The following is a 457,610-nucleotide window of genomic DNA, read 5'->3' as shown; positions in this document are numbered from 1 at the left end:
CTGGTGTGGTCTTTATCGTCACGTCCTTACAAATCTGGAGGATTTTTTCCTTCTTCGATGAAATCCGCGTCCAGCTCTTCGGCGTTGCCTTCGTGATCGCGCCCTGAAAAGAGGTTCCAGCAGGCGATAAACAGCGCGGCGATGAGCGGCCCGATCACAAAGCCGTTAATGCCGTACAGCTCCATGCCGCCGAGAGTGGAGATCAGAATCAGGTAGTCCGGCATTTTGGTGTCTTTCCCCACCAGCAGCGGGCGCAGAATATTGTCCACCAGCCCGACGACGATCACGAAGAAGCCGACAATAAACAGCCCCTGCCAGATCTGGTGCGTGGCGAACAGGAAGATGGCAGCGGGCACCCAGACAATCGCCGAGCCGATGGCGGGCACCAGAGAGAGGAACGCCATCAGCGCACCCCAGAGCACGCTGCCGTCAATACCCGCAATTGCAAACGCAATCCCGCCTAGTATGCCCTGAACCACGGCCACTGCCGCCGTCCCTTTTACCGTGGCGCGCGACACGCCGACGAATTTGGCGAACAGATGCTGCTTGGCGAAATCAGACAGCGGCAGGGAGTCGAGGATCTGGCGTACCAGATACGGGCCGTCTTTCAGCAGGAAGAACAGCAGATACAGCATGATGCCGAAGCTAATCGCAAAGCCAAACGTCCCCTTGCCGATCAGAAACGCGCTGCCGGCGAGATACTGTCCGCCCTGCAGGGCGACATCGGAGAGTTTTTTCTGGATCTGCGCCGCGTTGGTCAGGTTGTGATCCGCCAGGAAGCCGCTGGCCCAGTCAGGCAGGTGGTTGAAGATGCTCGCCACCACTTCCGGGAACTGGGTGTTGTTCTCCTGTAGTTTGGTGTAAACCACGTTCAGCTCAATGGCGAGCGAGGAGAGGATCACCATCAGCGGGATAAAGACGATCAGGCAGATAATACCGATGGTCAACAGCGAGGCCAGCCCGTTGCGATCCCCCAGCGCGGCGCGGAGCCTGTTTTTTACCGGGTTGAAGATGACGGTCAGAATGGCGGCCCATAGTATCGCGGAGAAGTAGGGCGACAGCACGTCGAAGAAGGCCCAGGTCACAAGGGCGAGAATGAAAATAAAGAAACCTTTAGTCAGTCCGTTAAAGCGCATCAGTCAGTCCTGGTTACTAATAAACTGTGTCGACTATAGAACCGATTTAAGGATTTACCAACCTTGCGCCAGTTGGCGGCGCGCGTTACCCGGCCTGTGGGGCAATGTCGCGGTATGATTCAGCTCTTCACGGATACCACTTTCGACTGACCGAAGATCGCCATTTCCCGCACCATGCTGTAAGTATCTGCTTGCGGAGGTGCTTATGGCCTGGCGTCCGATTCTCTATGTGATCCTCACGACCCACCCCAGACTCAGCGCGCGGCGCGCCCGTTTGCGTCTGGTCATCTAGCTTTTTATTAACAATCGCGGTATAACACACCTTCTTTGGATGTTTAGATGTCCATACGTATAGAAGGTAATATGCAAACACAACAAGAAAATGGGCAGCTTAAGCGCACCATGAAAACACGCCACCTGATAATGCTCTCGCTGGGTGGCGTGATTGGTACAGGGTTATTCTTCAATACCGGATACATTATTTCAACGACCGGGGCGGCGGGCACGCTGCTGGCGTACCTGATAGGCGCGCTGGTGGTCTGGCTGGTGATGCAGTGTCTGGGCGAGCTCTCCGTGGCGATGCCGGAAACCGGCGCGTTCCACGTCTATGCCGCCCGCTATCTTGGCCCGGCGACGGGCTACACCGTTGCGTGGCTCTACTGGCTCACCTGGACGGTGGCGCTCGGGTCGAGCTTTACCGCCGCCGGGTTCTGCATGCAGTACTGGTTCCCGCAGGTGCCGGTCTGGGCGTGGTGCGTGGTCTTCTGCGTGGTGATTTTTGGCCTGAACGTCATCTCAACGCGCTTCTTTGCGGAAGGCGAGTTCTGGTTCTCCCTGGTGAAAGTCATCACCATCATCGCCTTTATTATCCTTGGCGGGGCGGCGGTCTTTGGCTTTATCCCGATGCAGGACGGTTCCCCCGCGCCGGGCTTAAGCAACATCACCGCCGAGGGCTGGTTCCCGCACGGCGGCCTGCCGATCCTGATGACCATGGTGGCGGTGAACTTTGCCTTCTCCGGTACCGAGCTCATCGGTATCGCGGCGGGAGAAACGGAAAATCCGCACAAGGTGATTCCGGTCGCTATCCGCACCACCATCGCGCGCCTGATTATCTTCTTTATCGGCACCGTGTTTGTGCTGGCGGCGCTGATCCCGATGCAGCAGGCAGGAGTGGAAAAGAGCCCGTTCGTGCTGGTGTTTGAAAAGGTCGGTATTCCTTACGCGGCGGATATCTTTAACTTTGTGATTTTGACGGCGATCCTCTCGGCTGCGAACTCGGGTCTGTACGCCTCCGGGCGCATGCTGTGGTCGCTCTCTAATGAGAAAACGCTCCCGCGCTGTTTTGCCCGCGTGAACAAAAACGGCGTGCCGCTGACGGCGCTCTCGGTCTCTATGCTCGGCGGCGTGCTGGCGCTGTTCTCAAGCGTCGTGGCGCCTGACACGGTGTTTGTCGCACTCTCGGCGATTTCTGGCTTTGCGGTGGTGGCCGTCTGGATCAGCATCTGCGCGTCGCACTTCTTTTTCCGTCGTCGCCATCTGCAGTCCGGCCAGCCGCTCTCTGCGCTGCAGTACCGCGCGCCGTGGTATCCGCTGGTGCCGGTGCTCGGTTTTATCCTCTGCGTGGTGGCCTGCGTCGGCCTGTGGTTTGACCCAAGCCAGCGCATTGCCCTTTATTGCGGGATCCCGTTTGTCGCCCTGTGTTATGGTGCCTACTACCTGACCCGAAATATGACATCGCAGGAGCCCGAACATGTCGCAGAATAATCCGCTTACCGCCCTCCTTGAAAAACAGCCGTTTGTGGTGCTGGATGGCGCGATGGCGACGGAGCTGGAAGCGCGCGGCTGCAACCTGGCGGACAGCCTCTGGTCTGCCAAAGTGCTGATGGAAAACCCGGAGCTTATCCGCGAAGTGCATCTTGATTATTACCGCGCAGGCGCGCAGGTGGCGATCACCGCCAGCTATCAGGCCACGCCTGCGGGCTTTGCGGCGCGCGGCCTGGACGAGGCGCAGTCCCGGGCGCTGATTGGCAGAAGCGTAGAGCTGGCGCGTAAGGCGCGTGAAGCGTATCTGGCGGAAAATCCGCATGCGGGCACGCTGCTGGTGGCGGGATCCGTTGGACCGTATGGCGCCTATCTGGCGGATGGCTCAGAGTATCGCGGCGACTACGTGCGCAGTGACGAGGAGTTTACCGCCTTCCACCGCCCGCGCGTGGAAGCGCTGCTGGATGCAGGCGCTGACCTGCTGGCCTGCGAAACGCTGCCGTCTTTTGCCGAGATTAAGGCGCTGGCGGCGTTGCTGTCTGAATATCCCCGCGCCCGGGCGTGGTTCTCGTTTACCCTAAGCGATAGCGAGCACCTGAGCGACGGTACGCCGCTGCGTGAGGTGGTCAGCGCGCTGGCAAACTCTCCGCAGATTGTCGCGCTGGGCATTAACTGCATCGCGCTGGAAAACACCACGGCAGCGCTGAAGCATTTGCAAAGCCTGACGCCGCTGCCGCTGGTGGTCTACCCGAACTCGGGCGAGCATTATGACGCGGTGACTAAAACCTGGCACCACCACGGCGAAGCGTGCGAGACGCTGGCGGGGTATCTGCCCCAGTGGCTGGACGCCGGAGCGAAGCTGATTGGCGGCTGCTGTCGCACCACGCCGAAGGATATTGCTGAGCTTAACGCGAAGCGCTGAGTTTTTTGCCGGGTGGCGGCTGCGCCTTACCTGGCCTACCTCTGAGATTTCGTGCGGCCTGATGCCCTCACCCTGACCTTCTCCCACGGGGAGAGGGAAAAAATGAATCGCACAAAACCAACTATCCTTTCCCGCTTTTTATCTAAAAACGAATCGTTATGAGCGATTCATTTTTATTCCTTTATCAAAATTCCCGCGTTGGAAATACTGCCCTCATAACAACAAGGGGAGCAGGCACTATGGCAATTTCATCGCGAATCACACTACTCGGCGCACTGGCGCTGTGGGCATTTCAGGCGCAGGCGGTGGACGTCACCGTCGCGTATCAAACTTCTGCGGAACCGGCGAAAGTCGCGCAGGCGGATAACACTTTTGCGAAAGAGAGCGGCGCGAAAGTTGACTGGCGCAAGTTCGACAGCGGCGCGTCCGTGGTGCGTGCGTTAGCCTCCGGCGACGTGCAGATCGGCAATATCGGATCCAGCCCGCTGGCGGTTGCGGCCAGCCAGCAGGTGCCGATTGAGGTGTTCCTGCTCGCCTCGCAGCTCGGTAACTCTGAAGCGCTGGTGGTGAAGAAAAACATCACCAAACCGGAAGACCTGATCGGCAAACGCATCGCCGTGCCGTTTATCTCCACTACCCACTACAGCCTGCTGGCGGCGCTCAAACACTGGGGCATCAAGCCGGGGCAGGTACAAATTATTAACCTCCAGCCGCCGGCGATTATTGCGGCCTGGCAGCGCGGTGACATTGACGGGGCCTATGTATGGGCGCCTGCCGTGAACGAGCTGGAAAAAGACGGTACCGTGCTGACCGACTCCGAAAAAGTGGGCCAGTGGGGCGCGCCAACGCTCGACGTGTGGGTTGTACGTAAAGACTTCGCCGAGAAACATCCTGAGGTGGTGAAAGCCTTCGCGAAAAGCGCGATTGACGCCCAGCAGCCGTACATCAGTAACCCGGATGAATGGCTGAAGCAGCCCGCCAACCTGGAAAAACTCTCCCGCCTGAGCGGCGTGCCGGAAGCGGACGTGCCGGGGCTGGTGAAGGGCAATACCTATCTGACCCCCGCGCAGCAGGTGCAGCAGCTGACCGGGCCGGTAAACAAAGCGATTGTTGATACCGCCACCTTCCTGAAAGAGCAGGGCAAAGTGCCCGCGGTAGCGACGGATTACAGCCAGTATGTGACCGATCGTTTTGTGAAATAAGGAGTCCGCCATGCTGAATATTACAAATCTGTCTGCTGATTACGGTGGCAAACCCGCGCTGGAGGAGATCAACCTGACGCTGGACAGCGGTGAACTGCTGGTGGTGCTGGGTCCGTCCGGGTGCGGAAAAACCACGCTGCTGAATCTGATCGCCGGGTTTGTCCCTTATCAGCATGGCACCATTCAGCTGGAAGGCAAAAAGGTGGAAGGCCCCGGCGCCGAGCGCGGCGTGGTCTTTCAGAATGAAGGCCTGCTCCCGTGGCGCAACGTGCAGGAAAACGTGGCGTTTGGGCTACAGCTTGCGGGCATCAATCGTGAACAGCGGCTGGAAACAGCTCGGGCGATGCTGAAAAAAGTGGGGCTGGAAGGGGCGGAAAAACGCTATATCTGGCAGCTTTCCGGCGGCCAGCGACAGCGCGTAGGTATTGCCCGCGCGCTGGCAGCGAATCCGCAGCTGTTGCTGCTGGATGAGCCGTTCGGAGCGCTCGACGCCTTCACCCGCGAGCAGATGCAAACCCTGCTGCTGCGCCTGTGGCATGAGACGGGCAAGCAGGTGCTGTTAATTACCCACGATATCGAAGAGGCGGTGTTTATGGCGACGGAGCTGGTGCTGCTCTCGCCGGGGCCGGGCCGCGTGCTGGAGCGTTTGCCGCTGGATTTCGCCCGCCGCTACGTCGCGGGGGAACCCGTGCGCAGCATCAAATCCGATCCGCTGTTTATCGAACAGCGTGAATACGTCTTAAGCCGCGTGTTTGAACAGCGGGAGGCCTTCTCATGAGTATCGTCTTCAGTGAAAAAACGCGCCGTACGCGTCTGGCGCTGCGCTGGCCTTTCTCGCGTCAAATTACGTTGAGCGTCGGTACGCTGCTGGTGCTGCTGGCGGTGTGGTGGGCGGTTGCTGCCCAGCAGTGGGTCAGCCCGCTGTTTCTGCCGCCGCCGGGACAGGTGCTGGCCAAACTCATTACCATCGCCGGGCCGCAGGGCTTTATGGATGCCACGCTTTGGCAGCATCTTGGGGCAAGTCTGACGCGCATTCTGGTGGCGCTGCTGGCTGCGGTGGTTATTGGTATTCCTGTCGGCATCGCGATGGGGCTGAGCCCGACGGTGCGCGGCATTCTCGACCCGCTGATTGAGCTTTACCGCCCGGTTCCGCCGCTGGCCTATCTGCCGCTGATGGTGATCTGGTTTGGCATCGGTGAAACGTCAAAAATCCTGCTGATCTATCTGGCGATTTTCGCTCCGGTCGCCATGTCGGCGCTGGCGGGGGTGAAGAGCGCCCAGCAGGTGCGGATCCGCGCGGCGCAGTCGCTGGGAGCCAGCCGCACGCAGGTGCTGTTGTTCGTGATTTTACCCGGCGCACTGCCGGAGATTTTAACCGGGCTGCGCATCGGGCTTGGCGTGGGCTGGTCCACGCTGGTGGCGGCAGAGCTTATTGCGGCCACGCGCGGCCTTGGGTTTATGGTGCAGTCGGCGGGAGAGTTCCTGGCGACTGACGTGGTGCTGGCAGGGATCGCGGTGATCGCCGCGATCGCCTTCGGATTAGAACTGGGGCTGCGCGCGTTACAGCGCCGCCTGACGCCCTGGCATGGAGAAATACAATGAGTGAACGTCTGACCATTACCCCGCTGGGGCCGTACATTGGCGCACAGGTATCGGGCCTGGATGTGACCCGTCCGCTGAGCGATAACCAGTTTGAGCAACTATACCACGCGGTGCTGCGCCATCAGGTGGTGTTCCTGCGCGAGCAGGCGATCACCCCGCAGCAGCAGCGCGCGCTGGCCCTGCGCTTTGGCGATCTGCATATCCACCCGGTCTATCCGCATGCGGAAGGGGTGGAGGAGATTATCGTCCTCGACACCCACAACGATAACCCGCCGGATAACGATAACTGGCATACCGATGTGACCTTTATCGAGACGCCGCCTGCGGGGGCGATTCTGGCGGCGAAACGGCTGCCGGAGACGGGGGGCGACACGCTGTGGGCCAGCGGGATTGCGGCGTATGAGGCGCTCTCCGCGCCGCTTCGAACGCTGCTGAGCGGGCTGCGGGCGGAGCATGATTTCAAGAAATCGTTCCCGGAGTACAAGTACCGTAAAACGCAAGAGGAACATCAGCGCTGGCAGGAGGCGGTCGCGAAGCACCCTCCGCTGCTGCACCCGGTGGTGCGGACCCATCCGGTGACGGGCAAGCAGGCGCTTTTTGTGAACGAAGGGTTCACCACGCGCATCGTGGACGTGACGGAAAAAGAGAGTGACGCGCTGTTAGGTTTCCTGTTTGCGCATATCACCAAACCGGAGTTCCAGGTGCGCTGGCGCTGGCAGGAGAACGATCTGGCGATCTGGGATAACCGCGTAACGCAGCATTATGCCAATGCGGACTATCTGCCGCAGCGCCGGATCATGCAGCGGGCGACGATTTTAGGCGATAAGCCGTTTTACCGTCCTTAACTCCGTCGCACCCGGCGAAAACGGTGCACAATTGCCGGGTGGCGGCTACGCCTAACCCGGCTTACAAATACCCGGCTAATTAAAGGTGCGCCTCAATATACCGCTGGTAGCGGTTCGCCTTCAGGTAACACAAATCCACCAGCACCAGTCCGTCGACGCAGTTGTTGAACGCCGGGTCGCTGCCAAAATCAATAAACTGCACGCCGCCGGGCTCGCACAGCTCGGAATACTGCTTGTAGAGCGGCGGAATGCCGCAGCCCAGATTGCCGAGCAGGGATTTCAGCTTCGTCAGATCGTCCACGTAATCCACGCCGCCAAACTGCGCCAGCACGTCCGGCAGGGAGGCGGGATACGGCTGGCGCGAGGCGGCGAGCGGATGCGTCGCCGGGAACCACAGGCGGTAAAAGGCGACCAGCAGATCCCGCGCGGCAGGCGGTAAGCCACCGGAAATGGAGACCGGGCCAAACAGGTAGCGGTAGTGCGGATAACGCGCCAGATACGCCCCAATGCCGGACCATAAGTAGTCCAGGCCGCGGCGCCCCCAGTAGCGCGGCTGAATAAAGCTGCGCCCCAGCTCAATGCCGTGCTCCAGCACGTCTCGCATTTTGTCGTCGTAGTGAAACAGGCTATAGCTGTACAACCCCTCAACGCCGCGCTTTTCGACCTGCATGGCCGTCGGCATAAAGCGATACGCGCCGACGATCTCCAGATCCTCATCATCCCACAGGATCAGGTGCAGATAATCATCGTCGTAGCTGTCGGTGTCCCGGCGCTTTCCGCTCCCTTCCTCCACCGCGCGAAAGGCAATCTCGCGCAGGCGGCCCAGCTCGCGCAGCAGCGGGGCGTCTTCCAGACCGTTGCGCTGCCAAAGGTAGATGGTTTTGCCGTCGCTGGTTTTGCCCAGACATTCGGCCTGCGCCAGCGCGCGTTTCAGGGTGGCCCGATCTTCCGGACGGGCAATCGCGCACTGGGTTTTAAAGACGCCGGGCACTCCCTTGCCAAGACGCATCACGTGCTGACGGCACTGCTCGGCCATCTCACGCGACGAAAGGGTGGCGCTGTGCCAGTGATGCCACGCAATCTGCTGGCCGATTTTGATCGGCAGCTGGCTATGGCGGCGGCGGAACATTTGCTGCATCAAAAGCAGCATTGACAGCGTCGGGGAGACCATCGTGCTGGCATAGAAGAGCAGGCTGTTATGCGCCTGAATATGCACCGGCAGCAGCGGGGCGCGCAGCTTGCTGGCGAGTTTGATAAAGCCAGAGTGCCACTTTTTGTCGCGAATGCCTTTGCGCGTGGGGCGCGAAACTTCTCCGGCCGGGAAGAAGATGAGCACGCCTGCGTTTTGCAGATGCTGTTCCATCTGCACCAGGATGTTTTCGCCGTCCTGCCGCCCATATTGTCCACCGGAATAAACAGCGAGCTGAGGGGCTCAAGGTGGGTCAGCATCCGGTTGGTCACGACTTTAACATCCCGCCGCACGCGGGAGACGGCGTACAGCAGCGCCAGTCCGTCCAGCGTGCCCGTCGGGTGGTTGGCAATAATGACCAGCGGGCCATGTTCGGGGATTTGTTCGAGATCGCGGGCGGAAACGGTGCAGAGAATATCCAGGTGTTCCAGAACTTGCTCCACCATATCCAGGCCTTTCAGGTGGCGGTGTGCTGCGGCAAATTGCTGAAACTCGTCTTCGTAGAACAGTCTTTTTAACAGACTTTTTTGCCAGGGTGCGGGCCTCGCCTGAGGCCAAAGATCGTCGAGAACGCTATCGAGGCTAAACATGGTCACTCCTCCTGCCGTCTTGCGAAGACAGTAGAAGGAGCAGATGTCGGTTGTATTGCAGTTTGGTGAAGATTAGAGCAGAGAGCAGGCCGGGTAAGGCGAAGGCGTCACCCGGCGCTAAAGCGGATTAACGCAGAATTTTCTTCTCGGCCAGATCCAGCGCGAAGTAGCTGAAGATCAGATCCGCGCCCGCGCGTTTGATCGCCCCCAGGCTTTCCAGGATCACTTTCTCTTCATCAATGGCACCCGCCAGGGCGGCGAATTTGATCATCGCGTACTCACCGCTCACCTGATAAGCGCCCAGCGGCAGCTCGGTGCGCTCGCGGATGTCGCGCAGGATATCAAGGTACGCGCCAGCCGGTTTTACCATCAGGCAGTCAGCGCCCTGGGCTTCATCAAGAAGGGATTCACGAATCGCTTCGCGGCGGTTCAGCGGGTTCATCTGATAGGTTTTACGATCGCCTTTCAGCGCCGTACCGGCTGCTTCACGGAACGGGCCGTAGAAGGAGGAGGCAAATTTAGTGGAGTAGGACATGATGGCGGTGTCGGTGAAACCGGCCGCGTCCAGGGCCTGACGAATCGCCTGAACCTGTCCGTCCATCGCCGCAGATGGTGCGATGAAATCTGCGCCTGCCGCAGCCGCGACCACAGCCTGCTTGCCGAGGTTAAGCAGGGTGGCATCGTTATCCACGCCGTGATCGCACAGTACGCCGCAGTGGCCGTGCGAGGTGTATTCACAGAAGCAGGTGTCGGACATCACCACCATTTCCGGCACGGTTTCTTTGCAGATGCGGGACATGCGGGCGACGAGGCCATCTTCTTTCCACGCGTCGCTGCCGGTCGCGTCAGTATGGTGGGAGATGCCGAAGGTCATCACCGAGCGGATCCCCGCGTTGGCGATGCGTTCAATCTCACGCGCCAGATATTTCTCCGGAATGCGCATTACGCCCGGCATGGCTTCGATGGCTTTGTAGTCATCGATCTCTTCTTCGACAAAAATCGGCAACACCAGATCGTTTAAGCTCAGGGTTGTCTCTTCAAACATAGCGCGCAGTGCAGGTGACTTGCGCAGGCGGCGTGGGCGTGCAATTAAATCGGTCATGGTATGCCTGATGTTTGTGGAACAAAGAGGGCTAGTGTACATCAAAGTGAAGACGGGTGTTTTACTAAAGTGGGCATTTTGCTTTTGTGAAATGCGGCAGGTGAGTTAGCCTGTCATCAATAATATATAATGCAGGGCAGTATAACGTTGAGAAGAGAATGAGGTATTCGTGTTATTTCTATATGGAAATGAAAATATATTTAAAAGTGATTTGTTATTTTCTGGCGTATTTTTCCTGTTGGTTTAGCTATGTATTAACATTCTGTTTTTATAATATTTATTATATGACGCCTTATGCTTTTTAGTCTGGATGTGTTTTTTGTCTGAATACGGACTTAATGGAATCATTCATTGAACCTTTTCGAAATGAAAATGCATAATTCCCTCCGCAATTAAATGTTGCAAAATCATTGATGGACAAACTTGCTTACGTCCCTGAGGAGGGATGACCCAATGCAAACATGGAAAAAGAAACTCGTTGTATCTCAACTTGCATTAGCCTGCACTCTGGCTATCGCTTCTCAGGCCAATGCGAAGGATATTTCTGGTACGACATATAATACATTTGGATATGATAATACCGCTTCCTCTCCCTGGTATTATGGCTATGCCGACTGGGATTACTCAGATGCGACCCACGACGGTGATATTTATCCGGTGATTAATAAAAGCATCGTGAATGGTGTTATTTCAACATACTATCTTGATGATGGTATCAATGGTCGGGCGAATGCGTTGAGCATTTCCAATAGCACCATTAATGGCATGATTACCTCTGAGTGTATGACCACCACGTGTGCTGATGGTATAGATACCGATGGCACAACCCATTCTCAGTACGATCGTTTTAGCCTGACCGTAGATAATTCCACCATTAACGATACCTATGAGCATTATGCGTATGATGTCGTGAATGGGGAAAATACGGAAAGACACTATCTGGACACGTATAATCTGGGTAATGCGATTACCCTGGATGTGGAATCGGATATTGTTATCCAGAATAATTCTCACATCGCGGGGATTACCCTGACGCAGGGTTATCAGGAGCTGGATAACACTCCTTACGACGGTGTTGAGGGCGTAGCCAACAGCAGCAAAGTATTTACCGACACGCTGGTGGTGAAAGACTCCGTTCTGACCTCCGGCGCATACAGCGATCTGGGGACCAGCGGGTTCTACGGTCAAACCGCGAAACCGAGCGACTATGGCGAAACGAATGCCACGGCAGCGGATGATGCGGCGCTGATCGTTGCTGCTGGCGCGTCTGATAACGCGATGCAGACCACCGCCACGTTCGATCACTCCACCGTTACTGGCGATATTCTGTTCTCCAGCACCTTCGACAACAACTTCTATCCGAACGGCGACCCGGCAACCGATACCACCGCCGATGGCATCTATAACCCAACTACCAACGGCTGGGATGGCACCGATAAGCTGGATGTTACTCTCACCAACGGCAGCAAATGGGTCGGCGCAGCGCAGTCCAGCGTCGAGGCTATCGGCACTGCGCAGATGTATGGCCAGGGCTACAGCAACGTAGACTGGAGCACTCTGTCCCCTAACAGCATTTGGCCGGACTCCACCTATGACAGCAACGGACATGTCGCGGGCGAAGCGGTGTATCAGAGCGGTCTGTTTAACATCGCGCTGGACAACGGCTCTGAGTGGGATACCCGCAAGTTTTCAAACATCGACACGTTGACGGTAAATAACCAGTCTCAGGTTAACGTTGAAGACTCTGGTCTGCTGGCGGACTCCATCACCCTGACCAATGCTTCATCAATGAATATTGGGGACAGCGGTGGCGTGGCGACCGACCATCTGTATCTGGACAGCTATAGCCGTGCGGCACTGACGGAAGAAACGGCCGAACTGTATGCCAACACCATCACCGTGGATAACGGTGCTGAGCTCGCGCTGGGGCTGGGTCAGGTTGATACGCACAATATGGAACTGACCGATGGCGGGGTGCTGAACGTTGCCAGCCGTGATTACGTCCTGAACAGCGATCTGAACAACGCACGCTATATCACTAACGATAAGTACAATGCCGATTACGACTACGGTGTTGTGGCGATCAACTCTGATGGCCATCTGTCAGTGAACGGTGACGTTGCAGGTAACTACCAGGTGCGCATCGATGATGCGACCGGGGCCGGTTCCGTTGCTGATTACAAAAACAAAGAGATTATTCGCGTCTATGACAATAATGCGGATACCACCGCCAGCTTTACTGCCGCAAACAAAGCCGATTTAGGTGCGTACACCTATCAGGCGCAGCAGCAGGGTGACGCGGTTGTCCTTCAGCAGAAAGAGCTGACCGACTCTGCCAATATGGCGCTGAGCATCCCATCAGCCAATACCAATATCTGGAATCTGCAGCAGGATACCGTCGGCACGCGCCTGACCAACAGCCGTCACGGCCTGGCGGATAACGGCGGGGCGTGGGTGAGCTACTTCGGTGGCAACTTCGACGGTGACAATGGCGTTATCAGCTACGATCAGGACGTAAGCGGCATTATGGTAGGTCTGGATACTCAGATTGACGGTAATAACGCGAAATGGATCGTCGGTGGTGCGGCAGGTTTCGCGAAGGGTGATATCAGCGATCGTACCGGTCAGGTCGATCAGGACAGCCAGACGGCGATGATCTACGCGTCGGCGAAGTTCATGAACGATCTGTTCCTCGATAGCTCCCTGAGCTATACCCGCTTCAACAGCGATCTTTCCGCTAACATGAGCAACGGTAAGTATGTTGACGGCAATACCACCAGTGACGCCGTTGGTTTTGGGCTGAAGCTGGGCTATGACTGGAAACCAAACCTCTCTGGCTACGTTACTCCATACGCAGCCGTATCGGGTCTGTTCCAGTCTGGTGATGACTATCGTCTGAGCAATGACATGCGCGTTGATGGACAATCTTACGACAGCCTGCGTTATGAACTTGGTGTTGATACGGGTTATACCTTCAACTACGGCGGCGAACAGGCTCTGACGCCTTACTTCAAACTGGCCTACGTCTATGACGACGCCGATAACAATGCCGATATTAACGGTGACAGCATTGATAATGGCGTGAAAGGGTCAGCTGTTCGTGTTGGGCTGGGCACTCAGTTCAGCTTCACGAAGAACTTCAGCGCTTACACAGATGCCACTTATCTGGGCGGCGCAGACGTTGACCAGAATTGGGGCGCAAACCTGGGCGTGAAATATACCTGGTAATGAATAAAAGCGGGGGAGAGTTATCTTCCCCGCTTTTTACAGAAGCAATAAAAATAATATTGAACCGACAAATACGGATGCCTTGAGGTCTGCATGAATGTTAATGCGAAACCACTTTCTGAATTACGCCGGCTCGAACAGGGGTTAATAGCAGCCAGTACCCCTTTTACATGTGCTCCCCAACAATCCATTACGTCAGGCGAATCAAATGAGCCTCGAACGATCGTATTACAAACCGGCGTTATTGAGGTATATCGCCCTTCCGATGAGCTGCTGGTGGGGATCGCGACGGCACCTTTTATTTTCGGTCTGTCTACGGTGGTCATTAATCACTCTCAGGAATACAGAGTGATGGCTAAAACGGCCTGTACCGGTTTTTATTTGCCCACGGAAACCACCCGTCAACTCATCCAGCAGTATTCACTCTGGAGAGAGGCCTTCTGCTGGTTATCCTGGATAAACTACATTCTCGGGAAACGCGATATGCAGCTGGTGGGCAATAACTCCTATCACCAGATCCGCGCGATGCTGTTAAATATGGCTGAATGGGATGAAACGCTGCGTTCAAAAATCGGTGTGATGAATCATATTCAGCAAAGCACACGCATTTCACGTTCTGTTGTTGCCGAAATTCTGGCCGCCCTGCGACAGGGAAACTATATCAACATGAGCCGGGGCAAGCTGGTCAGCATCAACCGCTTGCCCACGGAATATTAATATCAGTTGGACGCGGTAAGCACCTGGGCTTTATTGGCGCTCAGTTCTGCCACCAGGTTATTAATACCATCACTCATATTGACGAAACGCGTATGCGGGGAGCGGGTGACCACCACAAACGCGCCCACGTTTGACTGCGGGATCATTGCCATATAGGTAATGAACCCGCCGCCGCCGCCAGTTTTCTGAATAATACCCGGACGGCCATTTTTCGGCGCCATATAGACCCAGCCCATTCCGAGCGCATCGGCTTTACCCGGCACGTCCATCCCGATAACGCGGTGCAGCTGAGTACGCTGATAAATCAGGGTCTGCATACGATCGGCCTGGCTGCTGCGAGCGTAGAAATCCGATGAGAGGAACTGCTGCATCCAGCGCATCATGTCGCCAGGGGTGGAATACACTCCGCCACTGCCCACGGCAGCCAGCGTGTTATTACAGGGGCTTGCGCCTTTCTCCGCCACCATCAGGCGACGGCACTGATCCGGGGACGGGGTAAAGGTGGTGTCTTTCATGCCCAGCGGACGGGTTATTTGCTCTTCAAACAGCTGCGTGTAGGGTTTACCCGCTGCCGTCGAGAGGGCATCCGCCAGCAGGTCAAACGCCAGGTTTGAATAAGAGGCCTGCGAACCCGGGGCCGCCTTCAGCGTGGCGGTACTCAGGTAGCTCCAGCGCTGGTCGCGCGTTGGCCAGACAAATACGTCACGATGCGCAGCCCCGCCAGGCTGTTCACGCGGCAGAGCGCTGGTGTGGGTGGCAAGGTTCACAAGCCGGATCGGCGTCCCCTGATACGTGGGTACCCGGGCACCTGGCGGCGCGTATTTGCTGAGCGGGTCGTCGAGTTTCACCACGCCCTGGTCGAGCAGTTTTACCAGCATTTCGCTGGTCATCAGCTTGGTTAAGGACGCGATGCGGATAACGGAATCCAGCTGCGGGTGAACGTTATTTCCTGGGCGCGTTTCGCCAAAGCTGCGGAACACGCGCTGGTTGCCGTCGATGACAACCATCGCCATCCCGGTCGCGCCGCTGCCGTAATAGATAAGGTTCGCGTAGCGATCGGCAATGTCTGAAGCTAAAACGGGCGCCGTCAGCGGTTGGGCTGCCTGGGCGGTAGAAAAGCTCACCGCACACAGCGCGGCAAAAGAGAGCAGACAACGTTTCAACGAAAAGCATCCATGAAGTGAATGAGGAAAGTAATGGGTATTTATACTACTAATCGGTACCGTGCAATGCCCGGAATTGCATAACGATAGCGAGAAAAACGTAACCATGGGTAAATATGAACAATTTACTTGCGAGCCATCTCCCATTTTGTGACATCGGGCTTATGATAGGCACCAGTGTCACTCAATCTTACGGAGAACGGTATGTCTGAAAAGCGTGTGGTTATGGTTGTCGATATGCAGAACGGGGTATTTGAAACCCCGCGTCATCAGCGCGAAAAGTGCGTCTCTCTGATCAACCAGCTTACGCAGGCAGCCGACAAGGTGATTTTTATTCAGCATACCGAGACCGGGGGGCTGGAAGAGGGAAGTGAAGGGTTTGCGCTACTGCCTGAACTCAATCAGCCGGCTGGCGCACTTTACGTGACCAAAACCGCCTGTGATGCCTTCTATAACACCTCGCTTGAAGCGCTGCTGCGCGAGCAGGGCATTTGCGAGTTTGTCATCTGCGGCTGCGCCACCGATTACTGCGTCGACGCGACCATTAAAAACGGCGTCAGTCGCGGCTACCACATCATCGTGGCGGAAGATGCCCATACCACCGCCAATCGCCCGGCGGCTGATGCTCAGGTTCTGATTAACCACTACAACGACGTCTGGCGCGACTTCATCGCACCCGCGAATCCTCTCGCGGTGAAACGCACCGAAACAATTCTCGAAAACTGGAAAGCGAACTAATAATCAACCCTCGGGTCTGACCTTTTTGCCTGCGTCGGGTGGCTGACTCAGGCAGATTTTCGTGTGGTGATGTGTTGTGCACAGCAACAGCCATAACAACAAGAAGGAAGCATTATGTTTAAGTCTTTTTTCCCAAAGCCGGGGCCTTTTTTCCTGTCGGCATTTATTTGGGCACTGATCGCTGTCATTTTCTGGCAGGCGGGCGGCGGCGCATGGCTGACGCGCATCACGGGGGCGACAGGCGAGGTGCCGATTAGCGCGGCGCGCTTCTGGTCGCTCAGCTACCTGCTGTTTTATGCCTACTACACGGTGTGCGTAGGGCTGTTTGCCCTGTTCTGGTTTATGTATTCTCCGCACCGCTGGCAGTACTGGTCGATCCTTGGCACATCGCTGATTATCTTTGTGACCTGGTTCCTCGTAGAAGTGGGCGTGGCGGTTAACGCCTGGTATGCGCCGTTCTACGATCTGATCCAGACCGCGCTGAGCTCGCCGCATAAGGTGACCATCAACCAGTTCTACCATGAAGTTGGCGTCTTCCTCGGCATCGCCCTGATTGCGGTTATCATCGGCGTGATGAACAACTTCTTCGTCAGCCACTACGTTTTCCGCTGGCGTACCGCGATGAACGAACATTATATGGCGCACTGGCAGCACCTGCGGCATATCGAAGGTGCCGCGCAGCGCGTGCAGGAAGACACCATGCGTTTTGCCTCCACGCTTGAAGACATGGGCGTCAGCTTTATCAACGCCATCATGACGCTGATTGCCTTCCTGCCGGTGCTGGTGACGCTCTCTGCGCACGTGCCGGATCTGCCTATTGTCGGTCATATTCCGTATGGTCTGGTGATTGCCGCGATCGTCTGGTCGCTGATGGGGACGGGCCTGCTGGCGGTGGTGGGGATCAAGCTGCCGGGTCTTGAGTTTAAAAATCAACGCGTGGAAGCCGCTTACCGTAAAGAACTGGTTTACGGTGAAGACGATGCCAATCGCGCTTCGCCGCCGACCATCCGCGAGCTGTTTGGCGCCGTGCGTCGTAACTACTTCCGACTCTACTTCCACTACATGTATTTTAACATTGCGCGTATTTTGTATCTGCAGGTGGATAACGTTTTCGGTTTGTTCCTGCTGTTTCCGTCCATTGTTGCAGGTACGATTACGCTCGGCCTGATGACGCAGATCACCAACGTTTTCGGTCAGGTTCGTGGATCTTTCCAGTACCTGATCAGCTCCTGGACCACGCTGGTGGAACTGATGTCCATCTACAAACGTCTGCGCAGCTTTGAACGCGAGCTGGACGATCGTGACCTGCAGGAAGTCACCAACACATTTAGCTAATACAGGACGTTGCTATGTCTTTTGCCGTACCGCGCGCAGTACCGTTGACCATTCTGGCCGCTTTTGTACTGGCAGGCTGTGCCGAAAAGGGGGCCGCTCCGCTCAAAAAGGGCGAGAAGCCCGTCGATGTGGCGAGCGTTGTGCGGCAGAAAATGCCCGCCAGCGTGAAGGATCGCAATGCGTGGGCAGACGCGCTGGCAAAAACCTTTGAAAGCCAAAAGATCGCGCCGACCGAGGAGAATATCTGCTCGGTGCTGGCGGTGGCACAGCAGGAGTCGATGTACCAGTCAGACCCGGCTGTGCCGGGGCTGAATAAAATCGCCTGGAAAGAGATCGACCGCCGCGCGGAGTCCATGCACATTCCGGTGTTCCTGGTGCATACCGCGCTTAAAATCACCTCGCCGAACGGCAAAAGCTACAGCGAACGGCTGGATACGGTGAAAACCGAAAAACAGCTTAGCGCCATCTTTGATGATTTCATCAGCATGGTCCCAATAGGGCAGAAGCTGTTTGGCTCACTGAACCCGGTCCACACCGGTGGCCCAATGCAGGTAAGCATCGCGTTCGCGGAGAAACACACCGACGGCTATCCGTGGAAAATCGACGGTACGGTGCGCCAGGAGGTCTTCTCTCTTCGCGGTGGACTGTGGTTCGGTACGTATCACCTGTTGAACTACCCGGCGAACTACGATGAGCCGCTGTACCGCTTTGCCGACTTTAATGCCGGCTGGTATGCCAGCCGTAATGCGGCATTCCAGAGTGCGGTCAGCCGCGCAAGTGGCGTTAAGCTCGCTCTGGACGGCGATCTCATCGCTTACGGCAGCAGCGAGGCGGGAAGCACAGAGCTTGCCGTACGGAAATTATCGACCACGCTTGGCTTGAGCAACAGCGACATTCGCCGCCAGCTTGAGAAAGGCGATAGTCTGGCCTTTGAGAAAACGGATCTGTACAAGAATGTCTTTGCGCTTGCAGAGAAGAAGAGCGGGAAAACGTTACCGAGGGCTATCCTGCCGGGCATTCAGCTGGAAAGCCCGAAGATCACGCGTAACCTCACCACCGCGTGGTTCGCTAAACGCGTGGACGATCGCCGGGCTCGCTGTATGGGGCTTTAACGGCGACGGCGAAAGCGCAGCACTAATGCCACAACGCCCAGAATCATACATCCCGCGAGGAAGGGAATCAGGCCGAACAGAGTACTGACGCCAAACCCAATCTCAACTCGCGGGCGTCCGTTATCCTGCACCTGCATCAGGTGTTCATAAACGCCAGGCGCATGGACCAGCATATTGAGCAGCTGTGAGCCAGCCCAGAAGCAGAACAGGACAAACAGGGCATACGCGATATTACCCGCCGTGGAGGTTTTTGGTTTGCCGCCAAAAATCGGTTTCGACAATGTAAAGTCAGCCATGATGACCTCCGGATAAATCGCTCTGATATTACGCTTCGTACAGGGTGAGTTTGACAGGTCATCGCATTTGTCAATATCAGAATCGTGGTAATTTACGCGCCGGAATCCTCCTGGATTGTTGATTTCTGCAGCACATCACAATTTCATCACTTACGTGAAATTGCGTCGCGTTTCAGAATTTCCGTATCTGCCACAGACCTGGCCGTAAAACTGTGAGAGGATGTCTTTTTTTCCTGCCGGAGTTGTTATGAAGCTCACGTCCAAACTACGCCGTGACTGGCACTACTACGCCTTCGCTATCGGGCTGATCTTTATTCTTAACGGTGTCGTGGGCCTGCTGGGGTTTGAAGCAAAAGGCTGGCAAACGTATGCCGTTGGGCTGGTGACCTGGGTGATAAGTTTCTGGCTGGCGGGGTTTATTATCCGCCGTCGTCCTGAAGAGACGACAGCGGATGAAGCTGAGTCGGCGAAAAGCGCCGATTAACCGTTTACGGAACTTTTAAGCGCGCTGTCGGCGGCGTGACGCTCCAGCGCCAGTTCGATCAGGCGGGTGATCAGCTCCGGGTAGCTAAGGCCGCTGGCCTGCCACAGTTTCGGATACATGCTGATGTTAGTGAACCCCGGCAGCGTGTTGATTTCATTGATCACCACCTCGTTTTCCGCCGTCAGGAACACATCCACGCGCGCCATGCCGCTACAGCCGAGCGTCTGATAGGCGCGAATGGCGATCGTCCGGATCTTATCGTTAATCGCCGGATCGATATCCGCAGGTACGACAACCTGCGCGCCTTTGTCATCAATGTATTTGGTGTCGTACGAGTAGAAGTCGCTGTTTAAGACCACTTCGCCGCAGGTGCTCGCCTGTGGAAAATCGTTGCCCAGCACGGCACACTCAATTTCACGGCCTTTGATGCCCTGCTCCACCACTACTTTATGGTCGAACTCAAACGCCAGACGGACGGCCTGCGTGAACTCTGCTTCGCTGGTCACTTTGCTTACGCCCACGGAGGAGCCCTGGTTTGCCGGCTTCACAAACAGCGGCAGACCCAGCTCTCCGCTAATTTGCGCGAAGCTGTGCTTGTCGCGGTTGGCGCGAGTAAGGGTCACGAATGGCGCAATGTTCAGCCCGGCATCGCGCAGCAGGCGTTTGGTGACGTCTTTGTCCATGCACGCGGCAGAGCCAAGTACGTCCGAGCCGACGAACGGCAGGTTGGCCATGCGCAGCATCCCCTGCAGGGACCCATCTTCCCCCAGGGTGCCGTGAACGATAGGGAAGACAACGTCGATCTGGGCGAGAGCCTGTGCATTGCCGGCGTCGATGAGCTGCCCCTTCACGACGCCGGGTACGGTGGCGACGCTCACTTCCGAAGGATTCAGAGCGATGTGTGCCGGATCGTGAGCGTTCAGCAGATACTGGCTGGCATCGTTAACGTGCCACTGGCCCTGTTTATCAATGCCCAGCAGCACCACGTCGAAACGGCTTTTATCGATCGCATCAACGATATTTTTGGCCGATTGCAATGACACTTCGTGCTCCGCTGATTTTCCCCCAAAGACAATACCTACGCGCTGCTTAGCCATCTCACTCTCTTCCAGTCTGACGAAAAGCCAATAACATACCACGATGCCCGGCGGGTTTCGCGGCCTTCTGCCATAATGTTTTGGGGAATGTTGAGGGGGGAGAGTGAAAGGAAAAACGCTGCTGACCGGATTTATCATTTTGACCATCGCAACGCTGGGTTACCGCTGGTTGCCGCCTTACTACAACCCTTTCATGCCGCTGACGCTTGACGATCCGCCAGGCCTAATCACTCAGTATAAGCTTCGGCGTTTAACCCCCGAGGCGTGCGCGAGCCTGCTGTTACAGGCTAACCAGAGAGAGCTCATCCGCACCCAGCCGGTCGCCGACAGCGCCGGGGAATGCCCGCTGAGCAACGTCGTGCGCGTGCGTGACTTCGGCCCGGTCGGCCTGAACGGCAGCTTTCTTGCCAGCTGTCCGCTGGCGCTCAGCTCAGCCCTCTTTATTAGCCAGCAGGCACGGCCGCTGACAAAGCGCTATACGGGCTCTGACCTGGCGCGCATCGACCATCTCGGCAGCTTTGCCTGCCGCAATATTTATCACCGCCCTGACGCGCGCCGCAGTGAACATGCCACGGCGGAGGCGCTGGATATCGCCGCTTTTCGTCTGGCGAACGGGGAACGCGTCACGGTACTGAACGGCTGGAAGGCGGCGACAACGCAGCCATGGCTGAAGGCCATGCTGGCGGCGAGCTGTGGCTACTACGGAAACGGCCTGGGACCGGAGTATAACGCGGCGCATGCCAACCATTTTCATCTGGGCATGCGCGGTTTCGGACTCTGTCGGTGAAGCATAATATTCCGCCAGAAAATGGATGAATTGTGACTTATTTCACAAATATGATGACTGGGAAGATAAAACACCAAAGTCAGTCCGGCCGCATCTCTGGTGCGACGTCAAAACGCGTAACTTGCTAATCTGTAGGCGAATTCGCCTAAAAATGAAGACTATTTCGTTATGGAATCCTGGAAAGTTAATCTCATCTCAGTCTGGTTCGGCTGCTTCTTTACCGGGCTGGCCATCAGCCAGATCCTGCCGTTCCTGCCGCTGTACGTTTCGCAGCTGGGGGTGACTTCGCATGAAGCGCTCTCCATGTGGTCCGGTCTGACGTTCAGCGTCACGTTTCTGGTCTCCGCCATTGTGTCACCGATGTGGGGCAGCCTGGCGGATCGGAAAGGCCGAAAACTGATGCTGCTGCGCGCCTCGCTCGGGATGGCGATAGCCATTCTGCTGCAGGCCTTCGCCACCAACGTCTGGCAGCTGTTTTTCCTGCGCGCGGTGATGGGGCTGACGTCCGGGTACATTCCGAATGCCATGGCGCTTGTCGCCTCTCAGGTGCCGCGCGAGCGTAGCGGCTGGGCGCTGAGTACGCTCTCCACGGCACAGATAAGCGGCGTTATCGGCGGGCCGCTGCTGGGGGGCTTTCTGGCGGACCACGTCGGGCTGCGAGCGGTATTTATTATCACCGCGATCCTGCTGGTGGTCAGTTTTCTGGTCACGCTCTTTCTGATTAAAGAAGGTGGGCGCCCGGTTATCAGTAAATCTGAACGCCTCAGCGGCAAGGCGGTCTTCGCCTCGCTGCCCTATCCGGGGCTGATGATCAGCCTGTTTGTGACCACTATGGTTATCCAGCTCTGTAACGGTTCGGTCGGTCCGATTCTGGCGCTGTTTATTAAGTCGATGGAGCCGGAGAGCACGAATATCGCTTTTCTGAGCGGCATGATTGCCGCCGTGCCGGGCGTATCCGCCCTGATTTCCGCGCCCCGTCTGGGGAAACTGGGTGACAGGATCGGCACCGCGCGCATCCTGATGGCGACGCTAATTTTTGCGGTCGTGCTCTTCTTCGCGATGTCGTTTGTCACCTCTCCGCTTCAGCTTGGCGTATTGCGATTTCTGCTCGGCTTTGCTGACGGCGCCATGTTGCCTGCGGTACAGACCCTGCTGGTCAAATATTCCAGCGACCAGGTGACGGGGCGTATTTTTGGATATAACCAGTCATTTATGTATCTGGGGAATGTTGCCGGTCCGCTTATTGGCGCATCCGTTTCCGCAATGGCCGGTTTTCGTTGGGTATTTGCCGCCACGGCGATTGTCGTTTTAATCAATATTATCCAGCTGGCTATTGCGCTGCGCCGTCGCAGACAAATGGCGGAGGCCAAATCGACGAGATAACGATTTGTCAGATGTATTATATATTCTTATGGTAGCCGCATTTTTATATAACAAAATGCGGCATCTTTTTATAGAAAAACGTTTCGCTCACGGCGCTGCCTCTTTATTTCCGTTCCTGTATCACTTTTGCATACCATAATTAATATCTTCTCTTTGCAATATGGATTCAGAGTGATAACGTCAGACAAAACTGAAAAAGGAACTGGCACGATGAAGAATCTCATTGCTGAATTGCTGGTCAAGCTGGCACAAAAGGAAGAGGAGTCAAAAGAGCTGGTGGCTCAGGTCGAAGCGCTTGAAATAGTGGTCACCGCGCTGCTGCGACAAATGGCGAAAACCGATCAACAGGCGTTGATTGAAAGCGTTGAAGGCGCGCTGGAGAGCGTCAGACCTGAATCGCAGGTACCGGTTGAGGATGCTGAGATGCTCCACCAGTACGTAAAGAAGCTGTTAAGGCATCCGCGCAGCTAAACCGTCACAGGACGTAACGACGTGTCATAGAATTGTCATGCAGGATGCCTATAGTCGCTCTGTTTTTATTTTTATGTATTTGTACATGGAGAAAATAAATTGAAACAGAGCGCACTTTTCATCGCATTACTTCCCCTGTTAATTACCCCTGCCATTTATGCTGATACGACGCAAACCAGCGTGCTGGATAATCGTGCGGCAAAAGGGGATATCACCCAGCCTGGCGGCGCACGCCGTTTATCAGAAGATCAAACTGCCGCTATTCGCGCTTCGCTAAATGAGAAACCGGCGAAAAATATTATTCTGCTGATTGGCGATGGAATGGGCGATTCCGAAATCACGGCGGCGCGAAATTATGCTGAGGGAGCGGGCGGCTTTTTTAAAGGCATCGACGCCTTACCGCTGACCGGACAATATACCCATTACGCGCTGGATAAAAAAACCGGTAAACCGGATTACGTAACGGACTCCGCGGCCTCTGCCACGGCGTGGTCCACCGGCGTGAAAACCTATAATGGTGCGCTGGGCGTGGATATTCACGAAAAAGATCATCAAACCCTTCTGGAGATGGCAAAGGCGGCGGGCCTGGCGACCGGCAACGTCTCCACTGCTGAACTTCAGGATGCGACGCCCGCAGCGCTGGTGGCGCACGTGACCTCGCGTAAGTGCTACGGCCCGTCAGTGACCAGCGAAAAATGCCCAACGAATGCGCTGGAAAAAGGCGGCAAAGGCTCGATTACGGAACAGCTGCTGAACGCGCGTCCTGACGTGACCCTGGGCGGCGGCGCGAAAACCTTCGCGGAAACCGCGACGGCGGGCGAGTGGCAGGGCAAAACGCTGCGCGAGCAGGCGCAGGCTCGCGGCTATCAGCTGGTGAGTGACGCAAATTCGCTGGCGGCAATTACCGAGGCGAACCAGAACAAACCGCTGCTGGGGCTGTTCTCTGACGGCAACATGCCCGTGCGCTGGGAAGGACCAAAAGCCTCTTATCACGGTAACATCGATCAGCCTGCGGTGACCTGTACGCCAAACCCGAAACGCACGGACAGCGTACCGACGCTGGCGGCGATGACCGATAAAGCGATCTCTCTGCTGAGCAAGAGCGAAAAAGGGTTCTTCCTGCAGGTGGAAGGCGCGTCAATCGATAAGCAGGATCATGCGGCGAATCCGTGCGGTCAAATTGGCGAAACCGTCGATCTGGACGAAGCCGTGCAGAAGGCGCTTGAGTTTGCGAAAAAAGACGGTAACACCCTGGTGATCGTCACCGCGGACCACGCGCACGCCAGCCAGATCATTCCGCCAGACACCAAAGCCCCGGGCCTGACGCAGGCGCTGAACACCAAAGATGGCGCCGTCATGGTGATGAGCTACGGTAACTCTGAAGAAGAGTCCATGGAGCACACGGGCACCCAGCTGCGCATTGCCGCCTACGGCCCGCACGCGGCAAACGTGGTAGGCCTGACGGATCAAACGGATCTGTTCTATACCATGAAGGCGGCGCTGGGTCTGAAATGATAAAATCCCTGCGGAAATCACATCTGTCGGCTGGTTTTTTTGCTGTCACGAACCAGACTTACAGGGAATGTTCACAAAAGGATGGTGCAATGAAAACAACATTACTGGTTACTCTGCTCTCCGGCCTGTTCCTGGTCGCATCGGCGAACGCGGAAGAGAAAACGTTAACGCCGCAGCAGCAGCGTATGACCACCTGTAATCAACAGGCGACGTCTCAGAGTCTGAAGGGCGATGCTCGCAAGACCTACATGAGTGACTGCCTCAAAAACGGCGCCTCGAAACCGGCTGAAAAAAGCCTGACGCCGCAGCAGCAAAAGATGCGCGAGTGTAATGCGAAGGCAACCGAGCAGTCCCTGAAAGGGGATGACCGCAGCAAGTTCATGAGTGCCTGCCTGAAGAAAAAAGTGTAGTTCGAACGGGTGAGCGGCTTCGGCGGCTCACCCGAAATTTCATACTTTCCCCGCAGACCCCCTCTCTATAATTTGGGAAAATGTTTCAGAATATTCCCAAAAATGATGAATGATGAAACGTATTACAACAAAAAGCGCATTCGGGAAGAGTGGAATTTAACCCTTTCTCAGGATGACTCTCACCGCGCCGGCATTCAGTTTGCCCGGCGGGTTCGGCTGGCGCGCGCCGTGGGGCTGGCAGCAATGTTTTTCCCGGTTGCAGGAATGCTGGTCACCCATTTTTTACCCGGAGGCTGGTGGCTTTTACTGGTCGGTTGGGCGTTCGTCTGGCCCCATTTCGCCTGGCAGCTGTCCTGCCGGGCCGCGTCACCTCATCAGCAGGAAATTTTCAATCTTAAAATAGATGCCATTATCGCCGGGCTCTGGATCGGCGTGATGGGGGTGAGCGCGTTACCCACTGCAGCGCTGGTGATGATGGTAGGGATGAACATGATGGGCTCCGGGGGCTGTCGTCTGTTTATTCCGGGGATCCTGTTAACCCTGCTCTCCGCGCTGGTGACGCTGCCGCTTGTCGGTCACGTGGCCGTCTTCAACCCCGACCCGGTGGAGTGGGGGTTAACGCTGCCGGTGCTGGTGCTTTATCCCATGCTGTTTGCCTGGCTCAGCCACCGCACCGCCGTCAGGCTTGCTGAGCACAAGCAGCGGCTGGAAATGATGAGCACCCGCGACGGCATGACCGGAGTCTTTAATCGACGCCACTGGGAAATGCTGCTGCGAAATGAATTTGAGCATTGCCGCCGCGACCACTGCACCGCCACGATTTTGCTGATTGATATCGATCATTTTAAAAATATCAACGATACCTGGGGTCACGCCGTGGGGGATGAGGCGATCATTGCCATCACGCGCCAGCTCCAGATGTCGGTGCGGTCAGGTGATGCCATCGGCCGGTTTGGCGGGGATGAGTTTGCGGTGATTATGTCGCAGACCGCAGCGGAAAGCGCGATCGCCGTGATGTCCCGTGTGCATGAGCGGCTGGAAACGCTGTCGCTACCGTGCGCGCCAAAAGAGGCGCTGCGCATCAGCGTAGGCGTTGCCCCCTGGGGGCCGCAGTTTGGACATTATCGGGAATGGCTAAAGGCGGCTGACGTGGCGCTGTACAAAGCGAAAAATGCCGGGCGCAGCCGTACCGAAGTGGCCGCCTGACGCCCGACTGAAACGATCAGGATTTACTTAGCTTCTCTGACTTTTCCATACATTTTGCCATTGCCTCAATGACGGCCGAGCGGAATCCGCGCTCTTCCAGCACCCGCACCGCTTCGATGGTGGTGCCGCCCGGGGAGCAGACCATATCTTTCAGTTCACCCGGGTGTTTGCCGGTCTCCAGCACCATTTTGGCGGAGCCCATGACGGCCTGCGCGGCGAACTTATACGCCTGGGCGCGCGGCATTCCGCCAAGTACGGCGGCGTCGGCCATCGCTTCTAAAAACATGAAAACATAGGCAGGGGCTGAGCCACTCACGCCGACCACCGGATGGATCATTGATTCGGCAATCACTTCTGCTTCACCGAAGCAGCGGAAAATATTCAGCACATCGGCCACTTCTTCCGTGGTCACCAGCGCGTTAGGCGTGACGGAGGTCATGCCGGCGTTGACCAGGGAGGGGGTGTTGGGCATCGCACGGACGATTTTGCGGTCGTGGCCCAGCGCGCGCGCCAGCTGATCGAGCGTGACGCCCGCGGCAATCGACACCACCAACGTCTCTTTATTCAGGCTGGAGGTGATATCGCTCAGCACTTTGATCATGATGTTCGGCTTGACGGCGCCAAAGACGATATCGGCGACCTGGGCCACTTCCTGCGCGCTTTCGGCGGCGTTGATCCCGTATTGATCGCGCAACGCGGCGACCTTGTCCGGTGACGGGGTATAGACCCAAATCTGACCCGGCAGCACCTGCCCGCTGGCGATCAGACCGCCCAGGATGGCTTTGCCCATGTTACCGCAGCCGATAAACCCGATTTTCTTGTCCATCACGATTCTCCGTCATTATGCGTTGTTTTCTCTGATTGATAGCTTAACAACGAAATGCAGGCGACAATAGTCGACAGAGTCATTATGGGGAGACAATATGGCGATTTGGGTTGATGCGGACGCGTGTCCGAACGTGATTAAAGAGATTTTATTTCGCGCCGCCGAGCGCGTTCAGATGCCGCTGACGCTGGTGGCGAACCAGAATATTCGCGTACCGCCTTCGCGGTTCATCCGCTCTTTGCGCGTGCCGGCCGGGTTTGACGTGGCGGATAACGAAATTGTTCGCCTGTGTAGCGCGGAGGATCTGGTGATCACTGCGGATATTCCGCTGGCTGCCGAAGTGCTGGAGAAAGGGGCGGCGGCGCTTAATCCGCGCGGTGAACGATACTCGCCGTCGACCATTCGCGAGAAGCTCACCATGCGCGATTTCATGGATACGATGCGGGCCAGCGGCGTGCAGACCGGTGGACCGGACAGCCTTTCACAGCGCGATCGCCAGCAGTTTGCTGCCGAACTGGATAAATGGCTGCTGGAAGTGAAGCGCCGCACAGCGTAATGATAATTATTGTCAATTTGTGGTACAGTGTGGCCTCCACAGGGTTGTCATCCCGTACCGCTTTGCAGTAAAGTAATCGCAACATCTTCTGCAATTATTTCTTTACACTCTTCAGCCATCCGGCATCAAGGGGAACACCTGGCTATGACCCAACCCATCTTTTTAGTTGGCCCCCGCGGCTGTGGGAAAACCACCGTTGGCCTGGAGCTGGCACGCGTGTGTCATCGCCAGTTTGTGGATACCGACCACTGGCTGCAAACCGAGGCCGGAAAAACCATCGCTGAGATTGTTGAGCAAGAGGGATGGGAGAGCTTTCGCGCGCGCGAAACCGCCGCGCTGAAAGCGGTCACCACCCCGTCTGCCGTGATCGCGACCGGTGGGGGCATTGTTCTGGCGGAGTGTAATCGTCACTTTATGCGCGAAAAGGGAATTGTGATTTACCTCAGCGCGCCGGTGTCGGCTCTGGTAGGGCGTCTGGAAGCTTTTCCGGAAGAGGGGCAACGCCCTGCGCTGACCTCCAGACCACTCAACGAAGAGGTGAGTGAAGTGCTGGCGGAACGCGATGCGCTATACCGCGAAGCGGCTCACCACGTGGTGGATGCGTCAGCCACTCCCGAAGACGTTGTGATTCTGATTATTACCGCCCTGCGTTTGGCTTGTGCCAGCTAAGCGGCGTCTATACTTATAGCTCAGACATAAAAAAAGGATGAGCTATGCCAACCAGACCTCCCTATCCGCGTGAAGCGCGCATTGTTACCGTTGAAAAAGGCCATACGGGTCATACCGTGACCTGGTATCAACTGCGTGCGGATCACCCAAAACCGGATTCGCTGATCAGTGAACACGAGACTGAGCAGGAAGCGCTGGATGCGAAACGGCGCTACGAAGATCCCGACATAACCTGAATGTTTTCCTAAACGCTCCAGGATCGTGCCTGAATCACACTTTTTACTCATCGTGAAAGTTAAGCAGGAGTTAATATTTAGTTATTACAAGTAACTCCGGTATCGGCAGGCGATCTTTACATTTCGATGTCGGGATCACCTGCTACGCTTGGTGCTGTTTTGTTGAAAAAATGAACTGTGCAGCGTAGTGAGCCTGTACCTGTGTGCACGATGTTGAAGTAATGGAAGGCGATTAAGATGAAGGCAACGTTGGCGATCCTCACCATTGGTGTGGTCCCTGTAAGCGAAGTGTTACCGCTCTTAACCGAGCATGTATCTGAACAACAGATAACGCATCTGAGCCTGCTGGGGAAGATGAGTCGGGAAGAGGTCATGGAGGACTACGCTGTCGAGGCGGGGGAGGATCCCCTGGCGACGTTATTAAGTGACGGTAAACTGGCGCATGTTTCACGCCAGAAAATCGAGCGCTCGCTGCAGGGCGTGATAGAAGTGCTCGATAATCAGGGTTATGACGTTATTTTGCTGATGAGCACGGCCCCCATTAAGGGGCTCACGGCGCGCAATGCGATTCTGCTGGAACCGATGCGCATCATTCCGCCGCTGGTGGCCTCCATCGTGGATGGTCATCAGGTGGGGGTGATTGTCCCCATCGAGGAGCTCATGGATAACCAGGAAGCAAAATGGCACGTGCTGGAAAAAGTGCCCTTGTATGCGCTGGCAAATCCGTTCTGGGACAGTGAGGCCAAGCTCATTGCTGCCGGGAAGGAACTGCTGGAGAGAGGGGCAGATGTCCTGATCCTGGACTGCCTGGGTTTCCATCAGCATCATCGTGATTTGCTGCAAAAAGCGCTGGATGTGCCCGTGCTGTTATCAAACGTTCTGATGGCTCGCCTGGCCTCGGAACTCCTCATGTAATGATTTTGCGTGACAGGTGATGAGCATGGCCCCTATAGTGAATTTTTATCTAAAAATATAAGGGCCAGTTCATGCTTCAGAGTAACGAATACTTTTCCGGTAAAGTGAAATCCATTGGTTTTACCAGCAGCAGCACTGGCCGCGCCAGTGTCGGCGTTATGGCGGAAGGCGAATACACCTTTGGCACGGCGGAAGCGGAAGAAATGACGGTGGTCAGCGGTGCGCTGAACGTCTTACTGCCGGGTGAAACGGAATGGAAAGTTTACGCTGCCGGGCAAGTTTTCAACGTCCCTGGCCACAGCGAGTTTCATTTGCAGGTCGCTGAACCTACCTCTTATCTGTGCCGCTATCTGAAATAAAAAATAAGCCGGGTGGTGCTAACGCTTACCCGGCCTACGTTTTGCCCGTTATCTCTGCGCTTCGCCGCCGAGACCTTCCACCAGATTCTGAATCAATGCGGCCAGCTCCCCGGTCATCAGGATGAAGTCCGCGTCGAAGCGCTGGGCGTAATCTTCCCTGTCGATATCTTCGTTCTGATCGCGCAGCTCGTCGCAGAACTTCAGACGCTTCACGGAGCCGTCGTCGCACATCACGAACTGGATGCGCTGCTGCCAGTCGAGCGCCAGTTTAGTGACCACTTTACCCGCTTCGATGTGTACAGCGATCTCGTCGCTCACCAGATCCTGCTTCTTCGCGCGGATCACGCCGCCATCTTCCAGCAGGGCTTTCAGCTCGGCTTCATCAAGGATCTGGAAGCCCTGTGCCGCAGCGCCGCTGCGTACCCATTCGGTCAGCGTCAGCTCGATCGGCGTTTCCAGCGCCAGCGGAACGACCGGTAAAGATCCGATGCTTTTACGCAGCAGGGCCAGCGTGTCTTCTGCTTTCTTGGCGCTGGCGCAGTCCACCATGATCAGCCCGTTAACGGTGTCGATCCACATCATGGTCTGGCTGAAGCGGCTGAAGGCGCGCGGCAGCAGAGAGTGCAGCACTTCATCCTTCAGCGAATCTTTTTCGGTCTTTTTCAGCTTGCGGCCCTGTTCGGCTTCCAGCTTGAAAATTTTTGCTTCGAGCGCCTGCTTAACCACGGGCGTGGGCAGAATCTTCTCTTCTTTACGGGCGCAGACGATGATTTGACCCGTGCTGCTGGCGTGGGTCAGTGCATCGCTTTGTGAACCCATTGGCGGAACCCAACCGGTTTTCGCCATATCCTGGCTACCGCAAGGGGAAAAGGTATAAGCGGCTAACTGTTTTTCCATCTCTTCTGCACGCAGCGAAACGTCGCGGCTGAGACGGTAAACCATCAAATTTTTGAACCACAGCATGATAATTTCCACGGCCTTGTCGTTAAATCAGCGGGCATGATAACGAATTGTCGCATCGCTTGCATTGCTAATCGGGAAGCGTGCTTCTACTCTGTTGATAATCAAAATAATGAGGAGAGTCTAGTGCGTATTGGGATCGATTTGGGCGGCACCAAAACAGAAGTTATCGCACTGAGCGAGCAGGGGGAACAGCTGTTCCGCCACCGTCTGCCTACACCGCGCGATGATTATCACCAGACTATCGAGACGATTGCCAGACTGGTTGAGATGGCCGAGCAGGCGACAGGGCAAACCGGCAGCGTCGGGATGGGGATCCCGGGCTCGATCTCGCCGTATACCGGCGTGGTTAAAAATGCTAACTCCACCTGGCTCAACGGCCAGCCGTTTGATAAAGACTTAAGCGCGCGCCTGAACCGGGAAGTGCGTCTGGCCAACGATGCCAACTGCCTGGCGGTCTCGGAGGCCATCGACGGCGCGGCGGCCGGTGCCCAGACCGTGTTTGCCGTGATCGTCGGTACCGGCTGCGGTGCGGGCGTGGCGTTCGGCGGGCGCGCCCATATCGGCGGTAACGGCACCGCGGGCGAGTGGGGGCACAACCCGCTGCCGTGGATGGATGAAGACGAGCTTAAATACCGCACCGAAGTGCCGTGCTACTGCGGAAAACAGGGCTGTATTGAGACGTTTATCTCCGGTACCGGTTTTGCGACCGACTACCACCGCCTGAGCGGCCAGCCGCTCAAGGGCAACGAAATCATGCGTCTGGTCGAAGAACAGGATCCGGTCGCCGAGCTGGCCCTGAGCCGCTACGAAATGCGGCTGGCGAAATCCTTGGCGCACGTGGTGAATATTCTCGATCCTGACGTGATAGTACTGGGTGGCGGCATGAGCAATGTCGATCGGCTTTACGCCACGGTACCGAACCTGGTGAAGCAGTGGGTCTTCGGCGGCGAGTGTGAAACCCCGATCCGCAAAGCGCTGCACGGGGACTCCAGCGGCGTGCGCGGCGCGGCGTGGCTGTGGCCCGAATAAACGCAAAACGGCAACTTGCGTTGCCGTTTTTAATGTTTGTACCCTCTCCCTGTGGGAGAGGGCCAGGGTGAGGGCATCAGACCGCACGATCCCCCCATTCATTCCACCGCAAACACCTTATCCAACCTGCTATACCCCAGCCCGTTAATCTTCTTCACTTTGATCTGCACCGGAATGCGCTCTTTCATCGCCTCAACGTGGCTGATCACGCCGATGGTTTTCCCGGTGGCGTTCAGCGCGTCGAGCGCATCCAGCGCGGTATCCAGCGTCTCACTGTCTAGCGTGCCGAACCCTTCATCCAGGAACAGCGAATCGATCCGCGTTTTATGACTCACCAGATCGGAAAGCGCCAGCGCCAGCGCCAGGCTGACCAGGAAGCTCTCACCGCCGGAGAGGGTGCGCGTATCGCGGACTGCATCCGCCTGCCACGTATCCACCACTTCCAGCTCCAGCGCGTCGCTGGCCTTGCGCTGCAATAAATAACGCCCGTGCAGACGGTTAAGCTGCTGGTTAGCAAGCCAGACAAGATTGTCCAGCGTCAACCCCTGGGCGAACTTACGGAACTTGTCGCCGGTGCTTGAGCCGATCAGCGCGTTCAGGTAACCCCAGTCGTCCGCCTGGCGCGCGGCCTCTTCAATTTGCTGCATCAACGCCAGCTGGTGCTGGCGGTTATCGCTGTCCTGCTTAAGCTGCTGACGGATCTCGCCCTGATGCGTTGTGTTCTCGCGAAGCCGTTGCGCCAGCTGCTGCAGCTGGCTTTGCAGCGTGGGAGCATCGGCGTTGAGCCCTTGCGGCCTCTGTGCCAGATGAGACTGCAGCTGTTGGTTCGCTTGCCCGCATAAAGCCGCGGCCTGCTGTATCTGGTTTTCCAGCGACTGTTTCAGCTGTTCAAGGTGGCGAATAGCGTCGTCATTCAGCAGCGCGGCAAGGAACGCGTCCCGATCGGCAAAGCAGCTCGCCGAGAGCGCCGCGGTGAACTGCGTCTGCGACTGCTGCAGGCGCTCTTGCTCCAGCTTTTCCTGCTGATGCTGCGCGGTGAGCTGGCTCTGCAGCGACAGGCATTCGTCGTGGACGTCGCGCCAGTTGTCAGGAATAACCGGTTCGGCTTCTTCGCTGTTCGTTGCCGGAAGCGCGTCGAGCAACGGCTTCAGGGCGTTTATACGTTCCAGAAGCACGCCGTGCTGCGTTTGCTTTTCCTGCCACTGCGCGAATTCCGCTTCGCGGGCGTGCAGCCAGGCGGCTTCATTACCGTTTTCAGGTACGTTAAGCGATAGCGAGAGCAGGGTGTGTCCCAGCGCCTGGCGCGCGGCCGCCAGCTGCTGCTGATACTGTCGCTCCTGTGCTTCCTGTTCGTTCAGCTGGTTTTGCAGGGTCAGACGCTGGCTGAGCTGATAGAGCTGGCGCTCGTACTGTTCCTGCTCGTTCATCCATGGCGCGATATCGTCCTGAATATTCAATGCGATGTTCAGGGAAGCGCAGGCTTCCGTCCACTCTTTAGTGAGCGCTTGCTCTTCCTGAGAGAGAGTCTGCGCTTCGTCTGACTCGCGCTGGATCTGCTGACTCAGGGCATTGACCTGCCCCAGCACCAGCAGGCCTTCCTCTTTTAGCGCGGCGACCTCTTTTTCCAGGGCATCACGGCGGCGCTGGTTATCCGTCAGCTCAAGAGACTGGTATTGCTCAACGGCGGGATGCTCGCAGGAACCGCACAGTGGACAGGGTTTGCCCGCCTCAAGCTGCGAACGATAGCTTTCCAGGTCTTTAATCGTCGCTTCGCGTTCGCACAGGGCCTTCACGTCCAGATAGTGCTGGTGTTTCTCTTTGTACTGCTGGCGGCGCAGGGTCAGCGTTTCATTGAGCTTATTTTGTTCGGCCCGGGCCTTCTGCACGCTTTCACCGCTCTGGCGCAGGCGCTTTTGCAGCGGCTGATAGCGGGCATGCAGCGAGGTTAGCTGCTGGCGCAGCGGGCGTGACCGCGACTGCTGCTCCATGGCCGCGCTAACATCATCCGCCGTCAGGGTCAGCGAATTTTCCGGCATCCCGGCCAGCCTGTTGCGTAATTCGCTCATCCGCGCAGCAAGCGAGGCCAACTGAGTTTTGTCGCGGTTAAGCTGCGATAGCTGGGCGCGCCAGCCGGCAATTTCTTGCCCCAGCAGGCGATAGCGCTCGTGCTCCCCCATCCACTGCGCCAGCGCCGTCAGCTCGGTTTGAAGCTGCTCTTGATTACGCTGGGCGGTATTGCGGATACGTGCGCGCAGCGCGGTTTTGGCTTGTAAGCGAGTATTTACTTCGATAATTCGCTGCTGGGTTTGCGCCAGACGCGAGGTTTGCTCCTGCTGATGATCCCAAAGCGGCCGAAGCTGGGCGGCGGGGAGAGCGAGCTGGAGCTTAGCCAGCTCTGGCGCAGCGTTCGTCAGCGCCTGTTGCGCCTGCTGCTGCATCGCGATGACGCGCTGCTGCTCAAGCACGAGCTCATCATAGCGCGTAAGCCACTGAAAATCTTTCTGCTGGCTTTTCTGCTGTTCCAGCAGGGTTTTCTCTTCGTCAGTAAGTGCCTGCAAACTTTGCTGTAACTGCTGCTGTTGTTCTTCGCTCAACAGCACGACGCCCGCCGCCTGCGCCTCGTACTTTTCAAGCACGCTGCGGGCGGCTTTGTGTTTTTCAAACACCATGGCGGAAATCTGGCCGTAGATCTCGGTGCCGGTCAGCTCTTCCAGCAGCTCGGCACGGTCGCTCGGCCTGGCGTTAAGGAAGGCGGCAAACTGCCCCTGTGAGAGCAGCATTGATCGGGTAAAGCGACCATAGTCCAGTCCGGTGAGCGCGGCGGTTTGCTCCAGTTTATCCGATACTTTGTCGGCCAGGATTTTGCCATCTTCGCAGCGCGCCAGCTCCACGCGCGGCGCCTGCAGGTTTCCGTCCGGCTGATTGCGCGCGCGGTTCTGGCTCCAGAAGGCGCGATAGGCAGTGCCTTTTACCTCGAACTCCACTTCCGCCAGGCACTCGGCGGTGTCGCGCGTCATCAGGTCGTTTTGCGCCTGAGAGACCTTCTGCAGTCGCGGCGTTTCGTGATAAAGCGCCAGACAGATGGCGTCGAGCAGGGTAGTTTTTCCTGCCCCGGTCGCGCCGGTGATGGCAAACAGACCGTTGCTGGCAAACGGCTCTGCGGTAAAGTCAATTTTCCACTCGCCCTTGAGGGAGTTGAGGTTTTTCAGGCGCAGGCTCAAAATTTTCATGCGTTTTCTTCCTCATCATTGAGCGCATGCAGGGTATGGCTGAACAGTTCGCTGAGTCTTGCGCGCTTCGCGTCGTCAATTTCCTCCTGCGAGAGCCTGCGTTCAAACACCTCTTCAACCCGAAGCTCACTGAGCGTTTCGCGTTGAGCGCTTAACAGAATTTTCTCGCGCTGCTCGCGGCTGCGGCGGACCAGTAAGACTTCGACGGGCAAATCCTCCGTCAGCGCCTGAATTTTGCGCTGCATATCGTGCAGGTAGTCATCGGTGGTGATTTCGATATCCAGCCAGACGGGGGGATCTTGTTCGGCACCGCGCCACTGTTCCAGCTGGGCGGTGATGGCATCCAAATCGCCTTTCAGCACCGCCAGCGGCTGGGTGACAGGTACTTCCAGCGTCTCGACGGCGCGGAGTTTTCCCTCGCTGAAGCTCACCAGATGCACGGATTTGGCTTTGCCCGTTTCGTCAAAGCTGAGCGAAATAGGGGAGCCGCAGTAGCGGATGTGCTCGCTGCCGCCAATAACCTGCGCGCGGTGGATATGCCCGAGCGCAATGTAGTCGGCTGGCGGGAAGTTCTGCGCCGGAAAGGCGTCCAGCGTGCCGATATAGATGTCACGTACGGCGTCACTTTTACTGGCCCCGACTGTGGTGAGATGCCCGGTCGCAATCACCGGAATCGGCTGGTCGCCGCGCAGGGCGCAGGCATCGGCATGCTGCTGGTGATAATAGTCGGTGATGGCCTGCAAGAGATGCTGCTGCTTTTCAGCGCCCGATAGCCCCGCCTGGCTTTGCACGATGTCGCGCGGCCGTAAAAACGGTATCGGACACAGCACCGCCCCAGGCGACCCGTCGCGTTTTTTCAGGATTTGCGGGGCGTGCCCGGCGCTGGCGACGACGGTGGTATTGAGAAACGCCAGGATGTCGCGGGATTCATTCAGCGTCGCGACGGAATCGTGGTTGCCGGCGACTATCACCAGATGACAGCCGGTTTGCTGCAGATTCACCACGAAGCGGTTATATAGCTCGCGCGCATAGCTCGGCGGCGAGCCGGTATCAAAGATGTCACCCGCCACAATAATCGCGTCCACCTCGTGCGTCCGGGCCGTTTCCAGCAGCCAGCCCAGGAACGCTTCATGTTCAGCCGCACGGCTTTTGCTGTAAAAATTTTGACCCAGATGCCAGTCCGAGGTGTGAAGTATGCGCATAGCTGATCCGTGGCAAAAAAGAGAAAGCAGGATTATAAACGTTCAGAGAAGGGAAAATAACCGCTGTAATAAAACAACAGTTTGCCCGTTAACGTGGTACTGTTTTTCATAAATCTGTCATAAATCTGACGCATAATGGCGCCGAATTACAAACTTGTAACGTAAATAAGATAAGACAGGGCAAAGTATGGCGAGACGTATTCTGGTCGTAGAAGATGAAGCTCCAATTCGTGAAATGGTGTGCTTCGTGCTCGAACAAAATGGCTTCCAGCCGGTTGAAGCTGAAGATTATGACAGCGCAGTGAACCAGCTGAATGAACCCTGGCCCGATCTGATTCTGCTGGACTGGATGTTGCCCGGCGGCTCCGGACTGCAGTTTATCAAACACCTGAAGCGTGAAGCGCTGACCCGCGATATTCCGGTTGTGATGCTTACGGCGCGCGGAGAAGAAGAGGATCGCGTGCGCGGTCTGGAAACCGGCGCGGACGATTACATTACCAAACCGTTCTCCCCTAAAGAGCTGGTGGCCCGCATTAAAGCCGTAATGCGCCGCATCTCGCCGATGGCGGTGGAAGAGGTGATCGAAATGCAGGGACTGAGCCTTGATCCTACGTCTCACCGCGTGATGACCGGTGAAAATCCCCTCGATATGGGCCCTACCGAATTTAAACTCCTGCACTTCTTTATGACCCACCCGGAACGCGTGTACAGCCGCGAGCAGTTGCTGAATAACGTCTGGGGAACTAACGTGTATGTCGAAGACCGGACGGTTGACGTACATATTCGCCGCCTGCGAAAAGCACTGGAACTGAGCGGCCACGATCGCATGGTGCAGACGGTCCGCGGCACGGGTTATCGTTTTTCTACCCGTTTCTGAACAATGACAGGAGTGTGACGCGTGCTGGAACGTCTGTCATGGAAAAGGCTCGTCTTTGAACTGATCTTATGCTGTATTCCGGCCTTCATTCTGGGGGCCTTTCTTGGACACCTGCCGTGGTTTCTGCTGGCGTCGGTCACCGGGCTGCTCATCTGGCATTTCTGGAACCTGCTGCGCCTCTCATGGTGGCTGTGGGTTGACCGAAGCATGACGCCGCCGCCGGGAAGCGGCAGCTGGGAGCCGCTGCTGTACGGTTTGCATCAGATGCAGATGCGTAATAAAAAGCGCCGCCGCGAGCTGGGAAGCCTGATTAAGCGTTTTCGCAGCGGTGCGGAGTCGCTGCCGGATGCCGTGATTCTGACGACCGAAGAAGGGACGATCTTCTGGTGTAACGGCCTGGCGCAGCAGCTGCTGGGCCTGCGCTGGCCTGATGATAATGGACAGAATATCCTCAACCTTCTGCGTTATCCCGAGTTCACGCTGTACCTTAAAAAGCGTGACTTCACACGCCCGCACAATCTCAAGCTCAATAATGGTCGCCATCTGGAGATCCGCGTGATGCCCTACAGCGATAAGCAGTGGCTGATGGTGGCGCGCGATGTTACCCAGATGCACCAGCTGGAAGGGGCGCGTCGCAACTTCTTCGCCAACGTCAGCCACGAACTGCGAACCCCGTTGACCGTGCTGCAGGGCTACCTGGAGATGATGCAGGAGCAAACGCTGGAAGGCGCGCCGCGTGAAAAAGCGCTGCACACCATGCGCGAGCAAACGCACCGGATGGAAGGCCTGGTGAAGCAGCTGCTGACGCTCTCGAAGATTGAAGCGGCGCCAACGCTCGCGCTGAATGACACCATTGATGTCCCGATGATGCTGCGGCTCGTGGAGCGTGAAGCGCAGACGTTAAGCCACAAAAAGCATCACCTGACCTTTGACGTCGACAACACGCTGAAGGTGCTGGGCAGCGAAGATGAGCTGCGCAGCGCCATTTCCAACCTGGTGTATAACGCGGTGAATCATACGCCGGAGGGGACGGATATCGTGGTGCGCTGGCACCATGCCCCAACGGGGGCCGAGTTTAGCGTGGAGGATAATGGGCCGGGGATCGCGCCGGAGCATATTCCGCGTCTGACCGAGCGCTTCTACCGTGTGGATAAAGCGCGATCCCGGCAGACGGGCGGAAGCGGCCTGGGGCTGGCAATTGTGAAACACGCGGTCAATCACCATGAAAGCCGTCTCGATATTCATAGTACCCTGGGCAAGGGAACCCGCTTCAGCTTCGTTATCCCGGAACGATTAATTGCCAAAAAGATCGCCTGACGGCGGACGTGTCATTTTTCCTTTCCACGGGTCAGCCATCGCTGGCCCGTTTGCTTTGCAGTAAAGCGAAACGCGGATGAATTTTATACGGCTGGCTGTTTTTTGTTCGCATGATTAGCCATGGGTTTTTCTTATAAACAGCGTATTGTGCTGGTGCGTATTTTCATGCTGGCATATTGTTCTGGTTTTACGATCCCACCTTGCCTTTAAACGTTATAAGCGTTTAAATTGCGCCCCAGATACTGTCAGACCGACTGTATTTGCGTGGTAAATCGAAAAACTATTCTTCTCCACGCCAGGACGGGAGCATTTTCCGCTGAAATTGAGCAAATTTTCGGCTGTATCGTCCCGTCAGGGAGAACGAAAATCTCAATGTTTTCAACACCACATCCACAGGCAGTAAGGTTTTATGACCCATCACTTAAAATCGCGTGACATCATCGCGCTGGGCTTTATGACATTTGCGCTGTTCGTTGGCGCAGGCAACATCATTTTCCCTCCAATGGTTGGCTTACAGGCGGGTGAACACGTCTGGACCGCCGCGTTTGGTTTCCTGATTACTGCCGTGGGTCTGCCGGTGCTGACCGTCATCGCGCTGGCGAAAGTCGGCGGCGGTGTGGATAGCCTCAGCTCCCCGATCGGCAAAGTGGCAGGCGTTCTGCTGGCGACCGTCTGCTATCTGGCCGTGGGGCCGCTGTTTGCCACCCCGCGTACCGCTACCGTTTCCTTCGAAGTGGGGATTGCTCCCCTGACCGGTGACGGCGCGATGCCGCTGTTCATCTACAGCCTGATCTACTTCGCTATCGTGATTCTGGTTTCCCTCTATCCTGGCAAGCTGCTGGATACCGTGGGTAACTTCCTTGCTCCGCTGAAAATTGTGGCGCTGATTGTTCTGGCGGTAGCGGCTATCGTCTGGCCAGCGGGCCCGATTAGCGACGCGATGGACGCCTATAAAAACGCCGCGTTCTCTAACGGCTTTGTGAACGGCTACCTGACGATGGATACGCTGGGCGCGATGGTGTTTGGTATCGTGATCGTTAACGCCGCGCGTTCCCGCGGTGTGACCGAAGCGCGTCTGCTGACCCGCTATACCATCTGGGCCGGTCTGATGGCTGGCGTAGGGCTGACGCTGCTGTATCTGGCGCTGTTCCGCCTGGGCTCCGATAGCGCCATGCTGGTCGATCAGAACGCCAACGGTGCGGCTATCCTGCACGCCTACGTTCAGCACACCTTCGGCGGTGCGGGCAGTATGCTGCTGGCGGCGCTGATCTTCCTGGCCTGTCTGGTCACTGCGGTTGGCCTGACCTGCGCCTGCGCAGAGTTCTTTGCGCAGTATCTGCCGCTCTCTTACCGCACCCTGGTGTTTATCCTTGGCATCTTCTCTATGGCGGTGTCAAACCTCGGTCTGAGCCACCTGATTCAGGTCTCTATTCCGGTACTGACGGCGATTTATCCGCCGTGCATCGTGCTGGTTGTGCTGAGCTTCACCCGCCCGTGGTGGAACAACTCCTCACGAATTATTGCGCCAGCCATGTTTATCAGCCTGATTTTTGGTATCCTTGACGGGATTAAAGCATCAGCGTTCGCTGAAGTTCTGCCAGCCTGGACACAGCGTCTGCCGCTGTCCGAGCAGGGTCTGGCCTGGCTGATGCCTACCGTTGTTGCGCTGGTTCTGGCGATTATCTGGGACCGTGCTGCAGGGCGTCAGGTCGCATCGAACGCTCATTAATCAACGGCAACAAACTGTTTAACCACGGGGCTTAAGGCCCCGTGGTTTTTTGTTTTTTCGTGTTGAATGGCAAGATTTAAATGGAAAGCACTAACAAACTTAAACGTGGATTGAGCACGCGCCACATCCGCTTTATGGCGCTGGGCTCGGCTATCGGCACCGGTCTTTTTTATGGCTCGGCAGATGCCATCAAAATGGCCGGTCCCAGCGTGCTGCTGGCGTACATCATCGGCGGCGTGGCGGCGTATATCATCATGCGCGCCCTCGGCGAAATGTCGGTTCACAACCCCTCCGCCAGCTCATTCTCCCGCTATGCGCAGGAAAACCTCGGCCCGCTGGCCGGATTTATCACCGGCTGGACCTACTGCTTCGAAATCCTGATTGTGGCGATTGCCGACGTGACGGCGTTTGGCATTTATATGGGCGTCTGGTTCCCGGCGGTGCCGCACTGGATTTGGGTGCTGAGCGTGGTGCTGATCATTTGCGCCGTCAACCTGATGAGCGTGAAGGTGTTCGGCGAGCTCGAGTTCTGGTTCTCCTTCTTTAAGGTCGCGACCATCATCATCATGATTGTGGCCGGTTTCGGCATCATCATCTGGGGGATTGGCAACGGCGGGCAGCCGACCGGGATCCACAACCTCTGGAGCAACGGCGGCTTCTTCAGCAACGGCTGGCTCGGGATGGTCATGTCGCTACAGATGGTGATGTTCGCCTACGGCGGTATCGAGATTATCGGTATCACCGCCGGGGAAGCGAAAGACCCGGAGAAATCCATTCCGCGCGCCATAAACTCGGTACCGATGCGTATTCTGGTGTTCTACGTGGGTACGCTGTTCGTGATTATGTCTATCTACCCGTGGAACCAGGTGGGCACCAACGGTAGCCCGTTTGTCCTGACCTTCCAGCATATGGGCATTGCGTTTGCGGCCAGCATACTCAACTTTGTGGTGCTTACCGCGTCGCTTTCCGCGATCAACAGTGACGTCTTTGGCGTGGGCCGTATGCTGCACGGCATGGCGGAGCAGGGCAGTGCGCCGAAGGTGTTCGCCAAAACCTCGCGCCGCGGCACGCCGTGGGTGACCGTCGTGGTGATGACCGTTGCGCTGCTGTTCTCGGTTTACCTGAACTACATCATGCCGGAGAACGTCTTCCTGGTGATTGCGTCCCTGGCAACCTTCGCAACGGTATGGGTGTGGATCATGATCCTGCTGTCGCAGATTGCCTTCCGCCGTCGCCTGTCGCCGGATGAGGCGAAAGCGCTGAAGTTCAAAGTACCGGGCGGGGTGGCGACCACCGTCGTCGGGCTGATCTTCCTGGTGTTTATCATTGGCCTGATTGGCTACCATCCGGACACCCGCATTTCGCTATACGTGGGCTGCGCGTGGATTGTGCTGCTGCTGGTGGGCTGGGTGTTTAAATGCCGCCGCGACCGTCAGCTGGCTGAAGCGCAGTAACATCCTTTTCCCCTCTCCCCGTGGGAGAGGGTTAGGGTGAGGGCATCAGGACACACTGATGCCTCATCCCCCGTCCTCCTCCCCCAATAAATCACGTCATGGTGAGCTATCCTTAACCACCCTGTGGCAAGGTGACGTCAATTTCATCAAAGGGGATTCGTGATGTTAAACGCCTGGCACCTTCCGGTTGCCCCATTTGTTAAGCAAAACAAAGACAACCTTGTGATTACGCTCTGGCTGGCGGGGGAAAATCAGCCTGAACGCGTGACGCTTCGCGCCGAAATCGATAACGAAGAGACCGGGCTGAAAATGCACAAGCTGCGCAGTCAGCCTCAGCCGGGGATCACCGCCTGGCGGGCGAATATCGACCTGCGTAGCGGACAGCCGCGCCGCCGCTACAGCTTTAAGCTTTTGTGGAACAACCGCCAGCTGTGGTTTACCCCGCAGGGGTTTAGCCGTTTCCCGCCCGCACGGCTGGAGCAGTTTGCGGTCGATTACCCGGATAACGGCCCGCAGTGGGTTAACGATCAGGTCTTTTACCAGATTTTCCCGGACCGCTTTGCGCGCAGCGAAAAGCGCACCGAGCAGCAGGATAAGGTTTATTACCACCACGCGGCGGGTCACGACGTCATTATGAAAGCGTGGGATGACCCGGTGACGGCGCAGGCGGGCGGATCGACCTTCTACGGCGGCGATCTCGACGGCATCAGCGAAAAGCTGCCGTACCTGAAAAAACTGGGCGTGACGGCGCTGTATCTCAACCCGGTGTTTAAGGCCCCGAGCGTACACAAATACGATACCGAAGATTATCGCCACGTTGACGCGCAGTTTGGCGGTGACGAGGCGCTGCTGCGTCTGCGTAATAACACCCAAAACGAAGGCATGCGCCTCATTCTTGACGGCGTGTTCAACCACAGCGGAGATTCGCACGCCTGGTTTGACCGCCATAACCAGTCGATGGGCGGGGCATGCCATAACCCGGATTCGCCGCAGCGCGGCTGGTACAGCTTTAACGAGGAGGGCCGTGCGCTGGACTGGCTGGGCTACCCGAGCCTGCCGAAGCTGGATTTCCAGTCGCCAACGCTTGTGAACGAGATTTACGGCGGGGAAAACAGCATCGTGCGTCACTGGCTGAAGGTGCCGTGGAATATGGATGGCTGGCGCCTGGACGTGGTGCATATGCTCGGCGAAGCGGGCGGGGCGCGGGAAAACCTTCAGCACGTCGCCGGGATTACGCGCTCGGCAAAAGCGGCCCAGCCGGAGGCGTTCGTCTTTGGCGAGCACTTTGGCGACGCGCGCCAGTGGCTGCAGAACGATGCGGAAGATGCGGCGATGAACTATCGCGGCTTTACCTTCCCGCTGTGGGGATTCCTCGCTAACACCGATATCTCCTACGATCCGAATCATATCGACGCTGAAACCTGCATGGCGTGGATGGAGAACTACCGCGCCGGCCTGTCGCATCAGCAGCAGCTGCGGATGTTTAACCAGCTCGATAGCCACGATACCGCGCGCTTTAAATCCCTGCTCGGCAAGGATGTCGCGCGTCTGCCGCTGGCGGTGACATGGCTCTTCACCTGGCCGGGCGTACCGTGCATCTACTACGGAGACGAAGTGGGGCTGGACGGCAACAACGATCCGTTCTGCCGCAAAACCTTCCCGTGGGAGCCAGCGAAGCAGGACAAGGTGCTGTTCAGCCTGTATCAGCGGCTGGCGAAGCTGCGTAAGCAGAGTCTCGCCCTGCGCTACGGCGGCTGTCAGGTGGTGTACGCCCACGATAACGTGGTGGTGTTTGCTCGCGTCTATAACCAGCAGCGCGTGCTGGTGGCGATCAACCGGGGCGAGGCCTGCGAAGTGGTGCTGGATGATTCACCGCTGCTGAAGGTGGCTGCGTGGAAGAGCAAAGAGGGCAAGGCGACGATACAGGACGGCGTGCTGGCGCTGCCTGCGGTATCCGCGACGATCTGGTTCGGCAGTTAAGACCTGTTAATGTTTCCACCTTTTAAGATGGCGCAAATGCAACGATTTGTGTCAATCTTAACGGATCGTTTACGGTGAAGGTGGAAACATGGACGAGCTTTACATCCTTGGCTGTTTATTCCTGGTTTTTGCGCTGCTGGTTGCGCCCGTGCTTGCGGTTATCGGGTTTAATCGAAGTACGGCAGCGCGGCAGGAGATTGCCCGGCTGCGCCAGCGCATAGAGGCGCTTGAGCAGCGCGGCGTACCTGAGAATGCGCCGGAACCGGTGCAGGCCACCGCGCGGGTCCCTGTAACCGCGCCGGTTGTAGAGGACGCCCCCGCGCCTGTCGACCCCTGGCGCCCCGATATTCCCGCTGCGGTGGCAGAACCCGCTCCGGCCCCTGCGCCAGCGGCAAAACAGCCTTCAGCCTTTGGCGGCATCCTGACGTCGCTTGCGCGCTGGTTCATGCAGGGTAATCCGCTGGCGAAGCTTGGGATCCTGCTGCTCTTCCTCGGTCTTTCATTCCTGCTGCGCTATACCGTCGAGCATTCCCTGTTCCCGCTTGAGCTGCGCCTCGTGGCAACCGCGCTGTTTGCCATTGTTTTGCTGGCAGTCGGGTGGCGGCTGAGGCACAGGCAGCGCGTCTATGCGCTGATCCTCCAGGGCGGAGCGACCGGCGTGCTCTACCTGACGGTGTTTGGCGCCTTCCGGCTCTGGCAAATGCTGCCGATGACGCTGGCCTTTGCGCTTCTGGTGGTGATCTGCGCGGCAAGCGTCGGGCTGGCGGTGCTGCAGAAGGCGCTGAGCCTTGCCATGCTGGCGAGCCTCGGCGGCTATCTTGCGCCGCTGCTCTTGTCTACCGGGGGCGGCAGCTTTGTCGCGCTGTTCTCTTTCTATCTCCTGCTTTCCATCGGCATTCTCGCTATCAGCATCTGGCAGCACTGGCGCGAGCTGAATCTGCTCGGGCTGTTGTTCACCTTCGGCGTGGGCGGCCTGTGGGGGCTGAATGACTACCAGCCTGAAGATTATTGGATCTGCCAGCTGTTCCTGATTGCCAATACGCTGATATTCGGCGTGCTGAGCGTGGCGCTGTCGCTGCGGGCGCAGGAGAAAGGGAAGCAGATTATTGACGGCGTGCTGCTGTTTGCCCCGCCGCTCATCGGCTTCGGGATGCAGTACGGCATGACCCGGCACTGGGAATATGGCCCGGCGCTGAGCGCGCTGGGCTACGGCGCATTTTATCTCACCCTCGCGTACCTCGCGCTGCGGCGCTATCCCTCCCTCGGACGGCCGCTGGTCATGGCGGCGCTGGCCATCGGCGGCGGGTTCGCCACGCTCGCCATTCCGCTGGCGCTGTCGGCGCGCTGGACGGCGATGGCCTGGGCGCTGGAAGGGGTGGGCATCCTCTGGCTGGGCGTGCAGCAACACCAGCGTCGCATGAGCTATAGCGGGACGGCGCTGATGGTGCTGGCGCTCGGCAGCGCGCTGTGGGCGCAAACCAACGGCGTTACGTCGCTGAGCCTGCTTCTTATCTTCGCCATCCTCAGCCTTTGCTGGCTGGCTGCGGCCTGGCTGTGGCGGACTCTCTTCCTGCCGGTCAGCTGGGCGCTGCTGGCTGGCGGGTTGCTGTTCTGGCTCGTGGCGCTATTGGGCGCGTCGCGGCTGGCGCTGACGAAAGAATTACCGGTTCTGGCGGGCGTGCTGGCGCTGACGGCGGCGTCGGTCTGGGGCTGGCGGCATGTCGCTGCTCGCCTGGCGTGGCGGGAGCTGGATGCCAGCAAATGGCTGCTGTGGCCAGTTATGCTGCTGATGGTGGGGTATCAGCTCTGGCATCAGCAGATCGTTTCCGCCGGCTGGTCAAACCTGGCCTGGTGCGTTGCGCTTCCTGCCGCGCTGATGCTGCTGCGGCGCGACGGTGAAAGACTTCTGCCGCGCATCGCGATGGGGCTGCATCTGTCGCTGTTCTGGATGATTTTACTGGCGCTGGCCGCCGAGCTTTACTGGTTTGCCCGGTCCCTGCCGTGGGGCATGGCGGCCTGGGGCAGCGGTTTAGCGATGGCAGCAGGCGGCGGGGTGATTATGGCGCTCTCTGCAGCCGTACGGCGTCGCGTATGGCCTTTCCGGGAGTGGCCTGCGCTCTACGCCTGCCTGGCACCGATTCCCGTAGTCGTGGCGCTGCTGGTATTGCTGGTAGCGACCAATTTCCAGGACGGCGTGGTCTATCGTCAGACCTGGCTACCGCTGGTAAACCCGCTTGAGGAAGGCGCGGCGTTCGCGTTGCTGGGGCTGGTCGTCTTTTATCGGGCTGTGGATCGTTACTATCCGGAGTGGCTCTCGCAGGCCCGCCCGTGGCCTGCCGTCGCGATTATGGCGTTTGGCTTCTGGTGGCTAAACGGCGCGCTGATGCGCGCCCTGGCCTGGTACGGCGACGTGGCCTGGAATATGGCATCGCTGTGGGATTCGCGTCTTATCCAGACCAGCTTTGCCCTGTTCTGGATGCTGAGCGCGCTGGTTGTCATGATCCATGCCACCCGTCGGGCTTCCCGGCAGGAGTGGCTCTGCGGCGCCGCACTGCTGGGTGTGGTAATGGTTAAACTGATGCTGGTGGACAGCGCGGGCGGAGGCGGTCTGTCGCGCGCGGTGGCGTTTATCGGCGTGGCGATACTGGTTCTTATCGTGGGGTATTTCTCACCGCTGCCGCCCAAAACAGGAGATGAAAAATGAAATGGATGAAAGCGGTAGCCTGTACCGCGCTGCTGGCGCTTTCCGGCCCGGCGTTCTGCGACGAGGGGCAAACGGAATCGCCCCGGGACTATGCTTTTGGTCTTTCACTCGATACGTCCGTTTCTTCCCGGTGGTATCGGGTGATGCTGCCGCTCGCCGTCTATGAGCAAAGCACGTCGCCGGATCTGCGTGATGTTCGCGTCTTTAACCAGTCGGGCGAGCCGGTTCCCTTCAGCCTGGTCAGTGCGACGCGTCCGCAGGCGCCAGTGCAATCCACCGCGCTGCGCCTCTTCCCGCTGGACGCCTCACCGCTTGCGGCTTCGCGAGGATCCGGCGATAGCGATAAGATCCTGCTCCGCTCCGCAAACGGCGTTGAGATTGTGCTGGAGGGGCAAAAAGCCGCCGCAGCCGGGCAACATTATCTGCTGACCCTGCCGGAGCAGGCGACGGGGGAGATCGCCATATCCCAGCTGCAGCTGCTCTGGAATACCCCGCAGACGCCGTGGCAGGGAACGGCATCGGTCTATTACAGCGAAGATCTTAAGCGCTGGTATACCCTGCGCGAAGAGATGCCGCTGCTGGACGTCGCCAGCGGTAAGGATCGCCTTAAGCTCGATCGGGTCGATACCGATACGGTTTTATCTCCCGATGCGAATCGCTATCTCATGGTGGTGCTGAATGCGCAGAGCCAGGGAATAACCTTGACCGGCGTAAACGCAATCAGCGCACCTGCCCAGGCGGCCCCGGAAGCGGTCAATCTTGAAGGGAAAGGGGAGCAGCTATCGACAAGCGAAGCGCTGTGGCACTGGGCGCGCCCGCAGCCGCTGAGTGCTGTCAGCATCTCACTGAATGGCGATGGCGTCCTTCCCGTGGAGATCGCGTGGCGGAGTACGGAAAAAGACGCATGGCATCCCCTGAAGAAAGAGGTTCTTTACCGTCTTGACGGAAAAACGTCGCCACCGGTTTCGCTTAACGGGGGCCTGGTGCAGGCCGTAAAAATCACGACGCTGAATGCGCGTCTGCCAGAATACCTGCCGGGCGTCACGGGACATCGTGACCGCTATGACCTGGTGTTCAACGCGCAGGGGAAAGCGCCGTACGTGCTCGCCTGGGGCAACGGCGCCGCAAAGCCAGCACAGGTGGAGCCTGACATGCTGATCCCAGCCGATCTGCGCAAGACCTATGATATGGCGAACCTGCCGCAGGCCGACATTGTGGATGATGTTGCGTTAGGCGGTGAGGGGCGTCTGACCGCCACCTCTGCGGCCGATCGGGCGAGCTGGATGAACGCCCAGCTGGTGTGGGGCGTGCTGATTGCGGGCGTGATTCTGCTGGCGGGCATGGCCTGGCGCATCTGGCGAGAGACGCAGCGTAAGGCATAAAAAAAGGCCCGCATTAGCGGGCCTTTCTCGTAAACCGTGCCGATTACAGGCTGGATACGTTCTCAGACAGGTATTTAGCCACGCCGTCTGGGGAAGCAGCCATACCTTCTTTACCTTTTTCCCACTGAGCCGGGCACACTTCGCCGTGCTCTTCGTGGAACTGCAGCGCGTCAACCATGCGCAGCATTTCGTCAATGTTACGACCCAGCGGCAGATCGTTCACAACCTGGTGACGAACGATGCCGTTCGCGTCGATCAGGAAGGAACCACGCAGCGCAACGCCAGCGTCCGGATGTTCGATACCGTAAGCCTGCTGGATTTCGCGTTTGATGTCCGCAACCATTGCGTATTTCACCGCACCGATGCCGCCTTTGTCGACAGGGGTGTTACGCCATGCGTTGTGTACAAATTCAGAGTCGAAGGAGACGCCAACAACTTCCACGCCACGCTTCTGGAATTCTTCATAACGTTTGTCGAATGCGATCAGCTCAGACGGGCAAACGAAAGTGAAGTCCATTGGCCAGAAGAACAGAACGGTCGCTTTACCGTTGGTGTGCTGTTTGAAGTTGAAGTTTTCAACGATTTCACCGTTGCCCAGAACTGCTGCAGCTGTAAAATCCGGAGCCGGACGAGTTACCAGAACCATATGATTCTCCTGTAGATACTAAGGTTATTTGGAACGCAACGCGAGCCAGTATAGAGAGTGTTCATGGATAAGACAAAGAGGTGGTGACAATCGTTCCGCCAGCTTTTACCTATCAATGCGAATTCTGTCAGAGCTGTTTGTTTTTCGCCTGCGCCATCATGCGCGGGTAAAACTGCCAGAAACGCGTTTCCAGCGCATCGTAATGCTCATCCAGGTCATGCCAGGAATCCCGCAGCGCATCCAGGCGCGGGCGACGGCTCGCCATCCCGTTCAGCACATTCTGAATGAAATCCATCTCGCGATAGCGCTCCAGCCAGCGTTCCGACCACAGATAGTTATTGAGATTCACAAAGCGCGGCGGTGAGTCGGGCAGAATGATCGACACCTGCTGGTGGGCATAACGCACAAACGCCGGCAAGGGCATCTCCGGCGACAGCTGTTCCCAGTGGCGCGACAGGAAGTGATCCCACATCACGTCGAGCGTGATTGGCGCAACGCGGCGCGTTTCAGGGCGGAACCACGCTTTGGCTTCCGTCACTTCCGGCAGCTTATCCGTCAGCACGTCGATGCGGCGGTGCATAAAAATTCCGTCGACGACCTCAGGGGAATAGTCCTCTGCGGGGTTGCCGCGTACGAAATCGGCCAGCAAATTGCCCGACAGGGAGCTGTCAGCGAGGTGCGCGAGATGCAGGTGAGCGAGAAAATTCATGCGTTTTATTTGTCCGGGGGCGGCTAGTTGTTGCAGCAAAAGGGTGTGAGCACTAGACTATGCCGCCTGTTTTTAAGTCACGAGTATACGTCATGCGCGTCGCCGATTTCTCCTTTGAACTACCTGAATCCCTGATTGCTCACTATCCCATGCCTGAGCGCAGCAGCTGTCGCTTACTGTCACTGGATGGGCCAACGGGCGAGCTGACGCACGGTACTTTCACCGATTTGCTCGACAAGCTCAACCCTGGCGATCTGCTGGTCTTTAACAATACCCGCGTGATCCCGGCGCGCCTGTTTGGCCGTAAAGCCAGCGGCGGCAAAATTGAAGTGCTGGTCGAACGTATGCTCGATGATAAACGTATTCTGGCACATATTCGCGCTTCTAAGGCGCCGAAGCCGGGCGCTGAACTGCTGCTGGGCGATGATGAGAGCATCAAGGCGACCATGACCGCGCGCCACGATGCGCTGTTTGAGGTGGAGTTCAACGACGAGCGCACGGTGCTCGATATCCTGAACGCCATCGGCCACATGCCGCTGCCGCCGTACATTGAGCGTCCGGACGAAGAGGCCGACCGCGAGCTGTATCAGACCGTCTACAGCCAGAAGCCGGGTGCCGTCGCTGCGCCAACCGCGGGCCTGCATTTTGATGAGCCGCTGCTGGAAAAACTGCGTGCGAAGGGCGTTGAGATGGCGTTCGTGACGCTGCACGTCGGCGCGGGAACCTTCCAGCCGGTGCGCGTGGACAGCATTGAAGATCACATCATGCACTCTGAGTATGCCGAAGTGCCTCAGGACGTGGTGGACGCGGTGCTGGCGGCGAAGGCGCGCGGTAGCCGCGTCGTTGCTGTCGGTACGACATCGGTACGCTCACTCGAGAGCGCCGCGCAGGCGGCGAAAAACGGTCTTATCGAGCCGTTCTTTGGCGATACGCAGATCTTTATTTACCCGGGCTACCAGTACAAAGTAATTGACGCACTGGTGACCAACTTCCATCTGCCTGAATCGACGCTGATTATGCTGGTTTCCGCATTCGCGGGTTATCAGCATACGATGAATGCATACAAGTCTGCGGTAGAACAAAAATATCGCTTTTTTAGCTACGGGGACGCGATGTTTATCACGTACAATCCGCTGGCTTTGAATGAGCGTGTCGGGGAATAAGTCCGCGGCACCGTTTTACAACGTTGGACTGTTTTTCTGACGTCGGAGAAAAAATGAAATTTGAACTCGATACCACCGACGGTCGCGCGCGTCGCGGTCGCCTGGTGTTTGATCGCGGCGTGGTGGAAACCCCCGCGTTTATGCCTGTGGGCACGTACGGCACCGTCAAAGGGATGACGCCGGAAGAAGTTGAAGCCACCGGCGCGCAGATTATCCTCGGCAACACCTTCCACCTGTGGCTGCGTCCGGGTCAGGAGATCATGAAGCTCCACGGCGACCTGCACGATTTCATGCAGTGGAAAGGTCCAATCCTGACCGACTCAGGCGGCTTCCAGGTCTTCAGCCTGGGCGATATCCGCAAGATCACCGAGCAGGGCGTTCACTTCCGTAACCCGATCAATGGCGATCCGATTTTCCTCGATCCAGAAAAATCGATGGAGATTCAGTACGATCTCGGCTCTGACATCGTGATGATCTTCGACGAGTGTACGCCGTACCCGGCCGACTGGGATTACGCTAAGCGTTCCATGGAGATGTCTCTGCGCTGGGCGAAGCGTAGCCGTGACCGTTTTGACTCCCTGAATAACAAAAATGCGCTGTTCGGCATTATCCAGGGCAGTGTTTACGAAGATTTACGCGATATCTCTGTTAAAGGTCTGGTAGAGATAGGTTTTGATGGCTACGCTGTCGGCGGTTTGGCTGTGGGTGAGCCGAAGGAAGACATGCATCGCATTCTGGAGCATGTTTGCCCGCAAATCCCTGCGGATAAACCACGATACCTGATGGGCGTGGGTAAACCAGAAGATCTGGTTGAAGGCGTACGCCGCGGCATTGATATGTTCGACTGCGTTATGCCAACCCGCAACGCGCGTAACGGTCATTTGTTCGTTACCGATGGCGTGGTGAAAATCCGTAACGCGAAGCATAAGAGTGACACCAGCCCGCTCGATTCCGAGTGCGATTGCTATACTTGTCGCAATTATTCTCGCGCCTATCTGCATCATCTCGATCGTTGCAACGAGATTCTGGGCGCGCGTCTCAATACCATTCATAATCTTCGTTATTATCAGCGCCTAATGGCTGGTTTACGTAAGGCTATCGAAGAGGGTAAATTAGAGAGCTTCGTGACCGATTTTTACCAACGTCAGGGGCGGGATGTTCCACCGTTGAACGTTGATTAATTTTATAATGAGGGAATTTGAATGAGCTTTTTTATTTCTGATGCGGTAGCGGCAACAGGTGCTCCAGCGCAGGGCAGCCCGATGTCTCTGATTCTGATGCTGGTTGTGTTCGGTCTGATCTTCTACTTCATGATCCTGCGTCCACAGCAGAAGCGCACCAAAGAGCACAAGAACCTGATGAACTCCATTGCGAAAGGCGATGAAGTGCTGACTAACGGTGGTCTGGTCGGTCGCGTAACCAAAGTGGCTGAAAACGGCTACATTGCTATCGCCCTGAACGACACCACTGAAGTGGTCATCAAACGTGACTTCGTAGCTGCCGTTCTGCCGAAAGGCACCATGAAGGCGCTGTAATCCCAACTTTTCCCAAAGGGAACTGCCGTGTTAAACCGTTATCCTTTGTGGAAGTACATCATGCTGGTCGTCGTGATTCTCGTCGGCCTGCTGTACGCGCTTCCCAACCTGTATGGTGAGGATCCGGCTGTTCAAATCACTGGCGCGCGCGGTGTCGCCGCCAGTGAGCAAACGCTGATCCAGGTCCAGAAAACGTTACAAGAAGAAAAAATTACCGCTAAGTCTGTGGCTCTGGAAGAGGGTGCAATTCTTGCTCGCTTCGACACCACCGACACGCAGCTCCGCGCTCGCGAAGCGCTGATGGGCGTGCTGGGTGACAAATACGTCGTGGCGCTTAACCTTGCCCCTGCAACCCCGCGTTGGCTGGCTGCAATGAAAGCAGAGCCAATGAAACTCGGTCTTGACCTGCGTGGCGGCGTTCACTTCCTGATGGAAGTGGATATGGATACCGCGCTCGGCAAGCTGCAGGAACAGAATATCGACAGCCTGCGCAGCGATCTGCGTGATAAAGGCATCGCTTACACCACCGTGCGTAAAGAAGATAACTACGGCATGAGCATCACGTTCCGCGACAGTGCGGCGCGCGATCAGGCTGTAGATTACTTGACCCAACGTCACCGTGACCTGGTGATCTCCTCGCAGGGCAGCAACCAGCTGCGCGCGGTGATGACCGATGCGCGCCTGAAAGAAGCGCGTGAATATGCCGTACAGCAGAACATCAACATTCTGCGTAACCGTGTAAACCAGCTGGGTGTGGCTGAGCCGCTGGTACAGCGTCAGGGTGCTGACCGTATCGTGGTTGAACTGCCGGGTATCCAGGACACTGCGCGTGCGAAAGAGATTCTGGGTGCGACCGCAACCCTGGAATTCCGTCTGGTGAACTCCAACGTCGATCAGTCCGCTGCCGCAGCAGGGCGTATTCCGGGTGACTCCGAAGTGAAACAGACCCGCGAAGGTCAGCCAGTTGTGCTGTACAAACGCGTGATTCTGACCGGTGATCACATCACCGACTCCACGTCGAGCCAGGACGAATACAACCAGCCGCAGGTTAACATCTCGCTGGATAGCGCGGGTGGTAACATCATGTCTAACTTCACCAAGGACAACATCGGCAAGCCGATGGCGACCCTGTTCGTGGAGTACAAAGACAGCGGTAAGAAAGATGCAAACGGTCGTGCGGTGCTGGTGAAAGAGGAAGAGGTGATTAACATCGCAAACATCCAGTCTCGTCTGGGTAACAGCTTCCGTATTACCGGTATCAACAACCCGAACGAAGCGCGTCAGCTCTCCTTGCTGCTGCGTGCCGGTGCGCTGATTGCGCCAATTCAGATTGTTGAAGAACGTACCATTGGTCCAACGCTGGGTATGCAAAACATTCAGCAGGGCCTGGAAGCGTGTCTGGCCGGTCTGGTGGTCTCTATCCTCTTCATGATCTTCTTCTATAAGAAGTTTGGTCTGATTGCGACCTCCGCGCTGATCGCCAACCTGGTGCTGATTATCGGCATTATGTCCCTGCTGCCGGGGGCGACGCTGACCATGCCGGGGATTGCGGGTATCGTTCTGACCCTTGCGGTGGCGGTTGACGCCAACGTACTGATTAACGAACGTATCAAAGAAGAGTTGAGTAACGGTCGCTCTGTTCAGCAGGCGATTGACGAAGGCTATAAAGGCGCGTTCAGCTCCATCTTCGATGCGAACGTAACAACACTGATTAAGGTTCTTATCCTGTATGCAGTGGGTACTGGCGCTATCAAAGGCTTTGCGATTACAACCGGTATCGGTGTCGCAACGTCAATGTTTACCGCTATTGTCGGCACCCGTGCCATCGTGAACCTGCTGTACGGCGGCAAGCGCGTCAAAAAGCTGTCTATCTGAGGAGTGCGTTGTGGCACAGGAATATACTGTTGAACAATTGAACCACGGCCGTAAAGTCTGGGACTTTATGCGCTGGGACTACTGGGCCTTCGGCATTTCAGGTTTCCTGCTGATTCTGTCCATCGTCATTATGGGCGTGAAAGGCTTTAACTGGGGGCTCGATTTTACCGGTGGTACGGTCATCGAGATCTCCCTGGAAAAACCGGTCGATATGGACCAGATGCGCGAATCGCTGCAGAAAGCGGGCTTTGAAGAACCGCTGCTGCAGAACTTCGGCAGCAGCCGTGACATCATGGTACGTATGCCGCCGGTGCACGATGCCAACGGCAGCCAGGAGCTGGGCAGTAAGGTTGTTAGCGTGATTAACGAAACAACCAGCCAGAATGCGGCTGTTAAGCGTATTGAGTTCGTCGGCCCAAGCGTGGGTGCTGACCTGGCGCAGACCGGTGCCATGGCGCTGTTGGTGGCGCTGATCTCCATCCTGGTGTACGTCGGTTTCCGCTTTGAGTGGCGACTGGCGGCCGGTGTGGTTATCGCCCTGGCGCACGACGTGGTGATCACCATGGGCATACTGTCGCTGTTCCACATTGAGATTGACCTGACGATCGTGGCATCCCTGATGTCCGTTATCGGTTACTCACTGAACGACAGTATCGTGGTATCTGACCGTATTCGTGAAAACTTCCGTAAGATCCGTCGCGGTACGCCGTACGAAATCTTTAACGTGTCGTTGACCCAGACGCTGCACCGTACCTTGATCACCTCCGGTACCACTTTGATGGTGATCCTGATGCTGTTCCTCTTCGGTGGTCCGGTACTGGCAGGCTTCTCGCTCACCATGCTGATCGGTGTCACCATCGGTACGGCGTCGTCTATCTACGTCGCGTCCGCACTGGCACTGAAACTCGGCATGAAGCGTGAGCACCTGCTCCAGCAGAAAGTCGAGAAAGAAGGGGCGGATCAGCCGTCCATTCTGCCGTAAGGCGACGTTTAGCGCGTTATCGAAATCCCGGTCAGTTGACCGGGATTTTTTTTATCTGCTCCTGACAAACACTCCTGACAGTATGCTGTCAGGAGCCCAGTCGTAGACTCCTTCTGAACCCAAACAACAGGCAGGAGGATGTATGAAAAGCGTCATTAACTGGTTTGAAATTCCGGTTTCGGATATGGATCGCGCCATCAAATTTTATGAGCCGGTGATGCAGATCGCGCTGCGTCGCGAGAAAATGGACTGTGCGGAGCTGGCGGTTTTCCCGCATGAGGATCCGGGTACCGGCGGGGCGCTGGCAAAATTTGACGGCGTTACACCGTCTTTGCAGGGCGCTATTATTTACCTGCATACTGACAATCTGGCGGCCACGCTCGATCGCATCGCCTCTGCGGGTGGCGAATGCGTTTTTGGCCCACTGGAACTGCCGCATGGCATTGGCACTATCGCATTGTTTACCGACAGCGAAGGTAACCGCGTCGGCCTCCATCAACCTGCCTGAGAGCGGCCTAAGATATGACCCGACGCGCTGACCGTTTGTTTCAGATTGTGCAGATCCTGCGGGGCAGGCGTCTGACAACGGCAGCGCATCTGGCGGACCGGCTTGGCGTGTCCGAGCGCACGGTCTATCGCGATATCCGTGACCTGTCGCTTTCCGGCGTACCGGTGGAAGGTGAGGCGGGGAGCGGATATCGGCTGATGTCGGGTTTTGACCTGCCGCCGCTGATGCTGACAAATAAGGAGTCAGAGGCGCTGATCGTCGCGATTCGCCTGCTCAAAACCTGGGGAGGGGAATCGCTGTCGCGCGAGCTGGAGTCGGCTCAGGAGAAGGTGCTGGCTATCCTGCCCGAGGAGAGTCGTCGAAAGGCGGAGCAGACGCGGATTTACGCCCCGGACTTTTGCATGCAAAGCCACTCCCGCAGTGATTTTGACATGATTCATCAGGCGATTTCCGCCCAGCGCGTACTGGCGTTACATTACCGCGATGAAGCCGGACAGCTCTCAAAGCGCGAGGTTCAGCCGCTGGGCTTGTTCTTCTGGGGGGAGCGCTGGCTGCTGGCGGCGTGGTGCGAAAGGCGCGATGACTATCGCTGTTTCCGGCTCGACCGGTGCCTCAATATTGTCCAGACGGAGAGGCGGTTTAGTGAGAGTGCGGACAGGTCTTTGGCGGATTTTTTGCGGAAGGTTAAGCAGTAAAAAGCCAGCTCTTGAGCTGGCTTTTTTGCCCGACGGCGCTGCGCTTGCACGGGCCTACAGGTTTTGTAGGCCGGGTAAGGCGTAGCCGCCACCCGGCACCAACCACAAGGTTAGAAGTTATAACCTACAACCAGGTAGCCACCCCAACCGGTAGAGCGGACGCTGAAGTCGCCGTTGCCGAAGTTCAGGCTCGCGTCGTCGTTCCACTGACCACCGTTGTGCCAGTAACGCGCAACTACAGAGTAGTGCCAGTGATCGTAGTTCAGCGCCAGAATGTGGCTGGAGGCGATGGAGTCGTTGGTGCGCGCTTTCTTACCGTTCAGGTCGCGGAAGTCGTTGTCGCCCAGATCTGAACCCCAGTCAAAGTTGGTGAAGCCGATATAGCTCAGGTTGCCGCCCCACAGCTGGGTAATTGGCACAAAGTATTTAACTTTGAAACGGTAGCCATCCCACTCGTTTTCGTTCGCGGCACCGTAGTTCTGCCACTGGTACTTAGCATACACGTTCAGAGACAGGCTCATTGGCAGGCCGGTATCGATGTCCGTCCCCAGACCCATGTACCAGGTGCTCTGGCGACCGGACTTGTTGCGGCCCATGTCGTAGATGTAGTTGTTTGCGAAGTACCACTCTTTGAACGGACCAAACGCCAGGCTGGTACCGGTCAGTTTATCAATAGAGAAGCGTGGTTCAATTTCCATGAACAGTGGGGAACCGTGGTTCCAGATACCTTTCGCGTCGGTGTTACCACCAAAGAAGACCGGTGCATCCATATAGCCGTAGAAATCAAACCAGTCTTTCTTGGCGAACGCTTCGTATTCCAGGTAGGTATCGTTGCGGATCTGTGGTCCGAAACGGGTGTGGTAGCTGCCGACCACGTTAACGCTCTGGTGCCACCAGTCGGAGAGGTATTGAGGTTTATCGTTTTCCGCTGCGTTAACAGTGAAAGAGGAAGAAAGTGCCAGCACGGCGCCAGCTGCGAGTAATGTTTTTTTCATAATCATGCCACTGATTGAAATTCCCTTCCGGGAGTGAAAAATGCGCGAATTGCGTTTCTAAATATTTCGTGTTTCTGCGGTGCCTATTATAGGAATCCCTGCTCACAAAAATATGTGTTGTTTCACATATCTCTCACACGCGTAATCGATTGCGTTCACGTTTGCGTACTTTAAACGGGCGGGATTGTAGCGGCAATCATTTATGTTGCCAATCCATACGAAATGTAAATGTTAGCGGAGTGACATTACACTCCGCTAAAAGAGGGGTTACTGCGCGGCGGGTTGGATATCGTGAATGCGGATGAAACCCAGCTGCTCCGGAGTGAGTCCGTTAAGCTGCAGCGGAATGTCAACGTCGCTTGGAGCCAGCACGCTGGCCGGTGCGGTGAACAGCTGACTATTAACATTCACCTCCTGGTAGCTCTCAGTAGTGCCCTGGATCTGGCCCCATTCGACTGTACCACTGAAGGCTGGCAACGGATCGTTGGATTCGCCCTGAATGCGCAATGTTGCGCGAGTACCATCTGCATTCGCCGCCACATTCACCAGAGACATTTTTAGCGTGCCGATCTGACTATTGAGGCGCGCAGGCGTATTCGCCCCCGGCAGCAGATAAACCCCGCTGCTGGATTTGGCATTCAGCGCGTTTTGCTGGGTGATCTTCACCGTTTCTTTGTTTAGTTTGTCCATCGCCGTATTGAGCGTATTCACGCTCTGTTTCATCTGGCGGACTTCGGTTTGCTGTGCACAGGCGCTAAGGGTGAAGAGGCTCCCCACCAGCAAAATTTTCAGGTAACGTCTTGTCATTGCGTTTATTTCCTTGAAATAACGGATCGCCTTAATGGTAGCCAGCATCATCGCGTCAGACATAGATCCTTTATCTCAAAAAGCTCTTCCTTTGTTGTCAGGCCAGATCAGGGTAAAATGAAAATTAGTTAACCACATAACAGGGATACCGTATGCATTGCCCATTCTGCTCCGCTGTGGATACCAAAGTCATCGACTCTCGTCTTGTGGGCGAAGGGTCATCCGTACGCCGTCGTCGGCAGTGTCTGGTGTGCAACGAGCGTTTTACGACCTTTGAGGTTGCAGAGCTGGTAATGCCGCGCGTGGTAAAAAGCAACGACGTGCGCGAGCCGTTTAACGAAGAGAAACTGCGCAGCGGGATGCTGAAGGCTCTGGAAAAACGTCCCGTCAGCGCAGACGACGTGGAGATGGCGTTAAACCACATAAAATCTTACCTTCGTGGTTTGGGTGAGCGTGAGGTGCCGAGCAAAATGATCGGCAATCTGGTGATGGAGCAGCTGAAAAAGCTCGATAAGGTCGCCTATATCCGCTTCGCCTCGGTCTACCGCAGCTTCGAAGACATCAAAGAGTTTGGCGAAGAGATCGCCCGCTTACAGGATTAAGCTCATGCAGGATGAGATTTACATGGCGCGAGCCATGAAGCTGGCGCAGCGCGGTCGTTTTACTACCCATCCCAACCCGAACGTCGGGTGCGTTATCGTTAAAGATGGCGAGATCGTGGGGGAGGGTTTTCACTATCGCGCCGGCGAGCCGCATGCCGAGGTTCATGCTCTGCGCATGGCCGGTGAGAAGGCGCGCGGAGCCACGGCCTACGTCACGCTGGAACCCTGCAGCCATCACGGGCGTACGCCGCCGTGCTGCGAAGCGCTGATCGCGGCAGGCGTTTCACGCGTGGTCGCGTCGATGCAGGACCCGAATCCGCAGGTGGCCGGACGCGGTCTGTATCGCCTGCAGCAGGAAGGCATTGAGGTCAGCCACGGCCTGATGATGCAGGACGCGGAAGCGATCAACAAAGGCTTTCTGAAGCGTATGCGCACGGGGTTCCCGTATATCCAGCTAAAGCTGGGCACCTCGCTGGACGGTCGTACGGCGATGGCAAACGGCGAGAGTCAGTGGATCACGTCGCCACAGGCAAGGCGCGATGTGCAACGTCTGCGCGCGCAAAGCCATGCTATCCTCACCAGCAGTGAAACCGTTCTGGCTGACGATCCGGCCATGACCGTGCGCTGGGACGAGCTGAATGCCGATACCCAGGCCCTGTACCCGCAGGAGAACCTGCGCCAGCCGCTGCGTATTGTCATTGATAGCCAGAATCGCGTGACGCCGGAGCACCGCATCGTCCAGCAGCCGGGTGAGACCTGGATTGCCCGCACCAGAGAAGATACGCGCGAATGGCCGGAAGGCGTGCGCAGCATAATGGTGCCGGAGCATAACGGTCATCTGGATCTGGTGGTGCTGATGATGCTGCTCGGCAAGCAGCAGGTGAACAGCATCTGGGTCGAAGCCGGGCCAACGCTCGCCGGTGCGCTCTTACAGGCCGGACTGGTGGATGAACTGCTTGTTTACGTTGCGCCTAAACTGTTAGGTCACGACGCGCGCGGTCTGTTTGTGCTGCCCGGCCTTGAAAAACTGGCCGATGCACCACAACTCAAATTTAGCGAGATTCGTCCGGTAGGTCCGGATGTCTGCCTCCACTTAACGACAGCGTAATTGCTCCCGAAATAGGGAAGCAGTGCGCAAAGTATTATGATAAAATCCGCCCCCCTGCGGGGCCAAATGAACCCGTAAAGGAAGAGTATGAACATTATTGAAGCTGCTGTAGCTACCCCGGACGCTCGCGTCGCCATCACCATTGCGCGTTTCAACAACTTCATCAACGACAGCCTGCTGGAAGGTGCGATTGACGCCCTGAAACGTATCGGCCAGGTTAAAGATGACAACATTACCGTTGTTTGGGTTCCAGGCGCTTACGAACTGCCACTGGCGGCAGGCGCGCTGGCGAAAACCGGTAAATACGACGCGGTGATTGCGCTGGGTACCGTTATTCGTGGCGGCACTGCGCACTTCGAATACGTTGCGGGCGGTGCAAGCAACGGTCTGGCACACGTTGCGCAGGATGCTGAAATTCCTGTCGCGTTCGGCGTGCTGACTACCGAAAGTATTGAACAAGCCATCGAACGTGCTGGCACCAAAGCCGGTAACAAAGGTGCAGAAGCTGCACTGACCGCGCTTGAAATGATCAATGTATTGAAAGCCATCAAGGCCTGATTTTTTTGTAAGGGGAATTCCGTGAAACCTGCTGCTCGTCGCCGCGCCCGTGAATGTGCCGTCCAGGCACTTTACTCCTGGCAGTTGTCCCAGAACGACATCGCTGATGTTGAATACCAGTTCCTGTCAGAACAGGACGTAAAAGACGTTGACGTTCTGTACTTCCGCGAACTGCTGTCGGGAGTGGCGACTAATAGCGCGTATCTCGATGGCCTGATGAAGCCATACCTGTCCCGTCTGCTCGAAGAGCTGGGCCAGGTGGAAAAAGCAGTGTTGCGTATCGCGCTGTTTGAGCTGTCTAAACGTGATGATGTGCCGTATAAAGTGGCCATCAACGAAGCGATCGAGCTGGCGAAAACCTTCGGCGCTGAAGACAGCCACAAGTTTGTAAACGGCGTACTTGATAAAGCAGCACCTGCGATCCGTCCCCACAAAAAGTGATCCGCAAACCGGAGTCCTGCATTGCCTGACGGGCAGTGCGGCTCCGGTTTTTTCTTTTATTTGCTGAGGCATAACGTATGGCATGCGGCGAATTCTCCCTGATTGCCCGTTATTTCGACCGTGTCAGAACCTCTCGTCTGGATGTTGAAACCGGCATTGGCGATGACTGTGCACTTCTCAATATTCCCGAAAAACAGACGCTGGCAATCAGCACCGACACTCTGGTGTGCGGTCGTCATTTCTTACCGGATATCGATCCTGCCGATCTGGCGTATAAGGCGCTGGCGGTTAACGTCAGCGACCTGGCGGCGATGGGTGCCGACCCTGCCTGGCTGACGCTGGCTTTGACCCTGCCAGAGGTGGATGAAGCCTGGCTGGAAGCCTTTAGCGACGCGCTGTTTGAGCAGCTTAGCTACTACGATATGCAGCTGATTGGCGGTGATACCACTGCCGGGCCGCTGTCGATGACGCTGGCGATCCACGGCTATGTGCCGCTTGGCCGCGCGCTGAAGCGCTCAGGCGCAAAACCCGGTGACTGGATTTACGTGACCGGTACGCCGGGCGACAGCGCGGCAGGGCTGGCGATCCTCCAGGAACGCTTAACCGTGAAGAATGCCGACGATGCTGCGTATCTGGTGAAACGCCATCTGCGCCCGACGCCGCGTATTCTGCACGGCCAGGCGCTGCGCGAGCGGGCCAGCTCGGCTATCGATCTCTCTGACGGGCTGATCTCGGACCTCGGGCATATTCTGAAGGCCAGCGGCGTAGGCGCGCGCGTTGATCTGGATCTCTTCCCTCTGTCTGAGCAACTGCTTCGCCATGTAGAACCCGAGCAGGCGCTGCGCTGGGCGCTGTCCGGTGGTGAAGACTACGAGCTGTGCTTCACGGTGCCTGAGCTCAATCGTGGAACGCTGGACGTGGCGTTAGCGCATCTCGGCGCGAAATTTACCTGCATCGGTCAGATCATGCCGGAAAGTGAAGGGCTGAAGTTTGTGAAAGACGGTGCGCCGGTTACGCTGGACTGGAAAGGGTACGATCACTTCGCGTGAGTTTGTGCGCTCTGTATTGCCGGGTGGCGGCTCCGCCTTACCCGGCCTGCAAAAGATGGGCTTATTTAAATCCTACCACCGGATGCTGCTGATACGGCGTCTCCAGCTCGGCAACCTGCTCCGGCGTCAGCGTGATATCCACCGCATTCAGCAGCTCATCCAGCTGTTCTTCCCGCGACGTTCCAATAATCGGCGCCGCGACGCCGCGCTTGCCCAGCAGCCACGCCAGCGCTACCTGGGCGCGGGTTGCGCCGGTATCGTCGGCAATTCCGGCTAAGCGTTCGGCAATCAATGCATCGCTGGCTTCCGTTCCGCCATAAAGATTTTTTCCTACTTCATCCGATACCAGGCGAGCCGTGGTTTCTCCCCACGGACGGGTCAGGCGGCCGCGCGCGAGCGGGCTCCACGGGATCACCGCCACGCCCTCCTGATGGCACAGCGGCAACATCTCGCGCTCTTCTTCACGATAGATCAGATTGTAGTGATCCTGCATGGTAACAAAGCGCGCCCAGCCGTGCTGCGCCTGGAGATCCAGCGCCTGAGCAAACTGCGACGCGTGCATAGACGACGCGCCGATGTAGCGTGCTTTACCGGCTTTGACCACGTCATTCAGCGCTTCAAGCGTCTCCTCGACTGGCGTGTTGTAATCCCAGCGGTGAATTTGCAGCAGGTCGACGTAATCCATGTTCAGGCGTCTGAGGCTGTCATCAATGGAGCGCAGGATCTGCGCGCGAGAAAGGCCCTCAGCCAGGTCGCCCACCGGATAGTACACCTTGGTGGCAACCACGATGTCTTCCCGACGGGCAAAATCGCGCAGGGCGCGACCAACAATCTCCTCGCTGCTGCCGTCGGAGTAGCTGTTGGCGGTGTCAAAGAAGTTAATGCCGCCCTCGATGGCGCGTTTGATTATTGGACGGCTGCTCTCTTCCGGCAGCGTCCAGGCGTGGTTTCCCCGATCGGGTTCGCCAAAGGTCATGCATCCCAGACAAAGTCGGGAAACCTTAAGGTCTGTTTTTCCTAATGTTGTGTATTGCACGGTTCCGCTCCTGCTGTTTAAACACCTGGTTTAAGCATAGCAGGAGCGGAAAAGGGGGAAGGAGTCAGTCCAGCCAGCTGCGGATTTTAGCTTCGATACCGGCGGCGTCCAGGCCAATAGCCGCACGGGCTTCATCTTGGGTACCCTGAGGAATGAAATGATCCGGCAGGCCGAGGTTCAGCACCGGCACGGCTTTACGGTTCGCCATCAGCACCTCGTTCACGCCGCTGCCCGCGCCGCCCATGATGGCGTTTTCTTCCAGCGTGACCAGCACGTCATGCGTCTCAGCCATACTCAGGATCAGCGATTCGTCGAGCGGCTTCACAAAGCGCATGTCCACCAGGGTGGCGTTCAGCGCTTCAGCCGCTTTCGCCGCCTCTGGCATCAGCGTGCCGAAGTTCAGGATCGCCACTTTTTCACCGCGACGCTTCACCAGACCTTTACCGATCGGCAGTTTTTCCAGCGGCTGGAGCTCAACGCCTACCGCATTGCCGCGCGGGTAGCGGACGGCGCTTGGGCCATCCTGATAGTGGTAGCCGGTAAAAAGCATCTGACGACATTCGTTCTCGTCGCTTGGCGTCATGACGACCATATCCGGAATACAGCGCAGGAACGACAGATCAAACGCGCCCTGGTGCGTCTGGCCGTCTGCACCGACGATGCCCGCACGATCGATAGCAAACAGCACCGGCAGCTTCTGAATCGCCACGTCGTGGATCACCTGATCGTAGGCGCGCTGCAGGAAGGTGGAATAGATAGCGACAACCGGCTTGTAGCCGCCAATGGCCAGGCCCGCAGCAAACGTCACCGCATGCTGCTCGGCTATGGCAACGTCAAAATACTGGTCAGGGTATTTTCTGGAGAACTCCACCATGCCGGAGCCTTCGCGCATGGCCGGGGTGATCGCCATCAGCTTGTTGTCTTTCGCGGCGGTTTCGCACAGCCAGTCGCCGAAGATTTTGGAATAGCTCGGCATGCCGCCGCTGCTTTTTGGCAGACAGCCGCTGGACGGGTCGAATTTCGGCACCGCGTGGAAGGTGATCGGATCTTTTTCCGCCGGTTCGTAGCCACGCCCTTTTTTGGTCATAATGTGCAGGAACTGCGGGCCTTTCAGGTCGCGCATGTTCTTGAGCGTGGTCACCAGTCCCAGCACGTCGTGGCCGTCAACCGGGCCAATATAGTTAAAGCCCAGCTCTTCAAACAGGGTGCCCGGCACGACCATGCCTTTGATGTGCTCTTCGGTGCGCTTGAGCAGCTCTTTGATCGGCGGTACGCCGGAGAAGACTTTCTTGCCGCCTTCACGCAGCGAGGAGTAAAGCTTGCCGGAGAGCAGCTGCGCCAGATGGTTGTTTAGTGCGCCGACGTTCTCGGAAATCGACATTTCGTTATCGTTAAGAACAACCAGCATGTCAGGCTTGATGTCGCCAGCATGGTTCATGGCCTCAAAGGCCATACCGGCAGTGATAGCGCCGTCGCCAATCACGCAGACGGTGCGGCGCTGCTTGTTCTCTTTTTCGGCGGCAACGGCAATACCGATGCCCGCAGAAATGGAGGTGGAGGAGTGGCCGACGCTCAGCACGTCATATTCGCTCTCACCGCGCCACGGGAACGGATGCAGGCCGCCTTTCTGACGAATGGTGCCAATTTTATCGCGACGTCCGGTCAGAATTTTGTGCGGATACGCCTGGTGACCCACGTCCCAGATAAGCTGATCGAACGGCGTGTTATAGACGTAGTGCAGCGCCACGGTCAGCTCTACCGTGCCAAGCCCGGAGGCGAAATGGCCGCTGGAGCGGCTTACGCTGTCGAGCAGGTAGCGACGCAGCTCGTCGCACAGCTTCGGCAGGCTCTCTTTCGGCAACAGACGTAACTCCTGGGTGGAGTCAACTAACGCCAGTGTCGGGTATTTGGCAATATCAAAACTCATCAAAGGCTCATCGAGATATATAGTTTATTTATCACGCTGGATTATATAGTCCGCTAGCGCTTCCAGTGCCGAGGTATCCAGCGATTGCGCGGCCAGCTGATTCAGCGACTGGCGGGCATCGTCAATCAGATCCCGGGCTTTACGTTGGGCTTGCTCAAGACCCAGCAGGGCGGGGTAGGTACTTTTGCCAAGCTGCTGGTCCGCACCCTGACGTTTACCCAATGTTGCAGTATCGCCCACCACATCCAGAATGTCATCCTGAACCTGGAATGCCAGACCGATACTTTCTGCGTATCTGTCCAGAATCGGCAGGGCTTTGCGCCCTTGTTCGCCCGCGCTCAGCGCGCCAAGACGAACGGCTGAACGAATCAATGCCCCGGTTTTATGGCGATGAATACGCTCCAGCTGTTCCAGATTAACCTGACGTCCTTCCGCTTCAAGATCCAGCGCCTGTCCGCCGCACATGCCGGCCACGCCGCTGGCCATTGCCAGTTCGGAAATCATTGCCAGACGGTCACGGTCAGCCACTTCCGCCATTGGCGCATCGCTCAGAATCGAGAACGCCAGCGTCTGCAGGGCATCACCCGCCAGAATGGCATTCGCCTCGCCAAACTTGATATGGCAGGTGGGTTGACCCCGACGCAAGTCGTCGTCGTCCATGGCCGGGAGATCGTCGTGGATCAGCGAGTAGGCATGGATGCACTCAACGGCGGCTGCCGGGGCGTCCAGCGTGTTATCGCTGATGCCAAACATGTTGCCTGTGGCGTACACCAGGAACGGGCGCAGGCGCTTTCCACCCAAGAGTGCGCCATAGTGCATGGCTTCAACCAGTGGAGTGTTCTGAAAAGGCTGTGGCGCAATAAAACGGCGCAGGGCGTCGTTGGCGCGTACGACACGCGCCTGAAGCTCGTTGGCAAAATCCATTTACTCGGCGTCCGGTGTGAAAGGCGTGGTTCTCGCCTCTTCGCTGTCGGAAAGCAGGATCTGCACGCGCTGCTCGGCCTGCTGCAGCTTGACCTGACCCTGGCGCGCCAGCTGGACGCCGCGCTCGAATTCATTGAGCGCCTCTTCCAGCGGGAGATCGCCGCTCTCGAGGCGGGTAACAATTTGCTCCAGTTCACTCAGCGCAGTTTCGAAACTGGCCGGTGCGTCGTTCTTCTTCGGCATAGTGAATTGACTCTTATATTCTTCGCCCCGACATGGTAACGGACTCGGGCGGATAAGCAAATAACGCGCAATGTGCACAGGAGCAGCGCGATGGTGGTATACTTGCGCGCCTGGATGCAGCCACGGGTGTGGGCTGCTGTACTCTTTTCCATTACAAGCCTTAATACGCTTGCCTAAGAAACATTGCCGCCATGAAGTTTATCATTAAATTGTTCCCTGAAATCACCATCAAAAGCCAATCTGTGCGTTTGCGCTTTATTAAAATTCTCACCGGGAACATTCGTAACGTATTAAAGCACTACGACGAAACCCTCGCCGTGGTGCGACACTGGGACCACGTTGAGGTCCGTGCCAAAGACGAAAACAAACGTCAGGATATTCGCGACGCGCTGACCCGTATTCCGGGTATCCACCATATTCTGGAAGTGGAAGATGTCCCGTTCAGCGATATGCACGACATTTTCGAGAAAGCGCTGGTCCAGTACCGCGATCAGATCGAAGGTAAAACCTTCTGCGTGCGCGTGAAGCGTCGCGGCAAGCACGAGTTCAGCTCCATTGAAGTGGAACGTTACGTCGGCGGCGGTCTGAACCAGCACGTCGAGTCTGCTCGCGTGCGCCTGACCAACCCGGACGTGACCGTGAACCTGGAGATCGAAAACGATCGCCTGCTGCTGGTAAAAGGCCGCTATGAAGGCATCGGCGGTTTCCCGATCGGTACCCAGGAAGACGTATTGTCCCTGATCTCCGGCGGCTTCGACTCCGGCGTCTCCAGCTATATGCTGATGCGTCGCGGCTGCCGAGTGCACTACTGCTTCTTCAACCTGGGCGGCGCGGCGCACGAGATCGGCGTTCGCCAGGTGGCGCATTATCTGTGGAACCGCTTCGGCAGCTCCCACCGCGTACGTTTCGTGGCAATTAATTTCGAACCTGTGGTCGGCGAGATTCTGGAGAAAGTGGACGACGGCCAGATGGGCGTCATCCTGAAGCGCATGATGGTGCGTGCGGCGTCTAAAGTGGCTGAACGCTACGGCGTGCAGGCGCTGGTCACCGGCGAAGCGCTGGGCCAGGTCTCCAGCCAGACGCTGACCAACCTGCGCCTGATCGACAACGTGTCTGATACGCTGATCCTGCGTCCGCTGATCTCTCACGATAAAGAGCACATCATCGATCTGGCACGCGAAATCGGCACCGAAGATTTTGCCCGCACCATGCCGGAATACTGCGGCGTGATCTCAAAAAGCCCAACGGTGAAAGCGGTGAAGGCGAAGATCGAAGCGGAAGAAGAGAACTTCGATTTCAGCATTCTGGAAAAAGTGGTGGCGGAAGCGTCCAACATTGATATCCGCGAGATTGCCCAGCAGACCGAGCAGGAAGTGGTTGAAGTGGAAACCGTGAGCGGTTTCGGCGCTAATGATGCGATTCTGGATATCCGCTCTGTTGACGAGCAGGATGACAAGCCGCTGCAGGTGGAAGGCGTGGAAGTGGTTTCTCTGCCGTTCTACAAGCTGAGCACGAAGTTTGGCGACCTCGACCAGAGCAAAACGTATCTGCTGTGGTGTGAGCGCGGGGTGATGAGCCGCCTGCAGGCGCTGTATCTGCGCGAGCAGGGCTTTGCAAATGTGAAGGTGTATCGCCCGTAGTTTCTCTCCGGGGAGTGCGGCCTGATGCCCTCACCCCGACCCTCTCCCACGGGGAGAGGGATAACACTTATTCGTAATAATTATAAATCCCCGCCGGCATCACCAGCGATGACGCCACTTCGTACGCTTTCTCGCGTCCGACCAGCAGATCAATAATCTTTAAGCCAAAATCAATCGCGGTGCCGGGCCCCTGGCTGGTCAGCAGGTTGACGCGCGGATCCCAGACGACGCGTTTATCCACCCAGTGCTCTTCCGGGATCGTATCCTTAAGCCCTGGGAAGCCGGTCATATTACCAATCGGGAAAATGTCGTGCGGAATCAGAACCGTTCCGGCGGCGGCACAGATAGCCGCGACGATACGGCCGGATAAATGAAACTGACGCACGGTCTCGACCAGCAGCGGGCTGTCGCGAAAACATTCCGCGCCTTTTAAGCCGCCGGGCAGCACGATGATGTCATAATCTCCATCAGCCACCTGAACAAGGGGGGCATCCGCGAGGATTTTCACCCCGCGTGAACAGGTGATTTCCAGATTGCCGTCGCTGGCGACGCTGGCGGTGGTGACCTTAATGCCGCCGCGCACCATCAAATCAATGGTGGTGACCGCTTCCATCTCTTCGCTACCAGGGGCGAGGCAGATCAGGGCTGACGCGCTCATATTCACTCTCCTTACGTTTAACCAGGTCATACAGACGGGCGTTTTCCGGCACCGCGATGCCGTGCGCGCGGGCGCGTTTTAGCAGATAGCCGGTGATGTAGTCGATCTCCGTGTGGCGTAATGCCCGAACATCCTGCAGCATCGAGGAGATGTTTTCTGCCGTACTCTCAATGACCTGCTCTACGTAGCAGCGTAAATCATCTGCCGAGGTATGCAGGCCTTCCCGCTCAACAACGGCCGCGATTTCTGCACACAGCACAGCAACGTCCTGCGGATGATTTTTCAGCTCTCCGTTCGGGCAGTTCCACAGCGCCGTCAGCGGATTGATCACGCAGTTTACGGCCAGCTTGCGCCAGAGTTGAGGACGAATGTGGTTATGCCAGGCCACGTCTGGCAGCACCTTTTGAAGCACATCGGCCAGATAGCTGTAGTCGCCATCCTGTGTTCTGGCCGGGCCGATGTGCGTTACGCCGCTGGCGACATGCACGATGATGTTGCCGTCGCGACGTGCAGCGTGCGTGGTCGTCGCCATCAGCAGAGGCTGCGGAACGCTTTTCAGCTCGTCAAGCGTCCCCATGCCGTTATGCAGCAGCAGAATGGGCGAAGTGGGGGGGAGCTGGGCGGCCAGCGTCTTGACCGCGTCTGAAACCTGCCATGCTTTGAGCGTCACCAGTAAAAGGTCGCTTTGCGCCAGGAAATCAGGATCGTTCGCGGTGAGGGATTCGTTAAAGATGCTTCCGTCTTCACCAATCAGGTTTACACTGCAATAGGGCTGGGGCACGCGCAGCCAGCCCTGAACCTCATGTCCGTGCTTGCACAGCGCGGTCAGCCATAGCTGACCAAGGGCTCCACATCCGAGCACTGTAATTTTCATTGTTCCTCCTCACCTGCAACTGCGCCAGGTGTTACAGCTTAATTATACAGCTAAGCTTCTGTTGAGTTATGCCTCGTAGCGGGTATTATGCAACGCAACAAAAGTGAAGGGAGAAGAAAAGATGCCATCTTTCGATATTGTTTCCGAAGTTGATATCCAGGAAGTTCGCAACGGCGTTGAGAACGCAACCCGCGAAGTTGAGTCACGTTTCGATTTTCGTGGCGTTGAGGCGTCGTTTGAGCTGAACGACGCAAATAAGACCATTAAGGTGCTGAGCGAGTCTGATTTCCAGGTAAATCAGCTGCTCGACATTCTGCGCGCCAAGCTGTTAAAGCGCGGCATCGAAGGGACGTCTCTCGATGTGCCGGAAGAGTTTGTGCACAGCGGTAAGAACTGGTTTGTGGAAGCCAAGCTGAAGCAGGGCATCGAGAGCGCGGTGCAGAAGAAGATTGTGAAGCTCATCAAAGACAGCAAGCTGAAGGTGCAGGCGCAGATCCAGGGCGAAGAGATTCGCGTCACCGGTAAGTCCCGCGACGACCTCCAGTCCGTGATGGCGCTGGTGCGCGGCGGCGATCTGGGGCAGCCGTTCCAGTTTAAAAACTTCCGCGATTAATAAAAAAAGCCCGGTTTAACCGGGCTTTTTTTACGCCTTGAGCGCCTGCTCGACCTCGAAGCGGTTGGTCACCTTGCTGTCAATTTTGACGTAAGCGCTGCGCTCTTCGGGGACAATTAGCACCTCTGTCACGCCTTCTTTTGCTTCCAGACGCTGTTTCAGCGCATTGCTAATCTCCACATCGTCCGGAATTTCCACGCGCAGGCTGCTCACGTAGCGCGGCTCCTTCATGGTGCCGGCGACCAGCAGCCAGACTGTCGCAAGCAGCGCCCCCGCGAGAAACACGGTTTGTGAATCAAACAGGCCGTCCACCCAGCCGCCAAGCGAGCCGCCGATCGCCACGCCGAGAAACTGGCTGGTGGAGTAAATGCCCATCGCCGTGCCTTTATACCCGGCGGGAGACTCTTTGCTGATAAGCGAAGGCAGCAGGGCTTCCATCAGGTTAAAGGCCAGGAAGAATAGCTGCACGCCGGCAATCAGCTCCCAGAAGTGCGGGCCGGCACCCCAGAGCACGATTTCGGCATTCAGCAGGACCGCCACGCAGCCCACGAAGACGCGCTTCATTTTGCGCTTCACTTCGGCGTAGATGATGAACGGCACGACGGAGACAAACGAAATCAGCATCGTGACCAGATAGATTTTCCAGTGCTCAGCCGCCGGGAAACCCGCTGCGGCAAGCTGGCCGGGCAGGGCGACAAAGGTCGACATCAGCAGGATGTGCAGACACATAATGCCAAAATTCAGCTTCAACAGGCGCGGCTCAACAATCACTTTGCTGAAGCAGCCTTTGACCATCCCCGACTCGCGGTTGAGGACGTGGTTTTTGCTGTCCGGCACGACCCACAGGGTTAAGGCAATACCGATGGTTGCCAGCACGGCAATCATCCAGAACAGGGCGTGCAGCCCCAACGTGTGCGTAATGATGGGGCCCAGCACCATCGCAATTGCAAACGTCACGCCAAAGCTCACGCCGATGAACGCCATCGCTTTGGTGCGGTTTTGCTCGCGGGTTAAGTCTGACAGCAGCGCCATCACCGCGGCAGCAATCGCGCCGGAGCCCTGCAGGGCACGGCCGAGAATAATCCCCCAGATGGAGTGGGAGAGGGCGGCAATAATGCTTCCGAGCACAAAGACCAGCAGCCCGCCGACGATCAGCGGCTTTCGACCCACCCGATCAGAGAGCAGGCCAAAGGGGATCTGGAATACCGCCTGCGCCAGACCATAAATGCCAATAGCGAGTCCAATCAGCGCCTCGCTGGCCCCCTGCAGCGCCATACCGTACGTGGTCAGAACAGGCAGGACCATAAACATGCCAAGCATCCGTAGCGAGAAGACAGTCCCTAAGCCCCAGGTCGCGCGAAGCTCGCCTGGCGTCATTTTATAATCGTTCATTACCACCTCAGTTCAAAAGCAGGCCATAGTGTAGTGCGGGGAAGGGGCGGGGTAAATAAAGGGTTATTTAACAAATATTACATGCGTTATTAATAAATTCCGTGAATAAAAAAGGGTGCCGAAGCACCCCTTTATTCACCTTTAGTGGCTTACCAGACGTAAGTCAGCAGGTTATGTGAATCTGGAACCATAAAATCTACGGACATCATCACGGACAGCGAGGTGATGGCCACAATCGAGAACACAAACAGCTTGCGCGCCCAAACTTTGTCATCTTCCACTTTGTAACCGCGAAGCGCCATGCCGAGCCACCAGACGCTCACCGCAGCCGCTACCGCCAGATATTTATATCCAGCGTAACCACCCAGAGAGAGCATCAGCGTTGCCACGGCAAAGGCGATGATGTACAGCGTGATGTGGTTCTTGGCAACGGAAATGCCTTTCACGACCGGCAGAACCGGGATGTTCGCTGCCTGATAATCCTTAAAGCGGAAAATCGCGATGGCATAGGAGTGCGGCATCTGCCACAGGCTAAAGATAGCCAGCAGGATCAGCGCACCGCTGTCGAACTCGTTCGTGACCGCGCAGTAGCCAATCACCGGCGGCGCAGCGCCGGAGAGAGAACCAATCAGCGTGCCGTAGACGGAGTGGCGTTTCATATACAGGCTGTAGACGCCAACATACACCACGAACCCCATCACCCCCAGCCAGCAGGCTAGCGGGTTAGCACCAAACCACAGCAGCATAAAGCCAGCAATACCCAGCAAGGTGGCGTACACCAGCGAGACGGAAGGGGCGATCAGGCCTTTCACCAGCACCCGATTTTTGGTCCTTTCCATCTTCTTGTCGATATCCATGTCGATGTAGTTGTTAAATACACAACCGGACGCAACAACCAGTGACACACCGACCAGCGTGTAGATAAAGAGGGTGTAATCAATGCTGCCCTTTGAGGCCAGCAGGAACCCTCCGATCACGGAGATCAGGTTGCCAAAGATGATGCCTGGTTTCGTTACTTGCAGGTATTGCTTAAACATACTCGCCGCTCTTAGTGAACCATCATGTTGTAGTTGAGGTTCCACATAATCCAGATGGAACCTACTACCAGGATAGCGATGATAATCACGGTAAAGATAAAGGCGGTCATATTCCAGCCTTCATCGGACTTGGTGTTCATGTGCAGGAAGCAAACCAGATGCACCAGAATCTGAATCACCGCGGTCACCAGGATTGCACCCAGGATAACCGGCTTAGACGCAGAACCGCTCATCACCATCCAGAACGGGATCACCGTCAGGATGATCGACAGGATGAAACCTGTCATGTAGGTTTTTACGCTACCGTGGGAAGCGCCATGATCGTTTGAATGACTCATTACATCGCCCCCATCAGATATACAACAGAGAACACGCAGATCCACACCACGTCCAGGAAGTGCCAGAACAGGCTCAGGCACATGATACGGGTACGGTTAGTGCTGGTCAGGCCGCGACGGGATACCTGGAACATCAGTACCGCCATCCAGATCAGACCAGAGGTCACGTGCAGACCGTGGGTACCCACCAGCGCGAAGAACGCGGACAGGAAGCCACTGCGATCCGGGCCGAAGCCTTCCATGATCAGGTGATGGAATTCATAGATTTCCATCCCGATAAATCCAGCACCAAACAGCCAGGTCAACGCCAGCCAGGAAACAACCTGGCTCTTGTTGTTTTTGTACATGGCGATAGCCGCCATGCCGTAGGTGATGGAGCTGAATAACAGCAGTGCGGTTTCAACCAGAACGAACGGCAGTTCAAAGATATCCTTGCCTGCCGGGCCGCCCGCCGTGCCGTTCACCAGAACGGCATAGGTTGCGAACAGACAGCAGAACAGGATGCAGTCGCTCATCAGGTAGATCCAGAAACCGAAGACTTTGGTCGGTCCTGTATCGTGGTGCGCATGCTCATGCGCGTGGGCAGTCGAGTGCGCCAGAGTATCAGTTGCCATTTTTCAGCCCCGCTTTAGAAATCTCGTCGAAATGCTGATTTTCCAGCTTCTCAACTTCACGGACTGGTACGTAGTAGTCCACGTCCTCGTCAAAGCTCTTCACAATCCAGCTGATTACGATGCCGGCGAAGCCAACAATCGCCATCCACCAGATGTGCCAGATCATTGCGAAACCAAATACCGTTGCGAAGGCGGCAATAACAATGCCCGCACCGCTGTTTTTCGGCATGTGGATCTCTTCGTAATGAGCAGGTTGCTTGTACGCTTCACCTTTCTCTTTCATTTCCCAGAATGCGTCGCGTTCATGAACCTGCGGCACGATGGCAAAGTTATAGAAAGGAGGTGGAGAAGAGGTCGCCCACTCCAGCGTACGGCCACCCCATGGGTCACCGGTCAGGTCACGGTTCTGGTCGCGGTCGCGAATAGACACGTAGAACTGAATCAGCTGAGACGCGATACCACAGGCAATCAGCACTGCGCCGCCCGCTGCAACCATCAGCATTGGGTGGAACTGCGGATCGATCTGCTGGCTCAGACGACGGGTCATACCCATGAAGCCCAGCACGTACAGCGGCATAAATGCCACGAAGAAGCCGATGATCCAGAACCAGAACGCGCGTTTACCCCATTTCTCGTTCAGCGTGAAGCCGAACGCTTTTGGCCACCAGTAGGTTACGCCAGCGAAGCAGCCGAAGACCACGCCACCGATGATAACGTTATGGAAGTGCGCAATCAGGAACAGGCTGTTGTGCAGAACGAAGTCAGCACCTGGTACCGCCAGCAGTACGCCGGTCATCCCACCTACGGAGAAGGTCACGATGAAGCCGATGGTCCACAGCATCGCTGAGTGGAACACGATACGGCCCTGGTACATGGTGAACAGCCAGTTGAAGATCTTCACCCCGGTCGGGATGGCGATAATCATGGTGGTAATACCGAAGAAGGCGTTTACGTTCGCGCCCGCACCCATGGTGAAGAAGTGGTGCAGCCAAACGATGAACGACAGAACGGTAATACACACGGTTGCCCACACCAGAGAGGTGTAACCAAACAGACGTTTACGCGAGAAGGTTGCCGCGATTTCGGAGAACACACCGAACACAGGCAGAACCAGAATGTACACTTCCGGGTGACCCCAGGCCCAAATCAGGTTGATGTACATCATCATGTTGCCACCCATATCATTCGTGAAGAAATGGGTGCCCAGGTAGCGGTCCAGGGTCAGCAGCGCGATGGTGACGGTCAGAATTGGGAAGGAGGCAATAATCAGGATGTTTGCGCACAGAGATGCCCAGGTAAATACCGGCATCTTGAACATGGTCATGCCAGGGGCACGCATCTTGATAATGGTCACGAAGAAGTTGATACCGGTCAGGGTAGTACCGACACCGGAGAGCTGAAGCGCCCAAATCCAGTAGTCGACGCCAACGCCCGGACTGTACTCAATTCCTGACAGCGGTGGGTAAGCCAGCCAGCCGGTCTGCGCGAATTCGCCCACACCCAGTGACAGGTTAACCAGGATAACGCCGACAACCGTGAACCAGAAGCTCAGGTTGTTCAGGAACGGGAACGCCACGTCGCGCGCGCCGATTTGCAGCGGAACGACAACGTTCATCAGACCGATAACCAGCGGCATCGCCACGAAGAAGATCATGATAACGCCGTGGGCGGTAAAGATCTGATCGTAGTGGTGCGGCGGCAGGAAGCCGGCTTCACCCGCAGAAGCGAGTGCCTGCTGGCTACGCATCATGATCGCATCCGCAAAGCCACGAATTAACATGACGATACCGACGATGCAGTACATGATACCGAGTTTTTTGTGGTCAACCGAAGTCAGCCACTCGTTCCACAGGTAGCTCCACTTACCGAAGTAAGTGATCAGGGCCAGTAAGGCCGCGCCACCAATGATAATTGCAGCCACCGTAACCACGATAATCGGTTCATGGTAGGGCACTGCATCCAGTGTCAATTTTCCGAACATTTTCTTCCTCGGCCCCTTAGTGAGCGGTTTCCGCGTGGCTCATGTCCATGCCTTCCATACCTTCGTGCGCGCTGTGCTCGCCTTCAGGCTGGGTCATGTCCATGCTCTTGCCGTGATCCATAAATTTGCCAATAACGTCTTTGAACAAATCTGGTTTCACATTAGAGAAGTACTCCACCTTGTTGTATTCGCTTGGTGCAGCCACTTTTTCGAACGCCGCCATGTCAGACATGGTGTTTGGAGACTGCTTCGCTTTTTCAACCCACTGGTCGAAAGCGGCACGGTCTGGCGTCGCAATAGCTTTGAACTTCATACCTGAGAAGCCCGGGCCGCTATAGCTGGCGGAGATACCATCATAGGTGCCTGCTTCATTCGCGATCAGATGCAGATTGGTCTGCATACCGGCCATCGCGTAAATCTGGCTACCCAGACGTGGGATGAAGAAGGAGTTCATTACGGAGTTGGAGGTCACTTTGAACTGTACCGGAGTGTTCGCCGGGAAGGCGATTTCATTCACGGTAGCAATACCCTGCTCTGGATAGATGAAGAACCATTTCCAGTCCATGGAGACCACTTCAATGGTAATAGGTTTCTCATCGTGAACCAGCGGTTTGCTTGGCTCAAGTGCGTGAGTGGTTTTCCAGGTCAGTACGGCAAGGAACAGGATGATCAGAATAGGTACCGTCCAGACCACAGCTTCCACTTTATTGGAGTGTGACCAGTTAGGGCTATACTTCGCATCTTTATTGCTCGCACGATACTTCCAGGCGAAACCAACAGCCATCAAAATGGCAGGAATAACCACAATCAACATCAGGCCAAAAGCCGTCAATATCAGTGAACGTTGTTCCAGTCCAATCTGTCCTTTGGGGTCTAGTAGTGCAGAATCGCAGCCACTGAGTAATACAGTGCCCGCGAATAATGACAACCATCCCAAACTTTTATTGTATTTCCCGAGTCTCATTTAACGACCTCAATTCCACGGAGTCTGGTGGCGTTTAAAGTGTGCGGGCATTTTACGGGAAGGTTACATTACTGTAAATATCATTAGGCCTGTGTCAGGAAGGTGTTACCGGGTTCTGCCGCACGTGTCACAAGTGTTGCAAATTATGTCGGTTTTTATGACCGAAGCCGCATGGCATGGGCTTTATAACGAAAGGACCCCCAAGCATACCCTAAAAGGGACAATTGGTATAACCATTGTTGAAAATAAACAAAAAATTAACAATTAATTATCAATAAAAAGACATCTGAAAAACGAAAAATCAAACTCTCGTATGCTGAATCGTTTAATGAAAAATAGCGTTTTGGAATGGGAGCCAATAATTTCCAAATCCTATCCCGCACAAAACAACAAATATTTTTTTTAGTGGCTGGTGGCTATTTCGCCGTTATAATTTCAGTTAGTGATTACAACGGGAAATAACCTTTCGCATTTTTCTTCAGGTCATCTGCGTTTTACGCAACGCCATGAAATCAAGCAGACCTCCGATCAGGATCCCAGCGATAGCCAACAGAGCGCCTGCGTCCAGCAGAAGGGCTTCGAAAGGGAGTGCCAGAGAGGAGCTGGCATTGATAATTAGCACCACAAGCCAGAGTGCCAGAGCAATGCAGCCCGCCATTAACAGACGTAACGCAAAACGGTAGGCGCGGCGATATTCGGTGCGCGGCATAAAATGTTCTGTCCGCTGGGTATATTCCAGCGTCTGGCGGCAGACCAGCAGCAATAAAATTCCCGGCACGGCAGCCACGACCGAGAAGAGATAAAATGTTGGCCAGCCGTGGGCTTCCACGAACCAGCCGGCAATCGGGCCCACGTAAACGCGGCCAACGGCGGAGAGCGCAGAGAGCAGAGCGAACTGCGTGGCGGAAAATGACTTGTTGCACAGCGTCATCAGCAGGGCGACAAACGCCGCTGTCCCCATGCCGCCGCAGAGGTTTTCGAAGAACACCGCCGCGGCCATGCTAATCATATGTTTGTCGGTAATCGACAGCAGCCAGTAGCCTGCGTTAGAGGCGCCCTGAAGGATGCCGAAAATCAGCAGCGCGCGGAACAGCGTCAGGCGCTGCATCAACACGCCGCCATAAAGCGCGCCGACAATGGTCGCAAACAGCCCCAGCGTTTTATTCACTACGCCCACTTCACCGGCGTCAAAACCGACACCCCTGATCAGGAAGGTGGTGGTCAGGCTCATGGCAAAAGCGTCGCCCAGCTTATAAAGAACGATAAGCAGCAGGATCAGCCAGGCGTTGTTGCGGCCAAAGAAGTCGCGTAGCGGTTCGGCGACGGCCTGCTCCAGCGAGCGTGGAACCGGGATGACATCACTCGGTTCGGGCGCTAATAGCGTCGCGACAATGCACGGGATCAGCAGAGCGGCCATCAGCCAGTACATGCCCTGCCAGCCAAGGTAACGGTCTGCCAGCCACAGCGCCAGACCGCCGGAGACCAGCATCCCGAGGCGATAGCCCAGCACGCTAATTGCCGCCCCGGCACCGCGCTCTTCCGCAGGTAACACGTCCGTCTTCCAGGCGTCGAACACGATATCCTGAGAGGCGGAACAGAAGGCAATCACCACCGCAAGCGCCGCCATCCAGCGAAGCTGTGTGGTAGGTTCAAGAAAACCCATCGCCGCAATGGCCAGCAGCAGCAGGATCTGCGTCATCACTAACCAGCCGCGCCGACGCCCCAGGAAAGGCGGCGTATAGCGATCCATGACCGGAGACCACAGGAACTTAAAGACATAGGCCTGGCCCACAAGCGAGAAGAAACCAATGGTTTTAAGATCGATGTTCTCAACCGTCATCCACGCCTGAAGCGTGCCGGAGGTGAGTGCGAGGGGTAAACCCGAGGCGAAGCCGAGGATCAGCAGGATAGCTGATTTCGGTTGCTGGAAAATGCGTAAGTAATGGCTGGACATGTTTTTATAAAACTGACCCGGTGATACACCGGGTCAGCGAGCGGGATTAACGCGCGTTTTGCTTGATGAAGTCGTGAATGCTGGTGTCCTGCGCCATATCGGCGATGGTGTCGGTCAGCACGCTGTTAACGGCGTTAGCGATGTTCTGGTTGGAGGCCTGGAAAGCACCTTCAACAGAGTAGCTGGCGCGGTAGTTTTTGGTCATCTTGTTGCCATTCTTCGCGGTAGCAATGATGGCGATATCCGCTTTGGTCGCGATGTTGTAGCGCACGTTGCCCTGAGACACGTCAGCATACAGGTTGTTCACGATGATCTGCAGATCGACCGCGCCGCTTGGACCAATCATGTAGCCGCGAGCGGTCATCTGTTTCTCCAGCACTTCCTGGAGCAGGAAGCGCAGGTCGCGGGACGCGGTGAGGGTAACCTGCTGGTTATCGCGGGTCACTTTTGCCAGCGCCTGGTCCTGACGCTGATCGGCACCGTTAATGCTTACGGTGACGCCCATCAGGCTTGGGTCCTGCTGAGGCAGGGTGATTTTTGGTGAGACATCAATAGTGGTAGGCGGGGTAGCACAGCCTGCCAGCATAAAAAGGGCTACCAACGGAAAGAAGAGTTTTTTTAACATTTTCGGGTTCTCAACGAATCGTAAGCATATAAAGAGAAAAATTGCCGCCATCATAACATCGCTAACGGCGAGGGGAAGTGGTCAACGCATGTAAATTCATCGCCTTGTCCGAAAACTGACCAGTTCACCGTTTTTCCCAATCCGTGTATGACAAAACGTATGAGTCTCACAGTGAACTTCATTCGTTTGAATGAGAAAATCAGACGAAAGCTAAATATTTGTTGTCAAGGTGTAATGGAAACGGTAAAAGCGGCTAACATTTAAAGGGATGGGTGACATCCTGGCGTTGTCGGAGGAGTAATTTCATGATGATACGTGAGCATATAGAAGATAAATTAAGGGCAGCGTTCAACCCTGTGTTCCTCGAAGTCGTCGACGAAAGCTATCGTCATAACGTACCGGCAGGTTCTGAAAGCCACTTTAAAGTGGTTCTGGTTAGCGATCGCTTCACGGGAGAACGTTTCCTGAATCGACACCGCTTGATCTACAGCACCTTAACGGAAGAACTCTCCACGACCGTGCATGCGCTGGCACTGCATACCTACACCATTAAGGAATGGGAAGGCCTGCAGGATACGGTTTTCGCATCGCCGCCCTGTCGCGGTGCAGGCACTATCGCCTGATAAATCGGATTTGCAACGGCTGGAGCTTTTCCAGTATGTTGCTTACAGATTTCCTCAAAACGGCCCCCGGGCCGTTTTGTTTTGTCTACGTTTTGAGCGAATGGTGCGATTTTAAGGCTAAAAATAGCCTTAAAGTGTGAAAAAAGCCGCAGCAACATGCCCCAACCGTTCTCGACTCACCTAAGTGATGCCGCTATAATGCCGCGTCTTATTGAATGTCTTCGGGATGATTCTGGCGACAGGGAATGTGAATCTGCACTAAGAGAGCATCCCGGTATAACAGACAGATTCAGAGTTGACCGAGCACTGTGATTTTTTTGAGGTAACAAGATGCAAGTTTCAGTTGAAACCACTCAAGGCCTTGGCCGCCGTGTAACGATTACTATCGCTGCTGACAGCATCGAAACTGCTGTGAAAAGCGAGCTGGTCAACGTAGCAAAAAAAGTACGTATTGACGGCTTCCGCAAGGGCAAAGTACCAATGAATGTTGTTGCTCAGCGTTATGGCGCTTCCGTGCGTCAGGATGTGCTGGGTGAACTGATGAGCCGTAACTTTATTGATGCGATCATCAAAGAAAAAATCAATCCGGCCGGCGCGCCGAACTACGTTCCAGGCGAATACAAACTGGGCGAAGACTTCACCTACTCCGTAGAGTTCGAAGTGTACCCGGAAGTCGAGCTGAAAGGTCTGGAATCTATCGAAGTTGAAAAACCAGTTGTTTCCGTGACTGACGAAGACGTTGACGGCATGCTGGATACCCTGCGCAAGCAGCAGGCGAACTGGAAAGAGAAAGAAGGCGCTGTTGACGCTGAAGACCGCGTAACCATCGACTTCACCGGTTCTGTAGACGGCGAAGAGTTCGAAGGCGGTAAAGCGTCTGACTTCGTACTGGCAATGGGCCAGGGTCGTATGATCCCAGGCTTCGAAGACGGTATCAAAGGCCACAAGGCTGGCGAAGAGTTCACCATCGACGTGACCTTCCCGGAAGAGTACCACGCTGAAAACCTGAAGGGTAAAGCAGCGAAGTTCGCTATCAACCTGAAGAAAGTTGAAGAGCGTGAACTGCCAGAGCTGACTGAAGAATTCATCAAGCGTTTCGGCGTGGAAGATGGTTCCGTAGCGGGTCTGCGTACCGAAGTGCGTAAAAACATGGAACGCGAGCTGAACGGTGCTGTGCGCAACCGTGTGAAGTCTCAGGCGATCGAAGGTCTGGTGAAAGCCAACGAAATCGACGTTCCTGCTGCCCTGATCGACAGCGAAATCGACGTTCTGCGCCGTCAGGCTGCACAGCGTTTCGGTGGCAACCAGCAGCAAGCGATGGAACTGCCGCGCGAGCTGTTCGAAGAGCAAGCGAAACGTCGCGTTGTCGTTGGCCTGCTGCTGGGCGAAGTGATTCGTACCCACGAGCTGAAAGCTGACGAAGAGCGTGTGAAAGGCCTGATCGAAGAGATGGCTTCTGCATACGAAGATCCATCAGAAGTGATCGAGTTCTACGGTAAGAACAAAGAGCTGATGGACAACATGCGCAACGTAGCCCTGGAAGAGCAGGCGGTTGAAGCGGTACTGGCGAAAGCGAAAGTGACCGAAAAAGCGACCTCTTTCAACGAACTGATGAACCAGCAGGCGTAATTTCGCCCCAACGGTTTAAAGTTTGAACAGAAAACCCGTTGCCTTGCGGCAGCGGGTTTTTTTTATCGCAGCCAGAGCCCAGGAAGAGTGCTAAAACGCCCTTTCGGTGTTAGCGTAACAACAAAAGGTTGTTATGCTTGAAATAGGGCACTGTAAACCCCATAAGTACGTAATCACGATGAATGAGACTGGCTGATAATCCGTCCGTAAGGTTACAATCAGTACAGCAGGTGTTTTCAATTTTGATCCAGGAGACGGAAATGTCATACAGTGGCGAACGAGATAACTTTGCACCCCATATGGCTCTGGTGCCAATGGTTATTGAACAGACCTCACGTGGTGAGCGTTCTTTTGATATCTATTCCCGTCTGCTCAAGGAACGCGTTATCTTTCTGACCGGCCAGGTGGAAGACCACATGGCTAACCTGATCGTGGCGCAGATGCTGTTTCTGGAAGCGGAAAACCCGGAAAAAGACATTTACCTGTACATCAACTCCCCGGGGGGCGTGATTACAGCAGGGATGTCTATTTATGACACCATGCAATTCATCAAGCCTGATGTAAGCACTATCTGTATGGGTCAGGCTGCATCTATGGGCGCGTTCCTGTTAACCGCAGGGGCGAAGGGTAAGCGTTTCTGCTTGCCAAATTCCCGCGTGATGATTCACCAGCCGCTGGGCGGTTACCAGGGGCAGGCGACGGATATCGAAATCCACGCCCGCGAAATTCTGAAAGTAAAAGCGCGCATGAATGAACTTATGGCGCAGCATACGGGTCAACCACTCGAGCAGATCGAGCGCGATACCGAGCGCGATCGCTTCCTCTCTGCTCCAGAGGCAGTTGAGTACGGCTTAGTCGACTCCGTGTTGACCCATCGTAATTGATGCCCGCGACGCGAGTGTGCCGCTATACTAATGTAGGGCGGCACGCTGCTAACTGCAGCTTGCGTCTTAGAATGGCATTTGCGTCGTCATGTGCGGCACAAAGAACTTAAAAAGAGGTTTGGACTCATGACAGATAAACGCAAAGATGGTTCGGGCAAACTGCTGTACTGCTCTTTTTGCGGCAAAAGCCAGCATGAAGTGCGTAAACTGATTGCCGGGCCGTCCGTGTATATCTGCGACGAATGTGTCGATTTATGTAACGACATCATTCGCGAAGAGATTAAAGAAGTCGCACCGCACCGTGAGCGCAGCGCGCTGCCAACGCCGCATGAAATTCGTCATCACCTTGACGACTACGTCATCGGCCAGGAGCAGGCCAAGAAAGTGCTGGCGGTAGCGGTCTATAACCACTACAAACGCCTGCGTAACGGCGACACCAGCAATGGCGTAGAACTGGGTAAAAGTAACATTCTGCTGATCGGCCCAACCGGTTCCGGTAAAACGCTGCTGGCTGAAACCCTGGCACGCCTGCTTGATGTTCCGTTCACGATGGCTGATGCCACCACCCTGACTGAAGCCGGTTATGTGGGTGAGGACGTCGAAAACATCATCCAGAAACTGCTGCAGAAGTGCGATTACGACGTACAGAAAGCCCAGCGCGGGATTGTTTACATCGATGAGATCGACAAGATCTCCCGTAAATCAGACAACCCGTCCATTACCCGTGACGTATCGGGTGAAGGCGTACAGCAGGCGCTGCTGAAGCTGATCGAAGGTACGGTTGCCGCCGTTCCACCACAGGGTGGTCGTAAACATCCCCAGCAGGAGTTCCTGCAGGTTGATACCTCCAAGATTCTGTTCATCTGTGGCGGTGCGTTTGCCGGTCTGGACAAAGTTATCTCCCACCGTGTTGAAACCGGCTCCGGCATTGGTTTTGGCGCAACGGTGAAATCGACGTCCGAAAAACCGAATGAAGGCGAACTGCTGTCTCAGGTTGAGCCGGAAGATCTGATCAAATTCGGTCTGATCCCTGAATTTATTGGCCGTCTGCCTGTTGTGGCAACGCTGAATGAGCTGAGCGAAGACGCGCTGATCCAGATCCTGAAAGAGCCGAAAAATGCGCTGACCAAGCAGTATCAGGCGCTGTTCAATCTGGAAGGCGTTGATCTGGAATTCCGCGACGAAGCGCTGGATGCCATTGCCAAGAAAGCGATGATCCGTAAAACCGGTGCTCGTGGCCTGCGTTCTATCGTTGAAGCGGCACTGCTCGACACCATGTACGATCTGCCGTCGATGGAAGACGTTGAGAAAGTGGTGATTGATGAGTCCGTTATTAGCGGTCAAACCAAGCCGCTGCTGATTTACGGCAAACCGGAAGCACAGCAGGCATCTGGCGAATAATTCACCAAATCATACAAGCAGTTAATCAAAAAGGGGGGATTTTATCTCCCCTTTACTTTTTCCGTATTCATAGCGTTGAATGTGTGGGAAACATCCCCATATACTGGATACATGTTAATGGTTATGTGAAGCACAGTGACATGACCAGCTTACCTGGCGGACACTAACTAAGAGAGAGCTCTATGAATCCTGAGCGTTCTGAACGCATTGAAATCCCCGTATTGCCGTTGCGCGATGTGGTGGTTTATCCGCACATGGTCATACCCTTATTTGTAGGGCGGGAAAAATCTATCCGTTGCCTCGAAGCCGCTATGGATCATGATAAAAAAATCATGCTGGTGGCGCAGAAAGAAGCATCAACGGATGAGCCGGGTGTAAACGATCTTTTCACCGTCGGGACCGTGGCCTCTATTTTGCAAATGCTGAAGCTGCCTGACGGCACCGTTAAGGTGCTGGTAGAAGGCCTGCAGCGTGCGCGTATTACCACTCTGTCAGACGACGGCGAACACTTCTCTGCGAAGGCAGAGTACCTTGATTCGCCTGAACTTGATGAGCGCGAGCAGGAAGTACTGGTTCGCACCGCGATTAGCCAGTTTGAAGGCTATATCAAGCTGAACAAGAAAATCCCACCAGAAGTGCTGACGTCGCTGAACAGCATCGACGATCCTGCTCGTCTGGCGGACACCATCGCTGCACACATGCCGCTGAAGCTGGCTGACAAACAGTCCGTGCTGGAAATGTCCGACGTTAACGAACGTCTGGAATACCTGATGGCGATGATGGAGTCTGAAATCGATCTGCTGCAGGTTGAGAAGCGCATTCGCAACCGCGTGAAAAAGCAGATGGAGAAATCTCAGCGTGAGTACTATCTGAATGAGCAAATGAAGGCCATTCAGAAAGAACTGGGCGAGATGGACGATGCGCCGGACGAAAACGAAGCGCTGAAGCGTAAGATCGACGCGGCGAAGATGCCGAAAGAGGCAAAAGAAAAAGCCGAAGCAGAACTGCAGAAGCTGAAAATGATGTCTCCAATGTCGGCTGAAGCGACCGTTGTACGCGGCTACATTGAGTGGATGGTGCAGGTTCCGTGGAACGCCCGCAGCAAGGTCAAAAAAGACCTGCGTCAGGCGCAGGAAATTCTGGATACCGACCACTACGGCCTGGAACGCGTGAAAGACCGCATTCTTGAGTACCTTGCGGTACAAAGCCGTGTAAACAAAATCAAAGGCCCAATTCTGTGTCTGGTTGGACCGCCGGGTGTGGGTAAAACCTCTCTGGGCCAGTCCATCGCCAAAGCGACCGGACGTAAATATATCCGTATGGCGCTGGGTGGCGTACGCGATGAAGCGGAAATCCGCGGTCACCGCCGTACCTACATCGGTTCTATGCCGGGTAAACTGATCCAGAAGATGGCGAAAGTGGGAGTTAAAAACCCGCTGTTCCTGCTCGATGAGATCGACAAGATGTCGTCGGACATGCGTGGCGACCCGGCGTCTGCCCTGCTGGAAGTGCTTGATCCAGAACAGAACGTGGCGTTCAGCGATCATTACCTGGAAGTGGACTACGACCTGAGCGACGTGATGTTCGTGGCGACCTCCAACTCCATGAACATTCCGGCCCCGCTGCTGGACCGTATGGAAGTGATCCGTCTCTCCGGTTATACCGAAGACGAGAAGCTGAACATTGCTAAGCAGCACCTGCTGCCGAAACAGATTGAGCGTAACGCCCTGAAAGCCAACGAGCTGACCGTTGAGGACAGCGCGATTATCGGCATCATTCGCTACTACACCCGTGAAGCGGGCGTGCGTAGTCTTGAGCGTGAAATCTCTAAACTGTGCCGCAAAGCGGTGAAACAGCTGCTGCTGGATAAGAGCCTGAAACACATTGTGATTAACGGCGACAATCTGCATGCGTACCTGGGCGTTCAGCGCTTCGACTACGGTCGCGCGGACAACGAAAACCGCGTTGGTCAGGTGACTGGCCTGGCATGGACGGAAGTGGGGGGCGATCTGCTGACCATCGAAACCGCCTGTGTGCCAGGTAAAGGCAAACTGACCTACACCGGCTCGCTGGGTGAAGTGATGCAGGAGTCTATTCAGGCGGCGCTGACCGTGGTGCGCGCGCGTGCGGAGAAACTGGGTATCAACCCTGATTTCTACGAAAAACGCGACATCCACGTGCACGTACCTGAAGGGGCGACGCCGAAAGATGGTCCAAGCGCGGGTATTGCCATGTGTACCGCTCTGGTTTCCTGCCTGACAGGTAACCCGGTGCGTGCTGATGTGGCAATGACCGGTGAAATCACGCTGCGTGGTCAGGTTCTGCCGATTGGTGGTTTAAAAGAAAAACTGCTGGCGGCGCACCGCGGTGGGATCAAAACCGTATTGATCCCTTACGAAAATAAACGCGATCTGGAAGACATTCCGGACAACGTGATTGCCGATCTGCAGATTCATCCTGTGAAGCGAATTGAGGAAGTTCTTAGTCTCGCACTGCAGAATGAACCCTCCGGAATGCAGGTTGTAACCGCAAAATAGTGACCTCGCGCAAAGAGCGTCAATAAAAACAAGGCTGGAAAGTCATTTCGCACTTGCCAGCCTTTTTTTGTATAGCTAATTTAGATTGCTGATTAGGTCCGCCATCAACAACGGGTGTTGTAAGGTCATGGCAGGCCTGATATAACTGCTGCGCGGTCGCGTTGTGAAGGATTCAGGCGCGATATAAATTATAAAGAGAGGAAGAGAACAGTGAATAAATCTCAACTGATTGACAAAATTGCTGCTGGTGCTGATATTTCTAAAGCTGCAGCTGGACGTGCGTTAGATGCCTTAATTGCTTCTGTTACTGAATCTCTGCAGGCTGGGGACGACGTTGCACTGGTAGGCTTCGGTACTTTTGCTGTTAAAGAGCGTGCTGCCCGTACTGGCCGCAACCCTCAGACCGGTAAAGAGATCACCATTGCTGCTGCTAAAGTGCCGGGTTTCCGTGCAGGTAAAGCGCTGAAAGACGCAGTAAACTGATTGCTTTCCCGTTTCAGGGAAGCCGGAAAGTACAAGGGCGCATCATTTGATGTGCCTTTTTTGTTTGTCCAGACCTGATTTGTGCGAGTTTATGCGAGTTGTGGGCTGACAATCGCCCCGTTTTCTTGTCACAATACGCCTTCACGCGCGACGGGCAGGATTTTCCGTCAGCGTCAGGTAACCAGTCACCTACAGCGGAGTGTTGTTACACCATGATGGACAGCTTACGCACGGCTGCTAACAGTCTCGTGCTCAAGATTATTTTCGGTATCATTATCGTGTCGTTCATATTGACCGGCGTGAGCAGTTACCTTATTGGCGGTGGCGCAAACTACGCCGCAAAAGTGAATGGCCAGGAAATCAGCCGTGGTCAGTTCGAGAATGCTTTTGCCGGTGAACGTAACCGTATGCAGCAACAGCTGGGCGACCAATTCTCTGAACTGGCGGCGAACGAGGGGTACATGAAGACCCTGCGCCAACAGACACTGAACCGTCTTATCGACGAAGCGCTGCTCGATCAGTATGCCAAAAAACTGGGCCTCGGCATCAGTGATGAGCAGGTGAAAAAAGCCATCTTCGCCACCCAGGCCTTCCAGTCTAACGGTAAATTCGACAACGCGCGTTACAACAGTATCGTCAACCAGATGGGGATGACGGCCGATCAGTACGCTCAGGCGCTGCGTAACCAGCTGACCACCCAGCAGCTCATCAATGCTGTCGTGGGCACCGATTTCATGCTCAAAGGTGAAACGGACGAACTGGCCGCGCTGGTTGCACAGCAGCGTGTTGTACGCGAAGCAACCATTGATGTGAACGCCCTGGCGGCGAAACAGCAGGTGAGCGACGCTGACGTTAACGCCTGGTACGAACAGAACAAGAATTCCTTTGTTTCTCCAGAGCAGTTCCGCGTGAGCTACATCAAGCTGGATGCAGCCGCGCTGCAGGAAACTGCATCTGATGCAGAAATCCAGTCTTACTACGATCAGCATCAGGATCAGTTTACTCAGCCGCAGCGTAACCGCTACAGCGTGATTCAGACGAAGACCGAGGCTGATGCTAAAGCGGTACTGGAAGAGCTGAACAAAGGCGCTGATTTCGCGACCGTTGCGAAAGCGAAATCCACCGACATTATCTCTGCGAAAAACGGCGGTGATATGGGCTGGCTGGAAGACGCGACTACTCCGGATGAGCTGAAAAATGCCGGTCTGAAAGAGAAAGGCCAGCTTTCAGGCGTCATTAAGTCTTCCGTTGGTTTCCTGGTCGTGCGTCTGGACGACATCACCGCGGCGAAAACCAAGCCGCTGGCTGACGTTCGCGATGATATCGCGGCGAAAGTGAAACAGGAAAAAGCGCTGGATGCCTACTACGCGCTGCAGCAGAAGGTGAGCGATGCTGCCAGCAACGACAACGAATCTCTGGCGGGTGCCGAGCAGGCGGCGGGTGTGAAGGCGGTTGAGACGGGCTGGTTTGGTCGTGACAACCTGCCGGAAGAGCTGAACTTCAAACCGGTTTCTGATGCCATCTTCAACGGTGGTCTGGTGGGCGAGAACGGCACGCCGGGTAGTAACTCTGACATCATTACCGTCGACGGCGATCGTGCGTTTGTGTTGCGCGTCAGCGAGCACAAGCCAGAAGCGGTCAAACCGCTGGCGGAAGTGAAGGATCAGGTTGTCGCTCAGGTTAAGCACAACAAAGCGGAACAGCAGGCGAAACTGGATGCTGAGAAGATTCTGTCTGAGCTGAAAGCGGGTAAAGAAGACGCGCTGAAAGCGGCTGGCCTGAGCTTCGGTGAAGCGAAAACGCTGAGCCGTACCGGCCAGGATCCAATCAGCCAGGCCGCATTTGGTCTGACTCTACCTGCGAAGGACAAGCCAAGCTTCGGTACAACCACCGATACGCAGGGTAACGTCGTTCTGCTGGCGCTGGATGAAGTGAAAGCCGGCACCCTGCCAGAAGCGCAGAAGAAAGCGATGGTTCAGGGGATTACCCAGAACAATGCCCAGATTGCCTTCGAAGCCATGATGAGCAACCTGCGTAAAGAAGCCAAAATTAAGCTGGGTGATGTGATGACTCAGCAGCAGTAATTACGCGTCTGCTCGCAGATTTTCGTAACGCTCTGCAAAAACTAAAGGCCGCTTTCGCGGCCTTTTCCATTTCTGCAATCTGCTGTTTGTGCCGGTTTTAACTGGCGGCTATCGTGACGTGGCTGTCAACAAACAAGGAGATAACAGCATGAAATGTGGAATCAAAGCACTGTTAATTACGCTGGCTATTGCCACCACCGGGATGAGCGCGGGCGCGATGGCGTCGGCCCCCGCCGCCAAAACACAAACTGCGCAGAGCAAGTCCGACGCGGCAGCGCCGGTGCAAGGGCAAACCAAAGCGACAGACGCCGGTAAAAATGCGGATGATGACGGTACGCGGGTCAGTATCAATTCGGCCTCAGCGGAAGATCTCGCCCGTGCAATGAATGGCGTGGGCATGAAAAAAGCGCAGGCCATCGTCAGCTACCGCGAAGAGTATGGTCCTTTCAAAACGATCGACGATCTCAAACAGGTGCCGGGCATGGGCAGCGCGCTGGTTGAGCGCAACCTCTCACACCTGACGTTGTAATTACGCAATTTCTTGCACTGTGGCAAAATTTTGCCAGGATAAAGAGGTCATACCAGTTATGACCTCTCATCCTACAATAACAGTAAAGGCTATTGCGCTATGCAGACAAAAATCAAAGTACGCGGTTTTCACCTCGACGTTTACCAGCATGTAAACAATGCCCGCTACCTGGAATTTCTTGAGGAAGCGCGCTGGGACGGGCTGGAAAACAGCGAAAGCTTTCAGTGGCTGACCGCACACAACATCGCGTTCGTGGTCGTCAATATCAACATCAACTATCGCCGGCCGGCCGTGCTGGGTGATGTGCTCACGGTGACCAGCCAGGTGCAGCAGATCAACGGCAAAAGCGGAGTGTTAAGCCAGGTGGTGACGCTCGATCCTGAAGGGCAGGTGGTGGCTGATGCGCTGATTACTTTTGTCTGTATCGATCTGAAAACGCAGAAAGCACTGCCGCTGGAAGGGGCGTTGCGGGAAAAGCTGGAGTTGATGATCGCCTAGAAAGTTTGTCTTTTATAAAAGACAAAAGGGTTTTTCAGGGATAGAATAATGGACAGGGACTACGTTGTTGAACGTTACCGGACCCGTGACGGGAAAGTACCGTTTGAGGAGTGGGTAGCCAGAATGAATCGAAAGGATCCGGATATGGTTTTCCGGATCCTTATGCGGATTAACCGTGCGATAAAACGTAATTTTGGCGATTACAGGTATCTCAGGGAAGGTGTGTGGGAGATGCGAGTCGACAGTGGCCCCGGCTACAGAATCTATTTTTCAGTAGAGAATCGGCAGGATTTATTGTTACTGATCGGTGGTGACAAAAAGAGCCAAAAAGCAGATATCAAACTGGCAATAGATTACTGGAAAGATCATCAAACAAAAGGACATTCCAATGAGCGCCGCTGAACGAAAATATTCGAGCTCCGTTAGCCACCATGATGCTGTTGTGAAAATGTTGCGAGAGAATCCTTCCTACGCTCAGCGTTATCTGCAAACAGCCCTGGAAGAGATCTATGAAGACCAGGGGATCCCTGCTTATCTCATTGCACTCCGTCAGGTCATCGAAGCGCGAGGCGGTATCGGAGAAATTTCTACCAAAGCAGGTCTGTCCCGTCAGCAGCTATACCGAACCTTATCTGACAACGGCAACCCAACGCTGACAACGCTGATGAAAGTCACCCGTGCTGCCGGTGTGAAACTGTTCGACAGCACGGTCAAGTAATCTTATTTAAGCCCGGTCTTTTTCTGCATCGCGGCCATCACGCCGACTTTATCGGCAAGATAGTGGTTCAGCCCGTTAGCGCGAAGATTACAGGCCGCGCACTGGCCGCAACCGTCACCTTTGATGCCGTTATAGCAGGTGAGGGTTTCGCTGCGAACCAGGTCCAGCTTGCCCCAGTAGTCCGCCAGCGCCCAGGTTTCTGCTTTATCCAGCCACATCAGCGGGGTTTCAAAGCGCGTCTCTTTCGCCATCCCCAAATTGACGGCGTGGTTTAACGCCTTCACGAACTCATCACGACAGTCCGGGTAGCCGGAGAAGTCGGTCTCGCACACGCCCGTGATCACCGCTTCGGCTTTTACCTGATAGGCGTAAATCGACGTCAGGGTCAGGAAGAGGATATTACGGCCCGGCACGAAGGTATTCGGAATGCCGCTGGCATCGGGTTCATAGTCTGGTACAGGAATACTGTCCCGCGTGAGGCTACTCACGGCAAGTTCATTTAACAGCGTAACGTCCAGCACCTTGTGCGCGCGTGCGCCCAGTTTCAGGGCCAGTTCACGGGCAACGTCGATTTCAGCGCGGTGACGCTGACCATAATCGAAAGTGACACAGTGAACTTCATCGTACTGATGAAGGGCCTGGACCAGGCAGGTAGTAGAGTCTTGTCCTCCGCTGAACACGACGACGGCACGTTTCATAAATCATCTCGACTGTTACGGTAAAAGCGTTATGTTACCGTCTGACCACGACGGCGACCAGCTTCTTCACGATTTAGGGGCGGGCAGCCAGGCTTCGGTAAAATCGAACCAGCCGCGGGTGTTGAGGCGTATACCATTCACGCCAGGCGGAGCACTGATTTGGTATTGATAATTAAAAAGTGGCGTCAGCACCGCATTCTCCATTAACCGGTTGAAGATGGTTTGTAGCCCCGCGTGTCTATCCCGAGCCTCGACCTGAGTCTGTACCGCATCCAGCGTGGCTTGCAGATGGGCGTAAGCCGGTGCGCTAAGAACATGCGGCCAGAGGGCATCGCAGCGCAGCCACTGTTCCAGCGTATATTCCGGCGCTTCGCCAATCAGCCTGTCGCCCATCATGATGTCTGCATCGGCAAGCTCCGGGCATCCGTCCCACGTCTTGGCATCGTGAAAGATGACGGTCAGTTCACACCCTTGTAGCGCCAGGTATGCCTTCAACTGGCTGGCCATCGTGTGGAGCTCAACAGGGAGATGGTAAACCAGCGTCAATGCTTCAGGGAGAGTTACGCCCGATAAATCAGGCCATTCGGGGATGGTCCAGCCGGGAAGGAGCTCCTGGGTTGGCGTGATGAGCCCTTCGTTTAGTGGAAGCGTGTGAAGAAGCCTGGAGAGATGAATGATATTGATGAGCCGCTTTGCCTGGAGCTCATTCAGGCGTGCGCTCTGCTTTAGCGTAAGATAACAGAATCCCAGGCTGGTGCTGCTGCTGACCAGCCGCAGACTTTCCAGCTCGTCGGCCTCGCCGATCGCGATTTGCACCGGGTGACGACAGCTGGTACCCAGCCTGTAATCAAAAAGCTGGGGTGTGATCCAATATTCGATGGCTTTGAGCAGCGGATGACTCAGGTGATACTGCTCATGGCTTTCCAGACGAACCAGGTCGGGCTCAAAGGCAACCAGCCGAAAGGGGCCTGAGCCAACCGAAGGATGGTCGGGATGCGCCAGACGGCTACAGTAGGTTGCCAGCCTGTGCGGTAGCCAGTAGTCAGGTTGATGCAGCGTAAACGTCAGACACTGTGGATGCGTTGTCTCGATATATAAGACGCTCTGTAACAGGGTGCGCAGGGCGGGGATCGTCAACAGCGTTGTCAGACTTCGCTGGAGTTGCGCCGTTTCTATTTTATCGCCGTTATGCCAGTGCAGGGTGGAGCGAATGTAGAAATGCCAGCGCAGGCCGTCAGCAGATACATCCCAGTGATGCGCCAGATCGCCCGTGGGTTCACTGCTGTTACCGTTAAAACGCGTCAAGCCTGAGAACACCTGTCCCGCCAGATGCTGCTCTGCCCGGCCCGGTAAAAAACCCGGCTGAAGCTGCTCCAGCGAGCGATAGTAGGGGATGCGCAGCGTCGGCGTATCGTTTTGCCACTGCCCGCCCAAAAAAGGATGCAGTAATGACCGCAGCGCTTCAGGGGCAAGCTGGGCCAGTTCCAGTGCGTTATGCTGCTGCCCGCTTTTCAGCGCCTCCTCCATCATCGTATTGCGCAATGATTCTGGGGCAACATGAAACGTCAACTCACCGCGCTTACCGCGGCCAGACTGCGCTCGCCAGCTGAGCCATCCCGCCTCCTGGGCCTGACGCAGCAGCGTTCGCACATGCCGCTCGCTACAAAAACAGCGGGCAGCCAGCTCGCTGATGGTGACCTGTTGCGTTGCACCCAGGGAAGGCTGCCAGAGGCGGTGATACTGGTTGAGTCGATTGAGCTGGCGCATAAGAAACCCGGAACAATAATTTTCATCTATTCACTATTACTTCCGTATATCTCACACGATACTGATGCACAAGTTAACCGCATCACATTTCGGGAGTAATCATGGCTCGGCTCGCTGCATTTGATATGGACGGTACGCTGTTAATGCCGGATCACCGTTTAGGGGGAAAAACCCTGAACACGCTGAAGCGCCTGCACGAGCGTAATGTCACCCTGACGTTTGCCACCGGGCGTCATGTGCTGGAGATGCGCCATTTGCTGGGCGCGTTTTCCCTCGATGCCTTTCTGATCACCGGCAACGGGACGCGAATTCACTCCGTGGAAGGCGATGTGCTGCACCGACAGGATCTCAACCCGGAAGTGGCGGACATCGTGCTGCACAGCACCTGGGACACGCAGGCCAGCGTCCACGTCTTTAACGATCGCGGCTGGTTTACCGGAAGCGAAATCCCGGAATTATTGCACGCGCATGTTTACAGCGGCTTTAAATACCAGCTTATCGATCTGCGTCGGATCCCAGCCCATGCGGTCACTAAGATCTGCTTCTGCGGCGATCATGACGATCTGTGCCGCTTACGGATTCAACTGAATGAGGCGCTGGGCGACCGGGCGCACCTGACCTTCTCGGCGGTGGATTGTCTGGAAGTGCTGCCGGTGGGCTGTAACAAAGGCTCCGCTCTGGCGGTACTCAGCGACCACCTGGGCTTAACGCTGCAGGAGTGTATGGCGTTTGGTGACGCCATGAACGACCGCGAAATGCTGGGCAGCGTAGGTCGCGGTCTGATTATGGGGAATGCGATGGCGCAGCTGAAAGCAGAACTTCCCCATCTGCCGGTTATCGGCCACTGCCGCAATGAAGCAGTGTCCCATTTTTTGACGCATTGGCTGGACAACAACAACCTCCCGTATTCCCCCGAATAGTGAGACCCTTCCAGCAAGCCAGACTTCGGTCTGGCTTTTTTTATTTCACCAGTTCTGCAATCTGCGCTTTCCACGGGGCGATTTCGCCGATGTTGGCCTGCACCCACTCCGCATTGTAGTAAGTTTCAAGGTAACGCTCGCCGCTGTCGCACAGCAGCGTGACGATGGAACCGGTGCGGCCCTCTTCGCGCATGCGTGCGGCAAGCTGCAGTGCTCCCCACATATTGGTGCCCGTCGATGCGCCCACTTTGCGTCCCAGCTGCCCTTCCAGCCAATGCGCCGTTGCCACGCTTGCAGCATCCGGCACGCGCATCATCTCATCCACAACGTCGGGGATGAAAGAGGGCTCCACGCGCGGGCGGCCAATCCCTTCAATTTTACTGCCCACCGGGCTGCGCAGGCTGGCATCGCGGTTTTGCCAGTAGTCGAGAAACACGGAGTTCTGCGGGTCAACCACCATCAGCTGGGTATCGTAGCCCTGACAGCGGATGTAGCGTCCGATCGTGGCTGACGTGCCGCCGGTACCGGCGCTCATGACAATGTACGACGGAACCGGATGCGGTTCGTGGGTCATCTGGCGGAAAATACTGTCGGCAATGTTGTTATTGCCGCGCCAGTCCGTTGCGCGCTCGGCGAAGGTGAACTGGTCCATATAGTGGCCGTTCAGCTCGCGGGCCAGCATTTCGGAGGCGGCATAGATTTCGCAGGCGCTTTCCACAAAGTGGCAGCGACCGCCGTAAAATTCGATCTGTTCGATTTTGCGTTTTGCGGTGCAGGACGGCATCACCGCGATAAACGGCAGGCCCAGTAGGCGGGCAAAATAGGCTTCGGACACCGCCGTTGAACCTGATGAAGATTCAATGATAGTCGTGCCTTCTTTAATCCAGCCGTTACATAAACCGTATAAAAACAGCGAGCGCGCCAGGCGATGCTTCAGGCTGCCGGTGGGATGGGTGCTTTCATCTTTCAGATAGAGCTGAATGCCGTCAAATCCCGGCAGGGAAAGGCGAATCAGGTGCGTATCCGCCGAGCGCTGATAGTCGGCATTGATTTCGCTGATCGCATGTTTAACCCAGGTGCTATTCATCATCGTTATCCGTTTGTCATTTTGTGCCTAGGATAGCGAAAAGCACAGAAAAAATTGTTGCTATCTGGCCTTTAAAATAGAATGAAGGGAGAAAAATTTTCTCTGCGAGGTGGGTATGCTAGATAAAATTGACCGCAAGCTCCTTTCATTGCTGCAAAATGACTGTACCCTCTCTTTGCAGGCGCTGGCAGATGCCGTTAATCTGACCACCACCCCGTGCTGGAAGCGCCTTAAGAAGCTGGAAGATGACGGCATTCTTCTGGGGCGCGTCGCGCTGTTAGATCCCGAAAAGCTGGGGCTTGGATTGACGGCATTTGTGCTGATAAAAACCCAGCATCACAGCAGCGAGTGGTATTGCCGCTTCGTTACTCAGGTGTCTGAGATGCCTGAAGTGCTCGGTTTCTGGCGTATGGCCGGAGAGTACGATTACCTGATGCGCGTCCAGGTGGCCGACATGAAGCGCTATGATGATTTCTACAAGCGGCTGGTGAACAGCGTACCGGGTTTGTCGGACGTCACCTCAAGCTTCGCCATGGAACAGATTAAATACACCACAGCGTTACCTATTGAATAACTTCGTAAAATACCTTCAGGAACAAACCGCGTGCGATTATTTGCCCAACTAAGCTGGTACTTTCGTCGGGAGTGGCAACGCTACCTCGGTGCAGTCGCCCTGCTTATTATTATTGCCATCCTGCAGCTGATCCCGCCGAAAGTGGTGGGTTACGTTGTGGATGGCGTCACCGAACAGCATTACACCACCGCACGGGTGTTGATGTGGGTCGGCACGCTGGTGCTGACGGCGGTCATTGTTTATCTGCTGCGCTACGTCTGGCGCGTGCTGCTGTTTGGTGCGTCTTATCAGCTGGCCGTTGAGCTGCGTGAAGATTTTTACCGCCAGCTGAGCCGCCAGCATCCCGAATTTTATCTGCGCCACCGGACCGGTGACCTAATTGCCCGCGCCACCAACGACGTGGACCGCGTGGTCTTTGCCGCCGGGGAAGGAGTGCTGACGCTGGTGGACTCGCTGGTGATGGGCTGCGCGGTGCTGATCGTGATGTCCACGCAGATCAGCTGGCAGTTGACCCTGCTGGCCCTGCTGCCGATGCCGATCATGGCGCTGGCGATCAATCGCTATGGCGAACAGCTGCACGAGCGCTTCAAGCTGGCGCAGGCGGCGTTTTCGTCGCTGAACGATCGCACCCAGGAGAGCATGACCAGCATCCGCATGATCAAAGCGTTTGGTCTGGAAGACCGGCAGTCCGCGCTGTTTGCCGCCGATGCGGCAGACACGGGGGCGAAGAACATGCTCGTCGCGCGTATCGACGCCCGTTTCGATCCGACCATCTATATCGCGATTGGCATGGCAAACCTGCTGGCGATTGGCGGCGGAAGCTGGATGGTGGTGCAGGGCACGCTTACCCTGGGGCAATTGACCAGCTTTGCGATGTATCTGGGGCTGATGATCTGGCCGATGCTGGCGCTGGCCTGGATGTTTAACATCGTGGAGCGCGGCAGTGCCGCCTACAGCCGCATTCGGGCCATGCTGGCCGAAGCGCCGGTTGTCATCGACGGTAGCGAAGCGGTGCCGGAAGGGCGCGGCGTTATGCATGTCGACGTCCGCAAGTTTGTTTATCCGCATACGGAGCATCCGGTGCTGGAGAACGTCAGCTTTACGCTTCAGCCGGGCCAGATGCTGGGCATCTGCGGCCCGACGGGATCCGGCAAAAGTACCGTGCTCTCTTTGCTCCAGCGCCACTTTGACGTCACGCAGGGCGATATTCGCTTCCATGATATTCCGCTCACCAGGCTGCTGCTGGATGAGTGGCGCGGTCGCCTGGCGGTCGTCAGCCAGACGCCGTTTCTTTTTTCTGACACCGTGGCGAACAACATCGCGCTCGGGTGCCCTGCGGCAACGCAGGAAGAGATCGAGCACGTCGCGCGTTTAGCCAGCGTACATGACGACATTTTGCGTCTGCCGCAGGGCTACGACACCGAAGTCGGGGAACGCGGCGTCATGCTGTCCGGCGGGCAAAAACAGCGTATCTCCATTGCCCGCGCGCTGTTGCTGAATGCGGAAATCCTGATTCTGGACGATGCGCTCTCCGCTGTGGACGGCCGTACCGAGCATCAAATTCTGCATAACCTGCGCCAGTGGGGCGACGGACGCACGATAATCATCAGCGCCCACCGTTTGTCAGCGCTCACCGAAGCCAGCGAAATTCTGGTATTGCAGCACGGCCATATTGCCCAGCGCGGTCAGCATGACGCGCTGGCCGAGCAGCCGGGCTGGTATCGCGATATGTACCGCTATCAACAGCTTGAAGCAGCGCTTGACGATGCGCCGGAGCAGGACGAGGAGGCGGCCAATGCGTAAGCTTGGAACGATGTGGCCGACGCTCAAACGTCTGCTGGCCTACGGCTCACCGTGGCGTAAACCGCTCTCGGTTGCCGTGCTTTTACTCTGGATTGCGGCGATTGCCGAAGTGAGTGGTCCGCTGCTCATCAGCTACTTCATCGACAATATGGTCGCCAAAAGCTACCTGCCGCTCGGGCTGGTGGCGGGTTTAGGCGTGGCCTACGTTGGCTTACAGCTGACGGCGGCAGGATTGCACTATGCCCAGTCGCTGCTGTTTAACCGGGCCGCCGTGGGCGTCGTTCAGCAGCTGCGCACCGACGTCATGGACGCGGCGCTTCGCCAGCCGCTCAGCGAGTTTGATATCCAGCCGGTCGGGCAGGTGATTTCGCGCGTGACCAACGATACCGAGGTGATCCGCGATCTGTACGTCACCGTGGTCGCGACGGTATTACGCAGCGCGGCGCTGATCGGCGCGATGCTGGTGGCGATGTTCAGCCTCGACTGGCGCATGGCGCTGGTGGCGATCACCATCTTCCCGGCGGTGCTGATCGTCATGGTGATTTACCAGCGTTACAGCACGCCGATTGTGCGTCGGGTTCGCGCCTATCTGGCCGACATCAACGATGGCTTCAACGAAGTGATTAACGGCATGAGCGTCATCCAGCAGTTCCGTCAGCAGGCGCGCTTTGGCGAGCGCATGGGCGAAGCCAGCCGTTCGCACTATATGGCGCGTATGCAGACGCTGCGCCTGGACGGTTTCCTGCTGCGACCGCTGCTGAGCCTTTTCTCGGCGCTGGTGCTGTGTGGGCTGCTGATGCTCTTTGGCCTGAGCTCAAACGGTACGATTGAAGTGGGCGTACTGTACGCTTTTATTAGCTATCTGGGACGCCTCAACGAGCCGCTGATCGAACTCACTACGCAGCAATCGATGCTGCAACAGGCGGTTGTCGCCGGTGAGCGCGTCTTTGAGCTTATGGACAGGCCGCGACAGGCCTACGGCAAGGATGAGCGACCTCTGCAAAGCGGGGCTATCGCCTTTGATAACGTCTCGTTTGCCTATCGCGAAGACCGTCTGGTGTTGCAGGACATCACGCTTGACGTTCCGTCGCGCGGTTTCGTCGCGCTGGTGGGGCACACCGGCAGCGGTAAGAGCACGCTTGCCAGCCTGTTGATGGGCTATTACCCGGTCACGCAAGGTGAAATCCGCCTCGACGGACGCCCGCTCGCGTCTCTCAGCCATACAGTGTTACGCAAAGGCGTTGCGATGGTGCAGCAGGATCCGGTCGTACTGGCCGATACCTTCTACGCCAACGTGACCCTGGGACGGGACTATTCAGAGGCGCAGGTTTGGGCGGTACTGGAAACGGTGCAGCTGGCAGAGCTGGCGCGCGGGTTCAGCGACGGAATTAACACGAAGCTGGGCGAGCAGGGCAACAACCTCTCCGTGGGGCAAAAACAGCTTCTGGCGCTGGCGCGCGTCCTGATTGAAACGCCACAGGTGCTGATTCTTGACGAAGCCACGGCCAGCATAGATTCCGGTACCGAGCAGGCGATTCAGCAGGCTTTGGCCGCCGTACGCGACCATACAACGCTGGTGGTGATTGCTCACCGTCTTTCCACCATCGTCGACGCGGACACTATTCTGGTGCTGCATCGCGGACAGGCCGTTGAACGCGGTACGCACCGTGAACTGCTGGAAGCAAAAGGGCGCTACTGGCAGATGTACCAGCTGCAGCTCGCGGGCGAAGAACTGGCCGCCAGCGTTCGTGATGAGGAGTCGCTTAGCGCCTGATGCACTAAAATGAGGCGCCGCGCTAACAGTCATTCCTGTTGGTGCAAAACTGAAACGCACCCTGCACCGGCATGGTGCGTTTTTTTTCACCGGTTCATTTATCAGGACCGTGTAACGCACATCGCACCGCTATTCCCTCACGTTTTCATTTCTGGCACACCCCTTGCAATACCTTCTGCGTAAGCTGCGGCCATTACCGAATTCTGACTGGAGGGGATCTATGAAGCTGGTTACGGTTGTAATCAAACCATTCAAACTCGAAGACGTGCGCGAAGCGTTGTCTTCAATGGGTATTCAGGGACTGACTGTCACCGAAGTGAAAGGCTTTGGTCGTCAGAAGGGTCATGCCGAGCTTTATCGCGGGGCGGAATACAGCGTTAACTTTCTGCCAAAAGTAAAAATTGATGTCGCGATTGCTGACGATCAGCTTGATGAAGTCATTGATGTCATTAGCAAAGCGGCCTATACCGGCAAAATTGGCGACGGCAAAATTTTCGTTGCCGAACTGCAGCGCGTCATTCGCATCCGTACCGGCGAATCTGACGAAGCGGCACTGTAATTAACGCCTGGCACACAGTGATAGGGATCGAGAAAATGAAGATAGCAACACTTAAAACGGGTCTGGGTTCGCTGGCACTGCTGCCGGGCCTGGCGCTGGCTGCTACCCCTGCGGTGGTCGACAAAGCCGATAACGCCTTTATGATGATCAGCACCGCGCTGGTGCTGTTTATGTCCATTCCGGGCATTGCGCTGTTCTACGGCGGCCTGATCCGTGGCAAAAACGTTCTCTCCATGCTGACGCAGGTTGCCGTGACGTTCGCACTGGTCTGCGTGCTGTGGGTGGTCTACGGTTACTCGCTGGCGTTCGGCACGGGCAACGCGTTCTTTGGTAACTTCGACTGGGTGATGCTGAAAAATATTGAGCTGACCGCGCTGATGGGCAGCTTCTATCAGTACATCCACGTTGCGTTCCAGGGCTCCTTTGCCTGTATTACCGTCGGGCTGATTGTGGGCGCGCTCGCCGAGCGTATTCGTTTTTCTGCCGTGCTGATCTTCGTTGTGGTCTGGATGACGCTCTCCTATGTGCCGATTGCGCACATGGTCTGGGGTGGCGGTCTGCTGGCAACGCACGGCGCGCTGGACTTTGCGGGTGGTACTGTTGTACACATCAACGCCGCAGTAGCGGGCCTTGTGGGCGCCTACCTGATTGGCAAACGCGTGGGCTTCGGTAAAGAAGCGTTCAAACCGCACAACCTGCCGATGGTCTTTACCGGTACCGCGATCCTCTACTTTGGCTGGTTTGGCTTCAACGCCGGCTCAGCAAGTGCCGCGAACGAAATTGCCGCGCTGGCCTTCGTGAACACCGTGGTGGCCACGGCGGGTGCAATCCTCTCCTGGGTGTTCGGCGAGTGGGCGGTACGTGGTAAGCCTTCTCTGCTGGGTGCCTGTTCGGGTGCCATTGCCGGTCTGGTTGGTATCACCCCTGCGTGCGGTTATGTCGGTGTGGGCGGTGCGCTGCTGGTTGGCCTGGTGTCCGGTCTGGCGGGCCTGTGGGGCGTGACCGCACTGAAACGCGTGCTGCGCGTTGACGACCCATGCGATGTGTTTGGAGTCCACGGCGTGTGCGGCATCGTTGGTTGTATCATGACCGGTATCTTCGCTGCGAAATCGCTCGGTGGCGTGGGCTACGCAGAAGGCGTGACCATGGTTCATCAGGTGCTGGTGCAGCTGGAAAGTATTGCAATCACCGTTGTCTGGTCTGCGGTTGTCGCTTTCATCGGCTACAAGCTGGCGGACATGACGGTCGGTCTGCGCGTACCGGAAGAGCAGGAACGCGAAGGTCTGGATGTGAACAGCCACGGCGAGAATGCGTATAACGCCTAATAAACAGCAAAACGGCAACCTCAGGTTGCCGTTTTTAGTGTGTATTCCCTCTCCCCGTGGGAGAGGGCATCATGCCGCACAACATCAACCTCTGTTACGCATTACCCCTTCCTGCACCGTTGAAGCTACCAGCACGCCGTCCTGAGTATAAAACTCCCCACGCACAAACCCGCGGGCACTGGATGCCGACGTACTCTCCACGCTGTAAAGCAGCCACTCATTCATGTTGAAGGGACGGTGGAACCACATCGAGTGATCGATCGTCGCGACCTGCATCCCTTTTTCGAGGAAGCCGACGCCGTGCGGCTGCAGCGCCACCGGCAGGAAGTTGAAGTCAGAAGCATAGCCCAGCAGATACTGATGAACGCGGAAGTCCTCAGAAACGGTGCCGTTGGCCCGGATCCACACCTGGCGCTTCGGCTCGGCGGGGTGACCTTTCATCGGGTTGTGGAACTCGACGGGGCGGATCTCAAGCGGCTTATCGCAGAGAAACTTCTCTTTGACCTGCGGCGGTAGCAGATGCGCCAATGCGCGAGCGATATCCGTTTCAGATTTGAGATCGTCCGGCGAAGGGGCAGGAGGCATGACTTTCTGATGCTCGTAGCCCGGCTCCGGCGCCTGGAAAGAGGCGGTCATGTAAAAGATCGGCTTACCGTTCTGAATGGCCGCGACGCGGCGCGCGCTGAAGCTGTTGCCGTCTCGCAGAACTTCAACGTCATACACGATGGGTTTCGCGCTATCGCCAGGGCGTAAGAAGTAGCTGTGGAACGAATGCACCAGACGGTCTGCCGGGACAGTCTCCTTTGCTGCGTACAGAGCTTGTCCGACGACTTGCCCCCCGAAGACCTGGCGTAAACCGAGATCTTCGCTCTGTCCGCGAAAGAGTCCTTCCTCAATTTTTTCCAGATTCAGTAATGTCAGCAGATTGTTCAGTGCCTGACTCATAATTGTCCTCAATAAACGCCGTAGCGAAAGATAGGCAGAGTATAACGCAGAAATGAAAGTGGTCCGATGGGTAGAATAATCTGAATGTCGGCACGTTTTCAGGCATAAATCGGTGATCTGTGCCACACTTGAATACGTTATGTGATTGAAACGACATCGGATGGGATCGATCCCGCTGGTGCATTGATAAGGAGACTTCAATGAAACTCGTGCCCATGCTAAGTGGTGTAGCTATTGCGGTGGCGTTGTCCGCCTGTGCCGGTAAGAGCGCCCAGGTGCCAGTGCCAGCAGCAGACCCGAACGGGATTAATACCCTTTCGCAGCAATCCATTCAGCAGCCTAACGTTTCCGGTACCATCTGGATTAAACAGAGAGTTGCGCTGCCGCCGGATGCGGTATTAACGGTGACGCTGTCTGATGCTTCCCTGGCCGACGCACCGTCGAAAGTCGTGGCTCAGCGTGCCGTGCGTACTGAAGGCAAGCAGGCGCCGTTTAGCTTCGTGTTGCCGTATAACCCGTCGGACGTGCAGCCTAATGCCCGTATTCTGCTGAGCGCAGCGGTAACCATTAACGGTAAGCTGGTATTCATTACCGATACGGTCCAGGAAGCGATCAACAACGGTGGGACAAAAATCGACCTGAACCTGGTGCCGGTGCAGCAGACCGAAGTCCCGGTGGCACCGCAGACCAATCAGCCGTCTTTGCCAACCCCACCGACTCAGATGTAATTTCTGCATTTCCCCTCTCCTCCGGGAGAGGGGTCAATACACCCAGCGAAACTTCTGCAAATCGATCTGACCCGACCCGGACACCTGCACACCCTCTGAAAGTAATGCCTGACGCTGACGCTGGAGATCTGGCCCGGTGAGCGAAATGGCGCCATGACGATTCACTACCCGATGCCAGGGCAACGTACTCCCTTCCGGCAGCCGTTTCAGGACGCCTCCAACCTGTCGCGCCGCGCGCGGGGAACCGGCCAGGCGCGCGACATCACCATAGGTGGTGACATAGCCTTCCGGGATTGAAGCCACGATTTGCCATACGCGCTGTGGAAAGGAGTCGTGCTCGTCCATACCTTCACCTGTGGGGAGTTTCTGGAGAGCCATGGTAAACGAAGATCGTCATGATTGCTGCGCCTGTTTGCGCAAGAAACCAGCATCCGGTTCCTGGCGGCTTGCAATTGGGCCTTCGCACAGGGATAATGCGCCAGCGCGTTGGTTATCAACGCTCTCAATGGGGGCTCTGTTGGTTCTCCCGCAACGCTACTCTGTTCACCAGGTCAGGTCCGGAAGGAAGCAGCCAGGGCAGACGACGTGTGTGCCGGGATGTAGCTGGCAGGGCCCCCACCCATTTGTGCCCTCATAAGATCCTCCTGCTTTACCTCTCCCTTTAAACCACTATCCCACAATAATATTATGCCTATATCGTGTAATATATATTTAATCGCACTGAAATATTATTGTCATAAACCTGTAATAATAGACTGTCATTTTATAATTGGACGGTTATTTACCTCCATAACTCAAAAAAATATATATCTGGATAACGTTGTTAACTTCGTGTATTACATAAAGTACTTATTCCGAAGGGAAGTGACAAACATGGCTACAGCGGTATTAAACGTTAAGATTGATGACGCGCTAAAAGAAAGGCTTCGCCACTATGCGGAAGTGAATAACGAGAACTTAAGCGTGACGACAGAGAAACTGCTGCTGCTGGCGTTCGAAGCAGTAGAAGAGGCGGGAGTATCGGAAGAGGATATTGATAATCAGCATACGGAAGAAGAGAGTGTTTCTCCTTTTACTCCTAAAGAAATCAAAGCTCTACGCAAACTTCTGAAGAAGAGAAAATGAAACAACAACTGTCAACTGCCAGTGACTACAAAGAGGCCTGCGATCTGTTGCGTTCAGGCTATGTGAAGCATGTACGTCTTGGCTGGAATGTCGGAAGTGATGAGTTCTTTCGTATTGCGTCTGACTGGTGTGATACCGGCGCAAAAATAAAGAAAGACGGTGAAAACTTCGTTATTTCACTGAAAGGTTTTCCAATTCCTGCTCAGCATTAATTCCGGATTGGTGAAAACTGCTGACTGTATCCGTAACAGTCAGCAGTTTTTATTTTTATGATCGACTTCAAATATTTTAATATTAGATCACGCTGCGTTTTAACGATGGCTCGTTTTTATTCAGGGCGAGCCATAACGGTTTGATCCTCAGCAACGCCTGCTCAAGCTCTGTCGATTCCAGCGAGAAGGGCATCCGCAAATAGCGGTCAAATGCGCCCGAAAGGCCAAACCGCGTACCGGTCCCCAGATTAATCCCCAGAATCTCAGCCCGCGCGGCAAGCTGTGTCGCCAGCATGCCCGGCAGCTCAATCCAGTAAGAGAGCCCACCTTCCGCTTCATGGAATTTCCAGTCGGGGAAATGTTCACGCAGCAGTTCACCGCATCGATCGCGTCGTTTCGCCAGCATCTTCCGGCGTGCGGGCAGAAATGTCTCGCTGTTGTTAATCAGCCACAGCATCGCCAGCTGTTCCAGAAGCGGCGAGCCTAAATCGAGGGTATCCCGCGTCTGGGCAAGCGTGGCGATCGTGCGCGAGGAGGCGCGGATCCAGCCGAGACGCAGCCCGCCCCAGAAACTTTTTCCGGCGGAGCCTAGGGTGATGACGGTGGCCTGCGGGTTAAAGGAGGCCAGCGGGGGCGGGGGAGGCGCATCAAACCAGAGATCCACCATCGTTTCATCCACCACCAGCGCCGTACGGGTTTGCGCAGCAATATCGGTAATGGCCTGACGGGTCGCGATATCCATACAGCGCCCGGTGGGGTTATGAAAATCAGGCATCAGGTACGCCAGGCGCGGTGCCGTCTGGGCAAGCGTTGCGGCAAAGCCATCCGTATCCCAGCCGGTTTCCGGCAGCGACACCCCCACGGGCCGACACTGCGCGCCCTGAATGGCGGCAATCGCCAGCGGATAGGTGGGGTGATCGACCACGACGCGATCTCCCGGCCCGGTCATCATCCGCAGGACCAGCGCGAAGCCGCTCACGGCACCATTGACCACCATCACTTCGTCCGCGCGGGTGAGAAGGCCCCGCGCGGTGTAGCGCGAAGCGATGGCCTCCCGCAGCGTCGGCAGTCCTAGCTGATCGTAGCCCGTCAGCGAGAGGTGCTGCGTAATGGCCGTGAGCGCATAAGTATAAGCCTGGTGGATCTCCGGCCCGGCATTGAGTGCGGCAGTGGAGAGATCCAGTGCCGCACTCGCTGCGGAAAGTGTGGGAACAGCGCGCGTATCCGGGAGGATCACGCGTGACCCGCTGCCGTGGCGGCTCTCAAGATATCCCTCCTCGCGCAGATGGGCGAGGGCGCTGCTGATGGTGGTCCGGCTCACGTCCAGCGCCGTGGCCAGCTCGCGCTCTCCCGGTAGCCGTGTATTCAGCGCCAGACGTCCATCAAGAATTAACAGGCGCAGCGCATCGGCCAGCTGCCGCCAGAGCGGCGTGCGGGACGAGGTTTGCTGCCAGTGGCCTAAAAGGCGTACCAGCGACTGGCTTCCGAAGCGACGTGACGACATATGCAGTCCACTATTTGAAAACTGGACATTAATCATAGTGCCATTATAGGTCAGGATGAAAGCCTGGTTCACTGGAGAAGATAAAAATGGTACGTCGTCTGCTACAACTCTATGTCGGTTTAGGTCTGTATGGCCTGTCCACCGCGATGTTTATTCGTTCCGATTTGGGTGTCGATCCCTGGGATGTTTTTCACCTTGGGGTAGGGGTGCAGCTGGGGATGACGATCGGGACGGTGATCATTTTAACCGGTGCTGCGGTGCTGCTGCTGTGGATCCCACTGCGCCAGATGCCGGGTCTTGGCACGATAAGTAACGTGATTTGTATCGGTCTGGCGGCGGACGCCAGCATGGCGCTTATTCCGGAACTTGATTCGTTACCCGTTCGCATCGCTTTCCTGGTGTCGGGCATCGTGATGAACGCGATTGCGACCAGCATGTACATTGGCGCCGGTTTTGGGCCTGGCCCACGCGACGGCCTGATGACCGGCATTCATGCCCGTCTGGGGTGGTCCATTCGCAGCGTGCGTACCTCAATTGAGGTGTCCGTCCTGCTGATTGGGTGCGTGCTTGGCGGCACGTTTGGGGTGGGAACGGTAGTGTATGCCCTGACCATTGGCCCACTTATCCAGCTCTGTCTGCCCTGGTTCCGCCAGAAGCCGCGCGTTGCTGAAATCGCTCAGCCGGAGCGGGTTGTCTAATTTTGCGAAGCGCTCACATGTTTTCACGGCCTCGCTGTGCCACAATAATGGGCCACGACACACGCGATGCCAGAATGCATGAAAGCGATCACTCTCTATGATGTCGCCCTCCTTGCGGGGGTTTCTTATCAGACCGTCTCTCGCGTCATTAACGACGCGGAGCATGTCTCTGCCCGCACGCGGGAAAAGGTGCAGCAGGCGATGGCGGAATTGCACTACGTGCCTAACCTGCGGGCACAGCAGCTGGCGGGTAAACGCACCCGCACGCTGGGACTCATCACCACCGATCTGGCCCTGCATGCGCCTTCACAAATTGTATCGGCGGTAAAATCACGTGCAGCCGAAAAAGGGGCGAGCGTCCTCATTTCCATGGTGGAGCAACCGCAGCAGTGTCAGGCCGCGCTTCAGGCGCTGTTGGCACAGCGGGTGGACGCGCTGCTGGTAAATGTACCGCTCGACGATCCTGACGCTGAAGCGCTCAGGGCGCTGGCGTCGCCTGTTCCGGTGCTATTCCTTGATGTCTCGCCTTCAGCACAGGTTAACAGCCTTGTGTTTAACGCCGGGCAGGGCGCGCATCTGGGCGTTGAGCACCTGCTTTCGCTGGGGCATCAGCATGTTGCCCTGCTGAGCGGGCCGGAAAGCTCGGTCTCTGCTCGGGCGCGTCTGGCAGGATGGAAAGCGGCTCTGGCCCGCGCGGGGCATGAAGCCGCTGCGGTGGCCTACGGGGACTGGAGCGCGGCCAGCGGTTACGAGAAAGGACATGTGCTGCTGTCGGGTAGCGCATTGCCGGATGCCATTCTGGTGGCGAACGATCAAATGGCGCTCGGGGTGATGCGCGCCTGTGCGGAAAAGGGGATCGCGATTCCAGGACAGATGTCGGTGGTCGGGTTCGACGATACGGCTGACAGCGCCTGGTTTTCTCCGCCGCTGACGACCATTCGCCAGGCGTTTCGCGAGGCGGGCGAGCGCAGCGTGGAGTGGCTGCTGGCCCCTACCGAAGGCGAGACGTGCTGGCAGATTCAGCTGCCGGTGACGCTGGTTACCCGCCATTCCAGCGCGCGCCGCGCGCCGCAGCAGGCCGAACGCGAGGAGCTGGCGCTGCAGCTCAGAAGCCTGGCACTCCTGGCCGAGCAGCTTGCCCGCAAATAAAACTTTGTGATCGGACTCGCTACCCCGTGATCGAACGCTTTACCGTCGCAGAGTGCCAGGGCATGTTAACCAAAATTGTGAGCGCTTCGCAAAGAGGTTGATATGTCTCATACACCTTCGCTGACCCTCAGCGATATCCTGGCCCGTCGGGACTGGGAAAATCCCGGCGTCACCCAGTGGAACCGCCTGCCGGCACACGCGCCGCTGCACAGCTGGCGTAATGACTCTACCGCCAGGGATGACGCTGGATCTATCAGCAGGCTCTCCCTCAGCGGGATGTGGCGATTTAGCTACTTTTCTGCTCCCGAGCAGGTTCCTCAGGCATGGGTCACCGAAGATTGCGCGGATGCCGTTGCGATGCCCGTGCCGTCGAACTGGCAGATGCAGGGTTTCGACACGCCTGTTTACACTAATGTCACCTATCCTATCCCCGTTAACCCGCCTTTTGTGCCGCAGGAAAACCCGACCGGTTGTTACTCGCTCACATTTGAGGTGGATGACGTCTGGCTTCAGAGCGGGCAAACCCGCATCATCTTTGACGGCGTGAACTCGGCGTTCCATCTGTGGTGCAACGGAGAGTGGCTGGGCTATTCCCAGGACAGCCGCCTGCCCGCCGAATTTGACCTCTCGGCAACATTACGCCCTGGAGAGAACCGCCTGGCGGTCATGGTATTGCGCTGGTGCGACGGCAGCTATCTGGAAGATCAGGACATGTGGCGCATGAGCGGCATCTTCCGCGATGTGACGCTGCTGCATAAACCCGAGACGCAGATTGCCGATTATCACGTGGTGACGGACCTGAATGCGGAGCTGGACCGCGCGGTGCTGAAGGTTGATGTCGCGCTGGCGGGCGCTGGCTTTGCAGACTGCGAGGTGGTCATGACCCTGTGGCGCACGGGTGAAAAATGCGCCAGCGTTTCCCGGCGTCCAGGGTCTGCCATCGTCGACGAGCGCGGCAGCTGGGCAGAGCGCTTAACGGTGTCGATCCCTGTTGACCAGCCCGCGCTCTGGAGTGCTGAAACGCCAGAATTGTACCGCCTGACGATTGCGCTTCTTAATCCGCAGGGTGAGGTGCTGGAGGTAGAGGCGTGCGACGTTGGCTTCCGGCGGGTTGAAATCAGCAATGGCCTGCTGAAGCTCAACGGTAGACCGCTGCTGATCCGCGGGGTTAACCGGCACGAGCATCATCCGGAAAACGGCCAGGTGATGGACGAAGCGACCATGCGTCGCGATATCGAAATTATGAAGCAGCACAACTTCAACGCCGTGCGCTGCTCGCACTACCCGAACCATCCGCTGTGGTACCGGCTTTGCGATCGCTATGGGCTGTACGTTGTTGACGAAGCCAACATCGAAACCCACGGCATGGTGCCGATGAGCCGCCTTGCTGACGATCCGCGCTGGCTGCCCGCCATGAGCGAGCGCGTGACGCGCATGGTGCAGCGCGATCGTAATCATCCCTCAATTATCATCTGGTCGCTGGGCAATGAGTCCGGGCACGGTGCAAACCACGACGCGCTATATCGCTGGGTGAAAGCCACGGATCCGACGCGTCCGGTACAGTATGAAGGCGGCGGCGCGAACACTGCGGCGACCGATATTGTCTGTCCGATGTATGCCCGGGTCGATCAGGATCAGCCCTTCCCGGCAGTGCCGAAATGGTCCATCAAAAAATGGATCGGTATGCCGGATGAAACACGCCCGCTGATCCTCTGCGAATACGCCCACGCGATGGGGAACAGCTTCGGCGGATTCTCGAAATACTGGCAGGCGTTTCGCAGCCACCCTCGGTTGCAGGGGGGATTTGTCTGGGACTGGGTCGATCAGGCTCTGACGAAGCAAGATGAAGAGGGCAATTCGTTCTGGGCATACGGCGGGGACTTTGGCGATAAGCCAAACGACCGACAGTTCTGCCTCAATGGCCTGGTCTTCCCCGATCGCACGCCGCACCCGGCGCTGTACGAGGCGCAGCGCGCCCAGCAGTTCTTCACCTTTACGCGGGTCAGCACCTCTCCGCTGGTGATTGAGGTGCAAAGCGGCTACCTGTTCCGCCACACCGATAACGAAGTGCTGAACTGGACGGTTGCCCGGGACGGAGAGGTGCTGGCTTCGGGCGAGGTGACGCTGGCAATAGCCCCTGAAGGCGCTCAGCGTCTGGAGATCGCTCTGCCAGAATGGCAAAACGAACCGGGGGAAGTCTGGCTGAATGTTGAAGTGCGCCAGCCGCGGGCAACAACATGGTCACCGGCTGACCATCGCTGCGCGTGGGAGCAGTGGCCGCTTCCGTCTCCGCTGTTTGTCGCACCGCCAGCCTCTGCGGGCGAGCCTCCGGTTTTGACGCAAAACGACCGCATCCTGGAGATCGCGCATCGTCAACAGCGCTGGCAGTTCGATCGCGCATCCGGAAACCTGACCCAATGGTGGCGAAATGGCGTTGAAACGCTGATGTCACCTCTGACGGATAACGTCAGCCGTGCGCCGCTGGACAATGATATTGGCGTGAGTGAAGCGACGAAGATCGATCCGAATGCATGGGTTGAACGCTGGAAAGCGGCGGGCATGTACGATCTCACCTTACGCGTTTTGCGCTGTGAGGCAGAGCAGCACGCGGACGAAGCCGTGGTCACCACCCTTCACGTCGGGGAGTATCATGGCAAAACGCTGTTCATAAGTCGTAAAGCCTGGCGGGTGGACGACCGGGGCGTTCTGCATGGCGATATTCAGGTCGATATTGCGTCCGATATTCCGGAACCCGCGCGCGTTGGCCTGAGCGTTCATCTCGCCGAAACGCCGGAAAACGTCTCCTGGCTGGGGCTGGGGCCGCATGAAAACTATCCGGACAGAACGCTGGCGGCACAGCAGGGGCGCTGGACATTACCCCTGGCGGAGATGTACACGCCGTATATCTTCCCGACGGAAAATGGTTTGCGCTGCGATACGCGGCAGCTGGCGCTGGGAACGCATCAGCTACATGGCCGGTTCCATTTCTCGGTGAGCCGCTACAGCCAGCAGCAGCTGCGGGAGACAACCCATCACCATCTGCTGCAGGAAGAGCCCGGGTGTTGGCTTAACCTTGATGCGTTCCATATGGGCGTGGGCGGCGACGACTCCTGGAGCCCCAGCGTTTCACCGGAATTCATTCTGCAGAAACGCCAGCTTCGCTACACCTTTAGCTGGCAGCAAAATCCTTAACTGACCATTGAGATGCGGCCACAGGACGTGGCCGCAGCTTACGCCAGAATGCCGCTCAGACCGTGCAGGCTCATATAAATCCCTACCACGGTAATCAGCGCAGCGGAAATCCAAGGCGCTTTACGGGAAAGTTCGTTAAACCCGGGCCAGCGTTTTGTCGCATGTTTGAGGCTCAAGGCGGCAATCGCGCCGGAAGCCACCAGCGTTAACGCCAGACCAATACTGAAGCTGAACACCAGCGTCGCGCCGAGGGCAAAATGCTTTAGCTGCAGGCAGATCAGCAGAACGGTGATGGAGGCCGGGCAGGGGATAAGCCCGCCGGTCAGGCCAAACATGACGATCTGTCCGGTGGTGACGTTTTGACCGCTGAAGCGGCGGTTAATATCCTGCGCGTGCGCGCGCTGGTGGGCATCCTGCCACTCCTCTTCAACCAGCGGGTGTTCGTGGTGGTGATGATCATGATGATGGTCATGGTGGTGATGATCGTGATGATGATGGTGATGATCGTGTGGCTGGCTCTCTTTCCAGGTTCGCCACGCCATCCACAGGGCGATCGCAACGATCAACACCCCGGAGATCAGCTGGAACCAGGGTTCGGACGTATGCGCATCCCAGCCCCGACCAAACCATAATCCCGCCATAGCAACGAGCCAGACCACCGCCGTATGGGAGAGCGTGGCCGCCAGGCCGAGCAGTACCGCCTGTTTCAGCGTGCCGCGGATGGCCACGATAAAAGCGGCCATCATGGTCTTTGAGTGGCCCGGTTCCAGGCCATGCAGCGCACCGAGCAGGATGGCGCTGGGAACAAACAGCCAGGCATTACCCTGCTGCAGGAGTGAAGCAAAATCGGTCATGGGGGATTCCGGCGTGGAAAATGTCTGCAAATACTACTCCCCCCCAGTAGGCTAATACTACCCCCCAGTAGAAAAATACTCAGGGGGAGTAGAGCGTGTTATGCTTTAAAAGCCAAAAATAAGGGATAGAGAGATGTCACATACCGTTCGCGATAAGAAAATGTTACTGACTCGCCTGAAGAAAATTCAGGGGCAGAGTCATGCCCTGGAGAAAATGCTCAACAGCGATCACGAATGCGCCGAGGTGTTACAGCAGCTGGCGGCGATCCGCGGGGCGGTCAACGGCATGATGATGCAGGTGATCGAAGGGCATTTAACCGATCATGTGGTGAAAGAACCCGAAGAAGCGCAGCGTGAAGCCGATCTTGGCGTGGTGCTGCAGGTGATCAAATCCTATCTTAAGTAGAGTGCGTGCCGAGGTTATTCTCTGCCCAAAGAATAAATTCTGTTTTTGGCAGCGCTTTGCTGTAGTACCACCCCTGCCCGTACTGCACGCCGTGGCGGTGTAGCCAGGCGAGCTGCCCTGCGGTTTCGACTCCCTCCGCCACCATCGCCAGCTTCAGCGACTTTGCTATTTCAATGATGTGCGGCGTTACGTTTTTATACTCCAGCGCATCCACGAACGATTTATCAATTTTTAGCGTGTCGACGTCCAGATCCTGCAGATAGCTCAGGCTGGAATAGCCTGTACCAAAATCATCAATATAGACAGGATGGCCCGAACGGCGGAGTGCGGCGATTGCCGGCGCGCTGATTTTGGGATCGGCAAAGCCGCGCTCGGTGAGCTCAAGGGCGATTTGCCGGGGATGGATTTGCCATTTATTCAGTAGCTGACTCAGCAGAGGCGGCAGGATGCCGGAGGTCAAATCGTCAGGCGCGAGGTTAATGGAGATATGATGATCCGGGTAGCGTTGCAGCCAGTGACCCATATCTTCAAAAACCTTTTCGATGACTAACTGCGTCAGCTGTGAGATGAGCCCCGTTTGCTCGGCAAGGGGGACAAAAATATCCGGCGAGAGGCTGCTTCCGTCCGGCTGAGGCCAGCGCGTCAGCGCCTCAGCGCCCACAATTTTTCCGCTACAGAGCGCCACGATGGGCTGATAGTGCACCACAAAATCCCGGCTGTTAATGGCGTCCAGCAGGCGATTGCGCGGTGACTGGATACGCCGCAGTATCCGCAGGACGAAGAGCGCGGCGAGCAGGCTTATCAACATGCCGAACGGTAACCAGAAAAGCAGCTGCCGGTGCCAGGTTTCAGAGAGCGGTTTGAGCGTTGCCCATGCGACTACGGTAAATCCAAGCTCAGGTACAGACTTCATAATGTACATTGAACCGTTGTACTGCACGCTTTTCATACCCCGCTCCTGAACCATGTCGCGGATGTGAGAATCGAGCTTACTGCTGCTGGCAAAAATGCGGTGCGTTGTGCTTCCTACCAGGGCGGCATCAATTGCTATCTCGCCGAAAGGGATCACGTCCACCAGCGAAGCAGGATCGACCATGACAAGGTAGTGCCCTTTTCCCAGCACTGCCATGTAGCGGTTAAACCCAAGATCGTTTTGCGTGGTCAGCCATGCGCTGTAACCATCTTCGGTAATGCGCATCGGTGGGGGGAAAGGGGGGGCATGACTGGTTTGCTCGAGGGAGGAGCAGAGCGGCTGAAGGTTGTCGATATAAATCACTTCCTGGACATATCGCCACGAGAAAGCGACCCGGCGCATTTCCCTCAGTTGCAAAGGGCTGCACGGCACCCCCTCAAAGGCCTGCAGGTGATCGAGCGCTTCTTTTGCCTGAGCCACAACCCTGTCGGTTCGTACCAGCACGCGTGAGGCATAATTATCCAGCGCATCGGCAAATTTATCCTCCGCCTGGCGATGGGCCAGCCAGATGCTCAGGCAAATGGGGACCAGCACAGAAAAGATAAGTATGCCAGTCACCAGACTGACCAGATGTCGGGTTTTCATGCTGTCGTGTCCTTCCTCGTATACCCGTTCCTGGGCATTGAGTTCCCTGCCTGAAGAGAAAGATTTTACCGCGAAATGATATAGTTATAGCACGTGGTTGGCATGGTTTTCATCTTATCACAGGCAAACGAGAAATTATCGTCAGGCGAGAGGGGGTTGTTTTTTCAAACTGGCCTGGATATTATTTTGTTATGTTATAACAAAACATAAAGGATTTACGATGAAACCTAATATCCATCCCGCCTATCGCACCGTGGTCTTCCACGACACCAGCGCGAATGAATACTTCAAAGTGGGCTCAACCATTAAGACCGACCGTGAAATTGAACTCGACGGTGAAACCTATCCGTACATCACCATCGAGGTTTCTTCAAAATCGCACCCGTTTTATACCGGTAAGCAGAAAACGTTCTCTACAGACGGCAGCGCAGCGCGCTTCCGCAAGCGTTTTGGCGGTTTTCTCAATGCGAAGCGGGGCTAACCATGCAGGTTCTTAACTCATTACGTAGTGCAAAGCAGCGTCACCCGGATTGCCAGATAGTCAAACGCAAGGGACGCTTATACGTGATTTGCAAATCTAATCCGCGCTTTAAGGCGGTTCAGGGACGTAAAAAAAGACGCTAGACGCGCGTTTCTCGCCAGCTTTCCAGGGATCTTTTCTGTTTGCCATCGGCAGTAAAATTGTCGGTGGCAAGCCAGCTTGCAAAGGCGCTCGCCAGCGCCGGCCACTCTTTGTCGAGAATCGAAAACCAGTCGGTATCCCGGTTACGGCCTTTTATGACCAGCGCCTGACGAAAGCGCCCTTCAAACTGAAAGCCCAGACGCAGCGCCGCTTTACGGGAAGGCTCGTTCAGGCTGTTGCACTTCCATTCATAACGCCGATACCCAAGGGTATCGAACACGTATCGCATCAGCAGATACTGGGCTTCTGTCGACATCGGCGTGCGGCTTAACAGAGGAGAGAAGTGAACGTGTCCCACTTCCACGACCCCGTTTTTAGGATCGATACGCATCAGGGACAGCGTCCCGACAGGGGACTGGGTCCGGTTATCGATAACGGTAAAGTGGATGGGATCGGATAACGCACTTACGCTCGCCACCCATTCGGCAAACTCCTCTGCGGTGGCATCGGGTTCACGCAGCAGCCACGTCCAGCTGCGGGTATCTTCGGCCAGGGAATAGGCGGAGAACAAAGCGTGGGCATGCTCCACGCGCAGCGGCTCCAGCCGACAATAGTGACCCTGCAGGACCACCCGGGACGGGTGCTGACGAGGCTGCCAGTCGGTAAGCGCTTCGCCCACTGGCTGTCCGAACTGATTGAATGTCTTCATCTTAATTTCCGTGACGTTGAAAAGAGCTTCAGACTAGTGAATTGCTGGTTCCTTAAAAAGAACCACTGCGCTATGTTTTGATGGTGCCACGAGGAGGCGAGATGAATATACCGGGTGATGAATTTTATACCTTGCTCCATGCAGCCCTGAAAACACGCGGCGAAGAGACGCTCCAGCGCGCACTCTACCTTGCTTTACGGGAGGCCATACTGGGCGGAAGGCTACGATCCGGCAGCCAGCTTTCCGGTTCGCGAACGCTGGCGCAGCAGATCTCGGTTTCCCGAAACACAGTCAATGCGGCGCTGGACCAGCTCACCCTGGAAGGGTATTTGCAGCGTAATCGCCAGGGAACGCGGGTGGCGCAGTTAGCTCACCGTTCCGTCCCCCGGATAATGCCGGGCCCTGCCATCACGCTCGCAAAACGGGTCGCCCTGCTGCCCGCGCCTGTGCCGCGTGATACCCCGGTGATGGCGTTCACGCCGGGAACGCCTGCCATTAACTATTTCCCCTTGCCGCTGTGGCGGCGATTGTACGATCGCGTCCTGCGCGAGGAGGGAAGTGCCCTGCTAGGCTATGGCGACCCGGCCGGCGAGCCGTCGCTGCGTGCCGCGATTGCCCGGCATCTCGCCCTGTCCCGCGGTATCGACTGCGACGCCAGCCAGATTGTGATAACCGAAGGAGCGCTTGAGGGCGTCAATCTTTGCACGATGCTGTTAAGCGAGCCTGGCGATGTCGCCTGGGTAGAAAACCCCGGCTATAGCGGGGCAAAGAGTGCGTTTGTTAAATCCGGCCTGGCAATGACGGGGATCCCGATTGATGACGAGGGGATGTGCTGGGAGGGACTGAATGTACCTTCTCCCTCGTTAATTTTTACCTCACCTTCACACCAGTTCCCCTACGGAAGCGTGCTCAGTGCCCGACGACGCCTCGCGCTACTGGAGCTCGCCCGGCAGCACAACGCGTGGATCATTGAAGACGATTACGACAGTGAGTTTCGTTATGCCGGTGAGCCCGTTCCGGCGATGCTGGGAATGGTAAACAACGCGCCCGTGGTTTATCTCGGGACGTTCAGTAAAACGCTGTTTCCTTCGCTCCGAATAGGGTTCATGGTCTTGCCGCCAGCGCTGGCGAAGGCGGCTCGTCCGGCCATCGGCTCGCTGTTGCGCGGTGGGCATCGTGCCGAACAGCGCACGCTGGCGCTGTTTATCGAAGAAGGTCACTACGCCCGTCATCTGGCTGCCATGCGTCGGCTCTATCGTAAACGATACCGCCAGCTGCGGGAGGTGCTGGGCACAGAGCTTCATGCGCCGCACCGTATTCTGGCCGGTGAAGGCGGAATGCATCTGACGCTGGCGATAGACGATATTGATGACCAGAGGCTGGTGGAGCAGGCGAGGGCGTTTCAGCTGTCACCCGCTGCATTGAGCGGGTACTACCTGGAGGCGAAGCAGGGGCAAACCGGGCTGGTTTTAGGTTACGGTAATACCTCTGCTTCTCAGTTTGCGCCGGGGATCCGGCGTCTGCAGGCGTTAATTACGCAGCAGCAGGGCGGGAAAGGGTAAAGACATCATAGAAAGAGAGCTGTCCTTTGGTGGAGACCATTTTCTGCAGCTTCTCTTTTTGCCCGGCTTCAACTGCCGGAGAGTGCATGATGTTTTCAATCAGCTCCTCTGGCACGTAACGCGTGTTGTACCATTCGCCGTTGTAGCAGACCCGAAAGTCGAGCACGTCGATGTCTTCGTAACGGTAGCGCGGATTCACGTCGAAAAAGAAAAACGCGTTAAAGACCACAAACAGTACAACCAGCAGCCAGACGGAATCCACCAGCGTTTCAGACTTCAGCATTACAATCAGCGTCGCCAGCCAGGCGGCATACATGGCGACAAACAGTCCAGGGTGTTTGCGAATAAAGCTAATGCTAAAGCGCGGGCGATTGTCGCGCTTTTCGCGGAGGTTAAGATCGTCGATGGTGGCGGTAAGCAGGCGCTGTATCTCGGTCATTTTTTGCCTTCATGAGAGTTGACAATACAGGGTGTCTGCCAATTTTAGGGGAGCCATCAGGCTGAAAAAAGTAACAGTCTGGCGCTAAAAGACCATAACAGTTGACTCCCCACTCCCTCACAGCGTTTTGATAATTTTTGCCGGGTTGCCGCCAACGACAACGTTAGCCGGGACGTCTTTCGTCACGACGGCGCCGGAGGCCACCACAACATTATCACCAATGGTGACGCCAGGGTTAATGACCGCCCGACCACCAATCCAGACGTTATTGCCAATATTGACGGGTTTTCCAAACTCCACGCCGCTATTTCGTTCCTCGGCGTCCAGCGGGTGGGTTGCTGTGTAAATATGCACACCCGGTGCGAGCATGCAGTTATCACCAATATGAACAGGGCAGACATCCAGCATCACGCAATCGAAGTTAGCGTAAAAGTTTTTGCCCAGGTAAATGTTATATCCATAGTCGCAGCGGAAGCTCGGTTCTATATATGCGCCTTCGCTTTGTCCCAGAAGTTCCGCCAGAATCTTCTGGCGTTCTGTTTTATCATCAGGCGCGGTGTGGTTATAGCGATAAACCAGATGGCGGGCGCGCAGTCGGTCGGCTCGTAACGTCTCATCGCCGGGGCGGTAATGTTCACCGGCAATCATTTTCTGTTTTTCTAAGCTCATTGGAAACCTCTCTGGATGGGATTACCGCAGAGTAATCGGAACAGGCCAGTAGGGGAACGTTCCCGAAAGGCCGATGTGACTGGAGTCACAACATTGCTGCTGCTGAACACGTTTTACACGGAGACCTGGCTTACGCACAGGGAGCATAACGGGATAGGTAAAAACTCAGAACGAGGCGTAGAACTCTACAGACACCCTTCAAAGATTAACGGACAAATTTCCACACAGAAGTAGGGATTTTGTCATACAGCTTATTCATTGTCAGTTCAGCAAGACGATGGTCAGCGGCTGAATAAAATACCGCCAGTTCATTATCAGAAAGCTCGTATTTATTCTTTTCAATGACGCGCTCAAGCGTGTCAATTGACTGACAACGTCGTAAGCGCATCAAATAATCGATCTTTGTGAGTGGTTTATCAGACATAAATTCACCTTAGTAATTGTAATAATTTTAACAGGAAAGACTAACCGGGTTAGCTCTGCTCACGTTGACGAAACAGCGGAATAGCCGATTTCCCGATTTACGCCATTTTTGCAAATCCTGAGCGTTAATGCCGTAACTGCTGAACAACATAAAGGTATCGTCCAGGTATTCATCAATTTGCTCAATCAGCTTATTATCTTCATTGTACTTAATTTTATAATTAAGTGCGAAGGTTGCGATATGCTCTATCAGCTCATTCAACTGCAAATTGATGGCAGACGTTGGGTCGTTTACCCAGCCATGGTTGCTTTCATCAAGGTTGGCAAGGCAGTCATGGTACAAGGATTCGCAGAGAAATTTCAACTGCGCGATATCATGCCTTTTTGGCGAGTACTCGTCCATAGCGCATCCCCTTCTGAGTGATTTCTTACTCACCGAACATCATTGTCGGGATGGATACAACTGACTTAGCTACATGAGTGCTGTGTTCCTGATAACCTAACTATAAGCCACTCCTTGCTGGATTTCATCGCGCTATTACGAAAAATTACAAATAAAACCGCAGACTGCGAGTTTCTCCGCAAATGGTCATCCTGGACCCAACGTTTTTATCCAAATTAACGAGGGTGTTTTATCGCTTCCTTACGTTTCATTGGCTTAGCAAAAATGATGAGAAAAGTTCAGATTCAGACTTATCTTTGTAAGAACTTTTTATTAGGAATATTCCTAATGGCTTAAGCGGAGAAATGAAATTAAAAAAATCCTGAATTCACCGATTAAGTTATCAGTTAATTATGATATGTCTATTTAAGATGGCAGAAAATAAATAGAACCACAATAAGCGTAATTTATGATTTTTTCTGAAAATGAAAAAGGCCGCTAATGCGGCCTTTTTATCATGTGAAACCGGTATCAGTGAGGTTCTACCGAATGACTGTGTTCAACATCTTCATTCTTTCGGCTAAAGCGGCGGCGAACCACCACGAAGAACACCGGTACGAAGAAGATAGCCAGTACGGTCGCGGTAACCATACCGCCCATCACACCTGTACCTACTGCGTTCTGCGCGCCGGAGCCCGCACCGGAGCTGATAACCAGCGGCAGTACGCCGAGGATAAACGCCAGCGACGTCATCAGGATTGGGCGCAGACGCATACGAACCGCTTCAAGCGTCGCCTCAATAAGACCTTTGCCCTCTTTCTCCATCAGATCTTTGGCGAATTCAACGATAAGTATCGCGTTCTTCGCCGACAAGCCAATGGTTGTCAGCAGGCCTACCTGGAAGTAAACGTCGTTGGTTAGTCCACGGAACGTTGCCGCAAGCAGCGCACCGATAACCCCGAGTGGAACCACCAGCATAACGGAGAATGGAATCGACCAGCTCTCGTACAGTGCCGCCAGACACAGGAACACCACAATCAGTGAAATGGCGTACAGAGCAGGGGCCTGGTTACCGGACAGACGTTCCTGATAGGACATACCGGTCCAGTCATAGCCGATACCCGCAGGCAGTTTGCTCGCCAGCTCTTCCATCAGGTTCATGGCTTCACCGGTGCTTCGACCCGGAGCAGCCTGACCCAGGATCTCCATAGACGGCAGGCCGTTATAGCGTTCCAGACGCGGTGAACCGTATTCCCAGCGTGAGGTTGAGAACGCCGAGAACGGTACCATCTGACCATTGCTGCCGCGCACGAACCAGCTGTTGATATCGTTAGGCAACATACGGTACTGCGCCTCGGACATCACGTACACTTTCTTCACACGACCGCGGTCGATGAAGTCGTTAACGTAGCTACCGCCCCAGGCTGCGCCCAGCGTGGTGTTGATGTCACTGATGGATACGCCCAGAGCCTGGGCTTTCTCCTGGTCGATATCGATCTTGTACTGCGGCGTATCTTCCAGGCCGTTTGGACGCACGCCGACCAGCAGGTCAGGGTGTTTAGCAACTTCACCGAACAGCTGGTTACGCGCCTGCGTCAGTTTTTCGTGACCCAGACCGCCCTGGTCAATCAGCTGGAAGTCGAAACCGGTCGCCGTACCCAGTTCAACAATCGCTGGCAGGTTAAAGGCGAAGACCATCGCATCTTTAATCTGCGAGAAGGTGCCCATTGCACGGCCGGTGATGGCTTCAACCTTGTTCTTTTCGCCCGGACGTTCAGACCAGTCTTTCAAAGAAACGAAGGCAATACCGGTGTTCTGACCACGACCCGCAAAGCCAAAGCCGTTAACCGCAAACACGGATTCAACGTTGTCTTTCTCTTTGGTGAGGTAGTAGTCCGTCACTTCATCCAGCACTTTCTGGGTACGCTCTTGCGACGCGCCCGCAGGAAGCTGTGCCATCGTCAGGAACACGCCCTGGTCTTCATCCGGCAGGAACGAGCTTGGCAGACGAACGAACAGGAAAGCCATGCCCACTACGATGATGATATAGAGCAGCAGATAACGACCGGTGCTGCGCAGGATGTTGCCCACGCTGTCGGTGTAGTGATGCGTGCTCTTATCAAACATGCGGTTAAACCAGCCGAAGAATCCTTTGTGCTCGCCGTGACCGCCTTTCTGAATCGGCTTCAGCATGGTGGCACACAGGGCAGGGGTCAGGATCAACGCCACCAGCACCGACAGCGCCATCGCGGAAACGATGGTAATCGAGAACTGACGGTAAATCGCACCGGTAGAGCCCCCGAAGAAGGCCATTGGGATAAATACCGCAGACAGCACCATCGCGATACCGACCAGCGCGCCCTGGATCTGACCCATTGATTTACGGGTCGCTTCCTTCGGCGGCAGACCTTCTTCCGCCATCACGCGCTCGACGTTCTCTACCACGACGATGGCGTCATCCACCAGCAGGCCGATGGCGAGCACCATCCCGAACATCGTCAGGGTGTTTATCGAGTAGCCAAATATCGACAGGATCGCAAAGGTCCCGAGCAGAACAACCGGCACGGCAATCGTTGGGATAAGCGTCGCGCGGAAGTTTTGCAGGAACAGGTACATCACCAGGAACACCAGGATGATGGCTTCTACCAGCGTTTTAACCACTTCGTGAATCGAAATTTTGACGAACGGCGTGGTGTCGTATGGGTAAACGATTTTCAGACCTGACGGGAAGAACGGTTCCATCTTCTTCAGCTCTGCGCGGATCGCCGTGGCGGTGTCCAGGGCGTTAGCGCCTGTCGCCAGTTTGATACCCAGACCGGAAGCCGGTTTACCGTTAAACTTCGCGATGATGTCGTAGTTCTCACCGCCCAGCTCTACTTTTGCCACGTCGCGCAGGCGAACCTGCGAACCGTCCTGATTCACTTTCAGCAGAATTTTGCTGAACTCATCGGCAGAGGTCAGACGGGTCTGCGCGATGATCGAGGCGTTAAGCTGCTGGCCTTTCACCGGCGGTGTTCCGCCTAACTGACCGGCCGCTACCTGGGCGTTCTGCGCTTTAATCGCGCTGATCACGTCAACCGGGGTCAGCTGGAAGTTGTTCAGTTTGTTCGGATCCATCCAGATACGCATCGCGTACTGAGAACCGAACAGCTGCACGTCACCCACACCGGAAGTACGGCTGATGGCGTCCTTCATGTTGGCGCCCACGTAGTCGGAAATATCCTCCTGCGTCATGGTGCCGTTGGTGTTGATAACGCCGACAACCATCAGGAAGCTACTGGACGATTTCTCGACGCTCACACCCTGCTGTTGTACTTCCTGCGGCAGCAAAGGCATCGCCAGCTGCAGTTTGTTCTGCACCTGAACCTGCGCAATGTCAGCATCCGTACCTGACTGGAAGGTCAGGGTGATCTGCACTGTACCGGTTGAGTCACTGTTTGAGGACATGTACATCAGGTTATCGATACCGTTCATGTTCTGTTCGATAACCTGGGTGACGGTGTCCTGCACCGTTTTCGCATCAGCCCCCGGGTAGGTTGCGGAAATTGTTACCGCCGGTGGCGCAATCGTTGGATATTGCGCGACAGGCAGCTTCAGGATCGCAAGTCCCCCGGCCAGCATGATGATAATGGCGATCACCCACGCAAATATGGGGCGATCGATAAAGAAATTAGGCATGTCTTAACGGCTCCTGTTTAAGTTAAGACTTGGTTTGTTCTGACTGGCCAGCGGCCGAAGCTTGTTGTTTATCGTCAGATTTCACTTCCTGTGCTTTAACCTGCGCGCCAGGACGAACTTTTTGCAAACCAGTAACAATCACGCGATCGCCATCTTTCAGACCTTCCGTCACCAGCCATTTATCGCCAATCGCCTGGGTGGCGGTGATATTGCGCGTTTCGACTTTGTCATCAGCCCCAACAACCAGCGCGCTCGCATCGCCGCGTGGCGTACGGGTCACACCCTGCTGTGGAACCAGAAGTGCGGTTGGATTCGTTCCTTCTTCCAGACGCGCGCGAACGAACATACCTGGCAGCAGATTTTTGTCAGGGTTCGGGAAAATCGCACGTAAGGTGATGGAACCTGTGGTCTGGTCGACCGTCACGTCAGAGAATTCCAGCGTACCTTCCTGCGGGAACTTGATACCGTCGTTGGTAATCAGCTCCACTTTGGCTTTGCCGTTTTCCTGTTTCAGGGTGCCGTTAGCCAGCTCCTGTTTCAGGCGCAGGAAATCGTTGCTGGACTGCGTCACGTCAACGTAGATCGGATCGAGCTGCTGCACGGTCGCCAGCGCAGTGGTCTGACCGTTCTGCACCAGAGCCCCTTCCGTCACGGAAGACTTACCAATACGACCGCTGATAGGGGAGGTCACTTTGGTATAGGCCAGGTTAATGCGCGCGGTTTCGACGGCCGCTTTGGCTGCCACCACGGCTGCGTTAGCCTGCTGGGCATCCGCCAGGGCGGTATCGTAATCCTGCTGACTGATGTACTTGGTACCGAGCAGTTTTTGATAGCGGTTCAGCGTCAACTGAGCAATTTTAGCCGCGGCCTGTGCTTTAGCCAGATCGCCTTTCGCGCTTTCATAATTTGCCTGATAGGTTGCTGGATCAATCTGATACAGAGACTCACCGGCCTTCACATCACCGCCTTCGGTGAAGTTACGTTTCAGGATAATGCCGCTAACCTGAGGACGCACTTCCGCAATGCGGTAAGCACTTGTACGGCCTGGTAATTCGGTGGTGATTTGTAGAGGTTCAGATTTGAGCGTCACAACGCCTACTTCTGGCGCCTGCTGAGCTCCTTGTTGAGCTGGTTTGTCGTCACATCCTGTTAGCGCTAAGCTGCCTGAGAGCATCAGAACGACCGCCAGAGGCGTTAACCCTCTGTTTTTGTTCATATGTAAACCTCGAGTGTCCGATTTCAAATTGATCAAGGGTCCTGAGTCTAAAACCCATTGCTGCGTTTATATTATCGTCATGCTATGGTACATACATTCACAAATGTATGTAAATCTGACTCCTGTAAATTCACCCACCTATGGCACGAAAAACTAAACAACAAGCGCTGGAAACCCGACAACACATTCTTGATGTGGCAATACGTTTGTTCTCGCAGCAGGGTGTTTCATCCACCTCGCTGGCGCAGATTGCTCAGGCTGCCGGTGTGACGCGAGGAGCGATTTACTGGCATTTTAAAGATAAGTCAGATCTGTTCAGTGAAATCTGGGAGCTTTCAGAGTCCAGCATTAGCGATCTTGAGAGTGAGTATCGGGCAAAATTCCCTGACGATCCACTCTCAGTAATGAGAGAAATATTAGTATATATCCTTGAAGCAACGGTAGTTGAAGAACGTCGCAGATTAATGATGGAAATAATTTATCATAAATGCGAGTTTGTCGGCGAAATGGCGGTGGTGCAGCAGGCGCAACGCAGCCTCAGCCTCGAGAGCTATGACCGCATTGAACAGAATCTGAACCTGTGTATGCAGGCGAAGCTGTTACCGGCCAATCTCTTGACCCGACGGGCGGCAATCCTGATGCGTGGCTACATTTCCGGTCTGATGGAAAACTGGCTTTTTGCGCCGCAATCCTTTGACCTCAAAGAGGAAGCCCGCTGCTACGTGGCGATTTTACTGGAAATGCTACAGCTCTGCCCCACGCTGCGCGGCGACGCGCCTTCGCTAACGGCCTGATCCCTTTCCAGGATTTATCTCAGAGGATAACGTTCGCGCTATTCTGCTCTCAGCGAGCGTGATATTCTTCACGCCGGACTATTTTCGGTCATCTTCTGACATCATTCACAACTATGCTGCCCATCAATCGCTCGCAACATCCTGTTTTTGCATTGCTCTTTGCGATGCTGTTTTTCTTCGCCACCGCGCCGCTGACCTGGGCCCGCGCCGACAACAGCAACGATATCCCCACGCGTGCGGATGTTCAGTCGCAGCTCGACGCGCTGAACAAACAAAAAGAGCTCTCTCCTCAGGATAAGCTCATCCAGCAGGATCTGACGGAAACGCTGGAAACGCTGGATAAAATTGAACGCGTCAAAGCAGATACCGCCCAGCTTCGTCAGAAGGTGGCGCAGGCTCCTGAAAATATGCGCAAAGCCACGGAATCGCTGAACGCCCTGAGCGACGTCGATAACGATACCGAAACGCGCAAAACGCTCTCGACGCTCTCTTTACGCCAGCTGGAGTCGCGCGTCGCGCAACTGCTTGACGACCTGCAAACCGCGCAGTCCGACCTCGCGACGTATAACAGCCAGCTTGTCTCCCTGCAAACCCAGCCAGAGCGCGTGCAAAATGCGATGTACGCCGCGTCTCAGCAGCTGCAACAGATCCGCAACCGCCTCAACGGCACGACGGTAGGCGAAGGCACGCTGCGCCCGACGCAGCAAACCCTGCTGCTGGTGCAGCAGACGTTGCTCAATGCGCAAATCGAACAGCAGCGTAAAAGCCTGGAAGGGAATACGGTGCTGCAGGACACGCTGCAGAAACAGCGTGATTACGTCACCGCAAATATTAATCGCCTGGAACACCAGCTTCAGCTGCTGCAGGAGGCGGTAAACAGTAAACGCCTGACGCTGACGGAAAAAACCGCCCAGGAGGCCGTATCGCCTGACGAAACTGCCCGCATTCAGGCGAATCCGCTGGTGAAACAGGAGCTCGAGGCCAACCACCAGCTTAGCCAGCGCCTGATACTGGCGACGGAACACGGTAACTCGCTGGTTCAGCAAAACATCAAAGTGAAGAACTGGCTGGATCGCGCGCTGCAGGCTGAACGCAACATCAAAGAGCAGATCGCGGTTCTGAAGGGCAGCCTCCTGCTGTCGCGTATTCTCTACCAGCAGCAGCAGACGCTCCCGTCCGCCGATGAGCTGGAAGACATGACCAACCGCATTGCGGATTTACGTCTGGAACAGTTTGACGTCAACCAGCAGCGCGATGCCCTTTTCCAGAGCGATGCCTTTGTCGCCAAAATTGAAGAAGGGCACTCCAGCGACGTAAACCCGGAAGTGCACGACGCGCTGCTCCAGGTCGTCGATATGCGTCGCGAGCTGCTGGACCAGCTCAACAAACAGCTGGGTAACCAGCTGATGATGGCCATTAACCTGCAGATCAACCAGCAGCAGCTGGTGAGCGTCTCGAAAAGTCTGCAGGAGATCCTGACCCAGCAGATTTTCTGGGTAAACAGCAACAAACCGATGGACTGGGACTGGATTAAATCCTTCCCTGAGACGCTGAAAACGCAGATTAAGAGCATGAAGATCACCGTAAACTGGGAGAAAGCCTGGCCTGCGGTGACGATTGCCTTGCTGGCGGGATTACCGCTGCTGCTGATTGCCGGCCTGATCCGCTGGCGTCTGGGCTGGCTGAAAAAATACCAGGCGAAGCTGGCGTCCGAAGTGGGGCAGCTGCGCAACGATAGCCAGCTCCATACGCCAAAAGCGATTCTCATCGATCTCATTCGCGCCCTGCCGGTGTGCCTGATTATTCTGGCCGTGGGGCTGATTCTGCTCACCATGCAGCTCAACGTTAGCGATCTGCTGTGGGCGTTCAGTAAAAAACTGGCGCTGTTCTGGCTGGTGTTTGGCGTGTGCTGGAAGGTGCTGGAAAAAGACGGCGTGGCGGTGCGTCATTTCAACATGCCTGCGCAGCTGACCAGCCACTGGCGTCGCCAGATTGTGCGCATCAGCCTGGCGCTCCTGCCGCTGCACTTCTGGTCGGTTGTTTCTGAGCTTTCCCCGCTGCATCTGATGGATGATGTGCTGGGTCAGCTGGTTATCCTGCTGAACCTGCTGCTGATTGCGATCCTGATGTGGCCGATGTGCCGCGACAGCTGGCGTGATAAAGAGTCCCACAATATTCGTCTGGTCACCGTGACGGTGCTGGCGATCATTCCGCTGGCGCTGATGGTGCTGACGGCAACGGGGTACTTCTATACCACGCTGCGCCTGTCCGGGCGCTGGATTGAAACGGTCTATCTGGTGATCGTCTGGAACCTGCTCTATCAGACCGTGCTGCGCGGCCTGAGCGTTGCGGCGCGTCGCATTGCCTATCGCCGTGCTATCGCGCGTCGTCAGCATCAGGTGAAAGAAGGGGCCGAAGGCGCGGAACCGCAGGAAGAGCCGACCATCGCCCTGGAGCAGGTTAACCAGCAGACGCTGCGCATTACCATGCTGGTGATGATCGCCCTGTTTGCCGTGATGTTCTGGGCTATCTGGTCCGATCTTATTACCGTTTTCGCCTATCTCGACAGTATTACCCTCTGGCAATACAACGGCACCGAAGCGGGCGCGGCGGTCATGAAAAGCGTGACCATGGGCAGCCTGCTGTTTGCACTGGTGTCGTCGGTTGTCGCCTGGGCGCTGATACGCAACCTGCCGGGCCTGCTTGAAGTGCTGCTCCTGTCACGTCTGAATCTTCGGCAGGGGGCGTCCTACGCCATTACTACGATCCTCAACTACGTGATCATTATTGTCGGGGCGATGACGGTCTTTGGCTCGCTTGGCGTCTCGTGGGATAAACTGCAGTGGCTGGCGGCGGCCCTCTCGGTCGGTCTTGGTTTTGGCCTGCAGGAGATCTTCGGTAACTTCGTGTCCGGTCTGATCATCCTGTTCGAACGTCCGGTACGTATCGGCGATACCGTCACCATCGGCACGTTCTCGGGAACGGTCAGCAAGATCCGTATTCGTGCCACCACCATCACCGACTTCGATCGTAAAGAGGTGATCATCCCGAACAAAGCGTTCGTGACCGAGCGTCTGATCAACTGGTCGCTCTCCGATACGGTGACGCGCGTGGTGATCCGCCTGGGCGTGGCCTATGGATCGGATCTGGATAAGGTGAAAGAGGTGCTGCTGAAGGCGGCGTCTGAGCATCCGAAAGTGATGCACGATCCGGCTCCGGCGGTCTTCTTCACCACCTTTGGGCCGAGTACGCTGGATCACGAGCTGCGTTTATACGTGCGCGAGCTGCGCGACCGCAGCTACACGGTGGATGAGCTTAACCGCTCTATCGATCGTCTGTGCCGTGAAAACGATATTAATATCGCCTTCAACCAGCTTGAGGTTCACCTGCGTAACGAGAAAGGTGATGAGCATACGGAAGTGAAGCGCGACATTAAGGGTGATGACCCTCACCCTAACCCTCTCCCTTGAAGGGAGAGGGAATAATCTGCTGCGGTCTGCTTTTACCCTCTCCCCTCAGGGGAGAGGGTAGGGTGAGGGGGAAGTTTCCCCTCAAAATCCCGCCGCACAATCTCCAGCGCCTTAATCACCGTTTCGGCGGGGATCTCATGATTCTCCAGCAGCATAATCAAATCGACGGCCAGCTTGACCTCATCGGGTGCATTTTCCAGTGACATAGTGTGGCTCCTGTTAACGGGTCAAGCGTTCAATGACGCGCTCAATCTCGTCAAGCGCCTGACGGCAGCGGACGATACGTCCTTCCAGCGCGCTAATCTCGCGCATCAATAGCTGCTGCTCTTCCAGCGTTTCGCTTTTGTTCAGCCGCACTTCGCGTTCGCGCTTCATCTCAAACAGCCGGCGTTCAAACTCCTGGTTCTCCAGCCGCTTGCGCTGCCATTTGCCGAGCCCCGGCGAGGCGCTGTCCCAGGCGCGCAGCGGCCAGGCGGTGATTTCGCGATGCAGCGCGGTGATCTGCTCGGTGAGGTGCTCCGCAAGCCACGCCACCTGCTCCCGCTGTTCACTCTCAACCGCATGGCGAAGCTCGTCGAGATTGGTCTGCGCTTCCGCCAGGTAATCCTGAATGACGGTGCTACGGGTACGAAAAAGCTGCCGGTCAAAGCGCGGTTTCAGCGTGGCGTGCCCCATCAGCGGCGTGGCCTGCTCCCGCAGAGCAATCAGCTGATTTTGCAGCCTCTCAAGAAGCAGTGCTGTTTTCAAGGCGCTCTCCAGTGGTAAAGTAGCCGTTCAGTTTGATAACGATTCGCATTATGAAGCGTACTATTTTAATCATCATTGGCTGGCTCGCGGTAGTGCTTGGCACGCTGGGTGTGTTTTTACCCTTGCTGCCGACCACGCCGTTTATCCTGCTGGCGGCCTGGTGCTTCGCCCGCTCGTCACCGCGTTTTCACCACTGGCTGCTCTATCGCTCATGGTTTGGCGGCTATCTGCGGCACTGGCAAAAACACCGGGCCATGCCGCCCGGCGCGAAGCCGCGCGCGATCGCGGTGATCCTCATCACTTTCGCTATTTCATTATGGCTGGTGAAAATGATGTGGGTACGCATTCTGCTGCTGGCGATCCTGACCTGCCTGCTTTTCTTTATGTGGCGGATCCCCGTGGTTGATGAAAAGCAACAAAAGCACTGAAGCCTCATCATGGCTGTTGCAATTATCACGCGCAGCCAGTAAATTCGACCGTTTTCGAGCACAGGTGCGCCTGGTCAAAGGTTAAACAATTGTTGCCTTGGCCGACTCGTTGCGCGCTGTGAGTAACACTGTTTTATTTAGGCACAAACCGATGACCGCAACTGCACAGCAGCTTGAATATCTGAAAAACAGCATCAAAAGCATCCAGGACTATCCAAAGCCTGGCATTCTTTTCCGTGATGTCACCAGCTTGCTGGAAGACCCGAAAGCGTACGCGCTCAGCATTGAACTGCTGGTCGAGCGTTATAAAAACGCCGGGATCACCAAAGTAGTAGGTACCGAAGCCCGTGGCTTCCTGTTTGGCGCGCCGGTTGCGCTGGCAATGGGCGTAGGTTTTGTGCCGGTGCGTAAGCCGCGCAAGCTGCCGCGTGAAACTATCGCAGAAAGCTACGAGCTGGAGTACGGCACCGATCAGCTGGAGATCCACGTTGACGCGATCAAGCCTGGCGACAAGGTGCTGGTGGTGGACGATCTGCTGGCAACCGGCGGTACCATTGAAGCGACCGTGAAGCTGATCCGTCGTCTGGGTGGTGAAGTGACCGACGCGGCATTCATCATCAACCTGTTCGATCTCGGCGGTGAACAGCGCCTGGAAAAACAGGGTATTACCAGCTACAGCCTGGTGCCTTTCCCGGGTCACTAATCCCGGTTCTCACAACCTCGCTCAATGGGTGAGGTTGTGATAGCATTCCCCTCCATAAATTCACCTTCCAGCGTTGCAGAGCCTGCCCATGAGTTATCAGGTGTTAGCCCGTAAATGGCGACCACAAACCTTTGCTGACGTTGTCGGTCAGGAACATGTGCTGACGGCCCTGGCGAACGGCTTGTCGCTAGGTCGCATCCATCACGCCTATCTTTTTTCCGGCACCCGCGGCGTCGGTAAGACCTCTATTGCCCGTTTGCTGGCAAAAGGTCTCAACTGCGAAACCGGGATCACCGCCACGCCGTGCGGCGTGTGTGATAACTGTCGGGAGATCGAGCAGGGGCGTTTTGTCGATCTGATCGAGATCGACGCCGCCTCGCGTACCAAAGTGGAAGATACCCGCGATCTGCTCGATAACGTGCAGTACGCCCCGGCGCGCGGCCGCTTCAAGGTCTATCTGATCGATGAAGTGCACATGCTGTCGCGCCACAGCTTTAACGCCCTGCTGAAGACGCTGGAAGAGCCGCCCGCGCACGTGAAGTTCCTGCTGGCGACCACCGATCCGCAAAAGCTGCCGGTCACGATTTTGTCGCGCTGCCTGCAGTTCCACCTGAAGGTGCTGGACGTTGAGCAGATCCGCGCGCAGCTTGAACACATTCTTGACGAAGAGAAAATTGTTCACGAACCGCGCGCCCTGCAGCTGCTGGCCCGCGCGGCGGACGGCAGCCTGCGTGATGCGCTCAGTCTGACCGACCAGGCGATTGCCAGCGGTGACGGCAAGCTCTCCACCGAGGCGGTCAGCACCATGCTCGGCACGCTGGATGACGATCAGGCGCTGTCGCTTATCGAAGCGATGATTGCCGCCAACGGCGAACGCGTGATGTCGCAGGTGAACGCGGCCGCTGCCCGCGGTATTGAGTGGGAAGGGCTGCTGGTTGAGATGCTCAGCCTGCTGCACCGCGTGGCGATGCTCCAGCTTTCTCCCTCCGCGATTGGTGCGGATATGGCGGCCATTGAACAGCGGATGCGTGAGCTTGCCCGCACCGTGCCGCCTGCCGACGTGCAGCTTTATTACCAGACGCTGCTGATTGGCCGCAAAGAGTTACCGTTTGCGCCGGATCCGCGTATGGGCGTTGAAATGACGCTGCTGCGCGCGCTGGCGTTCCACCCGCGCATGCCGCTGCCGGAGCCGGAAGTGCCGCGACAGTCTTTCGCGCCGGTCGCGCCCACCGCGGTGATGTCGCCGCAGCAGGTGCCGCCGCAGCAGCCGACGCCGCCGCAGCAGAACGTACCGCTGTCGGATGCCACCAGTTCGGTGCTTGCCGCGCGCAGCCAGCTGCAGCGTGCCCAGGGAGTAACCAAACCAAAAAAGAGTGAACCGGCAGCGCCAGGAAGAGCGCGGCCGGTGAACAACGCCGCGCTTGAACGACTGGCCTCGGTAACGGAGCGCGTGCAGTCGCGTCCTGCACCGTCCGCGCTCGAGCAGAAAGCCCCGGTGAAAGAAGAGGCTTACCGCTGGAAGGCAACCACCATCACCGAAGAGGTGAAGGAAGAGGTCGCCACGCCGAAAGCGCTTAAAAAGGCGCTGGAGCATGAGAAAACGCCGGAGCTTTCCGCGAAGCTTGCCGAAGAGTCCATTGCGCGCGACGCCTGGGCGGCCGAGGTCAGCAAACTCCATCTGCCGAAGCTGGTGGAGCAGGTCGCGCTCAACGCCTGGAAAGAGCAGGATGGCAATCAGGTGCGTTTGCACCTGCGTCCGGGTCAGCGGCACCTCAATTCCCCTGGCGCGCAAAAAGCGCTGGCCGAGGCGCTCGCCGCATTACAGGGCGCGCCGGTTGAATTGACTATCATTGAAGATGATAATCCGGCAGTGAAAACGCCGCTCGAGTGGCGCCAGGCCATTTATGAAGAGAAGCTCGCGCAGGCGCGCGAGGCGATTATTGCGGATAACAACATTCAGACCCTGCGCCGGTTCTTCGACGCCGATCTGGATGAAGAGAGTATTCGCCCCATTTGATCGTAAGTTTGACTTACGGTTGTAATCCTTAAACGTGAAAGAAGAGAGAAGCCTATGTTTGGTGGAAAAGGCGGTCTGGGTGGCCTGATGAAGCAGGCTCAGCAGATGCAGGAAAAAATGCAGAAGATGCAGGAAGAGATCGCTCAGCTGGAAGTCACGGGTGAGTCCGGTGCCGGTCTGGTCAAGGTGACCATCAACGGTGCGCACAACTGCCGTCGCGTTGAAATTGACCCGAGCCTGCTCGAAGACGACAAAGATATGCTGGAAGATCTGGTTGCAGCCGCGTTTAACGATGCCGCTCGCCGTATCGACGAAACTCAGAAAGAGAAAATGGCCTCCGTTTCCAGCGGCATGCAGCTGCCGCCTGGCTTCAAGATGCCATTCTGATGCAAACCAGTCCGCTGCTCACGCAGTTAATGGAAGCACTGCGCTGCCTGCCGGGCGTCGGCCCGAAGTCGGCGCAGCGCATGGCGTTTACGCTATTGCAGCGCGACCGCAGCGGCGGGATGCGCCTGGCGCAGGCTTTAACCCGCGCCATGTCAGAAATTGGTCACTGTGCGGATTGCCGTACCTTTACCGAGCAGGACGTGTGTAACATCTGCACGAACCCGCGTCGTCAGGAAAACGGCCAGATTTGCGTGGTGGAGAGTCCGGCGGACATCTACGCCATCGAGCAAACCGGGCAGTTTTCCGGCCGCTACTTCGTGCTGATGGGGCATCTCTCCCCGCTGGACGGTATTGGCCCGGACGATATCGGTCTTGACCGCCTTGAACAGCGCCTTGAGTCCGAAACGATAAAAGAGGTGATCCTCGCCACCAACCCCACGGTGGAAGGGGAGGCAACCGCGAACTACATCGCCGAGCTGTGCTCGCAGTATGGCGTTGACGCCAGCCGCATCGCCCACGGCGTGCCGGTCGGCGGCGAGCTGGAGATGGTGGACGGCACCACGCTGTCGCACTCTCTGGCCGGGCGTCACAAGATTATTTTCTGACCAAACGGAGGCTGCGCGCGCGGCCTCCGCTTGAAAATTTCCCCCCGTATCCCCATCTCTCACTCAACGTTTTAAAACCCCATTAAATGGCATTGTTGAGGTCGACATAGATGAAAGGACAAGAAACCCGTGGTTTCCAGTCAGAAGTAAAACAGCTTCTGCACCTGATGATCCATTCCCTGTATTCCAACAAAGAAATTTTCCTGCGCGAGCTGATTTCCAACGCCTCGGATGCGGCGGACAAGCTGCGCTTCCGCGCGCTGTCTAACCCGGATCTGTACGAAGGCGACGGCGAGCTGCGCGTGCGCGTCTCGTTCAACAAAGAGAACCGTACCCTGACCATCGCCGATAACGGCATCGGGATGAACCGCGACGAGGTGATCGACCATCTCGGCACCATCGCCAAATCCGGCACCAAAGCGTTCCTCGAGTCCATGGGCTCTGACCAGGCGAAAGACAGCCAGCTGATCGGCCAGTTCGGCGTCGGTTTCTACTCTGCGTTCATCGTGGCGGACAAAGTCACCGTGCGCACCCGTGCGGCGGGCGACAGCGCCGAGAACGGCGTGCTGTGGGAATCCAAAGGGGAAGGCGAATACACCGTTGATGACATCACCAAGGCGGATCGCGGCACCGAAATCACCCTGCACCTGCGTGAAGGGGAAGACGATTTCCTGAACGACTGGCGCGTTCGTTCCATTATCAGCAAATATTCCGATCACATCGCCCTGCCGGTAGAGATTGAAAAACAGGAAGAGAAAGACGGCGAAACCGTGGTTTCCTGGGAGAAGATCAACAAGGCGCAGGCGCTGTGGACGCGCAACAAGGCTGAAATTAAAGACGACGAATACAACGAGTTCTACAAGCACATCGCCCACGACTTTACCGACCCGCTGACCTGGAGCCACAACCGTGTGGAAGGTAAGCAGGAGTACACCAGCCTGCTGTACATCCCGGCACAGGCGCCGTGGGACATGTGGAACCGCGATCATAAGCACGGCCTGAAGCTGTACGTGCAGCGCGTCTTCATCATGGACGACGCCGAGCAGTTCATGCCGAACTATCTGCGCTTTGTCCGCGGCCTGATCGATTCCAACGATCTGCCGCTCAACGTCTCCCGTGAAATTCTGCAGGACAGCGCCGTCACCCGTAACCTGCGCAACGCCCTGACCAAACGTGCGCTGCAGATGCTGGAAAAACTGGCGAAAGACGATGCGGAAAAATATCAGACCTTCTGGAAACAGTTCGGCCTGGTGCTGAAAGAAGGCCCGGCAGAAGACACCGCGAACGCTGAAACCATCGCTAAGCTGCTGCGCTTCGCCTCTACGCATACCGACTCCTCCGCGCAGACCGTGTCGCTGGAAGAGTACGTCTCCCGCATGAAAGAAGGGCAGGAGAAGATCTACTACATCACCGCCGACAGCTACGCGGCGGCGAAGAGCAGCCCGCACCTGGAGCTGCTGCGTAAGAAAGGCATCGAAGTGCTGCTGCTTTCTGACCGCATCGACGAGTGGATGATGAACTACCTGACCGAGTTCGACGGTAAGGCGTTCCAGTCCGTTGCCAAAGCCGACGAATCTATCGACAAGCTGGCGGATGAAGTAGACGAAAGTGCGAAAGAAGCCGAGAAGGCGCTGGAGCCGTTCGTTGAGCGCGTGAAAACCCTGCTGGGCGACCGCGTGAAAGAGGTACGTTTCACCCACCGTCTGACCGACACCCCGGCCATCGTCACGACCGATGCTGACGAAATGAGCACCCAGATGGTGAAGCTGTTCGCGGCGGCGGGCCAGGCGGTACCGGAAGTGAAATATATCTTTGAGCTTAATCCGGATCACCCGCTGGTGAAACGCGCGGCGGATACCCAGGACGACGCCCGCTTTGCCGAGTGGGTTGAACTCCTGCTGGATCAGTCCCTGCTGGCCGAGCGCGGCACGCTGGAAGATCCTAACCTCTTCATTAAACGTGTGAATGCGCTGCTGCTGGCGTAACTAAAAACCTGCCCCTCACCCAGCCCTCTCCCCAAAGGGGAGAGGGTATAATCGTCCCCTCTCCCCTTTGGGGAGAGGGTTAGGGTGAGGGGGAACCCTCGCACTATCCCAAATTAACTCCCCCCGTTAACCGTTTCAGCCTTCCTGCCTTCCTTGAGCGATGCCCGTTCTGGTGGTATTGTTTAGCGCTTTTGAAAAATTGAAACGACTTTTGAGGGGATTTTCGCAATGCGTATTATTCTGCTTGGCGCTCCGGGCGCGGGTAAAGGAACTCAGGCTCAGTTCATCATGGAGAAATACGGTATTCCGCAAATCTCCACCGGTGATATGCTGCGCGCCGCTGTTAAATCTGGCTCCGAGCTGGGTAAACAGGCGAAAGACATCATGGACGCAGGCAAGCTGGTGACCGACGAGCTGGTTATTGCTCTGGTCAAAGAGCGCATTGCTCAGGAAGACTGCCGTAACGGTTTCCTGCTGGACGGCTTCCCACGCACCATTCCTCAGGCTGACGCCATGAAAGAAGCGGGCATCAACGTGGACTACGTTCTGGAGTTCGACGTACCGGACGAGCTGATCGTTGACCGCATCGTTGGCCGTCGCGTGCACGCTGCTTCTGGCCGCGTTTACCACATCAAATTCAACCCGCCTAAGGTTGAAGGCAAAGACGACGTGACCGGCGAAGAGCTGACCACCCGTAAAGACGATCAGGAAGAGACCGTGCGCAAGCGCCTGGTGGAATACCATCAGATGACCGCGCCGCTGATCGGCTACTACACCAAAGAAGCGCAGGCGGGTAACACTAAATACGCCAAAGTCGACGGCACCAAAGCCGTGGCTGACGTACGTGCAGAGCTGGAAAAAATCCTCGGCTAACTGCATTTCTCTCACCCGGATCCTCCGGGTGAGAAATATTCTCATCTTACCTATTACAGCAATGGGTTCCGTTTAAACGCATTTCCGCTACAATTGACAACCATTCAAATGGTTAAGAGGCGTGAATGAGTCAGGCGAAAACCGGCATCCTGCTTGCCAATCTGGGCACTCCAGAAGCACCTACATCAGACGCGGTAAAACGCTACCTGCGACAATTTTTAAGCGACACGCGCGTCGTGGATTTCCCGAGACTGCTGTGGTGGCCGCTGCTGCGTGGCGTCATTCTGCCGATTCGTTCTCCGCGCGTCGCCAAACTCTATCAGTCCGTGTGGATGGAAGAGGGCTCGCCGCTGATGGTCTACAGCCGTCGCCAGGAAAAAGCGCTGGCCGCCCGCCTGCCGGATATGCCCGTCGCGCTCGGCATGAGTTACGGAAAACCGTCCCTCGAAAGCGCGGTGGAAACCCTGCTGGCGCAGGGCGTGGACCATATCGTGGTACTTGCGCTCTATCCGCAGTACTCCTGCTCGACGGTGGCCGCCGTCTGGGACGAGCTGGCCCGCATTCTGGCGACCCGCCGCCGCATTCCGGGCGTGACCTTTATTCGCGACTACGCGGATAACGATCTCTACATCCAGGCGCTTGCCAATAGCGCGCGCGCGTCGTTTGAAAAGCACGGCGAGCCGGATCTGCTGCTGCTCTCCTATCACGGGATCCCGCAGCGCTTCGCCAATGAAGGGGATGATTATCCTCAGCGCTGCCGCGATACCACGCGCGAGCTGGTCTCCGCTCTTGGCCTGCCGCCGGAGAAGGTGATGATGACCTTCCAGTCGCGCTTTGGCCGCGAGCCGTGGCTGACGCCGTACACCGATGAAACCCTCAAAATGCTCGGCGAGAAGGGCGTGAAGCACATTCAGGTGATGTCGCCGGGCTTCTCGGCCGACTGTCTGGAAACGCTGGAGGAGATCGCGGTGCAAAACCGGGAATTTTTCCTGGAGGCTGGCGGCGAAAAGTACGAGTACATTCCGGCGCTTAACGACTCGCCGGAGCATATCGACATGATGGTCTCACTGGTGACGAACAGCCGCTGATCGCACTCCGGGCCGGGTTTGTGCTACCATTCCCGGCCCATATTCTTCGTACAGTTCAGACCATGAAATTTCCCGGTAAACGCAAATCCAAACACTACTTCCCCGTCGATGCCCGCGATCCGCTCCTGCAGCAAATCCAGCCAGAAAATGAAACCAGCGCGGCGTGGGTCGTCGGTATCGATCAGACGCTGGTGGACATTGAGGCAAAAGTGGATGATGCGTTTGTCGCCCGTTACGGTCTGAGCGCCGGGCACTCGCTGGTGATTGAGGATGACGTTGCCGAAGCGCTGTACCAGGAGCTGGTGCGCGAAAACCTGATTACCCATCAATTCGCCGGCGGTACCATCGGCAATACCATGCATAACTACTCCGTGCTGGCCGACGACCGCTCGGTACTCCTCGGCGTGATGTGCAGCAACATTGAAATCGGCGGTTACGCTTACCGCTATCTGTGCAATACCTCCAGCCGTACCGATCTGAACTATCTTCAGGGCGTCGACGGCCCGATTGGCCGCTGCTTTACGCTGATCGGCGAATCCGGCGAGCGTACCTTTGCCATCAGTCCCGGGCATATGAACAAGCTGCGCGCGGAAAGCATTCCCGAAGAGGTGATTGCGGGCGCCTCGGCGCTGGTGCTGACCTCCTACCTGGTGCGCTGCAAGCCGGGCGAGCCGATGCCGGAAGCGACCATGAAGGCGATTGAGTTCGCGAAGAAGTACGACGTGCCTGTCGTTCTGACGCTGGGCACCAAATTCGTGATTGCCGATAACCCGGAATGGTGGCAGGCCTTCCTGAAAGAGCACGTCTCGATTCTGGCGATGAACGAAGAAGAGGCCGAAGCGCTGACCGGAGAAAGCGATCCGCTGCTGGCGTCTGACAAAGCGCTGGACTGGGTGGATCTGGTGCTCTGCACCGCTGGCCCGGTTGGGCTGTATATGGCAGGCTTCACGGAAGAAGAGAGCAAACGCAAAACTCAGCACCCGCTGTTGCCCGGTGCGATTGCGGAGTTCAACCAGTACGAGTTCAGCCGCGGCATGCGTTATAAAGATTGCATCAACCCGCTACGGATCTACTCTCACATCGCGCCATACATGGGCGGGCCAGAGAAGATCATGAACACCAACGGTGCGGGCGACGGCGCGCTGGCTGCATTGTTGCACGACATCACCGCTAACGCCTACCACAAAACCAACGTGCCGAACTCCAGCAAGCACAAGTTCAGCTGGCTGACCTATTCGTCTCTGGCTCAGGTGTGCAAGTACGCCAACCGCGTAAGCTATCAGGTGCTGAACCAGCATTCACCGCGCTTAACGCGTGGCCTGCCGGAACGGGAAGACAGCCTCGAAGAGGCTTATTGGGACAGGTAAAAGAAAACCCCTCACCCTAACCCTCTCCCCATAGGGGAGAGGGAACTTGAACACCCTCTCCCCTATGGGGAGAGGGCTGGGGTGAGGGGACCAGGCCGCACCAAACTTACCCCGTCACCGCCTCTTCAACCGGCGGTTTCTCCAGCAGCGTCAGCATGGTATTAGCAATCTCGCGCTCGCCCATCACCACCTTATCCGCACCGCGCTCGGTAATGTACTCCACCTCGTCGTCATAGTGCGCCCGGGCGATAATCTCAATCGTTGGGCACTTCGCGCGCGCGGAAGCCACAATCTCACCCGCTTCATAGCCGTTGGGTATGGTCAGCAGCAGCCAGCGGGCGCAGTCCAGATGCGCCAGATTCATGATCTCTTCGTTCGCCGCGTTGCCCAGCACCGCGCGAATACCGCGCTCGCGCAGCTCGTCGACGCGGGTGCGTGAGGTTTCAATCACCACCAGCGGAATACCCTGCGCCATCAGCTTCTCGCCGAGCAGGCTGCCCACGCGGCCAAAGCCGACCAGCAGGGCGTGATTGCAAATATCAACCGGGATCTGCTTCTCTTCTTCGATGGCCTCTTCGAGCGTCTGTTCTTCCAGCGTTTCGGTTTTATCGAGGTATTTTTCGAGCAGGGCAAACAGCACCGGGTTCAGCATAATCGACAGGATCGCCCCCGCCAGCACCAGGTTTTGCCCCGCCTGCGGCAGCAGGTTCAGGGCCATGCCCAGACCGGCCAGAATAAAGGCGAACTCGCCAATCTGTGCCAGGCTGGCGGCAATGGTCAGCGCCGTCCGCGGGGAGTGGCCGAACATACGCACCAGGAAGAAGGCCGCGAGCGACTTACCGAAAATAATGATCGCCAGCGTGCCCAGCACGGCCAGCGGCTGCTGGATCAGCACCAGCGGGTCGAACAGCATCCCGACGGAGACGAAGAACAGCACGGCAAACGCATCGCGCAGCGGCAGCGTATCGTGCGCCGCACGGTGGCTCAGCTCGGATTCGTTCAGCACCATCCCGGCGAAGAACGCGCCCAGGGCAAAGGAGACATCAAACAGCTCAACGGCACCAAACGCGATTCCCAGCGCCAGCGCCAGCACGGAGAGGGTGAACAGCTCGCGGGAGCCGGTCGCCGCGCTGCGGGACATGATCCACGGCACCAGACGGCGGCCCACCAGCATCATGATGGCAATAAACGCCACAACCTTACCGATGGTGATGCTCATATCCAGCGCCAGCGAGGCAAAGCCGACGTTGTCTTTTTCCATCATCCCGGCGACGGCGGGCAGCAGCACCAGCGTCAGGACCATGACCAGGTCTTCAACAATCAGCCAGCCAATCGCGATCTGCCCGCGCTGGCTGTCAATCAGCTGTCTCTCCTCAAGCGCGCGCAGCAGCACCACGGTACTGGCGGTTGAGAGACACAGCCCAAATACGATACCGGTCATTAACGACCAGCCCAGCAAGGCCGAAAGCGCCATCCCCAGCAGCGTCGCCACCCCTATCTGGGCGATCGCTCCCGGTATGGCGATCGACTTTACCGCCATCAGATCCTTCAGGGAAAAGTGCAGGCCGACGCCAAACATCAGAAGAATCACGCCCAATTCCGCCAGTTCAGGGGCCAGTTTGGTATCCGCAACGAAACCTGGCGTAAACGGTCCCGCCAGAACACCTGCCAGCAGATAGCCGACAAGAGGAGAAATACGCAGTTTATTGGCAATCATGCCGAGGATAAAAGCGAGCACAAGTCCACCAACAATGGTGGTGATAAGCGGTGTGGCGTGGTGCATTCCGTCTCCTTTCGTTGTGGGTGTTCCTTTTTGGTGAAAAACCAAAAAACCGAGTAATAGTTTATGACAATTTTTACCCTTATGTTTATGAATAATTGTTGAAGTTTGAATAAAACAGCAATATGCGCGTAAAAAAGCGCATTTTGATAAATTCCGCGAGAGGGGAAAGAAGAAACCCTTATGGCATCAGGGTATCAGACAGCCAAAGTCACACTTTGGCTGCCCGTAATTCACGCTTTGTGGCGGTTATCAGGCAGGAATATGGTCAACATCCCAAGAAGTGGCAGGAAAGCGCAGATTTTATAAACCAGGAAGATACTGGTGTGATCCGCAACCATCCCTAACACCGCTGCGCCCAGCCCGCCCATGCCGAAGGCGAAACCGAAAAACAGTCCGGAAACCATACCGATACGGCCAGGCAGCAGCTCCTGGGCATAAACCAGGATGGCGGAAAACGCGGAGGCGAGGATAAAACCAATAATCACGGTTAAAATCCCCGTCCATTCAAGGCTGGCGTACGGCAAAATGAGGGTAAACGGCGCCACGCCGAGGATAGAGCCCCAAATGACATATTTCCGCCCAATCTTATCCCCCACAGGCCCGCCAATGACCGTACCGGCCGCAACGGCGAACAGGAAGGCAAACAGGTGGATCTGCGCGTTTTGTACCGATAATCCGAATTTTTGCATCAGATAAAAGGTGTAATAGCTGCTAATGCTCGCCATATAGAAGTATTTCGAGAAAATCAGCACCAGCAGGACGGAAACCGCCAGGATAACCTTATTGCGCGGCAGGGGATTGATAACCTTCGCTTTAGGTTTTCCTTTATTCACGCGATGCTGAGCGGCATACCAGCGGCTAATCTGCGCCAGCACGATAATCGCCAGCAGCGCGGCCAGCACAAACCACGCCACGTTGCCTTTACCGTAAGGGGCAATAATTACCGCGGCCAGCAGCGGGCCGAGAGAGCTACCAAAGTTACCGCCCACCTGAAAAAGTGACTGCGCCAGGCCGTGACGACCTCCGGACGCCATCCGCGCCACGCGGGAGGACTCCGGATGGAAGACGGACGAGCCAGTACCCACCAGCGCGGCGGCGATCAGCACGGCTTCAAAACTCCCGGCCATGGCCAGTAGCACCAGACCGCTTAGGGTAAAGCACATGCCAATCGGCAGCGACCACGGCATCGGGTATTTATCCGTCCAGTAGCCCACCACCGGCTGCAGCAGCGAGGAGGCCAGCTGGAAGGTCAGGGTGATCATCCCGATCTGCACGAAGGTTAACGAAAACTCGGACTGCAGCAGCGGATAAATGGCCAGAATCAACGACTGGATCATGTCGTTGAGCAGGTGCGAGAGACTGATTGCGCCTAAGACTTTAAAGGAGGTGCGCGATGCAGGCGGCGACGCCGGTGCGCCCGGAACGGGCTGGGTTGATTCACTGATTGCCATAGAGAGAAGTACCACGTTTTTAGTTATTAGAGATGCAGGGTGTAATTATTATCCGACTAACATACCCGCCCGGGACATTTGAAGAAAGTCGCAATTATGAAAACTTATTTGTCTATTCTTATTAGTCACTGTAATTTCTGCCTTTGTCTATTGGTCAGGGAGAGAGAAGATGAAGTTAATGAAGCGGGGCGTCGCGCTGGCGCTCATCGCGGCGTGGGGGCTGGTAAGCCTGCCCGCGCAGGCGTATGAAAAAGACAAAACCTATAAAATTACCATTCTGCACACCAACGACCACCACGGCCATTTCTGGCGCAGTGAATACGGCGAATATGGCCTCTCGGCACAAAAAACGCTGGTGGACGGCATTCGCAAAGAGGTGGCGGCTCAGGGCGGCAGCGTACTGTTGCTCTCAGGCGGCGATATTAATACCGGCGTGCCGGAATCCGACCTGCAGGACGCCGAACCCGACTTTCGCGGCATGAATCTGATTGGCTACGACGCGATGGCCGTCGGTAACCATGAGTTTGATAATCCCTTGACCGTGCTGCGTCAGCAGGAAAAATGGGCCAAATTCCCGTTCCTCTCCGCCAATATTTACCAGAAAAGCACCGGCGAGCGCCTGTTTAAGCCCTGGGCGCTGTTCAAGCGTCAGGATCTAAAGATCGCGGTGATCGGCTTAACCACCGACGATACGGCGAAAATTGGCAACCCTGAGTTCTTCACCGATATCGAATTCCGCAAACCGGCAGACGAAGCGAAGCTGGTGATTCAGGAATTGCAGCAGAACGAAAAGCCGGACGTGATTATCGCCACCACCCACATGGGGCACTACGACAACGGCGAGCATGGCTCTAACGCGCCCGGCGACGTGGAGATGGCGCGCAGCCTGCCTGCGGGCTCGCTGGCGATGATTGTGGGTGGTCACTCACAGGATCCGGTGTGCATGGCATCCGAGAACAAAAAGCAGGTGGACTACGTCCCGGGCACGCCGTGCGCGCCGGACCGTCAAAACGGTATCTGGATTGTGCAGGCGCACGAGTGGGGCAAATACGTGGGCCGGGCGGACTTTGAGTTCCGCAACGGCGAGATGAAGCTGGTTCATTATCAGCTCATTCCGGTCAACCTGAAGAAGAAAGTCACCTACCCGGACGGGAAAAGCGAGCGCGTGCTCTACACGCCAGAGATCGCTGAAAACCAGCAGATGCTCTCCCTGCTGACGCCGTTCCAGAACAAAGGCAAGGCGCAGCTGGACGTGAAAATCGGCACGCTGAACGGTCGTCTGGAGGGGGACCGCAGTAAAGTTCGCTTCGTGCAGACCAACATGGGCCACCTGGTGCTGGCGGCGCAAATGGCGCGTACCGGCGCTGATTTTGGGGTGATGAGCGGCGGCGGCATTCGTGATTCCATCGAAGGTGGAAACATTACCTATAAAGACGTCCTGAAGGTGCAGCCGTTCGGTAACGTGGTGGTCTATGCCGACATGAGCGGGAAAGAGGTTGTTGAGTACCTGACCGCCGTGGCGCAGATGAAGCCGGATTCCGGGGCCTATCCGCAGTTTGCCAACGTGAGCTTCGTTGCGAAAGACGGCAAGCTTAACGACCTGAAGATCAAAGGTGAACCGGTTGACCCGGCTAAAACCTACCGTCTGGCGACGTTAAGCTTTAACGCTACCGGCGGCGACGGCTATCCGCATATTGATAATAAACCGGGATACGTGAATACCGGCTTTATCGACGCGGAAGTGCTGAAGCAGTTCATCGAGCAGAATTCGCCGATTGACGTGAATGCGTATGAGCCGAAAGGCGAGGTGAGCTGGCAGTAGCGTTGCGCGGCCTGATGCCCTCACCCCAACCCTCTCCCACTGGGAGAGGGCGCGAACACAAAAAACGGTAACGCCTGTTACCGTTTTGCTTTTACCTCGTAGCCGCCACCCGGCTTTTCTTTTACTCCCGGCGCGCAATATCCGCAAATTTAGCGTCCAGCATTTTCGCCAGATCGTCCGCCGCAAGCTCGATATCCAGCCCGCGTTTGCCGCCGGATATAAAGATGGTTTCAAACTCCTGTGAAGGGGCATCGATCAGCGTCGGCAGGCGTTTTTTCTGCCCGAGCGGGCTGATGCCGCCTACCAGGTAGCCGGTGGTGCGCTGCGCCACCATGGGATCTGCCATATCCACCTTCTTTGCCCCCAGCGCTTTGGCGACTTTTTTCAGATCCAGCTGCCCTGCCACGGGAGTCACCGCGACGGCGAGATGCTTCATATCGCCGTTCACCGCAACCAGCAGCGTTTTGTAAACCTGGTCAGCATTCAGCCCCAGCTTGCGCACCACTTCATCACCAAAGTTGGTTTCATTCGGATCGTGATCGTATGTGTGGATCCGGAAAGAAATGTTGTTTTTTTCGAGTAATTTAACGGCGGGAGTCATAGCTATCCTTCTTACGACAGACAAATCATGCCCACAGCATACGCCTGACGTTTGTCTAAAAAATAGCACCATCTTGCGCAATAGTATTGGCAGTGATGGTCACTTTGAGCGACAATCGGCTCAACCGAAGGTCTCCTTCGGCATAATAAAAACGATGAAATTCCTCTTTGACGGGCCAATAGAAATATTGGCCATTTTTTTATTTCAGCAACGACGGCAAATTCCCTTCTCCGTACAAATGTAACGCCCCAACCGCCACCACGTAATGCCCTGCAGGTAAGGCATGCAGCGTCTCTTGCCAGGCTTTGTTACGCGCGTTCATCAGTACATCATACAGCGATTCGCTAAACGTCGACGGTAACGCCAGCCTGCCGTCCGCAGGCGGCGCATCCAGCCACCAGCCAATCATGGTCTGCAGCAGGCGCGCGTTGGTGTGCCAGTGGGTCAGCGTATCATCCAGCAGCATCAGACCGTCGTCGGGAAGCTGTCGCAGGAGCGCAATCTGGCTGTCCGTTCCTTCCAGCTCGATGATGGGCAGGCTGCGCGCTCTTGCCGCGTTCAGCAGTTGGTAATCAATACCGTAATCACCGCGCAGGCCCAGACGCTGCGCCTGCGTAGCCTGCAATACCATCGCGATTTGCCACAGCGGCAGGGCGTCTATCATGGAGAGCGAGACGCCCATCTCATCGGCGACGCGCGTCAGTTCCGCAAGCTGGGTTTCATCCAGGCGCTCCGCCAGGGTGAGATCGCTCTCGAGCCCGGCAAACGGTGACTCCTGACCCGAAATGTCCGCCTCAACGACCAGCGCATCGGCGTGTTTCAGCAGTTTAATCAGGCCGGGAGGCAGGGGAGACATATCCTGCGTGCCCATATGGATGCTGCCGACCAGGTGAAGGTGTTGCCCGCCGGGAAGCGAGATATCCAGACCGGGCCAGGCGTAACGGCGAGGGAAAAGGGCGCGAAACGATGTTTTTATACGATTAAACAGACCCATACGCGCTCCATAAACGGAAAGGTTCATGCTAGCGCGTACGGGTACAAGGTTCAATCCTTCGGTTTAAAGCGCAGCAGCCGGTTGGCGTTGCTGACCACGGTGATGGAGGAGAGCGCCATCGCCGCACCCGCGACCACTGGGTTAAGCAGCGTGCCGGTCAGCGGCCACAATATGCCGGCAGCAATCGGGATGCCGAGTGAGTTATAGATAAACGCCCCCAGCAGGTTCTGCTTCATATTGCGCAACGTGGCTTTTGAAATGGCCAGCGCGTCGGCCACGCCCATCAGGCTGTGGCGCATCAGCGTGATGGCAGCGGTTTCAATGGCGACATCGCTTCCGCCACCCATCGCAATCCCCACGTCAGCCTGGGCCAGCGCCGGGGCATCGTTGATGCCGTCGCCGACCATCGCCACCTGACGGCCTTGACTTTGCAGTTTCTTGATGGCGTCAGCTTTGCCGTCCGGCAGTACGCCCGCAATCACCTCATCAATTCCGGCTTCTTTCGCGATGGCGTTGGCGGTGGTCGGGTTATCCCCGGTCAGCATCACCAGACGGTAGCCCGCACGGTGCAGGCGCTGCAGGGCGTCCACGCTGTCCTGGCGAAGCGGATCGCGCACGGCCAGCAGCGCGGCGGCTTTGCCATCCACCGCCAGCAGAACCGGCGTGGCACCCTGAGACGCCTGCGCCTTCAGCTCGCTTTCCAGCGCGGTGGTATCAATACCGTTTTCATTGAGCAATGCCTGGTTGCCCAGCAGCAGGGCGTGGCCTTCTGCTTCACCGCTGACGCCTAGCCCGCGCAGGGTGCGGAAATTGCTGACCTGCGGCAGGGCAGACTCACTCGCTTTATCGAGAATGGCGCGCGCCAGCGGATGGCTGGAGCCTTGCTCCAGCGCGGCGGCGAGACGCAGCGCGTCCTCTTCCGCAACGCCCACGGTGTGGACGGCGACCACCTGCGGTTTACCTTCCGTCAGCGTGCCGGTTTTATCAAACACCAGCGTGTCGAGGGTGCTGGCCCGCTGCAGCGCGTCCGCGTCCCGCACCAGCACGCCAAATTCGGCCGCGCGGCCTACGCCGGAGATAATCGACATTGGCGTCGCCAGGCCAAGGGCGCAAGGACAGGCGATGATCAGCACCGTGGTGGCGATCACCAGGGTATAAACAATCTGCGGCGCGGGGCCGAAGAAGTACCAGATCGCCGCGCTCAGCAGGGCAATGCCGACAACCACCGGCACAAAAATGGCCGAGATTCTGTCAGCAAGCTGGCCAATTTCCGGCTTGCTGCTCTGGGCCTGGCGCACCATGCGGATGATACGCGACAGCGTGGTGTGGCTGCCGACGGCGCTGGCGGTGAACAGCACGCTGCCGTCCTGCACCACCGTACCGGCATGAACGGCGTCACCGTCGGATTTCTGCTGAGGGATGGGTTCGCCGGTCAGCATCGCTTCATCCAGCCAGGCTTCGCCCTGGGTTATCTTGCCGTCAACGGGAACGCGGTCGCCCGTGGTCAGACGCAGCGTCATGCCGGGCTGAACATCGGCCAGCGGAACGCTTTTTTCTCCCTCGTCCGTGACCACGCGGGCCGTCGGCGGGGTTAAATCAAGCAATCTTTCCAGCGCTTTCGATGAGCGCTGGCGGGCGCGGGCTTCCAGCATATGGCCTAAGTTAATCAGGCCGATAATCATCGCGCTGGCTTCATAATAGAGATGCCGCGCTTCCATCGGGAACCACTGGGGCCAGACGTTCACGCTCATCGAATAGAGCCACGCCGCGCCGGTACCGAGGGCGACCAGGGTATCCATCGTCGCGGTGCGGTTTTTCAGGCTCTTCCAGGCGCTGGTATAGAAATGACCGCCTGCGAACACCATCACCGCAAGGGTAATCAGACCAATCACCAGCCACAGCGTGCGGTTGTCGTCGGTGACCATCATGTTGTCGCCGAGCATGCCCCACACCATCACCGGAATACCGACCAGCAGGGCGACAATCGCCTGCCAGCGAAAGCGCTTCATGGTGGCGATAGCCGTTTCCTGCTGGCGCTCGCGGCGCTCGGCATCATCTTCGATGGCCTCCGCCCCGTAGCCCGCTTTCTCAACGGCCTGCACTAAATCTGCGGCGGAGGCGCTGCCCATCACCAGCGCAGTACGCTCCGCAAGATTGACCCGTGCCTGCGCGACGCCCGGTACGGCCTGCAAGGCGTTTTGTACCCGGGAGACGCAGCTGGCGCAGCTCATGCCGTTGATCAGCAGCTGTTGGCTGTCATCAATATCATCAGCTGCCGGAAGCTCAGGAGTGGCCGCTGTCAGCGCTTCCGACGGGGATGATGACTCTGCCAGCGGTTTAGCCTTTGGGTGGCTTAACTCCGCCCCGTAACCGGCCTGCTTGATGGTATCGATCAGCGCATCCGCGCTGGCGCTGCCGGTCACGGCGGCATGATCGATAGTCACGTCAGCGCTTTCAACATCAGGACGCTGTTCCAGGCTTTCTTTAACGCGTTTGACGCAGTGGCCGCATGAGAGGCCGTCCAGCGTCAGGTCAATAGTGTGAGACATAACAAAACTCCCGTATAATATTTTGGTCAGTTGTTGACCGGAGTAACGCTTTTCACTAACTGTTATGAAGGTTAAACCTTCCATCAAGGGGAAGGTCAAGGGGGAAATGTGAATATCAGTGATGTGGCAAAAAAAACCGGCTTAACCAGCAAAGCAATTCGCTTTTATGAAGAGAAGGGCCTGGTGACGCCGCCGCTGCGCAGTGAAAATGGCTACCGAAGCTACACGCAGCTGCATCTGGATGAGCTGACGCTGCTGCGCCAGGCAAGACAGGTCGGTTTTAATCTGGAAGAGTGCGGCGAGCTGGTTAACCTGTTCAACGATCCAAAGCGTCACAGCGCCGACGTGAAAAAACGCACGCTGGAAAAGGTGGCCGAAATTGAACGCCACATCGTCGAGCTACAGGCGATGCGCGAACAGCTGCTGCAGCTCGCGGAGTCCTGTCCGGGGGATGACAGCGCCGACTGCCCGATTATCGATAACCTTGCCGGCTGCTGCCACCGCAAAACCCACGCTTAGCAGGCTTTTACCCGCAGGGTAATGCCTTCCACCGCGATGACCTCAACCCGCGTGCCGGCGCTGAGGTCATCGTCGGCGACCACCGGCCACGAGCTGTCGCCCACGCGCATATGCCCGCGCCCGTTCACCAGCGCGGTGTCGAGCGTAAAACGCTTGCCGACAATCTGCTGTCCGCGCTGGTTAAGGTGGGCGTCGACCGGTTTCTGCTCCTTAACCCGTCGGTTAAGCCAGCGCCACCACAGCCACGCGGCCACCAGCGTCAGCGCGGCAAACAGTGCGCCCTGCCACGCCCAGTCCAGAGGAAGGATCCAGACCAGAAGACCGGTAATGACGGCGGCAACACCGCTCCAGAGCAGGTATCCGTTACCGCCCAGCATCTCCGCCGCCAGCAATAAGCCCCCGAGGCTTAGCCAGAAGGCATGAGGATGTGCAACGATCTGCTCAATCATTTTTTACGCTCGTTTCCGCTGTCCTTGATCAGTTCGGCAATACCGGCGATAGAGCCCATCAGGCTGCTGGCATCCAGCGGCATCATCACCACTTTGCTGTTGTTCGCGGAGCCGATCTGTTTTAGCGCGTCGGTATATTTTTGCGCGACAAAGTAGTTCACGGCCTGGATATCACCGGCGGCGATTGCCTCGGACACCATCTGGGTGGCGCGGGCTTCCGCTTCGGCCGAACGTTCACGCGCTTCCGCCTGTAAGAATGCGGACTGACGGTCGCCTTCCGCTTTCAGGATCTGCGACTGCTTTTCCCCTTCCGCTTTGAGGATCTCCGCCTGCCGTACCCCTTCGGCTTCCAGGATATAGGCGCGCTTGGTTCGCTCGGCCTTCATCTGGGCGTTCATGGAGGCGATCAGCTCCGCCGGCGGGCGCACGTCGCGGATCTCGATGCGGGTGACCTTGATCCCCCACGGGTTGGTGGCCTCGTCGACAATGTGCAGCAGGCGGGTGTTGATGCTGTCGCGCTGGGAAAGCATCTCGTCCAGCTCCATCGAGCCCAGCACGGTACGGATATTGGTCATCGTCAGGTTGACGATTGCCAGCTCCAGGTTGCTGACCTCATAAGCCGCTTTCGGCGCATCAATCACCTGAATAAAGCAGACGGCGTCGATGGTAACGTTGGCGTTATCCTTGGAGATGATCTCCTGAGAAGGAATGTCCAGCACCTGCTCCATCATGTTGATCTTGCGACCAATTCTGTCCATGAACGGAACAATCAGGCTTAAGCCCGGCTGGAGCGTGTTGGTGTATCGACCGAAACGCTCAACGGTCCACTGATAGCCCTGAGGGACAATTTTGACCCCTGCGCCCACGATAACCAGCGCAACGAAAATAAGGACGGGAACAACGATAAGCATAAAAACCTCCTGTTTTGCATGCTGTGACGAGTGAAAGTGTGTGTTTATTGCTCGTAAGTATAGGTAAAGTCAGAGATGAATCCATCACCCGCTTCAGCAATGGCTTTCGATAATCCCTGGTAGTAATTCTCCAGCCCCAGCGCTTCGATACGCTGGATCTGTTCGCGAATGGGAGCGCAGAACAGAACGGCATTCCCCGCTTCAACGCGTTTGTTATTCGGTGGAAGGTCGCCCGCGATGGCTTTAAACCAGGTTCTGATGCCCTGCTTTAAATTATGCGGCGCTTTTGCCAGGTTATCCATGCCCGTCAGGATCTGCAGAGTCGGGAACTCATCGGCCAGCACGGCGGTTTTCATGCGCGCAAAGAACTGGCTGAACAGCTCGAACGAGCCCAGATCGGTGACGCGGGGTTTGGTGGTTTTAACGTGTTTATTGCCGATTTTACCTGCCGCCGAGGCCGCTGCCGGAACCGCGTTGACTTTTTCCAGCTCCAGCCCGAATAGTAAATTGCAGTGCGCGCGGCGCGCTTTCAGCGGGTAGGACATCAGCACGTCAATGAACTGAGTGGCTTTCACATCCGCAAGATTGTGGTTGATAAGCCACTGGGTGCGTGAAAATTCCGCCGGAGAGACGAACCAGTCCGGCACCTCATTGAAGCGTTTTGATTTGCCTTTACCGTCAAATTCAAGGAAGTGTGTTCCGTTGTCGAAGGCGAAATAGCAATTTTTGAAGCTGCCGATCGTGGTGTTCACGATGAGCGCCTTCTTAACAAAATCCACCACCTCTGCACCCATCACAAAACGCGTAAGTTCCGACGATTTGATGACTTCCATTAATGTTTCGACATCAGGAACACCAGGCTTCAGGGAGGGAAACTCATAAAAGATATGTGCCATGTCGCATACTTCCTGCAGTGATGGTGGTGACAATTTACAAACAAAAAGTTTAACACTTGCTTCTGCGTGAGGCTATTCGCGCTGTGCGGGCGAAAGGATTATGCTACAGGCGGTTATTACACGAAGCGGTCAACGGAAGCGCTATGAATGATAAAAAAAACGTATTACTGCTCAGGGATGTCGGATTTCGAGTCGGTGGAAACACGATCCTGCAGCACGTCGGGTTTAGCCTGTCGCCGGGCGAGTTTAAATTAATCACGGGTCCCTCAGGCTGTGGTAAAAGCACGCTGCTGAAGATTGTGGCTTCACTTCTCAGCCCGACGGAGGGAGCCATTCTGTTTGAAGGTGAGGATATCGCGTCGCTTTCCCCGGAAAGCTATCGCCAGCAGGTTTCGTACTGCGTACAAACGCCCGTGCTTTTTGGCGATACGGTCTATGACAACCTGATTTTCCCGTGGCAAATCCGCAATAAGACGCCGCAGCCGGAAAAGTTTATCCACGATCTGGCCCGCTTTGGGCTGGCGCAGGAGACGCTGACTAAATCCATCAACGCGCTGTCGGGCGGCGAAAAGCAGCGCGTCTCGCTGATCCGCAACCTGCAGTTTTTACCCAAGGTGTTGTTGCTGGACGAAATCACCAGCGCGCTCGATGACGTCAACAAGCGCAACGTCAACGAGATTATTCATCGCTACGCTCGTGAGCAAAATATTGCCGTGCTGTGGGTGACGCACGACGCTAACGAAATAACCCATGCGGATGACGTTATTACGCTCCAGCCGCACGGCGGGAAAATGCAGGAGGCAAACCGTGGGTGAACATAACATAACCAACGAATCGCTGGCCTTTTCGATGGTGCTGGTGCTGATTGCGATTGTGGTCAGCTACCGGGAAAAGCTGGGACTGGAAAAAGATATTGTGTGGAGTATCTGCCGCGCGGTGATTCAGCTCATCATCGTCGGCTATGTGCTGAAGTATATCTTCAACGTTAACCACGCGGTGCTGACGCTGCTGATGGTGCTGTTTATCTGCTTTAACGCGGCGTGGAATGCGCAGAAACGCAGTAAATACATTGATAAGGCCTTTATCTCGTCGTTTATCGCGATTACCACCGGAACGGCGCTCACGCTGGCTGTGCTGGTGCTCTCCGGCTCGATTGAGTTTACGCCGATGCAGGTTATCCCTATCTCGGGGATGATTGCCGGGAACGCGATGGTGGCCGTTGGGCTCTGTTACAACAACCTTGGGCAGCGATTCAGCAGCGAACAGCAGCAGCTGCAGGAGAAACTAAGCCTGGGGGCGACGCCAAAAGTGGCCTCGGCGCGGCTGATACGTGAGAGCATTCGATCATCGCTGATCCCAACGGTAGATTCCGCCAAAACGGTGGGGCTGGTGAGCCTGCCGGGCATGATGTCGGGGCTGATTTTTGCCGGTATCGATCCGGTAAAAGCGATTAAGTATCAGATCATGGTGACGTTTATGCTGCTTTCCACGGCAAGCCTGTCGACCATTATTGCCTGCTACCTGACCTATCGGAAGTTCTACAACGCGCGCCACCAGCTGGTGGTGACGCAGTTGAAAAAGACGGGGTAACACCGGCTTTGTAGGCCCGGTAAGGCGAAGCCGCCACCGGGCATTTTTTTTTGTCAGTACAGCAGCGCGTAAAGCTGACGACGATACTTCGACGCCAGCGCGTCGCCGGTGCCCAGAGCGGCCAGGATCTCCTGGAACATCTTGCGCGCCTGACCGTCTGCGGCGGCTAAATCTTTTTGCAGATGGCTGAAGAGCAGTTCAAGCGCCTCTTCGTTGCGTCCCACCTGATGCAGCTGCAGCGCCAGCTGGCTTGCCAGCGCGGCATCCGCCGGATTGTCGGCAACCTGCTGCTGCAGCTGCTGAATTTCCGGGGTATCCGCCGCCTGCTTCAGCAGCTCAATTTGTGCAACCAGCCCCTGATAGCGGGTGTCCTGATCCTGCAGCGGAACCGTCTTGAGTACGGCTTCCGCGTCTTCTGAGCGGTGCAGGGCAATCTGCGTCTCCGCCAGCAGCAGGCCAATCTGGCTGTTCTGATTCGACAGCTGCCATGCGTCTTTGAGCAGCGGCAGCGCCTCGTCGTATTTGCCTTCCTGCATCAGCGCCATGCCTTCCTGCGCCTTCAGCTCTTCTTCGCGCGGCAGCACCTTATCCAGCAGGGCGCGGATAGCCTCTTCCGGCTGTGGCCCCTGGAAGCCATCAACAGGCTGGCCGTTCTGGAACAGATAGACGGTAGGAATGGCGCGCAGACCAAACTGAGACGCAACCATCGGCTCGGCGTCACAGTCCAGCTTCGCGAGGATAAACTGACCGTTGTACTGGGCGGCAAGGCTTTCCAGCACCGGCGTCAGCTGCAGACAGTGTTGGCTACGTTCAGACCAGAAGTAGAACAGGACCGGTTTGGTCATCGACTGTTCAAGGGTCTGTTGCAGGTTAGCTTCGGTGATATTGACGATATTCTGTACGGACATGCGGCTTTCTCTTTTGTCGGTTTGTTCTTTACATGGGGATGCGCGTCGGCGCTTCAACTCAACCGTGTAAAATTTTGTCCATTATCCGGCCCGGCAGCAGGCGTTTTAACCAGACGACGGCATGGGTGACCAGCGTCACCGGATAGCGCATTTTGGGATGTTCACTCTCAAAAGCATGGCGCACTTTGGCCACAACCGCCTCTGGCCCGAGGGTAAAACGTGCGGCGATGCCGGGGTTTTCGACCGGTTTATCCGCCTGCGTCTGGTTAACGTTTTCGGTAAAGCGGGTGCGGATCGGGCCGGGTTCAATCAGGCTGACCTTAATGCCGCTGTGGCGTAACTCCATGCGCAGGGCGTCGGACCAGGCCTCCAGCGCATATTTGCTGGCGGCGTAGGCGCCGCGGCCCGGGGTGGAAATTAGCCCCATCACCGACGACGTCATCACGATGCGCCCTTCGCCGTGCGGCAGCATCGCGGGGAGAAGACGCATGGTGAGCTGATGCACGCCGAAGAAGTTGGTCGAAAACTGCTTCTCCAGCGTTTCGCGGGAGAGGGTATCCAGCGGGCCATACACGCCGTAACCGGCATTATTAAACAGGCCGTAAAGACGATTACCGGTCAGTGCGATCACTTCATCCGCGGCGCGCTCAACGCTCTCCGGTGAGTCCATATCCAGCAGCACGCCGGTAAAGCCCAGCCCGTTCATGCGTTCGACATCGTCGGGTTTGCGGCAGGCCGCCAGAACCCGAAACCCCTGGCGCTTTAATTCGAGCGCGCTTTCCAGGCCGATTCCGCTGGAACATCCTGTAATTAAGACCGATTTTTGCATAACTTTACCTGTCAGGATCTCCGCTTAATCAGGAGTCATGTTTAACTAAAGGAGCCAGCCGCGTTGCCATCCAGTCGGCAATAAACGGCTGCGCATCGCGATTGGGGTGGATCCCGTCGTCTTGCATCCACTGGGGTTTGAGATAGACCTCTTCCATGAAAAATGGCAGCAGCGGAATATCAAACTCTTTGGCAAGCTTGGGGTAGATCGCGCTAAAGGCTTCATTATACCGACGACCGTAGTTGGCGGGCAGGCGAATTTGCATCAGCAGCGGCTGGGCGTTTGCCGCCCTGATGTCCTGCAAAATGGTGCGCAGCGTTTGCTCGGTTTGCTGAGGCTGGAAACCGCGCAATCCATCGTTACCGCCAAGCTCCACCAGCACCCAGCGCGGCTGATGCTGTTTGAGCAGCGCAGGCAGGCGCGACAGCCCCTGCTGCGAGGTGTCGCCGCTGATGCTGGCGTTGATTACAGACGTTTTGCTCTGCCATTTGTCATTGAGCAGAGCGGGCCAGGCCGCGCTGGCCGCCATGCGATAGCCTGCGCTCAGGCTGTCGCCGAGAACCAGTAACGTGTCCGCTGCCGCCGCGCGGAAAGTCATCAGAATCAAAAACAGGAAGGGCAAATGCCAGCGGAAAACAGTGTTGAAGTTCATCATCTTAAGAAGTCCGTCGGTCAGGGGGAACACGAGCTTTCCATCCTTACCGGAGTTGAACTCGTTGTCAAACGCGCTGAAACCATTGCGCTGATTGGCGAATCCGGTTCCGGTAAGTCCACGCTGCTGGCGATTTTAGCCGGTCTGGACGACGGCAGCAGCGGCGAGGTCCACCTTGTCGGGCAGCCGCTGCATCAGCTTGATGAAGAGGCGCGGGCCGCGCTGCGCGCGCGTCACGTTGGTTTTGTCTTTCAGTCCTTTATGCTGATCCCAACCCTGAACGCGCTGGAAAACGTCGAGCTTCCGGCGCTGCTGCGCGGTGAAAACAGCCGTGAAAGCCGCGCTCACGCGAAGGCGCTGCTGGAACAGCTCGGTCTGGGGAAGCGTCTCGACCATCTTCCCGCCCAGCTTTCCGGCGGTGAGCAGCAGCGCGTGGCGCTGGCCCGCGCGTTTAACGGCCGCCCTGAGGTGCTGTTTGCCGATGAGCCTACCGGCAACCTTGACCGTAAAACCGGAGACCGGATTGCCGACCTGCTGTTTTCGCTCAACCGCGAGCACGGCACTACGCTTATCCTCGTGACCCACGATCCGCAGCTCGCCGCGCGCTGCGACCGTCGCCTGCGGCTGGTGAATGGCGTTCTGCAGGAGGAAGCATGATTACCCGCTGGTTCTGGCGCGAGTGGCGCTCGCCCTCGCTGCTGATTGTCTGGCTGGCGCTAAGCCTGGCGGTGGCCTGCGTGCTGGCGCTCGGCAGCGTCAGTGACCGCATGGAAAAAGGGCTCAGCCAGCAGAGCCGGGAGTTTATGGCGGGGGACAGGGCGCTGGAAAGCTCCCGCCCCGTGCCGCCGGGCTGGATTGAAGCAGCGCGCAAAGAAGGGCTGAAGGTGGGGGAACAAATCACCTTCCAGACCATGACCTTCGCGGGCGACACGCCGCAGCTGGCGAGCGTCAAGGCCGTCGATGATATCTACCCGATGTACGGTGACTTACAGACCCGTCCGCCGGGATTAAAGCCCACGCCCGGTACGGTGCTGCTGGCATCGCGTCTGATGGCGTTGCTGAACCTGAAACCCGGCGACAGTATCGATGTCGGTGATGCTACCCTCAGGATTGCCGGGGAAGTGGTGCAGGAGCCCGACGGCGGATTTAACCCGTTCCAGCTTGCGCCGCGCCTGCTGATGAACACCGCGGATGTCGCGGCAACCCATGCCGTGCAGCCGGGCAGCCGCGTCACCTGGCGCTATAAGTTTGGCGGCACGCCCGCCCAGCTTGCCGCATATGAAAAATGGCTTCTGCCGCAGCTCAAACCGGAACACCGCTGGTACGGGCTGGAGCAGGACGAGGGGGCGCTCGGTAAATCTCTGGAGCGCTCTCAGCAGTTCCTGCTGCTCTCGGCCCTGTTGACCCTGCTGCTGGCGGTGGCGGCGGTGGCCGTCGCGATGGGGCACTACTGCCGCAGCCGCTACGACCTGGTGGCGATCCTCAAAACCCTGGGGGCGGGCAGGGCGCAGCTGCGCAAGCTGATCGTCGGCCAGTGGCTGATGCTGCTGGTTCTGTCGGCGCTGACCGGCGGAATAATAGGGCTGCTGTTTGAAAAACTGCTGATGGTGATGCTGAAACCGGTGCTCCCGGCCGCATTGCCGCCGGCCAGCCTCTGGCCGTGGCTATGGGCAATCGGCGCAATGACGGTGATTTCGCTGCTGGTGGGGCTCCGGCCCTATTGCCTGCTGCTCGCCACGCAGCCGCTGCGCGTGCTCCGTAACGATGTGGTGGCGAACGTCTGGCCGCTGAAGTTCTACCTTCCGGTGATTATTGCGGTGGCGGTGGGGCTGCTGGCGTGGTTGATGGGGGGCAGCACGCTGCTGTGGGCGGTGCTGGCCGGGGCGGTTGTGCTGGCGCTGCTGTGCGGCGTGCTGGGCTGGATCCTACTCAACCTCCTGAAAAGGGTGACGGTAAAATCCCTGCCCGTGCGCCTGGCGGTCAACCGTCTGCTGCACCAGCCCTGGGCTACGCTCAGCCAGCTGTCGGCGTTTTCGCTGTCGTTTATGCTGCTGGCACTGCTGCTGGTGCTGCGCGGCGATCTGCTCGATCGCTGGCAGCAGCAGCTTCCGCCGGAAAGCCCGAACTATTTCCTGATCAATATCGCCCCTGAGCAGGTTACGCCGCTGAAGGGCTTCCTGGCGGAACATCACATCATCCCCGAGTCGTTCTATCCCATCGTTCGCGCGCGTCTGACGCAGATCAACGGGCAGCCAACGGAGGGGAACAAGGACGAGTCGCTGAACCGCGAGCTGAACCTCACCTGGCAGGAGAAACGTCCTGACCACAACCCGATAACCGCCGGCACCTGGCCGCCGAAAGCGGGAGAGGTGTCGATGGAGGAGGGGCTGGCGACGCGCCTGAAGGTGAAGCTGGGAGACAGCGTCACCTTCACAGGCGATACCCAGGATTTTACCGCGAAAGTCACCAGCCTGCGTAAAGTGGACTGGGAAAGCCTGCGGCCCAACTTCTTCTTTATCTTCCCGCCGGGGGCGCTGGACGAGCAGCCGCAGAGCTGGCTGACCAGCTTCCGCTGGGAAAACAGCAACGGCATGCTGACCCAGCTAAACCGCGAGTTTCCGACGGTCAGCCTGCTGGATATCGGCGCGATTCTGAAGCAGGTTGGGCAGGTTCTGGAGCAGGTGAGCCGCGCGCTGGAGGTCATGGTGGTGCTGGTGACGATCTGCGGCGTGCTGTTGCTGCTGGCTCAGGTACAGGTGGGCATGCGCCAGCGCCATCAGGAACTGGTGGTTTACCGCACGCTGGGGGCCGGCAAGCAGCTGCTGCGAATGACGCTCTGGAGCGAGTTTGCGCTGCTGGGGCTGGTGGCCGGTCTGGTAGCGGCCATTGGCGCAGAGACGGCGCTGGCGGTGCTGCAGACAAAGGTCTTCGACTTCCCGTGGGAGCCTGACTGGCGTCTTTGGTTGACCCTGCCTCTGTGCGGCGCTGCGCTGCTTTCTCTCTGCGGAGGCTGGCTCGGCACGCGGCTGTTAAAGGGTAAAGCCCTGTTCCGTCAGTTCGCGAGTTGATTTATCTCGGTGATAGTTGCGCACCGGTTTTTGTGCCGGTGCGCAGTGTTTAAATAGCACAAAGTGATAATACCCACTCATTTAGTAGCACAAAACATTAAAAACCCGACCACACGGCCCGATTATTTCCAGTTAATATTCACCCGCTAAATATTTAGCAGCGTGTCTATTAAGGAAAAATAATGACTATAAAAAAATCAGCGCTGGCGGCAACGATCGGCGCGGCAGTGGCATTAACGACCTTCGCTTCTCAGGCGGAAATCACCGTTCTTAAGCAGGATCCTCAGGCGGGTAACCCGCTGAGCCGCCTGAACTTCACCGTTGGCGGCAGTATCCGTCCTCAGTTCCAGAACATGACCGGCGACGACGGTAAAAACAGCTACAAGCGTAACGGCTTTGACGGCGGCACCCGTTTCCGTTTCGCAGCAGATTACTACCTGTTTGATGACATCAGCTGGATCAGCTACTACGAGCTGGGTGTGAATATTCCTGCGCAGTTTAACTGGGATCACCACTACGCCGAAGGCGCACACGACACCACGCGTCGCATGCTCTACACCGGTCTGAAGAGCGACACCTGGGGTACGCTGACCTTCGGTCAACAGAACAGCGTTTATTATGATGTGGTGGGCGCGAAAACCGATATCTGGGACTACGACATGATTGGTCAGGCACCAGGTAACGGTATCAACGGCGACTACGACGGTTCTTACCGTTCACGCCAGATGCTGAAATATAAGAAAACCGTGGGCGATGCTGACATTTATGCATCCTACCTGTTTGAAGACAGCGAATACCTGCCGGGCAACGGCCTGCGCTACAAGCGTAAAGGCGGCGGCTCGCTGGGTCTGGATTACCACCTGACTACCGACCTGACCTGGGGCGCCGCGTGGAACTACACCCGCGCCGACATGCGTAACCCGGACAACGGCGACAGCAAAACCTACGACCAGAACATCCTCGGTACCGCGCTGAGCTGGACCCCGGACAACTGGACCTTCTCCGCAGGCGGCGGCTGGTACCAGAACTTCCTGACCACCAAAAAAGTGTCGGTTAACGACTACTTTGCGGGCGACGCGTGGGGTATTGAGTACTTCGCAGGTTACAAATTCCCAATCGGTCAGTACGCGGTTAAATCCATCCAGCCTTACTTCATGGGTGACCGTATTCAGTACGTGAACGGGCGTAACTACCAGCGCATCGACAACGGCGTGGGTATCAGCTTCCAGCTGGATTACGGTTTCCGCGTGGATTACGAACACGTGTTCACCTCCAGCACCGACAACCTGGGCGACATGAACCTGGTGCGTCTGCGTTACGACTTCTAAGTCGTCTGTTCCCCGGTGGCGCTGCGCTTACCGGGGCTACAAATGCACACGTAGGCCGGGTAAGGCGTAGCCGCCACCCGGCTTTTTTCAGCGATTAAGCCAGTCAGCAACCTCGCCGTACGTCCCGCGATAGACAATCTTCTCCGCTTTCTTCTCCAGCTGATAGCCATACATCGGGTCGTAATAGTCCTTCAGCAGCGGCGTAAGCCAGCTGAAGTGCGCATCCGTACTGCCAGATCGCTGCTGTTCCAGCAGCGCGGAATCTAACAGCGCGGTGAATTCGGCATACCGTTGCAGCCCCAGACGACGGCGAATGGCGAACAGGCCGTGATGCAGGTACTCGCTGTACTCCTTCCAGCCCGCTTCTTCACCGTAGGCAGCAGAAAAATCCGCCCACATATGATCGAAATACTCTTCGCGCAGGCGCTCAAGACGGACGTCAAACGGGTCTTCGACAACAACGATAGGGGATTCAACCATGCGGTCGCGCAGGCACTCCGGCAGGTGGTTGGAGCCAATCATCCGGCCTTCATCTTCCAGCACCCAGCGCGCGGCGTCTTTTTTCAATAGCTCAACCGCAAGGTGATTTTCAAAGCTGGCCTGGGAAAGCTGCGGCGTGAGCGTGCGGCCAAACGACGAGCCGCGATGGTGCGCCAGTCCTTCCAGATCGATGCCTTGCGCGTGCTGCTTCACCAGCAGGGTTTTACCGTTCCCGGTACAGCCGCCAATAAGCACCATCTGCTTTTGCGACTGCTCAATGGTCACCTGAATCGCCGTCTGGCGCAGGGCTTTATAGCCGCCGCGGATCAGCGGGTAGTCGACACCCGCCTCTTTCAGCCACGCCTGCGAGATATGCGAGCGCTGGCCGCCGCGCGCGCAGCAGAGAAAGCCCTGAGGATGGGCAAGGCTCGCTTCGCGCCAGGCGCTGATGCGAGCCTCACGCGTGTCGCCGCTCACCAGGCGATGGCCGAGCGCCAGCGCGGCGTCCGGTCCCTGACGTTTATAACAGGTGCCGACGGCAGCGCGCTCGTCATCATTCATTAAGGGCAGGTTGACTGCCGCTGGCATCGCGCCCTGGGCAAATTCGATCGGCGCGCGAACGTCGATTAAAGGGGTATCGGACGCGAGGATCGCGCGATAGTCCGTTCCATCGTTCATGGTTATTCCAGAAGAAAGCTAAGCAGCAATGGGCGGGAATTGTACGCCGGGGAAAGAGGAGGTCAACTCCCCGGCGGAGGGAGAACTATTTTAGCTTTGACTGTGCCCAGACAATACCGCTCGCGTATTCCGGCGGCAGGAGCGGGATCATGGCTTCCAGCGTGGCGCTCAGACGGCCCGTGTCGCTGTCGTTCAGGTTCAGGTGGCCAACCTTACGACCCGGGCGAACCTCTTTGTCATACCAGTGCAGGTGCACCAGCGGCAGCTTCAGCCAGTCGTAGTTCAGATCGGTGCCGATCAGGTTGATCATCACCGACGGGCTGTTGACCACCGGCTGCGGCAGCGGCAGGTCGGTGATGGCGCGCAGGTGCAGTTCGAACTGGCTGATGGACGCGCCGTTTTGCGTCCAGTGGCCGCTGTTGTGTACGCGCGGTGCGAGCTCGTTGATTAGCAGACCGAACGGGGTGATAAAGCACTCCATCGCCATCACGCCCACATACCCGAGCTCATGCATGATGGCAGAGAGCATCTCTTCCGCCTGCGTCTGCTGGTCAGCATTAGCGTGCGGGAAGGCGACGCTGGTGCGCAGAATGCCGTCCTGGTGCAGGTTATGGGTCAGCGGATAAAAGACGGTATGCCCGTCGTGCCCGCGCGCGCCAACCAGCGACACTTCACCGCTGAAGTTAATGCCCTGCTCAACGATACACTCGCCGTAGCAATCATCCGGCAGCTCGGCGGTGTCGCCTGCGCGCAGGCGCCACTGGCCGCGGCCGTCGTAGCCGCCCACGCGGCGCTTCACGATTGCCAGCTCGCCCAGCATGGCGAAGACGTCGTTCCACTCGTTTTTATCAGACAGGAGCTGCCACGGCGCGGTCGGCAGACCGAGCTTGTCGAAAAGCTGCTTTTGCGTCAGACGGTCGGCAATGATCGGGAACACGTCGCGGTTAACGAAGGCGTTATGACGCGCCAGCTCGCGGGTCAGCGCAGTTTCCGGCCAGCGTTCGATCTCGGCGGTGATCACGCTCTGGTGGAACGGTACCGCTTCCGGCTCGGCATCCAGCCCGACGGGCCAGACGGCAATACCCAGCGGCTCACCGGCCTGACGCAGCATGCGGCCTAGCTGGCCGTTACCGAGAACGCAAACCTGCTTCATGCCGCACCCCGCGGGTCCGGATTGTCCAGCACTTCGTCGGTCTGGGCTTTACGCCACTCCGCCAGACGCTGATGCAATGCTTTATCGTGCGTCGCAAGAATTTGCGCCGCCAGCAGGGCAGCGTTCGCCGCGCCCGCTTTGCCAATCGCCAGCGTGCCGACAGGAATACCGCGCGGCATCTGGACGATGGAGTAGAGGCTATCCACGCCGCTTAACGCGGCGCTTTGTACCGGGACGCCCAGTACCGGCACCAGGGTTTTGGCGGCAATCATGCCCGGCAGATGTGCTGCGCCGCCCGCACCGGCAATGATCACCTCATAACCGTTCTCTTCGGCGCTTTCGGCGAAGCTGAACAGTTTGTCCGGCGTACGGTGCGCGGAGACCACTTCGACGTGGTGCGGAACATTCAGGATTTCAAAGATTTCGGCGGCGAACTGCATGGTAGCCCAGTCGCTTTTGGACCCCATCACGATGGCGACACGCGCCGGATTATTGCGGGAAGACATGCGTCTTAAAACTCCTGTGGTGCGAAACACACTGCTTTCGAGGGCACAGAGAATAGCATGTTATACGGGCAAGGAAAACGGTTGCGCGGTTAAATCTTGAGCCGTTGTTGCCATCAATTCATAACAAAACAGACCGCGTTCTGGCGGTCTGTTTTCGTCAATCGACAATCATTATTTAGTCAGTTCAGCGGTCATATACACGCGGTTGTTGAACTGTGCGCTGGTGATTTTGTAGGACGCACCTTGTTCAGCGGCCTGAGCAGCAATTTTTGCTTCTGCGCGGTCAAGGGTTGAACCGGTTGCGCTGACGCTCTGCGCGAAAGCACCGAAAGAAGCCAGGGAAAGAGCGGCAACTGCAACGAAAGTTTTGATGGATTTCATGGTCGTATTCCTAAAGTAATTTATCTGGGATAGGGCGTGTTGCCCTGATGTGATAAATAGTAGGCCGACCGCGGGCTGATTAAAATCGAAACAATTTGCCGATATTATTCAAAAAAATAGAATGAACTGTGAGGGGTTAAAACGGAAAAGCGATCAGCTCCACGCCCTCTGGCGTGACTTTGACCATGGATCCTTCTGAGTGCCATGCACCCAACACCACGCGATGGGCCGGTTCGCCGTTGGCGATAAGGGAATGGACGTCTGGACGATGGGTATGACCGTGGATCAACCACTGAACGCCATGCTTTTCCATCACGCTCACCACGGCCTGCGGGTTCACATCCATAATGGTCATGGATTTGCTGCTGTTGGCGGCTTTACTGCCCGCGCGCATTCTGGCGGCGATACGGTTGCGGATAAACAGCGGCAGGGCAAGGAACACCTTTTGGATCCACGGGGTGTGGACTTTGGCGCGAAACGCCAGGTAGCCGGTATCGTCGGTGCAGAGCGTGTCGCCGTGCATGATCAGCACCTTGCGGCCGTAGAGATCGAGCACCTGTTCTTCCGGCAGCAGCGTCATGCTGCTTTCGCGGGCGTAGCGCTTGCCGATCAGGAAATCACGGTTGCCGTGAATGAAGTAGCAGGGGACGCCGGAATCCACCAGCGCATGAATGGCGGCGGCCATTTCACGGTGCAGCGGGTTAGGGTCGTCGTCGCCAATCCAGGCTTCAAACAGGTCGCCCAGGATGTACAGCGCATCGGCGCTTTTCGCTTCACCGCGTAAAAAACGCAGAAAACCGGCGACGATCGCCGGTTCTTCCGTTTGCAGATGCAGATCCGCAATAAAGAGTGTCGCCACGAATTACTCGCTGACGGTCACGCTTGTAATCACAACGTCTTCTTTAGGAACGTCCTGGTGCATACCGCTGCGGCCAGTAGAGACGGCTTTGATCTTGTCAACCACGTCCATACCTTCAACCACTTCTGCGAATACGCAGTAGCCCCAACCCTGCAGGCTTTCGCCGGAGAAGTTCAGGAAGTCGTTGTCTGCCACGTTAATGAAGAACTGCGCGGTTGCAGAGTGTGGAGCCTGAGTACGCGCCATCGCCAGCGTGCCGCGGGTGTTTTTCAGGCCGTTGTTCGCTTCGTTTTTGATCGCTTCTTTGGTGGCTTTCTGGTTCATGCCAGGTTCGAAACCGCCGCCCTGGATCATAAAACCGTTGATCACGCGGTGGAAAATGGTGTTGTTGTAGAAACCTTCGCGGCAGTAGTCCAGGAAGTTTTTAACTGTTTCAGGCGCTTTGTCATCAAAGGTTTTGATTACGATATCGCCATGATTAGTGTGGAAAGTAACCATTTTTGCATCCTGTTCCGTTATTGTGGTACGTCGACCCGCGTTCGGGTCATCTATAGGGGCTTGTTATAGCATAACCACAGGATGCGATCACCTTGCATTGTGTGCTGCTTCGGGTTTGAATTACGGGTAGAATAGCTGGTTTTCAACCACACACGTGTTTACATGGAATCTTCGATGTTAAAAATCTTTAATACAATGACGCGCCAGAAAGAGGAATTTAAACCTATCCATGCCGGGGAAGTCGGCATGTACGTGTGTGGTATTACGGTTTACGATCTCTGTCACATTGGCCATGGCCGTACCTTTGTCGCCTTCGACGTGGTGTCACGCTACCTGCGTTTTCTGGGGTATAACCTGAAATACGTGCGTAATATCACCGACATCGACGATAAAATCATCAAACGCGCTAATGAAAACGGCGAAAGCTTCGTTGCGCTGGTGGACCGTATGATCGTCGAAATGCACAAAGATTTTGACGCCCTGAATATTCAGCGCCCGGACAGCGAGCCGCGCGCGACCCACCATATTCACGAAATCATCGAGATCACCGAAAAGCTGATCGCTCGCGGTCACGCTTACGTTGCCGACAACGGCGACGTGATGTTCTCCGTGCCGACGGACCCAACCTACGGTGCGCTTTCCCGTCAGGATCTGGACCAGCTCCAGGCCGGTGCCCGCGTTGACGTGGTTGACGTGAAGCGTAACCCGATGGACTTCGTGCTGTGGAAAATGTCCAAAGAGGGTGAACCAAGCTGGCCATCCCCGTGGGGCGAAGGCCGTCCAGGCTGGCACATTGAATGTTCTGCGATGAACTGCAAGCAGCTGGGTAAACACTTCGACATTCACGGCGGCGGCTCGGACCTGATGTTCCCGCACCACGAAAACGAAATAGCGCAGTCCACCTGCGCCCACGGCGGCGAGTACGTGAACTACTGGATGCACTCCGGAATGGTGATGGTTGACCGCGAGAAGATGTCCAAATCGCTGGGCAACTTCTTCACCGTGCGCGACGTGCTGAAGTATTACGACGCCGAAACCGTGCGCTACTTCCTGATGTCCGGCCACTATCGCAGCCAGCTGAACTACAGCGAAGAGAACCTGAAGCAGGCGCGCTCGGCGCTGGAGCGTCTGTATACCGCGCTGCGCGGTACCGACAGGTCTGTTCCGGCGGCAGGCGGCGAAGCGTTTGAGGCGCGCTTCGTTGAGGTGATGAACGACGACTTCAACACCCCGGAAGCCTACTCCGTGCTGTTCGACATGGCGCGCGAAGTGAACCGCCTGAAGTCAGAAGATATGGCGGCCGCGAATGCGCTGGCGTCCCATCTGCGTAAGCTCTCCTCCGTGCTCGGCCTGCTGGAGCAGGAGCCGGACGCTTTCCTGCAGAGCGGTGCGCAGGCGGATGACGGTGAAGTGGCGGAAATTGAAGCGTTGATCAAAGCGCGTCTGGAAGCGCGTCAGGCGAAAGACTGGGCGGCGGCCGATGCGGCGCGTAACCGTCTGACCGAGATGGGTATTATTCTGGAGGACGGCCCGCAGGGAACGACCTGGCGCCGTAAGTAAGTCTGGTGCGCGCTGATGCCCTCACCCCAGCCCTCTCCCACAGGGAGAGGGTGCAAACACTAAAAACGGCAACTTGAGTTGCCGTTTTGCTTTTATCTCCGCCTCCACCACAGCAACCCCATCAGCACAACCCCCGGCAACCACACCCACAGCAGTTCTGAAATAATCACCTGATGCCCGTACGGCGTGGTATAGCGCGACAGCGCAAACGGCGCGACCTTAATCACCTGCCACGGTGCAAAGAAGCGTTCATCAGACCACGGCCACAGCCAGCCGACGCCTTTCCCGCCCGTGGTGATCGAATCCAGCATGCTGTGCGACAGCAGTGACACCGTTAAAAACAGCCAGCACCGCGTCAGGCTGGCCCGGAACCATCGTCGGCCAATCAGCACGCAGAGTATGGGCACCACGAAGGCAAACAGCAGGGAGTGGGTAAAGCCGCGATGGCCGAAAACATCGCCGTACGCGACGCCGAACTTAAACGCCAGCACGTCGGCATCCGGCAGCATGGCGAGGATAATCCCGGCAAACAGCAGGCGAGGAGGAATCACTTTGGTTCCCAGGCCTAAGCCCAGACAAAGCGGAACAGCAGCGTGTGTAATAACGGTAGGCATTGACATTATCCATGGCAAATCATGGCAATATAGCAGTAAACCCGCGCCAGCAGACCCGCGTCAAATTCTTATTTTACGCCGACTCGCGCGCGATAAGCTGCCCGGAAAGCGTAATGCGCTGGGTTTGCAGCGTCGGCTCCTTCAGCGTGCGAATAATCAGCCCGGCCGCCTGACGCCCCGTCTCTTCGCTGGCGGACGAGACGTAGGTAAATGACGGCGAGGTGAGGTTAACGTGGAGCATATCTTCGAAACCGACCAGCGCGACCTGCTGCGTCAGAAACACATCTTTACCCACCGTACGCCCGACCTGATGAATACCGGAGATGGAGCCGATCATGGCATCCGGCGAGTGGCAGAGCAGGGCGGTGATGGTGTTGTTTTTTTCCAGCAGCTGGCGGGTGGCGAAACCCGCTGCCAGCGTGTCATCGCTGCAGGCCGGAGAGTATTCATCGCGCCAGACCAGCCCGTTTTGCGCCATCGCGCTGCGAAAACCGAGCAGGCGCTGTTCGCGGATAAGGCAGCCTTCACGTCCGCCAATGTAGGCGATATTACGATGGCCGCGCTCGATAAGATAACGCACCGCCAGATTGGCCGCCTGCCGGTTATCGCGCATCACCAGATTGCATTTTTCATCCAGCAGCGACTGAGAGACCACTACCAGCGGCAGCGGGCAGTGGCGAATCTTTTCCGGGAGGGTGGCTGTGCGGGTATCGGATGCCAGATAGATCACCCCGGCGACGCCCTGCTGCTTAAACGACAGCAGGCAGCGCTCAAGATGGTCATGGTCGTTCTGGGGCTGGCCGAGAAAAACCATATACCCCTGTTTTTCAAGATCCTGGACGATGCTCGCCATCACCTTGATGGAGAAACTGTCGCTAAAGTCACGGAGGATCAGGCCAATCAAATTGGAGGTATTGGCGCGGAGATTGGCAGCGGCGACGTTATGAACATAGCCCAGCGTATTGATGGCAGCGTTGACCTTCTCGATCGTTGCCTCTGAGATTTTCCCTTTCTGACGCAGCACCAGCGAGACGGTTGAAACCGAAACGCCCGCGTGCTTTGCGACATCAATAATGCTGACTTTCTTCAAAACCGCTCCCTGAAATTTGCCGATTATCAGCCAGATAAAACACGTCTCCCAGCGTACAGGAGACGTGCCGCTCAGGCATCTTATTATTTGCCGATCATGGTGGACATGGTCTGGGCGATAAACTGTGCTCTGGCACCGAAAATCACCTGAATACCGTTGTCGCCGACGAAGACCACGCCGCGCGCGCCGAGTCCGTTCAGACCGTCTTTATCCACCACCTCGCTTTTTGTCACTTCCAGGCGAAGGCGGGTGATACAGGCGCCGACGGAGTCGATGTTATGCGCGCCGCCCAGCAGGGTGATGATCTCGGTCGCGAGTTCAGAATCTGATTTCTCATCCGCGTTGGCGGTTACTTCGGTGCGGCCCGGCGTTTTCACGTCGAAACGACGGATCACAAAGCGGAACGTGAAGTAATAAATCAGGCCCATTGGAATGCCGATGATAATGGCGCTCAGGAAGTGGGTCTGGTAGCCGTTAAACGACGGCAGGATCCCGAATGAAAGATAGTCGATAAAGCCCGCGGAGAATGACTTGGCGATATGCGCATGCAGCAGATACATGGTCATGTAGGCCAGGCCCGCCATGATGGCGTTAAAGACGTACAGAATCGGCGCCACGAAGATAAAGGTAAACTCGACCGGCTCGGTGATCCCCGTCAGGAAGCAGGTGAGCGCCGCGGAGAACAGAATACCGGCCGCGATTTTCTTATTCTTCGTATGGGCTTCATGATACATCGCCAGGCACGCCGCAGGCAGCGCGAACAGCATCAGCGGGAATTCACCCTGCATGAACTTGCCGGCGTTCTGGTAGGTGTCGCTGCTGAAGGATTTCACCCCTTCTTCCAGCATCTTGAACCAGATGGTCTGGTCGCCGTGGATCACCTGGCCTGCCTGGGTGGTGTAATCCCCAAACGAATACCAGAACGACGGATACCAGATGTGGTGCAGACCGAGCGGGATCAGCGCGCGCTCCACCAGACCGAAGATAAAGGTCGAGGCCGCCTGGTTGTCGCCGTTAACGACCACGGAGAGGGCGTCGATCCCGGCCTGGATATGCTGCCAGACGTACGGCAGCAGCAGCCCCATCAGGAACGAGAGGAACGCCGTTGCAATTGCCACGAAGCGCTTGCCGGAGAAGAAGCCAAGGAACTCCGGCAGCTGCATGGTATGGAAGCGGTTATAGCACCAGGCCGCGAGAATACCGCAGATTAGGCCGCCAAAGACGCCCATCTGCAGCGTCGGAATGCCCACTACCATGGCGTATTTCCCGCCCTGGGAGGCCATTTCCGGCGTGATGCTCAGCACGGTGCTGATGGTGATATTGGTGACAAACACAGAAACGGCCGCAGACAGCGCCGCGATGCCGGATTCTGACGCCAGACCCACGGCGGAGCCAATGGCAAACAGCATCGGCAGGTTATCAAAGATAACCCCGCCAGCGTTCATCATCAGCGGCAGATGGAACTTATCGCCGAAGGCCAGCAGCAGGCCCGCAGCGGGAAGCAGTGAAATTGGCAGCATTAAGGCGCGACCAATCATCGATAACTTAGACAGCGATTTAACAAACCCTGATATCAGACTCATGCTGATTTCCCCCGAGTAGCGCTTTTTTTGGCGCTGTTATTGTAAGTAGAACGTTTTAGTAGAACGTTCTACTTATCGTGGGCAAAGAGTGAAAAACGCGCAACTGAATTTTCGCTTTTCAACAAACGAAATAATGATTATTTGAAGTGGATCGATAAATAACCGTGATGGGTATAAGGGGATGCTGAGAGAAATTGCCGGGTGGCGGCTTCGCCTTACCCGGCCTGGAAACGGCTTTCGGACTGTTCCCTCTCCCCTTTGGGGTGAGGGGGCTCAGGCCGTAACGGTTACGCTCTGTCCTTCGAAGCTCACGGTCTGGCCCGCGACAATCTTGCAGCGCTTGCGCGTTTCTACCGCGCCGTCGACTTTTACCAGCCCGTCGGCGATAACAATTTTCGCCTGCGCGCCGCTTTCGCTCCAGCCTTCCAGCTTGAGCAGATCGCACAGCTCAACGTGCGGATGTTTACCTAATGAAAAAGTCGCCATCTTACGCGTCCTCTACGTCGTGATATTCTTCGCACGCCTGCAGGGTATTCTGAATCAGCGTTGCTACGGTCATCGGGCCTACGCCGCCCGGTACTGGGGTAATGTAAGAGGCGCGCGCGGCGGCATCTTCATACACCACGTCACCAACCACTTTGCCGTTTTCCAGACGGTTAATCCCGACGTCCACGACAATCGCACCCTCTTTAATCCATTCACCCGGAATAAAGCCCGGCTTACCGACCGCGACGATCAGCAGATCGGCGTTTTCAACGTGGTGGCGCAGGTTTTTGGTGAAGCGATGGGTAACGGTGGTGGTGCAGCCGGCCAGCAGCAGCTCCATGCTCATCGGGCGGCCCACGATGTTGGACGCACCGATGACCACGGCGTTCAGGCCGTAGGTGTCGATGTTATAACGCTCCAGCAGCGTCACGATACCGCGCGGCGTGCAAGGACGCAGACGCGGCGCGCGCTGGCACAGGCGTCCAACGTTGTACGGATGGAAACCGTCCACGTCTTTATCCGGTGCGATACGCTCCAGCACCTTCACGTTGTCGATACCCGCAGGTAGCGGCAGCTGAACCAGAATACCGTCGATCTCTTTATCGGCATTCAGAGTGTCAATAAGTTCCAGCAGTTCTGCTTCGCTGGTGGTTTCCGGCAAATCGTAAGAGCGGGAGACGAAGCCCACCTCTTCACACGCTTTGCGTTTGCTGCCCACATAAATCTGCGATGCCGGGTTGCTGCCAACCAGCACAACGGCCAGCCCGGGGGCGCGTTTTCCGGCTGCTTTACGCGCCTTCACTTTTTCCGCGACCTCAGAGCGCACCTGCTGCGCAATCGTTTTACCGTCAATAATCTTTGCTGCCATCAGAGAGAAGATTCCGTCTGTAACGTTTGAAAGGGGGGATGGCGTGTATTTTGTCAGAAGCGAGCGTCGCTGTCAGTCACCCTTTACGAGTTTTCATCAGTGAGACGCAAAAACCCTTCTTAAGGGATGGTCAATTTCTTAGGCGGTATTAGGATGTGACCTGGCGAAATGGCAGCGTTTTGACATATTTAAAAATCGCCTCCTGAGCTACTTTGTCTCCTCCGAAATAAGCTTTCAATTCATCAATTGAACGTATTTCTTATTCCCGATTATTCGCGGGAAGGGTTATTTACATTTTAAAGGAATAGACATGAAACTCAGCAACATTGCTTCTACTGTTATTGCTACTTTTGCCCTGGTTGCAGGCGCCGCAAATGCAGCAGATCCTGCTACGCCGGTTTCCGTTAATGGCGGTACCGTACATTTTAAAGGTGAGCTGGTTAATGCGGCTTGTTCAGTAAATACTGATTCTTCCGAGCAGACCGTTAATCTGGGACAGTATCGTACCGCGAAATTCACCAAAGTGGGCGACACCACCTCTAATATTCCATTCAACATTGAACTGAATGATTGCGATCCGCTGGTTGCCAAAACTGCAGCTGTTGCGTTCACCGGTCAGATCGACCCAACCGACAAAACCCTGCTGGCAGTGACCTCTGGTAACAACGACAACACCGCGAAAGGCGTGGGTATCGAGATCCTCGACAGCAAATCCAGCGTTCTGACCCCAGACGGCGCGACCTTCTCTGCTGCGCAGACGCTGATCGAAGGGACCAACACCCTGAAGTTCACCGCGCGTTACAAATCAACGGCTGCCACCACTGAGCCAGGCCAGGCGAACGCTGACGCCACCTTCGTAATGAAATACGAGTAATTCCTCCGCACAGGGATGTTCAGGCCTCAGGGAAGAGGCCCGTCATACGCTAATGCCAGGAACGAAGGATGACAAGGACTGGAACACTACTGCTGTTAACCCTTGCGATGGCTTGCCCGGCATCGGCGCATACCGTGGTGATCGAAGGCGGCAAGGTTCATCTCCGGGGTGAACTGGTGAACGGCGGCTGCGCCGTGGCGCCCGACAGCCAGAATATGCGCATCGACATGGGGCAGTACCGAACCAATTCATTTTCCGGTGTGGGCAGTTTTTCCACGGTGAATGTGCCTTTCACCGTACGGCTGCTGGACTGCAGCGTTGATGTTTCGCGCACCGTGGGGATCCAGTTTCAGGGCGTCACACCCGCAGAGGATCCGCAGGTCTTTCTGGCGACATCGCGGCCGGGTGAAACACCCGTCAGCAGCGGCGTTGGGCTGGCGCTCTTTGACGAACAGCAACGTCAGATTATTCCAAACGCCACGGCCGTCAGCTGGCTGCCTATCGATACCCGCGAGCTCGCGTTCCATTTTAGCGCCCGCTACCGGGCTATTTCCGAACATCTCGAGCCAGGCAAAATTCAGTCGGATGTCTGGTTTACGTTGATTTATCCATAACACCTGCGAACACATTATTAAAGGTACGGTTGTGATGAATACCCTAATTAAACCAGGACTTTTTTTATCGTTTATTTTGATGATGGTTTCTACCTGCGCAAATGCTTCCGGCGGTATTGCGCTGGGAGCCACGCGCGTTATTTATCCCGCAGAGGCGAAACAAACGTCGCTGGCGATCACCAACAGCAACAAACAGGAACGCTATTTAATTAACGCGTGGATCGAAAATGCGAGCGGGCAAAAAGAAAAAACGTTTGCCGTCACTCCGCCCCTGTTTGTTAGCGAGCCGAACAGTGAAAACACGTTACGTATTATTTACGCCGGCCCGGCACTGCCTGTCGATCGCGAATCGCTCTTTTACATGAACGTGAAGGCGATCCCGTCGGTGAACAAAGCGAAAACGGAAAACAATAACGTGCTGCAGCTGGCGATCCTCTCACGCATCAAGCTGTTTGTGCGCCCGAACAACCTGGCGATGCAGCCGGAAGAGGCGCTTTCCCAGCTGCGGTTTGAGCGCGCGGGCAACCACCTCAAAGTCAGCAACGCTTCCCCGTATTACATCACCCTCGTCAATCTGAAGCTGGGCGGGCAGCAGCTGGATAACCTGATGGTTGCGCCGAAAAGCTCTGCTCAGCAGGTGCTGCCAGCCGGTGCCAGCGGCACGCTTTCCTGGCAGAGCGTGAATGACTACGGTGCCATTACTCCGGCGCGTAGCGTCAACCTGTGAGCAGAGTCAGGGCGATGAAAAACCACCAGAGACGTTACTGCCCGGTTGCGCTGGCGCTGATGGCTGCGCTCTGGCCGCAGGCTGGCTGGAGCGAAAGTTATTTCAACCCGGCCTTCTTGTCCGACGACACCGCCAGCGTGGCGGATTTGTCGCGTTTTGAACAAGGACACCAGCAGGCACCCGGCGTTTATCGCGTGGATATCTGGCGTAACGATGAGTTTATCGGTACCCAGGATGTGCGTTTTGAGCAGGCCGAGAATACGCCGCCGGTAGCGGGCGGTTTGTCAGCGTGCATTACGCGCGCGATGCTCGATCGCTTTGGCGTTAACGTCGCGGCGTTTCCCGAGCTGGCTAAGGTGCAGGGCGAGACCTGCGTTCCGCTGACCACGGCTATCCCCGGCAGCGAAACGGCATTTAACTTTGCCTCACAGCGTTTGGACGTCAGCCTGCCGCAGGTGGCGTTGCAAAACAGCGCCCGGGGCTACATTCCGCCTGAACAGTGGGATGAAGGTATTCCCGCCGCGCTGGTGAACTACAGCTTCACCGGTAACCGGGGAAGCGAGGACGACAGCTATTATCTGAACCTGCAGAGCGGGCTGAACTATGGCGCCTGGCGTTTACGTAACAACGGCGCATGGCGGTACACCCAGAATAACGGGCAGCGGCACAGCGAGTGGCAGAATATCGGCACCTGGGCGCAGCGCACCGTTATCCCGCTTAAAAGCGAACTGGTGCTGGGCGACAGCAATACCGGGAATGACGTCTTCGACAGCATGGGGTTCCGCGGCGGACGGCTCTTCTCGTCTGACAGCATGTACCCGGACAGCCTGCAGGGCTACGCGCCGACCGTGCGCGGGATCGCCCGTACGCCCGCCAAAGTGGTGGTTCGCCAGAATGGCTACGTTATCTATCAAAGCTACGTCCAGCCGGGCGCATTTGCGATTACCGATCTTAACCCGACCTCCTCAAGCGGTGACCTGGAGGTAACGGTCGAAGAGAAAGACGGCACCCAGCAGCGCTATACCGTGCCGTACTCCACCGTGCCGCTCCTGCAGCGTGAAGGGCGCTGGAAATACGATCTCGTTGCGGGGGATTACCGCAGTGGTAACAGCGACCAGGATACGCCGTTCTTCACCCAGGGAACCCTGATTACCGGTCTAGCCAACGGTTACACGCTTTACGGCGGGACGCAGCTGGCGTCACGCTATACCGCGGTGGCCGTCGGGGCCGGAAAAAACCTGGGCGACTGGGGCGCGGTCTCGCTCGATATCACCCACGCCCGCAGCCAGCTCGCGGACGATAGCAAGCATGAAGGGCAGTCTCTGCGCTTCCTCTATGCGAAATCCCTTAACGGCTTCGGCACCAACTTCCAGCTGCTGGGCTACCGCTACTCCACAAAAGGCTTTTACACCCTCGACGACGTCGCCTGGCGCTCGATGGAGGGCTATCAGTATGCCGATAGCCAGAACGATAACGATGTGCCTGACGTGCAGAGTTATCACAACCTGACGTGGAATAAAAAAGGCCGCTTCCAGCTCAACGTATCTCAGTCGCTGGGGGACTACGGCTCGGTCTATATCTCCGGCAGCGAGCAGACCTACTGGGGAACCGACGAGACGAACCTCTGGTACCAGCTGGGCTATGCGGGAGGCGTGAAGGGGATCAACTACTCCGTCTCCTGGTCGTGGAACAAATCCGTTGGGATAGACGGCACCGATCGGATCGCGTCGTTTAACGTCTCCGTGCCGTTCAGCCTCTTTACCCGTCAGGGCTATCGCCGGGACAGCGCGATTGACCGCGCCTACGCGACGGCATCCGCCAGTCGAAACAGCGATGGCGACACAAGCTGGCAAACCGGCGTCAGCGGAACGCTGCTGGAGGACCGCAACCTGAACTACAGCGTGACCCAGGGACACGCCAGCACCAACGGCTCAAGCGGAAGCGCCAGCGCCAATTGGCAGGCGACCTACGGCACGCTGGGCGTGGGCTACAACTATTCCCGCGACCAGCACGATCTCAACTGGCAGCTCTCCGGCGGGGTGGTCGGCCACGCCGACGGCGTGACCTTCAGCCAGCCGCTGGGCGACACCAACGTGCTGATCAAAGCGCCGGGGGCATCAGGCGTCAGTATTGAAAACCAGACCGGTGTGAAAACCGACTGGCGAGGCTACGCGGTGATGCCGTATGCCACCGTCTATCGCTACAACCGCGTGGCGCTGGATACCAACACCATGAGCAACAACACCGATATCGAAAACAACGTGAGCAGCGTGGTGCCGACTAAAGGCGCGCTGGTGCGCGCCAGCTTTGATACCCGCATCGGCGTGCGCGCCCTGCTGACGGTGATGCGCGGTAACCAGCCCGTGCCGTTCGGCGCGGTGGTCCGTGAAACCCGAAGCGGTGTCACCAGCATGGTGGGGGATGACGGACAAATTTACCTGAGTGGGCTGCCGCTGGAAGGCGAACTGCTGATCCAGTGGGGCGACGGGGCGCAGTCCCAGTGTCGCGCACCTTACAGCTTGTCTGAACAGAGCCTGCAACAGGCAATCACACTTAAGGGGATCGGCTGTGATTAAGACCCAAATCTTTGCCTTGTCGCTGCTGGCGTTACTGCCTGCGACAAACGCATTAGCGACCGTGTGCGTCAATGAAAAAGGCGTGCCGACCGAAGTGCATTACGACCTGACGGATAAATTCAATAGCTCGAATAACCAGATTGGGCAGGTCGTGACGCTCAGTGAGAAATCACAGTGGGTAGGGGTGAATGCCGTCTGCCCGAAGGGCACGACCGGGAATACCACCAAGCGTAGCTATGTGACCGATTATCCGGTAACGGGAACGAGCGATGGCTATCAATATCTGAAGCTTAACGACTATCTGGACGGGGCCATGAAAATCACGGACAGCTATGCTGGCGTGTTTTATCCACCAAAAAGCTATATCCAGATGGGGAGCCATCCTAACGTCTCCAAAAACAAACCGTTTGGCGTTCAGGACTCGAGCCTTGTCTTCCGCCTTAAGGTGACCCGGCGTTTTATTAACATGGTCGTTATCCCGCGCGCCACCATGTTCCGCGTCTACGTCACCACCACCTCCTCCGATCCGCTCACCACGCCGGTCTATACCATTAGCTACAGCGGAACCATCCAGGTGCCGCAAAGCTGCGCTATTAATGCCGGTAACGTAGTGGAGTTTGATTTCGGCGACATCGGCGCCTCTTTGTTCAGCAAGGCGGGCGTGGGTAACAAGCCGGAAGGTGTCTCATCGCAAAGCAAAACCATCGCGATCAAATGCACCAACGTGGAGGCGAACGCCATGCTGACGATGCGCGTCGAGGCGGAAAAAGTCTCTGATAATGTGCTGGTGTCTGATAACCCGGACGTGGGGTTCATCATTGCCAACGAGAGCGGGGCGCCGCTGACGCCCAACAACCTGACAAGCAAAATTCCGTTCCGCCTCGACGACAGCGCGCAGGCACAGGTGGGGATCCGGGTCTGGCCGGTGAGCGTGACGGGCAATAAGCCAGCGGAAGGGCGCTTCACCTCGCGCGGGTATCTGCGCGTGGATTACGACTAAGGAGCAGATATGCGAAACGGGATCCGTTTTATCACCGTGGCGCTCTTTGCGCTTTGCACCCAGGCTCAGGCGGACACCGCGCTGGGCGAGATTAACATTCGGCTCTACGGCAACATCGTCGATTTTACCTGCGTTGCCGAGGGCAGCGACAGCGACAAGACCGTCACGCTGGGCACCTGGCCCACGAAACAGCTCAGCACCACCGGGAGCCGCACGCAGCCCATGCCGTTTACGCTGAAGCTGACCGGCTGCCCGCCGGGCGCGGCGTCCATTACGTTTTCGGGCAAAGCCGACGGGAGCAATAACGGTTTGCTGGCGCTAAACGACGCCAGTACAGCGAGTCATGTCGCGGTAGAGATCAGGGATGCGGATAAAACGCGTCTGGCTCTCCAGCAGGCCAGCCAGCCGGTTTCGGTTGATGCGCAGGGGAATGCGACATTGTCGTTTTATGCCAATTATATTGCCACTGCAGATAACCCTCAGCCCGGACGAGCCGATGCGGATGCCACCTTTATGATTAACTATAATTAGCACTGACCGCACTCCCTGCAGCTCAGATAAGCTGCAGGGAGTGAATTCAGGTTAAAGCAGTTCGTGCGCTTTGGCGTAATCAATTAATTCCACGATGCTTTGCACACCCAGCTTGGAATAAATATTGGATTTATGCGCGCTAATGGTTTTGTTGCTTAATAGTAACTGTTCAGCAATTTCCTTATTGGATAATCCATTCGCCAGATAGCGTAATACCGTGACCTCGCGATTCGATAATGGCATATCGACAGCCATCCCTTTCCCTGACCCCAAATGGTTTATAAAGTTCAGCGTTTCCGACGGGAAAAAGGAATAACCCATCAGGATCATTTCTACGGCGTTGTAGATCTCGCCCAAATCTTTACGTTTACTGACGAAGCCATTTGCCCCGGCGCGAATAGCGCGACCCGCGTAAAATAACTCTGATTTAGATGAGAGGAACAGAACCTTAATGTCTTTGTTTAAGTTTCTGATTCTTTTAAGTAAAGCGAAAGCATCCGTGCCCGTGAGTTCAATGTCAAGGATCACCAGATCGATAGGGTGATTTCGGATACAGTCAAGAACTTCATGGCTATCGCCAGACTTGAGCTTGACTGTGATATTCTTATTTTTCTGTAGCAGGACTTCTATCGACATTCTGACGATAGGATGTTCGTCCATAATGATAACGGATGCCGGTTTCATTTTTAATGCCTCAGATTGTTAAAAGCGTTATGCAGAGTTTGTAAAACTCTCGAAATGCCGGAAAGGATATAATGTGCAGATCCCTATACCGTAGTATTTCCCTGGGAAGAGCGAAAGCATCCTTGTTTACGTAATGAAAAGAACTATGCCTCAGCGCGGTCATCTCATTAGGCTGGTGTTGGCAAAAAGGTTTTTCTTATTCAAATTTGGTACGCATCTTATTATACAGGGTAAGTTTTTTCCGAAAACCCTGTAAATTAATATCCGCGTAGGGGTTTGTATTATCTTCTGGATCTGAATCGCTATTTTTTTAAAATTAGCGGAAATATCCTGTTATCTCATTTACCGCATATTTTCATCTTTATGTAATAACAAAAAATAACAGATATCTCTTTATGTTGATCAATTGTTAACAAAAATACGCATCATTCAGAGGGTCTAACCCACGCTGATGAGGACAATAATTGCCCTCGCAGGCCGTCAGACCTTCATCTGAAAGCGCTTACGTTAGCCCGGATAATGCCGCCTGTTCCACAGGAGAACATGCTATCCGCTTCGCTTTTTCCTCCTGAGCGTTCCCGCTAAGCTGCTTGTTTTTACATCATTATCATCTTGTTAACGCCTTCTGCATTCACTTAACGGATGGAGGAAAGTGCTGCCGTTCATTCAATTTGTGGCATTTCACAAGGTTTACGCCCATAAATTAGGAATAGTTATAAATTCGATTTTTTTGTTAAAAATTAACATTTACGCAACTCAATTGGTAAGTAAATTCCTAAAGCGCTTTAGGAAATAAGGGGTTAGGACGTGAGTGTAAACGTGCAGTCTGAGAGGTTATTAAGAAGATGAAGCAATTCCTGCCGATGACTCAGCCCCAGTTTCACCAGGATGCAGCTGAGACGATAGATAATGCGGCTATAGGGACGATTCTGCATAAGGGCAATCTGACGTAACGTCTTGCCCCGGGAAAGTTCCTGCAGGATTGGCCATTCGTTGCGGGAGAACCAGTCTTTGTCGGAGCCCTGCGGGGGGCGGGTATCCAGCAGGCTGTGCTGGAGTGCCGCGGCGTTCAGCTGGCGTTCGAGCACATGAAAAGGACCAGCCGCTTTGCAGAAGAGGCGGGTGTCGTAATTATCGGCCCGGACTAACAGCCAGGGCGTAAGGAAAGGCGGAAACAGGCTGTGCCGTCTCAACTGATCCAGTTTCTCCAGCAGCCCCGTGGACCGGCTTTCTATATCAACGACCAGACGGGCGGAGGGCCACTGCGTCTGCGCGACAAGGGCGTCATCCAGCGTAGCGTAGTCGCAGCAGCTGCTCAGCGGGAACTGCCCGTTGAGAAAGCCGGTGCGCAGATAGTGATCCTCCGTCACCAGAAGGATAAACGGGGCGTCTGTTTTGCGGGGCTGGCTGATGGACTGGCTCAAGAATTCGAGCCGGTCGAAAAAGGGGGGAGCAAAAGGTGAGCGCGTAAATCCCAGTGCATCACTTCCTGTACGCCGCCGCCGGTAACGGCGCACTGTCATTCGCATGGCCTCCCTCCTGGAAATGGCGTTTTAATCCTCCGGCCATGTCCAGGACGGCCAGTAATACCCCTGGCCGAAGTCTGCGCCTGCCTGCAGTGCCAAGGTACGATCGCGTTCAGTCTCAATACCTTCGATAAGCACTTTCCCGGCAAGCTGAAAGCAAAGGGAAACCAGATGCCTCAGCGCAGGGGTGTCGCGTAAACGCCAGAATGCTTCCTTATCTATTTTGATGCCACTTAAAGGGAGTCGGCAGGATAAAAACGACTGCACTAAGACGTCATCGATGTCATCCAGCCAGATTGCGTGCCCCTGTCTGTTCAGCTGCTGCAGATTTTGAACCACATGCTGCTTGCGCGCGACAGACAGCGCCAAAAAAGCCGCAAGGTCGACAAACTCTATATTGAGCGGCACGCAGGGGAGTCTAATAAGACGCTGAAAGGACGCAGGCTCTGTCAGGACGGTTATCGGCAGATTAATAAAAAGGTTATGACCGTGCGGCGTATTTTTTAACGCAGCAAGCTGCGCTTCAAGCAGCGTTATCGACCAGTCAGCGGACCGATCGCAAAAAAAGTCCTCACTGTGCCGCGTGTCGGCCAGGACGCTAAGGACCTCGACGCCAGCCTGGCGCAAGGAGGTAAGGGCGACGATGGGCTCGAGCTTAATGCCGACGATGTCCTGAGATATGTACTGTAACCGGGGGGGCGTATCGATCAGGTTTTGCGCTGTCACTCCATTGTCCTGTTGTCTGTCAGCCTCCAGGCGGCCGGGATACCTGACTCTAGTGTGACGAGCTGACGTACAGGAAAACAGCAGGCGTTACTTAAATGCAACTAAGGCTTTTCGCAGCGCTGAATTTTACGGTAAAACGGGGGTAAATGTTGAGAAAATAGCCGTATTTACAAACGGCTAGCGGTAATTGGCCCTGAAAATGGAAAAGGCATTGACTCACCTGCCATTGACCGTATAATTCTTCGCGTTTCACCACCGCGAAGTCCACGCTTCTCAGTGCGCCCTTAGCTCAGTTGGATAGAGCAACGGCCTTCTAAGCCGTAGGTCGTAGGTTCGAATCCTACAGGGCGTGCCATTATCACTTCTACTAACGTCTCTCAAAGTCTACTCAATTCAGTAATACCAAGCCATTAAGCTCAATCTCGCTCTCTCTAGGTCTACTAAATTGTATTGAAATCCACACTAATGTGGGGGTACATTCGGGGGTATATACAGGTTCAATGGAAAGAGATACCCCCAATGAAGTTAACGGCACGCCAGATCAGCACAGCTAAGCCTCAGGACAAGCCTTACAAACTGGCGGATGGCGGTGGCCTGTACCTGCTAGTTAACCCGAATGGTTCCCGATACTGGCGCCTTAAGTACCGCCTCGCTGGAAAAGAAAAGCTCCTGTCTATTGGCGTCTTCCCAGATGTAACCCTCGCTGAGGCAAGAGATAAGCGAAATGAAGCCAAGCGATTACTCGCTAATGGTGAAGATCCGTCTGAGGTTAAGCAGGCGGAGAAGCAAGCCAGAATACTCGCTGTGAATAACAGTTTTGAGTCTCTTGCACTTGAATGGCATGAGCATAAGAAACCGAATTGGTCTTCCGGTTATGCTGACGACATTCTCGAATATCTGCGAAAAGATATTTTCCCTTATATCGGTAGAAAAGCTATTACCGATATCAAACCCATGGACATGCTTTCTGTTCTGAAGAAGATGGAGGAACGTGGTGTCCTGGATAAGCTCAAGAAAACGAGACAGGCTTGCCGCCAGATATTCACTTATGCAGTTATCACTGGAAGGGCCGAGTACAACCCAGTCACTGATTTGGCAGGGGCTCTGAAATCTCCCAAACAGCAACATTTCCCTCATCTCTCACCAGCCCAACTTGGCCCCTTCAGACAAGCTGTCGACTCATATAGCGGCAGTAAAATTACCCGCATCGCAACATTACTTCTCATGTACCTGAGTGTTCGAACTATCGAACTTCGTGCCGCAGAGTGGTCCGAGTTTGATCTCAGCAAAGATCTCTGGCTAATCCCAAAAGAGCGCATGAAGATGCGCCGACCACACCTCGTTCCTATTCCGAGACAAGCCAAGGAGCTGTTGCTCGAACTCAAAGAGATTACCGGTAGAGGAAAGTATGTTTTCCCGGGGCGTAATGACGCAGGGAAGCCGATGAGCGAAGCCAGCATTAACCAGGTGATTAAACGTATTGGCTATGCCGGTCAAGCTACTGGCCATGGCTTCAGGCACACCATGAGCACTGTGTTACATGAGCAGGGATTCAATTCTGCCTGGATAGAGGCACAGCTGGCGCATTCTGACAGAAACACAATACGTGGTACCTATAATCATGCTCAGTACATTGATGGACGACGTGAGATGCTTCAATGGTATGCGGACTATCTTGACGAACTTGCCGTAGTGGTTCAAAAAAAGAATGCGTGAATATATTGCTGTATGAATATACAGCTCGATCTAGACATATATACTTCAGTAGACGATAATCCCATGAAAGAAAATGGTTATGTTTAGGTTGGAACCGAAGACCCATGCACCTCTGTGGGCTGGCATAGCCGCAAATTTAAGAGACGCGAGGTGGCGTTATGGTGAAGAAAGTTTACCCAAAAGAAATTAAAAGTTGGTTTTCTTTAAAAAATTACGAGACTTTCCAGTCACTGACTATTGAACAAATTCTGCGTGAATTAGAGTTTAGGGTGATGTTTGCCATTGATTACACATCTGATGATGAAGAATCAAACGAAGGCTGGCTTCATACTAAAAGTCGCTTACTTGAAGAAATAATGAAGGGGGTTACTCTATCCTCAGATCTTTCTGATCTTGTATTCCCAGAGTTATCAGATAATACCTCTGTCAGAGGTAACAAAAACTCTGATCCCATCGAGTACAGAATTAATGGTATTCCTGTTATCTCCAATCAACACGCCTTAAGGCCTTACCAAGAAGAGTTAAGTGGTGACGAATCTATAACTCCTTTCAGCATGGGTGATTTAGCAAGCTACTACCGTTTTTATCTTCGTCATAAACACATAGTTCATGGCCATCGAATTTCAGAAATCAACGATGGTAGAATATTTTCATGTGTCAGTGCTGTAGAAGATGGAAGTTCAGAATTCGAAGATGAAGTAGTTATCAAGGTTAATCTTGCATCTTACACTGATGATGAGTTGATAGCCGAGTTTAAGGAACTTCTTAAAGAATGGCGATTCGAGTTGGGCATTGATGAACCGCAAGCCAGTAAATCTAGAGTAGGGATCTCAACTATCAAAAAAATTATTACATATAAAGTATTCCCTTTTCTGGATCTTATACTTTGGGAGGTAATCAATGGTAGAAAAATTAGTCATGATTTAGCTTCACGTTTGTTGTTCCCAGATGATGAGGACGAGGTTATTGGTGGACAGCAGGTTAAGGATACAATCCGCCCATTTGTTGAAAAAATAATCAATGAGGACACTTTTCCTCTAGTAAAACATTACGTTAAGAAAAACAGTTACCTCAAAACTATGAGAATTTCAGATGTTATGAAACTCTCCGAAGACTGAACTAACAAATTTCGCTAAATGTTATGACGTCTGTTTTTACTGGATAAAGTATTTGTTTTTTTTTATGCCTTTGTGAAGATGTTAGGGTGAGATATTTGCTCCTGTAGACCCATATCAACTACAGGAGCAGTTAAAATGTCTCAAACACTTATCCGCCTCCCAGAAGTCCAACGTAGAACAGCGCTAGGGAAGGCTTGGATCTACCGTCTTATGAGCCAGGGTAAATTTCCGTCCTCCGTCAAAATTGGCTCCCGTGCCATTGCCTTCGTTGAAAGTGAAGTTGATGACTGGATTAACCAGCGCATCGAAGACTCACGTAAGGAGGTTGCCTGACTCCGCATACTTTTACGAATAACTTGCGTGAAATTGCGATCACCCTTTGGCAGGATCGTTATGTCGCGACAGCTACCAACTAATTAACGACAGGTAAATCATCATGACTGAATTTTATGCCCCTACCGGGGATGGACTCGCTCAACCTAAAATCGGCCAGCACGGTATTTCTACGCCAACCATGAGTAGTCTGGAAATGGTCGATTACATCAATGCCGAGCGTAAAGCGAAAGCTGAAGCAGAAGGATTAACTTTCCCATGCAAGCGCTATACGAAGATTCAACACAAACACATCCTTGCCAAGTCGCCGAAGGTTTTGGGTGAGGGTCACTCAGCCAAATTTTTGGCTCAGTATAGTGATAGCACAGGGCGTGAGCTTCCCTGCTACCAGTACCCTAAGCGCGAAGCTTGCCTAATGGCAATGAGTTATAGCTACGAGCTGCAGGCCAAGGTTTACGACTATATGGAAGAGTTAGATCGCCAGGCTCATGGCTACCTCAATTACTCAGTCCAAGAACTACAGGCAATTGTGGCTGGAGCTCGTAAGGTATCAGATGAAGACTCAAGTGACGCTGGCCGCCGTTTGCGTAAACGTCAGGACGATCTGGTGCTACTCGAAAAAGCGGAATCGTTGGTAGAAAGCCTCAGTCAGTTGAAGCTCGATTTCATCGGCAGCGAACGTAATAAGGAGATTCATTAATGTGTGATGAGCAAAAACTTAATCCAGTTAATGAGCTTGAGAGAATCAGGGCGCTTGCAGACGCTGCTGGCTATTTATCCACTACAGGAAAAGAGGGAACGCTGTTGTATGAACTTGTAGATTTAGTGGGGGAAATCGCCCGCAAGGCACTCGAGCGTGAAGGCGTATTATAGATTTCGTTACTATGGGTGGCTTACGCCACCCCATATTTTCATCCGTTCACCTTCCTTCCCGCGTTTCTCTACTGGCCATACATCTCAGAGATCTTCAGGCGTATAAATCGCTTTATCGTGGCTGTATTCGCCGTTCCATGTCTTTTTCATCGGCAGTTCACCTTTCATATACAGCTGGTATAGGCGATGACAGCCTTTCTCCAGAAGCACAGGTGTAAACTTTGTGAAGGCATCCTTACCGTGCGGAGTTATCTGCGTCTGGTCTTCTGTGAGATATTTGTCGCGGGCATATGAGGCGACACGCCAGCGAGGATCTTTCTCAGGATCACGTTGCTCGTTGAACACCCAGTCACGCTCGAATACCCACCACATCATTTTGTTGATATTGACGCCATTAAGAGCCTTACAGAATGCCGGGATTGTCATGCCTTTGGTGAAGTGTTTCTTCAGACTCTCAACGGTGGCGCAGAGCGTTTTATTTTCCAGCGCAGCGGCTTCGGCTCGCTCTTCGGCCTCGATAACCATCATCGCCAGCTGCTTACGGCTGAGAGCCACCTGTGTTGACGGTGCCGCGATGGCATCACGCTGAGTAAAGTAAAATTCCACTAGGTCTTCGTGATAGCCCCAGGCCTGATCGGTATCGACGACTTTTGACATGCGAGCCGCGCCGCGTTCGGTCCAGAGAATCAGCTGGCTTGTATGTTTATTAACCAAGTGACTTTCAGGTACTAGGTTCTTAAATCCCTTTAGCTCTGAGCCAGTCAGAAGGAAGTAATGCTTACCCTCTTCGAACCGTTCCAGATTGCGTGACAGGTTTTTACGGATGTTTACCTCATCCGTGCCATATCCCGCTGCCAACTGCTCAGTAGTCACAACCCGCTGACCGCGATACTCGATGATCTGCAAGTCACGAGCCGCTACTGGCGTTAATTCAGTTTTCATTGCCATGTTACTTATCCTTCTTCAATTCGATCCCGATGTGTTTTGCGTAACGGCGCATACTGCGATTCAGTGGCATCAGTACGTTGCCGTCCCCGGCACTGAACTGCGATACAAACTGCTCACATTGCGCATTTTCGCGAATTGGCTCCCGTGTCAGCCGGTGCCCTTGCGCCAGCGTCAGCCCACATAGCCCTTGTCGAGTTTTGCTGCTACGTCTCTTTGCCATCAGCGCACCCACTCTGGTTTGCTGGCCTGCAGCTCTGCCTGCTCTTTCACGAATCGGTCGTGCATGGAGTCCCACTTCGCCAGCCACTTTTGTGCTTCGCGTTTACGTTCCAGGATTCGGCGCAGACGGCGAATACAACGCTGGTGGGCCATGAAATACTCATGGGTTACGCCGCCCCGCTGCCAACAGTTAAGTTCTGGCTTAAGAGGATGGACTGCCTGCACATCCGGGTGACGCTGCTCGAATCCGGAGCGCTCAAATGCTTCTGAAGTCATGAAGAACGCCAGATACCGGATCGCTGTGTCGCGGGTGAAGCATTTTTTAATGCGCCCGTGGCGTACTGCGACGAACAGCGGGCCAACAGGCGTATCGTGTTTCTGTAATGCCAGGTCAATCATGCTTACGGTGCGTTTATCGTTCATTTCCGATCCTTAACTTTGCTGTATCGTTCGTGACTCATTACTTCCCAGTTCTTGCCGCCATCTCGGGATAGCAGCCGCCAGCGGTGATTAACCTTGAGGCTCAGGTTTCCAGAGCCATGCATACGGCAGGGATGTATGCGCCTTGCCCTGAACTGGCTTAAAACGTGTGCTGCTTTGAGGTGAACCCACTCAGGAATTCGTATCGCTGTAAGAGCCATCAGATCCCCCCCATTTCATGACCCTCTGTTTTCGGAGCCTCTACTTTTTGATTTTTGACGAACTCAACCAGCTCAGAAATGAGCTCGTCGATTAATTCCTTCCCGCTATCCGTAAGGAATTCACCGCTGCCATTAACATCAACAGCGCTGCTGTAAATCCCCTTAATAGCTTTTACACCTTCGACATTCCCGTACTCACTGATCGCAAGCCTTTCGAATTTTCGTAATAATCCATCGAGAAGAATCTCGGTTAACTCGACCGTGTTAATACCGCCTTTATTGAGCTTAATAACAAGGCAGTTACTGCCCGTTTTACGCTGGTGGCGTAATAACGCTGCTTTTAAAATTCGGCGGCGATATGTCTCGATTAATTTATCCATTGCGCTGTTCCTCCTCCAAACTCATTACTATTTCTTCTTCTTTTTCGGTCCATCCATGAATCTCAGCGGCGAGGTCATAAACCAGAGCGCATATCGTTTTGAGTTGAAATCTGTCTAGCTTGTCGTGATATTCAAATAATGTTTGCGACAAGCCAGACAACTTCTCCGCTTTGATATTCACTTCCTGAATATCCTGTCTTTTAAATACGCCCATAATTAACGTCCATATGCTTTTTTAAGATAAAGACGAGCGATTACCTCGTAACCGCAGGCCGCATAAAGGCATGCTGTTCTATATGCCGATTTATCAATGATGAAAGTCATACGAAGCGCCTCACAGTGAAAGAAGCGACCACCCGACCGTGAATTTTGATTTCTTTCTGTTCATCGGTGTTCAGGGTGAAGGTTTCGTAATGATGGTTGTCAGAAATAATTTTCAATGAACCACAAACCAATGGCTCTACTCTCTTAATAAAAAGGCAAGGACGACCAAATACGTCCATCGTATAAACATAAATGCCAGGGGTAAGCGCACGGCCACCGCAATCAACGAAAGCGACTACCTCACAAGGTTCGATGGTTGGCTGCATTGAGTCACCTTCCATCCTGCAGCTCTGAACGCGGTTACCAAAGTCATTAATATTGTCTGAACCGAACAGCACTTGAGGGGGTTTTATTGGCTGATTAATCGCGATAGCGTTTTGCATTTTCATTTCCTCAGGGTGAGTTTTTCCCCACCCTAAAAGGTGTTAATTATTAATAATTGACTTAATTAGTTAGTTAAATAGCAGAGAACATTTTTTTAATGTCAGGATGGTCATCAATGATTTTTTTAGCATCAGCACATGCTTCATCGTATGACTTAAAAAAATCAACCAAGACGAAATAGTTATCGATGCGTTCGTAAACGGCGAACTCCATCTCACCAACAAACGTTGTATTAAATTGATAATTAAATCCTTTCTCACAAGGCTGCACAGCATAGCAATAAGACCAGTGCGAATTTGCTGCTTTGAGCTTGGCGTGAATATCAAATTCCATGCTGTTTGGTTTTGGTAGGGAGGTTGTGTTCATCTCATTGGCTCCGTTGTTTGCCGATGAATGAATACTACAAAACGTACATATTTATGTCTATACAAATCGTACATTTATTTGAGTGATTTGTACAAAGTGTATGAATATTAAAAGGAAATAAATTACATGATGTGAGGTTTTGTGGGGAAACAAAAAAGACCGCAATTAAAGCGGTCTTATAGTAAAAATGGTGTTATTAGAAAGTATCTTCAGGCCACTGGGCTGTTATAACCCTTCCGATGATTCTGCAGTCCTCGTTGCAAGGAATGCTTTGATAGCGAGGGTTTGGATTGAGAGGCTCCAGCCATGGCTGACCATCTTCACGAACATATCGCTTGAATGTAACTTCTGAATCGTTGTGAATAGCCGCCACGCAAAAATCACCATGATCAACAACCTCTGAAGGATCAACTAAAATGAGCATTCCTTCCGGAAAACTAGGCCTTGTTCCTTGAGGAGCAGTCATTGAATGTCCGCTAACTTCAAGCCAAAACGAACTGGGGCCTGCTTTCTTGGTCGAAGCAACCCATTGCAAAGAATCGCGCTCAGTTAACGCTGTACCTTGAGCAAACTGACCAGCCTGCAATGTTGTGAAAAGAGGATACTCATATTGCTGCTTCACTGGAGGATGAGTTAGATCGTCTGCAACTGTAAATGTCCCGTCAGGATTTAAAGTGGCTCCAGAAATTTCCAGTATTTTGAATATCGTACCTACCTCTGCTAACGAAGGGCTTCTCCTCCCGTTAAGCCAATGCCCCATTGCTCCCTGAGTTACACCCATCTTCTCAGAGAGTTCTGCTTGGGTCATACCAAGCACAGCTAGTCTGGCTTTAGCCAGTTCGTTCCAGTGTTTTTTCATGATCTAAATGATACACCTTGTGTAGTTTACCTCAATGCACAATATGTACAATTTGTTTGATTATTTAAACTACATAATGTACATTAAATTCTCCATAAGGAGGAATCATGAACAACCTTAGAGAATTGAGGCGATCGCTTCATCTTACCCAGCGGGGCTTGGCTAATGAAATTGGTCAAACGATTAGTTCTATTGGCCATTACGAATCTGGAAGGCGAACTCCTGATATTAAAACATGCCATCATTTGGTAGAGGCATTAAGTAAAAATGGGAAAAAGTTATCTATCGAGGATATTTTCCCCCCAATCATTGGAGAGTGACATGCCACGACATTATTGCGTTAGCGAACCTTTACTGGTGGCTGAATTCAGTAACGAAGATGAGTTGGCGGGTGTCGCATGAGCATGGAACTGATGGTTAAAGCAATGAAGGTCAAGGTGGGAAATCCACTGCGTAAGCTCGTGCTACTGAAGCTTGCAGATAATGCTAGTGACTATGGCGAGTGCTGGCCGAGCTATCAACACATCGCTGATCAGTGCGAAATCAGTAAGCGATCTGTGATGAATCACATTGATGCTTTGTGTGAATGCGGCCTGGTAAAAAAAGAACTTCGCCCAGGGCCAAAAGGCAACTCAAGCAATGTCTATCGCCTTGATTTTAGTAGTGCAGGAGATTCACTAGGGGGTAGTGCAAATCGTTCACTACCTGGTGCAGCAGATTCACCCCGTAGTGCAGGAGATTCACTAGGGGGTAGTGCAGGAGCTGCACCCAGAATCAGTCACTCTTTTGAACCAGTCAATGAATCAGTCATAGAACCTAAATATAACGGTTCATCTGATAACCATTCTGAAAATCGCTCTTCCAAAGAGAACTATTCCAACGAGTTCGAGCAGGCATGGCAGGCATACCCTAAACGTAGCGGTGGAAATAACAAGCTAAGCGCATTCAAAGCTTGGAACGCACGTATTAAGCAGGGCGTTCAACCAGAGACGATGTTGGCTGGTGTCAAACGCTATGCATCCTTCATGGCTTCTGAAGGAAAGATCGGTACCTCATTTGTTAAGCAGGCTGCGACGTTCTTCGGACCGGACAGGCATTTCGATGAAGCATGGTTGGTAGAGACTCCAGCTGTCAAAGCCCCTACTCGACAAGAGCAGTCTCGTTACGAGTGGTACGCAAAGTCTGATGACGGCTCTGCCGAGGTGTTTATCAATCAGTCAGCGATCGATCGCATGAACCGTGGCGGGTATCGCCCATGAAGTTACTCCTCAAGCGTGTGCTGGTGGCCGGATATAACCACGGCGTTCTGCGCGAGGAATTCGTGACGTGGTGCTTTATCAATTTTGATTTACGGAGTGTCTGATGACCCCTGCTGAACTATCAGAAAAACTATGGGATAACGCCGAGCGCGTCGCTAAATTTCTCCTTCCGAAAGGACATCTGGAGGGGAAAGAGTGGTGTGCCGGCAATACTAACGGTGACTCAGGAAAAAGCCTCAAGGTTAATATCGGTGGTAAAAAGTCATGGGCTGATTTCGCCAGTGGTGACAGCGGTGATCTGCTAGATCTCTGGGTGCTGGTGCGTAACTGTCAGCTGCATGACGCCATGCGAGAAGCGAAGGAGTTTCTTGGCCTGAAAGACGATGACCACCACTTCGAAGCGAAGAAAAAAACGTTCTCGCGTCCGACGAGGAAGGGCGTTAAATCGGCCAGCAAATGCTACGACTATCTTGCTTCGCGGGGCATTACCCGTGAAACGGCAGATCGTTTTAAAGTGACAGACGCGGTGGTCTGGTACCACGAAGAAAACCGCGAGGTACCTGCTGTAGCATTCCCGTACATTCGGAACGGTGAACTGCTGCAGGTAAAACGTATTGGTACCGAACGGCCAAACGGCAAAAAGCTGATCATGGCTGAAGCTGATTGTGAACCATGTTTGTTTGGCTGGCAGGCGCTGGATAAAAACACCCGGCTGGTAGTGCTGTGCGAGGGTGAGATTGATTGCATGACCTTCACGCAGCTTGGCTATGATGCCCTGTCTGTTCCCTTTGGCGGCGGTAAGGGGGCCAAACAGCAGTGGATTGAATACGAGTATCACAACCTCGATCGCTTCCAGGAAATCTGGCTGTGCCTGGACAACGACGATGTAGGCCGCGAAGCTGCAAAAGAAATCGCCAGACGTCTTGGTGAGCATCGTTGCCGCATGGTTGAACTTCCGCACAAAGATATCAACGATTGCCTGATCAACGGCATGGACAGCGACTCCATTCTGGAATACATGGAGCGCGCTAAATTCTTCGATCCCGATGAGCTTTGCTCAGCAGGGGATTTGCTTCAGGAAACTATCGAGGCATTCGAACATCGGGATACTGGCCTGTTTACAAGCCCATGGGCTTCGCTGAACAACAACTTTAAGTTCCGTGCCGGTGAGCTGACCCTCGTCAATGGCGTGAATGGGCATGGCAAAACAGAGCTCGTTGGACATATCGCGATTGATGCGATGAGTCAGGGGGTCAGGACCTGTATTGCTTCTCTGGAGCTTAAACCAGGCAAAATGCTTGCCCGACTCACGCGGCAAACCATCTGCACCTCCTCACCGAAGCGTGAAGAAATCGTTATGACCAACGAATGGTTTTCTGACCGCCTTTGGGTATTCAAACTCACTGGAACGGCCAAAGCCGACCGGCTTCTTGAGATTTTTGCCTATGCCCGGCGTCGCTATGGAATTGAGCTGTTCGTCATAGATAACCTGGCAAAATGCGGACTGGATGAAGAAGACTACACAGGTCAGAAAGACTTCATCGACACCCTTTGCGACTTCAAGAACGAACATAACTGTCACGTCCTGCTGGTTACCCATGCAAGGAAAACAAACGACTCCGCTCCAACCGGAAAGATGGACGTAAAAGGCACCGGTGCGTTAACGGATATGCCCGACAACGTGATGGCCGTCTGGCGCAATATTCCCCGCGAGCTGGCGCAGAGAAAAGCGGATCGTATGGGTTATGAGAGCCTCGACAAAGACGAACAGACCGCAATCAATCTTCCCGCGTCAATGATTCGTTTGTTGAAGCAGCGAGAAGGGGAAGGGTGGATCGGTGACATCGGAGCTAATTTCGACTCTCGCTCTCACCAGTTCCTGGAAGGCGAGAAAAAACCATTTAACTACCTGGTCGGTAAGCCGCAAAGCGAGCTTGATCTCGAGTGGGAAGCCAGCAACGTGACGAGGGTTTGAGATATGGAACTTGAAGGATCACTAAAACATTTTAGCCCTCAGGGTATGCACATCAGTGACGACGTCAAAGGGACCTCACCAGACCGCCTTACAGGAACAGATGTTATGGCTGCTATTGGTACCACCAGCAGCCGAGCGCGGTTTGGTCTGGCTGCCTTCTTTGGTAAGACCGGAATCAGCAAAAGCGATGAGCAGTTGGCTGTGCAGGCTCTGGCACGTCATGCAATGGAATCAGCGCCTAGGAATGTACGCAAAGCTGCAGCAGGCGAGCTTGGCTGGTGTATGCTGGTGCTTGCACAATTCGCCTTTGCCGAATACTCCCGTTCAGCGGAAACCAGCGTGACGTGTCACAGCTGCAGCGGCAGCGGATTAACCTCTCAGTATGAGGATGTGATCAAGCATCCTGGTGTCTTCAACTCTGACGGAATGGAAATCGTACCGCCGAAAATCAAGCACGAACTGCTCAAGCGTAAATGCGCGGCATGTAACGGTAAAGGTGAGCTGCTGGCACGATGCCGTTGTGGTGGTAAAGGTGAGGTGCTCGACCGCAAAGCCACAAGCGAGCGCGGTGCGCCGGTGTTTAAAACCTGCGAGCGCTGCAGCGGAAATGGATTTTCTGGGGTGCCGTCTACTGCAGCCTATAAAGCGATACTGAAGCGAGTTCCAGATCTGCACGTTAGAACGTGGACCCGTAACTGGAAACCGTTTCTGGAGGGGCTTGTCGACGTCTGCTACAGAGAAGAACAAAAAGCAAACTTGGCGTTTCAGGACGCAACGAGCTTTCGTGATGATGTGAGCAAAATTTAGCATATTAGCCACATTAAGCTTGATTTTGTCCGAACTTGTCGTGTATGCTTCAAATCGTAGGTTATTGCGCCTGCACGAAATCAAACCCGCCTCCGAGCGGGTTTTTTTATCTACAGCAAGGTATTTACTCATCTCATTTGATATGTTGTGTTTTTTCTACTGAGGGTCAGTTGATGAGCACAGATGAAAGCCTGTTAAGCAAGATTCAAGAAGTACGGATCGTTGAGGATGTTGAGCAAGTCAATTTGGGTCTTTCTAAAGGCTGGGTAATCCTAATGATTACCGAAAACACCACGATCTGGGAAGACGGTAGCAAAAGTAGTCGGGTTGCATATCATATGGGAAAACCTCAAAGACTACCTGTATAAAAATTTAACCCTGCCTATTGGTGGGGTTTTCTCATTATCATCCAAATGTCATACTGTTACCTTTAGCATGTTAAAAAGGCTTTCATATGACATCGTTTAATGATTTCAAAGAGAAACGGGCACAAGTTAAGCTTGCTATTGAAAAACATGATGAGCAACTCCGAAGTGTGTTCCGCGAATTTATGAGTCAATATATTGCTTCTTTTGATTTTCCTGCCGAGAGTTTTGTTGATGGCAAAGGGAATCAACGTAAGTATGTGAGTATTTTGTCAAAAGGTATACTCAGCGATGCTGATTCTTTAAATGTTCATCCTCATGATGGTATTATTGTAAGTGTAAATACAGTCCTTGATGATTCATCTAAAAATGATATAAGGGTTGAGTCATTTACAATCAATATTCGTCTCGTCAATGGCCTAATAACTTTTGTTGTGACAGGTATGGGCTTTTTTGATGAAAAAACATTTTCAAGCGTGAGCGGCAAGGATAAATATGTAGACGTAATTGATTATATCAAGTCTGTCTTTCTAGATAATATCCTTAAAGATTACCCAGGTTCTAACCATTCTCCCGCTGAGTAGCTATTTTATGATGTTTGGCTGGATGTATGGCAAGCATAAAACCATCGATATTGCGTGGTTAGTTTGACTTATGTATCATCTCGCTCCCGGCCCTTTAGCTCAGTTGGTTAGAGCGTGCGACTCATAATCGCCCGGTCGCTGGTTCAAGTCCAGCAAGGGCCACCAGACCGCCACTAGCTCATCGGGAAGAGCGGCAACTAAATGTTGTAGTACGAGGTTCGAGGCCCCGGTGGCGGACCAATGCCGACTTAGCTCAGTAGGTAGAGCAACTGACTTGTAATCAGTAGGTCACCAGTTCGATTCCGGTAGTCGGCACCATAATGCGGGCATCGTATAATGGCTATTACCTCAGCCTTCCAAGCTGATGATGCGGGTTCGATTCCCGCTGCCCGCTCCAGTTAAAGCTTTTCGGTCTGCGATGATGGGATACCCGGAGTGACTGAAAAGCGACCCAGTTTTGAATGGGCGCTGCTTTTCGCAAAATTGCTGTGTGGAAATACTGACCCTTGGGTTCAGCGCTCATCCAAAAGCATCTCGTCGAAATCCAACTAACCGGGGTGGTTTGTTGGATGAGGTGCCTCAAATTCAAATAGCCTCGCCATTGTGCGAGGCTTTGTTGCTTATGTGCAATCTGTAAGTTAGCCTGCTGGTTTATTAGCTTTGCATCATAAGGAATGAGATGAGCTTCAGTTGGGTTGATATCCTTATTGCAATATCAAGCTGGGCTGCCATGGTTGGAGCTGGGTTTGCAGTAATTGTCACGATCATTGTGACAACATTACACAAGGGGCAGTGGTCTATTGAGCAATGGCGATATGCAGGCATTGCATTTGTTTGTGGCTTCGTCCTGACTTTCCTGGTTGTGCCGATGATAATCTATACGAGGTAGTGGTAAAACGCTCAACAAGGTCGCTTAGGCGGCCTTTTTATTACCTAAATTATTCGGCGCACAATATGAGCCGATTATAAGAGACATTCGGCTCACTTATCCGCTTTCATTGCCTGCACGCTGAAATACCCATACTATGTATAGTGAAATCGTATAACTCTGAAAGTCATGGAGGATTTATGGGGATGATATTGCTGCCAACGTACTTTGTGCTGGCTGTCATTTTCATTGTGGTCTGTGTGCTGGTAATTAAATCTGCGAATAATGGCGGGGCAGGCAAGCTCATCTCGGCACTCAGTTTGGTCGTGGTAGGTGGAGTTATTTTCTGGTATGTCGTATACCCGTTTTTAACTGGCCATTAAACAATAAATTTCTACACAAGGTCGCCATTCGGCGGCCTTTCTTATTTCAGGCCCCGGGAACCATCCTCGACATGCCTTGTTGTTAAATCGTCCCGAGGGCCTGATCCCTTACTACAAACAGCACCCCGTTCTTTCGGAGGTGATATGGCTAAACGTATGCAAGATAAAGAAAGCATTGCCGGAGTGTCATGGCTGATTGTCCTTGCTCTGTCATGCTGGGGCGGCCTAGTCCGATACCTTATTGACGTGAAGCAGAACAAAGCCACCTGGAGCTGGATCAACGCGCTGGCGCAAATTGCAGTGTCCGGCTTTACCGGCCTTATAGGTGGATTGATCAGCGTTGAAAGCGGGCTGAGCCTTTACATGATTCTGGTTACGTCAGGCATTAGCGGGGCGATGGGCTCCGTGGCACTGACGTACTTCTGGGAACGACTCACGGGGATGAAGAATGCAAACCAATAAATTCAAATTCTCCCAGCGCAGCGAAAGTAACCTTAAAGGCGTCAATCCTGACCTGGTGAAGGTGATCCGCCGCGCGCTGGAATTAACTCCAGTCGACTTCATCGTTATCGAAGGGCTGAGAACGCAGGCCAGGCAGAAAGAGATGGTCGCCACCGGGAAATCTCAGACGATGAACAGCCGTCATCTGACTGGTCACGCTGTCGATATCATCCCGGTCAACACCACCTGGAAGGTTGAAGAGTTTAAGCCTCTACTCAAGGCAGTTAAACAGGCTGCTGATGAACAAGGTCTGAAACTCCGCTTCGGCATCAACTGGAAGAATGACCCGACGCTGCCGATTGAAACAAGATTCATCGACGCGCCTCATATTGAGATCCCCGCATGAACATCAGCCTGAAGTCGCTGATTGTGCCGGGAGTGATTCTATTTTTGGTGCTGGCATCATGGCTATTTTACGGAAGTTATCAGAGTGAGAAGAAGCGTGCTGATGATGCGGAGCAGAGTCTGGCACTGGCCGGCGCCACTATCAAAGACATGCAGAATCGCCAGCGTGATGTCGCTGCACTGGATGCCAAATACACGAAGGACTTAGCTGATGCGAAAAAGCAGCTTGATGATCTGCAGCGTTGTGTTCGCGATGGTAAGTGTGGGCTGCACGTCAACACCAGATGTCCCACGAACGGAACGATCAGCACCGGCGGCATGGGCGATGCTACCAGCCCCAGACTTACTGACTCCGCTGAACGGGATTATTTCACCCTCAGAGAGCGAATCAGCACCATCACCGGGCAAGTGAGCTACTTACAGGACTACATTAGGCAGCAATGTTTGAAGTGAATGGCCGCTAGACCTAGCCAGCCATTTTAAAGAGTCAACCAACGGTTAATGTGGAAAGCAAATGTGAAGTTTTCCCAGAGCTGTTAACAGTGGTTTCGTTGTAAGGGAATTCCCCCGTATACTCGCTATTTGCAGGAGGGGTCATTTTGTTAATCAGTGCAGCTTCTGCGCGCACCCGATCGTCTTTTCCAGTAATAGTAGCGACGGAATAGCAGAGCGTCTCACCGACCATTAAATGTTCTTTCCAGTCACCCAGCCTGTCGTGCGTGGCCACTCGGGATCGGACGTTCGATGATTCGCCGATGTAAATCAGCTTACGAATTTCGAGAGTTGTCTTGGAACCATCAGTAACAGCTTTGCATGCGTATACGCAGTAGATTCCTGACTGATCTGGAACGCCACTCTTATTGACTTCACGCCAATACCCATCAAATTTCAGATCAATTGTTTTACCAGTCATTTATAGCTTTCCTATAATCACGCCAACAATAGCGTAATAGGGAAGTGGGGGAATTAATCCAAGTTACAATGAGTAAGTGGTATTTCAATGACTTGCGTCATAATTCTCTTATTAATTATAGAAAATATATGTTTTTTTCTTGATGACCACCATCATGATAGTAGGACGCTCAGTCATTGAATCGAAGGTTGCTTGTTACTCTGGTCGCCTTTACAGCAGTCATTCCTAAGTGTCTGCAAAAATGATTTATCACAGGGCTTCTGGAGGGTATTCTGAACTATCCATGATAGTGAGGAGGTTTCTGTGGTAAAAGATTTAGAATACATGAAGGGCATGCTCGGGGTCTTTTTGGCGGCTAAAACACCTTTTATTTCGACAAAGGAATTAGCTAGCGCAGGGTATGCCATCGACTCTAATGAAGGGATGTTCCATTATCTACTCCTTATTGAACAAGGGTATATTAGCAATAGAGATTTAGTAACAAATGATATTTCTAAGCTTGGCTACATGCGCCATCGCGGCTTTATGATAGATATTGGTACAGACGTGCGTCTATCTGCGCAGGGGCAAGAATTTGCCCAAGCATTAAATGAACCTACTGTTTTTGAGAAGTTAAGATCAATGAGCGACGCTCCCTTGAGCACAATCAAAGATGTTGGGGTGGAGCTTACAAAAGCCTATTTAAAGAAGAAATTTGGCCTTGAGTAAATTTTATATCTTCACTAACTGAAAAAATTTAGTGATGGTTATTTGCAAATAATATCTCTAGCCACTGGCATTTGCTGGTGGCTTTTTTATTGCGCATCGCACGCGCAGATCTAAGAGAGTCTTTCGGCAGTTAGCCTGGGTAAACCGCTAACTTTCGGCGGCTTTGCCGTGCGACAGGCTCACGCCTAAAAGGAAAATCAAATGCAGGTCACTATTGATGGTGTCCCGTATGCACCCGCCTGCGCAATTTCATCGCGGATCGGCATTGCAATATCCACACACCAGCGCGCTGACGTTCTGAAACGAGCGCTCGAACAGCACATGAAGCACCTGCCAGCCGGTGCGCTGGTGGTGGTAGTCGATGATGGTTCAAAACCTGCCGCGGTAGTTCCCAACGGCGTGCAGCTGCTTCGCCATGAAACATCACTCGGCATTGTTGCTTCGAAGAACGCCAGCCTGTCAGCCCTGATGGATGCCGGGTGCGAGCATCTTTTTTTATGGGATGATGACGCCTGGCCTATCGCTGATAATTGGCACTTGCCTTACATCGAATCACCTGAGCCACACTTGGCTTACCAGTTTCTCGATCTGGCTGGTCCACGAAAGATTAACGATATGACTGTTCTGTACCGGGACGATAAGCATATTGCTTACACCGGGCAGCGCGGCGTGATGCTGTACTACCACCGCAGCGCAATTGATAAGGTTGGCGGGTTCGATCCAGTGTATGGCCGGGGCATGTACGAGCATCCTGATCTGGCGCTTCGCATTCATAATGCAGGCTTAACGTCTTGGGCGTTCGCTGACGTGGTTGGCTCTGAAAAGCTGATTCACTCAATGGACGAGTACGAAGAAGGTGCGCGCAGCATACCGAGGCCTGAACGTGAAGCGCTCGATAAAAAGAACGCTGTGATTTATGGGCAGCGCCGGGATTCAGGATATACAAGCTATGCCGAGTATCGATCTCAGCGCGACGTGGTTATCACTACATTACTGACTAGTCAGCCTGACCCTCAGCGCGGCACGAAAATGACGGCCTCGCCTGACATGCTGAGCAAATGGGCGGTATCGCTGCGTAAGTGTGGACGTATTGCGCTGGTGGATGAACTGCAGACAGCCCCGGCAGACGTTGAGCTGTACCGCGTTCCTGACGTGAAGATGAATGTCTACTTCCGGCGCTGGCTGCATATCTGGCAGCACCTGCGCGATCATCCTGAATACCGGTTCGTCTGGTGTACTGATGGTACCGATGTCGAAATGCTTCGCGCGCCGTGGGAAGAAATGCAGCCCGGGAATGTTTACGTCGGTTCCGAACCGAAGACTTACGCCGACACCTGGGCAAAGCAGAATCATCCTGAGCGTATATATCAGGAGTTTATTGAAGCGCACCGCAATAATGTGATGCTTAACGCTGGTCTGCTGGGTGGCGGCCGCGCTGATGTAATGGCGTTCGCTCACGGCATCATCCGTCTTTACTACCGGATCGAAAGTTATCGCTTCTGGAAGAAAGAGCAGGCTGGCGCTGCGGTGGGTGACATGTTGGCGTTCGGTATTGTCGCTCATTCATTCTCAGGAAAAGTGATTACCGGACCTCAGGTCCATACCGTTTTTAAAACTGATGGCATCGGCAAAGATAATGCCTGGTGGAAACATAAATAGAGAGGGTTGACTATGAAAGTTGAGATAAAAAATGGTGGTGAAGTAATCTGGACTAGAGATTCAAATTCGTTAGAGGGAATAGCTTCTCGGGGGTACTTAAAGGACGGCACACAGCAAAAAATAATTACCGCCCTTGAGGATGCTCTTAGTCAGGCTAAGGGCGAATTGCTATGCTCTGATGACGCTGATGCCATGACGAACATTGGCACTTCCGCCGCCTAAATCCAGTACCACATTCCACTCCCCGCTATGCGGTGCAGTAATTCTAGCAGGGAGCATTTTGTAAAAACCCCCATGGTACTGAAAGCGATTCCCGCTTCTGTAATTATTGAAATTACTATCAGTGAGAATCATGATGTTGCATTGATGCGAGCAATCTACAACAACGGTATCACCTTGATTCAAATGCATTCTTTTGTGCAAAAAAGACATTTCATTTCCTTATCAGAGGTAATCAGCCATTCCTCCGTGCCAGAGTGCGCCAGTGTCCCACCACTGACGGGCTGAATGCTTACATTAACCAGGGTTAAAGCGAAGCAACACCCTGATATTCAAACAGTAGCCGCCATCGTGCGGCTTTTTTATTGGAGATTCGCTGGTGGCTGAAGACATAAAGTTTGTGGTGGTCGGCCATCACACCCGCTTAGGGCAAGCGCAACGACTTGCTGAGCTTTTGGATGCTCATCTGCTGGTTGATGATGATAACCATGGTGCGAACTGGAATCATCGGCATGCCATTGAGTGGGCCGCTGAGCAGCCATGCCGGGTAGTGGTGCTGGAAGACGACGCGCTGCCTGTTCCAGATTTTATTGAACGAGTTGGTGAATGGCTTAATGGTCTCCCGGAATCGTTGGTGAGTTTTTACTTGGGCACTGGCCGTCCACCTCAGTATCAAATGCAGATAGCTGAACGGCTGATTGTTGCGGATAAGACTCAGGCTGACTACATCACACTGCCGCGGCTGATACACGGCGTTTGTTATAGCGTACCCCCTCAGCATATTGAACGAGTCCTTTCTCGATGGGATAGCAGCAAGCCTGCTGATTATGCCGTTGGTGATGCTTATGGCGGCGCAGTGGTTTATCCGTGTTACTCGCTGGTGGATCATGCGGATGGTGTGCCTGTTGAGCGTCACCCTGATTCAGCGCAACGAATAGAACGCCGCCGAGCGTGGCGAATAGCCTGAAAAACCGGCCAATTGGCCGGTTTAATTAGTTTTATCTTTTGCTGTCTGGAGTCCGTTTAACTGGTACCCATGTTGCACCAGGTTTAGAAGTTGGTGGTGCAGTATGGTTATCAGGAATGGTTGTGTAGTTATCGGTTTGGCCGCCACGCGGACCGCGCTCACGATATACGCCGCCATCGCGTCCACTAGACTGGCCAGGTTTCAAACCCATAAATACCTCCACGATATCAGCCACAAAAGTGTGGCAAATACACTTTGCAGGAAGATTCACCGTTTTCAACGTGGCGATGACTCAATTTTTTAGGAGTGTTAATGCCATCACAAATACCAAGGGCATGCCGCAAGCGTGGCTGCCCTGGCACAACCATCGACCGCTCAGGCTATTGTCCCAAACACCTTAATGAAGGCTGGCAGCAGCATCAGCGAGGACAGAGCAGGCATCAGCGAGGTTATGGCAGTAAGTGGGACAAGCTGCGCCCAATCGTTCTCGACAGAGATAAACACCTCTGTCAGGAATGCCTGCGAAATGGAAGGTATACACCTGCTGAGACAGTGGACCACATCACCGCCAAAGCAAATGGGGGGACCGATGACCTGTCAAACCTCGAAAGCCTCTGCAAGCCCTGCCACAGGGCGAAGACAGCGGTGGAAAGATTCAAATGATATCAATTCTCATTTGAATCGACCAAGGGGGAGGGCGGGTTGAAAGTTCAGGAACGACGCGCCAAAGGACCGCCGCCTAACCTCTTTTCACATCGCCGCAGGTTAGAAAACTTTTTTATGGGGTCCCCCATTCGATGATTAATAGGAGTTTTCGATTATGTCTGGACCACCGAAAACCCCGACCCATCTACGTTTGGTGAGGGGTAACCCATCAAAACGCCCGATCAATGAGAACGAACCAAAACCCCCTTCAGGGGTACCCCCAACGCCGAAGCATTTCGACAAGCAGGGGAAATACTGGTTTAAACGGATGGCCGACGAGCTTGATGCTATCGGTGTGATGTCTCAGCTGGACGCAAGAGCCCTTGAGCTGCTGGTTGAGGCTTATACCGAATACCGGCATCACTGCGACATGCTTGAAGTTGAGGGCTACACCTACCGGACCGAAACGCAGAGCGGGGATGTGCTGATCAAGGCTCACCCGGCGGCCATCATGAAAGCTGATGCCTGGAAACGTCTGCGCGCCATGCTCGGTGAGTTTGGCATGACGCCAGCCAGCCGCTCTAAGGTGAATGCCAAAGGTCATGATGCGGTTGATCCGCTTACTGAGTTTATGAAAGCGAGGGATTAATGGCTAAGGTTGCAGAAGGCATCCGCTACGCCGAGAGGGTGGTGGCGGGGGAAATTATTGCCTGTGAGTATGTGCGCCTTGCCTGCCAGCGTTTTCTTGACGATCTGGCACACGGCGAAGAGCGCGGTATTTTCTTCAGTGAGCCGCGGGCGCAGCACATTCTGAATTTCTATAATTTTGTGCCTCACGTAAAAGGCGCGCTGGCAGGCCAGCCTATTGAGCTGATGGACTGGCATGTTTTCATCCTGATTAATATTTTTGGTTTTGTTATCCCGCTGGTTAACGAAGATACGGGGGAAACCGTCCTGCGTAACGACGGCAGCGGTCGGCCGGTGATGGTTAGGCGTTTCCGTACAGCAGATGTTGAGGTGGCCCGTAAAAATGCCAAATCAACACTTTGCTCCGGCGTGGGGCTCTATATGGCTGGCGCTGACGGAGAGGGCGGGGCGGAGGTTTATTCCGCTGCAACCACCCGTGACCAGGCGCGAATTGTTTTTGAAGACGCGAAAAATATGGTCAAGAAGGCGAAAGCCACTCTTGGGCGAATCTTCGAATTCAACAAGCTCGCTATCTACCAGGAGCAAACTGCCTCCAAATTCGAGCCTTTATCATCAGATGCGAACAACCTCGACGGCCTGAACATCCACTGCGCCATCGTCGACGAGTTGCATGCTCATAAAACCCGTGACGTCTGGGACGTTCTGGAGACGGCCACAGGCGCGCGCCTGCAATCGCTGCTTTTCGGTATCACCACTGCCGGTTTCAACAAAGAAGGTATCTGTTACGAACTACGCGATTACGCAATCAAGGTCATGCGCGGCCTGGTTAAAGACGATACGTTTTTTGCCATCATCTACACCTTAGATGAAGGTGACGATCCCTTTGATGAAAAAGTCTGGCAGAAGGCGAATCCGGGGCTGGGTATCTGTAAGCGCTGGGATGACCTGCGCCGCCTGGCTAAAAAGGCGAAAGAGCAGGTTTCGGCCAGGATTAACTTTTTCACCAAACACATGAATATCTGGGTTACCGCTGAGTCTGCCTGGATGGACATGATGAAATGGGAAAAATGCGAGTTTATCGCACCGCAGCACGAACTTAAAACCTATCCCTCCTGGGTGGGCGTTGACCTTTCAAACAAAATTGATATCTGTGCAGCCGCTAAAGTCTGGCGCGCGCCAGGTGGCCACGTTCATGCGGATTTTAAATTCTGGCTGCCGGAGGGACGCCTTGAGAAGTGTTCACGCCAGATGGCAGAGCTCTATCGTAAGTGGGCCGAGATGGACAAGCTGATCCTTACCGACGGGGATGTAATCGACCATGCTCAGATTAAGGAAGAGCTGCAGGTGTGGGTTGCTGGCGAGAGTCTGAAAGAAATTGGCTTCGACCCGTGGAGTGCGACGCAGTTCAGCCTTGCGCTGGCAGAAGAAGGGCTGCCGCTGGTGGAAGTGCCGCAGACGGTTCGCAATTTCTCTGAGGCGATGAAAGAGGTCGAAGCACTGGTATACGGTGGCCGCTTCCATCACAGCGATCACCCGGTAATGAACTGGATGATGTCCAACGTAACCGTCAAACCTGACCGGAACGAGAACATTTTCCCGAACAAGTCCACACCAGAGGCCAAGATTGATGGCCCGGCGGCATTGTTCACAGCAATGAGCCGCGTTCTGGTTAACGGTGGCAACGACCAGCAGGATCTCTCCGGATTCTTCAATAATCCCATCATGGTAGGTTTCTGATGAAAAAAAACAAACCGCCAGGCAGGGTGAAAAGCGCTCTGCTTAACTGGCTCGGTGTGCCTATCAGCCTGACTACCGGCACGTTCTGGGAGGAATGGTTTGGCACCAGCAGCAGCGGAAAGGTGGTCACGGCCGATAAAGCCATCCAGCTATCGGCTGTGTGGGCATGCGTAAGACTGTTAAGCGAGTCTATTTCAACCCTTCCGCTGAAAATATACGTTCGACAGCCTGACGGTTCGCGTAAAGCGGCAACCGATCATCCGGCCTATTCGATACTGTGCCGCCGACCCAATTCAGAAATGACACCATCACGCTTTATGTTGATGGTGGTGGCCAGTATTTGCCTGCGCGGGAACGCCTTCATTGAGAAGAAGTTCATCGCAAACCGACTGGTTTCGCTGGTGCCTTTACTGCCGCAGAACATGGTGGTTAAACGTCTCACTACCGGGGCGCTGGAATACAAATACACTGAAAACGGTAACGAGCGCGTCATTCCGGTCAAAAACATCATGCACATTCGCGGGTTCGGTCTGGACGGTGTTTGCGGCATGATGCCGATGAAAACAGGCCGGGATGTGATCGGTTCAGCAATGGCGGTTGAGGAGTCTGCTGCAAAGATATTTGAACAGGGGCTTCAGAGTTCAGGTTTTCTCTCGGCTGAGAATGCGCTGTCTGACGAACAACGTGAAAGACTTCGCAGCTACATGGCTGCATTTACCGGTTCAAAAAACGCCGGGAAAATAATGGTACTTGAAGGCGGTCTGAAGTATCAGGGCGTCACCATGAATCCGGAAGACGCCCAGATGCTGGAAAGCCGCTCTTTCAGTATTGAGGAGATCTGTCGCTGGTTTCGCGTTCCACCTTTCATGGTCGGTCATACCACGAAGCAAAGCAGCTGGGCATCAAGCCTGGAAGGTATGAACCTGCAGTTCCTGACTCATACACTTCGACCGCTGCTGGTGAATATTGAACAGGAAATTGGCCGTTGCTTACTCGACAGCGATGACGAAGTGTTTGCTGAATTCTCTGTTGAAGGTCTACTGCGAGCCGATAGTGCAGGTCGCGCGGCATACTATACCAGCGCGCTCCAAAATGGCTGGATGTCCCGTAATGACGTTCGTCGTCTTGAGAACATGCCGCCAATTGAAGGTGGCGATATTTACACCGTTCAGCTCAACCTGACGCAACTGAAAAATCTCGAAAGCAGCAACCCTGCTGTTCAGGCACTGGCCCTGCGAGAGCTTCATAACCACGTATTTCCCGATATTTCCTTTGAACAATCTCCGCTGAAACAGGCCGCTTAGGAGCACTTTCCTGATGAGCAAAAAACAACTTCCGGTAGCACCGGCGGGTCGCCCCTGCGCGCGCGTTACCTGTGAAACATTACCGTCCGCACTGGACCGCTGGGACGGCGGGATCAAAGCGGCGGCCACCGACGATAACAGCATTTCTGTTTTTGATGTTATCGGGCAGGACTACTGGGGCGAAGGGGTAACAGCTAAACGTATTGCCGGTGCGCTTCGGGCTATGAACGGTGCCGACGTCACGGTGAATATCAACTCGCCGGGCGGCGACATGTTCGAAGGTCTGGCTATTTATAACCTGCTCCGCGAATACGAAGGCGGTGTAACGGTGAAGGTGCTGGGCATTGCCGCCAGCGCCGCCTCGATAATTGCGATGGCCGGGGATGATATTCAGATTGGCCGCGGTGCCTTTCTGATGATCCACAACTGCTGGGTATACGCGATGGGAAACCGCCATGATTTTGCAGAACTGGCACAGTCACTGGAACCTTTCGATACCGCTATGGCTGACATCTACGCGGCGCGCTCCGGCCTTGATATGGCCGCTGTGAAGAAGCTGATGGACGCGGAAAGCTATATCGGTGGCAGTGATGCTGTGGCGAAGGGGCTGGCAGACAGCCTGCTTTCTGCTGATGCGGTCAGCGACGGCGACGAATCGCCCGCAGCCGCGCTTCGCAAACTTGATGCATTGCTGGCCAAGACCAACACCCCGCGCTCTGAGCGCAGAAAACTCATTAAAGCCTTATCCGGTGGCATGCCTGGCGCTGTCACCACCAACGACGGTACGCCGGGCGCTGCCGAAGACATCAAACCTGAAACCATCAATTCACTTGAAAGCGCCCTGGCGGCGTTAGTCAAATAAGGACCCTTTATGTCTGAAGTAAACGATATTCTGAAAAAAGTCACGGCCAGCATCGAAGAGGCAACCGGCAAGTTCAATGCGAAAGCAGAAGACGCGCTCAAAGAGGCGCAGAAATCCGGCAAGCTGTCAGAAGAAACAAAGGCAGCCGTTGATAAAATGGCTTCTGAGTTCAACGCCCTGCGCGAAGCAGAAAAAACGCTGAAGGCTGCGATGGGGGAACTGGAGCAACATGTTGCTCAGATGCCGCTGGCTAACGCGAAGCATGTTGTGGAGTCAATCGGCCAGCAGGTGATCTCTGCTGAAGCGCTGAAAACCTTTGCAGCAGGTGTTGAAGGTGGCAAACGTATCAGCATCCCTGTGAAGGCTGCCCTGACTTCGGTGGATGTGCCTGATGGTGTTGTGGAGCCACAACGCCTGCCGGGTATTGATACGGCACCGAAACAGCGCCTGTTCATCCGCGATCTGATTGCTCCAGGTCGTACTTCCTCCTCTGCTATCTTCTGGGTGCAGCAGACGGGCTTTACCAATAACGCGAAAGTGGTTCCTGAAAACACGCAGAAACCATACAGCGAAATTGAGTTTACGCCGAAAATCACTGGCGTCAGCACCATTGCCCACCTGTTCAAAGCCTCTAAGCAGATTCTGGATGACTTCGCACAGCTGCAGTCCACCGTTGATGCCGAAATGCGCTACGGGCTGAAGTACGCAGAAGAGCAGGAAATTCTCTTCGGTGATGGTACCGGCGTGCATCTGCATGGCATCGTTCCTCAGGCGTCAGCGTTTGATCCAGCGTTCACTGTTGAACAGCAGAGCGGTATTGACGATCTGCGTCTGGCAATGCTGCAGGTGCAGCTGGCGCGCTTCCCGGCTTCCGGTCATGTCCTTCATTTCATTGACTGGGCGCGGATCGAGCTGACAAAAGACAGCCTGGGCCGCTACATCTTGGCTAACCCTGCGGCGCTGACTGGACCGACTCTGTGGGGCCTGCCGGTTGTTGCCACCGAAGCAGCAGCATTCCAGGGTAAATTCCTGACCGGTGCTTTCAACGCAGGCGCGCAAATCTTCGACCGCGAAGATGCGAACGTGGTGATCTCCACAGAGAACGCCGACGACTTCGAGAAAAACATGCTCACCATCCGTTGCGAGGAACGTCTGGCGCTGGCCGTCAAACGCCCTGAGGCATTTGTATACGGTGCATTCCGCACTGGCGCTGGTAGCTGATGAAATAGCGGCCTTCGGGCCGCTTTTACAGGTGGGAAAATGAAACTGATTGCACTTAAACCGATTTATTTCGGCGGTACCGTCGTTACTGAGGGGCTTCCGCTGGAAACTCTGGAACAGCACGGTCGCGAGCTCATCAAAAAAGGCTATGCGATGCTTGATGAATCAGAAAATCCTGCAGAGCAGGAACAGCAGCAGGAACAGCAGCAGGAACAGCAGCAGGAACAGCAGCAGGAACAGCAGCAGGAACAGCAGCAGGAACAGCCGGAAGTAAAAGCGGACAAGAAGGCGAAAAAATAATGGTCGACCTTGATGTGGTGAAACAGCACTGCCGCATTGATACCGATTTTTCCGGAGACGATGCCCTGCTGACTTTATACACCGGTGCGGCGGCGCGTTACGTCCAGACATGGACAAGGCGAACGCTCTATGAAAACCAAAGCTCCCCTGGCTACGCAGACGACCCGGACCCGATTCTACTGAATGATGATGTTAAAGCGGCCATGTTATTGCTGATAGGTCACTGGTATGCCAACAGAGAATCAGTTGCCGTCGGTCAGACCGTTGCAGAGGTCCCGTTTGCAGTTGAAGCCTTGCTGCAGCCATACCGAATTTACGGGGTATAGGAGGACTTTATGCAGGCCGGAAGACTGAGAGACAGGGTGGTGGTTCAGAACATCACAACATCCAGAGATCCTTCTGGTCAGCCTGTTGAAACATGGCATGACGGCGCAGAAACCTGGGCAGAAGTAAAGGGCATTAGTGGGCGCGAGCTGGTAGCCGCTGGTGCTGAAACCGCAGTCGCCACTATCAGGGTATGGACACGATTTCGTAGCGATATAACTGCTGCGTCCAGACTCAGGGTTATGACTGGCGCGTTCAAGGGTGCCATTTTAAATATCATTGGTCCGCCAATCCCTGACTCTCGTGGTATTCAGCTCGAAATTCTTTGCAAACAGGGTACCGAAAAATGATTGAGACGAGCCTCGATTTTTCCGGGTTAAATGACATCGCAAAGGATCTGGAGGCGCTTAGCCGCGCTGAAAACAACAAGGTCCTGCGTGATGCCACGCGCGCTGGCGCCGAAGTGCTTAAGGAAGAAGTGATCGCCCGCGCGCCGGTACGTACCGGGAAACTGAAAAAAAACGTGGTGGTGGTGACCCAAAAAAGCCGCCGCCGCGGGGAAATATCTTCCGGTATTCACATCCGTGGCCGCAACATGCGAACCGGTAATAGCGACAACACCATGAAAGCCAGCGATCCGCGTAATGCGTTTTACTGGCGATTCGTAGAAATGGGTACCGTTAACATGCCGCCGCACCCTTTCATTCGTCCCGCGTTCGATGTTCGCCAGGAGCAGGCGACGGAGGTCGCGATCAGGCGCATGAACCAGGCCATTGACGAGGCATTAAGCAAATGACGGAAGACGATCTCTATCCTCTGCTGGCGCCGCTGGCCGGAGGGCAGGTTTATCCCTACGTTGCGCCGCTCGGCAATGACGGGAAGCCTTCAATCTCGCCGCCCTGGGTAATTTTCTCAATTATTACCGACGTGGCCGCTGACGTTCTCTGCGGTCAGGCTGAATCAGCCGTTTCCGTGCAGGTTGATGTTTATTCCAGCACCATCACTGAAGCGCGCACGATCAGGAATATGGCGCTTGATGCCCTGCAGGTGCTGAAGCCGGGAAGTATTGTAAAAACGCCGGGCTATGAGCCTGATCTGCGCTACCACCGGGCAACGCTCGAATTTCAGGTAACCGTTTAACTTTACCCACCATAACAGACCGCTCCGGCGGTCTTTTTTTAACTGGAGAAACCATGACCAGTAAGTATGAAGTCACAAAGGGGATGACCTTTGCCGTCTCCGACGCACCCGTAACCGCCGAGGATTTTAACGCCTCAGGTTTCCCGGGTGCTGGTGTTACCTGGCTGGAAGCAGCCTGTGCAACAAAGGAGATCACCTTCACCGGCGGGCAGAAAGGGGATATCGATGTCACCACGCTTTGTTCAACCGAACAGGAGCAAACCAACGGCCTTGCTGCGCCAGCTGAAATGAGCATCACCCGTAACTGGGTAGGCGATGAGGCTGCACAGGAAGCACTCCAGACCGCCTACGAAAATGACGAACTGCGTGCGTTGCGCGTGGTATTCCCGTCTGGCAACGGTTTCTACGTGCTGGTTGAGGTACGCCAGAGCTCATGGTCTGCTGCAACCTCTTCCGTTGTTGGCGCTACCTATTCTCTGCGTGTACGCGGCAAACCTAAACGCATCTACGCGTCTGGTTCCTGAGCGGCTTCGGCCGCTTTTTTTATCCCTCCAATCATGTAACAAGAGAAAAATGAAATGCCGCAAAAAACATCACAGAATTCACTACGCAACGTGGCGCTTACTGCATCGAAAGCCTACCGCACCAAAGACGGTATTGCCGTCCCTGAATGGGATGGCGTAAAGGTCACGCTGCGCGAGCCCTCTGGCGATGCCTGGGTGAAATTCCGGGAGATCGTTAATCCTCAGCTCGCCGAAGGCGAAGAGCCACCGACGTTGACGGAGGCGGAAAAGTTTCTGCGTAACAAAAAGGCTGATGTGGTTCTGTTTATTGACGTTCTGCTGGATGAAAACGGCGAGCGCGTATTCAGCGACGAGGACCAGGAGCTGGTATCTAAAATCTATGGTCCCGTACACTCCCGCCTGCTGGCTCAGGCCCTCAACCTCGGCATGAGTCAGGAAGAAGCGGGAAAGCCGTAAAGCAGCCGCTGACCTTCTTCCTGATGTCGCTGGCACTCCGGTTGGGGCGTACTCTCCACGAACTGCGCCAGACCATGACCGCCAGCGAGCTCAAAATGTGGATCGAGTTTGACCGCATCAGTCCGATTGGTGACTGGCGCGCCGATGCACAGGCGGCGCAGATCTCCGTTGCAATGCTGAACTCTCAGGGGGGGAAATTCACCATTCCTGATGTGATGCTGAAATGGGGGGAAAAGGAAGAAGGCGTTGAAGTCTCTGAACTTGAAGAATGGATGTCCAGTCTTTGATGCCCGCGGCTGCGGGCTTTTTTATGGGTGAAATATGGCAACGCTGCGCGAGCTAATCATCAAAATTTCGGCGAACTCTTCTTCTTTCCAGTCAGAGATCGCCAGAGCGTCCCGCATGGGAACGGATTACTACCGCACCATGGAACAGGGCGGGAAAAAAGCTGCAGCGGCCACGCGTGAAACTCAGCGGTCTTTGGCTGACCTTAATTCTCAGCTTGCAACTGTGCGCTCCTCTGCTGCCGGGCTTGCAGGTGCGTGGGCTGGTGCATTTGCCACGCATCAGCTGGTTCAGTTTGCCGATACATGGAACCAAATGAATGGGCGCTTGCGGCTGGCATCAACTTCTACAGAAGATTTTGCTGCAGCACAGCGCACTCTGATGGACATAAGCCAACGCACAGGCACATCGCTTACTGCCAACTCGAATCTATATAGCCGTATTGCTCAGTCCATGCGATCAGCTGGTTACGCTTCTGCAGAAGTAGCGAAAGTTACCGAAACTGTCGCAACATCCCTGAAGTTATCAGGGGCCAGCACAGAAGAAGCCAGCTCCGTTATCACTCAGCTCAGTCAGGCGTTAGCGTCTGGTGTTTTACGTGGCGAAGAATTTAACTCCATCATGGAGAACGGGGGAAGGCTGGTAAAACTGCTGGCTGATGGCTTGGGTACCACTGTTGGCGGTTTGCGTAATATGGCCAACAATGGCGAGCTGACTACAGATAAGATCGTTCCGTTGCTGACCAACGTCGAGATCCTGCGCAAAGAGTTCGACACTCTCCCGGCATCAATCAGCGGATCTGCACAGAAAGTACAAAACGCCTTTCTCGCCTGGGTCGGCGGTGCGAACGATGCCGTTGGTGCATCCTCCGCGCTTTCCGGCGTGCTGGATGGTCTGGCGAATAACATCGATGATGTGGCTAACACCGCAGGCATTCTGGTTGGTGTTGGGCTGGCCCGTTATTTTGGGAATATGGTCGGCAGTGTTGGGGAGTCCACACGGGCTGTGCTCGCTAATACGGCCGCAGAAGTCGCGCTGGCGCAGGCTCAGGTTCGCGGCACTCAGGTTAGCGTTGCTGCTGGTCGCCAGGCTGTTTACCGCGCTCAACAGGCGCGCGCAGCGGCGACGAGTATTGAGGCTCAGATTGTCGCTGAGCGTAATCTTGCTGCTGCTCAGGCATCACTGAATACGGCGCTTGCTGGCAGGACTTCTGCAGTTAACAACCTCACCAATACAGCCTCGGTCATGTCACGGCTGGGTAGTGGGGTGCTGGGTATTCTCGGTGGATGGCCTGGAGTTATTATCGGTGCCGGTGCGGCGATGTATGGTTTGTATCAGCACACCCAGCAGGTGCACAAGGAGGCGGTTGGCTTTGCCAATAATCTGGATGAAATAAACGGTAAGCTGCAGCAGATGTCGGTGCTGGGGCTGCGCTCTACTGCTGCCGATGCCCGTACATCGTTACAGGCACAAATGCAGGACCTAGCCGCTCTCGATTCACAAATTGCGAAAGTGAAAGACAGCCTGAAGGCGGTTGACCAAATCCAGCAGGACTACAACCGTCACCCGGCGCTGACTCAGATCAATACCTTCATGGATCAGGCCGATATCACGGCCAAAAACGTTGAGCTTACCGACAAGCTGAACCAGCTGGAGTACCAGCGGGAACAGGCAGCGTCAAAGGTTGAGCAAACGCAGAAGCTGGTTAACGATGCCAGTGATAAGGCAACACAAAAGGCTATTGAGCAGGCTGGTGCCGTTTCAATCCTGAAAGGTGCGTATGACCTGTTAAACCGCTCGATGTCAGCGACTGCTGGCGCCAAGCCACCACAGTATGCCGGGCCAGTTGTCTCTCTGGCGAACGCAACACCTCAGCAGCAAACCGCGCTTGAGCGCTCACGCCGCGATAACGAGCTGTCCAGCCTCAGCGGCTTAGAAAAACTCCATCAGCAGCACGTCTATGAAGCTGAAGATTTGAAGCTGACGGGGGCTCTTTATACCCAGTACATCTACAACAAGGATCAGGCAGCCAAAAAGGATGCGGCAGCAGCAGAGGCCAAAAAGACTTCCACGGCTGCCTCGAGTGCGCAGAGTAAAGCCGAGCGTGAAGCGGCCAGCACCGCTGAGCAGTATTCCCGTAAGATGGCCGATCTAAGCGTGGCTATTGATGTGCAGCGCGTGCGAGCAACGGAGGGCGAAAAAGCCTCAGATCTTTATGCTGCTTCCCATCAGGCAGGCACTAAATGGACGGATGAGCAGCGCAGGGCTATTCAGGCATCGTCTACAGAACTGGCAAAGTGGACTCAAAAAGCTGATGAGAACGTGCGCAAGCAGCGCGAACAGGCTGATGCCCTGAAGGATTTAACTGAAGCTGCCAAGAAGTTCAGGGACGAGGCGACGCTGACAACCGAAACCAGAGGAATGAGTGATCGCCAGCGCAGCCGGTTCGATGAAACGCAGCAGATTGACCGTGTTTTTGCCAAAACTGACGGTGGTACCGAAGCAATCGCACAGCGTGCGGCGGCTCTCGATGCGCTGGACAAAAAATATAAAGCAATCGCAGCTTCTGAGGCTGACTGGACTGCAGGCGCCGAGAAGGGATTTAAAAACTGGTTTGATACCGCTTCTGATTATTCCTCACAGACAGCAGACCTTGTGAACAACTCAATGACAGGTCTTATCGGAAATATTTCCGATGCTTTATCAGGCAATAAAGTTGACTGGGAGGATTGGTCGAAATCGGTACTGGCTTCTCTGCAAAAAATTATCCTCAACGCAATGTTGGTCAATTCGTTGAAGTCTGCAGGAGGCGGGGGACTGTTCGGCTCTCTTGGTGGTCTTTTTGGTGGGGGTGATGCAACCTCTGCAGGAAGTACACCATCAGGCGCATATTCCGGCGCAGCCAGCGGACTGAAGTTTGCCAAAGGCGGCGTCTTTGATTCCCCAAACCTTAGCCATTTCAGTAATTCGATCATTTCCAGCCCGACGATGTTCAAATTTGCCAAAGGCGATGGATTGATGGGGGAAGCTGGCCCCGAGGCTGTTATGCCACTAACTAGGACACCAAATGGCACTCTTGGCGTGAGGATGGTCGGCACTACAGCTGCTGGAGGCGGAGGAAATGACATCCATATTACCCAGCATATCAATGTCTCAGGTAACGGTGACGCCGCGCTTAACCGTGCCATGCAGGAGGCTGCGCGTCAGGGAGCTGCCGATGGTGCTAAAAAAGCGCGTCAGGACATGCTGAGTGATTTTCAGACGAACGGTCAGGCCAGGAGGATGCTTGGCGTTTAACTAAGGAGTGACTATGGCTGTGCTTGAATGGCCTGAAGATGTATGTCCGGCGTCGCTGACGTGGCGGCCGGAAAGTAACACCAAAACATTTCGTTCCCCGTTTAATGGTGCATCACAGACCGTCCGTTTCCCCGGCACCCGCTGGATCTGTTCCCTGACATTTAACAACCTCACCGATGATAAATCCCGGCGTATCGATGCGCTGGTGGCCGATCTCGATGGTGAATATGGAAGGGTTAAAATTCGGGACTGGGGGCGGGAAGATCGTACTCCAGCCGGAAATCCGGTGGTTTCTGACGCGAACCAGACTGGTAATCAGCTCGGCAGTAAGGGCTGGACACCCGGAAGGCTGGTACTGCGCACCGGTGATTACTTTACCGTTAATGACGAGCTGAAGATGGTCACCGCTGATGTGACCAGCACAGCTGCAGGAACAGCCGTTATTCCTTTTGCGCCTATGTTGCGCGCCTCTCCCCCGGCTAACGGCAAAATCGAAGTTGCCATGCCATACGGCATTTTCAAGCTAAAGGATAACCAGCAGGGGGCCGGTAATCGCATTCCTGGCGGTTTTACCAGCTATACGCTGGAGTTTGAGGAGGCTTTCTGATGCTGTATTCCCCGTTTTCTGATTCGATGGTGAACTGGCTATCCCGCGACAGGGTTACCGCCGTGCTGGCTGCCAATGTCCAGTTTGAATCCGGTACCGCCTACGTGCATTCCGGTACCGGCACGCTGGTGCTGGGCGGTTATGTCTATTACGGCATGGGAACAATGGGCGCCATCGACGATGTGGGCGAAACCAACACGACAAGCCCGACGCAGCTCAGGATGACGCTATCAGGGCTGGATATGTCGCTGTTTGCTAAAACGCTCAATGAGCGCTGTGTGGGAAGGCCAGCGGAGCTGTATCTGGTGGCGATGGATGATAACGGCGTCGTTCAGGTAGCGGACCTGATTTTTAAGGGGAAGGTTTCCGGTACCGGGGCAACGGCGGGTGAAACGAATGCCCTGCAGTACACCGTCAGTAATATTTTTGAGGACTGGCAGCGACCGTTCCCGGACCGCTATACCGACGAGTCACACCAGGCCACCCAGCCAGGCGACCGCATATTTCGTTACGTCGCGCAGATGGCAGAACGTTCAATTTACTGGGGCAGCAAAAAAGATGCGCCAGGGTTTACCTATTCGTGAGGAAGCATGAAGCATCCAGACTGGCATAACAGATTAATCGCCGTGATAAGGGCCGCTGAAAAGCGGCCTTTTTTATGGGGCGAACATGACTGCTGCCTGTTTGCGGCAGATTGTGCGGAAGCGATGACCGGGGATAATTTCGCCGACGGCTGGCGCGGGACCTACGACAGCGAAACGTGCGCAAAAAAGGCGCTGCTGCGCGGCGGTGGCTCACTTGAAAAGGTGCTTGCTAAATACCTCGATGAAGTGCCGGTGAAGATGGCTCAGCGCGGAGATATCGCGGTAGTGGAAAACGCGGGTACCCGATGCGCCGGGGTAATTTACGGTGGCGCAGTGTGGGTGCCGGGTGAAACTGGGCTGGTTTGCCTGCGGATTAAGCCACTGAGTACGTGGAGGGTTCGCTGATGCCTGCTGCAATCCCTATCATCGCGACGGTAGCCGCCGGCGCCGCGGCAGCCAATGGAGCCTACGCTATCGCAATGGCAATCACCATTGCCGCTCAGGTCGCCACACAAATGATGACGAAGAAGCCATCACTGGGGTCTTACCGGGACACTGCAGAACGTAAGCAGGTGCTGCGCGCGGCTGCCAGCCCTAAAACGGTTGTTTATGGCAGGACCGTATCTGCAGGCACTCTGTTTTTCGCTGAAGAACAGTCTGGCGAGCAGACTGATGGTGAATGGGTTCACCTTGCCATTACTCTGGCGGGACACCCAATATCAGGCACGGGCACCATTTACCTGGGCGATGACGATATCGGCTCCTATGGTGAGAGCGCCACGTATGAAGTGCATATCGACCGCCAGACAGCAGATCCGTTCATGCTGGCAAATTGCCCGTCTTGGAAAGATGACATGATCGGCAAGGGGATTTCCTGGCTGCGTCTGTCTCTGAAATACAATGCTGAGAAATTCCCGTCCGGCATCCCGAACGTGAAGGTAGAGAAGACGGGCCGGAAAGTATACGACCCGCGCACCGGCCGCACGGAGTACAGCAACAATCTGGCGCTATGTGTGCTGGACTATTACCGGAGTTACCTGAGAGTCGCTGATGCTGATATTAACTGGGATCAGTTTCAGGAGGCAGCCAACATCTGCGACGAGCTGGTGACTAACGGCGACGGCACGACGGAAAAGCGTTACACGCTGAACGGGGAATTTGACCTCAGCGAAAATAAAGCGAGCATTCTTGAGGCGATGCTGACAGCTGGCGCAGCTGAGCCAACCTACATCGCCGGTAAACATGGCATCCTCGTTGGCGCGTATTATGGGCCCGCAACGGAAGTTATTACCGAGAGTCAGCTGGCCGGTGATATCGAGATCATGCCTGAGGTGTCACAGTCAGAGCGCGTTAACACTATCAGCGGTACGTTTGTCGATCCTAAACAGACATACTCTGAAGCCGATTTCCCCTCAGTATCTGTAAGCGAGTGGGTAACCGAAGACGGCGTGGAGATATCGCAGGATCTAAAGCTGCGTTTTGTCACGTCTGAATTTCAGGCCCAGCGTCTGGCGGACATCAAGCTTAAGCGCACCCGCATTTCCCGCACAATGAATCTCACGCTTAACCTGAGTGGATACCGCTACCGCCCCGGTATGTACGTAAAGGTTAATTTTCCCTCACTTGGGATCGTTAACGTTGAGATGCGCGTGACCGATTGGAAATTTGGCGTGCAGAACGGCGTGCAGATCACGCTGAAGCAGGAAACTGCTGACGTGTGGGGGGATGCCATCGGTAAACCCATCGATCGCCCACCGTTTACCCAGCTTCCTCCGGGTGGGGTGGCGCAGCCGCAGAATCTGAAGTACACCGTGGAGGAAATAGGTCAGGTGGTGCAGGGCGTTCTCTCCTGGCAGAACATCGGGCAGTTTGTCTATAACCAGGTTGTCATTCGCAGGAATGGCCAGCCGGTGCTCACAGCCCAGGTTCCTGGCTCCTTCACCCGATTAACCGGTCTGCTGCAGGACACTTATACAGCCCACGTCACCGCCGTTAATCAGATGGGGGCAGCTTCGCCAGAGGCATATCTTGAATTCAGCATTGAGGCACCGCCTCCGCCGTCGGGTGTTACGGTTGAGCAGGCATTTTTTGCCGTGATGCTTATTCCTCGCCTCGCAGCCGTGACGAACGTCTCCACCCAGTTCGATTTCTGGACCTCCGGGGAACAACCACTTGCCAGCGCTGATACGGCGACAGTGGAGTCTGGAGCTACGCGCGCGGGCATGGGCACGACATGGACCAGCCACAACCTGAAAAACGGGCATACCTATTACTGGTACATCAGAACCATCAACGCGTTCGGTGCGTCTGCTTTCGTCGAGGTAGCCGCACTGTGCCAGACCGATACCGGTGAACTCATCGACATCATTGATGATTCCGTTCGAGATTCTGATGCCTTTAAAAATATCTCTGAAGGTGTGGACACCAACCTTGATGCTGCCATGCAGAATGCCCTGGCTAATCACGGTACGGTTGAACATCAGTACCAGCAGTTAGGCGAAGTGCGCGCTGATGTTCTGGTTGTTAAAACGACAGTGGCTGAAGTGGATCACGCTCTTGCTGATTTGTCAGAGTACGTTCAGGCGCAGGTCGGGGATTTAACCGCAGCGGTTAACCAGAAAATGACGGCAGAGGTGAACAGTGACGGAACCGCAAAAGCATCGTATACGCTGAACCTTGGGATCGTTCGTAATGGCGTTAAATACAACACTGGTTTTGGCATGTCGATTGAGCCATCCGGCGGTACCTATAAATCTACAGTGGTCTTTGCTGCCGATCAGTTTGGTATCTACTCGGGAAGCGATCCGGGAAATTACCAGGCTGCATTTTTTGTCTATAACGGTCAGGTGTTCATCCGTGATGCCTTTATCCAGGATGGCAGCATTACTAACGCGAAGATTGGGAATTACATCCGATCAACAAACTATGTCGCTGGTCCCGGCGGCGCAGGCTGGAACATTGATAAATCAGGGAACTGCGAGATGCACGGCGCGCTGTACGCCGCCAGCGGTAATTTCGCGTTCACCGGGAACGGTAATGGCGTCACGATTGACGGAAAGGGCGTAAAAATTGATCTCGGCGGCGGTAATCTGATTGTTCTTGGAGAGTGGTAACTATGCCAAAAGGATTACGTATTACCTACGCTGATGGCGGACCGGCAATGGAAATAACTGCCGGGCTTCGCTGCCCTTCGTTTTGCCAGAACGTCAGCGAAGCATGGGATGTTAACCAGTACACGATTAATCAGCGCGTGGATGGCAGCCAGATCGTCGTTATCCCACGAAATACCGTTTACAAACTTAACAGGGGGACAAACCTCATTCCCACTATCGGCATGCTGGATGGATTTACCGTATCAGGTAACACCATCACCATGAATACCTGGTGGAGTGATAACTGGGGGCGTGCAAAAACCTTTGACGCATCTATCTGGCAAATACTCCCTGCCTCGTCCGGAAGAGGGCTACTGATTCAAGACAGCACTGATTTCCTCTCAATCACTGATGCCACAATGTCGGGCTACTGCGTCTGGCGCGGCACCGTCACTTTCACCGGGAGCTGGGCCACACCGACGACAAATATATCCCGTGATCGCTATCTGGTGTTTGCGAAATGGAGCGCTGATAACGTCACAATTGAGTTTGACGGTTCAAATATTATTGCAACAAAAGACCATTCTGGCCTCGATCAGGATGCGACCGTTACCATGCAGATCGCTATTTTTGCCAGTGGCGTAAGCCCGACCCCGGGAAGAGGCCTGAATATTATAAAGGGTGGTGTCTGCGTGTTCTCCACCACGCGCAGGCCGTTTGTGTATCGAAACCAGACCTATACGCCGTCATGGTCAAACACCGATATTGGTGAGGGCATGATACTACTTGGGCGCTATGGCTATAACAGCGAGGTCTACACAGGCTGGGACTACATAAAATGGGCTGGACTTATCCGTAATGGAAATCTGGTGCGCGCCGGGAGGGGAAGAAATGCCGCTTCATGGACATCGCAATACAGTGTCGTAGGGCGAAGGCTGACAAGTCTTACCATCCCCGTCATTGATGCAATTTACTGAGAGCCCGCTTTGGCGGTTTTTGGTTGATTTTTCAAAGAACGACGTGGTTAAAATTTAGCCTAGGCATTCGGAGGGGGCGAAATATTACAGCAATCTTTGTTGTCCTGCATTCCAACCAAGCCATGCGTTTTGTGCAAAAAGTGCTATTTACGATATTCTTGAACTCTTCAACCGGATCATAGGCCCAGCCTATCTCCCGAGAACGTGACAATAGTATACTATTACCTGAGGGGTAACTTCTTCGAAAGTGATGTTAACTTGCAAAGTGGCCATCGTGATCATCGTCGAACGTGGGGCTATCTTGACTAAATGAAGATTGCTTAAAAGCTATAGCTGGCTATAAAATCGTTGTAGAGATGTACTTTCATTATTGATTTAGAGGTTCAACTATGTTTTGCGAAGAAAAAGTAGCTCAGATGGCTGCTTACCTGCTACTTAAACGTGGCGGGCGCATGGCATATCTGAAGCTAATGAAATTACTTTACCTTTCAAATCGCAGTTCTCTCATTGAGAGGGGCAGGATGATGGGTGAGGATAACCTTTTTTCAATGAAACATGGTCCAGTGATGTCAAACACTCTGGATCTGATTCGCAACAAACATAAAAAGGGCGGAAAGTACTGGTTTAGGCTGTTGAAAACGGAAGGGACTGACTTGGTTCTTCGCCATGACCCAAGAAAGGTTGATGTGGATGAGGTTCTCGACAGTTTAAGCCGATCCGACCTAAGAATACTCGATGGTGTTTACGCCAAGTTTGGGCATATGAATCGCTTTGAGCTCAGGGATATGACCCATCTAAAAGAGTTCTGTCCTGAGTGGGAAGATGTAGGCAATTCTAATAAGCCAATCGACAGAAAGCTAATCTTGATGTTTGAAGGCAAAACAGAGGAAGAGGCCAATAACATCATTCAGCATATGAGCGAATCAGAAGAGCTAATGGAATTTAGTGCTCAGTTAAGATGACTAAATATCAACCATATAGGAAAGGTACAGTTTTAGCGCTCAGCGGCAGCGTAGATCATCTGCATGTCATATGTAATGACCCTGTGCATTATCCTATAGATGGTTGTGACTGCGTTCTTGCTGTCAATATATCGAGCGTGAAGGCAGGTGTTCCATATGATCCAACCTGCATTCTAAAAGCAGGTGATCATCCGTTTGTGCGCCATGATAGCTATGTGGTTTATGAAAGAGCTGTTATTTGGAAGGTCGGCAGCATAGATAAAAAAGTCCATGAGGGAAGTATAAAACCTCAGCCATCTGATATAGAAGATGAGGCTTTCATTCGGATACTAAACGGCTTCGACATATCAGACGAAGTGGAACCTAAAATCAGAAGGTTTTGGAAGAAACACTGCTAATATTTCTGCAAATAACCAAACCCGCCACCTGGCGGGTTTTTGCTTTCCTATATTTGTCACACCCGCTTCGGCGGGTTTTTTTATTCCCTAAATTCAGGAGTCCATATGTCTGCAGGAACCATAACCCTGACAAACGGGTCCGCTGTTGTCGGCGGTACTGGAACTTCATTCTCAACCGAAATTGCCGCGGGTGATTTCATCGTTTCGACTGTGGGCGGTGTGCCGTACACGCTGCCGGTGAAATCTGTCGAGAGCAATACCCAACTGACGCTGGTCAGCAACTTTACCGGGCCTACACAATCCGGAGCTGCCTGGTCAGCGGTTCCCCGTGTGGCGCTGAACATGGTTACTGCTGCGTTGGTGGCACAAAGTGCTGAGGCGCTGCGTGGACTGAATTACGACAAACAGAACTGGCAGCAGGTATACAGTGCTGCCGGAAACATCACGGTTAAGCTGCCAGACGGCACTACCTTCACCGGCCCGTCATGGAAATATCTTTCTGACAAACTATCTGGTTTAGGAAACAGTGCCACTAGGAACGTTGGAACGACTGCGGGAACGGTCGCCTCCGGTGATGATTCTCGTCTGAACTCTGTAGCCAATAAGACAGGCGGGGCAATATCAACACCTGTATCGATAAGCCCAGGCGGGGCTGTTCCGTCGTTGACTCTATCCCAGGGGAAAACCGATCAGGGTCAGATCATGACCAACCATATAGAGTTTAATGTTGTGGATGGATACAACCCTAACGCGGGGTTTTACGTTAATTCAATCAAAGGGTACTGGTTTGGAACAGGAACTTATTGGCAAATAGGTGGTGCAAGGGGCGGTGGAGCTAACCTTCAAAGCATCGTTCTGGTTTTAAAACCGGACAATGCGAGCAATCCAGTTAACTGGCAATTTAATGCGAACGGACAGGCAGTAGGGACGTGGGTAAACAGTTCAGACCGGAGAATCAAAGATAATATTAACGTTATTCCTGACCCACTGGAGGCGATGAATAAACTCAGAGGCTATTCCTGGCGTCGTCTTGATTCAGGTGCAACGGGTTTTGGTTTTATTGCTCAGGATGTTCAGAAAGTATTTCCTGAGGCCGTGCACAGTTTTGGACAAACCATGACGATGGAGGATGGCTCCGAAGTTAAAGATGTCCTTTCAGTCGATACAACGGGTGTTTCCGCAGCGCTTCATCATGAGGCTATTCTCGCATTAATGGAAAAAGTTGAAGAGTTAACCCTGAAAGTGGAAGCGCTTCAGTCTGGAAGCTGAAAAAGCCGCCGCCCGTCTTATGCAAGAACGGGCGGCGGCTGGTTGATCAGTGTTCATGCCAAGCTACCGAAGTGTATTTTACTTCAAATGCATTTTGCTATCTCTTTTCTCAATATGTCTGGTTTTCCATTCAGAATAATCCCTCAATAACCATCTAGACATTCTGCCAAACTTTATCGGAGCGGGGAATTCCCCGTTATTTATGAGTTTGTAGAAGTAACGGGCTGTAAAGCCTGAGTCATTTGTCATGTAAAGCATGTCGATGAAAGAATCATCAGAAAGGTTAGTTCTTGCTTTGGGCATCATGCATATATTTCCTTTAGTCGTGGACTTTTTGAAAATGTGCGGAGGTAAAAATTAACCTTACCGCTATTTATCCTCCCTTGATGCTCGAACTTTTTCAGTGATCCACGCTTCCACTTCTGTTGATACCCACCTTACGGAACTGCCTATCTTGATAGAGTTTGGGAACTCACCCGCATTCATCTACTTGTAAATAGCCGTTTTTTTGAACCCAACAGTGCGGCAAACCTCTTTCAGGCCCATCAAATATATGCTCAACTGTCGTCTTCCTCGTTTAAAATTGTGTGTAGGTTATGGAATATCAAACAGTTCGAATAGAGCCTAATAAATGGGTTACTGAGTCTTTACTGATGGCGATCACGGGCCTCACAAAGAACGCTATCAGATCTGCACGGGAAAAATCATGGATGGAGGGAAGGGAGTATCGACACTATTCAGGCGATTGTCAGCCTAAGGATAACAGTCCGATAATGTATAATCGGTTAGAAGTCGATGCCTGGGTTGAGAGACAAAAACCTGCCGTTCCACGTCAACGCAAATGACGTTGGTTGGACAGGAAACACTCTACTGAAAGTGCGAATGTTTCTGGTATAGCTTTGCTCGTTTGCATTTGGGGGTATTATTGGGGGTGCATCTCATTTTCTTAACATGTTTTTATATTTAAAATCATAAAATTGCACACTTAGTTTCAATCCTACAGGGGCCATTTGATCCCAGTAATCCCCAGTCTCCATCGCCAAACTTGAACTGAAACATATCCCTGCTTAACTCAATGGTGATTAATCCTGTGATGAGGGCTCACCCATGGCATATGTCGACAAAGCGCTTCGGTTTAATCCTGCCTCACCTGTCTTTCAGGAAAATCTTCATGACGTCTATCACCATATGCGAAACCACCAGCCGGTGACGCGAATCGGGAAAACATGGGTGCTTACCCGCTATCAGGACGTGTATCAGGCAATGAAGGAGCGTGCGTTCGTCTCTTCAGGTATCCCTGAAGATGTGCATGCTGCGCTGGAAAAAGAGTCTTTTAACCTTCCGCCTCGGCTTCGGGATCTTCTTTACGGCATTGTCCTTTTTGAGGAGGGCAGTGTTCATCGCATTCACCGTCAGGCTCTGCAGGCCCTGTTTACCGGCGAATCCTGGGGGGCATTAACCCAACTCATTTCACACGAATCACATTCATTGGTAGCCGCTTTACCCACAATTCGCCCGTTTGACGGAATTCGCGAGATTGCGGCGCCGCTATGGGGGAAGGTTTTCACCGCGTGGCTTAACCTGCCTCAGGCGCAACAGGAGGTGGTGGAGCAAGAGAAAAGTGCCATCAGGCTATTGCTGGATCCCAGCGCCATCGACCGTGAGGGGCTTCAGAGGCTGATTAAAGCGCTATCCCGTCTGGATGATAGTTTTCGCCAGCTTGCACAGGCGCACAGAGAAGGTTACGACTCGCTGTTTTATCGCAGCCTGCTGAAAGGATATGGCGGACAGGAGGATGCGCTTTATGAGCGGTTTAGCACGGACTGCGTCACGATGCTTATCGGCGGCAGTGAAACCAGCGAAGCATTAACCGGAAACCTGCTCTATATGCTGGCACTGCATCCGGAATTGCAGGCGGGTGTCAGAAATAACACGCTGCGGATGAAAGAGATGGTAAGCGAAACGATGCGCTTTGAATCCCCGCTTCAAATGGGCAGGCGGAAGGTTGCGGCTCCTGTGCACTTTCTGGGGCGTGAACTGAAGGCCGGGGATAACGTATTGCTTTGCCTTGGCTCCGCCAACCGGGATGAACGCGTATTTGAAGAGGCGTCGCGCTTTATTCCGGGTAGAAAGAATGCACAGCGACAGCTGGGATTTGGTGCAGGGGTGCACCAGTGCATCGGGCAGCTGCTGGCACAGTTTCAGGCTGAAAACCTGGCGACGGCCTTGAACAAGCGAGGGATTATCGCTCTTGACGGCGAGGCGAAATGGTCGAATAGAAGCCTGATCCTGAGAACGCTGGAGACACTTCCGCTTAAGATCGACTAGTGCCATAACAGGACGATGACATGAAGGGAATCATTTTTTTCTTATGCCCTGCGGCCTGGAACTTTTTATTCTTTTCTTTTCGTTTAAATAACGGATTAATAAATAGAGTGCTAATTATCTTTTATTAGCGCCGCCCTTAAGGATTTCTTAATCTATATTTTCGTCCATTCTTAATTCTGGTTTTTTATCATTTTAAATTCCATAAAAAAGAAATTTTACACTTTTACGCGTAAACTGGATTGATACTAATTATCATTAGCGTTGTTGTATGCTTTAATCCTGTCCCACAAAGCTATGAGTTGTTAATCCCGTTGGTCTATAAAGGATATCTTCATGAATTCTCGCCTGCTGTCCTGCTTCTCGCTTGCCTTGTTGTCTTCATCCCTTTTCCTTTCCACACAATCAGTTGCCGCCGATAACAACGAAGGTATCGTTGTTTATAACGCGCAGCACGAAAACCTGGTGAAGTCGTGGGTTGACGGTTTTACTAAAGAAACCGGCATTAAAGTCACTCTGCGTAACGGCGATGACAGCGAACTGGGTAACCAGCTGGTTCAGGAAGGCAGCGCGTCCCCGGCAGACGTGTTCCTGACGGAAAACTCGCCGTCAATGGTGCTGGTGGATAATGCCAACCTGTTTGCGCCGCTGGATGCAGACACCCTGAAGCAGGTACCGGCAGAGTATCGTCCGGCCCACGGTCGCTGGATCGGCATTGCCGCCCGCAGCACCGTATTCGTCTATAACCCGGCGAAGCTGAACGAACAGCAGCTGCCTAAATCGCTGATGGATCTTGCAAAACCCGAGTGGAAAGGCCGCTGGGCGGCATCACCGTCAGGCGCGGATTTCCAGGCCATCGTGAGCGCGATGCTGGCCCTGAAAGGCGAAAAGGCCACCCTGGAATGGCTGAAGGCGATGAAAGCCAATTTCGTTGCCTATAAAGGCAACAGCACCGTGATGAAGGCAGTCAATGCCGGCCAGATTGATGGCGGCGTGATTTATCACTACTACCGCTTTGTCGATCAGTCCAAAACCGGTGAAAACAGCAAAAACACCCAGCTCTACTACTTCAAACACCAGGATCCGGGCGCGTTCGTAAGCCTCTCCGGCGGTGGCGTGCTGGCGTCCAGCAAACACAAAGCGCAGGCGCAGGCCTTCATCAAATACATTACCGGTAAAGAAGGTCAGGAAAGTCTGCGTACCAACAATGCCTTTGAGTATGCAGTGGGCGTGAACGCGGCCTCCAACCCGAAACTGGTCCCGCTGAAAGATCTTGATGCGCCGAAAGTTGAACCTTCAACGCTCAACGGTAAAAAAGTTATCGAGCTGATGACGCAAGCCGGTCTGCTGTGATCCTGAGAGTGAAGTGAACGTCTTATGTCTGGTCTGAGTCTCGACATCGGAAAAAACAGAGTGCAGGAGCCTGCCCGCAGGCGTCCTGCACTCCCGATGGTTGCGTTAGCTGTGTTGTTTTCATTAATGGCGCTTCTGCCTTTGGGTTTTATCATTGCCATTGGCATTGAGACCGGCTGGGAAACCATTAAGGCGCTGGTGTTTCGCCCGCGTGTTGCTGAGCTGCTCAGCAACACGCTGTGGCTGACGGCTTTAGCGGTTCCGCTGTGCATCGTGACGGGCGTAGCGATAGCCTGGCTCACAGAGCGCACGCAGCTTGCCGGGCGAGGGATCTGGTCTGCTCTGGCGGTCGCCCCGCTGGCGATCCCCGCGTTTGTGCAAAGCTATGCATGGGTGAGCGTTGTCCCGTCCATGCATGGGCTTTCCGCAGGGGTGTTCCTCTCGGTTCTTGCCTACTATCCGTTTATCTATATGCCGGTTGCGGCGGTGCTGCGTCGCCTTGACCCGACGCTCGAAGATGTCGCCGCTTCGCTCGGCACCCCGCCGTGGCGGGTCTTTTTCCGCGTGGTGCTGCCCCAGCTCAAGCTGGCTATCTGCGGCGGCGCGCTGCTGGTGGCGCTGCACCTGCTGGCGGAATATGGTCTGTACGTGATGATCCGCTTTGATACCTTTACCACGGCAATCTATGACCAGTTTCAGTCTACCTTCAGCGGCCCGGCAGCGAACATGCTGGCGGGCGTGCTGGCGTTATGCTGCCTGGCTATCTTAGTGCTGGAAGGCGTGACGCGCGGAAAAGCACGCTACGCGCGCATTGGCGCCGGGGCCGCGCGGGAACAGAAACGCTGGCCGCTGAAGCCTGCGGCCGCCGCGCTGGGGCAGCTGTTTTTCATCGTGCTGATCGTGCTGGCGCTGGGCGTGCCGTTAATTGTCCTGTGTCGCTGGATTTGGCTTGGCGGTGTGGAAAACTGGATGAGCGCCGATCTCTGGCACTCGCTGCGCCAGACGCTGATGCTCGGCGTGGGCGGCGCGCTGCTGACGACGGCGTGCGTGATCCCCATCGCGTGGCTCGGTATCCGTTATCCGCACCGTATCTTCCGGATGCTGGAAGGGTGCATCTATATCACCAGTTCACTGCCGGGCATTGTCACGGCGCTGGCGCTGGTCACCGTCACCATTCATTACGCCCGCCCCATTTACCAGACGGAAATAACCCTGTTTCTTGCCTACCTGCTGATGTTTATGCCCCGTGCGCTCATCAACCTGCGGGCGGGAATTGCGCAGGCACCGGTTGAGCTGGAAAACGTGGCGCGCAGCCTTGGCAGCACGCCCGCGAAGGCGCTCTGGAGCGTCACGATGCGCCTGGCCGCGCCGGGAGCGGCGGCGGGTGCCGCGCTGGTTTTCCTCGGCGTCAGCAACGAGTTGACCGCCACGCTGTTGCTCTCTCCCCTGGGCACCCGCACGCTCTCCACCGGATTCTGGGCGCTGACCAGCGAAATTGACTATGTGGCTGCGGCGCCTTACGCGATGCTGATGATCCTGATTTCACTCCCGCTGACCGCCATTCTCTATATGCAGTCGAAAAAAATTGCAGGGCTATGACATGCTTGAATTAACCGCCATTTCTAAATCGTTTGCTGATGTGCAGGTGCTCGACAGCTTAAACCTGAGCGTTGCGCCGGGGAGCAGGACGGCGATTGTCGGGCCGTCCGGGTCAGGGAAAACCACGCTGCTGCGTATTCTTGCCGGGTTTGAGACGCCCGACACCGGACGTATTGTCATGCAGGGAAGAACGCTGTTTGATGAAAACCGTTTTGTCCCTGCCCACCTGCGCGGGATCGGTTTTGTGCCTCAGGAGGGTGCGCTGTTCCCGCACCTCAATGTTGCAGATAACATTGCCTGGGGGCTGGACGGGACCCGCCACGACAAGCGCCAGCGCGTTGAGGCGCTGATGGAGATGGTCTCGCTGGACAGGCAGCTCGCAACACACTGGCCCCACGAGATTTCCGGCGGACAGCAGCAGCGCGTGGCGCTTGCCCGTGCGCTGGCCCAGCGTCCTTCACTGATGCTGCTGGATGAGCCATTCTCGGCTCTCGATACCGGCCTGCGCGCGATGACGCGTAAGGCAACGGCCGATCTGCTGGCCGAAGCGGGCGTTGCCTCGATTCTGGTCACCCACGATCAGAACGAAGCGTTGTCCTTTGCCACACAGGTTGCCGTCATGCGTTCCGGACGCTTCACGCAGGTCGGTACGCCTTATGACGTCTACACCCGTCCGGTTGACGAAGAGACCGCGCTGTTTCTTGGCGATGCGCTGCTCCTGCCTGCGCAACTCACCGCGGGCTACGCCCTTTGCGCCCTGGGTGAGGTGCCCACGGACAACGCGCAGGCGACAGGGCAGGGCAGAGTGATGCTGCGCCCGGAGCAACTGAGCGTGACGGCATGTGCCCCACATGAAAGCCCGATCTCAATTCTTGATGTGGACTTTACCGGCCACCTGTCGACGCTCACCCTCGGGCTCGCCGGGCAGCACGAGCCCGTGACCCTGAAGACCGTCAGCCAGCCAGGATGGAACCCGGGCACGGCGGTACGCATTGATATTGCTGGCGTCGCGCGTGTATTCGAATATTCTTAATATTCGTTAGTAATTTCATGCAACGGGTTGTTATAAAACAATTTTCCTGAACGTATGGCATTTCCTGAGATTCTCTACCATGCTCATAAAACCTCACCACACTGCGTGAGGTTTTTCGTAGTTGCTGATTAATCTCAAGGAAAAAGGTTATGAAAAAGACGACTGCTATTTTGTTGGGAACGGCGTTACTGTTTACAACCAATGCTTTTGCTGCTCAGCTGCTCACTAAAAGCGAGTTCAAAAAAGTTGCATCTCAATATAAAAAAATCGGTACGGTAAACACCTCGAATGAAGTATCGGTGGATGATGCGAAAAAAGAACTGATTGAGAAAGCCGATAAGAAAGGCGCGGATGTCCTGGTGCTCACGTCTGGGAACACAAACAATAAAATTCACGGTACGGCCAATATCTACAAGAAAAAATAACGTCACTGCAGCCACCCCCGAAACGGGGTGGTTGTTCCTCACCCTGTCTACCCCCCTCGTCTTGTTGTTCGCGGTTACGCTTGCTAACACATAGATAATGCGTATAGTTCTCATTTGCATTGCTACCAATACATTCTAAGGCCCGACAACGGGTCATTTTTGCGCGCACTTTCAAATGGGTTAACGATGAACAACACCAATATACACAAGACGCTGCTGGCGCTTGCCGTTGGCGCGGTGACGCATTCCGCCTTCGCGGCGGACGATCAAAAAGAGGACACACTCGTCGTCCAGGCTGCACCAGCAAGCGATTTCAAACCCGGTGGTGACCAGCTGGTTCCGGCCTTCCTTGACGGGCAGGTGGCGAACGGCGGGCGCATGGGGATGCTGGGCCAGCAGAACGCCATGGACGTGCCGTTCAACATCATCAGCTACACCTCGAAGCTGGTGGAAGATCAGCAGGCGAAAACCATTGCCGATGTCGTCGCGAACGACGCGGGCGTGCAGTTCGTTCAGGGGTACGGAAACAGCGCGGAAACCTACCGCATCCGCGGCCTGAAGTTTGACGGTGACGACATGACCTTTGGCGGTCTGTCCGGCGTGCTGCCGCGGCAGGTAGTAGATACCCAGATGGTCGATCGCATCGAGATCTTCAAAGGCGCCAACTCGCTGATGAACGGCGCGGCGAGCTCCGGCGTGGGCGGGATGATCAACCTTGAGCCAAAACACGCGGGCGAACTTCCGCAGGCGAAAGTGGGCGTCGACTACACCTCAGATTCTCAGATTGGCACCACGCTGGATGCGGGACGTCGCTACGGCGACAACGACCAGTTCGGCGCGCGGGTGAACCTGGTCCATCGCGAAGGGGAAACCGGCATACCGAACGATCGCCGCCGCACCACGCTGCTCTCTACCGGCCTAGATTACAGCGGTGACCGCTTCCGCACCTCGCTGGATCTCGGCTATCAGAAGAAAACCTTCCACGGCAGCCCGACCAGCGTCAATATTTCCGCGGTGGATTTCGTGCCCGAGCCGCCGAAAAACGATCGCAACTTCTCGCAGAAGTGGGCCTACAGCAACATCGAAAACGAGTTCGGGATGTGGCGCAGCGAGTACGACATCACCGACGGCTGGACCGCCTATACCGGCCTGGGCGCGCAGCACGCGCATGAGGAAGGGATCTACAGCGCGCCGAAGCTGGTCGATAAAAGCGGTAAGGCAACGGTCAGCCGTCTGGATACCAACCGCATCAGCGACGCCGTCAGCGGCATGGCGGGCATTCGCGGTAACTTTGATACCGGTTTTATCTCGCACAAGGTCAACGTCGGCTACTCGGCGATGACCAAAAACGAAAAGATCGCGTGGAAAATGTCGGCGGCGAAGGATAACCCGACCACCAACATCTATCACAACACCGGGGTCGATATGCCGGACAGCACCAACTTCAACGGATCTGGCGGAAAGTACAGCGACCCGCTGACCAGCGGACGTACCAGAACCCAGGGCTGGCTGTTGAGCGATACCCTGGGCGTGCTGGACGACAAACTGCTGTTCACCGCGGGCGCGCGCCACCAGAAAGTGGTCATTCGCGGGTATAACAAAATTACCGGTGCGGAAAACGCGGCAGACGGCTTCGACGGCAGCCGATGGATGCCAACCTACGGCGTGGTCTACAAGCCGTGGGAGGAAATCTCCCTCTATGCTAACCATACCGAAGCGCTGCAGCCGGGCAAAACCGCGCCTAATACCGCCACCAACTACGGCCAGAGCACCGGTATCGTTCACTCTAAGCAGAACGAAGTGGGCGTGAAGGCGGACTTTGGCCGCGTGGGCGGATCGCTTGCGCTGTTTGAAATCAAGATGCCGTCGGCGATCCTTGACGACAACGGTCACTACGGCCTGGACGCCGAGCAGCGTAACCGCGGCGTGGAGCTGAACGTCTTCGGCGAGCCCCTGCTGGGGATGCGTTTGAACGCCAGCGCCACCTGGCTGCAGGCCGAACTGACCAAAACCAAAAATGGTGTGAATCAGGGTAACGATGCGATCGGTATTCCGAACTTTTACGCCGTGCTGGGCGCAGAGTACGACATCAAGCCGATTGATGGCCTGACCGCCACCGCCCGCGTGAACCACTCCGGCGCGCAGTACGCTGACCTGGCAAACACCAAAAAGCTGGACAGCTACACCACGCTGGATCTGGGGATGCGCTATCGCTTCGCGGTGAACCACAATGCAAACCAGATGACCGTGCGCGCAGGCATCGACAACGTGACCAATGAAAACTACTGGGCCAGCGTGGACGATTCCGGTACCTATATTACGCAGGGCGAAACGCGGACCTTTAAGGTCTCGGTTGGCTACGCGTTTTAAGCGTTCCATCTCGTTATCCGGGGCAGGGATGCCCCAATCCCTTGCTACCTCCAGCATGAAGTGTTAAAACGTGCCCCTTCTAAAAAAGAGACAGGGGTAGGACGTGAAAGACGCGTCATCCGCTTCAGGCCATGGTAGCGCTGAAGCCTCGTCGGATCAGAATCCGACGCTGCAACGTGGTTTGCAAAATCGACATATTCAGTTAATTGCCCTTGGCGGCGCAATCGGTACCGGGCTGTTTCTCGGCATCGGCCCCGCTATTCAGATGGCTGGCCCGGCGGTGCTGCTGGGTTACGGTATCGCCGGGATTATCGCCTTCCTGATCATGCGCCAGCTTGGCGAGATGGTCGTTGAAGAGCCGGTTTCAGGCTCCTTCGCGCACTTTGCTTATAAATACTGGGGCCCGTTTGCCGGCTTCCTCTCCGGCTGGAACTACTGGGTCATGTTCGTGCTGGTGGGGATGGCGGAGCTGACCGCCGCAGGCATTTACATGCAGTACTGGCTGCCGGATGTCCCGACGTGGATCTGGGCGGCGGCCTTCTTCATCATCATTAACGCCGTTAACCTCGTCAACGTGCGCCTGTATGGCGAAACCGAGTTCTGGTTTGCACTGATCAAGGTGCTGGCGATTATCGGTATGATCGGCTTTGGCCTGTGGCTGCTGTTCTCCGGCCACGGCGGCGAGCGGGCCACTATCGACAACCTGTGGCAGCACGGCGGCTTCCTGGCAACCGGCTGGAAAGGGCTGATTCTCTCCCTGGCGGTGATCATGTTCTCCTTCGGTGGATTAGAGCTGATTGGCATTACCGCTGCCGAAGCGCGCGACCCGCATAAAAGCATTCCAAAAGCGGTCAACCAGGTGGTGTACAGGATTCTGCTGTTCTATATCGGCTCGCTGGTGGTGCTGCTGGCGCTCTATCCGTGGGTGGAAGTGAAGTCCGACAGCAGCCCGTTCGTGATGATTTTCCACGATCTGAACAGCAACGTGGTCGCCTCCGCGCTGAACTTCGTCATTCTTGTTGCATCGCTGTCGGTCTATAACAGCGGCGTATACTCCAACAGCCGCATGCTGTTTGGCCTCTCCGTACAGGGCAACGCGCCGAAGTTCCTCACCCGCGTCAGCCGTCGCGGCGTGCCGGTGAATTCCTTGTTCCTTTCCGGTGCTATCACCTCGCTGGTGGTGCTGATTAACTATCTGCTGCCGAAAGAGGCCTTTGGCCTGCTGATGGCGCTGGTTGTCGCCACGCTGCTGTTAAACTGGATTATGATCTGCCTGGCGCACCTGCGCTTTCGCGCCGCGATGCGCCGCAAGGGGCGAGAGACGCAGTTCAAAGCGCTGCTGTACCCGGCGGGGAACTACATCTGTATCGCTTTCCTGGGGCTGATTCTGGTGCTGATGTGCACCATGGATGAGATGCGTCTCTCGGCGATGCTGCTGCCGGTGTGGGTTATCTTCCTGTTTGTGACGTTCAAGCTTTCCCGCAAAAAGTAGCACGCTTTTCACCCTCTCCCTGTGGGAGAGGGCGGGGGGGGGAGGGCACCAGACTGCACCTGCCTTTTCGCCCGGAGGTGCTTCGCTTACCGGGCCTACAAAAAGATTATCTGGCGACAACACCCGATAGGGCGCGAATATCGTTCCCGGTCGGGGACTGGTGAATACGCAGCCCAAATTCATCTACCACCGCGAAAATATGGTCGAAGATGTCGGCCTGAATCTCCTCATATTCTGCCCAGACTACCGTGTTGGTGAAGGCATATATTTCAATCGGCAAACCATTCGCGTCAGGCGCTAGCTGACGCACCATCAGCGTCATATCTTTACGAATGCGCGGGTGGTTGCGCAGATATTCATTCAGGTAGGCGCGGAAGGTGCCAATATTGGTCATTTTACGCAGATTTAATACCGATTCCCCTTCACCGTTCTTCTGATTCCACAGGCTTATTTCCTCATGTCTCGCGGCCAGATAGGGCTTCAGCAGTTTCGCCTGAATGAGTTTCTGCTGTTCCTGCTCGTCGAGAAAATGAATGCTGGTGGTATCAATGTTCAGGCTGCGCTTAATGCGTCGCCCGCCGGAGGCCGACATGCCGCTCCAGTTGATAAAGGCGTCGGAGACCAGCGCCCACGTCGGAATGGTTGTAATCGTATTATCGAAATTGCGCACTTTCACGGTGGTCAGGCCGATGTCCGTCACCGTGCCGTTGGCACCGTATTTCGGCATCTCCAGCCAGTCGCCGAGCTTGAGCATATCGTTGGCGGAAAGCTGAATCCCCGCCACCAGTCCCAGTATCGGGTCTTTAAACACCAGCATCAGAACGGCGGCCATGGCGCCCAGACCGCTTATCAGAATCGCCGGGGACTGACCAATCAGCAGGGAGATAATCAGTATTCCCACCAGGATGGCGCTCACCAGCTTGATGCCCTGGAAAATCCCTTTCAGCGGCAGCTGTGATGCGGTGGCCATTTTCTGCGACAGATTGAAAATCACGTCCAGCAGCGAGAAGAAGGAGAGCAGGGCATACACCATCACCCACAGCTTCGCGCAGGTGGTGAGTATTTCCGCCGCTTCGCTGCCTTTTTGCAGCCACAGTACCGCCTGGACGTTGACAATTATCCCCTGCAGGGTAAAGGCCAGACGGTGAAATAGTTTATTCTGGGTGATGATCTGCAGCCATAAATGGCTGCTGGCCTGCGCGCGTTTTTCGAAAGCGCGAAGCACGCCTTTGTGCAGAATAAAATGAACGATGATGGCGGTAAGAAAAATAATACCAAAGATAATCACTAAAGAGGTGGTGTGATTAATTTCAATGCCTAACTCTTCAACCTGAGCAATCAATTCCTGCATAACGTCTCCTGTATTTTTGCAGCCCCATAATGGCGGCTGCGGATCTATTATGCAAATTCACGGTCTTATTTGGTGGCCTGGCAGACCTTCACCACCGGCAGGCACAGGCTATGGCGGATGCGCAGCGTCGCCAGGGCAAGCACCACCATCATCGCCGTTTCCACCATCAGGAAGACGTTAACCGCCTGGGTGTAATCCCCGTGATGGTTCAGCAGCGCGTGCAGCAAAATCGCGCCAAAAATGGCCGGGCCAAGCCCCAGCGCGGCCTGCTGCAGGGTGCTTAAAATAGCGCTCGCGGCTCCCGCATCGTCAGGCTGGATGTCGCGCATCCCGATGCGGTAGAAGCTGTTCACGATCAGCGCCTGCCCGTAGCCCACCAGTCCGGTGGCGGGCGCCAGCGTCAGGGCGGTATTCTCCATGCCCCAGACGCGGAACGTGGCGATCAGCGCCAGCAGGCCGGTAATCTGGATTGCCAGACCCGTCAGCAGGATGGTGCTGGTGCTGTAGCGGGCAATCAGCCGCGGCGCGAACCATGCCGAAATAAAGTAGGTCACACCGAGGGCGATAAAACTGTTCCCGGACTGCCAGGGAGCCATCCCCAGGCCGGTTTGCATGGTGAGCGCCATACAGAACATAAATCCGGACCAGACGCTGAAAAAGAGCATCGCAATCAGTATGCCAAAGCGTACGCTGCGAAGCGCAAGCAGGCGCGGCGGGATCAGCGGGTGGGCATTCTCACGCTCTTTTTTGCGCGCATTCAGCGCCATCAGCCAGGCCAGCGGGATAAGGGCGAGAAGCATAACCTTTAGCGGCCAGGACCAGTGCCACTGCGGACCGAGCGCCATCGGAAACAGCAGACAGCAAAGCATGATGGCCAGCAGCACGGTACCCGGCCAGTCGATGCGTGACGGCGTCTCGCGACGGGTTTCCGGTACGAAGCGGCGGCTCAGCGCCAGCACCACCAGACAAATCGGCACGTTGATAAAGAAGGCGTTACGCCAGCCCAGCCCGGCGATATCCGCCGATACCAGCCAGCCGCCGCCCATCTGCCCGACGATAAACGCAATCCCGCCGATGCCGCCGAACAGGCTGATGGCTTTTGCATGCGCCGTACCTTTGAGCGTCACGTGCAGCGTGGCAAGAATTTGCGGCATGATCAGTGCGGCACCCGCGCCCTGAACGATGCGCGCGGCGAGCAGTTGTTCAATGTTCCCCGCCATTCCGCACAGCAGCGAGGCCAGGCCAAAGCTCGCCACGCCCCACATGAACAGACGGCGACGGCCAAAGTTATCCCCCAGCTTGCTGCCGAGCGCGAGGCAGACGGCAAAGGCCACGCCGTAGAGCGCGACGATGAGCTCCAGTTCAGTGGCGGTAGCGTGCAGTGAATGGGTAATGGCATCCAGCGCCACGTTGGTGATTGAGGTATCAATCATCGGCAGCATCTGGCCGGTTAACAGCAATATCAGGCCAGCGCGACCCGGTGAAACAACTGACGTTTTCATGGTAACTCCATTGCGTCATTCAACAGATGGTCGTAGCATCTACCATCAGATAAACGGGTACCAGTTCTTGCTTATACTGGTACTGGCACTACCATGCAGGGGGAATTATGGCGCTGATGTCTGAACCCGTCGTCTCACTTCAGGATGACACCCGAAAACAGCTCGGGGCATTTTTACGCGCCCGACGTGAAAGCCTCGATCCGCAGTGTCTCGGCTTGCCGCGCAGCGGTCGTCGCCGCACGCCGGGTCTGCGCCGGGAAGAGGTGGCGATGCTCGCTGACGTGGGCGTGACCTGGTACACCTGGCTTGAGCAGGGCAGGGACGTCAATCCGTCCAGCGCGGTGATGGCGGCCGTGGCAAAAGCGCTGCAATGCACCCCAACTGAAGCCCGGCATCTGTTTGTGTTAGCGGGTTTGCCGCCGGGTGAAGCGCCGCAGGCGGTCTGCTGCGAAGGCATCAGCGAAGGCACCCGACGCCTGCTGGATACGCTGATGCCGAAACCCGCCAGCATTCAGAAACCCAATTTCGACATCGTGGCGTGGAACGACAGCTTTGGGCATCTGATGGGTGTCGATTTCAATGAAATCCCGCCGGAAGATCGTAACTGTATTTATCTGTTCCTCACGCATCCGGCGTGGCGCGCGCGCCTCGGCAGACGCGACGACGTGCTGCCCATTTTTGTCTCCTATTTCCGGGCTGCGATGGCTGAACACCGGGGGGACCCGCTGTGGGAGGCCAAACTGGCGCGTTTCTTTGCGGTGTCCGAAGAGTTTAAAAACCTGTGGCACCAGCGTAACGACGTGCGCGGCGTGGAGAACCAGCTCAAGCTGTTTACCCATCCCGAGCTGGGGGATTTTACGCTGCAGCAGATGTACTGGTACTCCGCGCCGCGAAACGGGTCGCGTCTGCTGGTGTATCTGCCGGTGGATGAGGCCGGGGAGCGGGCGATGGAATGGCTGGCGGCGCAGGGGAAGTAGTTTTTTTGCGAGGGGCTTTCAGGGAGTAAGAGCCGATTCTGCTGAGTGGATGAGACAGGTGTAAGGTGGGGTTTAACGTAAACCCGTCGACTGAATCGACATCATTTCGATGAGGTGTTAAGTCGTCTATACTCTCGCCATGAGCAACCACTATGTCGCCACTGATGATTGATTCCGCAGATTTCAGCCAAAAATTAGGCCTTATCTCCCGAAACGTCGAACATACTGAAGCGTTTCTTGCGCGGGGTACGGTGGATTTTCATCTGCCCGGATTTATGCTGCCTGCAGGATATCGTCTGTTAAAATCGCGCTACGGCGATGAATATCGCCTTGTCACCACCGACGAAGGAAAACCTTATACGGCGTATGCCGTTAAGTTGACGTTTCATAAAGAAATTACCTTTCCCCACGGGGCTGCGACACAGGTCATGGTGTGGCGTACGCCGCGCGCTGTCCATCAGCGGGTAATCAGTGGATTACCCCAATCCTTCTTCCAGTGGGTGTTGAGCGAATACGACATTGTGGTTTCCGACAGCGAACAAACCGGTGATGGACAGCGGTTTTGGTTACGCATGATCGACTGGGCGTTCAGCATGAATTATCAGATAAGCGTGGCGGACGGTACGGTAGGTGAAGAATGGCACTTAACGCCGGTGAGTTCATATGCCGAACTGGAAGAACGCTGGATTGCGTTTGCCTGGGGACACGATCGTGACGTGCATCCGCATCGCAGGTTAGTCATCAGTAAAGCGTAACGGGCCGCACAGAGCGGCCCGTTTTGTTTAGCACTCAGTCACAATCGTGCTCAGCGGCAGGCGGGATTTCGGCAGCGTGGCGTTGAAATCTTCCACGCTGTGATGCCCAACCGGAACCACCACCAGGCTGGTGAAGCCCTTCTCTTTCAGGCCAAACTCTTCGTCGAGAATAGCGGCGTCGAAACCTTCGATCGGTACCGCGTCCAGGCCCATTGCGCCAACGCCCAGCAGGAAGTTGCCGACGTTCAGGTAAACCTGCTTCGCCATCCACTGGTCGTCATCTTTCAGATCCACGCGGTGCATGTCGGCGAAATAGGTGCGGCCCTTGTGGTTCGCGGCTTTGGCTTCCGGGGTGTTGAAGCGACCGTCGGCTTCTTCCTGATCGACAACGCGTTCCAGCCAGGCATCGTCCATCGCGGTTTTCGCGCAGAACACCACCACGTGAGAGGCATCCAGGATTTTGCGTTCGTTGAACACATAGGTGCCCGCCGCGGATTTCGCCACGCGCGCTTTTCCTTCCTCGGTGCTGGCCACAATGAAGTGCCACGGCTGGGAGTTGGTGCTGGACGGGCTGTACTGCAGCAGGGTTTTGATTTTTTCCGCTTCTTCAGCGGTCAGTTTTTTGCTTGCGTCGAACGCCTTGGTGGAGTGGCGTTTCAGCGCAACAGAAATGATATCCATAACAACTCCTGATGATCAAATTCGCCCGCGTGCGGGCGCGAAAGGTGAGCAGATTACAGCGGCACGCGGAAAAAGATAAGGGCAATTCGAGCGTTTAATCTGTTCGTCTCAGACGAACAATCAGACCGGCCGGATCCACTTCTGGTCTTTTTTCGGCAGCTTATCCACCACCAGATGCCAGGAATCATTGATGAGATCGGTAACCAGTTCCGGGGTCACGTCGTCAGTGCCGTAAAGGGAAATCCAGTGCTTTTTACTCAGATGGTAGCCGGGTTCTATCCCGCGGTAGATCTGCTGGTTTAAGAGAGATTTCTCCGGGTCTGACTTCAGGCTGACGTGCGGCCGCCCGTGTGCGACGGCCACAATCATGAAAATTTTTCCACCCACTTTGAACACGTCAAACTCCGGCCCGAACGGCCAGCAGTGTTCGGTGAACGGCAGCTCCAGCGCAACGCGTTTTGCGTGCTCCTGCAACGTTTTACTGTCCATCGTTCTCTTCCTGGGCAAGCCCGCGCCACATCACCTCAAATCCGAGCGCTTTAAAATCAACGGCGCGGGACGGGTCGCGGGTGGCAAATTCCATCGTACTTTCGGCCAGCGATAAGAAAAGCGCATCGCCAAACGTTTTAAATTCATCAGACATAAACACCTGACGCACCGAGCGGCGGCAGAGTTCATGCAGCTCCGGAAACATCTCTTTCACCGCCTGTTCCGTTTCGGTGCTCAGCTTTTCACTGACGCCAATCTGGCGGATCGCCGCATGAGCAACCGGGTTACGAATACCCCAGTCCACATAGCTGTTCCAGATATTGCGGGTATGTTCTTTAGGTAGCGTGATGGTGCGATCGAGGTTCGCCAGCATGGTCTGGCAGAGATCCTGCTTCAGATGAAGATAGAGGGCATTCAGCAGATCGTCTTTCGTAGCAAAGTAGCGGAACAGGGTGCCTTCGGCGACGCCCGCCTTACGGGCAATGAGCGCCGTTGAGGCGGCAATACCTGACTGTGCAAATGCCGCCGTTGCGGCTTCCAGTAAGGCCTGTTTTTTATCTTCACTCTTCGGACGTGCCACTAAATTTTTCCTCCTGTCAATTATAAAAACCCTGATTGAAACACGTGCTTTGACACGCTGCAACGCGGAATGTCAAAGATCGAAAACGTCTTGACGACTTTATCATCATATCTATAATGAGTGCTTACTCACTCATAATCAAGTTTACCCTGCGCACGCTATCGGATGGGGCGCGTTTTCGGGTCAGGATATGAAAAAACCTCTCTTCATCTGCGTGGTGTTAATCATGATTATTGCTTCAGCCGCGAGTTTACCGTTTGTTCTGAATGCCGGATTCGGCCAGCCGCCGCAGGGTGAACGACTCACTGAAGTGGAGGCCTCCCCACAGTATCACGAGGGGAAATTCCACAATACGCTGCCGACGCCGGGTTATAACGGCGATAAAAATATGCTGGTCGCAATGTGGGAGTTTCTGACCAAAAAAACCGAAAACGCCCGCCCGGCCCAGCCGCTGCCGCTGGTGAAAACCGATCTTGCGAGCCTGCCGCTGGAGCAGGACACCCTGGTGTGGCTTGGTCACTCCTCGTGGTATCTGCAGCTCGCGGGTAAACGGATCCTGATTGACCCGGTGCTTGGCAACTATGCCGCGCCGTTCTCGTTCCTCAATAAGGCCTTTGCCGGCGAGTATCCGTGGCGCGCGGAACGCATGCCGGAGATCGACCTGCTGATTATCTCGCACGATCACTACGATCATCTGGATTACGCCACTATCAAGGCGTTACTGCCGAAGGTGAAGCGCGTAGTGACGCCGCTGGGCGTGGGGTCCCACCTGCGTTACTGGGGGATGAAGCCCGAGATTATTGACGAGCGCGACTGGAACCAGTCGGTACGCATCAGCGATGAATTGACGGTGCACGTTCTGCCAGCGCGTCACTTCTCCGGTCGCGGCATCAAACGCGATCGCACCTTGTGGGGCAGCTTCATGTTCGTCACGCCAGAGCAGAAGGTTTACTACAGCGGGGATTCCGGTTACGGCCCGCACTTCAGGGCCATCGGCGAACAGTTTGGCGAAGTGGACGTCGCCATCATGGAAAACGGTCAGTACGACCAGGACTGGAAGTACATCCACATGCTGCCGGAGGAAACGGCGCAGGCCTCGGCGGATCTCAACGCGAAAGCCGTGGTGCCCGGACATAACGGACGCTTCGTGCTGGCGAAACACGCCTGGAACGATCCGCTGATCCAGCTGGCAAAAGCCAGCAAGGATAAAAATTATCGGTTGCTGACGCCGGAACTGGGCGAGCCCGTCCGGGTAAGCGACAGCGCACAAACATTTCGTGCGTGGTGGGAATAATGTTTAAGCGAGAAGCAGAGGGGGACAGCAGTATGACCATTTCCGCTCAAGTCATCGACACTATCGTCGAATGGATCGACGATAATCTGCACCAGCCATTACGAATAGAAGAGATTGCCCGTCACGCGGGTTACTCGAAATGGCACCTGCAGCGGCTGTTTATGCAGTACAAAGGGGAGAGTCTGGGGCGTTATATCCGTGAACGTAAGCTGCTGCTGGCGGCGCGCGATCTGCGAGAATCCGATGCCCGGGTGTACGACATCTGCCTGCGTTACGGGTTTGACTCGCAGCAGACGTTTACCCGTATCTTCACCCGTACGTTCAACCAGCCGCCGGGAGCGTACCGTAAAGAGAACCATAGCCAGACACATTAACCTGTCGCGCGTAGGCCGGGTAAGGCGTAGCCGCCACCCGGCTTTTTTATGGGCTCAGGACGCGAGTGAAAACCAGCGTCGCCAGACGAAACGCAGCACGAAGAATTCAATCGCCCCGAGCAGTAAAAACCACACGCAGAACACAATGGTATAGAGCTGGTTAAGATCGACCATGTGAAAGGTCTGAACCAGCTTCTGCGCCAGCACCAGCCCAAGCGAAGGCGCCGGGAGCAGCAGGCACGAAAGCAGGGCCAGTAATAAAATGCCGCCTGCGGTGAGCAGCGATTCTAGCGGGTGTTTCATCGTAATGTTAATCGTCAGTTAAAAATGTCATTGTCCGGCATTCTGTAACGTAAAGCAATATCAGCCCCGCTGGCCTTTTTGAATAAAACAAAGACATTATTACTGCGAATAAATAACAACATACGACCCGGCGTTTATATTATTATCTCGTAATGTAAATAAACGTCCGCATCAGGAAAATAATTTTACAAATGTATAGGTGCTATAACCAATTAACGTGGCAATAACAATGGCCGCGATAACGTATAACACCAGTCTGCGCCCGCGATAAATACCCCACATGGTTCCCCCTCGTTTAGTATTGGTTTAGAAATATTTTGTAAAAATCAGATTATCGAAATAGTTTTAATCAGTTTTGAATAACCGAGAAGTCATTATATTGCGGTAGATCAATTTTACCCGCAAGACTTTAAAATGAATTTATTTAAGCCCGAAAGGAATTCAGGCTTCTGTTCACCGGAAATTGAAGGAAAAATACGATGACTGAAAAAAAATTGACTCCTAACATGCCGCCTTCCGGCGGGTTGGCATACCAGCAGACCGTAGAGCAGGTGCTTGCACACGCGCAGAGCCAGGCTAGCGGTCTGGATCGTGCAGAGGCGCAGGCGCGTCTGCAAAAAACAGGGCCGAACGCGCTGCCGGAGAAAAAAGGCAAACCCGCCTGGCTGCGTTTCTTAGCCCATTTTAATGATGTACTGATTTATGTCCTGCTGGCCGCCGCCGTATTAACGGCAATAATGGGCCACTGGGTTGATACGCTGGTTATTTTGGGCGTGGCGGTAATCAATGCCTTAATTGGTCATATTCAGGAAAGCAACGCGGAAAAATCCCTGAAGAGTATTCGTAATATGCTCTCCAGCGAGGCGCGTGTTATTCGTAACGGCAACCACGAAACTATACCCACAACTGAAATAGTCCCGGGCGATATTATTGTATTGCGCGCGGGGGACCGTATTCCGGCGGACATGCGTCTAATTGAAGCGCATAATTTACGCGTGGAAGAGGCGATTCTGACCGGTGAATCCACCGTGGTGGATAAACACGTTAATCCGCTGAGCGGCGAATTACCGCTGGGCGATCGCACCAACATGGTCTTCTCCGGGACGACAGTCAGCGCGGGCGGCGGCGTCGGCGTGGTCACCGCGACCGGTCAGGATACGGAACTCGGCCACATCAACCAGATGATGGCGGGTATCGAGAAGCACCGTACGCCGCTGCTGGTGCAGATGGACAAGCTGGGTAAAGCGATCTTCGCCATTATCCTGGCTATGATGGCCGCGCTGTTTGTCTTCAGCCTGGTGTTCCGCGAGATCCCGATGGGCGAGCTGCTGCTCTCCCTGATTAGCCTGGCGGTGGCCTCCGTACCGGAAGGTCTGCCGGCAATTATCTCCATCATCCTCTCCCTTGGCGTGCAGGCGATGGCGCGTAAGCGGGCGATTATCCGCAAGCTGCCGACGGTTGAAACGCTCGGCGCGATGACCGTGGTCTGCTCGGATAAAACCGGCACCCTGACCATGAATGAGATGACGGCTAAAGCCATCATCACCGCCGACGCTTGCTACCGCGTGGACGGCAACAGCTACGAGCCGGTAGGCAACATCTCCCTGGAAGGCAGCGACGAGCCGGTGCAGATCCAGCCGGGCACCGTGCTGGAGCAGTACCTGCGCACCATCGACCTGTGTAACGACAGTCAGCTGATTCAGGATGAGCGCGGCCTGTGGGGCATTACCGGTGGGCCGACCGAGGGCGCGCTGAAGGTGCTGGCGGCGAAGGCCAGCCTTGAGCCGGTGATGACCACGCTGGTGAATAAGATCCCGTTCGACTCGCAGTACAAGTACATGAGCACCCACTACCAGATTGGCGGTGAGGAGCAGATTTTGATCACCGGCGCGCCGGACGTCATTTTCGCCCTGTGCGCGCAGCAGCAGACCCGCAACGGTGCGGAAGCCTTCAACCGCGCGTACTGGGAAACCGAAATGGAGCGCTATGCGCGTCAGGGGCTGCGCATGGTTGCCGCGGCATTCAAGCCGGCGAACGGCGAGCAGGAGCTGACGCACGACGACCTGAGCCACGGTCTGATCTTCCTCGGCATCGCCGGGATGATGGATCCGCCGCGCCCGGAAGCCATTGACGCGATTAACGCCTGCCAGCAGGCGGGGATCCGCGTGAAGATGATCACCGGCGATCACCCGCAGACGGCGATGAGCATCGGCCAGATGCTGGGGATCACCAACAGCGAGCAGGCGGTCACCGGCTATGAGCTGGAGAAGATGGACGACGCCGCACTGGCGGAAGCCGCGGTGAAGTATGACATCTTCGCCCGTACCAGCCCGGAGCATAAGCTGCGCCTGGTGAAAGCGCTGCAGGACAAAGGCGAAATCGTGGGCATGACCGGTGACGGCGTGAACGATGCCCCGGCGCTGCGTCAGGCGGACGTGGGCATTGCGATGGGCATTAAGGGCACGGAAGTGACCAAAGAGGCGGCGGATATGGTCCTGACGGACGATAACTTCGCCACCATCGCCAGCGCGGTGAAAGAGGGGCGTCGCGTTTACGACAACCTGAAGAAGACCATCCTGTTCATCATGCCGACTAACCTGGCGCAGGGGCTGCTGATTGTGATTGCGCTGCTGGCGGGGAACATCATTCCGCTGACGCCGGTGCTGATTCTGTGGATGAACATGGCGACCTCGGCCACGCTCTCCTTCGGCCTGGCCTTTGAGGCCGCCGAGCGCAACATCATGCGCCGTCCGCCGCGTCAGACCGGGCAGCACGTGATGGACGCCTACGCCGTCTGGCGCGTGGCCTTCGTCGGCACCATGATTGCCATCGCCGCCTTTGCGCTGGAAGCCTGGCTGGCCCCGCGCGGCCACAGCGCGGAGTTCATCCGCACCGTGCTGCTGCAGATGCTGGTCTGCGCCCAGTGGGTGTACATGATTAACTGCCGCAACACCGAAGGGTTCTCCCTGAACCGTGGCCTGCTGGCGAACAAAGGGATCTGGCTGGTGACGGGCGTGCTGTTCCTGCTCCAGGCGGCGATTATTTACCTGCCGTTTATGCAGATGCTGTTTGGCACTGAAGCCCTGCCGCTGCGCTACTGGTTTGTGACCCTGGCCGTTGCAGGCGTGATGTTCTTCGTCGTCGAAATCGAGAAGCGACTGACCCGCAGGTTCCGTAAGGCTGCATAACGAAAACCTTACCCCACACCCCTCACCCTAACCCTCTCCCCTAAGGGGAGAGGGAATGTGAACACCCTCGCCCCTTTGGGGAGAGGGCCGGGGTGAGGGGAGAAACAACGCTGAGGTACTCCCATGAAATTCCCGGTCCTGTTTGCACTTCTTGTCAGTACCCTGCAACCCGTCTTCGCCGCCGCCATTCCCGTTCGCGTCGCCACCGTGGAGCAAACCGCCCACGCCGCCGAGCGCCAGATCCCGGGCCGCATCGAAGCCATTCACACCGTTGAGCTACGCGCACGCACGGAGGGCACGATCGCCAAAATCCACTTCCGTGACGGGCAGTACGTGAAAAAAGGCGACGTGCTGTTTGAACTGGACGACGCCGAGCCGCGCGCCGCCCTGCGCCTGGCGCAGGCCGAGGTGAAAAGCGCCGAAGCCACGCTGCGCCAGGCGCAGCAGCAGCTTTCCCGCTTTGAAAGTCTCGGCAACAGCAACGCCATCAGCCGTCACGACGTGGACAACGCCCGCATGCAGCGAGACGTCGCCAGTGCCGCGCTGGAGCAGGCGAAAGCCCGGCTTGAAGCCCGCAGCGTCACCCTGAGCTACACCCGCATCACCTCGCCGATTGACGGCCGCGTGGGGCACAGCAGCTTCCACGTGGGGAGCCTGGTCAACCCGGCGAGCGGCGTTTTGGTGGAGGTGGTGCAGCTTGACCCGATCCGCATCGCCTTTGCGCTGGAAGAGGGGGCATTTGCCGCCAAAGCCGGACAGCATGCGGATATTAACGCCATGAAGCGTGCCTGGCAGGCGCTGATCGACAGCAACGGCCAGCGCGTCAGCGGCGAGCTGACGTCAGTGGATAACCGCATTGACCCGCGTACCGCCAGCGTGATGCTGCGCGCCGAGTTTGCCAACCCGCGCCATCAGCTGCTCCCCGGCGGCAATGTGAACGTGTTTTTGCGTCCGGCAAGCGAGCAGCCGGTGCTGACCCTGCCCGCCGCTGCCGTACAGCAGAACGGCGATGGATTCTTTGCCTGGGTGGTTAACGCCGACGGCAAAGCCGAAATGCGTTCGCTGACGGTCGCCGGACAGATCGGCCAGCAGTTCCAGATTACCTCCGGCGTAAAGGCCGGTGAGCGAGCGATTACTGACGGCGCGCAGCGCGTGCAGCCTGGCGCTGCCGTCCAGATACTGAATTAAGGAGCCATCATGCTGACGTTTTTCATCAAACGCCCGCGCTTCGCGATGGTGATTGCGCTGGTCATCACCCTGCTGGGGGCCATTGCGCTGAGGATTATCCCGGTGGAGCAGTATCCGCAGATCACGCCGCCGGTGGTGAACGTCTCTGCCAGCTGGCCAGGTGCCAGTTCGGCTGACGTGGCGGAGGCCATCGCCACGCCGCTGGAGACGCAGCTAAACGGCGTGGATCATATGCTCTACATGGAGTCCACCAGTTCGGACGAAGGCACTTACAGCCTGAACATTACCTTTGCGGCGGGCACCGATCCGGATCTCGCCGCCATCGACGTGCAAAACCGCGTGGCGCAGGCCGTGGCGCAGCTCCCAACCGAGGCGCAGCAAAACGGCGTGCAGGTGCGCAAGCGTGCCACCAACCTGATGATGGGGGTAAGTCTTTACTCACCGAACAACACCCACACGCCGCTGTTCGTCAGCAACTACGCCAGCACCCAGGTGCGCGAGGCGCTGTCCCGTCTGCCCGGCGTCGGGCAGGTGCAGATGTTCGGCGCGCGCGACTACAGCATGCGCATCTGGCTGCGTCCGGACCGCATGAACGCCCTGAACGTCACCACCGATGACGTGGCGCAGGCGCTGCGCGAGCAGAACGTGCAGGGCGCGGCGGGTCAGGTGGGAACGCCGCCGGTGTTTAACGGCCAGCAGCAGACGCTGACCATCAACGGGCTGGGGCGCTTAAGCCAGGCCGAAGACTTTGCCGACATCATTATCCGCGCGGGCGAGATGGGCCAGCTGGTGCGCCTGAAGGACGTGGCGACTATCGAACTCGGCTCGCGCAGCTACAGCTCCGGCGCGCAGCTGAACGGCCACGATTCGGCCTACCTTGGCATCTATCCGACGCCGTCCGCCAACGCCCTGCGCGTGGCCGATGCGGTACGCGCGGAGCTGGAGCGTCTCTCGACGCGCTTCCCGGATGACCTCGTCTACGAGGTGAAATTCGACACCACCTCCTTCGTCGCCGCGACCATTAAGGAGATCGGCGTCTCGCTGGCGCTGACGATGCTGGCGGTGGTGGTGGTCGTTTCCCTGTTCCTGCAGAGCTGGCGCGCGACGCTGATTGTCGCCCTCGCCATCCCGGTGTCGCTGGTGGGCACCTTCGCGGTGCTCTACACGCTGGGCTACTCCGCCAACACCCTCAGCCTGTTTGCCATTATTCTGGCGCTGACCATGGTGGTGGATGATGCCATCGTGGTGGTGGAGAGCGTTGAGACGCTGATGGCGGAAGGGCAGAGCCGCACGGCGGCGACCGCGCTGGCGCTGCGCCAGATTGCCGGGCCGGTGATCGCGACCACGCTGGTGCTGCTGGCGGTGTTTGTGCCGGTTGCGCTCTTACCGGGGATTGTCGGTGAGCTGTACCGCCAGTTCGCGGTGACGCTCTCCACCGCCGTGACGCTCTCAAGCCTCGTGGCGCTGACCCTGACGCCCGCCCTGTGCGCGATGCTGCTGCGTCCACGCCCGGAGAAACCGGCGGCAGTCTATCGCGCCTTTAACCGCGGGCTGGACGCCACGCGCGGTTTCTACACCCGCATCGTGAATGTCTTAAACCTGCGTCCGTGGCTGGCGCTGCTGGCCACCGCAGGCGCAGCGGCAGTCGTGCTGTTCAGCTTTACGTCGATGCCAAAAGGCTTCCTGCCGCAGGAGGACCAGGGCTACTTCTTCGCCAGCGTCCAGCTGCCGGAAGCGGCCTCGCTGGAGCGCACCGAAGCGGTGATGACCACGGCGCGCGAGTTAATCGCCAAAAACCCGGCGGTGGAAGACGTGATTCAGGTCTCCGGATTTAACATCCTCAACGGCACCAGCGCCTCCAACGGCGGGTTTATCTCCATCATGCTGAAGGACTGGAGCGAGCGCCCGCCGCTGGAGGAGGTGATGGGTACCCTGCAGCGCCAGCTGCTGGCCCTGCCGGAAGCGACCATCATGACCTTCGCGCCGCCGACGCTGCCGGGGCTGGGCAACGCCTCCGGCTTCGACCTGCGCATTCAGGCGCAGGCAGGGCAGAGCCCGGCGGAGCTGGAGCGCGTCACTCGCGAGGTGCTGGCGAAAGCTAACCAGCATCCGCAGCTGAGCCGCGTGTTCACCACCTGGAGCAGCAACGTGCCGCAGCTGACGCTCACCGTTGACCGCGAGCGCGCCGCGCGCCTCGACGTGCCGGTGTCGCGCATCTTCAGCAGCCTGCAAACCGCCTTTGGCGGCACCCGCGCCGGGGATTTCAGCATCAACAACCGCGTCTACCACGTGGTGATGCAGAACGAGATGCAGTGGCGCGAGCGCGCCGAGCAGATTAGCGAGCTGTTCGTGCGCAGCAACAGCGGCGAGCGGGTACGCCTGAGCAACCTTGTCACCATCACGCCGACCGTCGGCGCGCCGTTCCTGCAGCAGTACAACCAGTTCCCGTCCGTGTCGGTGAGCGGCTCGGCAGCGGCTGGGGTGAGCAGCAGCACGGCGATGTCGGCGATGGGCGAGATTTTGGCGGAGAATTTGCCTGCGGGGTACGACTACGCCTGGAGCGGAATGTCGTATCAGGAGCAGCAGACCGGCAATCAGGCGATCTGGATCGTGCTGGCGGCGGTAGTGATGGCGTGGCTGTTCCTCGTCGCCCAGTACGAGAGCTGGACGCTCCCGGCGAGCGTGATGCTTTCGGTGCTGTTCGCCATCGGCGGGGCGCTGGTCTGGCTGTGGATGGCCGGATACGCCAACGACGTGTACGTGCAGATTGGTCTGGTGCTACTGATAGCCCTCGCCGCCAAGAACGCGATCCTGATCGTGGAGTTTGCCCGCGCGCGGCGGATGGACGGAATGGCGATTGTTGATGCCGCGCGGGAAGGGGCCTCGCGCCGCTTCCGCGCGGTGATGATGACCGCCGTGTCGTTCATTATCGGCGTTCTGCCGATGATGCTGGCGACCGGCGCAGGAGCCCAGAGCCGCCGCATCATCGGCACCACGGTCTTCAGCGGTATGCTGGTGGCGACCGTGGTGGGGATTCTGTTCATCCCCGCGCTATTCGTGCTGTTCCAGCGCCTGCGCGAGTGGGGCCACGGCCTTACGGACTCGTCGCCCACAGCTCGCAGTGCTTCTGCACCAGAGAAATAAGCGAGCCGCCGTCGGCGATAAAGTCCCGCATGCGCTGCGCCTCGCTCTTGCCCTGCTTTAACAGCAGGGCAACTTCATTGATTGCGCTTGTGGCACCGAGCTTATCGGCAGACGGCGCCACCTGCTCCAGCAGCCAGGCAATGTCTTCCGCCACGGTTCGTTGCTCGCCGGTCTGCACGTCCGTCAGGATCCCCTCCAGCCCGTAGCGACACGCCTGAAAACGGTTAAAACGGTAGAGCAGAAAATCCCGTTCCTGATGTTTATAGGGACGCGTGGTCAGCAGCCAGTGCGACGTTGCCTGAATCAGCCCGGCGATGTTAATCGCGTGGCCGAGCGTCAGCGGCGTATCCATCACCCGCACCTCCACGGTGCCAAAATGCGGGCTGGGGCGAATATCCCAGTGCAGATCCTTGATGCTGTCGATCATGCTGGTTGAACTCAGGCGGCGGAACAGCCCTTCGAACTCCTGCCAGCTGTTAACCCACGGCATCTGCCCGTTATCCGGGAACCCGGAGAAGATATTGAGCCGCGACGAGGAGAACTTTGTGTCGGTGCCCTGCATGTACGGCGAAGCGGCCGCCAGGGCAATAAAGTGCGGCACAAAGCGCGACAGGCCGTGCAGGAGGTAAATGGCGTCATCCCCGGTCCGGCAGCCGACGTGAACGTGCTGACCGAACACCGTCGCCTGCAAAATCAGATAGCCAAAGCGCTCCAGCGTGACGTTATAGCGCTCGTCGTCGCACACCTCCTGACGCTGCCATTTCTGGAACGGATGCGTCCCGCCGCCGCAGATCTGAATGTGCTGCTCCGCCGCGGCGCGCAGGATGCTCTGCTGCATCACAGAGAACTGCGCCGCCGCCTGGTCGATGGTCTCACACACGCCGGTGGCGATTTCGAGCATGCTTTCGGTGATGTCGTGTTTGACTTCACCGCCTTTGATGTCGTCTTTGACGGCGGCGATGAGCGCGGAGGAGTCCTGGCTGAGATCGTACCCCGGCGGGTTAACCACCTGCAGTTCGAGCTCGATGCCAAGGGTGAACGGTTCAGAGGATTTGAAATCGGGTAAAGGCATGGCGCACTCCGTTGTCTGTAGAGTGTTGAGTATAGACAACGGGTGTGGCGCGCTCGTCTCAGGGTGGTATAACTGATAGCAGGCTTAGCAAAAGGGGAGTGAATCATGTCTGACTATCCAACCGTTGCGCTCATTGGTCCCGGTGCAATTGGTACCACCATTGCCGCGGTCCTGCATGACGCTGGCCGCACGCCGCTGCTCTGCGGACGGACCGCACACGCGGAGTTACGCCTGCGTCACGATGAGGGTGAAACGGTGGTGCCCGGCCCGGTATTAACCGATCCGACGGCCATTACGCGCCCCGTTGACCTCGTGTTTATCGCGGTGAAAACGACGCAAAATGCCGACAGCGCCGGTTGGCTGCGCGCGCTGTGCGATGAAAATACGGTGGTCTGCGCCCTGCAAAACGGCGTGGAACAGAAGGCTCAGCTTGAGCCTTTGGTCAGCGGTGCGACTGTGCTGCCGTCGGTGGTCTGGTTCCCGGCGCAGCGCGAGCCGGATGCCTCCGTCTGGCTGCGCGCCAAACCGCGCCTGACGCTGCCGGACGTGCCGCAGGCGCAGCGGGTAGTGGAGGCGCTTCGCGGTACGCGCTGTGGGGTTGAACTCTCGACGGATTTCTCCACCGTCGCCTGGCGTAAGCTGCTGCAAAATGCGGTCGCCGGTCTGATGGTGCTGGCCAACCGCCGCGCCGGGATGTTCAGGCGCGAGGATGTCAGCGAACTTTCGCTGGCCTACCTGCGCGAAGGGCTGGCCGTCGCCCGTGCCGAAGGGGCGAAGCTGGCCGATGACGTTGCGCAGGAAATTCTGGCGAACTTCCAGCGCGCGCCAGTGGATTTGGGGACGTCGATTCTCGCAGACCGTCAGGCGGATCGCCCGATGGAGTGGGATATCCGCAACGGCGTCATCCAGCGCTACGGCCGCAAACACGGCATTGCGGTGCCCATCAGCGACGTGGTGGTGCCGCTGCTGGCGGCGGGGAGCGAGGGGCCGGGTTAACGGCCGCTGTTTTTTCGTTCGGCAAAGTAATGGGCGGGCGTGCTGCCCATCGCTTTTCTGAACATGGTGATAAACGCGTTCACGGATTCATACCCGAGCGTTGTCGCCACGTTCTGGACGGGCACGCCGCTTGCCAGCTCCCGCAGGGCAATAATTAAATGCAGCTGCTGGCGCCATCGTCCGAAGCTCAGCCCGGTCTCGCGCTGCATCAGGCGTGCAAACGAGCGCTCGCTGAGGGCAAGCCGTTTCGCCCACTCCTTCAAGGTGCTTCGGTCCTCAGGGCGGCTGACCAGCGCGTCGGCCATAGCGCGAATTTTAGGGTCGGTTGAAACCGGCAGGCTGAGCTTCTGCTGCGGCATGCTGGCGAGCTCATCCAGCGTGACCCTGATTAGCCTGGCAACGTGGCCGTCAGGGGGATAATCCACGCCCTCACGGGTTAGGCGATCGACCAGCTCCTTAATCAGCGGCGAGATCGCCAGCGTGCAGCACCTCTCCGGCAGCACTGCCGCACCAGGCTCAATAAACAGATAGTTCAGATGCGCGTTCCAGGTCGCTTTGGCGCTATGCGGGATCCCGCCGGGGATCCAGACGGCGCAGTCCGGCGGCACGATCCAGATGTCATTTTCCGCGTAACAGCTGACCGCTCCGTACCGGGCAATAATCAGCTGTCCTTTCCGGTGGCTATGCACCGGCACTTCCGCCGCGTAGTCCACGAAGTCCAGATGACGCGCCACGGCAGGAGAGTCGGTAGAGTCAGGGTCATACAGCGTAGTAGCAGATTGAGGCTTCACGATTTTGGCAACATTCAGGTATTTTTTGACAGAATAGAGTATTTAAGCAGCGCTGCAAGCCGGTAATAATCCCGGCATGAATAATATCTTCTCTTATCCCGTGCGCCTGCCCGCCGCGCTGCAAAACGACGCAGGGGCGCTTAACTACGCCGCGAAGAGTTTTGCCGCGGCGATGCTCGCTTATTACATCGCGCTGTCGATAGGTCTTGAACGTCCCTCATGGGCCATTATTACGGTTTATATCGTGTCCCAGACGTCGGTAGGCGCATCGCTGAGCAGAAGCCTCTACCGTCTGGCCGGAACCGTGGTGGGTGCCAGCGCGACCGTTCTGATTGTACCTACCTTCGCGAATACGCCGATCCTGTGTAGCGTGGCGCTGACGGGCTGGATCACGTTCTGCCTCTGGCTCTCTCTGCTGGAGCGCACGCCCCGGGCCTATGCCTTTGTGCTGGCCGGCTACACCGCAAGCCTGATTGGTTTTCCATCGGTGGCCGATCCCGGCGGCATTTTTAACATCGCCATCCTCCGCGTACAGGAGATCGCGATAGGGATTTTCTGCGCGGCGCTGATTCACCGCTACGTGCTGCCCGCGCGCGTATCAGGGCTGTTCAACGCTAAATTATCCCAGACGTTGAAGGCGGCGCGCGAACGGGTGGCCGACACCTTAGCGGGCAAGCCCGATGCGGCTTCCGGCCCGCTGCATCTGGCCCTGGCGCTGCAGTTCCTGCAGGGCATAAGCCACCATATTCCGTACGATTTTGCCCTGTCAGCCCCGGTGCGGAAGGCCAGGAAAGCGATTCACGATCGGCTGGCGCGGCTCGTTATCATCAACTGTGAACTACACGACCGCATGCCAGCGATCGGAAACCTGCCCGCCGACGTGCAGAGCTTGCTGGAGGATGTTCAGGCCTGGCTGGCCGGTGAAGGCACTAGCCTCAGCAGCACGGCAGAGGCATTACGGCACCGCTGTGCGCTTCTCATCGATCGGTATACCGCGCAGGCGCAGACGTTTGAAGACGCGCTGCAGGTCAGTTTTATTCGCTACCTCGCGGAGGCTATCGATCTTCTGCAGCAGTGCGAGCGTCTTTCCGGGGCCATCCTCCACGCCAAACCCGTCTTAGGGGAGATGCAAACCCGCGCGGCGAAAGGCTACGTTTTCCACCGCGATCCTCTTACCGCAGCCCGCACGGCGCTGGGTGCTTTCGCCATTATCCTGGGCGGCTGTCTGGTCTGGATCTTCTCTGCGTGGCCGGATGGCGGTACGGCGGTGTCTATTCTGGGGGTCTGCTGCACGCTGTTTGGCAGCTTCGACACTCCGGCACCGCACATTCTGAAATACATCATTGGCTCGTTCTGGGGCGTGGTGATTAGCCTGTTCTACAGCTTTGCGCTGCTGCCGCTGGTGAGCGATTTCCCGGTGCTGGTGGCGGTGCTTGCTCCTGCGTATCTGCTGGCCGGGTCGCTTCAGGCGCGTCCGCCCACCACGTTTATGGCGATGGGGATCACCCTGACGCTGCCCATTCTGTGCGAGCTGGGGGCGCACTACAGCGGAGACTTCGCCGCTGCGGCCAACACCGCCATTGCGCTATTTGCCGCGACCGGCTTTGCCGTCATCAGCATGAGCCTGCTGCAAACCGTGCAGGCGGATGGCGCCATCGCGCGATTGCTCAATCTTTGCCAGCGCGACATTCGCCGCTGCGTGAAAGGCACGCTGCGGGTTGATGAAACGCACTGGATTAACCTGATGATGGACCGAACCGCCCTGTTGCTGCCGCGTCTGCAGCGCAGCGAGCGCGCGCCAGATCAGGCGCTCGATCGGCTGTTACACGCGCTGCGTCTGGGGCTTTCGGTCATGCATTTACGCCGCATTGAGGTGCCGCCCGGCAGGGAGGTTGACGCGCTTTTTCATCGGATAAACGCCGCAGACTACGACGCCTTACGCGAACGCATCGTCACCCTTATCGAGCGCCATCTGCCTGCAGCAGATGAACATACGCGCCAGTTTGTCTTCAGGCTGGTGGATCTGCACTGCGCACTACGGGGGCCTGATCATGGTTAACGATCTCAATATCGGCGGGGTTTTTATCCCGGGGCTGCTCGTCGTCGCTCTTGCTGCGCTGGTCTGCACGCTGGGCCTCGCCGCGCTTTTCTCTCTCAGCAGGGGCTACCGGCGCTTGCCGTTTCGCCCGCTGATGGATGTTTCAACCTGGATTGTCACCTTTTTCCTGCTGATGCAGGGCCTGACCGCGTTGGGGTTATTGTCATGAAATCACTGCTCTCTTTACTGGCTCGCTATGCGCTGACGTTGAGCGCCGTCGCGGCGGCCACGCTTCTGGCGTTTATGATGTGGAAACACTACGCACAAACGCCGTGGACCCGCGACGGGCGAGTGCGGGCGGATGTGGTGCAGATTGCGCCGGACGTCTCCGGGCCCGTTATCAGCGTGGCCGTCAGGGATAACCAGTGGGTGAATCGGGGCGATGTGCTGTACACCATCGATCCGCGCTGGCTCAAGCTGGCGGTGGCCAGCGCGCAGGCTGACGTGGAGTCGAAACGTCATGAGATGCTGATGCGCCAGGATGCGGCCCACCGCCGCACGCTGATTAAAAACGCCATCTCCAGCGAGGATCTGCAGCAAACCGGCAGCGCGGCGAACGTCGCGACGGCCAATTATCACGGTGCTCTGGCCGCGCTGGAACTGGCCGAGCTTAATCTGGCGCACGCCACCGTCCGTGCGCCGGTCTCGGGGTACGTCACGCACCTGCGGCTTCGCCCAGGGGACTATGCAACGGCGGGGGAGACCAGGGTCGCCATCGTCGATGCCCATAGCTTCTGGGTGGTAGGGTACTTTGAGGAGACCAAGCTGCGCCATATTCGCGTTGGGGATGCCGCGCAGGTTGTGCTGATGGGGTATGAGCCTGTCATCACGGGGCACGTGGAGAGCATCGGGCACGGGATTGGGGACAGCAACGATGAGACGGGCGGGCTGGGCCTGCCTGACGTCGAGCCTACCTTTAGCTGGGTGCGGCTTGCACAGCGCGTGCCGGTGCGCATTCATATCGACAGGTTGCCGGAGGGGGTTGAGCTGGTGGCGGGGCTGTCGGCGAGCGTGGCGGTGGGGCGGTAGAGAGGGAAGGTGATAGATGTGAATGTCTTTTTTGTGCCAGAAGCGGACGTTTATATGACCGGGCATTCCCGGTCATCTCCCCCCAGTACAATACGGTTATTTTGACGTCAGAAATTCATATTTTTATGCCCAGGCTTTTGATATTTCAGATGAACTGGTAACAAAAGCATGTTGAGGTAGAATCTTTTCAAGTAAAAACACATTGGTGTCATGATCTGGATCTGCGCAGCAATCACTCACAACGATAATGCGATAATCCAAGTCAAACGCTTGCCCGACTGTAGAAAGCACCACACCACTGGTAGTCACACCGGTAAGGATCAGGTTTTCGATGCCCTGAGCACGCAGGATCATCTCAAGTTCGGTAAACGAGAAAGCTCCGACTCTGCGTTTAACGATGACGACCTCATTTTCTGCCGGAGCGACATCAGGATGAATAGCTGTGCTCTCGTTGTCCGCTATAAAAATTCCATTCTCTTTAATCGTAGAGAAGATAGTGTTGTTTTTGCTGACCTCTGGATACCCCTTGCGGAATCCGACACTGATATAAATGACCGGAACGCCTGCCGTGCGCGCAGCGGTTATCAGTGATGCGGTATTGCGGATAACGTTTCCAGCGCTTTCTTGCGGGAGGAAATTGTTAAGGATGATCGTCTGAAAATCCATAACCAGCAGAGCGCTGTTTTTACTGATGTTACTGAGTTGATTTGACATAAAATTTCCGAAATTTGCAGATGAAGGATAATGAAGTCAGTCAGCGCGTTGCTGACTGGCGATGTATTTTAAAGTTCCAGGCAGCTCCGGCTAACAGGATGCAGCTGGTTGCCAGGAAGACGGCTCGCATACCGATATGCCCGCCGACAAAGCCGCCAATCAGCGGCCCGATGAACTGACCAGCGAACTGCGCTGCGACGGAATAGCCAAGAATGCTGCCCACCATGCCTTCTGGTACGCGGTGACGTATCACTGCTGCAATACAAGGCAATAAGCCGCCGAGCGCCAGTCCCATAAGGAAACGCAGGGCAATCAGTTGCCACCCGGAAGTGACAAATGCCTGGGGGATCAGCAGTAAACCGGCCGCAGTCAGCGCCAGCGTGATAATGCGTAAATGTCCTATCCTGTCCGCCAGTTTTCCAAGCCATGAGGCGGAAATAATGCTGCCCAGCGCCGCTGCTGCCATCACATATCCCGCCACTTTCGTTATCTGAGAAGCGTCACTGACGAGGGTTCGCACATAGACCGTGATAATGGGTTCTATCGACATATTGGCCAGCATCAGCAGCAGACCGGTGCAAAGCATGCAAATAATTACAGTACGGGCAGGCAACTGCGACCAGCTCACTGCCGTTTTTGCCACCGAATTCTCAGGCTTTTGCACCTCTTCGCGAATGAGAGTGAGGGTCATGATAAAGGACAGAAATATCAGCGCACCTGCACAGAAAAACGTGGTTCGAATGCCGAGCAGACCAGGGAGCCACCCGCCGGCAAGTGGACCGATAAGATTGCCCGCCATTACACCGGATGAAACAATCCCTAACGCCCAGGCTGCACGTTCTCTGGGAGCCTGGACTGCGATAAGAATAGTCGCGCCGGATGAGTAGCCACCAGCCAGACCAACTAACAACCTTAGTCCGACAAGTTGCCATATATTGGTCACCAGCCCCATAAGCGAAACAGTCACCGCCATGCCAAGACTGGCTCTCACGAGCATCGACTTGCGTCCATATCTGTCACCGAGTTTCCCCCAGACAGGGGCGATCAACCCGGCAGTGATAAACGTTGCGCTGAATGCTACGCCAGACCATTGCACGACCGCGGCATGCCCGCTAACACCCAGTTCTTCGACATACAAAGGCAGAAACGGCAGCATAAGGGTCATTGCAAAGACAGTTGAGAACGAGCCAATGAAGCAAACAAGCAGGTTTCGCTGCCAGAAGCTGTTATAGAATTGGGTCATAGAAATACTCTTTCTTGGTATACCAAATTGGTATACCATATCGATTGCGCATCTTACTGTCAATTTGCGGGAGAACATTGTCGTTATGAGTCAGGCATCAGAAGTTGAAAACCAATTAAGAAAACTGATACTCAGTATGGAGCTGGGGCCAGGAGAACGACTTACCGAGCGCTGGGCTGAAGCAACGTTTAACGCATCCCGGACGCCTGTGCGAGCCGCATTACAAAAACTGGAGTCAGAAGGTCTGGTCTGTCGTGACGGGCTGCGCTGGTTAGTAGCACCGATCGATGTCGCTGAAGTGGAACAGCTGTGTATTTACCGGGAAGTACTGGAAGTGGCGGCATTAAAACTATCAGCCAGCCAGATGACGGAAGAACAACTCAACGGTCTGGAAAACCTGCTTAAAACGAAGACTGCTGATGTGTCAGAAGAGGTGATGGACGATGCCGGGACACGGTTCCATCTACAGTTGGCCCGTCTTTGTCAGAATGCGTTTATTTTTGAAGGGGTAAGCGATGCCCTGCGCCGGCTTTCACGGGCACGATGGCTCGACAAAGCACCATCGAATCCCGCATGGGAAGATCATCAAGAGATAATAGCTGCGCTTAGGTCGCAGGAGACTGAAAAAGCGGCAGAGTTACTCGCCGTTCATCTCAGCGAAAGCCGCCTTCGCCTACTGGAAGCCATCAATTCAAGTAGACGGAGCTTGAGGGCAAGAGGTATTGCTATCTCCTGATTAAGCGGTGATTTTTTACGACAACATGACAGAGGTCCGCTCCTCGCTCTTAATGGACATTCAACAAACTACTCTGTAGTTTGAGTAAGGCCGAAATCCTGCTTCTTACCTCGCAGAATTCCGGCCTTCAGTGACCCGCCTCAGTGCGCCTGGATATAAGGCTCTTTCACAAACTCCGCCAGCAGCCAGACCATATCATGCAGCAGTCCGGTGAGTTCTTTCGCCACGCTTGCAGGCAATGTCCCGCCCATCACCGCCAGCGTTAACGCCACGGCATAGTCCACCTGCAGCGTCGTCTCCTGCCAGCAGTCGGGCACGCAGGAGGTAATCTTTTCCCCCGCAATCAACTGTTCAACCAGGTACGAAGGAAGTTCGGCATCACAGCGCTCCCGCAGTCGCTTAAGCGCGGTCAGCAATCGCTTACAGAGCGTGGCAAACGTCACCGCGTCGTCAGTTTCCACCAGCACGCTTACATACGCAGTGCAGGCATCGGCCAGTTCGAAGAGATCCGCGGAATCGGAAATTGAATTGTTGATGAGGTGACGAACAGCGCTTTCCGCAGAGAGCGCGTAAGAAAATTCAGGGGCAGTAGCCACTTAGCATCCTCGTTGTGCAAAAAAATGTCATGCTACGCTAACGGGTTCCTACGCCCGGTTACGGATGTGCCGCAACGCAGGCACTTTACGACCGCGAAAAAAGGAAGGAAAGGGATAACCCTGAATTACATAAGGTTGCTTGCAGGTTTGCGAGGCGGCTTCCAGAAGGGCATTGCCGGGTGGCGGCTACGCCTGACCCGGCCTACAAAACCGCCAACCAACCCGCGACACGAACAGTAGGCTCGCGCAGGCGCCGCGCCGCCGGGCACAGTTTGCACCGCGGTTACTTCTCATGCAGACCTTTTCATTTTGAGCAACCCTTCTAATAACGTCTGCGTCGCGCGGGAAGCTTTGCCCGCCTGCGAACAAACCATCCCAAACTCCCGGCACAGCGAAGGCGTTATGGGCGCGACGCACAAACCGCGTAATTCATCCGGCAGGGCGGATTCAGGTATCAGCGAGACGCCCATGCCTTCGCGTACCAGCAGGCAGGCGCTAATCCAGTCGCGGACGGTCACCTGCACGTCAGACAGTTCCAACCCAGCCTGCGCCATCAGACTTATTCCATTGACGGCACAACCGCCTGTGGCGAGTACGAAGGGCTGGTCTGCCAGTTCCTCAAGGGTGATGCCGCGCGCGCGCATAGCGAGCCAGACGGTGGCTGGCTGGCAACACCGCGACCCATGCATCTTGACCCAGGAGCGCATCCGCGCGTCCGGGAGCAGGGTTCATGACCACGCCGAGATCAACCGTATCTGCCGCCAGCCACTCTTCGACCTCCTGGTCCGTGCCTTCCAGTACGACCACCTCTATTTCAGGATGCAGGCGCTTCACGTCCCGCAACAGTCCCGGCAAAAATGTGGACGTTACTGACGGAAAACTGGCGAGACGAATGCGCCCGCCACTCAGCCCGCGGCTCTCATCCGCCAGCGCGCGGATGGCGTCCAGCCGCGCCAGCATGCTTCTTGCCTCTTTGACAACCCGCTCGCCCAGGGCTGTAACACCGACGTGGCGTCGCTCACGCGTAAATACCGCAAATCCTAATGATGCCTCTAACTGAGCGATCGCCTGGCTGGCACCCGACTGCGTCATGCCGACCTCTTCAGCGGCACGTGAAATATTACTGGCATCGGCCACGGCAACCACCAGGCGCCAGTGCAACAAATCCATCATGGTTATCAGTAGCCCAGCTAATAGTTAAGTTATGAATCATTAATTTTACAGCGGTAACCTTTTTAAGCACAGTGAATGCAAACCGAATCTTTATCACTCACAGCTTTAACGGAGAGATTATGAAACTCTATTACGCCCCGGACACCTGCTCACTCTCACCCCATATCGTACTTCGCGAACTGGAAATTGAGTTTGAGCTGGTTAAAGTGGACAACAGGAGCAAGCTTACCGCTGACGGGCGTGACTTCCTGAGCATCAACCCTAAAGGGTATGTCGCCGCGCTTGAACTGGATGACGGAAATATCCTGACCGAGGGGCCAGCGATTTTGCAGTACCTGGCAGACCTCAAGCCGGAGAGGGGTCTGGCACCGCGTGCAGACAGCTGGGAGCGGGTGCGGCTTCAGGAATGGCTGAATTTTATCACCAGCGAAATACACGCGGGATCGGCGCCCCTTTTCAACCGCCTGCTGCCCGAAGAGGTCAAATCCATTTTTCGTGAGAAGCTCTTCAGGCGGTTCAGTTTTCTTGAGGAAACGCTCTCCACACGCGCTTATCTGACGGGATCGTCATTTAGCGTGGCAGATGCCTATTTTTTCACCGTGTTGGGATGGAGTAAGTTCTTCTCCATTGAGCTGAGCCCCTGGCCTGCGCTGCTGGCGTACAGGGATAAAATCACTGCCCGTACAGCGGTGCAGGCCGCATTACGTGCGGAAGCGGCTCAGTAAGACTGTAAAGCGGGTATTTGCCGATCGTGAGTGAATATTTGCCATTTTATCTCCGACGTACTCAGGGTAAAAATGGCGGTGGCAAGCGTGTTCTCTTCATCCGGGTCGTTTGGCGAGAGACGATAAATCGGGAGCGCGGGATCATGCTGGTCCGAGAGAATAGCCAGTGCCGCTTCGCCATCAAGGTGAGATTGCGTCTCCAGCCAGGCGTTTAACCTCTGCTGGCGCGACCGGGAGCTGTCAGTGATCACCTGCTCAACCGCATCAAGCTGAGGGTGGATAAGGTGATTAGCATGGGCGAAAACGTCCCGCAGCGGCGTGACGGAACAGCCTGTTCCCGTCGCCTCCACGCTGAACAGCCGGCCGTCTCCCCGTTGCCCCAGCGTATGATGAAATGCACCGGCGCGTGGCCCGGTGGTCAGTATGGAGATGGCTTCATCTAACGTGGCGGCATTCAGCGCAGCGCGGGCAAGTATCTGGCGCGGCATTCCGTCCGGACGATGCAAGGCGCGTATGTTATTCACCGTATTCACCACGCCCTTTTCGTTTACGGCGAAGGTATGTCCGCAAATCGATCCCGGATAAGCAAAACTGGTGAATGCCAGGCCGTCATCCGGGGTGATGCTGACGATGGCGCAGTCGTTGCGAAGCTGCGGGAAACCGTCTTCATTATGCGCGATAATCAGCTCTCCCTCTGCGGTGCTTCCCGCTACCGTGGTGCAGCCATCAGAGGTTGAGCGCACCAGATCGCCGCGGCAGTTCCAGGCAAACACCTCATCAAACGGTGCTTCCAGACCCTCGGCTAATCCCTCCAGCTCCTGCCAGATCGGGGGATATTGAGACTGGACCCGCGAGCGCATGTTCCGGGTCTGTTCTGCGTCTTTCATGGCGGTAACGGTTTGCCACAACGCCGTTTGCGTCAGTTTTGCATGCCAGGCCTCGCGGCCGAACGCGCCAAGCGCCTGGCCTACTGCAAAAGCGGAACCACGAATGTCGATTTTTTTCATAGTGTTATCATTCACTTCTGTTCAGGATACGTGTTGCAAAAATTCTTTCAGGCGTGGATTGCGACTGCTATTCAGCAGCATATCAGGTGGACCATCTTCGGCAATGGTGCCGCCATCAATAAAAATTAGGCGTGATGCCACATCGCGGGCGAAGCCGATTTCATGGGTCACAATCACCATGGTCATGCCCTCTTCGGCCAGCGAGCGCATGACTTTCAGCACCTCATGCCGTAATTCGGGGTCCAGCGCTGAGGTTGGCTCATCGAACAGCATCATTTTCGGTTTCACTGCCAGGGCTCTGGCAATGGCTACGCGCTGCTGCTGACCGCCTGAGAGCTCTGATGGGTAGTGACCGGCGCGTTCGCGTAAGCCAACGCGGTCCAGCAGCGCCAGCGCCTGTTCCCGCGCGGCGGCTTTGCTCTGTTTGCGTACGCGAACCGGACCAAACATCACATTCTCCAGCGCCGTCAGGTGGGGGAACAGATGGAACTGCTGAAACACCATTCCGGCTTCACGGCGGATATCACATTCGTTAGCGTGAGGATCGGTAATGTGCATTCCCGCTACCAGCAGCGTGCCGGAGGAAATTTCCTCCAGTTTGTTAATGCAGCGCAGCAGCGTCGATTTGCCCGATCCGGAAGGGCCGATGATCACCACGACCTCGCCGGCGTCAATTTTAAAATTGATGTCGTGCAGCACCTGAGTGGCGCCGAAATTTTTCGACACTGCGCTAAATTCAACCATGCTCATAAAATATGGATCCTCTTCTCCAGTTGCTTCAGCAGGAAACTCAGGCACAGCGTCACCAGCAGGTAGATCATTGCCACTGCGGTCCAGACTTCCAGCGCGCGGAAATTACCGGCAATAATTTCTTGCCCCTGACGAGTTAATTCCGCCACACCAATAACAATAAACAGTGAGGTATCTTTAATACTGATAATCCACTGATTACCTAACGCCGGGATCATACGGCGTAATGCCAGCGGCATAATGACATGCCATAGCGTGCTGCGTTGGGATAATCCCATTGCCAGGCTGGCCTCTCTAAATCCTTTATTAATCGAAAGAATCGCCCCTCGGGTGATTTCTGCAATATATGCACCCGAGTTAATCACAATGGTCGTAATGGCCGCCGTTACCGGATCGATATGAATCGGTAATACCATGGGAAGTGCGAAGTAAATAAACATTACCTGCACCATAATAGGCGTTCCGCGGATTAACTCGACAAAGACTAACGAGACTGTCTTTGATATTTTTCCTCCGAGCGCCCGACAGGTTCCCGCCAGCAGGCCAATAACAAAACCACCTAATAAACCTGATAATGAAATAATCAGCGTCAGCTGTAATCCTTGCAACAACAGCGGCAGGGACTCCCAAATATATTTACTGTCGAAATTCATATGTTACCCGTTAAGATGTAACGAGGTCGGATCGCTCCGACCTGGCGGGATTATTTTGGCTGTTTAGCAAACCACTTCACGTAAATCTTGCTGTAAGTGCCGTCCGCACGTAGCGCTTGCAGTGCGGCGTTGATCTTCGGCGTCAGGCTACTATTCTTCTGCATCGCAAAGCCGTAGTGCTGCGGCAGAATACTGTCAGTCTCGCCGGTCGATTTCACTTTGCCATCACCCGCCGTTTTTACGTAATAAAGCACGTTGGGGGAATCATGTACCACGGCATCAAGGTTACCTGCCTGCAAATCAAGATAGGCGTTGTCGATATTCGGGAATTCGACATAGTTCGCCTTATATTTGCTTTTCATAAAGCTGGCCGCCGCCGTTCCCTGCTTTAATCCCACTTTCTTTCCTGCTAAATCGCTGAATTTAGTAATGGTATTATCGCTGCTTTTCACCGCCATTAATAAGTCAGCATCATAATAACCGTCGCTGAAATCGACGACCTGTTTACGCGCGTCGGTTATCGTAATGCCCGCCATGGCGACATCCAGATTACGTGATTGCAAACCCGGAATCAGTCCCCCGAAGTCCATCGGGCGTAATTCGTAGCTGACATCCATTTTTTTTGCGATGGCATCCCACAAATCAATATCAAACCCGACGTATTTATCGCCTTGTTTAAATTCAAAGGGGACAAACGCGGTATCAACGCCAACCGTTAATTTATCCTGCGCTTGTGCCACAAAACTGGCGGAGCAAGCGACCAGTGCTAACGTAACTTTTAATTTAGTTAATAATCCAGACATGATAACCCTCGGCGTCAGTGAAGTAGCGTGCATGAATGTCACCCGGCGAAATACATCGGCGGGGTGGGAAAATAAAAAGTTGATATGCAGGGCGCACTTTCATGCGCCAAATTTAAAACGAAAGCTTATGCGGGAATAATATCATCCCGGGTGTCGGGTACCGGCGTCTGTGCGCCGTTCATTACCATTGAGAGAAAACTGTAATAACCATTGATGCCGATAAGATCCACCACGCCTTTCTCGCCCCACAGTGCGATAGCGTGCTGCCAGGTGGCATCGCTGACCTTCTGCTGCTCCTGTAACTCCTTGCAAAAGCGATAGACCGCCCATTCATCCGGCTGCAGATCCTCAGGAAGACGCTTTTCATTAATCGCCTGCACCGCCGCGGCAGAAATACCCTTCTCGCGCGCTATCGGCGCATGAATCGCCCACTCAACAGGCTGCGACCAGTGCCGCGCGGTCATCAAAATTGCCAGTTCCGAAAGGCGCTGTCCCAGCGCGCTGCGATAACGCAGATATTCCCCCATGCGCTGCGCATGCGCCATGAGCTCTGGACTGCGCAGCAGCGGCTCAAAAGGCGGCAGCAGAGCACCGCGGGGCCCGTTGATTATCTCTTCGGCCAACGCGCGCTGCTGGTCGTCCCACTCATGCTCCGCCAGCGGCGGTAAACGATTGATCATAATTTGCTGGTCTCTTCGCCAATAACGGTGTTCAGCGTGTCTACCACAAAGTCGAGCTGGGCAGGCGAGACAATAAACGGGGGGGCGATCAGGATATGGTCGCCATACTGCCCGTCAATGGTTCCACCCATTGGATAGACCATCAGCCCACGTGACATACAGTTTGCTTTGATTGCCGCATGCAGCTTCAGGGCTGGATCGAAGGGGGTTTTGCTGTCTTTATCGCGTACCAGCTCAACGCCCGCAAACAAGCCGCGCCCGCGCGTATCACCGACGTGCGGTAATTCCCCCAGCACTTCACGCAATGCGCAGTGCAGGTAAGCCCCCTGTTGCCTGACCGCCTGCAGCAAATTATCGCGCGCAATCACCTGCTGCACGGCCAGGGCTGCGGACGCGGCGGTCGCGTGGCAAATATAGGTGTGCCCGTGCTGGAACAGACCGCTACCGGCCTGCAGCGCTGAGACAATCTTCTCGCTCGCTAATACTGCGCCAATCGGCTGATAGCCGCCCCCCAGCCCCTTCGCGATGGTTACCAAATCCGGCACCACATCATCCTGTTCAAACGCATGCAATGTGCCGGTGCGTCCCATGCCGCACATGACTTCATCCGCGATGTAGAGGATGCCGTATTTATCACACAGGTTGCGTACACCTTTAAGATAGCCCGGGGTAGGCGGGGTGGCGCCGGTGGTGGCTCCCACCACGGTTTCTGCACAGAAACCAATAATAGTGTCGGGACCGGCCTCAATAATGGCTTGCTCCAGCTCGTTGAGCAGACGCGTGGTGTATTGCTGCTGGGTTTCGTCATCGCGGCGGTCGCGATATTCATTGCAGGCCGAAACGCGGATCACATCGATCAGCAAGGGAGCAAACTGGCGGCGGCGCCATTCGTTGCCTCCCACCGCGAGCGCCCCAAGGGTATTGCCATGATAGCTCTGCTTACGGGCGATAAATTTGGTGCGCGACGGCTGGCCGATCTCAACAAAATACTGGCGCGCCAGCTTGAGCGCGGTTTCGACCGCTTCCGAACCGCCCGAAACGAAATAGGCATAGTTAAGGTCGCCAGGTGCCGTGCGCGTCAAATGCTCAGCAAGCTGCTCAACGGTGTCGCTGGTAAAAAAACCGGTATGGGCATAGGCCAGCCGATCGATCTGGCGATGCATCGCAGCCAGCACGTCAGGATGCGCGTGGCCTAAACAGGAAACGGCGGCGCCACCGCAGGCATCCAGATACTGTTTTCCCTGTGCATCAAAAATGTACGCCCCCTGGGCGCGTACCGCCACGGCGGGCGTACTGCGTAGACTGCGGTGAATGATATGGGTCATGCTGGTCCTGCTCCTGAATGCGCTGTGCTAATGAAGCGCATCATGCAGGATTCATTTGTATCACGTCAATTTCATTTTGATTCAAATGTATTCAGTTTTCTTATGCCGGATGCAAATGAATTATTTTTCAGGGTTTCCCGGGCACCACGTAGGCACCAGAGTTAATAAGGTAGCGTTCAGCATTTTCGATTTTATTCACTGCATCCCGACCATGGCGCGCGACCAGCATCGCCAGTAAACACTCGGCCAGGCCCATGCCGGACACCACGGAGGGAAAAAATGACGGGCTGTCTATGGAGAACAGCAGCGTGCAATCGGCAGCCTGGGCTAATGGCGAGACGGGAGAATCCGTGATGGCGACGATCGTCGCACCTGCCTGCTGGGCCGCGCGCAGGACATCGAGCGACTCACGCGAATAGGGGGCAAAACTGGTGAGTAACAGGCAATCTTGTGATGTTAATTCTCGAGTGAACACCTCGATATTGCTCGCCAGACCATCAATTAACGACACCTGCCGATTGAACAGTCGATAGACATAAAACAGCGACCAGGCGATAGGAAAGCTGGCCCGGAAGCCGCAAATATAGACATTCTCAGCGGCGTCCAGCAGCAATACGGCCTGCTCCATGGCCTGATGGTTTTCATGCTGCGTAAAAGCCAAATTTGCCTGATGCGCCTGAAACACCTCTTCATACAGCTGCGGCTGAGTGCCTTTAGCGATCAGCTTCTCGGCTTTGGATACATATGTATCATTACGCAGCCCGAGTTCATCGATGAATGCGTCCTTGAGTTCACCCCAGCCGTTGTAGCCTAATCGTTGCGCTAACCGCAGCAGCGTGGCGGGTTTTACACCGGCTTCACTGGCGAAGGCACGCATCGATAGCACGACCAGTTGATTGGTATTCTGTAGCGAGAACTCGGCAGCACGCTGCAATTCTGCAGACAATTCACTGAATGTACTGATAATATTTTCCCTTGGATTCATAGCAAATAGTCCCGCTTTTGAAGGTTAGCGCTGCTGTCATCAACTTACGTTCGATCTTCACAAAACGAACATGGTCGCGTTGTCCCGAGAACGGATGATGAAAACACAGAGTCGATAAGTCAACGGGGAGCTGAACAGGGGGTTATCAGATGCGCGAAACCAATCTGATGTTCATTATGATAAAGGCCAACGTTAAGACTGTTTTCTATGCAGCATAGCGTTGCTCCTCGCTCATTCCAGCCCTTCAATATTCGACTTAACCGCTTTCAGCATCCTTCTTCGGATCCAGCCGCTCCCGGCCCGTATTGCCAGCCAGTAGGCTGCCATTTTTAGGTGAGTACGTTTGTCCGGACAATAGACGAAGGTCTCCGTACAGAGTTCATGTTGACCTGGCGTCAGTTCCGTTACCCGATAGCGTAGCAACAGCTTTGCGCTGCCCGGCGCGGCTGGCGACTGAAAAGCAATGGCATCCGGTGCGTTTTCCAGACCGAAACTGGTCCGCCAGAATTGTCCTTTTAAGCCGTAGCAGAGTTCAGATGCAGAGTTTTTCAAAAGGGTAAAACTGTGCAGGCCAAAGTCGCTGATTGAGCCAGCCTGCTGATTGCGAAGAAGTTTTTGCGGTAATTGCCGTAAAGCCATCAGCCGACGAATCACGGCATCTTGCCGGACGTCAAAGTTTGCAATCAACGGCAGAATATTTTCAGGATGCGCAGTATGAATGACCGTTCGGTGTTTTTCATGAAACTGGAACTGGCGGAGAAAAGCGGGAACATCCTGCCACTGAGCAAGCGCTTTGCGGGTAACGAATCCGGGGTTCAGCATTGTTCTTCCTTGTCATCCTTTGAGCACAGCCAGAGTAACAGAGGATTTGCGGCAGACAATTACCAGGAAAACGTAGTACCGAAGCGTGTATCAACAAGACCTATACCGTTCTAAGATCACGCGATTGACGACAGAGGCTGGCATTGCCGGGTGGCGGCTGCGCCTTACCCGGCCTACAAGCCCGCCAACCCGCGACACGAACCGTAGGCCCGTGCAAGCGCAGCGCCGCCGTCACCCCTCGCTCAGCATCGTCAAAAACCGCTTAACCGTCCGCGAGCGCTCAAAGCGCCGCCAGCAGAGCGCGATGTCGGTATAAAGCTCCGGTGAGCTCAGCGTGTGATAGGTGACATTCGGCGGAGAAATGGCCGCCATGGATTTCGGCACCAGCGCGAACCCGCCGCCTGCGGAAACCATGCTCAGCGACGATGAAAGCTGCGACGACTGCAGCGCGTGCTGCACGTCAATCCCGGCCCGCTCGCAGCAGCCGTGAACCCGGTCATACAGGCCCGGCGCGACCTCCTGCGGGAACAGCACCACCGGCGTCTCCCGAAGCTGCTCTAACGCCAGCGAATCGCACGCCGCCAGCGGATGATCGCGATGCAGCGCCACCACCATCGGCTCCCGGTCGAGGATTTTTAACTCGAACGCCTTGCTGCTCTCGCACGGCAGGCGCACGAAGGCGATATCCAGTTCACCCTCCGCCAGCATGGTCGTCAGCGACGACATATTGGCTTCCACCTGGTGAACCTGCACCGCCATGTTCTGCACCTGAAACTGGCGAATCAGGGTAAAGATTTTGGGATGAAAAGCGTCGGAACTGGTGATGCCAATCGACAGGTTGCCGTTCAGCCCGCGCGCGATGCCGCGGGCTTTCTCCAGCGCGGCGTCGCTCAGCGCCAGGATCTTGCAGGCGTCCTCGTAGAAGGCTTCTCCCGCTTCGGTCAGCTCCACGCCCCGCGTCAGGCGCCTGAACAGCGGCGTGCCCACTTCCTCTTCGAGCCGTTTGATCTGCTGACTCAGAGGAGGCTGTGAAATACCCAGCGCTTCGGCCGCCCTGGTGAAGTGTCGCTCGCGTGCAACCGCGACAAAATACCGCAGATAACGAAGTTCCATATCTAAAACGTCTCAAACCAGCATGGTTTCTATATTGGAACTCTCTGCTGAATCGGGTCAACATTTATTTAACCTTTCTAAATTAAGTTGAAGAGGACGAGCAAGATGGTGCATTCATCTGCCTGCGACTGCGAAGCCAGTCTGTGCGAGACCCTGCGCGGGTTCTCCGCCCAGCATCCTGACAGCGTGATCTATCAGACATCGCTAATGAGCGCCCTGCTAAGCGGCGTGTATGAAGGAGAGACCACCATCGCCGATCTGCTGGCACACGGTGATTTTGGTCTGGGCACCTTCAACGAGCTGGACGGCGAAATGATCGCCTTCAGCAGCCAGGTGTACCAGCTGCGCGCCGACGGCAGCGCCCGGGCCGCGAAGCCAGAGCAGAAAACGCCGTTTGCGGTGATGACCTGGTTCCAGCCGCAGTACCGTATCACCTTCAATGCGCCGGTCAGCCGTCAGCAGATCCACGACGCAATCGACCAGCAGATCCCCTCCGATAACCTGTTCTGCGCGCTGCGCATCGACGGCAACTTCCGCCACGCCCACACCCGCACCGTACCGCGCCAGAAGCCGCCGTACCGCGCGATGACCGACGTGCTGGACGACCAGCCGGTGTTCCGCTTTAACCAGCGTGAAGGGGTGCTGGTCGGGTTCCGCACGCCGCAGCATATGCAGGGCATCAACGTGGCGGGCTACCACGAACATTTCATTACCGACGACCGTCAGGGCGGGGGGCATCTGCTCGACTACCAGCTGGAGAGCGGCGTGCTCACCTTCGGTGAAATTCACAAGCTGATGATCGATCTGCCCGCCGACAGCGCCTTTTTACAGGCCAACCTTCACCCCAGCAATCTGGATGCGGCGATCCGTGCCGTCGAAAACTAACAGGAGAACTACCGTGAACAGTGAGAAACAGTCACGTCAGTGGGCGCACGGCGCCGATTTGGTTGTCGGCCAGCTGGAAGCGCAGGGCGTGAAGCAGGTGTTCGGGATCCCGGGGGCGAAAATCGACAAAGTCTTTGACTCCCTGCTGGACTCCTCCATCGAGATCATTCCCGTCCGTCACGAAGCCAACGCGGCGTTTATGGCGGCGGCGGTAGGGCGTCTGACCGGCAAGGCCGGGGTAGCGCTGGTGACCTCCGGGCCCGGCTGTTCCAACCTGATCACCGGCATTGCCACCGCCAACAGCGAAGGCGACCCGGTGGTGGCGCTGGGCGGGGCGGTGAAGCGGGCGGATAAAGCGAAGCTGGTGCACCAGAGCATGGACACCGTCGCCATGTTCAGCCCGGTCACCAAATACGCCGTGGAGGTGAGCGCGCCGGACGCGATTGCTGAGGTGGTTTCCAACGCGTTTCGCGCCGCCGAGCACGGCAGGCCGGGGGGCGCGTTCGTCAGCCTGCCGCAGGATATTGTCGACCAGCCCGCCACGGGGGCGATTTTACCCGCCAGCGGTCCCGCGCTGATGGGGCCGGCGCCAGAATCCGCCATCAACGACGTAGCGAAGCTTATCGAAAAGGCCAAAAACCCGGTCATCCTGCTGGGGCTGATGGCGAGCCAGCCAGCCAACAGCGCCGCGCTGCGCAAGCTGCTGGAGAAAAGCCGTATTCCGGTCACCAGCACCTATCAGGCCGCCGGGGCGGTGAACCAGGAGCACTTCACCCGCTTCGCCGGGCGCGTCGGTCTGTTCAATAACCAGGCGGGCGACCGGCTGCTCCATCTGGCGGATCTGATTATCTGCATCGGCTACAGCCCGGTGGAATACGAGCCTTCCATGTGGAACAGCGGTGACGCCACGCTGGTGCACATCGACGTGCTGCCTGCCTATGAAGAACGAAACTACGTGCCGGATCTGGAGCTGGTGGGGGATATCGCCGAAACGCTGAATCAGCTCGCTAACCGTATCGACCATAAGCTTGAGCTAAGCCAGCGGGCCTCCGAAATTCTGGTCGACCGCCAGCATCAGCGCGATCTGCTCGATCGTCGCGGCGCCTCGCTCAACCAGTTTGCCCTGCATCCGCTGCGCATCGTGCGGGCCATGCAGGACATCGTGAATAACGACGTGACGCTGACCGTCGACATGGGCAGCTTCCACATCTGGATCGCCCGCTACCTCTACAGCTTCCGGGCGCGTCAGGTGATGATCTCCAACGGTCAGCAGACCATGGGCGTCGCGCTGCCGTGGGCCATTGGCGCGTGGCTGGTCAACCCGAGCCGCAAGGTGGTTTCGGTCTCCGGTGACGGCGGCTTCCTGCAGTCAAGCATGGAGCTGGAAACCGCGGTGCGCCTCAACGCTAACGTGTTGCACATCATCTGGGTGGATAACGGCTACAACATGGTTGCCATTCAGGAAGAGAAAAAATACCAGCGTCTTTCCGGCGTCGAGTTCGGCCCGGTCGATTTCAAAGTCTATGCCGACGCCTTTGGCGCGAAAGGCTTTGCCGTGGAGAGCGCCGACGCGCTCGAACCCACGCTGCGTGCGGCGATGGATGTGGATGGCCCGGCCGTGGTGGCCATTCCCGTCGACTACAGCGATAACCCGCTGCTGATGGGCCAGCTCCATCTCAGCCAGATTTTGTGAATCAACATAAGGACAGAGAAATGCAAAAAGTTGCTCTCGTAACAGGCTCAGGCCAGGGGATTGGTAAAGCGATCGCGCTTCGCCTGGTGAAGGATGGATTTGCCGTCGCCATCGCCGACTATAACGTTGAGACGGCAAGAGCCGTCGCCGATGAAATCATCCGTAACGGCGGTAACGCCGTCGCCGTGAAGGTGGACGTCTCTGACCGCGAGCAGGTATTTGCGGCGGTGGAGAAAGCCCGCACCGCGCTGGGCGGATTCAACGTGATCGTCAATAACGCCGGGATTGCGCCGTCTACCCCAATCGAATCCATCACGCCGGAGATTGTCGACAAGGTTTACAACATCAACGTGAAAGGGGTGATCTGGGGGATCCAGGCCGCGATTGACGCGTTCCGCAAAGAGGGGCACGGCGGCAAAATCATCAACGCCTGCTCCCAGGCGGGCCATACCGGTAACCCGGAGCTGGCTGTCTACAGTTCCAGTAAATTCGCGGTGCGCGGCTTAACTCAGACCGCCGCACGGGATCTTGCTCCGCTGGGGATCACCGTTAACGCCTACTGCCCGGGCATCGTTAAAACGCCGATGTGGGCAGAGATCGACCGTCAGGTCTCCGAGGCGGCGGGTAAACCGCTCGGCTACGGTACCGAAACCTTTGCCAAACGCATCACGCTTGGCCGTCTGTCCGAACCGGAAGATGTCGCCGCCTGCGTTTCATACCTGGCGGGACCGGATTCCGACTATATGACCGGCCAGTCTCTGCTCATCGATGGTGGGATGGTGTTCAACTAAATTCTAATAAGCTCTGACATGAGTTTTCCCCTGCACCCGTGCAGGGGCTTTTTTTTGTCTCCTCCGCCATTGTGCATTACACTGCGCGCTGCAAAACTTTAGTCATTACGATCTGACAGGCGGTAACAGCGATGAACGGTACAATCACAACGTGGTTTAAAGATAAAGGCTTTGGATTTATCAAAGATGAAAACGGCGACAACCGCTATTTTCATGTGATTAAGGTCGCGAACCCCGATCTGATTAAGAAAGATGCCGCGGTGACCTTCGAGCCAACCACCAACAACAAAGGCCTTTCCGCCTACGCGGTGAAGGTGATCCCGGAAAGCAAACATCTCTTTATTGCGGGCGAGCGCGTGAAGCTCACCTCCATCAAATCCTTCGTGGTGTTTAACGAAGAAGAACCGGTTGATACCAAAATCGACAAAGAGAACGCGGTGCTTTCGGTGGGACTGCTGATGAACAGCATCAAGCCGAAATCCGAGAAAAAGCCGGGCGAAATGCGTACGGTGAAGAAGCTGGCGATCACCACCTTCCAGAACACGACGCTGATCTTCACAGAAGATGAGATCGACATTGATGCCACGGTGAAGCTGCTGAAGTGATTTTTTTGCCGGGTGGCGGCGATGCCTTACCCGGCCTACGAAAAACCATCAACGCGGCACGAAACGTAGGCCCGGTAAGCGCCGCGCCACCGGGCACCGCCGCGCGCACTTATCCCATCCTGTGCTCGCCCCGTAACATCGCCTCGCGGTCAAACACCCTCTGGATCTCCCCGTGCGCCATAAACGCCGCCCGGTCGGACATATGCGCAATCACGTCCGCGTCGTGGCTCACCAGCAGATAGGTCATTTCGTGCTCGGCCTTCAGGCGGTTAAGCAGGTTCAGGATTTCCGCCTGTACCGACATGTCCAGCGCCGAGGTCGGTTCATCCAGCAGCAGAAGCCGCGGACGCAGCAGCAGCGCGCGGGCAATGGCAACGCGCTGTCGCTGGCCGCCGGAAAGCTGGTGCGGGTAGCGCTTGCCCGCGTCGGCGGAAAGCCCCACCTGGTGCAGCGCATCTGCCACCTTTTCCGCGATATGCGTTTCGCCGTGGATGCTTAACGGCTCCGACAGGGTGCGCGCAATGGTGTGGTTCGGGTGCAGCGAGGCCCACGGATCCTGAAACACCATCTGCACGTTGCGGCGAAGCTCGCCTTCAAAACGCCGTCCTGGCCGTAGCGCATCTCCCAGTATAGAAATGCGACCGTTCCACTCGCGCTGCAGCCCCGCCAGCACGCGCAAAATAGTCGATTTCCCGCAGCCGGATTCACCTATCAGGCTGAAGGTTTCACCTTTCTCGATGGTAAAGCTGGCGGCGGACACCGCCGTTTTATCCCCGAAGCTTACCTGGAGATCCTTAACTTCAACGAGCGCCATTATCGGTCTCCTTCCAGGGCTGCGAACGGTCCAGCGTCGGCAGCATCTGGCCGAAGGTGTTGGCGTCTGGACGACAGGTCCACAGGGTGCGCGTATACGGGTGCGTCGCCTGCGGGAGCTGGCTTGCCGCCATTTCATCCACCTTTTCGCCCTGATACATCACCAGCACGCGGTCGCAGTGTTCCGCCACCAGAGGCAGATCGTGGCTGATTAACAGCATCGCCATCTGGCGTTCTTCGCTCTGCTGCACCAGCAGCTCGAGGATCTGGCTACGCAGGCGGGCGTCCAGCGCGGAGGTCGGTTCGTCGGCAATCAGCACCTGCGGGTTGTTGATCAGCGCAATCGCAATCATCACCCGCTGGCCCATTCCCCCGGAGAGTTCGCCGGGATAACGTGACAGCACGTTCTCGTTCAGCCCGACGGCGCGGATGATGTCATGAATGCGTGCCTGGCGCTCGGCGCGGGGCAGGCGCTGATGCAGGGTCAGCGCCTCATCAAGCTGAGCAGCGACGTTTTTCGCCGGATTTAGCGCGTAGCGCGGGTCCTGCAGGACCATCGCAATCCCGTTGCCGCGCAGCGCCTGCCAGCGGCGGGTGCTCAGGGTCAGCAGGTCGTTGCCGAGCACGTTAAGCCGGCTGGCGCTCACGATGCCGGGCTTACGCACCAGCCCCATCAGGGCGCGGGCGGACATCGACTTGCCCGAGCCGGATTCCCCCACCAGCGCCAGCCGCTCGTTGCCAAGCGTAAAGCTCAGGTTGTTGACCACGCGTGCGGCGGGGTAGTCGATATTTAGCGCATCGACGATGACGCGGGGTTCAGTCATGCTGTGGCTCCAGTACGTCGCGCAGGCCATCGCCCAGCAGGTTAAAGGCCAGGCTGGCAAACAGAATCGCCCCGCCCGGAATGGCGGCAATCCACCACTGGTCGAAAATGACCTGCATGCCGTCGGCGATCATCGCGCCCCATTCGGCCATTGGAGGGCGTGCGCCAAGACCGAGGAAGCCCAGCCCGGCAGCCGCCAGAATAATCCCCGCCAGATCCAGCGCCAGCCGTACAATCGCGGACGGCAGGCACAGGGGCAGAATATGGCCGACCAGCAGGCGCAGGCCGCGAATGCCCATCATTTCGGCTGCGGCGAGGTAGTCGCTGTGGCGCAGACGCTGAATTTCACTCCGCGCCTGCCGCGCGTAGGCGGGCCAGGTGGTTAAGGCCAGCGCCAGCGCGCCGTTGACCAGACCCGGGCCGAGCATCGCCACAAAGGCGAAGGCGAGGATTAGGCGCGGCATCGACATCACCACGTCGGTGAAGCGCATCAGAATGCGCTCCATCCAGCCGCCATAGTAGCCGGACAAAATCCCCACCAGCAGCCCGGCGGGCAGGGTTATAACGGTAACCATGGCCACCAGCCCGAGCGCCGGACGGGTGCCGTAAATCAGGCGCGAGAGCAGGTCGCGCCCGTAGCTGTCGGTGCCCAGCCAGTGCTGGCCGTTCGGTGCCTGCAGGCGCGCGGCGGCGTCCTGCCAGTTTGGATCAACCGGTGCCAGCCAGGGGGCGAACAGGGCAATAAACACCAGCAGCGCAATGGCAACCAGCCCGCAAAACGCGGCAGGGGAGCGGCGCAGGCGGCGTAAGAAAAGATAAAACGGCATCAGCGCACCCTGGGATCGGTCGCCCGCACAAGCAGGTCGGTAAGGTTATTGATCAGGACAAAGCAGACGCCGATCAGCAGCGTGCCGCCCATGACCGCGGTGGTGTCTCCGGCGAACAGGGCGGTGGTGAGGTAGCGCCCGATCCCCGGCCATGAGAAGACGGTTTCGGTCAGTACCGCGCCTTCCAGCATGCTGGTGTAGGCGAGGGCGATCACCGTCAGCAGGGTGCCACGAATGTTCGGCAGCACGTGGCGCAGCAGAATGGCCATCTCCCCGGCTCCCTTGGCGCGGGCAAGCAGGATGTACTCTTTGTTCATTTCGCTCAGGCAGGCAGAGCGCGTCAGGCGGGTGATGCTCGCCAGCGAGTAATAGGCCAGCAGCAGCACCGGCAGCACCAGGTGGCTGATGGCGTTGCGAAACGCCTCGCGGTCGCCGGAAAGCCAGGTATCTATGAGCGCAAAGCCGGTGCGCGGCTCGACGGTGAACTGCCAGATATCATCCAGCCTGCCGGGACCCGCGCTCCACTGCAGCTTCGCGTAGAACAGGGCCAGCATCAGCAGGCCGAGCCAGAAAATCGGCACCGAGTTGCCGAGCAGGGTGAGCGTTCTGATGGCTAAATCGAGCGGCGAACCGGCGTAGCGGGCGCACAGCACCCCGGCAATCACGCCGAGCACGGCGCCGATGATTAACGCCAGCGTCGCCAGCTCGAGCGTGGCGGGAAAGGCGTGCAGCAGATCCTGCAGCACCGGCTGCCCGGTGGCGCTGGCGGTGCCTAAATCACCGTGGGCAAGATTTTGCAGGTAGTGCCAGAACTGCACGGGCAGGGGACGATCCAGCCCAAGCTGGTGGCGGACCTGATCGTACGTCGACTGGCTGGCGTGATCGCCTACGATCTGCAGCACGCGATCGACCGGTGAAAACGCCGAAAGCGCAAACGTGACGAGCAGCAGCCCGAAGAGCGTGAGCAGCAGGGTCAGTAGACCCTGAAGCACGCGGGTGGAAAGATGTGGCATGGGAAATCTCTTCATGCCGGGTGGCGGCTTCGCCTTACCCGGCCTACAAAAACCGAGAACACAGGCCGGGTAAGCGCAGCGCCACCCGGCAACAAGGGCTACTTCGTGACGCGATCGTACCAGACCATATCCGCGTTCAGCCCCTGCTGATACCCCTTCACGTTATCGCGCACCACGATCTGGGTTTTGCCCTGATCGACGAACACGTACGGCGAGCTCTGCTGCAGCTGTTCCTGCATTTTCTTGTACAGTTCCAGACGCTTCGCCGGATCCGGTTCGGCAACCGCCGCCAGCGTGGCCTTGTTCAGCTCCGGGATTTTCCAGCCGTTCAGGCCGGCCACGGTGCTGGACTTCCCGTCGTTCCACGCGAAGGCGCTGGCGTTAGAGTGCGCGTCGAAGTAGTCCGGGATCCACAGACGAATCGCCGCCTGATGCTGCTTGGCGCGCACGCGGGCATAGACCTGGCTCCCGGCGGCAGGCAGCAGATCCACCTTCACGCCGCCCTGCGCAAAGCTCGCCTGCATCGACTGCGCGATGGTGATAAACGGCGGCTTGTTCTCCACGTCCAGCGTGAAGTGCGCGTCCTTAATGCCCGCTTTGGCGAGAATGGCTTTCGCTTTTGCCGGGTCAAATTTAAACGGATTGTCTTCCAGCGCGCCCGGCAGACCGACCGGCAGGAAGCTCTGGTGAACAAAGTACTGGCTTTTCAGCAGGTTTTTAGTGATGCCGTCATAATCGACCAGCCAGCGCGACGCTTCCCAGAAGGCCGGGTTATTCAGCAGCGGGTTAGCGCTGTTGCCGGTGTTAAACACCAGGTAATTCTGTTCCGCAGACGGGATGCTCAGCACCTTCACGCCCGGCTTGCCGTCCAGGGCGCTAATCTGATCTGCACCCAGATCTCGCGCCACGTCCGCATCACCCTGCTGGATCAGCAGGCGGCGCGAAGCCGGATCGGGGACGTTTTTAATGATGATGCTTTTCAGCTTCGGCGCGCCGCCGGGAGCGGAGTCGTTAGCTTCCAGCACGATGGCCTGATGCGGCTGATAGACGCGCATTTTGAACGCGCCGCTGCCCGCCGAGTGCATTTTCAGCCACGCGTTACCGAAGTCGTTATCCTTCACGTTTGCGGCGACCTGCTTTTCATCGACGATGGAGGCAATCGGCGTGGAGAGAATATTCAGCGCCACCGACGGGCTCACGTCCGCCGTCCAGCGAAGCTGGAGGGTGTGCTCGTCCACCTTTTTCAGCTGGCTGGCGATGTTGCTCGCGTCCCAGCCCAGTACGTTGAGGATAAAGGCCGGGGATTTGTTCAGCGTCACGGCGCGGGTATAAGAGAAGATCACGTCTTCCGGGCGCAGCGGGTTGCCGGAGGCGAATTTTGCATCGGGCTTAAGCTTGATGGTCAGGGTTTTTGCTGCCGCGTCCGCTTCCCAGCTTTCTGCCAGAATCGGCGTGATTTTTTCCGGATTATCGCGGTCCGGCTGCACCAGACGCTGGTACAGGCTCGGCACGGTCTGGATGCTGGAGAGCTCGTTGGCTTCGGCCGGGTCGAGGCTCACGATGTCATCCAGCCCCTGGGCAACCACCAGCGTGTTGGGCGGAGTAGCGGCGTGTGCTGCGCCTGAGAGCGCAGTCAGTACCAGTAACGGCAACAGTTTTTTCGTCATAGCGATCCCTGAGAAGAATATATTGTGATTGTTTTATGCTCCGCTACGTTAGGGCGACTGTGACATTCCACAAAGTCGAAATTCAGCTTTACTTATGCCTTCCGGGAATATCGCATGCGCTCGGGCTATTAAAACACGCTGCTTTTCGCCTGCTTTTTAACCTGCTATAACAAACTCCTTACCTTTCAGGGAGTCACCGCCGTGCCCGAAATCAATCAACATGGTCAAACCGTTAACGATATCGTTCCCGACTGGAAAGGCGCGCGCGCGTTAACCCGCACGCCGCTGTTCGGCCAGTATTGTCGCCTGGAGCCGCTGGACGCCGATCGCCACGCGGCCGATCTCTATGAGGCCTACGCGCTGGGCGACGACAGCGACTGGACGTGGCTTGCCAGCACGCAGCCCAAGAGCGTGGAAGCCACCGCGCACTGGATCATGGCGAAGGTCATGGACGATGAGCTGGTGCCGTTTGCCGTCATTGACTTACGCACCGAACGTGCGGTGGGGCTGGTGAGCTATATGGCCAACGAGCGGCTGCTGGGGTCGGTGGAGATCGGGCACGTCACCTGGTCGCGTAAAATGAAAGGATCCCGCATCGGTACTGAAACGGTGTGGCTGCTGCTGAAAAATGCGTTTGAGCACGGCTATCGGCGCCTCGAGTGGAAGTGTGATTCGATGAACGTTGCCTCACGCAGGGCGGCGGAGCGGCTGGGGTTTGTCTGGGAAGGGCGCCTGCGCCAGAAGCTGGTGCGTAAAGGGCGCAACCGCGACAGCGATATGCTTTCTATTATTGACGGCGAATGGCCGCAAAGAGACGCGGAGCTGCGCGCCTGGCTGGCGGCGGAGAATTTTGACGACGATGGGCGTCAGATAAAGCGGCTTGAGGCGTTTCGGTTATAAGTTTTTTATGTAGGGTACAGCGTAAACGCGCGGCTAATCCGCGGAAATCGCGATTTCAATCAGGTTGGTTTTTCCTGACTGTAGCCCGCGCGCTACCGCTTCGGCGATATCTGCAGCCTCGGTCACCCGGCAGCAGTGGACGCCCATGGCGGCGGCCAGCGACTGAAAATCGATATGCGGGTTCACCAGGTCCATCCCGATGAAACGCCCCAGCCGCGTTGAGCTGTAGTCAGCCTGGCTCTTCATAAAGTTTTTCAGGATGTTGTACTCCCTGTTGTTCATGACGATAAAGGTGACCGGCAGATTTTCGTGTGCCGCCGTCCAGAGCGCCTGTGGCGAGTAAAGGGAGGCTCCGTCACCTATCAGGCAGACCACCGGCTCCCGTCCGCGCCCCAGCGAATGACCCACTGAGGCAGGCATCCCCCAGCCCAGTCCGCCGCCGCGCATAAAGTAGTAGCGCTGATGCTGCTGGTCAGAGATGAACCGGCGGACATGCCTGGCGGTCGCTATCGCCTCATCAACGATGGTGGTGCCAGCCGGAATGGATCGGATGACTTCCCAGGCAGCTACCATCGGGGAGATCGCCGGGCGTAGCCGCTCGGCGGCCAGACGTTCTTCCTGCTGCTGCCACTCCTTCTCACGTTCGTCGCGAGCCGCAACCAACAGCCGCTGGTGGGCCAGCGTGCTGGCTATCAGCCGCTGCTCAAGCTTTGGCAGTAGTTCATGCAGGGACAGTTTGATATCCCCCATCACCGAGAGGCGGGTGGCATACGTGCGGCCAAGTTCGTTCATATCCGCTGAGAGCTGATACACCGCACAGGTTTCCGGAATGGCCTCGCCCTCGCTGTACAAAATGGTAATCAGGCTTCTGCCGCCGATGATAAATACGGCATCGTAGGCGTTGATGATGCTGGCGATTTCGCTGGCGGTGGTGGGCATATTGCCCCGCCAGAGCGCGTGCTGGGTGGGAAAAGGCAAATTCAGCGGCCAGGAGGAGCCGTAGACGTGGGCGCCGAGCGCTTCAGCAAGCTGGACAATCTCCTGCGTTGAGCCGCTGGAGTGAACTTCATCCCCCGCCACAATCATGATCCTTCCGGGCGTAACCTGGCTCAGCTCCGCCGCCAGTTCGTCCAGCGAGCCCGCCACGGTGTGGTAGTTCACTTTAGAGGCCGTTTGTATTCCGGCTTCGCTGAGCTCTTCCATCACGTTCATCGGCAAAGAAAGCAGCACCGGACCCGCAGGAGGGTAGCTGGCAGCGTGAAATGCCCGGCGCACCAGCACCGGGAGCTGGTCGGCGCTGGTGACCTCCTGCGCCCATTTCATGACCGGGGAGCCAATGGAGACAATGTCATCGTACAGGAGCGGGTCGCGCACGTAGTGTCGCGTATCCTGCTGTCCGACGGTGACAACCAGCGGGGTTTTCATGATCCGCGAATTAATGAGATTCCCCATCCCGTGCCCCAGACCGCTGGCGGTATGCAAATTGATAAAACCGGTCTTGCCTGAGGCTTTCGCGTAGCCGTCGGCAATAGCGACCACGCTGCTCTCCTGAAGCGCCAGAATATAGTGAATATTTTCATGGCGAAGCAGGGCATCAATGAGCGGAAGTTCGGTGGTGCCGGGGTTGCCAAAAATATATTCCACGCCTTCACTCTCCAGCACTTCAAGGAGAATGTCGGCGCCCGATCGCATATTTAAATCTGATAAGGACGTTAATGATTTAATCATAATGACACCTCATTCAGCGTTATTTAACTCATGCTAAAATTCTTCCTGCGTGGGACGAATAATTATTTCATTTACATCAACATCGCCAGGCTGTTCGATAGCAAATAATACGGCTCTGGCAATCGACTCTGCCGGAATAGCCTGCTTATAAAATTCATGCAAGAACTGTTTGCTCGGGGCATCAGAGCTACCAAACTGCAGCTCGCTTTCAACGGCGCCGGGGGAGATAAGGGTAGTCCGAACGGTTTTCCCCGCTTCCTGACGTAACCCTTCACTCAGGGCGCGGACGGCGAATTTCGTGGCGCTGTACACCACGCCGCCGGGGGCAAGGACCTTGATACCCGCCACGGAGGCAACGTTAATAAAGTGCCCGCTCCCCTGACGCTGGAACACCGGAAATGCCGCCGCGATACCGTACAGCACGCCTTTGATATTGGTATCAATCATCCGGTCCCATTCGTCGGTTTTCAACTCGCTGATGGGGGCAATCGCCATAAAGCCCGCGTTGTTGATCAGCACATCGACGCGCTGGTATGCGGCGACGGCAGCGTCAATCGCGCGCTGAACCTCCTCCTGTCGGGTCACGTCCGCCTTCACGGCAATCGCCTGGCCGCCCTGCTGAATAATGCGATCCACCAGGGCGTTAATTCTCTCCAGACGACGGGCAACCAGTACCAGAGAAAAAGGTTTATTTGCCAGGTGAAGGGCGATGGCCTCACCAATACCGCTGCTGGCACCGGTGATAACAACAACTTTGTTTGCACTATTATTCATGATCTTATCTCACTGTTGTGTGATTCAAAAAAATAAAATGCAGAGAAGGGTTAAAGAATGATGATAAATTCTTTAACCCTTTTTGAAAATATATTGTATATATCGAATTAAATAGCATTCGGTTTAAACTTAATGGAGTTTCAGGGAGAGTGTCAATAAAGTTTCAAGTAATAAAATTCATTGCCGTGCTAATATTTAATTCTTATATGTGACAGCCAATATTATGTAAAGGATTTAGTATTGAAAAATCTCTCTTTTCTTATCATGCAGGCGTAAATCCGGGGAAGGTAGATTAAGAGGCTCGCGGCCCTGCGAACAAGGCCTGAGAATTAAATTTTCCCACTGTAGAGCACGGGACCGGTGGGTTGACCGGTGGGTGATCCCCCCTCAGGTTCAAGGCTTATGGCTATCATCGCGTCAGGGGTAAGGGTGTTATTCCTGAGGGCAACATGGGTCGGTATATCACTTTGCAGCAGCCCAAGGGATATCGGGGCCTTCCCGGCAGGAATAAGCCAAAGCTGCAGGCTGTTTTGCGCCGCGACAGCGTTCGGTCTGAGAGGCGTTATGCTCAGATACTGGCGGCGGGCGTCTGTACTGACGACCCATTGTCCGTGCTGTTGGGCATCGTTGAGCACCATCAGCGGTGCGAGTTCCGGGGTACGGATGGTATACCAGGCAACGACCGACAGGGCGGCGAGGGAGGCCGCGACCATCCAGCCGAGATAAGGCCGGCTTTGGCGCAAAGGCTTTTTGGGCGGCAGATCGAGGGCGATTCTCTTCCACACCGTCTCGGGTGGGGGAACGGGTGCAAGATGACTGTCGAGCGTGCTGAACATTTCCTGCCAGTACGCGACGCGCGCTGTCAGGCGCGGCTCTGCGGCAAGTCTTTTCTGGAACTGAAGCCGCGCCCCTCCGCGCAGGGTGCCGAGGGCATATTCCGCAGCCAGCATGTCATCGCGTTTTTCGCTGTCATTCATAGGCCCACGCACTCCCGAAGATGATCCATCGCGCGGCGGATCCAGCTTTTTACCGAGCCCACGGGCTGGTGGAGCCAGTCGGCAATGTCGCTGTGGGACATGCCTTGATAGTAGGCAAGCGTAATACTCTGGCGCTGTTCATGACTCAAATGTTCCAGACAATGCCTGAGCCGTGCTGCCTGCGCGTCGTCGTGCCAGTTATTCTGCTCATCGCTTTCGCTCGACAGAATATCTTCCGAATAAGACTCTTCACGGGCTGCAGCCCGGGTTTGCCCGCTGCGCAGCCAGTCAATACAGCGGTTGCGAACAATATGCGTAAGCCAGGTCATCGGGGAGCTCAGGGTAGCGTTATAGGTTTCGGCTTTACTCCAGACGGTGACAAAACAGTCGTGAAGGATCTCTTCTGCCCAGGCGCGGTCGCGCAACATGCGCAGCGCAACGGCAAACAGGTGAGGCGATGTGAGTCGGTAAAGTTGTTCAAATGCGCGGCGATCGCCGTTAGCGATCGCCTGCATTAATTTCAACTGCTGTTCAGCCAGCGCGTTATCCATGTTTTTCCCGGAAGGCAACGTCACACTTCCGAAGTATAGACAACTACTTAGGCATCAGGACGGTATCAATCACATCGATCACGCCATTTTTCTGACGGACGTCGTAGGTGCTGATGTTCGCCACGTTACCTTTACCATCCTTGAGCTGAATATTGTGCGGGCCGTTACTCATGATCCACAGAGGCTGACCGTTTACGGTCTTAAGCTCCGCGTGACCGCCGCCCTGTTTAATTTTCTGCTCCAGCGCTTTCATATCGTAATTACCGGCGACCACGTGATAGGTCAGGATGCTGGTGAGCGTGGCTTTGTTTTCGGGTTTAACCAGGTTCTCGACCGTGCCGGCAGGCAATTTCGCAAACGCCGCATTGGTCGGGGCAAACACGGTGAATGGCCCTTTGCTCTGGAGCGTATCTACCAGCCCCGCCGCTTTGACGGCGGCCACCAGCGTAGTGTGATCTTTCGAGTTCACGGCGTTTTCAACAATATTTTTGCTCGGGAACATCGCCGCTCCGCCCACCATCACGGTGTCTGACGTCATGGCTGCTGATGCGCCTGCACAGAAGAGTATCGTGCTGGATACGAATGCAACACTGAGTAGCTTTTTCATCATTTATCCTCGGGTTAAGGAGCAAAGGCGTTGCTCACATACTCACATACGAGGGCAGGGGGGAAACTGGATGCAGGGAAATGAAAATAAATTTGTGGCGGGGAAGTGAATTCCCTCTCCCCGGTGGGGAGAGGGCAAATGACTTAGCGTCTCACCGGCGCCCCGTTCGCCACATAATATGCAGCCGTGCTCTTCGCCAGCGGCTCGCGACCGCGAATGGCGTCGGCAACCTTCTCACCAATCATAATGGTGGTGGCGTTCAGGTTGCCGGTGATGATCTGCGGCATAATCGACGCATCCACCACGCGCAGCCCCTCCAGCCCGTGAACGCGGCCTTCGCCGTCGACCACCGCCATCTCGTCGTAACCCATCTTGCAGGTGCCACAGGGGTGGAACGCGGTTTCGGCGTGGTTACGCACAAACTCGTCCAGCTGCTCGTCGGTCTGGCATTCAATACCCGGACTGATTTCACGGCCCCGGTACTTGTCCAGCGCGGGCTGGTGCATGATCTCGCGGGTGATGCGGATCGCGTCGCGGAACTCCTGCCAGTCCTGCTCGTGGGACATATAGTTAAACAGGATCGCCGGATGCTGGTGCGGATCGCGGGACTTGATGCGCACGTGTCCGCGGCTCGGTGAACGCATGGATCCGACGTGGCACTGGAAGCCGTGCTCTTTCACCGCGTTCGAGCCGTTGTAGTTAATCGCCACCGGCAGGAAGTGGTACTGAATGTTCGGCCACTCAAACTCCTCGCGGCTGCGGATAAACCCGCCCGCTTCGAAGTGGTTGCTCGCGCCCACGCCGGTGCCGCCAAACAGCCACTCGGCGCCAATCTTCGGCTGGTTCCACCACTGCAGGGCAGGGTAGAGGGAGACCGGCTCTTTGCATTCGTACTGGAGGTACATCTCCAGGTGATCCTGCAGGTTTTCGCCCACGCCGGGCAGATCGTGTACCAGCGGGATATCGAACTGCTTCAGCAGGTCAGCATTGCCCACGCCGGAGCGCTGGAGGATCTGCGGGGAGGCAATCGCCCCGGCGCTCAGCAGCACTTCTTTCTTCGCCGTTGCTTTAGATGGAATAGTGCTTTCACCCTCCAGCCACTCGACGCCCACCGCGCGCTTGCCCTCAAAGAGGATACGGTCTGTCATTGCGTGGGTGCGGATGGTCAGGTTCGGACGCGGTTTCGCCTGATCCAGATAGCCGCGCGCGGTGCTGGCGCGTCGGCCCTGCGGCGTGACCGTGCGGTCCATCGGGCCGAACCCTTCCTGCTGATAGCCGTTGAGATCGTCGGTGCGCGGATAGCCCGCCTGCACGCCCGCCTCCACCATCGCCTCAAACAGCGGGTTCACGCCCGGTTTCGAGGTGGTGACGCTCACCGGACCGTCGCCGCCGTGGTAGTCGTTCGGCCCCACGTCGCGCGTCTCGGCCTTGCGGTAGTAGGGCAGGCAGTTGAGGTAGCTCCAGTGCTCCAGACCCGGCTCTTTTGCCCAGTGGTCGAGGTCCATCGCGTTACCGCGGATGTAGCACATGCCGTTGATCAGCGACGAGCCGCCCAGCCCTTTGCCGCGTCCGCACTCCATGCGCCGGTTGTTCATGTACGGCTCTGGTTCGGTTTCATACGCCCAGTTGTAGCGCTTGCCCTGCAGCGGGAACGCCAGCGCGGCGGGCATCTGGGTGCGGAAGTCAAAGCGGTAGTCCGGCCCGCCCGCTTCAAGCAGCAGGACGGTGGTGTTCGGATCTTCAGTCAGTCGCGTTGCCAGCACGTTGCCGGCAGAGCCGGCCCCGATAATGATGTAGTCAAATTGCAAATAAACCTCCCGGTTAAAATATGGACTGGAATTTACCCATCTCAACCTGGATGGACTTCACCTGGGTGTAGCTCTGGAGCGTCATGACGCCGTTCTCGCGGCCAATGCCGGAGTGCTTGTAGCCGCCAACCGGCATTTCGGCGGCGGATTCACCCCAGGTGTTGATCCAGCAGATGCCCGCTTCGAGCTGATGAATGGCGCCGTGGGCGCGGTTCAGGTCGGCCGTGACGATGCCTGCAGCCAGCCCGTAATCGGTGTCGTTGGCGCGGCGAATGGCTTCTTCGTCGGTGTCATAGGTGAGGATGGACATCACCGGGCCGAAGATCTCTTCGCGCACGATGGTCATCTCGTCGGTGCAGTCGGTGAACACGGTCGGGGCCACCCACGCGCCGTTATCGAAGCCTTCGCCCTTCAGCACGTCGCCGCCGCACAGCACGCGCGCGCCTTCCTCTTTGCCTTTGGCGATGTAGCGCATCACGCTGTCGCGGTGCGGGAAGCTGACCATCGGACCAAAGTTGGTGCGTTCATCGAACAGATCGCCCGCGCGGATGCGGCCCACGCGCTCAACGATTTTCTGCTCAAACGCGGCTTTGAACTTAGCCGGAACAAACACGCGGGTGCCGTTGGTACACACCTGGCCGGAGCTGAAGAAGTTCGCCATCATGGCGATGTCCGCCGCGAGATCCAGATCCGCGTCGTCAAAAATAATCAGCGGAGATTTGCCGCCCAGCTCCATCGTCACCTCTTTCAGGGACGAGGCCGCCGAGTTGGCCATCACCTTTTTGCCGCTGGCGACGCCGCCGGTGAAGGAAACTTTGGCGATGCCCGGATGCTCGGTCAGATACTGGCCGGTCTCCGCGCCCACGCCCGGCAGGACGTTAAACACGCCGTCCGGCAGGCCCGCTTCGGTGTAGATTTCGGCAAGCTTCAGGGCGGTGAGCGGCGTCACTTCGCTTGGCTTGAAGATCATTGCGTTGCCCGCCGCCAGCGCCGGGGCCGATTTCCACAGGGCGATCTGGATCGGGTAGTTCCACGCTCCGATGCCCGCCACCACGCCCAGCGGCTCGCGACGGGTGTAGACGAACGAAGTGTCGCGCAGCGGGATCTGGCTGCCTTCCAGCGCCGGGATCAGCCCTGCGTAGTACTCCAGCACGTCCGCACCGGTGACGATATCCACGGTTGAGGTTTCGGAATACGCTTTACCGGTGTCGAGGGTTTCCAGCTTTGCCAGATCGTCGTTGCGCTCGCGCAGGATGTCGACGGCGCGACGCAGGATGCGAGAGCGCTCCATGGCGGTCATCGCCGCCCAGACTTTTTGCCCGCGCGTTGCGCTCTCTACGGCGCGATCGACGTCTTCGCGCCCGGCGGCCTGTACGGTCGCCAGGACTTCACCGTTGCCCGGGTTGATGGTCTCGAAGGTGCGACCGCTGGTGGCCGATGTATAACCACCATTGATATAAAGCTGCTGTTCTGCCATTCGGGACATAAATTCTCCTCGGTTATTCGGTCGGTAAATGCTGGCTGATAAAGTGGCTGGTGAGCGACTGGGCCAGGGTCTTATCCAGCGGCTTGCCGCTCAGCGCAGCGCGCAGCCACAGTCCGTCGATCAGGGCCGCCAGGCCGTAGCCCGCCTCTTCGGCCTGTTCGCGCGGCAGTTCGCGTCGGAACTCGTACACCAGGTTTGACAATAAACGGCGGCTGCTCACCTGCTGCAGGCGGTAGAGCATCGGCTGGTGCATGCTGCTCGCCCAGAAGGCCAGCCAGGCCTTCATTGCCGCGCCGCTGGTCTGGGTTTCATCAAAATTGCCGCCGACAATCGCCTGCAGGCGCTGCTCCGCGCTGCCGTCCGGCAGGGCGCGTAAGCGGCTTAATACCGCATCGCGAAGCTGACCGGTGATGTCGCGCATGGTTGCTTCCAGCAGACCGTTTTTGTCTTTGAAGTAGTGACTGATGATCCCCGTGGAAACGCCCGCCCGACGGGCGATCTGCGCGATCGTCGCGTCATGCATTCCCACTTCATTTATTGCTTCCAGCGTGGCGTCGATAAGCTGCCTGCGCCGGATCGGCTGCATCCCCACTTTGGGCATTTTTGCCACTCCATTCATCAGCGTTGGTTAACCATTAAAGCGGTTTTTGATTGGACGTTCAATATAAAATGTGTCTTAATTGTTGCGGATTTGGATTTTAATAGTTACAAAAACAGTGAGGATACTGGATGACAGACCTTTCACAGGACAGAGAAAAAGACAAAATCAACCCGGTCGTTTTTTATACGTCCGCCGGGCTGATTTTGTTGTTTTCCCTGACAACGATCTTCTTTCGTGATTTTTCCGCCGAGTGGATTGGGCGCACCCTGAACTGGGTGTCGAAGACCTTCGGCTGGTACTACCTGCTGGCGGCGACCCTCTATATCGTCTTTGTGGTCTGTATTGCCTGCTCGCGCTTCGGCTCCGTTAAGCTCGGTCCCGAGCAGTCCAAGCCCGAGTTCAGCCTGCTGAGCTGGGCCGCGATGCTGTTTGCCGCGGGCATCGGCATCGACCTGATGTTCTTCTCCGTCGCGGAACCGGTCACGCAGTATATGCAGCCCCCGGAAGGGGCAGGGCAGACGATGGAGGCCGCGCGCCAGGCGATGGTCTGGACGCTTTTCCACTATGGCCTGACCGGCTGGTCAATGTACGCCCTGATGGGAATGGCGCTGGGATACTTTAGCTATCGTTATAATTTGCCCCTCACCATCCGCTCCGCGCTGTACCCGATTTTCGGTAAAAAGATAAACGGCCCGATTGGCCACACGGTGGATATCGCGGCGGTGATCGGCACCATCTTCGGCATCGCGACAACGCTCGGGATTGGCGTGGTGCAGCTCAACTACGGGCTGAGCGTGCTGTTTGATATTCCGGATTCGATGGCGGCGAAGGCGGCGCTGATTGCGCTCTCCGTCATTATCGCCACCATTTCGGTGACGTCGGGCGTGGACAAGGGTATCCGCGTGCTCTCCGAGCTGAACGTGGCGCTGGCGCTGGGCCTGATCCTGTTCGTGCTGTTTATGGGCGACACTTCGTTCCTGCTCAATGCCTTAGTGCTGAACGTGGGCGACTACGTGAACCGCTTTATGGGCATGACGCTGAACAGCTTCGCCTTTGACCGCCCGGTAGAGTGGATGAACAACTGGACGCTGTTCTTCTGGGCGTGGTGGGTGGCGTGGTCGCCGTTTGTCGGCCTGTTCCTGGCGCGTATTTCACGTGGCCGCACCATCCGCCAGTTTGTGATGGGCACGCTGATTATCCCGTTCACCTTTACGCTGTTGTGGCTGTCGGTGTTCGGCAACAGCGCGCTGCACGAGATCATCCACGGCAATGCAACTTTTGCGCAGGAAGCGATGGCACACCCGGAGCGCGGCTTCTACAGCCTGCTGGCGCAGTACCCGGCGTTTACCTTTAGCGCCTCCGTGGCGACCATTACCGGCCTGCTGTTTTACGTCACCTCGGCGGATTCCGGCGCGCTGGTGCTGGGCAACTTCACCTCGAAGCTGAAGGACATCAACAGCGACGCGCCGAACTGGCTGCGCATCTTCTGGTCCGTCGCCATTGGCCTGCTGACGCTCGGTATGCTGATGACCAACGGTATTTCGGCGCTGCAGAACACCACGGTGATCATGGGCCTGCCGTTCAGCTTCGTCATCTTCTTCGTGATGGCAGGGCTGTATAAATCGCTCAAGGTGGAAGACTACCGCCGCGTCAGCGCCAGCCGCGACACCGCGCCGCGTCCGATGGGCGCGCAGGACAGGTTGAGCTGGAAGAAACGTCTGTCGCGCCTGATGAACTACCCGGGCACGCGCTACACCAAACAGATGATGGAGACGGTCTGCTTCCCGGCGATGGAAGAGGTGGCGCAGGAGCTGAAGCTGCGTGGCGCCTACGTGGAGCTGAAAAATCTGCCGCCGGAGGAGGGCGAGACCCTGGGGCACCTGGATCTGCTGGTGCACATGGGCGACGAACAGAACTTTGTTTACCAGATCTGGCCGCAGCAGTATTCGGTGCCTGGCTTTACCTACCGGGCGCGCAGCGGGAAGTCGACCTACTACCGGCTGGAAACCTTCCTGCTGGAAGGGAGCCAGGGGAATGATTTGATGGACTACAGCAAGGAGCAGGTGATTACGGATATTCTGGACCAGTATGAACGGCACCTGAACTTTATCCATCTGCACAGGGAAGCGCCGGGGAATAGCGTGATGTTCCCGGATGTTTGATCCTTGAACTGAAGAACGTACAAAGGCATCGCCGTTGCCCTCATGCCGGGTGGCGGCGATGCCTTACCCGGCCTACAAAACCGGTTTACCGTAGGCCTGATAAGCGAAGCGCCATCAGGCTTTTAGCAGCGTCCACAGGTTCCCATCATTATGCTGCCAGACGAGGGTGAAGCGTTTACCCTCAGGATATTCTCCAGCCGGGCGCGAAAGCGCCAGTGTGATTGTTTTTTCCGTTACCTCTGTGACTCTCGCCCACTCAAAACCCATGAAAACTTTCACCCGCAGGTAGAGCGCCTTAAACAGACTCTCTTTTGCGCTAAACGCCAGCGTCAATGCCAGCGCATAGGGGTAGTCCGAGCGCGTCAGGCACGTCGCTTCCTGTGCATCAATGATGCCGTCCTGGATTTCTCGGGCTTCACGGTCGGGAAGAATGGCTTCGCAATCAATACCCACAAGCGCATCTGGATTACGGACGACAACGGCCATCGCCTGCGTGCCGCAGTGGGTAATGCTGCCCGAAACCTCTTCCGGCCAGAGCGGTTCGCCGCTGGGGCCGATGCCGGGAATTGCGCGTTCATTTATCGCACTGAGCGCATGCGCGGCGGCGATGCGGCCCGCCAGATGTTCGGCTTTGCGTTTGCGCCCGGCGTTTGAAAGCTCGGCGTGGTGGGGGAGCCAGAGGAGATCGGCGTCGGTGAAGGTGGTTGGGTCGAAGGTGACGTGGTGAACGGTGTGGTCGGCGTGAATGAACGTGGTGTGGGTTGTGTACATGTTTTCCCCTCTATCAACGAATAGTGCGGCCTGATGCCCTCACCCCGGCCCTCTCCCTCTCCCACGGGGAGAGGGAGCAAAAACTAAAAACGGCAACGGGGTTGCCGTTTTGCTTTCACCTCGCCCTCACCCCGGCCCTCTCCCACAGGGAGAGGGAGGCGTTGTTGCCTTTATCAGAAACGCGTATTCACGCTCATATACCACGTGCGGCCTGGCTCATTATAGGTATAAGCCCCCGCGCCGTACATATACGCCCCGGTGGTGGCGTTCCCGGTTGTCTGGGCATTACCCGCACGCCACTGGCGTTTGTCGAAGACGTTATCCACGCCGCCGGTCAGGCTGACGTTTTTGGTCATGTCCCATGTCGCGCTCAGGCCAACGATGCTGTACGGGCTGACTTCGTCTTTTTCAGACCCGGTCACCGGCTGACCTTTATAGTTGTACTTCTTCGGCTGCTGCTTGCCGTACCACGTAAAGGTCGACTGGAGCGACACGTCCTGATGTACCTGCCAGCTCAGGGTTGAGTTCAGCGTGTACTCCGGAATGATCGACAGACGGTCGCCGGTCTCCTTGTTCTTGCTCTGCAGCATATAGGTGATGTTATTGGTCCAGTTGATCGTGTCGCTGACCGGCACGTTCAGAGAGCCTTCCAGCCCTTCGACGACCGCCTTAGGCACGTTTTCCCACTGGTAGATATCGGTCTGCACTTTACCGGAAGAGGTGTGACCAATCGGCGCGTAGCCCGCTTCGATCTTGTCGCGGTAGTCGTTGCGGAACCAGGTCACGCCCGCCAGCCAGCCGTCGCGTTTCCACTCCAGACCAATCTCTTTGTTGATGCTGGTTTCCGCTTTCAGGTCGTCGTTGCCCATCATGTAGCAGCCTACGCCGTCACCGCTGGCGTAGCAGCCCTGGCCTTTGCTGTACAACAGGTAGTTCGGGTTGGTCTGGTACAGGCTCGGCGCTTTATAGGCGCGTGCGATCCCCATCTTCAGCGTGAAGTCATCCCCCAGACCCTGCGACAGGTTCAGGGACGGGCTCCAGTTGTTGCCGACGATGGTGTGGTGGTCGAAGCGCAGGGCAGGGGTCAGCATGGTGCTGTCGGTCAGCTCCATGTTGTTTTCAGCGAACAGGGAGAAAATCTCCGCTGAGGTGTACGGGCTACGATCGTTACTCATGCCCGGAATGGTGCCGCCCTGCTGGGTTTGCGTAAAGGAGGTTGAGTCCTTCATGCGCTGCTGGTTCCACTCGGTTCCCAGCGTCAGGTTCTGGTTGACGAGGAAATCAATCGGCAGGTTGATTTCGCTGTGCAGCATCACGTCGGCCAGATCGGTGTCGGTGAATTTATTACTGTTGAACAGCCCTTCCAGACCGCCCGCCAGCCCTTCGCCCAGACGGGAGTTGCGGGTGTGCTCGTACTGCGCCCAGCTGCTGGTGGTGATGCCGTTATCCCAGCCGCCGTTCCAGGTGACCGCGAAGTTCTGGCGATAGATACGGTTGGTCTCTTTGCCGTAGTTCTTTTTCACCAGGCCGCTGGAGCTGTTGTCGTTGTTGGTGTTCTGGGTATCGCCCGCGTAGAGGTTGTTCTGGCGGCTGTAGCCTGCTTCGAACTCCAGGGACTGCATCGGCGCAAAGTCCCAGCGCACCACGCCGTTGATGTCTTTATTTTCCACACCCTCACGGCCCGCCGGCAGCGTGTCGGCGTAGGCACCGGTACGGTCAGACTGATGGCCCTGGTTAATGTCCCACGCGTCGGCCTGGGTTTTGTCCAGGTTACCGAACATGCGGAAGCTGAAGTCGCCGCCCAGCGGGCCGCTCAGACTGAAGTTAGTGCGTTTGGTGGAACCTTCATCCTTGTGCTCAGGCGCGTTCAGGTAGGTGTTCCAGGAGCCGTGCCACTGGTCGTCGAATTTTTTGGTGATGATGTTTACCACGCCGCCAGCCGCACCGTTGCCGTAGCGCGCGGCCGCCGGACCACGGATCACTTCGATGCGCTCGATCATCTCCGGCGGCACCCAGCCGGTATCGCCGCGGGTGTCACGTTCGCCGCGCCAGCCCAGACGAATAGAGTTGCGGCTGGTGACCGGCTTACCGTCGATCAGGATCAGCGTGTTTTCCGGCCCCATGCCGCGAATGTCAATCTGACGGTTGTTTCCGCGCTGGCCGCTGGTGGAGTTCCCGGTCAGGTTAACGCCCGGCATCGTGCGGATGATTTCCGCTACATCGCGCGCGGGCGGGTTTTTGCGAATTTCATCGGCGGTGATGGTCGATACCCCCGGCGCCTGCAGATTCTGCTCGGCGGCGGTGATCACCATCGTGTCTTCGTGCTGCGCAGAGGCGGTGTTGTCGTCTGCCAGAGCGGGCAGCGCGACGCCGTAAATCCCTAAATTGACCAGCAAGGCCAGAGAGTGAATCTTCTTATTCATTGTACGTCCTGCTTTTGTGGTTGTTTTATGAGCGCTTCCCACGGCGCGGGCACTACGCTATTGCAAATGCAAATAGTTATCAATAATATTATCAATAAAATTTGCTCTGAAACAAAAAAGATTGTTAAACATGAGGTTATAAGGGTGACGGCGTTAACAACGGGAAGTGAAGCGTGGTGGCGGTCGAAAAACGGGCCTGAATGGAAGCCGGAAAAGGAAAAATATCGCGTCACGTTCTGGTGGCGTGACCCGGCAGGAACGCAAAGAACGTCTCCGATCAAACGCGTCTGGCTCTACGTCACCGGCGTGACCGATCACCACCAAAATGCCCGCCCGCAGTCTCTCGAACGCATTCCCGATACCGACGTCTGGCAGTGGCAGGGTGAGTTCAGCCCCGAGTGGCGCGGGAGCTACTGTTTTATCCCATCCGTGAATGAAAACGATTTTGCCAGCATAGTGTTTGAAGGCGAGCAGCCGGAGCGCATGGCGCTGCGCGAAGGGTGGCGCAAGCTGCTGCCGCACGCGGTTTCCGACCCGCTGAATCCGCAAAGCTGGCGCGGCGGTCGCGGTCATGCCGTCTCCGCGCTGGAGATGCCGGACGCGCCCGTTCAGCCGGGCTGGAATCATCCCGATACGCCGTATCAGCCGCCGGTCTGCATTGAGTGGGAAAGCGCGCGTCTGAAAAATCGCCGTCGCGTCTGGATTTTCACCACCGGGGAGCATAGCCCGGAACGCCCGCTGGCGGTGCTGCTCGACGGGCAGTTCTGGGCCGAAAGCATGCCGATCTGGCCCGCGCTGGCGTCGCTCACCGCCGAGCGCAAATTACCGCCTGCTGTCTACGTCTTAATCGATGTTATCGACATGGAGCATCGCAACCGCGAGCTGCCGTGCAATCCCGATATCTGGCTGGCGGTGCAGGAAGAACTGCTCCCCCTTGTCCAAAAACGCGTGCCGTTTAGCGACCGTGCCGATCGTACGGTAGTGGCTGGCCAGAGCTTTGGCGGTCTCGCGTCTCTGTATGCTGGCCTGAACTGGCCGCAGCGTTTTGGCTGCGTGCTCAGCCAGTCCGGCTCTTACTGGTGGCCGCACCGCGGCGGGCAGCAGGACGGGCTGTTAATCGAACAACTTAAAGCCGGTGAAATATCCCCACGCGGGCTACGCATCTTTCTTGAAGCCGGGCGCAACGAGCCGCTCATCTTCCGCGCGAATCAGGCGATTTACGCCGAACTGCACACACACCAACCGGTTATCTGGCGTCAGGTTGACGGCGGACACGATGCGCTTTGCTGGCGCGGTGGGCTGACGCAGGGGCTGATGACCCTCTGGCAGCCGCTTATTCACTAACGGAGTCTGTATGGAATTCAGCAATCCTTTCGATAATCCGCAGGGACAGTTCGCCATTTTGCAAAACGACCAGGGGCAGTACAGCCTGTGGCCGCAGCAGTGCGAACTGCCGGCAGGGTGGCGCGTGGTGTGCGAAGCACAGTCTCAGGAGGCCTGCCAGCACTGGCTTGCCGGGCACTGGCAAACGCTTGAGCCGTCTCACTTTGCGGGGGAGAACGTATGAACCGTCTTCCTCTCGTCGCCGCCCAGCCGGGAATCTGGATGGCGGAACAGCTGTCCACGCTGCCAAACGCCTGGAGCGTGGCGCACTACACCGAGCTGAAAGGCGATATCGATGCGCCACTGCTGGCTAAAGCCATTGCGGAAGGCATGATGCAGGCCGATACCCTGCGCATGCGTTTTGCAGAAGAAAACGGCGAGGTGTGGCAGTGGGTGGATGAGACCTTCAGTCTGCCGGAACCGTCCGTTGTTCGCGTTGATTCTCACGCCGCCGCCGTGGCGCTGATGGAATCCGATCTTGACCAGAATCTGCGCGTCGACAGCGGTCAGCCGCTGGCGTTTCACCAGCTGATTCAGGTGGGTGAAAACCACTGGTACTGGTATCAGCGCTATCATCATCTTGTGGTGGATGGCTTCAGCTTCCCGGCCATTACCCGCCAGATCGCCGCAATTTATGCCGCGTGGAAAAAGGGCGACCCCACGCCTGAATCCCCGTTTACGCCATTTGAAGAGGTGGTGGAGGAGTACCAGCGCTATCGCGACAGCGAGGCGTACCGGCGCGACGGCGCCTTCTGGGCCGAGCAGCGCAAACAGCTGCCGTCTCCGGTCTCGCTCTCCTCCGCGCCGTTGCCGGGCCGCGCCGCGACAACGGATATCCTGCGCCTGAAAATCGCCGCCGACGGTCGTGCTTTTAGCCAGCTTGCGCAGGCGGCAGAAAAGGTACAGCGCACCGACCTGGCGCTTGCGCTGGTGGCGCTATGGCTTGGGCGCCTCACCGGACGTCGGGACTACGCCGCCGGGTTTATCTTTATGCGAAGGATGGGGTCCGCAGCCCTGACCGCGACCGGACCGGTGCTTAACGTCCTGCCGCTGGCTGTCAATATCGATCCGCAGGAGAGTCTGCCCTCGCTGGCGCTGCGCCTGGCGAACCAGATGAAAAAAATGCGCCGCCACCAGCGCTACGACGCCGAGCAGATCGTGCGCGACAGTGGGAAAGCGGCGGGCGATGAAGCGCTGTTCGGCCCGGTACTGAACGTTAAAGTGTTCGACTACCAGCTGGATATCGACGGCGTGGAGGCCATCACCCACACGCTGGCGACCGGCCCGGTGAACGATCTGGAGCTGGCGCTATTCCCGGACGAGCAGGGCGGGTTGAGCATTGAGATCCTCGCCAATAAGCAGCGCTACGACGATGCGACGCTGACGCGTCACGTCGCGCGCCTGAACGCGATGCTGAGGCAGTTTGCGGTCAACCCGGACCTGTGCTGCGGCGAGGTGGAAACCGTTTCTGAACAGGAATATGCCCAACTGGCGCGCATCAACGATACCGGGCTGGCGCTGCCGTCCACCACGCTCGCGGATTTGGTGGCGGAACAGGCGAGCAAAACGCCGGACGCCCCGGCGCTGGCGGATGCGCACGTTGAACTCAGCTATCGTCAGATGCGCCAGCAGGTCGTCGCGCTGGCAAACCTGCTGCGCGCGCGCGGCGTGAAGCCGGGCGACAGCGTAGCGGTGGCCCTGCCGCGCTCGGTGTTCCTGACGTTAGCATTGCACGGCATTGTGGAGGCGGGCGCCGCGTGGCTGCCGCTTGACACCGGCTACCCGGACGATCGCCTGCGGATGATGCTCGAGGACGCGAAGCCGTCCCTGCTCATTACCACTGACGAACAGCTTCCGCGCTTTAGCGATCTGCCGATTACGGCGTTTAGTTACAACACACTGTTACCGGCAGCGGATGCTGAACCGCTGCGGCTGGCGAAGCCGGAGCAGACGGCGTACATCATCTTTACCTCCGGTTCGACCGGGCGTCCAAAAGGGGTCATGGTCGGCCATACCGCCATCGTTAACCGCCTGAAGTGGATGCAGGACCATTATCCGCTCGATGCGAACGACGTGGTGGCGCAGAAAACGCCGTGCAGCTTTGACGTGTCGGTGTGGGAGTTCTGGTGGCCGTTTATCGCCGGGGCGAAGCTGGTGATGGCCGAGCCGGACGCGCACCGCGATCCGCAGGCGATGCAAAGCTTCTTCACGCACTACGGCGTGACCACTACCCACTTTGTGCCGTCGATGCTGGCGGCGTTTGTTGCCTCGCTGACGCCGGAAAACGTCGACTGCTGCAAAACCCTTAAGCAGGTGTTCTGCAGCGGCGAAGCGCTGCCAACTGAGCTATGCCGCGAGTGGGAACAGCTGACGCACGTGCCGCTGCATAACCTCTACGGCCCGACGGAAGCGGCGGTAGACGTCAGCTGGTATCCGGCGTTTGGGCCCGAGCTGGCGGCGGTGGAAGGCAACAGCGTGCCGATCGGCTTCCCGGTGTGGAACACGGGGCTGCGCATTCTGGACGCGATGATGCGCCCGGTGCCGTTCGGCGTTGCGGGGGATCTCTACCTCACCGGCATTCAGCTGGCGCAGGGATATCTTGGTCGTCCGGATCTCACCGCCAGCCGCTTTATTGCCGACCCGTTTGCGCCGGGCGAGCGGATGTACCGCACAGGTGACGTTGCCCGCTGGCTGGACAACGGGGCGGTTGAGTATCTGGGCCGCAGCGACGACCAGCTCAAAATCCGCGGCCAGCGCATCGAGCTGGGTGAAATCGATCGGGCGATGCTGTCGCTGCCGGACGTGGCCCAGGCCGTGGCGCACGCCTGCGTATTCAACCAGGCGGCGGCCACGGGTGGCGATGCGCGCCAGCTGGTGGGGTACGTGGTTTCTGAATCCGGCTTACCGCTGGACCGCGATGCGCTGCTCGAATCGCTCAAGGCACAGCTGCCGCCGCATATGGTACCGGTGGTGCTGCTGCAAATCAGCGCGCTGCCGCTGAGCGCCAACGGCAAGCTGGATCGCAAGGCGCTGCCGCTGCCGGAGCTGACGAGTAAAACCTCCGGGCGTGCGCCGGAAAGCGAATCCGAAATCGCCGTCGCGCAGGCCTTTGCCGCGCTGCTGGGCTGCGAGGTGAACGACATTGAGGCCGACTTCTTTGCCCTCGGCGGCCACTCGCTGCTGGCCATGCGTCTGGCGGCGCAGCTTAGCCGCACGTTCGCCCGTAAGGTGACGCCGGGGCAGATTATGGTCGCCTCCACGGTGAGCAAGCTCAGCGCGCTGCTGGACTCGCAGATGAGCGATGAACAGGCGCAGCGGCTGGGGTATGAAACACTTCTTCCGCTAAGAGAAGGCGACGGTCCGACGCTGTTCTGCTTCCATCCGGCGTCCGGCTTCGCCTGGCAGTTTAGCGTGCTGGCGCGCTACCTCAGCCCGCGCTGGTCAATCGTCGGCATTCAGTCACCGCGCCCGGACGGGCCGATGCAGCATCGTGCGGATCTGGATGGGGTGATTGAGCATCACCTGGTTACGTTGCGAAAGCAGCAGCCGCGGGGGCCGTATTACCTGTTCGGTTATTCCCTCGGCGGCACGCTGGCCCAGGGGATTGCGGCCCGCCTGCACGAGCAGGGTGAAGAGGTTTCGTTCCTCGGCCTGCTGGATACCTGGCCGCCGGAAACCCTGAACTGGGCGGAGAAAGAGGCCAACGGCCTCGATCCGGAGGTGCTGGCGGAGATCGAGCGCGAGCGTGAGGCGTTTATCGCCGCCCAGCAGGGGCAGGGCTCCAGCGAGCTGTTTAACGCGATTGAAGGCAACTACGCCGACGCGGTGCGGCTGCTCACCACGGCGCACAGCGCGCGCTTTAACGGCAAAGCGACGCTGTTTGTCGCCGAGCGCACGCGAGCGATGGATCCGCAGGTCGCCTGGGCCCCGTGGGTGGCGGAACTTGAGGTGTACAGCCAGGATTGCGCCCACGTGGATATCATTTCACCGCAGGCGTTTGAGAAGATAGGGCCGGTGTTGAAGGAGGTATTGGGGGAGTGAAACTGCCCGGTGGCGCTGCGCTTACCGGGCCTACGGGAGCAGTGTGTAGGCCGGGTAAGGCAAAGCCGCCACCCGGCAATTACCGCCGACCAAGCGGCACCACCAGCGGCGTACCCGCCACCGGATCCTCAATAATCATGCAGCGCATGCCGTAGATCCGCTCGATCAGCTCCGGCGTCACAATCTCTTTCGGCGCACCCTGCGCCACAATCTCCCCGTCTCGCAAGGCAATCAGGTGCGTGGCGTAGCGGCACGCCTGGTTTAAATCGTGCAGCACCGCCGCCAGGGTGTACCCCTGCGTGCGGTTCAGCTCGCTCAGCAGCTCGAGCAGATCAATCTGATGGCTGATGTCCAGCCACGTTGTCGGCTCGTCCAGCAGCATAATGGAGGTCTCCTGCGCCAGCACCATTGCGATCCACGCGCGCTGACGCTGCCCTCCGGAAAGGGTATCCACGCTCTGCTGGGCCAGATCGGTAATCCCGGTTGCCCTCATCGCGCGGCTAACCGCCACGTCATCTTCCTTGCGCCAGCGGGTAAACAGCGGCTGGTGCGGGTAGCGTCCGCGCGAGACCAGCTCCTGCACCGTGATGTCTCCCGGCGTGGTGGCGTTTTGCGCCAGTAGCCCAATGCGCCTGGCCACCTCTTTGCTGGCGAAGCGCTGGATCTGCTCCCCGTCGAGGAACACGCTGCCTTCAGCAGGCGTCATCAGGCGGCTCAGGGTGCGCAGCAGGGTCGATTTACCGCAGCCGTTCGGGCCGATGATTGCCGTAAAATGGCCGTCCGGAATGGCGACGGATAAGTCACGGGCAATGATTTTTTTGCCGTAGCCGAGAGTGAGATTTTCGCCGCGCAAGCGGGTGGTTGAATCTGTCATTTCTTGCGTGACTCCTGAACGAGCAACACGATGAGGTAAATCCCGCCGAGGCTGACGGTCACCACGCCCACCGGAAGTTGATAAGGCATAAACAGCCGCTGGGCGCAGAGATCGGCGGCCAGCAGTAAAAGCGCGCCGCACAGCGCCGCCTGGGTTAAGCCCCAGCGCGCCGTCCCGCTAAGGCACCGCGCGATGTGCGGTGCCACGAGGGCGATAAATGAGATCGGCCCCGCGATGGCGGTGGAGGCGGCGGTCAGCAGTACGGCGACCAGCATCAGCATCAGGCGCGAGCGTTCAACGCCCACGCCCAGCGCGCAGGCGCTGTCGTCGCCCATCTCCAGCAGGCGCATACGGCGTACCAGCAGCAGCGCGCCGATAAACATCAGCACAATCAGCGGTGCCGCGGGCCAGGTTTTGCCCCACGTCAGGCCGTTGAGCGAACCGGCGTACCACAGCCCGGCGGAGAGCGCGGTTTCCAGCGAGGCCTGCAGTAAAAGCCAGGTGTTAAAGGCCATCAGCATGGCGCGTATGCCGATCCCGATGACGATCAGGCGGAAGGTGTCGATACCGTTGCGCCAGGCCAGCGCCCAGATCAGCAAAGACGTCAGAATGCCGCCCGCCATTGCCGTAAAGGTGATGGCCGTCAGGTGCTGGCCGAACAGCACCATCGCCACCAGCACGCCGCTCCAGGCCCCGGTGTTGAGGCCCATCACGTCCGGGCTACCGAGCGGGTTACGCATCAGCGACTGGAATATCGCACCGCTCACGCCGAGCGCTGCGCCGACCAGAATCGCCATCGCCACGCGCGGCAGTCGCCATTCGGTGACAACCATGGTGATATTGCGCGGTGCGCTGCCGAGCAGGGCGTTAACCACCTGAGAAAAATCGAGCGTTACCGCGCCGCTGCGCAGGCTCCAGACCGCCAGCATCGCTATGGCGATAGCCAGCAGGGAGACGCTGGTGACTAAACGCCGGGACGGAGCCATCATGCGCCACCTCCGCGTTTACGGCGTACGAGGAAAATCAGCACCGGCGCGCCGATAAAGGCGCTGACCACCGAGACGCGCAGCTCGCCTGGCACCAGCAGGCGGCCCAGCACGTCGGCAAACAGCAGCAGGGCAGGGGTTGCCAGCAGCGTCACCGGCAGCGACCAGCGGTGATCTGCCCCCACCAGCCAGCGCGCCATGTGCGGCATCATCAGGCCAATAAAGGCAATAGGGCCGACCACGGCGGTCGCGCTGCCGCACAGTACTGTGATGGCGAACAGACCAATCAGCTGCGTGCGCGCTACCCGGTTGCCGAGGGCGGTGGCGGTGTCGCTGCCGAGGCTCAGGCTGTTGAGCGACCGGCTTAAAAACAGCGCCACGGCAGCGGCAATAATCACCGGGATCGCCACCACTTTCAGGGTTTCAAGAGTGCGGATATCCAGCGAACCGGCCTGCCAGAAGCGCAGCCGATCGTAAACGTCCGGGTTGAGCAGGGCGATGCCGTTGGATAAGCCTTCCAGCACCGCCGCGAGCGCCACGCCCGCCAGCGTCAGGCGCACCGGGCTCAGCTGTCCGCCGCCCTGGCTGCCGGTAAACGCGACCACCAGCGAGGCGGCCAGCGCGCCGCAAAAGGCCATCACCAGCTGTTCGGAAGGAGAGGTCAACCCGAACAGCGCCGCGCCGAGCACGATGGCAAAGCTGGCGCCAGAGTTCACGCCGAGAATACCGGGGTCCGCCAGCGGGTTACGGGTGAGGGTTTGCATCAGCGCACCGGCAAGGCCGAGCGCGCCACCCGCCAGCAGTCCGGCAAGCGTGCGGGGCAGTCGGGCGTCGAGCACAATGACGCAGTCAGCGCTCTGGCAGGTGCCGGAGAGCGCATCAACGATAACGGACGCGGGCAGCGGCTTCGCGCCGACCAGCAGGCTGAGTGCAACTGCAAGGCTCAGGAGCAGCAGTAAAACCGGCACGGCAATGGCGCGCACCGCAGAAGAGGAAAACGGCATAGCAACATCCATGATTTGATAATGATAGTGATTATCGTTATCTATCTTATTTGGCTATGTTAGCATGTGCGCCCATGGAATGGGTAGAATTACACTCAAGGCTTTGTCATGAATCAAAAATCCTGGCTGCTCAACCTCAGCCTGCTTAAAACGCACCCGGCATATCGCGCCGTCTTTATCGCTCGCTTTATCTCTATTTTGTCCCTCGGGCTGCTCGGCGTGGCCGTGCCGGTACAGATCCAGGCCATGACCCACTCCAGCTGGCTGGTGGGGTTATCCGTCACCTTAACCGGCGGGGCGATGTTTATCGGCCTGATGGTCGGCGGCGTGCTGGCGGACCGCTACGAGCGCAAGAAGCTGATCCTGCTGGCGCGCGGCACCTGCGGCGTGGGCTTTATCGGGCTGTGCCTGAACGCCATGCTGCCTGAGCCGTCGCTGATGGCCATTTATGCCCTCGGGCTGTGGGACGGTTTTTTTGCCTCGTTGGGCGTGACGGCGCTGCTGGCGGCGACGCCCGCGCTGGTCGGGCGCGAGAACCTGATGCAGGCGGGGGCGATAACCATGCTCACCGTGCGTCTGGGCTCGGTGGTTTCGCCGATGGTGGGCGGCCTGCTGCTGGCGACCGGCAACGTGGCGTGGAACTACGGGCTGGCGGCGGCGGGGACCTTTATCACCACGCTGACCCTGCTGCGCCTGCCGCTGCTGCCGCCTCCGCCGCAGACGCGCGAGCATCCGCTGAAATCGCTGATGTCCGCTATTCGTTTCCTGTTCAGCAACCCGCTGATTGGCGGGATTGCGCTGCTCGGCGGCCTGCTGACGATGGCGAGCGCCGTGCGCGTGCTGTATCCGGCATTAGCGGGAGAGTGGCAAATGAGCGCCTCGGAAATTGGCCTGCTGTACGCCGCCATTCCGCTCGGCGCGGCCTGCGGGGCGCTGACCAGCGGCAACCTGGCGCAGAGCGCGCGTCCGGGGTTGATTATGCTGCTTGCCACGCTGGCGTCGTTTGTCGCTATCGGCTTCTTTAGCCTGATGCCGGTCTGGGCGCTGGGCGTGTTGTGCTTGGTGATTTTCGGCTGGCTGAGCGCCATCAGCTCGCTCTTGCAGTACACCCTGATCCAGACCCAGACGCCGGAAGGGATGCTCGGGCGCATCAACGGCCTGTGGACCGCGCAGAACGTCACGGGCGATGCGATTGGCGCGGCGATCCTCGGCGGGCTGGGGGCGATAATGACCCCGGCGGCGTCGGCGAGCAGCAGCGGGTTTGTGTTAGCGATTGTGGGCGGGATTTTGTTAGTGGCGTTGGTGGAATTGCGCCGGTTCAGGCAGGAGGTTGTGTTGAACGACGGTGCGGCCTGATGCCCTCACCCCGACCCTCTCCCACAGGGAGAGGGAGGGAAAATGCCTACTTAAACAACGCATTCAATCTGTCTAATACCAACATCGCGCTGTAATAATCCAGGCGGAACGTCTCGGTTCCCAATGCCCACACGCGCTTGTTTTTCACCGACGGCAGGTGCGCCAGCAGCGGGTTGGCGTAAATCGCATCCACGTCTTTCTGGTCGCCGGCAAACACAAACAACCCTTCACCGTTCAGTCCCGTCGCCAGGTTTTCACCGCCTAGCTGGATGATGTCGTGGCGCTTGCCCTGGCTTGTTGAGGTCTGCAACCCGGCTGGCAGATCCGCCAGCGTAAAGCCCAGCTGGTGCAGCAGCTTGCCCTGCGCCGATTCCGCGGTCCACAGGTTGGCGGAATGCGCGGCGGCGGTGTAGACGATGGCGTTCACCGGCTGCGGCGGCAGCTTCATCTGCTGTTTCACCTGCGCGAGCTGTTTATCAAACGCGGCAATGCGCTCTGCGGCCTGTTTTTCCTGTCCGGTTATAGTGCCCAGCTGGGTCAGCAGCTCCTGCCAGCTCTTGTCGTCGTAGTTGATGATAAGCGTTGGAGCGAGGGCGGAGAGTTGATCGTACAGCGCCAGCGCGGAATCCCCGCCGGTTGCACCGATTAAAATCAGATCAGGCATTTGCGCGGCGACCGCTTCGGCGCTCGGCTCACCGATGTACAGTCGCGCAACCTTGCGCTGTTTCGCAATTTCACCCCACTGACGTAAAAAGCCCTGCGCATCCGCCACGCGGTTGTTCGGCGTGGTCGCGCCGCTGGCGACCACCGGCGCGTCAATCGCCAGCAGGGAGCCGGTTAAGGTCACGCTGGTGGAGACAATGCGCGTCGGTTTGCTCTCAAGCGTGTGAACGCCGCGGCTGTCGGTCACCTGACGCGGCCAGTCGGCGGCCGCGGCTGAGGCAAGTCCTAAAACAAAAAGTCCAGATAAAAGCAGGGTATTACGGAATACGAAAGGGAATCTCACAGCGCGACATCCTGTTTTTGTTGAAGATAATGCTTCTCATTTTCATGGTTGCGGCACCGGGATGCAAGCTTTTGTCGCACAAGTTATTTGCCCGACGGTTGACAGCGAAGCGATGTGGGATTAGGTTAGCCGACGAAAATATAAATGATAATCATTATTGCTTCTTTTATCATTTTGAGGAGGATGATATGGACACGTCCCTGGCTGAGGAAGTTCAGCACGCCGCAACCACGCTTGAATCAGACCGCTTTTTCTTTATGTCGCCTTACCGCAGTTTTACTACCTCAGGCTGCTTTGCCCGCTTCTCTGAACCCGCCGTTGGCGGCGACGATCCGGCCGGGCATTTCCAGCAAAAATTAGCCCAGGCTTTCCGGAATGCGAAAGCCAACGGTATCGCTCATCCGGTGATGGTAGGGGCTATCCCGTTCGATACCCGCAAGCCATCCTCTCTGTTTATTCCCCAACGCTGGCAGACCTTTTCCCGTCCGGCACGTCAGCAGTCTGCACGCTATTTTTCCGGCTCGCAGGCGCTGAAGGTGGAACAACGCACCGAGATCCCGCCGCAGCCCGTTTTCGAAGAGATGGTCGCTCGCGCCGCGTCGCTCACCGCCACACCGCAGGTGAACAAGGTGGTGCTGTCGCGCCTGATTGATATCGCGACCGACAAACACATGGACAGCGGTGCGCTGATGGAGCGCCTGATTGCCCAGAATCCGGCGAGCTTCAACTTCCACGTGCCGCTGGAAGACGGTGGCGTGCTGCTGGGCGCCAGCCCTGAACTGCTGCTGCGCAAAGAGGGCTCGCACTTTAGCTCGCTGCCGCTGGCTGGCTCGGCGCGCCGTCAGCCGGACGACGTATTAGATCGCGAAGCGGGCAATAAGCTGCTGGCCTCCGAAAAGGACCGTCACGAGCACGACCTGGTGACCCAGGCGATGAAGGCTATTCTGGCACCGCGCAGCCATCATCTCACCATGCCTGATTCTCCTCAGCTGATCACCACGCCGACGCTGTGGCATCTGGCGACGCCGGTTGAAGGTGACGCGCGTGAAAACGAAAACGCCCTGACCCTGGCCTGCCTTCTGCACCCGACCCCGGCGCTGAGCGGTTTCCCGCATCAGGCGGCAAAAGAACTGATCGCCGAGCTGGAGCCGTTCGACCGCGAGCTGTTCGGCGGCATCGTCGGCTGGTGCGACAGCGAAGGCAACGGCGAGTGGGTGGTAACCATCCGCTGCGCGCGTCTGCATAAAAATACCGTTCGTCTGTTTGCCGGTGCGGGCATTGTTCCCGCCTCCTCGCCGGTGGGCGAGTGGCGCGAGACGGGCGTGAAGCTCTCCACCATGCTCAACGTTTTTGGTTTGCACTAAGGAAGACTCATGACCATCCCTTTTACCCGCTGGCCTGAGGAATTCGCCCGCCGCTACCGCGAAAAAGGCTACTGGCAGGATCTGCCGTTGACCCACATCCTGACGGATCGCGCGGACAGCGATGCCGTGGCGATAATCGACGGCGAGCGGCGCATCACCTACCGGGCGTTTAATCAGGCGGTGAACAACCTGGCCTCAGCCCTTCAGGCGCGCGGGCTGCATCGCGGCGAGACCGCGCTGGTGCAGCTTGGCAACGTGGCCGAGTTCTACATCACCTTCTTCGCGCTGCTGCAAATCGGCGTTGCGCCGGTCAACGCGCTCTTTAGCCATCAGCGCAGCGAGCTGAACGCCTACGCGGCGCAGATCAAACCCGCCGTGCTGATTGCCGACCGTGACCATGCGCTGTTTGCGGGCGATGATTTTCTTAATACCTTTGTGGATGCGCATCGCTCGGTGCACGTCGTGCTCCTGCGCGGCGATAGGGGTGAACATGCCCTGGAAGAGGCGATTGCGCGTCCGGCGGACAACTTCATCCCGAACCCGACGCCCGCCGACGAAGTGGCCTTCTTCCAGCTCTCCGGCGGCAGTACCGGCACGCCGAAGCTGATCCCGCGCACGCATAACGACTACGACTACAGCATCCGCCGCAGCAACGAGATCTGCGGCATTACCGGCGAAACCCGTTACCTGAACGCGCTCCCCGCCGCGCATAACTACGCCATGAGTTCGCCGGGATCGCTGGGCGTCTTCACCGCGGGCGGCAGCGTGGTGCTGGCGAACGATCCGAGCGCTACGCTCTGCTTCCCGCTGATTGAACGGCATCAGATTAACGTCACCTCGCTGGTTCCGCCGGCGGTGAGCCTCTGGCTGCAGGCGATTGCCGACGGCGCGGGCAACGCGCAGCTCAACTCCCTGAAGCTGTTGCAGGTGGGCGGCGCACGCCTCTCCGCCACGCTCGCGGCGCGCATTCCGCTTGAAATCGGCTGCCAGCTTCAGCAGGTGTTCGGCATGGCGGAAGGGCTGGTGAACTACACCGCGCTCGACGACGCGCCGGAGCGCATCATCAACACCCAGGGCCGCCCGATGTGCCCGGACGACGAAGTGTGGGTGGCGGACGAGCACGGCAACCCGCTGCCGCGCGGGGAGGTCGGACGCCTGATGACGCGCGGGCCGTATACCTTCCGCGGCTATTTCAACAGCCCAGAACACAACGCCAGCGCCTTCGACGCCGACGGCTTTTACTGCTCCGGGGATCTGATCGCCATTGACGAGCAGGGCTACATCACCGTGCAGGGACGCGAGAAGGATCAGATCAACCGCGGCGGCGAGAAGATCGCTGCCGAAGAGATCGAGAACCTGCTGCTGCGCCATGAGGCGGTGATCCACGCCGCGCTGGTGAGCATGGAGGACAGCCTGCTGGGCGAAAAAAGCTGCGCGTATCTGGTGGTGAAACAGCCCCTGCGCGCGGTTGAGGTGCGCCGCTTCCTGCGCGAGCAGGGCGTCGCCGAATTCAAGCTGCCGGACCGCGTGGAGAGCGTGGATGCGCTCCCGCTGACGCCGGTCGGCAAAGTCGATAAGAAACAGTTGCGCCTGTGGCTTGCTGAACGCGCCCGGGGCTGAGGAACAGAGTATGGCCATTCCAAAATTAACCGCTTACGCGCTGCCGACCGCCGCAGAGCTGCCGACCAGCAAGGTGAACTGGGCGTTTGAGCCCGAGCGCGCGGCGCTGCTGATCCACGATATGCAGGAGTATTTCCTGAACTTCTGGGGCGAAAACAGCTCGATGATGCAGCAGGTGGTGGCGAACATCGCCAGACTGCGCGCCTGGTGCAAAGAACACAATATCCCGGTGTACTACACCGCGCAGCCAAAAGAGCAGAGCGACGACGATCGGGCCCTGCTGAACGACATGTGGGGGCCGGGCCTGACCCGTTCGCCGGAGCAGCAGCGCATCGTCGCCGAGCTGGCGCCGGACGAAGCGGACACGGTGCTGGTGAAGTGGCGCTACAGCGCGTTCCACCGTTCGCCACTGGAGCAGATGCTGAAAGAGACGGGCCGCAACCAGCTGCTGATTACCGGCGTGTACGCCCACATCGGCTGCATGACCACCGCCACCGATGCCTTTATGCGCGACATCAAGCCGTTCTTTATTGCCGACGCGCTGGCGGATTTCACCCGTGACGAGCACCTGATGTCGTTGAACTATGTGGCCGGACGCTCGGGTCGCGTGGTGATGACCGACGAACTGCTGCCGTCCGTTCCGGCGACCAAATCCGCGCTGCGCGAGCTGATCATGCCGCTGCTGGACGAGTCCGACGAGCCGATGGATGACGAAAACCTGATTGACTACGGACTGGATTCGGTACGCATGATGGCGCTGGCCGCCCGCTGGCGCAAAGTGCATGGCGATATCGACTTCGTGATGCTGGCGAAAAATCCCACTCTCGACGCCTGGTGGGCGCTGCTTTCCCGCGAGGTGAAGTAATGGCGGGATTCGATTTTACCGGCAAAACGGTCTGGGTAACGGGCGCGGGGAAGGGGATTGGCTTCGCGACGGCTCTGGCGTTTGCCGAAGCCGGTGCGCAGGTGACCGGATTCGATCTGGCGTTTCCGCAGGATGATTACCCGTTCGCCACCGAAACGCTGGACGTGGCGGATGCCGCACAGGTGCATGAGGTCTGCGGGCGCGTGCTGGCGTCGCTCGAACGCCTGGACGTGCTGGTCAACGCGGCGGGCATTCTGCGCATGGGGGCGACGGACCAGCTCTCGCAGAAGGACTGGCAGGACACCTTCGCGGTCAACGTCGGCGGCGCGTTCAACCTGTTCCAGCTTACCATGGGCCAGTTCCGCCACCAGCAGGGCGGGGCGGTTGTTACCGTGGCGTCCGACGCGGCGCACGCGCCGCGCATCGGCATGAGCGCCTACGGCGCGTCGAAAGCGGCGCTGAAAAGCCTGACCCTGACCGTCGGGCTGGAGCTGGCGGGCAGCGGCGTGCGCTGCAACCTGGTGTCGCCGGGCTCAACGGATACCGACATGCAGCGCACCCTGTGGAAAAGCGACGACGCGGAGCAGCAGCGTATTCGCGGCTTTGGCGAGCATTTCAAGCTCGGCATTCCGCTGGGCAAAATTGCCCGTCCTCAGGAGATCGCCAGCACGGTGCTGTTCCTTGCCTCCGATGCCGCCAGCCACATCACCCTCCAGGATATCGTGGTGGACGGCGGCTCCACGCTGGGGGCGTAAATGATCTGGAAACGTCATATACCGCTCGAGGAGCTGAACGCCACCAGCCTGAACACCCTGGTGGCGCATCTCGGCATTGTCTATACCCGTATCGGCGACGACACGCTGGAAGCGGAGATGCCGGTGGATGCGCGCACCCATCAGCCGTTTGGCCTGCTCCACGGTGGGGCATCGGCGGCGCTGGCGGAAACGCTCGGCTCAATGGCCGGATTTCTGATGACCCGCGACGGGCAGAGCGTGGTGGGAACGGAGCTGAACGCCACGCACCATCGGGCGGTCTCTCACGGTAAGGTGCGCGGGGTGTGCCAGCCGCTGCATCTGGGCCGCTCCACCCAGAGCTGGGAGATTGTTGTCTTCGACGAGCAGGGGCGGCGGTGCTGTACCTGCCGGTTGAGTACGATGGTGCTGGGCTAGCCCAGGCAGATCAAAGTGATCGGCTTAACACTGTGGTGTAAATCTCTGGTTTGACCACGCATTATTGCGTTTCAAAGTTGTTAAATTTTTGCGGTTGTTCTAGAAACAAAATGTAACATCTCACTGTTTCACAACAACGGACAACAACTATGAACAACTCAGGGAAATACCTTACATGGGCAGGGCTCTCCGTTGTGGGAGCCTTTGCCCTGGGCTACATCGCCCTCAACCGGGGGGAGCAGATCAACGCGCTCTGGATCGTCGTTGCCTCGGTCTGCGTTTACCTGATCGCCTATCGTTTTTATGGTCGCTATATCGCTAAAAATGTTCTGGCGGTCGATAGCACCCGCATGACCCCGGCCGTCCGCCATAACGACGGTCTGGACTACGTGCCGACCGACAAGAAAGTGCTGTTCGGTCACCATTTTGCGGCGATTGCCGGGGCAGGCCCGCTGGTGGGACCGGTGCTGGCGGCGCAAATGGGCTACCTGCCGGGAATGATCTGGATCCTCGCCGGGGTGGTGCTGGCGGGGGCGGTACAGGACTTTATGGTGCTGTTCGTCTCGACCCGCCGCGACGGGCGTTCGCTGGGTGAGCTGGTGAAAGAGGAGATGGGGGCAACCGCCGGGGTGATTGCGCTGGTGGCGACCTTTATGATCATGGTGATCATCCTCGCGGTGCTGGCGATGATCGTGGTGAAAGCGCTGACCCACAGCCCGTGGGGGACTTATACCGTTGCCTTTACCATTCCGCTGGCGCTGTTCATGGGGATCTATATTCGCTACCTGCGTCCGGGCCGCATTGGTGAAGTGTCGGTAATTGGTCTGGTGTTCCTCGTGTTCGCCATTATCTCCGGCGGCTGGGTGGCGGAAAGCCCGACCTGGGCGCCGTTCTTCGACTTTACCGGCGTACAGCTGACCTGGATGCTGGTGGGCTACGGCTTTGTGGCGGCGGTGCTGCCGGTGTGGCTCCTGCTGGCCCCGCGTGACTATCTCTCTACGTTCCTGAAAATCGGCACCATCATCGGGCTGGCGATCGGTATTCTGATTATGCGCCCAACGCTGACCATGCCGGCGTTAACCAAATTTATCGACGGTACCGGCCCGGTCTGGACCGGCAATCTCTTCCCGTTCCTGTTTATTACCATTGCCTGCGGCGCGGTGTCGGGCTTCCACGCGCTGATCGCCTCCGGGACGACGCCGAAGATGCTGGCGAATGAAAATCAGGCCTGCCTGATCGGCTACGGCGGCATGCTGATGGAGTCCTTCGTGGCTATCATGGCGCTGGTCTCCGCCTGCATTATCGATCCGGGCGTCTACTTCGCGATGAACAGCCCGATGGCGGTCCTGGCTCCGGCCGGTACCGTTGACGTGGTGGCATCTGCCGCGCAGGTGGTGAGCGGCTGGGGCTTTGCGATTACGCCTGAAACGTTGACGAGCATCGCCAGCGAAGTGGGCGAGCAGTCGATTATATCCCGCGCGGGCGGGGCGCCGACGCTGGCGGTCGGCATGGCGTATATTCTTCACGGCGCGCTGGGCGGGCTGATGGACGTGTCGTTCTGGTATCACTTCGCCATTCTGTTTGAAGCGTTGTTTATCCTGACTGCGGTGGATGCGGGAACCCGAGCGGCGCGCTTTATGCTGCAGGATCTGCTGGGCGTCATCTCCCCGAACCTGAAGCGTACCGACTCGCTCCCGGCTAACCTGCTGGCGACGGCGCTGTGCGTGCTGGCGTGGGGCTACTTCCTGCACCAGGGCGTGGTCGATCCGCTGGGCGGGATTAACACCCTGTGGCCGCTGTTCGGTATCGCCAACCAGATGCTGGCGGGCATGGCGCTGATGCTCTGCGCCGTAGTCTTGTTCAAGATGAAACGCCAGCGTTACGCCTGGGTGGCGCTGGTTCCAACCGCATGGCTGCTGATCTGTACCCTGACGGCGGGCTGGCAGAAGGCCTTCAGTCCGGACAACAAGGTGGGCTTCCTGGCAATCGCCAACAAGTTCCAGGCGATGATCGACAGCGGTAAGATTCCGGCGCAGTACACCGAGTCGCAGCTGTCCCAGCTGGTGTTTAACAACCGTCTGGACGCCGGGCTGACCATCTTCTTTATGGTGGTGGTCGTGGTGCTGGCGTTGTATTCTCTCAAGACCGCGCTGGCGGCATTGAAAGTCGACACGCCAACGGCGAAAGAGACGCCGTATGAGCCAATGCCTGAAAACCTGGAAGAGATTGTGACCCAGGCGAAAGGGGCGCACTAACCTTTGTGCCGGGTGGCGGCTTCGCCTTACCCGGCCTACATTTCTTATCCTCCCTCTCCCTTTGGGAGAGGGCCGGGGTGAGGGAAACAAACGAGAAATGACCTATGTTCGACACCCTTTCCAAAGCAGGTAAGTACCTGGGCCAGGCCGCCAAAATGATGATTGGCGTGCCGGACTACGACAACTACGTCGAGCATATGCGCGTCAACCATCCGGACCAGACGCCCATGACCTATGAAGAATTTTTCCGTGACCGCCAGGATGCCCGCTACGGCGGCAAGGGCGGGGCGAAGTGCTGTTAACCCTCTTTCGGTAAATAGAGGCTGATCTGTTCCTGCTTGCAGCCGTAGATCGCTGCCAGCTTTTCACGGGTGCGCTTTTGCGGACGGGAGTCCAGCGCTTCCAGCTGGGACACGGCGGACTGGCTGGTGCCAAGTTTCTCTGCCACCTCCTGCTGGGATAACCCGCGCAGGATACGCCACGCGGCCTGCAGGCTGACGTTCTCGTTATGCATGATGTCGCACACTTCACCCGGTAAACCTACGTTATCGTAGATATCTGATTCGTAAGGGATGTCTTCCCAGTCGTTTTCATCATCGTCATCATACTCAAGCATGGCTAAACGCATGCGAAAATATTCACCGTAGGGAATGACAACATACTGTTTTTTTCCTTCTTCATCCTTGATGAACTGAATAGTCATATTCCGTATGCTCCTCATGAAGGTAGCTAGTGGTTGTCCGGCGTTTTACCGCTACTACGTAACAGGTATGTAAGCGCACCGTCCCCGACGTCTGGATAAACTGATTCATCCTGGTAACGATAATGTCCACTATTTTTTCGGATAATGGACACTGAACATGAATGAGCGGACGTGGATAAATGAAGCGCTGCAGCTTCGATTTGATAAAAAAGTTAAGCTGGAACAGATACGTAGGAAAGTCGATGTTCCCAGAACCACCCTGCACAGCCTTTTTGACCGCTTTACCCGTTCAGCTCTGAGTTGGCCCATCCCTGCTGACATATCTCCGGAGCAACTTGAACAGCTTCTCTACCCCGGGAAAAACCAGCAATATAAACAATCCCCTCCCGCTAATATGCCTGAAAAACGCCGGCGACCGAATTATGCTCCTGAGTTCAAACGTCATCTCGTCGAGCTGTCAATGCAACCCGATGCTAATGTCGCACGCCTGGCCCGGGAGCACGGTATTAATGACAACCTGCTGTTTAACTGGCGCCATCAGCATAAGCAGGAAAAACTGCGCTGCGCGGATAACCCATCAACAGAACTGGTGCCGGTGAGTATCATCTCTCCTTCCGTTGCACCGGCGTCCCTGTCAACGCCGTTACCCGACGATACACTCCGGTGCTCCGTGGAGTTACCCGGCGGCACGCTGAAACTACATGGCGCAGTCACACCGGCGTTGTTACGTGTGTTGCTCAGCGAGCTGAAAGGCGGTGCCCAGTGATAATGCCGCCAGCCAGCACCAGAATCTGGATCATCGCGGGTATTACGGATATGAGATGTGGGTTCAACGGCCTTGCCTCAAAGATCCAGAACACGCTGAAAGACGACCCGTTCTCCGGCCATATCTTCGTGTTCCGTGGCCGCAGTGGCAGGATGGTAAAAATCCTGTGGGCCGATCGCGACGGGCTATGTCTCTTCGCCAAACGCCTGGAGCGGGGCCGCTTCGTGTGGCCGGTCGCGCGGGAAGGTAAGGTTCACCTGACTCCCGCCCAACTGTCCATGCTGCTGGAGGGTATATCGTGGCAGCATCCAAAACGAACAGAACGACCTGGCATACGGATATAACGCGTGATAAAACAGGGAAATGGATGACACTCTCCCTGATGATATCGAACAGCTAAAAGCCATGCTGCGTGAGCAGCAGGCTGCCCTGCAGCAGCAACATGCCGTCATGAAAAAACAGCAGTCCCGGCTTCGTCAGTATACGGGACAGGTCGCAGGCTACGAACTGGAAATCAGCCGCCTGAAAGCGCAGCTGGATAAACTGCGGAGAATGCTGTTCGGTCAGAGTTCAGAAAAGAGCCGCCATAAGCTGGAAAACAAAATCCGTCAGGCAGAGAAACGCTTGTCAGAGCTGGAGACCCGTCTGGAGGCGGCAAAAAACTGCCTGAACGACAACGAACCAGCGCCCGATGTGCCAGCAGATGCTGTGACAGCACCAGGAACGACGTCAGAAAGAAACGCCCGTAACACCTCCCGAAAACCACTCCCCGCCGACCTGCCACGGGAAACGCAGACCCTCCTGCCGGCGGACAGCGTCTGCCCGTCCTGTGGTGGAGAACTGAAGGTGATGGGCGAAACCCTCTCTGAGCAACTGGAAATCATCAACACCGCCTTTAAAGTTATCGAAACGGTCCGGCCGAAGCTGGCGTGCAGCCGGTGCGACGTTATCGTCCAGGCACCGCTCCCGGCTAAACCAGTAGAAGGCAGTCGTGTGGGCAGCAGCCTGCTGACCCGCATCCTGGTCGGCAAATATGTGGAGCATACGCCGCTGTACCGACAGTCTGAAATCTACGCCCGTCATGGACTGGCGCTGAGCCGTAACACGATGGTCCGCTGGGTGGCGATGATGGCCAACCGGCTTCGTCCGCTGTACGAGGCTCTTAACCAGTACGTTCTGCAGGCGGGCAAGGTGCACACTGATGACACGCCGGTGAGGGTGCTCGATCCGGGGAAGGGTAAAACGCGAACCGGCCGGCTGTGGGTCTACGTCCGGGATGACCGCAACGCCGGGGCGGCAGAACCACCGGCGGTCTGGTTCTCGTACTCAGCGGACCGGAAAGGGGAACACCCGCAGCGGCATCTCTCCGGGTACAGAGGCGTACTTCAGGCCGATGCATACGGAGGGTATGACGCGCTGTATGAGTCCGGGCACATCAGAGAAGCGGCGTGCATGGCGCATGCCAGACGAAAAATCCATGACGAGCATGTGCGGCGACCGACAGACATGACGAATGAAGCCCTGAAACGCATAGCCGCGTTGTATGCTATCGAAGCCGAAATCCGTGGGCTATCGCCAGGTGAGCGACTGACAGCCAGAAAAGAGCGGACGGTACCGCAGATGCAGTCGTTGCATGACTGGGTCCTGGAGCAGATGAAAACGCTGTCGGTTCACGCGGAGATGGCGAAGGCGTTCACGTACATGCTGAAACAGTGGGATGCGCTGAACGAATACTGTCGCAATGGTATGGTGGAAATAGACAATAACATAGGGGAAAACGCGCTGCGCTCAGTGGCGGTTGGCCGAAAAAATTATCTGTTCTTCGGCTCTGACAACGGTGGTGAGGCCGCAGCAATCATCTACAGCCTGCTCGGCACCTGCAAACTGAACGGCGTGGAGCCGGAAGGCTGGCTGCGTGAGGTTATAGACAAGATCAACGACTGGCCTTCAAACCGGGTAGGTGAGCTGCTGCCCTGGAACCTCTCCTCCGTAAAATAACCCTTACACTACGTTCATGACGGAGCGCTTACACAGGTATCACCCGGCGGGTCTCCGAAGGTGTAAATGACCCTGTAATCACCTAATCGCAACCTGTAGTGGTATTCGGGAGAAGATAATTTCTTGATATCCGCGACGGGTGATGTTTTATCATCCATCTTCTCCAGCCTGAATTTAATGCGGTTCTGATATCGCGTATCGATTTTAGAAAATTGCTTCTCTGCTGTTTTTGACCAGACAATCTTCATCCGTACCTCCACTGTACGCCCACACAAAACATAAGGAAATAATAAGACTATTAGATAAATTCCTAATTTCTAATGGGGTACTGTAGAGCGGGGAAATAACCGGAGAAAGCGGCAAAACGCAAACCGTCGAGGCGGCTCGAAAAGGCCTCTGCCGGGCGACAGAGGCTTGCAGAAAAGGTGCGATCAGGCGTTCAAGCCGCCGTCCACATCCAGGCCGGTACCGGAGATCTGCCCGGCAGCCGGGCTGGCGAGGAAGGTGACCGCCGCCGCGATGTCTTCCGGCTGGCCGTAGTGACCGACGGCGATCATCTGGCGCTGGGCTTCCGCCTGTTCGCCGTCTTCCGGATTCATATCGCTGTTGGTGGGGCCGGGGTGCACCAGGTTAACGGTAATGCCGCGCGGCCCCAGATCGCGCGCCAGGCCGCGGGTGAGGGAGTTGAGGGCAGACTTGGTCATCGAGTAAACGGCAATGCCCGGCATCGCCACGCGGTTTGCCAGACAGCTGCCGATGTTGATAATGCGCCCGCCGTCGGACATATGCACCAGCGCTTCCTGAATGGCGATCACCACGCCGCGGATGTTGACGTTGATGAGCGCGTCGATGTCCGCCAGGGTCATGGACTCCAGCGGGCCACCGCGCGCAATCCCGGCGTTGTTGACCAGAATATCCAGCCCGCCAAGGGAGCGCGCCGCATGGGTGACGGCATCCTGAATCGCCTGCGCGCTGGCGCTGTCGGCCTGCACGGCTTCGCTGTGTCGGCCCAGCGCCTTAATCTCATCGGCGACCGCCTGGGCTTTATCGGCAGATTTTTCATACGTAATAATCACGTCCGCACCGGCGCGCGCCAGCGACAGGGCAATCGCACGACCCAACCCGCGGCTGGCACCGGTAACCAGCGCCTTTTTACCTGTTAAATCGATCTGCATGATGACCTCGTTACGAGAGTGGTAAGAATCATCATTAGGTATAGACGGTCAGGGCAATTAACGGCTGAAGGATTCCACTTTCTCAAACGCCGCGCGCAGAACGTCAGGCGTTAACGTAATGGGTAAATAGTGAATCGACTCTACCGGGCGCAGAGTGTGGGCGATGACCCGATCCAGCTCGTCGCGGTTATTGATGTCGACGTCCAGTTCGCGAAGCGTGGTCGGCAGGTTAAAGCGCTGGTACGCCGATACCAGCTGGCCCAGCACGTCGTCCTGGCCGAGCAGGGCGCTCTGCACCAGAATGCCGTAGGCCACCTTGGTGCCGTGGAGGTATTTTTCCGTCTGCGGCAGCACGGTTAAACCGTTGTGCACCGCATGCGCCGCCGCCACGCGGGTATAGCGCTCGCCCAGACCGCCGACCATCCCGCCACCGGCGATAATCGCATCCACCACGTCCCGGAACGCCTGCGTTTGCTCGCCGCGCTGCTGGTCGGCCAGCGCTTCCTCACTGTGCTCCAGCAGCACGTCGCGGATCGCCAGCGCGCCGTTGATGCCCAGCCGCACGGTCAGCGGCAGGTTTTCAGGCTGCGGAGCAAGCACTACCGCTTCGTACCACTTCGCCAGCGTATCGCCGATGCCCGCCAGCAGGTATTCCGCGGGTGCGTTGAGAATGATCTGTGGCTCTACCAGCACCAGGAAGTTGGCGTCGTCGAAGATCTCAAAATGCAGCGCCTGACCGGCATCGTTGTACCAGACGGAGAGCGAGGTCCAGGCCGCACAGGTGGCGGCAATGGTGGGGATACCCACGAACGGCGCGCCCAGACGACGCGCCACGGCCTTGACGGTATCCAGCACCGCACCGCCGCCGACGCCAATCACCACGCTGGCGTCGCTGCCGGATTCATTCGCAAGATGGGTGACGTCGCGCTCGCTGCAGTGGCCTTTAAACAGCAGGCGTTTCGCCCCCGGCGCGTTAAAGCTCTCCGGCAGGAAAGGGCGCGCGCCGTCGATAGCGCGCTCGCCGTAAATCCACACCGCGCGAGAAAGCTGTTCCGGGGTAAAGAAGTTATCCAGCTGCGCAAGGCTTCCGGGATGAGAGAAGTAGTTCGCCGGGCCAGGCACGACGCGGATATCGGTGTTGCTCATGGTGTTGTCCTTTTTTAGCAAGCGCTAACCCGATGTTATGTCTGGACATCCGGATGGCTAATAATATTTCGCTTTAACTTATGCCTTTTCCGTCGTTGTCAGTCAACCGGAGCTGTGAAAAATTCGATAAATCAGAAGAGTAATGAAGGATTTACGCGGATGGTTTCCAGTCGCCTTGAAATGCGCGGTATCAGCCTGGCCTTTTCCGGCTTTCAGGCGCTGTCGCGCGTGAACTTCACCTTAACCGGCGGATCGGTACATGCGCTGACCGGCGCCAACGGCGCGGGGAAATCGACGCTGATGGCGGTGCTGTGCGGGACGCACGACCACTATGAAGGCGAAATCTCCATTAATAACCAGCCGGTAAGCATCCGCGAGCCGCTGGACGCCAAACGGCTGGGGATCCACCTCGTGCAGCAGGAAGTGGACGTGGCGCTGATCCCGGGGTTAAGCATCGCCGAGAACATCATTCTCGACCAGCTGGCGCAGCCGGGGCATCGCTTTAACTGGCGCGCGATCCGCCAGCAGGCGAGACAGGCGCTGGCGCAGCTTGACGTTACGCTGGACGTCCGCCGTTCCATCGACAGCTGCACGCTTGCCGAAAAGCAGCAGATTTTGCTGGCGCGCGCCCTGTCCCATCACTGCCGTTTTTTGATTCTTGATGAGCCCACCGCGCCGCTGGACGCGCACGAGAGCGAGCGTCTGTTTGCCGTGGTAAGACGTTTAAAGCAGCAGGGCATCGGGGTGGTGTTTATTTCCCACCGCATTCACGAGCTAAAAGCTATCTGCGACACCCTGACGGTGCTGCGCGACGGCAAGCTGATTGAGTCCGGCCCAATGGCCAATCTCAGCGGCGAAGCGATCGTCGAGAAGATGCTCGGACACGTGCTGAGCGATATCTACCCGCCCGCGCGGCCTCCGCACGGCGACGAAACGTTGCTGCGGGTAGAAGGGCTGCACGACGACGCGCTGCTAAAAGATATCTCCCTGCACCTGCGCAAAGGCGAAATTCTCGGGATTGCCGGGCTGGCAGGGGCGGGCAAAACCGAACTCTGTAAGGCGCTGTTTGGCGCAACTAAAAGCCGCGTGGCGCGCGGTGAGCTGAATCATCAATCCTGGCAGCCGCGCGACCCGGCCGACTCCGTGCTGCGCGGGCTGGCGCTGGTGCCGGAGGAGCGGCGCAAAGAGGGCATTTTTATCGACGAGCCGGTGAGCATGAACCTTGCCGTGTGCGCCGATAACAGCTTTTCGCGCTGGAGTCTGTTCGGCCATCGTCAGGCGTGGCGCTGGGCGGAAGAGGTGATCGCCCGCGTAGGCGTGCGCGCCCGTGGGCCGGGACAGGTGCTGCGCCGCTTATCTGGCGGTAATCAGCAGAAGGTTGCCATCGGCAAGTGGCTGCGCAATGACGCGAGCGTGCTGATCTTCGACGAGCCGACCAAAGGCGTGGACGTGAAGGCCAAAACCGATCTGTTCCAGCTGATCGACGGCCTGGCGCGCGAGGGTAAAGGGGTGATTTACGCCTCCGGCGAGTTTGCCGAGCTGGTCGGGCTGTGCGACCGCATCTGCGTGCTGTGGGACGGGCGCATCGTGGCGGAAATCGCCGGGGCCGAGGCCCGTGAAGAGACACTACTTTATTATTCAACCGGAGGAACGGCGTCGTGAGCAAGGCCCTTTCAGTAAACGCGACGGCGTCTGGCCGTCAGCAGATTTTCGATTTTCTCTACAAGTGGGGCATGTTGCTGACCGTCGTCGCGCTGGTGGCCGTCTTTGGCCTGGCGTCGGACAACTTCCTCGATCCAAACAACATCATAAATATTCTGCGTTCGATTGCCATCGTGACGGTGATAGCCATCGGCGTGTCGATATCGCTGACCATCGGCGGGTTCGATCTCTCCGTGGGATCCACCGCCTCTCTGGCGAACGCCCTGGTGATTTCACTTTTCGTCTGGCACGGCTTCGGCACTACCGAGTCTATTTTGATCACCCTTGCGCTCTGCACGCTGGTGGGGCTGTTTAACGCCTTTCTGATCGTCATTTTGCGCATTCCGGACATGCTTGCGACGCTTGCCAGCCTGTTTGTCATTCAGGGCGTGGCGATGACCTACAGCTACGGCGGTTCGATTACCGAAAACATGGTGCTGCCGAGCGGCGACATGGCGGAAGGCACTATTCCGGCGGCGTTCAGCCTGCTGGGGCAGGTGCCGACGATTGTGATCATCATGCTGGTGGTGACGATTCTGGCGCAGCTGGGGCTGTCGCTCACCACTCACGGTCGCAGGATGTACGCCATTGGCGGTAACCCGGAAGCCGCGCGCCTCTCCGGTATTCGCACCACCCGCTACAAGGTGGCGGCCTACGTGATTGCCTCCCTGCTGGCGGGCCTGGGCGGGATTTTGCTGGCCTCGCGCATCGGGTCGTCGCAGGTGAACGCGGGCGGCGGATACCTGATGGATGCGGTGGCGGCGGCGTGGATTGGCTTCTCGCTGGCCGGGTCCGGCAAGCCGAATGCGCTGGGAACCCTGGTCGGGGCGGTCATTCTCGGGGTGCTGTCGAACGGGCTGGTGATGCTCTCCGTGCCGTATTACGCCATGGACATTATAAAAGGGCTGGTGCTCGCGGTAGCGCTGGCGATTACCTACATACAAAAACGCTGACAACACAACGGGATAAAAAATGAAAAAGATTGCACTCTCTTTGGTGGCATTAGGGTTATTCACCGCTCTGCCAGGCTTCGCGGCCACGCCCGCACCGCTTCCGGCAGCCATAGCCAACCATGACGGCCCCATTCGCATCGCGGTGATCCGTAACCTCGGCTCAGACGACAACACCACGCAGTTTATTGCGGGGGCCATTCAGGAAGGGAAGAAGCTTGGCTTTAAGGTCAGCACCTTTTTAAGCAACGGGGACGACGCTAAATTCCAGGACTTCGTGAACCAGGCCATCAGCCAGAAGTACGACGGAATTATCCTTTCTCAGGGGCGCGATCCGTACTCCACCGCACTGGTGAAGAAGGCGGTGGACGCCGGGATTAAGGTCACCGTGTTTGATACCGCGGTTAACGGCGAGATCCCGGGCGTGACCGTCACCCAGCAGGATGATGCCTCCCTGACGAACCTCTCCTTCGGCCAGCTGGCGAAAGATTTCAACGGCAAAGCCAATATTGTCAAGCTGTGGGTAGCGGGCTTCCCGCCGATGGAGCGTCGTCAGGCGGCGTATAAAGAGCTGCAAAAACAGTACCCGGACATCAAAGAGCTGGAGTCTATCGGCGCGGTCTCCTCTGACGTGCAGGGCGACACTGCCAACAAAGTGGGCGCGATCCTGGCGAAATACCCGAAAGGTAAAATCGACGCCATCTGGGGAACCTGGGACGCCTTCAGCCAGGGCGCGTATAAAGCGCTGAAAGAGAACGGTCGCACCGAGATCAAACTCTACAGCATCGACATCTCCAACCAGGATCTGCAGCTGATGCGCGAGCCGGGCAGCCCGTGGAAGGTGAGCGTGGCGGTGGATCCGAAGCTGATTGGGGCGACCAACGTGCGTCTGGTGGCGAACAAGATTGCCGGGGAAGCGACGCCTGCGACCTACGATTTTAAGGCAGCCGCCATTCCGCAGGCGCTGCTGACCGCCCAGCCGGGCGCGGTGAACGTGGCGTCGCTGGGCAAAATCATTCCGGGCTGGGGCCAGACGGAAGATTTTATCGCGCCGTGGTTTGCGACGCTGGAAGCGAAGAATAAATAAAACCCAGCCGGGTGGCGTCAGGTGCGGCCTGATGCCCTCACCCCGGCCCTCTCCCACGAGGAGAGGGGGAAAACCAACAGGAGCTAATGGTGACTCATTTACCCCCTCCCGAATACAGCCGCAATATGCGGCTGATTGGCCATAGCGATCAGGGCGGTCGCCCGGACGGCGTGCAGCTGATGGTGCACCGCGGTTACGCCTATATTGGCCATATGGTGTCGCAGGGTTTTTCAATTGTCGACGTGCGCGACCCGAAAAATCCAAAAGCGGCGGGCTATGTTCCCGCGCCGCCGGGCACCTGGAACGTGCACCTCCAGGCGCATGACGATCTCCTGCTGGTCATCAACGCCCGGGATCTGTTTGCCGATGCGCGCTTTGCCGATGAGAAGGTCTACTACACCCGGCAGGTGGGGGAGACCGTCAGCGACGTGCAGGACAAAGGCTGGAGCGCGGGCTTGCGGGTATTTGATATCTCCACGCCGGACAGGCCGCGCGAAATCGGCTTTCTGTCGCTGAGCGGGATTGGCATTCACCGCATCTGGTACGTCGGTGGCCGCTGGGCGTACGTATCGGCGCTGATCGACGGTTTTACCGACTACATCTTTCTGACGATCGACCTGGCCGACCCGCGTAAGCCTGAGGTGGCAGGACGCTGGTGGCTGCCGGGGATGAACCAGGCCGAAGGCGAACAGCCGAACTGGCCGGAAGGGAAACGCTACGCGCTCCACCATGCGATTATTGCCGGCGATACCGCGTACGGCAGCTGGCGCGACGGCGGCCTGACGCTGCTTGACGTGAAGGATCGCACCCAGCCTAAGCTCATTAGTCACCGTAACTGGAGTCCGCCGTTTGGCGGCGGCACGCACACCGCGCTGCCGCTGCCGGACCGCGATCTGCTGGTGGTGCTGGACGAAGCGGTGCTTGATAACCAGGAGGACGGCGAGAAGCTGATCTGGCTGTTTGATATTCGCGAGCCGTCGAATCCGGTCAGTATTTCTACCTTCCCGCAGCCGGATGAAATCGACTACGTGGCGAAAGGGGCGCATTTTGGGCCGCATAACCTGCACGAGAACCGGCCAGGGAGCTTTGTCAGCTCAACGCTGATTTTTGCAACCTATCAGAACGCGGGCGTGCGCGCGTATGACATTTCTAATCCGTATCGACCGGTGGAAACGGGGGCGCTGGTGCCTGCCGCGCCGGAGAAAATGATGGATACCCGCCCGAATCGCCCGCAGGTGATCCAGTCGTGTGACGTGTTTGTGGATGCGCAGGGAATTATCTACAGCACGGACTATAACGGCGGGCTGTCGGTGATTGAGTATTTGGGGTAAGTTTTTGCCGGGTGGCGGCTTCGCCTTACCCGGCCTACATTTTGCACCCGTAGGCCCGGTAAGCGCAGCGCCACCGGGCAAATGCACTCAGCTATATTGCCGCACCCGCGCCACCAGATCTTCCGCGCTGTCGATACGGTCAGCAATAACAATCAGCGCCTTGCCGAGCGTTATCGCGTGGCGCAGGCATTCGTGGCGCATCGCCTCGTCCTGAATGGTGTCGATATCCGCGACGTGGGAAAGCCCGACGCTGCGGCGAATGAGTTCGGTGCCGCAGAAGCCGATAGCATCATGCCAGACCTTTTTCAGGAACGCGGAGGCATAGCCCGGGGCGCTGAGCGCGGCGTCGCGCGTTTTCTCGTGTGCCAGCGCCTGGAAGCGCTCCGCGAAGGTGTTCCACAGTTCCTGAATATCGGTCAGGCGCTGCTCGCGGGCGGCGGCGGCATCGCGAATGCCCAGATGTCCCGGCAGGCCGCAGAAGTTCAGCAGCAGGTTGCCGATGGCGGTGCCGACGTCAAAGCCAATCGGCCCGAAATAGCCGAACTCGGCGTCGATGGCCTTCAGGCTGCCGTCGGCCACAAAAATCGAGCCGCTGTGGATATCCCCGTGCAGCAGGGCTTCAGCCTGAGAAAAGAAACGGTGCTTCAGGGAGGCCACGGCAATTTTCAGCTGGGCGTCGTCGCGCAGCGCGGCGACGTCATTTTCCAGCTCGGCCGGGTAGCTGTTGCGTTCGTGGATCTGGTACGGATCGTTGAAGAACAGATCTTCGGTGATCTCGCACATCTCCGGGTTGATGAATTTCGCCACCTGCGCTTTCTTCTCGTGCGGGTGCAGGTAGAAATCGCTGGTGTGGAACAGCGCGTGCGCGAGGTATTCACCCAGTTGCTGCGCCGCCTGCGGGTAGTAAATGTTGCCGATCAGCTCGCCGCGCCAGATGCGATGGCTGGAGAGATCTTCCATCACCATCACCGCCAGTTCCGGGTCAAAGTGGTGGATTTTCACCGTGTGCTGCGGGCTGTGCCGGTAGTGCTCGACCAGGGTTTGTGCTTCCAGACGGGCGCGGTCCAGCGTCAGCGGCCAGGACTCGCCGACGCAGCGCACGTAGGGCAGCGCCTGCTTAACGATGATGCGGCTCACGCCCGCGCTGTCGAAGATTTTGAACACCAGATTGAGGTTGCCGTCGCCTACCTCCTGCGCCTCCACCAGCGATGAAGGATCGTCAAGGCCGCCAAACTGCCTGGCATATTCCACGGCGTCCTGAGCGGTAAAGGTACGGTATTGCGACATGGCCTGCTCCTCACGGGTTTGCTAATAAAGACATGTAGACGTCTATACATCTGGATTTCATCCTGACACAATGTGCTACAACAACGCAACAGGGAATTAACGACATGCAGACATTACAGACGACCAGCCTGCGGGTGACGAATAATCAGCTCTTTATTCTCGACCAGCAGGCCCTTCCGCAGGAGAAACGCTGGCTGGATGCCTCAACGGTAGAGGCGCTGGTGGGGCATATTCACGCCCTGCGGGTGCGCGGCGCGCCGCTGATCGGTCTCTCTGCAAGTCTGCTGCTGGCGCTGCTGGCGGAAAACGGCAAAAGCCGTGACGAGCTGGCGGTTGCGCTGGAAACCCTGCGCGCGTCCCGCCCGACGGCGGTGAACCTGATGAACAACCTTGACCGCATGAAGCTGGCGCTGTGGCAGGAAGAGTATGTTCCGGCGCTGGTCGCCGAGGCGCTGCGCCTGATCGACGAAGACAAACGGCTCTGTGACGCCATTGCGAAAGCGGGCAGCGCGCTGGTGAAGCCCGGCAGCCGCCTGCTGACCCACTGCAACACCGGCGGGCTGGCAACGGCGGGCGTCGGCACCGCGCTGGGGGTGATTGCTCGCGCGCACCAGGAAGGCAACGTTAGCAACGTCTGGGTCGATGAAACCCGCCCGCTGCTGCAGGGCGGTAGATTGACCGCGTGGGAGCTCGGCGAGCTGGGCGTGCCGTATCTGCTGATTACCGATTCCATGGCCGCCAGCCTGATGGCGAAAGGGCAGGTGGACGCCGTGTGGGTGGGCGCAGACCGCATTGCCGCCAACGGCGACGTGGCGAACAAGATCGGCACCTATTCCCTGGCGGTGCTGGCAAAATTCCACGGCATTCCGTTCTACGTGGCCGCGCCGCAAACCACACTCGATCCGGACTGCCCGAACGGCGACGCGATCCCGATTGAGCAGCGCTCCGCCAGCGAGGTGACGGGCGTAGCCGGAAGCTTTGGCGCGGTGCAGTGGGCGCCGGAAGATGCACGGGTTTATAACCCGGCGTTTGACGTTACCCCTGCCTCGCTGATTAGCGGCTGGGTGCTGGATACGGGCGTGGTCACGCCGGAAGCGGTGGCAAACGGGAAATTCGCCTGAGTCCGGCTATCCTTTAAGGGGTTCCCTTAAGAGGACATTATCGTGACGCTCGATCCTGAAACTGACTTAAAACTGGAGCGCGTGGTGGACGCACCGCGCGATCTGCTGTGGCTCTGCTGGACCACGCCGGAACACATCAAAAACTTTTTCATTCCTGCTCCCCATAAGGTGACCGAATGCGACCTCGATCTGCGCGTGGGCGGTCGGTTCAACACCGTGTTTGAGGTGGACGGTCAGCGGATGGATAACCGGGGTGTCTTCCTGGAAATCGATCCGGGGAAAAAGCTGGTCTTTACCGATGGCTATACCGAAGGCTGGAAACCGGCCGAGAAGCCGTTTATGACGGCGATCCTGCTGCTGGAAGATATGGGCGAGGGCAAGACCCGCTATACGGCGATAGCGCGCCATCCGACGAAGGAAATCCGCGAGCAGCACGAGCAGATGGGCTTCCACGAAGGGTGGGGAATTGTGCTGGATCAGCTGGTGGGGTATGTGAAGGGGTTGAAGCGTTGAAGCTCGAGCGGCCTGATGCCCTCACCCCGACCCTCTCCCACAGGGAGAGGGAGCAAACACTAAAAACGGCAGCTATAGCTGCCGTTTTGCTTTTACCTATGCCAGCCGTGGATACGCGTCCGCAATGGCGTCACCGGTAAACTGCGCCACCCAGCCTTCCGGGTTATCGAAAATACGAATGGCGGTAAAGTTCGGCTCTGAGCCCATATCAAACCAGTGCGGCGTGCCCGCCGGCACGGAAATCAGGTCGTTTTTCTCACACAGCACCTGATACACCTCATCGCCAATGTGCAGGCAGAACAGCCCCGCGCCTTCCACGAAGAAGCGCACTTCGTCTTCGCCGTGGGTGTGTTCGTTCAGGAATTTCGCGCGCAGCGCCTCTTTCTGCGGGTTGTCGGCGCGCAGGCTGATTACGTCCCAGCTCTGATAGCCTTTCTCCGCCACCAGCTTGTCGATGGCATGCTGATACGCCGCGATCACGGCTTCAGGCGCAGGATCGTGTCCTAAATCGCGATCCGCAGCCCAGCGTTCGAAGCGCACGCCCTTCGCGTTGAGCTGTTGGGCGATCTCGGCGGCGTCGGTGCTGTGCCACTGGTGTTGACTGGCGTCTTTATCGGAATAAATGGTCAATGCGCTCATGAAGGGATCTGCTCCGGGTTAATCTCGTCAAACTGGTGGACCTGATGGTGGTGGCTTGCGCCGTCATCATCGCCGCGAATCAGCTGCAGGGTACGAAAACCTGCCTGTTCAGCCGCGTCCAGCTCCTGATGAATATCGGACAGGAACAGGATCTGCGACGGGGCAATGCCCGTTTGCGCCGCAATGTTCTGATAAGACTGCACCTCGCGCTTGGCGCCGATGTGGGTATCAAAATAGCCGCTGAACAGATGAGTAATATCACCTTCGTCGCTGTAGCCAAATAACAGTTTCTGCGCGGCGACGGAGCCAGAGGAATAAACATAGAGATCAATCCCTTGCGCTTTCCATTTTTCCAGCGCGGGCAGCACGTCCGGGTAGAGATGGCCGGTAAAGTCGCCGTTCACGTAGCCGTCGTGCCAGACGATCCCCTGCAGCGCTTTGAGCGCGGTCGATTTGCGGTCTTCATCCATAAAGGCAAACAGAGCGTCGATAAGTTCGCCGACGCTGGCGTGCGGGTGACCGATTTCATCACGCAGGTTGTCCAGAATGGATTTGACCGGCTCGGCGTACTGCTGAGCGGTCACGAAGGCCGCCAGCCGCTCACGCGCGTAGGGGAACAAAACGTCATGGACAAAACGGATATCGCTGGTGGTCCCTTCAATATCCGTCACAATCGCGCGAATCATATTCTCTCCAGTTGTCGTAAACGCATTTCGCATTCAAATAAGAATTCTAATCCTTCAAGATGACGGCGGGCCTCGGCCACATCGCGTCCCCAGCAGGTTAAGCCATGACCGCGCAGAAGAAAACCATAATTAGGCGGGCGTTCCCGTGCGTAATGGGCGATTCGGGAGGCGAGGGCGTCAATATCCTGGTCGTTATCGAAGACCGGGATAGCCACAGTGTCCAGATGCGTGGTCTGCCCGGTGAGGGATTTTTGCATCTCAAAGCCGCTGATGTTGAGCTCGGCTTCTTTGACCAGACGGGACAGCACCGTGGCGTTGACGGTATGAACGTGCAGTACGGCGTTGGCCTCAGGAAACAGACGGTAGATAAGGGTGTGCAGCCCGGTCTCCGCCGAAGGTTTACGACCGGACGGGGCGCGATTGGTGGCAATCTCGACCTGCAGGAAGTCATCGGTGGTGAGGCTACCTTTGTCCTTACCGGATTCGCTTAGCCAGCACAGATGTTCGTCCTGACGCACCGACATGTTGCCGCCGGTGGCAGGGGCCCAGCCTTTGGCGCCAATCCAGCGGCAGGCGTCGACCAGATGCGTGAGTTGCAGGTTGTCTGTCATTTCCTTTTACCCTCTCGGCCAGGAATATTCATATTGTTTAGACGTCTAAGCGTCTTGATTGCCAAAGACTAACATCGTGTTATAGTGGCAGCAACATAAGTATTACAGGCAGGCACAACACAATGAGCATTAACGCATTGATTCCGCAAAGTAAACTTCCCAATCTCGGTACCACCATCTTTACGCAGATGAGCGCCCTGGCGCAGCAGCACAACGCCATTAACCTTTCTCAGGGGTTCCCGGATTTCGACGGCCCGGCTTATCTGCAGGCGCGTCTGGCGTATCACGTGGCGCAGGGAGCAAATCAGTACGCGCCGATGACGGGCGTTCAGGCGTTGCGGGAAGCCATTGCGGACAAAACGGCCGAGCTGTATGGCTATAAGCCCGATGCGAACAGCGATATTACGGTGACGGCAGGGGCGACCGAAGCGCTGTATGCGGCCATCACCGCGCTGGTGCGTACGGGCGATGAAGTTATCTGCTTTGATCCGAGCTACGACAGCTATGCGCCTGCGGTTGAACTCTCCGGCGGCGTGGTGAAACGCGTGGCGCTCCAGCCGCCGCATTTTCGCCCTGACTGGCAGGCGTTTGCCGCGCTGCTGAGCGACAAAACCCGCCTGGTGATCCTGAATACCCCGCACAACCCGTCGGCGACGGTGTGGCAGAAAGCCGATTTCGCCGCGCTGTGGCAGGCGATTGCGGAACGTGAAATTTACGTGCTGAGCGATGAAGTCTACGAGCATATCTGCTTTGCAGAAGAGGGACACGCCAGCGTGCTGGCCCATCCGCAGCTTCGCGAGCGTGCTATCGCCGTCTCGTCATTCGGTAAGACTTACCATATGACCGGTTGGAAAGTGGGCTACTGCGTCGCACCGGCGGCCATTAGCGCTGAACTGCGCAAGGTGCATCAGTACCTGACCTTTGCCGTGAACACGCCGGCTCAGCTGGCGCTGGCGGATATGCTGCGCGCTGAGCCCGGGCATTACCGCGAGCTGCCGCACTTCTATCGTGAACGTCGGGATCTGTTTGTGGCTGCGTTAAGTAAAAGCCGTCTGGAAATTTTGCCGTCTGAAGGAACCTACTTCCTGCTCGCGGACTACAGCGCGATTTCCGATCTGGACGACGTCAGCTTTTGCCAGTGGTTGACAAAAGAGGTGGGTGTGGCCGCCATTCCGCTGTCGGTGTTCTGCGCCGATCCCTTCCCGCATAAGCTGATCCGCCTTTGCTTTGCGAAGCAGGAATCGACGCTGCTGGCGGCGGCAGAGCGTCTGAACACGCTCTGATTATTTCACCGTCCAGGCTTCTGAGTAACGGCGGTCTGCAAACAGCTCCAGCAGACCGTTGATTTGCTTGAGGCGCAAAACTTCATCGCCATCCATACCCAGCTCCTTGCTTATTCTCTCGTCATTCCAGCCAAGCTGCACCAGCTCGCGAACGATCTCCGACATGGCGTTAATCTGGTGTCGACCCCGCGCCCGGTTGTGACGAATAGTGGCAGCCATACGGTCATGTTTATCCTGTCGGTCCTGACGCAGGCAGGTAACGGGGAGATAACCCTTGAGCTGGTGCTTCAGTGCCGCCTGGTTTTTGCCGATTTCATGGCGATGAAAACCATCCACAATTTCGTAGTGCTGCGGTTCACTTTCTGTCACAACGATAGGTTGGGTGAATCCATCAAGCTCCAGCGACTTGCTGAGCAGCCGTTTTTCTGGTGGAGCAACGTTATTGGGGTTGTAGTCGTTTGCGGTAATATCGTCCTGTCTAATCCAAAGGACGCAGTCTATCGGTTGCTCACGAAACGGGCTGTTTTTATGGATCGCTTCGCGAAAAGCATTTATGGCGTTAATGCGATCCTCTTCGGAAAGTGACTGAAGGTACGTTTCCATCTCGGTGATTAGTCTTTGTCGCATAATATGCCCCACTCCTTGCGTTTCGCCTTCACTCTGTCGCTATAGCGCTGATAATGTTTGGGTTTATTTGGGCTGAACGATAGCGCTCTGCACCAGTAGTCGTTATTCAGGAGAACCTTACAAATACGGCGCCACGAGGGGATGTCTTTGCAACCGATATCACCGTCCTGCGTATCGGGAATATTCTCTATGCCTCTCTTCTTATACCAGTGCAGATAAATGGCGATTTTATTGCGGTAATGCTCAGCCGTATTTTGCGGCATGCTGTCGAGGAGCAGCATGGCATATTCGCGCCAGCGCAGGTGTTCAGGCTTCAGGATTTTTCGGTGGCCGTAAAAATGGTTATCGTGCCCGGCGTACATCCCCCCGCTGCGCGCACCGCTCACGCGCTCACACATGGACGCCCAGCGATCGGGCTCAACAACGTGGTAGAGCCATAAGCCCTGGCGCTGCTCCGGGCCAAAGGGTTCACAGATACGCATGTAGCGTAGCGGCACGCCGGCCTGAAACATCAGGTCATAGAGCGGGTTATAGCAACATCCTGATTTGGCAAACCAGGTCCATATATCGGCGGTTTTCCAGTCGTAGAGGGGGTATATATATCAGGCATGCCCGCCCGGAGCGACGGTTGTCCAGGGTTTATCATCGGCAAACCGCAGTTTACGCGCCGACGCGATAGCCAGAAAACGGTTGTAAGACTCATCGGCGCGGATGCCAATCAGTACCGCCGCCGGGCGATTGTGAGAGAACCAGTCGGAGAAACTGCGGACAAAGGTTTCAAACGTCATGCCTGGCTGGTAAAAGGGGAAAAAAGCGGGATCGGTTATCGCGTCGTCAGGAGGGTGGCGGACCCATCGGGTGCCGGGTTCCCAGCATTGCCATTCCGGCTGGAATTGCGACAGGGAATTTTGCGTTGTCAGGGGAAGCGCGACCCACCAGAAATGATCGATGACATCGCTGTACAACTCGCGCATATGCTCAACATGGGTAATGGTATGGGAAAACTGCGCTTCCCAGTCGATGAAGAGGACATCTATTTTGATTTTCATCATTCGCGCCTGTCGGGCAACTAAATGCAGCATGACGGTGGAGTCTTTACCTCCTGAAAAAGAAACACAGGTTCTGGGTAAATTTTCGAGAGTCCATTTTATTCGCTCCCGAGCAGCAGTAAGGACATCCTGGTTTAAGGGGTATTTATAAATTGACATGCTTATTCTCTTCCTGAGGAATAAATACCTGACTGTAGCGTTAATACTAATGAGATGATTATATCAGTCAATAATTAATTGGATGTGAAATGGTTATGTCGCGTAATTCTATAACGGTGGTGTATGTTTTAACATTGTGGTTCCCATTTAGTGCGAGAACCACACCAATAACTCACGATAAGGATATTTCTTCAATAAAACTTGCGAATGCCGAGCTATTGAGCGCTGAGCGATTATACATCATGTAAATATCAATGCTGGGGAATCGAATGTCAGTTTCCACTTTGCGCAGGTTGAGGGCTGGCCCATATTGTTCGAAGGCTGGTGCGGGCACTAATCCTATGAGGTCGGATGAACCGATCACCGACAGAAGAGATATAAAAGAGTCGCTACGATAGACAATATTTCTTTTACTTAACAGGTTTTCGGCCTTTTCCTGATAGGCTTTGAAGCTGTTCTCATCGTTCAGATAGGCGGTGAAGTTTTCATACAAAATCTCTTCACGCGTGGGATTTTCACAGAGACGGGGATGGCCCTCCCGACAAACGAGCACGAAAGGAAGCTTATGGTAGAGGCTACAGGCGATAGAGTGATTGTTAGAGGAGGAAAACGAAAATATGAGGTCGGCTCTTCTGTAGGCTAAGAGATCTTCTGCTGAATCAGGAGAAAGAAAAACATCATGTAATTCAATTGAATAGTTATGATTGTCCATGAGCAGTTTTATAGGGTCAAGCGTTGCTTTCGTACTCATAAAATGCGGGCAATAAATGACAAAATTCTTCTTCAACCCGCTGCTGTGCATGATATTGATAGTCTGCTCCAGCTGGTTCAGGTTCTGTTCCAGATGATGATGCAAATTGACGCCGACGGTCGTGGGCGTGATCCCTTTACCGGAACGGATAAACAGAGGATCGTTGAGCTGTCCTCTCAGACGTTGCAGTGACTGGCTCACGGCAGAGGGGGTGATATACAGAGTCTCGGCGGCTTTACTGATACTAAGGTGTTGGTAAATGCACTCGAAAATGACTAACAGATTAAGATCGAATTTTTTAAGGTCATAGAGGTTTGCCATATTTCGTCCTGAGGGTACTGCGTTTGCTGTGGTTATCATATAACTGATAACAATGGTATGAGGTTAACCATATATAATCCTTTCGGTTAGCTCTCTTAGTTTTAAATTAAAAACATCTCAATGTATCACGGTGGCAGATTATTGAAATAGCGCTTCAAAGGCGATTGACATATTTTTATCTCAGAAAAAGGAATTGTCATTTTAAATGACAGTTATCATTTATATATTGCGATAGTTTTATACTAAAAATAAATTTATAACGCTCCGGAATGATGTTCGACACAACCTATCACAGCCATAGGCAGGAATGCCTCTCTTATGGATTGCTCAATCCCTGCGCGGATGGTGTAATCAAACGGCTGTTACCGCCTTGATAGAAAGGGTTGTAGAGCGCAACGCAACGCCAGTTTCGGCTGGCACTGAATGTACCTGCGGGGAATTCAGGTATCAGGGCCGCCCGTTGAGGCGGCCTTTTTACTTTCAGGCTTTCCTGTAAAAGGTTCACCTTGTTGTCTTGTCGACGTTGTAAGGTTTGGCTGATTGATTTGATAAAGCATACGCATTAGCCCCGATGAATAAAGTTGGTTACCTTACATCTCAACGAAAACACGGAGGAAGTACAGATGTCTTTGATTAATACCAAAATTAAACCTTTCAAAAACCAGGCGTTCAAAAACGGTGAGTTCATCGAAGTTACCGAGAAAGATACCGAAGGCCGCTGGAGCGTCTTCTTCTTCTATCCGGCTGACTTTACCTTCGTTTGCCCGACTGAACTGGGCGACGTAGCTGACCATTACGACGAACTGCAGAAGCTGGGCGTAGACGTTTACTCTGTGTCTACCGATACCCACTTCACGCACAAAGCGTGGCACAGCAGCTCTGAAACCATCGCAAAAATCAAATACGCGATGATCGGCGACCCGACTGGCGCCCTGACCCGTAACTTCGACAACATGCGTGAAGATGAAGGCCTGGCTGACCGCGCCACCTTCGTTGTTGACCCGCAGGGCATTATCCAGGCTATCGAAGTTACCGCTGAAGGTATCGGCCGTGATGCTTCTGACCTGCTGCGTAAAGTCAAAGCCGCTCAGTACGTGGCTTCTCACCCAGGCGAAGTTTGCCCGGCGAAATGGAAAGAAGGCGAAGCTACGCTTGCTCCATCTTTAGACCTGGTCGGCAAGATCTAAGTCCGTAAAGCCTGGCGGCGCTGCGCTTGCACAGGCCTACAGTATCGTAGGTCGGGTAAACGAAGTGCCACCCGGCAATCAATGGGCGCCCCGCGCCCATTTCATTCCAGCACCATGATGCAAGTTGCATTCAGGCCGCCCGATTAAGGCAGCTTGCATGATGACGTTTTTAACGAGGGAAGAATAATGCTCGACACAAATATGAAAACCCAGCTCAAGGCCTACCTTGAGAAGCTGACCAAACCCGTTGAGCTGATTGCTACGCTGGACGACAGCGCGAAATCGGCAGAGATCAAAGAACTGCTGGCTGAGATCGCCGAGCTGTCGCCGAAAGTGACCTTCAAAGAAGATAACTCGCTTAACGTCCGTAAGCCCTCTTTCCTGATTACCAACCCGGGCTCCGGGCAGGGACCGCGCTTTGCCGGTTCTCCGCTGGGTCACGAATTTACCTCACTGGTGCTGGCACTGCTGTGGACCGGTGGTCATCCGTCAAAAGAAGCGCAGGCGCTGCTGGAGCAGATCCGCGATATCGACGGTGATTTCGAGTTTGAAACCTATTACTCGCTCTCCTGCCACAACTGCCCGGACGTGGTGCAGGCGCTGAACCTGATGTCGGTCCTGAACCCGCGCATTAAGCACACGGCGATTGACGGCGGTACCTTCCAGAATGAAATCACCGATCGCAACGTGATGGGCGTTCCGGCGGTCTACATGAACGGCAAAGAGTTCGGCCAGGGCCGTATGACGCTGACCGAAATCGTTGCCAAAGTAGATACCGGTGCTGAAAAACGTGCGGCGGAAGAGCTGAACAAACGCGATGCCTACGACGTGCTGATCGTCGGTTCTGGCCCTGCGGGCGCGGCGGCAGCGGTATACTCCGCGCGTAAAGGCATTCGTACCGGCCTGATGGGCGAACGCTTTGGCGGTCAGGTGCTCGATACCGTGGACATCGAAAACTACATTTCCGTGCCGAAGACCGAAGGCCAGAAGCTGGCCGGCGCGCTGAAGGCGCACGTCAGCGACTATGAAGTAGACGTGATCGACAGCCAGAGCGCCAGCAAGCTGGTTCCGGCAGCGGTCGAGGGTGGTTTACACCACATTGAAACCGCCTCCGGCGCGGTGCTGAAAGCGCGCAGTATTATCATTGCCACCGGTGCGAAATGGCGCAACATGAACGTCCCGGGCGAAGATCAGTACCGTACCAAAGGCGTGACCTACTGCCCGCACTGCGACGGCCCGCTGTTTAAAGGTAAACGCGTGGCGGTGATCGGCGGCGGTAACTCCGGCGTGGAAGCGGCTATCGACCTGGCAGGAATTGTTGAACACGTCACCCTGCTGGAGTTCGCACCAGAGATGAAGGCCGACCAGGTTTTGCAGGATAAAGTTCGCAGCCTGAAAAACGTCGACATCGTACTGAACGCGCAGACCACGGAAGTGAAGGGCGACGGCAGCAAGGTGACCGGTCTGGAATATCGGGACCGCGTGAGCGGCGACGTGCACAGCGTTCAGCTTTCAGGGATCTTCGTGCAGATTGGTCTGCTGCCAAACACAACCTGGCTGGAAGGCGCGATTGAGCGCAACCGCATGGGCGAAATCATCATCGATGCGAAATGTGAAACCAGCGTGAAAGGCGTGTTTGCGGCGGGCGACTGCACCACCGTGCCGTACAAACAGATCATTATCGCCACGGGCGAAGGGGCAAAAGCGTCTCTGAGTTCGTTTGACTATCTGATTCGCACCAAAACCGCATAATAGAAGAAAGTAAGGCTACACCTGCAATAGCGAGAGGCCACCGAAAGGTGGCCTCTTTTTTTATCTTACAACCATCACCGGTATATGGGTGTGGCGGATCACGCTGGAGGCGTTAGAGCCCAGCAGATGCGTGGTAATGGAAGGGTTGCGCGAACCGATGACAACCACGTCTGCTTTCAGTTCGTTCGCCAGTTCGTTTACCGCATCGCGTACGCTGCCGAATCTGACGTGCGTTTTGATCCGTGAAGGGTCGATGCTGAAGTGGCTGACCATGGTTTGCAGGCGTGTTTCCGCTTCATGCTGCAAATGCTCCTCAAAGCGACGCACGTCGGCGGCAAAGCGGTGCAGGCTCAGGCTGGCGGAGCCCGGCAGTACGTGCAAAAGATGGATAACACCGTCCTGCTGCGCCAGGAATTCCGCATGGCGAACGGCCTTGTCGCTCAGCTCCATCTCAAAAACATCAACCGGCATAATGATTCTCTGATACATACCCGTTTCTCCTTGTTTATAAACGCTGAACTCATTCAACCATAAAATATAAATGGTTTCTGTAAGCGCCCCGTCAGTTTTCTTATCTCACCAGGATAAATCTCAAAAGCCCTGTATTCCAGGGCAGACCTTCAGGGGTAGCTACCCTTATACACTTACCTGGAACCTTTCGGAGGTCGCATGAAAGCACTTACGTATCACGGTCCGCACCATGTTCGCGTCGAGAATGTCCCCGATCCCATTATCGAACAGCCCGACGATATCATTCTGCGCGTCACGGCCACGGCTATCTGCGGCTCCGATTTGCATCTCTATCGCGGAAAGATCCCGAAGGTGCAGCACGGCGACATTTTTGGCCATGAATTTATGGGAGAAATCGTCGAGTGCGGCGCAGAGGTGAAGAATTTGCAAAAAGGCGATCGGGTGGTGATCCCCTTTGTCATCGCCTGCGGGGACTGTTTCTTTTGTCGTCTGCAGCAATACGCTGCCTGTGAGAGTACCAATGCCGGGCAGGGCGCCGCGCTGAACAAAAAGCAAATCCCCGCGCCGGCCGCGCTGTTTGGCTACAGCCATCTCTACGGCGGCGTGCCGGGGGGACAGGCAGAATATGTTCGCGTGCCAAAAGGCAACGTCGGGCCGTTTAAGGTCCCGCAACTCCTTTCCGATGATAAGGCGCTGTTCCTTTCGGATATTTTGCCCACGGCCTGGCAGGCGGCAAAAAATGCGCAGATTGGAAATGGTTCGAGCGTAGCGGTTTTTGGCGCCGGGCCGGTGGGGTTACTGACCATTGCCTGCGCGCGGCTGCTGGGGGCTGAGCAGATCTTTGTTATCGATCACCATCCGTACCGTTTGCGATTTGCCGAGGCACGTTACGGTGCAATCCCCATCAACTTTGATGATGATAACGACGCAGCGGAAAAAATCATCGAGCAGACCGCGGGCCAGCGCGGCGTTGACGCCGTGATTGATGCGGTCGGGTTTGAAGCGAAAGGTAGCACCACCGAAACGATCCTCAGCAATCTTAAAATTGAAGGCAGCAGCGGCAAAGCGCTGCGTCAGTGCATTGCTGCCGTTCGACGCGGTGGCGTGGTCAGCGTACCCGGCGTGTACGCCGGGTTTATTCATGGTTTCCTGTTTGGCGATGCCTTTGATAAGGGGCTGACGTTTAAGATGGGCCAGACGCACGTCCATGCCTGGCTGGGGGAACTGCTACCGCTGATCGAAAAAGGGCTGCTTACGCCGGAAGAGATCGTGACCCATTATCTCCCCCTCGCAGATGCGGAGCGCGCCTACAAGGTATTCGAAAAACGGGAGGAGGAGTGCCGGAAGGTGATTCTGGTCCCTGGTGCAGAAACGCCCGAAGCTGCAGAGCAAAAAGTTAAGGGCCTGGTGAATGCTTTCCCGGGTGGGGTTGCCTGAAAATGTTCGCTTACCAGTGGCGTTCAAGATAGAGCACGGCCGTGACGATAATCGCCACAAAAATCAGAAAGATAAGTGTGATAACGCCTATCTCACCCATGACCGTCCCCGCGGCACCAAAACAGATTAAGCGTGGATTAAGGCCATTTTGCGCGGTATAGGAAAATCGGGTGAATTTGCGGAAAGAGGATGCGGCTGCATCCTCTGTGCAAAGCGGGTAGTCGCTTATTCAGAAGAGATTAACGCAGGTAATCGCCCGCGGCTTCTGGCTGGTAGAGCAGCTCCAGCACTTCAAGATGGGTCGAGGCACCGCCCGGCAATTCCCAGTGGATCGTATCCCCCGTACGCAGCCCCAGTAGTGCGGCACCCACAGGGGCCAGAACAGAAAGCTGTGCGCTGCTGTCGGTCATCTGAGCGGGGTAAACCAGCGTGCGGGTCAACTCTTCCCCGGTGGTCAGATTGCGGAATTTCACCTGGCTGTTCATGGTGACCACGTTATGCGGCATCGTCTCAGGCGTGCACATCTGCGCCCGGTCGAGCTCCTCATTTAGTGCGTCGGCCACGGGGAGTGAGGCGAACTCCGCTTTTTCCAGCAGCCTGTCGATACGTTCTGCGTCGAGCTCATTGATGATAATGGTAGGTCTGGACATTTTTTACTCCATGTCGTTAATGCTGCGTCTAACGCAGAAACTGATCCAAAAGAAAACCCTCGCCGTCTGGCAGCGAGGGTTTAACTCTCCCGATGATACTGGCTCAGCACGCAAGTTTGAAGTGATGAAAGTCACATTCATGGTCCATATGAATTTTCGCTGAAATTTATTCAGTCTTCATTCCGGGTGGAATACGTTACGCTGAGTGTCCTGAATCCGGGCGTTGCCCAACAACGAGAGAGCACTATGTACTTCTATCAACCGTCTCAGGGACACGGCCTGCCGCATGACCCGCTGAACGCCATTATTGGTCCGCGTCCGATCGGCTGGATCTCCTCATGCGATAAGGCCGGTCAGCTGAACCTCGCACCGTATAGCTTCTTTAACTGCTTTAACTATCGCCCGCCGATCATCGGCTTTTCCAGCAACGGCTGGAAGGACAGCGTGCGTAATATTACTGAGACAAAAGAGTTTGTCTGGAATCTGGCGACGCGCGATCTCGCCCAGGCGATGAATCAAACCTCCGCGATGCTTCCCCACGATCGGGATGAATTTAGCTTTGCCGGACTTACGCCAGCGGCCAGCCAGCTGGTTAACGCCCCTCGCGTTGCAGAAAGCCCGGTAAATTTTGAGTGTCGCCTGTCGCAGTGCATTCAACTAACGGGGGCTGACGGTACGCCGGTGGACACGTGGCTGGTGCTGGGGGAAGTGGTCGGTATCCATATTGCCGAAGCGCTGCTGGAAGAGGGGATATACCAGACGGCAAAAGCGCAGCCCATCCTGCGTGCGGGTGGGCCGACGGCGTACTATGGCATCAGCGATGAAAACCGGTTTGATATGGTGCGCCCGGGCGCGGATCAGTAACCGGCTTTATCAATCACGAACTGTTTTCCGCAGTTACCCGGATGTGGCTGCGGTGCAAATGACGCCGCTGAAAGCGGGTTGTTAATGGCGTCTGCCTTCAGGGAAATTTGCATTTCGGTCAGATACGCCGGGTTGCCGTTGCAGTTCAGCTTGATCGCTTTGATGTTCTCCTTGCCCCAGCTTTTGGCAACGGCACTGTCAAAGTCGCTGCGATTGACGGATTTCCCGTAGTTGTCGGCGATGAATTTACCGACCGCGCTGCTTTTAACTTCCTGATTCATCCGCACCATCGTGCCGAAATAGGCATCCGGATCGAAACCAAAGCAGACACCATGTTTGGCATATTCGTAGCGTTCCAGACAGGAATTCCCGCCCGCACCCGGCATCACGTCGTTGAGCTTCGCGGCAGCGGAAAGCGACAGTCCGGTTTCGGCGGCATCGCATTTGCGGCTGGCCTTCACTTCCGGCATGTTCGGAATGGGGCGCGTGGCGCAGCCAAAACGCATCCAGCGACGTTCATCCACGCCGCGTGCGGCAATAGATTTCGGCAGGCCGGGCCATAGCCCGTGAACGGTCAGGAAATCGGCTTTATTCTCGCGCTCTTTCTGCAGGCGACATTCGTCAGGTTCATTACGGTTGCGCTCGACCATGCTCTGGCAAAAACCGGTTTGCCAGGACAGGGCCAGCACATAGCGATCGAAATCGCCATACTGGGTTGCCTTGAGCGGTTCTGCCTGTGTGGAGAAGATGCTGAGTGCAAGCGCGATTGCGCCAGACGGGATAACGATATCCTTCCTGAACATATGATTTCCTGATCGAATGAGTACGATTAATTTCTGGAAGTTATTAAAGCACAAAAAGCGCCCGCAGGCGCTTTTTGGATATCAGTAATTTAGCTTAGGCCGCGCCGGGTACAAGCACTTCCGTAGCGATAATCACGATAATCAGCCCAACCATAACGGGCACTGAGGTGCGTTTGACGACTTCGAACGGCGAGATTTTCGCCATCCCGGCAACGGCAACGACCACGCCCGACACCGGCGAAATGGTACGACCCAGGTTTGACGCCTGCAGCATAGGAATGGAGAGATAGGCCGGGTTAATACCGGAGGAGTGAGCCAGTTTCGGGATCATCTCAACGAAAGCGTAGAAAGGCGCATTGCCGGAACCGGTGGTCATCGCCGCCAGCATGGTCAGCACCACCAGAACCAGCATCAGGATAATACTGGCCGAGCCGAACGAGGTGGCGATTGAAATCAGGCTCTGGATAAAGCCGATCGTGCTCAGACCCTGGGCAAAAACGCCCGCTGCCACCAGCAGCATCACCACGCCAGCGAAGGCATCCGCCATACCGCGATACGCCACTTCCAGACCTGAGAAGACTTTTTGCGTGTTAAAACCGCGTACAAACTCCAGCACGGCGGCCAGCAGCATGCAGATAACCAGAATGGTGATGATGTGCAGCTGTGGACCCCATTTGCCGTCAAAAATCAGCACTCCGACGATCGGCGTGAAGGGCAGAATGGCGTAAAACGCGGGAGCGGTTGTGGTGATTTCACTCACGTCCATCATTTCATGGCTGATGTTTTCTTTCTTATCGAGATAGCGCTGCCAGAAGAAATGCGCGATACCCATGCCCACAATGGCAACGATTGAGATCGGTAACGTGGTTTTAAAGGCGAAGTCGATGAGCGACATCTCCGCCGCCTTTGCCGCCAGCACAACGTCGCCGGAGGTAGGGGAGAGAATAATCGCTGCCGGAGACGCGCAAATTGCCGCAGCCGCGCCACGGCTGATGCCGACGTTCACCATGACCGGGAACAGCGTCGCCATCAGCAGTACGCCAAGTCCGGTAGCCGACGAAACGGCCAGCGACATCAGGCACGCGAGGAAATAGGCCGCGACCATCAGCAGATACGGCGAGTTGATGTATTGCAGGGGTCTGGAGGCAAGCTTAACGACCATGTCGTTAGCGCCGATATGGGTCATATAGGCCGCAAAACCACACAGCATCATGATCATCATGCCCAGATCGCCGCCGCGGCTCATGAGCAATATTTTAATGTATTCAACAATATCCGTAGCGGTGTAACCGGTGCTGGTCGCGCTGGCAGGTAACACCTGGTGCCCCATTATTGCGCTGATAATCAGCAGTGTTAAACCGCCAACAAATAATACGCCCGTGGCCGAGTAGCCTTTAATGATGTAGCGTGCGACGCCGACAATGACGACGACTCCAATAAGGAGCTCGAATAACGTAAGCATGATGTCCCCTGTATCTCTGCTGCAATGGAGCACAAAAAATCAATAAAAAAAATTAGGGTGGAAATGTGCCGAATAATTGGCCTGTTCTTGCTGATTAAAATCAATAAACAGACGACTAGAGAACAGAACAACCGTGTTTTGCCATAGCACATACATTTATGTCATGAGGCCCTTGACCCTAAGAAATAGCGCAACATGCGCCATTAATGATAACAAATTGTTAATGTTTTGTGTGGTTTTGCATGTCACTGATTAAGATAGCTAAATGGTAAAAGTCACACCCCTTGTGGGCTTATTTGCACGTATCGCCCGCTTTCTTTAAGAATATTCCCGGAAAGAGGCCGAATAATTAGGAATAACGCCGATGCTGTTAAGCCTTGATTCAACTATTTTATGGTAAACTTTGCCTCGAATACTAAGAATGGTAATTGCATTGTGATCGTACGTAATACATTTTTCTCTATTTTGTTGTTTATTTTTGGGCAGTTAACGTTTTCTTCTGTTGCACAGGCGGAAGGCAACGCGACGGATAAAGGGTGGTTTTCAACCTTTACGGATAATGTTTCCCAGACCTGGACGGCACCTGAACATTATGATCTCTATGTTCCGGCAATAACGTGGCACGCGCGTTTTGCTTATGACAAAGAGAAAACCGATAAATACAACGAGCGTCCGTGGGGCGCGGGTTTTGGCCAGTCTCGCTGGGATGAAAAAGGCAACTGGCATGGCATCTATCTGATGGCCTTCAAAGACTCGTTTAATAAATGGGAGCCGATTGGGGGCTATGGTTGGGAGAAAACCTGGCGTCCGCTTGCGGACGAGAACTTCCACGTCGGTTTAGGCTATACCGCCGGGGTCACTGCACGTGACAACTGGAACTATATCCCGATCCCGGTGTTGCTGCCGCTGGCCTCTATTGGCTATGGCCCCGCAACGTTCCAGATGACCTACATCCCGGGGACTTACAACAACGGAAACGTTTACTTCGCCTGGATGCGTTTTCAGTTTTAACTGACAAAACGTGATGTGGTGGTGAAAAAACGCGCAGGCGTTGATTCATAAGCGATAAAAATCTGTCAGTGAAAATTAACGCGACTTTAGTCACTTTTTATCAAAGATCCGCTGGACAAAAGGTCCCACAATTGATGTACTGATAACCGACACAGCATTTGTGTCGTTTTTTAATGTAAAGGTAATTTTGATGTCTAAGATTAAAGGTAACGTTAAGTGGTTTAATGAGTCCAAAGGATTCGGTTTCATTACTCCTGAAGATGGCAGCAAAGACGTGTTCGTACACTTCTCTGCAATCCAGTCTAATGGTTTCAAAACTCTGGCTGAAGGTCAGCGTGTAGAGTTCGAAATCACTAACGGTGCCAAAGGCCCTTCTGCTGCTAACGTAATCGCTCTGTAATTCAGACGCGTCAGCAAGAATTTCAAAACCCGCTCACTGAGCGGGTTTTTTTCGTTTTGAATCAGCCAAGCAGATACATTTTCAGGAAGCTGGCAACGATCAGCACGCTCAACAACACCATTCCTGCGCTCATCAGACTCTGTTTCATTCTGTCACCCTCGTTCAGTACTGCATCCAGAGTGACAGAGAAAAATTAAGCCAACATTAACGGTTCGGTTGTTAATGCGCGCTTGCGGAAGAAAAGAGCCAAAATGCGATCCCCGTCATCGCAAAGGAGCCGAACATATTGATCGCCATATTCATCAGCGCCCAGCCGATACGTCCTTCCTGAAAGAGAAAAACCGTTTCCGCAGAAAAGGTTGAGAAAGTGGTTAACCCACCGCAGAATCCCGTGGTAATCAGTACCTTCCACATTGGGTCGATGTGCGTCATTCGGTTAAACCAGGCCAGCCCCATGCCGATGATAAAGGCACCAATCAGGTTAGCGGCAAGCGTCCCCATGGGAATCGCCTGATGCAGGGGATTAAACCGCATACTCAGAAACCATCGCGCAACGCTACCCGTTCCCCCACCAATAAAAACGGCTAAAAGTAGTTGTAACACGCTAAATACCTGCTATTTGATGTGTAAGAGAAGCGAGTTTAACGCCGTTTATGATGAGGGGACAAATATGTATGTTGCGGTAGGGCAATTTGCCGTCACGCCTGACTGGCATGCGAATGCGAGCACGTGCGTCAACCTGATGATGCAGGCCCGGCAGAAAGGCGCGTCGCTGCTGGTGCTCCCAGAGGCGCTGCTGGCCAGGGATGATAACGACCCGGATTTATCCGTGAAGTCCGCGCAGCCGCTGGATGGCGAATTTTTACAGCAGCTGCTCGCCCAGAGCACAGGCAATACGATGACGACGATCTTAACGATCCATGTTCCCTCCACGCCGGGCCGCGCAGTGAATACGCTAGTGGCGATTCGCGACGGAGCCATTGTTGCACGTTACGCCAAGCTGCATCTCTATGATGCGTTCAGCATTCAGGAGTCGCGGCGCGTTGACTCAGGAGACAGTATTCCACCGCTGCTGGAGATTGACGGATTCAAGATCGGGCTGATGACGTGCTATGACCTGCGTTTTCCCGAGCTGGCGCTCCATCTGGCGCTACAGGGGGCGGACGTACTGGTACTGCCTGCCGCGTGGGTCAGAGGGCCGTTAAAAGAGCACCACTGGGCAACGCTGCTTGCGGCGCGCGCGCTGGATACCACCTGCTATGTGGTTGCTGCAGGAGAATGCGGCACGAAAAACATCGGGCAAAGCAGGGTGGTTGATCCGCTGGGGGTAACGATCGCCGCCGCCGCTGAAGCCCCGCATTTGCTGGTGGCGGAGATAAGCTCAGAAAGAATTGCGCTTGCGCGTCAGCAATTACCCGTTCTTCGCAATCGTCGGTTTGCGCCACCGCAATTATTGTGATGTTTTTTTCAACAATGCTTGATTCACCTTGTTACAGATTGCTATTGTGTGCACGCGCTAAATGACCGTTAATACAATCAGGTTTTGGCGCTGAATGCAGCCTGTTTTAAGTAAAGAAGGTATCTATGGGTGAGATTAGTATTACCAAACTGCTGGTGGTTGCCGCACTGGTCGTCCTGCTGTTTGGTACCAAGAAGTTACGCACGCTGGGTGGTGACCTGGGGGCTGCCATCAAAGGCTTTAAGAAAGCGATGAACGACGATGATGCAGCGGCGAAGAAAAGCGCCGAGGATGACGTCCCGGCAGACAAGCTTTCTCACAAAGAGTGACAGCAACGCCTGAGGGCTTGCGAAAAAAAACCGGCTCATGAGGCCGGTTTTTTTGTATTACTGTAAATGAATATTACAGCATTATTTCACTTCTTCGCCTTTAGCCTGCATATCTGCATGGTATGAGGAGCGAACGAATGGACCGCAGGCAGCGTGGGTGAAGCCCATCGCTATCGCTTCGGCTTTCATTTCATCGAACTCGTCCGGGCTCACGTAGCGCTGTACCGGCAAGTGGTGGCGGCTTGGCTGCAGATACTGTCCCAGGGTCAACATGGTCACACCGTGGCGGCGAAGATCGCGCATCACCTCAATGATTTCCTCATTGGTTTCACCCAGACCCACCATCAGACCAGACTTGGTCGGAATATGCGGATGCGCTTCTTTGAAACGCTCCAGCAGTTTCAGAGACCAGTTATAGTCAGCACCCGGGCGGACCTGACGGTAGATACGCGGCACGTTCTCCAGGTTGTGGTTAAACACATCTGGCGGCGTGGCGGTCAGGATATCCAGCGCGCGGTCCATACGGCCGCGGAAGTCAGGCACCAGCGTCTCGATTTTGATGTTAGGGCTTTTCTCGCGAATGGCCGTAATACAGTCGGCGAAGTGCTGAGCACCACCGTCACGCAGATCGTCACGGTCAACGGAGGTGATCACTACATAACGCAGCGCCATGTCGGCGATGGTCTGCGCCAGCTTCTGGGGTTCGTTAGCATCAGGTGCGACTGGACGGCCATGAGCAACATCGCAGAACGGGCAGCGGCGGGTGCAGATAGCACCCAGAATCATAAACGTCGCGGTACCGTGATTGAAACATTCAGCAAGGTTCGGACAAGAAGCCTCTTCACATACGGAGTGAAGGCCATTCTTGCGCATCGCCGCTTTGATCCCCTGGATACGCGAAGAGTCGGCCGGAAGTTTGATTTTCATCCATTCCGGTTTTCTTAACAGCGCCTCGCGCTCTGTAGCCACGTTTTTAACCGGGATAAGGGCCATTTTATCGGCATCGCGGTATTTAACACCGCGTTCCATCACAATGGGTTTACTCATAGCGTGCGTGTTCCAGTTGCGAATATCGAAGGAAAGCGTTTCAATTCAAGGGAATGTTGTATTTATCAACTATTTTTGAACGAACGACAGGCAGTATATCATTGAAACGGTCGTTAAAGCAGCCTGCCAGATCGCCAATTTGTAAAATAGTTGTTGTTTTGTGCCTTTTGCCCTGCCTGTTGCAGGGGCTTGTGCTGGCTAAACCTGTCAGAAGGCCTGACGGATAATGCGGATGACGTTTTCCAGGACCGGATCGCGCAAACTCAGCTTGTTGTAATGCAGTGAAATCTCGATAGATTCCGCATTAAGCTGACTGAGCGGAATGCTCTCCAGCGGCCAGCATTTTCGTAGCAGGCTGTACAGGCGTGATGGCATAACGCACAGCATGTCGCTGCTGCCGATCAGGGATGCGGTGGTGAACATATTGTAACTGCTGAAGCTGATCTGGCGTTCCGGGAAAATTTCATCAATACGCTGACGAAGCGCATGGTTAGACTGCCCTTCGGTCATGAAAGAGGAGTGGTCGTAGTTGCGCAGGTTTTCGATGTTCAGCGGTTCGCTGAGAACCGGATGCTGCTGCCGGCAAACCAGCACCAGGTTATCCGTATAGAGCACATTTTGTCCCAGCGCTCTGGCGCTGAAGCTGCCGCTTTCAATAATCAGGTCCGTCTGGAACTGCGCAAGCTGAATGTCAGGTTCATGGAGAGGCACATTGCGAAGCAGGAGCTGCGGAGCATGCTCTTTCACGGCCTGGAAGATCGCCGGCATAACAAGAACTCCCACAGAAGGGGAGCAGCCGATGGTGATGGTTCTCTGCTTATCATAGCTACCGGTTAAATCCAGTGCGCCCAGAATCGACTCCAGCCCCTGGCTGATGTACTCATGGAGATGCGTGGCGTAAGCCGTCGGCGTTACCCCCTGGCCCTTACGAATAAATAGCGGGTCAGGAAATATAGCGCGTAGCTTTTGGATTGACTGGCTTATTGCTGATGGCGTGAGATTAAGAATTTTCGCAGCGTTAACGATACCCTTGTGGACATATACTGCCTCAAAAATAGTCAGTAAATTGAGATCAATATTACGTAAAGTCCGAAAAATTTGCGGCTTGTCTTCGCCACCAGGTTCATTCAGTCGTTTGGCTGGTAAATTATTATACTCCACGCTTTCACTCCGTATACATTCACAATATGAATGATAGTTGAATTTATTTATTATGCTTGTAGAGATTCGTAAAGGGTTGGTTTTGTTTCACTTCTTTATCAAAAGCAAACGGTTGAGTGATAATTGCTCACGTTACTTATGCCGTGTTTGCCGAGCTTGCTGGAGGCTAAATAATATGTAGCGGTAATATTCGGGCGCTTCGAAAATATAGAATCTGTGGATTATTGTAAAGTGCAAAAACGGTAAATAAACAGCGGCCCGTCAAATTAGCGAGCCCTGTTGTACGATATATTAAGCAGGGATATATTCGTGCGGGGGATTGTTAAGTAGCGCTAACACGTTCTTCAAAAGCACGGGCCGAATAGCTTCTGGCGTAGCGGTTTCAACCCACTGGCGCATTTGCGTCATTTCCATGCCAGCATAGCCGCAGGGATTAATGCGCTGGAAAGGCGCGAGGTCCATATTAATATTCAAGGCCAGGCCATGGAATGAGCAGCCTTTACGAATGCGCAGCCCCAGAGAGCAGATCTTCATTTCCCCAACGTAGACGCCCGGTGCATCGGCGCGTGGATGCGCGTCAATACCATATTCCGCCAGCGTGTTGACGACAGTTTGTTCCAGGAGGGTGACCAGTTCACGTACGCCAAGCTTTCTGCGCTTCAGATTGAGCAGGACGTACATCACCTGCTGCCCGGGCCCATGATAAGTGACCTGACCGCCGCGATCGCTCTGTATAACCGGGATATCTCCCGTCATTAACAAATGTTCTGCTTTACCCGCCTGACCCTGCGTAAATACTGGCAGGTGTTCAACCAGCCAGATTTCATCTGGGGTGCTGTCATCGCGTGAATCGGTGAAGTCATGCATAGCCTGGGAGACAGGCTCATAAGGTTGCAGGCCGAGGTGACGGACCAGAATTTTATCCTGATACAAAACTGCGTCTCCGAAGACGAGGGACAAAAGGTGTGGGGGAGTATATCACAGCGGGGAGAGAGGTTACCCGGCAAACCGGGTAACCGCAAAGGGACTACAGCACCATACGAACGATTTCGATATTGCCGAGTTCTTCGTAAAGCGTCTCAACCTGCTCAATGTGTGTCGCAGTGATGGTAATAGAAACCGAGTGGTAGTTGCCCTTGCTGCTTGGTTTTACTGACGGAGAGTAGTCACCCGGCGCATGGCGCTGTACCACTTCAACCACCTGATCAACCAGCTCAGGTTTCGCCAGACCCATTACTTTGTAGGTAAATGGGGTAGGGAATTCAAGCAGTTCGTTAAGTTTGGTTTTCATGTCAGCTCCGGCGTAACGTCAAAAAATAATAACTCCCACGTCAGGTGGGAGTTATCAGGATACTTAGTATATGGGGATCAAAATCACACTTTCAAGTGTTCAATTTTTAACCAAACCAGTGGTGGAACATCAATTTAATGTAATCAATGATTTTGCCGAAGAAATTGCCTTCAGGAATTTCTTGCAGGACAACCAGCGGACGCTGATCGATCGTTTTGCCATCCAGCTGGAAGTTGATCGTGCCCACAACCTGGTTTTTCTGCAGCGGGGCATGCAGCTCGGTGCTGTTCAGCACGTAGCTGGCTTTCAGGTCCTTCATTCGACCGCGTGGAATGGTCAGGTAGAGGTCTTTATCAACGCCGAGTGAAGCGCGGTCGTTGTCGCCGAACCAGACGGGTTCAGAAGCAAACTCTTTACCTGCTTTCAGTGGGTTTACGGTTTCGAAGAAGCGGAAGCCCCAGGTCAGCAGTTTCTTGCTTTCTGTTTCACGACCTTTAAAGGTGCGGCCGCCCATCACGGCAGAGATCAGACGCATCTGGCCTTCAGTGGCAGAGGCCACCAGGTTATAGCCCGCTTTGTCGGTGTGGCCAGTTTTGATGCCGTCAACGTTCAGGCTGTTATCCCACAGCAGGCCGTTACGGTTGGTCTGACGAATACCGTTGAAGGTGAACTCTTTCTCTTTATAGATAGAGTACTCATTAGGGACATCGCGGATCAGCGCCTGGCCAATCAGGGCCATATCACGCGCAGAGCTGTACTGACCGTCTGCGTCCAGGCCGTGTACGGTCTGGAAATGGCTGTTTTTCAGACCCAGCGCGGTAACGTAGCTGTTCATCAGACCCACGAAGGCATCCTGGCTACCGGCGGCGAAATCGGCCATCGCCACGCAGGCATCGTTACCAGACTGCAGGTTGATACCGCGAATCAGCTGGGAAACAGGAACCTGCATACCCGGCTTCAGGAACATCAGAGAGGAACCTTTGAAGACAGGGTTCCCGGTTGCCCACGCATCGTTACCGATGGTGACCAGATCCGATTCTTTGAATTTACCTGCCTTCATCGCCTGGCCGATAACGTAGCTGGTCATCATTTTGGTCAGGCTGGCCGGGTCACGGCGGGCATCGGCATTCTGTTCTGCCAGCACTTTGCCAGAGTTGTAATCGATCAGGATGTAGGATTCCGCATCGATTTGCGGAACGCCAGGGATCATGGTCTTGATATTCAGGTCATCGGCGTGAGCTGCGGAGAGCGCAGCAGCGCAAAGGGCCGTGGTCAGCGCCATGCGCTGCACAAAACGAGCAGAAAAAGTGGTCTTCATGGTCAGAACTACGACATCCGTGATGGAATTAAAAAAAGTGCCTTACTATAGCAAATGCTATTCAGGCAGGCATCCGACTTTAAGCATGAGTTTGTGAATGCGTTTTACACAAACTGACAATTCGGATACCGCCGGTTAATTATTTTGCAACAGCGATAAATGACTGAAGCTGAGCTTCATTCTGCAGACGCTGCTGCAGGGATGAGGCCTGCGATTTGCTGGCAAACGGCCCCATCTGAATGCGCCAGACCGCACCGTTCTGCTCAACGCGTCCAGGTACGCCAAACTGCTGGCTCAGACGCTGCTGATACTGTTTGGCCCGGGCCTGATCGCTCACTGCACCGACCTGAACCACATAGCTGCCGCTGGCCGCTGTTGGAACTGCGGCCGCCGCACTTTGCGTGGCCGCTGGCGCTGTTACGGGAGCCGGCTGGGTCGCTGGCGCAGCAACGGGAGCTGGGGCTGGGGTAGGCTCACTGCCTTCCAGCACGCCAGAGGCTAAGGTCGTTGGTGCGCCAAGAAAACCGCTACTCTTTACCGGTGCGCCCGTTGAATCGTCGCTTTGCAGCGTGTCATTGCTGATCGGGCGTATTTCTCCCCCAGGCTGAGCAGGCTCGGCCGGAGAAGAAACGCTGCCCATTCCGCCGTCAAGATTTGGGCGGTCGGGAAGGGCATAGGTCTGTTTTGCCACCGTCGTACACGCGGTACCCGGCCCGGACAGCGAACCATCCTGCGCCACAATAATCGGGTCAATACGAACTTTGGTGTTGTTCGAGGTGTTCAGACGATCGGCTGACGCGCGAGACAGGGAGATCACCCGGTCATTCCCGTACGGGCCGCGGTCGTTGATACGCACGACAATCATGCGGCCGTTTGCCAGGTTGGTGATACGGGCGTAGCTCGGGATCGGCAGCGTCGGGTGTGCCGCCGTCAGTTGCATAGGGTCGAACGCTTCCCCGGAGGCCGTCAGGTTACTGCCTGGCTCGGCATCATAAATGGCGGCAAAGCCCGCCTGACTGAAACGGGAAGGATCCTGAACGATTTTATAGCTTTTGCCGTCGCGCTCGTAATCCTGATTGGCACTGGCATTCAGCGGTTCATAAACGGGATCGGCACCGCTGATTTCAACGATCGGGCCATTACATACCGCAGGCTGCGGCGGCGCGACGGTTGCCTGTTGCTGACCATCATCACTTGTGCAGGCCGCAAGTAAACTTGCCGCAATGCAGATCCCCAGCCACTGCTTACGCATTCCGATCCCCTTATTTTTATACGCTTTTTGACAACATTTTTCTGTGGGTATGGATCGACATCACGATACCAAACCCGGCCATCAACACGATCAGTGCCGAGCCTCCGTAGCTCACCAGAGGCAGCGGTACGCCTACCACCGGCAGAATACCACTCACCATACCAATATTTACGAAGACATAAACGAATAAAATCAGCATCAACCCGCCAGCCATGACGCGACCAAAGGTGGTTTGCGCGCGCGCTGCAATCCACAATCCCCGCATGATCAGCAGTACGTATAGCGCCAGCAATATTAAGATGCCAACCAGCCCCAACTCTTCCGCCAGTACGGCAAAAATAAAGTCGGTGTGACGTTCCGGTAAAAATTCCAGCTGCGACTGCGTACCGTGCAGCCAGCCTTTACCGCGCAGGCCGCCGGAGCCAATCGCAATCTTGGACTGAATAATATGATAGCCCGCGCCCAGCGGATCGGTTTCCGGATCGAGCAGCATCATGACGCGCTGGCGCTGGTAATCATGCATCAGGAAGAACCAGAGAATAGGGATGAACGCCGCAATCAGCACCACCGCGATGCCAATCAGGCGCCAGCTCAGGCCCGACAGGAAGAGGACAAACAGGCCGGAGAGCGCGATAAGGATTGAGGTGCCAAGGTCAGGCTGTGCCGCAACCAGCAGCGTTGGCAAGAAAATCAGCACCAGCGCGATGGCGGTATTCTTCAGAGACGGCGGACAGACGTCGCGGTTGATAAAGCGTGCCACCATCAGTGGCACGGCGATTTTGGCAATCTCCGAGGGCTGGAAGCGGACAATACCCAAATCCAGCCAGCGCTGCGCCCCTTTTGAAATGGCGCCAAACGCATCTACCGCAACCAGCAAAATTATACAGAAGATGTAGAGGTAGGGCGCCCAGCCTTCGTAGACGCGCGGCGGGATCTGCGCCATCACCACCATAATGATCAGGCCCATGGCGATCTGGCCGATTTTGCGCTCCATCATCCCGATGTCCTGGCCGCTGGCGCTCCAGATAACCAGCGCGCTGTAAACCAGCAAAGCCAGCAGGATCAGCAGCATGGCTGGGTCGATGTGGATTTTGTCCCACAGCGATTTTTTATTTGGATTATCCGTCATGATTATTGGTCCTCCGCCGCAGCGGCGGCCGGGTTTTCAGCCGGCAGTTCGGTGTTGTTATCACCCAGCATGATGTGGTCAAGGATCTGGCGCATGATGGTCCCTACTGCAGGCCCGGCACCGCCGTTCTCCAGAATCATTGCCACCGCGACCTGCGGGTTGTCATAAGGAGCAAACGCCGTCATCAGCTTATGGTCACGCAGACGTTCGGCAATGCGGTGCGCGTTATAGGTTTCGTTGGCTTTCAGACCAAATACCTGCGCTGTACCGGACTTCGCCGCCACTTTGTATGGCGTCCCGGCAAAATACTTGTGTGCGGTACCGTTCGGGCGGTTTGCCACGCCGTACATACCGTCTTTCGCGATTTCCCAGAAGCCTGAATGAATGTCACCCACTGGAGCTTCGTGCGGCTGATTCCACGGTACTTTTTTGCCGTCTTCAACCGTGCTCTGCAGCAGATGAGGCACTTTCACCACGCCGTCATTAATGAGGATCATCATGGCCTTGTTCATCTGAAGCGGCGTTGCCGTCCAGTAGCCCTGGCCGATACCCACCGGAATGGTGTCACCCTGATACCACGGCTTTTTAAAGCGTTTCAGCTTCCATTCACGCGTTGGCATATTGCCAGAACGTTCTTCTGAAAGATCCACGCCGGTGTAATGCCCGTAACCGAATTTGCTCATCCACTCTGACAGGCGGTCGATACCCATGTCATACGCCACCTGATAGAAGAAGGTATCCGCAGATTCCTCCAGCGATTTGGTGACGTTCAGATGACCGTGGCCCCATTTTTTCCAGTCACGATAGCGCTTATCTGAACCCGGCAGCTGCCACCAGCCCGGGTCAAACAGGCTGGTATTACGGTTGATGACGCCGGCACTCAGCGCAGAGACCGCCACGTACGGTTTAACCGTTGAAGCCGGCGGGTAAACCCCTTGCGTCGCGCGGTTCACCAGCGGCGTGTTTGGGTCATTCAGCAGACCGGAATAGTCTTTACTGGAAATGCCGTCAACGAAGAGGTTCGGGTCATAGCTAGGCATGGAGACCATTGCCAGGATGCCGCCGGTACGAGGATCGGTGACCACAACGGCTGCGCGGCTGCCCGCCAGCAGGGTTTCGATATACTGCTGAAGTTTAAGATCGAGCGTCAGATAGACGTCATGCCCCGCCTGAGGCGGCACTTCTTTCAGCTGGCGGATCACGCGGCCACGGTTGTTAACCTCAACCTCTTCATATCCGGTTTGCCCGTGCAGAACGTCTTCATAGTAACGTTCGATCCCCAGCTTGCCGATATCGTGCGTAGCAGCGTAGTTAGCCAGCTTGCCGTCTTTATCAAGGCGGTCGACGTCTTTGTCGTTAATCTTGGAAACGTAGCCAATCACATGCGTCAGCGCGGAGCCGTAGGGATAGTAGCGACGCTTATATCCCTTCACTTCCACGCCGGGGAAACGGTACTGATTCACCGCAAAGCGTGCCACCTGGACTTCCGTCAGATTGGTTTTAACCGGAATCGAGGTGAAGCGGTGAGAGCGGGCGCGCTCTTTTTTGAACGCGGCGATATCGTCGTCGTTAAGGTCAACAACGCTTTTCAGCGCTTCCAGCGTATCCTGAACATTATCGACTTTTTCCGGCATCATCTCGATTTGATAGATGGTGCGGTTCAACGCCAGCGGGGTGCCGTTACGATCGTAAATAATGCCGCGGCTGGGTGCGATAGGCACCAGCTTAATGCGGTTTTCGTTTGAACGCGTCTGGTAGTCGGTAAAGCGGACAATTTGCAGATTATAGAGGTTGGCGATCAGCACGCCGGTAAGCAGCAAAATCCCGGTAAAGGCGACCAGCGCCCGGCGCACAAACAGCGCGGACTCAGCCGTATAGTCGCGAAAAGAATTCTGTAGTTTCATCCGCTGCTTAATCTACCCTGGTCAGTCATTACTCGCGGTGATAGGGGTGGTTGGTAGTAATGCTCCACGCGCGATACAGGCTTTCTGCCACCAGTACCCGAACGAGCGGGTGGGGAAGCGTCAGCGCGGAGAGGGACCAACTTTGTTCTGCTGCCGCTTTGCAGGCAGGGGATAACCCTTCGGGTCCGCCAATCAACAGACTGACGTCACGACCATCCTGCTTCCAGCGCTCCAGTTCGTGCGCCAGCTGCGGCGTATCCCAGGGTTTTCCTGGAATATCGAGGGTGACGATGCGGTTCTTGCCTGCGGCAGCCAGCATCAGTTCGCCCTCTTTTTCGAGAATACGTTTGATATCAGCGTTTTTGCCGCGCTTTCCGGCGGGGATTTCCACCAGTTCGAACGGCATGTCTTTTGGAAAACGACGCAGATATTCAGTAAAACCGGTTTGTACCCAGTCCGGCATTTTGGTGCCGACGGCGACCAGCTGCAACTTCACGCATTAACCCCAGAGTTTTTCCAGCTCATACAGGCGACGGCTCTCGTCCTGCATGACGTGGACAATCACATCGCCGAGGTCGACTACTACCCAGTCAGCCGTCGCTTCACCTTCAACACCCAGCGGCAAAAGCCCTGCTGCACGCGATTCCTGAACCACGTGATCGGCAATTGAAACAACATGACGCGTCGATGTACCGGTGCAGATGATCATGCAGTCGGTAATACTGGATTTACCCTTAACGTCGATAGCGATGATGTCCTGACCTTTCAGGTCATCAATTTTGTCAATAACAAAATCCTGGAGTGCTTTACCCTGCAAGTTTTCCCCCTGGGGTGAATGAGATTGTAAAACTTTGAATTCGTAGCCAGACAGTATACCTGAACTCACGCCTGAGTCGGGACAAATGTCTTCGGCCGGGCTTTTGAAGGCGGGTATCATCCCACCCTCCGCCTGAGATTGCATTGCCATTTTTGTAAAACAATTTCTGTAAAGCAACGATCGGCGGGAAAGTCTGGCAGCGGAGAATAACAGTATGGCTTACCCTGTCAAGGCAGGATAAACAATAAGCCGCTTTTTATACTCTCCGGCTATTCATCTGCGCTTTTCTGATACAAACCGTGCGCATGAATATAGGCCAGCACCGGGGTCGGCAGCAGCTCGTCACACGCTAAACCCTGCTGTAAACGCTCGCGAATGAGGGTCGCAGAGATATCGAACCACGGCGTTTCAGCCAGATAGATCTTCCCGGCAGGCTGGTTGTGAAGATCTTCAACATTATCGGTGAGGTGGTCTTCCAGCCACTGCTGGTACTGCTCTTCGCGCATGGTTAGCGGATAGCCGGGACGGCGGCAGACGAGCAGGTGGCTGTTCTTCAGAATGGTTTCATACTGATGCCACGTGGGGAAATTCAGCAGGGAATCCTGGCCTATGATAAAAGCCAGCGGCTGGTCTGGCCCTTGTTCGGCGCGCCACTCCTGAAGCGTCTGAGATGTCCAGGAGGGCGTGTCGCGACGCAGCTCACGCTCATCAAGTCGGAAGAGCGGTTTATCTGCGATGGCAAGGGCAAGCATCTCTTTTCGCTGCTCACTGGTCGCCTCGGGCTGTGGACGATGGGGCGGGACATTATTGGGCATAATAATGACGCGCTGAAGACCGATCAGATTCGCCAGAATTTCAACCGGCTTCAGATGCCCGTAATGTACCGGGTCGAAGGTGCCGCCATACAAGGCCTGTAAAGAATGCATGCTATCCATCAATAAAAACGTCTGCCAACGCCTTGTGGCAGAGCAGCAGAGAAAGACTTTCCAGCTCCGCCCAGACCGACTGGCCATAATCTTGTTTTAACGTGAGCTCAGCGCGCATCAGAAGCTGTACAGCCTGACGAAGCTGTTCATGACTCAGGCGATTGACGGCCTCGGTGGTCAAAGCGCGGCGATTTTGCCACACGCGGTGTTTATCCAACAGCGAACGCAGCGGCGTATGGGCAGACTGACGCTTGAGCGTAATCAGCAGCAGTAATTCGCGCTGCAGCGTACGCAGCAGAATAACGGGTTCGCTCCCTTCGAGACGCAGCTGTTGCAGAATATGCAGGGCGCGTTTGCTCTTCGCCGACAGCAGCGCGTCCACCCAGTGGAACGGCGTGAAGTGCGCCGCGTCGTTAACCGCCTGCTCGACGCGCGGCAAGGTCAGCTTGCCGTCCGGCCAGAGCAGGGAGAGTCTGTCCAGCGCCTGTGCCAGGGCCAGCAGGTTACCTTCATAGCAGTAGCAGAGCAGTTGGTTCGCCGCATCATCCAGCTGAAGGTTGTTCTGCTTCGCTCTCGCTGCGACCCATTTTGGCAGATGCGTCTGCTCTGGCGTCTGGCAGGTGACCTGCACCGCGTGGGCTGCGAGTTGGGTGAGCCACGCCGCATTTTCCTGCGCTTTGGTGAGCTTGTTGCCGCGCACAATCAGCAGCAGATCGCTGTGAAGCAGGCTGACCAGCGTGGCCAGCTGTTCATTGATGGCCGCGTTAGGGCCGTTCTCGGGCAGCAGGATCTGAATAGTCTGACGCGACGCAAAAAGGCTCATCGCCTGACAGAGTGAGAAGAGGGCATTCCAGTCGGTGTTGTTGTCCAACTGGACGGTGTGGTGCTCATCGAAGCCCTGAGAGGCTGCCTCATGCCGCACGGCATCCAGGCTTTCCTGAAGTAATAACGGATCGTTTCCAAGAAGCAGATACGCCGCGCGCAGCCCTTCTTTGAGCTGCGCGCGGAGTTGTTCAGGATACAGCCTGATCATCATTTACCCAGAGAGTTAGCAGCAGGAAGCGTGCCGGCAACCGGTTTTTCAACGATGTCAGATCCTTGTTTAGTTGACGCTGCAATACTTGGCAGTTTACGGATTAGCTGTTCCGCTGCTTTGTCGTACATTTCGTTGATGATAATCTGCTGTTCGGCATCTTTTGCCAGCGCCGTCTGCGGGTTATCGAAGAACGAACGGTACACTTTAGCGCTGATTGGGAAGATGTCTTTACCCGGGATCAGGACTGCTGCGTTGACCGTCAGCACCATCTGATACTCTGCGGTACGCCCATCCTGGAAGATAGAGGCTGTATCTCTCGCCAGACCGCCTCCTAATAGACGTAGGGACGGTACATCCTGGCGCAGCGTTTGTTTCTCAACAAGCTCAACGCCGTTCAGACGCAGCTGATTACGAATTGCCCGGCTGAGCGGACCATTCGGATCTGATGAGTCGAAAATCATCGTTTTCATCTCAGCGGGCACCGCCGTGGTATTGCGCAGGTGCCAGCCACAGCCAGCGGTGACAAGCACCGCCAGTGATAAGAGTATTGTTGCCAGTTGTCGCACGTTTCCTCCCGCGCTTAGCCAACGACCAGATTGAGCAGTTTACCCGGTACGTAGATCACTTTACGTACGGTAACGCCCTCAAGATATTTTGCGACCAGAGGTTCCTGGCCAGCGCGCTCGCGAACCTGTTCTTCGGTTGCATCGACCGCTACGGTAATTTTACCGCGGACTTTGCCGTTTACCTGGACCACGACCAGCGTTGTGTTTTCAACCATCGCTGCTTCGTCAGCCTGCGGCCACGGCGCGTTGTCGATATCGCCTTCGCCTTTCAGCTCCTGCCACAGGGTAAAGCTAACGTGCGGCGTGAACGGGTTCAGCATGCGAACGACGGCCAGCAGTGCCTCACGCATTAAGGCACGATCCTGCTCGCCGTCCTGCGGGGCTTTCGCCAGCTTGTTCATAAGTTCCATAATAGCCGCAATTGCGGTATTGAAGGTCTGACGGCGACCAATATCATCGGTCACTTTCGCAATCGTTTTATGAACATCACGACGCAGCGCCTGCTGATCTTCAGTCAGCGCGGCGGCGTTCAGCGCCGGCGCATCGCCCAGTGAGGTGTGCTCATAAACCAGTTTCCAGACGCGTTTCAGGAAGCGGTTTGCGCCTTCTACGCCAGACTCCTGCCACTCCAGCGTCATGTCCGCCGGCGAGGCAAACATCATGAACAGACGCACGGTATCCGCACCGTAACGCTCAACCATCACCTGCGGGTCGATACCGTTGTTTTTCGACTTGGACATCTTGCTCATGCCGGTGTAGACCAGCTCATGACCTTCGGCGTCTTTGGCCTTCACGATACGGCCCTTCTCGTCGCGCTCGACAATCGCATCAACCGGTGAAACCCAGTTACGCTCGCCGTTGGCACCGACGTAATAGAACGCATCTGCCAGCACCATGCCCTGACACAGCAGCTGTTTTGCTGGTTCGTCAGAGTTCACCATGCCTGCATCGCGCATCAGTTTGTGGAAGAAGCGGAAGTAGAGCAGGTGCATGATGGCGTGTTCAATGCCGCCGATGTAGATATCTACCGGCAGCCAGTAGTTCGCCGCATCGGAATCGAGCATACCGTCCTGATACTGCGGGCAGGTGTAGCGAGCATAGTACCAGGATGACTCCATAAAGGTGTCAAAGGTGTCGGTTTCGCGCAGCGCGGGCTGACCGTTGACGGTGGTTTTAGCCCACTCAGGATCGGCTTTGATCGGGCTGGTGATGCCGTCCATGACCACGTCTTCCGGCAGGATCACCGGCAGCTGATCTTCTGGCGTTGGCATCACGGTGCCATCTTCCAGCGTCACCATTGGAATTGGCGCACCCCAGTAACGCTGACGGGAAACGCCCCAGTCGCGCAGACGGAAGTTAACTTTACGCTCGCCCACGCCAAGGGAGGCCAGCTTGTCGGCGATGGCGTTGAAGCCCTCTTCGAAGCTCAGGCCGCTGAACTCGCCGGAGTTGAACAGGGTGCCTTTTTCAGTCAGCGCGTTTTCGGACAGGTCTGGTTCAGAACCGTCAGCCGCCAGGATAACAGGCTTGATGTTCAGGCCATATTTGGTGGCAAATTCGTAGTCGCGCTGGTCGTGACCCGGAACGGCCATCACGGCGCCTGTGCCGTATTCCATCAGTACGAAGTTGGCGGCCCAGACGGGGATCGCTTCTCCCGTCAGCGGGTGAATGGCTTTAAAGCCGGTATCAACCCCTTTTTTCTCCATCGTTGCCATATCGGCTTCGGCCACTTTGGTGTTGCGGCACTCATCGATGAAGGTCGCCAGTTCCGGATTGTTCTCTGCCGCTTTCTGCGCCAGCGGGTGACCTGCGGCCACGGCCAGGTAGGTCGCGCCCATGAAGGTGTCCGGACGGGTGGTGTAGACGGTCAGGGTCTGGTCATAGTTCTCAACGTTGAAGGTAATCTCCACACCTTCAGAACGGCCGATCCAGTTGCGCTGCATGGTCTTAACGGTATCTGGCCAGTGGTCCAGGTTATCCAGATCGTTCAGCAGCTCATCAGCGTAAGCGGTGATTTTGATAAACCACTGTGGGATCTCTTTACGCTCAACTTTGGTGTCGCAGCGCCAGCAGCAGCCATCAATAACCTGTTCGTTCGCGAGAACGGTCTGGTCATTCGGACACCAGTTAACGGCTGAGGTTTTCTTATACACCAGGCCTTTTTTATACAGTTCGGTGAAGAACTTCTGCTCCCAGCGATAGTACTCTGGGGTACAGGTTGCCAGCTCACGGCTCCAGTCATAGCCAAATCCCAGCATTTTGAGCTGGTTTTTCATGTACGCGATGTTGTCGTACGTCCAGGGCGCCGGTGCGGTGTTGTTTTTGACCGCCGCGCCTTCCGCAGGCAGACCGAACGCATCCCAGCCAATAGGCTGAAGAACGTTTTTGCCCAGCATGCGCTGGTAGCGTGCAATCACATCGCCGATGGTGTAGTTACGCACGTGGCCCATGTGTAGTCGACCAGAAGGATAGGGAAGCATCGACAGGCAGTAATACTTCTCTTTGCTCTCGTCTTCGGTTACTTCAAAGGTGCGCTTCTCGTCCCAGTGTTGCTGGACTTTTGATTCTATCTCTTCCGGGCGGTATTGCTCTTGCATGGCAGCCAGTGGTCCTGTTTTCAATACAGCTACAAATGTAGCCAATGGATGTGGTAATTCAGATCCGCATAGCATAGCCCAAACGCCCGCGTCAAAACAGCCTTTCGCACAAATGCGCTTTGCAGGAATTTACCGGGTCTGTGCTTCACCTGACAAAGCGGCGATGAAATAAGGTCTATTATTAGAAATAGTTACTTACCCGGGAGGCAAAATGATGAACAAGGTTGCTCAATTTTACCGCGAACTGGTGGCGACACTGACGGAACGACTGCGTAACGGCGAGCGCGATATCGATGCGCTGGTGGAGCAGGCGCGTGCCCGCGTGACGCAAACGGGTGAGTTAACGCGAACCGAAGTGGAAGAGGTGACGCGCGCCGTGCGTCGCGATCTGGAAGAGTTCGCGCGCAGCTACCAGGAGAGCCAGGAGGAGGTCACGGACAGCGTTTTTATGCGGGTGATTAAAGAGAGCCTGTGGCAAGAGCTGGCCGACATCACGGATAAAACGCAGCTGGAGTGGCGCGAGGTCTTTCAGGATTTGAACCATCACGGTGTGTATCACAGCGGTGAAGTGGTCGGGCTGGGAAATCTGGTGTGCGAGAATTGCCACCACCATATTGCGGTGTATACGCCGGAGGTTCTGTCGCTGTGCCCGAAATGCGGCCACGATCAGTTTCAGCGTCGGCCGTTTGAGCCCTAGGTAAAAGCAAAACGGCAACCATGTTGCCGTTTTTAGTGTGTGCGCCCTCTCCCCGTGGGAGAGGGGCGTGGTGAGGGCAACAGGCCGCATAAGGTAAAAGCAAAACGGCAACCATGTTGCCGTTTTTAGTGTGTGCTTCCTCTCCCCGTGGGAGAGGGGCGGGGTGAGGGCAACAGGCCGCATAAGGTAAAAGCAAAACGGCAACCATGTTGCCGTTTTTAGTGTGTGCGCCCTCTCCCTGTGGTAGAGGGGCGTGGTGAGGGCATCAGGCCGCATAAGGTAAAAGCAAAACGGCAACCATGTTGCCGTTTTTAGTGTGTGCTCCCTCTCCCCGTGGGAGAGGGCCGGGGTGAGGGCATCAGGCCGCACTATAGTAAGCCAGTCTCTCCGCCAGCAAATCCACAAACGCCTCCCGATCGATGTCTACCATCACCGTGGTATTCGGTTTATTCCCCGTCAGCGAGTAATAATCAACCACCGTCATCCCCTGGGTATATTTTCCCTGCGTTTCCACGCCAACCCAGCGGTCAACCGTCGTAAACATCTCAGGCTTTAACAGCCAGGCTATCGTGCACGGATCGTGCAGCGGCGCGCCGTGGAAGCCCCATTTCTCGGCTTTGTGATACTCCATAAAGAAGTCGAGCAGCTCGGCCACGGTTGTCGCAACCGGGTTGCCCACCGAGCGGAAACGCTCAATATCGTCCACCATAATCTGCGCACGATGGGTCACGTCCAGCCCTGCCATCACAATCGGTAAGCCGGACTGGAATACAATCTCAGCGGCTTCGGGGTCGACAAAGATGTTGAACTCCGCCGCAGGCGTCCAGTTACCCAGCCCCATGGCCCCGCCCATGATGACGATACGGGCTATTTTGCCGTGCAGTTCAGGGTGGCTGTTCAGCAGCAGCGCGACGTTGGTTTGCGGACCAGTTGCCACCAGCGTGACCGGTTCCGCGCTCTCGCGCAGCACCTTCGCCATCAGCTCCACGGCGGTACAGTTTTGCGGCGTGAATCCCGGCTCCGGCAGCGCCGGACCGTCCAGCCCGCTTTCACCATGAACGTTGTCGGCAATAATCAGCTCTCGCATCAGCGGCTTCACGGCCCCGCCGGCGACAGGTATATCGGTGCGTTTGAGCAGCGTCAGCATGCGCAAAACGTTACGCAGGGTTTTATCCGGCGTCTGGTTACCGGCGGAAGAGGTGACGGCTTTGACGTCGAGTTCGGGGGAGGCAAGAGCGAGGACGAGCGCGATCGCGTCATCATGACCCGGATCGCAATCGAGAATAATAGGCTGTGCCATAGCGTTCTCCATACGTAGCGTTATTTTGTGACAAGGTTAACGCTTCAATGTGACGCCGACGAGAGGAAGTGAGTGAAAGCGTGAAGCAGTGCGCAATCCGCAGATTGCGCACCGGGAAGATTAGTGCAGGATTTTCGCGAGGAAATCTTTCGCACGCTCGGATTTCGGGTTAGCGAAGAACTCTTCTTTCGGCGAGTCTTCGACAATTTTCCCTTCGTCCATAAAGATCACGCGGTTGGCCACCTTACGGGCGAAGCCCATTTCGTGGGTCACCACCATCATGGTCATCCCTTCGTGCGCCAGCTCGACCATTACGTCCAGCACTTCGTTGATCATCTCCGGATCGAGCGCCGACGTTGGCTCATCAAACAGCATGGCAACCGGATCCATGCACAGCGCGCGGGCGATCGCCACACGCTGCTGCTGGCCGCCGGAAAGCTGTGCCGGGAACTTGTCGGCATGCGCAGAGAGCCCAACGCGTTCCAGGAGCTTCAGACCTTTCTCGCGCGACGCTTTTTTATCACGCTTAAGCACTTTTACCTGCGCCAGCGTCAGGTTCTCAATAATGGAGAGGTGAGGGAACAGTTCAAAATGCTGGAACACCATGCCAACATGGGAGCGAAGCTGGGCGAGGTTGGTTTTCTTGTCGTTGACTTTAGTACCGTTGACCACGATCTCGCCCTGCTGCACCGGCTCCAGCCCGTTGACGGTTTTAATCAGCGTTGATTTACCGGAGCCGGACGGCCCGCACACCACCACCACGTCGCCTTTTTTCACTTCGGTAGAGCAGTCGGTCAGCACCTGAAAGTGCCCATACCATTTAGAAACATTTTTCAGGGAAATCATTATACCGTCCTTTTCTTCAGCCAGCTGACCAACAGCGACGCGCTTAAACTAATCACAAAATAGACCGCACCCGCAAAGAGCACCATCTCAACCTGCGTACCATCACGCTCACCGATGGTTGACGCGGTACGGAAGAAGTCTGCCAGGCTCAGAACGTAGACCAGTGAGGTATCCTGGAACAGCACGATACCCTGGGTCAGCAGGAGCGGAACCATGGCGCGAAACGCCTGCGGCAGAATAATGAGCTGCATGGACTGCCAGTGCGTCATCCCCAGCGCCAGCGCGGCGCTGGACTGTCCGCGAGAGATGCTCTGAATGCCCGCGCGGATAATCTCCGAGTAGTAAGCGGCCTCAAACATCGAGAACGCCACCATCGCCGAGATCAGGCGGATATCAGTCTTCGGCGACAGGCCCAGCACGTTTTGCAGGAAGCCGGGCACAATCAGGTAAAACCACAGCAGCACCATTACCAGCGGAATGGAACGGAACACGTTAACGTAGGCGGTCGCAAACCAGGCGAGCGGCTTAAAGCTCGACAGGCGCATGACGGCCAGCAGGGTCCCCCAGACGATACCAATGATGATGGCGATAACGGTGATTTTTAAGGTAATCACCAGGCCATCAAGCAGGTAAGGCATGGATGGAACGATAGAACTCCAGTCAAATTCGTACATTATTTGCCCCCCATGTTGCCCGGCAGGCGAATTTTGCGTTCAACCAGGTTCATCACAAGCATGATGAAAGCGTTAATCAGAACATAGGCGAGCGTGATCGCGGTGAAGGATTCCCACGCGTGGGCGGAGTAATCCAGCAGCTTGCCTGCCTGCGCAGCCATATCGACCAGGCCGATAGTCGAGGCGATGGCCGAGTTTTTCACCAGGTTCATCATCTCTGAGGTCATCGGTGGAACGATGACGCGGTAGGCGTTAGGCAGCAGCACGTAGCGGTAGGTTTGGGGCAGCGTCAGGCCCATCGCCAGGCCCGCGTTTTTTTGTCCGCGCGGCAATGACTGAATGGCGGCACGCACCTGCTCGCAAACGCGCGCAGCGGTAAACAGCCCCAGACACATCATGGAGGAGACAAAGAACTGCACGTTCGGATCCAGTTCCGACTTGAACCACATGCCAATATTTTCCGGCAGCAGTTCCGGGATAACCAGATACCAGGTAAAGAATTGCACGATCAGCGGAACGTTACGGAACAGTTCCACATACAGGGTGCCGAGTGTTGAAAGAAAACGGTTAGGGACGGTGCGCAGAATACCGAACAAAGAACCGACAAGAAACGCGATGATCCACGCCGTTATCGATAATGCCACGGTGACCTGAAAGCCGCTCCATAGCCAGCCAAGATAGGTGGTGTTGCCGAACGGGGCTTGTTGCAGAAATATGCCCCAGTTCCAGTCGATTGACATAATAAACTCCAGAAAAAAAAGGGTAGCAGCACTACCCTCGAAGATTGGTGAGAAGCTCATTTTTCGCGCTGAGTGGGGAACGACCACTCAGCGTATAGTCTGTCCATGCTTCCCGACAATCGAGAGGGCAGGAGATCCCGCCCCTGTTGTTCTAATTAGTTAAGAGCCTTGTCATTTGGAGATTTGAACAGCGCTTTCATGTCTTCAGACAGTTCAAAATTCATGTTCAGGTTTTTTGGTGGAATCGGGTTCTTGAACCATTTGTCGAACCATTTTTCCGCTTCGCCGGAGGTCTGCACCTGAGCGATGGTGTCATCGATCAGCTTTTTGAACTGCGGATCGTCTTTACGCAGCATACAGCCGTAGGCTTCTTTGGACTGCGCGGTACCGACGATATCCCAGTTGTCTGGTTTCTTCGCTTTAGCACGCTCGCCCGCCAGCAGGGCGTCGTCCATCATAAACGCGACGGCACGACCGCTTTCCAGGGTACGGAAGGAGTCGCCATGGTCTTTCGCGCTGATGATGCGCATATCCATTTTCTTCTCGTCGTTCAGCTTGTGCAGCAGCACTTCAGACGTGGTACCGGAGGTGACAACGACTGCTTTGCCTTTCAGGTCAGCGAAGTCTTTAATCTCACCGCCTTTCTTCGTCAGCAGGCGGGTGCCTACAACAAAGATGGTGTCAGAGAAGGCAGCCTGCTTCTGACGCTCGAGGTTGTTGGTGGTGGAGCCACACTCGAAATCAAAGGTGCCGTTTTGCAGCAGTGGAATACGGTTCTGTGAAGTGATTGGGATCAACTTCACCTGCAGGTCAGGTTTGTTCAGCTTTTTCTTCACGGCTTCAACGATGGCGTTGGAGTAATCCTGTGAATAGCCCACGACTTTTTGCGTGTTGTCGTAGTAAGAGAACGGGACAGAAGATTCACGGTGGCCGACCACGATAACGCCGTTTTTGGCAATCTTGTCGAGAGTGCTGCCTGCTGCAGGCGCATCTTCAGCGTGAACCACGCCAGCAGACATTCCCATAACCAGCATTGCTGTGGCCAGTTTACGTAATTGCATACCCAACTCCTTTTTTATCAGCGCCAGAGACGCATTGATACCCATTGTGATGTTGTTATATCTCGCGCAATGCGAGTGCAGTGTTATGCAAGCTTGTTAACATTTAGTCTGGCTTAATGTAAAGATTTTGCTGCGTTATTGTTTATTTTTGCGAAGCGCGCCGCACCAATCAGAGGCAAATATCTCCCGTTGCACCGTTTCGGTGCTACTGATGATCTACGCTGGTGCGACAAAGTTGCACGTTAAGCCAAACTGCGTTTACCTGAATAAACAAAGCAATAGGCGTGCCAGAATTGGAGTCTTGAGGGAATTGCCGGGTGGCGGCTACGGCTTACCCGGCAACAGAAGGGAAGGTTATTTACGACGCTGGCGCAGGCTCATCAGCACAGCGCCAAAGCCGAACAGCGCGGTCAGGATCCACAGCGGCCAGTTGCCGGTGCGTGCGTATGGCGTCAGCCCCGTGGTTGGCGTGACGTTAGCGGTCAGCACCTCTCGGGTAAACTGCGGGATCATCGCCTGGATTTCACCCTGCGGACCAATCACGGCGGTGATGCCGTTGTTGGTGCTGCGCAGCAGCGGACGCGCCAGCTCCAGGGAGCGCATGCGTGCCATCTGGAAGTGCTGCCACGGGCCGATTGATTTACCAAACCAGGCATCGTTGGAGATGGTCAGCAGATAGTCCGTATCCGGGCGGAAATTATCGCGCACCTGCTCGCCAAGGATGATTTCGTAGCATATGGCCGCCGTCAGTGCCAGGCCGTGCGCGTGCAGCTGAGGCTGTACGTATGGTCCGCGGCTGAAGGAGGACATCGGCAGATCGAAGAACGGGGCCAGCGGGCGAAGAATCGACTCCAGCGGCACAAATTCACCAAACGGCACCAGGTGGTTCTTGTTGTACCGGTCAGTGGAGTGGTAGCTGTATTCGCTGTCTTTGCCGAGCGTAATGATGGTGTTGTAGGTGTCGTAGCGGTTCTGCTGATTCAGACGCGCATCGACAATCCCGGTGATCAGCGTGCTGCCGCGCGCCACAAGCAGGTCGTTCATCATGTTGAGGAACGGCTGCTGGTTGATCTCCAGATCGGGAATGGCAGACTCCGGCCAGATAATCAGCTGTGATTTACCCATCACCTCTTCGGTGGCGTTGGCGTAGATCTTCAGCGTATTCAGCAGCTCTTTCTCGTCCCACTTCATGGACTGCGGGATATTCCCCTGCACCATGGAAACCTGCATAGCGCGCGCGGGCTCAGGCGTGAACCACTGGATATAGCGCAGCGGGAAGGGAAGAGCGAACAGCACCAGCGCCACAACCAGCGGCTTCCAGCCGCGCGTGACCAGAGCCAGGACCAGCAGGCCGCTGACCACCATCAGCAGGAAATTAATGGCCTCAACGCCCATGACCGGCGCCAGGCCTTTGAGCGGGCCGTCAATCTGACTGTAGCCGAACTGCAGCCATGGGAAGCCGGTCAGCACCCAGCCGCGCAGGAATTCCGTGATCTGCCAGACCACCGGTGCGGCAATGGCGACGCGCAGCCAGGTGGTTTTGGGCCACAGGCGAGAAAGGATGCCGGCGAACAGGCCGGTATAAAGCGAGAGATACGCGGCGAGCAGTACCACCAGGAAGACGTTAACCGGGCCCGGCATACCGCCAAACTGGGCGATGCTGACGTAGACCCAGTTAATACCTGAGCCAAACAGCCCCAGTCCCCAGAAGTAGCCGATAGCTGCAGCCTGCACCGGACGACGGTTCAGGGTCAGACCCTGAAGCCCCATCAGGGAGAGAATGGCCGCAGGCCAGATATCGTAAGGAGAAAAAGCCAGCGTACCGCTGGCTCCGAGTAACAGCGCCAGCAGCAAACGGACGCGCTGGCGTTCAAGCAATGGGGCAAATGCCATTTACATTAATCTTCCAGTTTTGGCACCGGTGAGTCGTCCGGCGTTCTGACGTGAACCTGTATAATACGTCGGCTGTCGGCCATGGCTACTTTGAACTGGTAACCGTCGATGTCAACGGTCTCACCGCGCGCCGGGAGGTGGCCAAAGGCCTGCATCACCAGCCCGCCAATGGTATCGACCTCTTCATCGCTGAAGTGGGTCCCGAAGGCGTCGTTGAAGTCCTCGATGGAGGCCAGCGCGCGCACGGTCCAGGTGTGGCGGCTGAGCTGACGGAAGTCGATATCCTCTTCTTCGTCGTACTCGTCTTCGATTTCGCCCACGATCAGCTCAAGGATATCCTCGATCGTGACCAGACCGGAGACGCCACCAAATTCATCAATAACAATCGCCATGTGGTAACGCTGAGAGCGAAACTCTTTCAGCATCCGATCCACACGTTTACTTTCCGGCACAACCACGGCCTGGCGTAACACTTTTTCCATGCTGAAGGCTTCGGCATCGCTGCGCATAAACGGCAGCAGATCTTTCGCCATCAAAATCCCTTCGATGTGATCTTTGTCTTCGCTGATGACCGGGAAACGCGAGTGGGCAGATTCGATGATCACATCGAGGCACTCGTCCAGGGTCTGGTTACGTTTCAGGGTGATCATCTGCGAGCGGGGGATCATGATATCGCGAACGCGCTGGTCGGCGATGTCCATAACCCCTTCGAGCATTTCGCGCGTATCTTCGTCGATAAGGTCGTTCTGCCCGGAATCACGAATCAGCTCCAGCAGTTCATCACGGTTTTTGGGTTCGCCGTGGAAAAGCTGGTTCAGAATGAGGGAGAAAAATCCCTTTTTACTGGTTGTCGTGTCGCTACTGTGTGAATTGTCGTCGCTCATGGCGTTTGTTAAGGGTTCTCTTGTTAGTTCAACGTTTACCGCCACGCGATGTCCTTTCGTGGCGGCAGGTGAGTCAGTCAGGTGACGGACTATTCTTTCTCGGCAATGTACGGATCCTCATAGCCCAGAGCAAGCATTATCTCTGTCTCGAGGGACTCCATCTCTTCCGCTTCGTCATCTTCAATATGATCGTAGCCCAGCAGGTGCAGGCTGCCGTGTACCACCATATGCGCCCAGTGGGCCTCAAGCGGTTTTTGCTGCTCTTTAGCTTCCTGCTCAACAACCTGACGGCAGATGATCAGATCGCCCAGCAGCGGCATCTCAATGCCCGGAGGCGCTTCGAACGGGAAAGAGAGCACGTTGGTCGGCTTATCTTTACCGCGATAGGTCAGGTTAAGCTCATGGCTTTCCGCTTCATCCACCAGACGAATCGTAACTTCCGATTCTTCCTGAAACTGAGGAATAACGGCATCCAGCCATTTCTGAAACTGTGCCTCATCTGGCATGCCGGAATTGTCTTCACAGGCCAGCTGTAAATCGAGGATCACCTGACTCATTTCTGTTCTTGCTCCTGCGCTTCGCGCTTACGTTCTGCGGCCAGTTCGGCCTTACGCTTTTGATCCGCCTCTTCCCAGGCTTCATAGGCGTTAACGATACGCGCGACCACCGGGTGGCGTACCACGTCTTCACTGTGGAAGAAGTTAAAGCTGATTTCGTCGACCTCGGCCAGCACCTCAATGGCGTGGCGCAGGCCTGATTTGGTGCTGCGCGGCAGGTCGATCTGGGTGACGTCACCGGTGATGACCGCTTTCGAGTTAAAGCCGATACGCGTCAGGAACATCTTCATCTGTTCAATGGTGGTGTTCTGGCTCTCATCGAGAATGATGAACGCATCGTTCAGCGTTCGACCGCGCATATAGGCGAGCGGGGCCACTTCGATAACGTTACGCTCAATCAGCTTCTCAACCTTCTCAAAGCCCAGCATTTCGAACAGCGCATCGTATAAAGGGCGCAGGTACGGGTCGACCTTCTGGCTCAGATCGCCAGGCAGGAAGCCCAGTTTTTCACCCGCTTCGACGGCAGGGCGGGTCAGCAGGATGCGACGGATCTCCTGGCGTTCCAGTGCATCGACCGCCGCGGCAACCGCCAGATAGGTTTTACCCGTACCCGCCGGTCCCACGCCGAAGGTGATGTCGTGGTCGAGAATATTGGCGATGTACTGCGCCTGGTTTGGCGTGCGCGGCTTGATGACGCCACGCTTGGTCTTAATGTTAATCGCCTTGCCATAGTCCGGAACGCTTTCCGCGCTTTGCTCAAGCACGCGCGCCTCTTTAATGGCGAGGTGAATTTGTTCCGGTTCGATATCCTGAATTTCGCCGCGCATGGGGGAGGTATCGACATACAGGCTACGCAGAATGTCCGCAGCAGCGTTGACGCAGATAGGGCGTCCGGTAAGTTTGAAATGATTATCGCGACGATTGATTTCGATACCCAGACGTCGCTCCAGTTGTTTGATGTTGTCATCAAACGGCCCGCACAGGCTCAGCAGGCGAGCGTTGTCTGCTGGCTCAAGGCTAATTTCACGCGTATCTATGTTCAAACTGTTCCTCTTTGATTAGTTAACTGACCCGCTGCCACACGGCGTAATAAAACGGTCATTACCGAAATTATTCACGCCACAGAATAAAGGCGCAAGCGTTGCGGAAGATATTGGGGACGATGAGAGGAAATACAAGGCCTGCCGGAAGGGCAGGCCAGAAGGATTATGGCTGGTAAATCCCCACGCCAGAATCGTTTTCTTTACGGGTACGAGAGATCACGGATTCCGGTGACTCGGCAATACGTAGGCCCATTTCGTCTTCGGTGCGTACCAGCTTCGCGCGCAACGAGTTGGTCAGCACTTCGACAATCTCGACGTCCACGAATTTACCGATCATATCCGGGGTGCCTTCAAAGTTCACCACGCGGTTGTTCTCGGTACGGCCAGAGAGTTCCATGATGCTCTTGCGGGAAGTGCCTTCCACCAGAATGCGCTGAACGGTGCCGAGCATACGACGGCTCCACGCGTTGGCCTGCTGGTTGATACGTTCCTGCAGAATATACAGACGCTGCTTTTTCTCTTCTTCCGGCACATCGTCAACCATATCGGCCGCCGGTGTTCCAGGACGCGCAGAGAAGATGAAGCTGTAGCTAACGTCAAAATTCACTTCACCGATGAGCTTCATGGTGCGCTCGAAGTCATCAGCTGTTTCGCCAGGGAAGCCGACGATAAAGTCAGAGCTAATCTGGATATCCGGACGCGCTTCACGCAGCTTGCGAATGGTGGACTTGTACTCCAGCACCGTATGCGGGCGGCCCATCAGGTTCAGCACGCGGTCAGAGCCACACTGAATCGGCAGGTGCAGGAAGCTCACCAGCTCTGGCGTATCGCGGTACACGTCAATGATGTCGTCGGTAAACTCCATCGGATGGCTGGTGGTAAATCGAATGCGGTCGATACCGTCAATCGCGGCCACCAGACGCAGCAGCTCGGCAAAGCTGCCTGTGGTGCCGTCGTAGTTTTCCCCGCGCCAGGCGTTAACGTTTTGGCCCAGCAGGTTCACTTCGCGAACGCCCTGTGCGGCAAGCTGCGCTATTTCAAACAGAATATCGTCTGCCGGACGGCTGACTTCTTCACCATGGGTGTAAGGCACCACGCAGTAAGTGCAGTATTTGTTGCAGCCTTCCATGATAGAGACGAATGCGGTCGGGCCATCGGCGCGCGGCTCTGGCAGACGGTCAAACTTTTCGATTTCCGGGAAGCTGACGTCAACGACCGGGCTACGGTTGCCGCGAACCTGATTAATCATCTCCGGCAGGCGGTGCAGGGTCTGAGGGCCAAAGACAATGTCCACATACGGAGCTCTCTGGCGGATCAGCTTGCCTTCCTGCGACGCGACGCAGCCACCCACCCCGATGATCAGGTCCGGATTTTTTCGCTTGAGAAGCTTCCAGCGGCCTAAGACGTGAAAGACTTTTTCCTGCGCTTTTTCACGAATCGAACAGGTGTTCAGCAGCAGCACGTCCGCTTCTTTCACATTTTCTGTCAGCTGGTATCCGTGGGTTGAATCCAGCAGATCGGCCATCTTGGATGAATCGTATTCGTTCATCTGACAGCCCCAGGTTTTTATATGGAGTTTTTTAGTCATCGACTTGCTCAGCTCAGGATTGCAAGCCGCGTATTGTAATGCTTTGGTGGGGTTGTGACCAGTATGAAGGTTATGTGTCTCAGGACCGAAAAAATCCGGTAAACTTAAGGGATTCTCCAATAAGGAAAATTGACCATGACACTCCTACACACCGAAGTTGCCGTTGTCGGCGGCGGTATGGTCGGCGGCGCGCTGGCGCTGGGGCTGGCGCAGCAGGGATTCGAGGTAACGGTAATTGAACGGGCTGCTCCGCCGGCCTTCGATCCCGCCAGCAAACCGGATGTGCGCATTTCCGCTATCAGCGCGGCGTCCGTCGATCTGCTGCGCGGGCTGGGCGTCTGGGAGGCGGTGCTGGCGATGCGCGCCCATCCTTACAGCCGTCTTGAAACCTGGGAGTGGGAAAATGCCCACGTCGCGTTTGATGCTGCTGAGCTGAAGCTGCCGCGCCTGGGTTATATGGTGGAAAACAACGTGCTTCAGCTGGCACTCTGGCAGGCGCTGGAGACGCATCCGAAGGTGACGCTGCGTGTTCCGGCGTCGCTTAAGGCGCTGCATCCTCACGAGAGCGGTTATGTACTGACGCTCGACAGCGGCGATGAACTGGTCGTGAAGCTGGTCGTTGGGGCAGACGGCGCTAACTCGCAGGTCAGAGAGATGGCGGGTATCGGGGTTCATGCCTGGCAGTATGAGCAGTCCTGCATGCTGATTACCGTCGAGAACGAGAATGCGCCGGGAGATAGCACCTGGCAGCACTTCACGCCGAACGGCCCGCATGCCTTTTTACCGCTCTTCGATAACTGGGCGTCGCTGGTCTGGTACGACAAACCGGCGCGTATTCGCCAGCTGCAGGGGCTTTCAATGGAACAATTGCAGCGGGAAATCCGCCTGCACTTCCCGAGCCGTCTGGGCAACGTTACGCCGGTCGCTGCCGGGGCGTTTCCCCTCACGCGACGTCACGCTTTGCAGTATGCCCGTGAAGGGCTGGCGCTGGTGGGCGATGCGGCACATACCATTCATCCGCTGGCCGGGCAGGGTGTCAACCTGGGGTATCGTGATGTCGATGCGTTACTGGATGTGCTGGGCAGCGCCCGCGGGCACGCGGAAAACTGGGCCAGCCATCAGATCCTGAAGCGTTACCAGACGCGACGCATGGCGGACAATTTCATCATGCAGTCGGGGATGGATCTGTTCTATGCCGGGTTCAGCAATGACTTAGCCCCGGTGCGCATTCTGCGTAACATAGGCCTGATGGCAGCGGAACGCGCCGGTGGCCTGAAGCGTCAGGCCCTGAAGTACGCCCTCGGACTTTAATCTTTGCTCCGACTTTTCCCTCGCCCCTTTGGGGAGAGGGTTAGGGTGAGGGGGAATCAGGCCGCACAATTCTGTACAAAAACAAAAAAGCCCGCAGAGCGGGCTTTTTTGTTACTAAGTGGCTGGGGTGCAGGGATTCGAACCCCGGAATGCTGGTATCAGAAACCAGAGCCTTACCGCTTGGCTACACCCCAATTGCGTTAAACAAACTGCCTAACGACTTTTTAAATTGGCTGGGGTACGAGGATTCGAACCTCGGAATGCCGGAATCAGAATCCGGTGCCTTACCGCTTGGCGATACCCCAACAATTTTTTTTCATTACCGAACAACATCGATAATCTAAATTTGGTGGCTACGACGGGATTCGAACCTGTGACCCCATCATTATGAGTGATGTGCTCTAACCAACTGAGCTACGTAGCCAGTACTGCAATCTTCGATGGCTGGGGTACCTGGATTCGAACCAGGGAATGCCGGTATCAAAAACCGGTGCCTTACCGCTTGGCGATACCCCAATACCGCGGAGAACCGCAAAATCGAAGAAATATGGCTGGGGTACCTGGATTCGAACCAGGGAATGCCGGTATCAAAAACCGGTGCCTTACCGCTTGGCGATACCCCATCCGTGCAACGCTTACCCGGGAATGGTGCGGGAGGCGAGACTTGAACTCGCACACCTTGCGGCGCCAGAACCTAAATCTGGTGCGTCTACCAATTTCGCCACTCCCGCAAAAAAGATGGTGGCTACGACGGGATTCGAACCTGTGACCCCATCATTATGAGTGATGTGCTCTAACCAACTGAGCTACGTAGCCATCTTTTTTCGCGTTACCTTATCGGCGTTGCGGGGCGCATTATGCGTATAGACCCTTGCAGCGTCAACACCTTTTTCAACGAAAATAGCCGGAATGTGACTGTTTGGTTAGGTTGCGAACAGCGTGACCGAATATTCGGCAATTATTGGTTATTAATCAGATTTAGACGGTGAAATGCGAGGCAAAAAAATCAGGCCCCTGAGGGGCCCGATTGCGATCTGAGTGATTATTTGTAGGCTGACTGGTGAACGCCTACCGCGCGTCCTGATGGATCGTTCATGGATTTGAAAGATTCATCCCATTCAATCGCTTTGGCAGAGGAGCAGGCGACGGACGGGCCACCCGGTACGCACTCCGCAGCGCTCGGTACCGGGAACAATTCTTCAAAGATTTCACGGTACAGATAGGCCTCTTTCGATCCCGGCGTGTTGTACGGGAAGCGGAAGCTTGCGGTTTCAAGCTGTTGGTCAGAAACCTGTTTCGCCGCCACCTCTTTCAGGGTGTCGATCCAGCTGTAGCCTACGCCATCGGAGAACTGCTCTTTCTGACGCCACGCCACGCTCGCCGGCAGGTAGGATTCAAAACATTCGCGCAGAATATGTTTTTCCATTTTGCCGTTGCCGCACATCTTGTCCTGCGGGTTGATGCGCATCGCCACGTCGAGGAATTTCTTATCCAGGAACGGCACGCGCGCTTCGACACCCCACGCGGACATCGCTTTGTTGGCGCGCGCGCAGTCAAACATATGCAGCGCCTGGAGTTTTCGCACGGTCTCTTCGTGCAGCTCTTTGGCGTTTGGCGCTTTGTGGAAGTACAGGTAGCCACCAAACACTTCGTCAGAACCTTCACCGGAGAGCACCATCTTAATGCCCATCGCCTTGATCTTACGCGACATCAGGTACATCGGGGTTGAAGCGCGGATGGTCGTTACGTCATAGGTTTCGATGTGATAGATCACATCGCGGATGGCATCCAGTCCTTCCTGCACGGTGAAATGGATCTCGTGGTGCACGGTGCCGAGGTGGTTTGCCACTTCCTGCGCGGCTTTCAGATCCGGTGCGCCTTCCAGGCCCACGGCAAAGGAGTGCAGCTGTGGCCACCAGGCTTCTGAGCGCTCCTGATCTTCCACGCGACGGGCCGCGAATTTCTTGGTGATCGCGGAGATCACGGAGGAGTCCAGACCGCCGGAGAGCAGCACGCCGTAAGGCACGTCGGACATCAGGTGGCTTTTCACGGAATCTTCCAGCGCCTGACGCAGCTCGGCTTTGTCCGTGACGTTGTCTTTTACCGCGTCGAAATCGAACCAGTCACGCTGGTAATAGGAGCGGATCTCGCCGTCTTTGCTCCACAGATAGCTACCCGCCGGGAACTCTTTAATAGTGCGGCAGACTGGTACCAGGGCTTTCATTTCAGAGGCAACGTAGAAGTTGCCGTGCTCATCGTGGCCCATGTACAGCGGGATAATGCCGATATGGTCACGGCCAATCAGATAGGCGTCTTTTTCGCTGTCGTACAGCGCGAAGGCGAACATGCCCTGCAGGTCGTCCAGGAACTCGGGACCTTTCTCCTGATACAGCGCCAGGATCACTTCACAGTCAGAACCGGTCTGGAAGGCGTAGCGGTCACCGTATTCGGCGCGCAGCGCCTGATGGTTGTAGATCTCACCGTTGACAGCCAGCGCGTGCGTTTTTTTCTCGTTATACAGCGGCTGTGCACCGGCGTTGACGTCAACAATAGACAAACGTTCGTGAGCCAGAATCGCTTTGTCACTGGCGTAAACGCCTGACCAGTCCGGTCCGCGATGGCGCATCAGGCGGGACAGTTCGAGTGCCTTTTTACGCAGTTCGCCCGCGTCAGTTTTAATATCCAGTACGCCAAAAATTGAACACATAACCTTCTCCGTTAACCCTGTTGCTTTGTAATGTTGCTTGCTTATGAAAATGCCGCAAAGGGGCAGGGCGCGCAAGCGTTTTACAGGTGAAAACGGAAATAGTGCAATAGTGATTGCGGAATAGTGAAAAAAGAGTACGCCATGAATTCTTTTATTGATGATTATGCAATAAAACGCGCTTTTTGTTAGATGAGGTTTTGTTTGTGCAGGCCATAAATGAAAAACCACGCCCTGAGGCGTGGTTCGGTATCAGATGATGTCAATTTCATCGACGGAGGGGTAAATCCAGCTTGGACGGAACGGCATCGAATCAATGTCATCAAGTTGAGAGACGCCGGAGAGGACCAGAATCGTCTCCAGGCCCGCCTGGAAACCGGCCAGAATGTCGGTACGCAGGTTGTCGCCGACAATAACCGTTTCTTCAGAGTGAGCCTGCATCTTGTTAAGCGCGGCACGAATGATCCACGGGCTCGGTTTACCGACCACAAACGGCTGACGACCAGAGATTTTTTCGATACCGGCGCAGAGCGCACCGCAGGCCGGATAAAAGCCACGGCCGTGCGTATCCGGGTTGGTAGCGATAAAGCGCGCGCCGCTGGCGACAAAATATGCAGCTTTATGCATCATCTCCCAGTTAAAGGAGCGCGTTTCGCCGACGATCACAAAGTCAGGGTTTACATCAGTGATGGTAAAGCCTGCTTTATACAGCTCATGGATGAGCGCACCTTCACCTACCACGTAGGCTTTTTTTCCTTCCTGACGCTTCAGAAAATCCGCCGTAGCCATCGCCGAGGTATAAAACACGCTGTCCGGGACGTCGACACCCGCCGTGGCAAAGCGGTTTGCCAGATCCTGACCGGTCTGAGAAGGGTAGTTCGTGAGAAGAACCAGAGGCATTCCTTTGTCGATGATGCGGTGAAGAAACTCCGCAGCACCCGGCACGGCAACGTTGTCGTGCATCAGCACGCCGTCGATATCACAAATTACATTCTTAATGGTCATGGACAGTCCGACATCAAAAAAAGAAGGCGTTACTATAAGGTCCGATCAACTTTCCAGCAAATGCTGCAGCAGAATTCCGTTGAGCATGGCGCGTTTGACCAGCGCGAACGCGCCAATCGCCGAGCGATGGTCAAGCTTTGAACGAACCACCGGAAGATTCTGGCGGAATGCTTTCAGCGCCTGGGTGTTAATACAGCCTTCAATCGCGGGGAGCAGCACCTTTTCCGCTTCCACAATTTCACCGGCAATCACCACTTTTTGTGGGTTAAACAGGTTAATAGCGATGGCGATGGTTTTACCCAGGTGGCGCCCCACCTGCTCGATCACTTCGCAGGCCAGAGCATCGCCTTTATTGGCGGCTTTGCAGATGGTTCCAATCTTGCAATCGTCCAGCGTGACGCGGCTTTGGTAACCCTGTTCAAGGAGATGGCGAACGCGCTGCTCGATGGCCGTGTTGGCGGCAATGGTTTCAAGACAACCGAAGTTGCCGCAGTGGCAGCGCTCCCCGAGGGGTTCAACCTGAATGTGGCCGATCTCGCCGACGTTACCGTTGCGACCAATAAAAATACGGCCGTTAGAGATAATACCCGCGCCCGTTCCGCGGTGAACGCGCACCAGAATAGAGTCTTCGCAGTCCTGGCTCGCACCAAAGTAGTGCTCTGCCAGCGCCAGCGAGCGAATGTCGTGGCCCACAAAGCAGGTCACTTTAAAACGCTTTTCCAGCGCGTCGACCAGCCCCCAGTTTTCAACCTGAATGTGCGGCATATAGCGGATCACGCCGCTTTCCGGGTCGACCAGACCGGGCAGAATCACGGAGATGGCGATGAGTTCGCGGATCTTGCGCTGACAGCTTTCAATAAACTGCGCGATGGTATTGAGCAGCGCATGCTCCAGCGTCTCCTGGGTGCGCTCCGGAAGAGGGTAGTGCTCTTCCGCAATGGCTTTACTGCTCAGATCGTACAGCGTGAGCGTAGTGTCATGACGGCCCAGACGGACGCCAATGGCCTGAAAATTTCGGGTTTCGGTGATAATGGAGATGGCGCGGCGGCCCCCGGTGGAGGCCTGCTGATCGACTTCTTTAATGAGACCGCGCTCAATGAGCTGACGGGTAATTTTTGTCACGCTGGCGGGAGCAAGCTGGCTTTGTTCGGCTATCTGAATTCGCGAGATTGGTCCGTGCTGGTCAATCAGGCGGTACACCGCCGCACTGTTAAGTTGTTTAACGAGATCGACATTACCGATTTGAGCTTGTCCGCCAGGTGTCATACTTTTACTTACTCAGTGACGACCTCGTTACCATTAACGATGGTCTTAATAATTTTATAATCGTGTGTGAATGCCGTCAGGTTTGCAACCATACCTGGTGCAATTCCGCCGAGCTGTTTATCCACGCCCATTGCGCGAGCCGGATAAAGGGTTGCCATACGCAGGACTTCATCAAGCGCAATCCCGCAATGTTCAACCAGGTTACGCACCCCTTCAATCATGGTCAAAGAGGAACCGCTCAGCGTGCCGTTTTCATCCACACACAGTCCATTGCGGTAGTATATTGTTTTACCGGCAAAAATGAACTGCTCAATATTTGCACCTGCCGGTGCGGTGGCATCCGTCACCAGACAAAGCTTGTCACCTTTCAGCCGCTTAGCGTTGCGAATGTTGGTGTAATCGACATGCAAGCCGTCAGCAATAATGCCGCAGTAGACGTCTGGCTCATCCAGAATCGCCCCGACCAGACCCGGTTCACGGCCTGTGATATACGGCATGGCGTTGTAAAGGTGCGTTGCGAAGGTAATGCCCGCGCGGAAACCGGCTTTCGCTTCTTTCAGCGTCGCGTTTGAGTGGCCTGCTGAAACGATAATCCCGGCACCAGCCAGTTTGCTGATGACATCCGCACCCGTCATTTCAGGGGCCAGCGTCACTTTGGTGATCACATCGGCGTTCGCACACATGTAGTCAACCAGCTCCGCATCAGGTTTACGCACGTAATCCGGGTTATGCGTTCCTTTCTTGACCATATTCAACCATGGCCCTTCAAGGTGCAGGCCCAGCGCCTGATTAGAGTGTTTGGCCAGGTATTCGCGCATCACGCGGATACCCTGCTTCATGAGTTCATCACTGCTGGTGATGAGCGTTGGCAGATAGCTGGTGCAACCCGATTTCTCGTTGGCTTTCTGCATGATCTCCAGCGTTTCGACCGTCACCGCATCCGCAGTGTCATTGAATTGCACACCGCCGCAGCCGTTGAGCTGTACGTCGATGAAACCGGGGGAGATTACTGCTCCATTGAGTGAGCGCTGTTCAATCTCCGGCGGCAGTTCTGCCAGCGGGCAAACACGTTCAATCAGGCCATCAGCGATAACAATCGCATGGTCATCCAGAATTTCATGGCCGGTATAAATCCGACCGTGGGTTAAAGCGTACATAACGACCCCCGGTTAAAAAAAGCGGCCGCCTCTTGATGAAGAGGCGGTTATTCAATTACAGACCTTTGATGTTCTCGGCTTCTAACTCGTTGAAGTATTTCAGCGTTTTAACCTTCAGCTCCATCGTGGACGGTTCGTCGCAGACGATGACTGATTTAGGATGCAGCTGCAGGCAGCTGATGGTCCACATATGGTTAACGTTGCCTTCAACGGCAGCCTGAAGCGCTTGCGCTTTCACGCCGCCCAGCACCAGAATCATCACTTCTTCGGCATCCAGCAGGGTGCCTACGCCTACGGTCAGGGCGTATTTTGGAACCTGGTTAACGTCGCCGTCAAAGAAGCGGGAGTTTGCCACGCGCGTGTCATGGGTCAGCGTTTTAATACGGGTGCGGGAAGCCAGAGATGACGCCGGTTCGTTAAACGCGATGTGACCATCATTACCTACACCGCCCATGAACAGGTGGATCTTACCGTAAGAACGGATTTTTTCTTCATACTGACGGCATTCTGCGTCAATATCAGGCGCGTTTCCATTCAGCAGGTTAATATTTTCAGATGGAATATCAACGTGATCAAAGAAATTGCGGTGCATAAAGCTATGGTAGCTTTCCGGGTGGTCTTTCGGTAAGCCAACGTATTCATCCATATTGAAGGTTACAACATGCTTGAAGCTAACCTGGCCTGCTTTATGCATCTCAACCAGCGCCTTATAGGCGGTCAGCGGCGTGCCGCCTGTCGGAAGTCCAAGAACGAAAGGACGATCGGCGGTCGGTTTAAACGCGTTAATACGATTAACGATATGGCGAGCGGCCCATTTACCGACTTGTTCAGCAGTTGCCAGGGGAATCAGTCTCATTGTTCACCTCAAGAGTTAAAGTAGAAGAGTGGGCGGATGGCTATCGGAACCTGATACTTAAGCGTAACCTGGAAACTTTCAGGCCGGATCAATCCGTCTTGATTTTTTGAATGATAAAATAAGTTTTCGCTGTTAGCCAGTATAAGGGAGGGTGAATAACGATATTTGGTGACAAAAATCACAAAAAGTACGCGTTTAATTTGCGATACGAATTAATTTTTCACACACTCACAATGCCAGTGAAGCATCAACGGTATCTATCGTTCGTGACACAATAAAAAACAGAGCTGAGAACATGCCTTAAACGGGGTCTCATAGGGGGAAGAAAGTGAGTATTCTAGGTTATTTACAAAAGGTTGGTCGCGCACTGATGGTGCCGGTCGCCACGCTGCCTGCCGCAGCCATCCTGATGGGTGTCGGCTACTGGATCGACCCCAACGGCTGGGGTAATACCAGCGCGCTGGCGGCGTTCTTTATCAAGTCAGGTTCCGCCATTATCGACAACATGTCCGTGTTGTTCGCGATTGGTGTGGCTTACGGTATGTCCAAAGACAAAGACGGTGCCGCTGCGCTGACCGGTTTTGTCGGTTTCCTCGTGTTAACCACCCTCTGCTCGCCTGCAGCGGTGGCCATGATCCAAAAAATTCCGGCGGACCAGGTTCCGGCGGCATTCGGTAAGATCAGCAACCAGTTTGTCGGTATCCTTGTGGGTATCATCTCCGCTGAACTGTATAACCGCTTCAGCAGCGTAGAGCTGCCAAAAGCGCTCTCCTTCTTTAGCGGTCGCCGCCTGGTCCCCATCCTGACCTCGTTTGTGATGATCGTTGTCGCATTCATCATGATGTACGTCTGGCCGATGATCTTCGACGGTCTGGTGAACTTCGGTGAGCACATCCAGAAACTGGGTTCTGTCGGTGCGGGCGTGTACGCGTTCTTCAACCGTCTGCTGATCCCGGTCGGTCTGCACCACGCGCTGAACTCCGTGTTCTGGTTCGACGTTGCTGGTATTAACGATATTCCTAACTTCCTGGGTGGCGCACAGTCCATCGAAGCAGGTAAAGCGGTTGTCGGTATCACCGGTCGTTACCAGGCTGGCTTCTTCCCAATCATGATGTTTGGTCTGCCGGGTGCTGCGCTGGCTATCTACCACTGCGCGCGTCCAGAGAATAAAGCGAAAGTGCTGGGTATCATGATGGCGGGAGCGTTCGCGGCCTTCTTCACCGGTATCACCGAGCCGCTGGAATTCTCCTTCATGTTCGTGGCGCCGGTTCTGTATGTGATCCACGCCGTGCTGACCGGTATCTCCGTGTTCATCGCTGCCAGCATGCAGTGGATTGCCGGTTTTGGCTTCAGCGCCGGTCTGGTGGATATGGTGCTGTCGTCCCGTAACCCGCTGGCGACACACTGGTGGATGCTGATCCCGCAAGGCCTGGTGTTCTTCGCGATCTACTACGTGGTGTTCCGTTTCACTATCACCAAATTCAACCTGATGACGCCGGGTCGTGAGCTGGCTGTGGCCGGTAGCGAAGCGGATGGTCAGGATATGAACGTGAGCGGTGCTCAGGATCAGGACGTATCAGGTCTGGCGCGTCAGTACATCGCCGCTGTCGGCGGTTCTGACAACCTGACCGGCATCGACGCCTGTATCACTCGCCTGCGTCTGAACGTTAAAGACTCCTCCCTGGTGAACGAAGCGCTGGCCAAACGTCTGGGTGCTTCCGGTGTTATCCGCCTGAACAAAACCAGCGTGCAGATTATCGTTGGCTTCGTGGCAGAGAAAATTGCTAACGCCATGAAAACCACCGGTCCGGTAGCCGCAGCAGAAGCTTCTGCCGCACCTGCCGCCGCGCCAGCGGCTGCAAAACCGCAGGCGGTACCCAACGCCAAAACGGTAGCCGCGCTGGTTTCACCGGTAACCGGTGAAGTCGTTGCGATTGAGCAGGTGCCTGACGAAGCCTTCGCCAGCAAAGCGGTAGGTGACGGTGTGGCGGTGAAACCAACGGAAAAAACCGTTGTGTCTCCGGCGGCCGGTACTATCGTGAAAATCTTCAACACTAACCACGCGTTCTGCCTCGAAACCGAAAATGGCGCGGAGATCGTTGTCCACATGGGTATCGATACCGTTGCGCTGAACGGCCAGGGCTTTACTCGTCTGGTGGAAGAGGGCGCTGAAGTGGTGGCTGGGCAGCCGATTCTGGAAATGGATCTGGACTTCCTGAACGCCAACGCGCGCTCCATGATTAGTCCGGTCGTTTGCAGCAACATCGACGACTTTAGCGGCCTGGTCATTCAGGCCAAAGGTCAGGTTGTTGCGGGTCAAACGCCGCTGTATGAGATTAAAGGCAAGTAATCGCTCCTGAGTAGAGTCATGCCTTAAGCGGCGGGGGATATCCTCCGCCGCTTTTTTTTGCAGCAAAAGCCCCCATTATTTTCTTCAGAGACGTTTTAAGGGTTGTCACTACGTCCGGCTTATAAGATCATATGCCGCTATACGTTGTTTACGCTTTGAGGAATCCACGATGAGTGAGGCAGAAGCCCGCCCGAGTAACTTTATTCGTCAGATCATCGATGAAGATCTGGCCAGTGGTAAGCACACCACAATTCATACCCGTTTCCCGCCGGAGCCGAACGGCTACCTGCATATCGGGCATGCGAAGTCCATCTGCCTGAACTTTGGCATTGCACAAGACTACCAGGGACAGTGCAACCTGCGTTTCGATGACACCAACCCAGTAAAAGAAGACATCGAATACGTTGAGTCCATCAAGAATGACGTGCAATGGCTGGGCTTCAACTGGTCTGGCGATATCTGCTACTCCTCTGACTATTTCGATCAGCTGTACGCCTACGCGGTTGAACTGATCAACAAGGGGCTGGCGTATGTTGATGAACTGTCTGCTGACGAAATCCGTGAATATCGCGGTACGCTGACCGCGCCGGGCAAAAACAGCCCGTTCCGCGATCGCAGCGTGGAAGAGAACCTGGCGCTGTTTGAAAAAATGCGTGCCGGTGGTTTCGAAGAAGGCAAAGCGTGCCTGCGTGCCAAAATTGACATGGCGTCTCCGTTCATCGTGATGCGCGATCCGGTGCTGTACCGCATCAAATTCGCAGAACACCACCAGACCGGTAACAAGTGGTGCATCTACCCGATGTACGATTTCACCCACTGCATCAGCGATGCGCTGGAAGGCATTACGCACTCCCTGTGTACGCTGGAGTTCCAGGACAACCGTCGTCTGTACGACTGGGTGCTGGATAACATCACCATTCCGGTACATCCGCGCCAGTACGAGTTCTCTCGTCTGAATCTGGAATACACCGTGATGTCCAAGCGTAAGCTGAACCTGCTGGTGACCGACAAGCACGTTGAGGGCTGGGATGACCCGCGTATGCCGACCATTTCTGGCCTGCGTCGTCGTGGCTACACCGCCGCCTCTATTCGTGAGTTCTGCAAACGTATCGGCGTGACCAAGCAGGACAACACCATCGAGATGGCCTCTCTGGAATCCTGCATTCGCGAAGATCTCAACGAAAACGCCCCGCGCGCGATGGCCGTTATCGATCCGGTGAAGCTGGTGATCGAAAACTATCCGCAGGGCGAGAGCGAGCTGGTCTCCATGCCTAACCATCCGAACAAACCGGAAATGGGAAGTCGTGACGTGCCGTTCAGCGGCGAGATTTGGATTGACCGCGCTGACTTCCGCGAAGAAGCCAACAAGCAGTACAAGCGTCTGGTGCTGGGCAAAGAAGTGCGTCTGCGTAATGCTTACGTCATCAAAGCCGAGCGCGTCGAAAAAGATGCGGAAGGGAATATCGCCACCATCTTCTGTTCTTACGATGCAGAGACCCTGAGCAAAGATCCTGCTGACGGCCGTAAAGTGAAGGGCGTTATTCACTGGGTGAGCGCTTCCCACGCGCTGCCGGTAGAAATTCGTCTGTACGATCGTCTGTTCAGCGTGCCTAACCCGGGTGCGGCGGAAGACTTCCTGGCAACCATCAACCCGGAATCGCTGGTGATTAAGCAGGGTTATGCGGAGCCTTCTCTGAAAGCCGCTGAAGCGGGCAAAGCGTTCCAGTTTGAACGTGAAGGTTACTTCTGCCTGGACAGCCGTTACAGCACCGCGGAAAAACCGGTATTTAACCGTACCGTGGGTCTGCGTGATACCTGGACAAAGATCGGCGAATAATTTTGCTGTTCTGGTCAATGAGAGACAAACGCCGCATTATGCGGCGTTTTTTTATTTAACGATCAGGATATTAAGCCCGGGCCTAAAGAGGCGTCATGAAAATAACAGGTCAATGAGGTGCTACTTATTTTTTAAAAAAAAGTTTGTGTGATAGCGAAAATCAAAAAGGTTACAAAAAAGGAAAGAAATACCGCGTCTACCCACTGAAATAACTGATAATTCCCCGTCATTCCTCGCCTTCCTGTAAATGTTACAAAGCACTACCAATTATGTGCACTTCGTCATAATCCTGACTTTTGCCCGCTGAAAAGCATTGATAATTCGCGTCGCGAAAAATAACCTAAAGACGGTAGTTAATTCGAGGGTATTTAAAACTACCCCTGACCATTTGGTCTTTTTTATTTACGCCGTTTCAGGCGTTTTAATTCGTCAAAGAGGAATAATCTATGCGTACGTTCAGTGGCAAACGTAGTGCGCTGGCGCTGGCTATTGCCGGTGTGACAGCAATGTCGGGACTTGTGATTGCGCCAGAGGCAAAAGCCGCGGGTTTCATCGAAGATTCTACCCTCACGGGCGGTATTTATTACTGGCAACGTGAGCGTGACCGTAAAGACGTCACTGAAGATAAATACAAAACCAACCTCTCGCACTCCACCTGGAACGCCAACCTGGACTTCCAGTCAGGCTACGCCGCGGATATGTTCGGTCTGGATATTGCTGCGTTCACCGCGATTGAAATGGCGGAAAACGGCGACAGCGGCCACCCGAACGAAATCGCCTTCTCCTCCAGTAACAAAGCATATAAAGAAGACTGGTCTGGCGATAAGAGCGGTATCAGCCTTTACAAAGCCGCAGCGAAATTTAAATACGGTCCGGTATGGGCGCGCGGCGGTTATATTCAGCCAACTGGCCAGACCCTGTTAGCACCGCACTGGAGCTTTATGCCGGGTACCTATCAGGGGGCGGAAGCGGGAGCTAACTTTGACTACGGCGATGCGGGTGCGCTGAGCTTCTCCTATATGTGGACCAACGAGTACAAAGCACCGTGGCACATTGAAATGGACAAGTTCTACCAGAACGATAAGAAAACCAAAGTCGATTACCTCCACTCTCTGGGTGCGAAATACGACTTCAAAAACGATCTGGTTCTCGAAGCGGCATTTGGCCAGGCGCAAGGTTATATCGATCAGTACTTTGCTAAGGCCAGCTATAAGTTTGATGTCGCGGGTAGCCCGCTGAGTACCAGCTACCAGTTCTACGGTACGCGCGATAAAGTCAGTAACGGTGGCGTTAACGACATCTACGACGGTACCGCCTGGCTGCAGGCGCTCACCTTTGGCTACAAGGTTGGTCAGGTTGATTTGCGTCTGGAAGGCACATGGGTGAAAGCAGAAGGGCAGCAGGGCTACTTCCTGCAGCGTATGACCCCGACCTACGCTTCCTCCAACGGTCGTCTTGATATCTGGTGGGATAACCGCTCAGACTTCAACGCAGACGGCGAGAAAGCGGTCTTCTTCGGCGCAATGTACGACCTGAAAAACTGGAACCTGCCTGGCTGGGCGGTGGGCGCTTCTTACGCTTACGCCTGGGATGCAAAACCTGCCGACATGGCAACACCGGATGCTTACTACGATCCAAACTATCGCCTGAAAGAGTCTTCCTACAGCCTGGATGCTATCTATACCCTGCAGGATGGCCGCGCGAAAGGCACGATGTTCAAACTGCATTTCACCCAGTACGACAACCACTCCGATATCCCGAGCTACGCGGGCGGTTACGGCAACATCTTCCAGGATGAACGTGACGTGAAATTCATGGTTATCGCCCCATTCACTATCTTCTGATGAACGCACCGGCGGGCTGAGTCCCGCCGGTATGGAGACTGTACATGATGAAAAAAATCGTAATCGTCGCGTTGCTGGCATCAGGGCTGGTGGCGTGCGCTCAGACACAGGCACCGAAAGAGGACACCCGTCTGAAGGAGGCGTATAGCGCCTGCATTAATACTGCGGAAGGATCGCCGGAGAAGATTGAAGCCTGTCAGAGCGTGCTGAACGTGTTGAAGAAAGAGAAAGCACACGAGCAGTTCGCGACGCAGGAGAACGTCCGCGTGATGGATTACCAGGCCTGCATTCAGGCACGTAAAACCGGTAACGATCAGGAAGTGGCGAAGCGTTGCGATAAGATCTGGAACGAGATACGCAATAACAATAAATAAGTGCTTTACGCCCGGTGGTGCTGCGCTTACCGGTCCTACAAAGGTGTCATAGCCCGTAGGCTCGGTAAGCGCAGCGCCACCGGACTTTTTACAGGCAAAAAAAAGCCAACCTTGCGGCTGGCTCAGAGTATGAATACTGATTATTTCGCGTCGTGCGCGTGGTCGTCTTCGCGGCAGTCGCCTTCAGCGCAGTGACCGTAAAGGTACAGGCTGTGGTTGGTCAGGCGGATGCCATGACGCGCGGCGATTTCACGCTGGCGTGACTCGATGGAATCATCGCTGAATTCAATGACCTTGCCGCAATCGAGGCAGATCAGGTGATCGTGGTGCTGCTGCTGAGTCAGTTCGAAAACAGATTTACCGCCTTCGAAATTATGACGGGTAACAATGCCCGCGTCATCAAACTGGTTCAGCACGCGATAGACGGTAGCCAGCCCAATCTCTTCACCCATGTCGATAAGACGTTTATAGAGGTCTTCCGCACTGACATGGTGATTGTCTGGACCCTGAAGCACTTCGAGGATTTTTAACCGAGGAAGCGTAACTTTCAGGCCAGCCTTCTTTAATGCGGTATTGTTGTCAGTCATGCGGAATCTGTCCTGTTGCTAAACGATTCACTTCTGTAGGAAGTGACAGAAAATGCACCTGGGATAATGCGTCTCATTATAGAACTGCCATGGCTAAATGAAAACTGCAAGTCTCAGGCAAAATATGCTTATAAAAATGGGGTATCACCAACAAACTTGCTCAATGAAAAACCACATTTTATCAGGGAGACATTGTACAGGTCTGGGCGAAAAAGTTAAAAGATTGTAGCAATTAATTTAATCGGTTTGACCTGGTGCACGGGCGCAACCGCCGTTGCGCCGCGATAAAAATCAGGCGTTAAGAATATCGTCCAGGTGCAGTTCTTCACGGATCTGCTTAACCCATTTCTCGACGCGCTCAGCGGTCAGTTCTGGCTGACGGTCTTCGTCGATGGCCAGACCCACGAAGTGATCGTCATCGGCCAGGCCTTTAGACGCTTCGAAGTGGTAACCGGCGGTCGGCCAGTGGCCTACGATAACCGCGCCATTCGGCTCAATGATGTCGCGGATGGTACCCAGCGCGTCACAGAAGTATTCGGCGTAGTCTTCCTGATCGCCGCAGCCAAACAGGGCAACCAGCTTACCGTTGAAGTCGACTTCTTCCAGCGTCGGGAAGAAATCATCCCAGTCGCACTGGGCTTCACCGTAGTACCAGGTTGGGATACCCAGCAGCAGAATGTCATAGCCTTCCAGATCTTCTTTGCTGCTCTTGGCGATGTCATGCACATCAGCAACGTCTTTACCGAGCTGTTTTTGAATGTTTTTTGCGATATTTTCGGTATTGCCGGTATCACTGCCAAAGAAAATGCCGATGATTGCCATGAGTAAAATAACCTCTTGAAACTTAATAGTATGGTGGCGCAATTCGGCCACGGATAAGGGCAATAATAGCAGAACTGGCAACCCTGCGGAAACTGCTATCGCGCAGGACTGCACTCTGTGCTACATGAAAAGGGTAATTAAGGGAATTTTCAGACTTATGCCTGGCCGCGCAACGTCTCAAGCTGGGCGATCAGCATCTCTTCAATGAGCTCGCTGCGGCTGATATTTCGCGCGTCAGCCAGCTCGTTCAGCGCATCGACGGCGTCGGCGTTAAGCTTCAGTTCGACACGCTTAAGCCCACGATTTTTATCGCGTTTAAGCTGATTGCGTTTATTGATACGCAGCTGTTCATCGCGCGAAAGCGGATTCGTCTTCGGTCGTCCCGGGCGACGCTCATTCGCGAACAGATCTAGTGTCGTACGGTCCGTTTGTTCTTTGGCCATGATTCTGAGACTTCGGGGGAAACACGCCGCCCTGCTAATGCCCGGGCGATAAGCGCGCCATCATACATCACCAATAACGGCGCGCCAACGACTGGAAGCCCGCAGCCTTCCAGTCGCTCTCTTTTTAATCAATTTGTAGTATCAGCAAGATAGCGGCGAATGGCGCGCAGTACGGCGTCAGGTTTTTCCGCATGCACCCAGTGCCCGGCACCGGCAATAACGTGGGCGCGAGCCTGCGGGAATTGGGCCAGCAGCGCGTCGCGGTACGCGTCGGTTACGTAAGGAGAGTTTCCGCCGCGAATAAAGAGAGTAGGGTGCGGCCAGGCGGGGACGGTTTTCCAGCCCACGATGTTGTTGTACTGGTCCCAGAGCACCGGCACGTTAAAACGCCACTGGCCGTCAACAAACGACTTCAGCAGGAACTGCACGACGCCCTCTTCATCAAGATGCTCACGCATGACGGCTGCAGCCTGCTGGCGGGTCGCGACACCCGCTTCGGTGACAGCATTGATGGCGGCAAAAATTTCGTCGTGACGGCGGACGTCATAATCCACGGGCGCAACATCAATCACCACCAGGCCGTTAATACGCTCCGGCGCAAGCGCCGTCAGGGCCATCACCGCTTTGCCACCCATTGAATGCCCGATGAGGGTTACCTTTTGCAGATCGTTGGCATCCAGCGTATCCAGCAGATCCTGCGCCATTGCCGCGTAGGTCATTTCGTCGGAACGGCCGGAAAGACCGTGATTTCGCATATCGACCTGTAAAATATCGTGGTCGGTAACCAGATCGCGCGCCAGCACGCCCAGGTTATCCAGGCTGCCAAAAAGCCCGTGAACCAGTACGATGGGAGAATTATTGTTCGGCGATTGTGCAGTTTGCGCTCGGGTATTCAATTTCATGGCAAAGTTCTTTTTTTACGTATGTCAGGTTAGGGTATCATGTTGACCATTCTGCCGCCCGGCTGCAAGGTTCCAGTTTAATCTGACTTTTGCCGCCAACCTGGTTTGACGCTATCCGCTGTTGGGATTTGACCTTATAATCCCAATGACTTGTATTCAGATAAGATATCGCACTGGATTAAGATGAAAACAATCGAAGTTGATGACGAACTCTATCAGTATATTGCCAGCCATACGCGGCATATCGGGGAGAGCGCGTCCGACATTTTACGGCGCATGCTTAAAATTTCCGCCGCTTCACAGCCTGCTACCCCAGTCACCAAAGATGTCGTGTCTCAGCCAAGCGTTGTTGCACAAGCAAAACCTGCCGTGACGCCGGCAAAAGATAAAGTGCGCGCGATGCGCGAGCTGCTGCTCTCCGATGAATACGCGGAGCAGAAAAAGGCGGTTAACCGCTTTATGCTGGTGCTGTCGACACTTTATTCACTGGATAACAAAGCGTTTGCTGAAGCGACCGAGTCGCTGCACGGTCGTACTCGCGTCTACTTCGCGGGCGACGAGCAGACGCTGCTGCAAAATGGCAATCAAACCAAACCCAAACATGTACCTGGCACCCCGTACTGGGTGATCACCAATACCAATACGGGCCGCAAATGCAGCATGATTGAACACATCATGCAGTCCATGCAGTTCCCGGCGGAATTGATTGAAAAGGTTTGCGGTACAATTTAACCCTTGCATCAGAAGGACCCGGTAATGGCAAATCACAGCCGTGCAGGCCAACCTGCACAACAAAGCGATTTGATTAACGTCGCTCAGCTGACCGCGCAGTATTATGTGCTGAAGCCGGTCGTGGGCAACGCAGAACACGCAGTGAAGTTTGGTACATCAGGTCACCGCGGCAGCGCGGCGCGCCACAGCTTTAACGAGCCGCACATTCTGGCCATTGCTCAGGCCATTGCGGAAGAGCGCGCTAAAAACGGCGTTACCGGTCCGTGCTACGTGGGGAAAGATACCCATGCCCTGTCTGAGCCGGCGTTCATCTCTGTTATGGAAGTGCTGGCGGCAAACGGCGTCGATGTCATTGTTCAGGAGAACAACGGCTTCACCCCAACGCCTGCGGTCTCTAACGCAATCCTGGTACACAATAAAAAAGGTGGCGCGCTGGCTGACGGTATCGTGATCACGCCATCCCACAACCCGCCGGAAGACGGGGGTATCAAATACAACCCGCCTAACGGTGGTCCGGCAGACACCAACGTCACTAAAGTGGTGGAAGATCGTGCGAACGCGCTGCTGGCTGATGACCTGAAAGGCGTGAAGCGTATCTCTCTGGATGCGGCCATGGCGTCCGGTCATGTGAAAGAGCTGGATCTGGTTCAGCCGTTCGTGGAAGGCCTGGCGGATATCGTCGATATGGCGGCCATTCAGAAAGCCGGCCTGAAGCTGGGTGTGGATCCGCTGGGCGGCTCCGGTATCGAATACTGGAAACGTATCGCTGAGCACTACAAGCTGGATCTGACCATCGTGAACGATCACGTCGATCAGACCTTCCGCTTTATGCACCTGGACAAAGACGGCGCGATCCGTATGGACTGCTCCTCCGAGTGCGCGATGGCGGGCCTGCTGGCGCTGCGTGATAAATTCGATCTGGCGTTTGCTAACGACCCGGATTACGACCGCCACGGTATCGTCACCCCTGCCGGGCTGATGAACCCGAACCACTATCTGGCTGTTGCAATTAACTATCTGTTCCAGCACCGCCCGCAGTGGGGCAAAGAGGTAGCCGTCGGTAAAACGCTGGTTTCCTCCGCGATGATCGACCGCGTGGTCGAGGCGCTTGGCCGCAAGCTGGTGGAAGTGCCGGTGGGCTTCAAATGGTTCGTTGACGGTCTGCACGACGGCAGCTTCGGCTTCGGTGGTGAAGAGAGCGCGGGCGCATCTTTCCTGCGCTTCGACGGCACGCCATGGTCAACCGACAAAGACGGCATCATCATGTGCCTGCTGGCAGCGGAAATCACCGCGGTCACCGGTAAGAACCCGCAGGAACATTATAACGAGCTGGCGGCACGCTTTGGTGCACCAAGCTATAACCGTATTCAGGCCAGCGCGACGTCAGCTCAGAAAGCGGCTCTGTCCAAACTCTCTCCTGAGATGGTCAGCGCAAGCACCCTGGCGGGCGATCCGATTACCGCGCGTCTGACGGCGGCACCGGGTAACGGCGCCTCCATTGGTGGTCTGAAAGTGATGACTGACAACGGCTGGTTCGCTGCGCGTCCATCCGGTACGGAAGATGCGTATAAAATCTATTGCGAAAGCTTCCTCGGCGCTGAGCACCGTCAGCAGATTGAGAAAGAAGCGGTAGAGATTGTCAGCGAAGTGCTGAAAAACGCGTAAGTGCGGTTTGGTGCGGGCTGGTGCCCTCACCCCGACCCTATCCCACAGGGAGAGGGAGAAAACATTAAAAACGGCAACCCTTGGGTTGCCGTTTTGCATTGACCTCGTAGGCCCGGTAAGCGCTAGCGCCACCGGGCTTTTTTTCAACTGTGCTTATTCTTCAGTTCAAACCGTGGTGACACCAGACCGTACAGCGTCCAGCCCATAAAGGTCACCATCGCCCCGTAGAGCATCGCTTCCTGGCCGGAAGAGTAGAGCGCATAGAAGCTGTATATTGCCCCAATCAGCGCCACGATATTCGCCGCGCGCGCCTTGCGTGGATCCACCTTCGCCACCTTCTGAATAATCACCAGCGCCGCCATCGACAGAATATACGGAATGATATTCGTCACGACCGCCAGGTTGACCAGCACGTTGAACTGGCTGTTCAGCGACGGGCTAATGGTCATCAGCGACAATCCGCTCTGGAAGATAACAATCGCCAGCATGCCCTGCACCGGCGCATCCGCTTTGGTCACGCGGGAGAAGATTTTTGGGAAGTAACCTTCATCAGCGGAGGATTTAAACACCTGCGCGATGGTGAACTGCCAGCCAAGGAGTGAACCGCAGCACGACATCACCATCAGACCCATGATCACTTTCCCGACTTCCGGAGTGAACATTTGCGCGAAGGCCAGCCCGAACGGCGCCGTGGAGTTAGCCAGATCCATATTCGGAACGATGCCCGCAATGACGTTCGTCGAGACGATATAGATCACCGCCGCGCCCAGCGTACCGCCGAGGACCGCAATCGGGACGTTCTTTTCCGGATTCTCAACCACTTCAGCGTTCGCGCAGGCGGATTCCAGACCCAGGAAAGCCCAGAGCGTCATGGCGATAGAAGAGCCGACCGCGGTAAAGAACGGCACATTGTGCGGGTTCCAGGAGTTGGCGTACAGCGTCGGGCTGAACCAGAACCAGCCGATGATGCACAGGCCGACAACCGGAATAATTACGCCCCAGACGGTGATGCTGCTGAGCTGTCCGGTGATACGCGCGCCGCCAAAGTTAGCCACGGTGCAGATCCACAGCACGCCGATGGTGGCTAAGCCAATCTGTACCGGGCTGAGCGTCGCGCCAAACAGCTCCGTACCGTAACCCACGGCGGAGATGGCAATCGCCACGTTGGCGATCAGCAGCGACACCCCGTAGGTATAGTTGGCCATAAAGTTGCCCGACTTGCCAAAGGCATACTCGGCATAGCCCCCCATCCCGCCTGACTTGCGGCTGAACATCCCGCACTTGGCGAACGCCCATGCCAGCGCCATTGAGCCTACGGCGGTCACCAGCCAGGAGATAATTGAAATGGTTCCTACTTCGGCAAGCTTGGTTGGCAGCATGATAATCCCGGACCCCATCATGTTCACCATGGTAAGGATGGTCAGCTGCACCACGCCCATCTTATTGGACTTACTCATAATTTCTCTCCTTTCAGCAGCGCGGGCTGAGTGGCGGGTTGTTTGATGACGTTGCAGCGAACCTGTTTACGGCCCTCGCACTCTTCGACGTACACACCCTGCAGCTCCGGCGCGAAGCCCGGCAGAAGGTTGATGCCTTCTTCCAGCGCGGCAAAGTAGCGCAGCACGGAACCGCCCCAGACCTCCCCAGGGACAACACACAGCACTCCCGGTGGATAAGGCAGGGCGCCTTCCGCGGCGATGCGGCCTTCCGCGTCGCGCAGGGAGACCAGTTCAACCTCACCGCGCAGATAGGCATAGTTTGCGTCCTGCGGGTTCATCATCACGCGTGGGAAATGAGACTTGCGGAACATCTCTTTCTGCAGCTGCTTCACGTTGTGACGGGCGTACAGGTCATGCATCTCCTGGCAGATCTGACGCAGGGTGTAATCCGCGTAACGTTCCGGATGCTGTTTGTAGAGGGAAGGCAGGACCTCTTTCAGCGGAACATCGCTCTCGAGCAGCTTTTCGAAGCGCACCAGCTGCGCCACCAGCTGCTGCAGTTTGCCCATATCTTCCGCAGGCGTGAGCAGGAACAGGATCGAGTTGAGATCGCATTTTTCCGGCACGATGCCGTTTTCACGCAGGAAGTTGGCAAGGATAGTGGCGGGCACGCCGAAGTCGTCATACTCCCCGGTGCGGGCGTTAATGCCCGGCGTGGTCAGCAGGAGCTTGCACGGGTCGATAAAATACTGATGCTCAGCGTAGCCTTCAAAAGCGTGCCAGTTTTCACCCGGTACGAAGTGGAAGAAGCGCAGATCGGTCGCAATCTCCGCCGTGTCCCAGCTTTCCCACGGACGGCCATCCACCGTTTCCGGCACGAAGGGGCGAAGGTACTGGCAGTTTTCCAGGATCAGCTTGCGCGCTTCGATACCGTTCACCACGCAGTCCATCCACATGTTGCGGCCGCTCTGGCCTTCATGCATGCGGGCGTTGATGTCCAGCGCAGCGAACAGCGGATAAAACGGGCTGGTGGAGGCGTGCATCATAAAGGCATTATTCAGCCGCTTATGCGGGACATAGCGCTGCTGGCCTTTGATGTGGCTGTCTTTTTTATGGATTTGCGAGGTCTGCGAGAAGCCGGCCTGCTGTTTATGCACGGACTGGGTGACCAGGATCCCCGGATCGTTTTCGTTCAGCTCCAGCAGCAGCGGAGAGCAGTCGGCCATCATCGGAATAAACTGCTCGTAACCCACCCAGGCCGAGTCAAACAGGATGTAATCACACAGATGCCCAATCTTATCCACCACCTGACGGGCGTTATAGATGGTGCCATCGTAGGTACCGAGCTGGATCACCGCCAGACGGAACGGACGCGCATCGCGTGCACGACCCGGCGCCACCTCTGCCACCAGCTCGCGCAGATAACTTTCTTCAAAGCAGTGAGCGTCAATGCCGCCAATAAAGCCGTACGGGTTACGTGCGGTTTCGAGATAGACCGGCGTTGCGCCTGCCTGGAGGAGTGCGCCGTGATGGTTAGATTTGTGGTTGTTACGGTCGAACAGCACCAGGTCACCCGGGGTGAGCAGGGCGTTAAGCACCACTTTGTTGGATGACGAAGTGCCGTTCAGCACGAAGTAGGTCTTATCGGCGTTAAAGACCTTCGCCGCATGTTGCTGCGCGATGCACGGCGCGCCCTCGTGAATCAGCAGATCGCCCATTGCCACGTCGGCGTTGCACAGATCGGAGCGGAAAAGCGTCTCGCCAAAGAAATCGACAAACTGATTACCGGCAGGATGGCGGCGGAAGAACTGGCCGCCCTGATGCCCCGGACAGTCAAACGCGCTGTTGCCCTGCCTCACATAGTCGACAAGCGCGCGGAAAAACGGCGGGCGCAGCTGGGTTTCATACTTCAGGGCAGCCGCTTCCAGCTGGCGTCCATAAAAGTCGTTGCTGGTGTCTGAATGCTCAAATACGCCATGAATGCGCGATAAATAGTCTGCCGGAATGATCTCTTCTTTATGCGTCGCGACAAAAACAGGAATGCCAAATCCGGTGGCTTCTATTTCGTCCAGTATGCCGCCGGTAATATCACTGACCGCCAGAACAACGGCGGCAACATCGATATAATCCGAGGCCCGGACATCCACCAGTTCACGCTGGGTGGTAAAGCAATCCGGACATGCACGGCTGGCTGCGATTTTTAAACTTTTCATCTTTCTCTCTTTATTTTAGGTAATAAGCGTCCCTCGATTTCTTGCAAGAAAGAAATCGATAATTTTCCGGAAAAAAAGCAAAGGATGGTCGCTGATTAAAATCAGAACATTGCTTTTTTGATGATTGAAATTCAGTCCGCCCGGAGCGGATGAGTCTGAATCAAAATGAATGAGCGCACGAGTTCACAGGCAATAGCCTGTAAAATAAGGTGTTTCAGGGTAACCTGTAAGCGAGTGCGCCAGAAGTCGAAGGACTACCGGGCATTAAAGAGATGAAAGTCAAAGCAGTTTCGGTGGGCAAACATCATGATATGTGTTGTCCGCCTTATATGGGGCATTAAACGATTGTTGTTTTCCATGGTTCATTTTCCTTTCAGTAATTGAAAGCACGGTCATTTTATCCAGGAAAAGGCGATTAACTGTGAAGAAGATCACCGTTAACCGATCATTCTAGAAATAAATAGTCGTTTTTGATGAATATCGCAGATCAAAATACTGGTTTGTTGGTAATGAGTTAACAGGATGTTTTGTTAATGTTTTAAACGGGCATAAATAATCATAAAAATAACGGTTGGATTATTTTGAAATATTTTCTGAGGGTTTTTTATTTTATTTAAAAATAAACTGAATAGTTATTCAGAGCATAAACCGATAACCGATACCGGTTTCAGTTAATAAATGGCGAGGGCGAGCGGGGTCGACTTCGAGTTTCTGACGAAGATGTCCCATATATATGCGTAAATAGTGACTATGTTCTACAGCGTTGGGGCCCCACACCTGACTTAACAGCTGGCGTTGGGTGAGTACCTTGCCGTGGTTGTTGAGCAGTACGGCGAGCAGGCGAAACTCAATGGGCGTGAGGTGAATTTCCTCTTCGCCGCGCACAATGCGCCGCGCGGCCAGGTCAACCCGGATATCCCCGAACGTGTAGGTTGGGTCAGCAGGCGTGGTGGCGCTGTGGCGACGCAGCGCCACGCGAAGGCGGGCCTGTAGCTCGCCGATACCAAACGGTTTAATCAGATAGTCATCCGCGCCGGCATCCAGCGCGGCGATTTTATCCGTCTCTTCAGTACGGGCGGAGAGCACGAGGATCGGCATCTGGCTCCACTGCCGGACTTCACGAATAAAATCGATGCCGTCACCGTCCGGCAGCCCAAGATCGAGGATCACCAGGTCCGGCTTGCGGGTAGCGGCTTCAATTAAACCCCGCTGAAGCGTACCCGCATCATGAACGCGCAGACCGTCTCCTTCCAGCGCAGCGCGCAGAAAACGGCTAATGGCGATCTCATCTTCAACAATCAGAACGTTGATCACAAATCCTCTGGTAATTCATTAAGTTCTGGCGGGGTTTCCAGAGGAAGTGTAACACAAAACCGCGCGCCGCCTTCCGGACGATTCTCTGCGGAAATGGTCCCGCCATGGACGTCGATAATTGCCTGGCAAATCGCCAACCCCAGCCCCACGCCCGGAATGGCCGACTCCTTATTGCCGCGCGCGAATTTTTCGAAAATAGCCAACTCCTGACCGGCGGGTATGCCGGGTCCGGTATCCCAGACGTCAAGATGAAGCGTGCCATCGTCCACCGTCGCATCCACGCCAATTTGAGCACTGGCGCCCGCATATTTGCCGGCATTTTCCAGCAGGTTGATCAGCACCCGTTCAAACAGTGGACCATCAACGTGAATTAACGTCAGGGGCTCGGGCATGTTCAGCGCGATATGTCGCCCACCCAGACCGGGTTCGAGCATTTTCAGGGCGCTGCCCACCACCTCCTCAAGCGTGAGCCACTCTTTTTTGAGGTTAAAACCTCCCGACTGGATACGCGCCATATCGAGCAGGTTATTCACCAGGCGCGTAGTATTCAGCACATGCTGGCGGATCTCGCTGGCCTGAAGGGCATGTTTAGAGCCTTCCGCCGCCAGGTCCAGCGTCAGAATTTCAGACTGACCGAACAGGACGGTGAGTGGGGTACGCAGATCGTGCGAGAGCGCCGCCAGCAGCGAGTTACGAATGCTTTCCCGCTCGCTCGCCAGACGGGCCTGTTCCTCGCTTGCGGTGAGAGCCAGTCGTTCCAGCGCGCTGGCAACCAGCAGCGTAAAGGTCTCCAGCAGTCGCTGCTGTTCGGGGATCATCAGCTGGCGCAGGTTTGAGGGCTCAACAATCACCAGCCCCTGATTTTTATCGGCACTGCGCAGCGGCAGAATTTGATAGGGCACGCCGGGGAGGGTGTCGGTCCCTGCGCCTGCCGGTAAGCCTTTGTCAAAGCTCCAGCGCGCGATGGCTTCGTCCCAGGGGGTCATGCCTGTGGCCGACGTCAGCGGGCGCAGCTTGCCGTGTTCGTCCGGGAGCAAAATCAGGTTGCTGGCATGAAAGGTTGAGCGGATAAACTGCTCGCTGGTCTGTACGATATCCAGCGGCGTGCGGCCCACCGCCAGCGATTTCGACATCTCATAGAGATGGCGCGTGCGCTGTTCGCGATAGCGGGCGATGCGCGCCTGATAGCGCACGCCCGCCGTCAGATTCCCGATCACCAGCCCGACGGTGAGCATCACCGCGAAGGTGAGGATGTACTGTACGTCCGAGACGGCCAGCGTCCCGCGGGGGGCAATGAAGAACAGATCGAAGCTGATGACGTTAACAACCGTCGCCAGGACCGACGGCCAGCGCCCGTAAAAGAGCGCCACCACCACCACGCCCAGGAGGTAGATCATCACCAGGTTGGCGGCATCAAACGCAATCAGCCACTGGCTGGCAATCACGGTAATCAGGGCGCAGAGCACGACGGCGACAAGACAGCCGCGGAGCTGAATGCGCCATTTATCGCTGAAGGTGCGGCCGTCCGGCGCGCGATTGGGTAAGGGGGTAGGTTTGTCGTCCAGCGCCACGATCACCAGATCCAGATCCGGCGCGCGACGGGCCAGCTTGTCGGCAAAGGATTCGCGGCTAAACCAGCGGCGATGCTGGCGACGGCCGATGACGATTTTCCCCAGATTGTGCTCGCGCGCGTAGCGCAAAATGGCTTTATCTTCCTGCGGATCGGAAAGGGTGGCGGTTTCGGCACCCAGCTCCTGCGCCAGGCGCAGCGAACTCAATATCGCGCGACGCTGGTTTTCGGGCAGCGCGTGCAGCTGCGGCGTTTCGACATACACCGCATGCCAGACGCTGCCAAATTTAGCCGCCAGGCGAGCGGCGGTGCGGACAAGTTTTTCGTTGCCGCTGCCGTGGCCGACGCACAGCAGGATGGCATCCCGCGTGTGCCAGACGCGCTCCTGGCCCTGCAGGTCGCGCCAGGCGCGCATTTGATCGTCCACCCGGTCGGCGGTTCGGCGCAGGGCCAGCTCGCGCAGGGCTATCAGGTTGCCTTTACGGAAGAAATGTTCGATGGCGCGCTCGGCCTGGCCGGCGATATACACTTTGCCTTCATGCAGGCGCTGGCGTAAATCATCGGGCGGCAGGTCGACCAGCACCACCTCGTCCGCGGAATCAAAGAAGGGGTCGGGCACCGTCTCGCGCACCTGAATGCCGGTCACGCCGCTGACCACGTCGTTCAGGCTTTCGAGGTGCTGAACGTTAACCGTGGTGAACACATCGATGCCGGCTTCAAGTAATTCTTCAACATCCTGCCAGCGCTTTGGGTGGCGTGAGCCTGGCGCGTTGCTGTGCGCCAGCTCGTCCATCAGGATAAGCGCGGGACGGCGGGCGAGGGCGGCATCAAGATCGAATTCGGTAACTAACCGACCGCGATGGCTGATGCGGCGGGGCGGCTGGGTAGCCAGCCCCTTCAGCAGTGATGCCGTCTCTTTACGTCCGTGGGTTTCAACCACGCCGATCAGAATATCGAGCCCCTGCGCCCGAAGCCGCTGGGCTTCCGTCAGCATGGCGAAGGTTTTCCCGACGCCCGCGCAGGCACCGAAGAAAATTTTCAGTTTGCCGCGATGGGCTTCAGCCGTCTGTTCAAGCAGCCTGTCCGGATCCGGGCGCATGGGCTCGTCGGTCATTTAGTTTTTCCTTAGCGCGTCCAGCGCCAGATTCAGCTCAACAATATTTACCACGGGCATGCCGATGAAGCTGACCAGCGGCTTTTGCGTGTGCTCTGCAACCAGCTGGCTCACCTGTTCGACGGTCAGCTGACGGGCGGCGGCGACGCGCGGGATCTGCCATGCCACAGCTGCCGGCGTCAGGCTGTAGTCCAGCCCGCTGGCCGATGCGGTCACCAGCTCCACGGGAACGTCACGGCTGGCCTGCGGATTCGCGGCGCGCAGGGCGGCCACGCGCTCAGCGACGGCTTTGTCCAGCTCGGGGTTGCTGCCCGCCAGGTTACTGCCGCCGGATGCCATTGGATTATACGGGCTTTCGGCAGTGGCGGAAGGGCGTCCCTGGAAGTAGCGGGCATCCGTAAAGTTCTGACCAATCAGGCGAGAACCGCGGTTTTCACCGTTTTGCATAATCAGCGAGCCGTTAGCCTGATCCTTAAACCACCACTGGCCCAGCGCGGTGGTCACCAGCGGATACAGCCCGCCGGTGATGAGAGACAGCAGAATAAACAGAAGTATAGCGGGGCGTAACATTGTCATTTGATTCACCTTTTAAACCAGGCCGAACAGCGTCAACAGCAGGTCGATAACCTTGATCCCGACGAAGGGCACCACCAGCCCGCCCAGGCCGTAAATCCACAGGTTGCGGCGCAGCATCGCGGCCGCCGTGAGCGGCTTGTAGCTCACGCCCTTCAGCGCCAGCGGGATCAGGAAGACAATAATCAGGGCGTTAAAGATGACTGCGCTCAGAATGGCCGAGGCCGGAGAGTGCAGGTGCATCACGTTCAGGGCGTTTAACTGCGGATAGGTCGCTGCAAACGCGGCCGGAATGATGGCGAAATATTTCGCCACGTCGTTGGCGATACTGAACGTGGTCAGCGAGCCGCGCGTCATCAGCATCTGCTTGCCGATGTGCACCACTTCAATCAGCTTGGTCGGGTTTGAGTCGAGGTCGACCATGTTGCCCGCCTCTTTTGCCGCCTGGGTACCGGAGTTCATTGCCACCGCCACGTCGGCCTGCGCCAGGGCAGGGGCATCGTTGGTCCCGTCGCCGGTCATCGCCACCAGACGGCCTTCCGCCTGATACTGACGAATCAGCGCCAGCTTGGCTTCCGGTGTAGCTTCAGAAAGAAAATCATCCACGCCCGCTTCGGCGGCAATCGCCGCGGCGGTAAGACGGTTATCCCCGGTGATCATCACCGTTTTGATCCCCATCTTACGCAGTTGGGCAAAGCGCTCCTTGATGCCGCCTTTGACGATATCCTTCAGGGCAATCACCCCCAGCACATGGGCCCCTTCGGCCACCACCAGCGGCGTCGCCCCCTGACGGGCCACGCTTTCGACCAGGCTGTCCACTTCCGGCGGGAAGTGGCCGTTGTTGGCCTCGATGTGGCGACGGATGGCGTCAACCGAGCCTTTACGGATCATACGATCCTGAATGTTAATGCCGCTCATGCGGGTTTGCGCCGTGAAGGGCACGAAAGTGGCGTGCAGGCTCTGCACGTCGCGCTGGCGCAGGTTAAAGCGCTGCTTGGCGAGGATCACAATACTGCGGCCTTCCGGGGTTTCATCGGCAAGCGAAGAGAGCTGCGCGGCATCCGCCAGCGTTTTTTCATCCACGCCCGGGGCGGGTAAGAAATCCGACGCCTGGCGGTTACCGAGGGTAATGGTCCCGGTTTTATCCAGCAGCAAGACGTCCACGTCACCGGCGGCTTCCACCGCACGCCCGCTGGTGGCGATGACGTTAGCACCGAGCATACGGCTCATGCCGGCCACGCCGATGGCTGACAGCAGGCCGCCGATGGTGGTGGGGATCAGGCAGACCAGCAGCGCCACGAGAACCGTGACGGTGACCGCGGTACCGCCATAGGCAGAGAACGGCCACAGCGTTGCGGTTGCCAGCAGGAAGACAATGGTCAAGGCCACCAGCAGGATGGTCAGGGCAATTTCGTTTGGCGTTTTACGGCGCTGGGCGCCTTCCACCATGGCGATCATCCGGTCGAGGAAGGTTTCACCCGGGTTAACGCTGCACTGGATCACCAGCCAGTCGGAGAGAATGCGCGTCCCGCCCGTCACGGAGGCGAAATCGCCGCCGGACTCACGGATCACCGGCGCGGATTCGCCGGTGATGGCGCTTTCATCCACCGATGCGCCCCCTTCAATGACTTCGCCGTCGCAAGGGATGATGTCACCAGCTTCCACCAGCACCACATCGCCTTTACGCAGTTCATCCGCCGGAACGTGGTCCATCTGCGCGCCGTATTTCGGCTCACGTAACTTGCGCGCGAAGGCGGTTTTTTTCACCCCTTTCAGGCTGTTGGCCTGGGCTTTGCTCCGGCCTTCCGCCAGCGCTTCTGCAAAGTTGGCGAACAGCACGGTAAACCACAGCCACAGGCTGATGGCGCCGGTAAACATCGCATTTCCCGGCATATGGCCCGTTCCTATGGCAATCGCCAGGGCGGTGGTCAGGACGCTTCCCGCCCAGACGATAAACATCACCGGGTTGTGCCACTGCACGCGCGGGCTCAGCTTTTTCACCGCATCCATGAGCGCCTGGCGAACTAATGACGGTTCGAACAGGGCCAGTTGTTTACGACTCATGACAATTTCTCCGCAAAATCAGCGTAAAGAGAGGTATTCCGCGACCGGGCCTAACGCGAGGGCGGGGATAAAGGTCAGGGCGCCGACCAGCAACACGGTGCCCGTCAGCAGGCCGATAAACAGCGCGCCGTGGGTCGGTAACGTTCCGGTGGTGGTCGGTTGGATTTTTTTATTCACCAGCGATCCGGCTATCGCCATAACCGGCACAATGATCCCGAAGCGACCCACGAACATGCAGAACGCCAGCAGGCAGTTCCAGAACGGTGAGTTGGCGCTTAAGCCTGCAAAGGCGCTGCCGTTGTTGTTGGCGGCAGAGGAGACGGCATACAGCACTTCACTGAAACCGTGAATGCCAGGGTTAAAGATGCCGCTGCGCCCGGCCTCGGTCATCAGCGCCAGCGCGGTGCCGAGCAGCACGAGAGCCGGGGTGACCAGAATTGCCAGCGCGGTTAATTTCATCTCGCGAACGTCGATTTTTTTACCGAGGTATTCCGGGGTGCGGCCAATCATCAGACCGGCAATAAACACCGCCAGCAGCACGAACAGCAGCATGCCGTAAAGACCTGAGCCCACGCCGCCAAACACCACCTCGCCAATCTGCATCAGCCACATCGGGATCATGCCGCCCAGCGCCGTAAAGGAATCATGCATGGCATTGACGGCCCCGCACGACGCTGCCGTGGTGACCACCGCGTAAAGGCTGCTGGCGAGAATGCCAAAGCGGCTCTCTTTACCTTCCATATTGATTGCACTATCGGCCCCGAGTGAGAGGAAGTGCGGATTACCCTGCCATTCGGCCCACATCACCAGCGCAACGCAGACCACAAAGATCAGCGACATGGTCCAGAGCAGGGTACGCCCCTGACGGCGATCGTTAACCACGTCGCCGAAGGCAAAGCAGAGCGCGGCGGGGATCAGGAAAATCGCCAGCATCTGCACAAAATTGGTCAGGGCGGTAGGGTTTTCAAACGGGTGTGAGGAGTTGGCGTTGAAGAAGCCCCCGCCGTTCGTCCCGAGCATTTTGATGGCTTCCTGCGACGCCACTGGCCCCATCGGCAGGAGCTGTTTTGCGCCCTCCAGCGAGGTATAGGGCGCGTAGGGCATCAGGTTTTGCAGGGTGCCCTGCTGAATGAAGAACAGCGCGATCAGCAGCGCAATCGGCAGCAGGATCCACAGCGTAATGCGCGTCAGATCGACCCACGCGTTACCCAGCGTGCTCACTTTCTGACGTGCAAATGCACGCGTCAGCGCGAAGATCACCGCAATACCGCTGGCGGCAGAGAGGAAGTTCTGCACGGTTAACCCGACCATCTGGCTGAAGTAGCTGAGCGTGGTTTCACCGGAATAGGACTGCCAGTTGGTGTTGGTGACAAAACTGACCGCCGTGTTCAGCGCAAGATGCCAGGACAGCCCCGGCAACTGTTGCGGATTCAGCGGCAGGATACCCTGCAACATCAGCATGGCAAAAAGCGCAATGAGCCCGACAATGTTCAGCAGCAGAATGGCGATCAGATAGTCACGCCAGTTCATCTCCCGATCGTCTATTCCCAGTACGCGCCAGATCCCTTTTTCAACGCTTCCCGTGCCGGGCAGGGGAACGTTATTGATTAGCCGTGCCAGCCCCGAGCCCAGTGGCCTTGCCAGAACGAACAACACCACTAAGAAACTGGCAATAAGCAAAAACGCCTGAGCAGCCATCAGAATGCCTCCGCATTAATCAGGGCATAAACCAGATAACCCAATAACAGGAACACCAGCACGATGCCGGCAATAAGACCTGCACTCACAATCCACCTCCGGGTGACTTTTGTTGTTGTGCTAACGGTAGGATTTATGGCGCAAAGATTTCGCAAAAATGAGAAGGGCGGGTGTAAAAAAAGTATAAAAATGCCAAAGCTCACAATTTAACCATTGATAAGTAAATCGTTAACTTTTTTGTAACTTAATTACGGTGTGAGTGTAAATTTTCGCTAAACGGACGAAAATAAGTGGTCGGATGAGTAGTAAAATTACAAACAAAGCGATATTATTTTAGCCAGGTCACAGATTTTGAATTTTCCGGATGACGTTTCCGGCCAACTATAGGGGAGAAAAATATGGATCTTTATAAAGAGTTTCCGGCTCATATCGTGTTCATGCGCCGCGCTTTCGCCGTAGTGGCTGGCGTGCTGGCTTTGCCGGTGATGCTGTTCTGGAAAGATCGTGCACGTTTTTACAGCTATCTGCACCGCGTCTGGGCGAAAACCAGCGAGAAGCCGGTGTGGATGGATCAGGCCGAGAAAGCGACCTGCGATTTCTACTGATACGAAGACTACACACAGCAATAAAAAAACCGCCAACAGCAATGTGGCGGTTTTTTTGTCCCTCGGGATTCGCGGTCCGTTGGGCGGTCTTCAAGCCCTCGTCAGAGGCTTTCAAGAATATCTCGGGCCATCAAGTAATCAAACAGCAACTCCCTAAATATATTCTTAAAAACCTTTTCGGTGGATTACGTTTTACGGCAGGGCCAACTACTATGCAGCGTCCCTTTCCGCCATCTCGCACATGGGCACCGGTCCTGGGAAAGGCGTGACCACAACCGTAAGTCAGGCTCTCGTCAGAGCTTGTGTCCACCGACTTATCACCGGTGGTGAACGGTGGAGCGGTTAGCAGCAGGGACCGCATAATGAAACGCTATTTTTGCATCGCGTTCATTGTCGCCAGCGTACTCGTTATCAAAGGTGATGAGCCGATCGGGTTTGTTGCATTTACCACGATAGCGCAGGACAAGTAGCGTTAAGGCCGCCTTGGGCGGCCTTTTTTATTTCATCCCGTCTACACTTCATGGCAAAGTAGTTCAATGCATGCTTTTTCCTTTTACGGCATGCCCTTATGGACATAATGGACAATAGCCTGGAGTTTTATGCCCACCCATCTGGTTTGGTTTCGCGCGGACCTGCGCGTACATGACAACATCGCCCTGGCGGCGGCCTGCCGCGCCAAAGACGCTAACGTACTGGCTCTGTTTGTGGCTACGCCCGAGCAGTGGCGGCAGCATGATATGGCGCCACGCCAGGCGGCCTTGCTGCGTGCATATCTGACCGATCTGCAGCATTCGCTTGCTGGAAAAGGCATACCGCTTCTCTATAAAGAGGTAAGTGATTTTGCCGCACAGCTGCAGACCGTGCAGGAGACCTGTAAGCAGCACAACGTCACGCATCTTTTTTACAACTATCAGTACGAATTCAACGAGCAGCAGCGCGACCGTCAGCTGGAGAAAATGCTGGAAGATGTAGTCTGTGAAGGATTTGATGACAGCGTGATGCTGGCGCCGGGCAGCGTGATGACCGGCAACCGCGAGATGTATAAAGTTTTCACTCCGTTTAAAAATGCCTTTATCAAACGTCTGAAGGAGGCGTTGCCGGAGTGCGTTGCGGCGCCTGCCGTGAGAGGCGAAGCCATAAAGGACCTGCCTGAACTGACGTTCGATTATTCTCAGGAGCCGTTTGATAAAGCGCTGTTCCCCGCCGATGAAAAAGCGGCCATCGCGCAACTCCGGCAGTTCTGCAAACAGGACGCGGCCAACTACGAGGCGCGGCGTGATTTTCCCGCCATCGAGGGCACCAGCCGCCTGTCGGCCTGTTTAGCGCTGGGCGCGATCTCTCCTCGCCAGTGTTTACACCGCCTGCTGGCGGAGCAGCCGCAGGCGCTGGATGGGGGTACCGGTTCTGTCTGGCTGAACGAACTTATCTGGCGCGAGTTCTACCGCCATCTGATGACCTATCATCCCGATCTCTGTAAGCATCGTCCGTTCATTCCCTGGACCGACAACGTAAAATGGCAGCACGATGAGGCACATTTACAGGCCTGGCAAAAAGGGGAGACGGGCTACCCGATTGTTGATGCCGCGATGCGTCAGCTCAATGAGACGGGGTGGATGCACAACCGCCTGCGAATGATTACCGCCAGCTTTCTGGTGAAGGATCTGCTTATCGACTGGCGTATCGGAGAGCGCTATTTTATCTCTCAGCTAATCGATGGCGATCTTGCCGCGAATAACGGCGGCTGGCAGTGGGCGGCCTCTACGGGTACCGATGCGGCTCCCTATTTTCGGATTTTTAATCCAACCACTCAGGGACAAAAATTTGATGCGGACGGCGAGTTTATCCGCCGCTGGGTCCCTGAACTTAAAGAGCTACCGGCTAAAGCGATCCACGAACCGTGGGCATGGGCGGATAAACAGCGTGTAAAACTGAATTATCCTCGTCCGATTGTCGACCATAAACAGGCGCGTGTCGCCACGCTGGCTGCGTACGAAGCGGCCCGCAAAGCATAAGAGAGTGATGATGAAAAACAGCGAACTGGAAAGCCTGATTAACGAAAAACTGAACAGCGCCTCCTTCAGCGATTACGGCCCGAACGGGCTCCAGGTTGAGGGGCGCGAGACGGTGCAAAAAATTATCACCGGCGTTACGGCAAGCCAGGCGCTGCTGGATGAGGCTGTTCGTCAGGACGCCGATGCGGTGATTGTCCATCACGGTTACTTCTGGAAAAACGAATCGCCGATTATTCGCGGGATGAAGCGCAATCGCCTGAAAACGCTGCTGGCAAACGACATCAACCTGTACGGCTATCACCTGCCGCTGGACGCACATCCGGAGCTCGGCAACAACGTCCAGCTGGCGCAGCTACTGGGGATCACCGTGATGGGCGAAATTGAACCGCTGGTGCCGTGGGGCGAGCTGGCGATGCCGGTTCCGGGGCTGGAGCTGGCATCATGGATAGAAGCGCGCCTGGGACGTCGCCCGCTGTGGAGCGGTGATACCGGTCCGGATACGGTGAAGCGTGTCGCATGGTGCACCGGAGGCGGGCAGGGCTTTATCGACAGCGCCGCGCGCTTCGGTGTCGATGCTTTTATCACCGGCGAGGTTTCCGAGCAGACCATTCATTCGGCCCGTGAACAGGGGCTGCATTTCTACGCGGCCGGGCATCACGCGACCGAGCGCGGCGGTATTCGTGCTCTCAGCGAGTGGCTGACGGAAAATACCGATCTGGATGTGACCTTTATTGATATTCCTAATCCGGCCTGATGAGAGGTGTCTGAGTGCAGCGAGCGCGTTGTTATCTTCTGGGAGAAACGGCAGTGGTTCTGGAGCTCGAGCCGCCGGTGACCCTTGCCACGCAAAAGCGTATCTGGCGGCTAACCCAGCGTCTGGTCGATCTGCCGGAAGTGGTTGAAGCCATTCCGGGGATGAATAACATCACGGTGGTGCTGCGTAGTCCGCATACGCTGGCGCTGGATGCCATTGAACGTTTACAGCGCTGGTGGGAAGAGAGCGAGGCGCTGGAGCCGGAATCGCGTGCCATTGAGATCCCGGTCGTTTATGGCGGTTCGGGGGGACCGGATCTTGGCGTGGTGGCAGACCACTGTGGGCTGACAGAAAAGCAGGTTGTTGAGCTGCACAGCTCGGTTGACTATGTGGTCTGGTTCCTGGGGTTTCAGCCCGGATTCCCATATCTGGGGGGATTATCCCCTCAGTTGCATACGCCACGTCGCGCTGAACCGCGCCTGAGCGTACCGGCGGGGACGGTCGCGATTGGCGGCGAGCAGACCGGCGTATACCCGCTAACTTCGCCCGGCGGCTGGCAGCTTATTGGGCATACCGCCACACCGTTATTTGACCCCGGGCTGGAGTCGCCAATACTGCTGCGCCCAGGCGATACCCTTCGCTTTATCCCGCAGAAGGAGGGGGTATGTTAACGCTTATTCGCGCCGGGCTTTATACCTCCGTACAGGATGCCGGCCGCTTTGGCATGCGCCAGTCGGGCGTGAGCTATTGTGGCGCGCTGGACCGTCCTGCGCTGGAAATCGCTAACGTGCTGGTGGGCAACCCCGGCAGCACGGCGGCGCTCGAAATTACGCTCGGCCAGTGTGTCATTGAGTTTGGTCAGGAGACCTGGTTCGCGCTCACCGGCGCAGGCTGTGATACCACTCTGGACGGCAAAGCGGTGTGGACCGGCTGGCGTCTGCGGGCCAAAGCCGGACAGCGTCTGACCTTAAAGCGCCCTTTACACGGCGTGCGTAGCTATCTCGCGGTGGCTGGCGGCATTGATGTGCCTGAGGTGCTGGGCTCATCAAGTACCGATCAGAAAGCCGGGATTGGCGGTCACGAAGGACGTTTGTTGCGCGACGGCGATCGGCTTTCAATCAAGCCCTCTGCTCGCCATTTCTCGACCACGCAGGGCGTAAAACAGCTGCTGTGGGGAAACCAGATCCGCGCCTTACCGGGGCCGGAATATCATGAGTTCGACGAGGCCTCAAAAGAGTCCTTCTGGCGCTCGCCGTGGAAAATCAGTCCGCAGAGTAACCGTATGGGCTATCGTCTGCAGGGGCAGCCGCTGATCCGAACGACCGACAGGGAACTACTCTCCCACGGTTTACTGCCTGGGGTGATTCAGGTTCCGGGCAACGGGCAACCGATCGTGTTAATGAATGACGCGCAGACAACGGGCGGCTATCCGCGAATTGCCTGCATCATTGAAGCCGATCGCTACCATCTGGCGCAAATTCCACTCGGACAGCCGATTCACTTCGTGCAGTGTTCGCTGGAGGAGGCGCTAAAGGCGCGGCAGGATCAGCAGCGTTATCTGGAGCAGCTGGCGTGGAGGCTTGATGGTAAAGATTGATTTGAATGCCGATCTGGGGGAGGGTGGCAGCGCCGATGCGGCGCTGATGGCGCTGGTCAGCTCGGTCAACATCGCCTGTGGCTTTCACGCGGGCGATGCGCAAACCATGCTGGAGAGCGTGCGTAATGCCATTAAAAACGGCGTCGCGATAGGCGCTCATCCGAGCTTCCCAGACCGGGAAAACTTTGGCCGCACGGCTATGGATCTGCCGCCGGAGACGGTCTACGCTCAGGTGCTTTACCAGATCGGTGCGCTGGAGGCGATGGTACGCGCGGAGAATGGCGTGCTGCGCCACGTGAAGCCGCACGGCATGCTCTACAATCAGGCGGCAAAAGATCCGACGCTGGCGGAGGCGATTGCCCGCGCGGTGCGGGATTGCAACCCGCAGCTGAGCCTCGTGGGTCTGGCGGGCAGCGAGCTTATTCGCGCTGGCGAGCGTCTGGGGTTGACCACGCGTCAGGAGGTCTTTGCCGATCGGGGATACATGCCTGACGGCAGCCTGGTTCCACGTACGCAGGCCGGCGCGCTGATTACCGACGAAGGTCAAGCGCTGGCGCAGACGCTGGAGATGGTGCGCGCCGGGCGGGTGACCGCCGTGGACGGCACATCGGCACACGTTCAGGCTGATACGGTATGTTTACATGGTGATGGCGAGCATGCGCTCCAGTTCGCGCGCCGCTTGCGGGCAGCGTTCTCTGAAGAGGGCATTCTTGTCAGCGCAGACTAATCATGAAAGGACAGAAAAATGCCAGAAGGCCCGGAGATCCGCCGCGCGGCGGATAGCCTCGAGGCGGCGATAAAGGGCAAACCCCTGACGGAGGTCTGGTTTGCTTTTCCTCAACTGAAACCGTTTGAGTCACAGCTGGTGGGCCAGACGGTGACTCATATTGAAACGCGCGGCAAAGCGTTGCTCACGCATTTTTCCCATAACCTGACGTTATATAGCCATAACCAGCTTTACGGCGTCTGGCGAGTGGTGGAGGCGGACGAGCAGCCGCAAACCACCCGCGTGCTGCGCGTCAGGCTGCAAACGGCCGATAAGGCGATCCTGCTCTATAGCGCCTCTGATATCGAAATATTAACGCCGGAGCAACTCCTCACACACCCGTTTCTACAGCGAGTGGGGCCGGACGTGCTGGATATGCGTCTGACGGCGAGCGATGTGAAGGCCCGACTGCTATCGCCCACATTCCGCAACCGGCAGTTTTCCGGCCTGTTCCTTGACCAGTCGTTTCTGGCCGGGCTTGGCAACTACCTGCGGGTGGAAATTCTCTGGGAAGTCGGGCTGGCGCCGCACCATAAAGCCTCACAGCTGAGCGATGAACAGCTGGAGGCGCTGTCCCACGCGCTGCTGGACATCCCGCGGCTGTCGTACAACACGCGCGGCATCGTAGATGAAAACAAGCATCACGGGGCGCTGTTCCGCTTTAAGGTCTTTCATCGGGCGGGGAAAAAGTGCGAACGGTGTGGCGGAATTATCGACAGGATGATGCTCTCTTCCAGACCTTTTTACTGGTGCCCGCACTGCCAGAAATAAAAGTAAAACGGTAACCCTTGGGTTACCGTTTTTAAGGTTTTCCCCCTCTCCCACAGGGAGAGGGCCGGGGTGAGGGCATCAGGCCGCACCCAACGTCTTTTAACGCTTCAGGTCAGACTTAAAATCACGCTGCTCGTAGCCGGTATACAGCTGACGAGGACGAGCGATTTTCATGCCTTCGCTGTGCATTTCGTTCCAGTGCGCAATCCAGCCTACGGTACGAGCCATGGCGAAGATGACGGTGAACATGGAAGACGGAATGCCCATCGCTTTCAGAATAATGCCAGAGTAGAAATCGACGTTCGGGTAGAGTTTCTTCTCGATGAAGTACGGGTCGTTTAGCGCGATGTGTTCCAGCTCCATCGCCACTTCCAGCAGGTCATCTTTGGTACCCAGCTCTTTCAGCACTTCATGGCAGGTCTCACGCATCACGGTGGCGCGCGGGTCGTAGTTTTTGTAAACACGGTGACCGAAGCCCATCAGGCGGAAGGAGTCATTCTTGTCTTTCGCACGACGCACGAACTCAGGAATGTGTTCAACGGTGCTGATCTCTTCCAGCATCTTCAGTGCCGCTTCGTTCGCACCACCGTGCGCCGGTCCCCACAGGGAGGCGATGCCCGCAGCGATACAGGCGAACGGGTTCGCGCCTGAAGAGCCCGCGGTACGGACGGTAGAGGTAGAGGCGTTCTGTTCGTGGTCAGCGTGCAGGATCAGAATACGGTCCATCGCGCGCTCCAGCACAGGGTTCACTTCATACTCTTCGCACGGCGTGGAGAACATCATGCGCAGGAAGTTACCCGCGTAGGAGAGGTCGTTGCGCGGATACACAAACGGCTGGCCGATGGAGTATTTGTAGCACATGGCCGCCATGGTAGGCATTTTGGACAGCAGACGGTAAGCGGCGATTTCACGGTGACGCGGGTTATTCACGTCAAGGGAATCGTGGTAGAACGCTGCCAGCGCACCGGTAATACCGCACATCACCGCCATTGGGTGAGAGTCACGACGGAACGCATGGAACAGACGGGTAATCTGCTCATGGATCATGGTGTGACGGGTCACGGTGGTTTTAAATTCATCGAACTGGGCCTGCGTCGGTTTTTCGCCGTTCAGCAGGATGTAGCACACTTCCAGATAGTTGGATTCGGTGGCTAACTGATCGATAGGGAAGCCGCGATGGAGCAGGATACCTTCGTCACCGTCGATAAAGGTGATTTTGGATTCGCAAGATGCGGTAGAGGTAAATCCAGGGTCAAAGGTAAACATCCCTTTGGAACCCAGCGTACGGATATCAATAACATCCTGACCGAGCGTGCCTTTTAGCACATCCAGTTCAATAGCAGTGTCACCATTTAGGGTGAGCGTTGCCTTTGTATCAGCCATTTACGGTCTCCTTAGCGCCTTATGCTTAAGACTGCGCTTCACCGGATTTGCTTTCAGCTGTAAATCACCGTTACCAGATTGTTATTTGGCTTACCGCTCAGCTCACGAGGACAAACCAGGGTACAGAGCTATGGCGCCTTGCAGGTAAACAAATGAAATATCAGTGAAACAACAGCAAATCAGCGTTTTTGCAGTCCGAATTATTCAAACCTGTATATCACTAATAACTGTCCTGATAACTTCGGTCAATACCATCACACTGTTACATAACTATTTGTCAGGTGAAAGTGAGACCTCATAACTTTTGCGCATTATATGCCTTTTCTGATGACGTTTGTAACAATATTGTTTAACATTTGTCAAATCAGATGATTAAAAATTAAAAAGATGTTGTTATCGTGACCCTGATCACTGTTCCAGAGAAAACCCGACAAACTGTATGTAGGTTAATTGTAATGATTTTGTGAACGGCCTATACTGCCGCCAGGTCTCCGGAACACCCTGCAATCCCGAGCCACCCAGCGTTGTAACGTGTCGTTTTAGCATCTGGAAGCAATGTTTTGCATGACGCGCAGTTATAGAAAAGGAACGCTGCTTGACCCGCATCGCAGTCCGGAGGAAGGAAACAATAAGAACAGCATGTGGGCGTTATTCATGATAAGAAATGTGAAAAAACAAAGACCTGTCAATCTGGATCTGAAAACGATCCGGTTCCCTGTAACAGCAATAGCGTCCATTCTGCACCGTGTGTCCGGTGTGATTACGTTTGTGGCGGTCGGTATTCTGTTGTGGTTACTGGGCACCAGCCTCTCTTCCCCTGAAGGATTCCTCCAGGCCTCTGCCATCATGAACAGCTTCTTCGTGAAATTCATCATGTGGGGCATTCTTACCGCGCTGGCGTACCACGTCGTCGTGGGTGTTCGCCATATGCTGATGGACTTTGGCTACCTGGAAGAGACTTTCGAAGCCGGGAAACGCTCCGCTAACATTTCATTTGTGATTACTGTCGTGCTTTCACTTCTCGCAGGAGTTCTCGTATGGTAAGCAACGCCTCCGCATTAGGACGCAACGGCGTACATGACTTCATCCTGGTCCGTGCTACCGCCATCGTTCTCACCCTTTACATCATCTATATGATCGGTTTCTTTGCGACCAGCGGCACGCTGACGTGGGAAATCTGGAGTGGGTTCTTCGGATCCGCCTTCACCAAAGTGTTCACCCTGCTGGCCCTGTTCTCCATCCTTATTCATGCCTGGATTGGCATGTGGCAGGTGTTGACCGATTACGTTAAACCGCTGGCGATTCGCCTCCCACTGCAGCTGGCCATTGTCGTTGCACTGGTGGTTTACGTTATTTATGGATTCGTTGTGGTGTGGGGTGTGTAATGAAACTGCCAGTCAGAGAATTTGATGCTGTTGTGATTGGTGCCGGTGGCGCAGGTATGCGTGCCGCACTGCAAATTTCCCAGAGCGGCCAAACCTGTGCGCTGCTCTCTAAAGTTTTCCCGACCCGTTCCCACACTGTGTCTGCGCAGGGCGGTATCACCGTTGCGCTGGGTAACTCCCATGAAGATAACTGGGAATGGCACATGTACGACACGGTAAAAGGTTCCGATTACATCGGCGACCAGGATGCCATCGAATATATGTGTAAAACCGGCCCCGAAGCGATTCTGGAGCTGGACCATATGGGTCTGCCGTTCTCCCGTCTGGAAAATGGCACTATCTATCAGCGTCCGTTTGGCGGCCAGTCGAAAAACTTCGGCGGCGAGCAGGCGGCACGTACCGCGGCGGCGGCTGACCGTACCGGTCACGCGCTGCTGCACACCCTGTATCAGCAGAACCTGAAAAACCACACCACCATCTTCTCCGAGTGGTATGCGCTGGATCTGGTGAAAAACGCCGATGGCGCAGTTGTAGGCTGTACCGCGCTGTGCATCGAAACCGGTGAAGTGGTCTACTTCAAAGCCCGCGCTACCGTGCTGGCGACCGGCGGTGCAGGCCGTATCTATCAGTCCACCACCAACGCCCACATCAACACCGGTGACGGTGTCGGTATGGCTATCCGCGCGGGCGTGCCGGTGCAGGATATGGAAATGTGGCAGTTCCACCCAACCGGTATCGCCGGCGCGGGCGTTCTGGTGACGGAAGGCTGCCGCGGTGAAGGTGGTTACCTGCTGAACAAGCACGGCGAGCGCTTCATGGAGCGTTATGCCCCGAATGCGAAAGACCTGGCGGGTCGTGACGTGGTGGCGCGTTCCATCATGATCGAAATCCGTGAAGGCCGCGGCTGCGACGGCCCATGGGGTCCACACGCGAAGCTGAAACTCGACCATCTGGGTAAAGAGGTTCTGGAATCCCGTCTGCCGGGCATCCTGGAACTGTCCCGCACATTTGCACACGTCGATCCGGTGAAAGAGCCGATTCCGGTTATCCCAACCTGCCACTACATGATGGGCGGTATTCCGACCAAAGTGACCGGTCAGGCGCTGACCGTGAACGAGCAGGGCGAAGATGTGGTCATTCCTGGCCTGTTCGCGGTAGGCGAAATTGCCTGCGTATCCGTACACGGCGCTAACCGTCTGGGCGGCAACTCCCTGCTGGACCTGGTGGTGTTTGGTCGCGCGGTGGGTCTGCATCTGCAGGAATCCATTGCCGAGCAGGGCGCGCTGCGTGACGCAACCGACGACGAAATCGATGCCTCTCTTGAGCGCCTCAACCGCTGGAACGGCAACCGTAACGGCGAAGATCCGGTGGAAATCCGCAAAGCGCTGCAGGAATGCATGCAGCACAACTTCTCGGTATTCCGTGAAGGCGACGCGATGGCCAAAGGTCTTGAGCAGCTGAAAGCGATCCGCGAGCGTCTGAAAAATGCCCGTCTGGACGACACTTCCAGCGAGTTCAACACCCAGCGCGTTGAGTGCCTGGAGCTGGATAACCTGATGGAAACCGCGTTCGCGACCGCGATGTCGGCAAACTTCCGTACCGAAAGCCGTGGCGCGCATAGCCGCTTCGACTTCCCGGATCGTGATGACGAAAACTGGCTGTGCCATTCCCTGTATCTGCCAGAGTCGGAAACCATGACGCGTCGTAGCGTCAACATGGAACCGAAACTGCGTCCGGCGTTCCCGCCGAAGATTCGTACTTACTAATGCGGAGACAGGATAATGAAACTCGAATTCTCAGTTTATCGTTATAACCCGGATGTTGATGACGCTCCGCGCATGCAGGACTACACCCTGGAAGCGGAAGAAGGTCGCGACATGATGCTGCTGGATGCGTTAATCCAGCTGAAAGAAAAAGATCCAACCCTGTCGTTCCGCCGCTCCTGCCGTGAAGGGGTTTGTGGCTCTGACGGTGTGAACATGAACGGCAAAAATGGCCTGGCCTGCATCACGCCAATTTCAGCGCTGCAGCGTCCTGGTCAGAAAATTGTTATCCGTCCTCTGCCAGGCCTGCCGGTCGTGCGTGATTTGGTGGTAGACATGGGGCAATTCTATGCACAATATGAGAAGATTAAGCCTTACTTATTGAATAATGGGCAAAATCCACCCGCTCGCGAGCACTTACAGTCTCCTGAGCAGCGTGAAAAACTCGATGGGCTGTACGAGTGTATTCTCTGCGCATGCTGTTCAACGTCCTGCCCGTCGTTCTGGTGGAACCCGGACAAGTTTATCGGCCCGGCCGGTCTGCTGGCTGCCTATCGCTTCCTGATCGATAGCCGCGACACCGAAACCGACAGCCGTCTGGAAGGACTGAGTGACGCTTTCAGCGTATTCCGCTGCCATAGCATCATGAACTGCGTCAGTGTGTGTCCGAAGGGGCTGAACCCGACGCGCGCCATCGGCCATATTAAGTCGATGCTGCTGCAGCGCAGTGCGTAAGTAGTGAGAGGGGGGCGCTGTTCCCCTCACCCTAACCCTCTCCCAAAGGGAGAGGGAACAGATTGCAGGAAATCTTTAAAAACTGCCGACGACCTTCCCCCTCTCCCCACGGGAGAGGGTCGGGGTGAGGGGAAACCCTTAAGACAGTTTCTAAAGGTTCCTTCGCGGGCCAAATGAAAAGAGCTCGCAGGTGAACCCCGGCACGTACACGTGGTGTGCGTGGTAGTTTCTACGGCGAAAGTAAGCATAAAAATGCTTAAGGGATCACGATGCAGAACGGCGCAATGAAAGCCTGGCTGGACTCTTCTTTCCTTTCTGGTGCGAACCAGAGCTGGATAGAACAGCTCTATGAAGACTTCTTAACCGATCCTGACTCAGTGGACGCAAACTGGCGTTCCATGTTCCAGCAGTTGCCTGGCACAGGGGTCAAACCGGATCAATTCCATTCCAAAACACGTGATTATTTCCGTCGTCTGGCGAAGGATGCCTCACGTTACTCTTCTGCGATTTCCGACCCTGACACCAATGCGAAGCAGGTTAAAGTCCTGCAGCTTATCAACGCTTATCGCTTCCGCGGTCACCAGCATGCGAATCTCGATCCGCTGGGACTGTGGAAACAAGACCGTGTGGCCGATCTCGATCCGGCGTATCACGATCTGACCGAGGCCGATTTCCAGGAAAGCTTTAACGTAGGTTCCTTTGCCATCGGCAAAGACACGATGAAGCTGGGCGATCTGATTGACGCGCTCAAGCAAACCTACTGCGGCTCCATCGGCGCGGAATACATGCACATTACCTCTACAGAAGAGAAGCGCTGGATCCAGCAGCGCATCGAATCCGTAGCGGGCCACGCGACCTTCTCGGCTGACGAGAAAAAACGCTTCCTGAACGAACTGACCGCAGCGGAAGGGCTTGAGCGCTATCTGGGCGCGAAATTCCCGGGCGCAAAACGCTTCTCGCTGGAAGGCGGCGACGCGCTGGTGCCGATGCTGAAAGAGCTGATTCGTCACGCAGGCAAGAGCGGCACCCGTGAAGTGGTGCTGGGTATGGCGCACCGCGGTCGTCTGAACGTGCTGGTCAACGTGCTGGGTAAAAAACCGCAGGACCTGTTCGACGAGTTCGCGGGCAAACATAAAGAACACCTCGGCACCGGCGACGTGAAGTACCACATGGGCTTCTCGTCGGATATCGAAACCGAAGGCGGTCTGGTTCACCTGGCGCTGGCGTTTAACCCGTCACACCTGGAAATCGTCAGCCCGGTGGTTATCGGTTCCGTGCGCGCGCGTCTGGATCGTCTGGACGAGCCGAGCAGCAATAAAGTGCTGCCAATCACCATCCACGGTGATGCGGCGGTAACAGGGCAGGGCGTGGTTCAGGAAACCCTGAACATGTCGAAAGCGCGTGGTTACGAAGTGGGCGGTACCGTTCGCATCGTGATCAACAACCAGGTGGGCTTCACCACCTCTAACCCGCTGGATGCACGTTCTACCCCGTACTGCACCGACATCGGTAAGATGGTGCAGGCGCCGATCTTCCACGTTAACGCGGATGACCCGGAAGCCGTGGCTTTCGTTACCCGTCTGGCGCTGGACTTCCGTAATACCTTTAAACGCGATGTGTTCATTGACCTCTTCTGCTACCGCCGTCACGGCCACAACGAAGCGGATGAGCCAAGTGCAACCCAGCCGCTGATGTATCAGAAAATCAAAAAGCATCCGACCCCGCGCAAAATCTATGCTGACAAGCTGGAGAGCGACAAAGTGACGACGCTGGAAGATGCGACCGAAATGGTCAACCTCTACCGCGACGCGCTGGATGCGGGTGAATGCGTGGTGAAAGAGCTGCGTCCGATGAACATGCACTCCTTTACCTGGTCGCCGTACCTCAACCACGAGTGGGATGAGAGCTACCCGAACAAGGTTGAGATGAAGCGCCTGCAGGAGCTGGCTAAACGCATCAGCACCGTACCGGACGCTATCGAGATGCAGTCTCGCGTGCAGAAAATCTACGCTGACCGTCAGTCCATGGCGGCAGGCGAGAAGCTGTTCGACTGGGGCGGCGCGGAAACGCTGGCTTACGCAACGCTGGTTGACGAAGGCATTCCGGTTCGTCTTTCCGGTGAAGATGCGGGCCGTGGGACCTTCTTCCACCGTCACGCGGTTGTTCACAACCAGTCCAACGGTTCAACCTACACCCCGCTGCAGCACGTGCACAACGGGCAGGGCCAGTTCAAGGTCTGGGACTCCGTGCTGTCTGAAGAAGCGGTACTGGCCTTCGAATACGGCTACGCCACGGCTGAACCACGCACCCTGACCATCTGGGAAGCGCAGTTCGGTGACTTCGCCAACGGCGCTCAGGTGGTTATTGACCAGTTCATCTCCTCCGGCGAGCAAAAGTGGGGCCGTATGTGTGGCCTGGTAATGCTGCTGCCGCACGGTTATGAAGGCCAGGGTCCGGAGCACTCCTCCGCGCGTCTGGAACGTTATCTGCAGCTCTGCGCCGAGCAGAACATGCAGGTCTGCGTGCCGTCCACTCCGGCTCAGGTCTACCACATGCTGCGTCGTCAGGCGCTGCGCGGTATGCGCCGTCCGCTGGTGGTGATGTCGCCGAAATCCTTGCTGCGTCATCCGCTGGCGGTGTCCAGCCTGGAAGAACTGGCGAACGGTACTTTCCAGCCGGCCATCGGTGAAATTGACGAGCTGGATCCGCAGGCCGTGAAGCGTGTGGTGATGTGTTCTGGTAAGGTTTATTACGACCTGCTGGAACAGCGCCGCAAGAACGATCAGAAAGATGTCGCCATCGTGCGTATCGAACAGCTTTATCCGTTCCCGCATCAGGCGATGCAGGAAGTGCTGAAACAATATGCTCACGTACATGATTTTGTCTGGTGCCAGGAAGAGCCGCTCAACCAGGGCGCATGGTACTGCAGCCAGCATCATTTCCGTGAAGTGATTCCATTTGGGTCAGCCCTGCGCTATGCAGGTCGCCCGGCCTCCGCCTCTCCGGCGGTAGGGTATATGTCCGTTCACCAGAAGCAGCAACAAGATCTGGTCAATGACGCGCTGAACGTCGATTAATTAAAGGATACAAAATGAGTAGCGTAGATATTCTTGTTCCCGACCTGCCTGAATCCGTAGCAGATGCGACCGTCGCTACCTGGCACAAAAAACCAGGCGATGCCGTTAAGCGCGATGAAGTGCTGGTAGAAATCGAAACTGACAAAGTGGTACTGGAAGTACCGGCTTCGGCGGATGGCGTTCTGGACGCGGTGCTGGAAGATGAAGGTACCACCGTCACCTCTCGTCAGATCCTGGGTCGCCTGCGTGAAGGCAACAGCGCGGGCAAAGAGTCCAGCGCGAAGTCTGAAGAGAAAGCCTCTACGCCGGCTCAGCGCCAGCAGGCTTCTCTGGAAGAACAGTCTAACGACGCCCTCAGCCCGGCGATCCGTCGCCTGCTGGCTGAACACAGCCTCGACCCGGCAGCCATTAAAGGCACCGGTGTAGGCGGACGTCTGACCCGTGAAGACATCGACAAACACCTGGCGAAAGCGCCTGCTCAGGCAGAAGCGAAAGCCCCTGCGGCAGCACCAGCAGCACAGCCTGCTCTGGGCGCCCGCAGCGAAAAACGCGTGCCAATGACTCGCCTTCGTAAGCGCGTGGCCGAGCGTCTGCTGGAAGCGAAAAACTCCACCGCGATGCTGACCACCTTCAACGAAGTGAACATGAAGCCAATCATGGACCTGCGTAAGCAGTACGGTGACGCGTTTGAAAAACGTCACGGTATCCGTCTGGGCTTTATGTCCTTCTACGTGAAGGCGGTGGTTGAAGCGCTGAAACGCTACCCGGAAGTGAACGCGTCCATCGATGGCGATGACGTGGTTTACCACAACTATTTCGACGTCAGCATGGCGGTTTCTACTCCACGTGGCCTGGTAACGCCGGTTCTGCGTGATGTGGATACCCTAGGTATGGCTGACATCGAGAAGAACATTAAAGAGCTGGCTGTTAAAGGCCGCGACGGCAAGCTGACCGTAGACGATCTGACCGGCGGTAACTTCACCATTACCAACGGCGGCGTATTCGGCTCGCTGATGTCTACCCCGATCATTAACCCGCCGCAGAGCGCGATCCTGGGTATGCATGCCATTAAAGATCGCCCGATGGCGGTAGACGGTAAAGTTGAGATCCTGCCAATGATGTATCTGGCGCTCTCTTACGACCACCGCCTGATCGACGGCCGCGAGTCCGTGGGCTTCCTGGTAGCGATTAAAGAGCTGCTGGAAGATCCAACGCGTCTGCTGCTGGACGTCTAGTGTCGATTTAGCATCACCTGCCCTGTAGGCCGGATAAGCGTAGCGCCATCCGGCACACAGACTGCGCCGGTCTACAGGTTTGAAGATAACGATTACCCTGAGGGATGGATAGAACACATGAACTTACATGAATATCAGGCCAAACAGCTGTTTGCCCGGTATGGCTTACCGGCTCCGGTGGGTTATGCCTGTACTACCCCGCGTGAAGCAGAAGAAGCTGCATCTAAAATCGGTGCCGGCCCGTGGGTAGTTAAGTGTCAGGTTCACGCTGGTGGCCGTGGTAAAGCGGGCGGTGTGAAGGTTGTTAAGAGCAAAGAAGAGATTCGTGCGTTTGCTGAACATTGGCTCGGCAAGCGTCTGGTAACGTACCAGACGGACGCGAACGGCCAGCCGGTTAACCAGATCCTGGTGGAAGCGGCGACCGACATCGCGAAAGAACTGTACCTGGGCGCGGTTGTTGACCGTAGCTCTCGTCGCGTGGTGTTCATGGCGTCTACCGAAGGCGGCGTGGAAATCGAAAAAGTGGCGGAAGAAACTCCTCACCTGATTCACAAAGTGGCTATCGATCCGCTGGCGGGCCCAATGCCTTACCAGGGTCGCGAGCTGGCGTTCAAGCTGGGCCTGGAAGGCAAGCTGGTTCAGCAGTTCACCAAGATCTTCATGGGTCTGGCGAACATCTTCCTGGAACGCGATCTGGCGCTGATCGAGATCAACCCGCTGGTGATTACCACCCAGGGCGACCTGATCTGCCTTGACGGTAAGCTGGGCGCTGACGGTAACGCGCTGTTCCGCCAGTCCGATCTGCGCGAAATGCGCGACCAGTCTCAGGAAGACCCGCGTGAAGCGCAGGCTGCACAGTGGGAGCTGAACTACGTGGCGCTGGACGGTAACATCGGCTGTATGGTTAACGGTGCGGGCCTGGCAATGGGCACCATGGACATCGTTAAGCTGCACGGCGGTGAGCCAGCAAACTTCCTCGACGTAGGCGGTGGCGCAACCAAAGAGCGCGTAACCGAAGCGTTCAAAATCATCCTGTCTGACGACAACGTAAAAGCTGTTCTGGTGAACATCTTCGGCGGTATCGTCCGTTGCGACCTGATTGCCGACGGTATCATCGGTGCGGTAGAAGAAGTGGGTGTTAACGTTCCGGTGGTTGTACGTCTGGAAGGTAACAACGCTGAACTCGGCGCGAAAAAACTGGCTGACAGCGGCCTGAATATTATTGCAGCGAAAAGTCTGACGGATGCAGCTCAGCAGGTTGTTGCCGCAGTGGAGGGGAAATAATGTCAGTTTTAATTAATAAAGATACCAAGGTTATCTGCCAGGGCTTCACCGGTAGCCAGGGGACTTTCCACTCCGAACAGGCAATTGCCTATGGTACGCAGATGGTTGGCGGCGTAACGCCAGGTAAAGGCGGCACCACGCATCTGGGCCTGCCGGTGTTCAACACCGTGCGTGAAGCCGTAGAAGCGACCGGCGCAACCGCGACCGTGATCTACGTTCCGGCTCCGTTCTGCAAAGACTCTATTCTGGAAGCGATCGACGCAGGCATCAAACTGATCATCACCATCACAGAAGGCATCCCGACGCTGGATATGCTGACCGTGAAGGTGAAGCTGGATGAAGCAGGCGTGCGTATGATCGGCCCGAACTGCCCAGGCGTTATCACCCCGGGCGAATGTAAAATCGGCATCATGCCGGGCCACATTCACAAGCCGGGTAAAGTGGGCATCGTGTCCCGTTCCGGTACCCTGACCTATGAAGCGGTTAAGCAGACCACCGACTACGGTTTCGGCCAGTCCACCTGCGTGGGCATCGGCGGTGACCCGATCCCGGGCTCTAACTTCATCGACATCCTGAAGCTGTTCCAGGAAGATCCACAGACCGAAGCGATCGTGATGATCGGTGAGATCGGTGGTAGCGCGGAAGAAGAAGCGGCTGCTTACATCAAAGAACACGTGACCAAGCCAGTTGTGGGTTACATCGCGGGTGTGACTGCGCCGAAAGGCAAGCGTATGGGTCACGCAGGCGCGATCATCGCTGGTGGTAAGGGTACGGCTGATGAGAAATTCGCAGCGCTGGAAGCCGCAGGCGTGAAAACCGTTCGCAGCCTGGCGGATATCGGCGAAGCACTGAAATCCATCATTAAGTAAGTCCTCTCTGCTCCCCGAAAGGGGGGCGTTGCAGTATAAAAATGTCCGTTTCGACATGGTTGGCCGCTGTAAAGCGGCCTTTTTTATTGCCTGCGTTTGGCGACAAGCGTGAACTTGTAATCGTCGGTATTGAACACGTTGCGGCTGTATTCAAAAACACGTCCGTCCTTCAGAAACCCGCGGGAGACTTTTTCCAGGATCGGCTTCGCCGGATCGAGCGACAGCGCGGCGATCGCTTCCTCTGACGGCATGATCGGCACCAGCTCCTGCTCGCTGCGATCGATAACCAGCTTTTTGATCTGCTCAATGTAGTGGTATTTCGAATTCTCCATCACTTCCCAGGTGAGGTCGGGGAACATCGCCAGCGGCATCCACGTTTCTTCCAGATTCACCGGTTTTTGTTTGATAAAGCGGACGCGTTTGACGTGCCAGACTTTATCGTCCGGGTTGATCGCCAGCCTTGCGGCGAGCCTCTCATCGGCTTTCACCACTTCGAAGACGCTGACGTCGCTGTGGGTATCCACGTTCCGGTCCGCCAGTTTTTCGTAAAAACCGGTGAGCTGGTAAATGTCGTAGTTAACGCGCTCTTCTTTTACGTAGGTGCCGCTGCCCTGAATGCTCTCGACGATCTGTTCTTCCGTAAGCAGCTTCAGCGCTTGTCTCACCGTTACACGGCTAACGTTGAACGCCTCCTGAAGGCTGGATTCCGTCGGTAACGCATCGCCGGGTTTTAACTCACCCGCGTTGATTTTCTCGCGAAGCGCATCGGCTATCTGCCGGTACATCGGTTTGTTACCCATAGAATCTGCCTTTCTAATACCTTTTCACGGAATTATGCCTTCAGCTTAAAATTTGTAAATAAGACAAATTAAATACAAATATGCGTCATTAGTGAAAGTGATCACATACATGTATTGTATTGCCTGACACAATTGCCGCCAGACAATTACAACTTACGTGTGAGGATCTTATGAACCTGACGACTCTGACCCACACCAGTGCTGTCTGCGTGCAGGCGCACTATGCCAGCCGTGATGAGGCCATTCGCCAGCTTACGATGCGGCTGGTGGCGCTGGGCAAAATTACCGATGGCGATGCATTTCTGGCGGAAGTCTACCGTCGTGAATCACTGGGGCCGACCGCGCTGGGTGAAGGGCTGGCTGTCCCGCATGGTAAATCGAGCGCGGTGAACGAAGCGGCTTTTGCGGTTGCTACGCTGTGCGAACCGCTGGAGTGGGAGGGGGTGGACGGCCCTGAACAGGTAGAGCTGATCGTCCTGCTTGCCATCCCGCCAGCTGAAGCGGGATCCACGCATATCCAGGTGCTGACGGCGCTGACGTCTCGCCTGGCCGATGATGCCCTCCGGGAACGCGTTATGGTTGCAGAGACGGCAGAGGATCTGCTTGATGCGCTGAACGGTGTCTCCAGGGAAGACGAGGCTGATACGCTGGTGAATGCACCAACCGTCGTGTGCGTCACCGCCTGTCCGGCCGGGATCGCGCATACCTATATGGCCGCAGAGTACTTGGAAAAAGCGGGACGTAAGCTCGGCGTCAACGTGGCGGTCGAAAAGCAGGGGGCGAACGGCATTGAAGGGCGCATTACTGCCGAGCAGTTGCAGGAGGCAAAAGCGTGTATTTTTGCCGCAGAAGTGGCGATCAAAGAGAGCGAGCGCTTTCAGAGGATCCCCGCTATTTCCGTGCCCGTCGCGGAACCCCTGCGCCATGCAGAAGCGCTTATTGAGCGCGCGCTGGCACTGAAGCCTTCTACCGATGCGCGCCATGCACAGGCCGATACCGAAACGAAAAAGAGCGTTAAAACTGAACTCAAGCAGGCGCTTCTCAGCGGCATTTCTTTTGCGGTGCCGCTGATCGTCGCCGGCGGTACGGTGCTGGCCGTATCGGTACTGCTGGCGCAAATCTTTGGCCTGCAGCACCTGTTTGACCAGGAAAACTCGTGGCTGTGGATGTATCGCAAGCTTGGCGGCGGCATGCTCGGCATTTTGATGGTGCCTGTTCTGGCAGCCTACACCGCCTACTCGCTGGCGGACAAACCCGCGCTGACGCCGGGCTTTGCGGCCGGTCTTGCTGCCAACATGATCGGCTCCGGTTTTCTCGGCGCTATCGTCGGCGGGCTTATCGCGGGCTATCTGATGCGCTGGGTGAAAAACCACATCCGGCTCAGTAGCCGCTACAACGGCTTTCTGACTTTTTATCTCTATCCGGTAATTGGCGTGCTGGGCGCGGGTAGCCTGATGCTGTTTGTGATCGGTGAGCCGGTGGCCTGGCTTAATGCTACGCTCACCGCCTGGCTTAATGGGCTATCCGGCGCGAATGCGCTGCTTCTGGGAGCGATTCTCGGGTTTATGTGCTCATTCGATTTGGGTGGCCCGGTCAACAAAGCCTCTTACGCGTTCTGTCTGGGAGCGATGGCGAACGGGGTATACGGTCCCTATGCCATCTTTGCCTCCGTCAAAATGGTGTCGGCCTTTACCGTTACGGCGTCAACGTTGCTCGCACCGAAACTGTTTAAACCGTTTGAAATTGAAACCGGTAAATCCACCTGGCTGCTCGGCCTTGCGGGCATCACCGAAGGGGCGATTCCGATGGCGATTGAAGATCCGCTTCGCGTCATTGGTTCATTCGTGCTCGGCTCCATGGTAACAGGCGCGATTGTCGGCGCGATGGGGATCGGGTTGTCCACGCCGGGGGCCGGTATTTTCTCTCTCTTTTTACTTCACGATGCCGGGTTGGGCGGTGTGGTTGCGGCGGCGGGCTGGTTTGGCGCGGCGCTGGTGGGTACCGCTATCTCCACCTTTATTCTGCTGCTCTGGCGACGCCAGGCGGTGAAAAAGGGCAACTACGTCACTGAAGACGCCATACCGTAACAACGCACAAACAGGAAACGAAGATGAAAGCTGTATCTCGCGTTCATATCACGCCGCATATGCACTGGGACCGTGAGTGGTACTTCACCACCGAAGAGTCGCGTATTCTTCTGGTCAATAATATTGAAGAGATCCTGACCCGTCTGGAGCAGGATGATGAGTATAAATATTATGTCCTCGATGGACAGACGGCGGTGCTGGAGGATTATTTTGCCGTCGTGCCTGAAAATCGCTCGCGGGTGAAAGCGCTTGTGGAGCGCGGAAAGCTGATTATAGGCCCCTGGTATACCCAGACCGATACCACGATTGTCAGCGGCGAGTCGATTGTCCGCAACCTGATGTACGGCATTCGTGACTGTATGGCGTTCGGCGAGCCGATGAAGATCGGCTATCTGCCGGATTCGTTTGGCATGTCCAGCCAGCTTCCGCATATCTATAACGGATTTGGCATCACCCGCACGATGTTCTGGCGCGGCTGCTCGGAAAGACACGGAACCGATAAAACCGAATTTCTCTGGCAGAGCCAGGACGGCAGCGAAGTAACTGCGCAGGTACTGCCGCTGGGCTACGCGATTGGTAAGTACTTACCGGAGGACGAAGCGGGGCTGCGAAAACGGCTCGACAGCTATTTCGAGGTCCTTGAAAACGCCTCCGTCACCAAAGAGATTTTGCTGCCCAACGGTCACGACCAGATGCCGCTGCAGCAGAACATTTTCGCGGTGATGGATAAGCTTCGTGAAATCTATCCCCAGCGTCAATTTGTGATGAGTCGGTTCGAAGAGGTGTTTGATTATATCGACGCGCACCGCGATGAGCTGGCCACGCTAAAAGGGGAGTTTATCGACGGGAAATACATGCGCGTTCACCGGACCATCGGCTCCACGCGCATGGACATTAAAATCGCCCATGCCCGTATTGAGAACAAAATTGTCAATATCCTCGAGCCGCTGGCGGCGCTTGCCTGGACGCTGGGCTTCGACTACCACCACGGCCTGCTGGAGAAGATGTGGAAAGAGATCCTCAAAAACCACGCTCATGACAGCATAGGCTGCTGCTGCAGCGACAAGGTGCATCGCGAGATTGTTTCCCGCTTTGAACTGGCTGAGGATATGGCTGACAACCTGGTGCGTTTCTATATGCGCAAGATTGTTGACAACATGCCGCAAAGCGACGCCGATAAGCTGGTGATGTTCAACCTGATGCCCTGGCCGCGTGAAGAGGTAATGAACACCACGATTCGGCTGCGCGCCAGCCAGTTCCGACTGCGCGATGAAAAAGGCAATGAGATCCCGTATTTCATCCGCAGCGCGCGCGAGCTCGACCCCGGCCTTATTGACCGGCAGATTGTTCACTACGGTAATTACGAACCGTTTATGGAGTTTGATATTCAGCTCAGCCAGATACTGCCGTCGATGGGCTATCGCACATTGTTTATCGAACCAAACGTGGCCGGGAAGATGCTTTCTGCGGTGAAAAACACCGAATCCTTACTTGAAAATGCCTTCTGGCAGATTGACTTAAATGACGACGGCACGCTGCGCCTGCGCGATAAAGAAACCGGGCTTATTTATGACCGCGTGCTGGAAATCGAAGATAGTTCGGATGATGGCGACGAGTACGACTACTCACCTTCTCGGGAAGAGTGGAGACTCACTTCAGCGCAGGGCGAACATGAGGTTGAGGTCACGCACGAAGGCTGGCAGAGCAGGGCGGCTATCCGCCATCGAATCGCCGTTCCGGCAAATCTGGCCGAACGCGCGGCGCGCCAGCGAAACGGCTTACTCAACGTGGAGTTTGACGTCACGCTCAGCCATAACAGCAGGCGCATTGATGTGGCCGTCTGTCTGGATAACCAGGCTAACGACCACCGCGTTCGCGTGCTGATCCCAACGCCGTTTACGACAGAGGAAGTGTTAGCGGATACGCAGTTTGGCGCGATCTCTCGCCCGGTGCAGGACCCGGCGATGCAAAACTGGCAGGAGGAGGGCTGGAAAGAAGCGCCGGTTCCCGTCTGGAATTTACTCAACTATGCCGTTCTGCAGGAAAAACGAAACGGACTTGCGTTATTCACCGAGGGGCTGCGTGAGTTTGAAGTGGTGGGTGATGACAAAAAAGCATTCGCCTTAACCTTGTTGCGCGGCGTGGGCCTTCTCGGGAAAGAAGATTTGCTGTTGCGTCCTGGTAGACCTTCGGGGATCAAAATACCTGTTCCTGACTCTCAGCTGTGCGGGCCATTAACCTGTCGCTTTAGCCTCTTCAGCTTCAGCGGCACGCCGGAAAACGCGGGTGTCGCGCAGCAGGCTAAATCGTGGTTAACGCCGGTGCAGTGTTATAACAAGATCCCCTGGGATGCAATGAAGCTGAATCGCGCGTCGTTGACCACGCCGGAAAGTTACAGCCTGTTAGCGCTTTCGCCAACGGGATGCGTACTCAGTGCGCTCAAAAAAGCGGAAGACCGTGATGAGCTGATTCTTCGTCTGTTCAACCCTTCACAGTCCAGCGCATGTGACGCGACGCTATCCGTGAATCCGGCGGTGAAGCGGTGCTGCGAAACGGACATGAATGAACGGCTGATGGACCACGGTGAAGAAGAGGGGATAGCCGGGGTATTCAGGCCGGGGCAGTCGCGAACCTTTAGTATTCTTATCGTTTGAGTACCGTGATAAGAAAAGGCTGCATCCAGGGCAGCCTTTTTTCATTAAATAGTCACACAGCGGTGTTAACTTATGAGGTGTTAAAAGTAAATTAAATGTAATTTCGAAGGGTTGCATAAATACAATGGAAAAATAACCTGGCCCGACTACGCTTTATGGTTTGTTCCTCGTTGAAATGTTGCTTTCTTTGGCGTTAATTAAAATCACTTCTGTTTATATTTTTTTCCGTCTTCGATAACCAATCTCATCTTTGTATGCACATGTCGTTAACATGGTTTTTACCATTCTCACCATCATTAAACATGGTTAACATCGGCGATCGTTTTTGATTTAAATCAATGTTTAATCCTTGGAAAAAGGCGATGAAAAGCGCTAAATTGTCCCGGATCAAAATGGCCGAAAAGTGGTAATTTTGCTATAAATTGATCGCCGTCGAAAAACGTAAATGTGATTCAATAAAAACCTGTTTATTGTAAGGGTTTTGCAGCGTATTATATTTGCGGGATCAATTTGAGTTTTTTATTAACGTATTTGTAACCTCACGTCATCGTTTTTATCCTCCTTCAGGGTAATAACGACGACAAGGATGCGAATAATTTGTATTGGGGCATGCGTGTGGATCTCTTTCTGACGGGGTTCACTCTCGGAGTCTTCATGCGATGAGCAAGGAGTCATGATGTTAGATATAGTCGAACTGTCGCGCTTACAGTTTGCCTTGACCGCGATGTACCACTTCCTGTTTGTGCCACTGACGCTGGGTATGGCGTTCCTGCTGGCCATTATGGAAACGGTATACGTTCTCTCCGGCAAACAGATTTATAAAGATATGACCAAGTTCTGGGGCAAGTTGTTTGGTATCAACTTCGCACTGGGCGTGGCAACCGGTCTGACTATGGAGTTCCAGTTCGGGACTAACTGGTCTTACTATTCCCACTATGTAGGGGATATCTTCGGTGCGCCGCTGGCCATTGAAGGTCTGATGGCATTCTTCCTCGAATCCACCTTTGTAGGTCTGTTCTTCTTCGGTTGGGACCGTCTGGGTAAAGTCCAGCATATGGCGGTGACCTGGCTGGTGGCATTAGGTTCGAACCTGTCCGCGCTGTGGATCCTGGTGGCGAACGGCTGGATGCAGAACCCTATCGCGTCTGATTTCAACTTCGAAACCATGCGTATGGAGATGGTCAGCTTTGCCGAGCTGGTCCTGAACCCGGTTGCGCAGGTTAAATTCGTTCACACCGTGGCTTCTGGCTACGTGTGCGGCGCGATGTTTGTACTGGGCATCAGTTCTTACTACATGCTGCGCGGTCGAGACTTCGCGTTTGCTAAGCGCTCCTTTGCTATCGCTGCAAGCTTCGGTATGGCTGCAATCCTCTCTGTTATCGTTCTGGGTGATGAATCCGGTTACGAAATGGGTGACGTGCAGAAAACCAAACTGGCCGCCATCGAGGCCGAATGGGAAACCCAGCCGGCACCAGCTGCCTTTACGCTGTTCGGTATTCCGGATCAGGACGCACAGGAAAACCGCTTCGCTATTCAGATCCCTTACGCGCTGGGTATCATCGCCACCCGTTCTGTTGATAAGCAGGTGACGGGTCTGAAAGAGCTGATGGTTCAGCACGAAGAGCGTATCCGTAACGGTATGAAAGCCTACTCGCTGCTGGAACAGCTGCGTGCCGGTTCTACCGACCAGGCCGTTCGCGACCAGTTCAACAACGTGAAGAAAGATCTGGGTTACGGTCTGCTGCTGAAGCGTTATACCCCGAACGTGTCTGATGCGACAGAAGCGCAGATCCAGATGGCAACCAAAGACTCGATTCCACGCGTTGCGCCTCTGTACTTCGCATTCCGTATCATGGTGGGCTGCGGCATCATCATGCTGCTGATCATTGCGGCGTCCTTCTGGTCCGTGATTCGCAACCGCATCGGCGAGAAAAAGTGGCTGTTGCGCACTGCGCTGTACGGTATTCCACTGCCGTGGATCGCAATCGAATCCGGCTGGTTTGTAGCGGAGTATGGCCGTCAGCCATGGGCGATCGGTGAGGTGCTGCCAACGGCGGTAGCGAACTCGTCCCTGACCGCAGGCGACCTGATCTTCTCCATGCTGCTGATTTGTGGTCTGTACACCCTGTTCCTGGTGGCTGAACTGTTCCTGATGTTCAAGTTCGCGCGCCTTGGCCCAAGCAGCCTGAAAACCGGTCGCTATCACTACGAGCAGTCCACTGCGACTACTCAGCCGGCACGCTAAGACAGGAGTCATCAAATGATCGATTATGAAGTATTGCGTTTTATCTGGTGGCTGTTGATCGGCGTTCTGCTGATCGGTTTCGCCGTCACGGATGGTTTCGACATGGGGGTGGGGATGCTCACCCGTTTCCTCGGTCGTAATGACACCGAGCGTCGAATCATGATCAACTCCATCGCCCCTCACTGGGACGGTAACCAGGTGTGGCTGATCACCGCAGGCGGCGCGCTGTTCGCTGCCTGGCCGATGGTCTACGCGGCTGCGTTCTCCGGCTTCTACGTGGCGATGATTCTGGTGCTGGCCTCTTTATTCTTCCGTCCGGTCGGTTTCGACTACCGTTCAAAGATTGAAGACACCCGCTGGCGCAACATGTGGGACTGGGGCATCTTCATCGGTAGCTTCGTTCCACCGCTGGTGATCGGCGTAGCGTTCGGTAACCTGCTGCAGGGCGTACCGTTCCACCTGGACGAATACATGCGTCTTTATTACACCGGTAACTTCTTCCAGTTGCTGAATCCGTTTGGTCTGCTGGCCGGCGTGGTGAGCGTAGCGATGATCATCACTCAGGGCGCAACCTATCTGCAGATGCGTACGGTTGGTGAACTGCACCTGCGTTCCCGCGCGACGGCTCAGGTTGCTGCGCTGGTGACGCTGGTCTGCTTCGCGCTGGCAGGCGTGTGGGTGGTGTACGGTATTGATGGTTATGTGGTGACGTCTGCGATCAACCACACTGCACCGTCTAACCCGCTGACCAAAGAAGTGGCGCGTCAGGCTGGGGCATGGCTGGTGAACTTCAACAATACCCCTGCGCTGTGGGCGATCCCGGCTCTGGGCGTGCTGCTGCCGCTGCTGACCGTGCTGACGTCTCGTCTGGAGAAAGGCGCGCTGGCGTTCGTGTTCTCATCGCTGACCCTGGCGTGCATCATCCTGACATCGGGTATTGCAATGTTCCCATTCGTCATGCCATCCAGCACCATGCTGAATGCTAGCCTGACCATGTGGGATGCAACGTCCAGCCATATGACGCTGAACCTGATGACGTATGTTGCTTGCGTGTTCGTTCCGATTGTTCTGGCTTACACCATCTGGTGTTACTGGAAAATGTTCGGTCGCATCACTAAAGAACATATCGAAAGCAACACCCACTCTATGTATTAAGTAAGGAGCTGAATATGTGGTATTTCGCATGGATTTTAGGGACGCTTCTTGCCTGTGCATTTGGTGTCATCACTGCCCTGGCGCTTGAGCATGTCGAAGCGACCAAAGCGGGTGAAGAAAAACACTGATGAATATTATCGCGAAACTTTACGCGGTAATGGACAAGCGCCCGTTACGGGCGCTTTCTTTAGTGATGGCATTACTGCTGGCAGGTTGTATCTTCTGGGACCCTTCGCGCTTTGCAGCGAAAACCAGCGAGCTTGAAATCTGGCACGGCTTCCTCATTATGTGGGCGGTGTGTGCAGGTGTGATCCACGGCGTGGGCTTTCGTCCGAAAGCCGTTCACTGGCAGGGAATTTTTTGCCCGCTGATTGCCGATCTGGTGCTTCTCGCCGGTTTGATTTTCTTCTTCTTCTGAATAAGAAATGTCCGTTAACGTTATGGGCTTACCCTGGCCCATAAAAATTTACTCTCCGTTTACTTTCTCCCATTCCCAACCCTCTTTCCCGCGCGTATAGTAGCGAAGTTTAAAAGCATTAACTTTTGTTGCATTACCGGGATGTAAAGTGAATACAACGCTGTTTCGATGGCCGGTTCGTGTCTATTACGAAGATACCGATGCCGGTGGTGTGGTTTACCACGCCAGCTACGTTGCTTTTTATGAACGGGCACGCACAGAGATGCTGCGCCATCATCACTTTAGTCAACAGGTACTGTTGGCTGAGCGAGTTGCCTTCGTGGTTCGCAAGATGACGCTTGAGTATTTTGCGCCTGCCAGACTCGACGATATGCTCGAAGTCCAAACTGAAATTACATCAATGCGCGGGACCTCACTGGTTTTCACGCAGCGGATAGTCAACGCAGAGAATACCGTACTGAACTCAGCTGAAGTACTGATTGTTTGTGTTGATCCAACCATAATGAAGCCTCGTGCGCTTCCTAAGTCTATTGTCGCGGAGTTTAAGCAGTGACTGACATGAATATCCTTGATTTGTTCCTGAAGGCAAGCCTTCTGGTTAAACTTATCATGTTGATTTTGATTGGTTTTTCAATCGCATCCTGGGCCATCATCATCCAGAGAACGCGTATCCTCAATGCCGCTGGCCGTGAAGCTGAAGCGTTTGAAGATAAGTTCTGGTCGGGTATTGAGCTTTCTCGTCTGTATCAGGAGAGCCAGGGACGCCGTGAAAACCTTACAGGCTCCGAGCAAATTTTTTATAGCGGTTTCAAAGAGTTTGCCCGTCTGCATCGTGCAAACAATCATGCGCCGGAAGCGGTGGTGGAAGGTGCCTCGCGTGCGATGCGCATCTCTATGAACCGCGAGCTGGAAAATCTCGAAACGCATATTCCATTCCTCGGCACTGTCGGTTCCATCAGCCCGTACATCGGCCTGTTTGGTACCGTGTGGGGGATCATGCACGCCTTTATCGCGCTGGGCGCGGTGAAGCAGGCGACGTTGCAGATGGTTGCACCGGGTATCGCTGAAGCACTGATTGCGACCGCTATCGGTCTGTTTGCGGCAATTCCGGCGGTTATGGCTTACAACCGTCTGAACCAGCGCGTGAACAAACTGGAACTGAACTACGACAACTTTATGGAAGAGTTCACCGCGATTCTGCACCGTCAGGCGTTTACCAGCACCGAGAGCAACAAGGGGTAAACCATGGCCAGATCGCGTGGACGAGGTCGTCGCGAGCTCAAGTCCGAAATCAATATCGTTCCACTGCTGGACGTTCTGTTGGTACTGCTGCTGATCTTCATGGCAACAGCGCCAATCATTACCCAGAGCGTGGAAGTGGATCTGCCGGATGCGACAGAATCACAGGCGGTGAGCACCAATGACGATCCTCCGGTTATCATTGAGGTTTCCGGCGTAGGGCAATACAGCGTCGTGGTCGAGAAAGATCGTATGGATCAGCTGCCGCCTGAGCAGGTTATTGCCGAAGCGCAGCGTCGCCTGGAGTCAAATCCGAAAACGGTCTTCTTAATCGGTGGCGCGAAAGACGTACCCTACGATGAAATTATTAAAGCGCTGAACTTGCTACATAGTGCGGGCGTTAAGTCAGTTGGCTTAATGACTCAACCTATTTGATTATCCGCGTAGTTTTTGGGAACCGATAGTGTCAAAGGCAACCGAACAGAACGACAAGCTTAAGCGAGCGATAATCGTCTCCGCAGTGCTGCACGTTATTCTCTTTGCAGCGCTGATCTGGAGTTCGTTCGACGAGCATATTGATGCATCAGCCGGCGGCGGTGGAGGGTCTTCCATTGACGCCGTGATGGTGGATCCCGGTGCGGTAGTACAGAACTATAATCGCGAACAACAGCAGAAGGCGAGTGCCAAACGGGCTGAAGAGCAGCGTGAAAAACAGTCGCAACAGCAGGCGGAAGAACTGCGTGAAAAGCAGGCTGCAGAGCAGGAACGTCTGAAGCAGCTTGAGAAAGAACGTTTGCAGGCGCAGGAAGCCGCGAAAGAGCAGGCGGAACAGCAGAAACAAGCCGAAGAGGCCGCGAAGAAAGCTCAGGAACAGCAAAAGCAGGCGGAAGAGGCGGCAGCTAAAGCCGCAGCGGACGCTAAAGCTCAGGCTGATGCCCAGGCAAAATTAGCTGCAGAAGCGGCGAAGAAAGCCGCTGCTGATGCTCAGAAGAAAGCTGAAGCGGAAGCCGCGAAGAAAGCCGCTGCTGATGCCCAGAAGAAAGCTGAAGCGGAAGCCGCGAAGAAAGCTGCTGCCGATGCCCAGAAGAAAGCCGAAGCGGAAGCCGCGAAAAAAGCCGCTCAGGAAGCAGAGAAGAAAGCTGCTGCCGAGGCTGCGAAGAAAGCCGCTGCTGCAGAGAAAGCGGCTGCTGAAAAAGCCGCAGCAGAAAAAGCGGCAGCCGCCGAAAAAGCCGCTGCTGATAAAAAAGCTGCAGCTGAGAAGGCCGCTGCCGATAAGAAAGCCGCAGCAGAAAAAGCCGCTGCTAAAAAGGCTGCCGCCGCTGAAAAAGCCGCTGCTGCCGCAGGGGTTGACGATCTGCTGGGCGATTTGAGCTCCGGTAAGAATGCGCCGAAAGCGGGCGGTGGGGCGAAAGGAAACAACGCAGCGCCGACCGGAAGTGGTAACACTAAGAGTAACGGTGCGAGCGGGGCTGAAATCAACGGTTATGCCGCGCAGATTAAATCCGCTATTGAAAGCCGATTCTATGATGCGTCTTCCTATACCGGTAAAACGTGTACGTTGCGTATAAAACTGGCTCCGGACGGCATGCTGCTGGATATTAAGTCTGAAGGTGGCGACCCGGCTTTATGTACTGCGGCCCTGGCTGCAGCGCGTCAGGCGAAGATGCCTAAACCGCCGTCTCAGGCCGTTTACGAAGTCTTTAAAAATGCGCCGCTGGACTTCAAACCTTAAGTTACATTTTCCCCGTGCAAACGGGGAAAAATAGACCAGGTTTAGTCACAGGGTTCTGGTAGTTTTGTCTATTTGAGTTTGTTAACATTCTGCTAAATTATCGTGGGTAAGGTTACCCGGATAAGGGAGATATGATGAAGCAGGCATTACGTGTAGCATTTGGTTTTTTAATGCTGTGGGCAGCAGTACTGCACGCAGAAGTACGTATCGAGATCACCCAGGGGGTGGACTCGGCACGCCCAATCGGCGTTGTACCGTTCCAGTGGGCCGGTCCTGGCGCTGCACCTGAAGATGCCGGTGGCATCGTGGCGGCTGACCTGCGTAACAGCGGTAAATTCAACCCGTTAGATCGTTCTCGTCTGCCTCAGCAGCCGGGTAGCGCGCAGGAAGTACAGCCTGCAGCATGGTCTGCACTGGGTATTGATGCCGTGGTTGTGGGTCAGGTTACGCCTAACCCGGACGGCTCTTACAACGTGGCCTGGCAGCTGGTGGATACCGGTGGTGCGCCGGGTACCGTTCTGGCACAGAACTCTTACAAGGTCACTAAGCAGTACCTGCGCTATGCGGCACACGCTGCCAGCGATGCGGTATTTGAAAAACTGACCGGCATTAAAGGGGCGTTCCGTACCCGTATCGCGTATGTGGTGCAGACCAACGGTGGTCAGTTCCCGTATGAGCTGCGCGTATCTGACTACGACGGCTACAACCAGTTCCTGGTGAAACGTTCTTCGCAGCCGCTGATGTCTCCAGCCTGGTCTCCGGACGGTTCTAAACTGGCCTATGTAACCTTCGAAAGCGGCCGTTCAGCGCTGGTAATCCAGACGCTGGCTAACGGTGCGGTTCGTCAGGTGGCGTCTTTCCCGCGTCACAACGGTGCGCCTTCGTTCTCTCCGGACGGGTCTAAACTGGCCTTTGCGCTGTCAAAAACCGGTAGCCTGAACCTGTACGTGATGGACATTGGCTCTGGCCAGATCCGTCAGGTGACCGACGGTCGCAGCAACAATACCGAACCTTCATGGTTCCCGGACAGTCAAAACCTGGCGTTTACATCTGACCAGGCTGGCCGTCCACAAATCTATAAAGTCAACATCAACGGCGGTGCTCCGCAGCGTATTACCTGGGAAGGTTCGCAGAACCAGAACGCAGACGTGAGCACCGACGGTAAATTTATGGTAATGGTGAGCTCCAACGGCGGGCAGCAGCACATTGCCAAACAAGATCTGGTAGCGGGTGGCGTTCAAGTTCTGTCGTCAACGTTCCTGGATGAAACGCCAAGTCTGGCACCTAACGGCACGATGGTAATCTACAGCTCTTCTCAGGGGATGGGATCTGTGCTGAATCTGGTTTCTACAGATGGGCGTTTCAAAGCGCGTATTCCGGCCACTGATGGACAGGTAAAATCACCTGCCTGGTCGCCGTATCTGTAAATAATAATTAATTGATTACTAAAGGAATCATAGAAATGCAACTGAACAAAGTGCTGAAGGGGCTGATGATCGCTCTGCCTGTAATGGCAATCGCAGCGTGTTCTTCTAACAAGAACGCAAGCAATGACCAGAGCGGCGAAGGCATGATGGGTGCCGGCACCGGTATGGACGCGAACGGCAATGGCAACATGTCTTCTGAAGAGCAGGCTCGTCTTCAGATGCAGCAGCTGCAGCAGAACAACATCGTTTACTTCGATCTGGATAAATACGACATCCGTTCTGACTTCGCTGCGATGCTGGATGCGCACGCTAACTTCCTGCGTAGCAACCCATCTTACAAAGTCACCGTAGAAGGTCACGCGGACGAACGTGGTACTCCAGAGTACAACATCTCCCTGGGTGAACGTCGTGCTAACGCTGTTAAAATGTACCTGCAGGGTAAAGGCGTTTCTGCTGACCAGATCTCCATCGTTTCTTACGGTAAAGAAAAACCTGCAGTACTGGGTCACGACGAAGCGGCTTACTCCAAAAACCGTCGTGCCGTACTGGTTTACTAAGAGAATTGCATGAGCAGTAACTTCAGACATCATCTGTTGAGTCTGTCGTTACTGGTTGGAATAGCGGCCCCCTGGGCCGCTTTTGCTCAGGCACCAATCAGTAGTGTCGGCTCTGGCTCGGTAGAAGACCGGGTCACTCAACTCGAGCGTATTTCTAACGCTCACAGCCAGCTTTTAACCCAACTCCAGCAACAACTTTCCGATAACCAGAATGATATTGACTCTCTCCGCGGTCAGATTCAGGAAAGCCAGTATCAGCTTAACCAGGTTGTGGAACGTCAGAAGCAAATCTTGTTGCAGATAGATAGCCTGAGCAGCGGTGGTGCAGCAGCACAGCCAGCCGCAGGCGATCAGAGCGGTGCAGCGACGTCTACGCCAGCGCCATCTGCTGATACGTCAGCCTCAACAGGCGCGCCTGTACAGAGCGGTGACGCGAATACGGACTACAACGCGGCCATTGCCCTGGTGCAGGATCAATCTCGTCAGGATGACGCGCTTGCTGCGTTTCAGAACTTTGTTAAGAAATACCCTGATTCCACTTATCAGCCAAATGCGAATTACTGGCTCGGTCAGCTGAATTACAACAAGGGTAAAAAGGACGATGCGGCGTTTTATTTTGCCTCCGTGGTAAAAAATTACCCGAAATCGCCAAAAGCGCCTGATGCGATGTACAAAGTGGGCGTCATCATGCAGGACAAAGGCGACACTGCGAAAGCCAAAGCGGTTTATCAGCAGGTGGTCGCAAAATTCCCGGGTACCGAAGGTGCTAAGCAGGCGCAAAAACGTCTGAATTCGATGGGATGATTACCGCATGACCAGAAATCGCGTTATTTCTGGTCGTGCAGCATGATTCGTAAGCAGTTAAGTGATCTTCATCGAAATTTTTGTTGCGCTGAAATCTTAAATCAGTAATATATGCCGCCGTTGCCACGGGATATCAAACAACGTGAAAACAGCGTAAAAGTGGGTCGTTAGCTCAGTTGGTAGAGCAGTTGACTTTTAATCAATTGGTCGCAGGTTCGAATCCTGCACGACCCACCACTAAGTCAGGTGGAATTAGTAGTAAAACGTGAAGGATAACGTTGCGTCAGCAACGGCCCGTAGGGCGAGGCGAAGCCGAGTCATCCTGCACGACCCACCACTTAACGCAGTTCCGGCAGTACAGAGTGGGTGATTAGCTCAGTTGGTAGAGCATCTCCTTTACACGGAGGGGGTCGGCGGTTCGAGCCCGTCATCACCCACCACTCGGGTCGTTAGCTCAGTTGGTAGAGCAGTTGACTTTTAATCAATTGGTCGCAGGTTCGAATCCTGCACGACCCACCACTTTAAAGTGGTACCGAGTAAAAATCTTCGAAGTCAGCACCCGAATGGGTCGTTAGCTCAGTTGGTAGAGCAGTTGACTTTTAATCAATTGGTCGCAGGTTCGAATCCTGCACGACCCACCACTTCGAAGAAAAAATCCCGCAAGGGGTCGTTAGCTCAGTTGGTAGAGCAGTTGACTTTTAATCAATTGGTCGCAGGTTCGAATCCTGCACGACCCACCAGTGTAGAAAGGCGCCCTAAAGGCGCCTTTTTGCTATCTGCGGTACAACAAATGCTCCGCCCATCTATTCCCGGTGACTTTTCACTCCAGATTCGCTATCTTGTTTAGTATACAAAACACAATTGCCACGCGTTTTGCTATGTCAGGCAAATGAAAGGCAATATTGTTAAGCCCGTAAAACGAGAAGCCATAATGAGTGTGATGTTTGATCCTGAAGCCGCAATCTATCCGTTTCCGCCAAAGCCTGTCCCGCTGAGCCAGGATGAAAAGCAGTTCTATCGCGAGAAGATCAAACGTCTTCTCAAAGAACGCGATGCGGTAATGGTGGCCCATTACTATACCGACCCGGAAATACAGCAGCTGGCGGAAGAGACCGGGGGATGTATCTCTGACTCACTGGAGATGGCACGCTTCGGTGCACGGCATCCCGCTTCCACGCTGCTGGTTGCCGGCGTGCGTTTTATGGGCGAAACGGCAAAGATCCTGAGTCCTGAAAAAACCATTCTGATGCCTACGCTTAACGCGGAGTGTTCGCTGGATCTGGGCTGTCCGATTGACGAATTCACGGCCTTCTGTGACGCTCACCCTGACCGCACCGTGGTAGTTTACGCCAACACCTCTGCGGCGGTAAAAGCGCGGGCAGACTGGGTTGTCACCTCCAGCATCGCCGTTGAGCTGATTGAACATCTGGACAGCCTGGGTGAGAAAATTATCTGGGCGCCTGACCGTCATCTTGGAAATTATGTCCAGAAGCAGACGGGAGCTGACGTCCTCTGCTGGCAGGGTGCCTGCATTGTGCACGACGAATTCAAAACTCAGGCGCTGGCGCGCATGAAGGCGCTTTATCCCGACGCCGCCATTCTTGTTCACCCCGAGTCTCCGCAGTCGATTGTCGAGATGGCAGATGCCGTGGGCTCAACCAGTCAGCTTATCAACGCGGCCAGGACGTTGCCTCACAAGCAGCTCATCGTCGCGACCGATCGCGGTATCTTCTATAAGATGCAGCAGGCCGTACCGGATAAAGAGCTTCTTGAAGCGCCAACGGCGGGCGAGGGCGCAACGTGTCGCAGCTGCGCGCATTGTCCGTGGATGGCGATGAACGGTCTGAAAGCGATTGCCGAAGGGTTAGAAACCGGTGGTGCGGCGCATGAAATCCATGTGGATGCCGCCCTGCGGGAAGGCGCGTTAACCCCGCTTAACCGCATGTTGGATTTTGCGGCTACACTACGTACTTAATTCAACTCGCCCAGGGGAAAAGATGGATTTTTTTAGCACACATAACATTCTGGTTCACATACCGATTGGTGCAGGTGGCTATGACCTGTCATGGATTGAGGCCGTAGGTACGCTGGCGGGATTATTGTGTATCTGGCTGGCAAGCCTTGAGAAGATCAGCAACTACGCGTTCGGGCTGATTAACGTCACGCTGTTTGCGATTATCTTCTTCCAGATCCAGTTGTATGCCAGCCTGCTTTTGCAGCTGTTCTTCTTTGCCGCCAATATTTACGGCTGGTATGCTTGGTCGCGTCAGAACAGCCAGCAGGAGGCCGAGCTGCAGATCCGCTGGCTGCCACTGCCGAAAGCCATCGCCTGGCTCGTCGCCTGCGTGGTGGCCATTGGCTTAATGACCGTCTACATCAATCCGGTGTTTGCGTTTCTGACCCGTGTTGCCGTTTCGGTCATGTCCGGTATCGGCCTGAACGTGACGATGCCAGAGCTCCAGCCGGATGCTTTCCCGTTCTGGGATTCCTGCATGATGGTGCTGTCGATTGCGGCGATGATTCTGATGACCCGTAAATACGTTGAGAACTGGCTGCTGTGGGTCATCATCAACGTGATCAGCGTGGCGATCTTCGCCCTGCAGGGCGTCTATGCCATGTCGCTGGAATATCTGCTGCTGACCTTCATCGCGCTGAACGGTAGCCGAGTGTGGATTAACAGCGCGCGTGAGCGAGGCTCTCACGCGCTTTCCAGCTAGTGGTCATGATGATGTGAATGGCCGGACTGCGCCTCGTTAAGGTGGCAGTCCGGTCCGCTACAGGGCTGATACTCCATCTGGACGGTAGCGTGGCTAATATCGTAGTGGTGTTCCAGGAAGTGCTGGATGCGATCGAGCAGCGCATCGTGGTCATGAGGCGGGATCACCTGGACGTGCAGCGTCATGACCGGTTTCTCTCCCACCAGCCAGACGTGCACGTGATGGACATTACGGACTTCCGGAACAGTACGGCGCAGGTTGCGCTTCAGCTCGTCGATGTCCATGGATGCTGGCGCCCCTTCAAGCAGTTCGTTCACGCTCTCCTTAAGCAGCCGCCAGGCGCTGCGTAAGACCAGACACGACACCAGCACGGAAAGAATCGGATCGACAGGCGTCCAGCCGGTATAGAGGATCACCAGCGCGGCGACAATCGCCCCGACGGAACCGAGCAAATCCCCCAGCACATGCAGCGCCGCCGCGCGCACGTTGAGGTTCTTTTCCCCGCTGCCGCGGTGCAAAATCCAGAAGGCCAGGATATTCGCCAGCAGCCCTGCCACGGCAATGACCATCATTGTCGCCCCGGCGATCGGCTGCGGGTGTCTGAAGCGCTGTACGGCCTCCCAGACGATAAGCACGGTAATGACCACCAGCGCGATGGCGTTAACAAACGCGGCCAGGGTGGTCAGCCTCAGCCAGCCGAACGTATGGCGCGCATTCGGTGGACGACGCGCAAACTGCACGGCCAGCAGGGCGAAGAGCAGGGCGGCGGCATCGGTCAGCATATGTCCGGCATCGGCCAGAAGCGCCAGCGAGCCGGAAACCAGGCCGCCAATGACCTCGATAATCATAAACGTTGCCGTGACGCCAAAGGCCAGCATCAGTCGTTTAGCGTTGTCGTTGCCGGGTGAGTGCGAGTGGGAATGGGAGTGCGCCATGTCTGCTTTCCTGAAGTGTTATTGTTTTTAGTGTAGCGTTTTTAATAGGTTACTCCAAAAAGAAAGGAGAGCCTGGGCTCTCCTTTTTCTGACGGTTCATACAAATTACTGGGTGGTGCCATCAGTTTTGGTATTGGCGTCGTTACCCACTTTGTCGTTAGGGTCCGGGCATTTGCCGTCCTTACACATCGAGTTCTTATGGACCTCGTCTGAACTCATATTGTCATGGTTCATGGTGCCGGAACCGCTACCGTCTGGATGCAGCATCGTGCCGCCAGTGTTGGTATTGCCGGTATTGATCTGGTTGTTGTCGACATTATTCGGGGCGAGATTCTGTTTTGCATCAGGCGCAGGCTGACCTGCCGCCGCAGCCGCATTCGCGTCACCGTTGCTGTCTGATGTGCCCGTTTCCGCGGCCAGGACGCTGCCGCTGGCCAGAGTGAGTGTGGCGGTCAGGAAGAGGGTTGCCAGTTTTGTCATTTTCATCATGGTGCTCCTGTTCTTGTCGTTACGCTGGATAACATTCTCCAACAGTGCATCTTTTTTGAGGCGAAAGATTCCGCCTAACGGACTTACGTCAGTAGGGAATCGCGTTTAAGCGTGTAAAATTGGTTGTTACAGTTAAAAAGCTTAGGTTAGATCTCATTTTTCGCTATTTTGTGGCGATTTTTAGGCGAATTCCAGGAATTATCTGCGTGAAGTGTAAAACCGTGTTTACACTTCATGGTCGACAAGTTAGATTGAAAGGATTGCTTTCATTACTAAAGATATGGCAGAGCTGGAACGAAAATGAATTATCAGAACGACGATTTACGCATTAAAGAGATCAATGAGTTATTACCTCCTGTAGCGCTCCTTGAGAAATTCCCCGCCACTGAAAATGCCGCAAACACGGTTTCTCATGCTCGTAAAGCGATCCATAAGATCCTGAAAGGTAATGACGATCGCCTTCTGGTGGTGATTGGCCCGTGCTCGATTCACGATCCTGCTGCCGCGAAAGAATACGCTGCTCGTCTGCTTACCCTGCGTGAAGAGCTGAAGGACGAGCTGGAAATCGTCATGCGCGTCTATTTTGAAAAACCGCGCACCACCGTGGGCTGGAAAGGACTGATTAACGATCCGCACATGGATAACAGCTTCCAGATCAACGACGGTCTGCGCATTGCGCGCAAGCTGCTGCTGGAGATCAACGACAGCGGCCTGCCTGCGGCCGGCGAATTCCTGGACATGATTACGCCACAATACCTGGCAGACCTGATGAGCTGGGGCGCTATTGGTGCGCGCACTACTGAATCTCAGGTGCACCGCGAGCTGGCGTCCGGCCTCTCTTGCCCGGTGGGTTTCAAAAACGGCACTGACGGCACCATCAAGGTCGCCATTGACGCTATCAATGCTGCGGGGGCGCCGCACTGCTTCCTGTCCGTGACCAAATGGGGTCACTCTGCCATCGTTAACACCAGCGGCAACGGCGACTGCCATATCATTCTGCGCGGCGGCAAAGAGCCGAACTACAGCGCGAAACATGTGGCCGAAGTTAAAGTCGGGCTGGAAAAAGCCGGGCTGCCACCGCAGGTGATGATCGATTTCAGCCACGCCAACTCCAGCAAGCAGTTTAAAAAGCAGATGGAAGTGGGCGCAGACGTCTGCCAGCAGATTGCCGGCGGTGAGAAAGCGGTGATTGGGGTGATGATAGAAAGCCATCTGGTTGAAGGTAACCAGAATCTGGAAGGCAGCGAACCGCTGGTGTATGGCAAAAGCGTGACCGATGCCTGCATTGGCTGGGACGATACCGATACTATCCTGCGTCAGCTGGCGAATGCGGTAAAAGCGCGTCGCGGCTGAATTATCAGGCACAAATAAAAAAGCGCGGAAGGCTCCGCGCTTTTTTTATGTCTGGCGAAATTACTTCGCTTTACCCTGGTTCGCAACGGCCGCTGCTTTCGCTGCGATCTCTTCTGCGTTACCCAGATAGTAGTGTTTGATAGGCTTGAAGTTTTCGTCGAACTCATAAACCAGCGGTACGCCGGTTGGGATGTTCAGCTCGAGAATTTCGTCTTCACCCATGTTGTCCAGGTATTTCACCAGCGCACGCAGGGAGTTACCGTGAGCCGCGATGATCACGCGCTCGCCGCTTTTCAGGCGTGGCAGAATGGTTTCGTTCCAGTAAGGCACAACGCGGTCGATGGTCAGCGCCAGGCTTTCGGTGGTTGGCAGCTCGGCGTCGGTCAGCTTCGCGTAACGCGGATCGTGGCCCGGGTAGCGCTCGTCATCTTTGGTCAGCTCTGGCGGGGTGATTGCGAAGCCGCGGCGCCACTGTTTAACCTGCTCGTCGCCATATTTCTCAGCGGTTTCCGCTTTGTTCAGGCCCTGCAGCGCACCGTAGTGACGTTCGTTCAGTTTCCAGGACTTCTCAACCGGCAGCCAGGCCTGATCCAGTTCGTCCAGCACGTTCCACAGGGTGTGGATGGCACGTTTCAGCACAGAGGTGTAAGCAAAATCAAAGCTGAAGCCTTCTTCCTTCAGCAGTTTACCTGCTGCTTTTGCTTCGCTTACGCCTTTCTCAGACAGATCAACGTCGTACCATCCGGTAAAGCGGTTTTCGTTGTTCCACTGGCTTTCGCCGTGACGTACCAGGACCAGCTTAGTTATAGCCATCTCTTACTCCTCAAGCATTTTTAGAATGATAACAATTCTCATTATATTGCTGTGGCCGTGCCACCAGCAACGCTTAACCCTAACCATAGCGAAAATAGTCTCTGAGTGTAAGATGCTTGTGAATCCAGGGTTATGATTTTGTCTGCGATCGGCGCTATTTTCAGCAAGGCGCGCAGAAAAAAGCCCTCCGATGGGAGGGCTCGAAATCAATGAGGAATGAAATGATACTCTGTGACGCTCACATACTCTTCACCCGGACGCAGCACGCAGTCCGGCTGCGGCCATTCCGGATGATTTGGGCTGTCCGGCAGGAACTCGCTCTCCAGCGCCAGGCCTTGCCAGTCGCTGTACTCATCGTGTTCGCGCGCCGCTGTGCCGCCGAGATAGTTACCCGAGTAGAACTGCAGGGCAGGGGCGGTGGTATAAACCGTCATCTGCAGCTTCTCATCCGCAGACCAGACCCGTGCGGCAGGTTGTTTCACATCCCCTTTGGCCTGCAGCAGGAACGCGTGGTCGTAGCCTTTAACCTTGCGCTGATCGTCATCGCTCAGGAAATCCTGGGCGATCGTTTTCGCGCTGCGGAAGTCAAAGCTGGTTCCGCTCACGTCTTTGAGTCCCTGATAGGGAATGCCCATCTCGTCAACCGGCAGCCAGGCATCCGCCAGGATCTGCAGCTTGTGGTTACGCACGTCGCACTGGCTACCGTCCAGATTAAAGTACGCGTGATTGGTTAGATTGACCGGACACGGCCTGTCAACCGTCGCACGGTATTCGATGGCGATACGGTTGTCGTCGGTCAGCGTAAAGCGCGCGGAGGCGGTAAGGTTACCCGGGAAACCCTGATCGCCGTCCAGCGAATCCAGGGAGAACAGCACTTCACCGTCGTTTTGACGAACAATCTTCCAGCGGCGTTTATCAAACCCGTCCGGACCGCCGTGCAGCTGATTCTCACCCTGGCTTGGAAGCAGAGCGTACTGCACGCCGTCGAGCTCAAAGCGGCTCTTCGCGATGCGGTTAGCATAGCGTCCTACGGATGCGCCCAGATAGGCGGACTGATTAACATACTGCTCGGGTGATGCGCAGCCGAGCAGGGTCTCGCGCACGCTGCCGTCCGGCATCGGTACGCGGGCAGAAAGAAGGGTTGCACCCCAGTCCATCACCGTAACGACCATTCCCGCGCTGTTGCGCAGGGTTAACAGGCGATACGGCAGACCATCCGGTGCGAGTGTGGGCGTTTCGTTTAGCACTGTCCGGCTCCTTGTGATGCTTTACAAACATAGAAGGTTTCTTTGATGCCTGTTTTTGCTTCGTACTGCTTCGCCACGGCATCCTGCACGGCAGGAACCAGCTCTTCTGGCACTAGCGCAACGATGCAGCCGCCAAATCCACCGCCCGTCATGCGTACGCCGCCCTTGTCGCCAATGGTCGCTTTAACGATGTCCACCAGGGTGTCGATTTGCGGAACGGTGATTTCAAAATCATCGCGCATGGAGGCGTGAGATTCCGCCATCAGCTCCCCCATGCGTTTCAGGTCACCTTTCGCCAGCGCGGACGCGGCTTCAACGGTTCGGGCATTTTCCGTCAGCACGTGACGAACGCGTTTAGCGACAACCGGATCCAGCTCGTGCGCCACTTTGTTAAATTCATTGAGCGTTACGTCGCGCAGGGCTGGCTGCTGGAAGAAGCGGGCGCCGGTTTCGCACTGTTGGCGGCGGGTGTTGTATTCGCTGCCCACCAGCGTGCGCTTAAAGTTGCTGTTGATGATTACCACAGCCGCGCCTTTTGGCAGGGGAACGGCTTTGGTGCCCAGCGAACGGCAATCAATTAACAGGGCATGCTCTTTTTTACCCAGCGCGGAGATCAGCTGGTCCATAATGCCGCAGTTACAGCCCACGAACTGGTTTTCTGCTTCCTGACCATTCAGGGCGATTTGCGCGCCATCCAGCGGCAGATGATAAAGCTGCTGGAACACGGTGCCAACGGCGACTTCCAGAGACGCAGAGGAGCTTAAGCCCGCACCCTGCGGCACGTTGCCGCTGATGACTAAATCCGCACCGCCGAAGCTCTTGTTACGCTTCTGAAGGTGTTTTACGACGCCGCGCACGTAGTTAGACCACTGCTGGCTGTCGTGAGTAACAATCGGGGAATCGAGGGAAAACTCGTCCGTCTCATTACCGTAATCCGCCGCAATCACGCGGACTTTACGGTCGTCGCGCTTCGCGCAGCTGATGACGGTCTGGTAATCGATAGCGCACGGCAGCACGAAACCGTCGTTATAGTCGGTGTGTTCACCGATCAGGTTAACGCGACCAGGCGCCTGGATAACGTGGGTGGCAGGGTAGCCAAATTTCTCAGCAAACAGGGATTGTGTTTTATCTTTCAGACTCATTTTTTAGACTCCTGATTCGCGATAGTGGACGTCGCTAACGGCACGCAGACGTTCTGCAGCCTGTTCCGCCGTCAGGTCACGCTGGGTTTCCGCCAGCATTTCATAGCCCACCATAAATTTACGCACCGTCGCAGAGCGCAGCAGCGGCGGATAGAAATGGGCGTGCAGCTGCCAGTGTTGATTCTCTTCGCCGTTAAACGGCGCGCCGTGCCAGCCCATGGAGTAAGGGAAGGAGCACTGGAAAAGATTGTCGTAACGGCTGGTCAGTTTTTTCAGCGCCAGGGCAAGGTCGTCGCGCTGCGCGTCGCTGAGATCGGTAATGCGCTGCACGTGTGCTTTCGGCAGCAGCAGCGTTTCAAACGGCCAGGCGGCCCAGTAAGGGACGACGGCCAGCCAGTGTTCTGTTTCGACCACGGTGCGGCTGCCGTCGGCCAGCTCACGCTGGGTGTAATCCACGAGCATCGGCGAACCATTTTCCGCGTGATACGCTTTCTGCAGGCGGTCTTCACGCTCGGCTTCGTTAGGCAGGAAGCTGTTCGCCCAGATCTGGCCGTGCGGGTGCGGGTTCGAGCAGCCCATGGCCGCGCCTTTATTTTCAAACACCTGCACCCACGGATAGCTCTGCCCCAGCTCTGCGGTTTGATCCTGCCAGGTGCTGACCACCTCTTTCAGTGCCTCAACGCTCAGCTCCGGCAGCGTTTTGCTGTGATCGGGCGAGAAGCAGATCACGCGGCTGGTTCCGCGCGCGCTTTCGCAGCGCATCAGCGGATCGTGGCTTTCCGGCGCGTCCGGCGTGTCGGTCATCAGGGCGGCAAAATCGTTGGTGAACACGAAGGTGCCTTTGTAGTCCGGGTTTTTATCCCCGGTGACGCGCGTGTTGCCCGGACAGAGGAAACAGTCCGGGTCATGCTGTGGCAGCGTCTGTTTTGCTGGCGTCTCCTGCGCCCCCTGCCAGGGGCGCTTGGCGCGATGCGGAGAAACTAAAATCCATTGCCCGCTTAGCGGGTTAAAACGACGATGCGGATGATCGACGGGATTGAATTGCGTCATGACGGATCCTTAGTCCGGATAGCCTTGCGGATGGCGTGACTGCCAGTGCCAGGTATCCTGTGCCATTTCATCAAGCGTGCGCGTGACACGCCAGTTAAGCTCTTTGTCGGCTTTGGTGGCGTCGGCCCAGTAAGCAGGCAGATCGCCCTCACGACGCGGTGCGAAGTGGTAGTTAACCGGCTTACCGCAGGCTTTGCTGAAGGCGTTAACCACGTCCAGGACGCTGCTGCCGACCCCAGCACCGAGGTTGTAAATATGCACGCCCGGTTTGTCAGCCAGCTGCTGCATGGCCGCAACGTGACCGTCGGCCAGATCCATCACGTGGATGTAGTCGCGCACGCCAGTGCCATCTTCGGTGGGGTAGTCATTGCCAAAAATCGCCAGCGAGTCGCGGCGACCCACGGCAACCTGGGCGATATACGGCATCAGGTTGTTCGGGATGCCCTGCGGATCTTCACCCATGTCGCCAGACGGATGCGCGCCGACCGGGTTGAAGTAGCGCAGTAAGGCGATGCTCCACTCCGGCTGGGCTTTTTGCAGGTCGGTCAGGATCTGCTCCACCATCAGCTTGCTTTTGCCGTACGGGCTCTGCGGGGTACCGGTCGGGAAGCTTTCAACGTAAGGGATTTTGGGCTGATCGCCGTAGACGGTGGCGGAGGAGCTAAAGATGAAGTTTTTTACATTCGCCGCACGCATGGCGGAGATGAGACGCAGAGTACCATTGACGTTGTTGTCGTAATACTCGAGCGGCTTCGCAACGGATTCACCGACCGCTTTCAGACCCGCGAAGTGGATTACCGCTTCAATGGCGTGGTCGTGAAGGATCTCGGTCATCAACGCTTCGTTGCGGATGTCCCCTTCCACGAAAGTCGGTTGTTTACCGCCAAGACGTTCAATCACAGGCAGCACGCTGCGCTTACTGTTGCACAGGTTGTCGAGAATGATGACGTCATGGCCGTTTTGCAGCAGTTGCACGCAGGTATGACTACCTATGTAACCGCTACCACCTGTTACCAGAACTCGCATATTTCGCTCCATTGGGCTTATGGTATGTAATAACCATAGCATAACAGAGACGCAAAAAGTGTGACATGGGATAAAATAGTGGAATCGTTTACACTGTTTTTAAAATCCGATTTTCATCTGCCATGAGGCATTGTAGATCAACGGGATAGCAATGTATTAGTGCAGGTTATCTGAAAAACGGAGGGCGGGCCCTCCGGAGGTCAAACGATTTTGCTTTGCCGATAGCGATAGTGCTCGCCATCCGGAACAAACTCCAGCCGATGCGTGATGCAGGCGGGGGCATCTTCGGCATGATGTGAAACAAACAGCAACTGGGTTTCACCTTCACTAATCAGCACGTCCACAAAGCGGCGGATAAGCTGGCGGTTCAACGGGTCAAGTCCCTGCAGCGGTTCGTCGAGGATCAGCAGCGTAGGGTGTTTCACCAGCGCGCGAACGATCAGTGCCAGACGCTGCTGCCCCCACGAAAGGCTATGAAACGGCGCGTCAGCAACCCGGTGGTCCATGCCCAGAATGTCCAGCCACTGCTGGGCCAGCTTATGCTGTTTATCCGACACCGCCTGATAAATACCGATGGAATCAAAATATCCGGAGAGGATCACGTTGCGTACCGTGGTACTGACCCGGTAATCCAGATGCAGGCTGCTGCTGACATAGCCGATATGTTTTTTAATATCCCAGATGGTTTCTCCGCTGCCGCGACGCCGACCAAACAGCGTCAGATCGTTGCTATAGCCCTGCGGGTGATCGCCGGTGATCAGGCTCAGCAGCGTGGATTTTCCCGCGCCGTTGGGGCCGACAATCTGCCAGTGCTCGCCCGGATTGACCGTCCAGCTGAGGCGGTTAAGGATCGGGCGATCGTCATAAGAGACCACCCCGTCGCGCAGCACGATGCGCGGCTGGTGGGGATCGAGCGCGTGGCGGGCCGAAGGGGCGTCGGGTTCCGGAAGGGTAAGACCGTCGAGCCGTTCGCTGTGGGCGAGCTGGGCAATCAGCGCCTGCTTAAGCAGCGCGTTTTTTTCGCCGGTCTCGGTCAGGTTACAGTCGGCCAGGACGCCCGCATGCTGGATAAAATCGGGAATTTCATCGAAGCGGTTAAGCACCAGCACGAGGGTATATCCCTGCTGATTAAGCGACGCCAGCAGGGACGCCAGCTGCGCCCGGGACTGCACGTCAAGACCGTCGAACGGTTCGTCCAGAATAAGCAGTTCAGGTTCGCTCATCAGCGCCTGACAAAGCAGCGTTTTTCGCGTCTCGCCAGTCGAAAGGTATTTAAAGCGCCGGTCCAGCAGGGCGGTGATGCCGAACCGTTCAGCCAGGCGTTGACAGCGGGTGGGGTCTTTCACCTCATCCTGAATAATTTCCGCCGTCGTACGGCCGGTATCTTCTTCGCCAGGGCTGAGTAAATCGGTGTTGTTGCGCTGCCACTCGTCGCTGACCAGCTTTTGTAGTTGTTCAAATGACAGGCGCGTCAGGCGCGTAAAATCGCTCTGGTATTCGCCCTTGAGGAGGTTGAGCTCTCCCGCCAGCGCGCGGGCCAGCGCGGATTTACCGCTGCCGTTGGTGCCGACAAACGCCCAGCTTTCACCCGCGCGTATCGTCAAATCAGCAATCGTCAGCGTTCGGGTATCGCTAAGACGAAATGTGCCTTGCGAAATATGCAATGATGACATGATTTATCCCTGTTTTTGCAGCAACAGATATCAGGGATACGCACTGTCGGTACGATTGTCAATGCGCTCAGCACAAAGTGGCGATAATCACCCGGTCTGCGTTGAAATACGCGGTGACGACAGCACCTTCTTCTAAGTCGTCCGACTCGCTGAGCGGTAGGGTCGCGCAAAGCGGTTGCCCATCTGCAAGGGTCATGAGCACTTCGCAGTGCGCCTGGCCGCGTTCGATATGGCTAATTGTGCCCTGCAGCTGGTTATCAGCTGCCTTTGCCGCGTCGGGATTGCGCGTGATAGTGACCCACGGTGCTTTCAGCAGCACCAGTACTTCTTTACCTTCATCCAGCTCAAGGCGCTCAGCGCTCTGCGCCGTTATAGCCGCTTTCAGACGGGTGGTGCAATCGGCAAGCAGGATCTCAATATGCTGCTGTACCTGGAGATTGTCGCGCGCCGTCACCGTACCAAACCACTGGTTGCGGGCGCTGGTTTGTAACGAGAAGCGGGAAATGGCGGCCAGCAAGCTGTCCAGCGGAACGTTATCGTCGTCGCTCAACACATCAAACGCTTTTTGCTGGATCTGGGCCAGCAGATCGTAGAGCTGAATAAGGCGCTGGCCATAACGCGTCACGATCGCACCGCCGCCGCCTTTGCCGCCCGTGGCTCTGTCCACCAGCGCCTGTTCGCTCAGGGTGTTCATTTCGTTGATGGCGTCCCAGGCGCTTTTGTAGCTGATGCCCGCGTTTTTCGCCCCCTGGCTAATCGAGCCGGTTTGTTCTATTTGTTTAAGCAGGGCGATACGTCGCGGATCGGCGAAAAGCTTCTGCTGAAGTCGAAGAGTGAGGAGAATTTCGGCCTGCATAACAGTGTCCTGGCAAAAAGAGTATTGTGACCCAAATGGTGCAGGGCGCAAAGGGTACCGCACAAAAGGGGATGATTTTCTCACTTGAAAAGGTAGAATGAGCCATTCACAATATCTGGAGAAAACCATGTTAGAGTTGTTGAAAAGTCTGGTATTCGCCGTGATCATGGTACCAGTAGTGATGGCCATCATCCTCGGTGCCATCTACGGCCTGGGTGAAGTGTTCAACGTCTTTTCGAACATTGGTCACAAAGACCAGGCTAAAAAGCAGCATTGATTCCCCACAAAACGCCCGGCTAGTCCGGGCGTTTTGCTCTCAAGATTTTCCCGTTTACGCCGATATCATTTAACGCATCACACTGGTTTACCCCTTCAGCGGTACGATTAAACGCTGGGATCTGCCTGACGTTACCGTTATATTAATATGTATATAACGCTACTCACAGGAGTTAAAGATGGCACGTTCATGGTTACGCCTTTTCGCAGGGGCAACGCTGACGCTTTCACTTACCGGACACGCGCTGGCGGACGAGGGTAAAATCACGGTCTTTGCGGCGGCGTCGCTGACCAACGCGCTGCAGGATATCGCGGCGGCGTATAAAAAAGAGAAAAACGTCGAGGTGGTCTCCTCTTTTGCCTCTTCCTCTACGCTGGCGCGCCAGATAGAAGCGGGCGCGCCGGCGGATCTGTTCATCTCGGCCGATCAGAAGTGGATGGATTACGCGGCGGAGAAGAAAGCGATTGATGCTGCAACCCGCGAAACGCTGCTGGGGAATAGCCTGGTCGTGGTGGCGCCAAAAGCCAGCGCCCAGGCTGACTTCACCATCAACAAAGAAACCAGCTGGATAAGCCTGTTGAACGGTGGGCGTCTGGCGGTGGGCGATCCGGAGCACGTTCCGGCCGGGATCTACGCCAAAGAAGCGCTGCAAAAGCTGGGCGCATGGGAGACACTGTCGCCGAAGCTGGCTCCGGCGGAGGATGTACGCGGCGCGCTGGCGCTGGTGGAACGCAACGAAGCCCCGCTGGGCATTGTGTACGGCTCTGATGCCGTAGCCAGTAAGGGTGTGAAAGTGGTGGCAACGTTCCCGGAAGACTCCCACAAGAAAGTGGAATATCCTGTTGCGATTGTTGATGGACATAAAAATGCGACCGTGACGGCTTTCCGCGATTATCTGAAGGGGCCGGAAGCGTCCGCAATCTTTAAACGTTATGGATTTACGACTCACTGATGATATTGACCGATCCTGAATGGCAGGCTGTTCTGCTGAGCCTTAAAGTCTCTTCCCTGGCGGTTACGCTGAGTTTGCCCTTTGGGATCTTCTTTGCCTGGCTACTGGTTCGCTGTCAGTTTCCCGGCAAAGCGCTGCTCGACAGCGTGCTTCATCTTCCGCTCGTCTTGCCGCCCGTGGTGGTTGGTTATCTGCTGCTGATTTCGATGGGGCGGCGCGGTTTTATCGGCGAGAAGCTCTACGACTGGTTTGGGCTGACGTTCGCTTTTAGCTGGCGCGGTGCGGTACTGGCGGCAGCGGTAATGTCTTTCCCGCTGATGGTGAGGGCGATCCGCCTCGCGCTGGAAGGCGTGGACATAAAGCTCGAACAGGCGGCCCGCACGCTGGGTGCAGGGCGCTGGCGCGTCTTTTTCACCATCACGCTCCCCCTGACGTTACCGGGCATTATTGTCGGGACGGTGCTGGCTTTCGCCCGCTCGCTGGGCGAGTTTGGCGCGACCATCACGTTTGTTTCGAACATCCCCGGCGAGACGCGAACCATTCCATCGGCCATGTATACCCTGATTCAAACGCCGGGCGGAGAGGGCGCGGCGGCGCGGCTGTGTATCATCTCAATCGTATTAGCCCTTGTATCGCTGCTGGTGTCGGAATGGCTGGCGAGACTCAGCCGTGAGCGGATGGGGAAATAAGCATGCTGGAACTGAATTTCTCCCAGACGCTGGGAAACCATACCCTGACGCTTAACGAGACTCTGCCGGCAAGCGGTATCACCGCCATCTTCGGCGTGTCGGGGGCGGGCAAAACCTCGCTGATAAATGCCATCAGCGGCCTGACGCGCCCGCAGTCTGGCCGTATTGTCCTGAATGACCGCGTCCTGAATGACGTGGAAAATAAGGTTTATCTGTCACCGGATAAACGCCGCATCGGCTATGTTTTCCAGGACGCACGCTTATTCCCGCACTACAGCGTGCGCGGCAACCTGCGTTACGGCATGGCGAAAAGCATGGCCGGGCAATTTGATAAGCTGGTGACGCTTTTAGGTATTGAGCCACTGCTCGACAGGCTGCCATCCTCGCTTTCCGGCGGAGAAAAACAGCGCGTGGCCATTGGCCGCGCGTTGCTGACCGCGCCCGAACTGCTGCTGCTCGACGAACCGCTGGCCTCGCTGGATATTCCGCGCAAACGTGAGCTCCTGCCTTATCTACAGCGACTGACGCGGGAAATTAATGTTCCGATGCTCTACGTCAGCCATTCGCTGGATGAGATCCTGCATCTGGCCGACAAAGTGCTGGTGCTGGAAGAGGGGAGCGTCAAGGCCTTCGGCAACCTGGAAGAGGTCTGGGGCAGCAGCGTAATGCACCCGTGGCTACCCCGGGAACAGCAGAGCAGCATCCTGAAAGTGAGCGTGCTGGAACACCATCCGCACTACGCGATGACGGCGCTGGCGCTTGGCGATCAGCACCTGTGGGTTAATAAGATCGACAAGCCATTGCAGTCCGCGCTGCGTATTCGTATTCAGGCATCTGACGTTTCGCTGGTGCTGCAGCCGCCGCTGCAAACCAGTATTCGAAATATCCTGCGCGCCAAAGTGGCGGAGTGTTTTGATGATAACGGCCAGGTGGAAGTGAAGCTCGAGGTGGGAAGCAGAACGCTCTGGGCGCGCATCAGCCCGTGGGCCAGGGATGAGTTAGGGATCAAACCCGGCCTGTGGCTCTACGCGCAAATTAAGAGCGTCTCGATCACCGCCTGATTACAGCAGATGGGTATAAATGTACTGGGCGATGCTGTCGGTGGTATTGTCGCCAATCACCACGTTAGCGCGCGCTTTTACCGCGTCGTCGGCATTGCCCATCGCCACGCCGGTACCGGCGGCTTCCAGCATGCTGATGTCGTTGTAGTTATCGCCGAAGGCGATCGCGTCCTGCATTGACCAGCCCTGTGATTCCACATACTGCGTCAGACGCTTGCCTTTGCTGTTGCCTTTGCGGGCAATATCCACCTGATCGTGCCAGGACCATTCGCACTCCAGACCCAGCGTCTGTTCCACGTGTTTCGCGAAGGCATTCAGTTTGGTGGTGTCTTCATCCGTCAGGGCAAATTTCCAGATAGCCTCAACGTCCTGGGCCGCCTGACGCAGGGATGAAACCTGGGTAAAGACAGGACGCTGGGCTTCAGGCAGGGACAACGCCCAGTTGCTGGTGCGCACGACATGGCCGGTAGGACGCTCGTAAACCATCGCGTTATCCACGTACATCAGGCCGTGAACGGCATGCTCATCCAGTAGATCAATCAGTTGCAGCGCCTGGGGAACCGGCAGCGGGTCGGATTCTAAAACCTTTTTTGCCTGATAATCATACAAATAAGTGCCATTACAACAAATTGCAGGTGTATCTAACGCCAGTGCCTGATAAAAAGGGTGAATGGCAACGTGATGTCGACCCGTTACGATAAGGAGTTGATATCCCGCTTCCTTCGCGCGTTTTAGCGCCTCAAGGGAGGAGGGGAGAAGGGTTTTTTGCGGCGTCAGTAAGGTACCGTCTAAATCCAGAGCAATCACACGCGAGGTCATCTGTTTTCCCGGGTTAATATTGAATTTACGTTTTGATGGGATGGTACACCGAGAGGCGAACGCTTCAAAACTCCTGTCGACAATTCAGCATTCACCGTCAAAAGTTAACTACTTTCATGCGCAGTGAGGAGTGAATATTCATGAAACAAACCGTTTATACCGCCAGTCCTGAAAGCCAGCAGATCCACGTCTGGCGTTTAAATACCGAGGGGACACTCACGCTGGTTCAGGTTGTTGATGTGCCAGGCCAGGTGCAACCGATGGTCATCAGCCCGGATAAACGTTTCTTGTACGTGGGTGTGCGCCCGGAGTTCCGCGTGCTGGCCTATCGTATTTCTCCGGACGACGGCGCGCTGACGTACACTGCCGAAGCTCCGTTGCCGGGTAGCCCAACCCATATCTCAACCGATCGTAAAGGTAACTTTGTCTTCAGCGGCTCTTATAACGCGGGCTGCGTCAGCGTAACGCGTCTGGAAGACGGCATTCCGGTCGAAACCGTGGATGTGGTGGAAGGGCTGGAAGGCTGCCACTCGGCGAATATCTCTCCGGATAACCGCACGCTGTGGGTGCCTGCGCTGAAGCAGGATCGTATCTGCCTGTTCACCCTGAGCGACGATGGTCACCTGGTGGCGCAAAATCCTGCCGAGGTGACTACCGTTGAAGGAGCAGGTCCGCGCCATATGGTCTTCCATCCGAACCAGCAGTACGCCTACGTGGTCAACGAACTGAACAGCTCTGTGGACGTATGGGAACTGAAAGATCCGAACGGTCAGATTGAGTGCGTGCAGACGCTGGACATGATGCCGTCTGATTTCTCCGACACCCGCTGGGCGGCAGATATCCACATTACGCCAGATGGCCGACATCTGTACGCCTGTGACCGTACCTCCAGCCTGATTACCGTGTTTAGCGTTTCCGAAGACGGCAGCGTGCTGGCGATTGAAGGGTTCCAGCCAACGGAAACCCAGCCGCGCGGCTTTAATATCGATCACAGCGGCAAATACCTGATTGCGGCGGGGCAGAAATCCCACCACATCGCGCTGTATGAAATTAAAGGCGAGCAGGGTCTGCTGGAAGAGAAAGGGCGTTATGCCGTAGGCCAGGGGCCAATGTGGGTGGTGGTAAACGCTCACTAAGCGGCTGAAAACAAAAAACCTCGCGAATGCGAGGTTTTTTTATGCCCAGTGGTAGCCGGGTGAGCACATCAAAACGTAACCAACATGGTCATCATAATGTCGACTCAAGGCGAAGTAAATTCATTGTCAACGAAGGGCCAAGAACAGAGAATGATTATCGGTTGTTATTATTAAAATAATCAGTTACTTAGATGCATTTTCTTTATAAATTCCTAAACTGACCTGATCTGTTTTTATGTACAGTAGTGATTTGATATCATTCTGTCCGTTGGCTTGATGTGTTGCAGTTCCGCAATTCAGGATCCGTATTCAGTCCTGGCTGTCGGGTGGTGCCGACAGTGCCTAAACTGGGGAGCACATCAAAACTTAACCAACACACCTCTGGTGACAGGCAGCGGAAAGGTAAATCAGGGGAGAAGTGCTCTATACCAAAGGAGTGGCGTATGAGCGGTGTGGAATGGGCAATTCTGTTCCTGCAACTCATGGTTGCGATTATGCAACTATTGGATGCGTATCTTAAGTTTGGAGCCTGATGCATTCGGTCGCAGTAAAAAGGGGGATTAAACTCCCCCTTTTACTCTCATCTTATTACTGCTTCGGCTCAGCAACCACTTTGCTACCCAGACCGCGGTTGTTGTACTCCCACATGCGGTTGAAGTTAGCGTCGTTCAGGTTGCGCTGCACGTTCCCTTTATCGTCCACCGCACCGGTATTGCCGGAGAACGGACGTTTGGAGATCGCGGCATCCGCCCACGGTTTCGCCATGTTGAAGCCTTCGTTGATCGCGCTGTCGCGGATCACGACCTGACCGTTGGTTGCAGAGTCCACGTCCAGGGAGCGTCCCAGCTGTGCCACGCCGTCACCGGCAGCATTAAAGCGGCTGTTCACGGCCAGGAAGCCGTAGAAGAGGTTCGACTGGGTTGCCGGAGCAAACACGTAGCCTTCCTGCTGAGTACGTGAATTCACCACGCGGAAATCGGTGTTATCAAACACCACCGCGCCGCGACCGGAGACCAGATCCACGTCACCTTCAACGTAGCTGTTGGTCACCAGGGTACGGGTCAGGCGGTTATTCTGCAGGGTGTTCTGCACGCCGCTGTTGGTCACGAAGAAGGTGTTCTGACGGCCCAGAATGTTGACGTTGTTAATCTGCACCTGATCGCCATCGCTACGCAGCGCAACGGCCTGGTGGTTACCGGCATCAACGCTGTCGCCCAGGGTATTCTGAATGGTCAGGTTCTGCAGCTGCAGACCGTTATTCTGAGACCAGAACACCGCCGAACACATCACGCCAATGGTGGCGGAACGCTTGCTCTGGCAGTTATCAAACATGTACCACGCCGGTTTACCCGGCATATATTTACCGGCCGGGTTCACCAGGTGACGCCAGGTGTTGCTGTCGATTTCGGAATCAATCGCCAGGCCAATTTTTACGTCGATCGCTTTTTCGCCCAGACCGTAAAGCGTAATGCTGCCTGGTGCGGCCGGAACATACACGGTGCCTTCATATTCACCTGGCAGGATCGCGATGTACTGGCGAGACGCGCTGTGTTTAGTGATGGCAGCATCAACCGCAGCCTGAATAGAGGTATGCGTTACGCCCTGCGCACCCGCCGGGCCAACCACGAAGTCAGGCTGTTTAGGCAGGTTAATAGAAGACGGTGTCCACGGTGCAGCGTTAGGATCCATCGCCGAGAAGTAATGCGCACGGTCGAAGTTCTTCGCTTCATCAGCGGACAAAATTGGGCGGGAGGCGGTACCGGGCGCAACCTGCTCAGAAGGTCGCTGATCCGGTGGAGTTGAACTGCATGCGGATAAGGTCACGCCAAAGGCGAGTGCTAACGCCAGACGGGAAATCCTGGAAATGTTCAAGGTGAAGCTCCTGGGTATGCAAGTCTTTACGGGATAGACGAAATAGCCTGCTTTTTTATACTAAGTTGAGCGAAACGGGAAGATAAAAAGGGTAAAAGTTGCATTTTTAGCCCAGGAGCGGCAGGTAAGTGATCACAAATAAATAACATTTTCCTTCAAGGCAGTTGACAGTAGACGGTGGATGCAAATAAATGTCTATACAACCCATGACAAGTGGAATGCCCATGCAGCAGATTCATCCCGACGATGTGATATGGCGAAATGCGCGACTGGCTACGATGGCGCCTGACGTCTGTGCGCCCTATGGACTGAAAGAGCAACACGCCCTGGTCGTACGCGGCCACACCCTTCTGGCCGTGATCCCTGAATCTGACATACCGGCCGGACACCGTCACTGTGTCGATCTCCAGGGGCGTCTGGTCACGCCTGGCCTGATTGACTGCCATACCCACCTGGTGTTTGGCGGCGATCGCGCGGCGGAGTGGGAGCAGCGTCTTAACGGTGTTTCTTATCAAACCATCAGCGCCCAGGGGGGCGGGATTAACGCGACCGTGACGGCGACGCGCAGCAGCTCGCCCGAAACCCTGCTTAAGCTGGCGCAGCAGCGGCTTCAGCGTCTGATGAATGAAGGCGTCACTACGGTTGAAATCAAGTCCGGATACGGTCTCAACGCCGAGGCCGAAGAGAAGATGCTGCAGGTCACGCGCCAGCTGAGCCTCAAAAATCCGATCGATATCAGCCCAACGCTGCTGGCGGCTCATGCGGTTCCGCCGGAATACCGACAGGATCCGGATGCGTACCTCACGCTGGTCTGTGAGCAGATATTGCCCACGCTGTGGCAAAAAGAGTTATACGAAGCAGTAGACGTATTCTGCGAAAACGTCGGCTTTACGCCGTCGCAAACCGAGCTCCTCTTTAAGGCGGCAACCGCGCTCGGTATCCCGGTGAAAGGGCATGTCGAGCAGCTGTCAAATCAGGGCGGTGCGGCGCTGGTCAGCCGGTATAAGGGACTCTCCGCCGATCATATCGAATATCTCGACGACGCGGGCGTTCAGGCGATGGCGGAAAGCGGCACGGTTGCGGTCCTGTTGCCGGGGGCGTTCTATTTTCTGCAGGAGCGCCAGCGTCCGCCGGTTGAACAGCTCAGAAAACAGGGCGTGCCGATGGCGGTTGCCACCGACTATAACCCGGGCACCAGCCCGTTTGCCAGCCTGCACCTGGCGATGAACATGGCCTGCGTCCAGTTTAGCCTGACGCCTGAAGAGGCCTGGGCTGGCGTCACGCGGCATGCCGCGCAGGCGCTGGGCCGCGGTGAAACCCACGGACAGCTGCGGGCCGGGTTTGTCGCTGATTTTGTCGTCTGGGATGCGCACCATCCTGTAGAAATGGTCTACGAGCCGGGACGCAATCCGCTGTATCAACGTATTTTCCGTGGGGAGGCAGCATGAGATTATGGCGGCCCGTAGCCGAAACGGTCTGGCAGGGGCGTGACGACAGCGCCGAGGCCAGCAATGCAAAGCGAATTTTCCAGACGATAAAGCAGCAGGGGCAGTTCACGCCGCTTCCATCCGGCATCGCGCTGATAGGCTTTGAATGTGATGCAGGGGTAAAACGCAATCAGGGCAGGCCTGGCGCCGTGCAGGCACCGGATATGCTGCGAAAAGCGCTGGCCAATATGGCAAGCCATCAGGGACACGATCGGCTGGCGGACATGGGCTCGGTTTACGTTGAGGGCGACGAGCTGGAAGCGGCGCAGCAGGCGTTAAGCGATGCCGTCACGGCCTGTCAGCAGTCCGGGATGCGTACGCTGGTCTTTGGCGGCGGGCATGAAACCGCCTGGGCGCACGGTCGCGGCGTGCTGGACGCCTTCCCGAACGGGCGGGTTGTCATTATCAATCTTGATGCCCATCTCGATCTGCGCAAGGCCGACCAGGCCACGTCCGGCACCCCGTTTCGCCAGCTGGCGCATTACTGCGATGAGCGCGGGCGGGCATTTCAGTACGCCTGCTTTGGCGTGAGCCGGGCGGCGAACACGCAGGCTTTGTGGGATGAGGCCGAACGCCTGAACGTCACGCTGGTGGAAGATCTCCATTTCAGGCGCGATGCGCTATCCGCGCTGAAAAAGGAGCTGGCGCAGGCCGATCGCGTCTACCTGACGATCGATCTGGACGTGCTGCCCGCCAGCGAAATGCCCGCCGTGTCCGCACCGGCTGCGTTAGGCATACCGGCACTGGATCTTCTCCCGGTTATCGAACAAATCTGCCGTAGCGGTAAGCTACAGGCCGCCGATCTGGTAGAGTTTAACCCGCAGTACGATCGGGACGGACAGGGCGCAAAGCTTGCCGCCCGTCTGGCCTGGCAAATTGCTCACTGGTGGGCATAACACTATTCAAGGAGTCACGATGTTTTCACGCTCACCCCTACCGCAGTCGAGCTCTCCCGCACCTTTTTACGAAAAGGTGAAGCAGGCGATCAGCGAAAAAATTGCCACCGGCGTCTGGCGGCCGCACGATCGCATTCCCTCGGAGGCCGAGCTGGTGGCGCAGTTTGGTTTTAGCCGGATGACCGTCAACCGGGCGCTGCGCGAGCTGACCGACGAAGGGCTTCTGGTGCGCCTGCAGGGCGTGGGGACATTTGTGGCGGAACCGAAAGGGCAGTCTGCCCTGTTTGAAATCCGCAGCATTGCGGACGAAATCGCCGCCCGTAATCATCAGCACCGCTGTGAGGTGCTGGTGCTCGAAGAGACTCAGGCCAGCGCCGAGCAGGCGGTAGAGCTGAATGTTAAAGAGGGAAGTCGGATCTTCCACTCGGTGATGGTGCATTTCGAGAACGACATTCCGGTGCAGATTGAAGATCGCTGCGTGAACGCTGAACGGATACCGGATTATTTGAACCAGGATTACACCCAGACCACGCCGCACGCCTATCTCTCGCTCGTCGCACCGCTGACGGAAGGGGAGCACATTGTGGAGGCCGTGCGCGCCACGCCGCAGGAGTGCGAGCGGCTGCGCATTAAAGAGCACGATCCGTGCCTGCTGATCCGCCGTCGAACCTGGTCCTCGTCGCACATTGTGTCGCATGCCCGGCTGCTTTTCCCGGGGAACCGCTATCGGCTGCAGGGCCACTTTATGTCATAAGTTTTAAAAGCGTGATAGCTAACGCAATATAACAAAATTGTATCTTTTTTGTTAAATCCGACCTTGTGTGTGCTTGTCTATACAAGTATATCTAAATACATCACTGTCCCGTATGAGGAGCACACAATGTCGTCAGGTAAATACCGCCAGCAGGATGTCCGCGCCGCGCGCGGCACCACCCTTACCGCCAAAAGCTGGCTCACCGAAGCCCCGCTGCGCATGTTGATGAATAACCTCGATCCTGAGGTGGCGGAAAACCCCCACGAGCTGGTGGTCTACGGCGGCATAGGCCGCGCCGCGCGCAACTGGGAATGCTATGACGCAATTGTAAAATCCCTGACCGAGCTCGAACACGACGAAACCCTGCTGGTGCAGTCCGGCAAGCCGGTTGGCGTGTTTAAAACGCACAAAAACGCGCCGCGCGTGCTGATCGCCAACTCTAACCTCGTGCCGCACTGGGCCACCTGGGAACACTTCAACGAACTGGACGCAAAAGGGCTGGCGATGTATGGCCAGATGACCGCGGGAAGCTGGATCTACATCGGCAGCCAGGGGATTGTGCAGGGCACCTACGAAACCTTCGTGGAAGCCGGTCGTCAGCACTATAGCGGCTCGCTGAAAGGCCGCTGGGTATTAACCGCGGGTCTCGGCGGGATGGGCGGCGCGCAGCCGCTGGCCGCCACGCTTGCCGGCGCGTGCTCCCTCAACATTGAATGCCAGCAGAGCCGCATTGATTTCCGTCTGCGCACCCGCTACGTCGATGAGCAGGCAACCGATCTGGACGATGCGCTGGCGCGCATCAAAAAATACACGTCCGAAGGCAAAGCGGTGTCGATTGCGCTGTGCGCAAATGCGGCGGACATTCTTCCAGAACTCGTCGCCCGCGGCGTGCGTCCGGATCTGGTCACCGACCAGACCAGCGCCCATGACCCGCTGCACGGTTACCTGCCAAAAGGCTGGTCGTGGGAATCCTATCAGCAAAAAGCGGAAACCGATCCGGAAGGCACGGTGCTTGCCGCGAAACGCTCCATGGCCGAGCACGTCTCCGCGATGCTGGCCTTCAGCCAGATGGGCATTCCGACCTTTGACTACGGCAACAACATCCGCCAGATGGCGAAAGAGATGGGCGTGAATAACGCCTTCGACTTCCCCGGCTTCGTTCCGGCCTATATCCGTCCGCTGTTCTGCCGCGGTATCGGTCCGTTCCGCTGGGTGGCCCTGTCCGGTGACCCGGAGGATATCTACAAAACCGACGCCAAAGTGAAGGAGATCGTTGCCGATGACGAACACCTGCATCGCTGGCTGGACATGGCTCGCGAGCGCATTAACTTCCAGGGCCTGCCGGCGCGTATCTGCTGGGTAGGGCTGGAATGGCGGCAAAAGCTGGGCCTGGCCTTCAACGAAATGGTGCGCAGCGGTGAAGTTTCCGCGCCGATTGTCATCGGCCGCGACCATCTCGACTCCGGCTCCGTCGCCAGCCCGAACCGCGAAACGGAAGCCATGCGCGACGGCTCGGATGCGGTCTCCGACTGGCCGCTGCTGAACGCTCTGCTGAATACCGCCAGCGGCGCGACCTGGGTATCGCTGCACCACGGCGGCGGCGTGGGGATGGGCTTCTCCCAGCATTCCGGGATGGTCATCGTCTGCGACGGAACCGATGAAGCCGCCGCGCGTATTGCTCGCGTACTGCACAACGACCCGGCCACCGGCGTGATGCGTCACGCGGATGCGGGTTATGAGATTGCCATTGACTGTGCCAAAGAGCAGGGCCTTAACCTGCCGATGATCCCTGCCACACAAGGAAAGCATTGATGAACGCATTAACACTTACTCCCGGCTCGCTAACGCTCAAGCAGCTGCGTAACGTCTGGCGTCAGCCGGTCACCCTTTCGCTGGATGCAAGCGCCCACGCCGCCATTAACGACAGCGTCGCCTGCGTCGAAGCCATCGTGGCCGAAGGGCGCACCGCCTACGGGATTAACACCGGCTTTGGGCTGCTGGCGCAGACCCGTATCGCGACACACGATCTGGAAAACTTACAGCGTTCGCTGGTGCTGTCACACGCGGCGGGTGTGGGTCAGCCGCTGGATGATGAGATTGTCCGTCTGATGATGGTCCTCAAAATCAACAGCCTGGCGCGCGGTTTTTCCGGCATTCGCCTGAGCGTGATTCAGGCGCTGATGGCGCTGGTGAATGCGGAGGTCTATCCATGGATCCCGGCGAAGGGTTCCGTCGGGGCTTCCGGCGATCTTGCGCCGCTGGCCCACATGTCGCTGCTGCTGCTGGGCGAAGGCAAAGCGCGCTGGCAGGGCGAGTGGCTTCCTGCGAAAGAGGCCCTGAAAAAAGCCGGATTAACGCCAATAACGCTGGCGGCGAAAGAGGGGCTGGCGCTGCTGAACGGCACTCAGGCATCGACCGCCTTCGCGCTGCGCGGCCTGTTTGAAGCGGAAGATCTGTTTGCCTCAGCGGTGGTGTGCGGTGCGCTGACCACCGAAGCCGTGCTGGGCTCGCGTCGCCCGTTCGATGCCCGCATCCACGAGGTGCGCGGCCAGCGCGGGCAGATTGATGCCGCCGCGATGTATCGTCACGTGCTTACCGACACCAGCGAAATTGCCGATTCACACCATAACTGCGAGAAGGTTCAGGATCCGTATTCCCTGCGCTGCCAGCCGCAGGTTATGGGCGCGTGCCTGACGCAGCTGCGCCAGGCGGCAGAGGTGCTGCTGGTGGAGGCCAACGCGGTGTCCGATAACCCGCTGGTGTTCGCCCAGGAAAACGAGGTGGTCTCAGGCGGTAACTTCCACGCCGAGCCGGTGGCAATGGCGGCGGATAATATCGCCCTGGCGATTGCCGAAGTCGGCGCGTTGTCCGAACGCCGTATCGCGCTGATGATGGATAAACACATGTCCCAACTGCCACCGTTCCTGGTGCGTAACGGCGGGGTCAACTCGGGCTTTATGATCGCTCAGGTGACGGCCGCAGCGCTGGCAAGCGAGAACAAGGCGCTGTCGCATCCGCACAGCGTGGACAGCCTGCCAACCTCGGCGAATCAGGAAGATCACGTTTCGATGGCACCGGCTGCCGGGCGTCGTCTCTGGGAAATGGCCTCCAACACCCGCGGCGTGCTGGCGGTGGAATGGCTGGCGGCGAGTCAGGGGATCGATCTGCGTGAAGGGCTCAAATCCAGCCCGCTGCTGGAGCAGGCGCGTCATGCGCTGCGCGAGCATGTATCGCATTACGATGACGACCGGTTCTTTGCGCCGGATATTGATAAGGCGATGCAGCTTCTGGAAGAGGGACGCCTTGTAGGACTGCTACCTTCGGTGCTGTGATTTTTGCCCGGTGGCGCTGCGCTTACCGGGCCTACGAATGCGAAATGTAGGCCGGGTAAGGCGTAGCCGCCACCCGGCTTTTTTCAGGAATACATCGCCGTGATCGACGCGCTCCCCAGGGAATGGAAATGCACGTTAAACCCGACCATCGCGCCGCTCGCGCCTTCATCGACCTCAATCTTCTCCACATCCAGCGCGTGCACCGTGAAGATATAGCGGTGGGTTTCCCCTTTTGGTGGCGCCGCGCCGCCGTAGCCCGCTTTACCAAAGTCAGTACGCGTCTGAATGGCGCCTTCAGGCAGGGCAACCAGGTCTGAACCAGAGCCCTGCGGCAGGACGCGGGTGTCGGCAGGCAGGTTCGCCACAATCCAGTGCCACCAGCCGGAGCCGGTAGGCGCATCCGGGTCGTAGCAGGTCACGACAAAGCTTTTAGTGCCTGCCGGAACCTCGTCCCACGCCAGGTGCGGGGAGATATTGTCTCCCTGATACCCCATGCCGTTGAATACGTGGCGTTCCGGCAGTTTTTCACCGTCGCGCAGATCTTTACTGATGATTTTCATACGGTTTACCCTCGTTAATCACTCGTTCAGCAAGTGTAATGCATAGGGCTAAATCGTGAAATGCGCGGGAATGTTAACGGCTGTTACGACCGCGTCGGTTAATTTACGCAGCTGCTCCGGCGTAATGCTGTACGGCGGCATCAGGTAGATAAGCTTGCCGAAAGGCCGGACCCACACGCCCTGGTCCACGAAGAAGCGCTGCAGCGCCGCCATGTTCACCGGATGGGTGGTTTCAATCACGCCGATGGCGCCCAGCACGCGCACGTCCGCCACGAAATTCGCACCCGAGGCGGCATTCAGCTCATCTTTCAGCTGCGCCTCAATCGCTGCCACCTGCGTCTGCCACTCGCCGCTCTCCAGAATGGCCAGGCTTTCGCTTGCGACGGCGCAGGCCAGCGGGTTGCCCATAAACGTCGGGCCGTGCATAAAGCAGCCCGCCTCACCGTCGCTGATGGTGTCGGCAACCTGGCGGGTCGTGAGCGCGGCGGAGAGCGTCATGGTGCCGCCGGTCAGCGCTTTACCCAGACACAGAATATCCGGGGCGATACCCGCATGCTCGCAGGCAAACAGCTTGCCGGTGCGGCCAAAGCCGGTGGCGATCTCATCGGCAATCAGCAGAATGCCCTCGCGGTCGCACATCCTGCGAATACGCTTCAGCCATTCCGGATGGTACATACGCATTCCGCCCGCGCCCTGCACGATCGGTTCAAGAATGACGGCTGCAATCTCGTGACGATGCGCTGCCATCAGCCGCGCGAAGCCGACCATGTCCATCTCGTTCCACTCGCCGTCGAAGCGGCTCTGCGGCGCAGGGGCGAACAGGTTTTCCGGCAGATACCCCTTCCACAGGCTGTGCATGGAGTTATCCGGATCGCACACCGACATCGCCCCGAAGGTATCCCCGTGATAGCCGTTGCGGAAGGTGAGGAACCGCTGGCGCGTTTCGCCTCTGGCGTGCCAGTACTGCAGCGCCATTTTCATCGCCACTTCCACCGCCACGGAGCCGGAGTCGGCCAGGAACACGCACTCCAGCGATTCAGGCGTCATCGCCACCAGACGGCGGCATAAATCTACGGCGGGCTGATGGGTGATCCCGCCAAACATCACGTGCGACATCTGGTCAATCTGGGCCTTCATCGCCGCATTCAGGCGCGGGTGGTTGTACCCGTGAATCGCCGCCCACCAGGAGGACATCCCGTCAACCAGCCGCTCGCCGCTGGCGAGGTGCAGCTCGCAGCCGTGGGCCGAGGCCACCGGATAGACGGGAAGGGGGCGGGTGGTGGAGGTGTAAGGGTGCCAGATATGCTGCTTGTCGAAGGCGAGATCGTCCTGGGTCATAATCGACTTGTAAACCATTTTGAAAAGTTTTAGGTTTACGAGTATAAACCGAACCGAAAATTAACAAAACCCTTTGGAGAAGCCCGATGGCTCACCACGCACGCTGGACGATGTCGCAAGTCACTGAATTATTCAATAAACCTTTCCTTGAGCTGATGTTCGAAGCCCAACAGGTGCATCGTCAGCACTTCGATCCTCGCCATGTTCAGGTCAGCACGCTGCTGTCGATCAAGACCGGCGCCTGCCCCGAAGACTGCAAATATTGTCCGCAGAGCGCGCGCTACAAAACCGGTCTGGAGTCAGAGCGCCTGATGGAAGTGGAGCAGGTCCTCGACTCCGCGCGCAAGGCGAAAAACGCCGGCTCGACCCGCTTTTGCATGGGCGCGGCGTGGAAGAACCCGCACGACCGCGACATGCCGTACCTGGAGCAGATGGTAAAGGGCGTGAAGGAGATGGGTCTCGAAGCCTGTATGACCCTCGGTACGCTCAACGAAGAGCAGGCGCAGCGCCTCTCGGCCGCGGGGCTGGACTACTACAACCACAACCTCGACACCTCGCCGGAATTTTACGGCAATATCATCACCACGCGTACCTACCAGGAGCGTCTGGATACGCTGGATAAAGTGCGTGACGCGGGGATCAAGGTCTGTTCCGGCGGCATCGTGGGCTTAGGCGAAACGGTGAAAGACCGCGCTGGCCTGCTGCTGCAGCTGGCGAACCTGCCGACCCCGCCGGAAAGCGTGCCAATCAACATGCTGGTTAAGGTCAAGGGCACGCCGCTGGCGGATAACGAGGACGTGGATGCGTTTGATTTTATCCGTACCATCGCGGTGGCGCGCATCATGATGCCAACGTCTTACGTTCGCCTTTCAGCGGGCCGCGAGCAGATGAACGAGCAGACCCAGGCGATGTGCTTTATGGCCGGAGCCAACTCTATCTTCTACGGCTGCAAGCTGCTGACCACGCCGAACCCG

Annotated in this window: 437 protein-coding genes, 16 tRNA genes, 1 other RNA gene, 6 pseudogenes and 1 other annotated feature (1 of these 461 cut by a window edge); of the genes and pseudogenes, 255 read left to right on the top strand and 205 right to left on the bottom strand. The window is 56.1% G+C overall.

Annotation, left to right across the window (positions count from 1 at the left end; all coding sequences use genetic code 11):
• Positions 1 to 26 precede the first annotated feature (26 nt).
• Positions 27 to 1,136: an AI-2E family transporter gene (locus tag RVY89_RS14570; protein ID WP_484825712.1), complete on the bottom strand. Its 1,110-nt coding sequence runs from the start codon at positions 1,134 to 1,136 to the stop codon at positions 27 to 29.
• A gap of 363 nt (positions 1,137 to 1,499) precedes the next feature.
• Here RVY89_RS14570 and mmuP point away from each other — a divergent pair, with 363 nt between their 5' ends.
• The 6 genes from mmuP to tauD all read left to right on the top strand — a co-directional run bounded on the left by mmuP (position 1,500) and on the right by tauD (position 7,468).
• Positions 1,500 to 2,900, top strand: a complete 1,401-nt coding sequence (mmuP, locus tag RVY89_RS14565) for an S-methylmethionine permease (RefSeq protein WP_484825711.1) — start codon at positions 1,500 to 1,502, stop codon at positions 2,898 to 2,900.
• The gene (gene mmuM / locus RVY89_RS14560) at positions 2,887 to 3,819 is read left to right on the top strand and encodes a homocysteine S-methyltransferase (protein WP_484825710.1); all 933 of its coding nucleotides are present in this window, start codon (positions 2,887 to 2,889) and stop codon (positions 3,817 to 3,819) included. Before mmuP ends, mmuM begins: the two co-directional genes overlap by 14 nt.
• A 239-nt stretch (positions 3,820 to 4,058) precedes the next feature.
• A complete protein-coding gene (tauA, locus tag RVY89_RS14555) occupies positions 4,059 to 5,021 on the top strand; it encodes a taurine ABC transporter substrate-binding protein (RefSeq protein WP_001018397.1) in 963 nt (320 codons plus the stop codon).
• Between the two features lie 10 nt (positions 5,022 to 5,031).
• Positions 5,032 to 5,799 carry a taurine ABC transporter ATP-binding subunit gene (gene tauB, locus RVY89_RS14550; RefSeq protein WP_024906770.1) on the top strand — a complete coding sequence of 256 codons (768 nt, stop codon included), beginning with the start codon at positions 5,032 to 5,034 and terminating at the stop codon, positions 5,797 to 5,799.
• A complete protein-coding gene (gene tauC / locus RVY89_RS14545; protein WP_484825709.1) occupies positions 5,796 to 6,623 on the top strand; it encodes a taurine ABC transporter permease TauC in 828 nt (275 codons plus the stop codon). Before tauB ends, tauC begins: the two co-directional genes overlap by 4 nt.
• Positions 6,620 to 7,468 carry a taurine dioxygenase gene (gene tauD, locus RVY89_RS14540; RefSeq protein ID WP_484825708.1) on the top strand — a complete coding sequence of 283 codons (849 nt, stop codon included), beginning with the start codon at positions 6,620 to 6,622 and terminating at the stop codon, positions 7,466 to 7,468. Before tauC ends, tauD begins: the two co-directional genes overlap by 4 nt.
• A gap of 79 nt (positions 7,469 to 7,547) precedes the next feature.
• On the opposite strand, the pseudogene olsF reads toward tauD, so the two are convergent.
• Together olsF and hemB are read right to left on the bottom strand one after the other, a co-directional pair.
• Positions 7,548 to 9,247: pseudogene (olsF, locus tag RVY89_RS14535) on the bottom strand (bifunctional ornithine lipid synthase OlsF).
• A 127-nt stretch (positions 9,248 to 9,374) separates the two neighbouring features.
• A complete protein-coding gene (hemB, locus tag RVY89_RS14530) occupies positions 9,375 to 10,349 on the bottom strand; it encodes a porphobilinogen synthase (protein WP_045909816.1) in 975 nt (324 codons plus the stop codon).
• 453 nt (positions 10,350 to 10,802) lie between these two features.
• Between hemB and RVY89_RS14525 the strand changes: the two genes are divergently transcribed.
• Entirely contained in the window at positions 10,803 to 13,577 is a 2,775-nt protein-coding gene (locus RVY89_RS14525; protein WP_484825707.1) for an autotransporter outer membrane beta-barrel domain-containing protein, read from the top strand.
• A gap of 93 nt (positions 13,578 to 13,670) precedes the next feature.
• Entirely contained in the window at positions 13,671 to 14,294 is a 624-nt protein-coding gene (locus tag RVY89_RS14520; protein WP_484825706.1) for a helix-turn-helix domain-containing protein, read from the top strand.
• A gap of 2 nt (positions 14,295 to 14,296) precedes the next feature.
• Here RVY89_RS14520 and ampH read toward each other — a convergent pair whose 3' ends face one another.
• A complete protein-coding gene (gene ampH / locus RVY89_RS14515; RefSeq protein WP_029739742.1) occupies positions 14,297 to 15,457 on the bottom strand; it encodes a D-alanyl-D-alanine-carboxypeptidase/endopeptidase AmpH in 1,161 nt (386 codons plus the stop codon).
• Between the two features lie 204 nt (positions 15,458 to 15,661).
• On the opposite strand from ampH, the gene RVY89_RS14510 reads away from it, so the two are divergent.
• From RVY89_RS14510 to RVY89_RS14500, 3 genes are all read left to right on the top strand, one after another.
• Positions 15,662 to 16,195: an isochorismatase family protein gene (locus tag RVY89_RS14510; RefSeq protein ID WP_429053745.1), complete on the top strand. Its 534-nt coding sequence runs from the start codon at positions 15,662 to 15,664 to the stop codon at positions 16,193 to 16,195.
• Between the two features lie 114 nt (positions 16,196 to 16,309).
• The gene (gene sbmA / locus RVY89_RS14505) at positions 16,310 to 17,530 is read left to right on the top strand and encodes a peptide antibiotic transporter SbmA (protein WP_484825705.1); all 1,221 of its coding nucleotides are present in this window, start codon (positions 16,310 to 16,312) and stop codon (positions 17,528 to 17,530) included.
• 14 nt (positions 17,531 to 17,544) lie between these two features.
• Entirely contained in the window at positions 17,545 to 18,642 is a 1,098-nt protein-coding gene (locus tag RVY89_RS14500; RefSeq protein WP_484825704.1) for a DUF1615 domain-containing protein, read from the top strand.
• Here the strand turns inward: RVY89_RS14500 and RVY89_RS14495 are convergent.
• Entirely contained in the window at positions 18,639 to 18,938 is a 300-nt protein-coding gene (locus tag RVY89_RS14495; RefSeq protein WP_008503287.1) for a DUF2755 family protein, read from the bottom strand. The genes RVY89_RS14500 and RVY89_RS14495 overlap by 4 nt on opposite strands.
• 247 nt (positions 18,939 to 19,185) lie before the next feature.
• On the opposite strand from RVY89_RS14495, the gene RVY89_RS14490 reads away from it, so the two are divergent.
• Entirely contained in the window at positions 19,186 to 19,422 is a 237-nt protein-coding gene (locus tag RVY89_RS14490; protein ID WP_484825703.1) for a DUF2754 domain-containing protein, read from the top strand.
• Here the strand turns inward: RVY89_RS14490 and ddlA are convergent.
• Complete coding sequence (gene ddlA / locus RVY89_RS14485; protein ID WP_484825702.1) at positions 19,419 to 20,519, bottom strand: D-alanine--D-alanine ligase; 1,101 nt, start codon at positions 20,517 to 20,519, stop codon at positions 19,419 to 19,421. The two genes, RVY89_RS14490 and ddlA, sit on opposite strands and share 4 nt — an antisense overlap.
• A 103-nt stretch (positions 20,520 to 20,622) precedes the next feature.
• On the opposite strand from ddlA, the gene RVY89_RS14480 reads away from it, so the two are divergent.
• From RVY89_RS14480 to adrA, 6 genes are all read left to right on the top strand, one after another.
• Positions 20,623 to 21,306: an extensin-like domain-containing protein gene (locus RVY89_RS14480; protein ID WP_484825701.1), complete on the top strand. Its 684-nt coding sequence runs from the start codon at positions 20,623 to 20,625 to the stop codon at positions 21,304 to 21,306.
• Positions 21,307 to 21,474: 168 nt separating this feature from the next.
• Positions 21,475 to 22,689, top strand: coding sequence for a multidrug efflux MFS transporter (locus RVY89_RS14475; RefSeq protein ID WP_371898733.1), 1,215 nt, complete (start codon positions 21,475 to 21,477; stop codon positions 22,687 to 22,689).
• A 210-nt stretch (positions 22,690 to 22,899) separates the two neighbouring features.
• Complete coding sequence (gene iraP, locus RVY89_RS14470; protein WP_023293178.1) at positions 22,900 to 23,160, top strand: anti-adapter protein IraP; 261 nt, start codon at positions 22,900 to 22,902, stop codon at positions 23,158 to 23,160.
• Positions 23,161 to 23,259: 99 nt separating this feature from the next.
• Positions 23,260 to 24,675, top strand: coding sequence for an alkaline phosphatase (gene phoA, locus RVY89_RS14465; RefSeq protein ID WP_484825700.1), 1,416 nt, complete (start codon positions 23,260 to 23,262; stop codon positions 24,673 to 24,675).
• Positions 24,676 to 24,764: 89 nt separating this feature from the next.
• Positions 24,765 to 25,085, top strand: a complete 321-nt coding sequence (gene psiF / locus RVY89_RS14460) for a phosphate starvation-inducible protein PsiF (RefSeq protein ID WP_008503278.1) — start codon at positions 24,765 to 24,767, stop codon at positions 25,083 to 25,085.
• Between the two features lie 102 nt (positions 25,086 to 25,187).
• Positions 25,188 to 26,291, top strand: coding sequence for a diguanylate cyclase AdrA (gene adrA / locus RVY89_RS14455; RefSeq protein WP_484825699.1), 1,104 nt, complete (start codon positions 25,188 to 25,190; stop codon positions 26,289 to 26,291).
• 16 nt (positions 26,292 to 26,307) lie between these two features.
• Here the strand turns inward: adrA and proC are convergent, their stop codons facing one another.
• Positions 26,308 to 27,117 (bottom strand): pyrroline-5-carboxylate reductase, encoded by an 810-nt coding sequence (proC, locus tag RVY89_RS14450; RefSeq protein ID WP_024906789.1) that lies wholly within the window; start codon positions 27,115 to 27,117, stop codon positions 26,308 to 26,310.
• 97 nt (positions 27,118 to 27,214) lie between these two features.
• On the opposite strand from proC, the gene RVY89_RS14445 reads away from it, so the two are divergent.
• The 5 genes from RVY89_RS14445 to ppnP all read left to right on the top strand — a co-directional run bounded on the left by RVY89_RS14445 (position 27,215) and on the right by ppnP (position 29,852).
• Positions 27,215 to 27,673 (top strand): YaiI/YqxD family protein, encoded by a 459-nt coding sequence (locus RVY89_RS14445; RefSeq protein WP_010428006.1) that lies wholly within the window; start codon positions 27,215 to 27,217, stop codon positions 27,671 to 27,673.
• A 144-nt stretch (positions 27,674 to 27,817) separates the two neighbouring features.
• Positions 27,818 to 28,342 (top strand): shikimate kinase AroL, encoded by a 525-nt coding sequence (aroL, locus tag RVY89_RS14440; RefSeq protein WP_484825698.1) that lies wholly within the window; start codon positions 27,818 to 27,820, stop codon positions 28,340 to 28,342.
• 44 nt (positions 28,343 to 28,386) lie between these two features.
• Entirely contained in the window at positions 28,387 to 28,578 is a 192-nt protein-coding gene (gene yaiA, locus RVY89_RS14435; RefSeq protein WP_023334675.1) for a protein YaiA, read from the top strand.
• A gap of 237 nt (positions 28,579 to 28,815) precedes the next feature.
• On the top strand, positions 28,816 to 29,493 hold the full coding sequence (locus RVY89_RS14430; RefSeq protein WP_008503271.1) for an AroM family protein: 678 nt from the start codon (positions 28,816 to 28,818) through the stop codon (positions 29,491 to 29,493).
• A gap of 71 nt (positions 29,494 to 29,564) precedes the next feature.
• Positions 29,565 to 29,852 carry a pyrimidine/purine nucleoside phosphorylase gene (ppnP, locus tag RVY89_RS14425; protein WP_008503270.1) on the top strand — a complete coding sequence of 96 codons (288 nt, stop codon included), beginning with the start codon at positions 29,565 to 29,567 and terminating at the stop codon, positions 29,850 to 29,852.
• Between the two features lie 48 nt (positions 29,853 to 29,900).
• Here ppnP and rdgC read toward each other — a convergent pair whose 3' ends face one another.
• Entirely contained in the window at positions 29,901 to 30,815 is a 915-nt protein-coding gene (rdgC, locus tag RVY89_RS14420) for a recombination-associated protein RdgC (RefSeq protein ID WP_023310540.1), read from the bottom strand.
• Positions 30,816 to 30,938: 123 nt separating this feature from the next.
• Here rdgC and mak point away from each other — a divergent pair, with 123 nt between their 5' ends.
• Positions 30,939 to 31,844: a fructokinase gene (gene mak / locus RVY89_RS14415; protein WP_484825697.1), complete on the top strand. Its 906-nt coding sequence runs from the start codon at positions 30,939 to 30,941 to the stop codon at positions 31,842 to 31,844.
• A 98-nt stretch (positions 31,845 to 31,942) separates the two neighbouring features.
• Here the strand turns inward: mak and sbcC are convergent, their stop codons facing one another.
• Both sbcC and sbcD read right to left on the bottom strand, forming a co-directional pair.
• Positions 31,943 to 35,074 carry an exonuclease subunit SbcC gene (sbcC, locus tag RVY89_RS14410; protein ID WP_484825696.1) on the bottom strand — a complete coding sequence of 1,044 codons (3,132 nt, stop codon included), beginning with the start codon at positions 35,072 to 35,074 and terminating at the stop codon, positions 31,943 to 31,945.
• The gene (gene sbcD, locus RVY89_RS14405; RefSeq protein ID WP_484825695.1) at positions 35,071 to 36,276 is read right to left on the bottom strand and encodes an exonuclease subunit SbcD; all 1,206 of its coding nucleotides are present in this window, start codon (positions 36,274 to 36,276) and stop codon (positions 35,071 to 35,073) included. Before sbcD ends, sbcC begins: the two co-directional genes overlap by 4 nt.
• A gap of 187 nt (positions 36,277 to 36,463) precedes the next feature.
• Between sbcD and phoB the strand changes: the two genes are divergently transcribed.
• The 7 genes from phoB (at position 36,464) to RVY89_RS14370 (ending at position 47,719) form a co-directional block, all read left to right on the top strand.
• Positions 36,464 to 37,153, top strand: a complete 690-nt coding sequence (phoB, locus tag RVY89_RS14400) for a phosphate response regulator transcription factor PhoB (RefSeq protein WP_008503265.1) — start codon at positions 36,464 to 36,466, stop codon at positions 37,151 to 37,153.
• Between the two features lie 21 nt (positions 37,154 to 37,174).
• On the top strand, positions 37,175 to 38,470 hold the full coding sequence (gene phoR / locus RVY89_RS14395; RefSeq protein ID WP_484825694.1) for a phosphate regulon sensor histidine kinase PhoR: 1,296 nt from the start codon (positions 37,175 to 37,177) through the stop codon (positions 38,468 to 38,470).
• A 409-nt stretch (positions 38,471 to 38,879) separates the two neighbouring features.
• Positions 38,880 to 40,199 carry a branched-chain amino acid transporter carrier protein BrnQ gene (gene brnQ, locus RVY89_RS14390; protein ID WP_045909798.1) on the top strand — a complete coding sequence of 440 codons (1,320 nt, stop codon included), beginning with the start codon at positions 38,880 to 38,882 and terminating at the stop codon, positions 40,197 to 40,199.
• 80 nt (positions 40,200 to 40,279) lie between these two features.
• Positions 40,280 to 41,653, top strand: a complete 1,374-nt coding sequence (proY, locus tag RVY89_RS14385) for a proline-specific permease ProY (RefSeq protein WP_008503261.1) — start codon at positions 40,280 to 40,282, stop codon at positions 41,651 to 41,653.
• A 162-nt stretch (positions 41,654 to 41,815) separates the two neighbouring features.
• On the top strand, positions 41,816 to 43,633 hold the full coding sequence (gene malZ, locus RVY89_RS14380) for a maltodextrin glucosidase (protein ID WP_484825693.1): 1,818 nt from the start codon (positions 41,816 to 41,818) through the stop codon (positions 43,631 to 43,633).
• Between the two features lie 88 nt (positions 43,634 to 43,721).
• On the top strand, positions 43,722 to 46,337 hold the full coding sequence (locus tag RVY89_RS14375) for a DUF2339 domain-containing protein (protein WP_484825692.1): 2,616 nt from the start codon (positions 43,722 to 43,724) through the stop codon (positions 46,335 to 46,337).
• Positions 46,334 to 47,719, top strand: a complete 1,386-nt coding sequence (locus RVY89_RS14370; protein ID WP_484825691.1) for a DUF3999 domain-containing protein — start codon at positions 46,334 to 46,336, stop codon at positions 47,717 to 47,719. Before RVY89_RS14375 ends, RVY89_RS14370 begins: the two co-directional genes overlap by 4 nt.
• 43 nt (positions 47,720 to 47,762) lie before the next feature.
• Here the strand turns inward: RVY89_RS14370 and RVY89_RS14365 are convergent, their stop codons facing one another.
• Both RVY89_RS14365 and acpH read right to left on the bottom strand, forming a co-directional pair.
• Entirely contained in the window at positions 47,763 to 48,365 is a 603-nt protein-coding gene (locus RVY89_RS14365) for a peroxiredoxin (RefSeq protein ID WP_008503347.1), read from the bottom strand.
• Between the two features lie 127 nt (positions 48,366 to 48,492).
• A complete protein-coding gene (gene acpH / locus RVY89_RS14360) occupies positions 48,493 to 49,074 on the bottom strand; it encodes an ACP phosphodiesterase (protein ID WP_370884076.1) in 582 nt (193 codons plus the stop codon).
• 92 nt (positions 49,075 to 49,166) lie between these two features.
• Between acpH and queA the strand changes: the two genes are divergently transcribed.
• The 7 genes from queA (at position 49,167) to RVY89_RS14325 (ending at position 55,832) form a co-directional block, all read left to right on the top strand.
• Positions 49,167 to 50,237, top strand: coding sequence for a tRNA preQ1(34) S-adenosylmethionine ribosyltransferase-isomerase QueA (queA, locus tag RVY89_RS14355; RefSeq protein ID WP_148769542.1), 1,071 nt, complete (start codon positions 49,167 to 49,169; stop codon positions 50,235 to 50,237).
• A gap of 53 nt (positions 50,238 to 50,290) precedes the next feature.
• Entirely contained in the window at positions 50,291 to 51,418 is a 1,128-nt protein-coding gene (tgt, locus tag RVY89_RS14350; protein ID WP_371898745.1) for a tRNA guanosine(34) transglycosylase Tgt, read from the top strand.
• 21 nt (positions 51,419 to 51,439) lie between these two features.
• On the top strand, positions 51,440 to 51,772 hold the full coding sequence (gene yajC, locus RVY89_RS14345) for a preprotein translocase subunit YajC (RefSeq protein ID WP_003859109.1): 333 nt from the start codon (positions 51,440 to 51,442) through the stop codon (positions 51,770 to 51,772).
• 27 nt (positions 51,773 to 51,799) lie between these two features.
• Positions 51,800 to 53,647 (top strand): protein translocase subunit SecD, encoded by a 1,848-nt coding sequence (gene secD / locus RVY89_RS14340; protein WP_371898746.1) that lies wholly within the window; start codon positions 51,800 to 51,802, stop codon positions 53,645 to 53,647.
• A gap of 10 nt (positions 53,648 to 53,657) precedes the next feature.
• Positions 53,658 to 54,629 carry a protein translocase subunit SecF gene (gene secF, locus RVY89_RS14335; protein WP_484825690.1) on the top strand — a complete coding sequence of 324 codons (972 nt, stop codon included), beginning with the start codon at positions 53,658 to 53,660 and terminating at the stop codon, positions 54,627 to 54,629.
• Positions 54,630 to 54,771: 142 nt separating this feature from the next.
• On the top strand, positions 54,772 to 55,137 hold the full coding sequence (locus tag RVY89_RS14330) for a VOC family protein (protein WP_484825689.1): 366 nt from the start codon (positions 54,772 to 54,774) through the stop codon (positions 55,135 to 55,137).
• A 14-nt stretch (positions 55,138 to 55,151) separates the two neighbouring features.
• Entirely contained in the window at positions 55,152 to 55,832 is a 681-nt protein-coding gene (locus RVY89_RS14325; RefSeq protein ID WP_047061231.1) for a helix-turn-helix transcriptional regulator, read from the top strand.
• A gap of 110 nt (positions 55,833 to 55,942) precedes the next feature.
• Here the strand turns inward: RVY89_RS14325 and RVY89_RS14320 are convergent, their stop codons facing one another.
• Both RVY89_RS14320 and RVY89_RS14315 read right to left on the bottom strand, forming a co-directional pair.
• A complete protein-coding gene (locus RVY89_RS14320) occupies positions 55,943 to 56,827 on the bottom strand; it encodes a nucleoside-specific channel-forming protein Tsx (RefSeq protein ID WP_025756198.1) in 885 nt (294 codons plus the stop codon).
• A 267-nt stretch (positions 56,828 to 57,094) separates the two neighbouring features.
• Complete coding sequence (locus RVY89_RS14315; protein WP_159513554.1) at positions 57,095 to 57,634, bottom strand: SadB/YajI family lipoprotein; 540 nt, start codon at positions 57,632 to 57,634, stop codon at positions 57,095 to 57,097.
• A 152-nt stretch (positions 57,635 to 57,786) separates the two neighbouring features.
• Here RVY89_RS14315 and nrdR point away from each other — a divergent pair, with 152 nt between their 5' ends.
• From nrdR to thiL, 5 genes are all read left to right on the top strand, one after another.
• Positions 57,787 to 58,236, top strand: a complete 450-nt coding sequence (nrdR, locus tag RVY89_RS14310) for a transcriptional regulator NrdR (protein ID WP_008503337.1) — start codon at positions 57,787 to 57,789, stop codon at positions 58,234 to 58,236.
• A 4-nt stretch (positions 58,237 to 58,240) separates the two neighbouring features.
• Positions 58,241 to 59,344 (top strand): bifunctional diaminohydroxyphosphoribosylaminopyrimidine deaminase/5-amino-6-(5-phosphoribosylamino)uracil reductase RibD, encoded by a 1,104-nt coding sequence (gene ribD, locus RVY89_RS14305; protein ID WP_484825688.1) that lies wholly within the window; start codon positions 58,241 to 58,243, stop codon positions 59,342 to 59,344.
• A gap of 87 nt (positions 59,345 to 59,431) precedes the next feature.
• Positions 59,432 to 59,902: a 6,7-dimethyl-8-ribityllumazine synthase gene (gene ribH, locus RVY89_RS14300; protein WP_006176874.1), complete on the top strand. Its 471-nt coding sequence runs from the start codon at positions 59,432 to 59,434 to the stop codon at positions 59,900 to 59,902.
• A 21-nt stretch (positions 59,903 to 59,923) separates the two neighbouring features.
• Entirely contained in the window at positions 59,924 to 60,343 is a 420-nt protein-coding gene (nusB, locus tag RVY89_RS14295) for a transcription antitermination factor NusB (RefSeq protein WP_006809908.1), read from the top strand.
• Positions 60,344 to 60,420: 77 nt separating this feature from the next.
• Positions 60,421 to 61,392, top strand: a complete 972-nt coding sequence (thiL, locus tag RVY89_RS14290; protein WP_484825687.1) for a thiamine-phosphate kinase — start codon at positions 60,421 to 60,423, stop codon at positions 61,390 to 61,392.
• Positions 61,393 to 61,453: 61 nt separating this feature from the next.
• On the opposite strand, the gene RVY89_RS14285 is transcribed toward thiL, so the two are convergent.
• The 4 genes from RVY89_RS14285 to xseB all read right to left on the bottom strand — a co-directional run bounded on the left by RVY89_RS14285 (position 61,454) and on the right by xseB (position 65,522).
• Positions 61,454 to 62,428 (bottom strand): aldo/keto reductase, encoded by a 975-nt coding sequence (locus RVY89_RS14285; protein WP_484825686.1) that lies wholly within the window; start codon positions 62,426 to 62,428, stop codon positions 61,454 to 61,456.
• A 64-nt stretch (positions 62,429 to 62,492) separates the two neighbouring features.
• A complete protein-coding gene (dxs, locus tag RVY89_RS14280; RefSeq protein ID WP_484825685.1) occupies positions 62,493 to 64,355 on the bottom strand; it encodes a 1-deoxy-D-xylulose-5-phosphate synthase in 1,863 nt (620 codons plus the stop codon).
• 24 nt (positions 64,356 to 64,379) lie between these two features.
• On the bottom strand, positions 64,380 to 65,279 hold the full coding sequence (gene ispA, locus RVY89_RS14275; protein ID WP_045909784.1) for a (2E,6E)-farnesyl diphosphate synthase: 900 nt from the start codon (positions 65,277 to 65,279) through the stop codon (positions 64,380 to 64,382).
• Positions 65,280 to 65,522 (bottom strand): exodeoxyribonuclease VII small subunit, encoded by a 243-nt coding sequence (gene xseB, locus RVY89_RS14270; protein WP_484825684.1) that lies wholly within the window; start codon positions 65,520 to 65,522, stop codon positions 65,280 to 65,282.
• A gap of 191 nt (positions 65,523 to 65,713) precedes the next feature.
• Between xseB and thiI the strand changes: the two genes are divergently transcribed.
• Positions 65,714 to 67,162, top strand: coding sequence for a tRNA uracil 4-sulfurtransferase ThiI (gene thiI / locus RVY89_RS14265; RefSeq protein ID WP_484825683.1), 1,449 nt, complete (start codon positions 65,714 to 65,716; stop codon positions 67,160 to 67,162).
• A 67-nt stretch (positions 67,163 to 67,229) separates the two neighbouring features.
• Here the strand turns inward: thiI and yajL are convergent, their stop codons facing one another.
• Complete coding sequence (yajL, locus tag RVY89_RS14260) at positions 67,230 to 67,820, bottom strand: protein deglycase YajL (protein WP_029739905.1); 591 nt, start codon at positions 67,818 to 67,820, stop codon at positions 67,230 to 67,232.
• Positions 67,783 to 68,694 (bottom strand): 2-dehydropantoate 2-reductase, encoded by a 912-nt coding sequence (gene panE / locus RVY89_RS14255; RefSeq protein ID WP_407859509.1) that lies wholly within the window; start codon positions 68,692 to 68,694, stop codon positions 67,783 to 67,785. Before panE ends, yajL begins: the two co-directional genes overlap by 38 nt.
• Before the next feature lie 121 nt (positions 68,695 to 68,815).
• On the opposite strand from panE, the gene RVY89_RS14250 reads away from it, so the two are divergent.
• A complete protein-coding gene (locus RVY89_RS14250) occupies positions 68,816 to 69,307 on the top strand; it encodes a YajQ family cyclic di-GMP-binding protein (protein ID WP_023334701.1) in 492 nt (163 codons plus the stop codon).
• A 30-nt stretch (positions 69,308 to 69,337) separates the two neighbouring features.
• Here RVY89_RS14250 and RVY89_RS14245 read toward each other — a convergent pair whose 3' ends face one another.
• The 8 genes from RVY89_RS14245 to RVY89_RS14210 all read right to left on the bottom strand — a co-directional run bounded on the left by RVY89_RS14245 (position 69,338) and on the right by RVY89_RS14210 (position 78,212).
• Positions 69,338 to 70,699, bottom strand: coding sequence for an MFS transporter (locus RVY89_RS14245; RefSeq protein ID WP_484825682.1), 1,362 nt, complete (start codon positions 70,697 to 70,699; stop codon positions 69,338 to 69,340).
• Between the two features lie 149 nt (positions 70,700 to 70,848).
• Positions 70,849 to 71,736 carry a heme o synthase gene (gene cyoE / locus RVY89_RS14240; protein WP_013095848.1) on the bottom strand — a complete coding sequence of 296 codons (888 nt, stop codon included), beginning with the start codon at positions 71,734 to 71,736 and terminating at the stop codon, positions 70,849 to 70,851.
• 11 nt (positions 71,737 to 71,747) lie between these two features.
• Entirely contained in the window at positions 71,748 to 72,074 is a 327-nt protein-coding gene (locus RVY89_RS14235; RefSeq protein WP_006176899.1) for a cytochrome o ubiquinol oxidase subunit IV, read from the bottom strand.
• Positions 72,074 to 72,688, bottom strand: a complete 615-nt coding sequence (locus RVY89_RS14230) for a cytochrome o ubiquinol oxidase subunit III (protein ID WP_047347281.1) — start codon at positions 72,686 to 72,688, stop codon at positions 72,074 to 72,076. The genes RVY89_RS14235 and RVY89_RS14230 overlap by 1 nt, the downstream gene beginning before the upstream one ends.
• Entirely contained in the window at positions 72,678 to 74,669 is a 1,992-nt protein-coding gene (cyoB, locus tag RVY89_RS14225) for a cytochrome o ubiquinol oxidase subunit I (protein WP_014168864.1), read from the bottom strand. The genes RVY89_RS14230 and cyoB overlap by 11 nt, the downstream gene beginning before the upstream one ends.
• 16 nt (positions 74,670 to 74,685) lie before the next feature.
• Entirely contained in the window at positions 74,686 to 75,633 is a 948-nt protein-coding gene (cyoA, locus tag RVY89_RS14220) for a cytochrome o ubiquinol oxidase subunit II (protein WP_014882770.1), read from the bottom strand.
• A gap of 478 nt (positions 75,634 to 76,111) precedes the next feature.
• On the bottom strand, positions 76,112 to 77,587 hold the full coding sequence (gene ampG / locus RVY89_RS14215) for a muropeptide MFS transporter AmpG (RefSeq protein WP_484825681.1): 1,476 nt from the start codon (positions 77,585 to 77,587) through the stop codon (positions 76,112 to 76,114).
• 46 nt (positions 77,588 to 77,633) lie between these two features.
• Complete coding sequence (locus RVY89_RS14210) at positions 77,634 to 78,212, bottom strand: lipoprotein (protein WP_023310568.1); 579 nt, start codon at positions 78,210 to 78,212, stop codon at positions 77,634 to 77,636.
• Positions 78,213 to 78,517: 305 nt separating this feature from the next.
• Here RVY89_RS14210 and bolA point away from each other — a divergent pair, with 305 nt between their 5' ends.
• From bolA to RVY89_RS14155, 11 genes are all read left to right on the top strand, one after another.
• A complete protein-coding gene (bolA, locus tag RVY89_RS14205; protein WP_021241655.1) occupies positions 78,518 to 78,835 on the top strand; it encodes a transcriptional regulator BolA in 318 nt (105 codons plus the stop codon).
• Between the two features lie 330 nt (positions 78,836 to 79,165).
• Positions 79,166 to 80,464: a trigger factor gene (tig, locus tag RVY89_RS14200; RefSeq protein WP_023310569.1), complete on the top strand. Its 1,299-nt coding sequence runs from the start codon at positions 79,166 to 79,168 to the stop codon at positions 80,462 to 80,464.
• Positions 80,465 to 80,724: 260 nt separating this feature from the next.
• Positions 80,725 to 81,348, top strand: a complete 624-nt coding sequence (clpP, locus tag RVY89_RS14195) for an ATP-dependent Clp endopeptidase proteolytic subunit ClpP (protein ID WP_010428105.1) — start codon at positions 80,725 to 80,727, stop codon at positions 81,346 to 81,348.
• A 126-nt stretch (positions 81,349 to 81,474) separates the two neighbouring features.
• On the top strand, positions 81,475 to 82,749 hold the full coding sequence (gene clpX / locus RVY89_RS14190) for an ATP-dependent protease ATP-binding subunit ClpX (RefSeq protein ID WP_024906819.1): 1,275 nt from the start codon (positions 81,475 to 81,477) through the stop codon (positions 82,747 to 82,749).
• 182 nt (positions 82,750 to 82,931) lie between these two features.
• The gene (gene lon / locus RVY89_RS14185) at positions 82,932 to 85,286 is read left to right on the top strand and encodes an endopeptidase La (RefSeq protein ID WP_459920442.1); all 2,355 of its coding nucleotides are present in this window, start codon (positions 82,932 to 82,934) and stop codon (positions 85,284 to 85,286) included.
• A 210-nt stretch (positions 85,287 to 85,496) separates the two neighbouring features.
• A complete protein-coding gene (hupB, locus tag RVY89_RS14180) occupies positions 85,497 to 85,769 on the top strand; it encodes a nucleoid-associated protein HU-beta (protein WP_002444653.1) in 273 nt (90 codons plus the stop codon).
• A 212-nt stretch (positions 85,770 to 85,981) separates the two neighbouring features.
• Positions 85,982 to 87,853: a peptidylprolyl isomerase gene (gene ppiD, locus RVY89_RS14175; protein WP_484825680.1), complete on the top strand. Its 1,872-nt coding sequence runs from the start codon at positions 85,982 to 85,984 to the stop codon at positions 87,851 to 87,853.
• Positions 87,854 to 88,001: 148 nt separating this feature from the next.
• The gene (locus RVY89_RS14170) at positions 88,002 to 88,382 is read left to right on the top strand and encodes a helix-hairpin-helix domain-containing protein (protein ID WP_484825679.1); all 381 of its coding nucleotides are present in this window, start codon (positions 88,002 to 88,004) and stop codon (positions 88,380 to 88,382) included.
• 99 nt (positions 88,383 to 88,481) lie between these two features.
• The gene (locus tag RVY89_RS14165) at positions 88,482 to 88,880 is read left to right on the top strand and encodes a YbgC/FadM family acyl-CoA thioesterase (protein ID WP_484825678.1); all 399 of its coding nucleotides are present in this window, start codon (positions 88,482 to 88,484) and stop codon (positions 88,878 to 88,880) included.
• A gap of 48 nt (positions 88,881 to 88,928) precedes the next feature.
• Positions 88,929 to 89,282, top strand: coding sequence for a type II toxin-antitoxin system RelE/ParE family toxin (locus tag RVY89_RS14160; protein ID WP_484825677.1), 354 nt, complete (start codon positions 88,929 to 88,931; stop codon positions 89,280 to 89,282).
• Complete coding sequence (locus RVY89_RS14155; RefSeq protein ID WP_050511259.1) at positions 89,269 to 89,598, top strand: addiction module antidote protein; 330 nt, start codon at positions 89,269 to 89,271, stop codon at positions 89,596 to 89,598. Before RVY89_RS14160 ends, RVY89_RS14155 begins: the two co-directional genes overlap by 14 nt.
• Before the next feature lie 2 nt (positions 89,599 to 89,600).
• On the opposite strand, the gene queC is transcribed toward RVY89_RS14155, so the two are convergent.
• Positions 89,601 to 90,296: a 7-cyano-7-deazaguanine synthase QueC gene (gene queC, locus RVY89_RS14150; protein ID WP_032641982.1), complete on the bottom strand. Its 696-nt coding sequence runs from the start codon at positions 90,294 to 90,296 to the stop codon at positions 89,601 to 89,603.
• A gap of 66 nt (positions 90,297 to 90,362) precedes the next feature.
• Positions 90,363 to 92,063 (bottom strand): SgrR family transcriptional regulator, encoded by a 1,701-nt coding sequence (locus tag RVY89_RS14145; RefSeq protein ID WP_484825676.1) that lies wholly within the window; start codon positions 92,061 to 92,063, stop codon positions 90,363 to 90,365.
• Positions 92,064 to 92,164: 101 nt separating this feature from the next.
• On the opposite strand from RVY89_RS14145, the gene cof reads away from it, so the two are divergent.
• Positions 92,165 to 92,983 carry an HMP-PP phosphatase gene (cof, locus tag RVY89_RS14140; protein ID WP_484825675.1) on the top strand — a complete coding sequence of 273 codons (819 nt, stop codon included), beginning with the start codon at positions 92,165 to 92,167 and terminating at the stop codon, positions 92,981 to 92,983.
• Positions 92,984 to 93,023: 40 nt separating this feature from the next.
• On the opposite strand, the gene RVY89_RS14135 is transcribed toward cof, so the two are convergent.
• Positions 93,024 to 94,073, bottom strand: a complete 1,050-nt coding sequence (locus RVY89_RS14135; protein WP_484825674.1) for a PLP-dependent cysteine synthase family protein — start codon at positions 94,071 to 94,073, stop codon at positions 93,024 to 93,026.
• A 112-nt stretch (positions 94,074 to 94,185) separates the two neighbouring features.
• Here RVY89_RS14135 and RVY89_RS14130 point away from each other — a divergent pair, with 112 nt between their 5' ends.
• The 5 genes from RVY89_RS14130 (at position 94,186) to amtB (ending at position 100,105) form a co-directional block, all read left to right on the top strand.
• Positions 94,186 to 94,644, top strand: a complete 459-nt coding sequence (locus RVY89_RS14130) for an Lrp/AsnC family transcriptional regulator (protein ID WP_023310581.1) — start codon at positions 94,186 to 94,188, stop codon at positions 94,642 to 94,644.
• Between the two features lie 30 nt (positions 94,645 to 94,674).
• Positions 94,675 to 96,447: a SmdA family multidrug ABC transporter permease/ATP-binding protein gene (locus tag RVY89_RS14125; protein ID WP_484825673.1), complete on the top strand. Its 1,773-nt coding sequence runs from the start codon at positions 94,675 to 94,677 to the stop codon at positions 96,445 to 96,447.
• Positions 96,440 to 98,221: a SmdB family multidrug efflux ABC transporter permease/ATP-binding protein gene (locus RVY89_RS14120; protein ID WP_484825672.1), complete on the top strand. Its 1,782-nt coding sequence runs from the start codon at positions 96,440 to 96,442 to the stop codon at positions 98,219 to 98,221. Before RVY89_RS14125 ends, RVY89_RS14120 begins: the two co-directional genes overlap by 8 nt.
• Positions 98,222 to 98,441: 220 nt before the next feature.
• The gene (gene glnK, locus RVY89_RS14115; protein WP_008503304.1) at positions 98,442 to 98,780 is read left to right on the top strand and encodes a P-II family nitrogen regulator; all 339 of its coding nucleotides are present in this window, start codon (positions 98,442 to 98,444) and stop codon (positions 98,778 to 98,780) included.
• 35 nt (positions 98,781 to 98,815) lie between these two features.
• Entirely contained in the window at positions 98,816 to 100,105 is a 1,290-nt protein-coding gene (gene amtB / locus RVY89_RS14110) for an ammonium transporter AmtB (RefSeq protein ID WP_023310584.1), read from the top strand.
• A gap of 84 nt (positions 100,106 to 100,189) precedes the next feature.
• Here amtB and tesB read toward each other — a convergent pair whose 3' ends face one another.
• Positions 100,190 to 101,050 (bottom strand): acyl-CoA thioesterase II, encoded by an 861-nt coding sequence (gene tesB, locus RVY89_RS14105; protein WP_484825671.1) that lies wholly within the window; start codon positions 101,048 to 101,050, stop codon positions 100,190 to 100,192.
• Between the two features lie 200 nt (positions 101,051 to 101,250).
• On the opposite strand from tesB, the gene RVY89_RS14100 reads away from it, so the two are divergent.
• The gene (locus tag RVY89_RS14100) at positions 101,251 to 101,778 is read left to right on the top strand and encodes a YbaY family lipoprotein (protein WP_024906833.1); all 528 of its coding nucleotides are present in this window, start codon (positions 101,251 to 101,253) and stop codon (positions 101,776 to 101,778) included.
• Between the two features lie 33 nt (positions 101,779 to 101,811).
• Here RVY89_RS14100 and RVY89_RS14095 read toward each other — a convergent pair whose 3' ends face one another.
• Complete coding sequence (locus RVY89_RS14095; protein ID WP_029741631.1) at positions 101,812 to 102,123, bottom strand: MGMT family protein; 312 nt, start codon at positions 102,121 to 102,123, stop codon at positions 101,812 to 101,814.
• A gap of 170 nt (positions 102,124 to 102,293) precedes the next feature.
• Between RVY89_RS14095 and ffs the strand changes: the two genes are divergently transcribed.
• From ffs to RVY89_RS14080, 3 genes are all read left to right on the top strand, one after another.
• An RNA gene (gene ffs, locus RVY89_RS14090) (signal recognition particle sRNA small type) lies at positions 102,294 to 102,390 on the top strand.
• 261 nt (positions 102,391 to 102,651) lie between these two features.
• Positions 102,652 to 102,903, top strand: coding sequence for a hypothetical protein (locus RVY89_RS14085; protein ID WP_023310587.1), 252 nt, complete (start codon positions 102,652 to 102,654; stop codon positions 102,901 to 102,903).
• A complete protein-coding gene (locus tag RVY89_RS14080; protein WP_008503298.1) occupies positions 102,900 to 103,115 on the top strand; it encodes a hypothetical protein in 216 nt (71 codons plus the stop codon). The genes RVY89_RS14085 and RVY89_RS14080 overlap by 4 nt, the downstream gene beginning before the upstream one ends.
• Before the next feature lie 82 nt (positions 103,116 to 103,197).
• On the opposite strand, the gene yczR is transcribed toward RVY89_RS14080, so the two are convergent.
• Positions 103,198 to 104,619, bottom strand: a complete 1,422-nt coding sequence (gene yczR, locus RVY89_RS14075; protein ID WP_484825670.1) for a MocR-like transcription factor YczR — start codon at positions 104,617 to 104,619, stop codon at positions 103,198 to 103,200.
• 86 nt (positions 104,620 to 104,705) lie between these two features.
• Here yczR and yczE point away from each other — a divergent pair, with 86 nt between their 5' ends.
• The 3 genes from yczE (at position 104,706) to RVY89_RS14060 (ending at position 109,658) form a co-directional block, all read left to right on the top strand.
• Positions 104,706 to 105,317, top strand: a complete 612-nt coding sequence (gene yczE, locus RVY89_RS14070) for a membrane protein YczE (RefSeq protein WP_484825669.1) — start codon at positions 104,706 to 104,708, stop codon at positions 105,315 to 105,317.
• A 78-nt stretch (positions 105,318 to 105,395) separates the two neighbouring features.
• A complete protein-coding gene (locus RVY89_RS14065) occupies positions 105,396 to 106,466 on the top strand; it encodes a LacI family DNA-binding transcriptional regulator (protein ID WP_484825668.1) in 1,071 nt (356 codons plus the stop codon).
• A 102-nt stretch (positions 106,467 to 106,568) separates the two neighbouring features.
• On the top strand, positions 106,569 to 109,658 hold the full coding sequence (locus RVY89_RS14060; protein WP_484825667.1) for a beta-galactosidase: 3,090 nt from the start codon (positions 106,569 to 106,571) through the stop codon (positions 109,656 to 109,658).
• A 38-nt stretch (positions 109,659 to 109,696) separates the two neighbouring features.
• Here RVY89_RS14060 and RVY89_RS14055 read toward each other — a convergent pair whose 3' ends face one another.
• Complete coding sequence (locus RVY89_RS14055; protein WP_484825666.1) at positions 109,697 to 110,512, bottom strand: nickel/cobalt efflux protein RcnA; 816 nt, start codon at positions 110,510 to 110,512, stop codon at positions 109,697 to 109,699.
• A gap of 133 nt (positions 110,513 to 110,645) precedes the next feature.
• On the opposite strand from RVY89_RS14055, the gene RVY89_RS14050 reads away from it, so the two are divergent.
• Entirely contained in the window at positions 110,646 to 110,918 is a 273-nt protein-coding gene (locus RVY89_RS14050) for a metal/formaldehyde-sensitive transcriptional repressor (protein WP_032646179.1), read from the top strand.
• On the opposite strand, the gene RVY89_RS14045 is transcribed toward RVY89_RS14050, so the two are convergent.
• Positions 110,911 to 112,476 (bottom strand): EAL domain-containing protein, encoded by a 1,566-nt coding sequence (locus RVY89_RS14045; protein WP_484825665.1) that lies wholly within the window; start codon positions 112,474 to 112,476, stop codon positions 110,911 to 110,913. The genes RVY89_RS14050 and RVY89_RS14045 overlap by 8 nt on opposite strands.
• Before the next feature lie 220 nt (positions 112,477 to 112,696).
• Between RVY89_RS14045 and RVY89_RS14040 the strand changes: the two genes are divergently transcribed.
• Together RVY89_RS14040 and ykgO are read left to right on the top strand one after the other, a co-directional pair.
• Positions 112,697 to 112,957, top strand: a complete 261-nt coding sequence (locus RVY89_RS14040) for a type B 50S ribosomal protein L31 (RefSeq protein ID WP_006176933.1) — start codon at positions 112,697 to 112,699, stop codon at positions 112,955 to 112,957.
• A gap of 2 nt (positions 112,958 to 112,959) precedes the next feature.
• A complete protein-coding gene (ykgO, locus tag RVY89_RS14035) occupies positions 112,960 to 113,100 on the top strand; it encodes a type B 50S ribosomal protein L36 (RefSeq protein ID WP_003859006.1) in 141 nt (46 codons plus the stop codon).
• Here ykgO and RVY89_RS14030 read toward each other — a convergent pair.
• Positions 113,097 to 113,807, bottom strand: coding sequence for a GNAT family N-acetyltransferase (locus RVY89_RS14030; RefSeq protein WP_484825664.1), 711 nt, complete (start codon positions 113,805 to 113,807; stop codon positions 113,097 to 113,099). The genes ykgO and RVY89_RS14030 overlap by 4 nt on opposite strands.
• 101 nt (positions 113,808 to 113,908) lie before the next feature.
• Between RVY89_RS14030 and pdxR the strand changes: the two genes are divergently transcribed.
• Positions 113,909 to 115,369, top strand: a complete 1,461-nt coding sequence (pdxR, locus tag RVY89_RS14025) for a MocR-like pyridoxine biosynthesis transcription factor PdxR (RefSeq protein WP_484825663.1) — start codon at positions 113,909 to 113,911, stop codon at positions 115,367 to 115,369.
• On the opposite strand, the gene RVY89_RS14020 is transcribed toward pdxR, so the two are convergent.
• The 6 genes from RVY89_RS14020 to acrA form a co-directional block, all read right to left on the bottom strand.
• Entirely contained in the window at positions 115,341 to 115,808 is a 468-nt protein-coding gene (locus tag RVY89_RS14020; RefSeq protein WP_023310598.1) for a YlaC family protein, read from the bottom strand. The two genes, pdxR and RVY89_RS14020, sit on opposite strands and share 29 nt — an antisense overlap.
• A gap of 117 nt (positions 115,809 to 115,925) precedes the next feature.
• Positions 115,926 to 116,477 carry a maltose O-acetyltransferase gene (gene maa, locus RVY89_RS14015; protein ID WP_484825662.1) on the bottom strand — a complete coding sequence of 184 codons (552 nt, stop codon included), beginning with the start codon at positions 116,475 to 116,477 and terminating at the stop codon, positions 115,926 to 115,928.
• Between the two features lie 205 nt (positions 116,478 to 116,682).
• Positions 116,683 to 116,901 (bottom strand): HHA domain-containing protein, encoded by a 219-nt coding sequence (locus RVY89_RS14010; protein ID WP_008499287.1) that lies wholly within the window; start codon positions 116,899 to 116,901, stop codon positions 116,683 to 116,685.
• A 27-nt stretch (positions 116,902 to 116,928) separates the two neighbouring features.
• Positions 116,929 to 117,303, bottom strand: coding sequence for an Hha toxicity modulator TomB (gene tomB, locus RVY89_RS14005; protein ID WP_008499288.1), 375 nt, complete (start codon positions 117,301 to 117,303; stop codon positions 116,929 to 116,931).
• Between the two features lie 510 nt (positions 117,304 to 117,813).
• Positions 117,814 to 120,960 carry a multidrug efflux RND transporter permease subunit AcrB gene (gene acrB / locus RVY89_RS14000; RefSeq protein WP_029741964.1) on the bottom strand — a complete coding sequence of 1,049 codons (3,147 nt, stop codon included), beginning with the start codon at positions 120,958 to 120,960 and terminating at the stop codon, positions 117,814 to 117,816.
• Between the two features lie 22 nt (positions 120,961 to 120,982).
• Positions 120,983 to 122,176: a multidrug efflux RND transporter periplasmic adaptor subunit AcrA gene (gene acrA / locus RVY89_RS13995; protein ID WP_484825661.1), complete on the bottom strand. Its 1,194-nt coding sequence runs from the start codon at positions 122,174 to 122,176 to the stop codon at positions 120,983 to 120,985.
• Positions 122,177 to 122,316: 140 nt separating this feature from the next.
• Between acrA and acrR the strand changes: the two genes are divergently transcribed.
• Entirely contained in the window at positions 122,317 to 122,970 is a 654-nt protein-coding gene (gene acrR, locus RVY89_RS13990; RefSeq protein ID WP_484825660.1) for a multidrug efflux transporter transcriptional repressor AcrR, read from the top strand.
• A gap of 113 nt (positions 122,971 to 123,083) precedes the next feature.
• Positions 123,084 to 126,440, top strand: a complete 3,357-nt coding sequence (mscK, locus tag RVY89_RS13985) for a mechanosensitive channel MscK (protein WP_484825659.1) — start codon at positions 123,084 to 123,086, stop codon at positions 126,438 to 126,440.
• Between the two features lie 32 nt (positions 126,441 to 126,472).
• Here mscK and rsmS read toward each other — a convergent pair whose 3' ends face one another.
• Positions 126,473 to 126,646, bottom strand: coding sequence for a pleiotropic regulatory protein RsmS (gene rsmS, locus RVY89_RS13980; protein ID WP_484825658.1), 174 nt, complete (start codon positions 126,644 to 126,646; stop codon positions 126,473 to 126,475).
• Positions 126,647 to 126,659: 13 nt separating this feature from the next.
• Positions 126,660 to 127,187, bottom strand: coding sequence for a primosomal replication protein N'' (gene priC, locus RVY89_RS13975; protein WP_484825657.1), 528 nt, complete (start codon positions 127,185 to 127,187; stop codon positions 126,660 to 126,662).
• Between the two features lie 50 nt (positions 127,188 to 127,237).
• On the opposite strand from priC, the gene RVY89_RS13970 reads away from it, so the two are divergent.
• The 9 genes from RVY89_RS13970 (at position 127,238) to RVY89_RS13930 (ending at position 136,640) form a co-directional block, all read left to right on the top strand.
• Entirely contained in the window at positions 127,238 to 127,615 is a 378-nt protein-coding gene (locus RVY89_RS13970) for a DUF454 family protein (protein ID WP_024906851.1), read from the top strand.
• Positions 127,616 to 127,766: 151 nt separating this feature from the next.
• Positions 127,767 to 128,318, top strand: a complete 552-nt coding sequence (gene apt, locus RVY89_RS13965) for an adenine phosphoribosyltransferase (RefSeq protein ID WP_000127359.1) — start codon at positions 127,767 to 127,769, stop codon at positions 128,316 to 128,318.
• A gap of 88 nt (positions 128,319 to 128,406) precedes the next feature.
• Entirely contained in the window at positions 128,407 to 130,335 is a 1,929-nt protein-coding gene (dnaX, locus tag RVY89_RS13960) for a DNA polymerase III subunit gamma/tau (protein WP_484825656.1), read from the top strand.
• Positions 129,665 to 129,729: a sequence feature (DnaX frameshifting element), on the top strand. It overlaps the preceding gene by 65 nt.
• Positions 130,336 to 130,389: 54 nt before the next feature.
• On the top strand, positions 130,390 to 130,722 hold the full coding sequence (locus tag RVY89_RS13955) for a YbaB/EbfC family nucleoid-associated protein (RefSeq protein ID WP_010428194.1): 333 nt from the start codon (positions 130,390 to 130,392) through the stop codon (positions 130,720 to 130,722).
• Positions 130,722 to 131,327 (top strand): recombination mediator RecR, encoded by a 606-nt coding sequence (gene recR, locus RVY89_RS13950; RefSeq protein ID WP_008499298.1) that lies wholly within the window; start codon positions 130,722 to 130,724, stop codon positions 131,325 to 131,327. Before RVY89_RS13955 ends, recR begins: the two co-directional genes overlap by 1 nt.
• Positions 131,328 to 131,437: 110 nt before the next feature.
• Entirely contained in the window at positions 131,438 to 133,312 is a 1,875-nt protein-coding gene (gene htpG, locus RVY89_RS13945; RefSeq protein WP_484825655.1) for a molecular chaperone HtpG, read from the top strand.
• Positions 133,313 to 133,540: 228 nt separating this feature from the next.
• A complete protein-coding gene (adk, locus tag RVY89_RS13940; protein WP_006809841.1) occupies positions 133,541 to 134,185 on the top strand; it encodes an adenylate kinase in 645 nt (214 codons plus the stop codon).
• Between the two features lie 125 nt (positions 134,186 to 134,310).
• Positions 134,311 to 135,273, top strand: a complete 963-nt coding sequence (hemH, locus tag RVY89_RS13935; RefSeq protein ID WP_484825654.1) for a ferrochelatase — start codon at positions 134,311 to 134,313, stop codon at positions 135,271 to 135,273.
• A gap of 62 nt (positions 135,274 to 135,335) precedes the next feature.
• On the top strand, positions 135,336 to 136,640 hold the full coding sequence (locus RVY89_RS13930; RefSeq protein WP_484825653.1) for an inosine/guanosine kinase: 1,305 nt from the start codon (positions 135,336 to 135,338) through the stop codon (positions 136,638 to 136,640).
• A gap of 106 nt (positions 136,641 to 136,746) precedes the next feature.
• Here the strand turns inward: RVY89_RS13930 and ybaL are convergent, their stop codons facing one another.
• Positions 136,747 to 138,423 (bottom strand): YbaL family putative K(+) efflux transporter, encoded by a 1,677-nt coding sequence (gene ybaL / locus RVY89_RS13925; RefSeq protein ID WP_484825652.1) that lies wholly within the window; start codon positions 138,421 to 138,423, stop codon positions 136,747 to 136,749.
• Positions 138,424 to 138,653: 230 nt separating this feature from the next.
• A complete protein-coding gene (locus RVY89_RS13920; protein ID WP_134348589.1) occupies positions 138,654 to 139,874 on the bottom strand; it encodes an MFS transporter in 1,221 nt (406 codons plus the stop codon).
• Positions 139,875 to 140,043: 169 nt separating this feature from the next.
• Between RVY89_RS13920 and ushA the strand changes: the two genes are divergently transcribed.
• Positions 140,044 to 141,696 (top strand): bifunctional UDP-sugar hydrolase/5'-nucleotidase UshA, encoded by a 1,653-nt coding sequence (gene ushA, locus RVY89_RS13915; protein WP_077064106.1) that lies wholly within the window; start codon positions 140,044 to 140,046, stop codon positions 141,694 to 141,696.
• Between the two features lie 121 nt (positions 141,697 to 141,817).
• On the opposite strand, the gene ybaK is transcribed toward ushA, so the two are convergent.
• The 3 genes from ybaK to copA all read right to left on the bottom strand — a co-directional run bounded on the left by ybaK (position 141,818) and on the right by copA (position 145,840).
• Positions 141,818 to 142,297, bottom strand: coding sequence for a Cys-tRNA(Pro)/Cys-tRNA(Cys) deacylase YbaK (gene ybaK, locus RVY89_RS13910; RefSeq protein ID WP_370884056.1), 480 nt, complete (start codon positions 142,295 to 142,297; stop codon positions 141,818 to 141,820).
• Positions 142,298 to 142,496: 199 nt separating this feature from the next.
• Positions 142,497 to 143,291 carry a TraB/GumN family protein gene (locus tag RVY89_RS13905; protein ID WP_484825651.1) on the bottom strand — a complete coding sequence of 265 codons (795 nt, stop codon included), beginning with the start codon at positions 143,289 to 143,291 and terminating at the stop codon, positions 142,497 to 142,499.
• 50 nt (positions 143,292 to 143,341) lie between these two features.
• Complete coding sequence (copA, locus tag RVY89_RS13900) at positions 143,342 to 145,840, bottom strand: copper-exporting P-type ATPase CopA (RefSeq protein WP_484825650.1); 2,499 nt, start codon at positions 145,838 to 145,840, stop codon at positions 143,342 to 143,344.
• A 108-nt stretch (positions 145,841 to 145,948) separates the two neighbouring features.
• On the opposite strand from copA, the gene cueR reads away from it, so the two are divergent.
• Positions 145,949 to 146,359 (top strand): Cu(I)-responsive transcriptional regulator, encoded by a 411-nt coding sequence (cueR, locus tag RVY89_RS13895; protein ID WP_126543994.1) that lies wholly within the window; start codon positions 145,949 to 145,951, stop codon positions 146,357 to 146,359.
• Here cueR and RVY89_RS13890 read toward each other — a convergent pair.
• From RVY89_RS13890 to RVY89_RS13880, 3 genes are read right to left on the bottom strand one after another with little or no spacing between them, the layout of a single operon-like run.
• A complete protein-coding gene (locus RVY89_RS13890; protein WP_484825649.1) occupies positions 146,356 to 146,808 on the bottom strand; it encodes an NfeD family protein in 453 nt (150 codons plus the stop codon). The two genes, cueR and RVY89_RS13890, sit on opposite strands and share 4 nt — an antisense overlap.
• The gene (locus RVY89_RS13885) at positions 146,805 to 147,719 is read right to left on the bottom strand and encodes an SPFH domain-containing protein (protein ID WP_484825648.1); all 915 of its coding nucleotides are present in this window, start codon (positions 147,717 to 147,719) and stop codon (positions 146,805 to 146,807) included. The genes RVY89_RS13890 and RVY89_RS13885 overlap by 4 nt, the downstream gene beginning before the upstream one ends.
• Positions 147,720 to 147,763: 44 nt before the next feature.
• Positions 147,764 to 148,615, bottom strand: a complete 852-nt coding sequence (locus RVY89_RS13880) for a hypothetical protein (RefSeq protein ID WP_484825647.1) — start codon at positions 148,613 to 148,615, stop codon at positions 147,764 to 147,766.
• A gap of 143 nt (positions 148,616 to 148,758) precedes the next feature.
• On the opposite strand from RVY89_RS13880, the gene fetA reads away from it, so the two are divergent.
• Together fetA and fetB are read left to right on the top strand one after the other, a co-directional pair.
• The gene (gene fetA, locus RVY89_RS13875; RefSeq protein ID WP_484825646.1) at positions 148,759 to 149,430 is read left to right on the top strand and encodes an iron efflux ABC transporter ATP-binding subunit FetA; all 672 of its coding nucleotides are present in this window, start codon (positions 148,759 to 148,761) and stop codon (positions 149,428 to 149,430) included.
• Positions 149,423 to 150,205 (top strand): iron efflux ABC transporter permease subunit FetB, encoded by a 783-nt coding sequence (gene fetB / locus RVY89_RS13870; RefSeq protein ID WP_039265869.1) that lies wholly within the window; start codon positions 149,423 to 149,425, stop codon positions 150,203 to 150,205. Before fetA ends, fetB begins: the two co-directional genes overlap by 8 nt.
• A gap of 53 nt (positions 150,206 to 150,258) precedes the next feature.
• Here the strand turns inward: fetB and RVY89_RS13865 are convergent, their stop codons facing one another.
• From RVY89_RS13865 to tesA, 3 genes are read right to left on the bottom strand one after another with little or no spacing between them, the layout of a single operon-like run.
• Positions 150,259 to 151,113 (bottom strand): co-chaperone YbbN, encoded by an 855-nt coding sequence (locus RVY89_RS13865; RefSeq protein WP_024906867.1) that lies wholly within the window; start codon positions 151,111 to 151,113, stop codon positions 150,259 to 150,261.
• Positions 151,114 to 151,171: 58 nt separating this feature from the next.
• Positions 151,172 to 151,942 (bottom strand): SDR family oxidoreductase, encoded by a 771-nt coding sequence (locus RVY89_RS13860; protein WP_484825645.1) that lies wholly within the window; start codon positions 151,940 to 151,942, stop codon positions 151,172 to 151,174.
• A gap of 28 nt (positions 151,943 to 151,970) precedes the next feature.
• Positions 151,971 to 152,594: a multifunctional acyl-CoA thioesterase I/protease I/lysophospholipase L1 gene (tesA, locus tag RVY89_RS13855; RefSeq protein ID WP_047347391.1), complete on the bottom strand. Its 624-nt coding sequence runs from the start codon at positions 152,592 to 152,594 to the stop codon at positions 151,971 to 151,973.
• Between tesA and ybbA the strand changes: the two genes are divergently transcribed.
• The 3 genes from ybbA (at position 152,565) to RVY89_RS13840 (ending at position 156,990) form a co-directional block, all read left to right on the top strand.
• Entirely contained in the window at positions 152,565 to 153,251 is a 687-nt protein-coding gene (gene ybbA / locus RVY89_RS13850; protein ID WP_008499319.1) for a putative ABC transporter ATP-binding protein YbbA, read from the top strand. The two genes, tesA and ybbA, sit on opposite strands and share 30 nt — an antisense overlap.
• Positions 153,248 to 155,662 carry a putative ABC transporter permease subunit YbbP gene (gene ybbP, locus RVY89_RS13845; RefSeq protein ID WP_484825644.1) on the top strand — a complete coding sequence of 805 codons (2,415 nt, stop codon included), beginning with the start codon at positions 153,248 to 153,250 and terminating at the stop codon, positions 155,660 to 155,662. Before ybbA ends, ybbP begins: the two co-directional genes overlap by 4 nt.
• Positions 155,663 to 155,844: 182 nt before the next feature.
• A complete protein-coding gene (locus RVY89_RS13840) occupies positions 155,845 to 156,990 on the top strand; it encodes a porin (protein ID WP_484825643.1) in 1,146 nt (381 codons plus the stop codon).
• An 87-nt stretch (positions 156,991 to 157,077) separates the two neighbouring features.
• Here RVY89_RS13840 and mnmH read toward each other — a convergent pair whose 3' ends face one another.
• From mnmH to ppiB, 6 genes are all read right to left on the bottom strand, one after another.
• Positions 157,078 to 158,148 (bottom strand): tRNA 2-selenouridine(34) synthase MnmH, encoded by a 1,071-nt coding sequence (mnmH, locus tag RVY89_RS13835; protein WP_484825642.1) that lies wholly within the window; start codon positions 158,146 to 158,148, stop codon positions 157,078 to 157,080.
• Positions 158,149 to 158,233: 85 nt separating this feature from the next.
• Positions 158,234 to 159,301, bottom strand: coding sequence for a 5-(carboxyamino)imidazole ribonucleotide synthase (purK, locus tag RVY89_RS13830; RefSeq protein ID WP_484825641.1), 1,068 nt, complete (start codon positions 159,299 to 159,301; stop codon positions 158,234 to 158,236).
• Complete coding sequence (gene purE, locus RVY89_RS13825; protein WP_014882834.1) at positions 159,298 to 159,807, bottom strand: 5-(carboxyamino)imidazole ribonucleotide mutase; 510 nt, start codon at positions 159,805 to 159,807, stop codon at positions 159,298 to 159,300. Before purE ends, purK begins: the two co-directional genes overlap by 4 nt.
• A gap of 171 nt (positions 159,808 to 159,978) precedes the next feature.
• A complete protein-coding gene (locus RVY89_RS13820) occupies positions 159,979 to 160,188 on the bottom strand; it encodes a YdgH/BhsA/McbA-like domain containing protein (RefSeq protein ID WP_371898793.1) in 210 nt (69 codons plus the stop codon).
• A 136-nt stretch (positions 160,189 to 160,324) separates the two neighbouring features.
• Positions 160,325 to 161,047, bottom strand: coding sequence for a UDP-2,3-diacylglucosamine diphosphatase (gene lpxH / locus RVY89_RS13815; protein WP_484825640.1), 723 nt, complete (start codon positions 161,045 to 161,047; stop codon positions 160,325 to 160,327).
• Positions 161,048 to 161,050: 3 nt separating this feature from the next.
• Complete coding sequence (gene ppiB / locus RVY89_RS13810; RefSeq protein ID WP_023334762.1) at positions 161,051 to 161,545, bottom strand: peptidylprolyl isomerase B; 495 nt, start codon at positions 161,543 to 161,545, stop codon at positions 161,051 to 161,053.
• A 174-nt stretch (positions 161,546 to 161,719) separates the two neighbouring features.
• Between ppiB and cysS the strand changes: the two genes are divergently transcribed.
• A complete protein-coding gene (gene cysS / locus RVY89_RS13805; protein WP_484825639.1) occupies positions 161,720 to 163,105 on the top strand; it encodes a cysteine--tRNA ligase in 1,386 nt (461 codons plus the stop codon).
• Positions 163,106 to 163,197: 92 nt separating this feature from the next.
• On the opposite strand, the gene RVY89_RS13800 is transcribed toward cysS, so the two are convergent.
• From RVY89_RS13800 to folD, 5 genes are all read right to left on the bottom strand, one after another.
• Positions 163,198 to 163,719 (bottom strand): metal-dependent hydrolase, encoded by a 522-nt coding sequence (locus tag RVY89_RS13800; RefSeq protein WP_484825638.1) that lies wholly within the window; start codon positions 163,717 to 163,719, stop codon positions 163,198 to 163,200.
• 73 nt (positions 163,720 to 163,792) lie between these two features.
• Positions 163,793 to 164,809 (bottom strand): Mal regulon transcriptional regulator MalI, encoded by a 1,017-nt coding sequence (malI, locus tag RVY89_RS13795; RefSeq protein ID WP_484825637.1) that lies wholly within the window; start codon positions 164,807 to 164,809, stop codon positions 163,793 to 163,795.
• 83 nt (positions 164,810 to 164,892) lie between these two features.
• The gene (locus RVY89_RS13790; protein ID WP_024906880.1) at positions 164,893 to 166,392 is read right to left on the bottom strand and encodes a PTS transporter subunit EIIC; all 1,500 of its coding nucleotides are present in this window, start codon (positions 166,390 to 166,392) and stop codon (positions 164,893 to 164,895) included.
• A gap of 273 nt (positions 166,393 to 166,665) precedes the next feature.
• On the bottom strand, positions 166,666 to 166,878 hold the full coding sequence (ybcJ, locus tag RVY89_RS13785; RefSeq protein WP_023279775.1) for a ribosome-associated protein YbcJ: 213 nt from the start codon (positions 166,876 to 166,878) through the stop codon (positions 166,666 to 166,668).
• Between the two features lies 1 nt (position 166,879).
• The gene (gene folD / locus RVY89_RS13780) at positions 166,880 to 167,746 is read right to left on the bottom strand and encodes a bifunctional methylenetetrahydrofolate dehydrogenase/methenyltetrahydrofolate cyclohydrolase FolD (protein ID WP_008499332.1); all 867 of its coding nucleotides are present in this window, start codon (positions 167,744 to 167,746) and stop codon (positions 166,880 to 166,882) included.
• Between the two features lie 310 nt (positions 167,747 to 168,056).
• Between folD and fimA the strand changes: the two genes are divergently transcribed.
• The 6 genes from fimA to sfmF all read left to right on the top strand — a co-directional run bounded on the left by fimA (position 168,057) and on the right by sfmF (position 174,068).
• Positions 168,057 to 168,620 carry a type 1 fimbrial major subunit FimA gene (gene fimA / locus RVY89_RS13775; RefSeq protein ID WP_484825636.1) on the top strand — a complete coding sequence of 188 codons (564 nt, stop codon included), beginning with the start codon at positions 168,057 to 168,059 and terminating at the stop codon, positions 168,618 to 168,620.
• A gap of 68 nt (positions 168,621 to 168,688) precedes the next feature.
• Positions 168,689 to 169,234 (top strand): type 1 fimbrial protein subunit FimI, encoded by a 546-nt coding sequence (gene fimI, locus RVY89_RS13770; RefSeq protein ID WP_023310642.1) that lies wholly within the window; start codon positions 168,689 to 168,691, stop codon positions 169,232 to 169,234.
• A gap of 34 nt (positions 169,235 to 169,268) precedes the next feature.
• The gene (gene fimC / locus RVY89_RS13765) at positions 169,269 to 169,961 is read left to right on the top strand and encodes a type 1 fimbria chaperone FimC (protein ID WP_484825635.1); all 693 of its coding nucleotides are present in this window, start codon (positions 169,269 to 169,271) and stop codon (positions 169,959 to 169,961) included.
• A 14-nt stretch (positions 169,962 to 169,975) separates the two neighbouring features.
• The gene (locus RVY89_RS13760) at positions 169,976 to 172,537 is read left to right on the top strand and encodes a fimbrial biogenesis usher protein (protein WP_484825634.1); all 2,562 of its coding nucleotides are present in this window, start codon (positions 169,976 to 169,978) and stop codon (positions 172,535 to 172,537) included.
• Entirely contained in the window at positions 172,530 to 173,537 is a 1,008-nt protein-coding gene (gene fimH, locus RVY89_RS13755) for a type 1 fimbria D-mannose specific adhesin FimH (RefSeq protein ID WP_484825633.1), read from the top strand. The genes RVY89_RS13760 and fimH overlap by 8 nt, the downstream gene beginning before the upstream one ends.
• Before the next feature lie 9 nt (positions 173,538 to 173,546).
• On the top strand, positions 173,547 to 174,068 hold the full coding sequence (gene sfmF / locus RVY89_RS13750) for a fimbria assembly protein (RefSeq protein ID WP_032646212.1): 522 nt from the start codon (positions 173,547 to 173,549) through the stop codon (positions 174,066 to 174,068).
• Positions 174,069 to 174,119: 51 nt separating this feature from the next.
• Here the strand turns inward: sfmF and fimZ are convergent, their stop codons facing one another.
• The 3 genes from fimZ to RVY89_RS13735 form a co-directional block, all read right to left on the bottom strand.
• Complete coding sequence (gene fimZ, locus RVY89_RS13745; RefSeq protein ID WP_008499339.1) at positions 174,120 to 174,752, bottom strand: fimbria biosynthesis transcriptional regulator FimZ; 633 nt, start codon at positions 174,750 to 174,752, stop codon at positions 174,120 to 174,122.
• A gap of 800 nt (positions 174,753 to 175,552) precedes the next feature.
• Positions 175,553 to 176,281, bottom strand: a complete 729-nt coding sequence (locus RVY89_RS13740) for a helix-turn-helix transcriptional regulator (RefSeq protein ID WP_048225963.1) — start codon at positions 176,279 to 176,281, stop codon at positions 175,553 to 175,555.
• A gap of 24 nt (positions 176,282 to 176,305) precedes the next feature.
• Positions 176,306 to 177,004 (bottom strand): EAL domain-containing protein, encoded by a 699-nt coding sequence (locus RVY89_RS13735; RefSeq protein ID WP_484825632.1) that lies wholly within the window; start codon positions 177,002 to 177,004, stop codon positions 176,306 to 176,308.
• Between the two features lie 278 nt (positions 177,005 to 177,282).
• Between RVY89_RS13735 and RVY89_RS13730 the strand changes: the two genes are divergently transcribed.
• From RVY89_RS13730 to RVY89_RS13705, 6 genes are all read left to right on the top strand, one after another.
• Positions 177,283 to 177,359, top strand: a tRNA-Arg gene (locus RVY89_RS13730).
• Between the two features lie 164 nt (positions 177,360 to 177,523).
• The gene (locus RVY89_RS13725) at positions 177,524 to 178,720 is read left to right on the top strand and encodes a tyrosine-type recombinase/integrase (protein WP_484825631.1); all 1,197 of its coding nucleotides are present in this window, start codon (positions 177,524 to 177,526) and stop codon (positions 178,718 to 178,720) included.
• Positions 178,721 to 178,878: 158 nt separating this feature from the next.
• Complete coding sequence (locus RVY89_RS13720; RefSeq protein WP_052714376.1) at positions 178,879 to 179,838, top strand: DUF6387 family protein; 960 nt, start codon at positions 178,879 to 178,881, stop codon at positions 179,836 to 179,838.
• 135 nt (positions 179,839 to 179,973) lie between these two features.
• Entirely contained in the window at positions 179,974 to 180,171 is a 198-nt protein-coding gene (locus tag RVY89_RS13715) for a helix-turn-helix transcriptional regulator (RefSeq protein WP_028018417.1), read from the top strand.
• A gap of 103 nt (positions 180,172 to 180,274) precedes the next feature.
• On the top strand, positions 180,275 to 180,871 hold the full coding sequence (locus tag RVY89_RS13710; protein WP_484825630.1) for a Rha family transcriptional regulator: 597 nt from the start codon (positions 180,275 to 180,277) through the stop codon (positions 180,869 to 180,871).
• The gene (locus RVY89_RS13705; RefSeq protein ID WP_484825629.1) at positions 180,871 to 181,044 is read left to right on the top strand and encodes a hypothetical protein; all 174 of its coding nucleotides are present in this window, start codon (positions 180,871 to 180,873) and stop codon (positions 181,042 to 181,044) included. The genes RVY89_RS13710 and RVY89_RS13705 overlap by 1 nt, the downstream gene beginning before the upstream one ends.
• Before the next feature lie 84 nt (positions 181,045 to 181,128).
• Here the strand turns inward: RVY89_RS13705 and RVY89_RS13700 are convergent, their stop codons facing one another.
• The 9 genes from RVY89_RS13700 to RVY89_RS13660 all read right to left on the bottom strand — a co-directional run bounded on the left by RVY89_RS13700 (position 181,129) and on the right by RVY89_RS13660 (position 185,165).
• Complete coding sequence (locus RVY89_RS13700) at positions 181,129 to 181,992, bottom strand: ORF6N domain-containing protein (RefSeq protein ID WP_484825628.1); 864 nt, start codon at positions 181,990 to 181,992, stop codon at positions 181,129 to 181,131.
• A 1-nt stretch (position 181,993) separates the two neighbouring features.
• Positions 181,994 to 182,212 (bottom strand): hypothetical protein, encoded by a 219-nt coding sequence (locus RVY89_RS13695; protein ID WP_484825627.1) that lies wholly within the window; start codon positions 182,210 to 182,212, stop codon positions 181,994 to 181,996.
• On the bottom strand, positions 182,212 to 182,634 hold the full coding sequence (locus tag RVY89_RS13690; RefSeq protein WP_078309932.1) for a hypothetical protein: 423 nt from the start codon (positions 182,632 to 182,634) through the stop codon (positions 182,212 to 182,214). The genes RVY89_RS13695 and RVY89_RS13690 overlap by 1 nt, the downstream gene beginning before the upstream one ends.
• Entirely contained in the window at positions 182,631 to 182,852 is a 222-nt protein-coding gene (locus tag RVY89_RS13685; protein ID WP_023332562.1) for a ParE family toxin-like protein, read from the bottom strand. The genes RVY89_RS13690 and RVY89_RS13685 overlap by 4 nt, the downstream gene beginning before the upstream one ends.
• Positions 182,852 to 183,232, bottom strand: a complete 381-nt coding sequence (locus RVY89_RS13680; protein ID WP_484825626.1) for a hypothetical protein — start codon at positions 183,230 to 183,232, stop codon at positions 182,852 to 182,854. The genes RVY89_RS13685 and RVY89_RS13680 overlap by 1 nt, the downstream gene beginning before the upstream one ends.
• Positions 183,225 to 183,446, bottom strand: a complete 222-nt coding sequence (locus tag RVY89_RS13675) for a hypothetical protein (RefSeq protein ID WP_044596881.1) — start codon at positions 183,444 to 183,446, stop codon at positions 183,225 to 183,227. Before RVY89_RS13675 ends, RVY89_RS13680 begins: the two co-directional genes overlap by 8 nt.
• Before the next feature lie 106 nt (positions 183,447 to 183,552).
• Positions 183,553 to 183,939 (bottom strand): S24 family peptidase, encoded by a 387-nt coding sequence (locus RVY89_RS13670; RefSeq protein WP_484825625.1) that lies wholly within the window; start codon positions 183,937 to 183,939, stop codon positions 183,553 to 183,555.
• Between the two features lie 73 nt (positions 183,940 to 184,012).
• The gene (locus RVY89_RS13665; protein WP_474483331.1) at positions 184,013 to 184,306 is read right to left on the bottom strand and encodes a hypothetical protein; all 294 of its coding nucleotides are present in this window, start codon (positions 184,304 to 184,306) and stop codon (positions 184,013 to 184,015) included.
• Between the two features lie 196 nt (positions 184,307 to 184,502).
• Positions 184,503 to 185,165 carry a LexA family protein gene (locus tag RVY89_RS13660; RefSeq protein WP_008499354.1) on the bottom strand — a complete coding sequence of 221 codons (663 nt, stop codon included), beginning with the start codon at positions 185,163 to 185,165 and terminating at the stop codon, positions 184,503 to 184,505.
• A gap of 107 nt (positions 185,166 to 185,272) precedes the next feature.
• Here RVY89_RS13660 and RVY89_RS13655 point away from each other — a divergent pair, with 107 nt between their 5' ends.
• The 12 genes from RVY89_RS13655 to RVY89_RS13600 all read left to right on the top strand — a co-directional run bounded on the left by RVY89_RS13655 (position 185,273) and on the right by RVY89_RS13600 (position 192,705).
• Entirely contained in the window at positions 185,273 to 185,485 is a 213-nt protein-coding gene (locus RVY89_RS13655) for a helix-turn-helix transcriptional regulator (protein WP_484825624.1), read from the top strand.
• A 78-nt stretch (positions 185,486 to 185,563) separates the two neighbouring features.
• Entirely contained in the window at positions 185,564 to 186,424 is an 861-nt protein-coding gene (locus tag RVY89_RS13650) for a helix-turn-helix domain-containing protein (RefSeq protein WP_484825623.1), read from the top strand.
• A 103-nt stretch (positions 186,425 to 186,527) separates the two neighbouring features.
• Positions 186,528 to 188,399 carry a toprim domain-containing protein gene (locus RVY89_RS13645; protein WP_484825622.1) on the top strand — a complete coding sequence of 624 codons (1,872 nt, stop codon included), beginning with the start codon at positions 186,528 to 186,530 and terminating at the stop codon, positions 188,397 to 188,399.
• 3 nt (positions 188,400 to 188,402) lie between these two features.
• Entirely contained in the window at positions 188,403 to 189,206 is an 804-nt protein-coding gene (locus tag RVY89_RS13640) for an antitermination protein (protein ID WP_484825621.1), read from the top strand.
• Positions 189,207 to 189,379: 173 nt separating this feature from the next.
• Entirely contained in the window at positions 189,380 to 189,574 is a 195-nt protein-coding gene (locus RVY89_RS13635) for a hypothetical protein (RefSeq protein WP_102790075.1), read from the top strand.
• 86 nt (positions 189,575 to 189,660) lie between these two features.
• Positions 189,661 to 190,155: a hypothetical protein gene (locus RVY89_RS13630; RefSeq protein ID WP_484825620.1), complete on the top strand. Its 495-nt coding sequence runs from the start codon at positions 189,661 to 189,663 to the stop codon at positions 190,153 to 190,155.
• An 88-nt stretch (positions 190,156 to 190,243) separates the two neighbouring features.
• Positions 190,244 to 190,320 (top strand) — tRNA-Ile (locus RVY89_RS13625).
• 77 nt (positions 190,321 to 190,397) lie between these two features.
• A tRNA-Thr gene (locus RVY89_RS13620) sits at positions 190,398 to 190,473 on the top strand.
• Between the two features lie 4 nt (positions 190,474 to 190,477).
• Positions 190,478 to 190,552: transfer RNA gene (locus RVY89_RS13615), tRNA-Gly, on the top strand.
• Between the two features lie 1,010 nt (positions 190,553 to 191,562).
• Entirely contained in the window at positions 191,563 to 191,868 is a 306-nt protein-coding gene (locus tag RVY89_RS13610) for a phage holin family protein (RefSeq protein ID WP_122008274.1), read from the top strand.
• On the top strand, positions 191,855 to 192,253 hold the full coding sequence (locus RVY89_RS13605) for a M15 family metallopeptidase (protein ID WP_484825619.1): 399 nt from the start codon (positions 191,855 to 191,857) through the stop codon (positions 192,251 to 192,253). Before RVY89_RS13610 ends, RVY89_RS13605 begins: the two co-directional genes overlap by 14 nt.
• Positions 192,250 to 192,705: a lysis protein gene (locus tag RVY89_RS13600; RefSeq protein WP_484825618.1), complete on the top strand. Its 456-nt coding sequence runs from the start codon at positions 192,250 to 192,252 to the stop codon at positions 192,703 to 192,705. Before RVY89_RS13605 ends, RVY89_RS13600 begins: the two co-directional genes overlap by 4 nt.
• A 34-nt stretch (positions 192,706 to 192,739) precedes the next feature.
• Here the strand turns inward: RVY89_RS13600 and RVY89_RS13595 are convergent, their stop codons facing one another.
• Positions 192,740 to 193,165 carry a GIY-YIG nuclease family protein gene (locus RVY89_RS13595; protein WP_484825617.1) on the bottom strand — a complete coding sequence of 142 codons (426 nt, stop codon included), beginning with the start codon at positions 193,163 to 193,165 and terminating at the stop codon, positions 192,740 to 192,742.
• Positions 193,166 to 193,468: 303 nt separating this feature from the next.
• On the opposite strand from RVY89_RS13595, the gene RVY89_RS13590 reads away from it, so the two are divergent.
• From RVY89_RS13590 to RVY89_RS13580, 3 genes are all read left to right on the top strand, one after another.
• Positions 193,469 to 193,873, top strand: coding sequence for a hypothetical protein (locus RVY89_RS13590; protein ID WP_484825616.1), 405 nt, complete (start codon positions 193,469 to 193,471; stop codon positions 193,871 to 193,873).
• 201 nt (positions 193,874 to 194,074) lie between these two features.
• Positions 194,075 to 195,532, top strand: coding sequence for a glycosyltransferase family 2 protein (locus RVY89_RS13585; protein WP_484825615.1), 1,458 nt, complete (start codon positions 194,075 to 194,077; stop codon positions 195,530 to 195,532).
• 12 nt (positions 195,533 to 195,544) lie between these two features.
• On the top strand, positions 195,545 to 195,754 hold the full coding sequence (locus RVY89_RS13580) for an Rrf2 family transcriptional regulator (protein WP_484825614.1): 210 nt from the start codon (positions 195,545 to 195,547) through the stop codon (positions 195,752 to 195,754).
• Here RVY89_RS13580 and RVY89_RS13575 read toward each other — a convergent pair.
• Complete coding sequence (locus tag RVY89_RS13575; RefSeq protein ID WP_248171396.1) at positions 195,701 to 195,943, bottom strand: DUF1883 domain-containing protein; 243 nt, start codon at positions 195,941 to 195,943, stop codon at positions 195,701 to 195,703. The genes RVY89_RS13580 and RVY89_RS13575 overlap by 54 nt on opposite strands.
• 184 nt (positions 195,944 to 196,127) lie before the next feature.
• Between RVY89_RS13575 and RVY89_RS13570 the strand changes: the two genes are divergently transcribed.
• Positions 196,128 to 196,718 (top strand): hypothetical protein, encoded by a 591-nt coding sequence (locus tag RVY89_RS13570; protein ID WP_484827940.1) that lies wholly within the window; start codon positions 196,128 to 196,130, stop codon positions 196,716 to 196,718.
• 31 nt (positions 196,719 to 196,749) lie between these two features.
• On the opposite strand, the gene RVY89_RS13565 is transcribed toward RVY89_RS13570, so the two are convergent.
• On the bottom strand, positions 196,750 to 196,929 hold the full coding sequence (locus RVY89_RS13565) for a hypothetical protein (RefSeq protein WP_072031907.1): 180 nt from the start codon (positions 196,927 to 196,929) through the stop codon (positions 196,750 to 196,752).
• Between the two features lie 101 nt (positions 196,930 to 197,030).
• On the opposite strand from RVY89_RS13565, the gene RVY89_RS13560 reads away from it, so the two are divergent.
• From RVY89_RS13560 to RVY89_RS13450, 23 genes are all read left to right on the top strand, one after another.
• Positions 197,031 to 197,381 (top strand): HNH endonuclease, encoded by a 351-nt coding sequence (locus RVY89_RS13560; RefSeq protein ID WP_484825613.1) that lies wholly within the window; start codon positions 197,031 to 197,033, stop codon positions 197,379 to 197,381.
• Between the two features lie 157 nt (positions 197,382 to 197,538).
• A complete protein-coding gene (locus RVY89_RS13555; RefSeq protein WP_484825612.1) occupies positions 197,539 to 198,012 on the top strand; it encodes a phage terminase small subunit P27 family in 474 nt (157 codons plus the stop codon).
• A complete protein-coding gene (locus tag RVY89_RS13550) occupies positions 198,012 to 199,748 on the top strand; it encodes a terminase large subunit (RefSeq protein ID WP_484825611.1) in 1,737 nt (578 codons plus the stop codon). Before RVY89_RS13555 ends, RVY89_RS13550 begins: the two co-directional genes overlap by 1 nt.
• Positions 199,748 to 201,052: a phage portal protein gene (locus tag RVY89_RS13545; RefSeq protein WP_484825610.1), complete on the top strand. Its 1,305-nt coding sequence runs from the start codon at positions 199,748 to 199,750 to the stop codon at positions 201,050 to 201,052. The genes RVY89_RS13550 and RVY89_RS13545 overlap by 1 nt, the downstream gene beginning before the upstream one ends.
• Positions 201,053 to 201,065: 13 nt before the next feature.
• Positions 201,066 to 201,914 (top strand): head maturation protease, ClpP-related, encoded by an 849-nt coding sequence (locus tag RVY89_RS13540; RefSeq protein WP_484825609.1) that lies wholly within the window; start codon positions 201,066 to 201,068, stop codon positions 201,912 to 201,914.
• Positions 201,915 to 201,923: 9 nt separating this feature from the next.
• On the top strand, positions 201,924 to 203,135 hold the full coding sequence (locus RVY89_RS13535; protein ID WP_063846376.1) for a phage major capsid protein: 1,212 nt from the start codon (positions 201,924 to 201,926) through the stop codon (positions 203,133 to 203,135).
• A gap of 39 nt (positions 203,136 to 203,174) precedes the next feature.
• A complete protein-coding gene (locus tag RVY89_RS13530; RefSeq protein WP_063923373.1) occupies positions 203,175 to 203,435 on the top strand; it encodes a DUF7210 family protein in 261 nt (86 codons plus the stop codon).
• The gene (locus RVY89_RS13525) at positions 203,435 to 203,761 is read left to right on the top strand and encodes a head-tail connector protein (RefSeq protein ID WP_040091735.1); all 327 of its coding nucleotides are present in this window, start codon (positions 203,435 to 203,437) and stop codon (positions 203,759 to 203,761) included. Before RVY89_RS13530 ends, RVY89_RS13525 begins: the two co-directional genes overlap by 1 nt.
• A gap of 9 nt (positions 203,762 to 203,770) precedes the next feature.
• Positions 203,771 to 204,109 (top strand): phage head closure protein, encoded by a 339-nt coding sequence (locus tag RVY89_RS13520; RefSeq protein WP_252035062.1) that lies wholly within the window; start codon positions 203,771 to 203,773, stop codon positions 204,107 to 204,109.
• Positions 204,106 to 204,555 carry an HK97-gp10 family putative phage morphogenesis protein gene (locus tag RVY89_RS13515; RefSeq protein ID WP_061382654.1) on the top strand — a complete coding sequence of 150 codons (450 nt, stop codon included), beginning with the start codon at positions 204,106 to 204,108 and terminating at the stop codon, positions 204,553 to 204,555. The genes RVY89_RS13520 and RVY89_RS13515 overlap by 4 nt, the downstream gene beginning before the upstream one ends.
• The gene (gp17, locus tag RVY89_RS13510; protein WP_484825608.1) at positions 204,552 to 204,899 is read left to right on the top strand and encodes a tail completion protein gp17; all 348 of its coding nucleotides are present in this window, start codon (positions 204,552 to 204,554) and stop codon (positions 204,897 to 204,899) included. The genes RVY89_RS13515 and gp17 overlap by 4 nt, the downstream gene beginning before the upstream one ends.
• Positions 204,900 to 204,952: 53 nt before the next feature.
• Positions 204,953 to 205,423, top strand: coding sequence for a phage tail tube protein (locus tag RVY89_RS13505; protein ID WP_000202242.1), 471 nt, complete (start codon positions 204,953 to 204,955; stop codon positions 205,421 to 205,423).
• Between the two features lie 54 nt (positions 205,424 to 205,477).
• Positions 205,478 to 205,879, top strand: a complete 402-nt coding sequence (locus RVY89_RS13500; RefSeq protein WP_484825607.1) for a phage tail assembly chaperone — start codon at positions 205,478 to 205,480, stop codon at positions 205,877 to 205,879.
• A gap of 23 nt (positions 205,880 to 205,902) precedes the next feature.
• A complete protein-coding gene (locus tag RVY89_RS13495; protein WP_484825606.1) occupies positions 205,903 to 206,166 on the top strand; it encodes a phage tail assembly protein T in 264 nt (87 codons plus the stop codon).
• 34 nt (positions 206,167 to 206,200) lie between these two features.
• Positions 206,201 to 209,461: a phage tail tape measure protein gene (locus tag RVY89_RS13490; protein ID WP_484825605.1), complete on the top strand. Its 3,261-nt coding sequence runs from the start codon at positions 206,201 to 206,203 to the stop codon at positions 209,459 to 209,461.
• Between the two features lie 13 nt (positions 209,462 to 209,474).
• Positions 209,475 to 210,068 (top strand): hypothetical protein, encoded by a 594-nt coding sequence (locus RVY89_RS13485; protein WP_484825604.1) that lies wholly within the window; start codon positions 209,475 to 209,477, stop codon positions 210,066 to 210,068.
• Positions 210,068 to 210,652: a hypothetical protein gene (locus RVY89_RS13480; RefSeq protein ID WP_484825603.1), complete on the top strand. Its 585-nt coding sequence runs from the start codon at positions 210,068 to 210,070 to the stop codon at positions 210,650 to 210,652. Before RVY89_RS13485 ends, RVY89_RS13480 begins: the two co-directional genes overlap by 1 nt.
• Positions 210,653 to 210,658: 6 nt before the next feature.
• Entirely contained in the window at positions 210,659 to 211,057 is a 399-nt protein-coding gene (locus RVY89_RS13475) for a DUF6950 family protein (protein WP_484825602.1), read from the top strand.
• Entirely contained in the window at positions 211,057 to 213,765 is a 2,709-nt protein-coding gene (locus RVY89_RS13470) for a phage tail tip fiber protein (protein WP_484825601.1), read from the top strand. The genes RVY89_RS13475 and RVY89_RS13470 overlap by 1 nt, the downstream gene beginning before the upstream one ends.
• Before the next feature lie 2 nt (positions 213,766 to 213,767).
• Positions 213,768 to 214,721 (top strand): DUF6453 family protein, encoded by a 954-nt coding sequence (locus RVY89_RS13465; protein WP_484825600.1) that lies wholly within the window; start codon positions 213,768 to 213,770, stop codon positions 214,719 to 214,721.
• A gap of 389 nt (positions 214,722 to 215,110) precedes the next feature.
• The gene (locus RVY89_RS13460; RefSeq protein ID WP_023296497.1) at positions 215,111 to 215,683 is read left to right on the top strand and encodes a Panacea domain-containing protein; all 573 of its coding nucleotides are present in this window, start codon (positions 215,111 to 215,113) and stop codon (positions 215,681 to 215,683) included.
• The gene (locus tag RVY89_RS13455) at positions 215,680 to 216,081 is read left to right on the top strand and encodes a hypothetical protein (RefSeq protein WP_484825599.1); all 402 of its coding nucleotides are present in this window, start codon (positions 215,680 to 215,682) and stop codon (positions 216,079 to 216,081) included. Before RVY89_RS13460 ends, RVY89_RS13455 begins: the two co-directional genes overlap by 4 nt.
• Positions 216,082 to 216,186: 105 nt before the next feature.
• Entirely contained in the window at positions 216,187 to 217,350 is a 1,164-nt protein-coding gene (locus RVY89_RS13450; protein ID WP_484825598.1) for a tail fiber domain-containing protein, read from the top strand.
• 369 nt (positions 217,351 to 217,719) lie between these two features.
• Here the strand turns inward: RVY89_RS13450 and RVY89_RS13445 are convergent, their stop codons facing one another.
• Positions 217,720 to 217,836, bottom strand: a complete 117-nt coding sequence (locus RVY89_RS13445; protein ID WP_237716798.1) for an AlpA family phage regulatory protein — start codon at positions 217,834 to 217,836, stop codon at positions 217,720 to 217,722.
• 110 nt (positions 217,837 to 217,946) lie between these two features.
• Here RVY89_RS13445 and xisR point away from each other — a divergent pair, with 110 nt between their 5' ends.
• The 8 genes from xisR to pheP all read left to right on the top strand — a co-directional run bounded on the left by xisR (position 217,947) and on the right by pheP (position 227,947).
• Entirely contained in the window at positions 217,947 to 218,195 is a 249-nt protein-coding gene (gene xisR / locus RVY89_RS13440) for an excisionase family protein (protein ID WP_061715832.1), read from the top strand.
• Between the two features lie 262 nt (positions 218,196 to 218,457).
• Positions 218,458 to 219,678: a cytochrome P450 gene (locus RVY89_RS13435; protein ID WP_484825597.1), complete on the top strand. Its 1,221-nt coding sequence runs from the start codon at positions 218,458 to 218,460 to the stop codon at positions 219,676 to 219,678.
• Positions 219,679 to 220,011: 333 nt separating this feature from the next.
• Positions 220,012 to 221,028: an iron ABC transporter substrate-binding protein gene (locus RVY89_RS13430; protein WP_484825596.1), complete on the top strand. Its 1,017-nt coding sequence runs from the start codon at positions 220,012 to 220,014 to the stop codon at positions 221,026 to 221,028.
• Positions 221,029 to 221,052: 24 nt separating this feature from the next.
• Positions 221,053 to 222,627 (top strand): ABC transporter permease, encoded by a 1,575-nt coding sequence (locus RVY89_RS13425; protein WP_371898807.1) that lies wholly within the window; start codon positions 221,053 to 221,055, stop codon positions 222,625 to 222,627.
• 1 nt (position 222,628) lies between these two features.
• A complete protein-coding gene (locus tag RVY89_RS13420; protein WP_484825595.1) occupies positions 222,629 to 223,660 on the top strand; it encodes an ABC transporter ATP-binding protein in 1,032 nt (343 codons plus the stop codon).
• A gap of 149 nt (positions 223,661 to 223,809) precedes the next feature.
• On the top strand, positions 223,810 to 224,085 hold the full coding sequence (gene yahO / locus RVY89_RS13415; protein ID WP_023310654.1) for a DUF1471 family periplasmic protein YahO: 276 nt from the start codon (positions 223,810 to 223,812) through the stop codon (positions 224,083 to 224,085).
• Between the two features lie 186 nt (positions 224,086 to 224,271).
• Complete coding sequence (locus RVY89_RS13410) at positions 224,272 to 226,455, top strand: TonB-dependent receptor (protein ID WP_484825594.1); 2,184 nt, start codon at positions 224,272 to 224,274, stop codon at positions 226,453 to 226,455.
• A 103-nt stretch (positions 226,456 to 226,558) separates the two neighbouring features.
• On the top strand, positions 226,559 to 227,947 hold the full coding sequence (gene pheP, locus RVY89_RS13405) for a phenylalanine transporter (RefSeq protein ID WP_371898810.1): 1,389 nt from the start codon (positions 226,559 to 226,561) through the stop codon (positions 227,945 to 227,947).
• Between the two features lie 106 nt (positions 227,948 to 228,053).
• On the opposite strand, the gene RVY89_RS13400 is transcribed toward pheP, so the two are convergent.
• Both RVY89_RS13400 and RVY89_RS13395 read right to left on the bottom strand, forming a co-directional pair.
• Positions 228,054 to 229,298, bottom strand: coding sequence for a mechanosensitive ion channel family protein (locus RVY89_RS13400; RefSeq protein WP_484825593.1), 1,245 nt, complete (start codon positions 229,296 to 229,298; stop codon positions 228,054 to 228,056).
• A 65-nt stretch (positions 229,299 to 229,363) separates the two neighbouring features.
• Entirely contained in the window at positions 229,364 to 230,800 is a 1,437-nt protein-coding gene (locus RVY89_RS13395) for an MFS transporter (RefSeq protein ID WP_484825592.1), read from the bottom strand.
• A gap of 107 nt (positions 230,801 to 230,907) precedes the next feature.
• Between RVY89_RS13395 and RVY89_RS13390 the strand changes: the two genes are divergently transcribed.
• On the top strand, positions 230,908 to 231,777 hold the full coding sequence (locus RVY89_RS13390) for a helix-turn-helix transcriptional regulator (protein ID WP_484825591.1): 870 nt from the start codon (positions 230,908 to 230,910) through the stop codon (positions 231,775 to 231,777).
• 152 nt (positions 231,778 to 231,929) lie between these two features.
• Entirely contained in the window at positions 231,930 to 232,532 is a 603-nt protein-coding gene (locus RVY89_RS13385) for a hypothetical protein (protein WP_484825590.1), read from the top strand.
• A gap of 27 nt (positions 232,533 to 232,559) precedes the next feature.
• On the opposite strand, the gene nfsB is transcribed toward RVY89_RS13385, so the two are convergent.
• From nfsB to RVY89_RS13370, 3 genes are all read right to left on the bottom strand, one after another.
• Positions 232,560 to 233,213 carry an oxygen-insensitive NAD(P)H nitroreductase gene (nfsB, locus tag RVY89_RS13380; RefSeq protein ID WP_371898814.1) on the bottom strand — a complete coding sequence of 218 codons (654 nt, stop codon included), beginning with the start codon at positions 233,211 to 233,213 and terminating at the stop codon, positions 232,560 to 232,562.
• A gap of 120 nt (positions 233,214 to 233,333) precedes the next feature.
• Positions 233,334 to 233,702 carry an MmcQ/YjbR family DNA-binding protein gene (locus RVY89_RS13375; RefSeq protein ID WP_111967331.1) on the bottom strand — a complete coding sequence of 123 codons (369 nt, stop codon included), beginning with the start codon at positions 233,700 to 233,702 and terminating at the stop codon, positions 233,334 to 233,336.
• Positions 233,692 to 234,282: a TetR/AcrR family transcriptional regulator gene (locus RVY89_RS13370; RefSeq protein WP_484825589.1), complete on the bottom strand. Its 591-nt coding sequence runs from the start codon at positions 234,280 to 234,282 to the stop codon at positions 233,692 to 233,694. Before RVY89_RS13370 ends, RVY89_RS13375 begins: the two co-directional genes overlap by 11 nt.
• Before the next feature lie 190 nt (positions 234,283 to 234,472).
• On the opposite strand from RVY89_RS13370, the gene RVY89_RS13365 reads away from it, so the two are divergent.
• Together RVY89_RS13365 and RVY89_RS13360 are read left to right on the top strand one after the other, a co-directional pair.
• Positions 234,473 to 235,576, top strand: a complete 1,104-nt coding sequence (locus RVY89_RS13365; protein ID WP_484825588.1) for an MBL fold metallo-hydrolase — start codon at positions 234,473 to 234,475, stop codon at positions 235,574 to 235,576.
• A 32-nt stretch (positions 235,577 to 235,608) separates the two neighbouring features.
• Complete coding sequence (locus RVY89_RS13360; protein ID WP_010428317.1) at positions 235,609 to 235,950, top strand: RamA family antibiotic efflux transcriptional regulator; 342 nt, start codon at positions 235,609 to 235,611, stop codon at positions 235,948 to 235,950.
• A 54-nt stretch (positions 235,951 to 236,004) separates the two neighbouring features.
• On the opposite strand, the gene RVY89_RS13355 is transcribed toward RVY89_RS13360, so the two are convergent.
• Positions 236,005 to 236,253: a DUF1158 domain-containing protein gene (locus tag RVY89_RS13355; protein WP_484825587.1), complete on the bottom strand. Its 249-nt coding sequence runs from the start codon at positions 236,251 to 236,253 to the stop codon at positions 236,005 to 236,007.
• 479 nt (positions 236,254 to 236,732) lie between these two features.
• On the opposite strand from RVY89_RS13355, the gene RVY89_RS13350 reads away from it, so the two are divergent.
• The 3 genes from RVY89_RS13350 (at position 236,733) to RVY89_RS13340 (ending at position 243,773) form a co-directional block, all read left to right on the top strand.
• Positions 236,733 to 239,441, top strand: a complete 2,709-nt coding sequence (locus tag RVY89_RS13350; RefSeq protein WP_484825586.1) for a cation-transporting P-type ATPase — start codon at positions 236,733 to 236,735, stop codon at positions 239,439 to 239,441.
• A 123-nt stretch (positions 239,442 to 239,564) separates the two neighbouring features.
• Positions 239,565 to 240,629, top strand: coding sequence for an efflux RND transporter periplasmic adaptor subunit (locus RVY89_RS13345; protein ID WP_484825585.1), 1,065 nt, complete (start codon positions 239,565 to 239,567; stop codon positions 240,627 to 240,629).
• A 9-nt stretch (positions 240,630 to 240,638) separates the two neighbouring features.
• Complete coding sequence (locus RVY89_RS13340; RefSeq protein ID WP_484825584.1) at positions 240,639 to 243,773, top strand: efflux RND transporter permease subunit; 3,135 nt, start codon at positions 240,639 to 240,641, stop codon at positions 243,771 to 243,773.
• Here RVY89_RS13340 and RVY89_RS13335 read toward each other — a convergent pair.
• Positions 243,724 to 244,845: a YbdK family carboxylate-amine ligase gene (locus tag RVY89_RS13335; RefSeq protein ID WP_484825583.1), complete on the bottom strand. Its 1,122-nt coding sequence runs from the start codon at positions 244,843 to 244,845 to the stop codon at positions 243,724 to 243,726. The two genes, RVY89_RS13340 and RVY89_RS13335, sit on opposite strands and share 50 nt — an antisense overlap.
• Positions 244,846 to 244,950: 105 nt before the next feature.
• Between RVY89_RS13335 and RVY89_RS13330 the strand changes: the two genes are divergently transcribed.
• A complete protein-coding gene (locus tag RVY89_RS13330; protein WP_484825582.1) occupies positions 244,951 to 245,841 on the top strand; it encodes an oxidoreductase in 891 nt (296 codons plus the stop codon).
• Here the strand turns inward: RVY89_RS13330 and RVY89_RS13325 are convergent.
• The gene (locus tag RVY89_RS13325) at positions 245,838 to 246,632 is read right to left on the bottom strand and encodes an AraC family transcriptional regulator (protein ID WP_484825581.1); all 795 of its coding nucleotides are present in this window, start codon (positions 246,630 to 246,632) and stop codon (positions 245,838 to 245,840) included. The genes RVY89_RS13330 and RVY89_RS13325 overlap by 4 nt on opposite strands.
• A 76-nt stretch (positions 246,633 to 246,708) precedes the next feature.
• Here RVY89_RS13325 and RVY89_RS13320 point away from each other — a divergent pair, with 76 nt between their 5' ends.
• From RVY89_RS13320 to RVY89_RS13310, 3 genes are read left to right on the top strand one after another with little or no spacing between them, the layout of a single operon-like run.
• Entirely contained in the window at positions 246,709 to 248,691 is a 1,983-nt protein-coding gene (locus RVY89_RS13320) for an FUSC family protein (protein ID WP_484825580.1), read from the top strand.
• Positions 248,684 to 248,899: a DUF1656 domain-containing protein gene (locus RVY89_RS13315; RefSeq protein ID WP_484825579.1), complete on the top strand. Its 216-nt coding sequence runs from the start codon at positions 248,684 to 248,686 to the stop codon at positions 248,897 to 248,899. The genes RVY89_RS13320 and RVY89_RS13315 overlap by 8 nt, the downstream gene beginning before the upstream one ends.
• Entirely contained in the window at positions 248,896 to 249,759 is an 864-nt protein-coding gene (locus RVY89_RS13310; RefSeq protein ID WP_484825578.1) for an efflux RND transporter periplasmic adaptor subunit, read from the top strand. Before RVY89_RS13315 ends, RVY89_RS13310 begins: the two co-directional genes overlap by 4 nt.
• A gap of 107 nt (positions 249,760 to 249,866) precedes the next feature.
• Here the strand turns inward: RVY89_RS13310 and RVY89_RS13305 are convergent.
• Together RVY89_RS13305 and RVY89_RS13300 are read right to left on the bottom strand one after the other, a co-directional pair.
• Positions 249,867 to 250,473: pseudogene (locus tag RVY89_RS13305) on the bottom strand (cysteine hydrolase family protein).
• A 40-nt stretch (positions 250,474 to 250,513) separates the two neighbouring features.
• The gene (locus RVY89_RS13300; RefSeq protein WP_484825577.1) at positions 250,514 to 251,716 is read right to left on the bottom strand and encodes an MFS transporter; all 1,203 of its coding nucleotides are present in this window, start codon (positions 251,714 to 251,716) and stop codon (positions 250,514 to 250,516) included.
• Between the two features lie 85 nt (positions 251,717 to 251,801).
• Between RVY89_RS13300 and RVY89_RS13295 the strand changes: the two genes are divergently transcribed.
• A complete protein-coding gene (locus RVY89_RS13295; protein WP_484825576.1) occupies positions 251,802 to 252,452 on the top strand; it encodes a GntR family transcriptional regulator in 651 nt (216 codons plus the stop codon).
• A 140-nt stretch (positions 252,453 to 252,592) separates the two neighbouring features.
• Here RVY89_RS13295 and RVY89_RS13290 read toward each other — a convergent pair whose 3' ends face one another.
• Positions 252,593 to 253,048, bottom strand: a complete 456-nt coding sequence (locus tag RVY89_RS13290; RefSeq protein WP_484825575.1) for a hypothetical protein — start codon at positions 253,046 to 253,048, stop codon at positions 252,593 to 252,595.
• 290 nt (positions 253,049 to 253,338) lie between these two features.
• Positions 253,339 to 254,221 (bottom strand): annotated as a pseudogene (locus tag RVY89_RS13285) (LysR family transcriptional regulator).
• A 119-nt stretch (positions 254,222 to 254,340) separates the two neighbouring features.
• Between RVY89_RS13285 and gstA the strand changes: the two are divergent.
• Positions 254,341 to 254,946 (top strand): glutathione transferase GstA, encoded by a 606-nt coding sequence (gstA, locus tag RVY89_RS13280; protein ID WP_484825574.1) that lies wholly within the window; start codon positions 254,341 to 254,343, stop codon positions 254,944 to 254,946.
• Here the strand turns inward: gstA and RVY89_RS13275 are convergent.
• From RVY89_RS13275 to RVY89_RS13235, 9 genes are all read right to left on the bottom strand, one after another.
• Positions 254,940 to 255,953 carry a C45 family autoproteolytic acyltransferase/hydrolase gene (locus RVY89_RS13275; protein ID WP_484825573.1) on the bottom strand — a complete coding sequence of 338 codons (1,014 nt, stop codon included), beginning with the start codon at positions 255,951 to 255,953 and terminating at the stop codon, positions 254,940 to 254,942. The genes gstA and RVY89_RS13275 overlap by 7 nt on opposite strands.
• A 21-nt stretch (positions 255,954 to 255,974) precedes the next feature.
• Positions 255,975 to 256,697: a glutamine ABC transporter ATP-binding protein GlnQ gene (glnQ, locus tag RVY89_RS13270; RefSeq protein ID WP_484827939.1), complete on the bottom strand. Its 723-nt coding sequence runs from the start codon at positions 256,695 to 256,697 to the stop codon at positions 255,975 to 255,977.
• 2 nt (positions 256,698 to 256,699) lie between these two features.
• Positions 256,700 to 257,356, bottom strand: a complete 657-nt coding sequence (gene glnP / locus RVY89_RS13265; RefSeq protein WP_024906945.1) for a glutamine ABC transporter permease GlnP — start codon at positions 257,354 to 257,356, stop codon at positions 256,700 to 256,702.
• Positions 257,357 to 257,406: 50 nt separating this feature from the next.
• Positions 257,407 to 258,159, bottom strand: a complete 753-nt coding sequence (gene glnH, locus RVY89_RS13260; protein ID WP_371898850.1) for a glutamine ABC transporter substrate-binding protein GlnH — start codon at positions 258,157 to 258,159, stop codon at positions 257,407 to 257,409.
• 125 nt (positions 258,160 to 258,284) lie between these two features.
• On the bottom strand, positions 258,285 to 258,839 hold the full coding sequence (locus RVY89_RS13255) for a carboxymuconolactone decarboxylase family protein (RefSeq protein WP_484825572.1): 555 nt from the start codon (positions 258,837 to 258,839) through the stop codon (positions 258,285 to 258,287).
• On the bottom strand, positions 258,836 to 260,164 hold the full coding sequence (locus RVY89_RS13250; protein WP_484825571.1) for an aspartate aminotransferase family protein: 1,329 nt from the start codon (positions 260,162 to 260,164) through the stop codon (positions 258,836 to 258,838). Before RVY89_RS13250 ends, RVY89_RS13255 begins: the two co-directional genes overlap by 4 nt.
• 127 nt (positions 260,165 to 260,291) lie before the next feature.
• A complete protein-coding gene (locus RVY89_RS13245; RefSeq protein WP_484825570.1) occupies positions 260,292 to 261,149 on the bottom strand; it encodes a MurR/RpiR family transcriptional regulator in 858 nt (285 codons plus the stop codon).
• 231 nt (positions 261,150 to 261,380) lie between these two features.
• On the bottom strand, positions 261,381 to 261,971 hold the full coding sequence (locus RVY89_RS13240; protein WP_484825569.1) for a hypothetical protein: 591 nt from the start codon (positions 261,969 to 261,971) through the stop codon (positions 261,381 to 261,383).
• Positions 261,972 to 262,202: 231 nt separating this feature from the next.
• Positions 262,203 to 263,084, bottom strand: coding sequence for a LysR family transcriptional regulator (locus tag RVY89_RS13235; RefSeq protein WP_032649661.1), 882 nt, complete (start codon positions 263,082 to 263,084; stop codon positions 262,203 to 262,205).
• Positions 263,085 to 263,189: 105 nt separating this feature from the next.
• Here RVY89_RS13235 and budA point away from each other — a divergent pair, with 105 nt between their 5' ends.
• From budA to RVY89_RS13215, 4 genes are all read left to right on the top strand, one after another.
• Positions 263,190 to 263,969 carry an acetolactate decarboxylase gene (gene budA, locus RVY89_RS13230; RefSeq protein WP_086374961.1) on the top strand — a complete coding sequence of 260 codons (780 nt, stop codon included), beginning with the start codon at positions 263,190 to 263,192 and terminating at the stop codon, positions 263,967 to 263,969.
• A gap of 13 nt (positions 263,970 to 263,982) precedes the next feature.
• Positions 263,983 to 265,662 (top strand): acetolactate synthase AlsS, encoded by a 1,680-nt coding sequence (gene alsS, locus RVY89_RS13225; protein WP_024906953.1) that lies wholly within the window; start codon positions 263,983 to 263,985, stop codon positions 265,660 to 265,662.
• A 20-nt stretch (positions 265,663 to 265,682) separates the two neighbouring features.
• Complete coding sequence (locus tag RVY89_RS13220) at positions 265,683 to 266,453, top strand: (S)-acetoin forming diacetyl reductase (RefSeq protein WP_045402003.1); 771 nt, start codon at positions 265,683 to 265,685, stop codon at positions 266,451 to 266,453.
• Positions 266,454 to 266,584: 131 nt separating this feature from the next.
• On the top strand, positions 266,585 to 267,058 hold the full coding sequence (locus RVY89_RS13215) for a cold-shock protein (RefSeq protein WP_047650520.1): 474 nt from the start codon (positions 266,585 to 266,587) through the stop codon (positions 267,056 to 267,058).
• Between the two features lie 109 nt (positions 267,059 to 267,167).
• Here the strand turns inward: RVY89_RS13215 and RVY89_RS13210 are convergent, their stop codons facing one another.
• From RVY89_RS13210 to RVY89_RS13190, 5 genes are all read right to left on the bottom strand, one after another.
• The gene (locus RVY89_RS13210; RefSeq protein ID WP_484825568.1) at positions 267,168 to 267,872 is read right to left on the bottom strand and encodes an ABC transporter ATP-binding protein; all 705 of its coding nucleotides are present in this window, start codon (positions 267,870 to 267,872) and stop codon (positions 267,168 to 267,170) included.
• Positions 267,859 to 268,695 (bottom strand): ABC transporter ATP-binding protein, encoded by an 837-nt coding sequence (locus tag RVY89_RS13205; protein WP_484825567.1) that lies wholly within the window; start codon positions 268,693 to 268,695, stop codon positions 267,859 to 267,861. The genes RVY89_RS13210 and RVY89_RS13205 overlap by 14 nt, the downstream gene beginning before the upstream one ends.
• Entirely contained in the window at positions 268,688 to 269,521 is an 834-nt protein-coding gene (locus RVY89_RS13200) for an ABC transporter permease (RefSeq protein ID WP_484825566.1), read from the bottom strand. Before RVY89_RS13200 ends, RVY89_RS13205 begins: the two co-directional genes overlap by 8 nt.
• Positions 269,521 to 270,534: an ABC transporter permease gene (locus RVY89_RS13195; protein ID WP_484825565.1), complete on the bottom strand. Its 1,014-nt coding sequence runs from the start codon at positions 270,532 to 270,534 to the stop codon at positions 269,521 to 269,523. The genes RVY89_RS13200 and RVY89_RS13195 overlap by 1 nt, the downstream gene beginning before the upstream one ends.
• Positions 270,535 to 270,632: 98 nt before the next feature.
• The gene (locus RVY89_RS13190; RefSeq protein WP_484825564.1) at positions 270,633 to 272,201 is read right to left on the bottom strand and encodes an ABC transporter substrate-binding protein; all 1,569 of its coding nucleotides are present in this window, start codon (positions 272,199 to 272,201) and stop codon (positions 270,633 to 270,635) included.
• Between the two features lie 201 nt (positions 272,202 to 272,402).
• Between RVY89_RS13190 and RVY89_RS13185 the strand changes: the two genes are divergently transcribed.
• On the top strand, positions 272,403 to 273,101 hold the full coding sequence (locus RVY89_RS13185; RefSeq protein ID WP_484825563.1) for a GNAT family N-acetyltransferase: 699 nt from the start codon (positions 272,403 to 272,405) through the stop codon (positions 273,099 to 273,101).
• 33 nt (positions 273,102 to 273,134) lie between these two features.
• Here the strand turns inward: RVY89_RS13185 and RVY89_RS13180 are convergent, their stop codons facing one another.
• The 8 genes from RVY89_RS13180 to betI all read right to left on the bottom strand — a co-directional run bounded on the left by RVY89_RS13180 (position 273,135) and on the right by betI (position 281,633).
• The gene (locus RVY89_RS13180) at positions 273,135 to 274,829 is read right to left on the bottom strand and encodes a thiamine pyrophosphate-binding protein (protein WP_484825562.1); all 1,695 of its coding nucleotides are present in this window, start codon (positions 274,827 to 274,829) and stop codon (positions 273,135 to 273,137) included.
• A 33-nt stretch (positions 274,830 to 274,862) separates the two neighbouring features.
• The gene (locus RVY89_RS13175) at positions 274,863 to 275,603 is read right to left on the bottom strand and encodes an SDR family oxidoreductase (RefSeq protein WP_484825561.1); all 741 of its coding nucleotides are present in this window, start codon (positions 275,601 to 275,603) and stop codon (positions 274,863 to 274,865) included.
• A gap of 329 nt (positions 275,604 to 275,932) precedes the next feature.
• On the bottom strand, positions 275,933 to 276,580 hold the full coding sequence (locus RVY89_RS13170) for an anti-sigma factor (protein WP_484827938.1): 648 nt from the start codon (positions 276,578 to 276,580) through the stop codon (positions 275,933 to 275,935).
• Positions 276,577 to 277,131 (bottom strand): RNA polymerase sigma factor, encoded by a 555-nt coding sequence (locus RVY89_RS13165; protein WP_484825560.1) that lies wholly within the window; start codon positions 277,129 to 277,131, stop codon positions 276,577 to 276,579. The genes RVY89_RS13170 and RVY89_RS13165 overlap by 4 nt, the downstream gene beginning before the upstream one ends.
• 43 nt (positions 277,132 to 277,174) lie before the next feature.
• Complete coding sequence (locus RVY89_RS13160; protein ID WP_484827937.1) at positions 277,175 to 277,738, bottom strand: fasciclin domain-containing protein; 564 nt, start codon at positions 277,736 to 277,738, stop codon at positions 277,175 to 277,177.
• Positions 277,739 to 277,881: 143 nt separating this feature from the next.
• Entirely contained in the window at positions 277,882 to 279,546 is a 1,665-nt protein-coding gene (gene betA / locus RVY89_RS13155; RefSeq protein ID WP_484825559.1) for a choline dehydrogenase, read from the bottom strand.
• 13 nt (positions 279,547 to 279,559) lie between these two features.
• Entirely contained in the window at positions 279,560 to 281,032 is a 1,473-nt protein-coding gene (betB, locus tag RVY89_RS13150) for a betaine-aldehyde dehydrogenase (protein ID WP_484825558.1), read from the bottom strand.
• A 13-nt stretch (positions 281,033 to 281,045) separates the two neighbouring features.
• The gene (betI, locus tag RVY89_RS13145) at positions 281,046 to 281,633 is read right to left on the bottom strand and encodes a transcriptional regulator BetI (protein WP_032662864.1); all 588 of its coding nucleotides are present in this window, start codon (positions 281,631 to 281,633) and stop codon (positions 281,046 to 281,048) included.
• A 128-nt stretch (positions 281,634 to 281,761) separates the two neighbouring features.
• Between betI and betT the strand changes: the two genes are divergently transcribed.
• A complete protein-coding gene (betT, locus tag RVY89_RS13140; protein WP_484825557.1) occupies positions 281,762 to 283,795 on the top strand; it encodes a choline BCCT transporter BetT in 2,034 nt (677 codons plus the stop codon).
• 114 nt (positions 283,796 to 283,909) lie between these two features.
• Here betT and entD read toward each other — a convergent pair whose 3' ends face one another.
• A complete protein-coding gene (gene entD, locus RVY89_RS13135) occupies positions 283,910 to 284,566 on the bottom strand; it encodes an enterobactin synthase subunit EntD (protein WP_484825556.1) in 657 nt (218 codons plus the stop codon).
• 173 nt (positions 284,567 to 284,739) lie between these two features.
• Positions 284,740 to 286,989: a TonB-dependent siderophore receptor gene (locus RVY89_RS13130; protein ID WP_484825555.1), complete on the bottom strand. Its 2,250-nt coding sequence runs from the start codon at positions 286,987 to 286,989 to the stop codon at positions 284,740 to 284,742.
• A 144-nt stretch (positions 286,990 to 287,133) separates the two neighbouring features.
• On the opposite strand from RVY89_RS13130, the gene fes reads away from it, so the two are divergent.
• From fes to entF, 3 genes are read left to right on the top strand one after another with little or no spacing between them, the layout of a single operon-like run.
• Positions 287,134 to 288,333, top strand: coding sequence for an enterochelin esterase (gene fes / locus RVY89_RS13125; protein ID WP_484825554.1), 1,200 nt, complete (start codon positions 287,134 to 287,136; stop codon positions 288,331 to 288,333).
• 10 nt (positions 288,334 to 288,343) lie between these two features.
• Positions 288,344 to 288,556, top strand: coding sequence for an MbtH family protein (locus RVY89_RS13120; protein WP_484825553.1), 213 nt, complete (start codon positions 288,344 to 288,346; stop codon positions 288,554 to 288,556).
• Positions 288,553 to 292,413, top strand: coding sequence for an enterobactin non-ribosomal peptide synthetase EntF (gene entF / locus RVY89_RS13115; protein WP_484825552.1), 3,861 nt, complete (start codon positions 288,553 to 288,555; stop codon positions 292,411 to 292,413). Before RVY89_RS13120 ends, entF begins: the two co-directional genes overlap by 4 nt.
• Before the next feature lie 79 nt (positions 292,414 to 292,492).
• Here the strand turns inward: entF and fepC are convergent, their stop codons facing one another.
• From fepC to fepD, 3 genes are read right to left on the bottom strand one after another with little or no spacing between them, the layout of a single operon-like run.
• Positions 292,493 to 293,287 carry an iron-enterobactin ABC transporter ATP-binding protein gene (fepC, locus tag RVY89_RS13110; protein ID WP_484825551.1) on the bottom strand — a complete coding sequence of 265 codons (795 nt, stop codon included), beginning with the start codon at positions 293,285 to 293,287 and terminating at the stop codon, positions 292,493 to 292,495.
• On the bottom strand, positions 293,284 to 294,273 hold the full coding sequence (fepG, locus tag RVY89_RS13105; RefSeq protein ID WP_484827936.1) for an iron-enterobactin ABC transporter permease: 990 nt from the start codon (positions 294,271 to 294,273) through the stop codon (positions 293,284 to 293,286). Before fepG ends, fepC begins: the two co-directional genes overlap by 4 nt.
• Positions 294,273 to 295,277, bottom strand: coding sequence for a Fe(3+)-siderophore ABC transporter permease (fepD, locus tag RVY89_RS13100; RefSeq protein WP_484825550.1), 1,005 nt, complete (start codon positions 295,275 to 295,277; stop codon positions 294,273 to 294,275). The genes fepG and fepD overlap by 1 nt, the downstream gene beginning before the upstream one ends.
• A gap of 108 nt (positions 295,278 to 295,385) precedes the next feature.
• On the opposite strand from fepD, the gene entS reads away from it, so the two are divergent.
• Positions 295,386 to 296,633: an enterobactin transporter EntS gene (gene entS / locus RVY89_RS13095; protein ID WP_484825549.1), complete on the top strand. Its 1,248-nt coding sequence runs from the start codon at positions 295,386 to 295,388 to the stop codon at positions 296,631 to 296,633.
• A 46-nt stretch (positions 296,634 to 296,679) separates the two neighbouring features.
• Here the strand turns inward: entS and fepB are convergent, their stop codons facing one another.
• Positions 296,680 to 297,639: a Fe2+-enterobactin ABC transporter substrate-binding protein gene (fepB, locus tag RVY89_RS13090; protein WP_484825548.1), complete on the bottom strand. Its 960-nt coding sequence runs from the start codon at positions 297,637 to 297,639 to the stop codon at positions 296,680 to 296,682.
• Between the two features lie 188 nt (positions 297,640 to 297,827).
• Between fepB and entC the strand changes: the two genes are divergently transcribed.
• From entC to RVY89_RS13055, 7 genes are all read left to right on the top strand, one after another.
• Positions 297,828 to 299,003, top strand: a complete 1,176-nt coding sequence (entC, locus tag RVY89_RS13085; protein WP_484825547.1) for an isochorismate synthase EntC — start codon at positions 297,828 to 297,830, stop codon at positions 299,001 to 299,003.
• A gap of 9 nt (positions 299,004 to 299,012) precedes the next feature.
• Positions 299,013 to 300,623: a (2,3-dihydroxybenzoyl)adenylate synthase EntE gene (gene entE / locus RVY89_RS13080; protein WP_484825546.1), complete on the top strand. Its 1,611-nt coding sequence runs from the start codon at positions 299,013 to 299,015 to the stop codon at positions 300,621 to 300,623.
• 10 nt (positions 300,624 to 300,633) lie between these two features.
• Entirely contained in the window at positions 300,634 to 301,488 is an 855-nt protein-coding gene (locus tag RVY89_RS13075) for an isochorismatase (RefSeq protein ID WP_484825545.1), read from the top strand.
• Entirely contained in the window at positions 301,488 to 302,243 is a 756-nt protein-coding gene (gene entA / locus RVY89_RS13070; protein WP_484825544.1) for a 2,3-dihydro-2,3-dihydroxybenzoate dehydrogenase EntA, read from the top strand. Before RVY89_RS13075 ends, entA begins: the two co-directional genes overlap by 1 nt.
• Positions 302,244 to 302,657 (top strand): proofreading thioesterase EntH, encoded by a 414-nt coding sequence (entH, locus tag RVY89_RS13065; RefSeq protein WP_484825543.1) that lies wholly within the window; start codon positions 302,244 to 302,246, stop codon positions 302,655 to 302,657.
• A 149-nt stretch (positions 302,658 to 302,806) separates the two neighbouring features.
• Positions 302,807 to 304,912: a pyruvate/proton symporter CstA gene (cstA, locus tag RVY89_RS13060; RefSeq protein WP_371898931.1), complete on the top strand. Its 2,106-nt coding sequence runs from the start codon at positions 302,807 to 302,809 to the stop codon at positions 304,910 to 304,912.
• A gap of 104 nt (positions 304,913 to 305,016) precedes the next feature.
• Positions 305,017 to 305,214 (top strand): YbdD/YjiX family protein, encoded by a 198-nt coding sequence (locus RVY89_RS13055; protein WP_006809671.1) that lies wholly within the window; start codon positions 305,017 to 305,019, stop codon positions 305,212 to 305,214.
• Here RVY89_RS13055 and RVY89_RS13050 read toward each other — a convergent pair.
• Positions 305,211 to 305,615: a helix-turn-helix domain-containing protein gene (locus RVY89_RS13050; protein WP_484825542.1), complete on the bottom strand. Its 405-nt coding sequence runs from the start codon at positions 305,613 to 305,615 to the stop codon at positions 305,211 to 305,213. The genes RVY89_RS13055 and RVY89_RS13050 overlap by 4 nt on opposite strands.
• Positions 305,590 to 305,685, bottom strand: a pseudogene (locus RVY89_RS13045) (type II toxin-antitoxin system RelE family toxin); the annotation flags it as partial. The gene RVY89_RS13050 and the pseudogene RVY89_RS13045, both read right to left, overlap by 26 nt.
• 87 nt (positions 305,686 to 305,772) lie before the next feature.
• Here RVY89_RS13045 and tnpA point away from each other — a divergent pair.
• From tnpA to tnpC, 3 genes are read left to right on the top strand one after another with little or no spacing between them, the layout of a single operon-like run.
• On the top strand, positions 305,773 to 306,381 hold the full coding sequence (gene tnpA, locus RVY89_RS13040) for an IS66-like element accessory protein TnpA (RefSeq protein ID WP_484825541.1): 609 nt from the start codon (positions 305,773 to 305,775) through the stop codon (positions 306,379 to 306,381).
• Entirely contained in the window at positions 306,378 to 306,725 is a 348-nt protein-coding gene (tnpB, locus tag RVY89_RS13035) for an IS66 family insertion sequence element accessory protein TnpB (protein ID WP_484825540.1), read from the top strand. Before tnpA ends, tnpB begins: the two co-directional genes overlap by 4 nt.
• Positions 306,726 to 306,744: 19 nt before the next feature.
• Positions 306,745 to 308,379 (top strand): IS66 family transposase, encoded by a 1,635-nt coding sequence (gene tnpC / locus RVY89_RS13030; protein WP_484825539.1) that lies wholly within the window; start codon positions 306,745 to 306,747, stop codon positions 308,377 to 308,379.
• A 32-nt stretch (positions 308,380 to 308,411) separates the two neighbouring features.
• On the opposite strand, the pseudogene RVY89_RS13025 reads toward tnpC, so the two are convergent.
• The 3 genes and pseudogenes from RVY89_RS13025 to RVY89_RS13015 all read right to left on the bottom strand — a co-directional run.
• A pseudogene (locus RVY89_RS13025) lies at positions 308,412 to 308,627 on the bottom strand (type II toxin-antitoxin system RelE family toxin); the annotation flags it as partial.
• 183 nt (positions 308,628 to 308,810) lie between these two features.
• Complete coding sequence (locus RVY89_RS13020; protein WP_024906989.1) at positions 308,811 to 309,554, bottom strand: SDR family NAD(P)-dependent oxidoreductase; 744 nt, start codon at positions 309,552 to 309,554, stop codon at positions 308,811 to 308,813.
• A gap of 57 nt (positions 309,555 to 309,611) precedes the next feature.
• Positions 309,612 to 310,700, bottom strand: coding sequence for an oxidoreductase (locus RVY89_RS13015; protein ID WP_484825538.1), 1,089 nt, complete (start codon positions 310,698 to 310,700; stop codon positions 309,612 to 309,614).
• A 159-nt stretch (positions 310,701 to 310,859) separates the two neighbouring features.
• On the opposite strand from RVY89_RS13015, the gene RVY89_RS13010 reads away from it, so the two are divergent.
• The 4 genes from RVY89_RS13010 (at position 310,860) to RVY89_RS12995 (ending at position 315,769) form a co-directional block, all read left to right on the top strand.
• Positions 310,860 to 312,362, top strand: coding sequence for a sugar ABC transporter ATP-binding protein (locus tag RVY89_RS13010; RefSeq protein WP_484825537.1), 1,503 nt, complete (start codon positions 310,860 to 310,862; stop codon positions 312,360 to 312,362).
• On the top strand, positions 312,359 to 313,354 hold the full coding sequence (locus RVY89_RS13005; protein ID WP_484825536.1) for an ABC transporter permease: 996 nt from the start codon (positions 312,359 to 312,361) through the stop codon (positions 313,352 to 313,354). Before RVY89_RS13010 ends, RVY89_RS13005 begins: the two co-directional genes overlap by 4 nt.
• Positions 313,355 to 313,373: 19 nt before the next feature.
• A complete protein-coding gene (locus RVY89_RS13000) occupies positions 313,374 to 314,438 on the top strand; it encodes a sugar ABC transporter substrate-binding protein (protein ID WP_484825535.1) in 1,065 nt (354 codons plus the stop codon).
• A gap of 86 nt (positions 314,439 to 314,524) precedes the next feature.
• Positions 314,525 to 315,769, top strand: coding sequence for an LVIVD repeat-containing protein (locus tag RVY89_RS12995; RefSeq protein WP_484825534.1), 1,245 nt, complete (start codon positions 314,525 to 314,527; stop codon positions 315,767 to 315,769).
• 87 nt (positions 315,770 to 315,856) lie between these two features.
• Here the strand turns inward: RVY89_RS12995 and mtnK are convergent, their stop codons facing one another.
• Positions 315,857 to 317,056, bottom strand: a complete 1,200-nt coding sequence (gene mtnK / locus RVY89_RS12990) for an S-methyl-5-thioribose kinase (RefSeq protein WP_484825533.1) — start codon at positions 317,054 to 317,056, stop codon at positions 315,857 to 315,859.
• Positions 317,057 to 317,160: 104 nt separating this feature from the next.
• Between mtnK and mtnA the strand changes: the two genes are divergently transcribed.
• Positions 317,161 to 318,177 carry an S-methyl-5-thioribose-1-phosphate isomerase gene (mtnA, locus tag RVY89_RS12985; protein ID WP_484825532.1) on the top strand — a complete coding sequence of 339 codons (1,017 nt, stop codon included), beginning with the start codon at positions 317,161 to 317,163 and terminating at the stop codon, positions 318,175 to 318,177.
• Between the two features lie 42 nt (positions 318,178 to 318,219).
• A complete protein-coding gene (locus RVY89_RS12980; protein ID WP_484825530.1) occupies positions 318,220 to 318,690 on the top strand; it encodes an SRPBCC family protein in 471 nt (156 codons plus the stop codon).
• A gap of 96 nt (positions 318,691 to 318,786) precedes the next feature.
• Here RVY89_RS12980 and RVY89_RS12975 read toward each other — a convergent pair whose 3' ends face one another.
• Genes RVY89_RS12975 through RVY89_RS12965 form a run of 3 tightly spaced genes read right to left on the bottom strand, consistent with a single transcriptional unit; the run spans position 318,787 to position 320,626 of the window.
• On the bottom strand, positions 318,787 to 319,329 hold the full coding sequence (locus tag RVY89_RS12975) for a 1,2-dihydroxy-3-keto-5-methylthiopentene dioxygenase (RefSeq protein WP_023315605.1): 543 nt from the start codon (positions 319,327 to 319,329) through the stop codon (positions 318,787 to 318,789).
• On the bottom strand, positions 319,326 to 320,015 hold the full coding sequence (gene mtnC, locus RVY89_RS12970) for an acireductone synthase (RefSeq protein WP_484825529.1): 690 nt from the start codon (positions 320,013 to 320,015) through the stop codon (positions 319,326 to 319,328). Before mtnC ends, RVY89_RS12975 begins: the two co-directional genes overlap by 4 nt.
• Positions 320,012 to 320,626, bottom strand: a complete 615-nt coding sequence (locus RVY89_RS12965) for a methylthioribulose 1-phosphate dehydratase (protein ID WP_484825528.1) — start codon at positions 320,624 to 320,626, stop codon at positions 320,012 to 320,014. Before RVY89_RS12965 ends, mtnC begins: the two co-directional genes overlap by 4 nt.
• A 122-nt stretch (positions 320,627 to 320,748) precedes the next feature.
• Between RVY89_RS12965 and RVY89_RS12960 the strand changes: the two genes are divergently transcribed.
• The gene (locus tag RVY89_RS12960; protein ID WP_484825527.1) at positions 320,749 to 321,909 is read left to right on the top strand and encodes a pyridoxal phosphate-dependent aminotransferase; all 1,161 of its coding nucleotides are present in this window, start codon (positions 320,749 to 320,751) and stop codon (positions 321,907 to 321,909) included.
• On the opposite strand, the gene RVY89_RS12955 is transcribed toward RVY89_RS12960, so the two are convergent.
• The 3 genes and pseudogenes from RVY89_RS12955 to citR all read right to left on the bottom strand — a co-directional run bounded on the left by RVY89_RS12955 (position 321,910) and on the right by citR (position 324,816).
• Positions 321,910 to 322,536, bottom strand: a complete 627-nt coding sequence (locus RVY89_RS12955) for an IbrB-like domain-containing protein (protein WP_484825526.1) — start codon at positions 322,534 to 322,536, stop codon at positions 321,910 to 321,912.
• Positions 322,521 to 323,744, bottom strand: a pseudogene (locus RVY89_RS12950) (phosphoadenosine phosphosulfate reductase). Before RVY89_RS12950 ends, RVY89_RS12955 begins: the two are co-directional and overlap by 16 nt.
• A gap of 172 nt (positions 323,745 to 323,916) precedes the next feature.
• A complete protein-coding gene (gene citR / locus RVY89_RS12945) occupies positions 323,917 to 324,816 on the bottom strand; it encodes a DNA-binding transcriptional repressor CitR (protein WP_484825525.1) in 900 nt (299 codons plus the stop codon).
• 623 nt (positions 324,817 to 325,439) lie between these two features.
• Between citR and ahpC the strand changes: the two genes are divergently transcribed.
• Together ahpC and ahpF are read left to right on the top strand one after the other, a co-directional pair.
• Positions 325,440 to 326,003: an alkyl hydroperoxide reductase subunit C gene (gene ahpC / locus RVY89_RS12940; RefSeq protein WP_008501015.1), complete on the top strand. Its 564-nt coding sequence runs from the start codon at positions 325,440 to 325,442 to the stop codon at positions 326,001 to 326,003.
• Positions 326,004 to 326,189: 186 nt separating this feature from the next.
• On the top strand, positions 326,190 to 327,755 hold the full coding sequence (ahpF, locus tag RVY89_RS12935) for an alkyl hydroperoxide reductase subunit F (RefSeq protein ID WP_484825524.1): 1,566 nt from the start codon (positions 326,190 to 326,192) through the stop codon (positions 327,753 to 327,755).
• 60 nt (positions 327,756 to 327,815) lie between these two features.
• Here ahpF and uspG read toward each other — a convergent pair whose 3' ends face one another.
• Entirely contained in the window at positions 327,816 to 328,244 is a 429-nt protein-coding gene (gene uspG, locus RVY89_RS12930; RefSeq protein WP_023310731.1) for a universal stress protein UspG, read from the bottom strand.
• 180 nt (positions 328,245 to 328,424) lie between these two features.
• On the opposite strand from uspG, the gene RVY89_RS12925 reads away from it, so the two are divergent.
• Entirely contained in the window at positions 328,425 to 329,663 is a 1,239-nt protein-coding gene (locus RVY89_RS12925) for a zinc-dependent alcohol dehydrogenase (protein ID WP_484825523.1), read from the top strand.
• 10 nt (positions 329,664 to 329,673) lie between these two features.
• Here the strand turns inward: RVY89_RS12925 and yldA are convergent, their stop codons facing one another.
• Both yldA and rnk read right to left on the bottom strand, forming a co-directional pair.
• Positions 329,674 to 329,763 (bottom strand): small membrane protein YldA, encoded by a 90-nt coding sequence (yldA, locus tag RVY89_RS12920; RefSeq protein ID WP_484825522.1) that lies wholly within the window; start codon positions 329,761 to 329,763, stop codon positions 329,674 to 329,676.
• A 139-nt stretch (positions 329,764 to 329,902) separates the two neighbouring features.
• Entirely contained in the window at positions 329,903 to 330,313 is a 411-nt protein-coding gene (gene rnk / locus RVY89_RS12915; RefSeq protein ID WP_045261020.1) for a nucleoside diphosphate kinase regulator, read from the bottom strand.
• A gap of 246 nt (positions 330,314 to 330,559) precedes the next feature.
• Between rnk and RVY89_RS12910 the strand changes: the two genes are divergently transcribed.
• On the top strand, positions 330,560 to 331,177 hold the full coding sequence (locus tag RVY89_RS12910; protein WP_484825521.1) for a flavin reductase family protein: 618 nt from the start codon (positions 330,560 to 330,562) through the stop codon (positions 331,175 to 331,177).
• On the opposite strand, the gene rna is transcribed toward RVY89_RS12910, so the two are convergent.
• Positions 331,171 to 331,980, bottom strand: coding sequence for a ribonuclease I (rna, locus tag RVY89_RS12905; protein WP_484825520.1), 810 nt, complete (start codon positions 331,978 to 331,980; stop codon positions 331,171 to 331,173). The genes RVY89_RS12910 and rna overlap by 7 nt on opposite strands.
• Before the next feature lie 94 nt (positions 331,981 to 332,074).
• On the bottom strand, positions 332,075 to 333,442 hold the full coding sequence (dcuC, locus tag RVY89_RS12900; RefSeq protein ID WP_335246202.1) for an anaerobic C4-dicarboxylate transporter DcuC: 1,368 nt from the start codon (positions 333,440 to 333,442) through the stop codon (positions 332,075 to 332,077).
• Between the two features lie 393 nt (positions 333,443 to 333,835).
• Between dcuC and pagP the strand changes: the two genes are divergently transcribed.
• Together pagP and cspE are read left to right on the top strand one after the other, a co-directional pair.
• Positions 333,836 to 334,453, top strand: a complete 618-nt coding sequence (gene pagP, locus RVY89_RS12895; protein ID WP_080298633.1) for a lipid IV(A) palmitoyltransferase PagP — start codon at positions 333,836 to 333,838, stop codon at positions 334,451 to 334,453.
• 190 nt (positions 334,454 to 334,643) lie between these two features.
• The gene (gene cspE, locus RVY89_RS12890) at positions 334,644 to 334,853 is read left to right on the top strand and encodes a transcription antiterminator/RNA stability regulator CspE (RefSeq protein WP_002439184.1); all 210 of its coding nucleotides are present in this window, start codon (positions 334,644 to 334,646) and stop codon (positions 334,851 to 334,853) included.
• Between the two features lie 219 nt (positions 334,854 to 335,072).
• On the opposite strand, the gene crcB is transcribed toward cspE, so the two are convergent.
• Positions 335,073 to 335,456, bottom strand: a complete 384-nt coding sequence (gene crcB, locus RVY89_RS12885; protein WP_023310740.1) for a fluoride efflux transporter CrcB — start codon at positions 335,454 to 335,456, stop codon at positions 335,073 to 335,075.
• Between the two features lie 67 nt (positions 335,457 to 335,523).
• Here crcB and RVY89_RS12880 point away from each other — a divergent pair, with 67 nt between their 5' ends.
• Together RVY89_RS12880 and tatE are read left to right on the top strand one after the other, a co-directional pair.
• Complete coding sequence (locus RVY89_RS12880; protein ID WP_484825519.1) at positions 335,524 to 336,312, top strand: deaminated glutathione amidase; 789 nt, start codon at positions 335,524 to 335,526, stop codon at positions 336,310 to 336,312.
• Positions 336,313 to 336,437: 125 nt separating this feature from the next.
• Positions 336,438 to 336,641: a twin-arginine translocase subunit TatE gene (gene tatE, locus RVY89_RS12875; protein ID WP_023310742.1), complete on the top strand. Its 204-nt coding sequence runs from the start codon at positions 336,438 to 336,440 to the stop codon at positions 336,639 to 336,641.
• An 81-nt stretch (positions 336,642 to 336,722) separates the two neighbouring features.
• On the opposite strand, the gene lipA is transcribed toward tatE, so the two are convergent.
• The 14 genes from lipA to leuS form a co-directional block, all read right to left on the bottom strand.
• A complete protein-coding gene (gene lipA / locus RVY89_RS12870) occupies positions 336,723 to 337,688 on the bottom strand; it encodes a lipoyl synthase (RefSeq protein WP_484825518.1) in 966 nt (321 codons plus the stop codon).
• A 207-nt stretch (positions 337,689 to 337,895) separates the two neighbouring features.
• Entirely contained in the window at positions 337,896 to 338,849 is a 954-nt protein-coding gene (locus tag RVY89_RS12865) for a YbeF family transcriptional regulator (RefSeq protein ID WP_371898903.1), read from the bottom strand.
• Between the two features lie 291 nt (positions 338,850 to 339,140).
• On the bottom strand, positions 339,141 to 339,782 hold the full coding sequence (gene lipB, locus RVY89_RS12860) for a lipoyl(octanoyl) transferase LipB (protein WP_371898902.1): 642 nt from the start codon (positions 339,780 to 339,782) through the stop codon (positions 339,141 to 339,143).
• Positions 339,783 to 339,876: 94 nt separating this feature from the next.
• On the bottom strand, positions 339,877 to 340,140 hold the full coding sequence (ybeD, locus tag RVY89_RS12855; protein ID WP_003858718.1) for a DUF493 family protein YbeD: 264 nt from the start codon (positions 340,138 to 340,140) through the stop codon (positions 339,877 to 339,879).
• Positions 340,141 to 340,246: 106 nt separating this feature from the next.
• Positions 340,247 to 341,458: a D-alanyl-D-alanine carboxypeptidase DacA gene (gene dacA, locus RVY89_RS12850; RefSeq protein ID WP_014069323.1), complete on the bottom strand. Its 1,212-nt coding sequence runs from the start codon at positions 341,456 to 341,458 to the stop codon at positions 340,247 to 340,249.
• A gap of 139 nt (positions 341,459 to 341,597) precedes the next feature.
• Positions 341,598 to 342,710, bottom strand: coding sequence for an endolytic peptidoglycan transglycosylase RlpA (gene rlpA / locus RVY89_RS12845; protein ID WP_484825517.1), 1,113 nt, complete (start codon positions 342,708 to 342,710; stop codon positions 341,598 to 341,600).
• A 16-nt stretch (positions 342,711 to 342,726) separates the two neighbouring features.
• Positions 342,727 to 343,839, bottom strand: a complete 1,113-nt coding sequence (mrdB, locus tag RVY89_RS12840; protein ID WP_008501037.1) for a peptidoglycan glycosyltransferase MrdB — start codon at positions 343,837 to 343,839, stop codon at positions 342,727 to 342,729.
• Positions 343,840 to 343,841: 2 nt separating this feature from the next.
• Positions 343,842 to 345,743: a peptidoglycan DD-transpeptidase MrdA gene (gene mrdA / locus RVY89_RS12835; protein ID WP_032638848.1), complete on the bottom strand. Its 1,902-nt coding sequence runs from the start codon at positions 345,741 to 345,743 to the stop codon at positions 343,842 to 343,844.
• Between the two features lie 28 nt (positions 345,744 to 345,771).
• Positions 345,772 to 346,239, bottom strand: coding sequence for a 23S rRNA (pseudouridine(1915)-N(3))-methyltransferase RlmH (rlmH, locus tag RVY89_RS12830; RefSeq protein WP_014069327.1), 468 nt, complete (start codon positions 346,237 to 346,239; stop codon positions 345,772 to 345,774).
• 3 nt (positions 346,240 to 346,242) lie between these two features.
• Positions 346,243 to 346,560: a ribosome silencing factor gene (rsfS, locus tag RVY89_RS12825; RefSeq protein ID WP_023334893.1), complete on the bottom strand. Its 318-nt coding sequence runs from the start codon at positions 346,558 to 346,560 to the stop codon at positions 346,243 to 346,245.
• A 269-nt stretch (positions 346,561 to 346,829) separates the two neighbouring features.
• Positions 346,830 to 347,495: a nicotinate-nucleotide adenylyltransferase gene (gene nadD, locus RVY89_RS12820; protein WP_484825516.1), complete on the bottom strand. Its 666-nt coding sequence runs from the start codon at positions 347,493 to 347,495 to the stop codon at positions 346,830 to 346,832.
• Complete coding sequence (holA, locus tag RVY89_RS12815) at positions 347,488 to 348,519, bottom strand: DNA polymerase III subunit delta (protein ID WP_484827935.1); 1,032 nt, start codon at positions 348,517 to 348,519, stop codon at positions 347,488 to 347,490. The genes nadD and holA overlap by 8 nt, the downstream gene beginning before the upstream one ends.
• The gene (gene lptE / locus RVY89_RS12810; protein WP_484825515.1) at positions 348,519 to 349,088 is read right to left on the bottom strand and encodes an LPS assembly lipoprotein LptE; all 570 of its coding nucleotides are present in this window, start codon (positions 349,086 to 349,088) and stop codon (positions 348,519 to 348,521) included. Before lptE ends, holA begins: the two co-directional genes overlap by 1 nt.
• Before the next feature lie 14 nt (positions 349,089 to 349,102).
• The gene (gene leuS, locus RVY89_RS12805; protein ID WP_484825514.1) at positions 349,103 to 351,685 is read right to left on the bottom strand and encodes a leucine--tRNA ligase; all 2,583 of its coding nucleotides are present in this window, start codon (positions 351,683 to 351,685) and stop codon (positions 349,103 to 349,105) included.
• A 214-nt stretch (positions 351,686 to 351,899) separates the two neighbouring features.
• Here leuS and RVY89_RS12800 point away from each other — a divergent pair, with 214 nt between their 5' ends.
• Positions 351,900 to 352,382: a zinc ribbon-containing protein gene (locus tag RVY89_RS12800; protein WP_063621922.1), complete on the top strand. Its 483-nt coding sequence runs from the start codon at positions 351,900 to 351,902 to the stop codon at positions 352,380 to 352,382.
• Positions 352,383 to 352,740: 358 nt separating this feature from the next.
• Here RVY89_RS12800 and rihA read toward each other — a convergent pair whose 3' ends face one another.
• From rihA to miaB, 10 genes are all read right to left on the bottom strand, one after another.
• Complete coding sequence (gene rihA / locus RVY89_RS12795) at positions 352,741 to 353,682, bottom strand: pyrimidine-specific ribonucleoside hydrolase RihA (protein ID WP_484825513.1); 942 nt, start codon at positions 353,680 to 353,682, stop codon at positions 352,741 to 352,743.
• A gap of 120 nt (positions 353,683 to 353,802) precedes the next feature.
• A complete protein-coding gene (locus RVY89_RS12790) occupies positions 353,803 to 354,528 on the bottom strand; it encodes an amino acid ABC transporter ATP-binding protein (protein ID WP_014883001.1) in 726 nt (241 codons plus the stop codon).
• A complete protein-coding gene (gltK, locus tag RVY89_RS12785) occupies positions 354,528 to 355,202 on the bottom strand; it encodes a glutamate/aspartate ABC transporter permease GltK (protein ID WP_014883002.1) in 675 nt (224 codons plus the stop codon). Before gltK ends, RVY89_RS12790 begins: the two co-directional genes overlap by 1 nt.
• Complete coding sequence (gene gltJ, locus RVY89_RS12780; RefSeq protein WP_008501048.1) at positions 355,202 to 355,942, bottom strand: glutamate/aspartate ABC transporter permease GltJ; 741 nt, start codon at positions 355,940 to 355,942, stop codon at positions 355,202 to 355,204. The genes gltK and gltJ overlap by 1 nt, the downstream gene beginning before the upstream one ends.
• Positions 355,943 to 356,097: 155 nt before the next feature.
• On the bottom strand, positions 356,098 to 357,003 hold the full coding sequence (locus RVY89_RS12775; RefSeq protein WP_023334902.1) for an amino acid ABC transporter substrate-binding protein: 906 nt from the start codon (positions 357,001 to 357,003) through the stop codon (positions 356,098 to 356,100).
• A 354-nt stretch (positions 357,004 to 357,357) separates the two neighbouring features.
• Positions 357,358 to 358,896: an apolipoprotein N-acyltransferase gene (lnt, locus tag RVY89_RS12770; RefSeq protein ID WP_484825512.1), complete on the bottom strand. Its 1,539-nt coding sequence runs from the start codon at positions 358,894 to 358,896 to the stop codon at positions 357,358 to 357,360.
• Positions 358,897 to 358,901: 5 nt separating this feature from the next.
• Entirely contained in the window at positions 358,902 to 359,780 is an 879-nt protein-coding gene (corC, locus tag RVY89_RS12765) for a CNNM family magnesium/cobalt transport protein CorC (protein ID WP_021242574.1), read from the bottom strand.
• 89 nt (positions 359,781 to 359,869) lie between these two features.
• Positions 359,870 to 360,337, bottom strand: a complete 468-nt coding sequence (gene ybeY, locus RVY89_RS12760; protein ID WP_008501052.1) for an rRNA maturation RNase YbeY — start codon at positions 360,335 to 360,337, stop codon at positions 359,870 to 359,872.
• On the bottom strand, positions 360,334 to 361,380 hold the full coding sequence (locus tag RVY89_RS12755; RefSeq protein ID WP_008501053.1) for a PhoH family protein: 1,047 nt from the start codon (positions 361,378 to 361,380) through the stop codon (positions 360,334 to 360,336). The genes ybeY and RVY89_RS12755 overlap by 4 nt, the downstream gene beginning before the upstream one ends.
• A 163-nt stretch (positions 361,381 to 361,543) precedes the next feature.
• Complete coding sequence (gene miaB / locus RVY89_RS12750; protein WP_484825511.1) at positions 361,544 to 362,968, bottom strand: tRNA (N6-isopentenyl adenosine(37)-C2)-methylthiotransferase MiaB; 1,425 nt, start codon at positions 362,966 to 362,968, stop codon at positions 361,544 to 361,546.
• Positions 362,969 to 363,103: 135 nt separating this feature from the next.
• On the opposite strand from miaB, the gene ubiF reads away from it, so the two are divergent.
• Positions 363,104 to 364,279 carry a 3-demethoxyubiquinol 3-hydroxylase gene (gene ubiF, locus RVY89_RS12745; RefSeq protein WP_484825510.1) on the top strand — a complete coding sequence of 392 codons (1,176 nt, stop codon included), beginning with the start codon at positions 363,104 to 363,106 and terminating at the stop codon, positions 364,277 to 364,279.
• A gap of 119 nt (positions 364,280 to 364,398) precedes the next feature.
• On the opposite strand, the gene RVY89_RS12740 is transcribed toward ubiF, so the two are convergent.
• The 12 genes from RVY89_RS12740 to nagB form a co-directional block, all read right to left on the bottom strand.
• Positions 364,399 to 364,473, bottom strand: a tRNA-Gln gene (locus RVY89_RS12740).
• 36 nt (positions 364,474 to 364,509) lie between these two features.
• Positions 364,510 to 364,584, bottom strand: a tRNA-Gln gene (locus tag RVY89_RS12735).
• Between the two features lie 42 nt (positions 364,585 to 364,626).
• Positions 364,627 to 364,703: transfer RNA gene (locus RVY89_RS12730), tRNA-Met, on the bottom strand.
• 17 nt (positions 364,704 to 364,720) lie between these two features.
• A tRNA-Gln gene (locus tag RVY89_RS12725) sits at positions 364,721 to 364,795 on the bottom strand.
• A 32-nt stretch (positions 364,796 to 364,827) separates the two neighbouring features.
• Positions 364,828 to 364,902: transfer RNA gene (locus tag RVY89_RS12720), tRNA-Gln, on the bottom strand.
• 23 nt (positions 364,903 to 364,925) lie between these two features.
• Positions 364,926 to 365,010: transfer RNA gene (locus RVY89_RS12715), tRNA-Leu, on the bottom strand.
• Between the two features lie 8 nt (positions 365,011 to 365,018).
• Positions 365,019 to 365,095, bottom strand: a tRNA-Met gene (locus RVY89_RS12710).
• 226 nt (positions 365,096 to 365,321) lie between these two features.
• Positions 365,322 to 366,986: an asparagine synthase B gene (gene asnB, locus RVY89_RS12705; RefSeq protein WP_484825509.1), complete on the bottom strand. Its 1,665-nt coding sequence runs from the start codon at positions 366,984 to 366,986 to the stop codon at positions 365,322 to 365,324.
• Positions 366,987 to 367,235: 249 nt separating this feature from the next.
• Positions 367,236 to 367,988: a ribonucleotide monophosphatase NagD gene (gene nagD, locus RVY89_RS12700; protein ID WP_023310763.1), complete on the bottom strand. Its 753-nt coding sequence runs from the start codon at positions 367,986 to 367,988 to the stop codon at positions 367,236 to 367,238.
• A gap of 45 nt (positions 367,989 to 368,033) precedes the next feature.
• Positions 368,034 to 369,254, bottom strand: a complete 1,221-nt coding sequence (nagC, locus tag RVY89_RS12695) for a DNA-binding transcriptional regulator NagC (RefSeq protein WP_021242995.1) — start codon at positions 369,252 to 369,254, stop codon at positions 368,034 to 368,036.
• An 8-nt stretch (positions 369,255 to 369,262) separates the two neighbouring features.
• Positions 369,263 to 370,411, bottom strand: a complete 1,149-nt coding sequence (nagA, locus tag RVY89_RS12690; RefSeq protein ID WP_484825508.1) for an N-acetylglucosamine-6-phosphate deacetylase — start codon at positions 370,409 to 370,411, stop codon at positions 369,263 to 369,265.
• Between the two features lie 55 nt (positions 370,412 to 370,466).
• The gene (gene nagB / locus RVY89_RS12685; RefSeq protein ID WP_023310765.1) at positions 370,467 to 371,267 is read right to left on the bottom strand and encodes a glucosamine-6-phosphate deaminase; all 801 of its coding nucleotides are present in this window, start codon (positions 371,265 to 371,267) and stop codon (positions 370,467 to 370,469) included.
• Between the two features lie 328 nt (positions 371,268 to 371,595).
• Here nagB and nagE point away from each other — a divergent pair, with 328 nt between their 5' ends.
• The 4 genes from nagE to chiQ all read left to right on the top strand — a co-directional run bounded on the left by nagE (position 371,596) and on the right by chiQ (position 377,672).
• The gene (gene nagE, locus RVY89_RS12680) at positions 371,596 to 373,617 is read left to right on the top strand and encodes an N-acetylglucosamine-specific PTS transporter subunit IIBC (RefSeq protein WP_213821296.1); all 2,022 of its coding nucleotides are present in this window, start codon (positions 371,596 to 371,598) and stop codon (positions 373,615 to 373,617) included.
• A gap of 169 nt (positions 373,618 to 373,786) precedes the next feature.
• Positions 373,787 to 375,454 carry a glutamine--tRNA ligase gene (glnS, locus tag RVY89_RS12675; RefSeq protein ID WP_484825507.1) on the top strand — a complete coding sequence of 556 codons (1,668 nt, stop codon included), beginning with the start codon at positions 373,787 to 373,789 and terminating at the stop codon, positions 375,452 to 375,454.
• A gap of 446 nt (positions 375,455 to 375,900) precedes the next feature.
• A complete protein-coding gene (gene chiP, locus RVY89_RS12670) occupies positions 375,901 to 377,298 on the top strand; it encodes a chitoporin ChiP (protein WP_371898893.1) in 1,398 nt (465 codons plus the stop codon).
• Between the two features lie 47 nt (positions 377,299 to 377,345).
• Positions 377,346 to 377,672 carry a ChiQ/YbfN family lipoprotein gene (chiQ, locus tag RVY89_RS12665; protein ID WP_032661388.1) on the top strand — a complete coding sequence of 109 codons (327 nt, stop codon included), beginning with the start codon at positions 377,346 to 377,348 and terminating at the stop codon, positions 377,670 to 377,672.
• A gap of 140 nt (positions 377,673 to 377,812) precedes the next feature.
• Here chiQ and fur read toward each other — a convergent pair whose 3' ends face one another.
• The 4 genes from fur to ybfF form a co-directional block, all read right to left on the bottom strand.
• Positions 377,813 to 378,259: a ferric iron uptake transcriptional regulator gene (fur, locus tag RVY89_RS12660; RefSeq protein WP_023310771.1), complete on the bottom strand. Its 447-nt coding sequence runs from the start codon at positions 378,257 to 378,259 to the stop codon at positions 377,813 to 377,815.
• A gap of 291 nt (positions 378,260 to 378,550) precedes the next feature.
• The gene (gene fldA, locus RVY89_RS12655) at positions 378,551 to 379,081 is read right to left on the bottom strand and encodes a flavodoxin FldA (protein ID WP_008501067.1); all 531 of its coding nucleotides are present in this window, start codon (positions 379,079 to 379,081) and stop codon (positions 378,551 to 378,553) included.
• Between the two features lie 155 nt (positions 379,082 to 379,236).
• The gene (gene ybfE / locus RVY89_RS12650; RefSeq protein WP_024908816.1) at positions 379,237 to 379,524 is read right to left on the bottom strand and encodes a LexA regulated protein; all 288 of its coding nucleotides are present in this window, start codon (positions 379,522 to 379,524) and stop codon (positions 379,237 to 379,239) included.
• 128 nt (positions 379,525 to 379,652) lie between these two features.
• Entirely contained in the window at positions 379,653 to 380,426 is a 774-nt protein-coding gene (ybfF, locus tag RVY89_RS12645) for an esterase (RefSeq protein WP_484825506.1), read from the bottom strand.
• Between the two features lie 183 nt (positions 380,427 to 380,609).
• Here ybfF and seqA point away from each other — a divergent pair, with 183 nt between their 5' ends.
• Both seqA and pgm read left to right on the top strand, forming a co-directional pair.
• Positions 380,610 to 381,158: a replication initiation negative regulator SeqA gene (seqA, locus tag RVY89_RS12640; protein ID WP_223562778.1), complete on the top strand. Its 549-nt coding sequence runs from the start codon at positions 380,610 to 380,612 to the stop codon at positions 381,156 to 381,158.
• Between the two features lie 24 nt (positions 381,159 to 381,182).
• Complete coding sequence (gene pgm, locus RVY89_RS12635) at positions 381,183 to 382,823, top strand: phosphoglucomutase (alpha-D-glucose-1,6-bisphosphate-dependent) (RefSeq protein WP_484825505.1); 1,641 nt, start codon at positions 381,183 to 381,185, stop codon at positions 382,821 to 382,823.
• A gap of 143 nt (positions 382,824 to 382,966) precedes the next feature.
• Here pgm and potE read toward each other — a convergent pair whose 3' ends face one another.
• From potE to kdpF, 9 genes are all read right to left on the bottom strand, one after another.
• Complete coding sequence (gene potE, locus RVY89_RS12630) at positions 382,967 to 384,280, bottom strand: putrescine-ornithine antiporter (protein ID WP_484825504.1); 1,314 nt, start codon at positions 384,278 to 384,280, stop codon at positions 382,967 to 382,969.
• The gene (gene speF, locus RVY89_RS12625; protein ID WP_484825503.1) at positions 384,277 to 386,475 is read right to left on the bottom strand and encodes an ornithine decarboxylase SpeF; all 2,199 of its coding nucleotides are present in this window, start codon (positions 386,473 to 386,475) and stop codon (positions 384,277 to 384,279) included. Before speF ends, potE begins: the two co-directional genes overlap by 4 nt.
• A 254-nt stretch (positions 386,476 to 386,729) precedes the next feature.
• On the bottom strand, positions 386,730 to 386,834 hold the full coding sequence (gene speFL / locus RVY89_RS12620; RefSeq protein ID WP_003858645.1) for a leader peptide SpeFL: 105 nt from the start codon (positions 386,832 to 386,834) through the stop codon (positions 386,730 to 386,732).
• 277 nt (positions 386,835 to 387,111) lie between these two features.
• On the bottom strand, positions 387,112 to 387,789 hold the full coding sequence (kdpE, locus tag RVY89_RS12615; RefSeq protein WP_008501074.1) for a two-component system response regulator KdpE: 678 nt from the start codon (positions 387,787 to 387,789) through the stop codon (positions 387,112 to 387,114).
• On the bottom strand, positions 387,786 to 390,473 hold the full coding sequence (kdpD, locus tag RVY89_RS12610; RefSeq protein WP_484825502.1) for a two-component system sensor histidine kinase KdpD: 2,688 nt from the start codon (positions 390,471 to 390,473) through the stop codon (positions 387,786 to 387,788). Before kdpD ends, kdpE begins: the two co-directional genes overlap by 4 nt.
• Entirely contained in the window at positions 390,474 to 391,049 is a 576-nt protein-coding gene (kdpC, locus tag RVY89_RS12605; RefSeq protein ID WP_302234505.1) for a potassium-transporting ATPase subunit KdpC, read from the bottom strand.
• Positions 391,050 to 391,061: 12 nt separating this feature from the next.
• Complete coding sequence (kdpB, locus tag RVY89_RS12600; protein ID WP_484825501.1) at positions 391,062 to 393,110, bottom strand: potassium-transporting ATPase subunit KdpB; 2,049 nt, start codon at positions 393,108 to 393,110, stop codon at positions 391,062 to 391,064.
• Between the two features lie 18 nt (positions 393,111 to 393,128).
• Positions 393,129 to 394,808 carry a potassium-transporting ATPase subunit KdpA gene (gene kdpA, locus RVY89_RS12595; RefSeq protein WP_484825500.1) on the bottom strand — a complete coding sequence of 560 codons (1,680 nt, stop codon included), beginning with the start codon at positions 394,806 to 394,808 and terminating at the stop codon, positions 393,129 to 393,131.
• A complete protein-coding gene (kdpF, locus tag RVY89_RS12590) occupies positions 394,808 to 394,897 on the bottom strand; it encodes a K(+)-transporting ATPase subunit F (RefSeq protein WP_014069365.1) in 90 nt (29 codons plus the stop codon). Before kdpF ends, kdpA begins: the two co-directional genes overlap by 1 nt.
• Positions 394,898 to 395,206: 309 nt before the next feature.
• Here kdpF and RVY89_RS12585 point away from each other — a divergent pair, with 309 nt between their 5' ends.
• The 7 genes from RVY89_RS12585 to nei all read left to right on the top strand — a co-directional run bounded on the left by RVY89_RS12585 (position 395,207) and on the right by nei (position 401,313).
• Complete coding sequence (locus RVY89_RS12585; RefSeq protein WP_008501079.1) at positions 395,207 to 395,413, top strand: YbfA family protein; 207 nt, start codon at positions 395,207 to 395,209, stop codon at positions 395,411 to 395,413.
• Positions 395,414 to 396,012: 599 nt separating this feature from the next.
• A complete protein-coding gene (gene phrB, locus RVY89_RS12580; protein WP_484825499.1) occupies positions 396,013 to 397,425 on the top strand; it encodes a deoxyribodipyrimidine photo-lyase in 1,413 nt (470 codons plus the stop codon).
• Between the two features lie 10 nt (positions 397,426 to 397,435).
• The gene (locus RVY89_RS12575; protein ID WP_248207005.1) at positions 397,436 to 398,179 is read left to right on the top strand and encodes a type 2 GTP cyclohydrolase I; all 744 of its coding nucleotides are present in this window, start codon (positions 397,436 to 397,438) and stop codon (positions 398,177 to 398,179) included.
• A gap of 14 nt (positions 398,180 to 398,193) precedes the next feature.
• Complete coding sequence (gene pxpB, locus RVY89_RS12570; RefSeq protein WP_484825498.1) at positions 398,194 to 398,850, top strand: 5-oxoprolinase subunit PxpB; 657 nt, start codon at positions 398,194 to 398,196, stop codon at positions 398,848 to 398,850.
• Positions 398,844 to 399,776 (top strand): 5-oxoprolinase subunit PxpC, encoded by a 933-nt coding sequence (gene pxpC, locus RVY89_RS12565; RefSeq protein ID WP_484825497.1) that lies wholly within the window; start codon positions 398,844 to 398,846, stop codon positions 399,774 to 399,776. The genes pxpB and pxpC overlap by 7 nt, the downstream gene beginning before the upstream one ends.
• Entirely contained in the window at positions 399,763 to 400,503 is a 741-nt protein-coding gene (gene pxpA / locus RVY89_RS12560; RefSeq protein WP_484825496.1) for a 5-oxoprolinase subunit PxpA, read from the top strand. The genes pxpC and pxpA overlap by 14 nt, the downstream gene beginning before the upstream one ends.
• Before the next feature lie 18 nt (positions 400,504 to 400,521).
• Positions 400,522 to 401,313, top strand: a complete 792-nt coding sequence (nei, locus tag RVY89_RS12555; protein ID WP_484825495.1) for an endonuclease VIII — start codon at positions 400,522 to 400,524, stop codon at positions 401,311 to 401,313.
• 99 nt (positions 401,314 to 401,412) lie between these two features.
• Here the strand turns inward: nei and RVY89_RS12550 are convergent, their stop codons facing one another.
• Entirely contained in the window at positions 401,413 to 402,696 is a 1,284-nt protein-coding gene (locus RVY89_RS12550; protein ID WP_045909567.1) for a citrate synthase, read from the bottom strand.
• 639 nt (positions 402,697 to 403,335) lie between these two features.
• On the opposite strand from RVY89_RS12550, the gene sdhC reads away from it, so the two are divergent.
• From sdhC to sucD, 8 genes are all read left to right on the top strand, one after another.
• Positions 403,336 to 403,740, top strand: a complete 405-nt coding sequence (gene sdhC / locus RVY89_RS12545) for a succinate dehydrogenase cytochrome b556 subunit (RefSeq protein ID WP_020684965.1) — start codon at positions 403,336 to 403,338, stop codon at positions 403,738 to 403,740.
• Positions 403,734 to 404,081, top strand: coding sequence for a succinate dehydrogenase membrane anchor subunit (sdhD, locus tag RVY89_RS12540; protein WP_008501088.1), 348 nt, complete (start codon positions 403,734 to 403,736; stop codon positions 404,079 to 404,081). The genes sdhC and sdhD overlap by 7 nt, the downstream gene beginning before the upstream one ends.
• Positions 404,081 to 405,847, top strand: a complete 1,767-nt coding sequence (sdhA, locus tag RVY89_RS12535; RefSeq protein WP_003858619.1) for a succinate dehydrogenase flavoprotein subunit — start codon at positions 404,081 to 404,083, stop codon at positions 405,845 to 405,847. The genes sdhD and sdhA overlap by 1 nt, the downstream gene beginning before the upstream one ends.
• Positions 405,848 to 405,862: 15 nt before the next feature.
• A complete protein-coding gene (gene sdhB / locus RVY89_RS12530; protein WP_008501090.1) occupies positions 405,863 to 406,579 on the top strand; it encodes a succinate dehydrogenase iron-sulfur subunit SdhB in 717 nt (238 codons plus the stop codon).
• A 269-nt stretch (positions 406,580 to 406,848) separates the two neighbouring features.
• On the top strand, positions 406,849 to 409,656 hold the full coding sequence (sucA, locus tag RVY89_RS12525; protein ID WP_121425437.1) for a 2-oxoglutarate dehydrogenase E1 component: 2,808 nt from the start codon (positions 406,849 to 406,851) through the stop codon (positions 409,654 to 409,656).
• A gap of 14 nt (positions 409,657 to 409,670) precedes the next feature.
• The gene (odhB, locus tag RVY89_RS12520) at positions 409,671 to 410,891 is read left to right on the top strand and encodes a 2-oxoglutarate dehydrogenase complex dihydrolipoyllysine-residue succinyltransferase (protein ID WP_008501093.1); all 1,221 of its coding nucleotides are present in this window, start codon (positions 409,671 to 409,673) and stop codon (positions 410,889 to 410,891) included.
• Between the two features lie 117 nt (positions 410,892 to 411,008).
• Positions 411,009 to 412,175, top strand: coding sequence for an ADP-forming succinate--CoA ligase subunit beta (gene sucC, locus RVY89_RS12515; protein ID WP_047347067.1), 1,167 nt, complete (start codon positions 411,009 to 411,011; stop codon positions 412,173 to 412,175).
• Complete coding sequence (sucD, locus tag RVY89_RS12510) at positions 412,175 to 413,044, top strand: succinate--CoA ligase subunit alpha (protein ID WP_008501094.1); 870 nt, start codon at positions 412,175 to 412,177, stop codon at positions 413,042 to 413,044. Before sucC ends, sucD begins: the two co-directional genes overlap by 1 nt.
• A gap of 83 nt (positions 413,045 to 413,127) precedes the next feature.
• On the opposite strand, the gene RVY89_RS12505 is transcribed toward sucD, so the two are convergent.
• The gene (locus tag RVY89_RS12505; RefSeq protein ID WP_484825494.1) at positions 413,128 to 413,844 is read right to left on the bottom strand and encodes a GntR family transcriptional regulator; all 717 of its coding nucleotides are present in this window, start codon (positions 413,842 to 413,844) and stop codon (positions 413,128 to 413,130) included.
• Positions 413,845 to 414,014: 170 nt separating this feature from the next.
• Between RVY89_RS12505 and mngA the strand changes: the two genes are divergently transcribed.
• The 20 genes from mngA (at position 414,015) to pnuC (ending at position 430,879) form a co-directional block, all read left to right on the top strand.
• Complete coding sequence (gene mngA, locus RVY89_RS12500; protein ID WP_484825493.1) at positions 414,015 to 415,931, top strand: PTS 2-O-a-mannosyl-D-glycerate transporter subunit IIABC; 1,917 nt, start codon at positions 414,015 to 414,017, stop codon at positions 415,929 to 415,931.
• Positions 415,932 to 415,954: 23 nt separating this feature from the next.
• On the top strand, positions 415,955 to 418,585 hold the full coding sequence (mngB, locus tag RVY89_RS12495) for a mannosylglycerate hydrolase (RefSeq protein WP_484825492.1): 2,631 nt from the start codon (positions 415,955 to 415,957) through the stop codon (positions 418,583 to 418,585).
• Positions 418,586 to 419,261: 676 nt separating this feature from the next.
• Positions 419,262 to 420,830, top strand: a complete 1,569-nt coding sequence (gene cydA / locus RVY89_RS12490) for a cytochrome ubiquinol oxidase subunit I (protein ID WP_023310795.1) — start codon at positions 419,262 to 419,264, stop codon at positions 420,828 to 420,830.
• 15 nt (positions 420,831 to 420,845) lie between these two features.
• Positions 420,846 to 421,985 (top strand): cytochrome d ubiquinol oxidase subunit II, encoded by a 1,140-nt coding sequence (gene cydB, locus RVY89_RS12485; RefSeq protein WP_023334940.1) that lies wholly within the window; start codon positions 420,846 to 420,848, stop codon positions 421,983 to 421,985.
• Positions 421,986 to 421,999: 14 nt separating this feature from the next.
• Positions 422,000 to 422,113: a cytochrome bd-I oxidase subunit CydX gene (gene cydX / locus RVY89_RS12480; RefSeq protein WP_003858598.1), complete on the top strand. Its 114-nt coding sequence runs from the start codon at positions 422,000 to 422,002 to the stop codon at positions 422,111 to 422,113.
• Positions 422,113 to 422,403, top strand: a complete 291-nt coding sequence (gene ybgE, locus RVY89_RS12475; protein WP_008501100.1) for a cyd operon protein YbgE — start codon at positions 422,113 to 422,115, stop codon at positions 422,401 to 422,403. The genes cydX and ybgE overlap by 1 nt, the downstream gene beginning before the upstream one ends.
• 148 nt (positions 422,404 to 422,551) lie before the next feature.
• A complete protein-coding gene (gene ybgC, locus RVY89_RS12470) occupies positions 422,552 to 422,956 on the top strand; it encodes a tol-pal system-associated acyl-CoA thioesterase (protein ID WP_003858593.1) in 405 nt (134 codons plus the stop codon).
• Positions 422,953 to 423,645 (top strand): Tol-Pal system protein TolQ, encoded by a 693-nt coding sequence (tolQ, locus tag RVY89_RS12465; protein WP_008501101.1) that lies wholly within the window; start codon positions 422,953 to 422,955, stop codon positions 423,643 to 423,645. The genes ybgC and tolQ overlap by 4 nt, the downstream gene beginning before the upstream one ends.
• A gap of 3 nt (positions 423,646 to 423,648) precedes the next feature.
• Positions 423,649 to 424,077 carry a colicin uptake protein TolR gene (gene tolR / locus RVY89_RS12460; RefSeq protein WP_003858589.1) on the top strand — a complete coding sequence of 143 codons (429 nt, stop codon included), beginning with the start codon at positions 423,649 to 423,651 and terminating at the stop codon, positions 424,075 to 424,077.
• Between the two features lie 28 nt (positions 424,078 to 424,105).
• The gene (gene tolA, locus RVY89_RS12455; RefSeq protein ID WP_484825491.1) at positions 424,106 to 425,374 is read left to right on the top strand and encodes a cell envelope integrity protein TolA; all 1,269 of its coding nucleotides are present in this window, start codon (positions 424,106 to 424,108) and stop codon (positions 425,372 to 425,374) included.
• A 134-nt stretch (positions 425,375 to 425,508) separates the two neighbouring features.
• Positions 425,509 to 426,801, top strand: a complete 1,293-nt coding sequence (gene tolB, locus RVY89_RS12450; protein ID WP_032638931.1) for a Tol-Pal system beta propeller repeat protein TolB — start codon at positions 425,509 to 425,511, stop codon at positions 426,799 to 426,801.
• A 35-nt stretch (positions 426,802 to 426,836) separates the two neighbouring features.
• Positions 426,837 to 427,358, top strand: coding sequence for a peptidoglycan-associated lipoprotein Pal (gene pal / locus RVY89_RS12445; protein ID WP_003858578.1), 522 nt, complete (start codon positions 426,837 to 426,839; stop codon positions 427,356 to 427,358).
• Positions 427,359 to 427,367: 9 nt separating this feature from the next.
• Positions 427,368 to 428,162 carry a cell division protein CpoB gene (gene cpoB / locus RVY89_RS12440; protein WP_484825490.1) on the top strand — a complete coding sequence of 265 codons (795 nt, stop codon included), beginning with the start codon at positions 427,368 to 427,370 and terminating at the stop codon, positions 428,160 to 428,162.
• A gap of 161 nt (positions 428,163 to 428,323) precedes the next feature.
• Positions 428,324 to 428,399: transfer RNA gene (locus tag RVY89_RS12435), tRNA-Lys, on the top strand.
• Positions 428,400 to 428,526: 127 nt separating this feature from the next.
• Positions 428,527 to 428,602 (top strand) — tRNA-Val (locus RVY89_RS12430).
• A gap of 3 nt (positions 428,603 to 428,605) precedes the next feature.
• Positions 428,606 to 428,681 (top strand) — tRNA-Lys (locus tag RVY89_RS12425).
• 46 nt (positions 428,682 to 428,727) lie between these two features.
• Positions 428,728 to 428,803: transfer RNA gene (locus tag RVY89_RS12420), tRNA-Lys, on the top strand.
• A 23-nt stretch (positions 428,804 to 428,826) separates the two neighbouring features.
• Positions 428,827 to 428,902, top strand: a tRNA-Lys gene (locus tag RVY89_RS12415).
• A gap of 191 nt (positions 428,903 to 429,093) precedes the next feature.
• Positions 429,094 to 430,137 carry a quinolinate synthase NadA gene (gene nadA / locus RVY89_RS12410; protein ID WP_484825489.1) on the top strand — a complete coding sequence of 348 codons (1,044 nt, stop codon included), beginning with the start codon at positions 429,094 to 429,096 and terminating at the stop codon, positions 430,135 to 430,137.
• Between the two features lie 22 nt (positions 430,138 to 430,159).
• Positions 430,160 to 430,879, top strand: a complete 720-nt coding sequence (gene pnuC, locus RVY89_RS12405) for a nicotinamide riboside transporter PnuC (RefSeq protein WP_484825488.1) — start codon at positions 430,160 to 430,162, stop codon at positions 430,877 to 430,879.
• Here the strand turns inward: pnuC and zitB are convergent.
• Both zitB and RVY89_RS12395 read right to left on the bottom strand, forming a co-directional pair.
• Complete coding sequence (gene zitB / locus RVY89_RS12400; RefSeq protein ID WP_484825487.1) at positions 430,876 to 431,814, bottom strand: CDF family zinc transporter ZitB; 939 nt, start codon at positions 431,812 to 431,814, stop codon at positions 430,876 to 430,878. The genes pnuC and zitB overlap by 4 nt on opposite strands.
• Before the next feature lie 105 nt (positions 431,815 to 431,919).
• Entirely contained in the window at positions 431,920 to 432,300 is a 381-nt protein-coding gene (locus RVY89_RS12395; protein ID WP_484827934.1) for a protein YbgS, read from the bottom strand.
• Positions 432,301 to 432,603: 303 nt separating this feature from the next.
• Between RVY89_RS12395 and aroG the strand changes: the two genes are divergently transcribed.
• Positions 432,604 to 433,656 carry a 3-deoxy-7-phosphoheptulonate synthase AroG gene (aroG, locus tag RVY89_RS12390; protein WP_024908788.1) on the top strand — a complete coding sequence of 351 codons (1,053 nt, stop codon included), beginning with the start codon at positions 432,604 to 432,606 and terminating at the stop codon, positions 433,654 to 433,656.
• A 60-nt stretch (positions 433,657 to 433,716) separates the two neighbouring features.
• Here the strand turns inward: aroG and gpmA are convergent, their stop codons facing one another.
• From gpmA to modE, 7 genes are all read right to left on the bottom strand, one after another.
• A complete protein-coding gene (gene gpmA / locus RVY89_RS12385; protein WP_023310804.1) occupies positions 433,717 to 434,469 on the bottom strand; it encodes a 2,3-diphosphoglycerate-dependent phosphoglycerate mutase in 753 nt (250 codons plus the stop codon).
• A 206-nt stretch (positions 434,470 to 434,675) separates the two neighbouring features.
• Positions 434,676 to 435,716, bottom strand: coding sequence for a galactose-1-epimerase (gene galM / locus RVY89_RS12380; RefSeq protein ID WP_484825486.1), 1,041 nt, complete (start codon positions 435,714 to 435,716; stop codon positions 434,676 to 434,678).
• The gene (galK, locus tag RVY89_RS12375; RefSeq protein WP_484825485.1) at positions 435,710 to 436,858 is read right to left on the bottom strand and encodes a galactokinase; all 1,149 of its coding nucleotides are present in this window, start codon (positions 436,856 to 436,858) and stop codon (positions 435,710 to 435,712) included. Before galK ends, galM begins: the two co-directional genes overlap by 7 nt.
• Before the next feature lie 3 nt (positions 436,859 to 436,861).
• Complete coding sequence (gene galT, locus RVY89_RS12370) at positions 436,862 to 437,908, bottom strand: galactose-1-phosphate uridylyltransferase (RefSeq protein ID WP_484825484.1); 1,047 nt, start codon at positions 437,906 to 437,908, stop codon at positions 436,862 to 436,864.
• A 9-nt stretch (positions 437,909 to 437,917) separates the two neighbouring features.
• The gene (gene galE / locus RVY89_RS12365; protein WP_048026980.1) at positions 437,918 to 438,934 is read right to left on the bottom strand and encodes a UDP-glucose 4-epimerase GalE; all 1,017 of its coding nucleotides are present in this window, start codon (positions 438,932 to 438,934) and stop codon (positions 437,918 to 437,920) included.
• Between the two features lie 200 nt (positions 438,935 to 439,134).
• Complete coding sequence (gene modF, locus RVY89_RS12360) at positions 439,135 to 440,607, bottom strand: molybdate ABC transporter ATP-binding protein ModF (protein WP_484825483.1); 1,473 nt, start codon at positions 440,605 to 440,607, stop codon at positions 439,135 to 439,137.
• A 67-nt stretch (positions 440,608 to 440,674) separates the two neighbouring features.
• Positions 440,675 to 441,463: a molybdenum-dependent transcriptional regulator gene (gene modE, locus RVY89_RS12355; protein WP_484825482.1), complete on the bottom strand. Its 789-nt coding sequence runs from the start codon at positions 441,461 to 441,463 to the stop codon at positions 440,675 to 440,677.
• A gap of 127 nt (positions 441,464 to 441,590) precedes the next feature.
• On the opposite strand from modE, the gene RVY89_RS12350 reads away from it, so the two are divergent.
• The 4 genes from RVY89_RS12350 to modC all read left to right on the top strand — a co-directional run bounded on the left by RVY89_RS12350 (position 441,591) and on the right by modC (position 444,442).
• Complete coding sequence (locus tag RVY89_RS12350) at positions 441,591 to 441,740, top strand: AcrZ family multidrug efflux pump-associated protein (protein ID WP_023310811.1); 150 nt, start codon at positions 441,591 to 441,593, stop codon at positions 441,738 to 441,740.
• A 178-nt stretch (positions 441,741 to 441,918) separates the two neighbouring features.
• Positions 441,919 to 442,692: a molybdate ABC transporter substrate-binding protein gene (gene modA, locus RVY89_RS12345; RefSeq protein ID WP_484825481.1), complete on the top strand. Its 774-nt coding sequence runs from the start codon at positions 441,919 to 441,921 to the stop codon at positions 442,690 to 442,692.
• Positions 442,692 to 443,381: a molybdate ABC transporter permease subunit gene (gene modB, locus RVY89_RS12340; RefSeq protein WP_484825480.1), complete on the top strand. Its 690-nt coding sequence runs from the start codon at positions 442,692 to 442,694 to the stop codon at positions 443,379 to 443,381. Before modA ends, modB begins: the two co-directional genes overlap by 1 nt.
• A 2-nt stretch (positions 443,382 to 443,383) precedes the next feature.
• Positions 443,384 to 444,442 carry a molybdenum ABC transporter ATP-binding protein ModC gene (gene modC, locus RVY89_RS12335; protein ID WP_484825479.1) on the top strand — a complete coding sequence of 353 codons (1,059 nt, stop codon included), beginning with the start codon at positions 443,384 to 443,386 and terminating at the stop codon, positions 444,440 to 444,442.
• Here the strand turns inward: modC and RVY89_RS12330 are convergent, their stop codons facing one another.
• Complete coding sequence (locus tag RVY89_RS12330) at positions 444,443 to 445,261, bottom strand: pyridoxal phosphatase (protein ID WP_484825478.1); 819 nt, start codon at positions 445,259 to 445,261, stop codon at positions 444,443 to 444,445.
• A 140-nt stretch (positions 445,262 to 445,401) separates the two neighbouring features.
• Here RVY89_RS12330 and pgl point away from each other — a divergent pair, with 140 nt between their 5' ends.
• A complete protein-coding gene (gene pgl / locus RVY89_RS12325; protein ID WP_008501123.1) occupies positions 445,402 to 446,397 on the top strand; it encodes a 6-phosphogluconolactonase in 996 nt (331 codons plus the stop codon).
• Positions 446,398 to 446,840: 443 nt separating this feature from the next.
• A complete protein-coding gene (tisB, locus tag RVY89_RS12320) occupies positions 446,841 to 446,930 on the top strand; it encodes a type I toxin-antitoxin system toxin TisB (protein WP_023332440.1) in 90 nt (29 codons plus the stop codon).
• A 55-nt stretch (positions 446,931 to 446,985) separates the two neighbouring features.
• Here tisB and RVY89_RS12315 read toward each other — a convergent pair whose 3' ends face one another.
• On the bottom strand, positions 446,986 to 448,269 hold the full coding sequence (locus tag RVY89_RS12315; protein ID WP_484825477.1) for a putative acyl-CoA thioester hydrolase: 1,284 nt from the start codon (positions 448,267 to 448,269) through the stop codon (positions 446,986 to 446,988).
• A 224-nt stretch (positions 448,270 to 448,493) separates the two neighbouring features.
• On the opposite strand from RVY89_RS12315, the gene hutI reads away from it, so the two are divergent.
• From hutI to hutH, 5 genes are all read left to right on the top strand, one after another.
• Positions 448,494 to 449,717, top strand: coding sequence for an imidazolonepropionase (gene hutI, locus RVY89_RS12310; protein WP_484825476.1), 1,224 nt, complete (start codon positions 448,494 to 448,496; stop codon positions 449,715 to 449,717).
• Positions 449,714 to 450,652, top strand: coding sequence for a formimidoylglutamase (gene hutG, locus RVY89_RS12305; protein ID WP_484825475.1), 939 nt, complete (start codon positions 449,714 to 449,716; stop codon positions 450,650 to 450,652). The genes hutI and hutG overlap by 4 nt, the downstream gene beginning before the upstream one ends.
• A gap of 19 nt (positions 450,653 to 450,671) precedes the next feature.
• On the top strand, positions 450,672 to 451,406 hold the full coding sequence (locus tag RVY89_RS12300) for a histidine utilization repressor (RefSeq protein WP_371898863.1): 735 nt from the start codon (positions 450,672 to 450,674) through the stop codon (positions 451,404 to 451,406).
• A 126-nt stretch (positions 451,407 to 451,532) separates the two neighbouring features.
• Positions 451,533 to 453,218, top strand: coding sequence for a urocanate hydratase (gene hutU / locus RVY89_RS12295; protein ID WP_484825474.1), 1,686 nt, complete (start codon positions 451,533 to 451,535; stop codon positions 453,216 to 453,218).
• Positions 453,218 to 454,738 (top strand): histidine ammonia-lyase, encoded by a 1,521-nt coding sequence (gene hutH, locus RVY89_RS12290; RefSeq protein WP_484825473.1) that lies wholly within the window; start codon positions 453,218 to 453,220, stop codon positions 454,736 to 454,738. The genes hutU and hutH overlap by 1 nt, the downstream gene beginning before the upstream one ends.
• 83 nt (positions 454,739 to 454,821) lie before the next feature.
• Here the strand turns inward: hutH and RVY89_RS12285 are convergent, their stop codons facing one another.
• Entirely contained in the window at positions 454,822 to 455,298 is a 477-nt protein-coding gene (locus RVY89_RS12285; RefSeq protein ID WP_008501131.1) for a kinase inhibitor, read from the bottom strand.
• A 48-nt stretch (positions 455,299 to 455,346) separates the two neighbouring features.
• Positions 455,347 to 456,636 carry an adenosylmethionine--8-amino-7-oxononanoate transaminase gene (gene bioA, locus RVY89_RS12280; protein WP_484825472.1) on the bottom strand — a complete coding sequence of 430 codons (1,290 nt, stop codon included), beginning with the start codon at positions 456,634 to 456,636 and terminating at the stop codon, positions 455,347 to 455,349.
• A gap of 86 nt (positions 456,637 to 456,722) precedes the next feature.
• On the opposite strand from bioA, the gene bioB reads away from it, so the two are divergent.
• Positions 456,723 to 457,610, top strand: the 5' portion of a protein-coding gene (gene bioB / locus RVY89_RS12275) for a biotin synthase BioB (protein WP_008501133.1). The gene runs 153 nt beyond the window's last position; the window shows 888 of its 1,041 coding nt (coding positions 1-888); its start codon is at positions 456,723 to 456,725; the stop codon falls past the right edge of the window.

Source organism: Enterobacter sp. 3U4, assembly GCF_057224565.1.
The sequence above is the reverse complement of the archived record's forward strand: the minus strand, read 5'-3'. Positions and strand labels throughout refer to the sequence as shown.

Bases quoted from the DNA above. Each gene is read 5' to 3' on its own strand.
- RVY89_RS14570 (WP_484825712.1), bottom strand. From the start codon at position 1,136: ATGCGCTTTAACGGACTGACTAAAGGTTTCTTTATTTTCATTCTCGCC.
- mmuP (WP_484825711.1), top strand. From the start codon at position 1,500: ATGCAAACACAACAAGAAAATGGGCAGCTTAAGCGCACCATGAAAACA.
- mmuM (WP_484825710.1), top strand. From the start codon at position 2,887: ATGTCGCAGAATAATCCGCTTACCGCCCTCCTTGAAAAACAGCCGTTT.
- tauA (WP_001018397.1), top strand. From the start codon at position 4,059: ATGGCAATTTCATCGCGAATCACACTACTCGGCGCACTGGCGCTGTGG.
- tauB (WP_024906770.1), top strand. From the start codon at position 5,032: ATGCTGAATATTACAAATCTGTCTGCTGATTACGGTGGCAAACCCGCG.
- tauC (WP_484825709.1), top strand. From the start codon at position 5,796: ATGAGTATCGTCTTCAGTGAAAAAACGCGCCGTACGCGTCTGGCGCTG.
- tauD (WP_484825708.1), top strand. From the start codon at position 6,620: ATGAGTGAACGTCTGACCATTACCCCGCTGGGGCCGTACATTGGCGCA.
- hemB (WP_045909816.1), bottom strand. From the start codon at position 10,349: ATGACCGATTTAATTGCACGCCCACGCCGCCTGCGCAAGTCACCTGCA.
- RVY89_RS14525 (WP_484825707.1), top strand. From the start codon at position 10,803: ATGCAAACATGGAAAAAGAAACTCGTTGTATCTCAACTTGCATTAGCC.
- RVY89_RS14520 (WP_484825706.1), top strand. From the start codon at position 13,671: ATGAATGTTAATGCGAAACCACTTTCTGAATTACGCCGGCTCGAACAG.
- RVY89_RS14510 (WP_429053745.1), top strand. From the start codon at position 15,662: ATGTCTGAAAAGCGTGTGGTTATGGTTGTCGATATGCAGAACGGGGTA.
- sbmA (WP_484825705.1), top strand. From the start codon at position 16,310: ATGTTTAAGTCTTTTTTCCCAAAGCCGGGGCCTTTTTTCCTGTCGGCA.
- RVY89_RS14500 (WP_484825704.1), top strand. From the start codon at position 17,545: ATGTCTTTTGCCGTACCGCGCGCAGTACCGTTGACCATTCTGGCCGCT.
- RVY89_RS14495 (WP_008503287.1), bottom strand. From the start codon at position 18,938: ATGGCTGACTTTACATTGTCGAAACCGATTTTTGGCGGCAAACCAAAA.
- RVY89_RS14490 (WP_484825703.1), top strand. From the start codon at position 19,186: ATGAAGCTCACGTCCAAACTACGCCGTGACTGGCACTACTACGCCTTC.
- ddlA (WP_484825702.1), bottom strand. From the start codon at position 20,519: ATGGCTAAGCAGCGCGTAGGTATTGTCTTTGGGGGAAAATCAGCGGAG.
- RVY89_RS14475 (WP_371898733.1), top strand. From the start codon at position 21,475: ATGGAATCCTGGAAAGTTAATCTCATCTCAGTCTGGTTCGGCTGCTTC.
- iraP (WP_023293178.1), top strand. From the start codon at position 22,900: ATGAAGAATCTCATTGCTGAATTGCTGGTCAAGCTGGCACAAAAGGAA.
- psiF (WP_008503278.1), top strand. From the start codon at position 24,765: ATGAAAACAACATTACTGGTTACTCTGCTCTCCGGCCTGTTCCTGGTC.
- adrA (WP_484825699.1), top strand. From the start codon at position 25,188: ATGATGAATGATGAAACGTATTACAACAAAAAGCGCATTCGGGAAGAG.
- proC (WP_024906789.1), bottom strand. From the start codon at position 27,117: ATGGACAAGAAAATCGGGTTTATCGGCTGCGGTAACATGGGCAAAGCC.
- RVY89_RS14445 (WP_010428006.1), top strand. From the start codon at position 27,215: ATGGCGATTTGGGTTGATGCGGACGCGTGTCCGAACGTGATTAAAGAG.
- aroL (WP_484825698.1), top strand. From the start codon at position 27,818: ATGACCCAACCCATCTTTTTAGTTGGCCCCCGCGGCTGTGGGAAAACC.
- yaiA (WP_023334675.1), top strand. From the start codon at position 28,387: ATGCCAACCAGACCTCCCTATCCGCGTGAAGCGCGCATTGTTACCGTT.
- RVY89_RS14430 (WP_008503271.1), top strand. From the start codon at position 28,816: ATGAAGGCAACGTTGGCGATCCTCACCATTGGTGTGGTCCCTGTAAGC.
- ppnP (WP_008503270.1), top strand. From the start codon at position 29,565: ATGCTTCAGAGTAACGAATACTTTTCCGGTAAAGTGAAATCCATTGGT.
- rdgC (WP_023310540.1), bottom strand. From the start codon at position 30,815: ATGCTGTGGTTCAAAAATTTGATGGTTTACCGTCTCAGCCGCGACGTT.
- sbcC (WP_484825696.1), bottom strand. From the start codon at position 35,074: ATGAAAATTTTGAGCCTGCGCCTGAAAAACCTCAACTCCCTCAAGGGC.
- sbcD (WP_484825695.1), bottom strand. From the start codon at position 36,276: ATGCGCATACTTCACACCTCGGACTGGCATCTGGGTCAAAATTTTTAC.
- phoB (WP_008503265.1), top strand. From the start codon at position 36,464: ATGGCGAGACGTATTCTGGTCGTAGAAGATGAAGCTCCAATTCGTGAA.
- brnQ (WP_045909798.1), top strand. From the start codon at position 38,880: ATGACCCATCACTTAAAATCGCGTGACATCATCGCGCTGGGCTTTATG.
- proY (WP_008503261.1), top strand. From the start codon at position 40,280: ATGGAAAGCACTAACAAACTTAAACGTGGATTGAGCACGCGCCACATC.
- malZ (WP_484825693.1), top strand. From the start codon at position 41,816: ATGTTAAACGCCTGGCACCTTCCGGTTGCCCCATTTGTTAAGCAAAAC.
- RVY89_RS14375 (WP_484825692.1), top strand. From the start codon at position 43,722: ATGGACGAGCTTTACATCCTTGGCTGTTTATTCCTGGTTTTTGCGCTG.
- RVY89_RS14370 (WP_484825691.1), top strand. From the start codon at position 46,334: ATGAAATGGATGAAAGCGGTAGCCTGTACCGCGCTGCTGGCGCTTTCC.
- RVY89_RS14365 (WP_008503347.1), bottom strand. From the start codon at position 48,365: ATGGTTCTGGTAACTCGTCCGGCTCCGGATTTTACAGCTGCAGCAGTT.
- acpH (WP_370884076.1), bottom strand. From the start codon at position 49,074: ATGAATTTTCTCGCTCACCTGCATCTCGCGCACCTCGCTGACAGCTCC.
- queA (WP_148769542.1), top strand. From the start codon at position 49,167: ATGCGCGTCGCCGATTTCTCCTTTGAACTACCTGAATCCCTGATTGCT.
- tgt (WP_371898745.1), top strand. From the start codon at position 50,291: ATGAAATTTGAACTCGATACCACCGACGGTCGCGCGCGTCGCGGTCGC.
- yajC (WP_003859109.1), top strand. From the start codon at position 51,440: ATGAGCTTTTTTATTTCTGATGCGGTAGCGGCAACAGGTGCTCCAGCG.
- RVY89_RS14330 (WP_484825689.1), top strand. From the start codon at position 54,772: ATGAAAAGCGTCATTAACTGGTTTGAAATTCCGGTTTCGGATATGGAT.
- RVY89_RS14325 (WP_047061231.1), top strand. From the start codon at position 55,152: ATGACCCGACGCGCTGACCGTTTGTTTCAGATTGTGCAGATCCTGCGG.
- RVY89_RS14320 (WP_025756198.1), bottom strand. From the start codon at position 56,827: ATGAAAAAAACATTACTCGCAGCTGGCGCCGTGCTGGCACTTTCTTCC.
- RVY89_RS14315 (WP_159513554.1), bottom strand. From the start codon at position 57,634: ATGACAAGACGTTACCTGAAAATTTTGCTGGTGGGGAGCCTCTTCACC.
- nrdR (WP_008503337.1), top strand. From the start codon at position 57,787: ATGCATTGCCCATTCTGCTCCGCTGTGGATACCAAAGTCATCGACTCT.
- ribD (WP_484825688.1), top strand. From the start codon at position 58,241: ATGCAGGATGAGATTTACATGGCGCGAGCCATGAAGCTGGCGCAGCGC.
- ribH (WP_006176874.1), top strand. From the start codon at position 59,432: ATGAACATTATTGAAGCTGCTGTAGCTACCCCGGACGCTCGCGTCGCC.
- thiL (WP_484825687.1), top strand. From the start codon at position 60,421: ATGGCATGCGGCGAATTCTCCCTGATTGCCCGTTATTTCGACCGTGTC.
- dxs (WP_484825685.1), bottom strand. From the start codon at position 64,355: ATGAGTTTTGATATTGCCAAATACCCGACACTGGCGTTAGTTGACTCC.
- ispA (WP_045909784.1), bottom strand. From the start codon at position 65,279: ATGGATTTTGCCAACGAGCTTCAGGCGCGTGTCGTACGCGCCAACGAC.
- xseB (WP_484825684.1), bottom strand. From the start codon at position 65,522: ATGCCGAAGAAGAACGACGCACCGGCCAGTTTCGAAACTGCGCTGAGT.
- thiI (WP_484825683.1), top strand. From the start codon at position 65,714: ATGAAGTTTATCATTAAATTGTTCCCTGAAATCACCATCAAAAGCCAA.
- yajL (WP_029739905.1), bottom strand. From the start codon at position 67,820: ATGAGCGCGTCAGCCCTGATCTGCCTCGCCCCTGGTAGCGAAGAGATG.
- panE (WP_407859509.1), bottom strand. From the start codon at position 68,694: ATGAAAATTACAGTGCTCGGATGTGGAGCCCTTGGTCAGCTATGGCTG.
- RVY89_RS14250 (WP_023334701.1), top strand. From the start codon at position 68,816: ATGCCATCTTTCGATATTGTTTCCGAAGTTGATATCCAGGAAGTTCGC.
- RVY89_RS14245 (WP_484825682.1), bottom strand. From the start codon at position 70,699: ATGAACGATTATAAAATGACGCCAGGCGAGCTTCGCGCGACCTGGGGC.
- cyoE (WP_013095848.1), bottom strand. From the start codon at position 71,736: ATGTTTAAGCAATACCTGCAAGTAACGAAACCAGGCATCATCTTTGGC.
- RVY89_RS14235 (WP_006176899.1), bottom strand. From the start codon at position 72,074: ATGAGTCATTCAAACGATCATGGCGCTTCCCACGGTAGCGTAAAAACC.
- RVY89_RS14230 (WP_047347281.1), bottom strand. From the start codon at position 72,688: ATGGCAACTGATACTCTGGCGCACTCGACTGCCCACGCGCATGAGCAT.
- cyoB (WP_014168864.1), bottom strand. From the start codon at position 74,669: ATGTTCGGAAAATTGACACTGGATGCAGTGCCCTACCATGAACCGATT.
- cyoA (WP_014882770.1), bottom strand. From the start codon at position 75,633: ATGAGACTCGGGAAATACAATAAAAGTTTGGGATGGTTGTCATTATTC.
- ampG (WP_484825681.1), bottom strand. From the start codon at position 77,587: ATGTCCAGCCATTACTTACGCATTTTCCAGCAACCGAAATCAGCTATC.
- RVY89_RS14210 (WP_023310568.1), bottom strand. From the start codon at position 78,212: ATGTTAAAAAAACTCTTCTTTCCGTTGGTAGCCCTTTTTATGCTGGCA.
- bolA (WP_021241655.1), top strand. From the start codon at position 78,518: ATGATGATACGTGAGCATATAGAAGATAAATTAAGGGCAGCGTTCAAC.
- tig (WP_023310569.1), top strand. From the start codon at position 79,166: ATGCAAGTTTCAGTTGAAACCACTCAAGGCCTTGGCCGCCGTGTAACG.
- clpP (WP_010428105.1), top strand. From the start codon at position 80,725: ATGTCATACAGTGGCGAACGAGATAACTTTGCACCCCATATGGCTCTG.
- clpX (WP_024906819.1), top strand. From the start codon at position 81,475: ATGACAGATAAACGCAAAGATGGTTCGGGCAAACTGCTGTACTGCTCT.
- lon (WP_459920442.1), top strand. From the start codon at position 82,932: ATGAATCCTGAGCGTTCTGAACGCATTGAAATCCCCGTATTGCCGTTG.
- ppiD (WP_484825680.1), top strand. From the start codon at position 85,982: ATGATGGACAGCTTACGCACGGCTGCTAACAGTCTCGTGCTCAAGATT.
- RVY89_RS14170 (WP_484825679.1), top strand. From the start codon at position 88,002: ATGAAATGTGGAATCAAAGCACTGTTAATTACGCTGGCTATTGCCACC.
- RVY89_RS14165 (WP_484825678.1), top strand. From the start codon at position 88,482: ATGCAGACAAAAATCAAAGTACGCGGTTTTCACCTCGACGTTTACCAG.
- RVY89_RS14160 (WP_484825677.1), top strand. From the start codon at position 88,929: ATGGACAGGGACTACGTTGTTGAACGTTACCGGACCCGTGACGGGAAA.
- RVY89_RS14155 (WP_050511259.1), top strand. From the start codon at position 89,269: ATGAGCGCCGCTGAACGAAAATATTCGAGCTCCGTTAGCCACCATGAT.
- queC (WP_032641982.1), bottom strand. From the start codon at position 90,296: ATGAAACGTGCCGTCGTCGTGTTCAGCGGAGGACAAGACTCTACTACC.
- RVY89_RS14145 (WP_484825676.1), bottom strand. From the start codon at position 92,063: ATGCGCCAGCTCAATCGACTCAACCAGTATCACCGCCTCTGGCAGCCT.
- cof (WP_484825675.1), top strand. From the start codon at position 92,165: ATGGCTCGGCTCGCTGCATTTGATATGGACGGTACGCTGTTAATGCCG.
- RVY89_RS14135 (WP_484825674.1), bottom strand. From the start codon at position 94,073: ATGATGAATAGCACCTGGGTTAAACATGCGATCAGCGAAATCAATGCC.
- RVY89_RS14130 (WP_023310581.1), top strand. From the start codon at position 94,186: ATGCTAGATAAAATTGACCGCAAGCTCCTTTCATTGCTGCAAAATGAC.
- RVY89_RS14120 (WP_484825672.1), top strand. From the start codon at position 96,440: ATGCGTAAGCTTGGAACGATGTGGCCGACGCTCAAACGTCTGCTGGCC.
- glnK (WP_008503304.1), top strand. From the start codon at position 98,442: ATGAAGCTGGTTACGGTTGTAATCAAACCATTCAAACTCGAAGACGTG.
- amtB (WP_023310584.1), top strand. From the start codon at position 98,816: ATGAAGATAGCAACACTTAAAACGGGTCTGGGTTCGCTGGCACTGCTG.
- tesB (WP_484825671.1), bottom strand. From the start codon at position 101,050: ATGAGTCAGGCACTGAACAATCTGCTGACATTACTGAATCTGGAAAAA.
- RVY89_RS14100 (WP_024906833.1), top strand. From the start codon at position 101,251: ATGAAACTCGTGCCCATGCTAAGTGGTGTAGCTATTGCGGTGGCGTTG.
- RVY89_RS14095 (WP_029741631.1), bottom strand. From the start codon at position 102,123: ATGGACGAGCACGACTCCTTTCCACAGCGCGTATGGCAAATCGTGGCT.
- RVY89_RS14085 (WP_023310587.1), top strand. From the start codon at position 102,652: ATGGCTACAGCGGTATTAAACGTTAAGATTGATGACGCGCTAAAAGAA.
- RVY89_RS14080 (WP_008503298.1), top strand. From the start codon at position 102,900: ATGAAACAACAACTGTCAACTGCCAGTGACTACAAAGAGGCCTGCGAT.
- yczR (WP_484825670.1), bottom strand. From the start codon at position 104,619: ATGTCGTCACGTCGCTTCGGAAGCCAGTCGCTGGTACGCCTTTTAGGC.
- yczE (WP_484825669.1), top strand. From the start codon at position 104,706: ATGGTACGTCGTCTGCTACAACTCTATGTCGGTTTAGGTCTGTATGGC.
- RVY89_RS14065 (WP_484825668.1), top strand. From the start codon at position 105,396: ATGAAAGCGATCACTCTCTATGATGTCGCCCTCCTTGCGGGGGTTTCT.
- RVY89_RS14060 (WP_484825667.1), top strand. From the start codon at position 106,569: ATGTCTCATACACCTTCGCTGACCCTCAGCGATATCCTGGCCCGTCGG.
- RVY89_RS14055 (WP_484825666.1), bottom strand. From the start codon at position 110,512: ATGACCGATTTTGCTTCACTCCTGCAGCAGGGTAATGCCTGGCTGTTT.
- RVY89_RS14050 (WP_032646179.1), top strand. From the start codon at position 110,646: ATGTCACATACCGTTCGCGATAAGAAAATGTTACTGACTCGCCTGAAG.
- RVY89_RS14045 (WP_484825665.1), bottom strand. From the start codon at position 112,476: ATGAAAACCCGACATCTGGTCAGTCTGGTGACTGGCATACTTATCTTT.
- RVY89_RS14040 (WP_006176933.1), top strand. From the start codon at position 112,697: ATGAAACCTAATATCCATCCCGCCTATCGCACCGTGGTCTTCCACGAC.
- ykgO (WP_003859006.1), top strand. From the start codon at position 112,960: ATGCAGGTTCTTAACTCATTACGTAGTGCAAAGCAGCGTCACCCGGAT.
- RVY89_RS14030 (WP_484825664.1), bottom strand. From the start codon at position 113,807: ATGAAGACATTCAATCAGTTCGGACAGCCAGTGGGCGAAGCGCTTACC.
- pdxR (WP_484825663.1), top strand. From the start codon at position 113,909: ATGAATATACCGGGTGATGAATTTTATACCTTGCTCCATGCAGCCCTG.
- RVY89_RS14020 (WP_023310598.1), bottom strand. From the start codon at position 115,808: ATGACCGAGATACAGCGCCTGCTTACCGCCACCATCGACGATCTTAAC.
- maa (WP_484825662.1), bottom strand. From the start codon at position 116,477: ATGAGCTTAGAAAAACAGAAAATGATTGCCGGTGAACATTACCGCCCC.
- RVY89_RS14010 (WP_008499287.1), bottom strand. From the start codon at position 116,901: ATGTCTGATAAACCACTCACAAAGATCGATTATTTGATGCGCTTACGA.
- tomB (WP_008499288.1), bottom strand. From the start codon at position 117,303: ATGGACGAGTACTCGCCAAAAAGGCATGATATCGCGCAGTTGAAATTT.
- acrB (WP_029741964.1), bottom strand. From the start codon at position 120,960: ATGCCTAATTTCTTTATCGATCGCCCCATATTTGCGTGGGTGATCGCC.
- acrA (WP_484825661.1), bottom strand. From the start codon at position 122,176: ATGAACAAAAACAGAGGGTTAACGCCTCTGGCGGTCGTTCTGATGCTC.
- acrR (WP_484825660.1), top strand. From the start codon at position 122,317: ATGGCACGAAAAACTAAACAACAAGCGCTGGAAACCCGACAACACATT.
- mscK (WP_484825659.1), top strand. From the start codon at position 123,084: ATGCTGCCCATCAATCGCTCGCAACATCCTGTTTTTGCATTGCTCTTT.
- rsmS (WP_484825658.1), bottom strand. From the start codon at position 126,646: ATGTCACTGGAAAATGCACCCGATGAGGTCAAGCTGGCCGTCGATTTG.
- RVY89_RS13970 (WP_024906851.1), top strand. From the start codon at position 127,238: ATGAAGCGTACTATTTTAATCATCATTGGCTGGCTCGCGGTAGTGCTT.
- apt (WP_000127359.1), top strand. From the start codon at position 127,767: ATGACCGCAACTGCACAGCAGCTTGAATATCTGAAAAACAGCATCAAA.
- dnaX (WP_484825656.1), top strand. From the start codon at position 128,407: ATGAGTTATCAGGTGTTAGCCCGTAAATGGCGACCACAAACCTTTGCT.
- RVY89_RS13955 (WP_010428194.1), top strand. From the start codon at position 130,390: ATGTTTGGTGGAAAAGGCGGTCTGGGTGGCCTGATGAAGCAGGCTCAG.
- recR (WP_008499298.1), top strand. From the start codon at position 130,722: ATGCAAACCAGTCCGCTGCTCACGCAGTTAATGGAAGCACTGCGCTGC.
- htpG (WP_484825655.1), top strand. From the start codon at position 131,438: ATGAAAGGACAAGAAACCCGTGGTTTCCAGTCAGAAGTAAAACAGCTT.
- adk (WP_006809841.1), top strand. From the start codon at position 133,541: ATGCGTATTATTCTGCTTGGCGCTCCGGGCGCGGGTAAAGGAACTCAG.
- hemH (WP_484825654.1), top strand. From the start codon at position 134,311: ATGAGTCAGGCGAAAACCGGCATCCTGCTTGCCAATCTGGGCACTCCA.
- RVY89_RS13930 (WP_484825653.1), top strand. From the start codon at position 135,336: ATGAAATTTCCCGGTAAACGCAAATCCAAACACTACTTCCCCGTCGAT.
- ybaL (WP_484825652.1), bottom strand. From the start codon at position 138,423: ATGCACCACGCCACACCGCTTATCACCACCATTGTTGGTGGACTTGTG.
- RVY89_RS13920 (WP_134348589.1), bottom strand. From the start codon at position 139,874: ATGGCAATCAGTGAATCAACCCAGCCCGTTCCGGGCGCACCGGCGTCG.
- ushA (WP_077064106.1), top strand. From the start codon at position 140,044: ATGAAGTTAATGAAGCGGGGCGTCGCGCTGGCGCTCATCGCGGCGTGG.
- ybaK (WP_370884056.1), bottom strand. From the start codon at position 142,297: ATGACTCCCGCCGTTAAATTACTCGAAAAAAACAACATTTCTTTCCGG.
- RVY89_RS13905 (WP_484825651.1), bottom strand. From the start codon at position 143,291: ATGGGTCTGTTTAATCGTATAAAAACATCGTTTCGCGCCCTTTTCCCT.
- copA (WP_484825650.1), bottom strand. From the start codon at position 145,840: ATGTCTCACACTATTGACCTGACGCTGGACGGCCTCTCATGCGGCCAC.
- RVY89_RS13890 (WP_484825649.1), bottom strand. From the start codon at position 146,808: ATGATTGAGCAGATCGTTGCACATCCTCATGCCTTCTGGCTAAGCCTC.
- RVY89_RS13885 (WP_484825648.1), bottom strand. From the start codon at position 147,719: ATGCTTATCGTTGTTCCCGTCCTTATTTTCGTTGCGCTGGTTATCGTG.
- RVY89_RS13880 (WP_484825647.1), bottom strand. From the start codon at position 148,615: ATGGCACATATCTTTTATGAGTTTCCCTCCCTGAAGCCTGGTGTTCCT.
- fetA (WP_484825646.1), top strand. From the start codon at position 148,759: ATGAATGATAAAAAAAACGTATTACTGCTCAGGGATGTCGGATTTCGA.
- RVY89_RS13865 (WP_024906867.1), bottom strand. From the start codon at position 151,113: ATGTCCGTACAGAATATCGTCAATATCACCGAAGCTAACCTGCAACAG.
- RVY89_RS13860 (WP_484825645.1), bottom strand. From the start codon at position 151,942: ATGCAAAAATCGGTCTTAATTACAGGATGTTCCAGCGGAATCGGCCTG.
- ybbA (WP_008499319.1), top strand. From the start codon at position 152,565: ATGCCAGCGGAAAACAGTGTTGAAGTTCATCATCTTAAGAAGTCCGTC.
- tesA (WP_047347391.1), bottom strand. From the start codon at position 152,594: ATGAACTTCAACACTGTTTTCCGCTGGCATTTGCCCTTCCTGTTTTTG.
- ybbP (WP_484825644.1), top strand. From the start codon at position 153,248: ATGATTACCCGCTGGTTCTGGCGCGAGTGGCGCTCGCCCTCGCTGCTG.
- RVY89_RS13840 (WP_484825643.1), top strand. From the start codon at position 155,845: ATGACTATAAAAAAATCAGCGCTGGCGGCAACGATCGGCGCGGCAGTG.
- mnmH (WP_484825642.1), bottom strand. From the start codon at position 158,148: ATGAACGATGGAACGGACTATCGCGCGATCCTCGCGTCCGATACCCCT.
- purK (WP_484825641.1), bottom strand. From the start codon at position 159,301: ATGAAGCAGGTTTGCGTTCTCGGTAACGGCCAGCTAGGCCGCATGCTG.
- purE (WP_014882834.1), bottom strand. From the start codon at position 159,807: ATGTCTTCCCGCAATAATCCGGCGCGTGTCGCCATCGTGATGGGGTCC.
- RVY89_RS13820 (WP_371898793.1), bottom strand. From the start codon at position 160,188: ATGAAATCCATCAAAACTTTCGTTGCAGTTGCCGCTCTTTCCCTGGCT.
- ppiB (WP_023334762.1), bottom strand. From the start codon at position 161,545: ATGGTTACTTTCCACACTAATCATGGCGATATCGTAATCAAAACCTTT.
- cysS (WP_484825639.1), top strand. From the start codon at position 161,720: ATGTTAAAAATCTTTAATACAATGACGCGCCAGAAAGAGGAATTTAAA.
- RVY89_RS13800 (WP_484825638.1), bottom strand. From the start codon at position 163,719: ATGCCTACCGTTATTACACACGCTGCTGTTCCGCTTTGTCTGGGCTTA.
- RVY89_RS13790 (WP_024906880.1), bottom strand. From the start codon at position 166,392: ATGAGTCTGATATCAGGGTTTGTTAAATCGCTGTCTAAGTTATCGATG.
- ybcJ (WP_023279775.1), bottom strand. From the start codon at position 166,878: ATGGCGACTTTTTCATTAGGTAAACATCCGCACGTTGAGCTGTGCGAT.
- folD (WP_008499332.1), bottom strand. From the start codon at position 167,746: ATGGCAGCAAAGATTATTGACGGTAAAACGATTGCGCAGCAGGTGCGC.
- fimA (WP_484825636.1), top strand. From the start codon at position 168,057: ATGAAACTCAGCAACATTGCTTCTACTGTTATTGCTACTTTTGCCCTG.
- fimI (WP_023310642.1), top strand. From the start codon at position 168,689: ATGACAAGGACTGGAACACTACTGCTGTTAACCCTTGCGATGGCTTGC.
- fimC (WP_484825635.1), top strand. From the start codon at position 169,269: ATGAATACCCTAATTAAACCAGGACTTTTTTTATCGTTTATTTTGATG.
- RVY89_RS13760 (WP_484825634.1), top strand. From the start codon at position 169,976: ATGAAAAACCACCAGAGACGTTACTGCCCGGTTGCGCTGGCGCTGATG.
- sfmF (WP_032646212.1), top strand. From the start codon at position 173,547: ATGCGAAACGGGATCCGTTTTATCACCGTGGCGCTCTTTGCGCTTTGC.
- fimZ (WP_008499339.1), bottom strand. From the start codon at position 174,752: ATGAAACCGGCATCCGTTATCATTATGGACGAACATCCTATCGTCAGA.
- RVY89_RS13740 (WP_048225963.1), bottom strand. From the start codon at position 176,281: ATGCGAATGACAGTGCGCCGTTACCGGCGGCGGCGTACAGGAAGTGAT.
- RVY89_RS13725 (WP_484825631.1), top strand. From the start codon at position 177,524: ATGAAGTTAACGGCACGCCAGATCAGCACAGCTAAGCCTCAGGACAAG.
- RVY89_RS13720 (WP_052714376.1), top strand. From the start codon at position 178,879: ATGGTGAAGAAAGTTTACCCAAAAGAAATTAAAAGTTGGTTTTCTTTA.
- RVY89_RS13715 (WP_028018417.1), top strand. From the start codon at position 179,974: ATGTCTCAAACACTTATCCGCCTCCCAGAAGTCCAACGTAGAACAGCG.
- RVY89_RS13710 (WP_484825630.1), top strand. From the start codon at position 180,275: ATGACTGAATTTTATGCCCCTACCGGGGATGGACTCGCTCAACCTAAA.
- RVY89_RS13705 (WP_484825629.1), top strand. From the start codon at position 180,871: ATGTGTGATGAGCAAAAACTTAATCCAGTTAATGAGCTTGAGAGAATC.
- RVY89_RS13700 (WP_484825628.1), bottom strand. From the start codon at position 181,992: ATGGCAATGAAAACTGAATTAACGCCAGTAGCGGCTCGTGACTTGCAG.
- RVY89_RS13695 (WP_484825627.1), bottom strand. From the start codon at position 182,212: ATGGCAAAGAGACGTAGCAGCAAAACTCGACAAGGGCTATGTGGGCTG.
- RVY89_RS13690 (WP_078309932.1), bottom strand. From the start codon at position 182,634: ATGAACGATAAACGCACCGTAAGCATGATTGACCTGGCATTACAGAAA.
- RVY89_RS13685 (WP_023332562.1), bottom strand. From the start codon at position 182,852: ATGGCTCTTACAGCGATACGAATTCCTGAGTGGGTTCACCTCAAAGCA.
- RVY89_RS13680 (WP_484825626.1), bottom strand. From the start codon at position 183,232: ATGGATAAATTAATCGAGACATATCGCCGCCGAATTTTAAAAGCAGCG.
- RVY89_RS13675 (WP_044596881.1), bottom strand. From the start codon at position 183,446: ATGGGCGTATTTAAAAGACAGGATATTCAGGAAGTGAATATCAAAGCG.
- RVY89_RS13670 (WP_484825625.1), bottom strand. From the start codon at position 183,939: ATGCAAAACGCTATCGCGATTAATCAGCCAATAAAACCCCCTCAAGTG.
- RVY89_RS13665 (WP_474483331.1), bottom strand. From the start codon at position 184,306: ATGAACACAACCTCCCTACCAAAACCAAACAGCATGGAATTTGATATT.
- RVY89_RS13660 (WP_008499354.1), bottom strand. From the start codon at position 185,165: ATGAAAAAACACTGGAACGAACTGGCTAAAGCCAGACTAGCTGTGCTT.
- RVY89_RS13655 (WP_484825624.1), top strand. From the start codon at position 185,273: ATGAACAACCTTAGAGAATTGAGGCGATCGCTTCATCTTACCCAGCGG.
- RVY89_RS13650 (WP_484825623.1), top strand. From the start codon at position 185,564: ATGAGCATGGAACTGATGGTTAAAGCAATGAAGGTCAAGGTGGGAAAT.
- RVY89_RS13645 (WP_484825622.1), top strand. From the start codon at position 186,528: ATGACCCCTGCTGAACTATCAGAAAAACTATGGGATAACGCCGAGCGC.
- RVY89_RS13640 (WP_484825621.1), top strand. From the start codon at position 188,403: ATGGAACTTGAAGGATCACTAAAACATTTTAGCCCTCAGGGTATGCAC.
- RVY89_RS13635 (WP_102790075.1), top strand. From the start codon at position 189,380: ATGAGCACAGATGAAAGCCTGTTAAGCAAGATTCAAGAAGTACGGATC.
- RVY89_RS13630 (WP_484825620.1), top strand. From the start codon at position 189,661: ATGACATCGTTTAATGATTTCAAAGAGAAACGGGCACAAGTTAAGCTT.
- RVY89_RS13610 (WP_122008274.1), top strand. From the start codon at position 191,563: ATGCAAGATAAAGAAAGCATTGCCGGAGTGTCATGGCTGATTGTCCTT.
- RVY89_RS13605 (WP_484825619.1), top strand. From the start codon at position 191,855: ATGCAAACCAATAAATTCAAATTCTCCCAGCGCAGCGAAAGTAACCTT.
- RVY89_RS13600 (WP_484825618.1), top strand. From the start codon at position 192,250: ATGAACATCAGCCTGAAGTCGCTGATTGTGCCGGGAGTGATTCTATTT.
- RVY89_RS13595 (WP_484825617.1), bottom strand. From the start codon at position 193,165: ATGACTGGTAAAACAATTGATCTGAAATTTGATGGGTATTGGCGTGAA.
- RVY89_RS13585 (WP_484825615.1), top strand. From the start codon at position 194,075: ATGCAGGTCACTATTGATGGTGTCCCGTATGCACCCGCCTGCGCAATT.
- RVY89_RS13580 (WP_484825614.1), top strand. From the start codon at position 195,545: ATGAAAGTTGAGATAAAAAATGGTGGTGAAGTAATCTGGACTAGAGAT.
- RVY89_RS13575 (WP_248171396.1), bottom strand. From the start codon at position 195,943: ATGCATTTGAATCAAGGTGATACCGTTGTTGTAGATTGCTCGCATCAA.
- RVY89_RS13565 (WP_072031907.1), bottom strand. From the start codon at position 196,929: ATGGGTTTGAAACCTGGCCAGTCTAGTGGACGCGATGGCGGCGTATAT.
- RVY89_RS13560 (WP_484825613.1), top strand. From the start codon at position 197,031: ATGCCATCACAAATACCAAGGGCATGCCGCAAGCGTGGCTGCCCTGGC.
- RVY89_RS13555 (WP_484825612.1), top strand. From the start codon at position 197,539: ATGTCTGGACCACCGAAAACCCCGACCCATCTACGTTTGGTGAGGGGT.
- RVY89_RS13550 (WP_484825611.1), top strand. From the start codon at position 198,012: ATGGCTAAGGTTGCAGAAGGCATCCGCTACGCCGAGAGGGTGGTGGCG.
- RVY89_RS13545 (WP_484825610.1), top strand. From the start codon at position 199,748: ATGAAAAAAAACAAACCGCCAGGCAGGGTGAAAAGCGCTCTGCTTAAC.
- RVY89_RS13540 (WP_484825609.1), top strand. From the start codon at position 201,066: ATGAGCAAAAAACAACTTCCGGTAGCACCGGCGGGTCGCCCCTGCGCG.
- RVY89_RS13535 (WP_063846376.1), top strand. From the start codon at position 201,924: ATGTCTGAAGTAAACGATATTCTGAAAAAAGTCACGGCCAGCATCGAA.
- RVY89_RS13530 (WP_063923373.1), top strand. From the start codon at position 203,175: ATGAAACTGATTGCACTTAAACCGATTTATTTCGGCGGTACCGTCGTT.
- RVY89_RS13525 (WP_040091735.1), top strand. From the start codon at position 203,435: ATGGTCGACCTTGATGTGGTGAAACAGCACTGCCGCATTGATACCGAT.
- RVY89_RS13520 (WP_252035062.1), top strand. From the start codon at position 203,771: ATGCAGGCCGGAAGACTGAGAGACAGGGTGGTGGTTCAGAACATCACA.
- RVY89_RS13515 (WP_061382654.1), top strand. From the start codon at position 204,106: ATGATTGAGACGAGCCTCGATTTTTCCGGGTTAAATGACATCGCAAAG.
- gp17 (WP_484825608.1), top strand. From the start codon at position 204,552: ATGACGGAAGACGATCTCTATCCTCTGCTGGCGCCGCTGGCCGGAGGG.
- RVY89_RS13505 (WP_000202242.1), top strand. From the start codon at position 204,953: ATGACCAGTAAGTATGAAGTCACAAAGGGGATGACCTTTGCCGTCTCC.
- RVY89_RS13500 (WP_484825607.1), top strand. From the start codon at position 205,478: ATGCCGCAAAAAACATCACAGAATTCACTACGCAACGTGGCGCTTACT.
- RVY89_RS13495 (WP_484825606.1), top strand. From the start codon at position 205,903: ATGTCGCTGGCACTCCGGTTGGGGCGTACTCTCCACGAACTGCGCCAG.
- RVY89_RS13490 (WP_484825605.1), top strand. From the start codon at position 206,201: ATGGCAACGCTGCGCGAGCTAATCATCAAAATTTCGGCGAACTCTTCT.
- RVY89_RS13485 (WP_484825604.1), top strand. From the start codon at position 209,475: ATGGCTGTGCTTGAATGGCCTGAAGATGTATGTCCGGCGTCGCTGACG.
- RVY89_RS13480 (WP_484825603.1), top strand. From the start codon at position 210,068: ATGCTGTATTCCCCGTTTTCTGATTCGATGGTGAACTGGCTATCCCGC.
- RVY89_RS13475 (WP_484825602.1), top strand. From the start codon at position 210,659: ATGAAGCATCCAGACTGGCATAACAGATTAATCGCCGTGATAAGGGCC.
- RVY89_RS13470 (WP_484825601.1), top strand. From the start codon at position 211,057: ATGCCTGCTGCAATCCCTATCATCGCGACGGTAGCCGCCGGCGCCGCG.
- RVY89_RS13465 (WP_484825600.1), top strand. From the start codon at position 213,768: ATGCCAAAAGGATTACGTATTACCTACGCTGATGGCGGACCGGCAATG.
- RVY89_RS13460 (WP_023296497.1), top strand. From the start codon at position 215,111: ATGTTTTGCGAAGAAAAAGTAGCTCAGATGGCTGCTTACCTGCTACTT.
- RVY89_RS13455 (WP_484825599.1), top strand. From the start codon at position 215,680: ATGACTAAATATCAACCATATAGGAAAGGTACAGTTTTAGCGCTCAGC.
- RVY89_RS13450 (WP_484825598.1), top strand. From the start codon at position 216,187: ATGTCTGCAGGAACCATAACCCTGACAAACGGGTCCGCTGTTGTCGGC.
- RVY89_RS13445 (WP_237716798.1), bottom strand. From the start codon at position 217,836: ATGAATGCGGGTGAGTTCCCAAACTCTATCAAGATAGGCAGTTCCGTA.
- xisR (WP_061715832.1), top strand. From the start codon at position 217,947: ATGGAATATCAAACAGTTCGAATAGAGCCTAATAAATGGGTTACTGAG.
- RVY89_RS13435 (WP_484825597.1), top strand. From the start codon at position 218,458: ATGGCATATGTCGACAAAGCGCTTCGGTTTAATCCTGCCTCACCTGTC.
- RVY89_RS13430 (WP_484825596.1), top strand. From the start codon at position 220,012: ATGAATTCTCGCCTGCTGTCCTGCTTCTCGCTTGCCTTGTTGTCTTCA.
- RVY89_RS13425 (WP_371898807.1), top strand. From the start codon at position 221,053: ATGTCTGGTCTGAGTCTCGACATCGGAAAAAACAGAGTGCAGGAGCCT.
- RVY89_RS13420 (WP_484825595.1), top strand. From the start codon at position 222,629: ATGCTTGAATTAACCGCCATTTCTAAATCGTTTGCTGATGTGCAGGTG.
- yahO (WP_023310654.1), top strand. From the start codon at position 223,810: ATGAAAAAGACGACTGCTATTTTGTTGGGAACGGCGTTACTGTTTACA.
- RVY89_RS13410 (WP_484825594.1), top strand. From the start codon at position 224,272: ATGAACAACACCAATATACACAAGACGCTGCTGGCGCTTGCCGTTGGC.
- RVY89_RS13400 (WP_484825593.1), bottom strand. From the start codon at position 229,298: ATGCAGGAATTGATTGCTCAGGTTGAAGAGTTAGGCATTGAAATTAAT.
- RVY89_RS13395 (WP_484825592.1), bottom strand. From the start codon at position 230,800: ATGAAAACGTCAGTTGTTTCACCGGGTCGCGCTGGCCTGATATTGCTG.
- RVY89_RS13390 (WP_484825591.1), top strand. From the start codon at position 230,908: ATGGCGCTGATGTCTGAACCCGTCGTCTCACTTCAGGATGACACCCGA.
- RVY89_RS13385 (WP_484825590.1), top strand. From the start codon at position 231,930: ATGTCGCCACTGATGATTGATTCCGCAGATTTCAGCCAAAAATTAGGC.
- nfsB (WP_371898814.1), bottom strand. From the start codon at position 233,213: ATGGATATCATTTCTGTTGCGCTGAAACGCCACTCCACCAAGGCGTTC.
- RVY89_RS13375 (WP_111967331.1), bottom strand. From the start codon at position 233,702: ATGGACAGTAAAACGTTGCAGGAGCACGCAAAACGCGTTGCGCTGGAG.
- RVY89_RS13365 (WP_484825588.1), top strand. From the start codon at position 234,473: ATGAAAAAACCTCTCTTCATCTGCGTGGTGTTAATCATGATTATTGCT.
- RVY89_RS13360 (WP_010428317.1), top strand. From the start codon at position 235,609: ATGACCATTTCCGCTCAAGTCATCGACACTATCGTCGAATGGATCGAC.
- RVY89_RS13355 (WP_484825587.1), bottom strand. From the start codon at position 236,253: ATGAAACACCCGCTAGAATCGCTGCTCACCGCAGGCGGCATTTTATTA.
- RVY89_RS13350 (WP_484825586.1), top strand. From the start codon at position 236,733: ATGACTGAAAAAAAATTGACTCCTAACATGCCGCCTTCCGGCGGGTTG.
- RVY89_RS13345 (WP_484825585.1), top strand. From the start codon at position 239,565: ATGAAATTCCCGGTCCTGTTTGCACTTCTTGTCAGTACCCTGCAACCC.
- RVY89_RS13340 (WP_484825584.1), top strand. From the start codon at position 240,639: ATGCTGACGTTTTTCATCAAACGCCCGCGCTTCGCGATGGTGATTGCG.
- RVY89_RS13335 (WP_484825583.1), bottom strand. From the start codon at position 244,845: ATGCCTTTACCCGATTTCAAATCCTCTGAACCGTTCACCCTTGGCATC.
- RVY89_RS13330 (WP_484825582.1), top strand. From the start codon at position 244,951: ATGTCTGACTATCCAACCGTTGCGCTCATTGGTCCCGGTGCAATTGGT.
- RVY89_RS13320 (WP_484825580.1), top strand. From the start codon at position 246,709: ATGAATAATATCTTCTCTTATCCCGTGCGCCTGCCCGCCGCGCTGCAA.
- RVY89_RS13315 (WP_484825579.1), top strand. From the start codon at position 248,684: ATGGTTAACGATCTCAATATCGGCGGGGTTTTTATCCCGGGGCTGCTC.
- RVY89_RS13310 (WP_484825578.1), top strand. From the start codon at position 248,896: ATGAAATCACTGCTCTCTTTACTGGCTCGCTATGCGCTGACGTTGAGC.
- RVY89_RS13300 (WP_484825577.1), bottom strand. From the start codon at position 251,716: ATGACCCAATTCTATAACAGCTTCTGGCAGCGAAACCTGCTTGTTTGC.
- RVY89_RS13295 (WP_484825576.1), top strand. From the start codon at position 251,802: ATGAGTCAGGCATCAGAAGTTGAAAACCAATTAAGAAAACTGATACTC.
- gstA (WP_484825574.1), top strand. From the start codon at position 254,341: ATGAAACTCTATTACGCCCCGGACACCTGCTCACTCTCACCCCATATC.
- RVY89_RS13275 (WP_484825573.1), bottom strand. From the start codon at position 255,953: ATGAAAAAAATCGACATTCGTGGTTCCGCTTTTGCAGTAGGCCAGGCG.
- glnQ (WP_484827939.1), bottom strand. From the start codon at position 256,697: ATGGTTGAATTTAGCGCAGTGTCGAAAAATTTCGGCGCCACTCAGGTG.
- glnP (WP_024906945.1), bottom strand. From the start codon at position 257,356: ATGAATTTCGACAGTAAATATATTTGGGAGTCCCTGCCGCTGTTGTTG.
- glnH (WP_371898850.1), bottom strand. From the start codon at position 258,159: ATGTCTGGATTATTAACTAAATTAAAAGTTACGTTAGCACTGGTCGCT.
- RVY89_RS13255 (WP_484825572.1), bottom strand. From the start codon at position 258,839: ATGATCAATCGTTTACCGCCGCTGGCGGAGCATGAGTGGGACGACCAG.
- RVY89_RS13250 (WP_484825571.1), bottom strand. From the start codon at position 260,164: ATGACCCATATCATTCACCGCAGTCTACGCAGTACGCCCGCCGTGGCG.
- RVY89_RS13245 (WP_484825570.1), bottom strand. From the start codon at position 261,149: ATGAATCCAAGGGAAAATATTATCAGTACATTCAGTGAATTGTCTGCA.
- RVY89_RS13240 (WP_484825569.1), bottom strand. From the start codon at position 261,971: ATGCTGAACCCCGGATTCGTTACCCGCAAAGCGCTTGCTCAGTGGCAG.
- RVY89_RS13235 (WP_032649661.1), bottom strand. From the start codon at position 263,084: ATGGAACTTCGTTATCTGCGGTATTTTGTCGCGGTTGCACGCGAGCGA.
- budA (WP_086374961.1), top strand. From the start codon at position 263,190: ATGGTGCATTCATCTGCCTGCGACTGCGAAGCCAGTCTGTGCGAGACC.
- RVY89_RS13220 (WP_045402003.1), top strand. From the start codon at position 265,683: ATGCAAAAAGTTGCTCTCGTAACAGGCTCAGGCCAGGGGATTGGTAAA.
- RVY89_RS13215 (WP_047650520.1), top strand. From the start codon at position 266,585: ATGAACGGTACAATCACAACGTGGTTTAAAGATAAAGGCTTTGGATTT.
- RVY89_RS13210 (WP_484825568.1), bottom strand. From the start codon at position 267,872: ATGGCGCTCGTTGAAGTTAAGGATCTCCAGGTAAGCTTCGGGGATAAA.
- RVY89_RS13205 (WP_484825567.1), bottom strand. From the start codon at position 268,695: ATGACTGAACCCCGCGTCATCGTCGATGCGCTAAATATCGACTACCCC.
- RVY89_RS13200 (WP_484825566.1), bottom strand. From the start codon at position 269,521: ATGCCGTTTTATCTTTTCTTACGCCGCCTGCGCCGCTCCCCTGCCGCG.
- RVY89_RS13195 (WP_484825565.1), bottom strand. From the start codon at position 270,534: ATGCCACATCTTTCCACCCGCGTGCTTCAGGGTCTACTGACCCTGCTG.
- RVY89_RS13190 (WP_484825564.1), bottom strand. From the start codon at position 272,201: ATGACGAAAAAACTGTTGCCGTTACTGGTACTGACTGCGCTCTCAGGC.
- RVY89_RS13180 (WP_484825562.1), bottom strand. From the start codon at position 274,829: ATGATTAAATCATTAACGTCCTTATCAGATTTAAATATGCGATCGGGC.
- RVY89_RS13175 (WP_484825561.1), bottom strand. From the start codon at position 275,603: ATGAATAATAGTGCAAACAAAGTTGTTGTTATCACCGGTGCCAGCAGC.
- RVY89_RS13170 (WP_484827938.1), bottom strand. From the start codon at position 276,580: ATGAATGACAGCGAAAAACGCGATGACATGCTGGCTGCGGAATATGCC.
- RVY89_RS13165 (WP_484825560.1), bottom strand. From the start codon at position 277,131: ATGGATAACGCGCTGGCTGAACAGCAGTTGAAATTAATGCAGGCGATC.
- RVY89_RS13160 (WP_484827937.1), bottom strand. From the start codon at position 277,738: ATGAAAAAGCTACTCAGTGTTGCATTCGTATCCAGCACGATACTCTTC.
- betB (WP_484825558.1), bottom strand. From the start codon at position 281,032: ATGTCCCGAATGGCAGAACAGCAGCTTTATATCAATGGTGGTTATACA.
- betI (WP_032662864.1), bottom strand. From the start codon at position 281,633: ATGCCCAAAGTGGGGATGCAGCCGATCCGGCGCAGGCAGCTTATCGAC.
- betT (WP_484825557.1), top strand. From the start codon at position 281,762: ATGACAGACCTTTCACAGGACAGAGAAAAAGACAAAATCAACCCGGTC.
- entD (WP_484825556.1), bottom strand. From the start codon at position 284,566: ATGTACACAACCCACACCACGTTCATTCACGCCGACCACACCGTTCAC.
- RVY89_RS13130 (WP_484825555.1), bottom strand. From the start codon at position 286,989: ATGAATAAGAAGATTCACTCTCTGGCCTTGCTGGTCAATTTAGGGATT.
- RVY89_RS13120 (WP_484825553.1), top strand. From the start codon at position 288,344: ATGGAATTCAGCAATCCTTTCGATAATCCGCAGGGACAGTTCGCCATT.
- entF (WP_484825552.1), top strand. From the start codon at position 288,553: ATGAACCGTCTTCCTCTCGTCGCCGCCCAGCCGGGAATCTGGATGGCG.
- fepC (WP_484825551.1), bottom strand. From the start codon at position 293,287: ATGACAGATTCAACCACCCGCTTGCGCGGCGAAAATCTCACTCTCGGC.
- fepG (WP_484827936.1), bottom strand. From the start codon at position 294,273: ATGGCTCCGTCCCGGCGTTTAGTCACCAGCGTCTCCCTGCTGGCTATC.
- fepD (WP_484825550.1), bottom strand. From the start codon at position 295,277: ATGCCGTTTTCCTCTTCTGCGGTGCGCGCCATTGCCGTGCCGGTTTTA.
- entS (WP_484825549.1), top strand. From the start codon at position 295,386: ATGAATCAAAAATCCTGGCTGCTCAACCTCAGCCTGCTTAAAACGCAC.
- entC (WP_484825547.1), top strand. From the start codon at position 297,828: ATGGACACGTCCCTGGCTGAGGAAGTTCAGCACGCCGCAACCACGCTT.
- entE (WP_484825546.1), top strand. From the start codon at position 299,013: ATGACCATCCCTTTTACCCGCTGGCCTGAGGAATTCGCCCGCCGCTAC.
- RVY89_RS13075 (WP_484825545.1), top strand. From the start codon at position 300,634: ATGGCCATTCCAAAATTAACCGCTTACGCGCTGCCGACCGCCGCAGAG.
- entA (WP_484825544.1), top strand. From the start codon at position 301,488: ATGGCGGGATTCGATTTTACCGGCAAAACGGTCTGGGTAACGGGCGCG.
- entH (WP_484825543.1), top strand. From the start codon at position 302,244: ATGATCTGGAAACGTCATATACCGCTCGAGGAGCTGAACGCCACCAGC.
- cstA (WP_371898931.1), top strand. From the start codon at position 302,807: ATGAACAACTCAGGGAAATACCTTACATGGGCAGGGCTCTCCGTTGTG.
- RVY89_RS13055 (WP_006809671.1), top strand. From the start codon at position 305,017: ATGTTCGACACCCTTTCCAAAGCAGGTAAGTACCTGGGCCAGGCCGCC.
- RVY89_RS13050 (WP_484825542.1), bottom strand. From the start codon at position 305,615: ATGACTATTCAGTTCATCAAGGATGAAGAAGGAAAAAAACAGTATGTT.
- tnpA (WP_484825541.1), top strand. From the start codon at position 305,773: ATGAATGAGCGGACGTGGATAAATGAAGCGCTGCAGCTTCGATTTGAT.
- tnpC (WP_484825539.1), top strand. From the start codon at position 306,745: ATGGATGACACTCTCCCTGATGATATCGAACAGCTAAAAGCCATGCTG.
- RVY89_RS13020 (WP_024906989.1), bottom strand. From the start codon at position 309,554: ATGCAGATCGATTTAACAGGTAAAAAGGCGCTGGTTACCGGTGCCAGC.
- RVY89_RS13015 (WP_484825538.1), bottom strand. From the start codon at position 310,700: ATGAGCAACACCGATATCCGCGTCGTGCCTGGCCCGGCGAACTACTTC.
- RVY89_RS13010 (WP_484825537.1), top strand. From the start codon at position 310,860: ATGGTTTCCAGTCGCCTTGAAATGCGCGGTATCAGCCTGGCCTTTTCC.
- RVY89_RS13000 (WP_484825535.1), top strand. From the start codon at position 313,374: ATGAAAAAGATTGCACTCTCTTTGGTGGCATTAGGGTTATTCACCGCT.
- RVY89_RS12995 (WP_484825534.1), top strand. From the start codon at position 314,525: ATGGTGACTCATTTACCCCCTCCCGAATACAGCCGCAATATGCGGCTG.
- mtnK (WP_484825533.1), bottom strand. From the start codon at position 317,056: ATGTCGCAATACCGTACCTTTACCGCTCAGGACGCCGTGGAATATGCC.
- mtnA (WP_484825532.1), top strand. From the start codon at position 317,161: ATGCAGACATTACAGACGACCAGCCTGCGGGTGACGAATAATCAGCTC.
- RVY89_RS12975 (WP_023315605.1), bottom strand. From the start codon at position 319,329: ATGAGCGCATTGACCATTTATTCCGATAAAGACGCCAGTCAACACCAG.
- mtnC (WP_484825529.1), bottom strand. From the start codon at position 320,015: ATGATTCGCGCGATTGTGACGGATATTGAAGGGACCACCAGCGATATC.
- RVY89_RS12965 (WP_484825528.1), bottom strand. From the start codon at position 320,626: ATGACAGACAACCTGCAACTCACGCATCTGGTCGACGCCTGCCGCTGG.
- RVY89_RS12960 (WP_484825527.1), top strand. From the start codon at position 320,749: ATGAGCATTAACGCATTGATTCCGCAAAGTAAACTTCCCAATCTCGGT.
- RVY89_RS12955 (WP_484825526.1), bottom strand. From the start codon at position 322,536: ATGCGACAAAGACTAATCACCGAGATGGAAACGTACCTTCAGTCACTT.
- citR (WP_484825525.1), bottom strand. From the start codon at position 324,816: ATGGCAAACCTCTATGACCTTAAAAAATTCGATCTTAATCTGTTAGTC.
- ahpC (WP_008501015.1), top strand. From the start codon at position 325,440: ATGTCTTTGATTAATACCAAAATTAAACCTTTCAAAAACCAGGCGTTC.
- ahpF (WP_484825524.1), top strand. From the start codon at position 326,190: ATGCTCGACACAAATATGAAAACCCAGCTCAAGGCCTACCTTGAGAAG.
- uspG (WP_023310731.1), bottom strand. From the start codon at position 328,244: ATGTATCAGAGAATCATTATGCCGGTTGATGTTTTTGAGATGGAGCTG.
- RVY89_RS12925 (WP_484825523.1), top strand. From the start codon at position 328,425: ATGAAAGCACTTACGTATCACGGTCCGCACCATGTTCGCGTCGAGAAT.
- yldA (WP_484825522.1), bottom strand. From the start codon at position 329,763: ATGGGTGAGATAGGCGTTATCACACTTATCTTTCTGATTTTTGTGGCG.
- rnk (WP_045261020.1), bottom strand. From the start codon at position 330,313: ATGTCCAGACCTACCATTATCATCAATGAGCTCGACGCAGAACGTATC.
- RVY89_RS12910 (WP_484825521.1), top strand. From the start codon at position 330,560: ATGTACTTCTATCAACCGTCTCAGGGACACGGCCTGCCGCATGACCCG.
- rna (WP_484825520.1), bottom strand. From the start codon at position 331,980: ATGTTCAGGAAGGATATCGTTATCCCGTCTGGCGCAATCGCGCTTGCA.
- dcuC (WP_335246202.1), bottom strand. From the start codon at position 333,442: ATGCTTACGTTATTCGAGCTCCTTATTGGAGTCGTCGTCATTGTCGGC.
- pagP (WP_080298633.1), top strand. From the start codon at position 333,836: ATGGTAAACTTTGCCTCGAATACTAAGAATGGTAATTGCATTGTGATC.
- cspE (WP_002439184.1), top strand. From the start codon at position 334,644: ATGTCTAAGATTAAAGGTAACGTTAAGTGGTTTAATGAGTCCAAAGGA.
- RVY89_RS12880 (WP_484825519.1), top strand. From the start codon at position 335,524: ATGTATGTTGCGGTAGGGCAATTTGCCGTCACGCCTGACTGGCATGCG.
- tatE (WP_023310742.1), top strand. From the start codon at position 336,438: ATGGGTGAGATTAGTATTACCAAACTGCTGGTGGTTGCCGCACTGGTC.
- lipA (WP_484825518.1), bottom strand. From the start codon at position 337,688: ATGAGTAAACCCATTGTGATGGAACGCGGTGTTAAATACCGCGATGCC.
- ybeD (WP_003858718.1), bottom strand. From the start codon at position 340,140: ATGAAAACCAAACTTAACGAACTGCTTGAATTCCCTACCCCATTTACC.
- dacA (WP_014069323.1), bottom strand. From the start codon at position 341,458: ATGAAGACCACTTTTTCTGCTCGTTTTGTGCAGCGCATGGCGCTGACC.
- rlpA (WP_484825517.1), bottom strand. From the start codon at position 342,710: ATGCGTAAGCAGTGGCTGGGGATCTGCATTGCGGCAAGTTTACTTGCG.
- mrdB (WP_008501037.1), bottom strand. From the start codon at position 343,839: ATGACGGATAATCCAAATAAAAAATCGCTGTGGGACAAAATCCACATC.
- mrdA (WP_032638848.1), bottom strand. From the start codon at position 345,743: ATGAAACTACAGAATTCTTTTCGCGACTATACGGCTGAGTCCGCGCTG.
- nadD (WP_484825516.1), bottom strand. From the start codon at position 347,495: ATGGATAGCATGCATTCTTTACAGGCCTTGTATGGCGGCACCTTCGAC.
- holA (WP_484827935.1), bottom strand. From the start codon at position 348,519: ATGATCAGGCTGTATCCTGAACAACTCCGCGCGCAGCTCAAAGAAGGG.
- leuS (WP_484825514.1), bottom strand. From the start codon at position 351,685: ATGCAAGAGCAATACCGCCCGGAAGAGATAGAATCAAAAGTCCAGCAA.
- RVY89_RS12800 (WP_063621922.1), top strand. From the start codon at position 351,900: ATGAACAAGGTTGCTCAATTTTACCGCGAACTGGTGGCGACACTGACG.
- rihA (WP_484825513.1), bottom strand. From the start codon at position 353,682: ATGGCACAGCCTATTATTCTCGATTGCGATCCGGGTCATGATGACGCG.
- RVY89_RS12790 (WP_014883001.1), bottom strand. From the start codon at position 354,528: ATGATTTCCCTGAAAAATGTTTCTAAATGGTATGGGCACTTTCAGGTG.
- gltK (WP_014883002.1), bottom strand. From the start codon at position 355,202: ATGTACGAATTTGACTGGAGTTCTATCGTTCCATCCATGCCTTACCTG.
- gltJ (WP_008501048.1), bottom strand. From the start codon at position 355,942: ATGTCAATCGACTGGAACTGGGGCATATTTCTGCAACAAGCCCCGTTC.
- RVY89_RS12775 (WP_023334902.1), bottom strand. From the start codon at position 357,003: ATGCAATTACGTAAACTGGCCACAGCAATGCTGGTTATGGGAATGTCT.
- lnt (WP_484825512.1), bottom strand. From the start codon at position 358,896: ATGGCATTTGCCCCATTGCTTGAACGCCAGCGCGTCCGTTTGCTGCTG.
- corC (WP_021242574.1), bottom strand. From the start codon at position 359,780: ATGAGCGACGACAATTCACACAGTAGCGACACGACAACCAGTAAAAAG.
- ybeY (WP_008501052.1), bottom strand. From the start codon at position 360,337: ATGAGTCAGGTGATCCTCGATTTACAGCTGGCCTGTGAAGACAATTCC.
- miaB (WP_484825511.1), bottom strand. From the start codon at position 362,968: ATGACTAAAAAACTCCATATAAAAACCTGGGGCTGTCAGATGAACGAA.
- ubiF (WP_484825510.1), top strand. From the start codon at position 363,104: ATGACACTCCTACACACCGAAGTTGCCGTTGTCGGCGGCGGTATGGTC.
- asnB (WP_484825509.1), bottom strand. From the start codon at position 366,986: ATGTGTTCAATTTTTGGCGTACTGGATATTAAAACTGACGCGGGCGAA.
- nagD (WP_023310763.1), bottom strand. From the start codon at position 367,988: ATGACCATTAAGAATGTAATTTGTGATATCGACGGCGTGCTGATGCAC.
- nagC (WP_021242995.1), bottom strand. From the start codon at position 369,254: ATGACACCTGGCGGACAAGCTCAAATCGGTAATGTCGATCTCGTTAAA.
- nagA (WP_484825508.1), bottom strand. From the start codon at position 370,411: ATGTACGCTTTAACCCACGGTCGGATTTATACCGGCCATGAAATTCTG.
- nagB (WP_023310765.1), bottom strand. From the start codon at position 371,267: ATGAGACTGATTCCCCTGGCAACTGCTGAACAAGTCGGTAAATGGGCC.
- glnS (WP_484825507.1), top strand. From the start codon at position 373,787: ATGAGTGAGGCAGAAGCCCGCCCGAGTAACTTTATTCGTCAGATCATC.
- chiP (WP_371898893.1), top strand. From the start codon at position 375,901: ATGCGTACGTTCAGTGGCAAACGTAGTGCGCTGGCGCTGGCTATTGCC.
- chiQ (WP_032661388.1), top strand. From the start codon at position 377,346: ATGAAAAAAATCGTAATCGTCGCGTTGCTGGCATCAGGGCTGGTGGCG.
- fur (WP_023310771.1), bottom strand. From the start codon at position 378,259: ATGACTGACAACAATACCGCATTAAAGAAGGCTGGCCTGAAAGTTACG.
- fldA (WP_008501067.1), bottom strand. From the start codon at position 379,081: ATGGCAATCATCGGCATTTTCTTTGGCAGTGATACCGGCAATACCGAA.
- ybfE (WP_024908816.1), bottom strand. From the start codon at position 379,524: ATGGCCAAAGAACAAACGGACCGTACGACACTAGATCTGTTCGCGAAT.
- ybfF (WP_484825506.1), bottom strand. From the start codon at position 380,426: ATGAAATTGAATACCCGAGCGCAAACTGCACAATCGCCGAACAATAAT.
- seqA (WP_223562778.1), top strand. From the start codon at position 380,610: ATGAAAACAATCGAAGTTGATGACGAACTCTATCAGTATATTGCCAGC.
- pgm (WP_484825505.1), top strand. From the start codon at position 381,183: ATGGCAAATCACAGCCGTGCAGGCCAACCTGCACAACAAAGCGATTTG.
- potE (WP_484825504.1), bottom strand. From the start codon at position 384,280: ATGAGTAAGTCCAATAAGATGGGCGTGGTGCAGCTGACCATCCTTACC.
- speF (WP_484825503.1), bottom strand. From the start codon at position 386,475: ATGAAAAGTTTAAAAATCGCAGCCAGCCGTGCATGTCCGGATTGCTTT.
- speFL (WP_003858645.1), bottom strand. From the start codon at position 386,834: ATGGAAAACAACAATCGTTTAATGCCCCATATAAGGCGGACAACACAT.
- kdpD (WP_484825502.1), bottom strand. From the start codon at position 390,473: ATGACCGACGAGCCCATGCGCCCGGATCCGGACAGGCTGCTTGAACAG.
- kdpC (WP_302234505.1), bottom strand. From the start codon at position 391,049: ATGACAATGTTACGCCCCGCTATACTTCTGTTTATTCTGCTGTCTCTC.
- kdpB (WP_484825501.1), bottom strand. From the start codon at position 393,110: ATGAGTCGTAAACAACTGGCCCTGTTCGAACCGTCATTAGTTCGCCAG.
- kdpA (WP_484825500.1), bottom strand. From the start codon at position 394,808: ATGGCTGCTCAGGCGTTTTTGCTTATTGCCAGTTTCTTAGTGGTGTTG.
- RVY89_RS12585 (WP_008501079.1), top strand. From the start codon at position 395,207: ATGGATCTTTATAAAGAGTTTCCGGCTCATATCGTGTTCATGCGCCGC.
- phrB (WP_484825499.1), top strand. From the start codon at position 396,013: ATGCCCACCCATCTGGTTTGGTTTCGCGCGGACCTGCGCGTACATGAC.
- RVY89_RS12575 (WP_248207005.1), top strand. From the start codon at position 397,436: ATGAAAAACAGCGAACTGGAAAGCCTGATTAACGAAAAACTGAACAGC.
- pxpC (WP_484825497.1), top strand. From the start codon at position 398,844: ATGTTAACGCTTATTCGCGCCGGGCTTTATACCTCCGTACAGGATGCC.
- pxpA (WP_484825496.1), top strand. From the start codon at position 399,763: ATGGTAAAGATTGATTTGAATGCCGATCTGGGGGAGGGTGGCAGCGCC.
- nei (WP_484825495.1), top strand. From the start codon at position 400,522: ATGCCAGAAGGCCCGGAGATCCGCCGCGCGGCGGATAGCCTCGAGGCG.
- RVY89_RS12550 (WP_045909567.1), bottom strand. From the start codon at position 402,696: ATGGCTGATACAAAGGCAACGCTCACCCTAAATGGTGACACTGCTATT.
- sdhC (WP_020684965.1), top strand. From the start codon at position 403,336: ATGTGGGCGTTATTCATGATAAGAAATGTGAAAAAACAAAGACCTGTC.
- sdhD (WP_008501088.1), top strand. From the start codon at position 403,734: ATGGTAAGCAACGCCTCCGCATTAGGACGCAACGGCGTACATGACTTC.
- sdhA (WP_003858619.1), top strand. From the start codon at position 404,081: ATGAAACTGCCAGTCAGAGAATTTGATGCTGTTGTGATTGGTGCCGGT.
- sdhB (WP_008501090.1), top strand. From the start codon at position 405,863: ATGAAACTCGAATTCTCAGTTTATCGTTATAACCCGGATGTTGATGAC.
- sucA (WP_121425437.1), top strand. From the start codon at position 406,849: ATGCAGAACGGCGCAATGAAAGCCTGGCTGGACTCTTCTTTCCTTTCT.
- odhB (WP_008501093.1), top strand. From the start codon at position 409,671: ATGAGTAGCGTAGATATTCTTGTTCCCGACCTGCCTGAATCCGTAGCA.
- sucC (WP_047347067.1), top strand. From the start codon at position 411,009: ATGAACTTACATGAATATCAGGCCAAACAGCTGTTTGCCCGGTATGGC.
- sucD (WP_008501094.1), top strand. From the start codon at position 412,175: ATGTCAGTTTTAATTAATAAAGATACCAAGGTTATCTGCCAGGGCTTC.
- RVY89_RS12505 (WP_484825494.1), bottom strand. From the start codon at position 413,844: ATGGGTAACAAACCGATGTACCGGCAGATAGCCGATGCGCTTCGCGAG.
- mngA (WP_484825493.1), top strand. From the start codon at position 414,015: ATGAACCTGACGACTCTGACCCACACCAGTGCTGTCTGCGTGCAGGCG.
- mngB (WP_484825492.1), top strand. From the start codon at position 415,955: ATGAAAGCTGTATCTCGCGTTCATATCACGCCGCATATGCACTGGGAC.
- cydA (WP_023310795.1), top strand. From the start codon at position 419,262: ATGTTAGATATAGTCGAACTGTCGCGCTTACAGTTTGCCTTGACCGCG.
- cydB (WP_023334940.1), top strand. From the start codon at position 420,846: ATGATCGATTATGAAGTATTGCGTTTTATCTGGTGGCTGTTGATCGGC.
- cydX (WP_003858598.1), top strand. From the start codon at position 422,000: ATGTGGTATTTCGCATGGATTTTAGGGACGCTTCTTGCCTGTGCATTT.
- ybgE (WP_008501100.1), top strand. From the start codon at position 422,113: ATGAATATTATCGCGAAACTTTACGCGGTAATGGACAAGCGCCCGTTA.
- tolR (WP_003858589.1), top strand. From the start codon at position 423,649: ATGGCCAGATCGCGTGGACGAGGTCGTCGCGAGCTCAAGTCCGAAATC.
- tolB (WP_032638931.1), top strand. From the start codon at position 425,509: ATGAAGCAGGCATTACGTGTAGCATTTGGTTTTTTAATGCTGTGGGCA.
- pal (WP_003858578.1), top strand. From the start codon at position 426,837: ATGCAACTGAACAAAGTGCTGAAGGGGCTGATGATCGCTCTGCCTGTA.
- cpoB (WP_484825490.1), top strand. From the start codon at position 427,368: ATGAGCAGTAACTTCAGACATCATCTGTTGAGTCTGTCGTTACTGGTT.
- nadA (WP_484825489.1), top strand. From the start codon at position 429,094: ATGAGTGTGATGTTTGATCCTGAAGCCGCAATCTATCCGTTTCCGCCA.
- pnuC (WP_484825488.1), top strand. From the start codon at position 430,160: ATGGATTTTTTTAGCACACATAACATTCTGGTTCACATACCGATTGGT.
- zitB (WP_484825487.1), bottom strand. From the start codon at position 431,814: ATGGCGCACTCCCATTCCCACTCGCACTCACCCGGCAACGACAACGCT.
- RVY89_RS12395 (WP_484827934.1), bottom strand. From the start codon at position 432,300: ATGAAAATGACAAAACTGGCAACCCTCTTCCTGACCGCCACACTCACT.
- aroG (WP_024908788.1), top strand. From the start codon at position 432,604: ATGAATTATCAGAACGACGATTTACGCATTAAAGAGATCAATGAGTTA.
- gpmA (WP_023310804.1), bottom strand. From the start codon at position 434,469: ATGGCTATAACTAAGCTGGTCCTGGTACGTCACGGCGAAAGCCAGTGG.
- galK (WP_484825485.1), bottom strand. From the start codon at position 436,858: ATGAGTCTGAAAGATAAAACACAATCCCTGTTTGCTGAGAAATTTGGC.
- galT (WP_484825484.1), bottom strand. From the start codon at position 437,908: ATGACGCAATTCAATCCCGTCGATCATCCGCATCGTCGTTTTAACCCG.
- galE (WP_048026980.1), bottom strand. From the start codon at position 438,934: ATGCGAGTTCTGGTAACAGGTGGTAGCGGTTACATAGGTAGTCATACC.
- modF (WP_484825483.1), bottom strand. From the start codon at position 440,607: ATGTCATCATTGCATATTTCGCAAGGCACATTTCGTCTTAGCGATACC.
- modE (WP_484825482.1), bottom strand. From the start codon at position 441,463: ATGCAGGCCGAAATTCTCCTCACTCTTCGACTTCAGCAGAAGCTTTTC.
- RVY89_RS12350 (WP_023310811.1), top strand. From the start codon at position 441,591: ATGTTAGAGTTGTTGAAAAGTCTGGTATTCGCCGTGATCATGGTACCA.
- modA (WP_484825481.1), top strand. From the start codon at position 441,919: ATGGCACGTTCATGGTTACGCCTTTTCGCAGGGGCAACGCTGACGCTT.
- modB (WP_484825480.1), top strand. From the start codon at position 442,692: ATGATATTGACCGATCCTGAATGGCAGGCTGTTCTGCTGAGCCTTAAA.
- modC (WP_484825479.1), top strand. From the start codon at position 443,384: ATGCTGGAACTGAATTTCTCCCAGACGCTGGGAAACCATACCCTGACG.
- RVY89_RS12330 (WP_484825478.1), bottom strand. From the start codon at position 445,261: ATGACCTCGCGTGTGATTGCTCTGGATTTAGACGGTACCTTACTGACG.
- pgl (WP_008501123.1), top strand. From the start codon at position 445,402: ATGAAACAAACCGTTTATACCGCCAGTCCTGAAAGCCAGCAGATCCAC.
- tisB (WP_023332440.1), top strand. From the start codon at position 446,841: ATGAGCGGTGTGGAATGGGCAATTCTGTTCCTGCAACTCATGGTTGCG.
- hutI (WP_484825476.1), top strand. From the start codon at position 448,494: ATGCAGCAGATTCATCCCGACGATGTGATATGGCGAAATGCGCGACTG.
- hutG (WP_484825475.1), top strand. From the start codon at position 449,714: ATGAGATTATGGCGGCCCGTAGCCGAAACGGTCTGGCAGGGGCGTGAC.
- RVY89_RS12300 (WP_371898863.1), top strand. From the start codon at position 450,672: ATGTTTTCACGCTCACCCCTACCGCAGTCGAGCTCTCCCGCACCTTTT.
- hutU (WP_484825474.1), top strand. From the start codon at position 451,533: ATGTCGTCAGGTAAATACCGCCAGCAGGATGTCCGCGCCGCGCGCGGC.
- hutH (WP_484825473.1), top strand. From the start codon at position 453,218: ATGAACGCATTAACACTTACTCCCGGCTCGCTAACGCTCAAGCAGCTG.
- RVY89_RS12285 (WP_008501131.1), bottom strand. From the start codon at position 455,298: ATGAAAATCATCAGTAAAGATCTGCGCGACGGTGAAAAACTGCCGGAA.
- bioA (WP_484825472.1), bottom strand. From the start codon at position 456,636: ATGACCCAGGACGATCTCGCCTTCGACAAGCAGCATATCTGGCACCCT.